Origin of the sequence: Salinarimonas sp. (genome assembly GCF_040111675.1) — a bacterium.
Classification (GTDB): domain Bacteria; phylum Pseudomonadota; class Alphaproteobacteria; order Rhizobiales; family Beijerinckiaceae; genus Salinarimonas.
This window is the reverse complement of sequence record NZ_CP157794.1, coordinates 4,416,685-4,863,090: the sequence shown is the minus strand read 5'-3', so window position 1 is coordinate 4,863,090 and position 446,406 is coordinate 4,416,685. Positions and strand designations below refer to the sequence as shown.

Genomic DNA, 446,406 nt, shown 5'->3' with positions numbered 1-446,406 from the left:
GTGCCGGCCTATTCGCCGCACGCGGTCGCCGAGCACACGCTGGCGCTCATCCTCGCGCTCAACCGCAACATCCACCGCGCCTTCAACCGGGTGCGCGAGGGCAATTTCGCCCTCGACGGCCTGCTCGGCTTCGACCTCCACGGCAAGACGGCGGGCATCGTCGGCACGGGGCAGATCGGCGCGATCACGGCGGGCATCCTGCAGGGGTTCGGCTGCACCGTCATCGCCCACGACGTCCACGAGAACCCGGACTGCGTCGCCCGCGGCATCGCCTACGTCTCGCGCGAGGAGCTGTTCGCCCGCTCGGACGTGATCTCGCTGCACTGTCCGCTCACGCCGCAGACGCACCACATGATCGATGCCGACGCGATCCGGCGCATGAAGCGCGGGGTGATGATCGTCAACACCAGCCGCGGGGCGGTGATCGACACCCGCGCCGTGCTCGCGGGGCTGAAGGCCGGGATCATCGGCCGCCTCGCGCTCGACGTCTATGAGGAGGAGGGGGACCTGTTCTTCGAGGATTTGTCGAACAACATCATCGGCGACGACGTGTTCGCGCGCCTGCTCACCTTCCCCAACGTGCTGATCACCGGGCACCAGGCCTTCTTCACCAAGGAGGCGCTCGGCAACATCGCCGAGACGACGCTGGCCAACATCGACGCCTTCGCCCGGACGGGCGAGCCGATGCACCGGGTCTCGGTGGAGAAGATCGCCGACTGAACGCGTGGCGCGCCTCAGGCGATGCGCCGCTCCGGCTCGGCGCCGAGGGCGTCGAGGTCGAGATCGGCCAGGGGCTTGGGCTTCGAGAACAGGAAGCCCTGGGCGAGATCGCAACCGGCGGCGCGCAGCATCGCCGCCTGCGTCTCGGTCTCGACGCCCTCCGCCGTGCAGACCATGTCGAGGCTGCGCGCCAGCGCGATCACCGAGCAGACGATGGCCGCGCAATCCTCGCGCTCGACGAAGTCGTTCACGAACGACTTGTCGATCTTGATCTTGTCGAACGGGAACATGCGCAGATAGCTCAAGGACGAGTAGCCCGTTCCGAAATCGTCGAGCGAGATCCGCACCCCGAGCGCCTTCACGCGCCGCAGGTCGGCGAGCAGCGCCTGGTCGTCGTCGAGGAGCACCGTCTCGGTCACCTCGAGCTCCAGCCGCTCGGGCGCGAGCCCGGTTTCTTCCAGCGCGGTCACCACGACGTCGAGAAGCCCGCGATTGCGCAGCTGAGCCGGCGAGACGTTGACCGCCAGGCGCACGTGCTCCGGCAGCGCCGCCGCCTCGCGGCAGGCCTGCGCCAGCACCCAGTCGCCCACCCCGGTGATGAGGCCGGTCTCCTCGAGCAGCGGAATGAAGATTCCCGGCGAGACCAGGCCGCGGCGCGGGTGGCTCCAGCGCAGCAGCGTCTCGACCCCGACCGCCCGCCGGCTGCCGAGATCGACGATGGGCTGGAAGTTGAGATGGAATTCGCGCCGGTGGAGCGCCTCGCGCAGGTCTCGGGCGAGCTCGCGGCGGCTGCGCGCGGCGGCGTCGAGGTCGCCGTCGAAGACGCGCCAGCCGTTGCGGCCGTCGGCCTTGACGCGGTAGAGCGCGGTGTCGGCGTTGCGCATCAGCTCGTCGACCTCCCGTCCGTGCTCGGGCGCGAGGGCGACGCCGATCGACGCGCCGATGGAGATCTGGCGCCCGTCGATCCAGAAGGGGTCGACCAGCGCGGAGAGGAGCCGCTTGGCGAGCGCTTCCGCTCCCCCGCGGCCCTCGCGCCCGGTGCGCTGGAGCACGGCGAACTCGTCCCCGCCCAGGCGCGCCACGACGTCGCCGTGCCGGACCAGCGCCGTCATCCGCTCCGCCGCCTCGACGAGCAGCGCGTCGCCGATGGCGTGGCCGAACGTGTCGTTCACCGCCTTGAAGCGATCGAGGTCGATCAGCATGACCGAGAAGGGCTGCGCCACCGCGGCGCGCAGGGCCTCGTCCACGTGCATCTTCAGCGAGGCGCGGTTGGCGAGGCCCGTGAGCACGTCGTGATGGGCCGCGTGGCTGATGCGGGCCGCGACCTGCTCGCGCTCGGTGACGTCCTCGTGGGTCGTCACCCAGCCGCCGCCGGGAATGGGCGCGTTGATCTGCGCGATCAGCCGGCCGGAGCGCGTGCGGACCGTGGCGCGCATCTCCTCGCCGCGGGAGATGCGGGCGAGGAAGGCGGCGAGCGCCTCGGCGACCGGATGGTCGAAGGAGCCGCAGCGCCGGCGCAGCTCGAGCACCTCGGAGAGGTGCATGCCGTGGCGGATCTCCTCCCGCGGCAGGTCCATCAGCTCGAGATACCGGTCGTTCCAGATCACCAGACGGCCCGCGCCGTCGTACATCGTCAGGCCCTGGATCATGTGGGCGAGCGTCAGCTGCAGCTGTCGGGCGCGCTCCGAGGCGGCCTCGCGCGCGGCGACCTGCTGCTCGAGCGCGAGGCGGCGCTCGGTGATGTCGGAGCCGACCCCGCGATAGCCGCGGAAGCCGCCGTCCGGGCCGAAGATCGGGTCGCCGCTGACGCGGAACCAGCGCCGGTCTCCGCCGTCGGCGATCCGGTATTCGAGATCGCGGAACGGCTCGTGCCGGTCGAGCACGGCCTGATGCTCCTCCCAGGTCGCGTTCTCGAGCACGATCGGCAGCTCGCGCCGGGTCTTGCCGAGGAGCTCGGTGCGAACCTTCCACACGCTTTCGATCTCGTGGGAGAACTGCACGAAGCGCAGGTCCGCGTCCTGCTCCCAATACCAGTCGGAGCTCATGGCGGTGAGGCAGCGGAAGCGCTCCTCGCTCGCGGCGAGCGCCGCCTCGGCCTCGCGCCGCTCGGTGATGTCGAGGTGCAGCCCCGAGATCCGGCTCGCCGCGCCGGCGGCGTCGCGGGCGGCGACGCGACCGACCGCCAGGATCCACCGCCAGGCGCCGTCCTTCGTCCGCATGCGGAACTCGGCCTTGTAGTCCGGCGTCGCGCCTTCGACGTGCCGCGCGAGCCGGTCGCGGGCGCCCGGCGCGTCGTCGGGGTGGACGAGCGTGATCCAGGTCGTGCCGGTGGCCGGAAGCTCGCCCGGGTCGTAGCCGAGCATGCCGAACCAGGTGTCGTCGTACCAGGCCTCGTCCGTCTCCGGGGACCAGTCCCACAGGCCGATATTGGCGCCCTCGGTCGCCATCGCGAGCCGCTGCTGGGCCGCCTCGTAGCGCGCGCGGGCGAGGGCGCCGTCGGTGACGTCCTGCATCGCGCAGGCGATGGAGACGATGCGCCCGTGCTCGCGCACGGCCTGGCCGAAGCAGCGCATCCGGCGCGACCCGACGGCCGCCGTCGTGGTGAGCTCGACGTCCCAGCCCTCGCCGCTCCCGCGGGCGCGGGCGACGACCCTGGCGAGCCGCTCGGCCGAGGCGGGCTCGAACAGGGCGAGCGTCGCTGGCAGGCTCGGCGCGCCCGCGCCGGACAGGCCGAGCAGGCGAACCAGGCGCTCGGACCAGCGCACCTCGCCGCTCGCCGGCGCGATGTGCCAGGGCGCGACCTGCGCCATTTCGGACATTACGCCGAGTTCCTCCGCCGCTGCGGCGAGGCCGGCGGAGGCGCTCTGCAGCTGCCGGTTCCGCCGCTGGAGCATGAACAGGATCGGGAACAAGCAGCAGGCGACGAGCGCGGTGACGAGGATCGCCGCCAAGCCTTCGAGCGCCCTCTGGCGCGCATGCGCCTCGCGCTCCCACTGTTCCATCGTCGCCCTGATCATCCGGTTCATCTGCCGCACCCGGGCGACGAGGGCGTCCGTATCCGAGGTGAGGGCGATCACCTCAGGCTCCCCCGCGGCGACGCGCAGCGCGAGCCGCTCCACCGAGCGCGCGCGCGACACCAGCGCCCCGACGTCGGCGTCGAGCGGCCCGGTGAGGGCGTCGGCGCCGGTCGCGACCTGCCGCTGCAGACGCGTGAGCGTCTCGTCCTGCGCCGCGATGGCGGCCGCCAGCGCCGCCTCGGCCGCGGCCACGGCGTTCGGCTCGCGCGCCTGCGCGAGGAGGACGGCGCGCAGCGCGACCTCCTTGGCGAGCGCCGTCTGAAGCCCGGCCGCTTCGACGACGGCCGCCAAGGTCGCGGTGGCGCGCTCCTCCAGATGACGCAACCGCTCGGCGCGGTCGAACAGGTGCAACGCCCCGAACGCGACGGCCAGCCCGACCGCGGCGAAGGCGACGGGAAGGAGGCGTTGGAGCGACAGGCGCGGCATGCGGCGGCGTCCTCAGGCGCGGCGATGCGGCGTCCGGCGCGGACACGCGGGCGCGCAGGCGTGTTTCGAGGCGACGGTCATGGCGCGGAGCTCCGGCGCGGGGCTGTCCGTCTCCGGCGAGACGGGCCTCGCATGATGATGGTGGCGGGTAAACAGAGGCATAAGCTCTCATTGGTGGCTGGCGCAGGTCTCGCCCCCCGCGCACGACGGATTGCGCCCGGCGCCCGTCCGGTCCAGCCTCGGCCGCGACGGCCCGCGACGGGCGACGAGGGAGGGATGATGCGGAGCGGAACGGTGAAGCGGCTCGTCGACCCCGTGCTGGCGCTCCTCGCGGGGCTCGCGATCGCCGTCGCGCTGGTGCGGCTCGACGCCACGACGGAGGGCCTCGTCGTCGAGCGAACGGCGATCGAGCACATTCCCGCGACCGTCCACCGCCCGGCGGAGGGCGCGCGCGGGCCGGCGGTGGTCATCGCCCACGGCTTCGCCGGATCGCGCCAGCTGATGCAGGCCTTCGCCGTGACGCTGGCCCGCAACGGCTACGTCGCGGTGAGCTTCGACTTCGCCGGGCACGGCCGCAATCCGCGCCCGCTCGCGGGCTCGATCGTCGAGGAGGACGGCGCGACGCGCACCCTCGTCGCGGAGACGCGGGCGGTGGCGGAGCACGCGCGCGGCCTCGGTGACGGGCGGATCGCGCTGCTGGGCCATTCCATGGCCTCCGACATCGTGGTGCGGGCGGCGCAGGAGCTGCCGGCGGCCGAGGCGGTCGTCGCCGTCTCGATGTTCTCGCCCGCGGTGACGCCGACGTCTCCGGAGAACCTGCTCGTGGTCGTCGGCGGGCTCGAGGCGGGCCTGAAACAGGAGGCCCTGCGCGCGGTCGGCCTCGCGGTCGACGGCGCGGCCGAGGAGGCCGTCACCTACGGCGACGTCGCGGCGGGCACGGGGCGCCGCGCCGTCTTCGCCGACGGCGTCGAGCATGTCGGCGTGCTCTATTCCCGCGAGACGCTGGAGGAGACGCTCGCCTGGCTCGACGCGGCCTTCGGCGTCGAGCGGGCGGCCCAGCCGTATATCGACCGGCGCGGGCCGCTGATCCTGCTGCTCCTCGCCGGGATCGTCGTCGCCGCGCGCCCGCTCTCGCGGCTGCTGCCGCGGGCCGCGCCGGCGCCCGTCGGCGCGGGGCTGCCCTGGCGACGTCTGTGGATCGTGCTCGTCGTCCCGGCGCTCGCGACGCCGCTCCTGCTGCGGGTCGTGCCGACGCAGATCCTGCCGGTGCTCGTCGCCGACTATCTCGCGGCGCACTTCCTCGCCTACGGCCTCCTCACCGCGGCCTGCCTCGCCTATGCGCGGCGGCGCGGCTGGACGCGCCCCGGTCCGCGCCCCTTCCGGGGCCGGCTCGCGCTGGCGACCGCCGCCGTGGTCGCCTACGGGTTCGTCGGCATCGTCTGGCCGCTCGACGCCTACGTGACGAGCTTCGTGCCCGGCGCCGACCGGCTGCCGCTGATCGGGATCATGCTGGCGGGCACCCTCTCGTTCTTCCTCGCCGACGAATGGGCGACGCGCGGGCCGGGCGCGGCGCGCTTCGGCTACGCGGCGGCGAAGCTCGCCTTCGTGGTCTCGCTGGCGCTGGCGGTGGCGCTCGACTTCGAGCGGCTGTTCTTCCTCGTCATCATCGTGCCGGTGATCGGGGCCTTCCTCCTGGTCTACGGCCTCTTCAGCCGATGGGCCTACGGCGCGACGCTCCACCCCGCGGTGGCGGGGATCGCCAACGCGGTGGCCTTCGCCTGGGCGCTCGCGGTCACCTTCCCGCTGCTCGCCGGATGAGGCGCGGGAGCGGCGTCTGCGACACGAGCAGAGCCACGAGCGCCAGGCTCAGCGCCAGCGAGATCGGGTGGGTGACGAAGTCGGCGAGGAACCGGCCGACGTCGCCCTTCGCGCCGATCATGGCGCGACGGTAGTTCGCGTCCATCATCGGCCCGAGGATCACGCCGAGGATGATCGGCGCGACCTGGAACCCGTATTTCTTCAGGAGATAGCCGACGACGCCGAAGGCCAGCGTCCAGGTGATGTGGGCGGGATTGTTCTGGATCGCGTAGGCGCCGACGGCCGAGAGGATCAGGATCAGCGGGATCAGGATCGCCTTCGGGCACTCGACGATCCTGGTGAAGACCCGCACGCCGGTGAGCCCGAAGACGAGCAGGAACAGGTTCGCGAGCGTCAGGTTGCCGACGATGAACCAGAACAGGTGCGGCGTCTCGACGAGCAGCATCGGCCCGGGCTTGAGCCCGTGGATGAACAGCGCGCCGATGATGACGGCGGTCACCGCGTCGCCGGGGATGCCGAGCGTCAGCATCGGCACGAAGGCCCCGCCGACGGCGGCGTTGTTGGCGGCCTCCGGGGCGACGAGCCCTTCCTTCGCACCCTCGCCGAACGGCGTTTCCGGCGCCTTCGTCGCGCGCTTGGCGTCGTCGTAGGCGAGGAGCGCGGCGATGTCGCCGCCGGTGCCGGGCAGCGCGCCGATCACGGTGCCGATGCCGGAGGCCCGCAGGCCGACCTTCAGGTAGCGCCGCACGTCGGCCCAGGGCGGGACGATGCGGGCGATCTTCTGCTTGACCGCCGCCTTGTCGACGGTCTCGAGCTGGGTCAATGCCTCGGCCACGCCGAAGAAGCCGATCATGGCGACGACGTAGGGAATGCCGCCCATCAGGTCGATGGAGCCGAAGGTGAAGCGCGCCTGCGCGGTCATCGGGTCGAGCCCGACCATGCCGATCATCACGCCCAGCGCGCCGCAGAACGCGCCCTTGGCGAGGCTCTCGCCCGACAGCGTGCCGACGAGGAGGATGCCGATGAGGCCGAGCAGCAGGTAGTCCCGCGAGGTGAACATCAGCGCGACGTCGGAGATCGCCGGCGCCGCCAGCGCGAGCGCGGCGACGCCGATCAGCCCGCCCATCACCGACATCACGGTCGAGAGCCCGATCGCCTCCCCCGCGAGGCCCCTCTTCGCCAGCGGGTAGCCATCGAGCGCGGTGGCGATGGCGGCGGGCGAGCCCGGGATGTTGAGCAGGATCGCGGTGCGCGCCCCGCCGTAGACGCCGCCGACATAGATGCCGGCGATGAGCGCGAGCGCGTCGTTCACCTCCCATTTGAAGGTGAACGAGATCAGGATCGAGGCGGCCATCGTCACCGACAGGCCGGGGATCGCGCCGACATAGATGCCGGCGAGCGTGCCGAGCGCCGTCAGCAGGAGAAGCGACGGATCGAGCCAGGACAGGGCGAAGGAGCCGAGCGCCTCGGTCATTGCCAGAAGCTCCCGGTCGGCAGCACCACCTGGAAGGCCACGCGGAAGACGTGCCAGAGCGCCGCGACCGAGACGGCCGCGATCACCGCCGCCCACACGATCCCGCGGCGCCAGAGGAAAGCCACCGAGACGAAGACGAAGGCCGCCGAGGCGGCGACGAACCCGGCCTGCGGGATCGCCGCCGCGTAGAGCGCCACCAGCGCGAGGAAGGCGACGAGCCGCGCCGGCGCGAGATACGCCAGGACGGCGAGCGGGCGGAGCCCCTCGCCGCCCCGCCGCCGCCAGGCGTCGCGCAGGATCGCGAGCCCGCTCGCGATCATCACCGCCGCGGCGAGCATCGGGAAGACGCCCCCGCTCGTCAGGCTCCCGAAGCCCGAGATCTCCGCCGCGCGCCAGAAGGCGACCCCGGCGAAGACCACGAGGACGAGGGCGACGCCGAGCTCGCCGGGGCGGAGCGCGCGCGGGCGCGTATCGCTCGGGGGCGTCACGGCCGCGGGATGCCGAGCGTCTCGGGGCTCACCTCGGCGGCGCCGGTGTCCTGCAGCACCCAGGTGGTGACCCGCTGCCAGCGGTCGAGGAACGCCTCGGCCTCCGCGCCGGAGATGTTCATCACCACGTTGCCGCGGTTCTCCATCAGCTCGACGAAGCCGGGGTCCTGCGCCGCCGTGCGGTAGACCTCGACGAGAGTCGCCGTGACGTCCTCCGGTACCTCGCGGCGCACGAACACGCCGTAGAACGGCCCCCAGGGCAGGTACTTCTCCATCTCGGGGAGCGTGTCGGTGATGGCCGGGACGTCCGGCAGGCTGTCCACCGGCTCGGGATTGACCACGGCGAGCGCGCGCACCAGCCCGCCGCGGATCTGCTCGGCCGCGGCCGAGATGCCGGTGGGCATGAAGTCGACCTCGCCGCCGAGCATGGCGGTGAGGCCCGGGCCCTCGCCGTCGAAGGGAATGGCGATGACGTCGAAATCGGCCTCGTTGGCGATCAAGGCGCCGATGGTGGAGGGCAGGCCGCCGGGGCCGGTCGAGCCCATCTTCACCTCGCCCGGATTGGCGGCGATGTCGGCGAGGAGATCCTCCAGCGTCCGGTAGTCCGACTCCGCCGGCACCGTGATCACCGCGACGCCGCGGCCGAGGATGTTGATCGGCGTGAAGTCGGAATAGTCGAGCTCGGAGACGCCCATCACGCCGTGCAGCTGCGGGTTCTCGGCGCCGTAGAGCAGCGTGTAGCCGTCCGCGGGCGCGGCGGCGACGAAGGCGGTGGAGATGGCGCCGGCGCCGCCGGCCTTGTTGAGCACGACGATCGGCTTTCCGAGCGCCTCCTCGGCGGCCGGGTTGACGGCGCGGGCGACGGTGTCGGTGGCGCCGCCGGCGCCCCACATCACGACGCCGAGCACCTCGCGCTCGGGATAGTCCGCGTGAGCGGCGCCCGCCCAGGCGAGCGCGATCGCGGCGGCGGCCGCGGCGACGGTCTTGTTCATGTCTCCTCCCCGCGCGGTCGGGCCGCGCTCGTTGTTTCGTTACGGAAGGACGCGTCGACGACTTGCACGCGTCCTCCGCCTCGAAGCTAGAGGGACGGGCCGCGCGCCTCAAGACCGCGCAGCGGCGCGCCCGCGCCGAGCCCGCTCGGGCGGACCGTCACGGAAGGTCCTCAGAGAGGCGCGCGCGTGATCGCGGAGAGGTCGCCGTTGACGGAGAAGCTCTTCGCCACGATGCCGGTGATCCCGAAGCCGGCGAGCCGGGCCTCGTGCTTCGCCCGGTAGCGCTCCGCCGAGGCGGCGTCGGCGAAGAGATAGATGCCGCCGGCGCGCCGCTCGGCCTCGTTCTCGGTCCAGATCTTCCAGATCAGCCCCGCCTCGCCGGCGATGTCGTGCGCGAGCCCGCCGAGCGCCTCGGTCATGCCGGCGCCGAAGGGGCCATCGAAGGGAAAGTCGAATTGCAGCAGCGTGGTGGTCATGATCGCCTCCGTCTCGGTAGGGCGCGATCAGACGACGACGCGGGCGGCGAGTCCAGACGCGTCACGTAACGGAAGCACGGCCGCCGCAAGACGCTCCACCCGCCGACTCTCTCGTCACGAGAGACCGCGGAGGCCTCCACAGGCAGATGGGCCGGCGAGCCGGATATGCAATTTGAAGGTGGTAGCGGAGGAGGGACTCGAACCCCCGACACAAGGATTATGATTCCTCTGCTCTAACCAGCTGAGCTACTCCGCCCCGAGACGGCGGCGCTGCGGCGCCGCGTCGGTGGGCGGGATATACGGAGGGCGGATCGGGCTGTCAAGCGAGCGCGCGGGGCGCGCGGCGTCCCGATGCGGCCCTCCACGGGACGGCTCGCGCAGCCGCGTCGGCGCGCGGAAGGCGGCCGGGACCGAGGAGGGTCGCCGCGTGACGGTTCTCGGTCGAGATCGCGCGTTCTCGCTACGTGGAAGAGAAGATTAACCGGCGGCACGCTAACAGGCATCGGACAACGGAGTGCCATCCATGCCTGCATCTACCATTCACCCTGTCCGCGTGAAACTGACAGTCGGCGGGCGATTCTATCTCCTCGTCGCGATCGCCTTCGTGGCTCTCGCCTCCCTGGCTCTGTTCGGCATCGCGACGATCTCCAGCCAGCTCATGGAGCGCAAGCAGTACCAGCTGCGCGTCCTCGTCGAAAGCGCGCGCACGATCGTGGCGGACTTCCACGCCCGCGCCGACCGCGGCGAGATGCCGGTCGAGGAGGCCCAGGCCCGCGCCGCCGACGTCCTGCGTGCGATCCGATACGCCGGGAGCGAATACGTGTTCATCAACACGGTCGACTCGGTCTCCGTGATGCATCCGCTCAACCCCGCGCTCGAAGGCAGGAACATGGCGGACCTGCGCGACGCCAGCGGATACTTCTTCGTGCGCAGGATGTCCGAGATCGGCCGCGAGGGGCAGGGCTACCTGTCCTACACCTGGAAGAATCCCGGCGAGGACGTCGCCCGAATGAAGCTGAGCTACATCGAAGGCTTCGCGCCCTGGGGCTGGGCGATCGGCACCGGCGTCTACATCGACGACATCGAGGCGATGACGGCGCGGGCGCGCACGGTCTTCCTCGGCGTGGCCGCCGTCGCCACGGCGATCCTCGCCGCGATCGGCTTCGCGCTCGGGCGCAGCGTCTCGCAGCCGGTGAAACGGCTTTCGGGGCGGATGGAGACCCTGGCCGCCGGCGATCTCGACGCCCCGATTCCGGACGTCGCCCGGCGCGACGAGATCGGCGCCATGGCCCGCATGGTCGGCGTCTTCGCCGACGCCCTCGAGGCCAAGCGCGACGCGGACGCCCGCGCCGCCGAGGAGGCCGACGCCAAGGCCCGGCGCGCCCAGCGCCTCGACGCCCTGATGAAGAGCTTCGAGGAGAGCATCTCGGGCCTCACCCGCGGCCTCGCCGACGCGGCGCAGCGGATGGAGACGACGGCGCAGGGCATGACCGCCACCGCCGAGGGCGCCGACGCCCGCTCGGGCGCGGTCGCCGAGGCCGCTGCGCGCACCTCCGCCAACGTCCAGGCGGTCGCCAGCGCGGCCGAGGAGATGAGCGCCTCCGTGCAGGAGATCGGCCGCCGGGTGGCCAAGTCCGCCGAGATCTCGTCGACCGCCGTCGCCAACGTCGAGAAGACGGATGCGGTGGTGCGCTCGCTCGCCGTCTCGGCTCAGAAGATCGAGGAGATCGTCTCGCTCATCAACGGCATCGCGGGCCAGACGAACCTGCTCGCCCTCAACGCCACGATCGAGGCGGCCCGTGCCGGCGAGGCGGGGCGCGGCTTCGCCGTGGTCGCCGCCGAGGTGAAGGGCCTCGCCGAGCAGACGGCGAAGGCGACGGACGAGATCGCGGGACACGTCGCGCAGATCCAGGGCGTGACCGACGAGATGGTGCGCGCCATCGCCGGCATCGGCGAGGTCGTCTCCGAGATGAGCCGGATCTCCACCGGCATCGCCGCGGCCATGGAGCAGCAGGGCGTCGCGACGAGCGAGATCGCCCGCAACGTCCAGGAGGCGGCCCGCGGGACGGATGCCGTGACGGGCGCGGCGGTGGAGCTCAAGGACGGCGCGGGCGCGACCCGCACGGCCGCCGACGAGGTGCTGGGCGCCGCCCGGGCCCTGGCCGATCAGGCGGACGGGCTCTCCGGGGAGGTCGGCGGCTTCCTCTCGCAGGTGAAGGTCGCCTGAGGCGCGAAGCGGGCCGGCGGGCGCTCAGCCCGCCGGCTTCTTCAGCCGCATCAGCTTGAAGAATCCGGCCGGGAACAGCGGCGCGATCTCCTCCACCGTGAAGCCCCGGCGCTCGGCCCAGGCGGCGACGCGGCTGATCTTGAAGGCGGAGGACCAGCCGACCTTGGCCATCAGCGGCGCGACGGCGTGCTCCAACGCCGCGATCGGGCCCGTGTCGCGGGACAGCTTCGAGGAGATCACGATCTCGCCGCCGGCTTTCAGCACCCGCGCGCATTCGTCGAGGGCGCCTTCGGGGTCGGGCACCAGCGTGATGACGAAAGGCACCGCCACCGCGTCGAAGGCCTCGTCGCGAAAGCCCAGCCGGCAGGCGTCCATCGCGGCGATCAGCTTCACCTGCGGCAGGCCGGCGAGCACCTTCTCGCGGGCCTTGGCCAGCATGTGGATCGACAGGTCGACGCCGCAGACCCGCGCCTCGCGCGGGTAATAGGGGAGGACGAGCCCGGTGCCGACCCCGATCTCGAGGATCTCCGGCCCGCAGGCGGCCGCGGCCTCGGCCGTCCGGCGATGCGCGTCGGAGAGGAACTTGTGGTAGACGCGGTCGTAGAACGGAGCCCAGCGCTCGTAGACCCGGCGCTGCCCTTCGAGATCGTACTGGACGGCCATGCTGGCTCCTGGCGCGTGGTGTCGGCCGCCCGTCAGGCGAGGGCGTCCGCGCCCTGCGGCGCGGCGTGGGAGACGGCGGCGCTCGTGCGCCGGGCGATGGTGCCGCCGCCCAGCACCCGGGCCCGCGGATCCTCGCTCTCGTAGACGACGCAGGCCTGGCCGGGGGAGACGCCGTCCTCGGGGGAGAGCAGCTCGACCTCGACCTCCGGCCCGCTCTCGCCCGCGGCGAGGCGCATGAGGGCCGGGCGCGGCGCGCGCGTCGAGCGTACCCGGGCGGCGACCTCGAGCCCCTCGCCGAGCGCGTCCAGCGGGACGTCGCCGAGCCAGTTCACGTCGCGCAGGCGGATGCGGCGCGTGGCCAACGCCTCCCGCGGGCCGACGACGACGCGGGCGTTCTCGGCGTCGAGCCCGAGCACGTAGAGCGGCTCGCCGACGGAGAGCCCGAGCCCCCGGCGCTGGCCCACCGTGTAGTGGATGATGCCCTCGTGCGCGCCGAGCACGCGCCCGTCGACGTGGACGATCTCCCCGGGAGCGGCCGCGTTGGGCTTGAGCTTCGTGATCACGTCGGAATAGCGGCCCTGCGGCACGAAGCAGATGTCCTGGCTGTCCGCCTTCTCCGCCACCGAGAGGCCGAGCTCGCGGGCGAGCGCGCGGGTCTCGCCCTTGTCGGCGAGCTCGCCGAGCGGAAAGCGCAGGAGGTCGAGCTGGGCCTTCGTCGTGGCGTAGAGGAAATAGCTCTGGTCGCGCGCCGGGTCGGCGGCGCGGTAGAGGCCGCGGCGGCCGTCGGGCAGCGGCCGGCTCGCGACGTAGTGCCCGGTGGCGAGGGCGTCCGCGCCGAGCTCCTTCGCGGTCTCGAGCAGATCGCGGAACTTGATGGAGCGGTTGCACTCGACGCAGGGAATCGGCGTCTCGCCGGCGAGATAGCTGTCGGCGAAGCTCTCCATCACCGCCTCGCGGAAGCGGCTCTCGTAGTCGAGCACGTAATGCGGGATGCCGATCGCCTCGGCCACGCGGCGGGCGTCGTGGATGTCCTGGCCGGCGCAGCAGGCGCCCTTGCGATGGGTCGCGGCGCCGTGATCGTAGAGCTGTAGCGTGATGCCGACCACGTCGTAGCCCTCGCGCTTCAGCAGCGCGGCGACGACGGAAGAATCGACGCCGCCGGACATGGCGACGACGACGCGCGTCGCGGCGGGCTCCTTCGGCAGGTCGAGGCTGTTTCGCATCCTCACTCTTCCTTCGCGCGAACGGGACGGGCCCGCGGCTCGAGCCCGTCCTCTATAGCGGCGGCGCCCGGCCGTTTCCAGCGACGCCGGGCAGATTCTGCCGAGACGCCCGGCGCATTCTGCCGGCTCGGAACGGTTCGACCGCGGCGCTCGCCGGCACGCCCGAAACGAAAATGGTTGAACGCCAACGGATTGCAAGGCGCGGCGAGCCCTGGCGCGGCTCTTGCGGTGCGGGGTGCGGCGCTTTCTGCCGGCGCCGTCCGAGTTTTCGCGCGAGCGTCACGCCATGCGTTTCGATCCCGTTCCCGCCGAGGCGTCTCGGCGTCCAGAGCCCCGGCCGCGGCCCGCGTCGCCCCCGCGCGACGGGGATGCGCCCGCCTTCCGCGTGCCGCCGGAAGCCGACGGTCCGGCGCGACCCGAGGCGCGCGAGCGCGTCCGCGAGACCCGCGAGACCCGTGCGCCGGACGGCGCGGAGCCGGCCGAGCGTCGACGGAGGCCGGAGGACGCTCAGCGATCCGAAGCGCCGGCCTCAGCCGCCGAGCCGACCGAGCCGAGCGAGGCATCCGCGACCGAGACCTCCACCACCGGGACCTCCACCGCCGAGACGCCCGCGACCGAGCCCGTCGAGAGCGCACCGACCGCGGCGCAGGCCGTTGCGTCGGGACCGGCGGGCCCGCAGGCGAACGGGGAGGCCGCCTCGCCCTCGACGGAGCCCGCCCCGCAGCCGGACGGGGCCGACACGGCCGGGCCCGCGGCCGGTCCCGGGCTGTCCGCCGTCGCGCAGGCCCATGCGCCGGGGCAGGCGATGGTGCGGACCGAAGGAGAGGCGCGCGATGCGGCGCAGGGCGTGCGCCCCGATGCGCCGCCGGGCCAGGCGATCGCCGCCGCCGCCCGTACGCTGCGCGGCGGGAACCCGGCAGGGCCGGGAGCCGCCGTCGGCGCGGATTCCGGCGCCGGCGACGCGAAGCCGGCCGCGCCCGCCGGCGGCGCCGCCGCGACACCCGGCGCACCCGCAGCGCCCGCCGCGACGGGGGCGGACGCGACCGAGGCCCTTCCGGCGCAGCCCCTCGCCGAGGCGCTGAGTCAGGCCGGCGTCGCTGCCGGCGAGGCGAAGCCCGCCGCCGCCGTTCCTGCCGAGGGCGCGGCGAAGCCGGGCGCGGAAGCGCCCGCCGAGGGCAAGCCGGCCGCCGGCGCATCGGCGCAGACCTTCGTCCAGGCTCAGGCGCAGGGCGTGGCCCAGCCCGCGGCGTCGCAGGGCGCGCCCCCGGCGCAGCCGCCGCTCGATCCGGGCGCGGCCCCGCCGCAGATCCAGGCCCCGCAGCCCGCCCCGCCGGGCGCCGCCCCGCCGCCCACGGCGACGGCGCCGCAGCCCGCCTATGCCCAGCCGCCGGTCCTCGACAACGTGCCGCTCGGCGCGGTGCCGATCGAGATCGGGCTGAAGAGCCTGGGCAACGTCAACCGCTTCACCATCCGCCTCGACCCGGCCGAGCTCGGCCGCATCGACGTCTCGCTCGAGATCGAGGAGGGCGAGGTGACCGCGAAGCTGCAGGTCGAGCGCGTCGAGACGCTGATGCTGCTCCAGCGCGACGCGAAGACCCTCGAGCGCGCCTTCGAGCAGGCGGGGCTGCGGACGAACGAAGGCTCGGTGCAGATGTCCCTGCGCGAGCAGCCGGGCGACCCGCGCGGCGGCGACGGCGGCGGGCGCGAGGCCTTCGGCCAGGGCGAGGGCCGGCGCGACGGGCGCGGCGAGGAGGGCGGCCGGCGCGGCCGCGGCGGCCTCGTCGAGCCGCAGGCGATCGAGGCGCTGGCGCCGCGGCGGATCCTCGCCGGCGGGCTCGTCGGCGTCGACGTGCGGATCTGAGGGGAGGCGGGCATGGCGGCCGGAATCGGGGCGACGGCGCAGCAGGCGACCGCGGGCGGCGGGACGGCGGCGGCCGACCGCCAGAACATCGCCGACAATTTCGATCAGTTCCTGTTGCTGCTCACCACGCAGCTGCAGAACCAGAGCCCGCTCGACCCGCTCGACACCAACCAGTTCACCCAGCAGCTGGTGCAGTTCGCCTCGGTCGAGCAGCAGATCAAGACCAACGAGATGCTGGGCTCGCTGATCACCTCGACCCGCGCCGCCAACGTCTCCACCGCCTCGAGCTTCATCGGTCGACGCATCGAGGCGGCGGGTCCGCAGGCCGAGCTCGCCGACGGTCAGGCGCAATGGACGCTGACGCTGCCCAGGGCCGCGAGCCGGGCGGTGATCGAGGTCGTCGATTCTTCGGGCACGGTCGTCGCCGCCGAGACGCGCTCCCTCCAGGCGGGCGAGCAGACCTTCACCTGGGACGGGCGCACGTCGACGGGGGCGCAGGCCCCCGACGGGACTTACGCCATCCGCGTCCAGGCCCGGGACGCCGCCGGGCAGCCGGTGGAGGTGTCCACCACCTTCTCCGGCATCGTCGACGCCCTCGACCTCACCGGCGACGAGCCGGTCCTGATCTCGGGCGGCGTCCGCGTGCCGCTCGGCGCGGTCACCGGAGTCTCCGACGTGTGAGACCCGCAGACGCGCGAGTCGTCGCGCGTGAAACGCGGGTTTTCACTTCAGGCTTTCTTAAGCGGAGGGCCGTAACGTCGCACCCGACGTTGGTCTGTCGAGTGTGTGAGAGTAACATGACCGAACCGCTTCGCTCGAGGGCGAAATACGTCATCGGGCCCGACGGCAGCCCGCTGACGATCGCGGACCTGCCGCCCACGAACACCCGTCGCTGGGTGATCCGCCGCAAGGCGGAAGTGGTGGCCGCCGTGCGCGGAGGGCTGCTCAGCCTGGAGGAAGCCTGCCAGCGCTACACGCTGACGACGGAGGAGTTCCTCTCCTGGCAGCATTCGATCGACCAGCACGGTCTCGCCGGCCTGCGCACGACGCGGATCCAGCAATACCGCAACTGATCGAGCGCGTCTCCCCCGCCTTCGAAGGGCGCCGCCTCCACCCGGAGCGGCGCCCTTCGCCGTTTCGGCGCCGATCGCGTCGGCGTTAACCAGTCGTTCACCCTCCGCTGGGAAATTCCTGCCTACCGGCTGCGTGCGATGCGCCGGACGGAAACGCGTTCTCGGTGGGGCTGAACTCGCGTGAACCAGGCCTTGGAGACCCTCAGCCGGCTCGGACCGCAACGGCTCGCCATCATGGGCGTCGTCGCGCTGGCGCTCGCCGGCTTCTTCGGCTTCGTGATCATGCGCATGGCGCAGCCGGACATGGGCGTGCTCTACGCCGACCTGTCCCTCTCCGACGCCGGCGCCGTGGTGCGCGAGCTCGAGGCGCGGGGCGTCCGATACGAGACCCGCGCCGACGGCGTCATCCTCGCCCCGCGACCGGACCTGGCGCGGCTGCGCATGGAGCTCGCCGCCGACGGCCTGCCCGCCGGCGCGGGCGTCGGCTACGAGATCTTCGACCGGGGCGATTCGTTCTCCTCGACCAGCTTCGTCCAGAACATCAACCAGCTGCGGGCGCTCGAGGGCGAGCTCTCGCGCACGATCTCGTCGCTGGCCCGGGTCGAGGCGGCGCGCGTCCACCTCGCCATTCCCGAGCGCCGGCTGTTCGAGCGCGACCGGGAGGATCCGCGGGCCTCCATCGTGCTGCGGGTGCGCGGCGAGCTCGACCAGGCCCAGGTGCGCGCCATCCGCCACCTCGTCGCCACCGCCGTCGAGGGCCTGCGCCCGGACCGGATCTCCATCGTCGACGAGGCCGGCCGCCTGCTCGCCGACGGCGCGGTGGACGGGCTCTCCATGGCGGGCCTCGCCGTCGACGAGACCCGTGTCGGCTTCGAGAACCGGGTGCGGGCGCAGGTGGAGGACATCGTCGCGGGCATCGTCGGGCGCGGCCGCACGCGGGTGCAGGTGGCGGCGGAGTTCGACACGAACCGGGTGGAGAACCGCTCGGAGACCTTCGATCCGGACGGGCGCGTGATGCGCTCCTCGCAGAGCCGCACCGACACCGCCGTCTCGACCCAGGGCGAGGCGGGCGTCACCGTCGGCAACGAGCTCCCCGGCGCCGGCGACGCGCAGGGCGGCGGCGCGCGCGACCAGCAGGAGACGACCGAGGAGACGATCAACTACGAGATCTCGCGCTCGACCCGCGTCGAGATGCTGGAGGGGCCGCGCCTGTCCCGTCTCTCGGTGGCGGTCCTCGTCGACGGCGTCTACACCACGGGCGCGAACGGCGAGATCGCCTACGAGCCGCGCGGGCAGGAGGAGCTCGAGCGCATCGAGGCGCTGGTGCGCACGGCCATCGGCTTCGACCCGAACCGCGGCGACCAGGTCGAGGTTGTGAACCTGCGCTTCGCCGATGCGCCGACGCCGGAGGCGCTGCCCGAGGCGCCGACGCTGGTCGAGAGCCTCTTGAACCCGACCCGCGAGGACGTGCTGCGCGCGATCGAGCTCGGCGTGATCTTTCTCCTGACGCTCGTCGTGATCTTCACGGTGCTGCGGCCGATGCTTCGCGCGCTCAAGGCGCCTCCCGTCGAGATGGCGACGGCGGCGGCCGGAGGCTCGCGCAACGGCGGCGGCCAGGCCGCCGTCGAGGGCGGTCGCACCGAGCCCGGCATGGTCGCCGACAACAGCGCCACCTCGCAGATGATCGAGATGGCCAAGGTGAACGGGCAGGTGCAGCAGCAATCGCTCGAGCGCGTGGCCGACCTCGTCAAGTCGAGCCCGACGGAGACCGTCTCCGTGCTGCGGCAATGGATCCACGAGCGAGGCTGAGGGATGAGCCCGAAATTCGTCTTCGAGCGCGACTTCTCCCGCCCCAAGGGCGCGCCCTCCGCGCGCGCCGAGGCGGCGCTGGCCGAGGCCGAGGCGCGCGGCCACGCCCGCGGCGTCGCGGAGGGCCGCGCGCAGGCCCAGGCCGAGGCCGACGCGGCCCTCGCCGAGACCCTGCGCCGGGTGGGCGAGGCCTCGCGCGCCCTCCTCGCGGACGCCGACGCCCGCGGCGCGGCGCTCGAGGGCCAGGCGCTGGCCTTCGCCGAGACGCTGGCGCGGACGCTCGCCGGGGCGGCGCTCGAGCGCTTCCCGATGGACGCCGTCGCAGAGGTGGCGCGCCAGGCCTTCGGGCACCTGCGCGGCGTCCCGCATCTCGTCGTGCGCGTCAACGAGGGGCTCGTCGACGACGTCGAGCGCCTGGTCGAGCAGATGGCGCGCGAGCGCGGCTTCGACGGCCGTCTCGTGGTGCTCGGCGAGCCCGACATCGCGCGCGGCGACGCGCGCTTCGAATGGGCCGACGGCGGGGTGGCGCGCGACGGCGCGGCCATCGCCGACGAGGTGGCCCGCAGCATCCTCGACGCCGGATCGGAGCCGACATGAGCGACGAATTCACCCTCCCTCAGCTCAACGATGAGGACATCGGCTTCGACGCCGACGCGCCCACCTCCGCCGAGTCGACCCGCGACGGCCCGGTGATCCAGCGCACCGCCGCCGACCTCGAGCAGATCTTCGACGTGCCCGTGCAGGTCTCGGCCGTGCTCGGCCGCGCTCGCATGCCGGTGGGCGATCTCCTGCAGATCGCGCCCGGCGCCGTGCTCGAGCTCGACCGCAAGGTCGGCGAGGCGGTGGACATCTTCGTCAACAACCGCCTCGTCGCCCGCGGCGAGGTGGTGCTGGTCGAGGAGCGGCTCGGCATCACCATGACCGAGATCATCAAGAGCGAGCATTAAGGAGCCGGCCCCATGCGCCTTCTCATCATCGGACGGCTGAACGGCGAGCTCACCGCCGCCTCGCGCATCGCCATGAACCGCGGCGCCGGCGTGGTGCAGGCGGACGACCTGCACCAGGGTCTCGCGGTGCTGCGCGCCAAGGGCGCCGACCTGATCATGGTCGACGTCGCGCTCTCGGTGGGCGAGCTCGTCGCCGCGCTCGAGGCCGAGCGCATCCGCACCCCCGTCGTCGCCTGCGGCACGGGCTCGGACGCCCGCGCGGCGGTGGCCGCGATCCAGGCCGGCGCGAAGGAATACATCCCGCTGCCGCCCGACGCCGACATGATCGCGGCGATCCTGGAGGCGGTCGTCGCCGACAACGCCGCCTTCGTCTGGCGCGATCCGGCGATGGAGAAGGTCGTCAAGATGGCCGAGCAGGTGGCCCGCTCGGACGCCTCCGTGCTGATCACCGGCGAGAGCGGCACCGGCAAGGAGGTGCTCGCCCGCCACCTGCACCAGCGCTCGGCGCGCCGCTCGAAGCCGTTCGTGTCCGTCAATTGCGCGGCCATCCCCGACGCGCTGCTGGAGAGCGAGCTGTTCGGCCACGAGAAGGGCGCCTTCACCGGGGCGGTGGCCCGGCGCATCGGCAAGTTCGAGGAAGCGAACGGCGGCACGCTGCTCCTCGACGAGATCTCCGAGATGGACGTGCGCCTGCAGGCGAAGCTGCTGCGCGCGCTCCAGGAGCGCGTCATCGACCGGGTCGGCGGCGCCAAGCCCGTGCCCGTGGACATCCGCGTGCTCGCCACATCGAACCGCAACATGGCCGAGGCGGTGCGCGCGGGGACGTTCCGGGAGGATCTGTTCTACCGGCTCAACGTCGTCCACCTGCGCCTGCCGGCCCTGCGCGAGCGGCCCGGCGACATCATCGAGATCGCCCAGCATTTCGCCCGCAAGTACGCGCAGGCGAACGGCCTGCCGGAGCGCGGCCTCTCCCACGACGCCAAGCGCGTCGTGCTCAAGAACCCCTGGCGCGGCAACGTTCGCGAGCTGGAGAACGCGGTGCACCGCGCCGTCCTCCTCGCCACCGGCGCCGAGATCGGGCCCGACGCCCTGATGACGCCGGAGGGCGACGCGCTCGGCGCCGAGCCCGACGCGGCGACCCGGGCGGCGCGTACGGCGGAGGCGGTCACCCGTCAGCTCGTGGGGCGTACGGTGGCCGAGGTCGAGCAGGACCTCATCCTCGACACCCTCGACCATTGCCTCGGCAACCGCACCCATGCGGCCAAGATCCTCGGCATCTCGATCCGCACGCTGCGCAACAAGCTCAACGAATATTCCTCCGCGGGCGTCGCCGTGCCTGAGCCGGGACAAGCGCGGGCGCCGACGGCGGCGGTGGGGTAGGCCCGCGATCTCCCCGTTGCCCCCCGGCCCGGATCGCGCGATCCTACGGGAGAACCCGTAGGCGGCTCGCGCGTTGGCGCGGCGGCGAACAGGGAGGACACACCCATGCGCGGAGCGATGCGCGCGGCGGCGGCCGCGCTGGCGGGACTCGCGCTCGGCGTCGCGGCGCCGGGCGGAGCCGAGGCCGGTCCGGCCTTCAACCAGCGTTTCGAGGGCGCCTGGGTCGGCGCCGGCACGGTCAAGCGCGAGTCCGATCCCGCGCCCCGGCGGGTCACCTGCACCGTCACCGGCGAGGCGGACGAGACGCGGCTCGCGCTCGCGGGCACCTGCCGGGCGATGCTGATCTTCACCCGCGCCATCGGCGCCGACCTCGCGGTCGACGGCAGCGGGCGCTATCGCGGCGTCTATGTCGGCTCCCGGGTCGGCCCGGCGCAGCTCTCGGGACGCGTCGAGGGCGATCGGGCCGTGCTGGACGTCGCCTTCCCGAGGGGGTCGGCGGCGGCGCGCAGCGGATGGTCATCGAGAACCCGCCGGGCTCGCAGCGCTTCACCCTGCGGGTCACCGACGTGATCGACGGCGCCCGCCAGGAGATCACCAATCTCGTGTTCGAGCGCCGCTGAGAGCTAGCCGATCGCCTCCCAGCGCGCGTCCGCCTTCGCGGAGCGCACCGCCGCCTCGATGAAGGCCACCCCGCGCACGCCGTCGTCGACGGTCGGCACCTCGCGCGCCTCGTCCGGCGCCTCGCGGCCGGCGAGCCGGGCCTCGATCTGGTCGGCGATGTCGGAATAGAGGTTGGCGAAGCCCTCGAGATAGCCCTCCGGATGCCCGGCGGGGATGCGGCTCACCCGTTGCGACACCGCGCTCGCGCCCGCGCCGTTGCGCCGGATCAGCCGGGGCGGCTCGCCGATCGGCGTGTGCACCAGGACGTTCGGGTTCTCCTGCCCCCATGCCAGGGCGCCGGTCTCGCCGTAGACGCGCAGCGTGAGCGCGTTCTCCTCGCCCACCGCGACCTGCGAGCACCAGAGCGATCCGCGCGCGCCGCTCTTGAAGCGCAGCAGCATGTGCGCGTCGTCGTCGAGACGCCGTCCCGGGGCGAAGGTGGTGAGCTCGGCGGCGAGCCGCGCCACCTTCTCGCCGGTGACGAACTCGGCGAGGTTGAAGGCGTGCGAGCCGATGTCGCCGACGGCGCCGGCGGGGCCGGACTGCGCCGGGTCGGTGCGCCAGGCAGCCTGCTTCTGGCCCTCCTCCTCGATGCGCGTGGCGAGCCAGTCCTGCGCGTATTCCACCTGCACGACCCGCACCGCCCCGATCGCGCCGGAGCGCACCAGCGCGCGCGCCTCGCGCACCAGCGGGTAGCCGGTGTAATTGTGCGTGACCGCGAAGACGACGCCCTTCGCCTTCGCCAGATCGGAGAGCTCGCGGGCTTTCTCGAGCGAGGTGGTCAGCGGCTTGTCGCAGATCACGTGGAAGCCGGCTTCGAGAAAGGCCCTGGCCGGCTCGAAATGCGCGTGGTTCGGCGTGACGATCGCCACCGCGTCGATGCGGTCCTCCCGCGTCGCCTCCCCCTGCGCCATGGCGGCCGCGTCGGCATAGACGCGGGCGGGGTCGAGCAGCAGGTCGGCGCCCGAGGCGCGCGCCTTCTCGGGCGAGGAGGACAGCGCGCCGGCGACGAGCGTCCAGCGGTCGTCGAGGCGCGCGGCCATGCGGTGGACGCCGCCGATGAAGGCGCCGCGCCCGCCGCCGACCATGCCGAGCCGCAGCCGGCGGGCGCGGGCGGCGGAGGAGCCGTCCTGTCCGGAAGCTTCGATCGTCATCTCACGCCCCCCCGTCCAGGCCGAGCATGCGGCGGTTGGCGGCCTGGTCCGTGCCGGAGCCGGCGAAGTCGTCGAAGGCCTTGTCGGTGACGCGGATGATGTGCGCCTCGATGAATTGCGCGCCCTCGCGCGCGCCGTCCTCGGGATGCTTGAGCACGCATTCCCACTCGAGCACGGCCCAGCTGTCGTAGTCGTACTGCGCGAGCTTCGAGAAGATCTGCCCGAAATCGATCTGCCCGTCGCCGAGCGAGCGGAAGCGCCCGGCGCGCTCGATCCAGGACGCGTAGCCGCCGTAGACGCCCTGGCGGCCGGTGGGGTTGAGCTCGGCGTCCTTGGCGTGGAAGGCCTTGATGCGCTCGTGGTAGAGGTCGATGAAGGCCACGTAGTCGAGCCCCTGCAGCAGGAAATGGCTCGGGTCGTAGTTGATGCAGGCGCGCGGATGGCCGCCGACCGCCTCGACGAACCGCTCGAAGCTCGCACCGTCGTGCAGGTCCTCGCCGGGGTGGAGCTCGAAGCAGACGTCGCAGCCCGCCTCCTCGTAGGCGTCGAGGATCGGGCGCCAGCGCCTGGCCAGCTCCTCGAAGGCGGTCTCGATCAGCCCCGCCGGGCGCTGCGGCCAGGGATAGACGTAGGGCCAGGCGAGCGCGCCCGAGAAGCTCACCGAGGCGGACAGGCCGAAGCGGCGTGAGGCCTCGGCCGCGAGCGTCATCTGCCGGATCGCCCACTCGGTGCGCGCCTGCGCGTTCCCCCGCACCTCCGGGGGCGCGAAGCCGTCGAAGGCCGCGTCGTAGGCCGGATGCACGGCGACGAGCTGGCCCTGCATGTGGGTCGAGAGCTCGGTGATCGAGAGCCCGTGCGAGGCGACGATCCCCTTCACCTCGTCGACATAGGCCTCGGAGGTGGCGGCCTTCTCGAGGTCGAACAGGCGCGGATCGAAGGTGGGGATCTGCACGCCCTTGTAGCCGAGCGAGGCCGCCCAGCGGCAGATCGCGTCGAGCGCGTTGAACGGCGCCGCGTCGCCCGCGAACTGGGCGAGGAACAGGCCGGGTCCCTTCATGGTCTTCATGGTCGTCCTCCCTGTCGTCTTCTGCTGCGCCGACCCGCTTGGTCCCCGGCCGGAGCGCCGTCGAGCGCGCGGGGGAAGGGGACGCGCGGCAGATCTGTCGCGCCACTCGGCATTCTCCGGCGTGATCGGCTCGGCGTCGAGCACGGACTCGCCGCGCACCCGAGCGTGCGCGGCGAACGCGCCGGCGGCGACGCCCGTCGCCGTGGCGATCGTGGCCGTCGGAGCTCCGCCCCTCCCGGACGATCCTCCCATTCCCGAAGCGCGCCCATGCATCGATTCGCCGCTCCGGCGCGTTCCTCCCGCCCAGCGTCGCGAGGCGGCGCGCAACGAGATGGGAGGGAAGTCTCATGAAGGTCTCCATGAGGGTCTCCGTGCAGACCCGGATGTTGCAGGCGCTCGTCGCCTTCTCCACGATCATGGCCGGCGCCGCCGTCGCGCTGGCGCAGACCGTCACGCCGGACGATCCCGGCGTCGCCGAGCCTGCGCCGGTGACGACGGGGCTCGAGGCGTGGTGGTGGGTCATCGTGATCGCGGTACTCGCCGCGATCGTGATCTGGTTCGCCATGCGTCGGCGCGGGCGCGGACCGAGCCCCTGAGATCGGGGCGCCGACGCGGCGTCGCGGCGCGCCGGGGCTCCGGAACGCGGGTTTGTCGCGGGCGTTCGAAGCTTGACTCGCTCGCGACGCCGCACCACGTGCGGAAGGACGGAGTCTCGACCCCTCGCCGCCGTCCCCCGGCGGCACCGGACGAAAGCAGCATGCCCGACCTGACGATCATCGGCCGACGCCGTGTATTCACCATCCTCGCCGCCGCGCTGATCGCGGCGGCGCTCGCCTTCGCGCCGCGCCCGGCGCTCGCCGCGCAGGTCTCCTATTCGGAGTTCGTGCAGGCCGTGCAGAGCGGCGAGGTCACCTCGGCGCGCCTGCGGGGCCAGGAGGTCGAGGCGGTCACCCTGTCCGGGCGACAGCTCGAGACCTTCGTTCCCGACGGCGCGAACCTGGTGTCGACGCTGCGCGCGAACGGCGTCGAGATCGTCGCCGAGCCGCCGCCGAGCGACGGCGCGGGCTCGCTGATCGGCGCGCTCCTGCCGATCCTGCTCCTCGTCTTCCTGTTCTTCTTCCTGCTGCGCCGCATGCGCGGCGGGGCGGGCGGCGCCGGCGGCCTGACCTCGGTCGGCAAGTCGAAGGCCAAGCTCCTCACCGAGGCGCACGGGCGCGTCACCTTCGACGACGTGGCCGGCATCGACGAGGCCAAGGAGGACCTCCAGGAGATCGTCGAGTTCCTCAAGGACCCGCAGAAATTCCAGCGTCTCGGCGGGCGCATCCCCCGCGGCGTGCTGCTCGTCGGCTCGCCCGGAACCGGCAAGACGCTCACCGCCCGCGCCGTCGCCGGCGAGGCGAACGTGCCGTTCTTCACGATCTCCGGCTCGGACTTCGTCGAGATGTTCGTCGGCGTCGGCGCGAGCCGCGTGCGCGACATGTTCGAGCAGGCCAAGAAGAACTCGCCCTGCATCATCTTCATCGACGAGATCGACGCGGTCGGCCGCCATCGCGGCGCGGGCCTCGGCGGCGGCAACGACGAGCGCGAGCAGACGCTCAACCAGCTGCTGGTCGAGATGGACGGCTTCGAGGCGAACGAGGGCGTGATCATCATCGCCGCGACCAACCGTCCCGACGTGCTCGATCCGGCGCTGCTGCGCCCGGGCCGTTTCGACCGGCAGATCGTCGTCCCCGCGCCCGACGTGCTCGGCCGCGAGAAGATCCTCAACGTCCACGTGCGCAAGGTGCCGCTCGCGCCCGACGTCGACATCAAGACGGTGGCGCGCGGCACGCCCGGCTTCTCGGGCGCGGACCTGATGAACCTCGTCAACGAGGCGGCTCTGCTCGCGGCGCGGCGCGGCAAGCGCATCGTCACGATGCAGGAATTCGAGGACGCCAAGGACAAGGTGATGATGGGCGCGGAGCGCCGCACCCTGGTCATGACCGACGACGAGAAGCGGCTCACCGCCTATCACGAGGCCGGCCACGCCATCGTCGCGCTCAACGTGCCCGCGACCGACCCGGTGCACAAGGCGACCATCATCCCCCGCGGGCGCGCGCTCGGCATGGTCATGCAGCTGCCCGAGCACGACAAGATGTCGATGTCGTTCGAGCAGATGACGTCTCGCCTCGCCATCATGATGGGCGGGCGCGTCGCCGAGGAGCTGATCTTCGGCAAGGACAAGGTCACCTCCGGCGCCCAGTCCGACATCGACCAGGCGACGCGGCTCGCCAAGATGATGGTCACGCGCTGGGGTTTCTCGGACGAGCTCGGCGCGGTCTCCTACGGCGACAACCAGGACGAGGTCTTCCTCGGCATGCAGGTCGGCCGCCAGCAGCACGTCTCCGAGGCGACGGCGCGCAAGATCGACACGGAGGTGCGCCGCTTCGTCGAGACGGGCCTCTCCGAGGCGCGTCGCATCCTCACCGAGAAGCGCGACCAGCTCGAGACGATGGCGCGGGCGCTGATCGAGTACGAGACGCTGACCGGCCAGGAGATCCGCGACCTGCTCGAGGGCAAGAAGCCGCATCGCGAGGAGGCCTCCGCCACCCGCCGCGGACTGCCGTCGATCGCCAAGCCGAGCTGACGGGCCTCGCCGACGCTCACGGGGCGGCGCCGTTGCGCGCCGCCGCCGCGCTTCCCATCTCTCCTGCCTGTGTGACGCGAAAGCGAGACGGAGGTCGCCGATGCGCCTGAACGACCCGTTCACCGCCGAGGAGATGGAGGCGATGCGCCGCGCCGGGCGCACCGACGAGGAGCGGACGCTCGAGGGCGCCTTCGAGAAGGCCCGCGCCGTCGGCAAGCGCCTGCCCTTCGCCGAGGACGTGCTCGCGGCCTATTACTGCGTGCGCGACCCCGCCACCCCGCGGCGGGTGAAATGGATTCTGCTCGGCGCGCTCGCCTATTTCGTCCTGCCCACGGACATGGTCGCCGACTTCCTGCCCGTGGTCGGCTTCACCGACGACATCGCCGTGCTCACCGCCGCCTTCGGCGCGGTCGCGACCTCGATCAAGCCGCAGCATCGCGAGGAGGCGAGACGGGCGATCGAGGAGGCGTGAGCCCGCCTCGCGGGAACCGCCTGCGCCCCGGGCGACTTGAGCCCGCATGCCGTCCAACGCCTTTCTCGCGCCCCTGCCCGATCTCCTGCGCGTCGCCGTCGTGGGCGCGCTCGCCTATGTCGGGCTCGTCGCGCTGCTCCGCGTGACGGGCAAGCGCACGCTCACCAAGCTCAACGCTTTCGACCTCGTGGTCACGGTCGCGCTCGGCTCGACGCTGGCCTCCGTGCTGACGAGCGAGAGCGTGGCGCTGCTCGAGGGTCTCGTCGCCTTCGCGACGCTGATCCTGCTGCAGATGGCGGTGACCTGGCTTTCGGTGCGCTCGCCGCGCTTCCAGAGCCTCGTCAAGGCGACGCCGGCGCTTCTCGTCTACCGGGGCGCGGTGCTGGAGGACGCGTTGCGGGCCGAGCGGGTGAGCCGCGAGGAGATCCTCGCCGTCGCGCGCTCGAGCGGCGCCACCGACCTGTCCGAGGTCGGCGCGGTGATCCTGGAGACCGACGGCTCGCTCTCCGTCCTGTCGAAGCCGCCCGAGCCGCAGGCGCGGACCTCGACGCTGACCACCGTCAGCGACGCGCCGCGCGGTCCCGCGGGTCCGCAGCGGACATGAAAAAGCCCGGGCCGTGGACCGGTCCGGGCTCTCTGTCGCGTCCGTGCGGCGCGGCGCCCGCCACGCCGCACGGCGAGCGGATCACAGGTTGAAGTACGCCTCGCGCGCCGCGATGAAGCGGGCGTCGTTCTGCTCCGTCGAGGTCCGCACGATCCTGAGCGCGTCGACGTAGCTCTGCGTGACGCGCTTGGTCAGGTCGTCCTCGGACTCGAGCAGACCCTGGATGATCTCCTTGGCCGCGTTGGCGCCGGCCTCGAGGATCTCCTCGGGGAAGTAGCGCACCACCACGTCGTGCTCGTTGACGAGCGTCTGCAGGGCGCGCGGGTTGTTTGCGTAGAAGTCCGAGGCGACCTGGTCGTACTCGGCCTGCGAGCAATCGCGGACGATCGCCTGCAGGTCCTCCGGCAGGGCCTGGTACTTGGCCTTGTCGACGACGAGCTCGGTGGCGAGGCCCGGCTCGTTGAAGGACGGGAAGTAGTAGTTCTTGGCGATCTGGTAGAAGCCCAGCGCCAGGTCGTTGTAGGGACCGACGAACTCGGCCGCGTCGAGCGTGCCGGCCTGGAGCGCCGGGAAGATCTCGCCGCCGGCCATGTTGGTCACGGTGGCGCCGAGCTGCTCCCACACGCGGCCGCCGAGGCCCGGGGTGCGGAAGCGCAGGCCCTGCAGGTCGGACAGGCCGGTCAGCTCGTTGCGGAACCAGCCGCCCGCCTGGGTGCCGGTGTCGCCCGAGAGGAAGCCCTGCACGCCGAACTGATCGTAGATCTCGTCCCACAGCTCCTGGCCGCCCATGTAGCGCACCCACGCGGCGAGCTCGCGCGAGGTCATGCCGTAGGGAACGCCGGTGAAGAAGGACAGGCCCTGGCTCTTGTTCTGCCAGTAATAGGCGGCGCCGTGGCTCATCTCGGCCGTGCCGTCGATGACCGCGTCGAGGGACTGGAGCGCCGGCACGAGCTCGCCCGCGGAGAAGACCTGCACCGTCAGGCGCCCGCCGGAGGCGGCGGTGATGCGGTCCGCCAGGCGCTGCGCGCCGACGCCGAGACCCGGGAAGTTGCGGGGCCAGGTGGTCACCATGCGCCAGGTGATGTTGCCCTGAGCGATGGCCGGCGCGGCGAGCGTGGACGCGGCGGCGACGCCCCCGACCGCGGCGCCCTTGAGAAACTGACGACGTTCCATACTGAACCCTCCATTTGATCTTATCGGCGTGTCGCGCCCGATCCGCTCCCGACGGAGCGTGCAACGAGGAAAAGTGGCTGGCTTTTCTCCGGATCGGGCCGAAGGCCGGCGCACATTAGGCATTCCGGTTGTGAAACACAACAGAGCCCATGCGCGTAAATCCCCATGCCATGAAGATTTCCTAACGGCACGCAGAATGCGGGGCGCCGCCGACCTCGGGTCGCGGCGCGGGAAATCCGCGCCGAAGAGCATCCAGCCGCGCCGCCCGCTACCGGCTCGTCTCCCAGCGCCGCCGCGAGACGCGGCTCGGCGTTCGAGAGGTCTGCGGGATCGCGGGTGCAGGCTTCCGTCACCCGCGGCTCCGGATCCTCGATCTCGAGCCCCGTCATCTCCTCACTCGCGGCGCCGGGCGCGCGACTCGCGGCCGAGAGCGCCCGAGCCGACGACGTCCCGATCGCCGCCCTCGGGCGGCGCCTCGGCGCCGCGGCCGCGGGCGAACAGGACCGGCAGGGCGAAGCCGATGCCGAGGAAGCGCACCAGATGGTGGACCCCGACATAGAGCGGATCGAGCCCCATCACGAGCGCGAGGACCACCATCGCCTCGAGCCCGCCCGGCGCGAAGGCGACGAGCGCCTCGGCGACCGGCGCGCCGGCGAGGAGCACGGCGAGGCCCGCGAAGGCCGCCGCCACGCCCATGCCGACGAGGAAGGCCGTGAGGGCCGCCGGCACCAGGCGGCCGATGGCGGCGAGGTCGAGCACGTTGAAGCGCTGCGCGATGTAGACGCCGATCAGGGTGAAGCCGAGCGTCGCGATCGGCTCCGGCAGATGGCCGGGCACCGCCCCGGTGACGTGGGCGAGACCGCTCGCCACCGTCGCCCCGAGGAGTGTTTAGGGTCGGACAGAAGTGAGACGCTGAGGCCTTGAACGGGATCGGGGATCCCGGAAGCTTGGGTTTGCGACAACACGAGCTTCAGGAGATCCCCGATGCAGGTTTTCGGCCTGCCCCGTCAGGTTATCAGAAACGGTCGGGTCGCGTCGCGTCTCATCGGCGCGAAGACCTTCGATATCGCAGCGACGATGAGACGCGACGCGGTGATGCGCTGGCGTCGTGCGATGCGCGCCGGGCTCGGGGCCGAGGAGGCCGCGCAGGCCGTCGGCGTGCCGCGCTCGACGCTGTATCGCTGGGAGAAGGACCCTCGGCCGCGCAGCCGTCGCCCGCACCGGATGCGAGCCAAGTCCTGGACGTCCGAGCTGGTCCGCGCCGTCGAGCGCCTGCGCGACGACTACCCGATGTGGGGACGCGCCAAGATCGGGCCGCTCGTGCGCCTCGAAGGCTTCGCCGTCTCCGACAGGACGGTGGGGCGCATCATCGCCCACCTGGTCGCACGCGGACGCGCCCAGCCCGTCCCGATCGCCCGCAAGGCCGCCAAGACCAAGCGCTGGACCGCCAGGCGCCGTCATGCCCTGCGACTGCCCAAGGGACTGAAGGCCGACGCGCCCGGCGCCATCGTCCAGATCGACACCGTCTACGTCCAGATCGCGCCAGAGTGCCACGTCAAGCACTTCACCGCCTATTGCCCCGTCGCCAAATGGACCGTCGCAAAGGCTTTCCGGCGCGCCACCGCCAAGGCCGCCGCCCTCTTCCTCGACAAGGTCCTCGCCGAGATGCCCTTCCCGGTGAAGGCGATCCAGGTCGACGGCGGCTCCGAGTTCAAGGCCGAGTTCGAGCAGGCCTGCGCCGACAAGAACCTCGTCCTCTACGAGCTCCCGCCCAAGAGCCCCAAGCTCAACGGCGGCGTCGAGCGCTGCAACGCCGCCTGGCGCTACGAATTCTACGCCGTCTACGACCTCCCCGCCGGCGTCGAGGCCCTCAATCCCCATATCGACGCCTTCCAGCACCTCTACAACCACCACAGACCGCATGGAGCCCTTGCCGGACGACCACCCGCCGCGTACCTCTCCAAACCAGCTGCCGGGAGCCCCGCCGCGTCTCATATGTGCTGACCCCGGACAAGGAGGAGCGGCGCCGCGAGCCGCAGCCGGTCGAAGAGATACCCCGCCGCGAGCCCGCCGAGCAGCAGCAGCGCGAGGGCGCCGGGCCCGACCGGCGCGTCGCCGGCGCCGAAGAAGGCCTCGCCGGTCTCGCCCGTCACCTTCACCAGGAACGGCAGGACGATGAGGAGGAAAAGGAGCCGCGTCGACTGCACGATGCCGATGCCGGCGACGTCCGCCCGCCGCTCGACGGCGATCGCCATCACCGCGGTCAGCGCGCCGGGCACGGTCGCGAGGACGGCGTCGTCGCGCCGCCAGCCGAACAGCCGAACCAGGACGATCGAGGAGGCGCCGGTGATCGCGATCACCGCGACGGCCAGGAAGACGAGGCTCAGCGGGTAGCGGCTCACGGCGGCCAGGGTGTCGGGAGACATGCCGGCGCCCATCACCACGCCGGAGAGGATCATCGCCGCGTCCGCCAGCGCGCGGGGCATGATGACGGCGAGCCCGAGGCGCCCGAGGAGGATGACGGCCACCACCGCGCCGGACAGCCACGAGGCCGGGATGCCGAGCAGCGTGAACAGCCAGCCGCCGAGCCAGGCCGCGCCGATCTGCACGACCTGCGCGGCCGCCGAGCGGCGATAGGCGTCGAGGGTGAGGCGGAGGGTCACGGGGCGGTCTCGACCTTTCTCGCGCGCCTTGCGATCGATCAATGTTTCGCACGGCCGGCCCTGCCATTGTCCAACGCGACGGGGCGCTGTTCCTGGCGGTTACCGTCACGGACGCCCGGTGCAATCTCGGGGGAGTTGCGCCGGGCGTCTTCCTTTCCGGCAGCCCATTCCTGTCAGGCTCCGCGGCGCTTGGAAAGGCCGCGGAACGCACGGGGGGATTTCGCGGAACGCAAGCGCGGCCCGCGCGTGCGGGCGGCAGGCGTCTCGAGCGGCAGGCGTCTCGGGGCTCCTCGGCCTCGCTGGCGAGATCGTCGGGCGCGGGCGGCTCAGGCGGCGACGCGCTCGAGCGACGCGGCGGAGCCGCGGGCGACGAAGGTCGGCGGGATCACGTGCCGCTCCGGCGGGGCGTCCGGCGTCTCGATGCGCCGCATCAGCACCTCGGCGGCGCGCCGCCCGATCGCGTCGTGATGCGCGCGGACCGTCGAGAGCTGCGGCTCCGAGGCCACGGCCTCCGGCGCGTCGCCGCAGCCGACGATGGAGATGTCCCGCCCGGCCCGACGGTTGCGGCGCGTGAGGCCGATCATCGCCCCGAAGGCCGTGAGGTCGTCGACGCAGACGATGGCGGTCGGCGGGTTGCCGAGATCGAGCAGGCGCATGACGCCCTCGATCCCCGTCTCGCGGCTGCCGTAGCCGTCGATCAGCCAATCGCAGTCGATCGGCAGGCCGGCGCGCTGCAGCGCCTCGCAGAAGGCGCGCCTTCGCGCCCGGTGGCTGGAGACGCCGTCCGCGCCGCCGATCATGGCGATCCGGCGATGGCCGAGCTCCAGGAGATGCTCCACCGCGAGGCAAGCGGCCAGCGTGTCGTCGCTGCCGACGTAGTCGAACGCGAGCCCGTCCACCTCGCGCGCGACCTGCACGACCGGGATGCCGGCGGCGACGAGATGAGAGAGGGCGGCGGCCGTTGTGCCGCCCGCCGGCGAGATCAGGATGCCGTCCGGCCTGAACTCGCGCAGCATGGTGAGCACGCGCTCCTGGCGCTCGAGGTCCTCCGCCGTCGTGCCCAGCAGGATCGAGCGCCCCGCCTCGCGCGCCACGTCCTCGACCGCGCCGAGGATCACGGCGCTCTCGGGCAGGGCGAGGTCGGAGAGCGCCACGGCGAGCATGTCCGAGCGCGCGGTTCGCAGGGAGGCGGCGCCGCGATTGACCGTGTAGCCGAGCTCCTTCGCGGCTTGCTGAACGCGCAGCCGCGTGGCTTCGGCGACGACGGGCGCGTTGCGCAAGGCGAGCGATACCGTCGCCGTCGAGACGCCCAGCATGTCGGCTATGATCTGCAGCGTGACCCGGCCGCGTGCGCCCCGGATCGGCCCCGTCGAAGTCGGCGCCATCTCAACCTTCCCCGCTCGAACTTAGCGAAGGTTAGCCTGACCGTGCGGCCGGTCTATCAGGAAACATACGTAGAAATCGCAGCGCTGCGGCCGTTTTCACCCTTTACGCGTGCGTGCACGCTCCCGCGCGATCAGGTAAAGCCCCGATCCGACGACGATGAAGGCGCCGACGAGCGTCCACGCATCCGGTAGATCTCCGAAGACGAACCAGCCGAGCGCCAGCATCCACACGATCTGTGTGTAGAAAAACGGTGACAGCACCGAGGCCGGCGCCCGCGCATGCGCGAGGATCAGCAGCCAATGCCCGACGGCGCCGAAGGCGCCGAGCCCGCCGAGCACGAGCCACGCGAAAGCCGAGGGCGGCGCCTCCCAGAGGAACGGCGCGATCGGCGCCGTCACCGCGACGCCGACGAGGCCGGAATAGACGAGCGTCGTGCGCGAGGAATCGGTGCCGGCGAGCATGCGCGTCGTCACGCCGTAGAGCGCGTTCGACAGGGCCGCGCCGAGCGACAGCAGCGCCGCCGGCTGGAAGCCTTCGAGGCCGGGGCGGACCACGACGAGCACGCCGAGGAAGCCGACCACGATCGCCGCGAGCCGCCGCGGGCCCACCCGCTCGCCGAGCAGCGGCCCGGCGATCAGCGCCACGATGAAGGGCGTCGAGAACATGATCGCCATGGTCTCGGCGAGCTGCAGCCAGCGCAAAGCCAGGAAATTGAGCAGCGTGCCGCCGAGCAGGAAGAGCGAGCGCAGGACCTGCAGCGCCGGCCGGTTCGAGCGCGCGACGCCCGGCGTGGTGAGCCCGTTGACGAAGACGCCGATTAGGATCACCGAGCCGAGATAGCGCGCGAACACGACCTGCAGCGTCGGCAGGTCCCGGCCGAGCCACTTGGCGCTGGCGTCGAGGCCGGAGAAGCACAGAAGCGCCGCGCACATCAGCCCGATGCCGACGAGCCGCTCCCGGCTCGCCGCCGCGTCGAGCGGGGCGTCGAGGTCGGTCGTGCGGCGCGGGGGCTTCTCGGGGCTGCTCATGCGGGCGGGACGATAGCGGAGGCGCGCGGCCCGCGGCAGGGGGGCGGCGCGCATGCCGGATGTGCGCGGGGGCGGGGGGAACGTTTTCCCGCGCCGCTCGGAGGAAGCTCGTAGATGAATTGGCGACCAGCCTAGTCCAACCGCAGGAATGCGGCAGCGCGTGCATATTGGCAAGAGTGCACGCAAAGGTAACTTTTGAAGAACCTCAGCTTGCGGGATGCGAGAAATGGAATTTTTGGCGCTTGATGTTGAAACGGCTAACGCCGACATGGCGTCGATATGTCAAATAAGTCTGGTGAGATTCGCGAACGGGCTTGTGATAGATGAATTTAGCACATACTTGGACCCGGAGAGCGAATTTGATCAAGTTAACGTAATGATCCATGGAATTCGCGCAGAAACCGTCCGGGGATCGCCCAAACTTTCAGATATTTGCGATGAGCTTGGGAGGATGATGCATGGAAAAATTATTGTGACTCATACTCCTTTTGACAGAGTTGCATTGGCGAGGGCATACCAAAGCTATGGGGCTTGTCCGGTCAGGTGCCGATGGCTCGATTCCGCAAGAGTGGTTCGGCGGGCATGGCATCATCTCGCATGGGCGGGCTACGGGCTAAAGAATGTGTGCAGAGAGCTGAAAATTGAATTTAGACATCACAACGCGTTAGAGGACGCGCGGGCGGCCGGACGCATCATGCTCGCTGCAATAGAACAGACGGGCATAGATGCCGAGGCATGGCTCCGTCGAGTTTCTATGCCGATCGATTTGACCAAGGCTCAATCACCGCGCGTCAAGCTCGACAGAGATCCTGACGGTCCGCTCTACGGCGGGACGCTAGCGTTCACTGGATCCTTGCAGATTCCGCGTCGCGAAGCAGCCGAGATGGCGGCCAAGCTCGGATGCGCAGTCGCGTCCAATGTCTCACGAAAGCTGACGATCCTCGTCGTCGGTGACCAAGACGTGACGAGACTGGCCGGTCATGATAGAAGTGCAAAGCACAGGAAGGTAGAAGATTTGATTTTGGACGGTTGTCCGATTCGAATCCTGCGAGAAACCGACTTCTTAGAACTCGTGAGCAATTCGGCATTGAGCCATTGAGAAGTGCACCTTGATCTGCACGAAAGATTTTCTGCGCCAATGGCGGACTGCTCGAAGGTAAGAAGCCCCTCCCGTCGCCGGAAGGGGCTTCCTCGTCTCGACTCGTGGCGCGCTCGTCCGCCCCACCCTCCGTGCTGCGCACGGCCTCCTCCTCTGCGGGAGGTGGCGCCGCCCCGCCCTCAGATCACATAGCTCTTCAGCGGGGGAAACCCGTTGAACGCCACGGCCGCGTAGGTCGTCGTGTAGGCGCCCGTCCCCTCGATCAGCACCTTGTCGCCGATGGAGAGCGACACGGGCAGCGGGTAGGGGGTCTTCTCGTAGAGCACGTCGGCCGAATCGCAGGTCGGGCCGGCGAGCACGCAGGGCGCGGTGGCGTCCTCGTCGTCGCGGTCGGTGCGGATCGCGTAGCGGATCGACTCGTCCATCGTCTCGGCGAGGCCGCCGAACTTGCCGATGTCGAGATAGACCCAGCGGATCTCGTCCGCCTCGCGGCTCTTCTTCGAGACGAGCACGACCTCGGCCTCGATCACGCCGGCATTGCCCACCATGCCGCGGCCCGGCTCGATGATGGTCGCCGGGATGCGGTTGCCGAAGTGGCGCGACAGGGCCTCGAAGATGGACTGGCCGTAGGCCTCCACCGCCGGGATGTCCTTGAGGTATCGGGTCGGGAAGCCGCCGCCGAGATTGACCATCGACAGGTGGATGCCCTTCTCGGCGCAGGCGTGGAAGATCGCCGCCGCGGAGCCGAGCGCCTGGTCCCAGGCCTCGGTGTTGCCCTGCTGCGAGCCGACGTGGAAGGACACGCCGTAGGCCTCGAGCCCGACGCGGTGGGCGTGCTCGAGCACCTCGACCGCCATGGCGGGCTCGCAGCCGAACTTGCGCGAGAGCGGCCACTCGGCGCCCGCGCCGTCGCAGAGGATGCGGCAGAAGACCTGCACGTCCTCGGCGCCGGTCTGCGCCTTGGCGCGGGCGATCTTCTCGACCTCGGCCTCGCAATCGACGGCGAACAGGCGCACGCCGAGCTCGAGGGCGCGGGCGATGTCGCGCTCCTTCTTGATCGTGTTGCCGAAGGAGACCCGGTCGGGCGTGGCGCCGGCGGCGAGCGCGAGCTCGATCTCGACGACGGAGGCCGTGTCGAACGACGAGCCGAGCTCGGCCAGCAGCGCCAGCAGCTCCGGCTCCGGGTTGGCCTTCACGGCGTAGAAGACGCGCGTGTCCGGCAGGGCGCGGGCGAACTTGAAATAGTTCTCGCGGACGACCTCGAGGTCGACGACGAGGCAGGGCCCGTCCTCACGGCGACGGCGCAGGAACTCACGAATGCGCTCGGTCATCGGCGCTCTTCCCCATAGGCTCGCGGGCGGCCGTTGCGATGCGGCCACCGATTGGATCACGATCGCGACCTTGCCAAAGGCCGCGGAGCTCGATGGGACGCCTGTCGGCCGAGCAAGCGCGCTTTGGAGACGCGAATGCGCGGTCGGCGGAGCGACCCGACGTGCTGCCATGGATTGGAGCGGGATAACCCGTCCGCACGCCCGGCAATGATGAGACAAGCCTCTTCGGTGATCGACCTTTGGAGGGCCGATCGAGACCAAAAAAGCCCGTGTCGTCGTTGCTTTAAGTCGCGTTCCCCGCGGAGGGCGGAGTGCGCCGGTTTCGCCTCCGGCTGCCGGTCAGGGGTGTCGAGGGAAGTCTCCCCCGGGCGGCTGTCCGGTCTCTTGCCCGGATGCCCACCGACCGGCACGCGACCACAGGCACGTGCGAAATTGGGCAAGCGCGAAACTAATGCCGATTCCCTGCGGGATCAATGGCTTTCTGGCCCGGTTCGCGAAATTTTCTCGCCCCCTCCGGCCAGAATGTCGCGGATCTCGGCCAGCAGCTTCACGTCCGCCGGAATCTCGGGCTCGGCGGGCGGCGTCGGCGCGGCCGCGACCTCCTCCTCCTGGCGTGCGCGCAGGCGGTTGATGCCGCGGATGACGAAGAACAGCACGAGCGCGACGATGAGGAAGTTGATCGCCGCCGTCAGGAAGGAGCCGTAGGCGATCACCGCGCCCTGCTCGCGCGCCTCCGCGAGCGTGGTGGCGGTGACCTCGGGCGAGAGCGCGATGAAGTAGTTGGTGAAATCGAGCCCGCCGGTGACGAGGCCGATGAGGGGCGTGAACACGTCCTCGACCAGCGAGGAGACGATCCGCGAGAAGGCGGCGCCGATGATGACGCCGACCGCCAGATCCACCACGTTGCCCTTCAGCGCGAAGGTCTTGAACTCCTCGACGATCTTCATGACGCCCCTCCCGTGCTCGCGTCGCGCAGGGCGAAAGGGTTAGGGCGCGGCCGCGCGCGTGTCGAGGCTCAGGCGAGGCGCTTCAGGCGCGCGGCGACCGTGTCGAGGAAGCGGGTGCGGCGCTCGAGGGGCGCGGAATCCATCTCGTGCAGGCCGAGCCAGAAGGTCTTGCACCCCGGCGCGCACAGAACGGAGAGCCCGGTGAGCAGCATCCGCCGCCCCGGCATCCCCATGAAGAACCACCACCAGCGCGGCGCGCCCAGCGTCGAGATCGCGCCGACGATCCGGATGTTGGTGAGCACCCGGCCGATCGGCTTGCCGGGCCTGGGCATCTCGAAGGTCGCGTGCGGCACCCAGACCCGGTCGAGCCAGCCCTTGAGCATGGCCGGGGGGCCGTACCACCATGTGGGATGGACGAAGATCAGCGCGTCCGCCGCCTTCAACCGGGCGAGGTGATCGGCCACCGGCGCCTCGTTCGCGCCCGGCTCGTGATAGGCCCGGCGCTCGTCGGCGGAGAGGACCGGGTCGAAGCCCTCCGCGTAGAGATCCAAGAGGTCGACCGTGTGGCCCGCCTCCTCCAGCGCCGCGATGGCGCGGTCGCGGATCGCGGCGTTGAAGCTCTCGGGGACCGGGTGGCAATAGACCAGGAGGACGCGCATGCTCAGACGCTCGCGAGGGTCGTCTCGACCCGTTTCAGGAAGGCGCCGCGGCTCTCGGGCGTGGCGTTGTTCATGTCGTAATGGGCGAGGTAGGCGGCCTTGGCGGTCGGCGCGGCGAGGACGCGCAGCATGCGCATGACGCATCTGCGCGGCGGGTCGCCCATGACGAAGGCGCGCCAGCGGCTCGCGCCGTAGGTCGTCACCCCCATCAGCAGCCGGATGTGCCGGAGGTTCGGCGCGACGCGCCCGTCCTCGATCCTGAAGCTCACGCCGGGGAGGAAGACCCGGTCGAGGAAGCCCTTCAGGATCGCGGGGAAGCCGAAGTTCCAGACCGGGTTGACGAGGACGAGCCCCTCCGCCGCCTCGAGCCGGCGGACGTAGTCCTCCACCGGCAGGCGGTTGCCGGGCACGTCGTGATAGCCCCGCCGCTCGGCGAGCGAGAGCACCGGCTCGAAGCCCTCGGCATAGAGGTCGCAATCGTCGACCTCGTGGCCCCGCGCGGTCAGCGTCTCGACGACGGTGCGGTGGAGGGCGGCGACGTAGCTCTCCGGATCGGGATGGGCGTAGAGGACGAGGATACGCATGTCAGCAGCAACTCCTTCCCGCTCCCTCGTGGAGAGGGGAGACGCCCGCCCGCCGCATCTCACCCCTCCGCCAGGCCGCGGAACAGGAAGGTCTTGCCCGACTTGAAGTCGTAGCTCGGGTCCTCCCAGGCGATCATCTTGCCGGGGTTGAGCAGGCCCTGCGGGTCGGCCTCGCGCTTGAAGGCGAGCTGGACCTCGTCGGTCTGCTTCATGCCGCCCTCCTCCAGCGTGTAGCGGTGCGGGTTGAAGATCGGCGCGCCCATCTCCTCGTGGATCGCCATGATCTCCTCGAGCCGTTCCTCCGTGGTGAAGCGCACGAGCGGCAGGCCGAAGCAGGTGACCTTGCCGTCGAAGCGCACGAACTCCAGGTGGCAGAGCACCTCGTCCCCGAAGCGCTCGTGAATGCGGGTGACGAGCTCGACCTGGTTCGGGAACGGGTAGAGCACCTGGAGATAGGTGATCGAGGGGTCGTCGCGAAGCGCCCTGAGCGTCGTGTGGTTCCACGACAGCTCGAAGACCGGCGGCAGCCCCTTCAGGTCCTCCGGCGGCAGCGCGTCGTTGCGGAACAGCACCTCTGCCCCGCGCCAGCGCTTCGCGAAGGCGAGGTAGGGATCGAGCGCGAAATCCGCGACCATGGCCAGGACGAGATGCTTCTCGCGCGGCAGGAATTTCTGGTGGCGCTTGAAATGGTCGTGCGGCGTCGGCGCGGCGACGACGGCGAGCTCCTTCAGGAGCAGCCCGTCCTGCTCGCCGGCGGCATTGGCGAACTCGGTCGCGGCCCGCAGCGAGTCGAAGCCGAGGATGACGTCGACCCAGGCATAGGCCGGGCAGAGCGGCATCTCCACCTCGGTGATGATGCCGTTGGTGCCGTAGGCGTGGGAGACCTTGTGCAGGTCGTCGCCGGTGAGCTCCAGCACCCGCGGGCTCGCCTCCATGGTGACGACCTTGAGGCGGATGATGTTGCCCGCGTCCCGCAGGCCGCCCCAGCGGATCGAGCCGACGCCGCCCGATCCCCCGGCGATGAAGCCGCCGATCGAGGCGGTGTGGTAGGTCGAGGGATGGAGGCGGATCTCCTGGCGCGAATGGGCCCGGGTCTCCTTGTCCATGGCCGCGATCACCGCGCCGGGCTCGGCGACGACGCGGCCGAGGTGGATCTCCCTGACCTCGTTGAAGAGCGAGAGGTCGAGCACGATCCCGCCGGACAGCGGCATGGCCTGGCCGTAATTGCCGGTGCCTGTGCCCCGCGGCGTCACCGGGATGCCGAGCGCATGCGCCGCCGCCAGCGTGCGCACCACCTCATCCTCCGATTTCGGGAAGACCACGACGTCGCCGACGACCTGCTCGAGCTGGCGCTTGAGGGTGGGCGAGTACCAGTAGAAGTCGCGGCTCTTCTGCTTGACCAGCGCCGGGTTCCGTTCGGTCTTGATGCCGTCGAGGCGGCTCTCGAGGGCGTCGATGTCGTAGCGGGCGCTCATGGTCACTCCTGTCGGGGAACGTCTTTCTCGGCGGCGTTCAGCGCTGCATCAGGTCGTCGAGCTCGGCATAGTCCGGCGGCCGCGCGTCGATCGCCTCGCCCGCGACGATCACCAGCCGGTCGGCGTGCGGTCGCGCCAGCAATTCGTCGGTCGAGCGGGCGGGAAGCAGGATCATGTCGGCGGGGTCGCCGGCCTCGAGCCGCCCGGCGCGGTCGAGATCCATCAGGTCCGCCGGCGTCGCCGCGACGGCGCGCAGCCAATCGTGGGACGAATGGTCGAGATGGAGGATCCGCGTCGCCTCGCGGAACACCTCGAGCATGTCGAGGTCGCCGTAGGCGTGGAACGGGTCGCGGGTGTTGTCGGAGGCGACCATGACCGGCGCGCCCGCCGCGCGCAGCTCGTGCAGGGGCGCGACCCCGCGCCAGCGCGGCGTGCGCCCCGAGGCGCGGTCCTGGAGATACATGTTGCACATCGGCAGCGACACGACCGCGATGCGCGCCTCCGCCACCTTGTCGACCACCCGCTTGCGCTCGGCCTCGTCGTGGATCGCGAGCGAGCAGCAATGGCCGGCGAGGACGCGGCCGGCGAAACGGGTGCGGAGCGCCGCGTCGGCGATGCGCTCCAGCGTGCGCGCCTGCGGCTCCAGGCTCTCGTCGACGTGGAGGTCGAGGTCGAGCCCCTCCGCCGCGGCGGCCTGGAACAGCGTGTCGAGCGCGGCGTCCAGCCGCGCGCCCGGCGCCTCGCCGAGATAGGTGACGCCGCCGAGAACGCCGCCATGGCGGGCGACGGCGGCGACGATCTCGCGGAACTCGGCCTCGTCCTGCCAGATCAGGTCGATGGGGAAGAGCGCCGTCGCCTGCAGGGCCATGCGCCCGCGCCAGGACTCGCGCAGCTCGGCGAAGACCGGCCAGGAGATCGCCGTCTGCTTGCCGACGGAGTCGATGTGGGTGCGCAGGGCGCCGGTGCCGTGGGCGTAGGCCGAGCGCAGGGAGAAGTCCATGCGCCGGGCGACGTCGTCCGCCGACCAGTTCGCCTCGCGATCCGCCTCGGCCGAGGTCAGCGCGCCCATGAAGGTGCCGTCCGGGTTGGCGCGGCGGGGCCAGATGTGGCCCTTGTCGATATGCGTGTGCACGTCGACGAGGCGCGGCAGCAGGATGCGCCCGCCGACGTCGAGCTTCGGCAGGTCCTCGCCGTCGAGGTGGAAGCCGCCTGCCGCGCCGATGCCGGCGATGCGCCCGTCCTCCACCATCACGTCCACCCGCGCGAAGCCGTGCGCGTCGCCGGCGACGCCGTGCGCGGCGAGCAGGCAGAGCGGCGCGCGGGCATTCTCGATGCGGAAGGCGCGTTCCTCGGGGAAGCTCCGCCGCAGCTCGGCGAAGGTGCGTGGGGGCGGCGTCTCGCTCATTCAGCGCTCCTGCTTCAGCGCGCTCTCGTGCCAGCGCCGCAGGAGCATGTGCGACAGGCCCGACATGGCGAGGAAGATCACGACGCCGGTCACCGACAGGAGCGCGAGCGCCGCGAAGAGGCGGGGGATGTTGAGCCGGAACTGGCTCTCCAGGATGCGGTAGGCGAGGCCCGAGCCCGCGCCGGCGGAGCCGGCCGCGATCTCCGCGACGACCGCGCCGATCAGCGCGAGGCCGCCGGCGATCTTCAGCCCGGCGAGGAAGAAGGGCAGCGCCGCCGGGCGGCGCAGGTACCAAAGCGCCTTCACCCGCGACAGGAAGCGCCCGAGCCAGTGCGGCGCCCATTTCGGCTTCGTCGCGCCGTAGAGGTCGAACAGCTCGAGCAGGTTCCGGTCGACGGATTGCAGGCCGAGCGTGGTGTTCGACAGGATCGGGAAGAAGGCCACGATCCAGGCGCAGGTGAGGACGGCCGCCTCCTGCGGCATGTAGATGAGCAGCAGCGGCGAGATGGCGACGACGGGCGTCACCTGCAGCACCACGGCGTAGGGATAGAGCGAATACTCGATCAGCCGCGACAGCGAGAGCAGCACGGCGAGGGAGACGCCGCCGGCGACGGCGAGGATCAGCCCGAGAAAGGTCGTGCGCAGGGTCTGCAGCAGGGAGCCGAACAGGATCGGCCAGTCCTCGATCATGGTCTCCATGATGCGCGTCGGCGCCGGAAGGATGTAGTGCGGCACCTCGTAGGCGACGACGTAGGTCTCCCAGCCCCAGATCACGAGGGCGAAGACCGCGAGCGGCAGCGCCACGCGCAGGATGCGGGAGAGGTCCCGGCCCTCGCCGGGCGGGCTCGCCGCGGGCGCGGCTTTCGCCGCCTCGGCGGTGGGCGGCGCGGCAGCGGCGGCGGCCCAGATCTCGGCCCCCTCCGGACGGTCGGCGGCGGTGCGCGCGTCGGTCATGCCGGCCTCCCTCACAGATGCTCGTCGGCGCCCATGGCGCCGTGGAGCGCCGCGCTCGCCCGGCGGCAGAGCTCGCCGTAGAGCGGCGTCGTGCGGAACGCCTCCGTGCGCGGATGGGGGGCCGCCACCTCGATCTCCTCGACGATCCGCCCCGGCCGCGCCGCCATCACCACGATCCGCGTCGACAGGTAGACGCTTTCGTACACCGAATGGGTGACGAAGACGACCGTGCAGCCGAACTCGCCCTGCAGGCGCAGGAGGTCGTCGTTGAGCTTGAAGCGGGTGATCTCGTCGAGCGCCGCGAAGGGCTCGTCCATCAGCAGGATCTTCGGCCGCAGCGACAGGGCGCGGGCGATGGAGACGCGCATCTTCATGCCGCCGGAGAGCTCGCGCGGATAGGCCTCGGCGAACTTCGAGAGGCCGACGAGATCGAGGCAGAAGTCGATCGCGTCCTGCGCATGCCGCCGGGAGACGCCGCGCAGGCGCAGCGGCAGGTAGACGTTGTCGGCGACGCTCGCCCAGGGCATCAGTGTCGGCTCCTGGAAGACGAAGCCGATCTCGCCGCGATGCGCGTCGACGTCGCCGCCGCCGGCCCAGTCGACCGCGCCGCGGCTCGCCGGGATGAGGCCCGCCAGGATGCGCAGGGCCGTCGACTTGCCGCAGCCGGAGGGGCCGAGCAGGGAGACGAACTCGTTCTCGCGGATGTCGAGGTCGAGGCCGGAGAGCGCGGTGGTGCCGTTGGCGAAGGTCTTGTCGACGCCGCGCAGGGAGACGAGCGTTTCCGCCCGCACGGGCGCGTGCTCCTGTCTGGCTGGGCTCGGGCTCATCGCTCTCGTCTTCGCGCCGCTCGCGGCGTCACAGGGGAAACACGCGGCCGGTCGCGGAGCGCGCGCCCCGCGGCCGGCCGTCAAAGTCGCGCGTCACTGCGCGGGCTTCAGCTCCATCCCGACCTTCTGGTTGACGAAGTCGAGCGTGTAGGCCTGGGTGTAGTCGAGATCGGCCGAAAACAGGCCCGCCGCGACCATCTTGTCGAAGAAGCTCTTCATGCGCGCGTCGGTCATGGCGCCGATGCCCATCTCGAGCGTGTCGCCGGAATCGACGATGCCGTATTCCTTCAGCTTCTCGATCGAGTAGGCGAGCTTGTCGTCGGTCATCTCGGGATTATCGGCCTTGATCGCCTCGAGCGCGGCCGCATTGTCCCCGTAGAGGAAGTTGTACCAGCCGATGGCGGAGCCGTTCACGAAGCACTCCACCACCTCGGGCTCGTTCTCGACCAGCTCCCGACGCGTCTCGATCGTGGTGGAATAGGTGTCGAAGCCGTGATCCGCCAGCAGGAAGACGTTGGGCGTGAAGCCCGCTTCCTTCTCGATGGCGTAGGGCTCGGAGGTGAGGTAGCCCTGCTGCACCGCCGTCTCGTCGGCGATGAAGGGCGCCGGGTTGAAGGTGTAGGGCTTGGTGCTCTCCTCGTCGAAGCCGTGCTCGGTGATCAGCCACTGGTAGTAGGTGGCGAGACCCTCGCGGGAGACGAGGATGTTGTCCGAGTCCTTCAGGCTCTCGAACGTGTCGTAGACGCCCGGATGCGACATCAGGATCTGCGGATCCTTCTGGAAGTTCGCCGCCACCACGAGCGTCGGGATCTCCTCCTGGACGGCCGAGAAGGCCTGGATCATGTTGCCGCCCATGTAGAAGTCGATGCGGCCGACGGGCAGGAGCATGCGGTTGTTGGCCTGCGGGCCGCCGGGCACGATCTCGACGTCGAGGCCGCAGGCCGCGTAGGTGCCGTCGACGACCGCCTGGTAGTAGCCGCCGTGCTCGGCCTGGGCGACCCAGTTCGTGCCGTAGCGGATCTCGCGCAGGTCCTGCGCGGCGGCCGACCCGGCGGCGAGCGCCAGCGCCGAGGCGGCGGCCGCGAGCGCCGCGGTGGAAGAAAGCTTCATGGTGCCTATCCCTGCCTGTTCATCTGCCTAAAGCGTGGGCACGCCCACCGCGCGGGAACCCATCCTCGCGAGGCCGCGGGAACTTGGCAAGGGCCGTGCCGCGGGGCGGGCTGGGGCAAGAGGGCGCGGCCGGTTGCGCGCGCATCGTTCATGCCCCGTTAAACCGCCACATTCTATCTCTCTTGGAACGTGCGTGCATCCGGGGCGGCGAGACGAGCGGAAAGAGGGCTTCATGGGCGGTTTCGACCGAGGCGGGCGCGGGCGGCGGGAGCCGGGCTTCGAGGCGCCGCGAGCGGACGACCTCGACCTGCGCCTCTCGCCGAGCGATCGCGCCGGCGGCCCGACCGCCGCCGGGCGCCGCCGCGCCGGGGCGAAGCCTTCCTCCGCGAAAGCCGCGAAGCCTTCCGCCGCGAAGGCCCCGCGCCGCGCCGCCGGGCCGGAGCGCGGCCCCGGCCGCCGCCCGCCTTCCCGCGGCGGGGGACGCCGCGGCGGGCGGCCGCGCCGACGGCGCTCGCTGATCGGCTCGCTGTTCTATTCCACCGTCGTGCTCGGCATCTGGGCGCTGATCGCGGTGGCGGGAATCGTCGCCTATCACGCCACGCAATTGCCGCCGATCGACCAGCTCGAGGTGCCCAAGCGCCCGCCCAACATCGCCATCCTCGCCGCCGACGGCACGCTGCTCGCCAATCGCGGCGAGACCGGCGGCTCGAACGTGCCCTACGAGGAGCTGCCGGACTACCTGCCGCAGGCCTTCGTCGCCATCGAGGATCGGCGCTTCTTCTCGCATTGGGGCATCGACCCGCAGGGCGTCGCCCGCGCGATCGTCACCAACCTGCGCGGCGACAGCGGCCTGCACGGCGGCTCGACGCTCACCCAGCAGCTCGCCAAGAACCTGTTCCTCACCCAGGAGCGGACGATCTCGCGCAAGATCCAGGAGGCGATCCTGGCGCTCTGGCTGGAGCGGACCTATGCCAAGGCCGAGATCCTCGAGCTCTACATGAACCGCGTCTATTTCGGCGCCGGCGCCTACGGCGTCGAGGCGGCGGCGCGGCGCTATTTCGACAAGTCGGCGCGCGACGTCTCCCTCTCCGAGGCGGCGATGCTGGCGGGCCTCGTGCAGCAGCCCTCGCGGCTCGCGCCGACCCGAAACCTGTCCGGCGCCCGCGCCCGCGCCGAGCTGGTTCTGCGCGCCATGCGCGAGGAGGGCATGATCGGCGAGACGCAGCTCGCCACCGCCCTCGCCCGCCCCGCCGCGGCCGCGCGGCCGAAGGGCAACGGCACGGCCAACTACGCCGCCGACTACGTCATGGACGTGCTCGACGACTTCATCGGCACGGTGGAGACCGACATCGTGGTGATGACCACGATCGACCCGCGCATCCAGTCCGCCGCCGAGGAAGCGCTCGACGCCGAGCTCGCCGCCGAGGGCGAGCGTTACGGCGTGGCTCAGGGCGCGGTGGTCTCCATGCGCCCCGACGGCGCCATCGTCGCCCTCGTCGGCGGGCGCGACTATGCTGCAAGCCAGTTCAACCGCGCCACCCAGGCCAGGCGCCAGCCGGGCTCGGCCTTCAAGCCCTTCGTCTATCTCGCCGCGCTCGAAGCGGGGCTCACGCCGGACACGATCCGTGTCGACCAGCCGGTGCGCATCGGCAACTGGGAGCCGGAGAACTATTCGCGCGACTTCCGCGGCCCCGTCCCCCTGCGCGAGGCGCTGGCGCTCTCGCTCAACACGATCGCGGCGCAGCTCGCGGCCGAGGTCGGCCCGCGCGAGGTGGTGCGCACGGCCCAGCGCCTCGGCGTCGCCTCGCCGATGGAGAGCAACGCCTCGATCGCGCTCGGCACCTCCGAGGTGACGCCCCTCGAGCTCACCGGCGCCTACGCCGCCTTCGCCAATGGCGGGGAGGGCGTGATCCCCTACGTGATCTCCGAGATTCATTCCGCCGACGGGCCGATCCTCTATCGCCGCGGCGCGGTGGGCCTCGGCCGCGTTGTCGAGCCGCGGCACGTCGCGATGATGAACGCCATGATGCGCGAGACGCTGACCATCGGCACCGGGCGCCGCGCCGAGCTGCCCGGCTGGGAGGCCGCGGGCAAGACCGGCACCAGCCAGAACTTCCGCGATGCCTGGTTCGTGGGCTATACCGGCGCGCTCGTCACCGGCGTGTGGGTCGGCAACGACGACGGCACGCCGACCCGGCGTGCGTCCGGCGGCAACCTGCCGGTCGCGATCTGGAGCCGGACGATGAGCGCGGCGCTCGGGCCAGAGACGCCGGTCGCGCTGCCCGGCGGCGGCTGGCAGGCGCCGCAGGAGCTCTTCCCCGGGGTGCCGGTGGCCGGCGGACCGCCCGCGCCGCTCGCCAACGAGAACTCCGACTGGCAGCGCCCCACCGAGCCGGGCTTCATCGAGCGGATCTTCGGGATCTACTGACGCGCCGCGCGCGCTCCGCGCGAGAGGGCGAAGACGACGGCCGCCAGCGCGCCGAGGAGCGCGATGCCCATCGGCAGCGCGAGCGGCGTGCGCGCCACCGCGGCCGCGAGCCCGATGCCGACCAGCGCCGCGACCGACATCTGGCTGATGCCCATCAGCGAGGAGGCCGCGCCCGCCCGCTCGGGGAAGGGCTGCATCGCGGCCGCCAGCGATTGCGGCATGGTCAGCCCGACGCCGAGCGCGTAGAGCGCCATCGGGCCGGTGATCTCGAAGGACGAGCCCGTCCCGATCAGCGCGAGGGCGAGCATCAGGGCCCCGCCCGTCGCCTGCGCCGCGACGCCGAGCGCGATCGTGCCGTCGAGCCCGCGTCCGGGAACGACCCGCTGCGCCACGAGCGTTCCCGCGATGAAGCCCGCCACCATCAGCGCGAAGGAGAAGGCGAAGGCGATCTCGGAGAGGCCGTAGGCGCCCTGAAGGACGAAGCTCGAGCCCGAGATGAAGGCGAACAGGCCGGAATAGGTCAGCGTCGTCAGCGCCACGTAGCTCCGGTAGGCCGGGTGGCGCAGGAGGTCGCGAAAGCCGCGCAGGATGGCGAGGAGCGAGAGCGGGGCGGGATCGCGGGCGCGCAGCGTCTCCGGCAGGGCCGCCACCACGAGGAAGGCGAGGAGGACGCCGCCGACGGCGATCGCCGAGAAGATCGCCCGCCAGCCGAAGGCCGCGAAGATCAGCCCGCCGAGGATCGGCGCCAGCGCCGGCACGAGTCCCATGATCGTCCCCATCCGCGAGAGCTCCCGCCCGGCGCGCGGGCCCTCGTAGAGATCGCGCACGATGGCGCGGGCGAGCACGATCGGCCCCGACGCGCCGAGCGCCTGCACGAAGCGCGCCGCCGACAGCGCCTCGATCGAGGGCGCCAGAGCGCAGGCCGCCGTGGCCAGCAGAAAGAGCGCGAGCCCCGCGACGAGGAGCGGCTTGCGGCCGATCCGGTCCGAGAGCGGGCCGTAGATGAACTGGCCGCAGGCGAAGCCGACGAGGAAGCCCGAGAGCGTCGCCTGGGTCTCGGCCGTCGTCGCCTCGAGCGACGCCGCGATCGCCGGCAGGGCCGGCAGGTACATGTCGGTCGACAGCGGCCCCAGCGATGTGAGCAGCGCGAGGGTCGCGGTGAGGGCGAGCGTGTCCGGCCGCAGCCGGAAGGGAGCGGAGCGCATGCCGCTCCTCTAGCCCCGGGCGGCGGCTTTGTCTGTACGGGCTCAGCCGATCTCGACGACGACGCGCCCGCGCACCTTGCCGGCGAGGATGTCGCGCGCCGCGTCGAAGACGCCTTCGAGAGGGATCGTCGTCGTCATCGCGGCGAAGGCGTCCGTGTCGAGATCGCGGGCCAGGCGGTCCCAGGCCTGCCGCCGGAGCGGGATCGGCGCCGGGACGGAATTGACGCCGAGCAGCGCGACGCCGCGCAGGATGAAGGGCGCGACCGAGGTCGGCAGGTCCATGCCGCCGGCATTGCCGCAGGCGGCGATCGCGCCGTCGGCCATGGTCATCGAGAGCGCGTTGGCGAGCATCGTCCCGCCGACCGTGTCGACGCCCGCCGCCCAGCGCGCCTTCGCCAATGGCTTGCCCGGCCCGGTCAGCTCGGCGCGCGGCAGGATCTCGGCCGCACCGAGGCCCTTCAGGTAGCCCTCCTCCTCGGGCCGGCCCGTCGCGGCGATCACGCGCCAGCCGGATGCGGCGAGGAGCGCCACGGCGACCGAGCCGACCCCGCCGGCCGCGCCGGTCACGAGCGCCGGCCCGGCGTCGGGCGTCAGCCCATGGCGCTCGAGCGCCAGCACGCAGAGCGCCGCCGTCAGCCCCGCCGTGCCGATCGCCATCGCCTGCGCGGCGCTCATGCCGTCGGGGAGCGGCACGAGCCAGTCGCCCGGCACGCGCAGCGTCTCCGCGTAGCCGCCGAGATGCGTCTCGCCCACGCCCCAGCCCGTGAGCACGACGGCGTCGCCCGGCTTCCAGGCGGGATGGGTCGACGTCTCGACCGTCCCGGCGGCGTCGATTCCCCCGATCATCGGGAAGCGGCGCACGACGGGCGCCTTGCCGAGAAGGGCGAGCCCGTCCTTGTAGTTCACGGTCGAGTGGGTCACCCGCACGGTGACGTCGCCCTCCATCAGCTCCGTCTCGGGAAAGTCCTTCAGCGCGGCCTCGGTGCCGGTTTCGGTCTTCTCGATGACGACGGCGCGCATGGGGCTTCTCCGCGAGGTTCGGCGTTGACGGGTCGCGCGAGTTCACACCGCGGGCGCGGCGAGGGCAAGGGGGGTGCGCGATCACCTGCGCTGGATTGCCGTTCACTATTCGTTGCAATCCCGCTCGAGCTGTGCTTCGGTCGACAGACGACGTTCACGGGGCTGGCGGGGGCGATGGCGCAGGCGGCGAGGGAGCAGGCGATGACGGCGCCGACGCGCGAGGAGACCGCGGCCATGATCGCCGCGAGCGAAGCGCGGACGGACGGAAACTTCGCGCGCGTCGAGGGCAAGCTCGACGTCATCATCGCGCAGCTTCAGTTCACGCGCGACGAGGTGAATTCCATCCGCGGCGAGGTGCATTCGCTGCGCGGCGACATCGGCTCCGTCCGCGGCGACATCAACTCGGTGCGCAGCGAGGTCGGTTCGGTCCGAGACGAGGTCCGCAGCGAGATCGGCTCCATCCGCGACGAGCTCCGCACCGAGATCGGTTCGGTCCGCGTCGAGATCGGTTCGGTCCGCAGCGAGCTGCGCGGCGAGAGCAACACCTTTCGCGGCGAGCTCTCCTCCCTGCGGGCCGAGGTGCACGCGGAGGCGCGCGCGTCGCGCACGCATACCTGGGTCGTCGCGGGCGTCATGGTCGCGGTGCTGGCGGTGATGGCCGCCTCGTTCCCGGCGGTCTACGATTTCGGCGCGCAGATGCGCGAGCTCGTGCACAGCGAGGTCGCGGCGGCGACCGCCGTGCCGGCCGAGACCGCGCCCGCGGCCCCGGCCTCCCGCGACGCGCGCGAGTGACTCCTCACGCCGGCTTCGCCGCCAGCCGCGCCACCGGCTTCTCCACGATCGGCAGGTTGATCAGCGCGGACGCGATCCCCAGCGCCACCGACAGCCACCAGACGAGCGCGTAGCCGCCGGTCGCCTCGTAGAGGATGCCGCCGAGCCAGACGCCGAAGAAGCCGCCGAGCTGGTGGGAGAAGAAGGCGAAGCCGTAGAGCATCGCCATGTAGCGCGTGCCGAACATCACCATCACCAGGGCCGAGGTCGGCGGCACGGTGGAGAGCCACAGGAGGCCGATCGTGATCCCGAACAGGATGGCCGAGGCGGGCGAGGCGGGCATCAGGATGAAGGCCGCGATGGCGACGGCGCGCCCGAGATAGATCCAGGCGAGGATGTAGCGCTTGGGCATGCGCGTCGAGAGCCAGCCGGCGCCGAGCGAGCCCACCGCGTTGGCGAGGCCGATGACGGCGAGCGTCCAGCCGCCGATCGAGGCCGAGAGGCCGGCATCCTTCAGGTAGGCCGGCAGGTGCGCGGTGATGAAGGCGAGCTGGAAGCCGCAGGTGAAGAAGCCCGTCACCAGCAGCACGTAGGAGCGGTGGCGGAACGCCTCCGCCAGCGCCTGCGCGATCGATTGCTTCGGTCCTTCGTCCTTCGCCGCCCCGGCGCCCTGGGCGCGCGTGGCGAGGGCGAGCGAGAGCGGCAGCACGATCAGCATGATCGCCGCGAACCAGACGAGCGCGTCCTGCCAGCCCACCGCCGAGATCAGCGCGTTGCCGATGGGCGGGAACAGGAACTGGCCGAAGGAGCCCGCCGCGGTGCCCATGCCGAAGGCCATCGGCCGCCATTCCTCCGGCAGGAGCTTGCCGAAGGCGCCGAGCACGAGGTTGAACGAGGCGCCGGCGAGGCCGAAGCCGATGAGGATGCCGCCGCCGATGTGGAGCATGGCCGGCGTCGAGGCCCAGGCCATGACCAGGAGCCCGGCGGCGTAGAGCAGTGCGCCGCCGATGAGGACGCGCACGGTCCCGAACCGGTCGGCGATCGCCCCCGCGAAAGGCTGGCCGACGCCCCAGAGCAGGTTCTGGATGGCGATGGCGAGCCCGAAGACGTCGCGCCCCCAGCCGTAATCCGTCGTCATCGGCACCTGGAACAGGCCCGCCGACGCCCGCGGCCCGAAGGTGACGAGCGCGATCAGGCATCCCGCGGCGATGACGATCTCGGGTGCGACGCGGCTGGGGCGCGGCGCGGCGGCGGGGGCGGACATGCGGGCGGGGCTCCGACGGGAACGGGACGACAGCGCACGCAGCATACGCCATGCCCGGCCGCGGCAAAGCGCCGTTTCGGAATGGCCCCCATCACGTCTGTTGATGGCCGTGCCGACCGTGTCCGGAACCGGCCGTCGGCGGCGTCCGTTTCCCGCCGATTGCAGGTCCACGACACGTCGAAAGGGGGCGCTTATGACCGTCAGCCTCAAGCCGATCGCGCATCAGATCCTGGTGATCACCGGAGCGTCGGGCGGGATCGGCCTCGCGGTCGCGCGCGAGGCCGCCGCCCGCGGGGCGCGGCTCGTCCTCGCCGCCCGCAACGGCGGCGCCTTGACCCGGATCGCGAGCGAGCTCGGCGCGCGGGGCGCGCGCGTCGTCACCGTGGAGGCGGACGTCTCCGAGCCGGAGGAGGCGCGCCGGGTCGCGCAGGTGGCGCAGGCCGCCTTCGGCGGTTTCGACGCCTGGATCTCGACCGCGCCGAGCGTCACCGCCGGGGACGCCCTCGTCGCCCCCGCTTCGGACCAGCGGCTCCTGTTCGACACGCTCTACTGGAGCGCCGCGCACGGCGCCATCGAGGCGGCGCGGCACCTGCGCCGGCGCGGCGGCGCCATCGTCGTCGTCGGCGGCGCCTTCGCCGACCGCGCGCTCGCCCGGCACGCCCCCTACGGCGCGGCGCGCGGCGCGATCGAGGCCTTCGCCGGCGGCCTTCGCCGCGAGCTGGAGGCGCAGGGCGCGCCGGTCTCGGTGACGCTGGTCAAGCCGAGCGCCGTCGGCGAGGGCGCGCCCGCCGCCCACGCCGCGGAGGAGGGACCGGCCTACGATCCCGCCGTCGTCGCCCGGGCGGTGCTGTTCGCCGTGGAGCATCGCCGGCGCACGCTCGTCGTCGGCGCGGGCGGGTTCGCCGCCGGCGCGCTCGGCGAGATCGCGCCGGGCCTGGCGCGGCGGATGGGGCGGGCCACGCCGCGCCGCGAGACGAGCCTCGCGCTCGAGGCGCAGATCCACCCCGTCGCCGCCGCCGCGCTGGCTGCCGGCGCGGGCCTCCTCGTCGCCGGCCTCGCCTACGCGCTCGGCGTCGGCCGCGACCGCGGGCCGCAGACGCGCTCGCCGCAGGACGCGCGCTATTCCGCCTGGCGCGCCTCGCGGCCCATGCGGGCGCGCCGCGCCGCGCGCCATCCGACCATGCGCCAGGGGTCGCGGGTCGTCACGCACTGAGGGCGAACGTCGGGGTTGCCTCGGCCCGGCGATCGGGCGAGGCTCGCGCGCCCGCTGAACGCGACCCGCCCGAGCCCCCGCATGCCCGACGACGACCTCTCCCGCATTCTCGCCTTCCTCGGTCTCGCCGAGCGGCTCAAGCGCGAGATGCGCCATTCCTGGCTCGCCGACGGACGCCGGGAGAGCGTGGCGGAGCACACCTGGATGATGGCGCTGATGGCGATCGCGCTGCATCGCCGGCTCGCGCATCCGGTCGATCTCGCCCACACGCTGAAGCTCGTCGTCGTCCACGACATCGCCGAGGTTCTCGTCGGCGACATCCCGTCCTTCGAGGTGAGCGCGCGCAAGGCGGCGAAGGCGCGGGCCGAGGCCGCCGCCATGGACGAGATCCGGGCGATGCTCCCCGAGGACGTCGGCGCGGAAATCGCGGCTCTCTGGCGGGAATTCGAGGACGGGGCGACGCCGGAGGCGCGCTTCGCGCGGGCGCTCGACAACCTCGAGGTCCAGGTCCAGCACAACCTCGCCGACCTCGCCACGTGGGAGCCGCTCGAGCGCGACCTCGTCTACACCAAGATGGACGCGCCCTCGGCCCACGACCCCACGCTCGCCGCCTTCGCCCGCGCCGTGCGCGCCCAGGCGGAGGAGAAGCTCGCCGCGGCGGGGGAGGACGTCGCGGCGCTGAGAGCGAAGCACGGGGCGTGAGGCGCCCCGCGCTCCTTCTCGATCACAGGTCCGGCCGCGCCTCGCGCACCGCGTCGAGCGGCGGCAGGTAGTCGGCGCCGTCCTTGTAGTCCCACTCGTCCATGGCGCCCGTGCCGCCTTCCTCGACGAGCGCGCCGACCCAGGCGCCCATGGTGGCCTGGTTGTCCTCCGGGCGGATCGAGATCTCGCCCAGAACCGTATCGAAGGTGGCGCCCTCGAGGGCCGACAGGAGAGCCTCGGTCTCGGTGGAGCCGGCGGTCTCCAGCATGTCGCGGATCATGTAGCCGACCATGTAGCCGAGCAGCGAGCCGAGCCGCGGGGTCTCGTCCCAGCGCGCCCGATAGGCCTCGATGAAGGCGCGGTGCGTCTCGTCCTCGATGTCCTGCCAGGGATAGCCGGTGACGATCCAGCCCTGCGGCACCTCCTCGCCGAGCGGCAGGTACCATTCCGGCTCGCCGGTGAGCAGGCTCACCACGGTGCGGTCCTCGAACAGGCCGCGCACGTCGCCCTGGCGGACGAACTGCACGAGGTCGCCGCCGAAGAGCACGTTGAAGATCCCGTCCGGGCTCGCCTGCTCGATGGCCGAGACGGTGGCGCCCGCGTCGATGCGGTTGAGCGCCGGGTACTGTTCGGCGACGATCTCCGCCTCCGGCAAGGCCTCGGAGAGCAGCCGCTTGAACACGGCGGCGGCGGACTGGCCGTACTCGTAGTTCGGCGCGACGATCGCCCAGCGCGTGGCGCCCGAGGCCTGCGCCTCCTCCACCAGCATCTTCACCTGCATGTAGGTGGAGGGGCGGATCCGGTAGGTGTAGCGGTTGCCCTGCTCCATCGTGAGCGCGTCGGTGAGCGGCTCGGCGGCGATGTAGAGGATCTCGCGCTGGTTGGCGAAGTCCGCCAGCGCCACGCCGACGTTCGAGAGCAGGCTGCCGAAGACGAAGGACACCCCCTCGCGGGTGACGAGCTCCTCGGCGACGCGGGTCGCGTCGGCGGGGGAGGCGCCGTCGTCGCGGGAGATCACCTCGATCGGTCGCCCACCGAGCACGCCGCCGGCCTCGTTGATCTCCTCGAACGCCATCTGGAAGCCCTGGCGATAGGGCACGGTGAAGGCGGCGAAGTTCGAGTAGGAGTTCAGCTCGCCGACCTTGACCGGCTCGCCGCTCGCCTGCGCCAGCGCGCCGACGGGGCCGAGCGCGAGGGCGGCGGCGCCGAGCGCGGCGAGGAGGGCGGCGCGGGCGCGCCGAGGCGTCGCGATGGCGTTCGTCATGGGGAGGTCCTCTTCGTCGGGCGTGGCCCGTCCTGTCCCGTGGCCGCGCCGAGCGCCTGGTGCGCGTGCGGCCCGCCCGAGGGCGAGCCTCGCTGTAGCGCGTCGCAGGCGGCGGGACAACCGGCTGACGGGAACGCGAACGCGGCTTCGCCGTTCCGGTCTAACATAGGTGGCTCGCACTTCTGCGCGGGAGGAGATCTTGGCGGCGGCGATCAGGCACGACGGCACCCCGGCGATCGCGGCGGCCTGCGGCGCGGGGCTCGGCGAGGGCCCGGTCTGGGACCACCGGATCGGCGCCGTGCTGTGGGTCGACATCGCCGCGCCCTCCATCTGGCGGCTGGACGTCGCCGCCGGCGAGGCGCACGCCACCGAGCTGCCGGAGCGCGTCGGCTTCGTCGCGCTCACCCCCGACCCGGACGTCGTCCTCGCCGGGCTGCAGAGCCGGCTCGTCCTGTTCGACCTGATCGACCGCACGATCCGTGATCTCGCCGCGGTCGAGCCGGACCTGCCGGGCAACCGCTGCAACGACGCCGTCGTCGGGCCCGACGGCACGCTCTGGTTCTCGACCATGGACGCCGACGAGGAGGCCGCCACGGGCGCCTTCCACGCCTACGACGGCCGCGCGGTGTCCACCTTCGCGGACGGCTTCGTGGTGACGAACGGCCCCGTGCTCTCGCCCGACGGCGCGACGCTCTACACGATCGACACGACGGGAAAGCGCATCGACGCGCGGCCGGTGGGCGATGCGCGCGCCGGCGCGCCGCGGCTGGGCGCGCCGCGCCTCTTCCTCGATCTCGGCGACGAGGAGGGCCTGCCCGACGGCGTCGCGGTCGGGGACGACGGCGATCTGTGGATCGCCATGCACGGCGCGGGCCGCATCCTGCGCGTCGGGCCCGACGGGACGCGCCGCGGCATGGTCGCGCTGCCGACGCCCGACGTGACCAAGGCGACCTTCGGCGGGCCGGATCTCGACACCCTCTACATCGCAACCGCGGCGCGCGCCCGACCGCACGATCGGCTGGCGGGGCATCTGTTCCGCACGAAGACGGATGCGACGGGGCTGCCGGCGCAGGTGTTCGCGCCGGCGGGCTAGCCAGGACCGATCAGTCGTCCGGCGGCGCCGGGACGACCCGGGCGCCGCTGAGAATGGCGAAATCGTTGATGTCTTCGACGTAGAGGAAGGAGGGCGGCGTCTTGGAGATGATCTGCTCTTCGCCCTTCAAGCTCACGAGCATGAACTCGCTATCCTCGAAGACGACCTGAAAGCCCACCAGCTCCAGGATCTCCCGCGGCACGTCCCCGACATCTACGTAGAACTTCATTCGCCCCTACGCGGCGACGAGCTCCTCGGCGGTCATTTTCTGCCACCCGGCCGCTCGACGCTCACGCCCCCCGTTCACGCCGTCCTGCATGCGAAGCGCCGTTTCGTAGAAGGCCAGCGCACGCTTGGCTTTGGCGAGCGCTTCGTCCCTCGTGTCGGCCTCGAAACAGAAATAAGGGGAACGATTGGTCGCTGCAACCCATTTCTGGCCAGTTTTGATGGTGTAGACGTTCAGGTCCGAAAGGTTGGTCATCGTCGGTCTCCTTCGTCGTAAAGGTGAGGTCCGTTGGCGCCGACGCAGGCGCTCGGCGGCTCACCGCATTCGACGAGACCCCTCCGCCCACGTCGCCGCCGATGCCGCTCCCTGGCGAGTGTCCATGCTGCCCCCTGACACGCGATTGCGCGCAACGAAATCATTGGACCCCGACCGTATATCCCGACGCAGCGAAATGCAACCGATACCCGGTAGCCATTCCGTGATCGATCCGATCGTGTGTCCCGAATCGCACAGTCCGGCAACGCGAGACGCAGCAGCCGCGTTCCACGCCGGACCGATCGCACCTGTCACGCCCGCAGCGTCGCCCCCGTCTTCTTCGCCACCTCGCTCACGATCCTCTCGGAGATCGCCTCGATCTCGGCGTCGGTGAGCGTCTTCTCGCGCGGCTGGAGGGTGACGGCGATCGCCACCGACTTCTTGCCGACCTCGATCCGCTCGCCCTCGTAGACGTCGAAGACCGCGATGTCGGCGATCAGCCCGCGCTCGGCGCCTTGCGCCGCGCGCACGATCGCCGCCGCCTCGACGCCCGCGTCCACCACGAAGGCGAAGTCGCGCGAGAGCGGCTGGTAGCCCGAGAGCGCGAGCGCGGGCTTGACCTTGGTCGGCTTGGCCTTCGGCGCGGGCAGCGCGTCGAGCGTGATCTCGAAGGCGACGAGCGGCCCCTTGGCGTCGAGCGCCTTCAGCACGGAGGGGTGCAGCTCGCCGAAATAGCCGAACACGGCCTTGGGCCCGAGCTGGATCCGGCCCGAGCGGCCCGGATGCATCCAGTCCGGCCCGCCATGCACGATCTGCAGCGAGCCGACCGGCAGGCCGAACGCCGCGAGCAGCGCCAGCGCGTCCGCCTTGGCGTCGAACAGGTCGACGGCGCGCGCGCCGCCGTCCCAATGCCGGCCGACGCCCTCGAGCCGCGCCGTGCCGCGCCGCAGGGCGGCGGCGCGCATGGTCTGGCCCTCGGGCGTGTCGGCGTGGAAGCACTGGCCCACCTCGAACAGGGCGACGTCGCCGAAGCCGCGATCGGCGTTGCGCTGCGCCGACTTGACGAGACCCGGCAGCAGGCTCGGGCGCATGTCCGAGAGGTCGGAGGCGATGGGGTTGGCGAGCTCGAGCGACGGGTCGCCGCCGCCGAACAGGATCGCCTCCTCCTTGGCGATGAACGACCAGGTCACGGCCTCCAGCAGGCCGCGGGAGGCGAGCAGGCGCTTGGCCGCGCGGGTGCGCTTCTGGATCAGCGTGAGCACCGGCTTCGACACGCCGCCGAGCCGCGGCAGCGGCGTCGCCTCGACGCGGTCGAGGCCGGCGATGCGCACGACCTCCTCCACGAGATCGGCCTTCCCCTCGATGTCCGGGCGCCAGGACGGCGGCAGCACCTTCACCGCGTCGCCGGAGCCGGAGATCTGGAAGCCGAGATCCATCAGGATCGCCTTCGCCTCGGCCGGCGGCACGTCGAGCCCGGAGAGGCGCTTCGTCTCGCTCCAGGGGAAGGCGACGATGCGGCTCGTGTCCGGGATCTCGCCCGCGAGCGTGCGGCGCGTCGGCTCGCCGCCGCAGATGTCGAGCACCATGCGGGTGGCGAGGTCGAGGCCCGGCAGGGTCTCGTTGGGATCGACGCCGCGCTCGAAGCGGTAGCGCGCATCCGTGACGATGCCGAGCCGCCGCCCCGTCTGCGCGATGTTGAGCGGGTCCCACAGGGCCGACTCGATGAGCACGTTCGTCGTCGTCTCGTCGCAGCCCGAATGCTCGCCGCCCATGATGCCGCCGATGGATTCGGGGCCGTTGTCGTCGGCGATGATCACGTGGTGCGGGTCGAGCTCGTAGGTCTTGCCGTCGAGCGCGAGGATCGTCTCGCCCGCGCGCGCCTTGCGCACGACGAGGTCGCCCTTCACCTTGTCGGCGTCGAAGACGTGGAGCGGGCGGCCGCGGTCGAAGGTGACGTAGTTGGTGATGTCGACGAGGGCGTTGATCGGGCGAAGCCCGATCGCCACGAGGCGCCGCTGCATCCAGGCGGGCGAAGGCCCGTTGCGCACGCCGCGTACGAGCCGCAAGCCGAAGGCCGGGCACAGATTCTCCTCGCCGGGGAGATCGCGGATCACGCGCACCGGCGTCTCGCCGCTGCCCTCGACGGGGAGCTGGCGCTCGGGCTTGAGCGCGCCGAGGCCGGCGGCGGCGAGGTCGCGGGCGATGCCGCGCACCGAGGTGCAGTCGCCGCGGTTCGGCGTCAGGTTGATCTCGATCACCGGATCGTCGAGGCCGGCATAGGCGGCGTAGGCCTGGCCGATCGGCGCGTCCTCCGGCAGGTCGATGATGCCGTCGTGATCCTCGGAAAGCTCGAGCTCCGCCTCGGAGCAGAGCATCCCGGCGCTCTCGACGCCGCGGATGACGCCGACGCCGAGCGTGATGTCCTTGCCCGGGATGTAGGTCCCCGGCGGCGCGAACACGCTCTTCATGCCCGTGCGCGCGTTCGGCGCGCCGCAGACGACCTGGATCGGCGCGGCGCCGTCGCCGAGATCGACCTTGCAGACGCGCAGCCGGTCGGCGTTCGGGTGCTGCTCGGCGGAGAGCACGGACGCGATCCGGTAGGGCGCGAGCGCCTTCGCCTTGTCCTCGACGCCCTCCACCTCGAGGCCGATGCGGGTGAGCGTCTCGACGATCTCGTCGAGGGAGGCGGAGGTCTCGAGATGCTCCTCGAGCCAGGAGAGGGTGAATTTCATCGGGTCGTCCGTTCGTGTCGTCGAGGGCGCCGGTCAGGGACGGGGCTTGAAGAGGAGGCGGGCGGCGAGGTCGAGGCGAATGTCTGTCGGTACGGCCGAGAGCGCGGCGATGCCGTCGCGCGCGTCGTCGACCGCGCCGCGCGCCTCGGCGAGGGTAAAGGAGCTGCGCGGATCGTAGTCCGCGCGATGCCTCAGCTCCTGGAGATCGATGAAGACGTCGGCGAAGCTCGCGACGCCGAGATGGAGCGCCTGAACGTCGCGACGGCGCAGGACTTCCTTGGCGAACCCGTGCTGAAGCGCCCGGTAGGTCAGGGACCAGGCCTCGGTCGCCGCCTTCGTGCGCCCGACGAGCGCGTCCGCCGCCAGGCGCGCAGCCGCATGAAAGGTCGCGTAATAGGCCGTGCTGACGGCGCGCCCGAGGACCACCTGCTTCGGCGTTCCCCGCCGCCCGCGGAGCGACAGGCCGGCGGCCGCGATGAGATCCGCCGGCGTCATCGGTGCGCTTCCGGCTCCGGGAAACGGTGGCGCACGTAGGCGATCCGCTCCTCCCCGTGCTCCCACAGCGCCTCGCGCAGCTCCCTCCCGGCGTCGAGGCGAACGCCGCGCGCGCGCTCGGGCTCGGCGGTGGCGTATCTCGCCGAGACGAAGATCGCCGGATCGCCGTCGTGGTCCACGCCCGAGACGACCTCCGCCGTCTCGAAGCCGTAGGGCCCGAGATGCCGGCGCAGGATCGGCTCGACGACCCGCTTGATCTCCTCGTCCGTCATGCTCCGCTCCGTGAGCGCCTCACCCGCTCAAGCCGCCGGCGAGCGTCGGCAGGTCGAGCGGGCGGAAGCCGTAATGCTCGATCCAGCGCTTGTCGGCCTCGAACATGTCGCGCAGGTCCGGGATGCCGTATTTCAGCATGGCGATGCGATCGATGCCCATGCCCCAGGCGAAGCCCTGGTAGACGTCCGGGTCGAGCCCGCAATGGCGCAAGACGTTCGGATGCACCATGCCGCAGCCGAGGATCTCGAGCCAGTCGTTCCCCTCGCCGAAGCGGATCGCGCCACCGGAACGATCGCACTGGATGTCGACCTCGGCGGAGGGCTCGGTGAAGGGGAAGAAGGACGGGCGGAAGCGCATCTTCACGTCGTCGATCTCGAAGAAGGCCTTGCAGAACTCCTCGAGCACCCATTTCAGGTTCGCCAGCGTCGCGCCCTTGTCGATGACGAGGCCCTCGACCTGGTGGAACATCGGCGTGTGGGTCTGGTCCGAATCGTGCCGGTAGGTGCGCCCTGGGATGATCACGCGGATCGGCGGCTCCACCGCCTCCATGGTGCGGATCTGCACCGGCGAGGTGTGCGTGCGCAGCACCTTGCGCGCGCCGGTCTCGTCCGCGCGCATGAAGAAGGTGTCGTGCATCTCCCTCGCGGGGTGGCCGACGGGGAAGTTGAGGGCGGTGAAGTTGTAGTAGTCGGTCTCGACGTCCGGGCCGTCGGCGATCGAGAAGCCCATGTCGGCGAAGATCGCGACGAGCTCGTCGTAGACCTGGCTCAGCGGATGGACGCGCCCGCGCGCCTCCGGGCTCTCGCGCACGGGGAGCGTGACGTCGACGCGCTCGGAGGCGAGCCGCTCGGCGAGCGCCGCCTCCTCGAGCGTCACCCGCCTCGCCGCGACGGCGCCCTGGACGGCGTCCTTCAGCCCGTTGATGAGCGGGCCCATCTCCTTGCGCTCGTCGGGCGTCATGGCGCCGAGCGACTTCAGCTTCTCGGACACGACGCCCTTCTTGCCGAGCGCGAAGACGCGTACGCTCTCGAGCGCGCTTTCGTCCGCGGCGGCCTCGATCCTCGAGAGGATGTCGCGTTCGAGTTCGGTGAGATCGGTCATGTCGTCCTCGGGGGCGATCTGTGGAGCATCGTCTCGCCCACCGACCGGAATCCATTCGGTGGGACGATGCCCTAGCGCCGGGCAGATCAAGCGCGCGCGGCGCGAAGCGTCAAGTGCTCATTGCGCGTTCGGGGCCGCGGGAGCGGTTGACCGGCCAGCGGGTTTCGGCTAATTCCCCGCCAACGTCACGCGGGCGCCGCGTGCGGGCGGATGTCGCGTCTCGTTTTCCTCACCACGAGCGAATTCGGAGCGAGCGGCCGCACGTCGCAGCGCCGAGGGCGCGTTCGCGCGCGTCGAGGAGAAGAGCCATGAAGATCCGCAACTCGCTGAAGTCCCTGCGCACGCGCCATCGCGACAACCGCATCGTGCGCCGCAAGGGTCGCGTCTACATCATCAACAAGACCCAGAAGCGCTTCAAGGCCCGCCAGGGCTGAGGCGGCCCGGACGGGTTCCCCGCCGCGATCCGCCGCAGGCGCGTCGCGGCCCGAGCGATTGACGGCGCATGCCGGATGAGACGATCATCCGGCATGCGTCGTTTTGCTGTTTCCCTCACGGCCGTCGGCCTCGCCGTCGCTCTCGCGCTCTCCATGGCGGTCGCGCCTGCGCGCGCCCAGAACGCCGCCGAGGATGTCGCGCCCGGAACGCTGCCCGGCATCGCGCCCGCCCCGGAGGCGGAGCGCGGCGACACGCGCCTCGAGCGCCTGTTCGAGCGTCTCGCCGAGACGGAGAACGCCGTCGAGGCGCGCGGCGTCGCCATGCTCATCCAGCGCCGCTGGATGGAATCCGGCTCGCCCACCGCCGACCTCCTGATGAACCGCGCCCAGCAGGCCATCCGCGCCCGCGAGCCGGCGCTCGCCATCGAGCTGATCGACCGCATCCTCGTCATCCAGCCGGACTGGGCCGAGGCCTGGAACCGCCGCGCCATCGCGTTCACCATGCTGCAGGATCCGGTCTCGGCCATCGCCGACATCTACCGAACGGTCTCGCTCGAGCCCCGCCATTTCGCCGCCTGGGCCGGCCTGGGCACCCTGCTGATGCAGGCGGGCGACGAGCGCGGCGCGCTCGAGAGCTTCGAGCGCGCGCTCGCGGTGCACCCGCACCTGCCGCGCATCGACACGATCGTGAACCGCTTGAGGCGGGACGTGGACGGGGTCGAGCTCTAGCGCCCGAGCGTTCGGCTCAATGCACCGTGCGCGGGGCGAGCTGGTCGATCAGCGCGTCGCGCGCCGCGCGCTTCTGCGCGGCGTCGCGGCGCAGCACGTCCCGGGTGGAGCGATTCGAGCCGTAGAGCACGATGCCGATGAGGACGGCGGAGACCGCGAAGACGAAGCCCATGCCGCCGACCCGCAGAAAGCCGAGGAAGATCGCCGCGAGGGCGACGATCCCCACCGAGGTCGCGATCTGCGCCGCGCGCATGATCTTGCCGCAGCGCACGGCGCTCTCCTCGAGCGCGGCGATCTCCTCCTCCAGCCGCTCGATGCGGCCGCGCGGGTCCTCGATCCTCTGCATGCGCGCCTCGTTTCCCGACCGCCCCTGATTAGGCGAGGCGGGCGGCGGCGTCGAGAGCGGTCCGCGCCGCGCGGTCAGGACCGCTCAAGCTTCGCATGTGAGGGTCCATCCGTCACGGAGACCGCCACGGAGACGATCGGGCATGTTCACCTGCGGGATGATCAAGGCGGGGCGCGATCTCGTCGGCTGGACGCAGGCGGATCTCGCCGCCCGCGCCGGCCTGTCGCTGCCGACGATCCAGCGCATGGAGGACCCGACGCGCGGGCCGCTGCGCTCCAGCGCCGCCAACCTCGAGCGCGTGCGCGCGGCCTTCGCGCAGGGCGGCGTCGGATTTCAGCGCGACGACGTGCGAATCGTCATCTCGCTCCAGTGTGCGCGGGAGGGCCGTATTTCGCGATGACCCAGACCGCATGGATGATGCCGGGGATGTAGCCCAGGATCGTCAGCAGGATGTTGAGCCAGAACGGGCCGCGGAAGCCGACCTGGAGGAAGACCCCCAGCGGCGGTAACAAGATCGCGATCAGGATGCGCAGGAAGTCGGCCATGGCGGGTCTCGCTCGTATCGGTGTGGCGGGGTTCGCATGCCGGAGCAACGGCTTGCTCATCGGCCCGGTTCCGCTCCTAAATACGCAAGGAAAGTGTGAAATATTTAAAAACGCGTGACAGCGCGGATAATGAGGATTATACCCGCAGACAGTCGTTGAAATCCGAGGAGGTCCGCATGACCACCCGCGCCTTCGCCGCCGCCCTGGCCGGCGCCGCGCTTCTCGCCGCCCCCGCGTCCGCCGAGGTCGCCTGGTCGCCGCTCGTCGACCCCGCCGGCCTCCTCGCGCTGGAGGAGGCGGTCGATCCCGTCGTCCTCGACATCCGCGCCATCGAGGCCTTCGGCAAGGGCCACATTCCCGGCGCCGTGAATGCGCCCTATACGCAATGGCGCGGCCCGGCCGACAATCCGGGCGCCCTGCCGAGCGAGGCGCTGCTCTCCGTCCTCGTCGGAGAGAGCGGCATCGACGAGCTCACCCCCGTCGTGGTCGTGCACGAGGGCTCGAGCGCGTCGGATTTCGGCGCCGCCGCGCGCGTCTACTGGACGCTCAAGTCGCTCGGCGTCGAGCGGATCGCCATCCTCAACGGCGGGCTGAACGCCTGGACGGCGGCCGGCAAGCCGCTCTCCACCGAGCCGGTGCGTCCCGATCCGACCATCTTCGAGGCCGAGCTCTCCGAGGAATGGCGCGCCAGCGTCGAGGAGATCGAGGCGGCCATGGCGACGGGCGACGCCCGCCTGATCGACGCGCGCCCCGCCGGCTTCTTCGAGGGACGGCTCTGGCATTCCGCCGCGACCCGCCCGGGGACGCTGCCCACGGCCGAGAACTTCACCCACGACGCCTGGTTCGTCGAGGGCGGCCCGCTCGTGGTCGACGCCGAACGCGCCCGCGCCATCGCGGAGAGCGCCGGGCTCGCCGACGGCGCGACGCTGGTCTCCTTCTGCAATACCGGGCACTGGGCCGCGACCAACTGGTTCGCGCTCTCGGAGCTCGCCGGCATCGAGGGCGTGACGCTCTACCCGGAGTCGATGGTGGAGTGGACGGCCCAGGGCCGTATGCTCGACAACGAGCCGGGCCGCGTCGAGTGGCTCTACCTCTCGACCCGGCAGTGGCTGCAGAGCGTCCTTTGAGCGTCTGACGCCGACGTCTCGCGCCCATCGGGCCCGCCGCGCCGTCGCGGCGGGCCGCGCCCGTTCCGGAGACCCCGCGATGCTCCTCACCCGCACGAGCCTGGTCCTTCTCGCCCTCCTCGTCGCCGCCCTGCTCGCCCTGTTCGTCGGGCTGCGCATGGCGCTCCTTTTCCTCGTCGGCGTCGGCTTCGGGCTGACGCTCGAGGGGCTGCGCTTCGGCTTCGCCGGGCCGTGGAAGGCGTTGATCCTGCGCCGGGACGGGCGCGGGGTCGTGGCCCAGCTCCTCGCCATCGGCCTGACCGCCGCCGTCGCCCTGCCGTTGCTGGCGAGCGCGCCGGGCGAGCTGATGGGCGCGCATGCGCCGATCGGGGCCGCCATGATCGCGGGCGCCTTCGTGTTCGGGGCGGGGATGCAGGTGGTGATGGGCTGCGGCTCGGGCACGCTGGTCAATGCGGGCTCGGGCAACGCGCTGGGGCTGCTCGCGCTCGTCTTCTTCGTCGCGGGCTCGTTCCTCGGCACGCTCCACCTCGCCTGGTGGACCGAGCTCGCCTCGCTGCCGGTCCTGACGCTGCCCGGCCTCCTCGGCGGGGAGGGCGCGCTCGCGGCGACGCTGGTCGCGCTCGCGGCGGTGGGGATCGTCGTGGTGGCGCGGGCGGCGCCGGGATCGCGCCTGCCGCAGCCGCGACTGTTCGCGGCGGCGGCGCTGCTGGCCGGGCTCGCGATCCTCAACCTCGTCGTCGCCGGCCAGCCCTGGGGCATCGTCTACGGGCTCGGCCTGTGGGGCGCGAAGACCGCGACCGCGGCCGGGGCCGACCTGTCGCAGACGGCCTTCTGGGCCGCGCCCGGCAATTCCGAGCGCCTCGCCTCGTCGACCCTCACCGACGTCACCTCGCTCACCAATCTCGGCCTGATCGCCGGCGCCTTCATCGCCGCGCGCTGGCGCCGCGCGATGGATGCGCCCCCGCCCAAGCCGGCGACGCGCCTGGCCCTCGGCATCGTCGTCGCCGCGCTCGCCATGGGCTACGCTTCGCGTCTCGCCTTCGGCTGCAATGTCGGGGCCTTCTTCTCCGGCATCGCCACGGGGAGCCTGCACGGCTGGGCCTGGTTCGCCGCCGCCTTCGCCGGGTCGCTGCTCGGGGTGCGGATCCTCGCCTGGCTGCAGGCCGCGCCGCGGTCGCAGGCCGGGCTCCAGGCCGCGCGCTGACGGGGGAGGGGACCATGCCGCGTCGCCAGACCGTCGGGCTCGCGCTCCTCGCCGCGCTCGTGCTTCTCGTCGCCGCCGACCTCTCGGCGAGCCGGCCGCTCGACCCGTTTCGCGCGCCGCCTCCCGTCGCGCTCGGCTCGGGCGCGGCGCCCCAGGGAGCCCATTGCGCGGCGCCTCCCGGCTGAGTCCGGCTTCCCTTACGACCGCTTATTCCCAAAAGGAAATCGCCTGTCGGGCGACGCGTCGCTTGCCGCGACGATCGGGCGCAGTCTTCGCCGTACGCGTTGCGCCATCGAGCGTCGTGCGCGGATACCGATGGCGCCTTGGTTGCGGGCTACGGGATTTCACGTGGCCACATTTGACAAGTAGAGCTCGGCATCCTTTAATTGCCGTCGGTGTTCTCGGGCCGGTCCGTTAACCCTAACGAAACCTTTCCGGTTTCGGTCGCATTTGAGCGGTTCCCTTTTGGGGCCCGCCTATGGATAGTTGCGGCTGAACGGACGGAGAGGCGCCCCGCGAGGGGTGATCACCGAGATGAGGCACACGATGGACTTCCGCGCGGTTGTCGGCGCCGCCGAGCCGATCAGCGATTTGTTCGCGACGGGCGAACGCGACGGCGCCGCCGGACGCCCTCTCGCCATCGCCCGCACGCCGTGGCGCCGCGGGCCGGCCCGCCGCGCCACCCCGATCGAGGCGCTGGAGGCGCTCAAGGGCGCGGCCGCGTCGACCCGCGCGGCCACTCCCGCCCACGAGACGGTCGCCGCCGATCGCTTCGAGGACGTGCTGGTGCGGCTCGATCCCGAGACCGCCACCTACTGGTGCACGATGAGCCCGGCCGGGCGGCCCTCCTATACGCCGTCCCTGCTGCGCGGCCTCGGAGCGATGCAGCGCTCGCTGGTGCGCCTGTTCGGCGAGAGCCCCGCCGACGCGGAGCCGCCCTTCCGCTACTTCGTCGTCGGCTCGGATCATCCGGGCGTCTTCAACCTTGGCGGCGATCTCGCGCTGTTCGCGGACCACATTCGCGCCGGCGATCGCGCCGGCCTCGCGGACTATGCGATGGCCTGCATCGAGGTCGTCTACGCCAACTACATGAATTACGGCCTGCCCATCGTCACGATCGGGCTCGTCCAGGGAGACGCGCTCGGCGGCGGCTTCGAGGCGGCGCTCTCGTGCGACGTGGTCGTGATGGAGCGCGGCGCGAAATGCGGCTTCCCGGAGGTGCTGTTCAACCTCTTCCCCGGTATGGGCGCCTACTCCTTCCTGTCCCGCAAGCTCTCCGGCGCGCAGACCCGCGAGATCATCGAGAGCGGGCGGCTCTACGAGGCGGACGAGCTCCAGGCCATGGGCCTCGTCGACGTGGTCGCCGAGCCGGGCGCGGGCGTCGCCGCGGTGGAGGCCTACATCGCCCGCCAGGGCAAGCGCCACAACGCCCACGCCGCGATGTACGCGGCCGCACGCCGGGCCTGGCCTCTGCCCTTCCGGGAGATGGCGGACATCGTCGAGATGTGGGTCGACGCCGCCTTGGCGCTCGGGCCCGCCGACCTGCGCAAGATGGAGCGCCTCGTCGCCGCGCAGGATCGCCGCCGCGCCCAGCAGGCCGCCGAGTAGACGCGCCCGGCGCTTGCGCCGGGCGTGGCCTGTCCTGTACGCCTGCCCCATGACGTTTCTCGCGCTCCCGCCGTCTCCCGCGCGCATCACGCGCGCCGTCGCCCTCGGCGCTCTTCTGGCGCTCGCCGCGCCGGCCGCGGCCCAGCCGCTCGATCCGCAGGCCGCGGCCATCCGCGCCGCCGAGACCGTTCTCGTCCCCGGCTACGCGGGGCTCGCCGTCGCCGCCGCCGATCAGCGCGCGGCCTGGAACGAGGCCTGCGAGGCGCCCGCGCCGCGCGACCTCGCCCCGCTCGACGAGGCCTTCCACGCCGTGGCCGACGCCTGGGCGGGCGTCGAGGCGGTGCGCACCGGGCCGATCGCGGACGCGTTCCGGTTCGAGCGCATGGCCTTCTGGCCGGAGCGCCGCAACGCCGCGGCGCGCGCCCTCGCCCAGCTGGAGGGGCTCGACGACGAGGCGCTGCTCGCGCCGGATCGCTTCGTCGAGACCTCGGTCGCCGGGCAGGGGCTCACCGCGCTCGAGCGTCTCCTGTTCGAGGAGGACAGCCGCACGGCGCTGGCCGAGGGCGGGGATCGGCAGGAGCGACTCTGCGCCATCGGCGAGGCCATCACGGCCGCGCTCGCCCGGGTGACGGACGAGGTCGCGCAGGCGTGGCGCGCCGAGACCCTGCCGGAATGGCGCAGCGACGCCGACGCCGCGCGCCGGGCCGCGAGCCGCCTCGTCACCGACCTGCTCACCGGCCTCCAGGCAGTCGAGGACCTCAAGCTCGGCCTGCCGCTCGGCGAGAGCCTGGACGACGCCCGCGCCACGCGCGCCGAGATGTGGCGCGCGGGCCGGTCCGCGCGGCAGATCGCGCTGAACCTCGCCGGGCTCGAGGCGCTGGTCGTCGCGCTGGCCGGCGACGCCGAGACCGTCGCGCAGGACACGCTGCGCGCGCTCGCGCAGGCGCAGCGCCTCGCCCGCGAGGGCCCCTCCGACATCGGCGAGGCCGCGGCGGACTCCGATCGTCGCTCCCGCGTCCTCCTGCTGCAGGGCGCCGTCGCGACGGCGCGCTCCGCCGCGGCCGCGGAGATCCCGCCGGCGCTCGGCGTGGTGACGGGGTTCAACGCGCTCGATGGCGATTGACCGCAGATCCTTCCTCGCCGGGCTCGGCCTCGCGGTCGGGACGGCGCTCGCCGGCGGCTCCGCCCGCGCCGCGGCGCCGGTCTACGTCTCCTGCGCGCAGGCGGCCGACGGCACGCAGCGCGTCTGCGCCTTCACCGGCGCGGGCGCGCTCCTGTTCTCCACGGCGCTGCCCGAACGCGGGCACGACGTCGCGGCGCGGCCGGGCTCGCGCGACCTCGTCGTCTTCGCCCGCCGGCCCGGGGACTGGATGGCGGTGGTCGATCGCGAGTCGGGCGCCGTGCGGCGCGTGGTCCTCGCGGTGGAGGGACGGCACTTCTACGGCCACGGCGCCTTCTCGGCCGACGGGCGGCTGCTCTACGCCACGGAGAACCGGATCGCGAGCGGGACGGGCGCGCTCGGCGTCTACGATTGCGCCGCCGGCTATGCCCGCATCGGCGAGATCGCGTCGGGCGGGATCGGCCCGCACGACCTCGCCTTCCTGCCCGGCGCCGAGCGGATCGTCGTCGCCAACGGCGGCATCCGCACCCACCCGGACAGCGGCCGGGAGATGCTGAACGCGGGCGCGCTCGAGCCCTCGCTCGCCCTGGTTCGGGCGAAGACCGGAGAGGTGGAGGAGACGCTCGACCTCGGCCGCGACCTCGCCGACCTCTCGATCCGCCACCTCGCGGTCGCTCGCGACGGCGCGGTGGTCTTCGGCTGCCAATGGGCCGGCGATCCGCTCGCCGCGCCGCCCCTCGTCGGCATCCGCGAGCCGGGCGGCCGCGTGCGGCTCCTCGACATGCCGCTCGACGACCTGATCTCGCTCGACAACTACGTCGGCTCCGTCGCCCTCGACCCGGCGGGCGAGATCCTGTGCGCGACGAGCCCGCGCGGCTCGATCGCCGCGTTCTTCGCGCGCCGCTCGGGCCGCTATCTCGGCCGGCGGCGGCTCTCCGACGTCTGCGGCGCGGCGGCCGGGCCGGCTGAGGGGACCTTCCTCCTCACCTCCGGCAACGACGGCGTGGCGCTGGCGCGGGTCGTCGATCGCGACCTCGCGGCGCTCGGGACGGAGCTCGCGCGGACGGTCTGGGACAACCACGTCCTGCGGGTGGGCTGACGCGACGGGGGCGCGGCCTTGACCCCGCCGCGCATTGCGGAGAAACGGAGGCGATGCCTCACGCGGAAAGCCGCCCCATGACCGTTCCGAGCCCCGACTCGCGCCCGCGCGCCGTCACGATCACGCCACCCGCCGGGCCCCTCGTCGGGCGTGTGTCGCCGCCGGGGTCGAAATCGATCACCAACCGCGCGCTCCTCCTCGCCGGCCTCGCGCGCGGCGAGAGCCGGATCGCGGGGGCGCTGGCGAGCGACGATACCGGGCACATGGCGGAGGCGCTGCGGCGCATGGGCGTCGCCGTCCTCCAGGAGGACGGGGCCGACGGCGCGACCTTCGTCGTGCGCGGGACGGGACGCCTCGCGCCGCCGGACGGTCCGCTCTTCCTGGGCAATGCCGGCACCGCCATGCGCTTCCTCACCGCCGCCGCGGCGCTGGTCGACGGGACCGTGGTGCTCGACGGCGACGCGCACATGCGCAAGCGCCCGATCGGGCCGCTCACCGAGGCGCTCGGCCGGCTCGGCGTCGAGGCTTCGGACCACGCGGGGCGCCCGCCGGTGACCGTGCGCGGCCGCGGCGGCTTCGCGTCCGACCTGGTGACGATCGACGCCGGCCTGTCGAGCCAGTACGTCTCCGCGCTGCTGATGGCCGCCGCCTGCGGGGGGCGCCCGGTCACGGTCGCGCTGGCAGGGACCGACATCGGCGCGCGCGGCTACGTCGACCTCACGCTCGCCGCCATGCGCGCCTTCGGGGCCGAGGTGGTCGAGACCGGCGAGGGAGGCTGGACCGTGTCGCCCACGGGCTATGCGGCGCGCGACTACCGGGTGGAGCCGGACGCCTCGGCCGCGACCTATCTCTGGGCCGCGGAGCGACTCACCGGCGGGCGCATCGATCTCGGCGTCGCGCCCGGCGCCATGACCCAGCCCGACGCCGAGGCGCACGAGCTGATCGCGCGCTTTCCGCACCTGCCGCCCGTCGTCGACGGCTCGCAGATGCAGGACGCCGTGCCCACGCTCGCGGCGCTCGCCGCCTTCAACGAGACGCCGGTGCGCTTCGTCGGCATCGCCAACCTGCGCGTCAAGGAATGCGATCGGATCCGGGCGATGGCGACCGAGCTCGACCGGGTGCAGCCGGGCCTCGCGCGCGAGGAGGGGGACGACCTCGTCGTCGCGGCCGATCCCGCTCTCGCCGGGCGGCGGCGCCCCGCCGAGATCGAGACCTATGCCGATCACCGGATCGCGATGAGCATGGCTCTGGTCGGGTTGAAGGTCGAGGGTCTGACAATTCTGGACCCGTCCTGTACGGCGAAGACCTATCCTCGTTATTGGCGCGATCTCGCCGCTCTCGGCGTGCGGCTCGCCTTCGACGAGACTGCGCGTTAGGCGGCTTTAGACTTTCGGCTATGCGCAGCTTTACGGAAACCGCCTTGAAACTCATGCAAGGCTGGGGCTAGCATGGCGCAGGTCCGGCCCTGGGGGGGCCGGCCGGAGCCCGTGCGCGCGCACGAGTCAACATGGCATCCGCCGGCCATCGGCGGCGGCGCGCGCGCCGAGAATGGGAGAACGCCTTCATGACGATCAAAGCAGGACTGCGCACGACCGCGCTGGTCACCACGCTCGCCGCGACCGCGCTGGTGGCCGCCCCGCGCGACGCCGCGGCCGAGTTCGACAGCGTGCGCTGGCAGATCCCGATGTCCTTCGCCTCGACGCTGACCGCGCTGGGCGACACGATGCCGTGGGTCTCCGAGGCGGTGTCCGAGGTCTCGGGTGGCGAGGTGACCCTGCAGGTGATGGAGCCCGGCACGCTGATCCCGCCGCTGACGATCTTCGAGAACGCCTCGCAGGGGAACATCGACGCCGGCTATTCCTGGATGGGCTACGAGCGCGGCCAGGTGCCCGCCTCGGCGCTGTTCGGCGCCACGCCGTTCGGGCTCGACAGCCCCGGCTTCATCGCCTGGATGTATTTCGGCGAGGGCGACCAGCTCCTCAAGGAGACCTTCGAGCCCTTCGGCGTCTACCCGATCCTGTGCGGCTCGATCAGCCCGGAGGCGTCCGGCTGGTTCCGCAACGAGATCGCCAGCGTCTCCGACCTGCAGGGCCTGAAGTTCCGCGCGGCCGGCGTCGGCGGCGAGATCATGGAAGAGCTGCAGATGTCGGTGACGCTGCTGCCCGGCGGCGAGCTCTACCAGGCGCTCGAGACGGGCGTGCTCGACGCCACCGAGTTCTCGCTCCCGACCGTCGACGAGCAGCTCGGCTTCTTCCAGGTGGCGAAGTACTACTACCTGCCGGGCTGGCACCAGCCGTCCACGAACCAGTTCCTCTACGTGAACATGGACGCCTGGAACGACCTCAACGACCAGACCAAGGCCCTCATCGAGACGACCTGCACCGCCGGCGTCACCATGGCCATGGCCAAGGCCGAGGCGCTGCAGGGCGCGGTGCTCGCCCGCTTCCAGGAGCAGGGCGTGAACCTCGTCACCTGGTCCGACGAGTTCCTCGACACCTTCTGGGACGCCACGCAGACCGTGATGGCGCGCCTGTCCGAGGAGGATGCTCAGTTCGGCAAGGTGCACGACTCGATCCGCGCGTTCCAGCGCGAGCACGCCGAGTGGTACGCCAAGGGCTACCTGCCGCGCGACTGGGCGTTCAACAACATGGTCGAGCAGCAGTAAGCGCGTCCACGACCTGACGAAGAGGTCCATTCCGTGGCCAATCTCCACGTGACGCCCGAGGGGGCGGCGGCCGAGGCCGCCGCCTTCTCCCTTCCCGAGACGGCGATCTCGCGTCCGCTCGACGCCGTGGTGCGTGTGATCGGCGAGGCCTTCTCCTGGATCTGGGCGATCCTCATCATCCTGATCGTCGGCAACGTCGTCCTGCGTTACCTGATCGGAACCAACTTCGTCGCGCTGGAGGAGCTGCAATGGCACCTCTACGCGATCGGCTTCATGATGGGCCTGTCCTACACGCTGCTGAAGGACGGCCACGTGCGCGTCGACGTGCTCGCGGAGAAGCTGTCGCATCGCGGCCGCGCCTGGATCGAGCTGGTCGGGCTGCTGCTGTTCCTGGCTCCGTTCGTCTACATCGTCATCGCGGACGCCATACCGTTCGTCGAGCGCTCCTGGCGCCTGAACGAGACCTCCCCGGCGCCCGGCGGCCTGCCCGCCCGCTGGTTCCTGAAGAGCTTCATCATCGTCGCCTTCGGCTTTCTCGGTCTGGCCGCCTTCTCGCGGCTGACCCGGGTCACGGCCTTCCTGTTCGGGATACCGCGTCCCCGCACGGAGCCGCACGGCGCCGATCGCACCTGACCGACAACAACTGACGGGAGCCCGCGGGCTCCGGAGGGCGCACGGCGTGCTCGAGACCTACGAGTTCCTCGTCATCGCGATGCTGGGATCCTTCATCGCCCTGATCTTCACCGGGTTCCCGATCGCCTGGCTGCTCGGCGGCATCGCGGTGATCTTCGCCGTCGGCTGTATCCTCCTGAACGAGTATTTCGACGTCGATACCTACTTCCTGACGAACTTCCGCATCTTCGGCATCATCGTGCAGCGCATCTACGCGCAGATGTCGAACTGGGTGCTCGTCGCCTTGCCGATGTTCATCTTCATGGGCCTGATGCTCGAGCGCTCCGGCGTCGCCGAGAAGCTGATGACGAACTTCGTCAAGCTGTTCGGGCGCTACCCGGGCGGCCTCGCCATGGGCGTGATCCTCATCGGCATCCTGCTGGCGGCCTCGACCGGCATCGTCGGCGCGTCGGTGACGCTGCTCGCCATGCTCGCCATGCCGGTGATGCTGGCGCAGAACTACTCGAAGGCCTTCGCCTCCGGCGTCGTCGCCTCGGCGGGCACGCTCGGAATCCTGATCCCGCCCTCCGTGATGCTCATCCTGATGGCCGACCAGCTCTCGCTCTCCGTGGGCGAGCTGTTCATGGGCGCGCTGATCCCGGGCGTCCTGCTCGGGCTGTGCTACATCGCCTACGCCGTCATCGGCGCGCAGCTCGTGCCGAAGATGGCTCCGGCGCCGAAGAATCTCGAGCCGCTCTCGCCCGGGCTCATCCGCGACACGCTGCTCGCGGTGATCCCGCCGATCCTGCTGATCGTCGCCGTGCTCGGCTCGATCTTCTTCGGCATCGCGACGCCGACCGAAGCCTCGGGCGTCGGCGCCTTCGGCGCGACGCTTCTCGCCATGGCCAACCGGCGCTTCAGCTTCGCGGTGCTGCGCGACGTCTGCTACAAGACCACGCTGACCACGGCCTTCATCTTCGGCATCTTCATCGGCGCCACCGCCTTCGCCGTCGTGCTGCGCCAGCTCGGGGGCGACGAGTTCATCGCCCACATGCTCACCTCGATCCCGTTCCCGCCGGGCGGCATCATCCTGGTGATCCTGTTCATCGCGTTCCTGGCCGGCTTCTTCCTCGACTGGCTCGAGATCACGCTGATCCTGCTGCCGCTCGTCGGCCCGGTCGTCGTCGACATGGGCTTCTCGCTCGTCTGGTTCGTCGTGATCTTCGCCGTGACGCTGCAGACGTCGTTCCTCACGCCACCGGTCGGATTCTCGCTGTTCTACCTCAAGGGCGTCGTCCCGCCCGAGGTGCGAACGCAGGACATCTATCGCGGCGTGATTCCCTTCGTGCTGATCCAGGTCCTCGTGGTGACGGCCGTGTTCTTCTTCGACGATCTGGTGCTCTGGTTGCCGGCCCAGATGTACGGCGGATGAGGGTGAAAAGACCGGCGGGCTCGGCGCGATTCGTCGTTGACCCCCGGAGTTTTCCGTATCATACGGACGTCGCAAGACGGATTGTGCGCGAATACGCACATCCCGGGCTGCGGCGGGTCGCCGGCGCCGACCGCCGTAACGGGCCGGACGAGACGCCGGGCTCGCGCGAGCGATGCTCACGGGAGCCGCGTCCGGTCCGCCGGATCGCGAGCGCGCGTCGGCGCGCCTCGGCGTCGGGGGAGGGGTGAAGTGCACGTCGTCGCGTTCCTGGTACGCGCCCTGAGCGGGGTCAATCGGCTCGTGGGCAACGTCTTCTCTTGGCTGGCTCTGGCCATCGTGGTCGTGTGCTTCACGGTCGTGGTGCAGCGCTACGTGTTCTCGACGACGCAGGTCTGGATGCAGGACCTCTACGTCTGGCTGAACGGCGCGATGTTCACCGCCGTGGCCGGCTTCGCGCTCCTGCGCGACGATCACGTACGCGTCGACATCTTCTACCGCCCCGCCGGGCTGAAGACCAAGGCCGCCGTCGATCTGATCGGCGTGCTGATCTTCATCGTTCCCTATTGCTACGTGATCTTCGCCTACGGGCTGCCCTACGTGCAGCGCTCCTGGCGTCTCTACGAGGCCTCGCCGAACGTCGGCGGCATGCCGGGCTTCTTCGTGCTCAAGAGCTTCATCCTGATCTTCGGGCTGCTGATCCTGATCCAGGGCCTCGCGATGATCGGCCGCAGCGTCCTCATTCTGCGCGATCGCATGGACCTCGTGCCCGAGCATCTGCGCTACGGCCACGGCAAGGAGTAAGCCGCGATGGATCCCGTACTGATCGGCGAGATCCTCGCCGGCTCCATGTTCTTCGGCATCATCGCCCTGTTGATGCTCGGCTTTCCCGTGGCCTTCACCCTCGCCGGCGTATCGCTGCTCTTCGGGCTCGTCGGCATGTGGCTCGGCGTCTTCGACCCGTCGAACTACGCCGCCCTGCCGTCGCGCTACATCGGCTTCATGACGAACGAGGTGCTCGTCGCGGTGCCGTTGTTCATCTTCATGGGCGTGATGCTGGAGCGCTCCGGCATCGCCGAGCAATTGCTGCTGACCATGGGCAAGCTGTTCGGAAACCTGCGCGGCGGCCTGGGCATCTCGGTCGTCATCGTGGGCGCGCTGCTCGCCGCCTCGACCGGGGTGGTCGGCGCCACCGTCGTGACCATGGGGCTGATCTCGCTGCCGGCCATGCTGCGCGCCGGCTACGATCCCAAGCTCGCCTGCGGGGTGATCTGCGCCTCCGGCACGCTCGGCCAGATCATCCCGCCCTCGACCGTTCTCATCTTCATGGGCGACATGCTGTCGGGCATCAACGCCCAGGTGCAGATGGCGAAGGGCAATTTCGCCCCGGCCCCGGTCTCGGTCGGCGACCTGTTCGCCGGCGCCTTCTTCCCCGGCCTCATGCTGGTCGGCCTCTACCTTCTCTGGATGGTGATCAAGGCGGTCACCGCGCCGCAGACCTGCCCGGCGACGCCGGTGCCGCCGGAGGAGCGCAAGCACCTCTTCGGCGAGGTGATCTCGGCGCTCGTTCCCCCGCTCCTGCTGATCGTCGCCGTGCTCGGCTCGATCCTCGGCGGCATCGCGACCCCGACGGAGGCGGCCTCGGTCGGCGCCGTCGGCGCGACGATCCTCGCCGCGGCGCGCTGGAAGCTGTCGGGACGCACCTTCAAGGAGGTAGTGATCTCCACCGCGACGATCACCTCGATGATCTTCATCATCCTCTTCGGCGCCTCGGTGTTCTCCATCGTCTTCCGCCTCATGGGCGGCGACGCGCTCGTCCACGACCTGCTGTCGCAGCTGCCGGGCGGCGTCATCGGCGCCGTGATCGCGGTCATGGCGATGATGTTCGTGCTGGGCTTCATCCTCGACACCTTCGAGATCATCTTCATCGTCCTGCCGATCACGGCCCCGGTGCTCTTGAACCTCGACGTCAGCCCCGTCTGGCTCGGCGTCATCGTCGGCATGAACCTGCAGACCTCCTTCCTCACGCCGCCCTTCGGCTTCGCGCTGTTCTACCTGCGTGGCGTCGCGCCCTCGAAGGTGACGACGGGGATGATCTACCAGGGCGTCCTGCCGTTCGTGGTCCTGCAGGTGATCGCCATCGCGCTGCTCTTCGTCTACCCGCAGATCGCGACCTGGCTGCCGCGCGTGCTCTACGGCTGAGCCGGGCGGCGTCGGCGCACAGGAGGAGACCCCGATGCGGCTGCCCCGCACGCCGAGCTTCCGCCTCGACGGCAAGCGGGCGCTCGTCACCGGAGCCTCGCGCGGCATCGGGCTCGCCTGCGCCGCAGCGCTCGCCGAGGCCGGCGCCGCGGTGACGCTCGCCGCCCGCTCGCGCGACGCCCTCGAGGAGGCGGCCGCCGCCTTCCGGGCCGAGGGCTGGCGCGCCGACGCCCTCGTCCTCGACGTCGACGCGCCGGAGACGGCCGGCCCGGCGATCGAGGCGGCGGGGCCCTTCGACGTGCTCGTCAACAATGCCGGCGTCACCCGCCCGGCCCATCTCGTCGACACCACGCTCGAGCAGTTCGACACGGTGATGGACGTGAACGTCCGCGGCGCCTACTTCGTCGCGCAGGCCGTGGCGCGGGGCCTTCTCGCCGCCGGCCGGCCGGGCTCGATCATCACCATGTCCTCGCAGATGGGCCATGTCGGCGGCCCGAAGCGTACGGTCTATTGCGCCTCCAAGTTCGCCGTCGAGGGGATCACCAAGGCGATGGCCCTCGAGCTCGGGCCGCATGGCGTGCGCGTCAACACGATATGCCCGACCTTCATCGAGACGGACCTCACCAGGGCGAGCCTCTCCGATCCGGCCTTCCGCGACTGGGTGCTCTCCAAGATCGCGCTCGGACGGATGGGCCGCGTCGAGGACCTGATGGGCCCCGTCGTCTTCCTCGCCTCCGACGCGAGCGCGCTGGTGACCGGGGCCTCGCTGCTCGTCGACGGCGGCTGGACCGCCGCTTGAGGCCGGCGCCTCAGCCCTCCGAGAGCCCGCCGAGATAGGCCCGCGCCTCCGGGTCCGTCGCCGCGTGCAGCCCCGCCGCCGCAGCGCGGGCGAAGCGCAGTGTGAGCGCCTTGCGCCGGGCCGGCGCCAGAGCGTGATGGGGCGGCTCGCGCAGGATCTCCGCCCCGTATCCGTCGGCGAGGATCAGCCCGGTCTCGATCGGCAGGATGTCGAGGGGCGTTCGGGCGTCGACGGCGAAATAGAGGCGGTCGCAGAAGTCCCGATAGTCCGGCCATTTCCGGTCCGCCCGGAAATCCCGCACGCTCGACTTGATCTCCACGATCGACACGCTGCCGTCGCGCGCGAGCGCGATCACGTCCGCCCGCCGGCCGGAGCGCAGCGTGAACTCGCACAGGGTGACGCAGTCGTGCGCGGCGAAGAGGCGGCGCACGCCCCTTTGGATGGCGAGAGCGGCGGGGGACTGGCGCCCGTCCGGGCGCGGGGAGAGTGCGAGGCCGGTCATGCATCCTTCCTAGCACGATGCGATCAAAAAGGGAACACGCCCGGCATCGCCGCCCATCCCGTGCGGGCGCGGACGCACGGTCCGTCTCGTGTCGGGAATCGCTCGGATTCACCGAAGCTTTAGGGGATTTCGGCCAGCCTGCGAGGGAGGCGCCGCCGAACGGCGTCGAAAGGCGGACATGATGAGCAAGACGGGCCCGGTGCAGGACGAGGAGCGCGCGGAGGAAGCCGTACCGAGCTTCGACGCGCAGGCGCTCACCGCCACCGCGGCCCGTCTCGCCGGCGTCGCGGCGTGGCGCCTCGACGGCGCTCGTCTGTACCGGACCGCCGCCGTCTCCGACGTGCTGCGCCTGGCCGACGAGGCGGCGCCGACCCTCGAGGCGTTTCTCGAGGCCTTTCCCGCAGCCGAGCGCGCCGCGTTGCGCGACGCCATCGCGGCCTGCCGCGACGAAGGCTGCGGCTTCGATCGGGAGATCGCCCTCGATGCGGCCGCTACGCCGCCCGTCTGGGTGCGGGTCGCCGCGACCCGCGACCCCGCCGATCCCGCCGGCGGCGCCGTCGTGGGCCTCGTCCAGGACGTCACCCGCAGGCGCGGCCAGGAACGGGCTCTCTGGACGCTCGCCAATGTCGACGAGCTGACGGGGCTCTGGAACCGCAAGCGCTTCGTCGAGCTGAACGCCGCGGCGGCGGGGCAGCCCGGTGCGGGCCTGCTGCTGATCGACGTCGACAAGCTCAAGGACGTCAACGACACGCTGGGCCACGGCGTCGGCGACGTGCTGATCCGCGGGGTCGCGGCGCGCATCCGCGCCGCGCTCGGGCCGCACCAGGAAGCCGCGCGCCTCGGCGGCGACGAATTCGCCGTGGTCCTCTCGCGCGGCGCCGACGAGCGCATGCTCGCCGAGATCGCCGAGCGCATCCTCGCCGCCTGCGCGGAGCCCATCGTCGCCGAGGGCCACATGCTGCTGCCGTCCGTGTCGATCGGCGGCGCCCTGGCGCGTCCGGCCGGCGACGCGGACCTGCTGCGCGGGGACGCGGACATCGCGCTCTACCATGCCAAGGGCGCGGGGCGTGGTCGCTTCGTGCCCTATCGCCCGACCATCCGCTCCGCCATCGTCGCGCGGCTGAAGCAGGTCGCCGACGTCGGCCGCTTCCTCGACGAGGGCCGCATCGAGCCGCGCTACATGCCGGTCGTGAGGCTGTGCGATCGATTGTTCTGCGGCTTCGAGAGCCTCGCGCGTTTCCGCGTCGGCGAGGAGGCGCACGCGCCGGGCCGCTACGCCAGCGCGCTGCTCGACCCGCGCATCGGGCACGCGCTGACGACGCGCATGCTCACGCTCGTGGCGCGCGACCTCGCCCGCTTCGAGGCGCGCGGGCTCGCCTTCGACAAGGTCGGGCTCAACGTCACCCTCGCCGATTTCCAGCGCGGCGACCTCGAGGCGCGCATCGAGCGGGCCTTCGGCGAGGCGGGGGTCGCGATCGACAAGCTCGTGATCGAGGTGACCGAGACCGTCTTCCTCAACGGCGAGACGGATTTCATCGCCCGCACCGCGGCGAGCCTGCGCGAGCGCGGCATCCGCATTTCCCTCGACGACTTCGGCACCGGCTTCGCCTCGCTGACCCACCTGCGCGCCTTCCCGCTCGACACGATCAAGATCGATCGCTCCTTCGTCTCGCGGATCACCGAGGACCGCGCGAGCCACGCCATCGTCTCGGGGCTGATCGAGCTCGCGGCGCGGCTGGAGATCGACATCGTGGCCGAGGGCATCGAGACGCCCGAGCACCTGCGCCTGCTGGAGGCGCTGGGCTGCCCCTTCGGCCAGGGCTACCTGTTCGCCCCGCCGCTCCCCTTCGAGGAAGCCGCCCGCTTCGTCGACGCGACGGGGGACGCGCGACGCACGCCCGTGGCGGCGTGACGGCTCACGCCGGCTGGAGCGTCGCGCGCAGCCGTTCCGCCTCGCTCGGCCGCTCGCGGGGCGCGACGTCGGCCTCCGTGACGACGGCGCCCGCAGCGACCGGCCGCACCAGCCGCACGCCGTGCGCGAGGCCGATGGGCAGCGCCCGCGCCGCCAGGCTCGCCGCCGCCGTCGTCACCCGGCCGTAGACCGTGTAGCCGCCCTCGCCGTCGAGCGTCTCGCCCGCCTGGAGATCGCGCTTCGCCACGGCCACGACATCGGCCGCGAAGGCCCGCGTCGTCCCCGTCGGCTCGCGCCGGAGCGCGGCGGACAGGACCGAGATCGAGAGCTCGAGCCCGATCAGGTGGAAGGGCTTGTACATCGCGGCGTAGAAGCCGCTGCGGTCGGTCGGCAGGCCGTACTGCCTGAAGCAGGCCGCGGCGTAGGTGGTGGGCGCCTTCAGCACCACGTAGACCCCCCAGCGCAGGTCGCGGAAGACCGCGCGCCCGTCCCGCTCCAGCGAGGAGACCACCTCAACCATGCCGTCGCGGGCGAGCACGCCGCCGACCTCCCGCGGGCGCAGCACGTGGGCGAGATCGTCGACGCCGCAGGGCGGGAAGGCGAGCCCGTCCTCCGGCACGGAGAGGCCGGTGGCGTTGGCGATGGCGGCGGCCTCGATGGCGGACTTGGTGCCGTCGAGGAAGGAGTTGAACATCTTCGGGTTCATGCCCGCCTGCGCCGCGGCCTCCGGGTCGAGCCCGTAATGGCTCCAGACGTCGTCCGGAGTCACCGTGTGGTAGGCCGGCAGGTACTTGGTGCCCTTGCCTGCGGCCGCGACCTGGAACCCGGCGGCGCGCGCCCAGTCCACCATCTCGCAGACGAGGGCCGGCTGGTCGCCGTAGGCCATCGAGTAGACCACCCCCGCGGCCCGCGCCTTCTCGGCGAGCGCGGCGCCCACCAGCACGTCCGCCTCGACGTTGACCATGACGAGATGGCGCCGCGCCTCGATGGCGGCGAGCGCATGGACGACGCCCGCCTCCGGCGCGCCGGTCGCCTCGATCACGACCTCGACGTCGTCGGCGATCGCCGCGCGCCCGTCGTCGTAAAAGCGCGTCCTCGCGATCCGCGCCTCGTCCCACCCCACGGTGCGGCACGCGAGCCGCGCCCGCTCCGGATCGAGATCGGCGATGGCCGCCACCTCGAGCCCGGGAATGGTCGGCACCTGCGCGAGGAACATCGCCCCAAACTTGCCGGCCCCGATCAAGGCGACGCGGACGGGGCGGTCCTCCGCCGCGCGCGCGGCGGCGAGGGCGTGGAGATTCATGGCGGGCGGCTCCTCCGGTGGGTGTTTTCGGGGGAGGATAGACGGGGGGAGGCGGTGGCGGAAGGGTCCGCCGCGAGTACACGGATGGCGGCTATTGCCAAGGCTCGCGCAACCTGATCTAGTCGCGCCGAACGGGGGCAAGGCGGTGCCGCTCATGCGAGCGGCGGCGTCGACGATGTGTCGATTGCGCGATGGATTTCACGAAGGCACCGTTCCAGGAGCATGCCCGCCGGCTCGAGGCCGACGCGGAGCCGCCGACCCGGGCGGTGGGCGAGAACTACCGGATCGAGGAGAACGTGTCGGCGGAGCGCCTCGCGCATTTCGAAGCCGAGACGGGATACACCGACGACCTGAAAGAGGCCGCGCGGGACTACTTCGATCTCCACATCCAGGGCGAGGCCCGCGGCGCGCGTCCGACGACGTTCGATCCCGACCTGAACGCCGGAGCGCTGCTCGGCGACGACGTCGAGCCGCGGCAGAAGATCGTGCGGCTCGAGCGCATCGACGAGCTCCTGTCGAAAAGCGGGTGGACGTACGCGCAGCTCCAGGATGCGCACACGAGCAGAGACGCCGCTACCCTGTCCGCCTTCGTCGCGCTGTTCGAGACCTTCCCCGGCGAGCGCCCCGCCTTCGCGGCCTTCAAGAGCGAGGTCGAGGCGGACGTCGGGCGCGACGATTGGCTGGAACGGCTCTGCGAGCGCTTCGGCCTCTACCATCACTTCGGCACCGAGCCCCGCCAGTTCGCCCTCATGGAGTACACGGCCGGGGAGGTGCTCGCCCATGCCGGGGACGGCGGCATCGACCGGCCCTTCGCGCTCGCCAGCGTGCTCGAGAGCCGCGAGAACCCGGCCTTCCACCCCGTGCCCCGGGCGACCGCCAACGGTTTCGCCGTGGATCTGGGGACGGACGCGCCGTCGCGCCCGCTCGTGCGCGAGATCCTGCACGTGCGCATGCCGTACAAGGCCGCGCACGTGAAGCGAATCGCCGAGTCCCGCGTTAACGGAAAGCCTGATATCCTCGCGGCGCGGGCGGTCCATCTCGACCGTGTCCGCGCCGGGACGCGGCGCGCCGATTTCGGGCACGCGGCATGAAAGCGACCGCATGAGCGTTGCGCAGACAGTATCGGTGCTCGACACGCGCTTCGCCGCGGACCTGCTCGCGCGGCCGGAGGAGGCCTTGCGCGACCTCGTCGCGGGGAAGGCCGCGCTCGGCTACTTCGCCGCCGGAGAGCCGGTGGACATCGTCGCGGACCTCGTTGCGGAAGGCGGCGAGGATTACCGGGCCGCCGTCGACCGCGGGGCGGCGGCGTTTCTCGATAGCGCGCGCAGGACGCTGCTCCAGCAGAAAGGGGCATCCTTCCGGCTCGGCGTTATCCGGCTGGAGCGCCTCCTCGCCATCGTCCGCCGCGTGCTTCCGCGCGACACCGTCGTCGACCTGCGGCGGCGCTACGACCTCTGGCAGCCGTTCTTCGCGAATTTCGTGATCGACCGCAGCCTCGACCTGCGCCGCGAGTTCTATCGCACGCTGGCTCTGAGCCAGGACGCCGCCGCCGAGGCGGGGATCGAGGCGCGGGGGCTTATGCCGCTGTGGCTGTCGCTCTGCGCCGAGGCGGGCGGGAGCTACGACGAGAGCTATCTCGCGGTCGGGCTGCTGGGCCTGCGGCGCATGCCTCTCGGCGAGGAATTCAGCGCCAACGAGGATTTCGTGCTTCAAGGGCTGGCGCGCTGGGGCGCGCGGCAGAAGGTGGCGTGGCGCGTCTTCGAGCGCGAATGGCGGCTCGTGGAGAACGCCTATCCGCGCTCGGACGATTTCTGGCGTGAGCGGGTCTCACGGGTGATCGCGGCGACCGAGGGCGAGATCCGCCAGCGGACGGAGGGCGCCGAGGAGACGTTCCCCGCCGCGGCGGGGTGGCGGGAGGATCTCGATCTGCCCGCCGGCGAGGGCGGCGTGCGGCAGCTGCGCGGGGGCGGGGCGCTGGAGCCGCCAGCGGCGCACGATCGTCAAGCGATCCTCGACCGGGTCGGGCAGCCGCTGTCGAGCGTGTCCAGCGACATCGAAACGCTGATGCGCGGCCACCGCCGCTACGCCGACCGGACCGGCGACGTCTTCTACCTCGTGCGCACGGCCTGCAACATCGGCATGAACCTGCTGCGCAAGGACCCTGGGCCGGAGCGCGCCGCGCGCGGGGCGCAAGCCGTCGCCCTCGCCCGCCTCGCCTTCGAGTACGATCCGCGCAACGTCTACGCCTGGGCGCTGCTGCGCGACGGGCTGGAGCATGCCGGCCGGCTCACGGCGGCGGAGCGGATAGGGTGGGAGGCGATCCGGCGCTTTCCCGAAAACCCGCAATGGCGCACACAGCTCGCCAAGCTCCTCGCCGACACGCTCGACCGGCCGCACGAGGCGGCCGCGCTGCTGCGCGAGGCACGCGCGCTCTTCCCGTACGATCCCTTCATCCACAACCAGCTCGCCACGATCCTCGCCGACGATCTCGGCGAGCGGGCAGCCGCCGTGCAGGTCCTCGAAGACGCCCGCGCCGCCGGCGCGGCGAACGAGGCGACCGGCGATCTGCGCCGCAAGCTCGCGAACGGCCGCAGGCTGCGCGGCCGGCGCAATCCCACGGCGGCGGTCGCGGGCGTCGAGGATACCGACGATACCTTCGCCCTTCCCGCCGCGGAGGCGCGCAAGCGGCTCTTCCGCCTGGAAGCCGGCCTCGACGGACCCGACGTCCTCGCCGCCTTCCTGCGCACGGCCGAGCCGGACCCCTACGTCACCTGGGCCGCCGCCCGCGCCGGCCTCGACGGCCCGCCGATCGACACCACCTTCGCCATCGCCTTCGAGCGCGCGCTGCGCGACGCCACGCCCTCGCGGCTGAAGGCGCTCGTCGCCTCGACGCTGCCGCGCAGCGAGCAGGCGATCGTCGAGGCGCTCGCGGCGGCGGACGATCGGGTCGTGCCGTTCCTGCGCGCGAAGGGCCGCGGCCGCGCGCCCGCGTGCGGCGAGCCCATCCACATCGACCTCGACCGCCCCGACATCCTCCTCCTGCGCGACCGCGCCGGCGCGACCCTGTCGCTGGACACCGCCCGGCTCCAATCCGGCAGTCTCGAAGCCGCCTGAGCCCTTGCTCCCCGGCATGGGAACGCGTCCTCCCCTCTCGCGTTCGCTCGCCCGATCCTGTCACAGGACGGAAGGAGTAATGCTCATGACCCGTACCCTCTTCCTCGCCGCCGCGAGCGCCGCCGCCATCGGCCTGGCCGCGCCGGCCTCCGCGCAGGTCGCCGCCACGGCGACGACGGACCTGAACATGCGCGCCGGGCCCGGCCCGAACTACGAGGTGGTGGACGTCATCGACGGCAACGACGCGGTCACCGTGGTCGGCTGCCTGCCCCAGTCGGCCTGGTGTCGCGTGCAGTACGAGGGCCGGGAGGCCTGGGCCTACGGCGACTACCTGTCGGCCACGGTCGAGAACGCCCCCGTGATCGTCACCCAGCGCCGCGAGATCGTGCCGGAGGCCCAGTGGGACCCGGTCACCGCGACGGGCGCCGTCGCCGGCGAGGTGGTCGGCTCGATCATCGGCGGGACCGTCGGCGCGGTCGCCGGCGCCGTCGGCGGGGCCATCGAGGGCTTCACCGCGCCGCCGCCGCCGGTGCGCACCTACGTCTACGAGAACCGGGTGGATCCGGTCTATCTCGAGGGCGAGGTCGTGGCCGGGGCCGGCCTGCCGCCGGCCGTGGGCCTACGCCCGATCCCGGAATACGAGTACGAGTACGCCTACGTGAACGGCGTGCCGGTGCTCGTCGATCCGGCCACGCGCCGCGTCGTCTACGTCATGCGCTGACGCGCGCGTCCACCTTTAAACGAGAGCGCCCCGCCGGTCGGCCGACCGGCGGGGCGTTTCGCGTCTCTCGGGCCGGTGCGGCAGGCTCACTGAGCCTGCGCCGGCGCCTCGCCGTCCGCGGGGTCCTGCCCCGGGCGCTCGACGGTGGCGCCGTCGCGCAGCGAGAGGATCAGCTCCTGCTGGGCGCGGCGGGCGAGGAAGGTCTCGATCTGCTCGCGCATGTCCTCGAAGGCCGGGGTGGGCTGCTCGCGGCGCTCCTCGACCTTGATCACGTGCCAGCCGAACTGGCTCTGCACCGGCTCGGACACGCCGCCCGGCTCGAGCGCGAAGGCCGCCTCGGCGAAGGGCGCGACCATGCGGTCCCTGGTGAAGAAGCCGAGATCCCCGCCCTCGCGCGCCGAGCCCGGGTCCTGCGACAGCTCCGCCGCGACGGCCGCGAAATCCTCGCCGGCGGCGACGCGCTCGGCGGCGGCCTTCGCCTCCTCCTCGGTCGGCACGAGGATGTGGCGGGCGCGCACCTCCTCCTGCGGCTCGATGCCGGCGACCGTCTCCTCGTAGAGCGCGCGCGCCGCCTCCTCGGTGACGGCGGCGGCGATGGTCTCCTCGAGCAGGGCGGCGAGCAGCACCTTGTCGCGCTGGTAGGCCATGTTGCGGGCGAAGGTCTCGGTCTCGGCGAGGCCGGCGTTCTCGGCGGCGCGGGCGGCGAGCTTGAGATCGACGAGGTAGCCGATCAGCACGTCCCGACGCTGCTCGGCGCTCATGCCCGGCAGCGGCAGCGCCGGGTCCTCGGCGACGAGCGCGAGATCCGCTTCCGTGATGGTCACGCCGTCCACCGTGGCGACGACGGCGTCCGGATCGACCTCGGCCGCGGCGGGCGCGGCCGGAGCGGCGGTCTCGGCGGCCTGATCCTGCTGCGCGAACGCGAGCGTCGAGGCCGACGCGCCGAGCGCGAGCGCCAGCGCGAGGCGGGGGAGAAGGGGGAAGCGGGACATGCAAGTACCTCGACGGCGCGGGCCCGCGCCTTTCTTTCGAACCGAACTGCGCTTGGTCTGACCCATCGCGCGGGGCAATGCAAGGGAAGCGGTGGCAAGCGGCCCCTTCGCCGCCCCCTTCGCGCGGGCGCCATCCTTTCGGATGCGCTCCGCGATGATTAGGTCTATATAGCGCGCGACCCATGCCGCATTCGACGACCACGACAGACGACAGGACCCCATGTTCGGCGCATTCGCGAAGAAGCTCTTCGGCACGGCCAACGACCGACGCCTGAAGTCGTACGCCCCGCGCGTCCAGGCCATCAACGCCCTCGAGAAGGAGCTCGAAGGCCTCTCGGACGACGCGCTGCGGGCACGCACGGAAGACCTCAAGGCGCGCGTGGCCAAGGGCGAGAGCCTGGACGACGTGCTGGTCGACGCCTTCGCCACGGTGCGCGAGGCCGGCAAGCGCGTGCTCGGGCAGCGGCATTTCGACGTGCAGCTGATCGGCGGCATGGTGCTGCACGAGGGCTCCATCGCCGAGATGAAGACCGGCGAGGGCAAGACGCTGGTGGCGACGCTCGCCGTCTATCTCAACGCGCTCGCCGGCAAGGGCGTGCACGTCGTCACGGTGAACGATTACCTCGCGCGGCGCGACTCGGAGTGGATGGGCCGCATCTACCGATTCCTGGGCCTCACCGTGGGCGTCATCGTGCACGGGCTCGACGACCAGCAGCGCAAGGCGGCCTACGCCTGCGACATCACCTACGGCACCAACAACGAGTACGGCTTCGACTATCTGCGCGACAACATGAAGTACGACTTCGCCCAGATGGTGCAGCGCGGCCACGCCTACGCCATCGTCGACGAGGTCGACTCTATCCTCGTCGACGAGGCGCGCACGCCGCTGATCATCTCCGGCCCGCTCGACGACCGGTCGGACCTCTACCAGGCGGTGGACAAGATCATCCCGGCGCTGACGCCGGAGCATTACGACCTCGACGAGAAGCAGCGCGCCGTCTCGCTCTCCGAGGCCGGCACCGAGCGGGTCGAGGCGCTGCTGCGCGAGCACGAGCTGCTCAAGAGCGACGATCTCTACGATGCGCAGAACGCCACGCTGGTCCACCACCTGAACCAGGCGCTGCGCGCCCACAAGCTGTTCACCCGCGACAAGGACTACATCGTCCGCAACGGCGAGGTGGTGATCATCGACGAGTTCACCGGCCGCATGATGCCCGGCCGGCGCTATTCGGAAGGGCTGCACCAGGCGCTGGAGGCGAAGGAGAGCGTCAAGATCCAGCCGGAGAACCAGACGCTCGCCTCGATCACCTTCCAGAACTATTTCCGGCTCTATTCCAAGCTCGCCGGCATGACCGGCACGGCCTCCACCGAGGCGTCCGAGTTCGCCGAGATCTACGCTCTCGACGTCGTCGAGATCCCGACCAACAAGCCGATCGCCCGCCTCGACGAGGACGACGAGGTCTACCGTACGGTCGAGGAGAAGTACGCGGCGATCATACACGACATCGGCGAGGCCTCCGCCAAGGGCCAGCCTTCGCTGGTCGGTACGACCTCGATCGAGAAGTCCGAGCTCCTCGCCGCCCAGCTGAAGCAGGCCGGCTTCACCCAGATCGACTTCGCCGACCCGAAGGCGCTCGAGCCGCTCTACACCGCCGCCCGCAAGGGCGAGCCGGCCAAGAGCTTCGCGGTGCTCAACGCCCGCTTCCACGAGCAGGAGGCCTTCATCGTCGCGCAGGCCGGCGTGCCGGGCGCGATCACCATCGCGACCAACATGGCCGGCCGCGGCACCGACATCCAGCTCGGCGGCAACGCCGACATGCGCATCGGCGTCGAGCTCGACGGCATGGAGGAAGGCGAGGCCCGCGCGGCGCGCGAGGCGGCGATCCGCGAGGAGGTCGCGGCCTTCAAGCAGCGCGCGCTCGGGGCCGGCGGCCTCTACGTCATGGGCACGGAGCGCCACGAATCGCGGCGCATCGACAACCAGCTGCGCGGCCGCTCCGGCCGCCAGGGCGACCCGGGCCGCTCGAAGTTCTTCCTGTCGCTGCAGGACGACCTGATGCGCATCTTCGGGTCGGACCGCATGGACGGCATGCTCACCAAGCTCGGCCTCGAGCAGGGCGAGGCGATCGTCCATCCCTGGATCAACAAGGCGATCGAGAAGGCGCAGTCCAAGGTCGAGGCGCGCAACTTCGACATCCGCAAGAACATCCTCAAGTACGACAACGTCATGAACGACCAGCGCAAGGTCGTCTTCGAGCAGCGCCGGGAGTTCATGGGCGAGGAGAGCGTGCGCGACACGATCGACGAGATGCGCGAGAGCGTCGTCGACGACGTCGTCGCCCGCCACATCCCGGCCGACGCCTATCCCGAGCAGTGGGACGTCACCGGGCTCGACGCCGAGGTGCGCCGGCTGCTCAACCTCGACGTCCCGGTGATCGACTGGGCCAAGGAAGAGGGCATCGCCGACGAGGAGATGCGCGAGCGCCTGCAGAAGGCCGCCGACGAGTCCTACCAGGCGCGCGTCGACAAGAACTCGGCCCAGGTGATGACCTACGTCGAGAAGCAGGTGCTGCTGCAGAGCCTCGACCAGCTCTGGCGCGAGCACATCGTCACGCTCGAGCACCTGCGCCAGGTCATCGGCTGGCGCGGCATGGCCCAGCGCGACCCGCTCAACGAGTACAAGTCCGAGGCCTTCCAGCTGTTCGAGGGGCTGATCGGGCGCCTGCGCGAGCAGGTCACGGCGCAGCTGATGCGGGTCGAGGTGGTCTACCAGCGCCCGCCCGAGCCCGAGCTGCCGGAGATGGAGGCGCACCACGCCGACCCCGTCACCGGCGAGGACGAGATGGCGGCGGGCGGCACGACGGGCCTCGGCTCCCCGGGCGCGGCCGGGGCCGCCGCGGGCGTCGGCGCGATCGCCACCGAGAACCGCGACCCGACCGACCCCAACACCTGGGGCAAGGTCGGCCGCAACGAGCCCTGCCCCTGCGGCTCGGGGAAGAAGTTCAAGCACTGCCACGGGGTGCTGGCGTAAGGCGGGGGCGTAGGCGGGGGCGTTTCCGGGGAGACCCACCGCGTGTCGAGAGCGGGCGCCCGACGTTTTCCTTTCCCGTAGGGGAAGGTGGCGCGCCGCCGCAGGCGGCGTGACGGATGGGGTGCGACGCGAAGCGACGCGTTCCGCGAAGCGGAAGCTCCCGGCGGCCGACGGTCTCGCCCGTCGATTTCGGCTTCGCCGAACGCGCGTGCCGCGCGCCCCATCCGTCACCGCGCTTCGCGCGGCGACACCTTCCCCTACAGGGGAGGAGAGGGTTCGGCGCGCCCGACGCGCGCTCTCGACGAGGCTCTGCGCGAGCGGCGCGGGACGGTGTGTGAATCGGCCGGCCCGTTCGCGCGAGGGGAGACCTTCGTCACCCCCTCACCGCACCACCACCACCCGCTCCGCCGCCCGCGTCAGCCCGGTATAGAGCCAGCGCCCGCGGTGCTCCCGGAAGGCGAAGCTCTCGTCGAACAGCACAACGTCGTCCCATTGCGAGCCCTGCGCCTTGTGGACGGTGAGCGCGTAGCCGTAGGTGAACTCGTCCGATTCGCGCCGGGCGGCGTAGGGCAGCGCGTCCTCCGTGCCCTCGAAGAAGGCGCTCGGCACCTCGACCTTCACCGTGTGGCGCGGGTTCTCCTCGGGCGAGACGCGCATGACGACGAGGTCGCGATTGGGCCAGTGCTTCGCCTCCTGCACGCTCCACAGGCCGCCGTTGAGGAGGCCCTTGGACTTGTCGTTGCGCAGGCAGACCAGCTTCTCGTCGGCGGCGGGATAGGGGTCGCGAAAGCCCTTCAATTCGCGGATGCGGCCGTTGTAGAGCCGGCGGGTCTTGTTCATGCCGACCAGCACCTGGTCGGCGCCCATCACGGTCTGCGGGTCGATCTCGCCGCGGCGGATGACCCGGCTCTCGCCGAAGCTCCCGTAGTCGAGCCGCCCGCCGTCGCGGATCAGCATGGAGAGGTGCACGATCGGGTTGTCGGCCGCCTGCCGGTGGACCTCGGTGAGCATCATTTCGGGCTCGGCCTCGGTGAAGAAGCCCCCGCCCTTCACCGGCGGCAGCTGCGCGGGGTCGCCGAGCACCAGCACCTTCTTGCCGAAGGAGAGCAGGTCGCGGCCGAGCTCCTCGTCCACCATCGAGCACTCGTCGATGACGATCAGGTCCGCCTTCGCCGCCGGCCCCGACTTGTTGAGCGTGAAGAGCGGGCCCGCCTCCTCGTCGCCCTCCCGCGAGCGGTAGATCATGGCGTGGATCGTGGAGGCGTCCGCGCAGCCCTTGGAGCGCATCACCGAGGCGGCCTTTCCGGTGAAGGCGCCGAAGGCGACGTCCCCGTCGACGTGCTCCGCCACGTGGCGGGCGAGGGTGGTCTTGCCCGTGCCGGCGAAGCCGAACAGCCGGAAGACCTGCGGCTCCCCCTCCTTCAGCCAGGCGTCGACCGCCCTCAAGGCCGCGTCCTGCTGTGCCGACCAGGACATGTCACGCCTCCCGCGTGGACGGCGCGCGGGCCGTCTCCGCGCGCAGGTTGACCAAAATGCCGCCGACGATGATCGCCGCGCCGGCGAAGACGAACGGGTCGAGCGGCTCGGCATAGAGCATCAGCCCCACCACCGCGATGAGGGGAATGCGCAGGAAGTCGAGGGGCACGACCATGATGGCGTCGCCGTTGCGATAGGCGTTGGTGAGGCACCAATGCGCCGTGAAGCCGGCGATGGCCAGCGCGACGAGCGGCAGGACGGGCGCCTCCGCGAGCCGGGCGAGGTAGCCAGCCTTCGCGCCGGCGAGGTTGAGCGGCAGCTGCATGGCGTTCATCGAGACCAGGATCGCGTAGGTGCTCTCCGTGCGGGTGAGGCTCTTCGTGGCGATGGCGGTGAGCGCGAAGCAGAAGGCGGCGAAGAGCACGACGAGGGCCGGCCAGCCGATCTCGCCCATGCCAGGACGCACGATCACCAGAACGCCGAGAAAGCCGAGCCCGATGGCGAGCGCCCGCGTGCGGGTGAGCCGCTCGCCGAGCAGCAGCACGGCGAAGAGCGCGGTGAGCGCCGGCGCGGTGAACTCGATGGCGAAGACGACGGCGAGCGGCAGCAGCGTCACGCCCACGGTCCAGGAATATTGCCCGGCGAAGTGGACGAGGTTGCGCTGGACGTGGCGCCCCAGGCGCCGCGGCAGGATCTGCCCGCGCAGCCGCGGCAGGAACAGGGCCGCGGCGAGCAGCCCCGCGAGGCCGGCCGCGTTGCGGAAGGCGAGCATCTCGAAGACGGAGAGCGCGCCCGAGAGCTCGCGCACGGCGACGGCGATCGCCGAGAACGAAAGGAGCGCTCCGGCCATCCAGAGCACCACGGCCGTGACGTTGCGCTGCGTCATGCGGGCGAAACCGAACGTATCGAGAACGCCGTCTTAGCGCGGATCGTCGGCGAGGGATAGGGGGAAAGTGCGGGAGGGGGGTGAGAGGCCCGCCCTCACCCCTCCCCAGCCGGGGACGGCGCGGCGCCGCCGGCGAGGATGCCGCCGTCGAGCACCAGCTCCGCGCCGGTCATGTAGGGCGCCTCGTCGGAGGCGAGCATCACGGCGAGCGCCGCGACCTCCTCGGGGCGGCCGAAGCGCTTCATCGGGCAGTCGGCGATGGCGGCGGCCTCGCGGGCGGCGCGCTCCGGGCCGGAGCCGAGGACGGCCTCCCACATCGGCGTCATGATCGCCGCGGGGCAGATGGCGTTGGCCCGGATCGCGAGGCCCTGCTCGGCGCAATAGAGCGCGACCGTCCGGGTGTGGTTGCGGATCGCCGCCTTGGAGGAGGCGTAGGCCGCAGCCCCCGGAATGCCGACCATCCCCGAGCGCGAGGCGATGTTGACGATGGAGCCCCGTCCCGCCGGGCGCATGACGCGGATCGCGTGCTTGCAGCCCAGGAACACGCCGTCGAGATTGGTCGCGTGCACCGCCCGCCAGTCCGCGAGGGAGGCGTGCTCCGGGTCGTGCGGGACCATGCCGGCTTCGAAGCCGGTGATGCCGGCATTGTTGACGACGACGTCGATCCTGCCGCGGGCGGCGACGAGGCCGTCCGTCGCCGCGATCCAGTCCGCCTCCTCGCGCACGTCGAGCCTGGTGTGCGCGGCGCAGGGCCCGAGCGTGGCCGCGAGCTCCCGGGCGCCCTCCTCGTCGATGTCGGTGACCAGCACGAAGGCGCCCTGCGTCGCGAAGGCCCGGGCGATCGCCGCCCCGATCCCGCGGGCGGCGCCGGTGACCAGAGCGACCTTGGCGGAGAGGCGGTGCATGGGCGGGCTCCTTCGATGGGGCGGGCGGGCGCGCGGCGATGCGGTGGGGGGCTCTTACGCGGTTCGAGGCGCGGGGTCGAGCGCGAAGCCTTGCCGTCCGAGGGACGCTGGCATGCGCGGGGGGAGGGGCCGCCTCGGCGCCGCCCGTCGCCGCGAGGGCGCCGTGATCGCGTGGTGAGGCCGCCGAGGCCGCCCCGGGAGAACCACGCCACCGCGCGGCGAGGATCGGTGCAGGACGGGGCGCTAGCATCCTTGGGTCGCAGGAGCCGGGCAGGGTCCAGCGAGCACCGGGAGGGACCGATGCAGGAGCGCGCGGCCGAGGTCGATCTCGTCTTCGCGAAGGACAGGGGCGCATCGCCGCACGAGGCCGGGCGGCCGCCGCGGCCGACGGGGCTGCGCCGTCTCGCCGCGCTCGACCCGCGCGAGGCGGAGTTCGCCCGGCGCGGCTTCCCCCCGTGCGAGCCCTCCGCGCAGGGCCGCCTCGAGGCGATCGGGCGGGCGTTCATCGCGGGCTACGGGCGCGCGCTCGCCGACGCCAACCCGCCGGCGCTCCTGCGCTTCGCCGAGGAGGACGGCGCGCGTCGCGGCTTCGTGATGGAGGGCGCGGCCATGGGCGCGGCGATCGCCGACGCGCTCTCGTGGCGCGGGGCGCGGCTCGGCGGCCTGCTGGCGCAGGCGGGCCCGCGCTACGGCTACCTCCTGCATGTCGGCGCGGGCTGGGCGATGGCGCGGCTGCCCTGGCGACGCGGCGTCATCCGCCGGGCGCTCGACCCGGTGCATCATTGGCTCGCGGACGACGGCATGGGCTTTCACGATCTCTATTTCCATCACGGTCGCGTTCTCGCCGGCTGGCGGCGCGTGCGCGGGGCGGGCTACGCGCCGCGGGCCTATGCGCAGGGCCTCGGGCGCGCGCTCTGGTTCCTCGGGGGCGCCGACCCGCAGGCGGTGCGCCGGCTCGTCGCCGCGATGCCGCAGCACGAGCGCGCGGACCTGTGGTCCGGCGTCGGGCTCGCCTGCGCCTATGCCGGCGGCGCCGATCCGCAGGCCCTCGCCGCGCTCGCGGCGACGCTTCCCGCGGACGCGCGGGCGGGCTTTCGGCAGGGCTGCGCCTTCGCCGCCGAGGCGCATGCCTGCGCCGGCCCCGCGCCCGCCCATGCCGCCGCCGTGATCCGCGCCCTTCTCGGGGCCGAGCCCGCTGCCGTCGCCGCCCTCGTGCGTGCCGAGCGCGCACGGCTCGACGCGAGCGCGGCCGGGCCGACGCCCCCCTACGAGCGCTGGCGGCGAGCCGTTCAGCGCCGCCTCGACGGACTTCCCGGAGACGGCCGATGAGCCTCCTGATCCAAGCCCACGCCGCGAAGCTCGCCACCGCCGGCGTCGCGGCCGTCCTCTACGGCTTCGCCACGCCCTCGAACTGGACGCCGGAGGAGCGCGCGGCGGCGCGGGGCGGGCTCGTCCTGGAGGCGCACGCCCTCGCGCCGGCCGACAACGGCCGCCCCCTGCGCGGCATCCGCGAGGTCCACCCCGACATCGCCCATATCGACGCCTGGATCTCGTCGGTCGGCGCCGCGGTGGCGCTGGGCGACGTCGACGGGCTGGGGCGCCCCGCCGACCTGTGCCTCGTCGACCCGCGCAACGACAGCGTCTCGATCCTCCCCGCGCCGGAGACGGGCGAGCGCTACGCGCCCTTCGCGCTGGCGACCCCGACGGAGGGCTACGCGCCGCACACGATCGCCCCGATGGGCTGCCTCCTCGCCGACGTGAACGAGGACGGCCGCACCGACGCGCTCGTCTATTATTGGGGCCGCACGCCCGTCGCCTTCCTGCGCAACGGCGCGCCGCGGCCGGCGACGGCGGCCTTCGATCCGGTGGAGATCGTGCCGGAGCGCGAGATCTGGAACAGCAACGCCGCGCTCCTCGCCGACATCGACGGCGACGGCCATCCCGACCTCGTCGTCGGCAACTACTTCCGCGACGGCGACCGGGTGCTCGACCCCACGGCGACCGACGGATTCGCCATGCAGCACTCGATGTCGCGCGCGGCGAACGGAGGGCGCAACCGGCTTCTGCTCTGGAGCGGCGCGAGCGAGACCACCGTGCGTTACCGCGACGCCAGCGCCGCCTTCGACGGCGCCATGGCCCACGGCTGGACGCTGGCGCTCGGCGCCCGCGATCTCGACGGCGAGGCCGTCGAGGCCGGCCACGTCGACGCGGCCTACGCGCAGCTGCCCGAGCTCTATCTCGCGAACGATTTCGGCAACGACCTCCTCCTCCTCAACCGCTCGCGCCCGGGCGCGCCGCGTTTCGTGCGCGCCGACGGCCGCCGGGGGCCGGCGACGCCCGCCTCGCAGCGCCTGGGACGCGACTCGTTCAAGGGCATGGGCGTCGATTTCGGCGACGTCGTCGGCGACGGGCGCCCGGCCATCGCAGTGAGCAACATCTCCTCCGCCTACGCGCTGCTGGAGAGCCACTTCCTGTTCGTCGCCAGCGGCGAGGCGGCCGATTGGGCGCGCGGCGTCGCGCCCTACGTCGACGAGGCGACGGCGCGGGGCACCTGGACCTCGAGCTGGGCCTGGGACCTCAAGTTCGCCGACCTCCTCAACAGCGGGCGCCCGGCGCTCCTCCAGGCGATCGGCTTCGTCGCCGGCGAGCGCAACCGCTGGCCGGAGCTGCACGAGCTCGCCATGGGCAACGACGAGCTCCTGGCCCATCCCGCGAGCTGGCCGCGCTTCGGGCCCGGCGACGACCTTTCGGGACAGAGCCACGACCGGCTGTTCATGCCGGACGCCGAGGGTCGCTTCGTCGACGTGTGGCGCGACCTCGGCCTCGCCGAGCGCACCGTCTCCCGCGGCATCGCCACGGGCGACGTCTACGGCGACGGCCGGCTCGCGGTGGCCATCGCCCGGCAATGGTCGCCCTCGCTGTTCCTGCGCAACCTCACGCCCGATCCCGGCGCGGCCGTCGTCCTCGACCTGCGCCTGCCCGGCGCGGTGGCGGGCACGCGCCCGGCCATCGGCGCGGAGGCGCGGGTGACGCTCGCCGACGGGCGGATCGTCACCGGCTTCGTCGACGGCGGCTCCGGGCACGGCGGCAAGCGCGCGCCCGAGATTCATCTCGGGCTCGGGGCGGCGGGCGACGACGTCGCTCACGCCGTCGAGATCGCCTGGCGCGACGAGACCGGCGCCCATCGCCGCACCCTGTCCCTGACCCCCGGGCGGCACCGGATCGTGCTCGATCCCGCCGCTCCGTCGTCCGAGCCCTGAGGAGAGCGGCATGGCAACGGTCCTCACCCGCGACGTCGCGCACGCCCCCGCTCCGGTGCGGGCCGCGAAGCCGTCCGTGGCCCAGCGCTGGTATTCGGAGAAGCGGCTCACCGGACTCTCGCGCTTCGCCATCGCCATCACGGTGCTCAACGTGCTGGGGCATACCTGGCTCGGCTTCGAGCAGGCCTGGATCACCCCCTTCGTGGCTCTGGCCGCGACCTACGGGACGGATCTCCTCGGCGAGACGATCGAGGCGCGGATGCAGGGGCGGGCGGCGCGCTATCGCGGCTCCTTCGGCGCCCTCGTCACCTTCCTCCTGCCCGCGCACATCAGCGGGCTCGCCGTCGGCATGCTGCTCTACGCCGTCGACAATTTCGCCGCGATCGCCTTCGCCGGCGCGGTGGCGATGTCGTCGAAATACGTGTTCCGCGCCGTGGTCGGCACGAACGCGCAGGGGCGGCCGCAGACGCGCCACTACCTCAACCCCTCCAATTTCGGCATCACGGTCACGCTGCTGCTGTTCCCGACGGTGGGGATCGCGCCGCCCTACATGTTCGCCGAGAACACGTCCGGCATCCTCGACTGGCTGCTGCCCTGCCTCGTGATCGTGACGGGCTCGCTGCTCAACACCAAGGCCACGGGCCGCATTCCGCTGATCCTGGCCTGGCTCGGGGCCTTCGCGGCGCAAGCCGTGCTGCGCGGGCTCTGGCACGGCACGCCGATCGAGGCCGGGCTCGTGCCGATGACCGGCTTCGCCTTCGTCCTCTTCACCTTCTACATGATCACCGACCCCGCGACGACGCCGGCCGGCCGGCGCGGGCAGATCCTGTTCGCGGTGGCGGTCGCGGCGCTCTACGGGGTGATGATGGAGCTGCACGTCGTCTTCGGGCTGTTCTACGCGCTCACGCTCGTCACCGCCGCGCGGGGGCTCGCGCTCGCTCTCGAGCATCGGAGGCGCGCGCGATGAGCCCTCCCGCGCTCGCCGTCCTCGCGGCCGCGTGCCGCTTCCCGGATGCGCCGGACCCGCAGGCGCTGTGGCGCAACGTGCTCGACGGGCGCCGCTCGTTCCGGCCGCTGCCGCCGGAGCGGCTCGACCTCGACCTCTACGCGCCCGAGCGCGTCGGCGCGGCGGACTCGATCACCCGCGTCCAGGCCGGCCTGATCGAGGGCTGGGAGTTCGACCGGTCGCGCTTCCGCGTGCCGCGGGCCGCCTTCGAGGCGACCGACGCGACGCATTGGCTGGCGCTCGAGGTCGCTGCGGACGCCTTCGAGGCGGCCGACCGGGCCGCCGGCTTCGATCGGGGGCGCATCGGCGTGGTGGTGGCGAACACGCTCGCCGGCGAGTTCAGCCGGGCCGGCCTGCTGCGCCTGCGCGAGCCCTTTCTCGACGCGCTCCTCGCCCGCGCCGCGGAGGAGGAGGGGCTCGACCCGCAGGCGGCCGAGCGGCTGCGCGGGCGCATGCGCGCGGCCATCCGCGCGCGCTTCCCGACGCCGGACGAGGACCTGCTCTCGGGCGGGCTCGCCAATACGATCGCGGGGCGCATCGCCAACCATCTCGATCTGCACGGCGGAGCCTTCACCGTAGACGGGGCCTGCGCCTCCTCGCTGCTCGCGCTGTCGACGGCGGCGGACCTCGTCGCCGCCGGGCGGATCGACGCCGCCCTCGTCGGCGCGGTCGACCTGAGCCTCGACCCGTTCGAGCTCGTCGGCTTCTCCCGCAACGGCGCCCTCGCCGCCGACGTCATGCGGGTGTTCGACGCGCGCGCGAGCGGATTCTGGCCGGGCGAGGGCGCGGGCTTCGTGATGCTGTCGCGGCTCGGCGACGCGCGCGATCGCGGGCTTCCGCTGCGCGGCTCGATCCGCGGCTGGGGCGTCTCCACCGACGGCGCCGGCGGTCTCACCCGGCCGAGCCCCGACGGCCAGCTGCGCGCGCTGGAGCGCGCCCTCGCCGCCGCGGGGGTCGGCCCCGCGGCGCTCGGCTACGTGGAAGCCCACGGCACGGGCACGGCGGTGGGCGACCGGGTCGAGATCGAGGCGCTCTCGCGGTTGCGGGCCGGCTGCGCCGCGCCGCTGCCGATCGGCTCGATCAAGGCCAATATCGGCCATTGCAAGGCCGCGGCCGGCTTCGCCGGCCTGATCAAGACGCTGCTCGCGCTGGAGGAGGGCGTGATCCCGCCGCACGTGAGCGTGGAGGAGCCGCACCCCGCCTTCGCCGAGCTCGGCGACCGGGTCGCCCCGGCCAGGGCGCGGTCCTGGCCGGAGGAGCAGCCGCGCGTCGCGGGCGTCTCGAGCTTCGGCTTCGGCGGCGTCAACGCCCATGTCGTGCTCGCCGCGCCGCCTGCCCCGCGCCGCGGCGCGGCGCCGCTCGCGCCCGTGCCGCAGGCCGATCGCGAGCTGTTCCTCTTCGCGGCCGCCGACGCGCCGGCCCTCGCCGACGCCCTCTCGGCCTTCGCGCCGCGGGCGAGGCTCCTGTCGATGGCGGAGCTCGCGGACGCCGCGGCGGCGCTGGCCGAGCGGCTCGGCGCGGGGCCGTGGCGCGCCGCGGTCGTCGCCGGCGACGGCGAGACGCTCGCGTCCCGGCTGACCCTGGCCGCCGAGGCGGCGCGCGCGGGGACGGGCCTCTCGGCGCCCGAGCGCGGCGTTTGCGTCGGTCTCGCGGAGGCTCCGCCGCGCGTGGGCTTCCTGTTCAGCGGCCAGGCCGCGCCCGCGCGGGCCGACGGGGGCGCATGGGCCCGGCGCTTCCCCGATCTCGTCGATCTCCTCGCGCGGCTGCCGTCGGGAGCGGCGCGCGCCGAGGACACGGCGAGCGCGCAGCCGGCGATCGCCGCCGCCTCGCTCGCGGCGCTGCGGATCCTGGAGCGGGTCGGGATCGCGGGACGGCTCGCGATCGGTCACAGCCTGGGCGAGCTCGCCGCCCTGGTCTTCGCCGGAGCGCTTCCGGAGGGCGACCTCGTGCCCCTCGCCCGCGCCCGCGGCCGGGCCATGGCCGACCATGCGCCGGAGGGCGCCATGCTGCGGCTCTCCACCGGGCGCGCGGAGCTCGATGCGCTTCTCGCGGGGACGGGCGCCGTTCTCGCCTGCGCCAACGGTCGCGCCGAGCAGGTGGCGGCCGGCGCGCCGGAGGCGATCGCGTCGCTGGAGCGACGCGCGGCGGCCGCCGGCTTCGAGAGCCTGCGCCTGCCGGTGACGCGCGCGTTCCACAGCCCCGAGATGGCGGGCGCGCGCGGGCCGCTCGCCCGCGCCCTCGCGCAGGTCGGCTTCGCGCCGGCTCGGCGCCGGGTCGTCTCGCCGACCATCGCGGCCGCGATCGCGCCCGATGCGGATCTGCGCGCCCTGCTCGCGAGCCAGCTCGACCGGCCTGTGCGCTTCGTCGAGGCGCTCGACGTCGCCGCGGGGGAGGTCGACGTCCTCGTCGAGCTCGGCCCCGGTCGCGCGCTCGCCCGGCTCGCCGGCGCGCACGGAACGCGGGCGCTCGCCACCGACGCGTTCGGGCCCTCGCTGGCGCCGCTGCTGGGGACGCTCGCGCAGCTCTTCGTCCTGGGCGTGGCCCTGCGCCCGGCGGCGCTGTTTTCCGATCGCCGGCTGCGGCCCTTCGATCTCGACCACGCGCCGCGCTTCCTCGCGAGCCCCTGCCGGCTGGAGGCGCCGCCGGCGCGCGCGCCCGCGCCGCCGCCGGCAGCGGCGCCGCTGCCCGTCGCATCGGCTCCCACGCCCGCCGATCGCGGCGACGGCGGCGATCCGGGCGATGCCCTGAGCGCCGTGCGCCGCGCCGCCGCGGAGGCGACCGGCCTGCCGGCGCAGACGCTCGACCCGAGCTGGCGCTTCCTCGACGATCTGCACCTCAATTCGCTGGCCGTCGCGCGGCTCGTGGCGCAGTCCGCTCGGGAGGCCGGAACGCGGCCGCTCCGCGCGCCGACGGATTTCGCCAACGCCTCCCTCGCCGAGCTCGCCGCCGCGCTCTCCGAGATCGGCGCCCTCGACGCGGAGGAGGCGCCGGAGACGCGCGTCGCCGGCGTCCGGCCGTGGATCGCGCCCTACGCCATGCGCTGGGCCGATCGCGGCCCCGCCGCGGACGCCCCGCCCTCCCGGATGCGTCTTCTCGGCGCGCCCGTCGCGAATCCCGACGAGCCCGTCCGCCGCGGCCTCGTCGCCGACGCGCCCGAGGGCGAGACCGCGCTTCTCTGGCTGCCCGACGCGGCGCCCGCCGACGCCGCGCTCGTCGCCGCCGTGCAGGCGGCGCGGCGCGACCCGAGCATCGACGCGCTGACGATCTGCCATGCCGGCCTGCCGCTCGGCGCCTTCGCTCGCTCGATCGTCGCCGAGGGCGGCGGCGCATCGCTGCGCCTGGTCGACCGCGCGCGCGGCGCCCCCGACGCCGCCCTGCGTGCGGCGCTGGCGAGACCGTTCCGGGTGTTCGACGAGCTGCGCGTCACCGCCGACGGACGCCTCGAGACGCCGGTCTTCGCGCCCGCGACGCCGGCGCTCGCGCAGGTCGCGCCGCTCGGACCCGGCGACGTGATGCTCGTCACCGGCGGGGCCGGCGGGGTCGGGGCCGAGGCCGCGCTGCGCCTCGCCGAACGCAGCGGCGCACGCCTCGTCCTCGCCGGCCGCAGCCCGGCCGACGATCCGCGCGTGGCCGCGACCCTCGCCCGCGCGGTCGAACGCGGCGTCTGCGCGCGCTACGCCCGAGCCGACGTCGCCGACGCCCCGGCTCTGTCCGCCGCCCTCGCGGAGGCGACGCGCGGCTGGGGACCGGTGACCGCGCTCCTGCACGCCGCGGGCGTGAACACGCCGACGCGGTTCGCGGATCTCGCGCCGGAGACCGTCGCGGAGACGCTGCGCCCGAAGCGCGACGGTCTCGCCGGCGCCATGGCGGCCGCGGGCCCCTCCCTCTCGCGCGTCGTCGCCTTCGGCTCGATCATCGGCCGCATCGGCCTCGAGGGCGAGGCGCATTACGCGCTGGCGAACGCCGTCATGGCGCAGGCGGTGGAGAGCGCCGCGCCCGGCCTCGCCCAGGCGCTCACCCTCGAATGGAGCGTCTGGTCCGGTCCCGGCATGGGCGCGCAGCTCGGCACGATCGAGCGCCTCGCCCAGCGCGGCGTCGACGCGCTGTCGCTGGACGACGCCCTCGCGGCGATCGAGGACGCGCTGATCGACCGTCCCGCGACCGGGACGATCGCGGTGACGAGCCGCTTCGGGCCGCCGCCCCACCTCGATCTCGGCGCGGGCGCGCTGCCGCTGCAGCGCTTCCTCGATGCGCCGCGGGTGCATTTCCCAGGGGTCGAGCTCGTGGTCGACACCACGCTCGACATCGCGCGCGATCGGGCGCTCGACGACCACGTGGTCGAGGGCGTCCGCATCCTGCCGGGCGTCCTCGCCCTCGAGGCGATGGCGCAGGCGGCCTGCGCGCTCGCGGGCGGCGGCGCGGTCGTCGCCGTCGAGGACCTGCGCTTCGCGCGCGCCGTCGCGGTGGAGCCGCGGGCCGGCGCGGGCCTGCGGATCGCCGCCCTGCGCGAGCCGGACGGGCGCGTCGCGGTCGTCGTGCGCGCCGAGGACGACGGCTACGCCTCGGATCGCATGTCCGCTCGGCTCACGCTCGCGCCCGCGCTGCGGGACGCCGACGCTCCGCGGGTCGCCCCGGCCGGCCCGCCGGCGATCGCCGCGGACGGGCTCTACGGTCCGCTCTTCTTCCACGGCCCGCTCTTCCAGCGCATAGCCGGCTATGCGCATGTCGCGCCGGACGCGGCGGATTTCGCGCTGCGCGAGGCCGGCGACACGCGCTGGTTCGGCGCCTACGAGAGCGAGGATCTCGTCCTCGGCGATCCGGGCGCGCGCGACGCGGCGCTGCACGGCGTGCAGGCGACGCTCCTGCATCACAGGCTCATCCCCGTCGGCGTCGCGCGCATCGAGCGCTTCGCGGGCGGCGCGCCGATCCGCGTCCTCGCCCGCCGCCGCGCGGCGGCGCCGCCGCTGCACACGTTCGACGTGACGCTGCTCGACGAGACCGGCGCCTGCGTCGAACGGTGGAGCGGGCTCGTCCTGCGCGCCGTCGCCGATCTCGACCCGGCGGCGATCCTCTCGTGCGCGCCCGGTCTCGCCCCGGTGCACCTGGCGCAGGCGATCGCGCACGTCGCGCCCGGCGCCGGCGCGCGGGTCGCGCTCGGGCTCGGAACGGCCTGCGACCGCGCGGCGCGCCGGGCCGGCGTTCTCGCCGATCTCGGTCTCGCGGGCGCGGTGTCCCGGCGCGCCGACGGCCGGCCCATCCTCCACCCCGGCGACGGCCGCTGCCTCACGCTCGCCCACCTGACCCGCGCGACGCTCGCGATCGTCGCGGACGCGCCCGTCGGGTGCGATCTCGTGGCCCTCGCCGAGCTCGCCTGCGGAAGCGCGCCGCTGCATCCGAGCCTCGTCGGCGCGGAGGCGGCCGACCCCGCGAGCGCGGCGCGCCGCTTCGCCGTTCACGAGGCGTTGCGCAAGCTCGGCCGGCCCGATCGCGGACCGGTCTCGACGCAGGCTACCCCGCTCGCCGGGGTGCGGACCGCGGATGCCGGCGGCCTGCGGATCGCCCTCGTCGATCTCGCGCTGCCCTCCGGCCCCGCGATCGCCGCCATCGCCTTCGCCGAGACCCCGACCGTCGCTCCGCGCCCGCGCGCGCCAGAGGAGATCAGCGATGCCGCTCACGCTCGAGCATGACCGCCCGGCGGCCGCGACCGCCGCCGAGGCGCCGCGCGAATACGTCTACGCCCACGACGTCTGCTTCCGCGAGACGAACGTCGTCGGCAACGTCTATTTCGCCAACTTCCTGGAGTGGCAGGGGCGCTGCCGCGAGATGTTCCTGCGCGACCACGCGCCGGACCTGCTGCGCAGGATCGAGGACGGCCTGCGGCTCGTCACGCTCTCGGTCGGCGCCGAGTTCTTCGAGGAGCTGCACGCCTTCGACAGGGTGGAGGTGCGCATGTCGCTGGCCCACCGCCGCGGCAACCGGGTCGCCGTGCGGTTCGGCTATTGGCGCGTCGGAGACGGGGCGCCGCGGCTCGTCGCGCGCGGCACGCAGGAGATCGGCATCATGCAGGCCGGGACCGGCGGCCTCACGCCGGTGCCCGTGCCCGACAGCCTCGCCGACGCCCTCGAGCTCTATTCCTGACGCGGACGGCTTCTGCGCGATGGCCACCCTCACGACGACCCACATCGCCGCCGCCGCCATCGCCGGCCTCGCCATCGTGCTCGCGCTCTACAGCGCCATCGGCTGGCGCAGCGTCGCGGGCTGCATGCGCCACTGGTTCGAGCGGCGCTACTGGACCGACTACAACGTCGTCGAGTTCGCCGCCTGGATGAGCAAGGCGGCGATCATCGTGCCGGGGCTGATCTTCGGCAAGGAGATCTGGCAGCTCCATTTCCTGACGCTCGCCACCTCCTGCCTGCTGATCTGGGCCTCGATGCGCAAGCTGCTGCCGACCCTGCTCGCCTTCAACACGCTCTGGATCGGGATCTCCTCCATCGTCATCGCCCGCAACGTCCTGTGAGCGAGCGCCCGCGGCTCACGTCGTCTCGCAGAGCACGTCCGGGCGGATGCCGGAGCGGGCGACGAAGTCCTCCGCGTCCCGGCCGGCGAAGAGGCCGTGGGCGAGGACGAGGATCGTGCCGAAGCCCGCCGCGCGCCCGCCGAGCACGTCGGTGTGGAGCGTGTCGCCGACCATGGCGATGCGCGCCGGCGCGACGTCCGGGCAGCGCGCCACGATCACGTCGTAGGCGTCCTGGAAGGGCTTGCCGTAGAAGGCCGGCGCGACGCCGGCGCGGTCGGCGAGGTCGTGCGCCCACCAGCCGGGCTCGAGGGTGAGCCCGGTCTCGCGCGGCGCGACGAGATCGGGATTGGCGACGACCACCGGCCGCGGGCGCGCCTGCAGGGCGGCGACGAGCCGCTCCTGGTCGGCCGCGCGCCAGCTCGCGCTCGACAGGAGCAGGAACCCGTCGGCCGTCTCGAGCAGAGCCGGGTCCGCTTCGAGATCCGCGACCCGCGCGCCGAGATCCTCGAAGCCGGCCTCAGGCCCCGCGGCGGCGGCCCAGAGGAAGGCCTCCGGCGCGGCCTGCAGCGCGGCGGCGGCGACGTCGCGCGAGGAGACCACCTCCTCGGCGGTGAAGTCGAAGCCGAGCTTGCCGTATTTCTCCAGCGCGTGGATGCGCCGATGCGTCGCCCCGTTGGTGAGGACGAAGAGGCGCTTGCCCCGCGCGCGCAGCTCTGCGATGCGCGCGACGGCGCCCGCGATCGGGCGCTCGCCGACATTGAGCACGCCGAAGGCGTCGAGCACGAAGACGTCGTAATCCTCCGCGACCTCGCTCAGCGTGGCCGCGCGACGGCTCGTCGCGGGAAAGCGCGCCTGCGGGAGCCGGTGGCGGATCGCCTCGTAGCGGGCGAAGGCCGTCTCGACGTCGATGGTGGGCAGGGGACCGATCTGGCTCATGGGGACGCGAACTCGCCGTCGCTCGTGACGATCCGCCTTCCTACAGCCATCGCGCCGGCGCGGTCGAGATCCGTCCTCGGCTGTCAGGTGCGCGCCGGCGCCGTCTCGACCAGCGCGAAGCGCGCATCGCGCCGCTCGCCCTCCGCGAAGAGCGGGTCCGCCGCCAGCGCCGGCCCGAGACCGGTGGGCGCGGCCGCATGCCGCACGACGAGGCCGATCGCCTCGCGCACGGCCTCCGCGAAGCTCGGACGCGGCGCCGCCACCGAAACCGTGATCCCCGGCGGCAGCTCGTCCGCGAAGGCCGGCAGGCTGCAATCGTCGCAGGCGAGGAGCCGGCGACCGCCGAGAGCGCCCGCCTCGCTCCAGCGCGCGAGCGCCGCGAGGATCGCGGGATGCGTGCCCAGGAGCGCGATCGCCTCCGCCTCCGGCGTCGCGGCGAGGTCCGGCTCCGCGAGGGAGACGATGGTCGTCCGCGTCTCGGCGAGCGCCGGATGGGCGACGAGCGCGGCGACGAGCCGGGCGGCGTAGGGCGTCGCGTCCGTCGCGAGGGCGACGGCGCCGACCGCCGCGAGGGCCTCTGCCAGCGCAGTCACCTGATCGGCGTCGGTCGGGCACAGCCGCAGCGCCCCGATCTCGCGGGCGAGGCCGTCGCGGGTGGACGCGGGCAGAAGCAGCGGCACGCCGGCCTCGCGATAGAGCGGGCCCGCCTCGGCGGCGGCATCGCTGTTGAAATGCCCGACGACCGCGTCGACCCCCGCCGCGAGGAGCCGGCGCGCCGCCTCGCGCGCGGGCGCCGGCATGGCCGCGTCGTCGGCGGCGACGAGCTCGGGCTCGGGCGCGGCGGGATGCGCCGCGCGGGCCGCCTCCGCGCCGAGGCGCGCCGCCTCGAGCAGAAGCTCGCCGTACTCGGCCCGCGGCCCGGTCAGCGGGCCGACGACCCCGATCCGCACCACGGGCCGGCGGGGGCTCGTCATGCGCGCGTCCTCAGGCTGCGGCCGCCGCGCGCCGCGCGGCGAGACCGGCGGCGACGCGCGGCGCCGCGATGGCGCCGGGCAGGGCGATTCGCGCCGGGTCGACGGCGCGCCCGGACGGAAGGAAACGCAGCGCCGCGGCCGGATCGTTCTCGACGCCGAGGGCGGCGCGGATGCGCCCCGCGAGATCGGGCATGATCGGATCGGCGAGGATGGCGAAGGCGGCGAGGCCGAGGCAGCCCGCCGCCGCGGCCGTTCGGGCGTAGTTGGCCTGCGCGCCGCCCAGGCCGAGGGCGGCCTGCGCCTCGCAGAAGCGGCGGCTGTCGGCCACGAACGTCGCGATCGCGTCCGCCGCCTCGCGCGCGTCGTAGCTTTGCGGCGAAAGGGCGCGCTCGCAGGTGGCGACGAAGCCCCGGATGCGGGCCAGGTAGGCCTCGTGGTCGCCGAGCCAGGCGCCGGGCTCGGGAACGACGCCCCCATGCGGCGCGAGGAGCCCGCCCAGCGCCGCGAACCATCCGGGCAGGACGTCCGCGAAGAGCGCGTTGGCGTCGGCGAGGAAGGCGTCGAGGCGGAAGTTCGCGCGCACGCCCTGCGGACGCGCCCGGCACAGGCCGTAGCGCACGGCGTCGGCGGGCGCCTCGGCGAGGAGGTCGCGCCCCCAGATCAGGTGGTTGCGGCTCGTGGAGAACTTCGAGCCGTCGAGGTCGAGGAGCTCGTTGACCACGTGCGTGCGCGGCGCGACGAGCCCCATGTCGAGCGCGGCGTAGACCGCCGGGAACAGCAGCGTGTGGTACCAGGTGTTGTCGAAGCCGTAGCAGTGGACGATCTCGCGGTCGCCGGAGAAGGCGCGCCTGGCCGCCTCCCAGAGGGCCGGCACGGTATCGGCCTGCGGATCGAGGGCGCGGGCGGCGCCGTAGAGATAGCCGGCCGCCATCTCGAACCAGACGTAGAGCACCTGATCCTCGAAGCCCGCGACCGGAGCCGGCAGGCCCCAGCCCGTGGGCTGGGTGATCGGGATGTCGGGCGCGCCGTCGTCGAGAACCGACTGCGCGCAGACATAGGCGCGCGCCGACATGCGCGTCTCCTTGACGGCGACGTCGAGGCGCGGCCCGAGCTTCGACATCAGGAAGAAGAGCCGCTGGGCCTCGCCGACCCGCGCCGGCGCGCCGGTCAGGGTGACGACCGGGTCGCGCAGCTCGGTGCAGGCGATCGGGCGCCCGCACGCCTCGCAGGCGTTGCCGTCGGCGCCCTCCCCGCAATGCGGGCAGCTGCCGCGGACATAGGCCTCGTGCACCACGCGCCCCGCGTCGTCGACGAGGACCGGGGCGCGGCGCGCCTCGACGAAGCCGTTGGCGGAGAGCCGCGCCACGAGGTCGGCGACGAAAGCCGCGTAGAGGCCGTCGCGGTCGGGCTCGATGAAGCCGTCGAGGGGGATGTCGGCGGCGGCGAGCGTGCCGCGAATCGCCTGCGCGAACCGGTCGGCGACGTCCGTCGGCGTCGAGCCCTCGCGCGAGGCCTTGAGCAGGACGTAGGTCTGGTTGTCGTCGCGCCCGGTGACGTGGAGCGCCGCGGCGCCGCGCTGGGCGAGCGCGCGCCGCAGCACGTCGGCGGCGAGATAGGGCCCGGAGAGATGCCCGAGATGAAGATCGCCGTTGGGGGTCGGCGGCGTCGAGAAGACGAGCGTGTCGCGCGGCGCGCCGGCCTTCGCGGCGGCGTCGTCGGCGGCGAGGTCGCCCATCCAGTAGATCGAGATCATCCGCAGCGGCTTGTCGGGGTCGGCGTTCTCGATCACGTGATTGACGAAGGGCGGGAACAGCACGCCCTGCCCGGCGGCGATGGGCCGGCGCTCGGTCCCGTCGGTGACGTGGCCCGCGCCCTCCAGCACGAGGAAGGCCTCGGCCTCCGCGTGATTGTGGATGCGCGAGACCGATCCGGGCGCGACCTCGCAGACCATGGCGCCCGCGGGGGCGCCCTTCGGCGCGAAGGGGCGGCACTTGAGGTCGTAGGCTTCGCCCGTGAAATCGAACAGGTCGAAGATCTGCATGTCTGGTCTCCGAGAGCTGGCCTGACGGCGCGCGGCCGGCCGCGCGTGGGTCGAGACGATCGAGAAGCGGGAAGCGGGGGATCGGGGTCAGGCGGCGTCGGCGGCGCGCTCCGCGACGAGCGCCGCGGCGGCTTCGCCGGCCCACGGCGCCATCTTGAAGCCTCCGCCGGAGAAGCCGGCGGCGACGACGATGCGCGACAGCGCGCCCGGCAGGCGGAACACCTCGCCGCGTCCGCGCGCGCTGTAGCAGTCGGCGTGGCGCAGGCCGCCGCGCGGGCGCGCGGCGTCCATCCAGCCGAAGCGGTCGCGGGCCGCCGCCATCGTCCGCCCGACGTGGTCGGCGTCCACGGGCTCTGCGGCGATCTCGCCGCGGCTCTCGGCCGTGGTCGGCGCGCCGACGTAGAGGCCTCCGCTCGCCGGATCGGGCTTGCCGTAGACGTCGAGCTCCTCGTCCGTGAAGGCGGGCGCGACGATCCGATGCGGCGGCTCGAACAGCGTCACTTGGATGGAACGGGAGAACAGGTCGTGGGCGACGCCGAGCGCGTCGAGCATGCCGGGCGTCGCGTAGCCGGCTGCGAGCACCACCTGGTCGGCGTGGATCGGGCCGAGCGTCGTCTCGAGCCGCACGCCGCCGGCGTCGGGCGCGAGCGCCCCGACGCGGACGCCCTCGAGCGACCGGCCGCCGGCGCGCACGAAGGCCTCCGCATAGGCGAGAGCGACGGCGCGGGGATCGGCGAAGCCGGCCCGCGGCTCGTGGATCGCCCCCTCGCCCGACAGGGCGAGCCCGGGATAGAGGGTCGCGAGCTGGCCGGCGCCGACGAATTCCGTTCCGTGCTCCGGCGCGAGGGCGCGCGCGGCGGCGAGCGCCGCCTCCCGGTCCTGCGGCTTCGGGAAGTAGAGGTAGCCCGTCTCGTGGAAGGGCACGCCCACGCCGATGGCGCGTGCGAGGTCGCGCAGGATCGGCAGGCCGTAGGCGGCGCGGGCGGCCTCCTCGGCGTCGAGGTGGAACACGCGCGCCACGCCTCCCGACCAGCCGCTCGCACCGGCGGCGACCCGATCGGCGTCGAGCAGCGCGACGGCGCGTCCCGCCCGGCGCAGGGCGAGCGCCGCGGCGGCGCCGATCACGCCGGCGCCGATCACCACCGTCTCGCGCTCAGGCGCTGGCATAGCGCGCCTCCTCCTGGAGCCCGGCCAGGTACGCCGCGAGGCTGTCGCGGATCTCCCCGGCTCGCGGCGCGAGGTTGGACAGCAGCGTCGCCGAGAGGCCGTGGCTCGCCTCGCAGTCGCCCTGGACGTAGATCGGGGCGAGGAGCGGCGCGCGGGTGCGCAGGCGGTAGTCGCGCTCGATGATCGGGGCGCCGGAGGCGTCGCGCTCGACGAGCGCGCTCAAGGCGGGCGAGAGCACCGCGTCGGGCGAGACGGGGTCGTAGCCGGTGGCGCAGACGAGGTAGTCGACCTCGAGCGCGCGGGTTCCGGGCCCGGCCGCCGCCGCGAGGCCGAGCCGCAGCCCGTCCGCGGTCTCCTCGACGTCGGTCAGGCGCGAGAGCGGCTCCAGCACGAGACGCTCGCGCCCCGCCACCCGATCGGCGTACCAGCGCTTGTAGAGCGCGGCGATCAGGTCCTGGTCGACGACGCTGTAATTGGTGTTGGCGTGCGTCGAGCGGACGTGCGACCGCAGCTCCGGCGACATGGCGTGATAGCTGTCGACCATGGTCGGATCGAACACCCGGTTGACGAAGGGCGTATCGTCGGAGGGCGTGAAACCGAGCCGGCTCATGATCGTGTGCACGCGTGCATCCGGGAAGCGCGCGAGCAGGTGCTCGACCGCCTCGGCCGCGCTCTGGCCGGCGCCGACCACGGCGAAGCGCGGGCTCGCCGACGGCGCGAGGGCGGTGGTCCGCGGAAGGAGATCGCTCGTATGCCAGACACGGGGCCCGGCCGCGAGCCCGAGCGGCAGGCGCGGCGCGAGACCCATCGCCAGCGACACGGCGCGGGTGAAATGCGTACGCTCCGTTCCGTCGGCCCCGCGCGCCGTCACGGCGAGCGTGGCGACCGCCGCGCCGCCCGGCGTCGCCAGATCCACGGAGAGGACTTTCTGGTTGTAGCGGACCACGGGACCGACGGCCTCCGAGCACCATTTGAAATAGTCGTGGAACTCGAGCCGGGTCGGAAAGAAGTCCTTGAGGTTCAGGAAGTCGGCCAGCCGGCCGCGGTCCTTGAGATAGCACAGGAAGCTGTGAGGGCTCTGCGGGTTGCGTTGCGTGACGAGATCCTTCAGGAAGGAGATCTGCATCGTGGCGCCGTCGAGCAGCATCCCTTTGTGCCACGAGAAGTCTCTCTTCGCTTCGAGGAAGAGTCTGGAATAGGCGCTGCGGCTCGAAGAAGCGTCTTCTTCCAGCGCCAGTGCCAGGGCGAGGTTCGCCGGGCCGAAGCCGACGCCGACGAGATCGAGCACAGTGGGAGCCGTCCGCACGTTTCGCGCCTCCGGAGTTGGGCCGCGCCCGTGCGGCGCAGCATCTACGTTCCCGGTCATGTATCGCAGATTGTGCAGCTGAGCAATGCGCTCCGATCAAAAATTTTAGATTGACACGCTTTGATTGCCATTCTATCTCGCTGATCCGCTTGCCTGCGTGTTGCGGCCAGCCTCTCACCGCTACCCAAAGGAACAGGTATGACCAGCGCAAAAGCTCTCGCGGGAGTTCTTCCCGTCGTCATCATGCCCTACGACGAACGCGGCGACGTCCACGAGGCCGATTTTCGCAGGCAGGTCGGGCACATGCTCGACGTGGGCTGCAGCGGGGTCGTCGTCGGCCAGGTCTCGGAGGTCTCGCGCCTGACGACCGCGGAGCGCTTCCGGGTCGCGGAGCTGCTCGCCGAGAGCTGCGGCGCGCGCGGCGTCTCGGTGATGAGCACGGGCGGAGAAAGCATTCGCGAGGCGATCGAGTTCTCGCGCCAGGCCGAGAAGGCGGGCTGCGACGCGCTCCTCGTGATGCATCCCTCGATCATGGCCCTCGATGACGAGGAAATGTACCGCTACTTCGCGGCGGTCATCGACTCCGTCGGCCTGCCGATCCTCGTCCACCACGCCAAGAGCCTGGCCAAGCGGCCGCTCTCCATCGCGGTGCAGGCGCGTCTGTTAGCCGCCTACGGGCCGGAGAAGGTGCAGTTCAAGCCCGAATCGGCGCCCACCCCGCCGCGCGTCTCGCTCCTGCGCGAGGCCACCGGCGGCAAGGCGCGGATCTTCGAGGGCGACGGCGGAATGATGCTCGCCGACACCTATCGCCGCGGCCTCGCCGGCGTCATCCCCGCCACCGAGATCGCCGAGATCACGGTTCGCCTCTGGCGGCTTCTCGAGGCCGGGCGCGAGCGCGAGGCGCGCGAGATCGCCTACCCGCTTTCGTACTTGATGTGTCACATGATGAATAGCATAGATTGCTATCTCGGGATCTCGAAGCACCTCCTGCATCGCCGTGGCCTCATCGAGCGCACCGACATCCGCCCGCCGCTCGACTACCACGTCGACCCGGAGACGCTCGCCGAGGTCGAGACCGTCTACGACCGGCTGCTCGCCACCGTGACCACCGCCGCCGACATGGGAGAGGCAGCATGATTCGCATCGGTTTCGCCATCGAGGTCGTGTCCGACGAGGCGCTCGCGCGCTATCGCGAGGCCCATCGCGCCGTCCCCCCCGAGATCTCCGGCCCGGGCGGCGCGCTCGACGCCATCGGCCTGCGCGCCATGTCGATCCACCTCCTGCCGCCGCGCACGCTGTTCATGCAGGTCGAGGCCGAGGAGGGCTTCGACCCGCAGCGGGACTTCACCCGCGCGCTGGCGATGCACCCCGTCGTCCAGCGCTGGGACGACCTGATGCACGGCGAGCTGCTGCGCCGCATCGAGGGCAACGACACGGCGCTCAACTGGTATCGCCTGGACCCGATCTTCAACTGGAGCCGCCCCGCGGGGTCCGGCGCGCGGGAGGCGGCCGAATGACCCGCCCGCGCCCGCTCCTCCTCGACTGCACCCTGCGCGACGGCGGCTACCAGACGGACTGGCGCTTCTCGGACGGGTTCGTGGCGGACTGGCTCACGGTCTGCGCCGCGCTCGGCGTCGACCGTGTCGAGCTCGGCTACCTGCGGGTGGCGGCGCCGACCCCGGCTGCGCCGTCGGGCGACTACGCGGACCTGCCGCGCTCCCTCACGCTGGCGCAGCGCGCGCTCCTCGCCGAGGCCCCTCGGGTCTCGGCGGCCGTCATGGTCGATGCGGCCGACGCCGCGCGGGTCGCGCCCGAGGAGGCGGCGGACCGCGTGGCCGAGCGCCTCTCCGAGGCGCCGGTCACGATCGAGACCGTGCGCGTCGCGACCCGCATGGACGGGCTCGCGGGCGCGGCCGCGGTCGCGACGGCGCTCGCGGCGCGCGGAATCACCCCGATCGTCAACCTGATGCAGGCGGCCGACCTGCCGCCCGAGCAGCTCGCCGCCGAGCTGCCCGGGCGCCTCGGCGAGGCGCCGATCCAGGCGCTGTACTTCGCCGACAGCTTCGGGCGCATGCGGCCGGCGGACGTGACCCGCCTGTTCGAGACCGTCGGCGCCGCCCTCGCCACCCCGCTCGGCTTCCATGCCCACGACAATATCGGCCTCGCCGTCGCCAACACGCAGGCGGCGATCGAGGCGGGCGCTCGGATGGTGGACGCGACCATGGGCGGGCTGGGCCGCGGCGCCGGCAACGCGGCGACCGAGACGGTGCGGCTTCTTCTCGATTCCGCGCCGACGCCGGAGGCGCTCGCCGCCTGCGATCGCTTCCTCGCCCGCCACGTCGAGCCTCTGCGCGCCGAGAGCCGCTGGGGCGCGACGCCGCTCTACCGCTGGCAGGCCCGCGTCGGCCTGCATCCGACCTACGCCCAGAAGCTCGCCGAGGACGCCGCCATGACCGATCTCGATCGCTTCGCCGTTCTCGACCGGCTCGTTGCGTCGTCCCCCAAGGGCCGCTACGACGCCGGTCTCCTCGAGTCCGCGCGGAGGGCGTCGTGAGCGCGCTCGCGGCCGCCGGCCGCCAGCCGCTCTCCGGGGCTCCCGACCTCGAGCCCGGCAGCGAGCCGCGCAGCGTGGGCGAGATCGCCCGCGCGGCGGCGATGGCCTTCTTCGACTGCGACGGCGTGCTGCTCGACGCCAACCGGGTCAAGCTCGATGCGGTGGCGGACGTGCTCGCGGACGCGCCGGCGGAGAAGCGCGAGGCCTGCCTCGCCACCTTCGCGGCCAATTTCGGCCGCGGCCGGGCCGAGCATTTCGCCACCTTTCACCGCATCCTGGGTGGCGCACCCGAGGATGCGGAGGATTTCGTGCGGACGCGCACCGCGGCCTACGCCGCGCTCCTCGCCGAGCGCTACCCGCTCTCGGCGCCCGCGCCGGGCGCGCGGGCTCTCGTCGGCATGCTGCGCGCGGCGCACCGACCCTGCGCCGTCGTCACCGGTGGTGTCGGGGCCGAAGCGGCGCGCGCCCTCGACGCCGCCGGCTTCGCCGGCGCGTTCGACGCGGTGATCGGCACGCCGACGCCGAAGGCCGAGGCCATGGCCGCGCTCCTCGCCGAGCGCGGGCTGCGCCCGGACGAGGCCGTCCTGTTCGGCGACGCCGTGGCCGACAGGGACGCGGCGCGCGCGCTCGGCGTGCCGTTCGTCTTCGTCTCGGGCCTCGCGCTCGTGTCGGCGGAGACGGTCCTGTCCCCCTGGCCCGCCAACGGCCCGCCGGCCTACGCGGCCCGCAGCCTCGACCCGATCGCGCGGCTCGCCCCCGCGCGGACCTGAAAGCCAGCCACGGGAGATCGCATGTCGACCGCGTCCACTGCGTCCGCCACCCGAGACCCTGCGCCGGCCGAGCCGCGCAGGGTCGTGATCACCGGCGTCTCGGAGGGCCTCGGGCTCGCCCTGGCGCGGGCCTTCGCCGCGCGCGGCGCCGTCGTCGCCGGCTGCGCCACCGACGCCGCGCGCCTGCGCGCGGTCGCCGACGCGCTCGGCCCGGGCCACCTCGTGCACGTCGCCTCCGTCACCGACGAGGATGCGATGGCGCGCTTCGCCGAGGAGGCCTGCCGGGAGGGCGCGCCGGACCTCGTCGTCGCCAATGCGGGGGTGATCAACCCGCGCCGGCCGGTATGGGAGATCGAGACGGCGCAATGGCGTCGCGTGCTCGACGTCAACGTCCTCGGCGTGGCGATCACGGCGCGGGCCTTCCTGCCGGCGATGATCGCCGCCGGGTCGGGGCTGTTCGTCGCCACGAGCTCGGGCTGGGGACGCAGCGCCGATTGGGGGCTCGGCCCCTATTGCGCGAGCAAGTTCGCGGTCGAGGGGATCGTCGACACGCTCCGGCACGACCTGCCCGAAGGCGTGCGCGCCGTGGCGCTCGATCCCGGCGGCGGCATCAACACCCGCATGCTGGCGGAGTGCCTGCCCGACGAGCACGACGACTACGTCTCCCCGGAGCGCTGGGGACCCGGCGCCGCCGCCTACATCGCCACCACGCTCTACGCCGAGAACGCGTCGGGCAGCCACACCGTCCCGGACCAGTCCGCCGCAACGCACGAGGAGACCGCCGCATGAGCGCCGCACCCTTCGCCGGCAAGCGCATCGTCATCACCGGAGCGGGCCGCGACTTCGGGCGCACGCTCGCGATCATGTTCGCGGCCGAGGGGGGCGCCGTCGAGCTCTCGGCGCGCGACCGCGACGCCGCCGAGGCCGTGGCCATGACGATCCGCGACCGTGGCGGCAGGGCGCGGGCGCACGCTTGCGACGTCTCCGATCCCGAATCCGTCTCGGCCTTCGCCGAGGCCGTGGCTGGCGACGGCTCCGGCGTGGACGTCCTCGTCCTGAACGCCGCACGCTGGCTCGAAGGCGAGCTCGACGAGGTCGACGACGCCGACATCGCGGACACGGTGAGCTCCAGCCTGACCGGCGCCATGATCCTCACGAAGCGCCTCCTGCCCGCGCTGCGACGGGCCGGGCAGGCGGACATCCTCGCCATGGTCTCGGTCTGCGGCGAGCCGGGCTACCTGCGCTCGAACGCGCACCCGGCCTTCTACGCCGCCAAGCACGGCGTGGCCGGCTTCTGCGACGTGCTCGGCGCGCGGCTCGCGCCGGAGGGCATCCGCGTCACGGGCCTGTTCCCGCCGGACTTCGACAACGTCGAGCCGCTGTCGCCGGACTGGTACGCGCCGCGGGCGCCCGGGTCGCTGCTGGGCGAGCCGGCGATCTGGAACGCCGTGCGCTTCGCGCTGACGCAGCCGCGCGACGGCGGCGTGCGGCGCATCCATTTCGAGGGCCAGACGCGCGCGGAGCTCGGGCTGTGACGGACTGGATCGCTCCGCCCGTCGAGACGCTCGCGCCCGGCCTCGTGCGGGTCGCGACGCCGCGCGGCCCGTTCACCCTGGCCGAGACCGACGCCCAGGTGATCGAGGCCGCCTCCCGCAACGCCCGCGCCGGCTTCTTCAATCCGCAGGCCGACCCGGCCGCCTTGTGCGACAAGAGCCTGCAGCACGCGCTCGTCCGGAAGGTCGAGCCGGACCTCGCCTTCGAGGCCGTCGACCAGGCCCGGGCCGAGGACGTGCCGTCCGCGCCGGAGCGCACGCTCGTCGTGCGCCCGCGGCTCTCCGCCTCGTCCAAGGGCTCCGCCCTCGTGATCGGCCCGGACCGGCCGCCGAGCCCGGCCGAGCGCGCCTATCTCGCGCGCTGCGGGGCGTTGCACGCGCACGTCCACGAGCCCGGGCAGCCGATCTTCGTCAACGGCGTCGTGTCGGGCGGGCGCCTCGCCCTCGCCGACGTCTGGCGCTGCATCCTGATGCCGATCGGCTGCCGCGACATTCTCGCGAGCGTCGTCAACCTGCCGCGCGCGGCGCTGCCGGCCGATCTCACGGAGCGGCTCGGGCGCCTCGCGCGGGCCTTGGGCATCCTCGCCGGGCCCGTGCATTTCGAGCTCGTGCTCACGCAAGCCGGCGGGGCGCGGCTGGTCAAGGCCGCGCCGCGTCTCGCGACGGAGCCGCTGCCGGCGCTGTGCCGCCTCGGCGGGCAGCCGGGGCAGCGCGCGCTGTTCGAGCGCGCCCGCGCGCACGGCTTCGAGACCGCGCTCCCCGACACGCCGGAGCCGGAGGGCTTCGTCGCCGACTATTCCTTCGTCGTCGACGAGGAAGGCGTGCTCCTCGACCTGCCGGACCTGCCCGAGATCCGGCGCCTGCCGACCTATCGCTACCTCTACCAGGAGCCCGCCCTCGGCGCGCGGGCGGCGCCCACCTTCGACGGCTACAGCTACGGCGCCACGGTCTTCCTCGCGCACGCCGCGCTCGAGGTGCTCGAGGCCGACATCGCGCGCCTCGACGCCATCAACCGGCGCGGCGCCTTCGTCGTCGGACCGGTCGCCGACGACCTCGTACCCCTCGCGGAGGCCGCCCGATGAGACGCATCGCCATCGTCAACGCCTATTCGTCGGCGAACCAGATCGCTCCGGCGCTCGCCGGGCGCGGCGCGGCCTGCGTACACGTGCAGAGCCGGCCGACGCTCCTCGCCATGCACGCGCCGACCTTCCGGCCCGGCGACTTCGTCGAGAACGTGGTGCACGAGGGCGATCTCGCCGCCACCGCGGCGCGGCTGCGGGCGCTCGGGGTCGAGCAGGTGATCGCCGGATCCGAGTACGGCGTCGAGCTCGCCGAGGCGCTCGCCTTCGCGCACGGCGCGCCCACCAACGACCCGACGACGACGGCGCTGCGGCGCGACAAGTACGCGATGATCGAGGCGCTGCACGAGGCCGGCGTCCCGGCGGCGGCGCAGCGCCTGTGCCGCAGCCGCGCCGAGGTCGAAGCCTTCGCCCGCGAGCAGGGCGCGCGCATCGTGGTGAAGCCGCTCAATTCCGCGCTCAACGACGGCGTCTCCTTCTGCGACACGCCGCAGCAAGCCGGCGCGGCCTTCGACGCGGTGGTGGGACGAACGAGCTTCTACGGCGACCTGATCGAGGCGGTCGTCGCACAATCCTACCTCGACGGCCACGAGTACTACGTCAACACGGTCAGCCGTGGCGGCGTGCACCACATCGCCGAGATCTGGCTGACGACGCACGTCGCCGCCAACGGCGTGCTCAACCTGCTCGATTCGGCCATCCTCCTGCCCGCGACGGGCGAGGTGCAGGACCGGCTCGCGCCCTACGCCCGCGCCTGCCTCGACGCGCTCGGGGTCACGGACAGCCCCGCCCATCTCGAGATCCGGATGACCCGCGAAGGCCCGCGCCTCGTCGAGCTCGGCGCCCGGCTGGTGGGCGGCCCGCTCTCGCGCATCGCGCGGACGGGCCTCGGCCGGAGCCAGATCGACTGGATCGCCACCGCCTACGCCGAGCCGGAGCGCTTCCGCGCCGAGGCCGGGACGCCCTACCGGCTCGAGGCCACCGTCTCCTCCACCGCCTTGATCAGCCGCCGCGCGGGGCGGCTCGTCGGCTATCCGGGCCTGCCCGCGGTCCAGGCGCTGGAGACCTTCCGCGAGATCGTCGAGATCGTGCGTCCGGGCGGAGACCTGAAGGTGACGATCAACGACGTGACCTACCCGATGATGATCGTGCTCGCTCATGCGGACGCGGCCGCCGTCGTGCGCGATTCCCGCACGATCCGGCATCTCGACCGGGAGAGCTTCTACGATGTCGCGGCGTGAGGCGGCCTGGGTGGTGCCCGGCGCCGTCTACGTGCTCGGCTACACGTTGATGAACGCCGCGAAGTCGGTTTTCGAGGGCTACGTCCTGGTGACGCTGTCGCCGGCCTTCATCGCGGTGAACTGCTTCGTGCTGGCCCAGATCGTCTACCTCGCCACCCATCGCGAGCGCGGCGCGCTCCTCGCGAAGGCGCGCGGCGCCTGGCGGCACGTCCTGGCCATCAACGTGACGACGGCGCTGAGCTGGCTCGCCGTGCTCTACGCCCTCGATGCGCTGGAGCCGGCGGTGGTCAACGGCCTCATCGTCGGCGCGATCCCGCTGATCACCCTCGCCCTCGCGCCGCGGCTGCGGCCGAACGCGCCGATCCTCCGCCAGGAGCTCGTCGCGGCGGTGGGCTGCGCCCTCTCGGTCCTCGCCCTGGTCGCCGTCTCCGCGCAGGGCCTCAGCGGGCTGGGCGCGCTGCCCTGGACGACCGTCGCCGTCGGCGTCGTCGCGGCGCTCCTCACCGCGCTGGGGGTGAGCACCAACACCTACGTGACCAAGGCGCTGACGGAGCGGGACTTCTCCTCGGCCGACATCATGACGGTGCGGTTCACGCTGCTCAATGTCGTCGCCTTCGCGATCCTGGCGAGCGAGGGCTCGTGGTCGCCCTACACGCCCGCGACCATCGGCACCATCGCGGTGCTCACCGTCATAGGCGTGTTCATCGGCATCTACCTCCTGCAGATCGGCATCTCGCGCACCGAGCCGATGACGGTCTCGCTCCTGTTCTCGACGAACCTGATCTTCACCTATCTCGCCCAGCTCGCCGATCCGCGCCTCGCCGTCTCGCAGGCGAGCCTCGTCTGCGTGCTGCTGCTCACGGCGTTCACCGTCTACGGGACCGTCTCGCTCCGGCGCGCCCGCAAGCCCGCCTCGGCGTGAGACGGCGTGCGGGCGCTCAGCGCTGCTCGCCGTCGCCGTTCCCGTCGCGACCGTGGCCGGACGGGTCGCCCGGCGGGATCTCCGGGTTGATGCGGCTCGACAGCCACTGGTAGCCGCCGAGCGCGACGAGCGCCGCCATCGCGGCGATGAACAGGGCGGCGGGATAGATGGCGTCCGGGATGCTGGCGCGGCTCGTCTTGAACACCATCACCAGCGCCTCGAGGCTCGCGGCGATGACGATGATGGTGACGAACTTCGTCAGCGAGCGGCGCGATTCCACCGCCGAGCGCAGCTCGCGCCGGCGCAGGATCTCCTCCTCGGCGATGAACTTCGCGGTCTCCACCACGGCGAAGCCGATGATGAGGAGGCCGATCCCCTCGAGCACGGGGTCGACCACGTCCTTCGCCGGCAGGGCCACGACGACGTTCCAGATGGCGCTCACGATGAGGAGGAAGGCGAGCAGCATGATCGCCAGGGTCGCGATGACGAAATAGACGAGCGCCAATCCCTCGTAGAGCTTCTTCATGCGTCCTCCCGCGGCGCGGCCGCGCGCCCTGAGGAGAACGCGCCGGCGGCTTGGCCGTTCGGGACCTCGGCCGTTTCGGCGAGGCCCCACCGTTCCGCATTCAGCGGCAGAGCGGGTAGGCGATCGTCGGAAGGCCGGTCCAGAGCGTCGCGACGAGCGCGGCGAGGGTGAGGGCGAGGGTCGTGCGCGCGAGGAGGGCAGGGGCGTCCCCGGCCTGCGCCGCGCGGGCGAGCCGGCGCGCGGGAATGGCGAGCCCGGCGAGAAGGGCGAGATGCCCGATCCAGGCGGCGACCAGGACGAGCCGCAGCAGGCTCGTCGGCCCGGCCGCGCGGGCGTCCCAGCCCCAGGCGCAGCCGAGCGCGTGCAGCCCGTAGAGCACGAGGAAGGCCGCCGACCAGACGAGGAAGCCGACGGCGAGGCCCAGGAGACCGATCGGGCGTGCGAGCACGCTCATCGCAGCGCCTCCGGCGCGTAGAGGGCGAGGACGAGCGCGAGAAGCCCCGTCGCGGCCGTATAGGCCTGCCACATCGCGGCGACCTCGACCGGCGTGCGGCGGACGTCGGAGACGAGGCCGGCGAGGCTCCCGCGCAGGGCGAAGGCGCTCGTGAGGAGCCCGATCAGCGCGTGAAAGCCCGCATAGGCGAGGAGCGCGCCGGCCACCGCGCCGTGGGCGTGCGCCGTCGGGTCGAGAGCCCAGGCGAGCCAGGCGAGCGCGGCGAGGGCGCCGAGGCTTCCCGCGGCGCAGAGCGCGAGGAGCGCGTCCCGCATCGCGCCGCGGGCGATCCCGGCGCGACGGTTGGCGCCCATCGCCGCAGGGCCCGCGAGCCCCGCGAGCGCCAGCGCGATCGCGGCGGCGAGCGCCGCGGCCGAGGCCGGCTCCCAGGGCGCGGTCGCCGGCCAGCCGGGCGCGAAGGTCGCGAGGTAGATCGCGCCGAAGGCGAGGGAGCCGAACAGGATCGCGTCGGCGAGGAGCAGGAACACCATTCCCCACCAGGCCGGCGGGCGCGGCGCGGCGAGGTGGAGCGGCAGGGAAACGCCGCGGCCCGCGTCCTCGATCGGCGGATCGTCCCGCATCGCCCCGCTCGCCGCCCAGCGCCAGGCGAAGACGAGGGTGAGCACGAGCCCCGCCGGGGCGAGCCAGTAGAGCCCCGCCAGCATGGCGCCGAAGAAGACCGCGAGGGAGAGCGCCGTCCAGAGCGGCGTGTAGTCCTGGTTCGGCAGGAGGAGGATCTGCTCGGGCTTCCCCTCCACCATCGAGACGACGAGGGTCTCCATGCGGCCCTCGTGAACGCGTCCGAGATAGCCTTCGCCCGCGGCGAGGCATTCGGGCAGGGCGGGCTCGGCGTGGAGCGGGTCGCGATCGGAGACGTGCGGCAGGCTCGCGAAATTGTAGGGCGCAGGGGGCGTGGGCATCGCCCATTCCAGCGTGCCCGCCCCCCAAGGATTGCGCCGGAACGACTTGCCGTGGCGCAGCTGCAGGAAGAGGTCGAGGGCGACGAGGGCGAAGCCCGCGGTGAGCAGGAAGGCGCCGAAGGACGAGATCAGGTTCGGCAGATGCCAGCCGAGCCCCTCCTCGTAGGTGAAGACGCGCCGGGGCATGCCGAGGAGCCCCGTCCAGTGCATGACGAGGAAGGTGAGATTGAAGCCGGCGAAGATCAGCCAGAACGCGGTCTTGCCCAGGCCGAAGACCGGCACCCGACCGGAGATCTGCGGCAGCCAATAGTAGACGCCCGCGATGGCCGGCAGGACGAAGCCGCCGATGAGGACGTAGTGCAGGTGCGCGACGACGAAATGCGTGTCGTGCACCTGCTCGTCGAACGGCACGATCGCCACCATCACCCCGGTGAGCCCGCCGGCGACGAAGACGAAGAAGAAGCCGAGGATGTAGAGCATCGGCAGCGACAGGACCGGGCGGCCCTTCGCGAGCGTCGCCAGCCAGGCGAAGATCTGCACGGCGGTGGGCACCGTCACGAGCAGCGAGGCGGCGGAGAAGAAGCCCAGCGAGAGCCGCGGCAGCCCGGTGGCGAACATGTGGTGCACCCACAGCCCGAAGGACAGGAAGCCGAGCGCCACCACGGCGGCGACGACCCAGGAATATCCCACGATCGGCCGGCGGGCGAAGACGGGGAGCACGGTCGAGATCACGCCGGCCGCGGGCACGAAGATGATGTAGACCTCCGGGTGGCCGAACAGCCAGAACAGGTGCTGCCACAGCAGCGGATCGCCCCCGCGTTCGGGCGAGAAGAACGGCCATCCGAAGGCGCGCTCGGTCTCCAGCAGGATCGAGCCGAGGATCAGCGGCGGGAAGCCCCCGAGGATCATGATCGCCGTGACGAGGAGGTACCAGGCGAGGATCGGCATGCGCGACAGCGACATGCCCGGCGCGCGCACCTTCAGGATCGTCACCGCGATCTCCACCGCCGCCGCGATGGCGGAGACCTCGACGAAGGTGATGCCGAGCAGCCAGACGTCCGCGCCGATGCCGGGCGAGTAGGGCTTCGTCGAGAGCGGCGCGTACATGAACCAGCCGCCGTCGGGCGCGGCGCCGAAGGCGATGGAGCCGAGCACGGTCGTGCCGCCGATCAGGTAGCACCAGTAGCCGAAGGCCGATAGGCGCGGGAAGGCGAGGTCCCGCGCGCCGAGCAGCTTCGGCAGGAGGTAGATCGCCAGCCCCTCGATGAAGGGGATGGCGAACAGGAACATCATCACCGTGCCGTGCACCGTGACGATCTGGTTGTAGGCGTCGGGTCCCAGGAAGTCGTTCGTCGGAACGGCGAGCTGGGTGCGGATCAGCATCGCCAGCAGGCCCGCCGCGGCGAAGAAGGCGAGCGCCGTGAGCATGAAGCGCCGCCCGACGATGGTGTGGTTCACCGCCGCGAGGCGCGGGAGGCCAGGCGGCGTGTCCCAGATCGCGGAGAGGCCGCGATGCAGGCGGATCGCCCTGGAGCGGCGGGCGGCGACGACGGGGTCGTTCATCGCCGCGCCTCCCGTGTCCGCGGGTCGGCCGCGAGGCTGGCCATCACGCCGCGATAGGCGCTCGCCTCGTGGACGACGACCTCGAAGCGCATGCCGGCATGGCCGTAGCCGCAGAACTCGGCGCAGATCCCGCCGTAGACGCCGGGGCGCTCGGCGAGGATCGTGATCGTGTTCACCCGCCCCGGGATCGCGTCGCGCTTGCCCGCGAGGCGCGGCACCCAGAACGAATGGATCACGTCCTCGCTCGTGATCGCGACCTCGACCGGCCGGCCGGCGGGGACGTGCAGGCGCCCTTCCGTCTCGAGCGGCCCGCCGGGCGCGTCCGGATGGACGAAGCGCCAGTCCCATTGCCGCGCCACCGCCTCGACGCGCAGCGGCGCGGCGCCGGTGCGCGCGGCGTCGTCGATGGGGTCCAGCACGAAGGCGTAGAGCATCAGCGCGAGGAGCGTCGCGAGGGGAAACGCGAGGCCGCCGCCGAAGAGCCAGACGCCGTCGCGCGGGGCGCGCCGTGAAACCGCATCGCTCCGCCGGGCTTGAAGGAAGGGGACGAGCGCGAGCGCGCACACGCCCAGCAGGATCAGCGTCGCACCGGCGAGCATGATCCACCACAGGGTCGCGACGCGCTCCGCCGCAGGCCCCGCCGGGTCGAGCGTCGAGAGCGGCCCGGCGCAGCCCGAGACCGTCGCCGCCGCCGCGCCGAGGGCGGCGAGCCCGAGAAAGGAGACCCGATGCGCGCCGACCGGACGAACGTCGTCACCACCACCCTGGGCAAGCCCGATTCGCTGTCCGATCTCGACAGCCGCGTCGCCCTGTTCGGGCACCCGATCCACGCCATGCTGGTCGCCTTCCCGATCGCCGGGGCGTTCTGGGTCGCGGGCTCGGACGCGGCCTATTGGTGGACGCTCGACCCGTTCTTCGCCCGCTCCGGCCTGTGGGGCGCGGGCGCGGCCTTCCTGATGGGCTGCGCGGCGGCGCTCTCGGGCTTCGGCGAGATGATGCTCGTGCCGGGCGCGCGCCACCGCGCCGCCGCCTGGTCGCACGGCGTGATCGCCATGACGCTGCTCGGCGTGCTGGCGCTGAGCTGGGCCCACCGCATGGACGATCCCGTTGCCGCGGTGCTGCCCTGGGGTCTGCTGCTCTCCGGGGTGCAGCTCGTCCTCGTGGGCTTCGCCGGCTGGCACGGCGGCAAGCTCGTGTTCGAGCACCGCTTCGGCGTCGCCTCGCCGGAGGAGGAGGCCGAGCAGCGCGCCGGCGGCGGCGACGTCTCCAGCGAACCCTGAGACGAGGTCTCCCGGGAAGCCGACGGGCCGGCCCTCCAGCAGGAAGGTCGGCAGGAAATCCTCCGCCGCGAGATCGGGCTTGCCGAGCACGAAGGCGAGCACGGCGGAGATCAGCCCCACCGCGCCGAGCGCGATCGCGGCGCGCGTCGCCGGGCCGGCCTCGAGGCGCGCGCTGCGCCTCGCGAGGCCCCGGCCGACGAGCATGTGGAGGAGCCCCATCCCGCCCACCGCGACGAGCTTCGCCGCGAGCCACGGCGTCTCCCAGGCGGCGACGAAGACGAGCGCCGTTCCGGTCGCGACGGTGAAGACGGCGGCCGGGGAGACGACGAGCTCGTAGGCGAGGCGCGTGAAGCGCATGCGCCGCGCGTACTCGCCGTCGTGCGTCTCCGTCCGCGGCCCGATCAGCGCCGGCAGCGCCACGAGCCCGGCGGCCCACAGCGACAGGAAGGCGATATGCGCGGCCTTGAGCCAGATCTCGAGCATGCGGGTCCGAAGCAGGGGCGAGGTTCGGCGGGACAATGACTCCCGCGCCGCGACCGTTCCGGGAGAGGCGCACTCCGGCCTACACGCCCGGCGCGCCCGCCATCCCATGCCGCTCCAGGAACGCCAGGGCCGCGCCGCGCAGCTCGAGGCGGCGCTCGACGAGAAGGTGGCCTCCGGTTCGAAGGACGATCAGGGCCGCGTCGGGGATCGTCGCGGCCGCCCGGCGGGCGCCTGGAACGGTATGGAACAGGTCGTCCTCGGCGGTGACGATCAGGGTCGGGCATCGCACGCGCGCGAGCGGCGGCGGCTCGGCGCCTCGCGCGTCCGCGGCGATGCCGGCGGCGCGGGGGGCGAGCGGAAAGGCCGTGCGCATCAGCCGGTCGATCCGCGCCCGCTCCCGCGCGGAGGCGCGCGCCTCGACGCCGGCCGGCACGCCCATCATCCGCAGCAGGGCGGGGCGGGCGACGCGCATCGCCGTCCAGAGGGCGAGGTCCGAGCCGCTTTCCGCGACGGCCAAGGCGGCCCGGCTCTGCGGCGTGTCGGCGATGCGCGGCCGGGCGCCGGGCGCGTCGATGGCGGGGGCGACGAGGAGGAGGGCGCGGACGCGCTGCGGATGATCGGCCGCGAGCGCGAGCGCCGAGCGCGCGCCGGCGGAGAGGGCCATCACGATCGCGGCCGCGATCCCGAGCGCGTCGAGGAGCGCCGCGTGGGCGTCGGCCTGGTCCGCTGCGGAGGCGCCGCCCGGCGGCATCGGCGTGCCGAGATAGCCGACGCGCGAGACCGCGATCACGCGATAGCCCGCGGCGACGAGATCGTGCGCCGCCTCGAGCCCCTGGTCGAAGCCGCCGGCGGCGCCGTGGATCACGAGGACGGGAGGGCCCTCGCCGGCCTCGGCGTATTCGATCGGGCCGCGGCGCGTGGCGACGAGGCGGCCGCGCGCGGCGAGGCGGGCGGCCGCGACGTCGCGCTCCGCGCGGAAGCGGGCGAGCGCCGCCCTGCCGGCGAGGGCGCCCGCGAGGCCGGTCGCGGCGAGGGCGGTTGCGACGAGGCCGGCCGCGCGGGCGCGGCCGGCCGATCGGGGAGAGCGCATGACGAGGGCTCCGGTGACGTCCCTGGCTGAGGGGACAACGCGCGGAGCCCGCATCGGCTGCGCTGGTGCGCGCAACGACGCGTCGCCGCGTCACGGTGCGAGGTCGAGCACCTCGGTGACGCGGACGTAGGGGATGTTCGCCTCGTCGTTGACGCGCGCCACCGCCTCCGGCGAGCGCGCCTCGAACAGGCACAGGCAACGCCCGTCGCCCGGCGCGAAGGTCGAGCGGATGTAGCGCACCGGCTCGCCCGCGGCGGCGTGCTTCTCCGCGGTCGCGATCGCCGCCTTCTGCGCGGCGGCGAGATCCTCCATCGCGATGCCCTCGAGCTCGCGCTCCACCATGTAGACGCTCATGACCTCGGTCCTCCCGTCTCGGGTTTCGACATCCCGATCAGGCCACGTCCGCGCGCGGCGGGGTAGGGCGCGGCGTTTATCGAATCATAGCTGCGGCTTTCGCGCTCTCGGCTTATCCTCACCCAAGGGAAGACCCGAGTGGAGGGCCCGCCGATGGAGATGCACCAGGTCCGCTACTTTCTCGCCGCCGCGCGCGAGCTGAGCTTCACCCGTGCCGCCGAGGCGTGCCGCGTCTCGCAGCCGGCGCTGACGACGGCGATCCGCAAGCTCGAGGCGCAGGTCGAGGCGCCCTTGTTCCATCGCGACGGGCACAAGCTCGTCCTCACCGACGTCGGCCGGCGGCTCCTGCCGCATTTCACGCGCATCTCCGAGGAGACCGAGGCGGTGGCGACGCTGGCGCGCGACTTCCGGCTCCTGAACCAGGTGCCCCTGCGGCTCGGCGTGATGACCACGGTCGGCCCCGCCGCCATCGCGGGGCTCCTCGCCGCCTTCGGCCGCAGGACGCCGGGCGTCGAGGTCGCCGTGCGCGACGGCGCGCCGGAGGCGCTCGCCGCGCTCCTCGACGCGGGCGAGATCGACGCGGCGATCCTCAATCCGCTGGAGGGCCTCGGCGAGGCCTTCCACGCCGAGCCGCTCTACGAGGAGAGCTACGTCGCGGTCTTCCCGCCGGGAGAGGGGCCGAGCGGCAACGCGGTCCGGCTCGAGGAGCTCTCCGGCCTTCCTTACGTCGACCGCCTCGCCTGCGAGATGCGGGAGATGGTGATGGCGGTCTGCCGCGACCGCGAGGTCGCGCTCTACGCGCGCTTCCGCTCCGAGCGGGAGGACTGGGTCCAGGCCATGGTGGCGCGCGGGATCGGCTTCGCGTTCATGCCGGAATTCGCGGTGACCCGCCCCGATCTCGACCGCCGCGCCCTGATCGACCCCGCGGTGACCCGTACGATCGCGCTCGCGAGCCGCCGCGGCCGGCGCCACGCCCCCGCGCTCGCCGCCTTCGTCGAGGCCGCCCGCGCGCATCGCTGGCGCGAGCCGCGGGCGGGGTGAACGGTCCGGGGACGATCCGGAGGGGGCCACAGGCAGGTGGAACACGCTGCGAGCCCACTGGCTGGACGATGCTTCTGAGCGAGAATGCAGCCGCCAGCTCGACCCGGCTGCGGAGTCGTCCTGGCTCCGACGTCACGGCGGCCCCCTCGGCGCCTCGGCACGCGCGGGCGGCGCATCTGGCGGCGTGTCGGCGTTGATCTCGTCCGTCCCTTCTGTATTTTGCTTGTGGACGAAAGGTCGACGATGAGCACCACGTCCGGAACCCATCCCGTCGAGCGCAAGCGCGGCTCCGGCGTCAAGCACGTGTACGACACGCTGCGCGACGAGATCATGAGCCTGACGCTGCCGCCCGGCAGCCCGATCGACGAGATCCAGATCGCGGAGCGGCTCGCCATGTCGCGCACGCCGATCCGCGAGGCGCTGGCGCGGCTCTCCGGCGAGGGGCTGGTGACCGTGCTCGCCAACCGCTCGACCGTGGTGTCGAGCATCGACCTCGCCAACCTGAACGCCTTCTTCGACGCGCTCACGCTCATGTACCGCGTCACCTCCCGGCTCGCGGCCGAGCATCACGGGCCGGAGGACCTCCTCGCCATCCGCGCTCGCCAAGCCGAGTTCGCCCGCGCCGTCGCCGCCCGCGACGCGCTGGCGATGATCGCGTCGAACCGCGAGTTCCACGCCTCGATCGCCGACGCCGGGCGCAACCCCTATTTCAGCCTCCTCACCTGCCGGGTGCTCGACGAGGGGCGGCGGCTCCTGCGGCTCTATTACAGGTCCTTCGACGATCGGCTGCCGGACGAATACGTCGTCGAGCACGACGAGATCATCGCCGCCATCGAAGCGCGCGACGTGACGACGGCGGACCGCCTCGCCAGCGGTCACGCCGACCAGATCGTGCGGCAGATCCAGAGCTTCGTCGCGGGCGACCGCCGGCAGGCGGTGCCGCTCTGAGGCGATCGCCCAGATCCGTCCGCGTCTCTTTCCTGTCGACAAGAAAAATACACAGCCTATCCTGCTGCGCGAGACCCGACCGCGGCCTCGTCCACGGTCCCGTGCAAGGAGAAAGCGATGCCGTCCGCCGCGATATTCTCGGGCACCGTCCCGGCCCTGATGACCCCCTGCACCGCGGACCGCACGCCCGATTACGACGCGCTGGTGCGCCGGGCCGAGGATCTCGTCGGCATGGGGATGCGCGCCGTCGTCTATTGCGGCTCGATGGGCGATTGGCCGCTCCTCACCGACGCGGAACGCATGGAGGGGGTCGCGCGGCTCGTCGCGGCCGGCGTGCCGGTGATCGTGGGGACGGGTGCGGTGAACACCCGCGCGGCGGTCGCGCATGCGGCGCATGCACGGAAAGTCGGCGCCGCGGGGTTGATGGTGATCCCCCGCGTCCTCTCGCGCGGCACCGTGCCCGCGGCGCAGAAGGCGCATTTCGAGGCGATCCTCGCGGCGGCGCCGGACCTGCCGGCGGTGATCTACAACAGCCCCTATTACGGTTTCACCACCAAGGCCGACCTGTTCTTCGCCCTGCGCGAAAAGCACCCGAACCTCGTCGGCTTCAAGGAGTTCGGCGGGCCGGAGGACCTGTCCTACGCGGCCGAGCACATCACCAGCCGCGACGCGGCCGTCACCTTGATGATCGGCGTCGACACCTGCGTCTTCCACGGCTACGTGAATTGCGGGGCGACGGGCGCCATTACGGGCATCGGCAACGTCCTGCCGCGCGAGGTGCTGCACCTGGTGGCGCTCTGCGAAGCGGCGGCGCGCGGCGACGTCGTCGCCCGGCGGCTCGCCAAGGAGCTCGACGATGCGATGCGGGTGCTCTCGACCGTCGACGCCGGGCCGGATCTCGTGCTCTTCTTCAAGCACATGATGGTGCTGAAGGGGCACCGGGAATTCGCGCTGCACTTCAACGAGACGGACCGGCTCTCGCCGAGCCAGCAGGGCTTCGTCGAGGCGCAGCTGGCGCTCTTCGACACGTGGTATGCCGAATGGTCACGGCAGCCCGAGGTCGCGTCCTTCGCACGCTGATCGGCCCGCCGGAGCCGATGCTCGGCGCGCCGAACGACCCGCGGAGGCGGACGAGCCGCGCGCGCATGTATCGAGGACCGAGACGATCCGGCCGCCCTCCATCCCGAGAGAGCCGAACGATGGCCACCCATACCTTCGCCTGTATCGACGGGCACACCTGCGGCAATCCGGTCCGGCTCGTGACGGGTGGCGCGCCGCGCCTCCACGGCGCGACCATGCTCGAGCGCCGCGCCCATTTCCAGCGCGATTACGACTGGATCCGCACCGGCCTGATGTTCGAGCCCCGCGGTCACGACATGATGTCGGGCGCGATCCTCTACCCGCCGACCAGGGACGATTGCGACGTCGCGGTGCTCTTCATCGAAACCTCCGGCTGCCTGCCGATGTGCGGCCACGGCGCCATCGGCACCATCACGATGGGCATCGAGAACGGCCTGATCACGCCCCGGACGCCGGGCCGCCTCTCGATCGAGACGCCTGCCGGCAAGGTCGACGTCGCCGTCCGGCAGGAAGGGCGCTTCGTCGAGGAAGTGCGGCTGACGAACGTGCCGGCCTTCCTCCATGCCGAGGCGCTCCGCGCGACGGTGCCGGGGCTCGGCGAGGTCGTCGTCGATGTCGCGTACGGCGGGAACTTCTACGCGATCGTCGATCCGCAGCCGGCCTTCCGCGACATCGCCGATCACACCGCGGGCGAGCTCATCGCCTTCTCGCAGGCGCTGCGCGCGGCCTTGAACGCCGCGCACGACTTCGTCCATCCCGAGCAGCCGCAGATCCGCGGGCTCTCGCACGTCCTCTGGACCGGCGCGCCGACGGTGGCGCACGCGCACGCGCGCAACGCCGTCTTCTACGGCGACAAGGCGATCGACCGTTCGCCCTGCGGCACCGGGACCTCCGCGCGCATGGCGCAGCGCGCCGCCAAGGGACTGCTCGCGGTGGGCGATACGTTCCGGCACGAGAGCATCATCGGCTCGGTCTTCGAGGGGCGCGTCGAGGCGAAGACCCGCGTCGGCGGGCATGACGGGATCGTGCCCTCGATCGCAGGGTGGGCGCGGATGACGGGGTACAACACCATCTTCATCGACGATCGGGACCCCTTCGCGCACGGCTTCGTCGTTCGATGACGGCGTCCGCCCGCGCCATCCTCCCCGGCTTCGCGGAGGGCCCCGTTCTCGCCTGCGAGGAGGGCCTGAGCTTCTGGGGCGGCGTCGATCCCGCGCATGCGCGGGTGATCGACACGCACCACCCGCTCCACGGCGCGCGCGTCGCGGGCGCCGTGCTGGCGCTGCCGACGAGCCGCGGATCGTGCACCGGAAGCGGCGTCCTCCTCGATCTCGCGCTGAACGGCCGTGCGCCGGCGGCGCTCGTCTTCCGCGAGGCGGAGGACGTGTTGACGCTCGGCGCCATGGTCGCGGCCCGGCTCTTCGGCTGCGGCTTTCCGGTGGTGCGCGTGTCGGCGGAGGTCTTCGCCCGCATCGCCGGAGCGAGGCGGGTCGCGATCGGCGCGGCGGGGCTCGACATCGACGGGGAGGCGGTCGCTTTCGAGGCCGGCGACGCGGCGGAGATCGCCCTCGATGCGCGCGATCGCGCCTGCCTCGCCGGCGAGCACGGCCCCGCCGTGCAGCGGGCGATGGAAATCCTCGTCGCCATGGCCGATGCGCAGGGCGCGCGGGCTTTGTGCGACGTCACCCGCGTCCATATCGACGGCTGCATCTACGCGAGCCCGGCGAACCTGCGCTTCGCCGAGGAGATGGTCGCGCTCGGCGCCCGCGTCGTCGTGCCGACGACGACGAACGCCATCTCGGTCGATCGCGAGAACTGGCGTGCGCAGAAGGTGCCCGAGGCCTTCGGCGGCCCCGCGAGCCGCCTCGCCGACGCCTACGTCGCCATGGGCGCCGCGCCGAGCTTCACCTGCGCGCCCTATCTCCTGCCGGACGCGCCGGCGCCCGGCGAGGCGATCGGCTGGTCGGAATCGAACGCCGTGATCTACGCCAATTCCGTGCTCGGCGCGCGCACGGTGAAGCATCCCGATTTCCTCGATCTGTGCATCGCGCTCACCGGTCGCGCGCCGCTCTCGGGCGTCTACCTCGCCGAGAGCCGCCGGCCGCGCCGGATCGTGCGCGTCGACGCGCCGACGCGGGTGGACGACGCGTTCTGGCCGATGCTCGGCTGGCTCGTCGGGCGCGCCGCGCCCGACCGCGTCCCGCTCGTCGTCGGCTGCGAGGCGCTCTGCGCGTCGCAGGACGATCTCAAAGCGCTCTGCGCCGCCTTCGGGACGACCTCGGCCGCGCCGATGCTCCACGTCGCGGGGCATACGCCGGAGGCGGATCTCGCGGCCGTGGAGGAGGCGGACACGGTCGTCCTCGGGCTCGCCGACTTCCGCGTCCTCTGGGCCGCGTTCAACGCCGGCGCCGGCCCGGTCGACCTCGTCGCGGTCGGGAGCCCGCATGCGTCGGCCACCGAATGCCGGACCCTCGCGGCGCTCGCCACGGGCACGGCCCGGATCGCGACCATCGTCACCGTCGGCCGCGCCACGCTCGCCGACATCCGCAACGACGGCACGCTCGCCCGGCTCGAGGCCTTCGGCGCGCGGGTCGTGCCGGATCTGTGCTGGTGCTCGATCTCGGAACCGGTTTTCCCGCCCGCCGCCCGGGTGGTGATGACCAATTCCGGCAAGTACGCCCATTACGGCCCCGGCCTCACCGGCCGCGCCATGCGCTTCGGCAGCCTGGCGCAATGCGTCGAGACGGCGCGCACGGGGAGAGCGACGGAGGCGCCGCCGAGGTGGATGGGATGACGTCCTCGCGTCCTCGCTACCGGACGGCGAAGCCCATCCGCGCCCGGAAGCACCACGCCGGCGTCGGCGCCCGGCATGACGCGACAGAGCCGCGGCGACGTCGAACCGGGGACGCCCCATGCGCACCACCAAGACCATCCACGTGATCTCCGCTCATGCCGAGGGGGAGGTCGGGGACGTCATCGTCGGCGGGGTGGCGCCCCCGCCCGGGGCGACCTTGTGGGAGCAGAGCCGCTTCATCGCGCGGGACGAGACGCTCCGGAACTTCGTGCTCAACGAGCCGCGTGGCGGCGTCTTCCGGCACGTGAACCTGCTGGTGCCGCCGAAGGACCCGCGGGCGGATGCCGCCTTCATCATCATGGAGCCGGAGGACACGCCGCCGATGTCGGGCTCGAACGCGATCTGCGTCGCGACCGTGCTGCTCGACGCCGGTATCGTGCCGATGGTCGAGCCGGAGACGACGATGCTGCTCGAGGCGCCCGGTGGGCTGGTCCGGGTGACGGCGCAGTGCCGAAACGGCAAGGCCGAGCGAATCTTCGTGCAGAACCTGCCGAGCTTCGCGCAACGCCTCGACGCCACGCTCGACGTGCCCGGGCTCGGCACGCTGACCGTCGACACGGCCTATGGCGGCGACAGCTTCGTCGTCGTCGACGCGCAGGCGCTCGGCTTCGCGCTCACGCCGGACGAAGCGCGCGACATCGCCGGCCTCGGGGTGACGATCACGCGAGCGGCGACCGAGCAGCTCGGCTTCACCCATCCCGAGAACCCGGACTGGCGGCATGTCTCCTTCTGCCTCTTCGCCGGTCCGCCGACGCGCGACGCCGCCGGGCTGCGGGCGGGCGCCGCCGTCGCGATCCGCCCCGGCAAGGTCGATCGCTCGCCGACGGGAACGGCGCTCTGCGCACGAATGGCGTTGCTCGCCGCGCGCGGGCAGATGCGGCCCGGCGAGACGCTGACCGCGGTGTCGCTGATCGGCTCGACCTTCACCGGGCGGATCGAGGGCGAGACCCGGGTCGGGGACATCCCGGCGATCGTGCCCGAAATTTCCGGGCGCGGCTGGATCACCGGCATGCACCAGCACATGCTCGATCCGGACGATCCCTGGCCCGAGGGCTATCGCCTGTCGGACACCTGGGGCGCCGCGCCGCGCTCCTCCCGCTGAGGCGCAGGCGCGGTCCGTTCCGAACGAGCGGGCCGGCCGCCGACGGCGAGCGCCGGGCGCTATCGTTCTCCCCGCCGGTACGGCGTCATCAGCGCCTCGGGGGCGCGGCCGCGGCGCGAGACGAGGACGAGGGCGAGGATCGACAGCAGGTAGGGCGCCATCAGGAAGACCTGGTAGGGCAGGCCCTGCACCACGTGCTGCAGCCGCAGCTGGTAGGCGTCGAAGAACGCGAACAGGAGGGCGCCGAGAAGCGCCTTGCCGGGCCGCCAGGCGGCGAAGACGACGAGCGCGATGCAGATCCAGCCGCGCCCCTGCACCATGTGCGGGAAGAACGAGTTGAACGCCGCCGTCGTCAGGAAGGCGCCGCCCACCGCCATCAGGGCCGAGCCGACCATCACCGCGCCCGTGCGGATGGCGTTGGGGTCGAGGCCCTGCGCCTCGACCGCGTGGGGGTTCTCGCCGGCCATGCGCACCGCGAGCCCGAGCGGCGTGCGCGCGAGCACGTAGGCCGTGATCGCCACCGCGGCGAGGGCGAGGTAGGTCGGCGCCGTCTGGGCGAAGAGCACGGGCCCCAGGAAGGGGATGTCCGAGAGGCCCGCGATCGCCAGCGGCCGGAAGGGCTCGATCGTCGGCGGCGAGGCGCCGACATCGACGACGAGGCGATAGACGTAGTAGCTCAGCGAGGAGGCGAACAGCGTGATGCCGAGGCCGGCCACGTGCTGCGAGAGCCCCAGCGGCACCGTCAGCATGGCGTGCAGGAGCCCGAAGAGCGCGCCGAAGAAGGCCGCCGCCGCGATACCCGTCCACAGGTCCGCCCCGAGGAAGACCGTCAGCCAGCCGACCATGGCGCCCAGGGTCATGATGCCCTCGATGCCGAGGTTGAGCACGCCCGCGCGCTCGCAGATCAGCGCGCCGAGGGCGCCCAGGATCAGCGGGGTGGCGATGCGCAGGACCGCGGCCCACAGGCTCGCCGTGCCGAGGATCTCGAGCGCCTCGCTCATCGGCGGATCCTGTAGCTGGTGAAAAGGAGGGCGACGAGCATGGTGAGCAGCGACACCGAGACGATGACGTCGGCGATGAAGCTCGGCGTGCCGACCGCGCGGCTCATCGCATCCGCCCCCACGAAGGCGACCGCGACGAACAGCGCGCTCGCGACGACGCCGATCGGGTTGAGGGCGGCGAGCATGGCGACCACGATGCCGGCATAGCCGTAGCCGGGCGAGAGGTCGGTGGTGACGTAGCCCTTGAGCCCCGCGACCTCGATCGCGCCGGCGAGCCCGGCGAGCGCGCCCGACAGGAGGCCTACGCCCACCAGCGTGCGCGGCAGAGAGACGCCGGCGAAGGCGGCGGCGCGCGGGGAGAGCCCCGCCGCGCGCGTGCGCATCCCGAAGACCGTGCGCGCGGCGATCACCCACACGACGAGCGCCGCGCCCGCCGCGACGAGAAGCCCGATGTGGAGCCGCGTGCGCTCGACGAGCTTGGGCAGGAGAAGGCCGTCGTCGACCGGCACCGATTGCGGCCAGCCGAAGGCGAGGGGATCGCGCAGAGGCCCCTCGATCATCATGCCGACGAACAGGATGACGACGAAGTTCAGGAGCAGCGTCGTCACCACCTCGTCGACGCCGAAGCGCACCCGCAGGATCACGGGGCCGATCAGCAAGGCCGCGCCCGCGGCCATGCCGGCGAGCATCATGACGAGGATGCCGAGCGCCGGCGGCAGGCCGACGAGGGCGGAATGGCCCAGCCAGACGGCGGCGAGCGCGCCCATGTAGAGCTGGCCCTCGCCGCCGATGTTCCACAGCCTCGCGCGGAAGGCCACCGCGGCCGCGAGCCCGGTGAGGATCAGCGGCGTCGCCCGCGCCAGCGTCTCGGTGATCGCGAGGCGCGAGCCGAAGGCGCCATGCAGCATCGCGGCGTAGGCCTCGAGCGGGTTCGCCCCCGCCGCGGCGATCAGCACGCCCGAGAGCGCGAGCGCGGCGAGGATCGCGCCGAGCGGCGCCGTCGCCGCGAGCGCGAGGGGAACGTCCGCGCGCCGCTCGAGCCTCACGCCGCTTCCTCCCACACGCCCGCCATCATCAAGCCGACCGTGCGCGCATCCGCTTTCTCCGCCGGGATCGGGCGCGACAGCCGCCCCTTGACGATGGCCTGGATGCGGTCGGCGAGCGCGAGCACCTCGTCGAGATCCTCCGAGACGAGCAGGATCGCCGCCCCGCGCGCCCGCGCCGCCAGGAGCTCGGCGTGCACCGCCGCGATCGCCCCCTCGTCGAGCCCGCGGGTCGGCTGGTTGGCCAGCACGAAACGGGGATCGCGGGCGAGATTGCGGCCGAGCACCAGCTTCTGCATGTTGCCGCCCGACAGGAGCCGCGTGCGCGTGTCGGGACCGGCGCCGCGCACGTCGAAGCGCGCGATCAGCCGCTCGGCGAAGGCGCGGGCGGCGGCCCGGCGCACGAACCCGAAGCGCGCGAAGCCGCGCTCGTCGAGCCGCTCGAGCACGGCGTTCTCCCACACGCTCATCTCGCCGACGACGCCTTCCGCGTGCCGGTCCTCGGGGATGCGGCCGACGCCGGCGGCGACGAGCCCGGCCGGGCTCGTCGCCCCGATGTCGGTGTCGCCGAGACAAAGCCGCCCGGAGGTCGGCCGCGCGAGGCCGCTCGCGATCCGCCCCAGCGCGGCCTGCCCGTTGCCGGAGACGCCGACGATGCCGAGGATCTCCCCGGCGGCAATCTCGAAATCCACGCCGGCGAGCCGTGCGTGCCCGCCCTCGACGAGCCTCACGCCCTCGGCGCGCACGATCACCTCGCCGACGGAATGCGCCGCCCGGCGCGGGCGCTCGACGCGCCGTCCCACCATCAGCTCGGCGAGCTCGGCCGCGTTCGTCTCGCGTGGGCGCCGCTCGGCGACGACGCGGCCCTGGCGCAGCACGACCACGCGGTCGGCCGCGGCCATCACCTCGTCGAGCTTGTGCGAGATGAAGACGATCGACAGCCCGTCCGCCGTCATGCCGCGCAAGGTCGCGAACAGCCGCTCGGCCTCGGGGCGCGCGAGGACGGCGGTCGGCTCGTCGAGGACGAGGATGCGCGCGTCGCGGTAGAGCGCCTTCAGGATCTCCACGCGCTGGCGTTCGCCCACCGAGAGATCGCCGACCCGCGCCTCCGGGTCGACCGGCAGGCCGAAGCGCGCGGCGACGGCGAGGAGCTTTTCGCGTCCCTCCTCGCGTCGGCTCGACAGGCGCGCGAGCGGCTCCGAGCCGATCGTCACGTTGTCGAGGACGGTGAGGTTGCCCGCCAGCGTGAAGTGCTGGTGGACCATGCCGATGCCGGCCTCGATCGCCGCGCGCGGACGCCCCGGCGCGAGCGGCCGGCCCTCGACGAGGACGCGTCCCGCGTCGGCGGTGTAGTGGCCGAAGAGGATGTTCGTCAGCGTGGTCTTGCCGGCGCCGTTCTCGCCCAGGAGCGCCAGGACCTCGCCGCGCGCGAGGGAGAGGCTCACGTCCTCGTTGGCGACGAGCGGCCCGAAGCGCTTGGTGATTCCCTCGAGCGCGAGGACGGGCGCGCTCGTGCGCCCGTCCCGGATCGCCCGGGCGTGAGCCGTCGCGTCCATGCCCGTCCCCCCGCGATGCCGGCTCGGATCAGGAAGGCTCGGTGGTGACGATCGGCACCTCGAAGTCGCCGGCCTGGATCGCGGAGCGGCGCGCCTCCATCGGCGGGATCGCGTCGTCGGGCACCATCCCGGCCTCGTAGACGAGCTCGTTGCCGCCATGCTGCATGAAGGAGAACTCGGTGTAGTCGCGTCCGACCGGCCGGCCCGCGCGGATGTCCGCGACGACGGCCTCGATGGTCGGACGGTAGTTCCAGACCGCGCTGGCGAAGACGGTGTCGGGATAGCGCGGGGTGTAGTCGAGGAGCGAGCCGATCGCCTTCACGCCGCGCTCCTGCGCCGCGTCCGCGGTGCCGATGCGCTCGCCGAAGAGGATGTCCGCGCCCGCGTCGATCTGCGCGAAGGCCGCTTCCTTGGCCTTGGCCGGGTCGAACCAGGCGCCGATGAAGCCGTTCAGGAAGCGCGCGTCGGGGCGCGTCTCCAGCACGCCGGCGCGGTAGGCGTTGATCAGCAGGTTCACCTCGGGGATCGGATAGCCGCCGACGGACCCGAACACGCCGGTCTCCGACATCGGGCCGGCGAGCATGCCCGCGAGATAGGCGGCTTCGTGATTGTAGGTGCCGAAAACGCCGAAATTGTCGCCGGCCGGCTCACCGGAGGAGCCCATCAGGAAGGCGACGTCCGGATAGTCGGCCGCGACCTGGCGCGCCTCGCGCTCGACCGCGTAGCTCTCGCCCCAGACCAGGTCGACGCCGCTCTCCGCGAACTCGCGCATCACGCGCGGGTAATCGGTCGCGGAGACGCCTTCGGAGAAGGTGTACTCGATCAGGCCGTCGGCGGCGGCCTGGCGCATCGCCTCGTGGATGCGGGAATTCCAGGCGTTCTCGACGGGCGAGGCGTGGACGCCGGCCACCTTGACGGGGGCCTGGGCCTGCGCGACGCGCAGGCTCGCCGGCAGGGCGAGGATCGCGGTAGCGCCGACGAGGACGTGGCGGCGGGTGGGGCGGATGCTCATGGCTTTGCGACCTCTTCGTCGGGAACGGGGTACGGCGGGCGCCGCCACTGACGTAGCGGCAGGGTTCATGTCGCAAGGCAAGTCGGAGGCCAGCCGCGCGGCGTTGTCAAGGACGGGCGGCGTCCCGGTTCCAGTCCTCCTGCCGATCCTCGGCGGCGGGCGCGTAGTCGGCGAGCGCGATCGTCTCCGGACGGCCGGGCAGATCGAGCCGGACCGCGCGCGCGGGCTCCTGCGCGATCACGCGCCCGTCGCGCACCACCGCGAGACGGCTCGCGCGCAGGCGGATCGCCTCGATCGGATCGCGCGCGTCGAGCACGACGAAGCGCGCGGGCCCGCCGACCCGCAGCGTCGGGTCGGCCAAGCCCATCGCCCGCGCGCCGTTCACCGTGACCGCGTCGAAGGCGAAGCGCATGGCCTCGCGCGAGGTCATGGGCACGGCGTGGATCGCCATGTGGGCGACGTCGAGCATGTCGGCGGAGCCGAGCGGATACCAGGGATCCATCGTGCAGTCCTGGCCCAGCGCCACGTTGACGCCCGCCGCCCGCAGCTCCGGGATGCGGGTGAGCCCGCGCCGGCGCGGATAGGTGTCGGAGCGGCCCTGGAGGGTGATGTTGATGAGCGGGTTGGGGATCGCATGCAGGCCGGCCTCGGCGATCAAGGGGATCAGCTTCGAGGCGTAGTAATTGTCCATCGAGTGCATCGAGGTGAGGTGCGAGCCGGCGACGCGGCCCTGCAGGCCGTGCCGGACCGTCTCGGCGGCGAGCGTCTCGACGTGGCGCGAGAGCGGATCGTCGGTCTCGTCGCAATGGACGTCGACCATGAGCCCCCGCTCGGCGGCGATGGCGCAGATGCGCCGCAGCGAGGCCGCGCCGTCCTCCATCGTGCGCTCGAAGTGCGGGATCGCGCCCACGACGTCGACGCCGAGATCCAGCGCCGCGAGGAGCCCGGCCTCGCCCCGCTCGTGGCGGTAGAGCCCGTCCTGGGGGAAGGCGACGAGCTGGAGGTCGATCCAGGGCGCGACGCGCTTCCTCACCTCGAGGAGGGCGCGCACGGCGACGAGGCGCTCGTCGCAGACGTCGACGTGGCTGCGGATCGCGAGCAGGCCGCGCGCCGCCGCCATGTCGCAATAGCGCAGCGCCCGCTCCATCACCGCCTCCTCGGTGAGGTGCGGCTTGAGCTCGCCCCACAGCGCGATGCCCTCGAGCAGCGTCCCCGAGCGGTTGAGCCGGGGCAGCCCGAGCGAGAGCGTCGCGTCCATGTGGAAATGCGGATCGACGAAGGGGGGCGCCACGAGCCGCCCGCCCGCGTCGACGACGCGCTCCGCGTCGCCCTCGACCGCGGGAGCGATCGCGACGATCCTTCCTTCGCGCACCGCGATGGAGACCGGACCGGTCCCGTCTGGCAGGCGGGCGTTTTCGACGAGGAGCTGGTGCATGGGGCGGCTCGCGACGCGTTCGGGGCGACGCGAGCGAACCACGCGGAGGTCCGCGGTTCAAGCGCCACCGTCGCGAGGGCGCCCGATCGCACCCGCGCTCCTGCCGTGGGGGTCGACGAAACAGCGGATGCGGTCGCCTGGGCCGCGACGCGACCGATCGACGATCCGGATCAGTCTCATGCCGAACGGCTGGCGAGCCGGACGCTTGGGGCCGAGAGCCGTCGAGATCTCGCGGCTCCTCTCCGTCGCGGGCCGCGCGTCACCCGCGAAGGCCCGGCGCCTCGTGCCCGGTGCTTGCCACGTATTCGCTGTAGCCGCCGGCATATTGGTGCACGCCGTCTGGCGTCACCTCGAGCACCCGGTTCGACAGCGCCGCCAGGAAGTGGCGGTCGTGGGAGACGAACAGCATGGTGCCCTCGTAGCGCGCCAGGGCGGCGATGAGCATCTCCTTGGTGGCGATGTCCAGGTGGTTCGTCGGCTCGTCGAGCACCAGCAGGTTCGGCGGGTCGAACAGCATCTTGGCCATGACGAGGCGCGCCTTCTCTCCACCCGAGAGGACCCGGCATTTCTTCTCGGCGTCGTCGCCCGAGAAGCCGAAACATCCCGCGAGCGCGCGCAACGAGCCCTGGCCGGCCTGCGGGAAGGCGTCCTCGAGCGACTGGAACACGGTGCGGTCGCCGTCGAGCACCTCCATCGTGTGCTGGGCGAAATAGCCCATCTTGACGCTGCTGCCGATGGCCACCGCCCCGTCGTCGGGCTCGATGGCGCCGGCGGCGAGCTTGAGCAGTGTCGACTTGCCGGCGCCGTTGACGCCCATGACGCACCAGCGCTCCTTGCGGCGCACGACGAAGTCGAGCCCCTCGTAGATGCGCCGGCTGCCGTAGCGTTTGTGGACGCCCTTCAGGCTGATCACGTCGTCCCCCGAGCGCGGCGCGGGCTTGAACTCGAACGCGACGGCCTGGCGCCGCCGGGGCGGCTCCACCCGATCGATCTTGTCGAGCTTCTTCACGCGGCTCTGCACCTGGGCTGCGTGGGAGGCGCGCGCCTTGAAGCGTTCGATGAAGGCGATCTCCTTGGCGAGCATCGCCTGCTGGCGCTCGAACTGGGCCTGCTGCTGCTTCTCGGCCAGCGCGCGCTGCGCCTCGTAGAACTCGTAGTCGCCGGAATAGCTGGTGAGCGTCCCGCCGTCGATCTCGATGATCTTGCCCACCACGCGGTTCATGAAGGCGCGATCGTGCGAGGTCATCAGAAGCGCGCCGGGATAGCTCTTCAAGAAAGCTTCGAGCCAGATCAGGCTTTCGAGATCGAGATGGTTGCTCGGCTCGTCGAGCAGCATCACGTCCGGGCGCATCAGAAGAATGCGGGCCAGCGCGACGCGCATCTTCCAGCCCCCGGACAGCTTGCCGACGTCGCCGTCCATCATCTCCTCGCCGAAGCCCAACCCGGCGAGAACCTCGCGCGCACGCCCGTCGAGGGAATAGCCGTCGAGCTCCTCGAAGCGGGCCTGCACCTCGCCGTAGCGTTCGACGACCGCCTCCAGCTCGTCGGCCCTGTCGGGGTCGACCATCGCGGCTTCGAGCTCCCGCAACTCGTCGGCGACCGCGCTCACGGGTCCGGCGCCGTCCATCACCTCGGCGACGGCGCTGCGTCCCGCCATCTCGCCGACGTCCTGGCTGAAATAGCCGATCGACACCCCGCGATCGACGGAGACCTGCCCCTCGTCGGGCTGCTCCTCCCGGGTGATCATCCGGAACAGCGTGGTCTTGCCGGCCCCGTTGGGGCCGACGAGGCCGACCTTCTCCGCCCGCTGGAGCGTGGCGGAGGCCTCGATGAAAAGGATTCGGTGGCTGTTCTGCTTGGTGACGTTCTCGATGCGGATCATCTATGGCCGGCCTGAAAGATCGTTTCGCGGCCTTATGGCACGGGCCTGGTCTCTCGGCGAGCTTTCGGGGCGGGGCAAATCGTCGGGTGACGATGACGACCGCATCGAGAGCGGTCGTAAGCCGGGTTCAGGCGAGACCTCGGCTGCCGCGTAAGGGGCGCCGCGCTCAGCCGGTGGCGGGCGGGAGCAGGCGTGCGGCGTAGACCGCGTCCGCCGGGAGCGGCAGCAGGCGCTGCGCCATCTCGGCCTTCAGCGCCGTGAGCCGCGCCTCCTCGTCCGGGCTGCGGTCGGGCTTCGCGCCGAGCGCGATGAAGTCCGCCCGTACGTGCCCGGGCAGCACGGTCGCCTCCACCCGCCGCCCGCGATAGGCGAAGCGGAAGAGGTAGGGGCCGGGCGGATCGTCGATGGGATGAGCGCCGCCCAGGCTCCGATCGACGGTCAGGCGCCCGTCGGTCAGGGCGCGGGTCACGTGCTCGATCGCGTCGCGCCCGCCGGGCCCGGTGAAGGCGGTCGCGACCACGATCTCGCGGCGCTCCGGCGGATCGTCGGAGAGGAGCCGGAAGGCCGCCTGCATCGCCTTGAGCCCGTGCACGACGCCGCCGGGAAAGCCGCCGCCGTGGTAGCGCAGCAGGTCCTCCCAGCCGAAGGTCAGGTCCGCGCCGTTCTCGCGGACGGTGATCGTGTCCATGATCTCTCCTGTTTCACGAGGGCGCCGAGCGCGGGAAGGAAGCCCGCCAGGAAGCGGGTCGTCGCCGGCATGAAGTGCGAGCCGTGGTGGAAGCAGGGGTCGAGGCTGGTGACGACCATGCGCCCGTTCGTCGAGACGGTGTCGACGTAGAGGAGCGCGCGGCCCTCGGCGTCGCGCACCAGCACCTCGGACCCGGCGGGCGGGTCGAAATGGCCGTGCAGGTGCCAGATCACGTCGCGCGGCTCGAGGTCCGCCAACAGCGGATGATCGGGCGCGGTCACCTCGACGCCGAGCTCCGCGCCGGGCTCGAGCCACCACCACCAGTTCGTCGGCCGCGGCGTGAAGGCGACATGCGGCAGCCACAGGTCGGAGCGGCTCTCGCCCATGGCGACGACCGCGCCGCCGCCGTCGAGATGGGCGCGGATCGTCTCCGCGACGGCGATCAGCCGCTGGGCCGGGCTGCGGCAGGGGACGAACAGCGTGTCCTCGGGGTGCAGCACCTCGGCGAGCCGCTCCGGCGGCACGACGACGTCCCAGACGAGCGGCGCGCGATCGCCCTCGAAGGTCTCGATGTGGTAGTGGGTCCCGCAGGTCGTGGCGATCAGGCGCATGGCGTCTCTCCTCCCGCCCAGGCGATGCAGCGCTCGGCGATGACCGGGCCGAGCCCGTGCTCCAGGCCCGCCGCCCAGATGTCGTTGCCCGCATGGCTGAAGACCGCGCCGTCCCCGATCTCGCAATGCCAGTCGACCGGGATGCGGGCGGGGCCGAGCCCCGTCACCGCGACGGCGCCCTCCGGCATCGGGTTGTGGCCGCGCCCGTAGAAGCCCGCGACGCCGCGATTGGCCTCGAGCTTGTCGAGATCGATGCCGGCGAGGATCGGGTGGTCGGCGAGGCGGGTGAGCACGAAATCGGCCCGCCCGGGCCGCTCCAGCGGGACGAACGGCGCGGCCCCCGCGAGGAGCGGCCGCATCATGTGCCCGTTGTAGAGCCAGCGCCCGCCGGCGGCGAGCCAGTCGCGCAGGTCCGCCGCCCAGCCGAGCGCGCGATCCTGGTCGATCTGCATGCCGGTGACGAGCCCGCGATGCGCGAACAGCGCCGCGCGGGTCAGCTCCGTCTCGGCGAGGACGGTGAGGCGGCCCGCCGCCTCGGCGGCGCGCACGACCTCGGAGGGGTCGGCGAAGGCCGAGCGCAGCCAGATCGCTCGCGTGTCGGGTAGGTGGCTCATGGCGCGGGAAGCTCCAAGGGTGCGGCGAGCGGGCCGACGCGCCACAGCGTCGAGGCCGTGCGCCGGTCCTCCACCGCGGTCTCGAGGTGGACGAAGGGTGGCAGGGTGACGTCGTCGACGGGGAAGGCGAGCACGACCGGCCCGCCGCCCCAGACGCGGTAGCGCGCCTCGACGAGGACCTCCGAGAGGTGGGCGTCTGCAAGGTTCGCCGGCTCGGCGTCCTCGCCGATGGGCGGCGCGTGGCGGACGTGATGCAGCCTCACCGCGTCGAGCTGTGCGTCGCGTCCGCCGATCTTCACCGCGAGCGCGCGCTCGAGCAGGGGCGCGAGGTCCTCCGGCGGGGCGTCGGGGTCGAGACGGTAGTCCCATCCGGCGCCCTGCCGGCGGGCGATCAGGAGCGGCGCCTCCACCGGCTCTCCCGGATGGGCGCGTTCGGCGGCAGCGGCCGCGTAGAGCAGCGTCGCGGGCAGGCGCACGACGACGCTCGTGCGGAACCAGCCGCGCTCCACCAGCGCCGTGCGCAGCAGGGTCTCCGACGGCTGGTGGGCCGCGGCCGGCGGCGCGACGAGAAGAGCGATCGCGAGGGCGAGGACGAGAGCGCGCGGCATCAGGCCTCCGCGACGTCGAGCAGGGCGCGTGTATAGGGATGCGCGGGGGCGCGGCACAGGCTCTCGGCGGGCCCGTGCTCGACGATGCGGCCGGCTTCCATCACGGCGATCCGGTCGCAGAAATGGTAGGCGAGCGCGAGGTCGTGGGTGATGAAGAGGATGCCGGGGCGGTAGGCCGCGCGCGCCGCCTCCAGCGTCCCCAGCAGGTCCATGCGCAGCGACTGGTCGAGCATCGAGGTCGGCTCGTCCGCGAGCAGGAGCCGCGGCCGCGCCACCAGCGCGCGGGCGATGGCGAGGCGCTGGCGCTGCCCGCCGGAGAGCGAGCCGACGCGCCGGGCGAGGAAGGCCTCGTCGTTCGGCAGCCGCATGTCCGCGAGGGCGGCGCGGACTGCGGCGCGGCGGGCCTGCGGCGGCGCGCCGGCGATGGCGAGGGGCTCGCCGACGGCGTCGCCCACGATCATGGCGGGGCGCAGCGACTGGTAGGGATCCTGGAAGACCATGGCCGCCGGCCCGCCCGGCCGCGGCGCCGCGCCCGCGACGTCGATCGCGCCCGCGCTCGGTCGGACGAGGCCGAGGGCCGCGCGGGCGAGCGTCGTCTTGCCGGAGCCCGACGCGCCCACGAGACCCACCACCTCGCCGTCGCGCACGCTCAGCGAGACGTCGCGCAGCGCCTCGACGGGCGCGGCGCCGCGCAGGCGCTGCGCGAGGCCGGTGCCGTAGGTCACGCCGAGCCCGCGCGCCTCCAGCACGACCTCCCCCTCCGTCTCGGGCCGCGCCCAGCGCTTGGGCGCGTCGAGGCGCAGCACGGAGGCGAAGAGCGCGCGGGTGTGGCCGTGCCGGGGCGACGCCTCGAGCGCCGCCGGCTCCCCCGTCTCGACCAGCCGGCCCTCTTGCAGGATGGCGAGGCGCGCGGCGCGGCGCGCGATCATCGGCAAGTCGTGGGTGACGAAGAGCACCGCGAGTCCGCGCGCCGCCGAGAGCCGCGCCAGGAGATCGAGGATCGCCTTCTGGACGAGGACGTCGAGGCCGGTGGTCGGCTCGTCGGCGATCAGCACCTCCGGCTCCGCGGCGAGCGCCATGGCGATGGCCACGCGCTGGCGCTGGCCGCCGGAGAGCTCGTGCGGATAGGCCGAGAGGCGATCGGCGGGAAGCTCGACCTCCGCCATCAGGTCCCGCGCGCGCGCCTGCGGGTCGGGATGGCCGTGGACGCGCGCCGCCTCCGCGATCTGGGCGCCGACGCTGCGCACCGGGTTCAGCGCCGCCATCGCCGCCTGCGGCACGAGGGCGATGCGCCGGCCGCGCAGGGCGCGCAGCGCGTCCGGCGGCAGGTCCATCACGTCCTTCGCCCCGAGCCAGACCGAGCCCGCGCGGATCTCGGCGGCCGGGGGCAGGAGGCGCAGCGCGGTCATGGCGAGGGTCGACTTGCCCGATCCGCTCTCGCCGATCAGGCCCACGGTCTCGCCGGTGGCGACGCCGAGCGAGACGTCCGCGAGCGCCGGCCGTCCGGCATAGGCGACCGTCAGCCCCGCGACCTCGATCGCGGCGTCTCCCTGGCGCGGGCGCGGGTCGCCCGACCGCGGCGTCGCGGGGAGCGTGCCGTCCGCGTAGCGGTCGCCGATGCCGTGGCCGATCAGCGCCAGCGCGACGACCGAGGCCGCGATCAGGAGCCCGGGGGGCAGCACCCACCAGAGCCAGGCGTCGGTGAGGAAGGCGGTGCGCGCATTGGCGTGGAAGAGGATCGTGCCCCAGCTCTTGGCGGTGGCGTCGCCGAGACCGAGGAAGCTCAGCGCGCTCTCCGCGAGGATGGCGGCGTGCGCGATGCGCACGAATTGCGGCACGATCAGCGGCGCGAGCTCGGGGAGGATGTGGCGGGTGCAGACGTGCCAGCCCGACGCGCCCATGGCGCGGGCGGCGTCGGTGTAGTCGGCCGTCCTGAGGCTCTTCGCCTGGGCGCGCAGCTCGCGCACCGGCTGCGTCCACAGGACGAGGCACAGGACGGCGATCTGCACCGTCACGGACGCGCCGAAGAAGGCCGAGAGCACGATCACGAGGGGCAGGAAGGGCAGCGCCATGACCGCGTCGACGACCCGCATGGCGATCACGTCCCACAGCCCCCCGCGCCAGGCCGAGCCGATCGCGAGCGCCGCGGCGAAGGCGGTGGCGAGCGTCGCGGTGACGAGCCCCACCGCCAGCGAGACGCGCCCGCCCGAGAGGATGCCCGCCAGCAGATCCTGGCCGACGTCGTTGCAGCCCAGCGGATGGGCCGGCGAGGGCGGCGCGAAGCCGGGGCAGGCCACCGCGTCCGGCGCGTGCGGGAGGAGCCAGGGCCCGACGACGACGAGCGCCAGCAGCGTGCCCAGCATGGCGAGCCCGGCCTTCTGCACGCCGCGCAGGCGCGAGACCCGGGAGGGAGGCGGTGCGGGGATCGCCAGCTCCGTCATCGCCGCACCCGCGGGTCGATGAAGGGATAGGTCAGGTCGGAGAGCAGGTTCGCCGCGAGCACGGACAGCGTCGCGACGAGGAACACGCCCTGCAGGAGATTGTAGTCGCGGGCCTCCACGCCCTGCACGACGAGCTGGCCGATGCCGGGCCAGGAGAACACCGTCTCGACGACGAGCGCGCCGCCGAGGAGGGCGCCGAGCCCGATCGCGACGTTGGTGTAGATCGGCAGCATGGCGTTGCGCAGCGCATGGCGCCAGAACACCGCGCGCTCGGGCACGCCCTTGGCCCGCGCCACGGTGACGTAGTCGCGCGAGAGCGCCACCGCCATGGCCGATCGCGCGGTGAGCCAGACGCCGGCCGTCTGCGCGATGGTCAGCGCCGTGACGGGCATGATCAGCCGCTCGGCCACGCCTGCGACGTAGCCCCAGGTGCCGGGGATCGCCATCAGCGGCGCCGCGCCGAAGGAGGGCAGCCAGCCGAGCTTCGCCGAGAACAGGGTGATCAAGAGCATCGCCACCCAGAAGACCGGCGCGGAGCCGAGGGCGAGGACGAGAACGGTCGTGCCGATGTCGCTCATCTCGCCCCGGCTGCGCGCCGCCGCGACGCCGAGCGCCGTGCCGAGCGCCGCCGACAGCGCCAGCGCCCAGCCCATGAGCAGGAGCGTCCAGGGCAGCCGCCCGGCCACCACGTCCCAGACCGGCGCGCCGTAGCGGGTCGAGGTGCCGAGATCGCCGGTGACCACCCCGCCAACATAGGCCGCGAACTGGACGGCGACCGGATCGTCGAGGCCGAACTCCGCCAGCACCCGGTCCTTCTCCGCCGGCGTCATCTCCGCGAGGACGTCCTCCGGCAGGAGGAAGGCGAGGGGGTCGCCCGGCGCCATCCTCGGGAGCGCGAAGTTGAGCGTCAGCGCGAGTGCGAGGACGGCGGCATAGGCGGCGATGATGCGCAGCCAGACCACGGACGCCTCACTGGCCGGCCGGCAGCATCGGATCGGCGATGGCCTCGCGCACCTCCTGCGGCAGGAAGGAGTACTTGTGGAAGATGCCGTAGCCGGCCGACGGCACGTAGGCGTCGAAGCTCTCCCAACGGTAGGCGAAGGTCGATTCCGGGTACCAGAGCATCACGCGATTGGGATAGCGCGTCTGGTATTCCTGCAGCTCGTAGCTGATGGCCAGGCGCTCCTCCCGGGTCTCGGCGTCGAGCCAGCGCTCGACGATGGCCGCCTTCTCCTCGTCGACCGTCGGCTCGCGGCCCCGGTCGCCCCGGTAGAGGATGATCAGCATGTCCTGGTCGGCGATGCCGTGCGGCGTGATGTCGGCGATCCGCAGATTGAAGTCGCCGCCCCGCCAGAGCGCGGCGAGCGTGCCGGGGTCGACCGATTCGACGTCCACCCGCAGGCCGACCTCGGCGAGCTGCGCGTCGACCATCTCGGCGGCGCGCAGGAACAGCGGCTGGTTCGAGGCGACCTTGAGATCGAGCGTCAGCGGGGAGCCGTCGGGATAGTCGCGCGTCCCGTCGCCGTCGGCGTCGACGTAGCCCTCGGCGTCGAGGATCGCCGCGGCCGAGGCGGGGTCGTAGCCGGCGTGGAGGTCGGGCTTCGTCCAGAAGCTGTCGACATGCGGCCAGGAATGGGTGCCGGGCTTGCCCTGGCCGAGCATGACCCGCTCCAGCATCGGCGCGGTGTCCACGGCCAGCGTGACGGCGCGCCGCAGCTCGCGGTCGTCGAAGGGCGGGCGCTGGACGTTGAGGTCGAGCCAGGCGCCCCACAGCGTCGGCGCGGAGATCATCTCGAGGTCGGGATCGTCCCGCCACTCCCGCACGAGCTCGGGCGGGACGGGCCGCGCCGCGCCGTCGATCTCGCCGGTCTTGAGCGCGGTGAACATCGTCTGGGGATCCTTGATCATCACCAGGTCGAGGTTCTTCACCACCGGCGCGCCCTTCCAGTAGTCCTCGTTCGCCTCGAAGCGATAGAAGCGGTCCGCCTCGTAGGCGACGAGGCGGTAGGGCCCGGTGCCGACGGGCAGCTCCTCGAACGAGCGGGGCTCCTCAACGCCCTCCCATTGCGCCTTCTGGATGATCGGCAGGTCCGCCGCCGTGATCCGGTCGAAGTTCGGCATCGGCTTCTCGGCGGTGAGACGCACGGTGAGCCGGTCGACGACCTCGATGCCGACCATCCGCGGCACCGACGAGGCGTGGTGCGTCCAGCGGTTGGGGGGGCCTTCACGGTAGTATTCGAAGGTGAAGGCGACGTCCTCGGCGGTGAAGGGCGTGCCGTCGTGCCAGGTGATCCCGTCGCGCAACGCGATCTCCCAGACGCGGGCGTCGTCGCTGACCTGCTCCACCCGGGTCGCCAGCCAGTCCTGGGAATTGCCGACATAGGGCGAGGGCTCGCGCAGCTTGTCGTAGACGAGCCAGAGCACCCAGTCGTTCCAGCTGTTGCCGATCGTGTAGGTCGTGACGTTGCCCGCCGCGACCCACATCCCCAGCGTCAGGCGATCGGCCGCCTTGGGCCCGTCGTTGACGGCCTCGCTGACGTAGCGCGCCGGCTCCAGCCGGTTGCCGGATTCGCCGGGCGCGAGCGACTGCGCCAGGGCGGGACCGGCGGCGACGGCGGTCATCAGGGAGAGGGTCAAAGCGAGAGGGGCCGAGCGGGCCATGAGCGCCTCCGGTCTTGAAGCAGACGTCGCGGGCCGCTGCGCGCGGCCCGGGCATGGGGGCGGGGTCGCGAGACGGACCCCGACGGCGCGAGAGGATCACAAAGTATTCATCGAAAGACAAGCATATATCGTCGACAAGGACAAAGAAATACTCTAGTTTGGAATGTGTTCAACTTGGATTATCTGGATTTACTGCTCCCGGAGCGTTCAAGTTCTACGTCAGGTCGCGCCGTTGTTCGACGCGGAACGGTCGGGCGTGACGCTCCGCGCGGGCCGGCGGGGCGGGTCCGGGCGGCCCAGCGCCCGATGCACGCGTCATGGTGCGGCGGCGAGCGCTGCCTCGAGGCCGGCGAAGGCGGCGGAGAGCGCCGCGACGTAGCCCTCCGGCGCCGGCCGGGCGAGCGTGGGGAAGACCACGTCGGCGAGACCGAGCGCCTGCACGTCGGCGCGCGCCTCGGCGGGGGGAGGGGCCTCCCACAGGAGGATCGTCGCATCGGTCTCGCCGGCGAGCGCTGCCAGAGCGGCCAGCTGCGCGGGATCGGGCGCCACCCCCGGCTCCCACTCGAGCGCGTGGACGGTGAGGCCGTAGGCGCGGGCGAGATACTGGTAGCGGGGATGGGTCGCGACGAGGACGGCCCCCTCGGCACGCGCCGCGATGCGGTCGCCGGCGACGTCGAGCGCGCGCAGGTCGTCGGCCAACGCCGCGAGATGGGGCGCGAGATCCGCCTCCGGCGCCAGGCCCCGGTCGCGCAGCGCGGCCGCGACCGCCTCGGCCTGGAGGAGCGCCTGCTCCTGGTCGAGCCACGTGAAGGAGGCGACGCCGGCATGCGCGTGCATCCCGTCCGGGCCGTGGCTGTGCAGGATCGTCTCGGTCTCGATCAGCCGGTCCGCGAAGGCGCGGGACGTGTCGACGACGCGCGCCTGCGGGAGCGAGACGCGCTCCGTCCAGGCGGCGAAGCCGGCGCCGTTGAGGAGGATCAGGTCGGCTGCCTGGATCGCCTGGATGTCGGCGATGCCCGGTCGCCAGAACGCCGGGTCGACGCCCTGCGGCACGGGGAGGACGACCTCTGCGGCGTCCCCCGCCAGCCGCTCGGCGAAATAGGCCAGCGGATAGTTCACCGCGACGACCCGCGGGCGCTCCGCTGCGGGCGCCGTGGTGGCGAGCGCGAGCGCGGCCGCGACGGCGAGGAGGGCTCGGGTCAGCGCGGGCATGCGCGCGCGACGTCCTCGGGCGTCAGGATGCGGTAGTCGCCGTGGCCGCTCGTCTCGACCTCGACGACGAAGCCGCCGCTCGCGTCGAGCCGGTCGAGGGGGATCGCCGCCGTTCCGTCGGAGGCGAGCGCGACGGTGGCGAGGAGCGCGTTCGCGCCGTCCCGCAGCCGCACCTCGCCGTCGCCGGCGGGCCGGCCGCCGGCGAACGACGCCTCGACCCGGATCGCCTCGCAATCGACGGAAACGGCGAGGTCGAGCCCGTGCGCGTGCGCCGGCGCGGCCCAGGCGAGGGCCGAGGAGAGGGCGCAGGCGGCGAGGAGCGTTCGTGTCATGGCGCGGTCCTTTCAGATCGTCGACGACGGGCCGAGGGCGAGCAGCCAGGCCGTCGCGGCCTCGGCGTGACGGCCGAGCGCGAGCGTCGCCGCCCCGGCCAGGATCGCGGCGCAGCCGAGCAGCAGGGCGGTCTCGACCGCCAGCAGCCGCAGCACCGATCCGCGTGACGCGCCGAGCCTCACGGCCGTCGCGACCTCGGGCGCCCGGAGCCTGTAGGAGAGATGCAGCGCGAGCGCGATCGCCGCCGTCGCCGCCGCCGCGACGATCGCCGTCACCGCGTCGAGGACCGGGCGGATGCGCAGGACGCGCTCGACGAGGCTCTGCGCCACGCGGTCCGGCCGGATCAGCTGCGCCCCGCCGTCCGGATCGAGATAGCGGCCCTGGAGGATCGTGGCCGCCCGGGCGTCGCGCGGCGCCACGATGGCCGCGGTAACCGGATAGGCGCCGCGATCGCCGTGGAAGTGGAAGCTCTCGATCGTCTCCGGCGTGATGCGCCGATACGCCGTCGCAGGCGGCGCGCCGGCATCCTCCCCCGTCCGCGGATCGGCATGGCCGTGGCCGAGGCCGGCGATCACCCAGGCCGTCTTCAGGTCGACGAAGACCGCCTCGTCGTCGGGCGTGCCGCGGCGGGCCAGCACGCCGACGATCGGCATCTCCAGCGGATAGGCGCCGTCGAGGTCGAACAGGGTGTTCGGCGTCGAGACGAGCGTGTCGCCGGGGCCGAGGGCGAGCGCCGCCGCCGCGTCCGCGCCGACGACGGCCTCGCCCAGCAGCGCGAGGCCCCGGCCTTCGGCGATGTCGAGGCCGCGCAGCTCGAAATAGTCGAGCGTGGTGCCCACGATGCGCCGCCCGCGCGCCTCGAAGGCGGTGTGGAGCGGGATCGGCACGGCGAGGCCGCCGTCCCGGATCGCGTCCACCTCGCGCATGGGCAGCGGCTCGGGACGGTCCGCCGTGAAGTACAAGGCGGCCATGGTCGCGTCGAGCGCGCTCCCTCGGCTGGCGAGGAGGAGCGGCGTCGCCTCCGCCCGGGCGGTCAGCGCGCGCTCGGCGGAGCCGAGCAGGAGGTGGGTCGCGGCCGGGACGAGGAGGATCAGCGCCGCGCTGACGATCACGACGAGGCTGCGCCCCCAGTGGAACCGCAGGTAGGCCGTGGCGAGGAAGAGCGCGCTCATGCCGCGGCCCTCGACGCGGACAGGTCGACCACGCGGCCGAAGCGGTGCAGCAGCCCGTGATCGTGCGTCACCGCCACGACGGTCGCCCCCGAGGCCGCGGCCCGGTCGAGCAACAGGTCGAGGATCCGTTCCTTGGTCTGAGGGTCGAGATTGCCGGTCGCCTCGTCGGCCAGGACGATGCGCGGGCGCGTCGCCAGCGCGCGGCAGATCGCGACGCGCTGCTGCTCGCCGCGGCTGAGCCGGCCGGGACGGCGATCGAGCAGGTCGGCGAGCCCGCACCCCTCCGCCAGCGCCTCGGCGCGGGCGCGCGCCTCCGCGTCGAGCCGCAGGGAGGGGACGACGCGAAACGGATAGAGGATGTTCTCGCGCACCGTGAGGTAGTCCAGCAGCGCGAAATCCTGGCAGACGAGCCCGATCGTCTCGGCTCGGAAGCGTCGCAGCGCCGCCTCCGGGAGCCGGCCCAGATCGGCGCCCGCGACCTGGATGCGCCCGGTCGCGGGCCGCAGAAGCCCGGCGATCAGCGACAGGAGCGTGGTCTTGCCCGTGCCGCTCGGCCCCACCACGGCCAGCCGCTCGCCCGCGGCGACCTCCAGGGAGCGGACCGGCAGGCGAAAGCGCCCGTCCGGGTAGGCGAAGCCGACGTCGTGGAGCGCGATCACGGGTGATCGGCCTCCACCCGCTCTCCGGCGCCCGAGCGGTCCACCTCCGTCAGCGCGAACGCGGCGATCTTCCAGGCCCCGCCGGCGGGCGCGACGGTGAGCGCCGCGCCGTAGCGGTTGCCGCGGACATGGATGTGATCGTCGTGGCCCACGCTTCCGATCACGTCGAAGACGGCGTCCATGATCAGGCGGTCGCCGTCGCGGCGCGTCTCGACCGCGATCATGCGAACGAGATGGACCTCCTGCTGCGAGGCCGCGAGGCCGCCGCCCGCCATGGCGCCCGCGCGCTCGAGGTAGAGCGCCTCCAGCGCGGCGCCGTGCGCCACCGTGGAGAGCCGCTCGTAGATCGCGCCTTCCTCGGTCTCCCCGAACGCCTCGTAGACGCCGCCGAGGAGGGCGGGGCCGAGGCGATGCGCTCCCGCCGCCGCCTGCTCCGGCGTCATCGCGGGCAGGCCCGGCGCCGTCGCCGGCTGCGTCGCAGCCGTGCGCTCCGGCGCGGTCAGGGCGAAGACACCGCCGGCCGCGCCGGCGAGCGCCGCTCCGACGAGCAGCAGCGCGAGCGTGCGCGACCGCAGCCTGCGGGGCTCGTTCGTCTTCGTCCGATCCGCTCCCCGGCGGAGCTCTGCGCGCGACGTCACGGCCGTCCGCCCTTCGCCTCGGTCATCATTCGCGTCCCTGCACGCGCCGGCTCTGCTGGTCGAACTTTCCGATGAACAAATCGGAAAATCAAGCTCCGTATATTCCGTAGAGAATGGCGGCTATGCTTTTACAAAACGCGGGTGGGATGGTTCTCGTCCAGTTTAGACTCGATCCATGCCGGATCAGGCCGCGGGTTACCGTCTTCCAAGTCTGGTTCCCTACGAGGCATCCAATCTCGCCGCGATGCCGACGTCACCCTTACCCTGACGCGGACAGCCGATCTGCAGGTTCGACACTCGAGAGTGCCGTAGCGTCATGTGACCAGGATGGGGGACTGCCGACAGCCCCTCACCGACCCGGAATGCCGCGCGCGCGGCGCACGAGAACGAGCACCAGGACCAAAGCCGCCGTCGCGCCGAGCACGGCGGCGATGGGCTCGCTCGCGAGCGCGGCGAGATCGCCGCGGGCGTGCGCGAGGGCGCGGCGCAGGTGATCCTCGAAGATCGGCGCGAGCACGAAGCCGACGAGGAGCGGCAGGAGCGGGAAGCCCGTGCGGCGCAGCGCGTAGCCGAACCCGCCGAAGACCGCGAGGAGCACCACGTCGAAGGCGAGTCCGCCGCTCGCGAGCACGCCCACGCCCGAGACGAGGACGATGCCCGGCACGAGCCACAGCGGCGGCACCGTGACGAGGCGCGCCCACAGGCCGACGAGGGGCAGGTTGAGGACGACGAGCATCAGGTTCGCGATCAGCATCGAGCCGACGAAGGTCCAGAACAGGGTCGGCTCGCGGTCCATCAGCGCCGGCCCCGGCGGCAGGCCGTGGATCATCATCGCCCCCACCAGCACGGCGGTGACGGCGTTGGAGGGGATGCCGAGCCCGAACATGGCGACGAAGCCGGTCTGGGCGCTGGCGTTGTTGGCGGCCTCCGGCGCGGCCACCCCGGCGATGTCGCGGCGCGTCTCGGGCTTGTGCCGGGAGACGCGCTTCTCGAGCGACCACGCGGCGAATGCCGAGACGAGGGTCGTCGCGCCGGGGACGAGGCCGATGGCGGCGCCGACCAGCGAGCCGCGCAGCGCCGGCGCGGCCCAGCCGCGGATCGCCGCCGCGCCGGGCCACCAGCGCGCGATCCGCGCCACCGCGCCGCCGCCGCTTCCGCGCGCGGCGAGGGCCAGCGCCTCCGACAGTCCGAACAGGCCGACGACGAGCGGCACGAAGCCGATGCCGTCGAAGAGCGCCCTCAGGCCGAAGGTGAAGCGCGGCAGCCCGTCGGGCCCAGGCGTCCCGACGAGGCCCAGCAACCCGCCGAGCCCCAGCATGGCGAAGCCGCGCGCGAGCGGGGCGGCGGACAGAACGACGGCGAGCACGCAGGCGAGCAACATCATCGCCGCGACGTCGGCCGACCCCACGGCGAGCGAGGCCTGCGCCAGCGCCGGCGTCGCGATCGCCAGCACGAGCGCCGACAGGATCCCCGCCACGGCCGAGGCCAGCGTCGCGACGGCGAGCGCCTCGACCGCGCGGCCCTCCCGCGCGAGCTTGTGGCCGGAGACCGCGGTGATCGCACCGGAGGCTTCGCCCGGCACGTTGAGCAGGATCGCCGTCGTCGAGGAGCCGTACTGGGCGCCGTAATAGATGCCGGCCAGCATGATCAGCGAGCCCGCCGGCGGCAGCAAGAAGGTCGTCGGCAGGAGCAGCGCCACCGTCGCCACCGGCCCGAGGCCCGGCAGCACGCCCACCAGCGTGCCGAGGAACGCGCCGGCGAAGGCGTAGCCGAGATGCTCGAGCGCGAGCGCGGCGGCGAGCCCGGCGGCGATGTCGGCGCCCGTCATCGCAGCGCCGTCGGCCAGAGCGGGAGCGGCTGGCCGACGAGGCCGACGAACACGCCGGCGACGAGGGAGGTCGTCGCGACGCCGGCGGCCAGCGCTGCGGGAAGCCGCGAGCCCGCCACGGCCGACGCCGCGAGGGCGCCGCAGAGCGTGCCGGACAGGAGAAGGCCGAGGAGGTCGAGCGTCGCGGCCAGGAGGACGACCGCCGCGAGGAGGCGCACGACCGTGCGCATCGGCACGGGATCGAGAGCCGCGCACGGGTCGACCTCGGCGTTGGGCGAGGTCACGGGCCGCCGCCGTGTCGCGAGCCCGACGAGGCTGGCGAGGCCGGCGAGCGCCGCCAGCGCCAGCGGCACGTCCGCCGGCCCGAGCCGGCCCGGCCGCCCCTCCGGCAGGGCGCTCGCGGCGACGGCGAAGGCCGCGGCCGTTGCCGCTACGGATATCTCCACGCAAATACTGTAATCCAACTTAGAACCAAGTAAGACTAGAAATCTTCGCCGATGCGCTTTTTGGTCGTTACTCATATTGCCTCTCAGCGAGAAACGGCTATTTCTTCGACACCGTTGTTCTAGACCAGGGAAAGACCATGTGGAAGAATATTCTCTCCGTCGGCGTCCTCGTCGGCGCGACCGCGCTCGCGTCCGTGCCGGCGCAGGCGCAGGACTGGCCGACCCAGCCGATCCGGCTGATCACGGCCTCGGCGGCGAGCGGCAACGCCTACGTCTCCGCCCAGATCGTCGCGGCCGAGCTGGAGAAGCGGCTCGGGCAGCGCATCGTGCTCGAAGCGATGCCGCAGAGCTCCGGCATGGTGGCGACCGAGCTCGTCTCCAACGCCGAGCCCGACGGCTACACGCTCCTCGTCGGCACGTCCTCGCAGCTCGTCTTCAACATCGCGCTGTTCCCGGACATGCCGGTCGACCTGTCGGAGACGCTGCGCGGGGTGGCCATGATCAACACCGTCCCGCTCGTCCTGGTGGTGAATCCAGAGAACCAAGCCGAGACCATGGCCGAGTACGTCGACCTGCTGAAGGCCGATCCCGGCGCCTACCAGTACGGCTCCGGGCCCGTCGGCACGACGACGCACGTCACCGGCCTGCGCTGGGCGAACGAGGTCGGGGTCGAGGTCGAGCACGTGCCCTACCAGGCGGGCTCGGAGGCGCGGCGCGACATCGTCGCCGGGCGCCTCTCGCACATGTTCGACGTCGCCGTGACCGCGATCCCGCAGATCGAGGCCGGCGCGGTGCGCCCGCTCGCCATCACCTCGCCCGAGCGCTCCGCGGCGCTGCCGGAGGTGCCCACCGTCGCCGAGCTCGGCTATCCGGGCTTCGAGGCGGCGACCTGGAATACCGTCGCCGCGCCCTCCGGCACGCCGGACGCCATCGTCGAGCGCCTCAACGCCGAGGTCGCGGCGGTGATGGAGACGCCCGCCGTGCGCGACCAGCTGCTCGCGCTCGGCGCCAACCTCGTCGCCCCGAAGACTCCGGCCGAGATCGACGCGTTCTACGCCGAGCAGCGGGAGACCTGGATTCCACTCGTGCGCGAGGCGATCGGCGCGGGCGGCTGACGCCCTCGGCGCACCCGCGCGCCGCCGCGGGTGCGCCTGCCGTGCGCGCTCGGCCGTCCGCCCCATCCCGCGAGCCGGGAGTTCGGTGGCATGCAAATCGGCGAGGATGGTTCTTTTACTCGAAATTATTCGAGTTCCAAAGTGGATACTACAAATCGCTTGATCTATACTATGATTATCTTGTATATCGGCTCGTCTTCCAACGCCTCGACAGAGGAGAGGGCTCCATGACCAGCCAGGCGGCCATCTCGCCATCGCAGACCCCTGCGCCGCTCCCGCGCGGCGCAAACGCTCCGCTCGATCGCTGCCTCGGTCTCGCGGCGTCGCGGCGCAGCCACGTGCCGGCGCGCTTTCCCGCCGTTCTGCACATGGCGAGGCCGGCAATGGTCTGGCTGGTTACCGACGACGAGGCGACGGCGCCGTCGGCCTCGGATCTCGTTCTCGCCGCGGCTCTGGAGCAGCGCTGCGCCGCCGTTCGACCGGTCTCCTGGCAGAGCGCGTCGGCCTGGGGCTGCGACGTGCCGCGGTGCGACGCGGCGATCATCCGCTCGTGCCGGAACGGCCGCCGCCGCGCGGACGCCTATCGCGACTGGCTCGACCTGTGCAGCGCGCTGGACGTCCCGCTCCTCAATTCCGCGACCTTGGTCCGCGAGGCGCTCGACGAGCGCCACCTCGTCGCTCTCCCGGGCCTCGGCGCGCGGACCGTGCGGCTGGAGCGGGCGGACGCCGTCGAGATCGCGCTCGCCATGGACGAGCGCGGCTGGCGCGAGGCCGTGCTGAAGCCGCTTCGCGCCGCCGGCGGCCATGACGGCGCGCTGGTCGAGCGGCATCGCCTGCTCGAAACGCTGCCGCCGCTCGCGGACGCGGGGCCGGTCCTGCTGCAGGAAGTCTGTCCCGAGATCGCGGACGGCGCATGGTCGCTGATTCTCGTGGAGGGCCGGTACGTGCACGCCGTGCGCACGGAGCCCCGCGCGCGTCGCGACGGCGGCCGCTCCTCGCCGCGCGTGCGGGCCGATGCGCCGACGCGCGCGATGATCGCCGACGCGGAGGCGCTCGTCGCCGCGCTTCCCGAGCGCCCGCTCTATGCCCGCGTCGACGGCGTCGGGCGCGCGGGCCGGCTCGTCGCGCTCGGGCTCGAGCTGAACGCGCCCGAGCTGTTCCTCGATCACGACGCCGACGGCGGCGCCGCGCGCCCTGGCGGCCGGGATCCTGGACCGGATCCGGCGACGCGCCGATCCCGCACGGGGGGAGGCGCGGTCATGAGCGCGATCAAGCATCTTCGGCGCCGTCGCGGCGGAGCCGCACCCGAGACCGATCTCGAAACGCCGCGCGCCAAGGAGCGGGCCGCCTGCGGCTGCGAAGGCCTGGGCCTGCCCCTCCTCGCCGGGGCGACGCGCGACCCGCTGGAGGCGCTCGCCATCGCGCTCGTGCGCTTCGCCATGGACGGCTATTTCAGCGGGCGCGTGGAGCGCTGGGACGCGGCCTTGCGGGCCTCGATCGAGGTTCTGGGGCCGGTCGACGGCCCGGCGGTGCTGGCCCGGGTTCTCGCGCTCGTCCTCGCGGTCCGCAACGAGCGGCGGCGTCGCTTTCGCTTCATGGGAACCCATTGCCTGCGGATCAGCGAGGACGAGATGGAGCTCCTCGCCGTGATCCAGGCGGCGCGCCGCGCGGACGCCGACCTTCTCGACGGCTTCGCCGCCATGCTCGTCGACCGCCCCGACGCGCCGCAGGTGAAGATCGCCGCCCACGCGCTCGCCGCCGCGCTCGACCGGCAGGCCTCGCGCGTCTCGGCCGATCGCCGGCGTGTGCGCGACGAGGCGGACGCGGCGCCGAGCGCGTATGCGAACGCGACCCGGCACTGAGGGGAAATCGCGGCGCTGCGGGCCTTGGCCGGTCACGGTGCGCCGCGTCACGCTCAGCAGCCGCGCGCCGCGTCCTGCGGGATCTCGGCGCGCAGGCGCCGCAGCGGCGCGGGGGCGCCGATCAGCGCGCTCGCCTCGAACCAGTCGAGCGCGAGGCAGACGTCGCGCTCGACCCCGTGCAGTCCCTCGGCGTGGATGAGGCCCAGCGCGGCCGCCGCCGCGCCGTCGCCGCCGCTCGCGGCCGTCCCGAGCCAGTAGAGCCCCTCCGCCCGGGCAGCGTCCTGGCCCGCCGAGACGAGGAGGAGGCCGAGCCGCTGCTTGGCGGGGAGGTGCCCGCCGGCGGCGGCGCGGCGATAGAGCGCGACGGCGCGCTCCACGTCCGGGCGCACGCCTTCGCCGCGCTCGTGCGCGAGGGCGAGTCGCGCCGCGGCGGCGGCGTGGCCCTGCTCGGCCGCTCGTTCGAGCCAATCGACGCCCTCGGCGAAGATTGCGGGCGTCGCGCCGCAGAAGCCGGCGAGGAGCACCTCGCCGACCACGGCCTGCGCCTGCGCGTTACCGGCCGCCGCAGCCCGGACGGCGTGCTCCGGCAGCTTCTCGCAGCCGACCGGCGCCGCGCCGTCGCCGAGGGCGGCGAGGGCCGGCGCCGCGATCAGGCTCGCGGCGAGCGCGAGCGCGCATCTGCGGTGAGATCGTCTCATGACGCGAGCTCCTCGCCTCGCCAGGGCGCCGGCGCATCCGGCGCAGCGGCCTGTCTCAGCTCACGAGGCCCTGCTCCGCGACCTCCTCCCAGATCTCGTCGAAGACGGCCGCGGCCCGGCCGCGATGGGCCACGCCGCGCGCCGCCTCGTAATTGTCCATCATGCCGTCGCCCTGCACGACGACGAGGCCGACCATGCCGAGCGCCACGTGCGGCGTGCAGACGTAGCCGTAGAAGCCGGGCCGCTCGAGCGTGACCGCGACCTCCTTGTTGAAGGCTCCCTTCCAGCCCTCGGCGCCCTCCGGGATCATCTCGTCGAGCGACGCGCTGTTGTGGCCGGGGTCGGTGGGCAGGAAGCGGACCGTGTCGCCGGGCTGCACGACGAGGAGCCGCGGCAGGAAGACCATGCGCAGGCGCGGCATGTCGGGATGGACGTTGAGCATCTTGACGTCGTGCGTCGTCGCCGCGCGGGCGATGCGGGGCGCCGCGAGCGGGGCGAGGGCGGCGGCCGAGACGAGGCCGAGCGCGGTGCGACGCGTGATGTTACGGGACATGTGTTCATTCCTCCGAACGGTTCCGTAGTTATTCGGTGTGCTGGCGACGGGTGACGCACCCTTCGGTCACGCCGAAGCTGCCAGTGAACTAGATTGAAGGTCAAGCCCTTCACTGGGGCGGAACGTCGCAATTACTCTAGATTGGAATCGGGTGAAGGAAGAATGCTGGTACGGGGCACGCATTAGGCTGCAGCCGTTCGAAAATAGACTTGCTCAGGACGTGGGAAACCGCGTCTCGCCGTCGCGCCCCGGCCGCTCCGGCAGGACGAATGGCGCGCCGCCCCCGTCGCGTCGCCGGACCGGCAGGGCGACGTCGAAGACGCGCCGAAGGAAAGCGTCGTTCAGCATCTCGCCCGGCGGACCCGCCGCCGCGAGGCGGCCGTCGCGCAGGGCGAGGATGCGGTCGGCGTAGAGCGCCGCGAGGTTGAGGTCGTGCAGCACGATCACGACGGCGAGCCCCGCCTCGGCGAGGCCGCGCGCCGCCTCCAGCAGGGCGAGCTGGTGGCTCAGGTCGAGGCTCGCCACCGGCTCGTCGAGGAGCGCCACCTGCGCGCCGACCCCGGCGGCGCGCCCGGCCTCGAGCTGGGCGAGCGCACGGGCGAACTGCGCGCGCTGGCGCTCGCCGCCCGACAGCGTCTGCACGTCGCGCGCGGCGAGGTGGAGCACGTCCGCCCGCGCCAGCGCAGCCGCCACGCGCGCGTCGCGATCCGCCCCCGCGATGCGCCCGCCGGCGCCGTCGAGGCCGATGCCGACGAGCTCCGCCACGGTGAAGGGGAAGGCGAGGGCCTGCGACTGCGCCATCACCGCGCGCTTCGCCGCGAGCCGCCAGGCCGGCCAGGCGCGCGCGTCGCGGCCGTCGTAGAGCACGCGGCCGGCGCTCGGCGCCCGCTCGCCGGAGAGGAGGGCGAGCAGCGTCGACTTGCCGGCGCCGTTCGGCCCGACGATCACGACGGTCTCGCCGGCCCCGACGGCGAGGTCGATCGGGTGGAGGAGGGTGCGGCCGTCGACGATCGCCGCGACGCCACGGGCCTCGAGGAGCGGGATCATGGGAACATGCCTCGCTTGCGCAGGAGTAGCCACAGGAAGAACGGCGCCCCGATCGCGGCCGTGACGATGCCGATCGGCAGCTCCGCCGGCGCGACGATCGTGCGCGCGAACACGTCGGCGCCGACCAGCAGCGCCGCGCCGAGCAGGGCGCAGGCCGGCAGCAGGGTGCGGTGGTCGGGCCCGATGGCGAGGCGCAGCAGATGCGGCACGACGATGCCGACGAAGCCGATCACGCCCGCCGCCGCGACGCTCGCCCCCACCGCGGCGGCGACGAGGACGATGATCGCGGTCTTGGCCCGCTCGACCGAGACGCCCAGATGGTAGGCTTCCGCCTCGCCGAGCGAGAGCGCGTTCAGCGCCCGCGCGAGGACGGGCGTCGCGAGGAGCACCGCCCCGAGGATCGGCGCGACGACGGCGAGCTCGCCCCAGGTGGCGCCGCCCAGCGAGCCGAGCGACCAGAAGGTGAGGTCGCGCAGCTGCCGGTCGTCGCTCAGGAAGGCGAGGAAGCCCGACAGCGCCCCCGCCAGCGCGCCGAGCGCGATGCCGGCGAGCAGCATCGTCGCGATCGACGTGCGCCCGCCGCGGGTGGAGACGGCGTAGAGCACGAGCGTCGTCGCGAGCCCGCCCAGAAAGGCGCCGAAGGGCAGGAGCACGAACGGGTCGAGCCCGAGCGAGGCGGGCACGAGCCGCTCGCCGAGGACGATCGTCACGCCCGCCGCGAGGCCCGCGCCCGAGGAGACGCCGACGAGGCCCGGATCGGCGAGCGGGTTGCGGAAGAGCCCCTGCATCAGCGCGCCCGCCACCGCCAAGGCCGCGCCGACGAGGAGCCCGGCGAGGAGCCGCGGCAGCCGGATGCCGGTGACGACGAGGGCGTCGCGCGCCTCGCCGCCGGCGCCGGTCGCGGCCTCCCAGAGGATCGCGACGACACGGCCCGGCGGAATCGCCACCGCCCCCGCGCCGAGCGCGAGCACCGAGACGGCGAGCGCCAGTCCCGCGAGGAGGACGAGCCCGACGCGGGCGCGCCGTCGCCGGGCGGCGATGGCGGTCGTGCTCGCAATGCTCCCCGCCACGCCCGCGCTCATCGCGCCGCCTCGGCGCGGATCTCGTCGACCTGCGGGTAGAGCGCGCGGATCAGGTCATGCGCCGCCATCGGCGTGCGCGGGCCGAAGCCCAGCAGCGCCAGCCCGTCCATGCTCACCAGCCTCTCGTCGTCGGCCGCGGGCGTGAGCGCGAAGGCGGGCAGCGAGAACACGTCCTTTGCCGAAAGCGCGTGGTCGCCCCGCGAGATCGAGAGCACCACGTCGGGCGCGGCCGCGATGATCGCCTCGTCGGTGACGGGCTTGTAGCCCTCGATCCCGGCCGCCGCGTTGACCGCGCCCGCGAGGCGGATGATCGCGTCCGCCGAGGTGCCCGCGCCGCCGACCATGGCGCGGCCGTTCTGCAGCGAGAGCACGAACAGCACCCGCACCGGCGCGTCGACCGCCTCGCGCGCGGCGGCGAGATCGGCGAAGCCGGCGGCGACCTCCTCGGCCAGCGCCTCGGCGCGCGCCTCCTCGCCGACGAGCGCGCCGATCGCGCGGATGCGCGCCAGCACGCCGGCCTCGCTCGGTTCCTCGCCGACGATCTCGACGGGCACGCCCGCCTGGCGGATCAGGGCCAGCGCGTCCGGCGGACCGGCGGCGTCGACCGCGATCACCCGGTCGGGCCCGAGCGAGAGCACGCCCTCGGCCGAGAGGGCGCGGACGTAGCCGACGTCCGGATGGTCCTCCAGCGCCTGCGGCGGATAGAGGCTCGTCGTGTCGACGCCGACGATGCGGTCCTCGACGCCGAGCGCGTAGAGGATCTCGGTGACGACGCCGCCGGCGGAGACGAGGCGCTCCGACGCGACGGCCGGCGTGGCGAGGCTCGTCGCGAGAGAGGCGACGAGGGCGGCGACGGCGAGGATGCGATGCATGGTGCGGTCCTTGGCTCGGCTCACTTGGTGAGGATCAGCTTGTTCGCGGCGGTGATGCGCAGCCGGTAGCTCTCGCCGTTGTGGCGGATGACCGCCTCGCGGCCCTCGCCGACGAGGGCGCGCACCTCGATCACAGGCGGCCCGTCCGGGCCCGGCGCGCCGGCCGCCTTCGGCTCTTCTTTCGAACCCATCTACTGTGAACTCCAGAGTAATCGTGTGTGTATCCTCATTCGAATTTTTCAAAAGAGGATATTTTCGAGTTTTGGATTGACGTTACTTGGCGGTTGTCATAGACGACGTCAAGCGTTCGCCGAGAGAACGGCGCGCACCAGCCAGCCAGCCCGACCCGCGACCCGTCTCGCGCCGGCCCGCCAGCCAGCCACGACGACAACGACGCTTCAGGATGGACGGCGATGCGTAAGATGTTTCTGGGGGCGGTATCGCTCGGCGCGCTGGCGCTGGGCGCGAGCGCAGGCGCGGCGCAGGAGAGCATCCAGCTCGACGCGATCACGGTGACGGCGACGAAGGACGAGACCCGCGCGGTGGACGCGCTGGCGGGAACGAGCGTGGTCACCCGCGAGGAGATCGAGCGCCAGGCGGCGCAGCGCATCGGCACGGTGCTGAACGCGCTGCCGAACGTGGCGACGCAGGAGAACGCGAACGATCCCGCGACCGCGATCAATATTCGCGGCCTGCAGGATTTCGGGCGCGTCGCGGTCACGATCGACGGCGCGCGGCAGAACTTCCAGCGCTCGGGCCACAACGCAGACGGCGCCTTCTTCCTCGATCCGGCCTTCGTCGGCCTCATCGACGTCACCCGCGGGCCGGTGGCCAACGTCTACGGTTCGGGCGCGATCGGCGGCGTCGTCTCCTTCGAGACCCTCGACCCCGACGACGTCCTCGCGCCCGGCGAGCGCATGGCGGTGGTCCTCGACGGGACGGGCGTGCTCGGGCGCCAGGAGGGGCTCCTCGGCTCGGGCGTCGCGGCCATGCGCCCGACGGAAGCCTTCGCCGCCTTAGCCGGCATCTCGCTGCGCAAGCTCGACGCCTACGAGAACGGCGACGGCGTCGTCGTCGCCGACAGCGGGCAGGAGATCGTCACCGGCCTCGGCAAGGTGGTGCTCACCCCCGCGCCGTTCCACGAGATCGAGCTTTCCGCGCAGCTCCAGCGCTTCGACTTCGCCAACGGGCTCGGCACCGCGCGCGAGCCGCGCCGCGACAACGAGGTGGTGACGGAAACCTACGTCGCGCGCTGGGGCTGGGCCGATCCGGGCAATCCGTGGATCGACCTGAACGTCTCCGCCTATTCCACCCGCACCGAGACCGACCAGCGCCAGCTCAGCGGCACGCCGGCCCAGATCGGGCGGCCCCGCTCCTTCGAGATCCACACGATCGGCGCGGATGTCCACAACACCTCCCGCTTCGACGCCGGCCCGGTCGCCTTCGCGCTGACCTACGGCTGGGACGCGTTCCGCGACGAGGTGACGACCTTCGACCCGTTCGGCTCCGCCGACCTGTTCACGCCGAAGGGCGAGCGGACGGTCTGGGGCGGCTTCCTGCAGAGCCGGGCGACCTGGGGGCGGTTCGACCTGATCGGCGCGGTGCGCTTCGACGCCTACGAGCTGTCCGGCGGCGGCGTCTCCTCCGACGGGCAGCGCGTCTCCCCGAAAGTGACGATCGGCTTCCGGCCGATCGAGGGGCTGCAGCTCTACGGCACCTATGCCGAGGGGTACCGCGCGCCGTCGGTGACGGAGACGCTGGTGGCGGGCGTGCATCCGCCGCCGGCGGCGTTCTCCTTCCTGCCGAACCCGAACCTGCGCCCGGAGATCGGCAAGACGCTGGAAGCCGGGCTCAACCTCTCCTTCGACGACCTCTTCCTCGACGGGGATCGGCTGCGGGGCAAGATCTCGGTCTTCCGCAACGACGTCGACGACTACATCGAGTCCGTCAGCAACGATCCGGGCCTGCCCTGCTTCCGGCCGCCCTTCCTCGGCTGCGCCGACGCCACGTTCCAGTACGTCAACGTCTCCCGCGCCCGGCTCACCGGCGCCGAGCTCGACCTCGCCTACGACGCGCGGGCCTGGTTCGCCAGCGTCTCCGGCGGCATCACCCGTGGCGACAATCGCGTCACGAACGAGCCGCTCGCCTCGATCTACCCGGACACGTTGTCGCTCGGCGGCGGGTTGCGTTTCCTCGACGAGAAGCTCACCCTCGGCGGGCGCGTCACCTTCGTCGCCGAGCAGGATCGCCTGCCGGCCTCGGAGGCGAGCCTGGCGAGCGAGGCGTACACGCTCGTCGATCTCTACGGCTCGTACGACATCACGCCCGACGCGCGCGCCTACGTGCGGCTCGAGAATGTCGGGGACGTCCGCTACCGGCGCTTCCGCGACGGCGCGGACAGCCCCGGCTTCGTCGCCAAGCTCGGCTTCCAGGCGCGGCTCGGGCATTGAGCGCCACCCGAGACAGGAGAGACATCCATGTTCATCGCCATGAACCGCTTCAGGGTCGCCAAGGGACGCGAGACGGATTTCGAGGCCGTCTGGTCGAGCCGCAAGACCCGGCTCGACGAGATGGCGGGCTTCGTCGCCTTCGACCTGCTGCGCGGGCCGGAGCGCGAGGATCACACGCTCTACGCCTCGCACACGGTCTGGACCGACCGCGCCAGCTTCGAGGCCTGGACCCGCTCCGAGCAGTTCCGCGATTCGCACCGCAACGCCGGCCAGAACAAGGGCCTCTATCTCGGGCATCCCGAGTTCGAGGGCTTCCAGAGCGTGCTGGGCGAGACGGCGCCGGGCGTGACCGCCGCGGCCGAGGAGCCGGCGGGCTGATGAGCGCGGACGAGACCCGGCGCGCGACGCTGCTCGAGGCGATCCGCGAGACGCTCGCCGAGCGGCCCGACGGCGTTCTGGAGCGCGTCGCCGAGGCCCACGGCGCGCCGCTGCAGACGGTCGTCGAGGCGTTGCCGGAACCCGAGCGCGTCTTCGTTCCGGGCGAGCGATTCGCCGAGATCTGGGCGAGCCTCGGGACGTGGGGCGAGGTGCTGTTCCTCATGCACGCTCGGACCGTCGTGCTCGAGGTCGTCGGGCGCCTTGCGCCCGGCACGGTCGCGCGCGGCTGGTTCAACGTCCACGGCGACAGCCCGATCGGCGGGCACATCCGGGCCGATCTGTGCCGGGCGATCTACCTCGTCGACCGCCCCTTCCACGGCCGCCGCTCCTGCTCGGTGCAGTTCTTCGACGAGGCGGGCGGGTCGATGTTCAAGGCCTTCGTCCGGCGCGGGCCGGACCGTACGCTCGATCCGGCCCAGCTCGCCGCCTTCGAGGCGCTGCGCGAGAGGCTTTCGGCCGAGTAGGTCTCGCCGTCGTCTCGGACAAGCGTCAGGCGTGGGTGCGCACCGGGCGGCGGCTGCGTCCGGTGCGCGGCTCTTCGTCTCGGAATGCGGATCACTCGGCGGGCGGCGTCATGAAGCGCTCGACCGTCGCGGCGAAGTGGCCGCACCAGTCCTCCTTCTCGACCACCGGCCACAGGCCGCGATCGTCGCGGGCCGGCTGGGAGATCGGCGGGTTGAAGCGGCACAGGCCGGCATCGTTCTTGGCGGGCGCGGAGGGGGCCTTGTCGTCGAAGAATTGGCAGTTGCCGCAAGCGCAGGTCGTCATGGAGGGCTCCGTCTGTGCGTCGGTGCTCCGAAGTGGAACACCTTGCGGCAACGGATGCAGTTTGGACGAGTTCCAGCCTGAGACCCGCGGCAAGATGCGCGAGGAGCGCCTACCATGGCCGCTCCACCGGCTCGGAGGGTGGAGCCTCCGGCCAAGCCGGAGCAGTTCGGCGATCTTCGGACATCGTTGAGGGTTCGGATCGTCCGGAATAGCGCCGGTGCGTCTCGGCGAACCTGCGCGGGGCATCGGATGCACCGGCGATCTCGGTGAGGAGCTTGCGGCGCGCGGCGACCTCGAAGGGCCGGCGCGCGTCGGCGATCTCGACGAAAGCGCCCGGCCCGCCGATCAGCTCGCGCGCGAAGTAGTCCTCCAGCGTCATGCCGCCGGCGAGGCCCGGGCGCCCGCCGGGCCGGGATATGGCGAGCCCGTTGATGGTGAAGCCCGCGGCGAGCGCGTCGGCGCGCGCTGCGGCGAGCGGACGCCCGCCGCGGTTTCCGCTGTCCGCGGTCACGTCGATGATGCGCCGCGTGCCCTCGATGGCGTTCTCCTCGACGAGCCGCACCGAGAAGTCGATGGCGTTGGAGATCGAGTTCCAGCCGAAGGCGCCGCGCGGCGCGGCCATCAGCTCGTCGGCGAAGGCGCGCGCGCTCTCTGGCCCGTCGATGACCCGCCAGTCGACGACGAGCACCTGTGAGCTCGGCCCGCCCCATTCCACGTAGGCGACCGCGATGGAGCCGAGCATGCCCTGCGCGATGGCCGAGAGCACGTCCTCGCTCGCGAGCGCCTCCCCCCAGCTCCGCCGTTGGAAGTAAAGCTCGTCGTCGTCGATCGAGCCCGATCCATCGGCGGCGAAGACGAGCTCGAGGTCGACGAACGCGACGTCCGGGTCCCGATCCTGCGCCCGCGCTGTCGGGTCTGCGAGCACGAGGGCGGCGGCGAGCAGGGTGGCGGCGATCGTCCTCGTCACGGGCGGCTCCTCGGCGGTGCGGGCGTCCTCGTGACGACATAGACGGCGCGCGCCGGGAGAAAAGGGGCGGGTGCGATCCGTTCGTGGCGCGGAGCGGTCGCGACCGGGCTTCGTCCTTCGATGCCGACGCCTCACAGAAAGATCAGCGCGATCGGCTCGACGGGGGCGCTCGGCCCCGAGAGAAACATCTCCGCCCGACGGCGCCGGCCGATGCGCGCCACCATTGGTGTTCAGCGCGGCATGTCCAGGTTCATGACGTGGCGGGTGATGAACCACTCTCCCTCGACCTGCTCGACGAGGGAGGCATAGTCGCCGCCGACCCGTACGTCCTGGCCGCTCGGCCCGGCGACCGTCATCTCGTAGGTTCCCACGTCGAGATAGGCTCCGTCGATCTGCCGATCCTCGATGCTCGTGATGGCCAGGTCGGTCGCTCGGCGCTGGTCCAGCAGTTCCGCGAGGTAGCTCTCGACGCCTTCGCGAGTCTCGACGACGGCGTAGTCCGGCGGCAGGACGATCGCGTTCTCGGCATAGAGCCCAGCGAGCCGCCCGGCTTCGCCGGCGTTGAAGGCCGCCTCGTATTCCGACCTCACCGCGTCCATGTCGGGCCCCTCCTCGAAGGGGTCCTGAGCGCCCGCGGAGAGCGGGACCTGAGCACCCGCGGCGAGCGGGACGGCGAGCGCGAGGGCGCACGCGCAGACGGATCGCGCCAGGCGACTCCCGAACATCCTCGACATGGCGAAGCTCCTGCTGGTCGATTCTGCTGAACAACCATCGCCGGAGCCGTGAGTTCACACCCGGCCCGCCCGGGCCGACGGCTCGGCCGGTGCGGCGTGGGTGGCCTCACTCGTGCGCGTGGCCGCCGCGCGCATCGCCCTCGCGCAGATGTCCTTCTTGCGCATGCCCGTCGTGACCGGGCTCGCCCGGCATCGCCGCCGCCTCGACGCCCCGGCGCTCGAGCCAGTCCCGCATCAGCCGGATCTCCTCCTCCTGGTGCGCCACGATCTCGCGCGCGAGCGCCAGGATCTCGGGATCCTCGCCGTGGGCGAGCGCGATCTCGGCCATGGCGACGGCGCCGACGTGATGCGGGATCATGCCGCGGACGAAATCGACCGCGATGTCCCCGCTCGGGTCGATCGTCATCGCCTCGTGCATCCGCCGGTTCGCCTCCGCGAAGAGGGCGCTCGCGGGATCGACGCCGGGCGCGATGGAGCCGGTCGCGTCCGCGTCGAGGGGCTGCGGCTCCAGCGGGGCGACGGCGCCGTGCGGATGCTCGGCGTTGGGCGCGTGCGTCATGCGCTCGGCCGAGGCCGGCCCGGCGGCCGCGCGGTAGTCCTCGCCGTAGATGGCGAAGTGGGTGCCCCAGTACCCGCCGATCATGACGACGAGCGCGGCGGCGAGCCCCGTCGGCACGCCCGCGAGCCGGCGCTTGAGCGCGGGCAGGAAGTGCGGATGGCGCTCCCGGTCGGCGGCGATGGCGACGAGCACGGCCATGATCAGGGCATGCCCCACGAGATCGATGCGCCCGAACGGATAGACGGCGGCGGTGAAGATCACGAGGAGCGCCAGCGCCGAGAGCCGCCGCACGAGCGGCGTCCAGATCAGGCCGAAGCCCAGCGTGAACTCCGCGACGCCCGCCATCGGGATGAAGACGTCCCGCGGCAGGCCGAAGGTGAGGTAGGGGCGCTCCTCGACGAGGGGGTAGAACCAGTCGGGATAGGCGAACTTCTCGAGGCTCGACCACATCAGCGCGATCGCCACCGCCCAGCGCAGCGTCTCGAAGCGGCGCTCCCGCAGGCTCTCGTTCGAGGAGGAGGCCAGCACGAGATAGCCGGCGACCCCGAGGCCGAGCGCGAGATAGTCGAGCAGGTGGAAGAAGGCGTAGTCCGTCAGCGCGACGATCCAGAGCGCGAGGATGCCCACCGCCGCGATCGGCATGGTCTTGCGCGAGAAGACGCAGGCGGCGATGGCGAGCTGCGTCCACGACACCCATTCGTTCGGCGTCTGGAGATCGGGCGTCAGGTAGACGCCGCCCACCGCGAAGACCGCGACGAAGAAGGCGCCGATGCACACGCGCACGAAGTCGTCGAGCCGGCGGTGCAGGGGATCGCTCGCCCGGTCCATGGCCGAAAGGACGGTCTCGCCGACGGCGGCGCGCTCGACGAGGCGGGCCGCGAGGAAGAACGCGACGACGAGCGCGATGCCGGCCCAGAACCAGACGTTCCCCAGCGTGGCGCCGATCTCCCGGGGCGGCGCATCGACGATGTAGGGAGCGAACCACTTCACGTGCGCCTGCGCCGGCCCCGCGAAAGCGAGCGTCGCCAGGGTGGCGAGGAGGGCGGTGAGCGTGGGGGCTGCGGGCCTTTCCTGTGGGATCACGGGCGCGAGACCTCCGGTTCGAGCGGGACGGCGGGGCGGGTCTCGAGGCGAACGAGCGGGACCGGCTCCGGTTCGCGGACCGTTCGCCGCGACCGGCCGCAGCGATGTCGCAGGCGTCGCTGGCATGGGCCCGTTTCTCGACAGGGACGGCCTCTGCCCGCCCGGCCACTGTCGCCTCATCGATGCGGCTATCGCCGCGCGCGAGATCGATCATCATGTCGGGGAGGCGCACGCGGCGGGGGACATCGCGGCTGCCGGCGCCGCGCCCGCCTCAAGAGCGTAGCGGCCGGCGCGAGGCGCGGATCGACGGTCTGGACGGGCGCCACCGCCGAGATCGCCACGTGCGCCGACATGGTCGGTTCGATGACCCGCCTGCGCCGACCGGGGCCTCCCTGGACGACCGGTCAGGGCCGATTCCGGACGTTGCGTCGTGTATCCGGGACCGGACGATCAGTTCACTGGCCGCAATCGACGCGCAGGCCTGATGCGCTCGGCGCGGAGGGTGTGGACTGGCCCGGCCAGTACGAGTGCGCGAACATTTTCTGAGAGCGCGGGGACGCGCCGGAAGCCAGAGCGCCGTGACACGTTGCGCGGCCGACGCCGAGGTGCTCCACTGTCGGCCGGAGGCGAGCGGCGATGAACCTGACCTTCCTCGAGACCTTCGTCTGGGTCGCTCACCTGCGCAGCTTCACGTTGGCGTCGGAGCGCATGCACGCGACACAAGCGGCTGTCTCCTCTCGGATCGCCTCGCTGGAGCGCGATCTCGGGGTGAAGCTCTTCATCCGAGAGCCCCGCGACGTCCGGCTCACGCCGGAGGGCGAGCGGGCGCTCGCGCATGCCGAGCGCATGCTGCGCTGCTCGAAGGAGTTCTACCGCGATGTGGCGGCCGGCGACGGGCTGCGCGGCACCGCACGGATCGGCGTCATCGACACGATCTCGCACACCTGGCTCATCGACTTCATCCGTCGCTCGCGGGAGACTCATCCGAGGATCGACCTCGAGCTCGTCGCCGACACGAGCCTGAGGCTCGCCGACATGCTCGTCGCCGGCGAGATCGATCTGGCGCTCATCATGGGGCCGGTCGGCGGGCCGGAGATCGTCGACATCGACCTATGCACCTACGCTTCCGCCTGGGTGGCCTCGCCCGCGCTTGGCCTGCACGGACGCCGCCTCGACATCGGTGACCTCGTCCGGCATGCGATCGTGTCCTTCCCGCGCTGCTCGCAGCCGCACCAGGCGATGATGCGCTACTTCAGCCGCTTTCCGGAAGGCGAGACGACCTTCTACTCGACGAACTCGCTCGCAACGATCATTCGAATGACCGCCGACGGGATCGGGGTCGCGGCGATTCCGCCGACGGTGGTGCGCCGGGAGCTCGAGCGCGGAGAGCTGGTGCGGCTCGATGTGCGCCAGCCCTTCCCGCCGCTCGGCTTCCAGGCGACCTACAGGGACGGCCCCGCCTCACACCTGCCTGCCGCCCTCGCCGACCTCGCCCGGGAAGTGGCGCGGGAGTTCTGCGCGGCCCAGGAACCGTCTCTCGCCTGGTGAGCATGGTTGCATAAGCAAACGCGATCGCGGCGACAGAAATTTGTCTTTTGACAGCTCGGACGACCCCTCGCGAAGATGTTCGCAACCAATCCCAGGGGAGATCGTCCATGAGAGTCGCCGTCGTTCAGATGAATTCTCGAGGAGACAAAGCCGCGAACCTCGACGCGGCTCGACGGCACGTCGACCAGGCGGCTCAAGACAAGCCGGATCTCGTGGTGCTGCCCGAATACTGGGCCTGCCTCGGGGACGGCCCGGCCGAGTTCCACGCCAGCGCCGAGCGCTTTCCGGACGGCGAGGCCTATTCCACCATGGCCGAGCTCGCCCGCACCCACGGGATCACCGTGCACGGCGGCAGCATCGTGGAGAAGGACGGCGACGCCTACTACAACACCAGCCTCGTCTTCGACCCCCAGGGCCGCGAGATCGCGCGCTACCGCAAGATCCACCTCTTCGACGTCGACGTGCCCGGCGGCGTCAGCCATCGCGAGAGCGAGACGATCTCGCGCGGCCGCGACATCGTCACCTATTCCTGCGGCGGCTATACGATCGGCTGCTCGATCTGCTACGACCTGCGCTTCCCGGAGCTGTTCCGCGCCCTGCGCGATCGCGGCGCCGACCTCATCGTGCTGCCGGCGGCCTTCACGCTGATGACCGGCAAGGACCATTGGGAGGTCCTGCTGCGGGCGCGCGCCATCGAGACGCAGACGCACGTTCTCGCCAGCGGCCAGATCGGGACGCATGCCGGCGGCCGCAAGGCCTGCTACGGCCACAGCATGATCATCGATCCCTGGGGCCACGTCGTCGCCCAGGTCGGCGACCATCCGGGCCACGCCGTCGCGCGCGTCGATGCCGAATACCAGGCCCGCGTTCGCCAGAACGTCCCTGTCGCCGATCACCACGTTCTGTGAGGCGCTGCACGTGTTCGAGATCAGAGACCTTCCCCGCCAGATCGAGCCCCGTCTCGTGCGCCTGCTCGAGCAGGTGGAGACCGCGACCGTCGGGCATTTCCTGCACAGCCAGTTCGCGGACTCGGCGCTGCGCGGCGTGCTGCCGGAGACGCGCGTCGCCGGCACCGCGGTGACGCTGCGCATCCCCGGAGCGGATTCGACGCTGCTGCACCATGCGCTGGCGCTGGTGCGCCCGGGCGACTTCCTCGTCATCGATCGCGCCGGCGACGCGAGGCACGCCTGCTGGGGCGGCGTCGTTACCAACGCGGCGAAGCTCGCGGGTGTCGTCGGCGCGGTGATCGACGGTCCGGCGACGGACTTCAACGAGATCCGCCGCTGCGAGATGCCGATCTGGTGTCGCGGTCCGTCGCCGATCACGACGAAGCTGCTCGGCCTCGAAGGCGCGATGAACGTGCCTGTGAGCGTCGGCGGTTGCGCGGTGGAGCCCGGCGACGCCGTGCTCGCCGACGAGAGCGGGGTGCTCTTCCTCAAGCCCGGCCAGATCGAGACCGTGGCCGAGCGGGCGATCGGCATGCAGGAGCGCGAGCTCACGCTGCTCGAGCGCCTACGCGCCGGCGAGAAGCTGCCGGAAATTTCGGGCGCCACGGCCAAGGTCATGGCCGCGCGCTGATCGGACCCGCCGCGGACGAGAGCAAGGGAACCCCGGCCGCGGCTCCCCAAACCACAGGGAGGACGAAAGAATGACCCGCAAGAGCACGCTTCTCGCGCTCGTGGCCGGCGCCGCATTGCTCGCCGGCGGCACGGCGCAGGCGGAAACCTGGCGCATGGCGCACAAGATGCCCGCGGATTCGATCGAGGGCCGCATCTTCCAGGCCGTCGCCGACCGCATCGCCGACAAGACCGGCGGCGAGATTACCGTCGAGGTCTACCCCAACGAGCAGCTGGGGAAGGACGACGCCATCCTCGAGCAGCTGCAGCTCGGCACCGTGCACATGTACCCGGAAGGCTCCTCCTACCTGCAGAAGTGGGTGCCGGAGATGAAGTTCGTCAGCGCGCCCTTCCTGTTCGAGGATCGGCAGCACTGGGCCCGCTTCATGGCGACGGATCTCGTCGAGGGCTGGCACCAGGCCATCGAGGACGAGGCGGGGATCACCGTGATCGGCGACTCGACCAAGATGGTGCGCGGGCCTTACCGCGTGATGGTCTCCGCCAAGCCCATCGAGAGCCTCGACGACATCTCCGGCCTGAAGCTGCGCCTGCATCCGGACGAGCTCGCGGCGGCCGCCTGGCGGCATCTCGGCGCGGAGGTGCGCACCCTGGCCTGGACGGAGGTCTACGAGTCCCTCGGCCGCGGCATCGTCGAGGCGGTGAACAGCCCCGTCGCGCTCGTCGAGCCGATGCGCTTCTACGAGGTCGCGCCGCACATCACCCGCCACGACGAGTATCCCCAGGGCCTCGCCTTCATGGCGAACGCGGCCGCCTGGAACGGGCTCGACGAGGAGACGCGCGGCCAGATCATCGAGGCCTACGACGAGGTCGCGGCGGAATTCGCGGCGGAGACCGATCGCGTCGCCGAGGAGTCGCTCGCGCGGATGGGCGAGGAGGGCGTGACCTACTCGATGATCGACACCGGCCCGTTCGTCGCCCGCATGGCCGAGCTCTATCGTCAGATGGACGCCGAGGGATCGCTCCCCGAGGGCTTCCTGCAGGCCGTCGACGCCTCGCGCCCTGCGAACTGAGCCATGTGGCGGCTCCTCGACCGGGGCCTCGCGGCCGCCGACAGGATCTTCCTGGCGGCGGCCAACGGCCTTCTCTTCGCCATGCTGGCGATCAACCTCGCCAATATTCTCTCGCGGCTCGTCCTCGACCTTGGGATCATCTGGGTGTTTCCGTGGACGGGCGTGCTCTTCGTCTGGACGATCTTTCTCGGCTTCTTCTGCATCTATCGTCGGGGCCAGGACGTCGCGGTCGACGTGCTGGTGCGGCGCCTGCCCGGACGCGCGCGGGCGAGCGTGCGCGTCCTCGTCGACCTGCTTGCGCTCGGCCTTCTCGGGACGATCCTCGCCCAGGCGCCGACGCTGATCCCGCGCCAGGTCGGCGTGATCGACCTCGTCGGGATCCAGCGCTACTGGCTGTCGATCCCGCTCTTCGTCTCCTGCTTCCTCATCGCCTGCCAGTTCCTGCTCGACCTGCGCGACGCCGTCCGCGCGCTCGCGAACCCCGAGCGCGCCGCGCTCGAGGCGCGTGACGCCGATCGGGCCCGCGCGCCGCGGGAGGTCCGCCCATGACCGCGGTCGCGCTCTTCGCCGCCTTCCTCGCGCTGATCGCGCTGCGCACCCCGATCACCATGGCGATTGGCATCGCCGTTTTGGGCGCGCTCGTCGCCGCCGGCTTCGCGAACACGCTCTGGATCGTGCCGATGAAGGTGCTGGAGGGCGCCGGCAACGCCTCGCTGCTCGCGATTCCCTTCTTCGTGCTCACCGGCAACCTGATGAACGCCATCGGGATCACCGAGCGCATCTTCAACCTGGCGAACGCACTCGTCGGCCATTTCCGCGCCGGTCTGGCGCAGGTGAACGTCCTCGCCTCGGTCCTGCTCGCCGGCGGCACCGGCGCGGCGGTGGCCGACATCGCCGGGCTCGGCGCCGTCGAGATCAAGGCGATGCGCAAGCGCGGCTACAAGCCCGCCTTCGCCGCGGCGATCACCGCCGTCTCGGCCATCGTCGCGCCCTTCATCCCGCCCTCGGTCCCCCTCGTCGTCTACGCCTTCCTGTCGAATACGTCGGTCGCGCGCATGTTCCTCGCCGGCATCGTGCCGGGGTTGCTGGTCGCGATCGCGCTGATGATCTTCAACCGGATCCTGGCGATCCGGGTGGAGTTCCCCCGGCAGGAACGGGCGCGCCCGCGCGAGATCTGGCGGCAGACACTCTCGGGCGCCACGGCGCTCGTCGCTCCGGCGATCATCATGGGCGGCATCCTCACCGGGACGACCACAGCCTCCGAGGCGGGCGTGCTGGCCTCCGGCTACGTCCTGCTGCTCGGCGCGATCTTTCGTACGCTGACCTGGGAGGCGCTGACGAAGGCGCTGACGGAGACCGTGCTGATCACCTCGATGATCATGATCATCATCGGGTTCGCGGGCTCCATGGGCTGGCTGCTCGCCATCGAGCAGATCCCGCAGGATCTGGCGCGCGGCATCCCGAGCCGGGTCGAGTCGATCGGAATGTTCCTCCTCGTCGTGTCCGTCACCGTGCTTTTGCTCGGGTGCTTCATCGACGGGATCACGATCAAGCTCCTGCTCGTGCCGATACTGCTGCCGCTGGTCGACGCCTACGGCATCGACCGGGTTCACTTCGGCATCGTGCTGCAGATGTCGCTGATCCTCGGCATCGCGACGCCGCCGCTCGGGATCGGGCTCTATGTTACCTCCAGGATCGCGCAGACTCCGATCGAGGATATCGTCCGGGCGGTGCTGCCGTTCTTCATTCCGCTACTCGTCGTTCTCGCCTGCCTCGCGGCCTTCCCGCAGCTGAGTCTCTTCCTGCCCGACCTGCTGATGGGTCCGAAATGAGCCGGCGAGCATCGCCGCGAAACGGACGCGTCGAAAGCCGGATGCCCTCCTCGGCATTGAGATCGAGACCGCGCTCAGCATCGCCGAGCGGCTCACGCTCTGAAAACGCGGCGCGCCGACGGGTGCGCCGCGATTGATGGGACGAGCTTCGGGCCGTATGTGGACGAGATTCGTGCGAACTGCGTTCTGAGCTTCTCGACCCCGTTTCTCGGCGAAGCTCGCCTGCCGGGAGCACGAAGCGACGTGCGCCTGATGGGCCGCGCGCCGCTGAAGGAGAATTCCGACCGCCTCGGTTTGCGCTTTGCACACGCCTCTGTATACAGCAAAATGGAGAGGTGCGGCGGCACCGCGGCACGCGTCGATTCGGATGGGACGAATGAGCGAGGGCAGGGTCGAGACCCTCTACCGCCAGCTGAAGCAGATGGCGGTCGACTTCCGAATACGCCCGGGCGAGCGACTGAACGAGGTCGCCCTGGCGCGGGAGCTCGATGCGAGCCGAACACCGTTGCGGGAGGCGCTGAACCGGCTCGTCGCCGAGCAGCTCATCACCTTCCAGCCGGGCCGAGGCTTCTACTGCCGCGCGCTCGACCCGGAGACCGTCTTCCAGCTCTATGAACTCCGGGCGATCCTCGAGGTCGCCGCGGTGCGCAGCGCCTGCAAGCGCGCCTCGGAGGAGGCGATCGCCGGGCTCAGACGCGACCTCTACGTCCCCGGACTCGATTATGTCGGCAAGACCGTGCGTCAGGTGACGGAGGAGGACGAGGCCTTCCACATCGGGATCGCCGCGCTGACCGGCAACGGCGAGCTCGTCCGCGACCTGGACCGCATCAACGAGCGCATCCGGTATCTGCGCTGGGCCGACATGGCCTCCCGGGTCAGGCAGACCAAGGGCGAGCACACCCTGATCATGACGGCCCTGGAGCGGCGCGACGCCGACGCGGCCGAGGCTGCGATGCACGCCCACGTCGCCAGGCGCATGGACCAGATCGTGGCGGCCGTACGCGAGGGCTACTCGAACCTCTACGTGCCGGGAACGGAGGTCCTGTTCGACGAGCCGCTCCGGGAGGAGGAGGCGCAGCGGTGACGACCGCCGAAGCCGGGAGAGCCGACGATCTCGGACGAGCCGTAGTCTACATGATCCTGGCCGCGATCTCGCTGCCGTTGCTCAACGCGTCGGCCAAGTACCTCACGAGCGAATACCACGTTCTCCAGATCGCGTGGGCGCGCTACGCGGGCCATTTCGTCTACATGTTCGTCGCCTTCGCGCCCCGCCGGGGCGCTGCTTTGTTGCGCACGAGCCGCTGGCGGATGCAACTGCTCCGGTCGAGCCTCCTGTGCGCTGCGACCCTGATCTACATCACCGCGCTGAGCGACATCGCCCTGACGACGGCGGCCGCGATCAGCTTCACCGCCCCCTTCATCGTCACCGCCCTCGCGCCGGCCGTCCTCGGGGAGAGGGTGGACCTGCGTCGCTGGACGGCGGTCGCCGTCGGGTTCGCCGGGGCGCTGATCGTCATCCGGCCCGGGCATGCGATCGATCTCGCGGCCCTGCTCGTCCTCGGCAGCGCCACGGCATCGGCCTTGTATCAGCTGCTCTCCCGCAAGCTCGCCGCGAGCGAGCCGGCCGACACCTCGATCACCTACGTCGCCATCACCGGGTTCGTTCTGCTCAGCTTCCCGCTCCCCTTCGTCTGGCGCACGCCCGAGACGGCCGCGGACGTCGCCCTCCTCGCCGGCCTCGGCCTGTTCGGCGGGCTCGGCCACTACTGCATGGGACGAGCCTTCGAGCTCGCCCCCGCGCCGTTCGTCTCGCCCTTCACCTATCTCCAGCTCGTCGGCGCGACGCTCCTGGGCTTCCTCGTCTTCGGTCACCTGCCGGACGCCTGGGTCTGGGCGGGCGCCCTGATCATCGTCGCGAGCGGCGCCTACATCCTCGTCGCGGCTCGAGGGCGCGCAGGCGGGCCGAAAACGCCCCCCCGTCGCGCCGGGCGACGAGCGCATCGGCCGCAGGCGTGAGCCGTGCGCCAAGTCGACGCCACGCCCACGGGCGGATCTCGGCAACGTCGATCCGCGGAGCGGGGCCAATACGCGATTGGTCTGCGCGCCGTGGGCAAGCGGGGCGGATCGAACTATCCTCAGGTCGCCGCGACGTGGTGAAGGACGTCCGGGGCCATGGCGCAGGGCGGCTGCGCCGGAGCACCGAGGAGGGGCGCCGATGATCGCCGGCCCGCGCCATGCCGTTTCAGCCGGGCATCACTTGGCTACGAGCGCGGCCTTCGCCGTGCTCGAGGCCGGCGGAAACGCCGTCGACGCAGGCTGCGCGGCAGGCTTGGCGCTCGGGGTCGTCCAGCCCGACCTCGTCGGCATCGGCGGGGTCGCGCCGATCATGATCCGCATGGCGCACGACCCCGAGCCCGTCACCATCGACGGGCTGGGCGTCTGGCCGGCGTCCTTGCCCGAGCGCCATTTCCTCGAGGTCCGCGGGGGGACCGTTCCCGAGGGCGTCGAGCGCATCGTCACGCCGGCCGCCGTCGACGCCTGGCTCACCGCCCTGGAGCGCTTCGGAACGATGCCGTTCCGCGAGGTGGCGCAGGCCGCTCTGCGCTACGCGCGGGACGGCTTCGCCACGCATGCGCTGATGCGCGGGACGATCGTCGAGCACCAGGCCGGATACGCGCGGTGGCCCTCGAGCGCGGCCGTCTTCCTGCCCGCGGGGGGGCCGCCGGCCCTCGGCGCGCGCTTCGTCCAGTCCGATCTCGCGCGCACGCTCGACTATCTCTGCGCGGAGGAGGCGGCAGCTTCGGGCGATCGGGCCGCCGGTCTCGCCGCGGTACGCCGCGCCTTCTACCGGGGCGACGTCGCCCGGGAGATCGTGCGTTTCGTGCGCCGCGAGGGAGGCTTCCTCGACGAGTCGGACATGGCCCGCTTCCGCTGCCGGGTCGAGCCGGCGGTGTCCGTTCCCTGGCGCGGCCGCACCTTGCACGTCTGCGGGGCTTGGTGCCAGGGGCCGGTGCTCGCCATGGCCTTGCGACAGATCGATGAGATCGACCTCGACGGGCTCGCGCACAACTCGACCGCATACATCCATCTGATCCTGGGCGTGCTCGACAACGCCTTCGCCGACCGCGAATATCATTTCGGCGATCCTCTGTTCGTGGACGTGCCGCTGCAGCGGCTGCTGTCGCGCGAGCACGCCCGCGCGCGCGTGTCCGGGCTGGATCGCGACCGGGCCCCGGGACGCATGCCCGAGCCGCTGCTGGAGAGCGCCGCGAACGGGGCCGATCGCCTGCCCGGCCACGACCCCCGGCCGGCGCCCGACACGTCCTACGTGGCAGTCGTCGACCGACACGGCAACGCCTTCTCGGCGACGCCGAGCGACGGCAGCTGGGATGTTCCCGTGGTTCCGGGAACAGGCATCGTCCCCTCCTCGCGCGGCAGCCAGTCGCGCCCCGACCCGCGCCATCCCGCCGGCGCGCGCGCCGGCAAGCGCCCGCGTCTCACGCCCAATCCCGCCATGCTGGCGAGCGAGGCCGCGATCATGCCCTTCGGCACGCCCGGGGGCGACGTCCAGAGCCAGGCGATGCTGCAATTCCTGCTGAACCACGTCCATTTCGGCATGTCCCTGCAGGAGGCCGTCGAGGCTCCGCGCTTCGCCAGCTTCAACTTTCCCGGATCGTTCGCTCCCTTCGCTTACGCTCCCGGCCTGGTGCGCCTCGAGGCGTCAATCGGGGAGGGCGTCGCGGAGGCGCTCGCCGCGCGCGGACATCGGGTCGAGACCTGGGCGGCTCGGGACTGGCGCGCCGGCGCCGTGTGCGCGGTCGAGAGCCGGGCGGACGACGGGCTCGTGCTCGGCGCCGCCGATCCGCGCCGGCCGTGCGCGGCGATCGCGGGATGAGGACGGTGCCCCTCGCGCGACAGACCCCGACGCGAGACGAGGTCTTCCTCGACCATCTCGCGCACTTCGTGCCTGACATGAGCGCGGCGGAGGCCGCCCTCGAGAGGCTCGGGTTCACGCTCACGCCCTACACCGAGCAGCGCAACCGCACGCCCGCCGGCATGATCCCCGCCGGCACGGCGAACCGATGCGCCATGTTGCGCAACGGTTATCTCGAGTTCCTGACGCGGGCGAGCGACACGCCGCTCGCCCGCCGCCTCGAGGCCGCCCTGTCGCGCTACACGGGCGTGCATCTCCTCGCCATGAGCGTCGCCGACGCCGACCGCGCCGCGGCGCGCCTCGCCGGCGCGGGCTTCGCGCCCGATCCCGTCGTGAATCTCACCCGGGACGTGGCGGACGCGGACGGCCGCGCGGCGCAGGCACGCTTCTCGGTCCTGCGGGTCGCGCCGGAGACGATGCCGGAGGGACGGATCCAGATCCTCACCCACCACACCGAGGCCCTGGTCTGGCAGGACCGCTGGCTCGTCCACCGCAACGGCATCGTCTCCCTCGAAGCCGTCCTCGTCGCCGTCGCCGATCCTCCCGAGGCGGCCCACCGGTTCGCGCGCTTCCTCGACCGGGCTCCCCGCCGGCTCGATCCGGAGCGCTGGATCGTGTCTCTCGATCGCGGGACGCTCGTGTTCGCGCCGGACGCGCGCGCCCTCGAAGGCGGTGCGGCGAGCACGCCGCGTGATCTGCCCGTCATCGCGGGCTATGCACTCGGCGCCCCGAACCCGGAGGACAGCGCCGCGATCATGGCCGCGGGCGGGGCCGCGCCGGCCCATCCCGCTTCGCGCGACGAGCGGGCGCTGCGCCTTCCGGTGGAACTGGGCGGGGCGGTCGTCCTGGTCGCTCCGGGAACGTCGCCGGCCTTCGCGCGCTGAGGGGCGCGCGCTCGGCTCACGTCCGCACGGCGGGTCGCCGCGCGAGCCACTGCCGCGCCGCCACGGCGGCGAGCAGCGCGATGCCGACGAGCGAGGCCCAGAGGCTCGGATGGATGAGCCCGAACGCGGCCGGCAGCAGGAGGATGCGCTCCGCGATCGCGAGCGGCCGCAGCAGGTAGCCCTCGAGAACGACGTTGAGGGTCGCCACCCCGAGCAGCGCCAGGATCGAGACGAACGCCGCCTCGAGCGGCCCCGCGTCGATCCCCAGGATCTCGGGATGGATGACGAAGAGGAAGGGCAGGATGAAGCCGGGCAGTCCCAGCCGCACGGCGATGAAGCTCGTCTTGAAGAACGACCCCTGCGCGATCTTCGCCGCGACCAGGCAGCAGATCGCCACCGGCGGCGTGATCGCCGAGATGTTTGCGAAAAAGAATACGAACATGTGGGCCGCGAGCAGAGGCACGCCGAGCTGCACCAGCGCCGGCGCGCCGAGCAGCGCGACGAGGATGTAGGCGGCGGAGGTGGGCAGCCCCAGACCGAAGGCGAGGCAGGCCGCGGCGGCGACGACGAGGAGGAGCGCCAGGTTTCCGCCGGCGAGCTCCAGCATGAAGAAGGAGAGCTTCTGAGAGAAGCCGGTGACGGCCAGGATGTCGACGAGCACGCCGATCACGGCGACCACCACCGCGACCTGCGCGCCCCGCAGGGCGCCGTCGGAGGCCACCGTGCCGATCAGCCGAAGGGTGTTGCCGAGGACGGCGCGCAGGCCGCGCCAGGAGAGCGCGAGCTCGCGCAGGACGAACAGGGCGAGGATGAGCCCTGTCGCCTCGAGGGCCGCGCGGCCGGGCATGTTCTCGACGAGCAGGATCCAGACGAGATACGCCGTCGCGATGAAGAAGTGCAGATGCTTCAGGCACGAGACGAGCACCGGATCGGGGCTCGCGAACTCCTCGACGAGCGTCGTCTGCTCGGACGCGTCGAGGTCGAATCGCAGGGCCCGGAGGTGAACGGCGATCATCAGGTAGGCGTAGAAGATGACCGCCGGAAATACGGCGGCGAGCACGATCTCGCCATAGGGGATGCCGGTCATTCCCACGATCAGGAACGCGGCGAGGCCCATCACCGGCGGCGTGATCTGGCCCCCGGTGGAGGCGACCGATTCGACCGCGCCCGCGAATTCGGGCTTGAAGCCGACCTTCTTCATCAAGGGGATGGTCAGCGCGCCCGTCGAGGCGACGTTGGCGACGCTCGAGCCGGAGACCATGCCCATGAACCCCGACGAGATCACGGCGATCTGGGCGGGCCCCGCCCGCGTGCGTCCGCCGATCCGGTACGCCATCTGCATGATGAAGGTCACGCACCCCGTCGCCTGGAGCGCGGCGGCGAAGATCATGAACGGGAAGATCGTGCCTCCGGAGAGTTCCGACAGCCCGCCGAGAAGCCCCTGGAAATAGGGGATCGACGTGTAGCCGACCAGGCGCTTGAACGTGAGCCCTCCGTGATGGAGGAGGCCCTCGGGCATCCATTGGCCGAAATAGCCGTAGAGCAGCCCGACGACGGCGATCGTGGACACGACCCAGCCCCACTCGCGGAGCGAGGCGTAGATGGCGAGAGCCAGAAGGACGAGCGCGACGACGAGGTCGGTATCGTTGGGCAGGAAGGATCTCTGCCGCGTGAGGGCCTGATGCTCGACGAGGACGTACCAGATCACGACCGCCGCCGCGAGGGCGAGGCCGAGGTGCACGATGCGCGAGGCCGCCGCGCGCGCGTGCGCGGCCGCGACCAGCATCAGGAGCAGGATCGTTCCCCCTACGTGAACGATCTTGAACTGTCCCGAGGGGAGATAGAAGTCGAAGATCTGGACGACGTGGACCGCGACGAACACGAGGGCCGCGACGCCCGCCAGGACGATCAGCCGAGGATCGCCCCGGCTGTCGGTGAAGAACGTCGCGGCGCGCGTCGCCAACGCTGTCATGGTCACTCCGAAAGTCGGGGATCGCCGCCGCACGCGCGGCGGCGATCCTGCGGGACGAGCGGCCCGCGCCGGGTTTGGCCTCGCGTCACTCGGCTTCGACCATGCCGTCCTGCCACAGGCCGCGCTCCTTGAAGAAGCGCGCCGCGCCCTTGTGGACCGGGTACCCGTCGACGAGGTTGGCCGCGCCGAAGGCGGGATCGATGTCCTGGAACTGCACGCCCAGGGAGCGGACCTCCTCGAGGTTGTCGAACACGGCGCTCATCACCGTGTAGGCGACCTCTTCCGAAACTTCCGGAGCCGCCGCCAGCACGCCGGAGAACGACGCGGCGCGCATGTCCTGCGTCGCGCCCTCGATCGTGTAGGCCGGGATCACGCCGGGGCGTGCGCCGCCGTTGATCGCGCCGGCCCGGCGCATCAGCTCCTCGGAGATCGGCAGGATGCGGACCGGCTGGGTCGACATCAGCTCGGTCATGATCGGCGCGGGACGTCCGTTGGTGAGCAGCGAGGGGATGCAGTCCACGGCACCGGCTCGCAGGGCGTCGTAGGTCTCGCGCCAGGACCCGTAGGTCCATTCGACCTCGGGCAGGATGCCGGCGGCCTCGAACAGGACCTCGAACAGGACGGCCGTGGACGAGCCGGCGGGCGACGGCATCACCCGGCGCCCGACCAGATCCTCGATCGTCTGGATGTCGCTGTCCGCGCGCACCATCGGGGTGCAGTTGAACAGCGTGTAGGCGAACATCTGGTGCACCTCGATGGGTTCCGGATAGGGCGCGCGGCCGCTGAACGCCGGAAGCCAGTCCGTCGAGGTGGTCTGGCCGAACTGGATGACGCCCTCCTTGAAGAGCTGCATGTTCTCCGCGCCGCCGCTCGTCGCCATCGAGGTGTTCTGCAGATCGGAGTGACGGTTCACGATGGAGGCGAGGCCCTCCATGATGACGTAGCCGGTCGACCCCACGGAGGACGAGCCCCACTGCAGGTTCGACTGCGCGAGCACGCTCGTCGTCCGGAACAGGGCCGAGGCGGCGACCGCGCCCCCGAGCCCCAGCGCCATCGCGTCGCGGCGGGTGAGATGAGAGAGTGTCCTGTGACGTGAGCCCATGGGTGTTCTCCTCCGGATTCGTGTCGTCGGGGGGCGTCGGCCGATACCGGCGCCGCGGAGCGCCGCCTAGGCGATCCATTCGGTGACGGGCGCGGCGGCCTCGTGCAGGGGCTGGACGACGATGTCGACGAGGGTCGGTCCGCCGTGCTCGAGGGCGGCCTTCAAGGCCGTGCGCAGATCCGCGGGGTCCTCGACGCGCCAAGCCTTCAGCCCGAAGGCCTCCGCCACGCGGGCGTGATCCGTGCGATTGAAGTCGACCGAGTAGTACCGCTCGCCGAAGCCCGAGCATTGCCCCGCCTTGATCCAGCCGAAGGCGGCGTTCGAGAGCACGACGAGCGTGATCGGCGCGCCGATCCGTGCGAGCGTCTCCATCTCCCCGGCATTGAAGCCGAACGAGCCGTCGCCCATCACCGCCACGCACTTGGACTGCGGGCGGGCGAAGTAGGCGCCCAGGACGCCCGGCAGGGAATAGCCGAGGGCGCCGTGCGCGCGGTTCGAGATCAGCCGTCCGTTGGCGTCGGAGAGCTCGTAGTAGGCCGACAGGTAGGGGCAGGGCGTGCCCGGATCCGCGACGACGACGGCATCCTTCGGAAGCAGCGCCGAGAGTTCCCGGATCACGCGCTCGGGACGGATCGGCGCCTCGTCCCGGGCGGCGAGCGCGGCGAAGCGGGCGAACTTCGCCTCCTTCGCCCGCGCCACGGCCTCGCGCGCGGCGCTCCCGGAGCGGCCGTCGCCCGACAGGACGCTCTCCAGCTCGACCGCGAGCGCGCCGAGGGTCGCCTTCGCGTCGCCGACGAGAGCGATCTCGGCGTCGTAGTTGGCGCCCACGACCCCGGGATCCGCATCGATGTGGATGATCTTCCGGCCGGCCCGCGGATGACGCCAGCGCTCCGTTGTCACCGACCCGGCCCGACAGCCCACGAACACGACGAGATCGGCATCGTCGAGGACGGCGCGGGTTTCCGCGCAGCCGCCGTTCGAGCCCACGACGCCGAGCGCCAGCGGATGGTCGTCGAGGATCGCGCCCTGGCCGGAGATGGAGGTGGCGACGACGGCGCCGAGCCGCTCCGCCAGCCGGGTCACCTCCGCGCGCGCGCCCGAGATCACCGGTCCCCCGCCGCACAGGATGAGCGGCGCCTTCGCCTCGGCCAAGGCCCGTGCGGCCGCGGCGAGCGGCTCCGGCGGCGGCCGACGGCGCTCGGAGGGAAAGCCGCCGAGCAGCGGGTCGCCCCAGATCTCGCTCTCGTCCACGGGGTTCTTCTGGACGTCGAAGGGCAGACCCAGATGCACCGCGCCGGAGCGCCCCGTCGTCATCTCGCGGAAGGCACGGCGCACCGCGCGCGGGAGGGCGGCGCTCGTCGTGACGACCTCGTTCCATTTGGTCAGCGGCGCGAACAGCGCCTTCTGGTCGAGGTCGGTGAGCACGAAGCGCCCGCGCGAGCCGACGCCGATGTCGGTGGTGATGGCCAGGAGCGCGATCGAGGATTCGTTCGCCTCGACGACGCCCGGCAGGATGTATGTCGCGCCGCCGCCGCTCGGACCTTCGCAGACCCCGACCCGTCCCGACACGCGGGCGTAGACGTCCGCCATGTAGGAGGCGGAGCGCTCGTCGCGGGTGAGGACGTGCCGCATGCCGTGGTCGAGCCGATGAAGAGCGTCGTAGAACGGAAGGCTCGTATCGCCGCACAATCCGAAGATCACCTCCACGCCGTGGATCTGGAGCATCCGGACGAGCGCCTCGGCGCCGGAGATCGTGTTCATCGGCTGGATCCTTCCCCTCGCGCCCGCCGCACGCCCTCGCCGGCGCCGGGGATCTGCCCTGACCGGCGAGCATGCGGGCGCCGCTACATGCAGACCTGTATACAGATGGTTCCGCGGGCGATCGGCCATGTCAAGCGCGCGTTCAGGGCACGGAAGCGCAGATCCGGATGGCGTTCGGGCCCGCCGGGGGCGAGGCGGGGATCCGGATCCCTCCCCGTCAGCCGAGCCGGGGAAGGGCGGGGGAGCCGAGCAGCGTCTCCACGGCGAGGCTTACGCCGAGAAGCCTCCGCTCGGCGCGGGGAGGCGCCATCAGCTGCAGGCCGACCGGGAGCGAGCCCGGCGCGACCGGCAGCGGCAGGCTCGCGGCGCACAGGTCGAGATAGTTGCCCGGCTGGGTGTTGCGGGTCATCTGCATCGCGTAGGCGAGGCCGACCTCGACGTCCTCGAGCGCGGCGATGGTGGGCGCGAGCGTCGCGGTCGTCGGCGAGAGCACGACGTCGAAAGGTCGGAAGCGCGCGAGGGCCGCCCGGAGGTGGGCGGCGCGTCGCGCCTCGGCGGCCAGATAGTCGGCGGCCCGCACGTCCAGGCCCGACAGCGCGCGCCGCGCGATCACGGGGTCCATCAGCCGGCTGTCGGCCTCGATGCGCGCGCGGCCCAGGCTCGCCGCGAGGCAGGCCGGAAGCACGGTCGGGAAATAGCGCTCGCGCTCCGCCGCCTCGGGGAAGGGCACCGGCTCGAGGCGCGCGCCCGCCGCGCGCAGGCGCTCCGTCGCGTCCTCCATCGCCGCCGCGACGGCCGGATCGAGATCGTCGAAGAGGTAGTCCGTCGGCGTCGCGATCCGCAGCCCCGCCAGGTCGACGGGTCGCGGGGGGGTCACCCCGAGCACCGCCGCATGGACGAGCGCCGCGTCCTCGGCGGAGCGGGTCAGCCATCCGGGCGTGTCGAGATGCGGCGCGAGCGGGAAGGCGCCCTCGGTCGGGAGGACGCCGGGCGACGTCTTGAGGCCGAAGACGCCGCACAAGGCCGCCGGGACGCGGACCGAGCCGCCGGTGTCGGACCCGAGCGCGAAGGCGCACAGGCCCGCCGCGACGGCCACCGCCGATCCCGAGCTCGACCCGCCCGGCACCCGCGGCGTCCCGAGATCCCACGGGTTGACCGGCGTGCCGTGCGCCGCCGAGACGCCGGTGATCCCCAGCGCGAACTCGACCGTCTTCACCTTGCCGAGGATCACGCAGCCCGCCTCCCGCAGGCGATGCAGGAGCGGTCCCTCCGCGCCGACGAGGTCCGAGACGTCGAGCCGCGAGCCCGCCGTCGTCGGCATGCCCGCGACCGCAAACAGGTCCTTGATCGCGACGGGCGCCCCCATCAGAGGCCCGAGATCGTGGCCGGCGGCGAGCAGCGCGTCGATGGCCCGCGCGCTCGCGAGCGCGCTCTCGGCGGCGACGTGCTGGTAGGCGCCGAGCCGCGGATCGAGGGCGGCGATCCGCGCGAGATAGGCCTGCGTCAAGGCTTCGCTGGTCGTCCGGCCCGCGCGCAGAGCCGCGCCGAATTCCGCGAGGCTCATGCCGTTCAACGGGTCCGCCGGGACGTTCGGCATCGTGGTCTCCTCTCGCGCATGGGCCGTGAAGCGTCGGGCGCTCGCCGGGATCCCGCAAGAGGGCGCGGCTGCGAGACGGGACGTGAGGCTTTGCCCAGGCCGCCCCTCGCGGCCCATGCGCAGGGGGCGCGCATGGGCCAGCCGAGACGCCGTTCAGTCGGCCGCCGTGCATCCCGCGCATAGCCGTTCGGCGCATTTTCGCAGTGGCCTACCCCGGCGCCGATGGTCGAGGCTCGACCCACCGAACGGACACGGCGACGTGCGCACCACGGTCCGCAACCAATGAAGACGAGGTGAGGAAGCATGAGATACGGCATCGCAGCGGCTCTCGCGGCCACCACCCTCGCCGCCGCCGTCCCGGCGCAGGCGGTCGAGATCGGCGTCGTGAACAGCCTGTCCGGCAATTTCGCCACCTTCGGCGAGCGCTATCGCACCGGCATGGAGCTGGCGCTCGAGGAGATCAACGCCGCGGGCGGCGTCAACGGAGAGCCGCTCGAGCTCGTCTGGCAGGACGACCGGTCCGAGGCGCAGAGCGCGCTGGCAGCGGCCGAGCAGCTCGATTCCCGCGGCGTGCCGCTGATCATCGGCTCCTACGCCTCCTCGATCACCGGCCCGATGGCGCAGTTCCTGACCCGGCGCGAGGTGCCGCTCGTCGTGCTCGGCAGCGCCGACAACTCGATCACCAAGCCGGGGTCGGAGTGGGTCTTCCGCGCCAAGCACAATTCCTCGATCGTCGCGAACGCGTATTTCGACTATTTCGACTTTCTTCGCGAGACGCATCCCGACGTGCCGCTGGAGACGATCGGCTTCCTCTACGGCAACGGCGCCTGGCCGACCTCGCTCGCCGAGACCGGCCGCGAGCTCGCCGAGGAGCGCGGCTACGAGATCGTGGCCGACCAGTCCTACGACCAGGGCGTCACCGACTTCCGTCCGATCCTCAACCGCTTCCGCGCCGAGGATCCGGACATTCTCTACATCGTCTCCTACGCCGAGGACGGCGTCGCCATCACGCGCCAGATGAAGGAGGTCGGCCTCGACGCCGAGGCCATCGCCATCGACACCGCCGCGGCGCTGCCGAGCTTCGTCGACCAGGTGGGCGATCTCGCGGAGAACGTCGCGACCGTCGTGAGCTGGAGCAAGGACGTCCAGTACGAGGGCGCCCAGCAGCTCTACGAGGACCTGAAGGCGAAGGCCGGCTCCGAGCCCTCCTTCTACGAGGCCGAAGGCTATCTCGCGCTCAGGGTCGCCGCCGACGCGCTGCAGCGCGCGGGCTCGACGGACCGCGAGGCGGTGCGCCAAGCGCTCGAGGAGACCGACCTCGAGACTCCGGTGACGACCGTGACCTTCGAGGACGACGACGGCTTCCAGAACCAGAACCCGATCCGCAGCCTCGTCCTCCAGATCCAGGACGGCGAGCACGTCACGGTGTTCCCGGACGACCTCGCCGCCGCCGAGGCGCGCCATCCGACCCCGCCCTGGTCGGAGCGCTGACGCCTCTCTTCCGACGGCCGGCTCGCCAAGAGCCGCGCCGGACCATCGATCCTCCCGCGCCGGCGCCCAGAGCGCCGGCGCTGCGTCTCGGGAGCGCGCGACCAAGGTGCTCGACCTCGCCATCTTCATCCAGAACCTCGCCAACGGCCTTCTCATCGGCGGCGTCTACGCGCTGATCGGCGTCGGCCTCACCCTCGTCTTCGGGGTGATGCGCACGATCAACTTCGCCCATGGCGACTTCGTCGTGCTCGGCATGTACGGCGCGGTGCTGTTCGACCTCGTCTTCGGCTTCGATCCGTATCTCTCGCTGCTCATCGCGCTTCCGGTGGCGTTCGTCGTCGGGATGGTGGTGGAGCGCGCGATCCTCGCGCCGATCGCCGAGGCTCCGGCCGAATCCTCGCTGCTCGCGACGCTCGGCCTGTCGCTCATCATCGGCAACGTGCTTCTCCTCACGTTCGGCGGGGAGCCGCGCTCGGTGCAGGTGCCCTACGCCTCGGACACCGTGCGGATCGGCGAGGTCAACCTGTCGATCGTGCTCCTTGCCGCCGGCGCCGCGACGACCGCGATGATCGGTGTGCTCTACTGGTTCCTGGAGCGCACCGAGCGCGGGCGCGCGGTGCGCGCCACCGCCGAGAACCGGCTCGGCGCCGAGCTCGTCGGCATCGACACGCGCCGCGTCCAGAGCTTCGTCTTCGGCATGGGCACCGCGCTCGCCGTGACCGCCGGCGTGACCCTGATCCCGCTTCTGTTCGCGACCCCGACCTTCACCGGCGCGATCTTCACCCTCAAGGCCTTCGTGGTCACCGTGCTCGGCGGGCTCGGCCGGGTCGGCGCGGCGATCGGCGGGGGGCTGCTGCTCGGCGTCGTCGAGGTGCTCGGCGCCTCCTACTTCCTGTCGGAATACCGCGACGCATACGGCCTCCTCGCCTTCCTCCTCGTGCTCCTGCTGCGCCCGGAGGGGCTCTTCGGCAAGACGGTGAAGCGGGTATGAGAACGCATCTTCTCGGGCTCGCCGCCTTCGTCGCGGCCGGCGTCGCCTACCCCTTCCTGTTTCCCTCGGTGCTCACGATCGCGATCACGATCCTGCTCTTCGTCGGCTGGGCCACCGCCTGGGACGTGCTCGGCGGCTGGGCCGGCCAGGTCAGCCTCGGCCATGCCGCCTTCGTGGGGCTCGGCGCCTATTTCGTCGCGATCGGCGTGACGGAATACCAGCTCGCCCCCTGGTGGTCGGCGCTGCTCGGCATGGCGGTCGCCGCCGCGCTCGCCTTCGCCTGGGGATGGCTCACCTTCGGCCTGCGCGGTCCCTACTTCACGCTCTCGACGATCGCCTTCGCCGAGATCCTGCGCCTCGTCGCCATCAACGAGGGCTGGCTCACGGGAGGGGCCACGGGCGTCTTCATCGCGACGCTGCCCGAGCCCTTCGGCCTCGACCTCTTCGCGCGGCAGACCCAGTACTGGCTCGCGCTCGCCTTCGCCGTCCTCGTGATCGGCATCGTCCTCGCCCTCTCGCGCGCCCGCTTCGGCTACGCGTTGCGCGCCGTGCGCGAGGACGAGGACGCCGCCATGGCGGCCGGCATCGACCCGAAGCGCACGAAGCTCAAGGCCTTCATGCTGTCCGGCGCCCTCACGGCGCTCGGGGGCGGCCTCTACGGCATGGTGCTCTCGTTCCTCGAGCCGCATGTGCTGTTCTATCTCCTCCTCTCCGTGCAGATCGCGCTCACCGCGATCATCGGGGGGCGGGGCACGATCTGGGGGCCGGCCGCGGGCGCGCTCGTGCTGATCGGCGCGGGCGAGGTGTTCCGCACCACCTTCGCGGAGGCGAACCTCCTCATCTACGGCGTGCTGATCCTCGTCATCGTCCTGTTCGCGCCGCGCGGCCTCGTCGGCGAGGCGACCCGCAGAGCCATCCGGAGGCGTTATGCCAAGCGCGCTCAGAGCTGAGGCCGTCACGGTCCGCTTCGGCGGCAACGTCGCGGTGAACGACGTCTCCCTCGACCTCGCCCCCGGCGAGATCCTGGGCCTGATCGGGCCGAACGGCGCGGGCAAGACCACCTTGTTCAACGCGCTCACCGGCTACGTCGTCCCCGAGAGCGGGCGCGTGAGCCTGTTCGAGCGCGACATCACCCGCCTCGCCCCGCACGAGCGCGCCCGCGCGGGCTGCGGGCGCACCTTCCAGACCGAGCGGCCCTTCGAGGAGCTGACGGTGCTCGAGAACGTGCTCGTCCCCGCCTTCCTGCGCGAGCCGCGCCGGGCCGGGGCCGAGCGCCTCGCCCGCGAGACTCTGGAGCAGGTCGGCCTCGGCGACCGCGCCGACCAGCCGGCGGGCGACCTCAACCTCGCGCGCCGGCGCCGGCTCGAGCTCGCCAAGGCGCTCGCCACGCGCCCGCGCGTGCTCTTCCTCGACGAGGTGATGGCGGGGCTCAACCCGCCCGCGCTGCGCGAGATGATCGCCTTCGTCGCCGAGCTCAGCCGCCAGGGCCTCGCGATCCTGATGGTCGAGCACATCATGGAGGCGATCGTCGAGCTGTCCGACCACGTCATCGTCATGGCGAGCGGCGCCAAGATCGCGGAGGGGCCGCCCGAGGCGGTCATGCGCGACGAACGTGTGATCGAGGCCTATCTGGGGACCGATTGATGCCGCAGGAATCCACGTCTCCCATTCTTTCCGTCGAGAACGTCGATCTCGGCTACGGCGCGCTGCAGGTCGTCACCGACGTCTCGCTGCGGGTCGGGGAGGGCGAGCTCGTCGGGCTCGTCGGCGGCAATGGCAGCGGCAAGTCGACCATCCTGCGCGCCATCTCGGGCATGATCACGCCCTTTCGCGGCCGCATCGTCTTCGACGGCGAGGCGATCCGCCCCGCTGCTCCGCATCAGATGGCCGCCAAGGGCCTCGCGCACGTGCCGATGGGCCGCCAGCTCTTCCCGAACATGAGCGTGCGCGAGAACCTGCTCGTCGGCGCGACCCTGCCGGCCGCCCGGGCGGCGCGGGCGCGGAGCCTCGAGGAGGTGCGTGCGCTCTTCCCCGAGCTCGACGCGCACATGGACGCCGCCGCCGGCCAGCTCTCCGGCGGCCAGCAGCAGATGGTGGCGATCGCCCGCGCGCTGATGCTGCGCCCGAAGATGATGATCATGGACGAGCCCAGCATCGGCCTCGCGCCGCGGCTCGTGAAGGACGTGATGGCCGCGATCCGGCGCGTGGCGCATACCGGCCTGCCGATCCTGCTCGTGGAGCAGAACGTCAAGCAGGTGCTCGCCGTCTGCGATCGCGCCTACGTGCTCGAGAACGGGCGGCTGGCGCTCGAGGGATCCGCGACGGAGCTCCAGGGGCACCCGCTGGTGAGGAAGGCGTATCTCGGGCTTTAGGTCGAATTCGGCTGCTGCCGCGCAACCGCCGGGCAGCCGAGGAGGCGGCTTCGGGCCCGGGCCAGGTGGACACCTTCTCGGACCTGGCCGCGATCGGCGGTCGGGTCTTCGCTGGCCGTCTCGGCTCTGGCCTCGACCGCCATCGCGGCGAGATGCGCGCGCAGCCAGCGCTCCGGCTCGGCGAACCGTCGGGTTCGTCGTGCGCCGGTCATCGATCATCGAGCGCGCCCGGACTGTTCAGGAGCAGCTCGAACGCCTCGAGTCCAGCGCCCGAGGCGGCGATCGACAACCGTCTGCCGAATCGATCTGCGCGAGGCAACGAGGCTCGGTCGCGCCGACGATCCGGCGTGCGAACGTGTCGATCACGAAGGCGACCTAGAGGAAGCCGTTGCAGGTCGCGACGTAGGTGAAGTCCGAGAGGAACAAGAGCGGGTTCGGCCCGAAGCCGCCACAGTAGAAGCGTCATGCGATTTGATCGCGTATTCGCGCAATCTCCTGCCAAAAAACGCGCTGAACAAAGCCGTATTCGCAATTCGTCTCCTCTCCGATCCGGGCATGGTGTGTGCCGAACGAGAAATGCAGGAGCGGGGAGACGCGCGCGATGGGACCCCTGGAGGGCATACGGGTCGTCGAGCTCGGGCAGCTGATCGCCGGTCCGTTTTGCGGCCAGCTCCTCGCCGATTTCGGCGCCGAGGTCGTCAAGGTCGAGCCGCCGGGCGTCGGCGACGCCATGCGGCAATGGGGCCGCCCGGACCGCGAGGGGCGCCCCGTCGCCTTTTCCGTGATCGCGCGCAACAAGAAGAGCCTGACCCTGGACCTGCGCAAGCCCGAGGGCCAGGAGATCGTCCGCAAGCTCGCCGCGAGCGCCGACGTGATCGTCGAGAACTTTCGACCGGGCACGATGGAGCGCTGGGGCCTCGGCTACGAGGCGCTCTCGGCGATCAATCCGCGGCTGATCCTGGTGCGCATCTCGGGCTTCGGCCAGACCGGCCCGTATTCCCGGCGCGCCGGTTTCGCCTCGGTCTGCGAGGCCATGGGCGGCCTGCGCTACATCAGCGGCTTCCCCGACCGCCCGCCGATCCGCATCGGGCTCTCGCTAGGCGACACGCTCGCGGGCGTGAACGGCGCCATGGGTGCGCTCCTCGCCCTCCAGCAACGCGCCCGCAGCGGCAAGGGCCAGGTTGTCGACAGCACGATCCTGGAATCCATCCTCATGGTCACCGAGAGCCTAATCTCCGACTACGACCAGGGCGGCCACGTTCGCGAGCGCCACGGCAGCGCGCTTCCGGGCATCGCGCCCTCGAACGCCTACCCGACCCGCGACGGCCAAGACATGATCGTCGGCGCCAACCAGGACAGCGTCTTCCGGCGCCTGTGCGACGTGATCGGGCGGCCCGAGCTCGCCGACGATCCGCGCTTCGCCACGCACCGCGCCCGCGGCGAGAACGCCGAGGCGCTCGACGCCGTCATCGCCGACTGGACGAGGCGGCACGACGCCGACGTGATGATCGACGACCTCGCCGCCGCCGGCGTGCCCGTCGGCCTCGCGTACCGCGCGCCGGAGATGATGGACGATCCGCACTTCGCCGCGCGCGAGGCGATCGTCTCGGTGCCGGACGCGCGGCGCGGCGGCGAGATCGCGATGCAGAACGTCTTTCCACGCCTTTCGGATACGCCCGGAGGCGTCCGGCATGCCGGCCCGGCGCTGGGCGCGGACACGCGCGGCGTCCTGCGCGACTGGCTCGGGATGACGAGCGACGAGATCCGCGCGCTCGTGGAGACGGGCGTCGTCTGACGACGCCGGCCGCCTGCATGACGCGCCGCGCCCGAACGTCAGGTCTTCAAATGATCGAGCGGCAGCGCCGTGCGGTACTGGACCTGCTTGAGGGCGAAGCTCGACTTGATGCTCGCGACGCCCGGGACGCGCGTGAGGTGATCCTTGAGGAAGGCCTCGTAGGCGGCGAGGTCGGGAACGACGACGCGCAGGAGATAGTCGCTCTCGCCGGTCATCAGGTAGCACTCGACCACTTCCGGCCGGCGCCGCACGGCCTGCTCGAACTCCTGCAGCCGCTCCTCGACCTGCTTCTCCAGCGAGACGTTGACGAAGACGTTGACGGACAGGTCGATGGCGGCGGGGTCGAGCAGCGTCACCCGGCGCTGGATGACGCGGGCGTCCTCCAGCATCTTCACCCGCCGCAGGCAGGGCGAGGGCGAGAGCCCCACCAGGGCCGCGAGCTCGGTGTTGGAGATGTCGGCTCGGTCCTGGATGGCCTTGAGGATCTTCAGGTCGATGGCATCGAGCTTGGGGCGCGCCACGGGCTTGTCCTTCTCCGGCAGGCTGGGGTTCCGGGGCGGCGCGGGATGATCGGCTCTTGCCCCGCGCAGCATTTCTACTAAGGTAGACGAAACGGCGCTACGAAAAAGCGCGCGACGGGAGGCAGGAATGCGGGTTGTCGGACTGAGCGGTAACATCACACGTCCCTCGCGCACGCGCGGCCTCGTCGAGGCGATCTGCGCCGAGATCGCGCGGCGGGAGGGCTGGTCCGCGGAGGCCTTCGACCTCCTCGACGCGGGTCCGCAGCTCGGCGCGACGGTCTCGCGCGAGGCCGCGTCCGAGGCGCATGCGCGCCTGTGGGAGGCGGTCGAGGCCTGCGACCTGCTCGTCGTCGCCTCGCCGGTCTACAAGGCGTCCTATTCCGGTCTCCTGAAGCACTTCTTCGATCTCTTCGACATGAAGGCGCTCGCCGGGCGCACGGTTCTCCTCGGGGCGACCGGCAAGGCGCCGCAGCACGCGCTCGTGATCGAACACCAGATGCGTCCGCTGTTCGGGTTCTTCGGGGCCTGGAGCGTGCCGCAGGGGCTGTTCCTCGTGGATGCGGATTTCGAGGCCGACGCGCAAGGACGGAGCGTGCCCGGCGGGCCGGCGCGCGCCCGGATCGCCGCGGCGGTCGATCAGGCGCTCGAGCGCTTCCGCGCGTGAGCGTCACCCTGCGGCGCGACGGACCATGACGACGAGATAAGCGGTCTCGTTCGCCGCCTCGTTGGTGAAGCGGTAGGGGCCGGTGACGGCGAAGAAGAGCGTGTCGCCGGTCTCGAGGACGTGGGCTTCCCCGTCGACCTCGGCGGTGAGCGTGCCGGCCTGCACGAGGACGTATTTCTCGGTCGGGACGGGATAGCTCGGCAGCCATCCGGTCGAGCGGCCGGGCGGCAGGCGGTGGCGAACGATTTCGACGTCCTGCGGGACGTGCGCCGGCGAAAGCGCCTCGCGCTCGAAGCCGGTCTGCGGGTCGCGATAGACGATGCGGTCGCGGGCGCGCAGGACGGATACGGCCGAGGCGTCGGGCTGGGCGCCGAGCAGCGAGGAGAGGGTCATGTTCAACCCCTTCGCCACGCGGACGATGGTGGACAAGGTCGGGACCTTCTCCGACCGCTCCATCTTGGACAGCATCGCCCGGCTCACGCCCGAGCGCTCGGCCAGCCCCTGCAGCGTCAGCCCCTGTTCCTTGCGCAGCGCGCGCAGACGCGTGCCCAGGCCGGCGACGATCTCCGCGTCCTCGCGGTCTTCCGCCGTCGCGGGCGCGCGGGCGGCGAAGGCGTCGTCGTTGTTCAGGATGTCGTCCATCCAGATCTCTCCCCGGCCGCGCTGCGGCGCCGTTGCCCGCATCGCGACGGGCTGGCCGACACATACGGCCTCTACCGCGCGTCGACAATGCCGCGACGCCGCCTGGCGTTACCCGGCTTCGACGGCGACCGTCGCCGTGATCGCAGAAATTCTTCCATAGAAGAAATTTCTTCTTCCATAGAAGATCCGTTGGCGCTAGTCTCTTCGGTGTGATCGGAACGGTGGGCCTGAGGACGGCGCCGCGTCTCGGCGATCTCCTCCCCCGGCGGCCGACGCCATTCGCTCGTCCCACGGCGGCTCGCGCCGCGGGACGGCGCAAGAAAGATCAATGGGAGGACCAGATGGACGACGCCAGCGTGCCCCTCGCGACCAGAGCCGAGCGCGCGCCCGGGCCGGAGCGGTTCCGGATGCATATCGGCGGCGCGTGGGTCGACGCCGCGGACGGGCGCACGTTCGAAAGCCGCAACCCGTTCACCGGCGCGGTCTGGGCGGAGCTGCCCCTCGCCTCGGCCGACGACGTCGAGCGCGCCGTGCGCGCGGCGCACGAGGCTTTCATGTCGGGGCCCTGGGCGGCCATGAGCGCCAGCGACAGGGGGCTCCTGCTGCATCGGCTCGGCGACGTCATCGCCGCCAACGCCCGCTACCTCGCCGAGCTCGAGGTGCGCGACAACGGCAAGCTGATGGTCGAGATGCTCGGCCAGATGCGATACCTGCCGCGCTGGTTCCAGTATTACGGCGGTCTCGCCGACAAGGTCGAGGGCTCGGTCACGCCGATCGACAAGGCGGGGATGTTCCACTACGTCTCCTACGAGCCGCTCGGCGTCGTCGGCGCGATCACGCCCTGGAACTCGCCGCTTCTCCTGACGGCCTGGAAGCTCGCGCCCGCGCTCGCCGCCGGGAACACGGTGGTGGTGAAGCCCTCCGAATTCTCCTCGGCCTCGATGCTGGGCTTCGCTCGACTTTTCGAGGAGGCAGGCTTTCCGCCGGGCGTCCTCAACGTCGTCACCGGGACGGGAGCGGAGGCCGGCGCCGCCTTGATCGCCCATCCCGACGTCGCGCGCGTCGCCTTCACCGGCGGCGAGGCGGGCGGGCGCGCGGTGTCGGAAGCGGCGGCGCGGCACTTCAAGCGCATCTCGCTCGAGCTCGGCGGCAAATCCCCGCACATCGTTTTCGCTGACGCCGACCTCGACGCGGCCGTGCACGGGGTGATCTCCGGCATCTTCGCGGCCGCCGGGCAGACCTGCATGGCCGGCTCGCGCCTCCTGCTCGAATCGTCGATCCACGACGCCTTCGTCGAGCGCCTCGTCGCCCGGATGAAGGAGGCGCGCCTCGGCGATCCGTTCTCCGAGACCACCGATGTCGGGCCCGTGGCCACGGAGCAGCAGCTCGAGAAGGTCCTCGCCTACATCGAGATCGCCCGGTCCGAGGGCGCCGCCTGCGTGCTCGGCGGCAAGCGGCCGAGCGATCCGGCGCTGCAGGCGGGATGGTTCGTCGAGCCGACCATCTTCACGGGCGTGACCAACGACATGCGTGTCGCGCGCGAGGAGATCTTCGGGCCGGTGCTCTCGGTCATGCGCTTCGAGACCGACGAGGAAGCCGTCGCGCTCGCCAACGACACGCCCTACGGCCTCGCAGCCGGCTTCTGGACCCAGAGCCTGGAGCGGGCGCTCGCCCTGCCCAAGCGCCTGAGAGCCGGGACCGTCTGGGTCAACGCCTACCGCGTCGTCAGCTACATGGCGCCGTTCGGCGGCGTGAAGCAGTCCGGCATCGGCCGAGAGAACGGCGCCGCCGCCATCCACGAATACCTCGAGCCGAAGAGCGTCTTCCTGAACGCCCGGTCTCGGATCACCAACCCCTTCACCCTGCAGTGAAAGGTTTGCGCCTTCGGGAGAAAGGCGCACCCGGCACGACGCCGAAGTCTAGGGAGGAAACGCCATGTCCGTCACCGTCGCACCGCGCCGCTTCACGCCGACGCCGCGCATCACCAATCCGATGATCTCGAGCCCCAACAAGATGAAGCTCGGCGTCTTCGGCCTCAACACCGATTGCGGCTGCGCGATCACCACGGCGCCCGAGCGGCTGATGGCCGATGACTGGGCCGGCAACCTGGAAATCGCCAAGATCGCCGATCGCGCCGGCTTCGAGGCGCTCATCCCGATCGGCCGCTGGCGCGGCTTCGGCGGCGACGCGAACTTCAACGGCGTCTGCTACGAGACCTACACCTGGGCCGCCGGCGTCGCCGCCGTCACCGACCAGATCGCCGTCGTGACCACCTCGCACGTGCCGACCGTGCATCCGCTCGTCGCGGCCAAGCAGGCGGCCACCGTCGATCACATCTCCGGCGGCCGCTTCGGGCTCAACATCATCTGCGGCTGGTTCGGCCCGGAAATGCGCATGTTCCGCGGCCAGATGATGGAGCACGACGAGCGCTACGACTACGCCGACGAGTGGCTCGAGATCGTCCAGAAGGCCTGGAACCAGCACGGTTACTGGGATTACGACGGCAAGTTCTTCAAGGTGCAGCAGGGCTTCTCGGAGCCGAAGCCGCTCAACCGCCCTGTCCTCGTCAATGCGGGCGGCTCGCCGCGCGGCATGCGCTATTGCGCCGAGCACTGCGACGTCGCGTTCCTCATCGTCAATCAGAGCGACGAGGCGACCTCGCGCAAGCAGGTGCGAAGCTACAACGAGCTCGCCCAGCGCGAGTTCAACCGCACGCTCCAGACCTGGTGCTATTCCTACGTCGTGCAGCGCGATACGCGCAAGGAAGCCGAGGACTATCTCGACTACTACGTCAACCAGATGGGCGACGACGAGGGCGCGGACAACATCGCCAAGGAGCTCGGCATCCAGACCGGCATCTTCACCCCCGAGCAGGCCGAAGCCTTCAAGTTCCACTTCAAGGCCGGGTGGGCGGGCATCCCGCTCGTCGGGACGGTGGGCGACATCATCGACCAGTTCCGCAAGTATTCCGACTGGGGGCTCGACGGGATCTGCCTGAGCTGGCTCGACTACCACACGGGCATCAAGGATTTCGTCGAGGGCGTCATGCCGGAGATGGAGGCCGCCGGCCTGCGCGTCCCGTTCGCGGAGCGGGAGCAGCAGGTGCCGGCGCAGGCGGCTGAGTGAAGCCATGTCCGGCGCGGCCAGCTCCCTCGCCGTCGCGGTCCCCCAAGCCCTGCATCCGCCGCTCGCGCCGAGCGTCGGAGACACGGGGTCGGGCCCCGACGCCGCCGATTTCCGGCTCGCGATGCGCCGCCTGCCCGGCGCCGTGTCGATCGTCGCGACCCGTCATGCCGGCGTCAGCGCCGGGATGGTGGCGACCTCGGTCGCGTCCTTGTGCGCCGACCCGCCCTCGCTGACGGTGGGCATCGGGCATGGCGTGAGCATGTACCCGCTGCTGATGCAGAGCGGACGCTTCAGCGTCAACGTGCTGACGGTGCGCCAGGAGAACCTGATCGCCCTGTTCAGCGGCGCGCTCAAGGGCGAGGCGCGCTTCGCCCATGGAGGCTGGGACGTCGAGGACGACCTTCCGATCCTCCCGGCCGCGCAGGCGACTCTCGTCTGCGAGGTCGCCGATCGGCTCGCCTACGGGGCGCACGACGTCATCGTGGGACGCATCCTGTCGATCCGCAACGCGGCGCACGCCGCGCCGCTGATCTGGCAGGACGGCGCGCCGCACGCCTCGCGCAGGCTCGCGCCCTGACGGCCGGCCCGGCGTCGCGTCCCCGCGGACGCGGCGCCGGCTGCCCACTACGAAGATCCGCGACCGTAGCCGATCCTGGCGCCTTTCGGACGCCGGTTGGCAGAACCTGCTACGCAAACCCGCTCGCGGGCGCGCCTTCGCAACCCGCCGCTCCTCGTCGCGCGATAGGCTCGCCGCCTCGAGAAGCCCGCAGGGGAGCCGGCCATGACCACCTCGCATCTCAAGACCGTCGAGCAGCGGCTGCTCTGGCTTTCGCACTGGATGATCCACAACGCCAACCACGTCCGTCCGAAGGTGGACGGCATCAAGGTCGGCGGGCATCAGGCCTCGTCCGCCTCCATGGTGTCGATCGTGACGGCGCTTTATTTCAGCGCTCTGCGGCCAGAGGACCGGGTGGCGGTGAAGCCGCATGCGGCGCCGGTTTTCCACGCCATGCACTATCTCGCCGGGCGCCTCTCGCGCGAGAAGCTCGAGGCGTTCCGCGGCTTCGGCGGGGCGCAGGCCTATCCGTCGCGCACCAAGGACGTCGACGACGTCGATTTCTCGACGGGCTCTGTCGGGCTCGGCGTCGCGATCACCTCCTTCGCCTCCCTGATCCAGGACTACCTGCGCTGCAAGGGGTGGGGGCGGGACGTACCGGAGGGCCGCATGGTGGCGCTGATGGGCGACGCCGAACTCGACGAGGGGAACGTCTACGAATGCCTCCAGGAGGGCTGGAAGCACGGCCTGCGGAATTGTTGGTGGATCGTCGACTATAACCGTCAGTCGCTCGACGGCGTCGTCCACGAGGGCCTTTGGCAGCGCATCGAGCGCACCTTCGAGGCCTTCGGCTGGGAGGTGGTGCGGGTGAAGTACGGCGCTCTCCAGCGCGCTGCGTTCGCGGAGCCCGGCGGCGAGGCCCTGCGCGCCTGGATCGACGGCTGTCCCAACCAGCTCTATTCGGCGCTGACCTTCATGGGCGGGGCGGTCTGGCGCGAGCGGCTGACGCGGGATCTCGGCGCGGCCGGCCCCGTCGCCGACCTGATCGCGCGGCGCAGCGACGCCGACCTCGCGGCGCTCATGGAGAATCTCGGCGGCAATTGCGTGGAGACCATGGCGGAGGCCTTCGCGGCGATCGACCACGACCGGCCGACCTGCTTCCTCGCCTACACCATCAAGGGCTGGGGCACGCCCATCGCCGGGCACAAGGACAATCACGGCGGCCTGATGACGACGGCCCAGATGGCCGCCTGGCGCACCCACATGGGCGTGCCCGAGGGCGCGGAATGGGAGCCCTTCGCCGCGGTCGAGGACGTCGACGGGCTGCGGGACTTCATCGCGCGCACGCCGTTCTTCGCCGCTGGGCCGCGGCGCCTCGCCGACGCGCCGGCGCCGGTTCCGGCCATCCCTGCGCCGACCGATCGCGAGATCTCGACGCAGACCGCCTTCGGCAAGATCCTCGACTCCCTCGCCAAGGGGGACGGCCCCCTCGCCGAGCGCATCCTCACCACCTCACCCGACGTGACCGGGACGACGAGCCTCGGGCCCTGGGTGAATCGCCGCAAGCTCTTCGCCCGCACCGCGTGCGAGGACGTGTTCCGGGCGCAGAAGATCCCGTCGACGGCGAAGTGGGATTTCGCCCCGGAGGGCCAGCACGTCGAGCTCGGCATCGCCGAGATGAACCTTTTCCTGCTGCTCGCGGCGGCGGGCCTGTCGCATTCGCTGTTCGGCCGCCGGCTGATCCCGATCGGGACGGTGTACGACCCCTTCGTGGCGCGCGGCCTCGATGCGTTGAACTACGCCTGCTACCAGGACGCCCGCTTCCTGATCGTCGGCACGCCCTCGGGCGTGACCCTCGCGCCCGAGGGCGGGGCGCACCAGTCCATCGGCTCGCCGCTGATCGGGATGAGCCAGGCGGGCCTCACCGCCTTCGAGCCCGCCTTCGCCGACGAGCTCGCCATCGTCATGGAATGGGCCTTCGACCACCTCCAGCGCGAGGGCGCGGGGGAGCCGGATCCGCATACCTGGCTCGGCGACGATGCCGGCGGATCGGTCTACCTCCGCCTGTCCACCAACCCGGTCGAGCAGCCCGCCCGGCGACCGGACGACGGCTTTCGCCAGGGGGTCGTGGATGGCGCCTATTGGCTGCGCCCGCCGGGGCCGAATTGCGAGGTCGTGATCGCCTACCAGGGCGTGGTCGCCCCCGAGGCGATCCGCGCGGCCGGGCTGATCGCCGATGCGCGCCGGGACGTCGGCGTTCTCGCCGTCACCTCCGCGGACCGTCTGCATGCCGGCTGGACCGCCGCTCAGCGCGCGCGCGCCCGACGCGGCGTCCTGGCGACCAGCCACCTGGAGCGGCTCTTCGCAGGGCTGCCGGCCCATTGCAGCCTCGTCACCGTGATTGACGGCCATCCCGCAACCTTGTCCTGGCTCGGCGCCGCGACGGGCTTGCGCACGATTCCGCTCGGCGTCGAGCGCTTCGGGCAGACCGGCACGATCGGCGACCTTTATCGCGAGCACGAGATCGATGCGGCGGCGATCCTCGAGCGCGTCGACGCCCTCACCGGCGGGCGCCGGCTGCGCCTCGTCGGGTGATGCCGACGGACCGGCGGCGGCTTCGGGCCGACTCCGGACGGTGCGTCATGTATCCGGGACTGGCGATCATTCCGGCAGCGGCGGTCGAGGCGTAGGCCTTTGCCCACAGCGAGCCGACGAGGAGGCGTCAGGAGACGCCGCCGGCTCGTCCCACAGGGAGACCCCGGACATGACACGCACCCTCTCGACCTTTCTCGCCGCGGCGAGCGGCCTCGCCCTCTGCGCCGGCGCGGCGTCCGCCGAGCAGACGGCCCTCGTGCTCTACGAGACCAAGGGCGCCGACCAGACGAACCGCCAGGACGGGATCGCCTTCGTCGAGCTCGACCCGGCCTCGGCGGACTACGGGCAGATCCTGGCGCAGATCCCGCTGCCGCCGGAGTTCCACTCGCACCACATCTTCTACAATCCCGAGCGGGACAAGGCCTACGTCACCTCGCTCGCCACGCCCGAGCTGCGCGTCTTCGACGTGAGCGCCTTTCCGTACCGCGCGACGTCCGTCGCGGTGCCGGACTGCGAGGTCGGCGAGGACGTCTCCTTCTCGCAGGCGCAGGACAAGTGGTACCTCACCTGCATGGGCTCGTCGGTCGTGATCGTCGGCGACGCCGAGACCGACGAGGTGCTGGAGGCCATCCCCATGCCCGCGCCCTGGCCGCACGGCATCGCGACGAACGACGCCATCGACCGGCAGCTCGTGACCAGCACCGCGAACCCCGCCGACCCGACGGAGTGGGGCGAGGAGATCGTCGTGCTGAAGCCCAGCACCGGCGAGATCCTGTCGACGCACAAGGTCTCGAGCGGCCCGTCGGCCTCTGGGCCGGTGGAGGCCTTCTTCGTGCCGGGCGTCGAGCCGCCGCTCGTCTACATCGCCAACATGGAGGGCAGCCTCTGGCTCGCCGAGTGGCAGCCCGACGCCGAGGCGTTCGCGTTCCGCGAGGCGTTCCGCTTCGACGAGCTGGGCCAGGGCATGACGCTCGAGGTCTATTTCGACGAGGACGGCGACCGCGCCTACGTGACCTCGGCCAATCCCGGGCACCTGAACGCCTTCGACATCAGCGACCCGCGGGCCCCGAAGCATCTCTGGGCGACGCAAACCGCCGGCGGCGCCCACCACCTGGTGTTCTCGCCCGACAAGAGCCGCGCCTACGTGCAGAACAGCCTGCTCAACATCGAGGGCATGAACGACGGCTCGATCTCGGTCGTCGACCTCGAGACCGGCGAGACGATCGACAGCATCGACACGTTCAAGAACGCCGGCCTGACGGTGAACACGATCGTGCTGACGCCGGAGGCCGAGGATTCGCACAGCCATTGAGGCGAAGGGCGGCGCCGGGCGACCGGCGCCGCCGCGCGAGCGGGAGAGACGAGATGACCTCGAGCAGGACGATCGCATCGGCCCTGAGCCTCGTGGCGGGCACGATTCTGGCGGGATCGCCACCACTCGCGGCGGCCGAGACCGGCGCGGCTCCGGCCCGGATCGGACTGGCGATCGAGCCGGACCCGGCGCAGGCCGGGCGTCCGGCGACGCTGGCGCTCGAGATCACCGACCCCGAGCGGCGGCCGCTCGACCTCCTGACCCATCACGCCCGCAAGGCTCATGTCGTGATCGTCGGCGCGGACATGGCGACCTTCGGCCACATCCATCCCGAGGACTTCGTTCCCGAAGACGTCGCTCCCGCGGGCGCCGCTGTCTTGGATGACGGCACGGCGCGGCTGCGCTTCGCCTTTCCGCATGGCGGTCGCTACCTCGTCGCGGTCGACGTCGCGACCGATGAGGGACCTCATGGCGAGACCTTCGTCGTCGACGTCGAAGGCGAAAGCCGCGGCCGCAGCCGCACCGACGCCGACGAGCCGCGCCTCGCGGTCGTCGAGGCGCAGGGCGGCGACGCTTACACGGGCGTGGTCGCGCTCGACGACACGGCGAGACGCGACGGCTACGCGGTCTCGGTGACCGGCCCCGAGCTCGTCGGGGCCGGCGAGCCGACGGTGTTCTCCTGGCGCTTCGAGCGCGACGGCGCGCCCCTGACGGCCCTGCGAACCTTTCTCGATGCCCCTCTGCACCTCGCGCTGGTCGCGGAGGACCTGAGCCGCTTCATGCACGAGCACGGCGAGGTCCCGGACGCCGCCGGCAGCGTCCACGGCCACGGGCACGAAGCCGGGCGCCACGACGAGCATGGCCATGCCGGCAGCCATGGCGCGAGCGCGAAGTCCTTCGGCCCGGAGATCCAGGCGCGCCTGACCTTCCCCGAGCCGGGGCGCTACGTCGTCTTCGCCCAGGCGGCGCACGGCGAAAACCTGCTCGTCGTGCGATCCCGCGTCCATGTCCGCTAGAGCAGATCGCTTCCTGATGGAATCGCGCGGGGGATTCCCTTCGAGGCCAGTTCGTGATTCACGGTAGAGGCTGGCGGAGGAGGCCAGCCGCCATGACGAAGCCCCTCTCGATGGATCTGAGGCAGCGCGTCCTCGCTGCGGTCGATGCCGGCATGAGCCGCCGGGCCGCGGCGGACCGCTTCGGGATCGCGCCGTCCGCGGCGGTGAAGTGGTTCAACCTTCGGCGCGAGACGGGCTCGGTCGCGCCGCGGGCGCAAGGCGGCGACACGCGGTCCGGGCGGATCGAGGCGCTCGGCCCGGTCATCCTCGCGATGGTGGAGGAGGCGCCGGATCTCACCCTCGTCGAGATCGCCGAGCGGCTCGAGCGCGAGCACGGCGAGCGCTTCGCGCCCTCGACGGTGCACCGCTTCTTCGGCCGCCACGGCCTGACGTTCAAAAAAAGTCCGGCCACGCCAGCGAGCAGGACCGCGCCGACGTCGCCGCGGCCCGCGAGGCCTGGTTCGAGGAGCAGCCCGAGCTCGACCCGCAGCGGCTGATCTTCATCGACGAGACCTGGCTCAACACCAAGATGGCGCGGTTGCGGGGCCGCGCCCCCGAAGGCGAGCGCCTGCGCGCCGGCATCCCTCACGGCCATTGGCGCACCACGACCTTCGTGGCCGGGCTCAGGATCGGCGGGATCGACGCGCCGATGCTGATCGACGGCGCGATCAACGCGGCGAGCTTCCTCGCCTACGTCCAGCAGGTCCTGGTTCCGACGCTGAGCCCCGGCGACGTGGTGATCATGGACAACCTCGCCAGCCACAAGACCCCCGCCGTGCGCGAGGCCATCGAGGCGGCCGGAGCCGAGCTGCGCTTCCTGCCGCCCTACAGCCCGGACTTCAACCCCATCGAGAACGCCTTCGCCAAGCTGAAGGCCCTGCTCAGGAAGGTCGCCGCCCGGACGCGCGACGCCCTCTGGAGCGCCGTCGCCGACGCCATCGAAGCCTTCCCGCCAGAGGAATGCGCGAACTTCTTCACCGCAGCAGGATATGAACCCGAGTGGTGAGAATCTGCTCTAAAGCGCGCCAGCGTCGGCCTTGGCGCTTCGGTTGTGTCGCTGCGCGCGCCAGGCGCCCGGCAACTCGCCCTCGGCAAAGACGACCACGCGGCTTGCCGAGATCGGCGGGAGCCATGCCCAGCGCGACCTCTTCGACGAGATCCGGCTCGACGCGCTGATCCGGACCGGCCGGCTCGGGGCCGCGCAGCGCATCCTCCAGCACCGCCGGCAGGCGAGCCCCGAGGCGAAGCCCGCCTACGGCGAGCTCGCTCTCGTCTACGACCGGCTCGACCTGCCGGAGGGAGCCGGCCGCATGATGGTCCGCGCCCGGGCCGCGGCGCTCGCCCACCGAGGGCGGGCGGGACCGCCGACCGGAGCGATCGTCCGGCACGCGCCCCCGCGGCGGACGCGGCGGGGGCGCCCGTGCGTCGCGAGCTGAAGTCGCTGACGGGGCAGGGGAAACGAGGAACGTGCCGGAGGCGGCGAAAGCGTGCTACTACGCGACCGGCATGGGTCGTTTCCGAACGGAAAGCTCTCGTGTCGGCCTTCGCCGACGGACGCGAGGGAGGACGGGACGTGAGCGACCACGACTTCCTGTCGGAGATGCTTTGCAGCGTGCGCCTGTCCGGCGCGCGCTTCTTCGAGGTGGACGCGACGGCGCCCTGGGTCGCGGCCGCGCCGCCGAAGGAGAGCATCGCGCCGACCGTCGTCTCGGACGCGCGGCACGTCATCGAGTACCACGTCATCGTCGAGGGGACCTTCTGGACCCGGCTGACGAATCCCGACGGCCCGCCGATCGCGCTCGCCGCCGGAAGCGTGGTCGTGTTTCCCCATGGCGACACGCACGTGCTGGCGAGCGATCCGGCACTCGACGCGAAGCCGAGCCTCGCCGCCTTCGACGAGGTCGCGTGCGGACGCTCGCTGCCCTTCCGCATCGACTTTCGAGGCGGGGCCGCCGGCACGACGCGGATCCTCTGCGGCTTTCTCGGCTGCGACGTGGCGCCCTTCAATCCGCTGATCGCCGCCCTGCCGCGGGTCATCCACGTGCCCGGCGGCGGCGCCGACGGGTTCCTCGGCAGCCTGATTCACGCCGCGTCGCACGCGACCGACGCGAAGAGCGCCGGCAGCGACGGCGTGCTGGTGAAGCTGAGCGAGCTGATCTTCATCGAGGTCGTCCGGCGATACGCCGCGAGCATGCCCGCGAGCGCCGACGGCTGGCTCGCCGGCCTGCGCGACCCGGCCGTCGGTCGGGCGCTGCGGCTGCTCCACCGCGATTGCGCCCGCGACTGGACCGTGGCCGAGCTCGCGCGCGAGGTTGGCCTGTCGCGGACCGTCCTCGCCGAGCGGTTCAGCGCCCTCCTCGGCATGCCGCCGATGGCCTACCTCGCCGCTTGGCGGATGCAGCGCGCGGCGAGCCTGGTCGGCGAAGGGGCGGCCACGCTCGCGCAGATCGCGAACGAGGTCGGCTACGAATCCGAGGCGTCCTTCAGCCGCGCGTTCAAGCGCGCGACGGGTCTCGCTCCGGCGTACTGGCGCCAGGCGGGCCGGCAGGAGCTCCGGCAGGACCGGCGCCAGACCTGATCGCCGGAGGCGGCCCGGGGCGGGCGGCCTCCCGCGCCGCGGCGATCATCGTGCCCGAGAGCGCCACCCGCGCGGCGACGTCCCCGGGTCGCGCCCCTCGAGAACGCGGTAGGCGATGTCCGCGCGCGAGAGGCCGATGTCGGCCAGCATCTTGTCGTCCATCCCTTCGAGCGCGGCGCGGGCTGCCGCGTCGCGGCGGCGCCGGGCGACCTCCGCGGCGAAGCGGGCGAGCATCCCGGCGATCGCGGCGAACGCGCGCCGCGCTGCGGCGGCCGCGTCGGGACGCGCTCGCGTTCGGGGTGTGGCGGTCATGGTCATGGCTCGTCTCCCCTCGAGACGTCAGAAATACCGGGTGTGGTCGGCCCCGACGGCCTTCTCGACCAGGAACCAGCCCGGATCGACGATGCCCTCGGCCGCCGGATCCGCGCGTCGGGCTCGACCGCGAAGGTCGCGGCCGCGTGGCGGCAGCCGTAGAGACGGACCCGCCCGGTTCCCGCGAGCATGGCGAGCCGGTCGGCGATCTCGGTCGTCCACTTCGTGAGCGTCTTCTTCGCCCTTCTGGGGTGTCCGCTCTGCGCGCCCGTGCTTCAGGCTCTCCGTCTACGCCGTCTGCCGAGATCGGAGAATGATCCGCCGTCCGGGATGGAGAGCCGATCGTCCGTGAAGCGGGCGCGGAACCCTCGAATCGCCCGCGTCGCGGCGGCCGGGCGACGGTCGGCCGCCGTTTCCGTCTCGATCGCCTGAGCCTCGGCGCGACCGTGCTCGGCGAGCCCGTGACGCTCGCGGCGGAAGGCTCCGCCCGGCTCGGCGATCCGGACGAGGGCCTCGCCCTCAATCTGCAGGCGCGCCGCCTCGACGCCGAGGGCGAAACCCGCCCCGATCGCGCCGAGCCGATCCGGATCGCGGATACCGACCCCGCCCCTCGGCGCCCGTCTCGCCCGCGCGCCGATCGCCTCGAGCAGCATGCCCGCCGAGCGGTGTCTGTCGGCTCCAATGCGGGTTCCCCCCCTGCGTGAGGCGGAACTCCGCACATGCAAGGCGTTCTAGTCCGGGGCCACGCGCCGATCGGCGCAAGACCTCGGCACCCATCCACACTGAAAACTCACGGCTTTCGAGTCCAGTGTCTATCGATTCTAATCATATCGTCGTCGATTACATCGTGGCAAATCCTGTTTCGACGAGTTATAAACTACAGAGTTTTCGATAGATTGCGCGTTGACTTGAAAATCGGCCTTTTCTACTAAGCGCTTCATGGCTCGAATGCGCTTCCAGCCATGCCGGCCCGACGCTGGTCATGCGTCTGTTCATGCAATCGAAAAAGGTGCGAGTCGTGAGTTCGGAGTCGAAAAGAAGAAGAATAACCTCGAGTGCGTTGATGGGCGCCACGGCGATCGCGACGCCTTTCATGCCGGCCCTCGCGCAGGACACCATCGTCCTGGATCAGATCGTGGTGGAGGCCGAGAGCGACGACATCCTCGTCCAGGACGGCTACGTGGCGACGAGCGGGCGGATCGGCTCGAAGATCGACACGCCTCTGATCCGGGTGCCGCAGGCGATCTCGACGGTGACCGAGCGGCAGCTGGACGATCAGAACCCGAGGACGCTGCAGGAGGCGGTCGAGTACGTGCCTGGCGTGCGCGTCGGCGCCTACGGCTTCGATCCCCGCTTCGACGCCTTCTTCATCCGCGGCTTCGAGGCGACCTATTCCGGCATCTTCAGGGACGGGCTGCGGCAATACAACAGCCCCACCGGCCTGTATCGCCAAGAGCCCTACGGGCTCGAGGGCATCACCGTCCTGAAGGGCCCGGCCTCGGCGCTCTACGGCGCCTCCAATGCCGGCGGGCTCGTCGATCTGATGACGAAGCGGCCGACCGAGTCCGCGTTCCGCGAGGTCGAGATCCAGCCGGGAAGCCATGATCGCTACCAGGGAAACTTCGACATCTCCGGCCCCGTGGACGCGAACGGCACGCTTCTCTATCGGCTGACGGGCCTCCTGCGCGACAGCGAGACGGTGCTGCCGGGCTTCCCGAACGACCGGGCTTACATCGCCCCCGCCTTCACCTGGAGGCCGACCGCCGACACGAAGCTGACCGTGCTGACCGAGTACATGGACTCGACGCTCGGCGGAACCGCGGCGTTCTACAACGACGCCGACGGCATCACCGATCTCTACAGCGGCGCCCGGTCGTTCAACGATTTCGGCCAACAGCAGGCGCGCGCAGGCTACGAGCTGGAGCATCGGCTGAACGATACCTTCACGCTGCGGCAGAACTTCCGCTATACGTGGCTCGACAACGACCTCGAGTACGCCTTCTGGTATGATGCCGGGGCAGGACTGACGCAGTTCGCCGGCCGCAATGCGGAGGAGTCCGAAACGCTGGTGGTCGACAACCAGCTGCTGTCCGAGTTCACCCTCGGGGACATCGAGCATCGCCTGATCGTCGGCCTCGATTACGGGCGCATCGCCTTCGATCAGTACCAGAACCCGTTCGCCGCGCTCCCGTCGGAGGGGCAGACCTTGCCGCTGCGCTTCAACTCGGCGCAGAAGCTCGAGCAGGTCGGCGTCTACGTGTCGGACCAGATCGCCTGGAACGACTTCCACCTGACGCTCGGCGCGCGGCACGACTGGCTCGAAGGCGAGACGCGCAACGCGACGACGACGATCACGCAGGACGAGCAGCAGACGTCCTGGCGCGTCGGCCTGTCCTACGAGACGTCGTTCGGGCTCGTGCCCTACGCCAACTGGACCACCTCCTTCACGCCGAACGTCGGAACCCTCCTGAACGGCAGCCCGGCGAACCCCACGATCGGCGAGCAGAAGGAGATCGGCCTCAAGTACATGGTCCCCGGCTACAACGCCGTGCTCACCGCGGCGCTGTTCGACATCGAGCAGCAGGACGCGGTCGTGTTCGAGGTGATCGATACGGGAAGCGGCCCCGTCAATACGCTCGTCAACCGCAGCCTGCGCTCGCGGGGCTTCGAGATCGAGGCGAACGCGAGCCTGCGGAACGGCTTGGACCTGATCGCCTCCTACGCGTACGTCGACATGGAGATCCGAGACAGCAAGGCGGGCTTCACCGGCAATACGTTGAACGCGACGCCCGCGCACACCTTCTCGATCTGGGGCGACTACACGCTCCAGGGCGGCGCGGCGGCCGGGCTCGGTGGGGCGCTGGGGCTTCGCTATGTCGGCGAGAGCTTCGGCAACGACGCGAACACGATCGTCAACGACGACCGTATCTTCGTCGACGGCGCGCTGCACTACGATTTCGGCGCTCGCAATCCGCAGCTCGAGGGGCTCAGGCTCCAGGTCAACGCGCGCAACATCCTGGACGAGCGTGGCACGACGTGCTCGGCGGGCTACTGCTATCGGGACGAGGGGCGCACGATCATCGGCAGCCTTCGGTACCGCTGGTGACATGGTGTCCGACGATCTCGACACGAGGCCGGCCTCGGACGAGGCGCTGAGGACCCGCGGCCTCGCGTACCGCGTGGAGGAGCGGGTGCTTCTGCACCCGCTCGACCTCGCATTCGCGGCCGGCGAGGCGAGCGCCGTCGTCGGCCACAACGGGTCCGGCAAGAGCACGCTCCTGAAGCTGCTGGCGCGGCAGATCGCGCCGACCGCCGGCGAGGCGCGCCTTCGCGGCCTGGAGCTCGCGCGATGGCCCGCCCGCGCCTTCGCGCGCGAGGTCGCGTTCCTGGCGCAGGAGACGCCGCGTGGCCTCGGCCTGACGGTCCGCGAGCTCGTCGCGCACGGACGCTATCCCTGGCACGGCGCCCTCGGTCGCTTCGGCGCGCGGGATCGCATGAAGGTCGAGGAGGCGCTGGCGCTCACCCGCCTCGACGGTCTGCACGACCGCATGGTCGACACGCTCTCGGGCGGAGAGCGGCAGCGGGCCTGGATCGCGATGCTGGTCGCCCAGGACGCGCGCTGCCTGTTGCTGGACGAGCCGATCTCGGCCCTCGACATCGCTCATCAGATCGAGATCCTAGCGCTCCTGCGCAGGCTGTGCCACGAGCGCGGTCTGTGCGTGATCGTGGTGCTCCACGACCTCAACATGGCGGCGCGGTTCTGCGACCGCATCGTCGCGCTGAAACAAGGGCGGCTGATCGCGCAGGGAACGCCTCGCGCCGTCGTGGAGCCCGCCGTGCTTCACCGCGTCTACGGCGTGCCGATGGCGGTCGTCGCGAACGAGGCGTCCGGCGATCCGGTGGCCTATGCGCTCTGACCGGACGCTCCGCCCGGAGCCGTGCCGACGCGGGCTCCTGAAGGCGCTCGGCTGCGTGCTCGCGACGCCCGCCGCCACGCTCGCCCGCGCCTCGAGCCCCGAGCGGATCGCCTCGCTCGACTACGGCGCGGCGACCACCCTGCTCGCGCTGGGCCTGCCGCCCGTCGCCGTGGCCGACGCGGCGGACTGGGACGTCTGGGTCGTCGACCCTGCGCTGCCCGCCGGCATCGTCGACCTCGGCGACGATCTCGAGCCGAACATGGAGCTGCTCGCCGCGATCCGGCCCGAACTGATACTGCTGACGCCCTATCTCGCGCCGCTCGCGCCGACGCTGGAGCGCATCGCGCCCGTCATGACGCTGACGATCTACGCCGAGGACGGCCGGCCGCTGGCCCGCGCCGAGGCGCAGACGCTCGAGCTCGCCGCCCGCATCGGCCGGATCGACGCGGCGCGAGCGTTCCTCGCCGAGGCCGACGCCACCTTCGCGGCGCTCCGCGCGCGCCTCGCCGGGATCGCCGTGCCGCCGCTCGCTCTCGTCAACTTCATGGACGCGCGGCACGCGCGGGTGTTCGGGCGCCACGGACTCTATCAAGACGTTCTCGATCGGCTCGGCCTCGTCAACGCCTGGAGCGGGCCGACGAACTTCTGGGGCTTCCGGACGATCGGCATCGAGGAGCTGTCCCGCGTCCCGGACGCAGCCGCCCTCGTCGCCTTCGAGCCCGTCCCGCCCGCGATCCTGCCGACGCTGCGGGCGAGCCCGCTGTGGCGGGCCTTGCCCTTCGTCCGGGAGAACCGCGTGTCGACGCTCCCGGGCGTTCTGATGTTCGGCATGGTGCCGTCCGCCCTCCGCTTCGCGCGGCTCCTCACCGAGCACCTGACGAGGCGCGCGTGATGGTTACGACGCCGCGCATCCATCCGGGCGTCGTGGCCGGCGCGCTCGGGACGGCCGCGCTCGGCCTCGCTCTCGTCCTGCTCTGGCCGCAGCTCATGGCGCTTCGCGAGCCTGCGGCCGGCTACGACATGGCGCGCATGCTGCTGCTGCACGCGCGGCTGCCGCGCATCGCCACGGCGATCCTTTCCGGCGCCGCCCTGGCGCTCGCGGGCGCGATCCTGCAGCAGGTCCTGCGCAATCCGCTCGCCTCTCCGACGACGCTCGGCGTCTCCGCCGGCGCGAATCTCGCCCTCGCCGTCGCGACCCTCTGGTTCCCGCTGCTCCTCGGGTTCGGGCGCGATCTCGTCGCGCTCGCCGGAAGCGCACTGACCATGACGGTCGTCCTGGCGCTGGTGTCCCGTCGCGGCTACTCGCCGTTCGCGCTCGTGCTCGCCGGTCTCGTCGCCAGCCTGTATTGCGGGGCGCTGGCCGCGCTCCTGGTGCTGATGAACGACCGCTACCTGGTCAGCCTGTTCATCTGGGGCGGCGGATCCCTGGCGCAGCAGGACTGGAGCGTTCCGGTCTCCCTGCTGGCGCGGATCGCCGTCCTCGTGGTCCTGGCCGCGCTTCTCGTGCGGCCGCTCGCGCTGCTCGATCTCGACGAGGGAGGCGCGCGCGCGCTCGGCGTGCCGGTGCGCGCCGTGCGCGTCTCGGGGATCGCCGTCGCCGTCGCCCTCGCCGCCTTCGTGACCAGCGCCGTCGGCGTGATCGGATTCGTCGGCCTCGTCGCCCCGGCCATCGCGCGGCTCGCCGGGGCGCGGAGCCTGCGGGCGCGGCTCGTCTGGTCGCCGCTCATCGGGGGAAGCCTCCTGTGGCTCACCGACGAAGCGGTGCAGGCGCTCGCGGGCTCCATCGGGCAATTCGTCCCGACGGGCGCCGTCACGGCGCTCCTCGGCTCGCCGCTCCTCCTCTTTCTCCTGCCGCGCCTGCGCAGCCTCGCCGGGAGCGCGCTCGACGCCGGCGGCGTGTCCGCGCGCCGGCGCGTCCGACCCTCGCGCCTTCTGGCGCCGCTCGCCGGCGTCCTCGGCCTCGTCGTGGCCGGCGCGCTGGTCGTCGGGCGCGCTCCGGACGGGAGCTGGGCCATCCTGGCCGCGGAGGACTGGGCCTCGGTCCTGCCTTGGCGCTGGCCCCGCGTGGTCGCGGCGGGCGCCGCAGGTGTCCTTCTCGCCTGCGCGGGAGCCATCCTGCAGAGGCTGACGGCGAACCCGATGGCGAGCCCCGAGATCCTGGGCATCAGCGCGGGAGCGACCCTCGGCGTCACCCTTGCGATCTTCCTCGCGCCGACGCTCGGTTCCGGCGGGCAGATCGGCGCCGCCTTTCTCGCCGCCCTCGTCGTTCTCGTCGCGATCTTCGCCTTCGGGCGTCGCTCCGGCTTCGCGCCCGAGCGTGTGCTCCTCGCCGGCATCGCGCTGAGCGCCTTCGTCGACGCGATCGCCGGCGCGCTCGCGGCGACGGGAGACCCACGCGCCCTTCAGGTCCTGCGTTGGATCAGCGGCTCGACCTCCGGCGTGGACGCCTCGTCGGCGCTCATGACCGCCGGGCTCGCGGGCTTGCTCCTGTCGTCGACGCTCCTGGCCCGCCGATGGCTGGACCTTCTCGTTCTCGGCCCGGCGGCCGCAGCGGGGCTGGGATTGCGGCTGGCCACGACGCGTGCGGCGCTCCTGGTGCTCGCGGCGTCGTGCACGGCGACCGCGACGCTCGTCGTCGGGCCTCTGAGCTTCGTCGGCCTCATGGCGCCGCACGTCACCCGGGAGCTCGGCCTCGCCCGCGGCCTGCCACAGGTCGCGGGCGCGGCGCTCGCAGGCGCCGGGCTCATGGTCGTCGCCGACTGGCTCGGCCGCGTGATGGACTTCCCCTACCAATTGCCGGCCGGCTTGATCTCCGCACTCGTCGGCGCGCCACTTCTCATGCTGCTCCTGCGCCGCGGCGGCGACTAGACGAGTGGATCATCGCCGAGCCGTAATCGCGTGAATATCAGCTTACACTGCTTCCAAACGAGACGTCGGCGCTCCGGGAACGAGGCCGCCCTCGACGTGAGCCGCCTCGTCCTGGTCGGAGAGAGCATCCATGCAGAGATCGTCTCGTGACGCAAGAGATTGCAGAGACGTGATGGTTCGTCATGAGCGTCAGTGTACTTTGGAACGTATCAAAAATTCTGTCTTGCACTTGCATCCAGCGCGGGAATAAGCGATCAACGCCGTCCTCTGCGAATTTCACGGCTCGAGACGATGATCAGAACAGTCGCACAGCGTTCCCTCCGCTTCTGCCTCGGCGCCGCCGGCGCATGCTGGATCTCGACGTCGGCCATGAGCGGCGCAATCGCGCAGGACGAGGGCCGGCCGATCGGGCTCGAGCTCAACCGTCTCGAAACGGTCGGCGACGCCTGCCGCGCCTACCTGATGATCGAGAACCGCTCCGCGGCGCTCGAAACGTTCCGTCTGGACCTGTTCGCGCTCGACACCGACGGCGTCGTCGCCCGACGGCTCGCGATCCAGCTCGGGCCGTTGCCCGGGGACAAGACGGTCATCAAGCTCTTCGACTTCACCGACGTGACCTGCGAGGGCGTCGGCAGCGTCCTCCTCAACGAGGTCCTCGCCTGTGAAGGCGAGAGCGGACCGCGTGAGGACTGCCTCTCGCAGATCGCCGTCGGCACCAGGTCCGTGCCCTTCCTGAAGTGACGCGCGCCGGCCGCCGCCGGCGGTCTCGACGAGAGCGCCGCGCGCGTGGCGGCGCGCCGCTCGCCCCCTGCTCCAGAACGGTCCAGCATGAACGAAGAATTCGGCACCGCCGACGCCCCGCCTTCCACGCCGGAGACCCCGCCCGCCTCGGCGGGGGAGGGATCGCAGCCGGCGGATGCCCCGGCCGACGCCGCCCAGCCGGCGCGACAGGCGCTTGCGGACGGCGCGGCGGAAGGAGCGCCCGCGCTGGCCGACGCGCCCGGCGGGGTGACGGAGCGCGCGCTCGAGCTCCTGCAGGTCGGCGGGCCCGTGGTCGCCGTCCTGCTCGCGCTCTCGGTGGTGGCGCTCGCCATCGTGCTCGTGAAGCTGATGCAGTTTCGCGCCCTCGGGCTCGGCGACCGCACGGCGGCGCGCGAGGGGCTCGCGCTGTGGCGCGCGGGCCGGGAGGCGCAGGCGCTGGAACGGCTGCGCGGGGCGAGGAACCCTGTCGCCCAGGCCCTGATCCGGGCGATCCGCGGCCAGCGGCGGGGGCTCCCGGAAGCGAAGGTGCGCGAGGAGGTGGTCCGTTACGGCCGCGACGTGCTGGCGGCGCTGCGGTCGTGGTTCCGGCCGCTCGAGGTGATCGCGTCGCTCGCGCCGCTGCTCGGCCTGTTCGGCACCGTGCTCGGCATGATCGAGGCGTTCCGCCAGCTGGAGGCGGCGGGCAACCAGGTGGACCCGGCGATCCTGTCGGGCGGTATCTGGGAGGCGCTCCTGACCACCGCGGTCGGCCTCGCCGTCGCCATGCCCGTCGTCGTGGTCCTGAACTGGCTCGAGCGCAAGGTCGACCGACTGGCCCTCGAGATGGACAGCGTCGTCACCCGCGTATTCACCCACGACCTCTCCGAGGACGCCGATCCGGCAGACGAGGACGCGATCCATGAGCCCGCCCGTTTCCGTAGCGCCGTCGCGGCTGGCGAATGAGGCGGGCGCTCCGCAGGGTCGGCGGCGCGCGCTGATCAGCCTGACGCCGCTCATCGACGTCGTGTTCATCCTCCTCGTCTTCTTCATGCTGACCTCGTCGTTCCTCGACTGGCGGTCGATCGAGCTCGACGCCCCCGCGCGGGCGGCGGCCGGGACGTCGGTCGAGGGAGCGCTGCTCGTCGAGATCCGCCCGGACGGCGTCCGGCTCGCCGGAGCGACCGTCTCGCTGGAGACGCTCGGCGAGCGCGTCGCCGCGCGCCTCGCGGCGAAGCCGGAGCAGCGCGTCGTCGTCGAGCCCGCCCCGGGCGTCTCCCTTCAGGAGGCGGTCCGCGTCCTCGACGGCCTCGCCGTGATCGGGGTCGCCGACCTCTCGCTGATCCGCGACCGGAGGCGCTGATCTCATGCTCTTCGAGCCGCCCCGTCCCCGTAACGACGAGGAGCGCGTCCTGCCGCTCATCAACGTCGTCTTTCTCCTCCTCATCTTCTTCATGCTGGCGGGCCGGCTCGCCACGTCGGACCCCTTCGAGATCGCGCCTCCGCGATCCGCGAGCGAGGGGCCGGCGGAGACCGGGGACCTGCTCGTGCTCGTCGGCGCCGACGGCGAGCTCGCGCTCGACGGCGCGCGCGTCGAGGAGGCGGCGCTGCGGGCCGCGGTCGCCGAGCGGCTGGCGGGCGACGCCGAGGCGCAGGTCCGGCTCAAGGCCGACGGGCGCGCCGAGGCGACGGCCGTCGTCGCGGTGATGGAGCTCCTGCGCGAGGCCGGCGTCGAGCGGCTGCGCCTGCTGACCGTGCCCGGCGGCGGGGACGTAGGGCGATGATGGAGACCGGGCCTCGGCAATGGGTTCCCGCGCTCCTCGGGGCCGCGCTGATTCATGCCGGCATCGCCGCCGCGATCCTGTGGCAGGCGCCGCGCTCCGGCGCGCAGAGCGCCGACCTCGGTGGCTTCGAGGTCGCGCTGGTCCCGGCCGGCGACGCGGCGGGCGGCGAGGTTCCCCCGATCGCGGCGATCGACGAGGCCGCGACGATCGACGCTCCGCCGGACGACGCCACCGACACGCCGCCGGAGGAAGCGGAAGTCGTGGAGGACGCGCCCGAGGCGGAGCCGGTGGAGGACGCGCCCGAGGCCGAGCCGGTCCAGGTCGCCGAAGCCGTCGAGGTGGTGGACGCGGGACAGCAGGCGCAGCCGGTGAACCCAGCGCCCGTCGAGGCCGTCGCGACGGCAGAGCCGGCGCGCGCTGCGCAGCTCGTGGCGCCGCAGGAGAGCGAGCCCCTGTCGACGACCGAGGTGGTGGAAGCGGTGGCGGTCCCGGCGCAGGCCGCCGCGATCGTCGAGGCCGACGTGGCGGATCCCGTCTCGCCCGATGCGATCCCGGTCGCCGAGGCCGTCTCTCCCCGGCCGAGCCAGGCGGAGGCGGTCGATGCGGCCGAGACGGTCGCGATCGAGGCCTTCGTGGAGGAAGCGGACGCGTTGGAGCCCGAGCCGGAAGAGGCGGCGCCGGTCCCGCCCCCGCCCGCGACCGCCGAGGTCGTCGCCGCGGCCGCCGTCGCCACGGCGGAGGTGGCGCTGCCGACCCCGCCGGCCCGCCCGAACGATCTTCCCCAGGTCGCACGCGCAGAGCCGGAGCGCCGTGCCGCTCCACAGCGCCGCGCCGCTCCCGAGCGCCGCGCCGCGCAGGCGGCTGCGGCGGCGCCCTCCCGCCAATCGGTGTCCGGCGCCGGCGCGCGCGCCGACCCGTCCGCGATCCGGCGCTACTCGGCCGAGCTCGCGGCGGCCTTGCGTGCGCGCATGCGCTACCCGGATGCCGCCCGGGCCCGACGGATCGAGGGCGTCGCGACCGTGCGGTTCACGATCGACGCGTCGGGCCGCGTGGTCCGCTCGAGCCTCGTCGGCAGCGCCGGCGACGAGAGCCTCGACCGGGCCGCGCTCGCCACCGTCCGGCCGGGCGCGTCGCTGCCCGCGCCGCCTCGATCTCACCAGGGCAGCGTCACCGTCTCGGTCCCGCTGCGTTTCTCGATTCGCTGATCTCGGCGAGACTGCACCGCGTTCCGGAGAGCAGGGGGCGCGCCCCCTCGGACGAGGCCACGAGGAGAGCCGTTGATGTCCGTGCGTGCCGATGACCGGCGCATGAGCGTGTTGGCCGTGTACCAAGCGGCGTTCCCGGAGCCGGCGGCCCTCGCCGACCCGCTGGAGGACGGGCAGTATCGTCTCGCGGATTTCCGCTCCGATCCGGCCGTTTGCGAGCGAGCCATGGCGGAGGAATTGCTGCGGGAACCCGATCTCGACCCCATGGGCCGGGGCGCGTACCTCGTCAACCGCCTCGCCCACGAGCTGGGCGGAAGCCTGGCGGCGCTCGACCTGGCCGGAGGCGACATCTCGGGGGTCTCGCCGCGGGTCACCGCCTACCGCAGCACGCTGGCGCACGGCGCAGTGGACGGCGAAGCCTACGCCTACCTCGAAACACGCGTCTTCCTCGGCCCGTGCGCCGAACGCGACCTGCCTGCCCATGCCGCCGGCGAGGCGATCGAGCGCGTCTTCGAGCCGCTCGTCGACGGTGTCGCGCGCGCCTGCGGTCTATCGCGCGGGGCGCTGTGGCGCCTGGTCGCCGACAACGTCGCGAACGCGTACCTCCTTCTCGGCAAGGAGGCAGGCGAACTCCATCGCGCGACGGGACGAGCCGAAGCCGTCATCCGGCGACCGGGATCACGGCTCGACTTCCGCCAGCTCGCCTTCCTGACCATCGAGATCGACGCGTCGGAAAGTCCCTTGGGTCTTCCGCTCCGCGAGACCTTTCGCGAACGGGCGGGCTGCTGTCGCTACTATACGACGGCGCGCAGCGAAGGCGCCTATTGCGGCACGTGCGTGCTTCGCAAGGACAGGCGGGATTTCCTCCGCAAGACGATGATCCGTCATGCCGCGGACGCTGAGGAGAACGGCGGAGCGTAATCGTTCGGGCCGGAGCGCGATGCTCGTGTTCGGCAGGTCGGGGGAGCGTCTCGTCGGCGCGTTCGGCGCCGTCGATCTTCTCGGGGCGGAGGTGCTTCGCGCGGATGCTCCTCTCGTGGCCGAGCACTGCGCGAACATCCGGCTCACCTACGACACCCGGATCTCGCCCGTATCGTCACGTTTCGATACGAATCGCGAAAGCCGAAGATCGAGAGGCGGTGATGCAGCGCCTCGCCGAGGGCATGGTTCATTGCTGCGGCGGCCTGGAGAGCCGAATCGTGCTCAGCGACCGGCTGCCGGCCTATTCCGAGCGTACCGACGACATCGAGCTCATCTGCAAAGGCGCCTTACAGCTCGACGGCTTCGCTAGGCTCGGTTCTGGGTACGCAGCTCGGCGGCAGAAGCCGCCAAATCTCTGATACAAAACCATATTTTGGAAATCGAGGGGACCTGGTGGAGCTGAGGGGATTCGAACCCCTGACCTCTGCAGTGCGATTGCAGCGCTCTCCCAACTGAGCTACAGCCCCGGCCGGTTCGGCCGGACGAAGGGCGGGGCGGGTGGCCTCGCCGTCCGAGTTGGCGGTTGATAAGCGGGCCGGGGGCGGCTGTCAACGCGGATTTCGCGTTCGCCGCCCAAAGAGATCGACGCCCGCACGCCGCGCGGCCGACGCGCCATTGTCCTCGCGCGCGATCACGGCTAAACGAAGCGCGGCGGCACCTCACGTTCGCTTCTCCCCCGGATCCGCAGCCAGGACGACCAGATGATCGCGCTCTTCCAAACGATCGACTTGATTTTGGGCCTTCTGACATGGGTGATCATCGGATCGGCCATCCTCAGCTGGCTGATCGCCTTCGGCGTGGTCAACATGCAGAACGACGTCGTCCGCGCGATCTACGACGTGCTGAGCCGCATCACCGAGCCGCTCCTGCGTCCGATCCGGAACATCCTGCCCAATCTCGGCGGCATCGACATCTCGCCGATCGTGCTGTTGCTGATCATCTTCTTCCTACGCAGCTTCCTGATGAACGACATCGCGCCCGCTTTGCTCTGACAGGCGGGCGCGCTCCGATTCGGTCCTGTCGCCGCGCGACTTCGGCAACAGCCGCGCCGGCTCGCGGTCGCGGCGTGCATCGCCTCGCCGGGGGCATGCGGGTGCGACTCGCTCGTGCGAGTCTCCACCTTTTCGTGTACCATCGGCAAAAAAACATCCTTGGGTCTTGTTCGCGCCCTTGATAATCGTTGTAAAAATATCACGGATGCAAGTCGATAGGCGCTACATGTGTTACAACTTTAAAAGGTAATCGTTCTCTCGAAGCAGATTTCGACGAGCTTAACGTCGAGCGGACAGGCGTAAGCATCAGGTCGCTTTCTCGCTCATCAAGGCAATCAGAGGTGTTTATTCATTGCCGCAGCGGCCCACTGCCGGGAAACCGCGGCAGACCGCCGATCTCGGCCCTCCCTTGCGGCTGTGCAAGGTTTCCTTCCGTCGGCGGAGCCGGCGCGGTCCCTGCGGCGGTCCGGCGTCAAACGCGAATTAATCAATATTTCCGCGCGGCCGAGTGGCGACTTTCGACGAATCGATGTCGGCGAGTTGTCGTGCGCCGGTCCGATCAGTCGTGGGCCGGATCGCCAGCTCACGCCGTCTGAGCGCGCCGCCGGCCGCAATGATGCGGAGGTGCTCGGAGATCAATCGAAAATTGAAACTTCGACCTCGTGCTAAGAGCCTCAAATCGCACGAGAGGACTCGGTACGCCTTCTGCTCCATACGTGATTCTACTATGTTGCAGATCCTTCAGCGTTGAGCTTGCTAGAATCGCGTTAGATTAGAGGCTGAAGATGTCAGTTTCCCCAAGGGAATATCAGCGATTGCCCGATCAGCTTGAAGCTGAGCGGCCTAACTCTGCAAAGACAATAAAGGTCAGGCACTCTAGTCATCCTTAAAAAACCAGACTTTGCAAAAACGGAGATTCAAATCTGCGCCACGTGTCAGCAAAGCGCGCCGTTACACCCTCGTCGAGACGATTGATCGATTCTTCCGTGAGGCGACCGTCAAGAAAGGCACTCGGCGAACGTACCGCTCGAACGCCAAGAACTGGACCACGACATTCCCGCGCCTGCATCTTGACGAAGTCGATCGCTCGATCCTCGCTCGCTTCGTCTCGATCCGGAAGGACAAGGGCGTCACGGATACGACGATCCGCCGCGACATCGCCTTCCTCGGTACGGTGTTCTCGATGGCGATCTCTTGGGGATGGATCGACGCCAACCCGATCACGGCGTTGAGCAAGAAATTCCTGAAGGAATCGCCGCCCCGCACCCGCTTCCTGACGCGGCGGGAATTCGATCGGCTCTACGCCGCGGCGTCCGAGACGCTCAAGCCGCAGATCGTGCTCGCGGTGGAGACCGGCATGCGCAAGGAGGAGCTGCTCGGCCTGACGATCGACGCGATCGATCTGCGCCGGCGCGAGATCCACTTGCAGGAAACCAAGACCAACTCGCCGCGGCGGGTCCCGCTCTCCGACGTCGCGATCGCGACGATCTCGGACCTGATTGCGAGGCCCGGGCGTCCGCCGTCGCGGTTCCTCTTCTGCAAGCCGGACGGGACGCGAATCCTGTGCAACAAGAAAGGATTCCGCGCCGCCTGCGACCGCGCCGCGATCGTCGACTTCCGCTTCCACGACCTGCGCCACACCTTCGCATCGTGGTGGGTCCAGTCCGGCGGCGACCTCTACAAGCTCAGCCGCGTGCTCGGCCACCGCACCCTGCAGATGAGCGCCCGCTACGGCCACCTGCGCACGGACGATCTCCACGAGGAGATGCGGAAGGTGGAGACGCGGCGGGGGTGATCGCCGGTCTCGGTTCTGGTGATCGGCCAGGACCGCGTCCTGCTTCGTCCTTTACGAGCCCAGCCACGAAAACGGGAAGAGCCCCGGCGCGAACGCCGGGGCTCGAGAGCGATCCGACGACGCGGATCAGAAGTCGCGCTGGATGCGCAGACGGCCGGCCCAGCGGGAACCCTCGTCGTCGATGAGGTTCGGAGCCGTCGCAGCGTTGTAGCCGTTGATCTGCACCGCGAGATCGGTATCGATCTGGGTGTACACCACGTCGGCCGCAAAGGTCAGGCCGGACACGGGGCGCCAGTTCAGACGGGTGCCGAGCTGCCACCAGGTGTAGTCAACCGACGCATTGTTCGCGACGGGCGCCGCGAGAACCGGAGTGAGCTTGCTGTCGACCTCGCCGTAGCCACCCTGGAAGTCCGACCACAGAGTCGGGGTCCAGAAGTGACGGAAGCCGGCAACGATCGACCACGCCTCGGTCGTGTCGAGATCGGTGACCGCACCGACCGTGTTGAGGTTGGCGTCGAAGGCGCGGACACCGAACTCGGAGACCGTCGTCGGCGGGTCCACGTAGTCGATCGCGCCGTCGGCGTAGGTGGCCTGCAGCCAGAGGGCGTCACCGGCCGCGATCATCGGCAGGCGGATGTTGATGCCCGCACCGACCGCCCAGCCCATCTCGTCGTCGACGGCAACGGCTTGGTTGTGACGAACCTGATGCAGGGCGGCCATGACCTGAGCCGAGCCCCACGCCTGGGCGACGTTCAGGTTGGCGACGAGATCCGGCAGCTCCTGACCACCGTAGCCGAGCGGAACGGCCGGCTGGGCGAACAGAGCCGTATTGTTGCCGATGCCTTCACGACGGGTGAGGCCGTTCTCGACCGAGATGGTGGCAGAGAAGCCGGAACCGAACGTCGCGGTGTAGGCGAGAACCTCGGTCGACGGATCGGACACGCCGTTGTTCGCCGTCATCATGCCGCCGCCCCAGAAGGAGAAGAACGACGTGATGCGGCCGGCAGTCAGGCCAGCGAACTGGATGAACGCCTGGTCGAGAGCCGCACCCTGGCCCTGCGACGAAGCAGTCCACGTGCGATCATTGGCGGCCGCATCGGAGGCCTCCCAGCCGGCGGCGCCGCGAGTCAGCGAGCTGTCGGCGTTGATGCGGATGAACGAGCGCAGCGTGCCGAACTCGGTCGCCGTGCGGGCGTCGAACGCGATCGAGCCGCGCGCGAAGAACTCGACATCGTCCTCACGACGGTCGATCTCACGGTCGTTCTGCTCCGCGAAGCGATAGTCGACGCGCACGTAGCCGGAGATCTGCAGGCACGTCTCGGTGCCCGGGATGACGAAGAAGCCCGTGCCGCCGATCGGCGCGTTCGGGCAGGTGCGGACGTACTCGACCGGCGCCGCGGCGCGGACCGGAAGATCGGCAGTCATCGGGGCGAACTTTCCGGGCGACGTTCGGGGCCATGCCGAGGCCGCGGGGCCATGCTGCGCCGGCGAGGGTTGAAACCGGGCGGGAGAGAGGTCATTGGGGGCGGCGAGCCGGATGCGGGCGCGCCCGCCCGCGACGGCCGCCGAGGAGGGCGCCCCATGTCCGCAACACCGATCGACGGCAAGGCCATCGCCGCCGCCCTGCGGGCGCGCGTCGCCGAGGAGACGCGGGCGCTCGCCGCGCGCGGCGTGCATCCGGGCCTCGCCGTGGTGCTGGTGGGCGAGGATCCGGCGAGCCGTGTCTACGTGCGCAACAAGGCGGCGCAGACGGTGGAGGCGGGGATGCGCTCCTTCGAGCACAGGCTCCCCGCCGACACGACGCAGGCGGACCTCCTCGCCCTCGTCGCGACGTTGAACGCCGACGACGATGTCGACGGCATCCTGGTGCAGCTGCCGCTGCCGGCGCAGATCGACGCGCAGACGGTGATCGAGGCGATCGCGCCGGACAAGGACGTCGACGGCTTCCACCCGGTGAACGCGGGGCGGCTCGCGACCGGCATGCCCGGCCTCGTTCCCTGCACGCCGCTGGGCGCGATGATGCTGATCGACACCGTCCGGCCCGATCTCTCGGGGCTCGAGGCGGTGGTGATCGGGCGTTCGAACATCGTCGGCAAGCCGATGGCGCAGCTGCTGCTCGCCCGCTCCTGCACCGTGACGATCGCCCATTCGCGCACCCGCGACCTGCCGGACGTGTGCCGCCGCGCGGACGTGCTGGTGGCGGCGGTGGGCCGGCCCGAGATGGTGCGCGGGGACTGGATCAAGCCGGGCGCCGTCGTGATCGACGTCGGCATCAACCGCGTGCCGAACCCGGCCGCGGAGCACGACCCGGCGGCGAAGAAGACCCGCCTCGTCGGCGACGTCGCCTTCGCGGAGGCGTGCGCGGTGGCCGGGGCGATCACGCCGGTGCCGGGCGGCGTCGGGCCGATGACCATCGCCTGCCTGCTCGCCAACACGCTGCAGGCGGCCAAGGCGCGGCGCGGGATCTGAGGCGAGGGCGGGCCGAGAGCGCGCGGCTCACGAAAAAAGGCCGCCCGAAGGCGGCCTTCCCGTCTCGATCGATTCGGGCGATGCGCCCGATCAGGCGACCTTCTTGCGCCCGCGGCCGCGGGCCGGAGCTGCGGCCTCGGGCTCCGCCTTGCGGCGCTGGGCGCCGAGACCCATGGCCTTGGCGAGCTCGGAGCGGGCGCTCGCGTAGTTCGGCGCGACCATGGGGTAGTCCGGGGGCAGGCCCCACTTGGCGCGGTACTGGTCGGGAGTCATGTCGTACTTCGTGCGCAGGTGGCGCTTGAGCGACTTGAACTTCTTCCCGTCTTCCAGGCAGATGATGTAGTCCGGCGTAATCGACTTCTTGATCGGCACCGCCGGGACAGGAGCCTCGGCCGGCTGCTCGGTCGCGCCGGTCGCCACCTTCGTCAGCGATGCGTGCACCGCGTCGATGAGGCCCGGAAGCTCGGACGTGGGCAGAGAATTGTTGCTCACGTAGGCCGAGACGATTTCCGCCGCGAGCTCGATGTAATTGTTGGGTTGAGTCTGTTCGCTCATTGAGCCGGTCCTAATCTGGTGACAGGGGATCCGTACGAACGGACCTGCCGTGGCGCCGTGTGGAAGACCACCTCACCGATCCGCTCGTGCGTCGTTCATGACGTCAGGTCTTTCAGGTACGTGAATTTGATCTCGACGGCAAGTGCTTGCCGAATAAAAATCGATGTAATGCGCAAAATTTTGCAGACCACCACGGCCGAAGCCCGACGGACACCGATATGCGCCCTGGCCGGGAAAGTTGTTCCGAGCGCCGACAAGCTTACGGAACCGTTCAGCAGCAAAGGCCCCGCCGCATCGGGCCGCGCCTCATTTGCGGCTCATTCGAAAACGGGCCGCGCGCAGGTGTCCGAACTGCCGCGCCCAGGCCGCGAATCAGCGTGGTCGCGGCGCGAAGACACGGGCCGGCGTCCGCGAATCGCTCTGCGAGGCTCCGGCGGGCCCGCGCACGCGCGCCGGCCCGGGTCGGAACCGGTCTTCCGTCGACCGTGCGCGCGCCCCCGTGCTCGCGTGTGCGCACACACGCGGACACGCGCGCGAGCACCAGGTGCGAGGCGCGACCCGCGGACGGCGCGGCGACTCGCGCCGTCCGCCTCCCCGAAACATGGGCTCACGGCCGTGGAGCGGGCGCTCCGGCGCGCGGTGGGTGGCCGGATCGGGCGATTTCCGGGCCTTACCCCGCCATTCTCGTGGCCTTTGTGCAACACCGCGATCCGAACAGCCCCGCCGAGGGGCTCGGCGGCGCAATCGCGCTTGATCGGCGGCGGGGGGCGCGGCAAACCTTCTCTCGCGACGGGGGGTCCTCTGTCGCAGCCCGCTGGCGGCGCTTCGGCACCGGCGGCGGGTCACAGGGGAAAAGGGACAGCTTTCGAGTCTCGACGAGTTCTCGTGGCGAAACACCCGGCCCCCCAGGGTCTCGAAACTTTGGAGGTCATCAATGAAGCTCGCCAAGAGCCTTCTCCTCGGGTCTGCCGCGGGTCTGGTCGCGGTCACCGGGGCTCAAGCTGCCGATCTTCCGGTCCGCGCCGCGGCGCCGGTCGAGTACGTCCGCACCTGCCCGAACGCCCCGATCGGTGGCACGGGCTTCTTCGTGATCCCGGGCACCGAGACGTGCCTGCAGATCTCGGGCTACGTCCGCGCCGAGTATCGCTTCTCGGAGAACAACGACTACACCGTCGAGCGTGAGCAGAACGACATCGACTTCTTCGCGCGCGGCTCGATCGCGTTCGACGCCCGCACGGCGACCGAGTTCGGCACGCTGCGCTCGTTCATCCGCATCAACGCCAACAGCACGAACGATGCCACGGACGCCGTGCTCGATCAGGCCTTCATCCAGTTCGCTGGGCTGACTGCCGGTCGCATCACGTCGTTCTTCTCGTTCTTCGGCGGCAACCTGATGTCGGGCTCGAACGGCCTGTCGGATCCGTCGACCGAGGTTCTCGCCTACACCGCGACGTTCGGCTCGGGCTTCTCGGCCACGATCTCGATCGAGGACGCTTTCGCCCGTCGTAACGGCATCCGCGCCTCGACGGCCGCTGGCCTCGACAACCTCGAGGGCGGGCAGGAGCTGCCGGGTCTCGTCGCCAACCTGAACGTCGCTCAGGCCTGGGGCTCCGCCCAGGTGATGGGTGCGCTGCATCAGGTTCGCCACAACCAGCCCGGCGTGGCTGTCGACGACGAGCTCGGCTGGGCCGTCGGCGCGGGCGTCAACATCCGCCTGCCGATGATCGCGGCCGGCGACGCTCTGTGGCTGCAGGCGGTCTACGCGGACGGCGCGGTGTCCTACGCCGACGCTCCGAGCGCGGTTGCCGAGTTCAACCTCGGCCTGAACGACGCCTACCTCAATGCCGCGGGCACCTCGCTCGTCACGACCGAGGCCTGGTCGATCGCGGCCGCGTTCCGCCACTTCTGGACGCCCACCATCTGGCAGGACATCCAGGGCGCCTACGGCGAGGTGGACGTTCCCACCACGGCCGCCGGCTTCGTGGCTGCTCCCGGCGTGGTCGTACGCGGCACCGCCGTCGACTACACCTGGTGGCAGGCCGGTACCCGCCTGAACTGGCGCCCGGTTTCCGGCCTGACGTTCTCGGCCGACGTGGTCTACACCTCGATCGACCCGGACAACCCCGTCCGCGCCTACAACAACGGCAACCTGGTCCTCCCGGCCACGGTGGTCAACAACGACGGCTCCACCTGGGCCGGCCGTCTGCGCATCCAGCGCGACTTCTGATCCGTCCTGCACGGTTCACGGGAAGCCCCGGCTCACGCCGGGGCTTCTTTTTTGTGCGCCAGGCCGCGCCCGACCGATGTCGAGCGCACAAGAAAAAGCCCCGGCTCCCGCCGGGGCTTTCCCGTACCGTCACGCCAGAGGCGTTCGGTTGGCTTACTGACGCTCGATCAGCTGACCGGACGGCGCCGCGGTGGCGTCGTCATCGGTCAGGAGACGGCGACGCTCCTGCACGCCGACGGCGGTGTCCGGCGAGGCCGGGGCCGCATCGACGACCGGATCGGGGGCGCCCATCGTGCCGACCGTACCGGTGGCGAGGCCCTCGTAGTTTTCGCAGACCACGCCCGGATCGGTGCAGTCCACGTACCAGGAGCTGGTCTCCTCGCCGATCAGCATGCCCGAGGGCGCGGCCGTCGCATCGTCCGAGGTCATGAGGCGGCGGCGCTCCTGCACGCCGATCGCGGTCTGCGGCACGGCCGGAGCCGAATCGACGACCGGATCGGGAGCGGCCTGCTGGGCGCTCGCGGGAGCGGCGAAGAAGAGGGCGGCGGCGGTGGTCATCAGGATGTACTTCATGGATATCCTCCATTCGGATCTCGTTGCGCCACGGCGAAGCGCGACGCCGGAATGCTCCACCAACGACGGGACGGGATTCGTGTTCCGAGAATCCGTTCCTCACATGGCCCCGAAAGGTCGCCCTCTCCCTAGGGGATAGGCAGAAACCGCCGTGCTCGCAGGGGCTTGGCCGTAGAGCCGCTCGGGCGCGACGCCCGGATTTTTTCTTTTGTGAAGAGCGCGAAGGCTCTCGTCGCGGCCCTTTGGGGCTGGCTCGCGCGGCGCGAGGCTGTAAAAGGCGAGGCGGCAGGTAACGAGAGAGAGCGCCCGTGAGCGAAGCTGATCGCCTGGTCTCCCCCGTGAAGCGCGAGGACGACGTCGATGCGTCCCTGCGCCCGCTCTCGCTCGCCGACTTCACCGGACAGCGGGCCGCGCGCGCCAATCTCCAGGTCTTCATCGAGGCGGCGAAGGCGCGGGGCGACGCCCTCGACCACGTGCTGTTCGTCGGCCCGCCGGGGCTCGGCAAGACGACGCTCGCGCAGATCATCGCGCGCGAGCTCGGCGTGAACTTCCGCTCGACCTCGGGCCCGGTCATCGCCAAGGCGGGCGATCTCGCCGCGCAGCTGACGAACCTCGAGGAGCGCGACGTGCTCTTCATCGACGAGATCCATCGGCTCAACCCGGCGGTGGAGGAAATTCTCTATCCGGCGATGGAGGACTTCCAGCTCGACCTGATCATCGGCGAGGGGCCGGCGGCGCGCTCGGTGAAGATCGAGCTGCCCCGCTTCACGCTGGTGGGCGCGACGACGCGCGCGGGTCTGCTCACCACGCCGCTGCGGGACCGGTTCGGCATCCCCGTGCGGCTCGAGTTCTACGAGGTCGGCGAGCTCGAGCTCATCGTCAAGCGCGGCGCGCGCGTAATGGGGCTCGGCATGTCGGACGAGGGCGCCAACGAGATCGCCAAGCGTGCGCGCGGCACGCCGCGCATCGCCGGGCGGCTGCTGCGGCGGGTGCGCGATTTCGCCGTGGTGGAGGGCGTCGAGACCGTCGGCCGCGGCCTCGCCGACAAGGCGCTCGGCCTCCTCGACGTCGATCCCGTGGGGCTCGACGTGATGGACCGCAAGTACCTGACCATGGTCGCCACCAATTTCGGCGGCGGGCCGGTGGGCATCGAGACCATCGCCGCCGCGCTCTCGGAGCCGCGCGACGCGATCGAGGAGATCATCGAGCCCTACCTGATCCAGAAGGGCTTCGTGCAGCGCACCCCGCGCGGGCGCCTGCTCACGCCCCACGCCTTCCGGCATCTCGGCATGCCGGAGCCGACGCGCGATCCGGGCGCGAGCCAGTTCGGGCTGTTTCCGGGCGGGGACGAGGGCTGACGCATGACGGATGCGCTGATCCCGCTCGCGGGCCGGTTCGCGGACGGCGTGCATCGCCTGACGGTGCGCGTCTACTACGAGGACACCGATTTCTCCGGCATCGTCTACCATGCCAACTACCTGAAATACTTCGAGCGCGGGCGCACCGACCAGCTCCGCCTCGCCGGCGTGGCGCAGTCGGAGCTGCACGCGGAAGGGGAGGGGATCGCCTTCGCCGTGCGGCGCATGACGCTCGACTGGGTCAAGCCCGCGCGCATGGACGACGTGCTGACGGTGGAGACCCGCACGCTGGAGGTCAAAGGCGCGACCATCCTGCTGGCGCAGCGCATCCTGCGGGGCGAGGAGGCGCTCGTCACCGCCGACGTGACCGTGGCCGCCATCCGCGGCGGGCGGCCGGTGCGGATCCCGGAGGGGCTCCGGGAGCGGCTCGGCGGGTGAGGACGGCGGAGCGCGGCCGGTGAGGAGGCGCTCGCGATGCGTCTCTCTCGCGCGGATGCGTCTCTCGAGCGCGACGAGATTCCCCTCTCCCTCGTGGAGAGGGGCGCGGGGCGAGGGCTCCGACCCGACCCGTGCCGACGTCGGCTCGACCGCGGGGCAGCGCTGCATCGAGGGCGGGACCGTTCCGTACGCCCCTCACCCTCGGCCCCTCTCCACGGGGGAGAGGGGGGTCCCTCGGCGACCTGTCGCCGAACGTCTCGAGCTTCATGCAGAGCGCCCGTGCGACCGCCCCCGCACCGTCCGCAGCGCCCTTGCGCCGCACCCCTTCGCCGCCTGCGCGTCAAGCCTCCGTTAACCCTGATCGTGTCCTCATCGCAACAGCGCCGAGAGGCCGCGCCGGCGCTGGCAATCGCTCATATTTTCGACATGTTGCGGCGCGAACCACGTTTGCAGGACGCGTTCCGAACCGTTAAGCCTTGTTCGGGCCGAACGTCCCCCGCGCCGCGCGATCCCGCGCTCGAGCCGACACTAGGACGAACCCGCCGATGACGCACGATCTCTCCCTCTGGGGCCTGTTCTGGCAAGCCCACATCGTGGTCAAGCTCGTGATGATCGGGCTCGTCGCCGCCTCGGTCTATTGCTGGGCGATCATCATCGACAAGACGCTGCTGTTCCGCCGCCTCACCCGGGCGATGGACCGCTTCGAGGAGGTTTTCTGGTCGGGCCGCTCGCTCGACGAGCTCTACCGCTCGCTGGCGGAGCGTCCGACGACGGGGCTCGCCTCCGTCTTCGTCGCCGCCATGCACGAGTGGAAGCGCTCCTTCGAGGGCTCGGGCCGGTCGGTGGCGAGCCTGCCGGCGCGCATCGACAAGGTGCTCGACGTCACCATCCAGCGCGAGGTGGAGCGGCTCGAATCCCGGCTGATCTTCCTCGCCTCGGTGGGCTCGGCCGGGCCCTATCTCGGCCTGTTCGGCACGGTCTGGGGCGTGATGACGTCCTTCATCGCCATCGCCGCCTCGCAGAACACCTCCCTCGCGGTGGTCGCGCCGGGCATCGCGGAGGCGCTCTTCGCCACCGCGATCGGGCTCATCGCCGCGATCCCGGCGGTCATCGCCTACAACAAGTTCCAGGCCGAGGTGGCCAAGGCGCAGATCCGGCTCGAGGGCTTCGCCGACGAGTTCTCGGCGATCCTGGCGCGTCAGGTCGACGAGCGCCTGGCGGCGGCGGCGTAAGGGGGCGCGACGGCCATGTTCTCCCACGGCGGACCCGGAACGGGCGGCGGACGGCGCAGGCGCCGCGGGCGCGCGCGCGCCATCAACGAGATCAACATGACGCCGTTCATCGACGTCATGCTGGTGCTCCTCATCGTCTTCATGGTGTCGGCGCCGCTGCTCTCCGCGGGCGTGCCGCTGGACCTGCCGCAGGCGCAGGCCGGCCAGCTCAACGTCGACGCCAAGCCCATCGCGCTGTCGATCGACGCCGAGGGCCGCGTCTTCCTCGAGGATGCCGAGCTCGCCGACGGGGAGATCGTCGCGGCGATCGAGGCGCGGGCGGAGGAGGGCGCGGAGGCGCGCGTCTTCGTGCGCGGCGACCGCGCCGTGGATTACGGCCGCGTCGCCGAGGTGATGGCGCTCGTCACGCAAGGCGGCTTCAGCCGCGTCGCTCTCGTCACCCTCCCGGACCAGAACTGAGCTCCATGCGCGCGCGCGGCCTCTTCTCCTTTCGCGAGCCGGGCCTCCTCCTCTCGGGCGTGGCCCATGTCGCGCTGATCGTCGGCGGCCTCGTCGCCGTCTCCGGGGTCGTGCCGCTGCCGCCGGTGGAGGAGGGCATCCCGGTCGAGATGATCACGGAGACCGAGTTCTCGCAGATCAGGCGCGGCGAGATCGAGGCCGAGGCGCCGATCCCCGAGCCGCGCCCGCGGGCCGATCGCGTGGCCGAGGCGCCGGAGCTTCGCCCGGCGGGCGAGGCCCAGCGCGATACGCAGACGCCGGCGACGCGAACGCCCGACATGCAGGTGGCGGATCGCCCGACACCGGCCGAGGCCGAGCCGCCGCCTCCCCCGCCGCCGCCCGCCCCGCTGCCGACGCCAGAGCCGGCGGAGGTCGCCGCGCCCGCGCCCGTCCCGCCCGCTCCGGAGCCGATCGCGGCGCCCGCGCCGCCGGCGCCGTCGCCCGAGCCGGTCCCCGAGCCGGTCGTGCCGGTGGAGGTCGCCGAGGCCGCGCCCGCGCCGCCCGCTCCGCTGCCGCCCTCGCGCTCCCAGCGCGCGCAGGCGCAGGCCGAGGCCATGCAGCGCGCCGCCGCGGACGCGGAGCGCCAGCGCGTCGCGGAGGCCGAGACGCGCCGTCGCGAGGTGGAGGAGCGCGAGCGCCGGCGCGTCGCCGAGGCCGCCCGCGCGGCGGACACGGCGCGCGCCGAGGAGGCCCGCGCGAGCCGCGTCGCCGAGGAGGCCGAGCGCTTCGACCCGTCCGACATCGCCTCGCTCCTGCGCTCGACCGAGGAGGCCGCCTCCACCGGCGCGGCCGCCGCCGAGATCAATCGCACGGCCTCGCTCGGGACGGAGACCGGCCGGGCCGCGACGCTGAACCCGAGCCTGATGTCGCAGCTCGCCGGGCTGATCCAGCAGCAGCTGCACCGCTGCTGGAACATCCCGCTCGCCGCGCAGACCGCGAACGCTCCGCCGGTCGCGGTGGTGCGGATCGTGCTCAACGAGGACGGCACCCTCGCGGGCTCGCCGGAGCTGACCAATTCCTCGGCCGATCCGCTGTTCGGGCCGATCGCCGAATCGGCGCTGCGCGCGGCGCGGAGCTGCGCGCCGCTCCAGATTCCGGCCCAATTCGCTCCCTATTACCAGGACTGGAGGAACCTGACGGTGAACTTCAATCCGCTCTACTCCTGAGGCGGCGGGTCCGCCTTCGCCTCGCTCCCGCTGTCGACCCGTGCGCGGCCATCCGCCGCCGAACACCCGGAACCTGCCATGCGCCTCGTCCTGAACGCCCTGCGGATCGGCCTCGTCGCCGCCGGCGTCGCCGCCCTCGCGCCGGGGCTCGCGCCCGCGCCTGCGCGCGCCGAGCTCGTCGTCGACGTCCAGGGCGGCCAGTTCCAGCCGATGCCGATCGCCGTCGCCGAGTTCGTCGGCGAGGGCAATCTCGGGCCCCAGATCTCGAGCATCGTCGCCTCGAACCTGAACCGGTCGGGCTATTTCGCGCCGCTCGACCAGGGCCGCTTCCCCGAGCGCACGCCCGCCTTCGACGCCGCGCCGCAATTCGACCTGTGGCGCCAGGCCGGCGTGCAGGGCCTCGTCACCGGCCGCGTCACCCGCGACGGCCAGGGCCGGCTGCGCACCGAGTTCCGGCTCTGGGACGTGCAGACCGGCCAGCAGATCACCGGCCAGCAATTCTTCACCGACCCGAACAATTGGCGCCGGGTCGGGCACATCATCTCGGACGCGATCTTCACCCGCATCACGGGGCTCGCGGGCTTCTTCGACACGCGCATCGTCTTCGTCGACGAGACCGGGCCGAAGGAGAACCGCCTCAAGCGCCTCGCCATCATGGACCAGGACGGCGCCAACGTGCGTTACCTGACTCCGGGCGACAATTCGGTGGTGACGCCGCGCTTCTCGCCGCGGGCCCAGGAGATCGCCTTCATGGCGCAGGTCTCCGGCGAGCAGCCGCGGGTGCAGGTGCTCAACCTCGAGACCGGCGCGCGCCAGGCGGTGGGCAACTTCCCCGACATGACGTCCTCCCCCCGCTTCTCGCCCAACGGCCGCTCCATCGTCATGACGCTGCAGCAGGGCGGCAACGCCAACCTCTATCTCATCGACCTCGTCTCGCGCACGATGACGCGACTGACCTCGACGGTGGCGATCGACACCTCGCCGTCCTTCTCGCCGGACGGCTCGCGGATCGTGTTCGAGAGCGACCGCGGCGGCTCGCAGCAGCTCTACACGATGAATTCCGACGGCTCGAACGTGCAGCGCATCTCCTTCGGGCAGGGCTCGTATTCGCAGCCGGTCTGGTCGCCGCGGGGGGACTGGATCGCCTTCACCAAGATGCAGGGCGGGCGCTTCGCCATCGGCGTGATGCGGCCGGACGGCTCGGGCGAGCGCATCCTCACCGAGGGCTTCCACAACGAGAGCCCGGCCTGGGCGCCGAACGGGCAGTACATCGTCTTCTTCCGCGATCCCGGCGGCCAGTCGGGCGGGCAGCTCTACATGGTCGACATCACCGGCCGGGTCGAGGTGCCGATCCCGACGCCGGGCTACGCCTCCGATCCGACCTGGTCGCCGCTCCTCTCCGAGGTGCGCTGATCCCAGACGCCCTCGCGGTGCGCGCGATCGGCGCGCGCCGTGAACCGCCCGTCCGCCTCGTGCAGCACGAAGGCCGGCGCGATCGAGAGCGGCGTGCGGGCGTCCTTCACGGCGTGAATCACGATCCGCGTCGCGTCCCTGTCGGCGCGCGGACGCACCGGGGTGACGCGGATCGCGCCGAAGCGGCGCTCGAGCGCGGCGAGGCAGGCGGGAAGCTTGTCGGCGCGCTGGATCAGCGACAGCCGCCCGCGCGGCCGCAGCAGGCGGGCGCAGGCCTCGATCCAGGCGGCGAGCGAGCCCTCCGCCAGCGCGTGCGCCGCGGCGCGGGCGGCGTCCGGCGAGCGGGGCGCCTCGCCCGGCTCGAAATAGGGCGGGTTCGTCGCCACCGCGTCGGCGCGCGCCGGCGCGAGCGGGAGCCCAGCGAGGAGATCGGCGCAGACCGAGATCCCGCGGCCGGACATCCCGTTCTGCGCGAGATTGCGCACGCCGAGCGCCGCGAGCGCCGGGTCGCGCTCGACGAGCACGATCCGCGCCTCGGGCGCGCGGACCCCCGCCATCAGACCCACCGCCCCCGTCCCCGCGCCCGCATCGACCAGGAGCTCCCCCGGCGCGAGCGTCGTCGCGGCGGCGAGGAGCACGGCGTCGGTGCCGGCACGGTGGCCGCCCCTGCGCTGCCAGAGCGCGACGCGCCCGTCGAGCAGCGTGTCGCGCGTGAGGCCGCCCTCGTCCGGCTCAGGCGCCATCGCGCAGCTCGGCGCCGAGACCGGCCTCCTCGAGGAAGCGGCGCGCCGCGTCCGCCTCGTCGTCGACGACCAGGATCCGGCGCTGGATCACGCCGATCGAGCCTTCCATCACGCTCGTGTGATTGTCGGCGACGAAGATGTTGAAGCCCGCCTCCCGCAGCAGCGACTCGGCGTAGCCGATCAGCACCACGTCGTTCGTTCGGATCAATTCGACCATGCGCCGCTCGTTTCCCTCTTGCGTCAACCCCGCGCGTTGCGCCACAGCATAGCCCGTGCGACCTTGCCGTCCATCCGCGGCGGGGGCCGCGTCAGGAAAAAGAGGTCGAGCGCGTGGGAGTCGTCGTTCCCTTCGAGGAGAGAGCCGCCGAGCCGGGCATCGAGGCTCTGGTGTCGCTGGTGGCGGCCGACATGGGCCGCGTCAACGAGATGATTCTCTCGCGGACGGGCTCGGACGTGACGATGATCCCCGAGGTCGCCAATCATCTGATCTCGTCGGGCGGCAAGCGCCTGCGCCCCATGCTCACCCTCGCCGCCGGCCAGCTCTCCGGCTACCGCGGCGACGGCCACGTCAAGCTCGCGGCCTCCGTCGAGTTCATGCACACGGCGACGCTCCTCCACGACGACGTCGTGGACGAGAGCGACATGCGCCGCGGCAAGATCGCCGCGCGGGTCAAGTGGGGCAACGAGGCGAGCGTGCTCGTCGGCGACTTCCTGCTGGGCCAGGCCTTCCGCATGATGGTGGAGGTCGGCTCGCTGCGCGCGCTCGAGATTCTCTCCGACGCCGCCGCCATCATCGCCGAGGGCGAGGTGATGCAGCTCGCCGCGGCGAAGAACATCGAGACCACCGAGGACAACTACCTCGCCATCATCCGCGCCAAGACCGCCGAGCTCTTCGGCGCCGCCTGCGAGGTCGGCCCGGTCATCGCCGAGCGCCCGAAGAGCGAGGCCGAGGCCTGCCGCTCCTACGGCATGAATCTCGGCGTCGCCTTCCAGCTGGTCGACGACGCGCTCGACTACGGCGGTGCGGCGGCGAAGCTCGGCAAGAACGTGGGCGACGATTTCCGCGAGGGCAAGATCACGCTGCCCGTGGTTCTCTCCGTGCGCCGCGGCACCGATGCCGACCGCGCCTTCTTCCGCCGCACGCTGGAGCGCGGCGAGATCGCGGAGCGCGACCTCGAGGAGGCGCTCTCCATCATGCGCCGGAACAAGGCGCTCGAGGACACGGTCGCCCGCGCCCGCCATTACGGGGCGATGGCGCGGGATGCGCTGGGCATCTACCCGGACGGGCCGATGAAGCGGGCGCTGCTCGACGCGGTCGAGTTCTGCGTCGCGCGGGCCTATTGAGGCGCGCGTCCGCTCGAGGGCCCATCGCGACCGGGGCCGTTCTCCTCGGCTTCGACCCGGCGCCGCCGCTTGGCGTCGGACGGGCGCGCCGAGGCCGGCGCGACGCCCGGCTCGTTCGTGTCGAAACAATCTAAAATCGATCTAAACCGATCTTCAAGACTCCTGTGTCGAACTTCGTTCCTGTGTTGCCGCGTCACACGGAAAACAGGAGGAAGTTGACCATGCGTAAGTTCATCGTCGCCGCCGCCGGGATGCTGGTCGCTCTCGGCCTCTCCACCGCCGCCCAGGCCGATCTCGCCCCGCTCGAGATCGAGGGCGCCACGACCGTCGACGCCGAGGGCGTGATCGCGCTGGTCCAGTCGACCCCGGATCTCGTCATCCTCGACAATCGCAAGGAGGCGGACTACGCCGCCGGCCACATCGAGGGCGCCGTGCGCCTGATCGATACCGACATCGAGGGCGAGGCCGACCTCGCGGCCCACGTCGCGGCCAAGGACGCGCCGGTCCTGTTCTACTGCAACGGCCTCGCCTGCGGCCGCGCCGCCGCCGCCGTGATCAAGGCCGTCGGCTACGGCTACTCGAACGTCCACTACTACGCGCTCGGCATGGAGGAGTGGCGCGAGAAGGGCCTGCCCCTCGTCACCCGGTGAGGCGCGCCCGGCGCCTTCCCCCTCTCCCTTCCCCCGAGCCGACAAGCGTGAGACCATGACAGAGCATCGAAAGCTCCTCGCGATCCTCGTCGTCGCCGCCATCCTGAACTGCGTGGCCGCCATCGGCGTGATGACCCTGGTCACCCAACGCTACGAGGCCGCCGTTCACGAGGCGAACTCGGTGCAGGTCGGCTCCGTGCTCAACCGCTACGTCGCGGACGTGGCCTGGGGCGACTATGCCGGCGAGGTCGCTTCCCTCGCCGGCGCGATGGCGCAGGAAGGCGCCCTGCGCAGCGCCGTCGGGGCGCGCGACGCCCCGGCGGTGGAGGCGCTGCTGCCGGATCTGCTGCGGCGCAACGCCATCACCTCCGGCGCGGTGGCCGTCTCCGGCCTCACGCTCTACGGCACGGACGCCGCGGTGCTGGCGAAGCTCCACACCGAGGCCGGGCTCGCCCCGCCGCCGGGCCTGCCGGCGCTCCTCGCCGCCCGCGAGGGCGCGGAGCGGCTGCAGGCGCTCACGCACAAGTGGATTTCCGACGGCGCGCCACGGATGACGGTGGTCGTCCCCGTCGGCGGGCTGCGCCTCGCCGGCTATCTCGCGATTCACGCCGATCCGCTGCACGCGCTGCGCGCGGCCGACGCACGGCTCGGCATGGACGTCGCCTTCCTCTCGGCGGCGGACGGGCGCGTCCTCGCCGATCCCGAGAACTACACGCTCCCGGAAGGCGCGATCCCCGCCGGCGCGACGCTGTCGGTCGTCGACCCGGAAGGCGCCGCCGCCTTCGACGCGGCGGTGACCTGGGACGTGGCGAAATCGGCCGAGACCATGGCCGCGACGAAGACCTCGTCGATCGGCATCCTGGTCGTGGTCATCGGCGCGATCGGGCTCGTCACCATCGCCCTCGTCTTCCAGCTGATGCGCCGGATCGCCCGCAAGGAGGCCGCCGCGGCGGAAGCCGCGATGCAGGCCCGGCTCGCCGAGGAGCAGGAGCGCCGTCGCCGCGAGGAGACGATGCGCGAAGAGGGCGCCGCCGAGCGCCGCCGCGCCATGGCCGCCATGGCCGACGCGCTGGAAAGCTCGATCGACGGGGTCGTCGCCGCGCTCTCCAGCGCCGCCGCGCAGATCGACGGCTCGTCGCGGGCGCTGGTGGAGCTCTCGGCCACGACGACGCAGCGCGGTCGCGAGGCGGGCGAGGCCTCCGCGCGGGCCGGCGCCGACGTCCAGACCGTCGCCGCCGCGAGCGAGGAGCTGAGCCTGTCCATCCAGGAAATCGGCGGGCGCGTCTCGCAGGCCTCCGAGATCGCGGGCTCCGCCGTGACCGAGGCGGGCGCGGTGGGCGGCAAGGTGCGGGCGCTCGGCGAGGCGACGAGCCGCATCGGCGACGTCGTCGACCTGATCAACGCCATCGCCGCCCAGACCAACCTGCTCGCGCTCAACGCCACCATCGAGGCGGCCCGCGCGGGCGAGGCCGGCAAGGGCTTCGCCGTCGTCGCCGCGGAGGTGAAGACGCTGGCCTCTCAGACGGCCAAGGCGACCGAGGAGATCTCGAGCCAGATCGGGGCCGTGCAGGGCGCCTCGGACGAGGTTGTGGCCGCCATCGAGGGCATCACCCGCACGATCCGCGAGATCAGCGGCATCTCCACCGCGGTCGCCGCGACGGTCGAGCAGCAGCGCGCCGCCACCGAGGAGATCGCCCGCTCGGTCTCGCAGGCGGCCGACGGGGCGGCGGGCATCACCGCCAACGTCTCCCATGTCGCCGACGCGGCGGCGCTCACCAACGACAAGGCGGGCGAGCTGCGCTCGGCCTCGGGCTCGCTGGCGGAGCAGGCGCGCACGCTGCGCCGGGAGATGGACGCCTTCCTCGAGACGCTGCGCGCCGCGTGAGGCCGGCGGCTCACGCCCTCGCGACGTAGCGCGCGACCATGCCGACCATGTCGGCGGAGCCGAACACGAGCGGCGTGCGCTGGTGGAGGCTCGCCGGGGCCTGGTCCAGGATGCGCGCGCCGCGATCGTCGGTCGCGCGCCCGCCGGCCTGCTCGACGACGAACGCCATCGGGCTCGCCTCGTAGAGCCGCCGCAGCCGCCCCGCCTCGTAGCCGCGCCGCGCGTCGGCGGGGTAGAGGAAGACGCCGCCGCGCACGAGGATGCGGTAGGCCTCGGCGACCAGCGAGGCGATCCAGCGCATGTTCTGGTCGGCGCCGAGCGCCCCTTCGCGGCCGAGCAGGCAATCGTCGAAGAAGGCGCGCAGGCCGGGCGCCCAGTGCCGGCGGTTCGAGGCGTTGATCGCGAATTCGCGCGTCTGCGTCGGGATGCGCACCCCCGCCTGCGCGAGGCGGAAGCGGCCCGCCTCGCGGTCGAGGACGAAGCGATCGACGCCCGCGCCGAGCGTCAGCACGAGCGCGGTCGTCGGGCCGAAGACGAGGAAGCCGGCGGCGACCTGCGCCGCGCCGGGGCGCAGGAAGCTCGCCAGCGGATCGTCGATCGCCGGCAAGATCGAGAAGATCGCGCCGAGCGGGGCGTTGACCGCGATGTTGGACGAGCCGTCCAGCGGATCGAGCGCGACGGCGAGCGGCGCGCCGGGCGCGAGCGCCTCGACCTCGGCGCGCTCCTCCGAGGCGAGCCAGGCGACCGGCGCGCCGGCGAGCGCCTCGTGGAACAGCCTGTCGGCGACGAGGTCGAGATGCTTCTGCGCGTCCCCCGCCTCGTGCGCGCCGGAATCGCCGACGGCCGCGTCGAGATCCCCCGCGAGCGGGCCGCGCGCGACGAGATCGGCGACGCGCGCACCCGCCTCCGCGAGGCGTAGCACGGTCTCGCGGAGGGGGCCGGTATCCGGCAGGCGGGTCTCGAGCGGAGCATGGGTCATGAGCGCCTCCGCCTCGCATGATACAAGCCCGCGCGGGACGGCGCATCCCGGCCGTGGCGCGATCACGCCGCGCGGGGCAGGGCGGGCGCCGCGACCGTCTCGGCGCGCGCCGCCCGCGCCGTGGCGCGGCGGGCCTCGGCGAAGCCGAGGATCTTGCGCACGTGGGCGATCGAGGCCGCGGCCGGTGGGCCGGCGACGATGTCCGCCCAGCGCGTGGACGGGTTGACGAAGTCGATGCCGAACGTGGCGGCGTCGGTGCGTCTCGGCGTGCTCATGGGTCCGTTCCCTTCTTGAGAGAGAGACGCGCCCCGTCTCGAGGCGCGGACCCCGTGTCGTGCGGCCGTGTGGGAGCGGCGGTGTGAGCGAGCGTGGAAACGGCGCGATCCGCCCGAGCGGGCGTTTCCGACGCCCGTTCCAACGGGCGCGCACATCCCCCCGCGGGAGGCTCCGGGCCTCGCAACCGAGACACCGGAGACGAACCATGGTCGACATGCCCCACATCCCCGCCGCAGGGCCGGCCCCCGCGTCCACCGCGCTCGCGACGCGCGTGCTGCACGCGCTTGCCTCGTGGATCCGCCGCGCCGCCGCGGCGGCGGCGCGCCGGCGGCGCATCGCCGAGGCGCGCGCCGCGCTCGAGGCGATGAACGACGGCATGCTCGCCGATATCGGCCTCACCCGCGGGGACATTCCCTTCCGCGTCACCGGCGGAGATCCCGACGGCATCCGCCGCTGACCGACGCGCTCCGCGCTTTGCGCTCGCGCCGGAAGGCGCGTAATCTCCCAGGGTGCGGACACGCCCGGGAGCGGACGAGGGAGGCCCTCCAGGCCATGCCTGAAACCCTGTTCGAGCGGTGCGGCGGCGCACCGGGCGTCTCGCGCCTGGTGATGGCGCTCTACGACCGCGTCCTGGTCGACGACCGGCTGCACGGCTTCTTCGCCGAGACGGACATGCGCCGGCTCGTCGACCATCATGCGAAGTTCCTCTCCGCCCTGATGGGCGGCCCGGCGGGCTACGACGAGCGGCTGCTGGCCGACGTGCATGCCGGTCTCGGCATCGCGGAGCGCGATTTCGCCGCCATGCTCGACGCCCTGCGCGCCACCCTCGCCGAAGGCGAGCTTTCGCCGGAGGAGATCGCGCGGGTGCTGGCGCGCTACCAGGCCTACAAGGCCGTCGTCGTTCAGGAGCCGTAGAAGGCGTTCCGGTCGAGCCCCGTCTCGGCGAAGAGCCGCGCGGCCGCGGCCTCGGAGGCGTCGGCCGCGGCCGGATCGTCGGCGCGGGCGAGGCGGGCGATCAGGACGTGGCTGTGCGCGGCCTCGACAACGAGCCCCTTGCGCTCGGACAAGGCGAGCGCCTCGCGCGCCGCGGCGAGCGCACCCGGCCCGCCGAGCCGCGCGACGGCGCGCAGGACGAGCGCCTCCATCCACGGATCCTGCCCGGCGCGCACGGCCTCCAGCGCCGCCCGGAGGCGCGCGGCGGCGTCGGGCGCCCCACGCAGGCCGGCGAGAGCCGCGCCGATCGCCTCGCCCTGGAGACCGAACTGCCCCGTACCGAACCGGCCGGCCGCTTCGGCGAGCGCCTCGAGCGTTCCCGCGGCCGCCGCGAGCCGGCCCGCGGCCATCTGCGCCTGGGCCAGCCGGGCGAGGAGCGCCGGATAGAACGGCGAGGGCACCCGCCGCCGGCATTCGTCGGCGACGCTTTCGAGCTCGGCGACGAGCGCCGGGTCGGGCCCGGCGAGAAGCCGCGCATGGCAGCCGTAGAAGAGGGCGGCGTAGCGATCGACCGGCCGGCGGGACTCCTCCGCCGCACGGCGCGCCTCGTCCGACGCCGCGCGCGCCTCGGGAAACCGGCCGAGGAAGGCGTAGGCGAGGCTCAGGTGGCCGAAGAAGAACACCGCGCGCGTGCCGAACATGCCGAAGCGATCGAGCCGCCAAGGGCCGCCGTAGGCGTCCCGATGCGGCTCGAGCCGGTGCACGATCTCCCGGACCTCGGCGCGCAGGGCGAGCGCCTGCGCCGCCGCGAGCGCGGCTTCCGCAACGTAGCGCGGCTGGTCGTGACGCCGCGCCAGATCCTCCAGCGCGTCGGCGTGCCGGATCGCCTCGTCGACGCGGTCGTGCGTGCTGGCGAGAAAGCTCTGGTGCAGCATGACCCGCAGCTCGCGCTCGACGTCCCCCAGCGCCGCGGCGAGGCCGCGGGCCTCGTCCAGCCGGGCGAACACCGCCTCGTAGGCGCCCGCGCCTTCGTAGGCCGGGCGCATGCGCGCGCGCACGTCCACCGCCAGCGCGAGGCGCTCGGGCGTCCGCGGCAACGCGTCGAGCGCCAGCGCCGCGCCGTCGAGGAAGCGCACGGCCGCCGCGTAGGCGGAACGGTCGACGGCGCGGTCCGCCGCCTCGACGCACAGGCGGGAGGCCGCCTCCCAGGCCTCGGCGCGCAGGGCGTGCTCGGCACGCGCCTCGATCTCGTCGTCGCGCCGCGAGGGCTCGGCCTCCATCGCGTTGAGCACGCAGGCGTGCAGCGCCTTGCGCGCCTCGACGAGGAGCGAGGAATAGGCGACCTCGTGGATCAGCGCGTGCTTGAAGGCGTAGACCACGCTCGGGAAGGCCTGCTGCTCGTAGACGAAGTCGCCCGCCCGCAGCCGCGCGACGGCCTCCGGCAGGGCCGCGCCGGTCGCGCCGGCGAGCCGCTCCAGGAGCCGCGCCGGCACCTCGCGGCCGATCACCGCGGCGAGCTGGAGCACGCCGCGCGCTTCCGGATCGAGCCGGTCGATGCGCGCGGCGATGGCGGCGCGGATCGTGGAGGGCGCGGTGAGCGCCTCCGGCGGCTGGGTGCAGCGATACCGGCCCGGGCCGCCGACGATGCGGCCGGAGGCCGCGAGCGCCGCCACCATCTCCTCGAGGAAGAGCGGCACGCCTTCGGTGCGGGCGCGCAGGAGGGTCTTGATCGGATCGAGGCTCGCGTCCGGCCCGAGCAGGTGCTCGAGCAGCGCGTCGGTCTCGAACGGATCGAGCGCGCCGAGCGCGACCTGGGTGGCCGCGCCCGGGCTCGCGGCGTTGGCGTAGTCGGGCCGGTAGGTCAGGACGAGGAGGACGGGCTGCGCGAAGATCGCATCGGCGAGGCCCGCGAGCACGGCCTCGCTCTCCCGGTCGATCCAGTGCAGGTCCTCCACCAGGAGCACGAGCGGGCGGGTGCGGCTCTCGAGCGCGACGAGGGCGCGCACGCTCTCGCGCAGCCGCACGGCCCGCTCGTAGGGCTCGAGAGCGGACCAGCTCCCGGCCTGCGGCAGATCCAGCAGGAAGAGCAGCGGCTCGACGAGGCCGGCATCGGCGCCGAGCGCCTCCAGCCGCTCGCGCACCGCCCCCGCCATCGCGGCCGGATCCGCGCCCTCGTCGAGTCCGAGCCAGGAGACGAGCAGCTTCTTGACCACCCGATAGGGCGTGAGCGCCTCGAACTCGACGGCGGCGCTCTCCCAGGTCGCCATGCCCGACGCCGCGGCCCTATCGAGGAACTCGTGCGTCAGCCGCGACTTGCCGAGCCCGGGCCCGCCGACGACCCCGATCGTCCGTCCCGCGCCGGCCCGGGCCCGCGCGGCGGCGCGCTCGAGGATCATTACTTCCACCTCCCGTCCGACGAAGGCGGAGAGGCCCTGCTCGGCCCGGAGCGCCCAACGGCTGAGCGCCCGGTTCTCGCCCTCGAGCGCGAAGGCGGGCTCGTCGCGCGGCAGGCCGGGGAGCTCGGCGCGCCCGAGGGGAGCGAGGCGCATGCGCGGACCGACGAGATCGCGCACCCGGGCGCTCGCCGCGGGCAGGCCGCGGCGCAGCGCGCGCATCAGCAGCTTGGCGACCCGAACGGGCGCGCCGAGCGCCTCCGGGGGGCCGCCGGGACGGCCGGCCCGGATCACCACCTCGCCCGTATCGAGCCCCGCGCGCAGGCGCGCCGCGCCCTGCGACAGGGACTGCACCGCCGCGTGCATGGCGAGCGCCGCCGCGCAGGCGCGCACCGCGTGATCCTCGCAGGCCTGCGGCGCGCCGAAGATCGCCACGAGCTCCGAGACGTCCTCGGCGACGACGGCGCCGCCGGCACGTTCGACCGCGGTGCGCACCGCCTGGCGCAGCGGGGCGAGCTCGCGCTCGACGAGCTCGGGATCGATCGCGTCGAAGGCCGCCACGGGGCTGACGATCTCCGCCGCGAGCACGGTGGCCACGGCGCGGGCGCCTGCGCCGGGAACGGCGGGCGGCGGCGAGACGGCCGGCGGCGGGGGATCGGGCCTCGGCTCGGGCTCGGGCTCGGGCCTCGGCTCGGGGGCGGGCGGCAGGTCGTGTGCCGGAGCGGGTGCGACGGCGGGCGGGCGGGCGGCCCGGGCGCGCGCGGCCTCGGCGAGCCGCTCGGCCTGCGCGGCGAGGGCGGCGTCCTCCGGCAGCAGGGTCTGCAAGGCGTGGGCGTGGGCGAGCGCCCGCTCGGGCGCGTCGGCGAGGCGGTCGACGAGCGCCCGCAGCAGCCGCACGCGGAGCACCGCGCATTCGTCGGCGAGCGCCGTACGCCAGGCCTCGTAGTCGGGGCAGCGCGGCAGGGCGAGGTCGGCGAGGAAGGGGCCGCGGAAGGCCTCCGCGGCCGACTCCAGCGCGTCGAGATCCGCCGCGGCGAGATCGTCGCGGGCGAGCGCCCGCACGGACGCGTAGTCGATCGTCAGCCCCTCGGGCATGATCGAGACCGCGTTGCGGTCGGCCTTGAGCGCGCCGGCCTCTGGGCCGAGGATCTGGCGGATCTTGGACAGGCTCCAGCGCAGCGCGCCGCGGGGATCGTCGGGCACGTCCCAGAAGATCTCGCACAGGCGCTCGCGCTGATGCGCCCGCTCGGTCGCGACGAGATAGGCGAGCAGCGCGCGCGTCTTGCGCGATTGCGGCAGCGCCACCGGCGCGCCGTCGCGCGCCACCTCGAGATCGCCGAGCAGCCGAATGCCGAGCATCGCGTTGGTCCGCACCGTCTTCCGTACGGACATCATACACGAGCCGCGCGGGAAATCCGCCTGTTTGCGCGGCGCGGGGCCGGCGCCGCGCGCGGGAGCGGCGACGCCGCCTCTAGCGGCGCGGGTCCGGCCGTGCTTTCGTCGCGCGCCATGAGCCTGCGCCGAAGAGCCCGCCGAATCGCCGCCGTCCTCGCCCTTCTCCTCGGCGCGGGCGCGCTCGCCGGCTGCTTCTCCTCGCCTCGTCTCGTGGCGAGCCTTCCCGCCGACGAGAGCTGGCTCGTCCTGCCGGTGCAGGACTGGGCGGCGGACGAGCGCGGGCGCCCGGAGGGCGTCGCCGCCTGCCTCGTGGACGATTGCCCCGATCGGCTGATGGTCTCCGTCCTGAACCTGCGCGGCGAGGCGGCGGACGAGGCCCGTGCGGTGCTGGCCGACCCGCGCCGGCTCGTCGCCTATCTCGAGACGCGCGATCGCGAGGACGAGAACGAGGCCCGCCGGGCCGTGACCACGCGCGCCGCGACGCGGCCGATCCGCGCGGGCGGCCTCGCGGGCTTCGTGGTGACGCTCGCCGGCGAGGGCGGGCCCACGCCCCGCGCCGCCTACGGCGCGACGCTGGCGCGCGATCAGGGCGGGGAGCTGCGCCTCGCCCTCGTGGTCGGCGACGACGAGGCGGCGGTGGAGGCCGCTGTACGGCAGGTCGCGGCGGAGGCGCTGTGACAGCGGGTTGACAGGCGGCGCAGTCGGGCGGCGGCGTGAAGGATGCGCCGCACGCCGTCCGGATCGCGGCCCGCGGCCATCCCGCGCTTGCCCCGCGCGCCCCGGCGCTTTAAGCGGATGGCGGCAGACCGCAGGATCAGGACCCGTGCAATGATGAAGGCCCGCGTCACCGTCACGCTCAAGAGCGGCGTGCTCGACCCGCAGGGGAAGGCCATCGAGGGCGCGCTCGGCTCGCTCGGCGTCGAGGGCGTGCGCTCCGTGCGCCAGGGCAAGGTCTTCGACATCGAGATCGACGCCGCCGACGCGGCCGCCGCCAAGGCGGCGCTCGATCGGGCCTGCGAGAAGCTCTTGGCCAACACCGTCATCGAGAACTACCGGGTCGAGCTCGTCTGATGCGCGCCGCGATCGTCGTCTTCCCCGGCTCCAACCGCGACACCGACGTCGAGCGCGCGCTGAAGGGCGCGGGCGCCGAGACCGTGCGGGTCTGGCACGCCGAGCCGGAGCTGCCCGCGGACGTCGATCTCGCGGTGCTGCCCGGCGGCTTCTCCTACGGCGACTACCTGCGCTGCGGCGCCATCGCCGGGCGGGCGCCCGCCATGGACGCCGTGCGCCGGCACGCCGAGCGCGGCGGGCTCGTGCTCGGCATCTGCAACGGCTTCCAGATCCTGTGCGAATCGGGCCTCCTGCCCGGCGTGCTGATGCGCAACGCCAACCTGCGCTTCCTCTGCCATCGCCAGCACCTGCGGGTCGAGCGCACGGACACGCCCTTCACCGCCGCCTACCGCGAGGGCCAGGCGATCGACGTCTGCATCGCCCACGGCGAGGGCAACTATGTCGCCGACGCGCAGACGCTGGCGCGGCTCGAGGGCGAGGAGCGCGTCGCCTTCCGCTATTGCGACGCCGCGGGCGCCGTGACGGTGGACGCCAACGTCAACGGCTCGGTCAATTCGATCGCGGGCATCCTCTCGGAGAACGGGCGCGTGCTCGGCATGATGCCCCACCCGGAGAACCTGGTCGACGACCTCGTCGGCGGGACGGACGGGCGCGGCCTGTTCGAGAGCCTGGCGCGGGCCGCCTGAAAGGGCGAAGCTCCCGACGTTACAAACGCTTACCGAATGTGAAGGGTGCTCGTGGCACGCTCTGCTTGACGCTGTGCGGAGCTTCGGTGTTGTGGAACATCGACGCGGCGCACGGCGCCGCACGCGACTTCGTTCTTTCGGAGCACATCCCTTGCGCAAGCATTTCGGCACCGACGGCATTCGCGGCCGCGCCAACGCCACCATCACCCCCGAGCTCGCGCTTCGCGTCGGCCAGGCCGCCGGGCTCGCCTTCCGCCGCGGCGACCACCGCCACCGGGTCGTCATCGGCAAGGACACGCGCCTGTCCGGCTACATGATCGAGAACGCGCTGGTCGCGGGCTTCACCTCGGTGGGGATGGACACGCTGCTGCTGGGCCCGATGCCGACGCCCGCCGTGGCCATGCTCACGCGCTCCATGCGCGCGGATCTCGGCGTGATGATCTCCGCCTCGCACAACCCGTTCGAGGACAACGGAATCAAGCTGTTCGGCCCGGACGGCTACAAGCTCTCCGACGACGTCGAGCGGGACATCGAGGCCCTGATCGACGGCGACCTGTCGCGCCGCCTCGCGCCGGCCTCCGGGCTCGGGCGCGCCAAGCGCGTGGAGGGCGTGCATGCGCGCTACATCGAGTTCGCCAAGCGCACCCTGCCGCGGCTGCTGGATTTCGAGGGCCTGCGCGTCGTGCTCGACTGCGCCAACGGCGCCGCCTACCGCGTCGCGCCCGAAGCGCTCTGGGAGCTCGGCGCCGAGGTGATTGCCATCGGCGTCGAGCCGAACGGATTCAACATCAACCGCGAGGTCGGCTCCACCGCGCCCGAGGCGCTGATCGCCAAGGTCAGGGAGCTGCGTGCCGACATCGGCATCGCGCTCGACGGCGACGCCGACCGCGTCATCATCGTCGACGAGAAGGGCCGCCTCGTCGACGGCGACCAGCTGATGGCGGCGATCGCCAAGAGCTGGCGCGACGACGGCCGCCTGACGCAGCCGGGCATCGTCGCCACCGTGATGTCGAATCTCGGCCTCGAGCGCTATCTCGACGGGCTGGGCCTCACGCTCGAGCGCACGGCGGTGGGCGATCGCTACGTGCTCGAGCGCATGCGCGAGGGCGGCTACAACCTCGGCGGCGAGCAATCGGGGCACGTGATCCTCTCCGATTTCGCGACCACCGGCGACGGGCTCGTCGCGGCGCTCCAGCTGCTCACCGTGGTGAAGCGCTCGGAGCGCCCGGTCTCCGAGGTCTGCCATTGCTTCGAGCCGCTGCCGCAGGTGCTCAAGAACGTGCGCTACCGCTCCGGCCGGCCGCTGGAGAGCGAGGCCGTGACGACGATCATCGAGGCGGCGCGCGAGCGCCTCGGCGCGTCCGGCCGTCTCGTCGTGCGCGCCTCGGGCACCGAGCCCGTGATCCGGGTGATGGGGGAGGGCGACGATCGCGAACTCGTGGTGGAGGTCGTGGACGAGATCGCCGACGCGGTGACCCGCTCGGCCGCGTGATGCGCGCGGGCGGTCGCCGGGACGGCTTTAACCCTAACTCTTAAGGTTAAGTCCCGCTTAAGGAAGATCTGCAACAGTCCCGTTCCGTGCAAAGCCGCGGGTTTCGCGCCCGTGGCGACGAGAACGGGGACAGATCGAGATGAACTACGTCAAGCCGGCCATCGCCTGCGCCGCATTCGTCGCCGCGGGCGTTGTCTTCACCACGGCCGCGTCGGCCGCGGACCTTCCGCTCCTGCCCGAGCCGCCGCCTCCCGTCGCCGTCGAGGCCTTCGGCGGCTGGTATCTCCGCGGCGACATCGGCGTCTCCAGCCAGCAAGTCGACAAGATCACGAACAGTGTCCTGCCGACGCCGGGCAACTCGGTCGAGTTCCTGGATCAGAGCTTCGACAGCGCCGGCTTCGTCGGTGTCGGCGTCGGTTATCGGTTCAACAACTGGCTGCGTGTCGACGTCACCGGCGAGTATCGCGCCCCGTCGAGCTTCTCCGGCTTGGACAGGGTCGACATCGGGAACGATGGCGATTTCGACTCTACGAACATCTGGACCGCCAACAAGACCGAATATGTCGGTCTGCTCAACCTGTATCTCGACCTCGGGACCTGGTATGGCGTCACGCCGTTCGTCGGTGCCGGCGCCGGCTTCGCGCATGTTCAGATCGACGATCTCCGCGACGTCAACATCCATGCGCCGGGCGGATCCGTGTTCTACGCCGACGACGGCGCGCGCACGAACTTCGCGTGGGCTCTCTATGCGGGTCTCGGTTACGAGGCTTCCGAGCGCCTGTCGCTCGAGGTCGCCTATCGCTATCTCAGCATGGGCGACGGCGAAGCCGGCGACCTGCGTCCCTATTGCTGCGGCACTGGCCAGCCCGACAAGACCACCTTCCACGATCTCACCTCGCACGACGTGAAGGTCGGCATGCGCTGGAACCTGCAGGGCCCGGCGCCGGTCTACGGCGGCCCGATAAGCCGCAGCTTCTGAGGCGACGGGGCTCTCATGAAACGCTTCCTCGCCGCCGCCCTGCCCGCCGCGCTCGTCTCGGCGGGTGCGGCTCCCGCCCTCGCCGCCGATGCGGCTCTGCCGCCGCTGCCGGCGATCGCCGAGCCGGTTTCCTCCGCGCCGGTCGGCGCGGGCTGGTACCTGCGCGGCGACATCGGCTACACGGCCTATCGAGACCCCGAGGCGACGCTGCGCGCCGGCGGCGTCGCGGCCGCGCTTTCGGGCGAGCGGCTCGACGACGCGGCCGTGGTGGGCCTCGGCGCCGGCTACCGTTTCAACTCGTGGCTGCGAGTCGACGTCACCGCCGACCACCGCTTCGAGACGCAGGCCACGCTCCTGTCGGGCGCGCCGGCAGCCGGCGCGCTCGCCCGAGCCGACCTCTCGTCGACCGCCGTCCTCGCCAACGCCTATCTGGACCTCGGCACCTGGCACGGCTTCACGCCCTATGTGGGCGCCGGCGCCGGCTATGCCTGGAACACGCTGTCGGGATACGCGCTCTCGGGCTGCGGCGCCCCGTGCACCGTGGGCGGCACGCCGCTGGCGATGATCGCACCCTTCCCGGACGAGACGACCGGCTCCTTCGCCTGGGCGCTGATGGCGGGCGTCTCCGTGGATGCCGGCCGGAGCCTGAGCCTCGATATCGGCTATCGCTACGTCGACCTCGGCGAGGCCGCCACCGGCGCGTCCTCCGGCGCGCATGTCGAGACGGACCGCATATCCGCGCACGAGGCGCGCATCGGGCTGCGCTGGACCTTCGCGGACGAGCCCGCCTTCGCGCCGGCGCCGCTGTCGCGCTCCTTCTGAGCGGCGCGCGAGAGCGGCAACCCGATATTAAGGTTACCGAATCACGATGTCTCACGATCCCGGGCCCGAACCCGCCCGCCGCAGGAGACTGCCCATGCGCGCCGCTTCCGCCGCGACACTCGCTCTTCTCGCCCTCGGGCCGACGACGGCCGGCGCCGCGGATCTCGACCTCGGGCCGCTCCGCGGCTCCTACGGCGCCTTCGGGCTGGAGCCGGTCGTACGCTGGCAGGGCGGCTACTTCGCCGGCACCGCGGGCTATACGAGCGGGCAGATGACCGGCTCCGGCTCGGTCGGCGATCTGATCGCCCGCCACCTGCGGGGGACGACGATCGAGGCCGAGATGCAGGTCTCGCGCTTCCTCCAGCCGCAGATACCGGACCAGCGGGACACGACCTACGGCTTTCTCGCCGGCTATAATTTCCAGTTCGGCGAGACGGTCCTGGGCGTCGAGGCGGACATGACCCTGGGGCGTCTCGGCGGCACGGGCTCGGACGCGCTCGGCCGCAGCCGACTCCTGTCGGACGGCTATTTCGCCACCGCCATCACGACGGGCTCCGTCACGGCGGAGATCGAGAACTGGGCGACCCTGCGCGCGCGGGCCGGCTACACGCTCGGCGCCTTCCTTCCCTTCGTCACGGGCGGGTTCGCCGTGGCGCAGTACGAGGTCGCCAGCCGGGCGACCGTGGACACGTCCTACGTCGATCCCTCCGGTACGCTGCCGCCCCTCGATCCGCCCCTGGCCACCCTCTCCGAGAGCGACAGCGGCATCGCCTTCGGCCTCTCGGCCGGTGCGGGCGTCGATGTCGCGCTCACCGAGAACGTCTTCCTGCGCGGCGAGTGGCAATACCTCTACTTCCCGGACGTCGCCGGCGCCGACGTCGTCCTCAACACCGTGCGCGGCGCCGCCGGCGTAAAGTTCTGATTGCAACACTTCGCTTGACGGTCCGTCCGCCGTGGCGCATACACGGCGGCGGGACACCTCTCCCCACCGAGAGGCGCCCATCTGGAAGGATGGACCGACATGACGAAACCCGCACCCGACGCGCGTCCGCGCGCGCCTTTCTTCTCGTCCGGACCCTGCGCCAAGCGCCCCGGCTGGACGCTCCAGGCCCTCGACGACGCGGCCCTCGGCCGCTCCCACCGCGCCAAGGTCGGCAAGGCGAAGCTCGCCGAGGCGATCGACCTCACCCGCGCGGTGCTGCAGGTCCCCGACGATTACCGCATCGGCATCGTGCCCGCCTCGGACACCGGCGCCGTCGAGATGGCCATGTGGACCATGCTCGGCGCCCGCGGCGTCGACATGCTCGCCTGGGAGAGCTTCGGCGAGGGCTGGGTCACCGACGCGGTGAAGCAGCTGAAGCTCGAGGACGCGCGCGTCATCACCGCCGATTACGGCCGCCTGCCCGATCTCGGCCAGGTCGACGCGGCGACCCGCGACGTCGTCTTCACCTGGAACGGCACGACCTCGGGCGTGCGCGTGCCGAACGCCGACTGGATCCCGGCCGAGCGCGAGGGCGTCGTGATCTGCGACGCGACCTCGGCGGCCTTCGCGCAAGCCCTCGACTGGGACAAGCTCGACGTCGTCACCTTCTCCTGGCAGAAGGTGCTCGGCGGAGAGGCCGCCCACGGCATGCTGATCCTCTCGCCCCGCGCGGTGGCGCTCCTCGAGAGCTTCACGCCGCCGCGCCCCCTGCCGAAGATCTTCCGCCTGACCAAGGGCGGCAAGCTGATCGAGGGGATCTTCAAGGGCGAGACGATCAACACGCCCTCCATGCTCGCGGTCGAGGATTATCTCGACGCGCTGCGCTGGGCGCACGGCCTCGGCGGCCTCGACGCGCTGATCGCGCGGGCCGACGCCAATGCCGGCGCGATCCTCGACTGGGTGGCGCGCACCGACTGGATCGCCAACCTCGCCGAGGACCCGGCCACCGCCTCGAACACCAGCGTCTGCCTCGAGATCGTCGATCCGGAGGTGGTCGCCGAAGGCGAGGAGGCCGTGGCGAAGCTCGCCAAGGGGATCGCCTCGCGGCTCGAGAAGGAGGGCGTCGCCTACGACATCGGCGCCTATCGCGACGCGCCCCCGGGCCTGCGCATCTGGTGCGGCGCCACGGTCGAGCGCGCCGATCTCGAGGCGCTGACCGCCTGGCTCGACTGGGCCTTCGCCGAGGAGAAGGCGGCGCTCGCCGCGTGATCCTCTCTCCCTCCCTTCAGGTAGGGGAGGGGACGGTTCGCGCAGCGAACCAGGGGTGGGGCCCGTCCGACGCCTCCGCGTCGCGGATCGCGCCTGCGGCGCGCCCCATCCGTCTCGCCGCTTCGCGGCGAGCCACCTTCCCTTTCAGGGAAGGCAAGGCTTCGCCGCCGCACCCGCATCTCGACAGACGTCCTTTCCGCAGGAGCGCAGACCCATGCCCGCGTCCTCGTCCGCCCCGCGCGTTCTCGTTTCCGACGCCCTCTCCCCCGCCGCCGTGAAGATCTTCCAGGATCGCGGCGTCGCCGTCGATTTCCAGCCCACCCTCGGCAAGGACAAGGAGCGCCTCGCCGAGATCATCGGCGAGTACGACGGCCTCGCCATCCGCTCGGCCACCAAGGTCACGCCGAAGCTCCTCGAGCGCGCGAGCCGCCTCAAGGTGATCGGCCGCGCCGGCATCGGCGTCGACAACGTCGACATCCCCGCCGCCACGGCGCGGGGCGTCATCGTGATGAACACGCCTTTCGGCAACTCGATCACCACCGCCGAGCACGCCATCGCCATGATGTTCGCGCTCGCCCGCCAGATCCCGCAGGCCGACGCCTCCACGCAAGGCGGCAAGTGGGAGAAGAACCGCTTCATGGGCGTCGAGATCACCTCCAAGGTGCTCGGCGTGATCGGCTGCGGCAATATCGGCTCGATCGTCGCCGATCGCGCCATCGGCCTGCGCATGCGGGTGGTCGCCTACGACCCGTTCCTGTCGCCCGAGCGGGCGCTGGAGCTCGGCGTGGAGAAGGTGGAGCTCGACGAGCTCCTGCGCCGCGCCGACATCATCACGCTGCACGTGCCGCTCACCGACAAGACCCGCAACGTGCTCTCCCGCGAGGCGCTGGCGCGGACGAAGCCGGGCGTGCGCATCGTCAACTGCGCCCGCGGCGGGCTCGTCGACGAGGCGGCGCTGCGCGAGCTCCTCGACGAGGGCCACGTCGCCGGCGCGGCCTTCGACGTCTTCGCCGAGGAGCCGGCGACCGAGAACCCGCTCTTCGGGCACCCGAACGTCGTGTGCACGCCGCATCTGGGCGCCTCCACCAGCGAGGCGCAGGAGAACGTGGCGCTGCAGGTGGCCGAGCAGATGTCGACCTACCTGCTCACCGGCGGCGTCGAGAACGCGGTGAACTTCCCCTCGATCTCGGCCGAGGAGGCGCCGCGCCTCAAGCCCTTCGTGGCGCTCGCCGAGAAGCTCGGCGCGTTCCTCGGCCAGCTCACCGAGGCGCCGATCAAGGGCGTGCGCATCGAGTACGAGGGCGCGGTCGCGGGCATGAACACCCGCGCGCTCACCGCCGCGGCGGTGAGCGGGGCGCTCAAGCCCATGCTGCAGGACGTCAACATGGTCTCGGCGCCGATCGTGGCGCGCGAGCGCGGCATCGTCGTCGAGGAGATGACGCGCGAGAACCCGCAGCGCGACTACGAGAGCCTGGTGCGCATCACCGTCGACGCCGAGGACATGCCGCGCTACGCCTCCGGCACCGTCTTCCACGACGGCAAGCCGCGGGTGGTCGAGATCCGCGACATCGACGTGGACGCCGAGTTCGCGCCCTACATGATCTACGTGCGCAACGCCGACGAGCCCGGCTTCATCGGCGCCTTCGGCATGGCGCTCGGCGAGGCGGGGGTGAACATCGCGACCTTCTCGCTCGGCCGCGACGCACCCGGGGGCGACGCGATCTGCTTCGTCTCCGTGGACCAGAAGCCCTCGGACGAGCTGCTCGCGAAGATCGAGGCGATCCCGCAGGTGAAGCGGGCCCGCGCCGTCGCCTTCTGAGGCCCGGTCCTTCGCCGGCTTTGCGGCCGGTCAATGCGTGCGGGCCGCGCATGCGCTAGTCTTCTCGCCAACGACGTCGCAAGACGCGCCCCCGAGGAGACCACGCCATGATCAGCCTGATCGACGCCATCGGCCTGTCCGACCTCACCGAGGACGAGATCGCCGCCATTGCCGAGCACGAGCACGTGCCGGAGATGGTGGCGGCCACGTTGGGCGCCTATCTCGTCCACGAGGCGCACGGGCCGGAGAAGATCCGCGACATGATGATGGACGACATCCGCGCCGCCGTCCGCCGCCGCGATTTCGACCACGCCCGGCAGTTGACGGGCGCGCTGCGGCACTTCCTGGCGGAGCACCCGGACGCGGCGTTCCGGAGGGCGAACGGGGGGTGAGCGATCACCCCGCGAAGGCCAGCGCCAGCAATCCTCCCGCCAGCGCGTAGGCCACGCATGCCGTCGCGGTGAGCCGCATCGCGGGGCCTTCCCGGCCGGCGAGGCCGACCGTCGCGCCGCCGGCGATGATGTTGTGCGGACAGACGATGTTGCCGACCGCCGCGCCGAAGCTCTGGGCGGCCAGCAGCGGGGTCGCCGGCAGCGCGAGGGCTTGTGCGGTCGCCGCCTGGAATTCGCTGAGCAGGATGTTCGACGCCGTCGCCGAGCCGGTGACGAAGGTGCCGAGCACGCCCACCGCCGGCGCCGCCAGCGGCCAGAGCGGGCCGATGCCGGCCGCCGCCTCCGCCAGCGCCGCGATCATGCCGGCATGGACCATGATCCGCGAGATGGCGAGCATGGCGAGCAGCGCGACGACCACGGGGACGAGCCGCCGCGCCGCCGCCGCCATGGCGGCGAGGAGATCGCCCGCGCGCCCGCCCTGCGCCAGAACCCCGCCGACGAAGCCGATCATCAGCAGCGTGCCCGGGTGATAGAGCGGCTCGAAGCGGCCGGCGAAGGGGCCCGGCAGCGTCCAGGCGAGGTCGACGGCGCGCAACGCCTCCTGCAGCGGCGGGATCAGGCGGGTGGCGAGGATGAGCGCGAGCAGGAGCGCATAGGGCAGGACGGCGCGGGTGAGCTTTCGGACGTCGAGCGCCTCCGCGCCGGCCTCGGATCGCGGCGCGAGCCGCCGGGCCAGCGGCGCGAAGGCGAGGAGGCCGATCAGCGCGCCGCCGAGCGTCGGCACCTCGGGGCCCACCAGGACGGCGAGGGCGAGGAAGGGGACGAAGAAGCAGGCCGCCGCCAGCGTCGCCAGCGCGTAGTCGACCCGCCGCAGCGGGCCGTCGGCGGCGAGCTTCACCACGAAGAGGACGAGCACGATCCCGCTGATCGCGTGCATGAGCGCGGTCTGCGTCGCGATGGCGCCGGGGTCGGCGCCGGTGATCTCCGCCTGGGCGATGACGGGCGTGCCCACGGCGCCGAACGAGACGCCGGCCGCGTGGCCGATCAGCGCCAGCGCCACGGCCTTCAGCGGTGTGAAGCCGAGCGAGACCAGGAGCGGGGCGGCGAGCGCCACCGGCGTCCCGAAGCCGGCCGCGCCCTCCATGAACAGCGCGAAGAAGAAGGCGACGAGCAGCGCGAGCGTGCGCGGATCGTCGGAGATGCGCGCCAGCGCGCCGCGGATCGTGGCGAAGGCGCCCGAGCGCTGCTGCGCCTCGTAGAGGCACAGCGCCGGGAAGATGATCCACAGGATCGTCGCCGCCGTGAAGGCGGCCTCGGCGAAGGAGAAGCCCACCGCCCGCGCCGTGCCGAGCTCCGGCAGCACCGCCTCGCCGAAGCCGAAGGCGAAGACCGAGACCACGAGGGCGAGGGCGAGGCCCACGCCGCCGGCCTTGGCGGCCGACCAGCGCAGGCCGAGCATCAGGGCGAGGATCGCCGCGAGCGGCAGTCCGGCAGCGAGCGCCTGCATGCGCCGTCAGCTCGCCGCGTCGGCGGGATCGCGGGAGGCGGGCGCGCGCGGCGCGTCCGCGGCAGGGTGGTCGCCCGCGGCGGTCACCGGCTGGGCGATGGGCGGGGCGTCGGCGCGGCCCGGATTCATGCGGATGCTGCCGGGGGTCATGGCTCCGCCGGAGACGATGAAGGACATCGCCTCGTTCGCGGACCAGTCGAGATAGACGAGCCGCTTCGTCGGCACGAGCTCGACGTAGCCCGAGGTCGGGTTCGGCGTCGTGGGCACGTAGACGGCGGCGATCTCCTCGCCGGTGTCGCTCGCGGTGAAGGTCGTGGTGACGAAGCCGAGCGTGCGCATGTCCCGCGACGGGAACTCGATGAGCACCACCCGCTGGCCGCTGGAATTCCCGGTCTGGAGCGAGTTCAGGAGCGTGCGCGTGGCGGAGTAGATGGTCTTGACCAGGGGCACGTAGTCGATGATGCGGTCGACCGTGCGCAGGATGCGCCGGCCGATGACGGCGTTCGCCGCCGCCCCGATGACGTAGAGCCCGGCGAGGACGACGATGAGGGCGAGCGTCGACTGGAACCAGCCCTGGGCGAGGAGATCGGCGAGCACGGCGTAGTCCGAGCGGACGTTGCGCGCGAAGGTGAGCACGAAGGGGCGGCCCGTCGCCACCAGGATGTCGATGATGAACGTGACCGCGATGAAGGTCACCCACAGCGGGATGACCACGAAGAGGCCGGACAGGAGGTTCCTGCGGAGGCGGAAATGCGAATGCGAGCTCATCGATCGACGCTTGGTATCCTTGCGCGAGACGCCCGTTCGGCGGCGCCGGTCAGGCTACACCGGAGCAGCCGCCCGCGCGACCCTCCGAAGGGCGGGGCTCCGCCCCTCACATCGGGACGCAAGAACGGGGCCGCAAGAGCGAGGCCGCGCGCGGGACGCCGACAGCAAAAAGGCCGGGACGAGCCCGGCCTTTCGCGGAACCTGGATGGTGGCGCCGATCACTGCGCCGCGGCGGCGTCCGTCGCCTCGCCGCCCTCGGCGGCGGCGGCCTCCGGCAGCGGCGGCGGGTTCTCGGTGATCGAGGCGAGATAGGCGATGATGTCGGCGCGCTCCTGGCCGGAGCGGATGCCGGCGAAGGCCATCGACGTACCCGGGAGATAGCCGCGCGGGTTCTCGAGGAAGCCGTAGAGCTCCTCGTAGCCCCAGACCTCGCCGGCGGCGCCGGCCTCGGCCAGCGCCGAGGAATAGCCGAAGCTGTCGAGATGGGCCTTCGCGTCGCCGACGATGCCGTGCAGGTTGGGGCCGACGCCGTTGGCGCCGCCCTCGTCGAAGCTGTGGCAGGACGCGCACTTGCGCACGGCCGCCTCGCCGCGAGCGACGTCGGCGCTGGCGAGAAGGACCGGCAGCGGCTCCTCCGCCGGGGCGGCCTCGGCCACCTCGGTCTCCATGCCCTCCGGCATCGGCAGCGCGTAGCCGGCGACGCCGGCGGGCTCGGGCGTGAAGAGCATGTCCGCCAGGACGCTCATGCCGACCACGAACAAGAGCGCGCCGAGCACGGCGCCGAAGATCTTGTTGAGCTCGAACGAGTTCATGCGAAACTCCAACCCGCCGCGGCCGGCGGTGACGACACGGGAAACGAGAGGCGCGCAAGCGCCTTACGGCGGCGGTTGCTTAGACCCATTCGAAGGCCTCTGGCAACGAAAAACGGCGGGTCGCGTGGTCGCACTCATTCCGGAGGCGGTGCGCGCGAACGCCCATCCGCCGACACGGCCCCGATCGCGCGCGATGACAAAGCCGCGCCGGCTTGCTAAAGGCTCGCGCCACGCTCACGAAAACGGCGCCCCACATCCATGTCGGATCCGCTCGTCCTCATCCCCGCGCGCATGGCCGCGACGCGCCTGCCCGGCAAGCCGCTGGCCGACATCGCCGGCGCGCCGATGATCGTCCATGTCTGGCGCCGCGCGGTCGAGGCCGGCATCGGCCCGGTCGCGGTGGCGACCGATTCGCCCGAGATCGCCGCGGCGGTCGAGGCCGCCGGCGGGACCGCGGTCATGACCCGCGCCGACCACCAGTCCGGCTCCGACCGAATCGCGGAGGCCGCCGAGATCCTCGATCCGGAGGGCCGCCACGACGTCGTCGTCAACGTCCAGGGCGATTTTCCCACCATCGACCCGCGCGCCGTCGCGGCCTCCGTGCTGCCGCTCGCCGATCCGGCGGTCGCGATCGCGACCCTGTGCGGCGTCATCACCCGCGAGAGCGAGCGCGAGGACCCGAACGTCGTCAAGGCGATCGGCAGCGAAATCTCTCCGGGCCGCATGCGCGCGCTCTACTTCACCCGCGCCACCGCCCCCTGGGGCGAGGGCCCGCTCCACCATCACGTCGGGCTCTACGCCTATCGCCGCGGCGCGCTCGCGCGCTTCGTCGCGCTGCCGCCCTCGCCGCTGGAGCGCCGCGAGCGGCTCGAGCAGCTGCGCGCGCTCGAGGACGGCATGCGCATCGACCTGACCATCATCGACGACGTGCCCTTCGGCGTCGACACGCCGGAAACCCTCGCGTTGGCCCGCGAGATCCTCGAAGGACGAGTGTCATGAGCCGCATCATCTCCTATCAGGGCGAGCCGGGCGCCAATTCCCACATCGCCTGCCGGGACGTCTATCCGGACTGGACGCCCAAGCCCTGCCCGACCTTCGAGGACGCCTTCGCCGCGGTGACCGAGGGCGACGCCGAGCTCGCCATGATCCCCATCGAGAACTCGGTCGCGGGCCGCGTCGCCGACATCCACCACCTCCTGCCGGATTCGGGCCTGCACATCGTCGGGGAGTACTTCCTGCCGATCCATCATCAGCTCATGGCGGTGAAGGGCGCGAGCCTCGCCACGATCAGGACCGTGCAGAGCCACGTCCAGGCGCTGGGCCAGTGCCGGCGCACGCTGCGCAAGCTCGGCCTCGCCGCGATCGTCGGCGCCGACACGGCGGGCTCCGCGCGGCAGATCGCGGAGGCCGCGGACCCGACCCGCGCGGCGATCGCCTCGCGGCTCGCGGCGGAGGTCTACGGGCTCGACGTGCTGGCCGAGGACATCGAGGACGAGGCCCACAACACGACGCGCTTCATCATCCTCTCGCCCCAGCCGGCCCGCATCGCGCCCGCGGGCGATTGCGTCACGTCCTTCGTCTTCCGCGTACGCAACATTCCCGCCGCGCTCTACAAGGCGCTCGGCGGCTTCGCCACCAACGGCGTGAACATGACCAAGCTCGAGAGCTACATGATCGAGGGCCAGTTCACCGCGACGCAGTTCTACGCCGAGGTGGAGGGCCACCCCGAGGAGCCGGCGCTGAAGCGGGCGCTCGAGGAGCTCGCCTTCTTCTCGCGCCAGCTCTCGATCCTGGGCACCTACCCCGCGCATCCGTTCCGCGCCAACCTGCGCGACCGCGAGCCGGCGGAATAGGGGGCGCTGCGTCAGCGCGCCTCGAGCGCGGCCAGCGCCCGGGCGAGCTCCTCTTCCGCGAACGGCTTGGCGAGCCGTGGGAAGCGCCCGGCGACATCGCCGAAGCCGGTCATCAGCAGCACCTTCGGCCTCGGGTCGCGCCGGCGCAGGCGCTCCGCCAGCTCCACCCCGGTCATGCCCGGCATGGCGAGGTCGCTGAGCACGAGGTCGACGTCGCCGCTCTCGTCCAGCCGCGCCAGCGCCTCGGCCCCGGAGCTCGCCGAGAGCACCGTGTGGCCGAGGTCGATCAGCATGTCGACGACGCTCGCGAGAACGAGCGGATCGTCGTCGACGACGAGAACGCGACGCGGGGTGGGCGCCGGCAGGGGCGCGGGCAACGGCGCCGTCCCGCGCACCGCCTTCGGCTCGCCGTCGCCGTCGCGCTCGGCCGCGGGCAGCCAGATCTGCGCGTCCGTGCCTTCTCCCGGCGCGCTCGCCAGGACGAGCGCGCCGCCGGACTGCGCGGCGAGGCCGTGCACCATGGAGAGGCCGAGCCCCGTGCCCTTGCCCACCTCCTTCGTGGTGAAGAACGGCTCGGTCACCCGCGCCAGCGTCTGCGCATCCATGCCCACCCCCTCGTCGCGCACGGACAGCCGCACGTAGCGCCCCGGCGCGAGGCCGCGCGCATCGGCCTCGCCGACGATCTCCGCGGCGCCGGTGATGGCGAGGCGTCCGCCGTCGGGCATCGCGTCGCGGGCGTTGACGGCGAGGTTGAGGACGGCGAGCTCGAGCTGGTTCACGTCGGCGCGCACCGGCGGCAGATCGGCCGGGAGATCGGTCTCCAGCCGGTTCATCGGCCCGAGCGAGCGATGCAAGAGGTCCTCCATCCCCGCGACCAGCGCGGCGAGTTCGACGCTCTGCGGGTTCAGCTCCTGCCGGCGCGAGAAGGCGAGCAGGCGATGCGTCAGCGCCGCGCCGCGCTCGCACGCGGTCACCGCGTTGGCGGCGAGCCGCTGTGCCCGCTCGTCGTTCTCCGGCAGGCGCTTGCGCAGCAGCGTCAGGCTGCTGAGCGCCGCCGCGAGCAGGTTGTTGAAGTCGTGCGCGACGCCGCCGGTGAGCTGGCCGATGGCCTCGAGCTTCTGCGACTGGCGCAGGGCCGCCTCCGCCTTCTCGCGCTCGGCGATCTCCCGGCGCAGCGCCGCGAGCGCCGCGTCGCGCTCGGCGATGCGCGCCTCGAGGCTGGCGTTCGCGCTCTTCAGCTGCGCCGGCGAGGGCAGCGCGATGGCGGCCGGCAGGAGCGGCCAGAGGATCGCCGCGGTGGCGAGCGAGGCGAGGGCGGTGAAGCCCTTGAGCACGGCCTGAACGCCGTAGTCGGGGTTCCAGAGCGTCCAGATCGAGAAGACGTGCGTCGCGCCGCAGGCCAGGATGAACAGCGCGAAGCACCAGAACACCCAGCCGAAGGTCACGTCGCGGCGCTTGATCACGAAGGCGCCGAGCGCCAGCGGGATGGAGAAGTAGGCCGCCCCGATCAGCGTGTCCGAGACGACGTGGGCGTAGATCAGCTCGGGCCGCCAGGTCAGGCACATGCCGTGGGGCGCGAGGCTCTCGGGGGAGAAGAGCTGGCGCAGGATCTCGAACATCGGTCACTCCAGGCGCGGGTGCGGAAGCACGCAGGCATGGGCGCGCGGCGCGGCGGGAGCTTAGTCCGGATTTCCTGGGCGATCTTGTGGAATGTGTGGGGCCTAAAAATCCAGATCCACCCGGCTCCCCCCGGCCCCACCACCGGACCGATACAACCCCTTGTCCCCCGCAAACGCCGTCTCCCCCGTATCCCGGAAGCGGTTCACGATCGGATAGCGCCGGTCGCGGCCGAAGTTCTTGCGGGTGACCTTGACGCCCGGGGCGGCCTGGCGGCGCTTGTACTCGGCGATGTAGAGCAGGCGCTCGACCTTGCGCACGGTCTCGACGTCGTGGCCGCGGGCGACGATGTCGGAGACGCGGGTCTCGCCCTCGACGAGGAGCGAGAGGATGTCGTCGAGCACGTCGTAGGGCGGCAGCGAATCCTGGTCGGTCTGGTTCTCGCGCAGCTCCGCCGTCGGCGGCTTGGTGATGATCCGCTCGGGGATCACCTCGCCGTCGGGGCCGAGCGCGAAGGCGGGCTTCCAGCGGTTGCGCAGCTTCGACAGTGCGAAGCACTCGGTCTTGTAGAGGTCCTTGACCGGGTTGAAGCCGCCGTTCATGTCGCCGTAGAGGGTCGAATAGCCCACCGACATCTCGGACTTGTTGCCCGTGGTCACCACCATGGCGCCGAACTTGTTCGAGATCGCCATGAGCAGCGTGCCACGGGTGCGGCTCTGGATGTTCTCCTCGGTGACTCCGGGCTCTGTGCCCGCGAAGAGCGGCTCCAGAACGCGCCCGGCGCCCTCGACGGCGTCGGCGATCGGCAGGATGTCGTAGCGCACGCCGAGCGCCTTCGCGCAGGCGGCGGCGTCCTCCAGCGAGGTCGAAGCGGTGTAGCGGTAGGGCAGCATCACGCAATGCACCCGCTCCGGCCCGAGCGCGTCGACCGCCATGGCGGCGCAGATCGCCGAATCGATGCCGCCCGAGAGGCCCAGCACCACGCCGGGAAAGCCGTTCTTCTCGACGTAGTCGCGCAGCCCCAGCACGCAGGCGGCGTAGTCGGCCTGCGGGCCCTCGAGATTGACGTCCCTGGGCGCCTCGACGCAGCGCCAGCCGTCCGCGTCCTTCTCCCATTGCGTGGTGACGACGCAGGCGCGGAAGTTCGGCAACATGCCGGCGAGGGACGAATCCGCCCCGATGATGAAGGACGCCCCGTCGAAGACGAGCTCGTCCTGGCCGCAGACCTGGTTGAGGTAGACGAGCGGCAGCCCCGTCTCCGTCACGCGCGAGACGGCGACGGAGAAGCGCTCGTCGTTCTTGCCGCGCCAATAGGGCGAGCCGTTGGGGACGATCATCAGCTCGGCCCCGGTCTCGGCCAGGCACTCGACGACCTCCTCCCCCCAGATGTCCTCGCAGACGGGGATGCCGACGCGCACGCCGCGGATCATCACCGGCCCGGGCAGCGGGCCGGGCTCGAACACGCGCTTCTCGTCGAAGGGCCCGTAATTCGGCAGGTCGACCTTGTGGCGCACGGCGACGACGTGGCCCTCGTCGAGGAGGGCGTAGGAATTGTAGAGGGTGCCCATCTCCACGAAGGGCAGGCCCATCAGCACCGCCGGGCCGCCGTCGGCGGTCTCGCGGGCGAGGCGCTCGAGCGCCGCACGGCAGGCGTCCTGGAAGGCGGGCTTGAGGACGAGGTCCTCCGCCGGGTAGCCGGCGAGGAACAGCTCGGTGAAGGCGATCACGTCCGCGCCCTGCGCGGCGGCTTCCGCGCGCGCCTTGCGGGCGAGGTCGAGATTGCCGTCGACGTCGCCGACGGTGGGGTTGAGCTGCGCGAGCGCGATGCGGAAGGACGTGCGGGTCATGACATGAGATTTAGGTCGGCCGGGCCGCGAGGGCAAAGGTTATCGGAGCCAACGGGGAGCGGGCGAGAGCGGTTCCGACGCGGGGGGAGGGGGACCGGCCCCGGTCCTTCGGGGTGGACCGGGGCCGCTCGGGGTCGGATCGGCGGCGAGAGGGGAGCTTTCCGCCGATCCGGGGGAGGGGAGCTTGGGGGAGGGGAGACTAGGGGGAGGAAGACCTGGGGGAGGAAGACCTGGCGGATTGGAGCGCGACGGCGATGCGGGCTCTCCCCTCTCCCTGGAGGAGAGGGGCCGGGGGTGAGGGGCGTGCAGAACGATCGCGACGCTGATGAAGAGCTGCCCGTAGGTGGCGCCTCGATCGCGACTCGCCGAGCCCTGCTCGACGCCCCGCACCCCCAACCCCTCTCCGAGAGGAACTTTCCCTCGGAGAGGGGAGTCCCGTCGCGCGCGCCATCGTCAGAACGGGAGCAGCACGTCGAGCACCTGCTGGCCGTAGCGGGGCTGCTGCACGTCGGTGATCTGGCCGCGGCCGCCATAGGCGATGCGGGCCTGGGCGATCTTGGTCGAATCGATCGTGTTGTCGTTCTCGATGTCCTCCGGGCGGACGATGCCGGCGACGATGAGCTCGCGCACCTCGAAGTTCACGCGGATCTCCTGCTTGCCTTCGATGACGAGGTTGCCGTTGGGCAGCACCTGGGTGACCACCGCGGCCACGTTGGTGGTCAGGTTCTCCGAGCGCCGGATCGAGCCCGCGCCGGCGCTGGAGGAATCCGACGTCGCGGCGACGAGGGCGTCGGCCTGCACGTCGTCCCCGAAGACCTGGCTGTACTGCGTCTCGAGCCCGAACAGGCCGCCCGCGCCGAGATTCTCGCCGTTCTGGCGGGAGCGGCGGGTCTGGTTGTCGATCTGCGCCCGGTCGGTGACGCGCACCCGGACCGTGACGAGATCGCCCACCTGCGCGGCGCGCTGGTCCTTGAAGAAGCCGCGCGCGCCCTGGCGCCAGAGCGAGTTCGGGGCGAAGGACACGACCTCGGGGGTCGGCATCGGCATGCGCACCGGCACGTAGCCCGGCTGGGCGGTCGGATCCTCGATGGCCGTCAGCGCCGGCGCGCGGCCGACATTGGCGAGGCGGTCGGCGGCGGCGCAGGCGCCGAGCGTCAGCGCGAGGGCGCCGATGGCGAGCGCCCGGAGCCCGGCGCGAAGGGAGAGGGTCTGCATCGGGCGGTCCTCACTGCGCCAGGGCGGCCACGCGGCCGGCGAAGGCGGGGCCGACGCGCACCGTGCCCGGGCCGATCACCTCGGCCTGCAGGATGCGCTCGGAGACGGGGTTCTCGACGTCGATCACGTCGCCGCGGGCGCCGGCCTGGCGGGCGCGCCCGCGCAACGTCAGCGTCAGCGCGCCGCGCTCGTAGAGCATCAGCACCACGTCGTTGCGCGAGACGAGCATCGGCCGCTCGAGATCACCCTGGCGCAGCGCCGCGCCGGCGGTGAGCGTGCGGCGGGCGACGCGCTCCTCGAGCGCGAGGGCGTCGAGGCGGGCGTCCGCCGGCGTCAGCTCGACGGGGCGACGCTCGATCCGGTAGTCGGAGGCCGAGACCGCCTCGCCGCGGGGGATCTCGCGGACGAGGACGGCGACCTCGACCACGCGGCGCGCGACGCCGCTGACGGGCGCCTGCGCCCGACGCTCGGCCGCGTGCGGGCCGATATAGGCCGCGCCGGAGAAGCGGCGGGTCGCGGGATCGTAGGCGAGATCGGCGATCGCCACCGGCTCGGCGACGTCCGGCGCGACGAGCAGGGTCGGCGGCGTCCCGTCGAAGGCGATCTCGATCTCGTGCGCCGGCAGGCCGGCGGCCTCCGCCACCTGCGCGGCGAGCGCGGCGGCGATGGCGTCCTGCCCGACGCGGCGGGCGGCGCGGGTGACGGTCACCTCCTCGCGGCCCGCGGTGGCGACGCCCTCGATGCCGAGCGCCTGGGCCGTCATCAGGATGCGCGCCACCTGGATGGTGCCGATCGCGCCGAGCGCCGGGGCGTGAAAGACCGGCGTCGCGGCCGCGTCCGCCGGGGCGTCGGCGACGAGGTCGCCGAAGCGCACGACGTCGCCGGAGACGACGACGTCGCCGCGCAGCGAGGGCGTCGCGCCGGCGGCGAGGCCGGGCCGGGTGGCGGCGGCGAGGACGAGGAGCCCGAGCGCGACGAGCGCGACGGCGCGCACGAGGGTCGCGAAGGGCAGGCGGCCGGCGCCCGGCCGGATCGGGTCGTCGATGCGGCTTCTCATGTCACGTCACCCCCGGAACATCTGGGTGGCGGCCTGCAGCATCTGGTCCGCGGCCGAGATCACCCGCGAGTTCATCTCGTAGGCGCGCTGGGCCGAGATCAGCGCCGAGATCTCGGTCACCGCGTTGACGTTCGCCTCCTCGAGGTAGCCTTGCTGCAGCGAGCCGAAGCCCTCGGCCGTCGGGTTGCCCTGGACCGGCTCGCCCGAGGCCGCCGTCTGGAGGAAGAGGTTGTCGCCGATCGACTCGAGGCCGCTCTTGTTGACGAAGCGGGTCAGCTGCAGGCGGCCCACCTCCTGCGGCTCGGCCTGGTCGGCCGTCGTGATCTCGACGACGCCGGAGGCGCCGATCGAGACCGTGCGCACGTTCTGCGGGATCACGATGCCCGGCTCCACCTCGTAGCCGTCCTTGGTGACGAGACGGCCTTGCGCGTCGAGATCGAAGCCGCCGTCGCGGCTGAAGGCGGCGCGTCCGTCGGGCAGGCGGATCTGGAAGAAGCCTTCCCCGCGGATGGCGACGTCGAAATCGCGCTCGGTGGGCGTCAGGTTGCCCTGCGTCATCGCCCGGGCGGTGGAGACGGCCTTCACCCCCGAGCCGACCTCGATGGCGGCGGGCGTCTGCGTGCCCTGCTCGGACGTGGTCGCCCCGGCCCGGCGCAGCGTCTGGTAGAGCAGGTCCTGGAAATGGGCCTGCTGGCGCTTGTAGCCGGTGGTGCGCATGTTGGCGATGTTGTTGGAGATGACCTGGACGTTCAGCTCCTGGGCCATCATGCCGGTCGCGGCGGAGTAGAGGGCGCGCATGGTGCGTCTCCTGTTCGGTTACGCCGCTTCGCCGAGCGTGCGGATGGCGGTGCGCTGCAGGTCGGTCAGGCTCGACAGGGTCGAGGCGATGCGGGTGTAGGCCCGGCTCACCTCCATGAGGCGCGTCATCTCGTAGACCGCGCGAACGTTGGAGCGCTCGACGAAGCCCTGCTCCACGCGCGCGGCGGCGCCGGCCGCGACCGGCGCCTGCGCCGGCTCGAGCGGCGCGAACAGGTTCGCGCCGACGTTGGAGAGCAGCTCGGGCTGATCGAAGCGCACCAGCGCGATGCGGCCGCGCGCGCCCTGGCGGGTCGAGATCGAGCCGTCCGCGGCGATGACGATGTCCGTGTCGCCCGGCTCGAGCTGGATCTGCCCGCCGTCGCCCATCACCGGAAATCCGTCGGAGGTGACGAGGCGGCCCTGCGGGTCGATCTGGAAGGCGCCGTTGCGGGTGTAGCGCTCGCCCGCCGGCGTCTGCACGGTGAAGAAGGCCTCTCCCCGAATCGCCACGTCGAGCGGGTTGCCCGTCGGCTCCGCCGCGCCGTCGGAGAGATCGATCGGGGTCCCTGCGTCGATGACGTAGGACAGGTCCCGGTCCGGCCACGGGAAGGTCTCGATCGAGGCGTCGGGGTCGACGTATTCCTCGAAGCGCGACGACCGCGCCTTGAAACCGTTGGTGTTGACGTTCGCCATGTTGTTGGCGATCACGTCCAGCTCACGGGCCAGCGCCACCTGGCGCGACAGGCCGATGAGAAGCGTATTCTCCATGAGAGACGCTCCTTGTCCCCGAATTGTCCCCGCCGGGCCGCCAGCGCTCCCCAGCGCGGACCCGGCGCCTCTCTCGTTGCGAGGCCCGTGCCAGCTCTGCGGATATGCGGGAAAGCTCGTGATATCAGGGGGTTGGCGAAACGGACCGTTCACCCTGACGCCGGTGCGCCGTCGCCGCCCGGCAAGAACCGCCCGGCAGGTTTTGCCGGTTTAACGCGGCGTTAACCCTGCCCGGCGAATGTTGGCCGGACGTGTCGACGGGCTGTCGCGCGAGGGGGCCGATGGCGAAGAAACCGCGCAAGGGCGAAGAGGCCGAGGTCGAGGGCGAAGGCGGCGACGCCGCTCCCTCGAAGAAGAAGAAGCTCGTCCTCATTGCGGCCGCCGCCGCCGTGCTGCTGATCGGCGGCGGAGCGGGGGCGTTCTTCCTCCTGTCCGGCGGCGAGGAGCCGGCGGAGGGTGCGGTCGCCGAGGCCGAGCCGGCGCAGACGCGCCCCGCGGCCTTCATCGAGGTGCCGCAGATGACGGTGAACCTCTCGCCGGAGCCGAACGAGGACCGGCCGCGCTTCCTGCGCTTCACGGCGCGTCTCGAGGTCTCCGAGGAGAAGGCCGTCTCCGAGATCGAGCCCTTGATGCCGCGCATCGAGGACGCCTTCCAGACCTACGTGCGCGAGCTGCGCCCCTCCGACCTGCACGGCTCGGCGGGCGTCTACCGGCTGCGCGAGGAGCTGCTGCGGCGCGTCAACATCGCCGTCCACCCGGCCAAGGTGGACGCGGTGCTGTTCGGCGAAGTCGTGGTCCAGTAGGGGAGCGCGCCATGGCGGACGAGCCCGAGGATCTCGACGACGACTGGGCCGCGGCCCTGATGGAGCAGAAGGCGGGCGAGGAGGCCGACGCCTCCCTCGCCGACGAATGGGGCCAGGCGCTCGCCGAGCAGGGCACGGCCGCCGCCGCCTCCGACATGGCCGCCGAATGGGCGACCATGATCGACGAGGCCGAGGACGATTCCTCGCCGGAATTCGCGGGCGCCGACCGCATCCTCGTCCAGGACGAGATCGACCAGCTGCTCGGCTTCTCGCTGCACGAGATGTCGGCGTCGGGCGCGGGCGGCATCCGCGCCATCGTCGATTCGGGCGTCGTCCTGTACGAACGCCTGCCCATGCTCGAGATCATCTTCGACAGGATGGTGCGCCTCCTGTCGACGAGCCTGCGCAACTTCTTCCAGGACAACGTCGAGGTCCAGCTCGACAACATCTCTTCGGTGCGTTTCGGCGACTACCTGAACTCGATCCCGCTCCCCGTCCAGCTCGCCGTCTTCCACGCCGAGGGCTGGGACGGGTCCGGGCTCGTGACGATCGAGTCGAACCTCGCCTACGCCACCCTCGATCTGCTGCTCGGCGGCAAGCGCGGCAACCAGGGCACCCGTCTCGACGGCCGCCCCTTCACCACGATCGAGATGCAGCTCGTCAAGCGGCTCGTCGAGCTCGTCCTCGCGGACGCGGAGACCTGCTTCGGCGTGCTCTCGCAGGTGAAGTTCGACGTCGACCGCATCGAGACCAACCCGCGCTTCGCCACCATCACCCGGCCCGCCAACGCGGCGATCCTGATCGAGCTGAAGCTCGACATGGAAGGCCGCGGCGGCACGCTGCAGATCCTCCTGCCCTACGCCACGATCGAGCCCATCCGCGAGCTCCTGCTGCAGAGCTTCATGGGCGAGAAGCTCGGGCGCGACGCGGTCTGGGAGGGTCACCTCGCCACCGAGATCTGGCAGGCGGACTTCGAGGTCCAGGCGGTGCTGCACGAGATGCGCCTGCCGCTTCGCAAGGTGATGAAGCTCGAGGTCGGCGACACCCTGATGCTCGACGCCAAGCCCTCGGACCTCGTCACCCTGCGCTGCGGGGACTGGCGGCTGACGCAAGGGCGCGTCGGGCGCGTCGACGACAAGATCGCCATCCAGGTGGCGCGCCCCCTCAGGCGCTCGCGCACGACGTTCGCGGCCTTCGAGGCCGCCATGAAGGGCCACAAGGAGCCATGAGCGCATGACCTCGGTGCTGATGCTGTTCGCGGAGATCCTGGTCGCGGTCCTGCTGGTCGCGTGCATGATCGCCTGCGCCAAGCTGGGCCGGCGCATCACGCGGCTGCAGGCGGACGAGGCCGCCATGCGCCGCACGATCGGCGAGCTGGTCCAGGCGACCGACAACGCCGAGCGCGCCATCGCGGGCCTGCGCGCCACGCTGGGCGAATGCGACCGCACGCTCGCCGAGCGCCTGCGCACGGCCGAGCGCTACGCCGCCGACCTCGCGAGCCAGGTCGAGGCGGGCGAGAGCGTGATGGGCCGCATCATGCAGATGGTCGACAATTCCCGCCGCGTCGCCGCGCCGCCGCCGCCGCCGCCCGCCGAGCGGTTCGCCCCGCCGCCGCCCGCGGTCGCGGCGCCGCGGCGCGAGGCCATCGTGGTCCCGCAGCCCGCGCCGCCGCCGGCGCTGGCGCCGGCCCGCCCCGCGGCGGCCGCGACGAGCGAGCGGATCAGCCAGGCGGCGGAGCTTCTGGCCGAGCGCGTCGCGAGACGCGTCGGCCGGGTCTGACGAGGGAGGCTCGCTGAGGCGCGCGCATGGATCTCAGGCAAGCGATCGGACGGATCGGCTCGGCGAAGCTGAGGCTCACGGACGCGGTGATCATCGCCGCGGCCGCGCTTCTGCTCTTGAAGGGCGTCGGCTTCGTCCTGCGCGAGCCCGCGCCCGAGCCGGCGACGCCCGAACCCGGCCCGAGCGTCGTCGTCGAGGAGCCCGAGCTGCCCGCCTTCGCCCGCGTGCTCGCCTTCGCCCGCGCGGATCGCCCCCGACCGGAGGTCGTCACCACCGGCTCGAATCCGGAGGACGGCGCAGCGGAGGCGCCATCCGCGGAGCAAGCCGACGCCCCGGCGCGAGACGGCCTCGAGCCCGGCCTCGAGCCCCGCCTCTTGCCGAACCTGACGAGCCCGGCCTCGCCGGCCGAGGAGGCGCTGATCGCGCGGATCGCCGAGCAGCGCGACGAGCTCGAGCGACGATTGCGCGACCTCGACATGCGCGAGGAGCTGCTCGCCGCCGCCGAGCGTCGCCTGGAGGAGCGGATCGGCGGCGGGGATCCGGCGGCCGCCTCCAACGCGGAGCCGCAGGCGCGGGCGGACGCCGCCCCGCCGCGGCCGGAGACGCAGGAGAACGAGCAGGCGCTCACCCGGCTCGTCTCCATGTACGAGGCCATGCGGCCCAAGGACGCCGCGCGCGTGTTCGACCGCCTCGCCCTCGAGGTGCTGGTGCCCATCGTGGACAAGATGAACCCGCGGCGCATGGCCGAGGTGATGGCGATGATGTCGCCCGAGGCGGCCGAGCGGCTCACCATCGCGCTGGCCATGCGCGCCCGCGGCATGCCGCTGCCGGGCACGCGCGCGGCGACGACCCAGGCGCTGCCGCCGACCGAGCTGCCGGCGATCGCGCTGCCCCCGCGCGACTGACGCACGCGAGTCTGGCGCGCGCGGCTCTGGCGCAGGTCTTGGGCGCGCCCTATGCTCGGCGCAACGATGACGGAACGGGACGGATCGGGCATGACGGAACCCGCCGAGGCGGAGAGGAACGGGCGCGAGGACGAGGCGGCGCAGGCCGCCGACGATCCGAGTTTCCGGCTGGAGACCCAGGTCGGGCATCTCCTGCGCCGGGCGCATCAGCGCAACACGGAGATCTTCAACGCGGTGATGGGCCGCTTCTCGGTGACGCCGACGCAATTCGCGGCGCTCGTCGCGCTGCTCGACCGGGGGCCGACGCCGCAGAACCAGCTCGGCCGCCTCACCGCCATGGACCCCGCCACGATCTTCGGGGTGGTCGGACGGCTGATGAAGCGCGGCTACGTGCGCCAGAGCCCGGTCGTGGACGACGCCCGCCTCGTCGCGATCAGCCTCACCGAGGAGGGCGAGGCCGCCGCCCGCGCCATGCGCGCGGTGGGCGAGGAGGTCTCCACCCGCACTCTCGACCCGCTCACCCCCCGCGAGGCGAAGACGCTGCTCGCGCTCCTGCGCAAGCTGTCCTGAGCGGCCTCCGGCTCACGCCGCCTCCGGCGCGGCGCCGACGAGGCGACGGGCCTGGAGAGGCGACATCGGCTCGCCGAAGACGAAGCCCTGCGCGTAGTCGCAGCCGAGCGCCTCGAGCGCGGCCGCCTCCTCCTCGCTCTCGGCGCCCTCGGCGACGACGTCCATGCCGAGCTCCTCGGCGAGGCGCACGATGGAGCGCAGGATCACCGGCTCCTGCCCGCGGGCGAGGGCGCGCACGAAGGACTGGTCGATCTTGATCGTGTCGAACGGGAAGCGCTGCAGGTAGGACAGCGAGGAATAGCCCGTGCCGAAATCGTCCAGCGCGAGACCGGCGCCGAGATCCTTCAGGCGCGTCAGCATCTGGGCTGCGTATTCCGGATTGTCCATCACCAGGCTCTCGGTGAGCTCGAGCTTGAGCGAGCCGGGCAGCACGCCGGAACGGGCGAGCGCGGTCTTCACCTCGTTGAGGATGTCCTGGCGCAGCAGCTGACGCGAGGAGACGTTCACGGCCGCGAAGATCGGCGGCTCCACGTCGAGCGCCGCCTGCCAGGCGGCGAGCTCCTGGGCCGCGCGCTCCAGCGCGAAGCCGCCGAGCTCGGCGACGAGGCCGGTCTCCTCGGCGATGGGAATGAAGGTCGCGGGCGAGAGCCGGCCGAGACGCGGGTGGTCCCAGCGCAGCAGCGCCTCGAAGCCCGCGATGGTGCGGTCCTCGAGCCGCACCACGGGCTGGAACAAGACCTTCATCTCGCCGCGCTCGAGTGCGCGGCGCAGGTCGCCGGCGAGCGCGAGGCGGTCGTCGCGGCCGGTCTGCATGGTCGGCTTGAAGATCTCGATGCGGTTGCCGCCCTGGCGCTTGGCGTGGGCCATGGCGATCTCGGCCTTGCGGATCACGTCCTCGCGGCGGGTGTCGGCCGTCTGGTCGTGCAGGGCGACGCCGATGGAGCCGGTGAGGAAGAGCTCCCGCTCGGCGTGGGTGACGGGCGTCGCGAGGGCGCGGCGCGTCATCTCGGCGAAGGACATCACGCGCTCGGGATCGCGCTCCGAGAGGAGGATGATCCCGAAGCTGTCGCCGGCGATGCGCGCCAGCGTGTCCTGCGGGCGCAGCAGGCGCCCGAGCCGGCGCGAGAGCGTGAGCAGGATGGCGTCGCCCCCGGCGAGGCCGACGGCCTCGTTGATCAGCTTGAAGCGGTCGAGGTCGACCATGATCACCGCGGGGCGCAGGCTCTGGTCCTGCGCGGCGAAGGCGAGGGCGGCGTCGAGCCGGTCCTCGAACAGCTGGCGGTTCGGCAGCCCGGTGAGGTTGTCGTGCACCGCGTCGAAGAGCAGGCGCTCCTCCGAGGTCTTGTTCTCGGTGACGTCGGACAGCGTGCCGACGATGCGGATCACCTCGCCGTCGGAGCCGACGACGGGGCGGGCCTTGAGCCGGAACCAGTGATACGAGCCCTCCACCGCGCGCAGGCGGAAATCCTGCGACACGCGCCCGCGCCGCTGCTCGATCACGGCGTCGAGGGCGGCCGAGGCGCGATCGCGGTCGAACGGGTGGACGGCGTCGAGCAGGCCCGCGGCGGGGCCCGCCAGCGCCCCCCGCTTGAGGCCGAGCAGGGTCTCCACCTCCGGCGAGACGAAGACGCGATCGGACACGACGTCCCAGTCGAACACGACGTCGCCGGAGCCCGAGAGCGCGAGCGCGCGGCGCTCGGCGTCCGACACGGAGCCGTGGGCGAGGGCGCCCCCCGCGAAGGCGTGCTGCATCACGGTGAAGCCGATCAGCATGACGACGAGCACGAGCCCGCCGATCAGCGCCGGCGCCACGATGTCGCTCTGCAGCTGCCCGAGCACGGTGAAGCTCGCCGCCGCCACCCAGACGACGAGGAGCAGCCAGGTCGGGATCAGCATCACCGCGCGGTCGTAGCCGTGCGTCGCGAGGTGCAGCACGAGGACGAAGCCGATCCCCGCCACCGCGGCGAGCGAGATGCGCGCCACGCCCGCCGCCACCGGCGGATCGACCACCGCGAGGCCGACGAGGCCCGCCAGGAAGGCGAGCCAGAGCAGCGTCACGTGGCCGTAGCGCACGTGCCAGCGATTGAGGTTGAGATAGGCGAACAGGAAGACGAGCAGCGTCGCCGCGAGGATCGCCTCGGCGGCGGCCCGATAGACGCGCTCGGCGTCCTCGGCGAGGGGAAAGACGCGCTCGAAGAAGCCGAAATCGATGCCGGCATAGGCGAGCACCGCCCAGGCGAGGGCGGCCGCGGCGGGGAAGATCAAGGCGCCCTTCACCACGAACACGACGGTGAGGAAGAGCGCGAGCAGGCCCGCGATGCCGATGATGATGCCCTTGTAGAGCGTGAGCCCGTTCTCCTTGTCGCGATAGACGTCGGGCTCGTAGAGATAGAGGCGCGGCACGTTCGGGTCGCGCAGCTCCGCGACGTAGGTGACCGTGGTGCCCGGGTCGAGGGTGATGACGAACAGGTCGGCTTCCGGATCGGGCAGCTTGTCCGGGCGGATGCCCTGGCTCGCCGTGATCGCGGCGATGCGCGAGGCGCCCAGGTCCGGCCAGATCACGCCGGAGCCGGAGAGCCGGAAATGCGGCGCCACGAGGAGACGGTCGATCTGCTCGTCGCCGTCGTTGGTCAGCGCGAAGACGATCCAGTCCGGCCGCGTGCCGGCCTCGCGGGCGCGCACGGCGATGCGCCGCACGATGCCGTCCGGCCCCGGGGCGGTGGAGATCTGGATGACGTCGCCGTCGGACCGGTAGCGCTCGATGGCCGGCGTCAGGTCGATGGCCGTCACGTCCCGGTTGACGCGCACGGCGTCCACCGCGCCGGCGGGTGCGACGGCGCCCAGGAGGGCGAGCGCGGTCAGGACCAGGGTCAGGGCGAGATGGGCGGCTCGCAACGCTCGAACACTCTCGTGCGCCCCGGGCGGGGCGATCGTCGGGGGCGGGGCCGCGGCCCCGGGCGGGAGCCGCGCTGACGGATCATGCGTTCGTAAAGCGCGACGCCAGGCCACGCAAGCGCGCGACGCGCGACGCGCGTCCGTGCGGGAGAGCCGCATGCGCTCGCTTTGCGGCCGTTTCGAGGAGACGGCCCGGCCTCAGCCGTCGATCCCGACCTCGATGAGGAAGTTGTCGCCCGCCGACAGCGGAACCCTCAGGTTCTCCTCCACCAGCGTGAAGTCGGCCTGGGTGCGCCCCTGCGGAATCGTGACGGAGACACGGCGCGACCGGTCCTCGAAGACCGTGGAGGGCGTGCGCACCACGATGCGCACCGGCGCCGTGAAGGTGCCGGGCCCCCCGGCGGGGCCGATGAGCACGCGCCCGCGCACGCCGACCTTCACGAGGTTCTGGCCCTCGGGCGTGATCGCGCATTCGCGGGCGAGGTCGATGACGCCGATCTGGTAGCGCAGGTCCTGGTTCGAGCCGGAGCGGCCGCCGCGATAGACGCGCTCGGCCGCGTTGCCCTGGATCACCTCGGGGCGCGGGCACGGCGCGACGTCGGCGCCCACGAAGTCGGTGAAGGAGGTCGTCTCCTCGGCCTGCGGCTCGGACGCGCCGCCGAAGATGCCGGCGAGCGGCCCGCCGCCGCCCGAGACCGAGCTGCAGGCGGACAAGGCGAGAAGGGCGGCGAGCGCCGCTCCCGTTGCGAAACCACGATGCGCCGACACGGCGGATGCCCCCCTCACGCGAACGATCTCGTTGTGCGCTCAAGCTCTAGCGAGGCCCGGGCGCGGTGTCGACTCCGGGCCCCGCTCGCCTCACTGCGGAGCGGTCGAGCCCGTGGCCGCCAGCGCCTCGAAGCCCTCGGCGAAGCCGTCGAGCGAGACCGGGATGCCGATGCCCTCCTCGGGCGTCTGGAAGATGATGAAGGTCGCCTCCTCGCCGCCCTGCAGGAGCTCGATCAGCGGCTCGTCCATGATCACCTCGGCGATGCAGCCCGTCTGCAGGCAGCGCACGAAGCCGGCCGAGCCGACGTCGACGTCGTCGACGCGCAGCCCGAGGCCCGCCGGCAGCAGAACGCCGAGCGGCGCGACGACGCGCAGGAGCTTCTGGTTCGTGTCGGCGGTGGAGAGCACGATGACGAGGAGGGTGACGTTCGGCCGGTCCTCGGCCGCGACGTTCTGGACGATGGCGCATTGCTCGCTCTGCGCGCCGGCCGGCGTCTCGCAGCGCTGCTGCCAGTCCCCGAACGTGTCGCGGACCACGCCCTGGGCCGACGCCTGCGGCGAAAGCGCCACAGCGGCGCCGAGAAACGCCGTCGCGCCTGCGACAATCGCGCGCAGGCGCGCATGCGGGCGCGACCGACCGCGAGGCGGCGCTGCTACGGTGGGGACAGTCGCGGGGGCGGAGCCGGCCATCGTGGGGTCCTCGAGCTCGGGCGGGCGTGCGTCGGCGCGTCCGATCGACGCGACACGTTCAAGGAACTGCATGTGTGCGAGCATCCTCGTCTCGTTGGGATCACCGACGCGACGCTTTGTCAAGGAAGCCCGCCGTGACGCGCGGCGGACCGACGCGGGGAGGTGGCGAGCGCGGCCTTCCGGCCTTATTCCTGTGGGCTGCCGGGGAGAATTGGGCGACGACGCGCCTCGATCTGCGACTTTGGGGCCGTTGCGCTCGTCACCCTCTTGTGATTTTGACGTGGATCAAATCCATCGCGCATGCCGACAGCGCCCGCCGATTCCCCCCCGACAGACGGGCTTGGCGCGCGACGGTCGCACAAGGAGCTTCGGGGAAGACGATGCGGATTGGTTCGGTAGGTATCTTCGCGGCGGCCCTGGTGGCGTCCCTCGCGGCGTCCGGCGCCGCCCTCGCCCAGGTCGGCCAGCCGGTCGACTGGCAGATCTCGATGCAGACGCCGGTCACGGCGACCGCTCAGAACATGTACGGCTTCCACACGGGCCTCGTGTGGGTCATCACCATCATCACGCTGTTCGTGGGCGGCCTGCTGCTCGCCGTGATGCTGCGCTTCAACGAGCGCAAGAACCCCACGCCGTCCAAGACCTCGCACAACACGATGATCGAGGTGGCCTGGACGGTGATCCCGATCCTCATCCTGGTCGGCATCGCCATCCCCTCGTTCCGGATCCTGCGCGAGCAGCTGATCATCCCCGAGCCGGACGTGATCGTGAAGGCCACGGGCCATTCCTGGTACTGGTCCTACGAGTATCCGACCGACCAGGGCGGCTTCGTCTTCGACTCGCTGATGCTCGAGGACGAGCAGGCCGCCGCCGCCGGCCAGCCGCGCCTGCTCGCCGTGGACAACGAGGTCGTCGTCCCGGTGAACAAGGTGGTGAAGCTGCAGGTCACCGCGGCCGACGTGCTGCACGCCTTCGCGCTGCCCTCCTTCGGCCTGAAGATCGACGCCGTCCCGGGCCGCCTGAACGAGACCTGGTTCAAGGCCGAGCGCGAGGGCATCTATTACGGCCAGTGCTCCGAGCTCTGCGGCGCCCGCCACGCCTTCATGCCGATCGCGATCCGCGTCGTCTCCGAGGCCGAGTACGCGACCTGGCTGGAGGAGGCGCAGAACCGCTTCGCCTCGACCGAATACGGCGCGACGCGCGTCGCCGCGACGATCGAGGAGCCGGCGCGCTGAAGCGCGCCTCTCTCTTCCGAGAGATTTGGGCGGCGCGCTGGGGCGCCGCCGGACAGACTGGGTGACACTCGAGAAAGGCCGCTCGAGGCCTAAGAGGGTACGACGACAATGGCTACCGCGACCCACGCCGCCGAGGCGGGCGCGCACGACCATCCCACCGGGTGGCGGCGCTGGCTCTACTCCACGAACCACAAGGACATCGGCACGATGTACCTGATCTTCGCGTTCATCGCGGGTCTGGTCGGCGGCGCCCTGTCCATCGGGATTCGCCTGGAGCTCCAGGAGCCCGGGATGCAGTTCTTCACGAACCCGCAGACCTACAACGTCTTCGTGACGGGTCACGGGCTCATCATGGTGTTCTTCATGGTGATGCCGGCGCTGATCGGCGGGTTCGGCAACTGGTTCGTGCCGATCATGATCGGGGCGCCGGACATGGCGTTCCCGCGCATGAACAACATCTCCTTCTGGCTGACGGTGGCGGCCTTCTGCCTGCTCGTCCTGTCGCTCTTCGTGGAGGGCGCGCCCGGCTCGCTCGGCTTCGGCGGCGGCTGGACGGTGTATCCGCCGCTCGCGACGATGGGCCATCCCGGCCCGGCGCTCGACTTCGCGATCCTGTCGCTGCACCTCGCCGGCGCGGCCTCGATCCTCGGCGCGATCAACTTCATCACCACGATCCTGAACATGCGCGCGCCGGGCATGACCCTGCACAAGATGCCGCTGTTCGCGTGGTCGATGCTGGTGACCGCGTTCCTGCTGCTGCTCGCGCTGCCGGTGCTCGCCGGCGCGATCACGATGCTGCTGACGGACCGCAACTTCGGCACGACGTTCTTCGACCCGGCCGGCGGCGGCGACCCGATCCTCTACCAGCACCTGTTCTGGTTCTTCGGGCACCCGGAAGTGTACATCATGATCCTGCCCGCCTTCGGGATCGTGTCGCACATCATCGCGACCTTCTCGAAGAAGCCGATCTTCGGCTATCTCGGCATGGCCTACGCCATGGTCGCGATCGGCGTCGTCGGCTTCGTCGTGTGGGCGCACCACATGTACACGGTCGGCCTGTCGCTGCAGACGCAGGCCTACTTCGTCTTCGCGACGATGGTGATCGCGGTGCCCACCGGCATCAAGATCTTCTCCTGGATCGCGACGATGTGGGGCGGGTCGATCAAGTTCACCGCCGCCATGCAGTGGGCCGTGGGCTTCATCTTCCTGTTCACCGTCGGCGGCGTCACCGGCGTCGTTCTGGCGAACGCGTCGATCGACCGCTACATGCACGACACCTACTACGTGGTGGCGCACTTCCACTACGTGCTCTCGCTGGGCGCCGTGTTCATCATCTTCGCGGGCGTGTACTACTGGTTCCCGAAGATGACCGGCTACGTGATGCCCGAGTGGGTCGGCAAGGTGCACTTCTGGATCGCCTTCATCGGCGCCAACGTGCTGTTCTTCCCGATGCACTTCCTCGGCCTCGCCGGCATGCCGCGCCGCTACGCCGACTATCCGGACGCGTTCGCGGGCTGGAACCTGGTCTCGTCGATCGGCTCGTACATCTTCGCCGTCGGCCTGCTGGTCTTCCTCTACGGCATTTTCCTGGCGTTCCGCCGCAAGGAGGTCGCCGCGGCCAATCCGTGGGGCGAGGGCGCCACGACGCTGGAATGGACCCTGTCCTCTCCGCCGCCCTTCCACCAGTTCGAGGAGCTGCCGAAGATCGCCGACACCCGTCACTGATCTTCGCGTCCTTCCCGCCGGGCGGCCCTTCGCCGCCCGGCCCCTCCCCGGAGCGCCATCGAGGCGCCGCGCCGAGGCGCTCCGGAGAGGGGCCTCCCGGAAAGGAGACCTCCATCGCGATCCGCGCGTCGGCGCGGATCGACCGCTTGCGAGAGGGGCGCGCCGCGCCCACCGGAACCGAGACGCGCACCTGTCCATGTCCATGTCCCAGTCCCTGACCGCGACGACCGACACCTACGCCACGCCCATGGCCGGCGCTCCGCGCGCCATCGGCGGCTCCACGGCCGAGGCCGGGGATTTCCTGGCGCTGCTGAAGCCGCGAGTGATGTTCCTCGTCGTCTTCACGGCGCTCGTCGGCATGGTCGTTGTCGAGTCCGCCGTGCACCCGGTCGTCGCCTTCGCAGCGCTCCTCGCCATCGCGGTCGGAGCCGGCGCGTCCGGCGCGCTCAACATGTGGTGGGACGCAGACATCGACGCCGTGATGACCCGCACCCGCAAGCGGCCGATCCCGGCCGGGCGGGTGAGCGGGGGCGAGGCGCTGGCCTTCGGGCTGACGCTCTCCGTCGGCTCGGTGCTGACGCTCGGCCTCGTGGCGAACTGGTTCGCGGCGGCCTTCCTGGCCTTCACGATCTTCTTCTACGCCGTGATCTACTCGATGTGGCTCAAGCGCGCGACGCCGCAGAACATCGTCATCGGCGGCGCGGCCGGCGCCTTCCCGCCCATGGTGGCGGACGCCGCCGTGACGGGCACGCTCGGCATCGAGACGCTGGTGCTGTTCGCCATCATCTTCCTGTGGACGCCGCCGCATTTCTGGGCGCTCGCCCTGGTCAAGTCCGGCGACTACGCCCGCGCCGGCGTGCCGATGCTGCCCAACGTCAAGGGCGCCGACGAGACCCGCCGCCAGATCTGGCTGTACACGCTGGTCTTCGTGCCCGCGACGCTGGCCCCGATCCCGCTCGGCTTCGGCGGCCTCGCCTACACCGTGATCGGCGGGCTGACCGCGCTCGCCATGCTCGGCCTCGCCTGGCGGGTCTACCGCATCCGCGAGGGCGAGGAGGCCATGAAGGCCGCGCAGCGGCTGTTCGGCTTCACCATCCTGCACCTGTTCATCCTGTTCGCTGTGCTGCTCGCCGAGCACGGGCTCGGCCTCTACAGCGCCGTGCCGGCCCTCGTGATCCCGGGGATGGCCTGATGGCTAAGGCGGGCGAGAACCACGAGCGCGAGATGTCGGACGAGGAGCGCGCGGCGGAGGAGTTCCGCCGCCGACGCCGGGGCCGCTCCATCGCGCTCGCCATCGCGCTGGCCGCCCTGGTGGCCCTGTTCTACGCCGTGACCATCGCCAAGATGGGCCCCGGCATCCTCGATCGGCCCCTGTGAAGCGGAGGCGAGACATGAGCGAGACGACCACGACCGAAACCGACGCCCGCACCGCCGACCAGTCCCGCGCGGTGCGCCGCACGGTCGTCACCTGCGTGAGCGTGGTCGCCGGCATGGTCGGCCTCGCCTACGCCTCGGTGCCGCTCTACGACCTGTTCTGCCGCATCACCGGCTTCGGCGGCACGCCGCTCGTCGGCACGGCCGAGGCCGGCACGATCCTCGACGAGACGGTGAAGGTGCGCTTCGACGCCAACGTCTCGCGCGATCTCGGCTGGCGCTTCTCGGCCGAGGCGCCGCAGATCGAGGTGCGCATCGGCGAGACGCAGACCGTGTTCTACGAGGTGGCGAACCCCACCGAGGAGGCCCGCGCCGGCGTCGCGACCTTCAACGTCACCCCGGCGATCGCGGGCCAGTACTTCGTCAAGCTGCAGTGCTTCTGCTTCACGGAGAACACGCTCGCCGCCGGCGAGGCGATGAACTCGGCGGTGATGTTCTACGTCGACCCGGCGATCGTCGAGGACCCGGCCGCGCGGGACATCTCCACGATCACCTTGTCCTACACCTATTTTCCGTCCAAGAACGGCGAGCCCGACGAGAGCGGCGCGCCGATCACCAACGCGGCGGCGTCGCAGCCGCCGGCCCTGTGAGAGAACACGCGGACGCGGGACCGCGGAGAGAGGCACCGGAGAGACAAGAGCCATGGCCGACGCCCACGCCAAGAAACACGATTACCATCTCGTCGACCCGAGCCCCTGGCCGATCATCGGATCCGTCAGCGCCTTCGTTCTCGCGGTAGGCTTCATCACCTGGATCCGCGACATGAACGTCGCGGGCCTCGACATCGGCGGCCTGATCTTCGGCGCCGGTCTCCTCGGCGTCTTCTACACCATGGCCGGCTGGTGGATGGACGTCATCAAGGAGGCGCAGGCGGGCGACCACACCCGCGTCGTCCAGCTGCACCATCGCTACGGCATGATCATGTTCATCGCCTCCGAGGTGATGTTCTTCGTCGCCTGGTTCTGGGCCTATTTCGACGTCGCCCTGTTCCCGGCCGCCGACAACCAGTTCCAGCGCACCGAGATCACCGGCGGCGCCTGGCCGCCGGCGGGCATCGAGACGTTCGATCCCTGGCACCTGCCGCTGTTCGGCACGCTCGTGCTGCTCACCTCCGGCACGACGATCACCTGGGCGCACCACGCGCTGCTCGAGGGCGACCGTCAGTCCGTGAAGTGGGGCCTGTGGCTCACCGTCGCGCTGGGCGGGTTCTTCACGCTGCTGCAGATCTACGAGTACACCCACGCGCACTTCACCTTCTCGGGCCACATCTACGGCGCGACCTTCTTCATGGCGACGGGCTTCCACGGGGCGCACGTCATCATCGGGACGATCTTCCTCGCCGTGTGCCTGTGGCGCGTCTATCTCGGCCACTTCACGACGAAGCAGCATCTCGGCTTCGAGTTCGCCGCCTGGTACTGGCACTTCGTCGACGTGGTGTGGCTGTTCCTGTTCGCCGCGATCTACGTCTACGGATACGGCGGGCACTGACGTCCGCGCACGCGATCCCCATATGAAGGGCGGCGGCGACGCCGCCCTTCACGTTTTCAGGCAGGAGATTTCCTCGCTCATGGCCTATCGCCCCGGTTCCGAGCCGCCCCCCATCCCCGCCGGCGCCAAGGGCCGCTGCCCGCGCTGCGGGGAAGGGCACATGTTCGACGGCTACCTCGCGGTGCGCGAGCGCTGCGAGGCGTGCGGGCTCGACTACGGCTTCGCCGACGCCGCCGACGGGCCTGCCGTGTTCGTGATGTTCATCGTGGGTTTTCTGGTGGTGGGTCTCGCTCTGTGGGTCGAGTTCGCCTTCACGCCGCCGGTCTGGGTGCATATCGCGCTCTGGTTCCCGCTCACCGCCATCCTGAGCCTCGCCGTGATCCGGCCGCTCAAGGGCGTGATGATCGCGCTGCAGTACCACCACCGGGCCGAGGAAGGCCGGCTCGAGAACAAGTGAGGAGGGCCGCGCGGTGACGGTCGAGGTTGTCCGCAACGGCGAGAGCGACGCGCGCCCGCGCTGGCGCGCCCTGATCATGGCCGGGATCGCCACCGCGATCTCGCTGGCCATCCTCGTCGGGCTCGGCGTCTGGCAGCTGCAGCGGCTCGCGTGGAAAGAGGGCGTCATCGCCCAGATCGAGGCCCGCGCCCATGGTGCACCCGGCGAGATCCTGCCGGAGGCCGAGTGGGGCGCCTTCTCGAAGGACGCGCAGGAGTACCGGCGGGTCCTGGTCTCAGGGGAATACCTTTTCGCCGACGAGGTCGCCGTGCACGGGCTCCTGCCGGGGGAGACGCGCGGCCAGCCGCTGCAGGGCAACTACCTCCTCACCCCGCTCGAGCTCGACACCGGCGCGATCGTCGTCGTCAATCGCGGCTTCGTGCCGACCCCGCTCCTCGACGAGGCGGCGCGGCCGGAGGGCGCGGTCACGGTCGAGGGCCTCGTGCGCGCCAGCGAGGAGCAGGCGCCCTTCGTCCCCGACAACGATCCCGCCGCCGGGCAATGGTTCACCCGCGATCTCGGCCAGATCGCGCAGGCGCAGGGCCTGGAGCGGGTCGCGCCCTTCTACGTCGACGCCGTGCGCGACGAGGCCGCCCCCGCCGACGCCTGGCCCCGCGGCGGCGCCACCGTGCTCGAGCCGCCCAACAACCACCTGCAATACGCCTTCACCTGGTTCGGCCTCGCCGGCGTCCTGGCGGTGGTGTTCGTCGTGTTCTCGTGGAAATGGCTGCGCGGGCGGGAGATGTGAGCGGGCGCGGACCCTCTCCGCAGGGGAGGGAGTCGGCCGAAGGCCGGCGGATACATCCCGCATCCTGAAATCTCGACGACCGAATCAGACCATGGCCTGACCACCGCCTCACCCGCTCCGCACCCGGCTCTTCTTCGCGCTCTTTTTCAGCGCGATCGCCGCGCCGTTGATCTCGCCGCCGACGATGAAGATCACCGCGATCGTGTAGAGGAAGATCAGCGACATCATCGCCGTGGCGAGGCCGCCATAGGTCGAGGCGTAGGAGCCCGGGAACTGGGCGAGGTAGAAGCCGAAGCCCAGCCCGCCCACGATCCACAGGACGAGCGTCACCGCCACGCCGGGCAGGACGGACAGCGTGCTGCGGTAGCCGGCGGCGAGGAACTTGTGGGTGACGACGAGGGCGATGGCGATGAGGACCGTCGTCGCGCCGAGCCGCAAGAGGCCCACCATCTGCGAGAACGGCGCGAGGGCCGGGAAGAAGCCGGTCGCCGCCCGCCACAGCAGCGGCCCCAGCACGACGGCGAGCGAGAACACCATCATCACCACCGCGACGATGGCGACGAAGAAGATCGACTCGATCCGCGTCACGTACCAGGCGCGGTTCTCGCGCACGCCGTAGGCGCGGTTGAGGCCCACCCGCAGCGCCTCGATCCCGTTCGAGGAGAACCACAGCGCCAGCGCCGCGCCGATGGTGAGGAGATCGCCGCGCCATTCGGTGAGGACCGTGCGCACCTCGGCGGCCAGCGGCTCGGCCACTTCTCCCGGAAACACGTCGAGGATGATCTCGGTGGCGTTGTCGGCCAGCGTGCCGAACTCGAAGGTCGAGGCGAGCGCGGTGAGCAGGATCAGGAACGGGAAGAACGAGAACAGCGCGAAGAGCGCGATATGGCTCGCGATCGCCCAGCCGTCGTGCAGCAGGAAGCGATTGTAGGCGAGCGTCAGGACCGCGAGGATCTTTCGCGCGACGGCCAAGGCGGCGTGCCTCCTCTACCCGGCGAGGCGGGCCTTCGGGGACCCCGGCCGGGCATCCGTCGAGGGGCCGGTCGAGGGTTCCCCTGGCAGATGGCGCAAACGCGCACGCGGCGCAAGCTGGCGTGCGTCCCGATCGGCCTGTAAGCCACGGGGCGATGGACGCGCCCACCGCCCCGAACCGCGATCTCGTCGCCCGGCTCGCGCCGCCGCTCTTCGTCGTCATCTGGGCGACGGGCTTCGTCGTCGCGCGCCTCGTCGCGCCGGACGCCGACCCCTTGAGCTTCCTGGCGCTGCGCTATGCGCTCGCCATCGGGGTGCTGGCGATCGCGGCCGTGGTCGCGGGCGCGGCCTGGCCGAGCGACTGGATCGGCTGGCGCGACGGGCTCGTCGCCGGCATGCTGCTGCACGGAGGCTATCTCGGCGGCGTGTTCTGGTCGGTGGATCACGGCCTGCCGGCGGGGATCGCGGCTCTGGTCGCCGGGCTCCAGCCCCTGATGACGGCGCTCCTCGTCGCGCCGCTGCTGGGCGAGCGCGTCTCGGCGCGGCGCTGGCTCGGCATCGCCGTCGGCTTCTCGGGCGCGCTGCTCGTCATCGCGCCGCGGCTCGGGGCCGGGGCGGGCATCCCGATCTTCCCGCTCGCGATCTGCTTCCTCGCGGTTCTCGCCATCACGCTCGGCACGATCTGGCAGAAGCGCACGGCGGCGCGGCTCGACCTGCGCACCAACACGGTCGTGCAGTATGGCGGCGCGCTCCTGTTCACCGCGCCGCTCGCCCTTCTCCTGGAGGAGGGCCGCATCGCCTTCACGCCGCAGGTCGCGATCGGCCTCGCCTGGGCGGTGCTCGGCCTCTCCATCGGGGCGATCTCGCTGCTGCTGATCCTGATCCGACGCGGCGCGGTGGCGGGCGTCGCTTCGCTGCTGTTCCTGGTGCCGCCCTGCTCGGCGGTGATGGCGTATTTCCTGTTCGGGGAGACCCTCGCGCCGGTGCAGATGCTCGGCATGGCCGTCGCCGCTCTGGGCGTGGCGCTGGCGAGCCGCGGTTAGCCGGACGGATCAGCCGGCGCCGGGCGGTCCCGCGAACGGCCCGCCCAGCGCCCGGGAGAGGTCCTCCGCGCCGTAGGGCTTGCGCACCAGCTCGAAGCCGCCGGCGCCCTCCTCGGCGAGGACGTCGCTGTAGCCGCTCGTCAGGATCACCGGCAGGCCGGGCCAGCGCCGGCGTACGGTCCGGCCGAGCTCGACGCCGCTCATCCCCGGCATGACCACGTCGGAGAACACCGCGTCGAAGCGCTCGGGCGCCTCCTCGAGACGCTGCAACGCCTCCTCGCCGCTTCCCGCCCGCGTGGTGGCGTAACCGAGATCGTCCAGGATCTGCACGGCGAAGGCGCCGATCTCCGCATTGTCCTCGACGACGAGCACACGCCGGCCCGCGCCGTCGACGAGGCGGCTCTCCGGGCGGGGCGCCGCCGCGTCCTGCGGGCCCGCGGCGACGCGCGGGAGGTAGAGCGTGAAGGTCGTGCCGCGGCCGGGCTCGCTCTCGACGGCGACGTCGCCGCCGGACTGCTTGGCGAAGCCGAACACCTGGGAGAGGCCGAGCCCCGTACCCTTGCCCACCTCCTTGGTGGTGAAGAAGGGCTCGAAGATGCGCTCCAGCGCGTCATGCGCGATGCCGGAGCCGGTGTCCGAGAGCGAGACCGCGACCCGCTCCTCCTCCGACATGACCCGCAGCGTGAGCGCGCCGGCCCCGGCCATGGCGTCCTTGGCGTTCAGGGCCATGTTGACGAGGGCCGTGTCGAATTGGCTGACGTCGGCCTCGGCGAAGCACGGGTCGCACGCGACCTCGACGGTGATCGTCACGCTCGCGCCCAGCACGGAGCGCAGCATCTCCGCGGTCGCCGAGACGCGGGCGGGCACGTCGAAGACTTCCGGCGTCAGCGTCTGGCGCCGCGCGAAGGCGAGGAGCTGGCCGGTGAGCTTGGCGCCGCGATCCACCGCCTCGCCGATGGCCGCGACGTAGCGCCGGCGCCGCTCGTCCGGAAGGTCGGGCCGGCGCAGGAAGCCCACCGAGCTGCGCACGATGGTGAGCAGGTTGTTGAAGTCGTGCGCGACCCCGCCGGTGAGCTGGCCGATCGCCTCCATCTTCTGCGACTGGCGCAATTGCTCCTGGGCCGCGGCGAGCTCGGACCGGCGCGCCTTCTCCTCGGTGACGTCGCGGCCCGCGGCGTAGACCAGCGGGCCCTGCGGCACGGCCGTCCAAGAGATCCAGCGATAGGTGCCGTCCCGGTGCCGGTAGCGGTCCTCGTGGCCGGTGACGATCTCGCCCTCGCCCAGGTGGGCGAGGCCGGCGTCGCCCTTGGCCACGTCGTCGGGATGCTTCAGCTCGGAATGATGGCGGCCGACGATCTCGGCCTCGGTCCAGCCGAGGATGCGGGTCCAGGCCGGGTTCACGCTGACGAGGCGCCCGTCGAGCGTCATGACGACGAGCAGATCCTGGCTCAGCCGCCACATCCGGTCGCGCTCCTCCGTCCGCTGAGCGACCTGCGCCTCGAGCGTCTCCGTGAGGCGGCCGAGCGCCTCGCGCGCCTCGCGCTCCTCGGTGACGTCGGTGTTGGTGCCGAACCAGCGCACGATGGCGCCGCTCGCGTCGTGGATCGGCAGCGCCCGGCTGAGGAACCAGCGATAGGTCCCGTCCCGGCCGCGGAGGGGGAAGGTGTCCTCCCACGCGGCGCCGGTCTTGAAGGCGCGCGCGAGCTTGGCGACGACCCGGTCGACGTGATCGGGGTGGTGCACCGACCGCCAGCCCCAGCCCTGCATGTCCTCGAGCGTCGTGCCGGTATAGTCGAACCAGCGCCGATTGAACCAGGTGATCCATCCCGTCGCGTCCGCGGTCCAGACGAACTGGTGGACGTTGTCGGCGAGCTCGCGCAGGCGCGCCTCGCTCTCGCGCAGCTCGCTCGTGGCGCGGGCCCGCTCCACGGCCTCCCAGGTGCGCTCGGCGACGTCGCCGACGAGCGCCAGCTCCTGGTCGGTCCAGCGCCGCCTCTCGCGCGCATGCACGAACAGGACGGCCGCGAGGCCCCCGCCCTTGACGAGCGGGATCGCGATCTGCGCGCCGACGCCGTAGGCCTCGTATCGCGCCCGCTCGTCCTCGTCCGCCGCGGCGGTGGGGGCGTCGTTCCAGACGACGCGGCGGCCGGCCGCGAGCTCGGCGGCCACGGCCTCCCCGAAGCTGCGGAAGACGTGCCGTCCCACGGCGGAGGCCAGCGGGGGGCGGGTCCAGTCCTCCTGGACCCGGACATGCGCGCCGTCCGCCTCGACCTCGCCGTAGCCGACGCGGTCGGCGCCCAGCCGCTCGCCGAGCGTGGCGGCGGCCGCCTTCATCACGGCGCGCGGGTCCTCCAGCTCGCGCAGCACGTCGTCCAGGCGCGCGGCGAAGGCGGCGCGGCGCTCGGCCATCACCTTGCCGGTGATCTCGACGCAGGCGCAGTAGACGCCGTTGACCCGGCCGGCGGCCTCCTCGCGCAGCGGCGCGTAGAAGAAGGAGAAATGGGTCTCCTCCGGAAAGCCCTTGCGCAGCATGACGAGCTCGATGTCGTCCATCGTCGTGGGCTCGCCCGCATAACCCCGCTCCATGATCGGGCCGACGGTGTCGACCAGCTCGAACCACGTCGCGAAGAACGGACGGGCGAGCGCCGCGGGATGCTTGCCGCCGAGGATCTCGGCGTAGGCGTCGTTGTAGAGCATCGTCTGCTCGGGCCCCCAGACGACGAACATCGCCTGGTTCGCCGCCAGGATGACGCCGACGATGGTCTTGAGCGGCTCCGGCCAGCTCTCCGGCGGGCCGAGCGGGTTCGCAGCCCAGTCGAGGCCGCGCATGAGCGCGCCCGTCTCCCCGCCGCCCGCCAGGAAGGCCGGCGCATCCGAAGGGTCGCGCAGACGTGTTCGCATCTTTTCTCTCGCATCCGGCGAAACCCGCATCCGCAGCCCTAGCGCGGTGCGAGGCGTCTGGCAAATTCACATTTGCGAGCGGGAAAAGCGTGGCAATATTCCGCGGCGCGGGCGCGCGGCTGCGCGAAACCTGTTCGCGAGGCGCGGGCGGCGGCTTCCGCCGTGCGGCGAACCTGTGCCAAAAGGAGGCGCGGACCCGCGCGCCCGACCAGACCAGCCCCCACCGGACCAGCGAACCGGATTCCATGGCCACGATCGACGACACGCTCCGCGTCCTGAGGGACGTCTTCGGCTATTCCGGCTTCCGGCCCGGGCAGGAGGACGTCGTCTCCGCCGTGCTCGGGGGGGAGGACGTGCTCGCCGTGATGCCCACCGGCGCCGGCAAGTCGCTGTGCTATCAGCTCCCCGCGCTCGCCCGCGACGGGCTCACGCTCGTCGTCTCGCCGCTGATCGCGCTGATGCGCGACCAGGTCGCGGCCCTGCGCGCCAACGGCGTCGAGGCGGGCGCGCTCAATTCCTCCAATGCGCCCGAGGAGACCGATCGCGTGCGCGCGGGCCTGCGGGCCGGGACGTTGAAGCTCCTCTACGTCTCGCCCGAGCGGCTCGGCGTCGAGAGCGTCATCGACGGGCTCGCGCGGCGCGGCGTGTCTCTGCTCGCCATCGACGAGGCGCATTGCGTCTCGCAATGGGGCCACGACTTCCGCCCCGACTACGCCCGCCTCGGCGACGTGCGCCGGCGCCTCGGCGACGTGCAGACCATGGCGCTCACCGCCACCGCCGACGCCGCGACCCGCGACGACATCGCCCAGCGCCTGTTCCCGAACCCTCCGCGCACCTTCGTCCACGGCTTCGACCGGCCGAACCTGCGCCTCGCCATGAGCCCCAAGGCGAACGCCCCGCGCCAGATCGCGGCCTTCCTGGCCAAGCATCGCGAGGAGAGCGGCATCGTTTATTGCGCGACGCGCAACGCGGCGGAGACGCTGGCCGCCAAGCTCGTGGAGCTGGGCTACAACGCGCTGCCCTATCACGCGGGGCTCGAGCAGGAGGTCCGCCAGGCGAACCAGGACACGTTCCTGCAGGAGGACGGCGTCGTCATGTGCGCCACCGTCGCCTTCGGCATGGGGATCGACAAGCCGGACGTGCGCTTCGTCGCCCACGCCGCCATGCCGAAGACGATCGAGGCCTATTACCAGGAGATCGGCCGCGCCGGCCGCGACGGGGCGCAGGCCGACACGCTCACCCTCTACGGCCTCGACGACATGCGCCTGCGCCGGGCCCAGATCGACGAGAGCACGGCACCGGACGAGGTGAAGCGGGTCGAGCGCCGGCGCCTCGACGCGCTGGTCTCGCTGTGCGAGGCCCCGCGCTGCCGGCGGCAGACGCTGCTCGCCTATTTCGGCGAGGCCTCCGAGCCCTGCGGGCATTGCGACCTGTGCGAGGGCGGCGTCACGCTGTTCGACGCCACGCGCGAGGCGCAGATGATCCTCTCCGCCATCGCCCGCACGGGCGAGCGCTTCGGCTCGGAGCACATCGTCTCCGTGCTGCTCGGCGAGACGACGGAGCAGGTCCAGCGCCACGGCCACGACCGGCTCAAGACCTTCGGCGTCGGCGCGGGCCGGCAGAAGAACGAGTGGCGCGCGCTGATCCGGCAGATCTACGCGGCCGGGCTCATCGCCAACGACATCGTCGGCTACGGCGCCTGGTCGATCACCGAGCGCGGCGACGCGGTGCTGCGCGGGCGCGAGACGATCACGCTGCGCGAAGACGTGCTCGCGCCCAAGGAAACGAAGAAAGCCAAGCGCGCCGCGGCCATCGCGGATGCCGGCCTCGCCTCCGATCCGCTGGTGAAGGCGCTGAAGGCCCTGCGCACCCGCCTCGCCAAGGAGGAGAGCGTGCCGGCCTACGTCATCTTCACCGACCGCACGCTCATCGACATCGCCGGGCGCCGGCCCGATACGATGCATGCGCTCGGCGCCTGCCACGGCGTCGGCGACGCCAAGCTCGCGCGCTACGGCGAGGAGATCCTCGCCACCGTGCGCGGGGCGGGGTAGGGCGGCGGTGCGGCCATGCCCATAGGCCTGCGAGCTCTCCTCTCCCTCGACATCGTCGCGTCGTTGCTGCTCGTCGCCGGCGTGCTGATCCTGCGCGTCGTCGCCATCCGCTTCGTGCGGGCGCGCGCCGAGATGCCGGCGCACATCCAGCGGCGCTCGATCTCGGCGGTGAAGAACGGCACGCTGATCCTCCTCCTCGTCGGATTGGCGCTGATCTGGGCGCCGCAGCTGCGCACCTTCGCGCTTTAGCTCACCGCCGTCGCGGTGGCGCTCGTCGTGGCGGCGAAGGAGCTGATCCTGTGCCTGTCGGGCGCGCTCCTGCGGGCGACGAGCCGGCCCTTCTCCGTGGGCGACTGGGTCGAGATCGGGGAGATCCGCGGCGAAGTGGTCGACCACGACATGCTCTCCACGCGCATCGACGCCTTTCCCGACGATCCGGGCGCCTTCCACCGGACGGGGGAGGTGATCACCGTCCCCAACAGCCTGTTCCTGTCGACGCCGATCCGGCGGCTCTCGGCCCTGCGCGACGAGATCGTGCGCACGACGAGCGTCGTCGTCGACCCGCCGGACCTCGCGCCGGACGCGGTCCGCGCCGCCGTGGAGGCCGCGATGGCGCAGGCGCGGGAGGCCGGGGCGCAATGGGCCGGGACGCCCACCATCCGCTACTCCACCACGGATCTCGGACGGCTGCGCGTCGAGGCGACGTTCGCCTCTCCCGCGGAGCGCGTCGAGGCCGCTCAGAGCGCCGTCACCCTCGCCGTGCTCGCCGCGCTGCGCCCGCCCGCGCGGCCCGCTTCGTGAGCCGGTTCGCGTCGATCGGGAACAAATGTTGTGCCCGATCGATTATCGAGCTGCGGGCTTGTGGTTGAAGCTCGCATGAGCCCTAATCCCCGCCCCGACCGCCGTCGCCCCAGCCGAAAACCGCGAGCATGAGCGTACTCCATGGCGCCTCGCCGATGACCGAGCCTCTCGCCGAGCCGGCCCTCCGGCAGGAGCGTTGCGTGCTTCTCGTCGAGGACGAGCCGCTCGTGCGCCTCGACCTGGCGGAGACCCTGCGCGATGCGGGCTACCGCGTCGTCGAATGCACGACGGCGCAGGAAGCCGCGGACGTCCTCGCGACCGGACAGCCGGTCGACGCGCTGGTGACGGACGTGCGCACGCCCGGGCCGATCGACGGTGTCGCGCTCGCCCGGAAGGCGCGGGCGCGCGATCCCGCGCTGCCCATCGTCGTGATCTCGGGCCACCTGGACCCGCGGCAGGCCGCGGACGCCGACCTGTTCCTGCGCAAGCCCGTCGCGAGCGCCGCGGTGTGCGCGGGCCTGGAACGGATCGTGCGCCGCGCCGGTTCGCAGGGCTGAGCCGAGCGGCGCAGCGGAACCGCCATGAACACAGTCCTCCTCGTCGACGCCGACGTGATCGTGCGCAACCAGCTCGCCGAGTTCCTGAGGGATTGCGGCCTGCGCGTCGTGGAGGCCTCCAGCGCCGCGGAGGCGCGCACGTTCCTCGCCGAGGCCTCGCTCGCGATCGACGTCGTGCTCATCGACGCGCGCCTGCCCGGCGCCGAGACGGCCTTCGCGCTGCGCGCCTTCGTCGCGCAGGCGCATCCGGAGGCGGACGTGCTCCTCGCCGGCTCGCTCGACAAGGCGGTCGACCACGCCTCCGACCTGTGCGAGGACGCCCCCGACCTGCCCAAGCCCTACGACCCGAAATCCGTGCTCGACCGCATCCGGCGGCTCCAGGCCGAACGCGATCGCGGCGCGGAGGACGAGGGGTGAACGACGGGCGCGGTTTCGCGTCAGGCCCCTTGCGCGCCGCCCCGGCGCGTGCCATCTCTCGTCGGCAACCAGGATCCGGGCCCCTCTGGCGGATTTGAGCCGACCATCCCGCGATGTCGGATCCTCGCATCGGCACGTCGGCGCCGGTCACCCCCGAAAATGGAGCTCACGTTCCTGGCTGCCGAGTTTCTCGGCAAGCCCGCTTGGCTTTGGCTCGCCTTCATCGGCGTCGTCGGCCTCATCCTCGCCTTCGATCTCGGCGTCCTGCACAAGAAGGCGCACGAGATCGAGCTCGAGGAGAGCATTCTCCTCTCGCTCTTCTACATCGGTCTCGGCCTCTCCTACGGCGGCTTCGTCTGGTGGTACCTCGGCCCGGATTCGGGCATGCAGTACCTGACGGGCTACGCCGTCGAGAAGAGCCTCTCGATGGACAACGTCTTCGTCATCGGCGTCATCCTGGCCTATTTCGGCATTCCCCGCGCCTACCAGCACAGGATCCTGTTCTGGGGCATCCTCGGCGTGATCGTGCTGCGCGGCATCATGATCGGGCTCGGCGCCGGCCTCGTCGCCCAGTTCCACTGGGTGCTCTACCTCTTCGCCGCCTTCCTGATCTTCACCGGCATCAAGATGCTGATGTCGGCCGGCGGCGACGACCATTACGACGTCGAGAGCAACGCCGTCCTGAAGGTCATGCGCAAGCGCTTCCACGTCACGGACCGGGTCGACCAGGACCGGTTCTGGCTGCGCCTGCCGCACCCTGAGACCGGCAAGCTCACCTGGTACGCGACGCCGCTCTTCCTGGCGCTGGTCTGCGTCGAGCTCGCGGACGTGATCTTCGCGGTGGATTCCATCCCGGCGATCTTCACGATCACCACGGACCCGTTCATCGTCTTCACCTCCAACATCTTCGCGATCCTGGGGCTTCGGGCGATGTTCTTCATGCTCTCGGCGCTGGTGCACCGGTTCGAGTACCTCGAGTACGCCCTCTCGGCCGTGCTGGTGTTCATCGGCTCGAAGATCTTCATCGCCGACCTGATGGGCTGGGAGAAGTTCCCGCCGCCGGTCTCGCTCGGCGTCACCTTCGGCCTTCTCGCCGCGGGCTTCCTGTTCAGCCTGTGGAAGACGCGCACCGGACCCGAGCCCGTTCCCGTGCCGGTCCCGGTCGTCGTCGAGACGCCGCCGGCCGAGCGCATCGGCTGACGACGGACGCCCTCGCGGCCGTCGCCGCGAGGGCTCGATCGTGTTGCAGGGCTGATCCGATGCTGGCGCTCGCGCTTCTCGGCCACTTTCTGGACGTCGCGACGAGCCCCTTCGTGCTCGCCGCGCCGCTCCTCCTCGCCCTCGCGACGGGACGCCGCGCGATCGTGCGCCTCGGCGCGGTCGGCGTCGCGACCCTGCTCGCGCTCCTGCCGGCGCTGGAGGCGCCGACGGGGCGCGCGATCGCGATGCTGGGCCTCGGCGCGCTCGCGGGCGCGGTCGTGGCCGAGATCTGGATCGGCCTCGTCCTTCCCCTCGCCGCCGGGGTCGCGCGGGGCGTGCGCCGGCTCCGACGGGGCGGCGACCGGCCCTGATCTCAGCCCAGCCGGGCGTCGAGCGTCACGGAGATCGCGCCGAGCGCCTTCGAGACCGGGCAATTCTCCTTGGCCTGCGTCGCCAGCTCCTGGAATTTCGTCTCGTCGATCCCGGGCACGGTCGCGACGAGGGTCAGCGCGCTGCCGGTGATGCCGGTTCCGGGGATCAGCTCCACCTCCGCGCGGGCGTCGAGCTTGTCGGCCGGCGTGCCGTTCTCGGCGAGGAAATGCGAGAGCTGCATGGCGAAGCAGCCGGCATGGGCCGCCGCGATCAGCTCCTCCGGGTTGGTGCCGGAACGGCCGCTCTCGTCCTCGAAGCGGGTCTTGAACGAGTAGGGCTGCCCCGAGAGGACGCCGCTCTGGGTCGCGAGCGTGCCCTCGCCGGTCTTCAGGTCGCCGCTCCAGACGGCGTCGGCGGTGCGCTTCATGGGGGTCCTCCTTCGCTGCGGGCCCGGTTGCGTTCGGGCCTCTCCGTCGATCATACGCCCGATTGCGGCGGGGGGCGGGCGGCGCCGGCCGCCCGCCCCGGCCGCTCAATCCGAGGCCTTCGTCGTCGAGGTGTAGGAGGGCGGATCGGAGGCGGGGAAGGTCTCCTCCATGGCCTCGTCGATCTTGCGCTCCTGCTCCTCCTTGGTGAGCGGCTCCGGGGTGAGCCCCTTCTGCTGGCGCTCGGGGGCGGCCTTCTCGTCGGGCTTCGGGCCGGGCTCGGTCGGCTTGTCCTGATCGGTCATGTCGTCGCCTTTCTCGCGATGGGTTTCGCAAAGGCAACGCCGAGGGGGCGGGTCGAGGTTCGTCGCGAAAACGCGGCGCCCGCATCCGTGACTTGGCCGGGCCGGCGCGAGGCCCTAGGATCGCCGCCATGCGACGCCCGTCTCTCGCCCTCGCCCTCGCTCTCGCGGCCGTCGCCGCCCCGGCGGTCGCCGGCGAGGCGGACGTGGTCGACGTGGTCGTGCGCGCGACCGGGGACGGCGTCTACGCCTTCGACGTCACGGTGCGCCACGCCGACGAGGGCTGGGATCACTACGCCGACCGCTTCGAGATCGTCGCCCCGGACGGGACCGTGCTCGGAACCCGCGTGCTCGCCCACCCGCACGTGACGGAGCAGCCCTTCACCCGCAGCCTGAGCGGCGTGGCGATTCCGGCGAGCATGTCCGAGGTGACGGTGCGGGCGCACGACGGCGTTCACGGCCTCGGCGGCGCCGAGCGGACGATATCCCTGCCGCGTTGAGCCGGCTCCGGAGCGTTGCCGCGGCGCAACAGGCGCGGCGCGCGAGGCGGGCGCGCCAAAGGGCGCTTTGACGGCGCGCCCGTCGGCTTATACAAATCGTAACGATCGGAAAGCAAATTCCGTGCCGGAAAGGGCTCCGCTCACGGCCCCTCGAGAGGACGCGTATGAGTCTGTCGCAACGCCTGGAGCTGCGCCAGGGCCAGTCCCTGGTCATGACGCCGCAGCTCCTGCAGGCGATCAAGCTCCTGCAGCTCTCGCACCTCGATCTCGTCGCCTATGTCGACGCCGAGCTCGAGCGCAATCCCCTGCTCGAGCGCGCCGAGGAGGGCGACGGGCCCGTCGTCGGCGCCGACCCGTCCGAGCCCGAGCCTCCGCCCGCCGCCGCGGAGGCCGAGGCCCCGTCCTGGGACGGCGAGACGCTCTCCGCCGACCGGGCCGGCCTCGAAGGCGATCTCGACACCTCCCTCGACAATTCCTTCGACCCCGACGGCGCCGGCGTCGGGCCCAAGGCCGAGCGCGAGGCCTTCGCCGAGGGCGACCCGCTCTCGCTCACCCCCGCCGTTTGGAGCGGCGTCGGCGCGGGCGGCTCCTTCGACGGCGCGGAGACCGATTTCGAGGCCCGCCTCACCCGCGAGACGACGCTCGCCGAGCATCTCTCGGCCCAGCTCGAGCTGGCGGTGCCCGACCCGATGCAGCGGCTGATCGGCCGCTTCCTGATCGATTCCATCGACGAGACCGGCTATCTCGGGGAGAGCTGCGAGGCGATCGCCGCGCGTCTCTCGGCCGAGCCCGCCGAGGTCGAGCGCATGCTGGCGATCGTCCAGCGCTTCGACCCCTCGGGCGTCGGCGCGCGCGACCTCGCGGAATGCCTCGCCATCCAGCTGCGCGAGCGCGACCGCTTCGATCCGGCCATGCAGGCGCTCGTCGCGCGGCTCGATCTCCTGGCCAAGCGCGATCTCGCCGGGCTCAAGCGGCTGTGCGGCGTCGACGACGAGGATCTCGCGGAGATGATTCGCGAGATCAAGGCCCTCGACCCGAAGCCCGGCCGCGCTTTCGGCGGCGCGCCGGTCGAGGTGCTGGTGCCCGACGTCTTCGTGCGGCCCGCGCCCGACGGCTCCTGGCTGATCGACCTCAACCCGGACACGCTGCCGCGCGTGCTCATGAACCAGGCATACTACACGCGGGTGGCCCGCTCGGCCAAGACCGAGACGGAGCGCGCCTTCGTCACCGAGTGCCTGCAGAACGCCAATTGGCTCACCCGCTCCCTCGACCAGCGGGCGAAGACCATCCTCAAGGTCGCGAGCGAGATCGTGCGCCAGCAGGACGGGTTCTTCGCCAACGGCGTGACGCATCTGCGCCCGCTGAACCTGAAGACGGTGGCCGACGCCATCGGCATGCACGAATCGACCGTCTCGCGGGTGACCTCGAACAAGTCGATCGGCACGCCGCGGGGCACGTTCGAGATGAAGTATTTCTTCACCGCCGCCATTTCCGGCGTCGGCGGCGACCAGCATTCCTCGGAAGCCGTGCGCCACCGCATCAAGCAGCTGATCGACGCGGAGGCGCCGAGCGCGATCCTCTCCGACGACCAGCTCGTCAAGATCCTGCGCAAGGACGGCATCGACATCGCGCGGCGCACGGTCGCCAAGTACCGGGAATCGCTGCGTATTCCGTCCTCCATCGAGCGTCGCCGGGAGAAGGGCGGTTGACGCCCGCGCGGGGCTAAACGCCGCGGGTGCGGGACCGTCTCGCCGGACGGTTCGTTGACGAACGCCGCGCCCCTCCTTACCACTTGCTCAAGGGAACGGCGCCAAGCCCGTCCGCAGAGGGGGAGACGAGAATGGCCTTGCGCATCTCCGGCAAGAACATGGACATCGGCGAGGCTTTGCGCGCCCAGGTCCAGGACCGCGTCGACGCGGCGATCGCGAAGTATTTCGACGGCGACGTGACCGGCCACGTCACGGTCGAGAAGGAAGGCACCGGCTTCCGCACCGAGTGCGTGATCCACATGCCGACCGGCGTCACCCTCGAATCGGAGGGCATGGCGCACGACGCCTACGCCGCCTTCGATTCGGCCGCGCATCGCATCGAGAAGCGCCTGCGCCGGCACAAGCGCCGCCTGCGTGATCACCAGTCCGACCTGAAAGGCAACAAGATCGCGCCGATCGAGGCGGCCTACGCGATCCTCGAGGCGCCCACGGAGGACGTCGAGGAGGAGGCCGAGGCGCCCGAGGCCGAGTACCATCCCGTCGTCATCGCCGAATCGACGCGGGCGCTCCACACCCGATCCGTTTCGGACGCCGTGCTCGAGCTCGACCTGTCGGGTGCGCCGTTTCTCGTGTTCCTCCATGCTGGCACCGGCCGCATGAACGTCGTATATCGCCGCCACGACGGGGCGATCGGCTGGATCGATCCGCCCGAATCGGCGCGCTGACGCCGGATGCGCAACCGTCCCCGCGGCTCGTCCCGGGGGCCGATCACGAGGAGCTGCGATCTCGGAGATGCCGCGAACGATGGCGCGAACCTTGCCTTTTCGGTCCCCGTCCGAAGGCGCCCGTCGCCCGCCGAGCCGCCCGAGCCTGTCGATCGTCATGCCGCTTGTCGAAATCCTCTCCCCGAACGCCATCGCGCCCGCGCTCAAGGTCGGCGGCAAGAAGCAGGCTCTCCAGGAGCTCGCTTCCCATGCCGCCGGCCTGACGGGCCTCGACCAGCACGAGATCTTCGAGACGCTGCTGCAACGCGAGCGCCTCGGCTCGACGGGCGTGGGCGAGGGCATCGCCATCCCGCACGGCAAGCTCGCCTCTCTCGACAGGCTGTTCGGCTTCGTCGCGAGGCTCGAGAAGCCGATCGACTTCGACGCCATCGACGGCATGCCCGTCGACGTGCTGTTCCTGCTGCTCGCGCCCGAGGGCGCCGGGGCGGACCATCTCAAGGCGCTGGCCCGCGTCGCCCGCGTGCTGCGCCGGCCGGGCGTGCTCGATCGTCTGCGCTCCGCGCACGACGCCGACGCGATCTACGCCGTGCTGACGGAGAATTCGGAGCCGGCCGCCGCGTGATCAGTCGGTCCCCGCCGATTGCGTCCGCGCGCGCCAGCCGTTAAGGCCGTGCGATCAGCCGGGACCCCGACCATGACCGATCCGAAGACGCCCCCCATCACGAAGGAGCTCGTGGCCGAGCACGGCCTCAAGCCCGAGGAATACGAGCGCTTCGTCGCGCTGATCGGCCGGGAGCCGACGCTCACCGAGCTCGGCATCGTCTCGGCGATGTGGAACGAGCACTGCTCCTACAAGTCCTCGCGCATCCACCTGCGCGGGCTGCCGACCTCCGCGCCGTGGGTGATCCAGGGGCCCGGCGAGAACGCCGGCGTCATCGACATCGGCGACGGGCTCGCCTGCGTCTTCAAGATGGAGAGCCACAACCACCCGAGCTTCATCGAGCCCTATCAGGGCGCGGCGACCGGGGTGGGCGGCATCCTGCGCGACGTCTTCACGATGGGCGCGCGGCCGATCGCGGCCTTGAACGCCCTGCGCTTCGGCTCCCCCGATCACCCGAAGACGCGCCATCTCGTCTCCGGCGTCGTCGCCGGCATCGGCGGCTACGGCAATTCCTTCGGCGTGCCCACGGTCGCGGGGTCGGTGGGCTTCCACACGGCCTACGACGGCAACATCCTCGTCAACGCCATGGCGGTGGGCCTCGCCCGGACCGACGGCATCTTCACCGCCAAGGCGACCGGGGTCGGCAACCCCATCGTCTATCTCGGCTCCAAGACCGGCCGCGACGGCATCCACGGCGCGACGATGGCCTCCGCCTCCTTCGACGAGAGCGCGGAGGAGAAGCGCCCCACCGTGCAGGTCGGCGATCCCTTCGCCGAGAAGCTGCTGCTCGAGGCCTGCCTCGAATTGATGACGACGGGCGCCGTCGTCGCGATCCAGGACATGGGCGCGGCCGGCCTCACCTCCTCATCGGTCGAGATGGGCGCCAAGGGCGATCTGGGCATCGAGCTCGAGCTCGACGCCGTGCCCTGCCGCGAAGAGGGCATGACCGCCTACGAGATGATGCTCTCCGAGAGCCAGGAGCGCATGCTCATGGTGCTCGAGCCCTCCAAGCGCGCGCTGGCGGAGGCGATCTTCGCCAAGTGGGGGCTCGATTTCGCGGTGATCGGCAGGACCACCGACACGCTGCGCTTCGTCGTCAAGCACCAGGGCCGCATCGAGGCGGACCTGCCGATCAAGGAGCTCGGCGACGAGGCCCCGGTCTACGACCGCCCGTGGGAGCCCTCGCCGAGGCGGCCGGCGATCGAGCCGGCGGACGTCTCGGCGCCCGTTCCCGACGACGAGGCGCTGCTTGCCATGGTCGGCTCGCCGGACCTGTGCTCGAAGCGCTGGGTGTGGGAGCAGTACGACCATCTCATCGGCTCGAACACCGTCCAGCCGCCCGGCGGCGACGCCGCCATCGTGCGGGTGCTGGAGGGGCCCAAGGGCCTCGCGCTGACCACCGACGTGACGCCGCGCTATTGCGAGGCGGACCCGGTCGAGGGCGGCAAGCAGGCCGTGGCCGAGGCGTGGCGCAACATCTGCGCGGTCGGCGGGCGCCCGCTCGCCATCACCGACAACCTGAATTTCGGCAATCCCGAGCGGCCCCGGTACATGGGCCAGCTCGTCGGCTGCCTGCGGGGCATCGGCGAATCCTGCCGCGCGCTCGACTTCCCCGTCGTGTCGGGCAACGTCTCGCTCTACAACGAGACCAACGGGCGCGGCATCCTGCCGACGCCCACGATCGGCGGCGTGGGCGTGCTCGACGATTGCGCGGTTCACGCGACGATCGCCTTCAAGCGCGCCGGCGACGCCGTGGTGCTGCTCGGCGAGACGAACGGCTGGCTCGGCGCCTCGCTCTACCTCGCCCTCGTCTGCGGCCGCGAGGAGGGCGCGCCGCCGCCGGTGGACCTCGCCGCGGAGCGCCGCGCGGGCGAGCTGGTGCGCGGGCTGATCGCCGAGGGCGTCCTCGATACGGTGCACGACCTCTCCGACGGCGGCCTCGCGGTGGCTCTGGCCGAGTGCTGCATGGGCCGCGGGATCGGGGCTTCGATCGAGACGCTGCCGGAAGGCGCGTCGGGCCCGCTGCCCGCCCACGCCGCGCTCTTCGGCGAGGACCAGGGCCGCTACCTCGTCGCGGTCCCGGCGGACCGGCTCGACGCGCTCCTCGCCCGCGCCGCCGCGGCGGGCGTTTCCGCCGCGAGGCTCGGGGAGACCGGCGGGGACGCGTTGATTCTGCCGGGCTCTCGGGCCATATCTGTGACGTCGTTGAAGGACGCCCACGAATCCTGGCTGCCGGCGTACATGGCGGCCGAGCCGGCCTGAGGAGGCCCCGTTCCGATGCCGATGGACGCGCGCGAGATCGAACGCATGATCAAGGAGGCGATCCCGGACGCCACGGTGGAGATCCGCGATCTCGCCGGCGATGGGGACCACTACGCCGCGACCGTCACCTCCGCCTCCTTCAAGGGCAAGAGCCGCGTGCAGCAGCACCAGATGGTCTACGCGGCTCTCCAGGGCCGCATGGGCGGCGTGCTGCACGCGCTGGCGCTGACGACGATTCCCGCCGAGACTTGAAACCGGGTCTCGCACCCATACGAGGTCCGGCGCCTTGACCGCCGGAGCAAGGAGAGAGCCATGTCCACGGCCCACGAGACGATCGACACGGAAGTGAAGTCGAACGACGTCGTGCTCTTCATGAAGGGCACGCCTCAGTTTCCCATGTGCGGGTTCTCGGGCCAGGTGGTCCAGATCCTGAACTACCTCGGCGTGCCCTACAAGGGCGTCAACGTGCTCGACGACGAGGGCGTCCGCCAGGGCATCAAGGACTATTCCAACTGGCCGACGATCCCGCAGCTCTACGTGAAGGGCGAGTTCGTCGGCGGCTGCGACATCACCCGCGAGATGTTCCAGTCGGGCGAGCTGCAGCAGTTCTTCACCGAGAAGGGCGTGCCGGTGAAGCAGGGCGCGTGAGGCGCTTCGCTCATCGAGGGAGCTCGTGGCGTCTCTCGGTTCGGCGAGCCACCGTGCTCCCCTCCGAGATGGGTGCCACGACGGGGGCTGTGTACGAGCGACGTGCCGTCTATCCTTCCCTGTAGGGGAAGGTGGCTCGGCGAAGCCGAGACGGATGGGGCGCGGCGCGAACGCGACGCGTTCCGCGAAGCGGAAGGGCTCCGGCTGCCGACGTTCGCTCCCGTCCATTTCGGCTTCGCCGAACGCGCGTTCCGCGCGCCCCATCCGTCACCGCGCTTCGCGCGGCGACACCTTCCCCTACAGGGAAGGAGAGGGTACGGCGCCCTCGCATTCACCGTCGAGGAGCGTGATCCCATGGGCGAGGCGAAACGCAAGGCGAAGCTCGGCGTCCCGGCCTCGCCTTGCCGCGGCTGCACCTATTGCTGCTCGCTTCCCGAGATCCACGCCCTCGACAAGCCGATGTACCGGCCCTGCCGGCACATCGCCGGCCAGGCCTCGGGAGGCCTCGGCTGCGGGATCTTCGGCGCGCCCGAGCGGCCGCAGACCTGCCTCGCCTACGAATGCGCCTACCTGACCGCGCATCGCACGAACCACCCGAACCGCCGGCGCATCCCGCATCCGCTCGACGCCGGCGCCTATTTCCACCGCGACCCGATCGAGAACGCCTTCGTCCTCTTCGTCGACCCCGACCGGCCGCTCGCCTGGAAGCGCACCGGGCTCGTGGACGTGCTCCGCTCGGCCGTGCAGGCGGGCATGCCGCTCGTGGTCTTCGACCGCGGCCGGCGCATGGCGATCGCCAACGCCCGCCATTTCGAGGAGATCGTCGCGCGCGACTACGTCGCCTTCGCCGACCGGCAGGGCCTGCCCCGCGACGTGCCGGGCTGGGAGGCCGAGCGAAGCCCCTCGGCTCAGCCCAGCGGATAGGCCGCCTCGACCACGTAGGGCCCCCCGCCGGTCCCCTCACGCGCCGAGAACACCGCGACGCGCTCGGCGGTGAAGGCGAGCCGCTCGAACGGCGCGCGCGCCGCGATCCACTCCGCGACCGCATGCGCCGGCACGTGCTTCAAGCGCCCCAGCGTCACGTGCGGCTTGAACTTGCGCCGCTCCGGCTCGAGCCCGGCGCGGCGCACCAGCCGCTCCGTCTCCTCCTGGAGCGACACGAGAGCCTCCGTCGCCAGCACGCTCGCGAAGACCGCATGCGGCTTGTCGCCCCCGAAGGACCCGAGCCCGTCGAGGACGACCTCAACGGGCGCGCGGGCGCGCGCCTCGGCGAGGAGCGCGAACACGTCCTCGGCCACGATGTCGTCCACGTCGCCGATGAAGCGCAGGGTGACGTGGTAGTTCTCCGGCTCGAGCCAGCGCGCTCCCGGGAGCCCGCCGCGGCAGCCGGCGAGGGCGTCGACCACCGTCTCCGGCAGCTCCAATCCGACGAACAAGCGCGGCACGACGGCCTCCTTTCCCGGCATGATGCCGATTTCACAATTCCATAAGGACTTTATGCCGTAATCCTACGCCACAGGAGCAGGATGGTCCCAGCATGACGGCATTGCTCAGCGTGATCGAGGAGATCGACGAGATCGTGTCCGGCGCGGACGCCCGCCGACGCACGGCCATGCTGCGCAAGGTGACGAACCTGTTCCTGGAGAAGGCGCCCGAGCTCGACGAGGACCATGTCGGCGCCTTCGACGAGGTGATCCTGCGGCTGGCGCGAAATCTCGAGTTCCGAGCCCGGCTCGAGCTCTCCGAGCGGCTCGCCGACCACGAGCTCGCCCCGCGCCGGGCCGTACGCGACCTCGCCTTCGACGACGACGGCGCGGTGGCCGCGCCGGTGCTGACGCGCAGCCCGCGCCTGTCGGAGGACGATCTCGTCGCCGTCGCCGAGCGGAAGGGGCAGGCGCACCTCCTCGCCCTGTCGCGTCGGGTGAGCCTCTCCGAGCGCCTCACCGACGTTCTGATCGATCGCGGCGACACCTCCGTCGTGCGCTCGGTCGCCGACAACGAGGGCGCGCGCTTCTCGCCGCGCGGGTTCACGACCCTGCTGGAGCGCGCCCGCGCCGACGGCGAGCTGCAGGCGGTGCTCGAGACGCGCAGCCATCTCTCGCCCGAGCAGGTGACGCTCCTCGTCGAGATCGCCCGCGAGAAGGTGCGCGAAACGCTCCAGGACGAGCTCGGCCAGCGCATGCAGCGCGCCATCGACTCGGTCGTCGAGGATCTCGCCCGCCACATGGCCGACACCGACGCCCCGGACGTCGCCAAGGCCGACCTCGCCGGTTCCGTCGATTTCGTCCGCGCCCGCGCGCGCACCCGCAAGCTCGAGGAGCGCGACGTCGTCGACTGGATCAACCGCAACCGCGTGGAGGACGCGCTCGCGGCCATCGCCGAGCTCGGCGGTATCCAGGTCGAGATGGTGGCGAACGCCTACCACGCGCCGGACTACGAGGCCCTGCTCTTCGTCGTGCGCGCCGTCGACTTCACCTGGTCGACGCTGAAGCTGATGCTGACCAGGAAGGCCGGCCGCACGCCGCCCATGGAGCTGACGAAGGCCGCCTTCGAGAGCTTCGAGAAGCTCTCCGTCGAGAGCGCCCAGCGCGTCCTGCGCTTCGCCGCCGCACGGGAGCGGTTCGGACGCGACGGGGGGATGTGAGGCGAAACGACCGACCGATGTCGGTCGCCGACGCCGCATTCACGCCGACGCCTTGCGCCGCGCGCACCGCCGACCTTACATGTCGAGGGGGGCGGCAATCCGTCGCCCGGGAGGGCGCATGGCGGACGAGAGCGCGACGAGCAAGCGAATTCCCATCGTGGGTATCGGGGCGTCGGCCGGCGGGGTGGAGGCGCTGGAGGGCTTCTTCCGCGGACTGCCGCCGGATCCCGGTCTCGGCATCGTCATCGTCACGCATCTCAACCCCGAGCGCGAGAGCCTGCTCCACGAGATCCTGCGGCGCTACACGCCGCTCGAGGTCCGTCTCGCCGCGGACGGCGCGCGGGTCGAGCCCGACACGGTGCACGTCCTCGCCGCGGGCGACCTCGTCGGGATCGAGGACGGGCGCCTGCAGGTGCTTCGTCAGGACCCCTCCAACCGCGAACGCAAGCCCATCGACGTCTTCTTCAGCGCGCTCGCCAAGGACCAGGGCGAGTACGCGGTCGGCGTCGTGCTCTCCGGAGGCGACGGCGACGGCACGCTCGGCGTGAAGGCCATCAAGGAGCATGGCGGGCTCACCGTCGCGCAGGCCTCCGACGGGACCTCGCCGAAGCACGCGGACATGCCGGAGACCGCGATCTCCGCCGGCTTCATCGACCTCGCGCTGCCCGTCGAGGACATGGGCGCGCGGCTCGTCGCCTTCGCGCAGGACGTCGACCTGCTCGCCCACGTCGCCGAGGAGGAGCCGGCCGGCGCCGGGGCGCCGTCGGGCAATCGCGCGGCCTTCGAGCCGATCCGGCAGGAGATCTGCGGCATCCTTCGCAACCAGGTCGGCCACGATTTCGGCGGCTACAAGCCGAAGACCTTCCTGCGGCGCGTGCACCGGCGCATGCAGGTGCTCGGCATCGCCACGGCGGAGGCGTACGTCGACCGGCTGCGCGACGACTCGAAGGAGGTGACCGCGCTCTTCCGCGACCTCCTGATCAACGTCACGGCCTTCTTCCGCGACGCCGAGTCGTTCGAGTCGCTCCGGAAGGACGTGATCCCGAAGCTCTTCGAGGGCCGCGGCGCCGACGAGACGGTGCGCGTCTGGGTGCCCGGCTGCGCCACGGGCGAGGAGGTCTACTCCATCGCCATGCTGATGCACGAGCACATGCAGACCCTCAAGGCCGTGCCGCGCGTGCAGATCTTCGCCACCGACATCGACGAGCACGCCCTCGCGGTGGCGCGCGCGGCGCGCTACCCGACGCCGCTGCTCGACGGCGTCTCGGAGGCGCGGAGGAAGCGCTTCTTCCTGCCCGACGGCGGCACGCACGTGATCGCGAAGGAGATCCGCGACATGTGAATCTTCTCGCCGCACAGCGTCATCCGCGATCCGCCCTTCTCGCGCATCGACCTCGTCTCCTGCCGCAACCTCTTGATCTATTTCGGTCCGCAGATCCAGGAGCAGGTCGTCCCGATCTTCCACTACGCCCTGCGCCCACGGGGCTACCTGTTCCTCGGCCTGTCGGAGAACATCGGCCATTTCGGCGATCTGTTCGCGCCGGTGAACAAGACGCTGCGCATCTTCCGCGCGCGCGAGGACGCGGCGCCGGCCGTCCACCTGCCCGCCCTCGTGGGGCGCTTCCATCCCCGGGAGCTCGGCGGCGCCCCGCGCCCGCCGAGCCGGCAGGCCGGCGGCGCCGCCCTGCGCCAGGCGGTGGAGACGCTCGTGCTCTCGCGCTTCTCGCCGCCGCATGTCGTCGTCAACGCCGACGGCGACGTGGTCTACGCGTCGAGCCGCACGGGCCGCTTCCTCGAGCTGTCGCCCGGGCTGATGAACCGGCAATTGCTCGCCATGGCCCGCAAGGGCCTGCGGGTCGATCTCCAGGCGGCGGTGCGCGAGGCGGCCCAGAACGGGCGCGCCGTCCGGCGGGAGAACGTCGCCGTGGAGACCGAGGAGGACCGCCTCCAGCTCGCGACCATCGTCGTCGAGCCGCTGGTGATCCGCGACGAGCCGCTGCTGCTCGTGCTGTTCGAAAGCCAGGGGCCCTCGTTCGCCCAGGATGCGGCGCTCCGGCCCTCGCCGGCGCGCGGGGATGACACCGCGCTCCACCTCGAGCGCGAGCTGCGCGAGACCCGCGAGCGGCTCCAGGGCATGATCGAGGAATACGAGACGGCGGTCGAGGAGCTGAAGTCCTCCAACGAGGAGCTCGTCTCGGTGAACGAGGAGCTGCAATCGACCAACGAGGAGCTGGAGGCCTCGAAGGAGGAGCTGCAATCGCTCAACGAGGAGCTCCACACCGTCAATGCCGAGCTCTCCGGCAAGGTCGAGGAGCTCGACCACGCCAACAGCGACCTGCGCAACCTGTTCGAAGCGACGCAGGTCGCCACCGTCTTCCTCGATCGCGAGCTGAAGATCCGCAGCTTCACCCCGGCGATCTCGCAGATCTTCAACGTCCTGCCGAGCGACGCCGGGCGCCCGCTCACCGACCTGTCGAGCCGGCTCGACCTGCCGGATTTCGTCGCATCCGTGCGCGACGTGCTCGAGAGCGGAGAGGGCATGGAGATGCGCGCCGCGCGCGCCGACGCGGACGTGCACTACCTGGTGCGCCTCGCGCCCTATCGCGACGGCGGCGACAAGACGAGCGGCGTCGTCGTCACCTTCGTCGACGTGACCCAGCTGACGCGGGCGCAGATCCATCAGCGGCTCTTGATGGACGAGCTGAACCATCGGGTGAAGAACACGCTCGCCACGATCCAGGCCATCGCCGGCCAGAGCTTCCGGGGCGCCGCGGATCCCGCGGACGAACGCGAGGCCTTCACGGCGCGTCTCCTCGCCCTGGCGGGGGCGCACGACGTCCTCACCATCGAGAGCTGGGAGGGCGCCGATCTCGACGAGATCGTGCGCGTCGCGCTGCGGCCGTTCTCTCCGGATTCCGGCGCGCGCATCCGCATCGAGGGGCCGCAGGTCCGCCTGAGCCCGCGCGCCGCGGTGGCGATCGCGCTGGCGCTGCACGAGCTCGCCACCAACGCCGCGAAGTACGGCGCCTTGTCCGCCGAGGACGGCAAGGTCGCCGTGGTCTGGAGCGTCTCGGGCGCGGGCGAAGCCGAGAGGCTCCACCTGCGCTGGGAGGAGCGGGACGGCCCGCGCGTCGTTCCGCCCGAACGCCGCGGCTTCGGCTCGCGCCTCATCGAGACGGGCCTCGCGGCGGAGCTGCAGGGCACGGCGGAGCTTCGCTACGAACCAACGGGGGTGGAGTGCGTTGTCGACGCGCCGCTGCGTGCAGCCCAGGCGGTCGGCGAGGGAGACACATGACGGCGGACCGACGCCCACGCGCGCTCGTGGTGGAGGACGAGGTTCTCGTCGCCATGATGCTGGAGGACACGCTCGACACGCTCGGCTACGCCGTGGTGGGTCCCGCGCATCGCCTGCGGGACGGTCTCGCGGCCGTCGAGCGCGAGGCGATCGACGTCGCCGTGCTCGACGTCAACCTCGACGGCGCGCGCTCCCTTCCCATCGCCGACGCCCTCGCCGCCCGCGGCATTCCCTTCGTGTTCGCCACCGGCTACGGCGAGGCCGGCCTCGCCGGCGCCCACCCCGACGCGCCCGTGGTGCGCAAGCCCTTCTCCATCGACGACATCGGCTGCGCCCTCGCCCGCGTGCGCTGACGCGCGCCGAGTGATGGGGTGCGCTTGCGCGTGCGCCTTCGGCGAACTACAGTTTCTACAGGATCTGGAGGAAACCGCCATGGCCGGGCGCAGCGTTTCGGGATACGTCGACGAGCACGTCGCCGACCGGCTTCAGGCCGTGGCGAAAACCGAAGGGCGCACGCCGGCGAGCCTCGTCGGCCAGGCGCTCAGCCTCTACGTTTCGCTCCCGGAGACGGCCCGGACGTCCCTGCGCCGCATGGAGACGCTCGCCACCCCCGAGGAGCGTGACTGGTTCCGGGGCGAGCTCGTCAGGCTTCTCCTGCGGGCCGACATGACCCTCACCCAGCGGCGCATGGCGGACGAGCTGCGGGATGCCCTGCCGCCCGCCGACGACGAGGAGGCGATCGCCGACGCCGCGCTCGCCTGGGAGCGCGCGGTAGAGTCGTGAGCGCTTTTCGTCTTTGCGTCGACTTGAATGTGTGGATCGGCGCGTTCATCGCAGACGCTCAGGGGAAAACCGGAACCGCGAGCCAGTCCGTGGTCCGCGCGATCCAGGACGGGCGAGCGGCGCTCGGCCCACTTCAGCTCGCGATCTCGCATGCGATGCTGTCGCGTCTGCATCAGGTCATGACGAGGCACGGCGTTTCGCTGGACGAGGCGAGCCGGCTCGTTTCGCTGATCCATGCGCTCGCCCTGGTCGGGCCTGCGGCGGAGCCGCCCCATCTGGTCCTCGGCGGCGGCGTGCTGCCGACCCGCGATGCCCGCATGCGCGAACGCGACCCGTACGACGCCACCGCCGCTTCGGCTCCGCTGGACATCGAGGATGGACGCGTCGTCGACGTCGCCGTCGCAGGACGCGCAGATGCGCTGGTGACCTGGAACTTCGCCGACTTCACCCATGGATCGGACACCGTCGTGATCGCCGGCCGGGTTCATGTCCGGGAAACGGCCGCGCACAGGCTGACGATCATCCGTACGCCGGAGATGGCGGCGTGGCTGCGATCCGGAGAGCGACCGCGGCCGTAGCTGTGAGGCGCCTGACGCCGCCCCCTCAATACACCCCCGCCATCTCCCGCGCCTTGCCGCGCATCCGCTCCGGCGGGCGGGGGAAGCCGACGCGGTCGCGGTAGTCGCGGAGCGGACGCGGCGGGCGGGGCGTCTCGCGGGCGAGCGTGGCGGCGCAGGCGATGTCGAGGAGCGTCACCGCCGCCACCGTGCCCAGCGCGATCTGCGTGCGCCGGCGGCGCCGAGGCGATCCGTCGCGGCCTTGCGCGAGCGTTACGAGATCGGCCGCGTCGCCGAGCACGCGCGCCCAGACCCACGGCATCGGGTCCCTGGCTGCCAGCAGCGCGACGCCGGTGGCGATCTCGCGGGCGCCGTAGCCGCGCACGATGGCCTCGTGATCCCGCAGCCCCGCCGTCTCCGCGATGGCGCGCGGCGCGGCGAGCTCGGCGAGGCCGAGCCCGATCGAGAACAGGCCGAGCGCATGGGCGAGCCGATCGGTGGCGCGGTCGGGATGGCCCCGGCGGGGCGAGCCTTCTGCTTCGTAGCGCATCGCTTGCTCCTCAGGGCTTGAGCACGACCTTGACGCAGCCGTCCTTCTTGTCGCGGAAGGTCCGGTAGAGGTCCGGCCCGTCGGCGAGATCGGCGACGTGGGTGATGACGAAGGTGGGGTCGAGCTGGCCCTCCTCGATCCGGCACAGCAGGTCGTCGGTCCAGCGGGCGACGTGGGTCTGGCCCGTGCGCACGGTGATCCCCTTGTTCATGAGCGCGCCCATCGGGATCTTGTCGACGAGGCCGCCATAGACGCCGGGGATCGAGATCGTGCCGGCGGGGCGCACGAGATAGACGATCTCGCGCAGGGCATGCGCCCGGTCGCTCTCGGCCATGACGGCCTGCTTGGCGCGGTCATACATCGAGTCGAGATGCCCCGAGACGTGCGCCTCGAGGCCCACCGCGTCGATGCATTTCTCCGGGCCCTTGCCGCCGGTGAGGTCGTCGATGCGCTCCATCACGCTCTCGACCGCGAAATCGATCGGGATCGCGCCTCCCGCCGCCGCCATGTCGAGCCGCTCGGGCACGCGGTCGATGGCGATCACCTGCCGGGCGCCGAGCAGCACCGCCGCGCGGATGGCGAACTGGCCGACGGGCCCCGCGCCCCAGACGGCGACCGTGTCCGTCTCCTCGATGCCGAGCTGCACGGCCGCCTGCCAGCCCGTAGGCAGAATGTCGGAGAGGAAGAGCAACTGCTCGTCGGAGAGGGTGGAGGGCGCCTTCACGTGCGTCGTGTCGGCGAAGGGCACGCGGATGTATTCCGCCTGGCCGCCGGCATAGCCGCCGGTGAGGTGCGAGTAGCCGAACAGGCCGGCGGTCGGCCGGCCGAACGCCTTCGCCGCGACCGAGGCGTTGCGGTTGGAGCGCTCGCAGACGGAATAGTTCCCCCGCCGGCACTGCCAGCACTCGCCGCAGAAGATGGTGAAGGGGATCACCACACGGTCTCCCGGCTTCAGCGCATGGCGCGCGCCGGGCGCGACCTCGACCACCTCGCCCATGCATTCGTGGCCCATGACGTCGCCGGACTGCATGCCGGGGACGAAGCCGTCGTAGAGATGCAGGTCCGAGCCGCAGATGGCGCAGGACGTCACCTCGACGATGGCGTCGCGGTCGTCCTCGATCTGCGGATCCGCGACCTCGTCGCAGCGGATGTCGTGCTTGCCGTGCCAGGTGAGCGCGCGCATGAACCCCTCCGTCGGGCGAGCGCAGGAGCGCGCCCGGCGGACCATACGCGACGCGTGCACGGTGGTTCCGACGGCCGCGCTCCCCGCCCCGTGACCTCAAGCCGCGCTTGCAGGCGGCTGCCTCCGACCAAAGTGCGGATCGATCCCAGCCGCGCAGACGTTATGCTGCAGCGCGAGAGAGATCCGCACCTTGCGGACACCCCCGAGGAGGAGGACGCGCCGATGACCGCCATGCCCGCCATCGCCCAGACCGAGGCCGCCGAGGATCTCGTCGCGCTGCTCGCGGACGCGTCGAAGGCGATCGACGACATTCTGGCCGAGGCGCGCCGGCGTGTCCGGGCGCGCGTGATCGCGGGCGAGCGCGTCTCGGGCGCGAAGCTGGAGGCCGAGCAGCACGCGGCCCACGGCCTCGCCTGGCTCGCCACCTACGCCCAGGCGATCCGCGAGATGGCGTCCTACGCCGAGCGCCTCTCGGGCGAGGGCCGCTTCGGCGAGATCGAGGCGCTCGTCACCCGCGTCGCCGCCGGCGAATATTGCGCCCAGGTGCTGGGCGGCATCCCGATGAGCCAGGGCGAGACCGTGCGCCTGTCCGCCTTCGGGCTGATGGCCACGGATGTCGCCAAGCTCGTCACGCCCGGCGTCGAGACGCTGATCGAGACCGGCAACACCGTCGAGACCCGCGCCCGGCTGGTGACGCTCATCCGCGAGAGCCAGGGCTCCGCCACCGTCGGCGACGCCGGCCTCGACGAGACGCTGGAGGCGATCCGCGCCGAGATGGCGCGCTTCTGCGAGGGCGAGGTGGCGCCGCATGCGCACGAATGGCACCTCCAGAACGCCTACATCCCGATCGAGGTGATCGCGAAGATGGCCGAGCTCGGCGTGTTCGGGCTCACCATCCCGGAGGAATACGGCGGGCTCGGCCTCTCCAAGGTGTCGATGTGCGTCGTCTCCGAGGAGCTCTCGCGCGGCTATATCGGCGTCGGCTCGCTCGGCACCCGCTCCGAGATCGCGGCCGAGCTGATTCTCGGCGGCGGCACCGAGGAGCAGAAGCAGGCGTTCCTGCCCGGCATCGCGTCCGGCGACATCCTCCCCACCGCGGTCTTCACCGAGCCGAACGTCGGCTCCGATCTCGCCTCCCTGCGCACCAAGGCGACGCTCGAGGGCGAGGTCTGGCGGGTCAACGGCAACAAGACCTGGATCACGCACCCGGTCCGCGCCGACCTCATGACCATGCTGGTGCGCACGAAGCCCGAGGAGCCGGGCCACAAGGGCCTCTCCATCCTGCTCGGCGAGAAGAGCCGCGGCAGCGACGAGACCCCCTTCCCGGACGAGGGCCTGTCCGGCGGCGAGATCGAGGTGCTCGGCTATCGCGGCATGAAGGAATACGAGCTCGCCTTCTCGGACTTCGCCGTCCCGGCCGGAAACCTCCTCGGCGGCGTCGAGGGCCAGGGCTTCAAGCAGCTGATGGCGACCTTCGAATCGGCGCGCATCCAGACCGCGGCCCGCGCGGTGGGCGTCGCCCAGAACGCGATGGACGTCGCCCTGCGCTACGCCGAGGACCGCGTCCAGTTCGGCAAGCCGCTGATCGAGTTCCCGCGCGTCGCCGACAAGATCGCGCTGATGGCCGCCGAGATCCATGCGGCGCGGCAGATCACCTACTTCTCCGCGCGCACCAAGGACGAGGACAAGCGCTGCGACCTGGAGGCGGGCATGGCCAAGCTGCTCGCCGCCCGGGTCGCCTGGGCCGCGGCCGACAACGCGCTCCAGATCCACGGCGGCAACGGCTTCGCTTTGGAATACCCGGTGAGCCGCATCCTCTGCGACGCCCGCATCCTCTCGATCTTCGAAGGCGCGGCCGAGATCCAGGCGCAGGTCATCGCGCGTCGGCTGGTGGAGGCGCAGGGGTGAGGCGGCGCACGAGGCCCTCGGAGGGGACCACTTCCGCTGTCTGAGCGCACTCCGCTCGTAGATGATCGTCACGGTTGACGTATGCATGGACGGGTGGCATTCCCCGCTAAGGAGGATTGCCGCCCCATGTCGCCCGAAACCGTCTATGCCTTTCTCACGCGGCTCTTTCCGGACGGCACGCGGCCGGAGCAATCACCCGGCTGCGACAAGGCGCCGAGCCTGCCGACGGACGTTTTCGCGGCCGCCGCGTCGCTGGTCGAACGTTGCGAGGTCTATCGCCACGTGATGGCGTTCGAAGGGGTCGCGAGCGCCGCGGGCGCACCGGGCGAGCTCGTCGTTTCGCCGAGCGAGCGGCAGACATGGATGGACCTCGGCGCGCGCTGGCGCGAGTCGCCGAAAGACGCCGCCGCCGACATCCAGGCATACTGGGATCGACTGATGAATGCCGGAACGGCAAGGGTCGACGGCGTGCAGGGCGAAGCCTGCCCGGCCTGGTGGCGAGACGCCCTGGCGCTGCTCGTCATCGCCGACGAGGCGAGCCTCGGCCTGGGCTTCGCGGCGCCGACGCTGCATTGGTCGGAGCTTCTCCTGCGGGACGCCAGCTATCGCGAGGAGGCGTTCGAGGACGCGGCTGCCGGGCACATCGTACAGACGAAGGCGCCCGACAGCTTCTGCTTTCGCGCCAGTCCCTACGTCGCGCGTGTCGTGCCCAAATCGCGCGCTCCCCGCGTCGGCTGCACCATGCGGACGCTCAGCCACAATCTCGCGCTGCTCGCACCACGCAGCTCGGCCGCTGTCTCGTGGCTGCGCAAGGCCTCGTCCGCCCAGGACGGTGGAAAGGCGTTGAATATCCTGGTCGTCCCGTTCCCGTACACGATCGAGGCGCGGTGCTTCTCGGGGCGGCCCGTCGATGTCGCCGGGGTCGACGAATCCTGGGGCTTCTTCGACATAGAGCAGCGCTGGCTCCTCGCCGACGGCGTCGAGAGCGCGGACAGCCGTGCGCAGCAGCGTGAAAGGATCGTGACCTTCATCCTGGATCTGGTCGCCCGGGCCCAGGAAGACGTCGCGCGCGTCGACGCGATCGTGCTGCCCGAGGGCGCCTTGGACTGGCCGTGCTATCGCAAGCTGGTCGAGGCTTTGCGCGAACGCCAGACGACGTCGCCGCTCGAGTTCATCATCAGCGGCGCGAGCGGGTTCCGCGACGACCCCAACAACTTCGTCCTCACGACCACGTTCTCGCAGACCGAAGACGGATGGGTCGCGGTGACGAACGGGCAGGCCAAGCACCATCGGTGGAGGCTCGACGAGCGCCAGATTCGCACCTACGCGCTCGGATCCGCCCTCGATCCGAGCCGCTCCTGGTGGGAACAGATCGCGGTCGACGCGCGTCGCATCGGGCTGACCGTGTTCCGGCGGCATTCGAGCTTCGCGGCCATGATCTGCGAGGATCTCGCGCGCAGCGAGCCCTGCCACGCCGCGATCCGGGCCGCCGGCCCGAACCTCGTCTTCGCCCTGCTGATGGACGGCCCGCAGCTGCCTCAGCGCTGGGCCGCGCAATACGCGACGGTTCTCGCAGACGATCCCGGCTCGTCCGTTCTGACCTTGACGTCGCTCGGCCTCATCGAGCGTTCGAACATGTCGCGGCAGGGCCAGGCGAGCAGAACGGTCGCGCTCTGGAAGGACGGCGACGTCGGGACCGTGCCGCTCGACCTGCCGGCGGGCCGGCACGCCATCCTCCTCACGCTCACCAGCGCGTCGGCTTCGGAGATCACGCTCGACGGTCGCAAGAACGACGACGCCGTGAGCTGGCGCTACAGCGGGCACCAGTACGTGACATCGCGAAACGGGATATAGGGAAGCCGATCCTACGGTGGCGGCGCGTCGACCTCAGGAGGCGGCCTTGACCGGCGACCTGTCGCGAGACGACGGGAAGGAGGGCCGGATGTCGACCATGTTGCCGAGCGCGAGATCGACGTAGACGTCCGACTTCAGGTCGATTCCCTGAAGCTTCTTCTCGAGCTCCTTCTTCTGCGCCTCGATGAAGGCCCGTTCCTGCTTGAGGAGGCTCGCCTTGCCGCTGAAAGTCATGCTGATCCTCTACGTAGCGCTCGCAGCCAGGGAGACCGTAAAAGTTGTCCGCCCCGTCCAGCACATAGACGCTTCGCCGAGGGGGCGCAAGGAGAATAGGGCACGCGCCGTGTTAAAGAAAGCGTGAACCGCCGAGTTGCACGCTCGTCAATGGGCCGAATGTCGCAGGCGCCGCCGCTCACTCCCCCTGCCTGAGCGCGAGCGCCGCCCCCACCGTGCCGATGACGGCGCTCACCAGGGTGATCGCCGCGAGCATCAGGAGCGGGGTCGTGAACGGGATGTCGCCGCCGCGCGCGGCGTTGGCGGCCGAGACGCCGAAGATGAGCGTGGGGATCATCAGCGGCAGGACGAGGATCGCCAGGATCAGCCCGCCGCGGCGGATCGTGGCGGTGAGCGCCGCGCCGATCGCGCCGATGAAGGTCAGCGCCGGCGTCCCCACCAGCAGCGTCGCCGCGACGGCGGCCATGCCGACGCCGTCGAGGGCGACGAGGAGGCCGAAGAGCGGCGCGGCGATCGCCAGCGGCAGGCCGGTGGTCAGCCAGTGCGCCGTCACCTTGGCGAGGACCACGGCCTCGAGCGGCAGCGGCGAGGCCGTCATCAGGTCGAGGGAGCCGTCCTCCTCGTCGGCCTGGAACAGCCGGTCGAGGCCGATCAGGGTCGCGAGCACCGCGCCGATCCACAGGATGGCGGGGCCGATGCGGGCGAGCAGGTTCAGGTCCGGCCCGAGCCCGAAGGGCACGAGCGTGACGATCATCAGGAAGAAGACGAGCCCGAGCCAGCCCGAGCCGCCGACGCGGGCGGAGAGGACGAGGTCGCGGCGCACGAGGGCGAGGAAGGCGCTCACCAGCCGCCCTCCGCGTCGAGCGTCGCTCCCGCGGCGCGTGCGGCGGCCGGCGTGATCTCGAGCCGCTTCGGGTTCTCGAGGCCGAGCGTCTGGTGGGTCGCGACGATCAGCATGCCGCCGTCCGCGAGATGCTCCTTCATCAGGGTCGCGAGGGTCTCCTGCGAGCCGACGTCGAGCGCCGAGGTCGGCTCGTCGAGGAGCCAGAGCGGCCGATGCGCGACGAGGAGCCGCGCCAGCGCCGTGCGCCGGCGCTGGCCGGCGGAGAGGTAGGCGACGGGAAGATCGTGCGCGTGCGCCAGGCCGACGCGCGACATCGCCTCGCGCGGCGAGAGGCCGCGCGCGCCGAGCAGCGCCGCCGCGAAGGCGAGGTTCTCGCCCGCGGTGAGCGCGCTCTTGAGCCCGTCGCGATGGCCGACGAGGTGGAGGCATTCCGGCAGCGTGCGCTCGCCCGCCCCCTCGACGCGGATGCGCCCGCCCGCCGGCCGCAGGCGTCCGGAGAGCACGGAGAGCAGCGTGGACTTGCCGGCGCCGTTGCGCCCGGTCACCACCAGCGCCTCGCCCGGTTCGAGCGCGAAGGAGACCCCCTCGAAGACGCGCCGGCCCGAGCGGCGGCTCTCCAGATCCTCGACGACGAGACGCAACGGGAATGTTCCACTTCAGTGTTAGTCCTAACTGGACCTCGGACGTGTAGCGCGACGCGCGCAAATGGACTATAGGGGCCTCGGCTGCGCCGTGCCGCGTGACTGACGTCCTAACCGTTTTCGCGCGCATGAGAAGTCCGGGCGCTCCCGGAGCGGCGCGCGCAACCCGCGCATCAGGCCGAAACCAACCGTCCGTTCAACGCGCACGCGAGGATTCGCCAGTGACGTCGCTCGATAGCTTCAAGGCCCGCCAGACCCTCACGGTCGGCGACAAGACCTACACCTACTACTCCCTCACCGAGGCCGAGAAGAACGGCCTGAAGGGCGTCTCGCAGCTGCCCTTCTCCCTCAAGGTCCTGCTCGAGAACCTGCTCCGTCACGAGGACGGACGCACGGTCACGAAGGAGGACATCGCCGCCGTCGGCGAATGGCTGGAGAACCGCGGCAAGGCCGGGCGCGAGATCGCCTACCGCCCCGCCCGCGTCCTGATGCAGGACTTCACCGGCGTGCCGGCGGTGGTCGACCTCGCCGCCATGCGCGACGGCATCGCGGCGCTGGGCGGCGACCCGACCCGAATCAACCCGCTGGTCCCGGTCGATCTCGTCATCGACCACTCGGTCATCGTCGACGAGTTCGGCACGCCCAAGGCGCGCGAGCACAATGTCGAGCTGGAGTACCAGCGCAACGGCGAGCGCTACCGCTTCCTGAAGTGGGGCCAGTCCGCCTTCGACAATTTCTCTGTCGTCCCGCCCGGCACCGGCATCTGCCACCAGGTGAACCTCGAGTACATCTCGCAGGCCGTGTGGGTGCGCAAGGACCCGGAGACCGGCGAGGACGTCGCCTATCCGGACACGCTGGTCGGCACCGATTCGCACACGACCATGGTCAATGGGCTGGCCGTGCTCGGCTGGGGCGTCGGCGGCATCGAGGCGGAGGCCGCGATGCTGGGCCAGCCCGTGTCGATGCTGCTGCCCGAGGTGATCGGCTTCAAGCTCACCGGCAAGCTCAAGGAAGGCGTCACCGCCACCGACCTCGTGCTCACCGTCACCGAGATGCTGCGCAAGAAGGGCGTGGTCGGCAAGTTCGTCGAGTTCTACGGGCCCGGCCTCGCCGACATGCCCGTCGCCGACCGCTCGACCATCGGCAACATGGCGCCGGAATACGGCGCGACCTGCGGCCTCTTCCCGATCGACCAGCGCACGATCGACTATCTCGAGGTCTCCGGCCGCGAGGAGGACCGCATCGCGCTGGTGCGCGATTACGCGCAGGCCCAGGGCATGTGGCGCACCGCCGACACGCCGGACCCGGTCTTCACCGACACGTTGGAGCTCGATCTGGGCGACGTCGTGCCGTCCATGGCCGGCCCGAAGCGCCCGCAGGACCGCGTGCTCCTCACCAACGCCAAGAGCGCCTTCGAGGGCGCCATGGAGAGCGAGTTCAAGAAGGCGCTCGACGGCAAGCGCTACAAGGTCGAGGACACCAACTTCGACATCGGCCACGGCGACGTGGTGATCGCCGCGATCACCTCGTGCACCAACACCTCGAACCCGTCCGTGATGATCGGCGCGGGGCTGCTGGCCCGCAACGCGGTCGCCAAGGGCCTCACGGTCAAGCCCTGGGTGAAGACCTCGCTCGCCCCCGGCTCGCAGGTCGTGGCGGAGTATCTCCAGGACGCCGGGCTGCAGGACGATCTCGACGCGCTCGGCTTCAACCTGGTCGGCTTCGGCTGCACCACCTGCATCGGCAATTCCGGCCCGCTGCCGGCGCCGGTGTCGAAGGCGATCAACGACAACGACCTCGTCGCCGTCTCGGTCCTCTCGGGCAACCGCAACTTCGAGGGCCGCGTCAATCCGGACGTGCGGGCGAACTATCTCGCCTCCCCGCCGCTCGTCGTCGCCTACGCCATCGCCGGCTCGATGCTGGTGGACGTCGCCAGCGAGCCGCTCGGCACGGGCTCGGACGGCAAGCCGGTCTACCTTAAGGACATCTGGCCCTCCGCCGCGGAGATCCAGGAGTTCATCGACCGCACGGTCACGCGCAAGCTCTTCCGCGAGCGCTACGCCGACGTCTTCACCGGCGACGACCACTGGCGCAAGGTCGAGGTCGAGGGCGGCATGACCTACGAGTGGCAGATGGGCTCGACCTACGTGCAGAACCCGCCGTATTTCGAGGGCATCACCAAGGAGCCCGAGCCGATCACCGATATCGAGAACGCCCGCGTGCTGGGCCTCTTCCTCGATTCGATCACGACCGACCACATCTCGCCCGCGGGCAACATCCGCGTCGCCTCTCCCGCCGGCGCCTACCTGCAGGAGCACCAGGTGGCGGTGGCCGACTTCAACCAGTACGGCACCCGTCGCGGCAACCACGAGATCATGATGCGGGGCACCTTCGCCAACATCCGCATCAAGAACCAGATGGTGAAGGACGACAGCGGCGCCGTGGTCGAGGGCGGCTACACGATCCACCACCCCTCCGGCGAGAAGATGTACATCTACGACGCCGCCATGCGTTACGCCGACGAGGGCGTGCCGCTGGTCGTCTTCGCCGGCAAGGAATACGGCACGGGCTCGTCCCGCGACTGGGCGGCGAAGGGCACGAAGCTGCTCGGCGTGCGCGCGGTCATCGCCCAGTCCTTCGAGCGCATTCACCGCTCGAACCTGGTCGGCATGGGCGTGATGCCGCTCGTCTTCGAGGAGGGCACGTCCTGGCAGTCGCTGGGCCTGACCGGCGCCGAGCAGGTGACCCTGCGCGGCCTCGCCGACGTCAAGCCGCGCCAGACGGTCACCGCCGAGATCACCCGCGCCGACGGCTCGACGATCGAGGTGCCGCTCACCTGCCGCATCGATACGCTCGACGAGCTCGAGTACTACAAGAACGGCGGCATCCTGCACTACGTGCTGCGCTCGCTCGCGGCCTGAGCCGCGGGCGCGAAGGCCCGACATGAAGAGCCCCGCGGCCGGAGACGGTCGCGGGGCTCTCTGTTTCCGGAGCGGGGCATGCGCAACGCCGGGGCTCACGCCGTCGGGATCGCCTCCTTGAACGGGAATTCCAGCACGCGGCGGTCCTGCTCGTCGCGGACGTCGAAGCACCAGGTCGCCCGGTCCTCGTCGTGCTTCACGCCTTCCGACATCTCGATCAGCGCCCGGTCGATGGCTTCCTTGCGCACGGACTCGTCGTCGGGCAGGCGCACGCCGTCGGTGTCCGGGTGGACGCCGCGGTCGGAGCGGATGTGGAAGTAGAAAACCGGCATCGTTCCTCTCTCTCGATCGGGAAACGCCGCCCGCCGGGGCGGCGTTCCCGCATCGCAACATGCGCGGACCCTAATCCGAGGCCGCGTGCGCCTCCAAGTCCTCCAATCGGATGAGGTCGAGGGCGCGGGCGTGCGTGGCCTCGAGCCGTACGGGCGGGGCGACGCCCGCCTCCAGCGCCTCCCTCCAGCGCAGCGCGCACAGGCACCAGCCGTCGCCCTCCCGCAGTCCGGGAAAGTCGAATTCGGGGCGCGGCGTGAGGAGATCGTTGCCGCGCGCCTGGGAGAAGCGCAGGAATGCGTCCGTCACCACCGCGCAGACCACGTGCGTGCCCACGTCCTCGGCGGACGTGTTGCAATAGCCGTCGCGGTAGAAGCCCGTGCGCGGGGCCGAGCAGCACAGCGCGAGCGGCCCGCCGAGCACGTTCCTCGCGCCGCCGCCGTTTCCGCCGAAGCGGTGGGATTGGTCGTTCATCGTGTCCTCCGGCCCGTGAGCGCTCGGCCGAACATGGCGCGTCGGCCACGGCGGGGGAAGGCCGGGCGGGGGCGACGATCGCGCGCGGGAACCGCGACGGTCCCCTCCGGTTGCCCGAGGAACGCCATTCCCTCCAGCCGACGGAGATCGCCCCGTGACGCAGCATACGACGCGCCTTCTCGCCGCCACCAGCCTCGCCGCTCTTCTCGCCGCACCCGCGGCGCACGCTCAGGGTGGGGCCGCCGCCGTCGGCGACGCCGCCGCGAGTCCCGTCGTGCCCGCCATGCAGGACCAGGAGATCGGCAAGCGCTTCCGCGTCGAGGCCGCGGACCTGCCGCCGCCGCAGCCCGACGAGGCCGTGCGCAACCCCGCCCTCGTCGTCTCCCGGGACGGCCGCACGCCGACCGTTCCGCAAGGCTTCGACGTCTCGCTGTTCGCGGAGCTCGACGGCCCGCGCAAGCTCTTCGTCCTCGACGGCGGCGGTCTTCTCGTCGCGCGCCAGTACCAGGGCGACGTCATGTATCTCGGCGACGAGAACGCGGACGGGAAGGCCGAGGTGGTCAGCTTGTTCGCCACCGGCTTCGAGCAGCCCTACGGCCTCGCGCAGATCGACGAGGGCGCGCATGCCGGCCATGTCCTCGTGGCCGACACCCGCGGCATCTGGCGCGTGCCCTACGCCGCGGGCGAGATCCGCGCCACGGGCGGCGAGATCTTCATGCCGCAGGCGCTCGAGGACGTACCCGAGGGCGAACGGGAGCCGCAGCGGCCGATGGATCATTTCGCCGTGACGGAGCAGGGCGTCTTCGGCGGGGCGAACGGGCATTCGACCCGCTCGCTCCTGCGCGACGAGGAGGCCGGCGTGATGTATGTGGGCGTGGGCTCGGCCGGCAACATCGCCGTCGAGGAGGAGCCGCGGGCGACGATCCAGGCCTTCGATCTCGACGGCTCGAACCAGCGCACCTACGCGTCCGGCACGCGCAACCCGATCGGCATGGCGCTGCATCCGCAGACGGGCGCGCTCTGGGCCGTGGTGCAGGAGCGCGACGGGCTCGGCAACGAGCTCGTGCCCGACTACCTGACGCAGGTGCAGGAGGGTGGCTTCTACGGCTGGCCCTACGCCTATGCGGGCGGCCTGGAGCAGCCCGAATTCGCCGACCGCGCGCCGGAGAAGGTGGAGGCGACGCTCCTGCCCGACGTGATGTTCGAGGCGCATTCCTCGGCCATGAACCTCGCCTTCTACGACGCGGACATGTTCCCGCAGGATTATCGCGGCGACGCCTTCGTGGCGCTCAAGGGATCCTGGAACCGCGCCGACCCGACCGGCTACAAGGTCGTGCGCGTGCCCTTCCAGAACGGCGAGCCGGAGGGCGGCTACGAGAACTTCATGACCGGCTTCTGGGTCGAGGGCGACGAGCGCGCCGTGGTCTGGGGGCGCCCGACGGATCTCGCCGTGATGCCGGACGGCGCCCTGATCGTCGCCGACGAGGTTTCCGGCACGCTTTGGCAGGTGACCTACCAGGAGACCCCCGAGGCGACCGGCGCGACGGGCATGACGCCGATGTCCGAGGAGGAGATGGAGGGCGAGACGGCGCGGTGAGCCGCACCGAATACGCCTCGGCCGAAAGGGGCGAGCTCGATCGGGCTCGCCCCGTCTTCGTCACGCCGCGCAGGCGAGGAAGCCCTGGCGGATCTCGTCGGGCTTCAGGTCGCGGCCGATGAACACGACGCGGGACCGGCGCGGCTCGTCCGGCTTCCACTCGCCCTGGACGTCGCCGTCGAGGATCATGTGCACGCCCTGGAAGACGAAGCGCCTGGGCTCGTTCGGGAAGGCGACGATGCCCTTGCAGCGCAGGATGTTCGGCCCCTCGACCTGGGTGTAGTTCGAGATCCAGGGCATGAACTTGTTGGGGTCCACCTCGCCGTCGAGCGTCACGGAGACGGACTGCATCTCCTCGTCGTGGTGATGGTGGTGGCCCTCCTCCAGGAAGTCGGGCTCGATCTCGAGGATGCGCTCGAGGTCGAAGGCGTTGCGGCCGAGAACGGCGTCGAGCGACACCGCGCAGCGCTCGGTCGTGTGGAGCTTGGCGTAGGGGTTGATGGCGCGGATGCGGCGCTCGACCTCGGCGAGCTCGTCCGGGGAGACGAGATCGGCCTTGTTGAGCAGGATCACGTCGGCGAAGGCGATCTGGTTCTTCGCCTCCGGCGCGTCCTTCAGCCGCTCGGAGAGCCACTTGGCGTCGGCGACCGTGACCACCGCGTCGAGCCGGGCGTTCTCGGAGACGTCCTGGTCGACGAAGAAGGTCTGGGCCACCGGCGCCGGGTCGGCGAGGCCGGTCGTCTCGACGATGATCGCGTCGAACTTGCCCTTGCGCTTCATCAGGCCGTCCATGATGCGGATCAGGTCGCCGCGCACGGTGCAGCAGATGCAGCCGTTGTTCATCTCGAACACTTCCTCGTCGGCGCCCACGACGAGGTCGTTGTCGATGCCCACCTCGCCGAACTCGTTGACGACGACGGCGTAGCGCTTGCCATGCTCCTCGGTGAGGATGCGGTTGAGGAGCGTCGTCTTGCCGGCGCCGAGATAGCCGGTGAGCACGGTGACGGGGATCTTGTCGTCTGACATGGGGCAGGCTCGCGGTCGCGATGGAAAGGGACGGGGAGGCCCTCAGGGGGCGAGGGCCTCGCTCAGGGTCCTTATATTGTGACGCATCATGTCGATGTAAGTGGGCGCGGGGCCGTCGGGGCCGGAGAGCGCGTCCGAATAGAGCGTGCCGCCGATCTCGGCGCCGGTCTCGTCGGCGACGCGGCGGATGAGGCGCTCGTCGGTGATCGACTCGACGAAGACCGCGTCGGCGCCCGTCTCGCGGATCTGGGTGATCAGCATGGCGACGTCGCGGGCGGAGGCTTCCGATTCGGTGGACACGCCCTGGGGCGCGATAAAGTCGAGGCCGTAGGCGCGCTCGAAATAGCCGAAGGCGTCGTGGCTGGTGACGACGGTGCGACGCTCCTCCGGGATCGTGGCGATCGCCGCCGCGATCTCGGCGTCGAGGACCTCCAGCTCGGCGAGGTAGGCCTCGGCATTGGCCCGGTAGGCATCGGCGCCGTCCGGGTCGGCCTCGATCAAGGCGTCGCGAATGTTGGTCACGTAGACCATGACGTTCTCGACGTCCTGCCAGGCGTGCGGGTCGTAGAAGCCGTGCAAGTGGCCGTCGGCGTGCGCATGGTCGTGATCATGGTCGTGGTCGTGGTCGTGGTCGTGGTCGTGCGCGTGGTCGTGCGCGTGGTCGTGGTCGTGATCATGATCGTGCGCGTGATCGTCCTCGCCGTGGCTGTGCGCCTCCTGCGTCTCGACGAGGCTCGCGCCTTCGCTCGCCACCGCGATCGTGGCGCTCGTGCCCGAGGAGGCGATCAGCCGCTCGATCCAGCCCTCGAACTCGAGCCCGTTGACGAACACGACCTCGGCGTCCGCCACCCGGCGGGCGTCGGCGGGCGTCGGCGAGTAGACGTGCCCGTCGCCGTCGGGCCCGACGAGGGTGGTGAGCTCCACCCGCTCGCCGCCCACGTTGGCGACGAGGTCGCCCAGGATCGAGAAGGTCGCCACCACCGGCAGCTTCTCTTCCGCGAAAGCCGGCGTCGCGAGCGACGCGGCCAGGGCGACGGTGGAAAGCAACGTTACAACGTTACACTTGGTTCGCATGAGAAGCTCCTGCGTCGTGACGTGATGAAGGATCGAAAGGGTTACGCCTCGAGATGCCGCCCCGGGAAGGCGAGGCGCCAGAGGCCGCCCTCCTTGCCGAAGACGAGCGAGGCGAGATAGGCGCCGCCCGCGACCAGGATGATCGCCGGGCCGGCGGGCAGCTCGTAATGATAGGACAGGAGCAGCCCCGCCGCACCGGAAGCGACGCCCGTGCCGGTCGCGACCGCGATCATGCCGGTGACGTCCGAGGCCCAGAACCGCGCGGCGGCGGCGGGCAGCATCATCAGCCCCACCGCGAGCAGCGTGCCCAGCGCCTGGAAGCCGCCGACGAGATTCGCGACGACGAGAACGAGGAAGATCAGGTGCACCGCCGGCCCCGCCCGGCTCACGGAGCCGAGGAAGACAGGGTCGACGCATTCGAGCACGAGCGGCCGGTAGAGCAGCGCCAGCGCGCCGAGCGTCACCGTCGTGATCGCGCCGATGAGGATCAGCGCCTGGTCGTCGAGCGCCAGCACCGTGCCGAAGAGCACGTGCATCAGGTCGACGTTGGAGCCCTTGAGCGAGACGATGGTGACGCCGAGCGCGAGCGAGACGAGATAGAAGGCCGCGAGGGACGCGTCCTCCTTGAGCTGCGTCACCCGCGTCACGAGGCCCGACAGCAGCGCCACGGCGACGCCGGCGACGAAGCCGCCCAAGGTGAGCGCCGGCAGCCACAGGCCCGAGACGAGAAAGCCGATCGCCGCGCCCGGCAGGATCGCGTGCGCCATGGCGTCGCCGGTGAGCGACATGCGCCGCAGCATCAGGAAGACGCCGATCGGGCCCGCCCCGAGCGCGAGCGCCACCGCGCCGACCAGGGCCCGGCGCATGAACTCGAATTCGACGAAGGGGGCGAGGAGCGCGTCGTAGAGCATGGCCGCCTCAGCCCCGCGCGCAGACCGGCGCGCGATCGTTCGCGGCCTCGACCATGCGCCGCGCCGCGAGCAGGTTCTCCGCGCGCAGCACCTCGTCCGTCGCGCCGTGGGCGACCAGCTCGCGGGCGATCAGCATCGTCTCGGGAAAGGCGCCGCGCACCATCTCCATGTCGTGCAGCACGGTGACGACGGTGCGGTCCTCGTCGTGCCAGCGGCGCACGAGGGCGAGGAGATCGGCCGTGGTCTTGGTGTCGATGGCGGTGAAGGGCTCGTCGAGAAGGATCAGCGAGGCGTCCTGCAGCAGGAGGCGGGCGAACAGAGCCCGCTGCATCTGGCCGCCGGACAGCGTGCCGATGGCGCGGGTTTCGAAGCCGGCGAGGCCCACCGCCGCGATCGCCGCCTCGATCCGGTCGCGGTCCGCGCGGCCGATGCCGCCGAACAGCCCGCTCTTCGCCCACAGGCCCATGGCGACGAGATCGTAGATCGAGATCGGGAAGGTGCGGTCGAGCTCGGACGCCTGCGGCAGGTAGGCGATGCGCGTGCGCGCCCCGGTGGAGAGGGTGATGCGCCCCTGCAGCGGCTTCAGCGCGCCGACCACCCCCTTCAGGAGCGTCGACTTGCCCGCGCCGTTCGGGCCGACGATGGCCGTGAGGCTCCCCGGCGCGATGACGCCCTCCAGATGATGCACGGCCGGGTGCCGGCCGTAGCCGAGCGTGACGTTCTCGAAGAGGATGGCGGTCGCGGTCATCGTCAGATCCAGCCGATCACCGCGAGGATCGCGATCCACAGCAGCGCCAAGGCCCCGCCGACCCCGGCCAGCCGCCGGCCGGCCGATAGCCGCAGCAACGACAGCGTCGGCGTCGCGGCATGGGCGCGCGGCGCGTGATCGTGGCGGTGGCGGCCGTGCGGGTGAGAGGCGGGGTGCGTCATAGCGATGTTCTAGTATAACGTTTCGCGGCGGGAGGGAAGTGGGTTCGTGCGGGGCCGGGCGCAAGGAGGCGCTGGCGATCCCGTGAGGGCGTGATATCATAAAGCCGCAATTTCGGGGTCCCGGGAGATGGCCGCCGCTACGATCACCTATCCTCTGACGATCGAAGGGTTGACGCCGACGGCGCTGCCCATGCGACGCTTGGCGGAGTACATCGGCACGTACGCCGCCCTGCTGGGCTCGACCGAGCATGTCCGCCTCGAAGGCGTCTTCGAGGGGAGTCTCGTCATTCAGGCCTGCGCGCCACGGGACTGCGCTCGGGAGATCGAGCCGCGCCTCGTCGGCGCCTCGACGGGCGCCGGGTCGCCGGACGCGGTGCGGGCGTTTCGACAGCTGAATGGTCTGCTCGCCGGCGACGAGGCGACCGCGCGTCTTCCTCTCTCCGGTGGCGAGATCATCTCCTTCCCGGGCCGTGAAGGCCGGTCGGAGCCCATCGAAGTTCGGGACCACGTCGAGATCCAAGGCCGGCTGACCCGGCTGGAAGGCGGGGGTGACCCGGTCGGGGTCGGTCTGGAGGACGAGGGACGAAGCGCCGGGCGCGTGTTCGTTCCGGCAGCCCTGGCCTCCGAGCTCGGGCGACATTTTCAGAAGCCGATGCGCCTTGCAGGCGAGGGAAAATGGCGCCGCGACGAGACGGGACGCTGGTCTCTGGAGGCAGTCACCGCCACCTCTTTCGAGCTCCTCGAAGATACGCCGCTGTCCGAGGTTCTGGCGCGCGCAGGTCGCCATCTCTCGGATGAAGACGCTGCCGACCTCGTCGAAGCGATCAGGGACTTGCGCCGCTGATGATCGTGCTCGACGCGAATGCGATCGTTCTCCTCATCGCGCCCGGCGGCGCAATGCGACATATCGAGAGTGGCCCGCGGCGCGTCCGGCGGTTCCTCGAGACCGTCGGCAGCCGGGGCGAGACTGTCTTGCTGCCTTCACCTGCTCTCGCGGAGGTGATTGCCGGCGGGTCGGACCGGCTCGCTCTCGTTCGAGAGGAAGTCGCGGTGATCGAGCTCACGGGCCTGCCGGACGATCCGCAGCCCGAGCTGCCCCTCTAGCATCCCCTTCCCGTTATTGCATCGCCGCGCGGGAACGCTTAACTCACCGGGTCTTCCGTAAGAACGAGGCCGACCCGTGACCCGCGCCTACCCGCCCGTCGAGCAGAACCCGAACTTTCCCGACCTCGAGCAGAAGGTCGCCGCGCGCTGGACGAGCGAGCGGACGTTCGAGCGCTCGATCGAGCAGCGCAAGGAGGCGGGCGCCAAGGAGTTCGTGTTCTACGACGGCCCGCCCTTCGCCAACGGCCTGCCGCATTACGGGCACCTGGTCACCGGCTTCGTCAAGGATCTGGTGCCGCGCTACCAGACCATGAAGGGCAAGGCGGTGGACCGGCGCTTCGGCTGGGACTGCCACGGCCTGCCGGCGGAGCTGCACTCGGAGAAGGAGCTCAACCTCTCCGGCCGCCACTCCATCGTCGAATACGGCATCGAGCGCTTCAACGCCCATTGCCGACGCTCGGTGCTCCAGTTCACCGACGACTGGGAATACTACGTGACCCGCCAGGGCCGCTGGGTCGATTTCCGCAACGATTACAAGACCATGGATCGCTCCTTCATGGAGAGCGTGCTGTGGGCCTTCAAGACGTTGTGGGACAAGGGCCTGATCTACGAGGGCTACCGCGTCGTGCCCTATTCCTGGGCCGTGCAGACGCCGCTCTCGAACTTCGAGACGCGTCTCGACAACTCGTATCGCATGCGCCAGGACCCGGCGCTGACGGTGGGCTTCTCGCTGGAGAAGGCGCCGGGCGAGGAGATCGCGCCCAAGCTCTACGCCTGGACGACGACCCCCTGGACGCTGCCCTCGAACCTCGCGCTGGCCGTCGCGCCGGACGCCGACTACGCGGTGCTCGCCAAGGGCGAGGAGCGCGCGATCCTGGCCCAGGCGCGGATCGAGGCCTACGCGAAGGAGCTCGACGGCTACGAGGTCGTGGGCACGATCAAGGGCTCCGAGCTCGTCGGGCGGCGCTACACGCCGCTCTTCCCCTTCTTCGAGAGCGCGCCGAACGCCTTCCAGGTGATCGCGGGCGACTTCGTCGAGCTCGACGGCGGCACGGGCGTCGTTCACCTCGCCCCGGCCTTCGGCGAGGACGACATGCGCGTCGCCACCGCCGCCGGCATCCCGGTGATCGACCCGGTCGATCTCGCCGGCAACTTCACCGACCAGGTGCCGCCCTATGCGGGCAAGAACGTCTTCGAGGCCAACAAGGACATCATCCGCGACCTCAAGGAAGCGGGCCGCGTGCTGCGCCACGAGAGCTACGACCACTCCTACCCGCATTGCTGGCGCACGGACCAGCCGCTGATCTACAAGGCCGTCCAGTCCTGGTACGTGAAGGTCACCGCCTTCCGCGACCGGATGGCCGAGCTTAACCAGGGCATCAAGTGGGTGCCGGACCACGTGCGCGACGGGCTCTTCGGCAAGTGGCTCGAGAACGCGCACGACTGGAACATCTCGCGCAACCGCTTCTGGGGCTCGCCGCTGCCGGTGTGGAAGTCGGACGACCCGGCCTATCCGCGCATCGACGTCTATGGCTCGATCGAGGAGCTGGAGCGGGACTTCGGGGTGAAGCTCGAGGACCTGCACCGCCCCGCGATCGACCAGCTCACGCGCCCGAACCCGGACGACCCGACCGGCAAGTCCACGATGCGCCGGATCGAGGACGTGTTCGACTGCTGGTTCGAATCGGGCTCGATGCCCTTCGCCCAGGTCCACTACCCGTTCGAGAACAAGGAGTGGTTCGAGGGCCACTTCCCCGGCGACTTCATCGTCGAGTACGTGGCCCAGACCCGCGGCTGGTTCTACACGCTGATGGTGCTCTCCACCGCGCTCTTCGACCGCGCGCCGTTCAAGAGCTGCATCTGCCACGGCGTCGTGCTCGACGAGAACAAGCAGAAGCTCTCCAAGCGCCTGAAGAACTATCCGGACCCGGTCGACGTGTTCAACACGCACGGGGCGGACGCGCTGCGCTGGTACATGGTCTCCTCGCCGCTGCTGGCCGGCGGCGACCTCGCCATGCCCAAGGACGGGCGCGCCATCGCCGAGACCGTGCGGCAGGTGATGCTGCCTCTGTGGAACGCGTTCTACTTCTTCACGCTCTACGCCAACACGGACGGCTACGAGGCGACCTTCCGCACCGACGCCGCCGGCGAGCTCGACCGCTACGTGCTGGCGAAGACGGGCGATTTCGTGCGCGCGGTCGAGGGCGCGCTGGACGATCTCGACATCCCGCGCGCGACGGCGGCCTACCTGCCCTTCATCGACACGCTCAACAACTGGTACATCCGCCGCTCGCGCGACCGGTTCTGGGGCGCGGAGATCACGCACGACAAGCGCGACGCCTACGACACGCTCTACACCGTGCTCGTCACGGCGAGCCGCGCGCTCGCGCCCTTCCTGCCCTTCCTCACCGAGCACATGCACGCCGTGCTGTGCGACGGCGCGAGCGTCCACCTCGCCGACTGGCCGGACGCGAACGCGCTGCCGGCGGACGCGGAGCTGGTGCGCCGCATGGACCTCGCCCGCGAGGTCTGCTCGGCGGCGCTCTCGATCCGCACCGACAAGGGCCTGCGCGTGCGCCAGCCGCTGCGCACGCTCACGATCGCCTATGCCGATTGCGCCACGCTCGAGCCGATGCGCGACCTCATCGCCGACGAGGTCAACGTCAAGGCGGTGGAGCTCGTCGACGATCCCGGCCGCTTCGGCAAGACCGTGGTCGCCGTCGACCCGAAGGTCGGCAAGCGGCTCGGCAAGGCGCTCGGCGTCGTGCGCAAGGCGGGGCTCGAGGGCGCCTGGACGCCGGGAGAGGAGGGCCGCGTCGTCGTCGAGGGCGCGATCATCGAGCCGGGCGAGTTCCAGTTCCGCTTCGAGGCCAAGGGCGGCGTCGACGCCATGCCCTTCGCGTCCGGCACCGGCGTCGTCGTGCTCGACACCGCCCTCGACGAAGGCCTCGAGCGCGAGGGCGTCGCCCGCGACCTGATCCGCCTCGTCCAGACCGCGCGCAAGGACGCGGGCCTCGACGTCGCCGACCGGATCGTGCTCGAGCTGCGCGGAGAGGCCGGCGCCCGCGAGGACGTCTCCGATTTCGAGCAGATGGTCGCCGGCGAGACGCTGGCCTCCGCCATCCGCTGGACCGAGGGCACGCCCGCGGGCTTCGTCTCGAAGGGCGCGCTCAAGGGCGGCGAGATCGAGATCGGGGTGGCGAAGGCGGGCTGACCGGGCCGCGCAGGCGCGGCGAGGCGGACCCCGGCGGACGCCTCGCGCGTTGCGTCCCCATGCTCGGCCGGATCGTCCCTGTCCCAGCGCTTCTGGCGCCGTTCGTCGCCATGGGCCTCGCGGCCTGCGAGGACACGCGCCTGCCTGCGCCCGGCGCGGACGGCGTCGAGGCCGGGCGTGCGGCGATCCGGCTCTACGGCTGCGGGTCGTGCCACGCGATCCCCGGCATCGGACAGGCGGACGGGCGCGTGGGCCCGCCGCTCACGCATCTGCCGCGTCAGGCCTACGTGGCGGGAAAGCTGCCGAACACGTTGCCGAACCTGGCGGCCTGGATCGCCGCTCCGCAGGCGATCAACCCGGGCACCGCCATGCCCGACCTCGGCGTCCCGCCCGAGACGGCGGCGGCGATCGCGTCCTATCTCTACGCGGCCGGGGAGGGCGGATGAGAAACGCGCTTCTCGGCATCGCCGCCTTCGTCGTCCTCGGCGCGATCGGCGCCGCCGCCTTCCTCTGGTCGGGCGTCTACCCGATCGGCGCGACGACGCAGCACTCGCGCATCGTCTACGATCTCGTCGAGGTCATGGTGCGCCGCGCCGTCGAGGAGAGCGCCGACCAGGTCGTCGCGCCGGCCCGGCTCGACGAGGAAGCGCGCATTCGCGCCGGCCTCGCCGTCTACGAGGGCTGGTGCCTGCAATGCCACGGCGCGCCCGGCGTCGCGCCCGCACCCTTCGCCACGGGCATGAACCCGCCGCCGCCGCCGCTCGTGCAGACGGCGCGGGAATGGACGCCGGAGGAAGTCTTCTGGGTCGTCGACAACGGAATCGCCATGGCAGGCATGCCGTCCTTCCGCTTCAAGCTGACGCCGGACGAGATGTGGGCGGTGACGGCCTTCGTCGAGACGCTCCCGACGCTCTCCCCCGCGGCCTACGCGGCGCTGGTCGCGAGGTCGGACGCGCAGGGCGAGGCGGCGCGGTCGGGCTCGCCGGCCCGGGGAGGCGGAACGTGATGCGCGCCTCCGCCCTTCTCGTCGCGCTGGTCGGCCTCGCCGCGTGCCAGGAGGCGGACACCCGGTTTCGCGAGGTCCCGCCGGCGCTCGTCGGCGCGGACCGGGAGCGCGGGCGTCTCGCGCTGCGCCTCCACGGCTGCGTCACCTGCCACGTCGCGCCGGACGTGGTCGGCGGCGACCAGCGGGTGGGGCCGACGCTCGTCGGCTTCGCCGAGCGGCGCTACGTCGCCGGCTCGCTGCCGAACACGCCGGAGAACGCGATCCGCTGGATCGTCGCGCCCCAGGAGATCGCGCCGGGCAGCGCCATGCCGGACATGGGCGTCGACGTCGAGACGGCGCGCGACATCGTCGCCTATCTGCGCGACGCCTCGTGAGCCGTCCCCGCGGGCGAGCGGCCGCGGCGGGCGGCCGTGCTCAGGCGTAGCGCACGAAATGCGTCGTGAGGTGATCGCGGCGCCCGAGGATCACGGCGAACGCGCCTTCGCCCGGCGTGCGTTTCTCGCGCCGGTCGTGCGTGCGGCCGTGCACGGCCGTCGTCGTGAAATCGTTGCCCGACAGGGTGACGAAAGCCGTGCCCCCGCGCCAGGCGGTGCTGTCGAGGTGCACGTGCCCGCTCAGGACGAGCCGCACGTCGCCATGGGCCGCGATGGCGTCCAGGAAGGCCTCCCTCTCGGCCAGGGCGGTCGCATCGACGCTCATCTCGAGCGGCACGACCGTGTGGTGCAGCACCACCACGACGGGCCGGTCCGAGAACGCCGCGAGCTGGCGCCCGAACCAGTCGAGCCGGCGCGGGCACAGGCGGCCGACGTCGACCTTGGGGCTGTCCGGCTCGTCTCCCCCGCCGTTGGTGTCCAGCATCACGACGCCGTACTCGCCGATGCGGGCGGCGCGCTGGGCGAAGCCCTCGGTCAGATGATCGGAGCCGAAGACCGTCGCGAAGGTGTGTCGCCGATCGTGGTTGCCGAGGCCGAGCCAGAGCGGGCGGGCGAGCCGATCGAGCGAGGCCTTGGCGAGCCGGTAGCCGGCCTCGCTCCCGTGATGCGTGATGTCGCCGTTGACGATCACCAGGTCGGCGTCGGCGTAGTCGGCGTTCACGGTCTCCACGGCGCGCTCCAGGCGCCATGACGACGGGATGCCGGACAATTCACGCCATTCAGGGGTGACGTGCAGATCGCTGAGGACGACGAGCTTCATCGCGGGCTCCTTTCTGGCGAGGCGCCGCGCCCATCGGCGCGGGCCGACCCTTCGTTGCGCATCCCTTTATGGCGTTTCGCAAAGGAAGTGAACGATCAATCAGGATTAGAGCCGGCAATCGATCGCAAAGACGATTCAGGCTTGCATGTAACGACATCCTGTGATAACAGTTCGCGTACTGAAGTTCGCGCTCATGCTGATGCAAAAAATCGCTGAAGAAATCGTCGCGCTGGACTTCCCTGCCAATGCGAATCCGAAAGAGAACACCGCGTTCGTCGACCGCGTCGGCAGCCCCGAATTCTTCTGCGACCTGATCGACGAGATCGTCTCGAACGAGGAAACCCTCGCGTCCGTCGCGTCTCGCTCCTACCGGCACGTGAATCACTTCGACAAGATCGTCCTTTTCGACGACGGTCATCCGGACCACGCCCGGCTGACGCTGCATCTCTGGAGGCCTCCCTACAGTGAGCAGGAGATCGACGACGAGCTGATCCACGATCATCGCTTCAGCTTCTGGTCCAAGGTCCTGTGCGGCGACATCCGCAGCGAGGTCTTCGAGCGGGCCGAGGAGGAGGACGAGGACACGCGCGTCTACCGGTCCTTCTCCTACTGCCCCGAGGACAAGGACGTGGAGAACTTCTACACCTATCTCGGCGACGTCCGGCTGAAGGTGCGCGAGTTCCAGCAGACCGAGCGGGACAGCGCCTACTACCTGCACTTCGATTCCATCCATCGGATCTGCCTGCCCGACACGCAGGCGGTGGCGACGCTGGTGCTGCGCAGCCCGCGCCTGCGCAACCACTCGACCGTGTTCAACTCCGTCTTCCCGACGACCGACGTGCGGGTGCGCAACGTCTTCTTCTCGCCCGAGGGCGTCGCCGAGCGTCTCGGCTTCCTTCGGTCCCAGATCGAGAACCGCGCCGCCTCCGTCGAGGCCGCGCGCGCCCGGCCGCAGACGGCCGTGGCCTGACCCACGCGCGAGGCATGTGATGATCACCAAGGTCCCCGACGGGAAGATCTACGAGAAGACCGGGCAGAGCACGGTCTTCCTCCAGCTCGCGCGCAAGATCGAGATGGATCACGTGAGCAACGAGGCCTACTACGCCTGGCTCGACGACGAGAAGGCGGCGGTGGGCCGCGCCGTTCGCGGCGCCCAGATCGCCGAGAAGCCGGACGCGCGGGAGAACCCGCCGCTCAACACGGCGATCTACTACGACACCGAGGACATGGCGATCCTGCCGACCGGCGCCCTGCTGCGCACGTCCTGCAACAAGATCACCCACGCCTTCTGCGCCTTCAAGGGGATCGAGGACGAGTTCGGGGTGCGTCGGGACAATCGCCACGTCTTCGACGGCGACGAGAAGCGCACGATCCAGCAGGACCCCTCCGGGGCCAAGGCGGTGAGCATCGTCCAGGCGCTGATGGCGCGCACGGACATCGACCATCCGGGCCGCCACCTGGAGCGGGAGACCGGCATCTCGCCGCTCTCGCTGCGGCCGGCGCTGCTGCTCGACGACCTGCGCTACACCTTCTACGTCTGGCTCGACGAGCGGGACTGCCTGCGCTGCAGCATCGACCGCGCCCAGGTGCGCAGCCTGCGCGAGGGCTTCGGGAATCCCGAATACGTGCCGGTCATCGAGGTCGAGATCGCGATCTACCCGCGGATCTCCGACGAGGTCGCCCGCGATCCCCGCGTCGCCGAGTTGATCGACCACCTCACGGGCAGCCTGGTGAAGCGGTTCGACACCCGCGTCACGAAGATGATCAAGTATCAGAGGGCTGCAAAGGCGCTCGGGATGTGGTAGTGCGGTTGTGGCCGACCAGAGACCGGGCGGCTCCGATCGTCCCGCCGCAGGCGACGCTGGCGGACGTCGATCGGCTCGCCCGGTCCTTCCCGGTGACGCGCGTGAGCGTGCTCGTCGGGCTCGGCGATGGCGAGACCACCGGAATGCTTTTCGCGCTGCCGTACGACCCAGAGGGACTGCGCTCCCGCCTCGAGGCTCTCGCCCCGCGCCCGATCGCGGGGGAGGACGTCTACGAGGCCTCGGTGCGCTACAGCCGGCTCGAGCGCCGCTACGTGCTCGAGCTGCGGCGCGGGCCCGTCGCGATCCTGCTGCGGCTGCGTCCGCGTCCGGCCTCCGCGCCGGCCGGCGCGGGGTGAGGCGGCGCATGGTGGCCACGATCACCCTGATTCGGCACGGGCAGTCGCGCTGGCAGACGGGCGAGGACCGCTCTCTCGACGCGGAGCTCACCTCGCTCGGGCACGACCAGTCCCGCCTGCTCGTCGGCGGGCTCGGGGCGGGGCGCGCCGCGGGCGCCGTGGTTCTGTCGAGCCCTCTGCGCCGCGCGCGCCAGACGGCGGATTATCTCGGCGGCGCGGTCCTGCCGCCGGCGGAGATCTGGGAGCCGTTGCGCGAGGCGGATTTCCACATCGGGTCGGAGGACGGGTCGACGCCGTCCTGCCCGCCCTCGGCCCGCTACCTCGCCTACCGTCGCGCCGTCGAGGACGCGCTCAAGCGGCTGGAGGACGAGCATGTCGGCGCCGGGCGGGACGTGGTGGCGGTCACGCACAACGGCTTCATCAAGTGCCTGCTGCGCGCCGTGCTCGGCAGGCCGGACCTGGCCGTGAAGGTCCCCAATTGCAGCGTGACGACGCTCCGGCGGGAGGGGACCGAGATCAGCGTCGAGATCGGGCGGCGCGACCACGTCCCCCCGGCGCTCCTGACCTACTGACCGCATTCGAGAGAACCGGGAGGACCCATGACGGACACGACCCAGCACGCCGCACGAGAGGCCGATGCCGCACGAGGTTATCCCCTCGTCGTCCACATCCTCTTCGTCGGCATCTTCATCGTCGGCTGGGCCGAGATGTCGATCGTCGGCATCCTCCCCGACATCGCGGCGAGCTACGGCGTGTCGTCCACGGATCTCGGCGTCGTCATCTCCCTCTACTCGCTCTCCTTCGCGATCGTCGGGCCCGCCGTCCTCGTCCTGGTGCGCGGGCTGTCGCCGCGCGTGATGCTCGCCTCCCTCATGGCCGTCATCGCCGTGACGAGCCTCGCCTCCGCCATGACCGACGACGTGGTGGCGATGTCGTCCTGGCGCATGGCCCTGGCCGCCGCCTCCGCTGCGTTCGCCGGCACCACGATGAGCGTGGCGGTGCGTCTCGTGCCGCCGCAGAATCGCGGGCGGGTTCTCGGCTACATCGCCGCCGGGTTCGGCGGATCGCTGGTCGGCGGCGTGCCGCTGACGATCCTCATCTCCGATTTCGGCGGCTGGCGGCTGTCGATGGAGCTGATCGCCGCCGCCGCCGTCCTGGTCACCCTCGCGCTCTGGTTCGCCTGGCCCGCCGCGGCGCGCGCGAAGGCGGAGCATGCCCCGATGCGCACGGCCGCGATCCGGGCGCTGCCGGCGAGCCACATGATCGCGCAGGCGAGCATGTTCCTCTGGATGCTGGCCTACGCGGTGCCGTTCACGTTCCTGCCGAGCATCCTGCGCGAATCGCTGGGCTACTCGGCCGTGGAGCTCACGATCGCCATGGTGCTGTTCGGATGCTGCTGCGTCGCGGGCGCGCAGCTCGGAGGCATGGTCTCGGACCGTCTCGGCGAGCTGCGCACGATCACCCTGGCCTTCTCGGCGCACGCCGCGATCCTCCTCGCCGCGCCGTTCCTGACGCAGAGCTTCCCCGGCGTGCTCCTGACGATGGCGGCCTGGGGCCTCGCGTCCTGGATGAGCACGCCCCCGCTCCAGGCGCAGATCGCCAAGACGTCGGGCGACATCAGCGACCTGATGCTCACGCTGAGCAACTCCGTTCTGCACGCCGGCATCGCGGTCGGAGCCGGGCTCGGCGCCCTCCTGATGGCGCAGAGCATGTCGGCCTTCTTCCACGTGCCGGTCGCGATCCTCGCCGTCGCCATCGTGCTGCTCTGGCGCCACCAGAGATCGCATGCGGCGCTCGCCGAGGCCGGCGCCGCCGTCAATCGGTTCGATCGGGGGTAGATCATGTTCGACGAAGCCACCCACGCCTATCCCGACGCCGAGGCCCGGCGGCACGTGGAGAGCCTGATCGCGACCGTGTGCGAGGCCGGAGCCCTCGCCAAGGCGCGGTTCGACTCCGACCTGCGGCTCGACGACAAGGCGCACGGCGACATCGTCACCGACGTCGACCTCGCCTGCGAGACGATCATCATCGCGGGCATCCGCGCCCTCGCGCCGACGCACCACATCCACTCGGAGGAGGCCGGGGTTCTCGACGGCGCCTCGGACTGGAGCTGGATCGTCGATCCGCTGGACGGCACGCACAACTACGTCTCCGGCATTCCCCTGTTCGGCATGATCGTGAGCCTGTGCTTCCGCGGCGAGCCGGTGGCGGCGATCCTGCACGACGCCCATCGCGAGGAGACCGTCCACGGCACCCGCCACGGCCCGGTGTTCCTGAACGGCGCGCCGCTGCCGGCGCTCAGCCCCGAGAAGCCGCTGCGCTCGGCCACGATCGGGTGGACGCAGGGCTACGCCGTGGGCGACGACCCCACGGCGCGCCGCGTGCGCGATCGGGTCGAGGCCAACGCCAAGCGCCTGATGGCGACCTGGTCGCCGGTGATCGAGACGATGAAGGTCCTCACCGGCAAGTTCGGCGGCATGGTCTCCTACGACGGCGAGTTCACCGACCTCTCCGCCGCGCGCGCGCTCGTCCCCGCGCTCGGCGGAAAGGTGGCCCGCTTCTCGCGCGGTGGCGAGGACCGCCGCTTCGTCGTCGGCGCCGCGCCCTACGTCGACGCCCTGCTCGCGGAGATCGGGGCCGTCATGTCGGACTGAACGCCCGCGGCCGGGGAAAACCGGCCCGGTGAAGTCGTCGATCCTGGAGGTGAACGCCATGGGCACGACGGTCGTGTTCGCCGCCGCGATGCTCGCGGCCCTCGTCGCGGTGGAGGTCGTCCATCGCCGGCTGGGCCTGCAGGTCATCGTCACGGCCATCGTCTGCGGGTACGTGCTCGGCGTGGCGCTCGGCGGCGTCGCGCTCGGCGCGCTGCAGCTGCCGGGCCTCGTCGCGCCCGGCGAGGGGCCGGTCTTCGCCCGGGAGCTGACGGATCCGGTGACCACGGTCGCGCTGGCGCTGCTGATGTTCAGCGCCGGCGCGCAGATCCCCTTCGAGACCACGCAGGGGCGCGACGCGGACATGATCCTGCGGCTGGTCGCCGGGACCGGGATCGCCTTCGTCGCCTCCTTCGCCGTGTTCGGGCCGCTGTTCCTGCAGCCGGACATCGGGGCCGCGCTCGACATCGGCGCCGGCGACCCGTTCCGGGCGACGCTGATCGTCGCGCTGTGCACCTTCGTCACCTCGCTGCCGTTCCTCACCAAGATCTTCCAGTCGCTGGGCATGCTGCGGACCGGCATCTGCCGGAACGTGCTGATGGCGAGCTGCATCGGCGACGTCTTCGTCTACGTCGCCACCACCGTCTTCATCGGGCTCGCCACCGTCTCGGACGGCTGGACGTCGCAGATCGCGATCCGGCTGACGCAGCTCGCCCTCTTCATCGGGCTGTTCGCGATCCTGTTCCGGCTGCGCCAGGGGCGACCGCCGCGCGCGGAGGCCTGGCTCCTGCCCGGCGTCGCCGCGCTCGCCGCGGCCGGCGCGGCGCTCGACATCGGCGCGATGCTCACCGGCCTGTTCGCGGGCATGTATTTCGGCGATCGCGGCTGGCGCTGGCTGCTCGCGCGCCGCTTCAGCGCCGGGGTGGTGAGCCAGATGGGGACGCTCTACTTCGTGCTCGTCGGGCTGTCGCTGACGACGCAGCTGCGCTTCGACGTGCTCCTCTTCGCCGTGTTCCTGACGCTGTCCTCCGCGATCAAGTTCGTCAGCGTGCTCGTCGCGGTCGCGCCGGCGGGCCTCCACACGCGCTCCGCGCTCTGCTACGCCATGGCGATGAACACCCGCGGCGGGCCGGGCATCGTCCTCGGCTCGATCTTCTTCATGAACGGGCTGATCGGGCAGGACTTCTTCATCGTCCTGATCATGACCTCGATCGTGACGGCGATGATGACGGAGGTCTTCCTCAAGCGGATGGGCGCGGCGCGGCTGGAATGGTGAGCGCCGGCCGGGCTCACCGGCCCCTGTCCGCCCCGAGGAGCGGCCGCGCATGCGCCGCGAGACGGCGCGCCGCCTCGGGCGCGAGCCCCTCGAGCGGCGGTCGCGCGCGGCGCCATCCGTCGTCGGCGCGCCGCTCCGCCACGAGCGCCTTCACCGCGGGCACGACCGGGAGATCCGTGACGGCCTCGACCAGGGCGACGAGCTCCGCATCGTCCGCGCCGGTGCGCAGCATCGCCCCGAGCCGGCCCGGAACGACGTTCGCGAGGCCGCTGATCGTCCCGGCCGCGCCGGCGCGCGCCGCCCGCGCGAGCAGGCGCTCGTCGCCGACGAGGACGGCGAGATCGCCGTCCGCGCACAGCGCCTCGGCGTAGGCGATCTCCCCGTCGCTGTCCTTGACGCCGAGGATCGCCTCGCCGAAGGCGCGTTTCAGCCGCCGCACGAGCGCGCGCGAGAGCGGCACGCCCGTGACGGCGGGGATGTGATAGAGGACGAGCCGCGCGCCCCGTCCGCCGACGGCCTCGATCAGGCGCGCGTGCCAGGCGTAGAGCGCCTCGTCCGAGACGCCCTTGAAATAGAAGGGCGGCGTCGCGAGGAGCCGGTTCGCGCCGCGCTCGAGCGCCGCCTCGGCCTGGGCGATCGCCGTCTCCAGCGCCGGCGCGACGAGGGCGACGACGATGCGCTCCGCGGGCGCGCCGGCCGCGAGCAGCGCGTCGTGGAGCGCGCCTCGTTCGCGCTCGCCGAGCGAGGCGCCTTCGCCCGTCGTGCCGAACAGCGCGAGACCGTCGCAGCCCTCCGCGAGAAGACGCACGGCGTGGTCGGCCGCACGGGCGTGGTCGACGGCGCCCGCCTCGTCGAACGGGGTCGCCATGGCGGCGAAGACGCCGAAATCGGGGCGGGTGCTGGTCATGCGGGTGCGCCTCCTGGCACGCTGTCGAAGGCCTCGAACGTCTCGCGCAGGCGCGCCGGGTCCGCGTCGCGCCCGGTGAAGAGCGCGAAGGCGCGTGCGGCCTGATGCACGGCCATGCCGGCGCCCGAGAGCGTCCGGCAGCCGGCGGCCCGCGCATCCGCGAGGAGGCGCGTCTCGAGCGGGAAGTAGACGACGTCGGCGACGAAGAGATCCGGCCGCAGCAGCGCGGCCGGGACCGGCGATCCCGGCGTCTTCGCCATGCCGACGGGCGAGGCGTTGACGAGACCGGTCACGCCCTCGCGCAATCCCGCTTGCGCATCGGCGACGAGGGTCACCGGGACCTCCGGATGGTTCGCCGCGAGCCGGTCGCGAAGCGCCTCGGCGCGGGCGCGCTCCGGCTCGGCGAGGACGAGGGCGCGCGCGCCGCGATCGACCAGCGCGTGCGCCACGGCCGTGCCGGCCCCCCCGGCGCCGATCACGAGGACGCACGAGAGGTCGGCGTCGGCGAGGCCCTCGGCGAGGCTCGCGCCAAAGCCCCACAGGTCGGTGTTGTCGCCGACGCGACGGCCCTCGCGCAGCACGATCGTGTTCAGCGCCCCGACCCGGCGCGCGTCCTCGGAGAGGGCGTCGACGTGAGCGAGGGCGGCGATCTTGAACGGGAAGGTGACGTTGACGCCGCGAAAGCCCATCAGCTCCGCCGCGCGCAGGAGCGTGGCGAGGTCGGCCTCGCCCCGCGGCAGCCGGTCGGTGTCGATCAGCCGGTAGGAGAGGGGGAGCCCCAGCCGGCGCGCCTCGCCCTCGTGCATGGCGGGCGTGCGGGAGAGGCCGATGCCGGCGCCGATCAGCCCGACGAGGAGCGGGGAGCCGCTCATCCCTGATACCCGAATTGCCGCGGCAGCCAGAGCGTCAGGTCCGGGAACAGGATCAGGATCCCGAGCGCGACGAGGAGCGCGAGGAAGAAGGGGAGGATCTCGCCGATGATCTCTCTCAGCGGGATCCCCGTCACGGCGTTGATGACGAAGAGCAGGATGCCGTAGGGCGGCGTGATCAGGCCGATCATGCAGTTGACGATGGCCACCACGCCGAAATGGACGAGGTCGATGCCGAGCGCGGCGCAGGCCGGCAGGAACAGCGGCACGATCACGAGGATGATCGTGGTGGCGTCGAGCACGCAGCCGAGCAGCAGCAGCAGCAGGTTGACGAGCAGCAGGAAGACGAGCGGCGAGAGCTCCGTGCCCTCGATCAGCGCGCCGAGGCTGCGCGGGATGTTCTCGGTGGCGACGATGTAGTTGAAGATCAGCGCGCCGCCGATGACGATGCCCACCGTCGCGGCCTGGCGGGCGGAGTGCGCGAAGATGGTGAAGAGCCCGCCCGCCGTCAGCGCCCGGTAGACGAGGCTCGCCAGCAGCAGCGCATAGAGCGCCGCGACCGCCGCCGCCTCGGTCGGCGTCGTCACGCCGCCGTAGATTCCGGTGAGCAGGATGACCGGCATCATGAGCGCGGGGAAGGCCCGCGCCGTCACCTGCGGCATCCGCGCGAGCGGCACCGGCTCCTCGGTCGCGAAGCCGCGGCGGCGCGCGAGGCCGGCGTTGAGGACCGCGAGGGAGAGCGCCATCAGGAGCCCCGGCCCGATCCCCGCGAGGAAGAGGTAGCCGATCGACTGCCCGGAGACGAGGGCGTAGATCACCATCGGGATCGAGGGGGGGATCACCGGCCCGATCGTGGCGGACGCCGCGGTGATCGCCGCCGCGTAGCCGCGGGTGTAGGAGCCGGTCTTCACCATCATCTCGATGATGATCTTGCCGATGCCGGCGGCGTCCGCGACGGCGGAGCCGGACATGCCGGAGAAGATCAGCGAGGCGGCGATGTTGACGTGCCCGAGCCCGCCGCGGAACCGTCCGACGACGGCGACGCAGAACTTGAGCAGCCGGTCGCTGACCGTGCCGGCGTTCATGATGTTCGCCGCCACGATGAAGAGCGGCACGGCGAGCAGAACGAAGCTGTCGTAGAGCCCCTGGATCAGCTGCTCGGCGGCGAGCGCCAGGTCCTGCCCGCTGGCGCCGAGATAGGCGATCGCCGCGACGAGGAGCGCGTAGCCGATCGGCGCGCCCATCGCGGCGAGACCGAACAGGACGAGGAGGCAGAGCAGGAAGGCGAGGCTCACCGCGCCTCCTCCCCGCCCGGCGCGGCGTCGGGCTCGGCGCGCAGCAGCCGGACGCCCTCCCAGAGATAGCGCAGGACGATCACGACGGCGAAGACGAGATAGATCGAGAACACCCAGTTCAGCCGGATGCGCAGGACCGGGCTGCGCTTGATCCGGTAGAACTCGACGTAGTCCCAGGTCGCCGGCAGCGCCGCCGCGAGGGCGACGACGATCGCGCCGGCGGTGACCAGCGCGAAGGCCCGCTGCAGCCGCGGGCGCACGCTCGCGGCGAGGAGATCGAAGGTGACGTGGTCGCGCGGGCCGAGGCAGAAGGCGCAGGTCCAGAACACCAGCCACAGCCACAGGGTCAGGCAGACCTCGACGGTCCAGCCGAGCGGCCAGCCGAAGACGTAGCGTGCGGCGATCTGCAGGACGAAGGTCGCGAACATGACGGCGAGCATGCCCGCCGCCACCGCGTCCGCGCCGGCCCGTCCCCACGTCAGGAGCGCCCGCACGACCTCGCGCTCACTCGACGGCGTTGATCGCGTCGACGATGCCCTCCGGCCACGCGTCCGCGTATTCCGAAGAGAGATAGGCCGCCTGCACGCGCTCGCGGAAGGCCTGGACGTTCGGCTCGTAGACCTTCAGCCCCTGGTCGCGGAAGAAGGCGGCGAGCTCGTCCTCGAGGGCGAGCTGCTTCTGGCGCGCGCTCTCGGCGGCGGCGTCGGCGGCCGCCTGCACGGCCTGCTGCTGCTCGGGAGTGAGCTCGTCCCAGACCGCCTTCGACATGGCGAGATAGTTCAGGTCGACGAGGTGGGAGGTGAGCACGATCTGGCTCGTGACCTCGTAGAACTTCGAATCCTTGTTCGTCGGCAACGGGTTGTCCTGGCCGTCGATGGCGCCCGTCTGCAGCGCCGTGTAGACCTCGGTGAAGGGCAGCGGCAGCGGGTTCGCGCCGAGCGCGCGGCCGAGGAACTGCCAGGCCTCGCTGCCCGGCATGCGCAGCTTCACGCCGTCCAGATCCTCGGGCGTCATCACCTCCGTCTCGGGACGCAGGTTGAGATGGCGCCGGCCGAGATACATCACGGTGAGCAGCTTCACGCCGAGCTCGTCCTCGACCTTCTGCTTGAAGGGGTCCATCAGCGGGTCGTTGAAGACCGCGACCTGATGCGCCGCGTCGCGGTGCAGGTAGCCGGCGGAGAAGACCGAGAACTCGGGGAAGAACTCGGCCAGCTCCTGGGCCGAGGTGATCGACATCTCGAGGTTTCCGCGGGCGATCGCCTCGAGCTCGGTGCCCTGGCGGAACAGGCTCGCGTTCCAGTGCGGCTCGAAGGTGGCGAACTCGGCGATCGCCGGGGCGAAGACCTCCGTGAGCGCCACCGCGCGCTGGTCCGTCGGCGTCGCCGGCGAGGACAGGCGCAGCGTGACGTCCTGCGCCGGAGCGGCGCCGCTCGTCGTCGCCAGCGCGAGCGCTGCGACCGCGCCGATGACGCTACGTCGCGACCAAGAATTGAGCATGACGAAGTCCTCCCTCTACAGATCTGCGCGGGCTGTGGTCTCGCCCGCTTGAGAGAAGCCTTGCACCGCGATTTCGCACTGTCCAGACGCAAAAGCCGGGCTTCGCACGGACTCCCGGGTTTCGCTTCGCGCACGCGCGCGGCTCTCCTCTGCCGGTCCCGACAGGGTCGACGCCTCGCTGCGCGGGCGCGCCCGCCCGCTCAGACGTCGAGCCGGTAGAACGTCACCGCCGTGCCGCCGAACACCCGCGCCCGGTCTGCGTCGTCGAGCCCGGCGGTGAGCGCCTCCGCCGCCGCGCGCCAGTCGTCGTATTCGGCGCGCAGCCGGCAGACCGGCCAGTCCGAGCCCCACATCACCCGGCCCGGCCCGAACACGTCGAGCACGTGCTCGGCATAGGGGCGCAGGTCCTCGACCGTCCAGCCCGGGTCCGCCTCGGTGACGAGCGCCGAGAGCTTGCAGTAGGCCTGCGTCTCCTGGGCGATCCGGCGCATCCCCTCGGCCCAGACGCGGAAATTCGCGTCCGAATGGTCGCGGATCTGCGGCTTCATGCAATGGTCGACGACGACCCGCATGTCCGGGTAGTGGGTGAGGATCGTCAGGAAGTTGGCGAGATGGCGCGGGAAGCCGAGCGCGTCGAAGGCGAGGTCGAGGTCGCGCACGGCCTCGAAACCCCATTGCACGTCCGCGCGCAGCATCCAGTCGTCGTCCGGAATGTCCTGGATCATCGGCCGCACGCCGCGGAACTTCGGATGCCGCGCGAGGCGCTCCAGCACGGCGCGGTGCTCCGGCCGCTCGAAATCGACCCAGCCGACGACGGCCTTCACGTGATCCGTCGCGTCGGCGATCCCGAGCATGTACGCGGTCTCCTCCACCGTGGCCGCGGCCTGGACGAGCACCGTGCCGGCGATGTCGTGGCGCGCGAGCGCCGGCGCGAGGTCGCCGGGGCCGTAGGGCCGCGCCAAGGTCTCGTTGTCGAGCGGCATCCAGTCGTAGTCGCCGCGGGCGGGATTCCAATAGTGCTGGTGCGCGTCGATCATGACCATGGTTCCCTCCCGCTCAGGCGATCGGCGCGTCGGCGCGCATCAGGCCTTCCGCCTTCAAATCGGCGAAGAGGGCCTCCGGCACGGCGGCCTGCGCGGCGAGGATGTTCGCCTCCATCTCCGACACGCCCTGCCCGCCGGGGATCACCGAGACGACCGCGGGATGGCGCAGCGGGAACTGGAAGGCGGCGTCGACGAGGCGCACGCCGTGGCGCCGGCAGACGGCCTCGATCTTCACCACCCGCTCCAGGATTTCCGGCGGCGCCGGGTCGTAATTGTAGTACGCCCCCTCCCGCGGCCCGGTCGCGAGGATGCCCGAATTGTAGGGCCCGCCGATCACTATGCCGATCCCGCGGCTCTCGGCGAGCGGGAGGAAGCTCACCAGCGCCTCCTGCTCCAGCAGGGTGTAGCGCCCCGCCAGCAGGAAGAGGTCCATGTCGCCACGCTCGGTGAGCGTCTGGCAGGTCTCCCACTCGTTGACGCCCGCGCCGAAGGCCTTGATGACACCCTCCTCGCGCAGCTTCAGGAGGGCCTTGTAGCCCCCGTTCGCACCCATCAGCTCGTCGATCTTCGCGTCGAGCGCCGCCTGGGAGCCGTGATTGAAGCGGTCGAGATCGTGGGCGAAGAGGACGTCCACCCGGTCGACGCCGAGCCGCTCGAGCGAGAACTCGAGCGAGCGCATCACCCCGTCGTAGCCGTAGTCGTAGATCTCCTTGCGGCTCGGCACGTCGAACCATTTGCCGATGCCGTCGCGCGTCTGCGGCGTCGCCGCCGCGAGCAGGCGGCCGATCTTGGTGGAGAGCACGTAGGAATCCCGCTTCTTGCCGCGCAGGAAGTGCCCGAGCCGCGTCTCGGAGAGGCCGAAGCCGTAGAGCGGCGCGGTGTCGTAATAGCGCACGCCCGCCTCCCAGGCGCGCTCGAGCACTCCTTGCGCCTCCTCCTCCGAGATCGCCCGATAGAGGTTCCCCAGAGGCGCGGTGCCCATGCCGAGCTCGGTGAAGGTCAGGCCGCCGTCGCCCCGGCGGTCCCAATGGCGCGTACGCTGGTCCATGCTCGTCTCCTCCTGTGCTTTCTTTCGGAAGGAAGCCGGCGCGCCGGCTGTCATCACCGGCCGAAGCGCCGTCAGGCGCGGAGGGGAAGGCGACCCAGCGCGAAACGCAGCGCCGCAGGCGCTCCGCATGCCGCCGACCAGGCGGCTGGCCGCCGCGACGGAGGCACCTTCGGTGCGAACGAGTCGCGCTGGGTCCCCTTCTACTACGGTCGCTTCGCGACCTCCGGCCGGGGATGACACCGTCGAGCAGGCCCGACGTCTTCCTTACCGTGCAGGCGAGGTTAGGCGAAATCGTCTCCCCACGCAGCCGAAACCTCGATAAGCTTCACCGAAACGGGAGCCGCAGAGCACCGGAAGGGAGGAACGATGTCGTTGTTCCAGCGCGTCTTCGGCGACGGCAAGCCGGTGATCGGCATGGTCCATCTCGGCGCCCTGCCCGGTGCGCCGCTCTACGACGAGGCGGCGGGGGTGGACGCCGTCGTCGAGGCGGCCCGCGCCGATCTGCACGCCTTGCAGGACGCGGGCTTCGACGCGGTGATGTTCGGCAACGAGAACGACCGGCCCTACGAGCTGAAGGTCGACGTCGCCTCCACCGCGACCATGGCCTTCGTGATCGGTCGCCTGCGCGACGAGGTCCGCATCCCCTTCGGCGTGAACGTGCTCTGGGACCCGCAGAGCACCGTCGCCCTCGCGGCGGCGACGGGCGCGGCCTTCGTGCGCGAGATCTTCACCGGGACCTACGCCTCCGACATGGGCGTGTGGGCGCCCGACGCCGGCGCGGCGATGCGCGCGCGCAACCGGCTCGGCCGGCGCGATCTCGCCATGCTCTACAACGTCTCGGCCGAATTCGCCGACAGCCTCGACCGCCGGACCCTTCCCGACCGGGCCCGCAGCGCCGTATTCTCCTCCATCCCCGACGCGGTGCTGGTCTCCGGCCACATCACCGGGGAGGCGGCGGCGCTCTCCGATCTCGAGGCGGTGAAGGCCGTCCTGCCGACGACGCCGGTCCTCGCCAATACCGGCGTCAAGCACGAGACGGTGGGCGACGTGCTGCGCGTCGCCGACGGCTGCGTCGTCGGCTCGGCCCTGAAGGTCGGCGGCGACACCTGGAAGCCGGTCGACCGCGAGCGCGCGGCGGACTTCATGGCGCTCGCCCGCGCCGCGCGCGAGGGCGCGTGATGGCCGACCGGGCCGCGATCGCGCGCATCCGAGAGGACCTCCTCGCCCTGATGCCGATACCGGGCCTCTCCGGGCACGAGGACCGGGTCCGACGCGCCATCGCGGGCAAGCTCGGCGAGATCGGCGTCGAGAGCCGTTCCGACCGGCTCGGCAACCTGATCGCCACGCTCCCCGGCGACCCGGCCGCGCCCTCGGTGATGCTGTTCGCGCACATGGACCAGCTCGGCTTCGTCGTGCGCAGGATCGAGGCGGATGGGCTCGTCCGGGTCGAGCGGATGGGCGGCGTGCCCGAGCGCGCGCTCGCCGCGCAGGCGGTGACGCTCTGCGTCGGCGAGGGACGGGACGTGCCGGGGCTGATCGCCAACAAGGCCCACCACGCCACCGCGCCGGAGGAGAAATACGCCGTCGTGCGCGCGCCCGATCTCGTCATCGACACCGGCCACGGCTCCAAGGCCGCGGTGGAGGAGGCTGGCGTGCGCATCGGCACGCCGGTGGTCTACCGCCCGCAGGCGCTCCCCCTCGCCGGCGACCGGATCGCCGGCACCAGCGTCGACGACCGCGCCGGCTGCGCGACGCTGATCGAGGTCGCGCGGGCGCTGGCAGCCCGCGCCGCGGGCAGCGGCCCGACGGTGCACCTCGTCTTCTCGGTGCAGGAGGAGTTCAACCTGCGCGGGGCGGTGGTGGCGGCGCAGGCGCTCGCTCCGGACATCGCCGTCCAGATCGACCTGATGCTCGCGACCGACACGCCCGACATGGCCGATCGCGGCGAGATGCGGCTCGGCGGCGGGCCGGGGATGAGCCTCTACTCCTTCCACGGCCGCGGCACGCTCAACGGCGTCATCCCCCATCCCGCCCTCGTGCGCCTCGCGGAAGACGCGGCGGAGGAGGCGGGCCTGCCGCTCCAGCGCAGCGCCCAGGTCGGCGTGCTGACCGACCTCTCCTACGTCCAGCTCGTGGGCGCCGGCGTCGCCGCGCTCGATCTCGGCTTCCCGATGCGCTACTCGCACTCCGCGCTCGAGTGCTGCGACGTCGGCGATCTCGCCGCCCTCGCTCGGCTGCTGGTCACGGCGCTCGGGCGCATCGGCCCCGGCTTCTCCCTCTCCCGCGACGAGGCGGCGTCATGACCTATACGCTCGGCATCGACATCGGCACCTACGAGACCAAGGGCGTCCTGGTCGACGCCGAGGGGCGGGTCGTCGGCCAGGCGGCGCGCGGGCACGAGATGCTCGTGCCGCGTCCGGGCTGGGCGGAGCATCGCCCGCTGGAGGACTGGTGGGGCGACGTCGTCCACGTCTGCCGGGCGATCCTGGCCGACACGCGGGTCGACCCGGGCGCGATCGCGGCGATGGCGGTGAGCGCCATCGGGCCCTGCATGCTCCCGGTCGACGCGGACGGCGCACCCTTGATGAACGGCGTGCTCTACGGCGTCGACGGCCGGGCCGCGGCGGAGATCGCCGCGCTCGATGCGCGGATCGGGGCGGACACGATCCTCGAGCGCTGCGGCAACGCGCTGACCTCGCAATCCGTCGGGCCCAAGATCCTGTGGCTGAAGAACAAGCGCCCGGATCTCTACGCCCGGACGGCGCGGGTGCACACCTCGACCTCCTTCGTCGTCGAGCGCCTGACCGGCGAGGCGGTGATCGACCATTACACGGCGGCGAATTTCGCGCCCCTCTACGACGTCGCGCGGCGGGACTGGGTCGCCGATCTCGCCGACGACATCCTCCCGCTCGACAAGCTGCCGCGCCTCGCCTGGTCGACGGACATCGCGGGCGCGATCACCGCCGCGGCGGCGCAGGAGACCGGGTTGAAGGCGGGCATGCCCGTGACCGTCGGCACGATCGACGCCGCCGCGGAAGCGATCAGCGTCGGCGTGCGCGATCCCGGCGACATGATGCTGATGTACGGGTCGACGGTCTTCGTCATCGCGCTCGCCTCGGAGCGGGTGCGCGATCCGCGGCTGTGGTACGCGCCCTGGCTCTTTCCCGGCGAGCACGCCTCGATGGCGGGGCTCGCGACGTCCGGCACGCTGACGCACTGGTTCCGCGACCGCTTCGCCCGCGAATTGCCCCGCGAGGAGGCCTTCGCGACGCTCGCGGCCGAGGCCGAGGCCTCGCCGCCGGGCGCGAACGGGCTCCTCGCGCTGCCCTATTTCTCCGGCGAGCGCACGCCGCTGCACGACCCGTACGCGCGCGGCACCTTCTTCGGGCTCGACCTCACCCATTCCCGCGGCGACCTCTACCGGGCGCTGCTGGAGGGCATCGCCTACGCGACGGCCCACGTGATCGAGACCTACCGGGACGTCGGCGCGGCGCCCCGCCGGGTCCTCGCGGTGGGCGGCGGGGTCAAGAACCGGATCTGGCTGGAGGCGACCTCCGACATGTCCGGCCTCGCCCAGCGGCTCTGCCGCGAGACGATCGGCGCGAGCTACGGCGACGCCTTCCTCGCCGCGGTCGCGACCGGCCGGGCGAAGCGCGCGGACATCGCGGCGTGGAACCCGGTCTCGCGCACCGTCGAGCCGACGCCGCGCCCGGAATACGAAGCCGGCTTCCTTTTGTTCAAGCGCCTCTATGAGGCGACGAAGGACATCGCCCACGCGCTCGCGGGCTGACGGGGAAAACGCAGCGCGAGTTCCTCTCTCCCTCGTGGTCCTGCGTGGAGGGAGGGGCGACTTGCATGGCCCTTCCTTTCCTTCCCTGTAGGGGAAGGTGGCTCGGCGAAGCCGAGACGGATGGGGCGCGGCGCGCGAGCGACGCGTTCCGCGAAGCGGAAGCCCGGTTGCGTCCATCTCGCCCGTCGAATTCGGCTTCGCCGAACGCGCGTCCCGCGCGCCCCATCCGTCACCGCGCTTCGCGCGGCGACACCTTCCCCTACAGGGAAGGAAAAGAGTCGGCGCGCCGAAACCTCCCCGCAGGGGAGGTGGGCCGCGAAGCGGACCGGAGGGGGCGAAATAGGGTCGCCACGCCCCGTTCGCCCCCACCCGTCGACTCTTGGAGCCGCCGACCTCCCCTGCGAGGAGGTGTCGGGTGGCGGCCTGCGCGTCTCACTTCACCGCGCCCGCCGCCATGCCCTTGATGATGAAGCGCTCCAGCAGGATGCCGACGACGATCAGGGGCAGGATGGCGGCGAAGGACAAGGCCGCCATGGACCACCAATTGATGCCCTGCGACCCCGTCTGGCTCGCCACCATGACGGGCAGCGTCACGGCGTTGGTGCTCGTCAGCAGCGCGGCGAAGAAATACTCGTTCCAGGTGAGCACCAGCGACAGGATGAAGGCCGCGACCATGCCCGGAAGGGCGATCGGCAGGATGATGGTCGCGAACGCCCCCCAGATCGAGAGCCCGTCGACGAGGGCCGCCTCCTCGAGCTCGGTGGGGATCGAGGCGAACTGGTCGCGCATGATCCACACCACGATCGGCAGGACGGTGAGGGTGTAGAGCAGGATCAGCCCCAGCCGCGTGTCCAGGAGCGCGAGCTCCTTGTAGAGGACGAGGAAGGGCAGCGCGAGCACGACCGGCGGCAGGATCAGCTGCGAGAGGAAGAAGAACGAGATGTCGTCGTTCCTCATCGGCCCGAACCGGAAGGTGAAGCGCGAGAGGCCGTAGGCCGCGAGCGAGCCCAGGGCCACGGCGAGCGTGGAGGAGGCCAGAGCCGCGATGGCCGAGTTGACGAAGCGCTTGAGGAATTCCGCGCGCACGGTGGATTCGGCGCCGATCGTCTCGGGCGAGAGCCCGAGCGAGCGCCAGCCGAGCCAGGCGGGCTCGTAGTCGAGGAAGGGCACGAGGTGGCCCTGCATGACGTTGGGCGCCATCTTGAAGGAGGTCGTGATCGTCCAGTAGATCGGGAACAGGCACACCAGCGCCCACAGCGACAGCGCGCCGTAGACTGCGAAGCGCCCGAGCCACCACTTGGCCCGATAGGCGCGGTCCGCCTCCGAATCGTGGAAGATCTGCACCTTCTCGGCGGGCGCCGCCGCCAGGGTCTCGGTTCCCTGCGCCATGGTTCAGGTCCTCGGACGGGTGAAGCGGGCGGCGACCTTCATCAGCACCGTCATGGCGATCACGATGACGACGAGGTAGATCATCGCCAGCATCGTGCCGTAGCCGACGTTCGAGCGGTCGCGATATTCGCGGAAGATGAAGCTCGTCACCGTATCGGTCGCCCCGCCGGGGCCGCCGGCGGTGACGTTGATGACGATGTCGGCGAGCTTCAGCTTGAAGATGATCCGGATCAGGATCGCGGTGAGCGAGACCGGCAGCATCAGCGGGAAGGTGACCTGCCAGAAGCTCTGCCAGGCGCTCGCCCCGTCGACCCTGGCGGCCTCCTGCAGGTCCTTGGGGATCGCCTGGAGGCCCGCGAGCAGCATGATCATCATCAGCGGGATGAAGGTCCACGCGTCCATGATCATGATCGTGGCGCGGGCGATCTCGGGCGAGCCGTAGAAGGACGGGCTGTCCCAGCCGAGCCAGCGCCCGAGCCGGGCGATCGGCCCGAAGCGGTTCTCCAGCATCGACTTGCCGATCATCCAGCTCACCGCCACCGGCGAGAGCATGAGCGGCAGGAGGAAGGCGACGCGGAAGAACTTCCGCGCGCGGATCTGCGAGGCGAGGATCAACGCGAGCCCGAAGGCGATGGCGTATTCGACGAGGATCGCCAGCGTGTACCAGACCATGTTGAGGAGCGCGTTCCAGTAGAACGGGTCGCCCCACATCTGGCGGATGTTGTCGAGGCCGTTGAACCGCGCGCCGTCGAGCGAGGACAGGTTCCAGTCGGTGAAGGCGATGGAGAGCCCGAACAGGAGCGGGAACACCACCATCGACACGACGAAGAGCGCCGCCGGCAGGACGAAGAGCGCGCGCTTGCCCTGCTCGCCGTTGACGATCACCTGGCCCGCGCACAGGCACACGGCCCAGAGCAGGTAGGCGTAGAGGGTGGGCCGCCAGGTCTCGAAGCCGATCGCGATCACGCCCGCGACGTCGAGCGCCTGAAGGACGCCGACGAGCGCGAGGAGCGCGAACGAGCCCCGGATCAGGCCCCGCCCGAAGGCGCGGCGGCGGTCCGAGATGTCGTCGGCTGTGACGACGTGAAGGGAAGCGACGTCGGTGCTCACGGGCTTTCCGGGTCGGTATCGGGGACGCGCGGCCGGCGGATCGAGCCGGCCGCGCCATCGGCGTCTCGCGTCACAGGCCCAGCGAGGCGCGGTAGAGCGCGATCTGGCTCTCGCGGCCGATCTGGTCGGTGATGCGCTCCCAGGCGGCGGCGATGGCGTCGGCGCCCTCCTGCACCGAGCCGTACTGGCCGGCATAGATCTTGGCGAGCTCGTCCTCGGCCACCGAGTAGTACTGGAAGATGCCCGGGATGCGCGGCTCGATCGCCGCGTTCGGGTGGTTGTAGCTCTCCGACTGCGAGGCGAGGAAGTCGTTGATGAACAGCTCGTCGTAGCCGGCCTCGGTCCATTCCGGGACGTTGAAGTGGGAGTTGCGGTAGGGCTGGAAGCCGGACGGATAGGCCGAGCACCACAGCGAGATGTCCTTGCCGCCGAGATGCGCCGCCGCCGACCAGGCCGCCTTGCGCTTCCTCTCGTCGGAGGCCGCGCGCTTCATCACGTAGATGCCCCAGCCGATATAGGCCATGTTCGGCGCGAAGTTGGGGCCTGAGGCCAGCGTCTCCCACTCGCCCTTGGCGTGGTTCCAGACCTCGTCCGAGCCCGGCAGGATCGAGAAGGCGGTGACGTCGCCGACGACCGAGGTGTCGGACGTCTTCGCCGAGGCGCCGACGTCGCCCCACCACGACACCATCGCGCCGGTGCCGGCGAGGAACTGCTGGAAGGCGGTGGTGCCGGGATCGGCGTTGATCTGGTCCGGCGGCTGCGTCGCCATGATGTCCATCACGTCCTGGATGGCGCGCACCCAGGCGGCGTTGTTCACCCGCGGCTTCATCGTGTCCGGATCGAACAGCCAGGCCGGGTCGTCCGGGTGCTTGGCGTAGGCCGTCGCCCGCGAGCCGAGGAAGTAGAAGGCGAAGCCGCCCCAGCCCTTGAGCGGGTCGAGATAGCCGTGGGCGGGAAGGCCGGTGAGCGGGTCGGTCTTGCCGGCGAGGAACTGCGAGACCTCGTTGACCTTCCGCCAGGTCGTCGGCGGCTCCCAGGGGCCCTCGTGGCCCTCCTCCGCCCAGGCGCGGGCGAAGTCCTCGTTCTCGAAATAGTCCTTGCGGTAGTTGAAGTTGTGGCAGTCGCCGTCGATGGAGATGCGGTAGGTCCTGCCGTCCCAGGTGCCGACGGGCTCCTTCAGGTAGCCGACGTAATCCTCCATGTCGATCAGCGACTTGACCCAGTCCGGCATCTCGTCGGCGAGGCCCCGGCCGCAGACGTCGCCCTCGAAGGGCGCGCCCATCTCGAGGATGTCGAAATCCACCGTCTCGGTGGCGATCGACTGCTGGAGGCGGGCGTTGTAGTCCGCCTGGGCGAGGTCGATCCAGTTGATGCGCGCGCCCGTGTAGGCCTCCCAGGGCTTGAGGAAGCCGCGGAAGAGGAAGTTGTGGAGGTTCTGGTTGTTGAGCCCCATGAAGGTCAGCTCGACGCCCTCGAACTCGCCCTCCTGCACGACCTCCTTGATCGGCCCGAGGCAGAGCTCGCCCACCTTCTGCCAGTCGGCGTCCGTCGGCGAGCCCATGCCGACGCCCGGGATCTTCAGGATCTCGGCCCGCAGGCCGGATTGCGCGGCGGCGGGGCGCGCGCCGAGCGCGGAGCCGAGCCCGCCCAGCGCCGAGACGGCGCCGAGGCTCGCGGCCCCCTGCAGAAGCCGGCGCCGGGTCATGCCGGCGCGCATGAGCCTTTCATAGAGTTCGACCTTCACGGCAGAGTCCTCCCTCGGTGCGACGCGCATGGGGCGTCGGGCGCGCGCCGCCCTGGCGCGGGCGCGCGTCGCTCGTTGTGATTCGTGACCGTTCCCGCTTTTTCTTGTTGCAGCGCAGCAAGCCGCGGCCGGCCACGCTGCGAATACGATCACCGGGACAGCTCACGCTGTCAATCATCGTGATCGTTCCTGTACTCGTCCCGTGGACACGCCCGCACCCCTCCGCTAGTCCTGATGGAAGCGGACCGAAAACGACGGATGGGGCGGGATGGCCGAGGTCACGATTCGATCGCTGCGCAAGGCCTACGGCGAGGTGGAGGTCATCCACGGCATCGACGTCGACATCGAGGACGGCCGCTTCGTCGTGCTGGTGGGCCCGTCGGGCTGCGGGAAGTCCACGCTGCTGCGCATGATCGCGGGCCTCGAGGGCGTCACCTCGGGCAGCATCGCCATCGGCGACCGGGTGGTGAACAACCTGCCCCCGGCCAAGCGCGACATCGCCATGGTCTTCCAGAACTACGCGCTCTACCCGCACAAGACGGTCGCCGCGAACATGGGCTTCGCGCTCAAGCTGCGCGGCATGGACAAGGCCGAGATCCGGGCCCGCGTCGAGAAGGCGGCCGAGGTGCTCGGGCTCACGCCCTATCTCGACCGCTACCCGCGCGCGCTCTCCGGCGGGCAGCGCCAGCGCGTCGCCATGGGCCGCGCCATCGTGCGCGATCCGCAGGTCTTCCTGTTCGACGAGCCCTTGTCCAACCTCGACGCCAAGCTGCGCGTGCAGATGCGCGCCGAGATCAAGGAGCTGCACCAGCGCCTGCGCACGACCACGGTCTACGTCACCCACGACCAGATCGAGGCCATGACCATGGCCGACACGATCGTGGTCATGCAGGGCGGGCGCATCGAGCAGGTCGGCGCGCCGCTCGCCCTCTACGACCGGCCCGCCAACGTCTTCGTCGCGGGCTTCATCGGCTCGCCGGCGATGAACCTGCTCGACGGGACCGTCCGGCGCGAAGGCGGAGGCCTCGTCGTCGAGGCCGGCGGGGCCCGTCTGCCGGTCGCGGACGGACCCGATCTCGAGGACGGCCGGCGCGTCACGCTGGGCGTGCGCCCCGAGCACCTCGCCATCGCCGAGACGGGGCTCGCCGGCGCCATCGCCGTCGTCGAGCCGACCGGCTCGGAGACCCACGCCATCGTGCGCCTCGCCGGCCGCGAGATCACCGCCGTCTTCCGCGAGCGCCATGCGCTCGATCCCGGCGCGCCGATCACGCTCGCCCCCGACCCGACGCGCGTCCACCTGTTCGACCAGGCGAGCGGCGCACGGCTCGGGTGAGCGCGGCGATTGCCGCGGTTGCGCCTCGGCGCTAGGCTTTCGCGATCGGGCCCCGTGAGAAGCCCCACCAGACGCCCGGCGCGAGACGCCCGCAGGGAGGACACCGCATGCTGAAAGGGATCGACCCGCGCCTCGGCGCGGACGTGCTCTACGCCTTGCGCGCCATGGGCCACGGCGATGCGCTCGTCGTCGCCGACACGAACTTCCCCTCCGATTCGGTCGCCCGCGCGACGGTGCTCGGCCGGCTGCTGCGCATGGACAACCTCACCGCCGGAGAGGCGATCGCCGCGATCCTCTCGGTGATGCCGCTCGACACCTTCGTCGACGACTTCGCCGGGCGCATGGAGGTCGTGGGCGAGCCGCGGACGATCCCGCCGGTCCAGGAGGAGGTCCAGGCCGCGATCGACGCCGCCGAGGGCCGCCCGCGGCCGATGATCGGCATCGAGCGCTTCGACTTCTACGATCGCGCGCGCCGGTCCTACGCCGTGATCCAGACCGGCGAGCGCCGGTTCTACGGCTGCTTCGTCCTGCGCAAGGGCGTGATCCCTCCGGAGGCGTGAGGAGCGGGCGATGACCGGCACCATCGTGATCCTCGGCGTCTTCGTCGCCGACACCTCCTACCGGGCGGCCCGCCAGCCGCGCATGGGCGAGACCATCCTCGGCGAGAGCTTCGCGCTCGGGCCCGGCGGCAAGGGCTCGAACCAGGCGGTCGCCGCCGCGCGGGCGGGCGGCGCGGTGCATATCGTCTCGAAGCTCGGCCGCGACACCTTCGCCGAGATGGCGCTCGCCACCTGGGCCGAGGCCGGCGTCACGCCCGCCGTGACGCAGGACGAAACGAGCTACACCGGCGCGGCCTACATCTTCGTCGACGCGAAGACCGGCGACAACGCCATCATCGTCGCCCCGGGCGCCGCCGGGACGATCGCGCCCGCCGACATCGAGGCGCAGGCCGGGCTGATCGGCGGGGCCGCGGTGTTCGTCACCCAGCTCGAGCAGCCGATGGAGGCTGCGATCCGCGCCCTCGAGATCGCCCGCGCGGGCGGCGCGCGCACCATCCTCAATCCCGCGCCGGCCGCCCCCCTCGCCGACGCGACGCTCGCCTTGTGCGATGTCGTGACGCCCAACGAGACCGAGGCGCAGGAGATCACGGGCCTGCCCGTCGGCTCCGTCGAGGAGGCGCGCCGGGCGGCGCAGGCGCTGCTCGACCGCGGCGTCGGAGCGGCCGTGATCACGCTCGGCGAGAACGGCGCGCTCTACCACGACGGGCGGGTGAGCGAGCACGTGCCGGCCTTCCGCGTCGGCGCGGTGGTGGAGACGACCGGCGCGGGGGACGCCTTCACCGGCGGCTTCGCGACCGCGCTCGCGGAAGGTCGCGCGCCCGTGGAGGCCGTGCGCTTCGGCTGCGCCGCGGCGGGGATCTCGGTCACCCGCCCCGGCACCGCCCCCGCCATGCCGACGCGCGCGGAGATCCTCGCCCTCCTGGGCGAATGAGAGCGTCGGGCGCCTGTGGACGTCCGGCCGCGCGATCGGGATCGTTCAGGTCGGCTGCGGCGCAGATCCCGTCGGCGGCGGCGCCGTCGAGCCGCGGACGATGAGGCGCGTCGGCACCTCGGTGGCGGTGGCCACCGTCTGTCCCGAGATCCGGCGGATCAGGTGCTCCGCGGCGCGCGCGCCGATCAGGCTCGCCGGCACGCCGACGGTGGTGAGGCCCGGCCCGAGCTGGGCGGCCAGCGGCAGGTCGTCGAAGCCGGCGACGGAGACGTCTTCCGGTACGGAAAGACCCATGGCCTGCGCCTCGAACATCGCCCCGAAGGCGAGCACGTCGTTGCCGCAGACGATCGCCGTCGGGCGCGGCGCGTGCGCCATCAGCGCGCGCATGCCCTCGCGCCCCTCCTCGAGCCCGTAGGCGCGCTCGACGACGCAGGCCGGATCGAGCGCCAAGCCCCGCCGCGCCAGCGCCGCGCGCACGCCGTCCAGCCGCTCGCGGGCGCGATCGTTCTCCGCCGTCGGCGCGGCGATCATGCCGAAGCGGCGGTGGCCGATGGACCATAGGTAATCGGCGAGCGCCGCCGCGGCGCGGGCATTGTCGAAGCCGATGGAGGGCTCGGTCTCGCTCAGGGTCCAGCCCAGCACCATCGGCGCGCCGCGCGCGGCGGCGCGGGCGCGCAGCTCGGGATGATGGTCCTTGCCGATGAGGAACAGCCCGTCGATGCCGCGGGAGAGCAGGGTGCGCGCCTGCGCCAGCTCCTGCTCGAGGTCGTACTCGTGGCTCGCGATGAGCAGCGTGTAGCCCTCCGCGGCGAGCGCCCGCTGCAGGCCCTCGATGCCGGCGGCGAAGATGGCGTTGTCGAGGGTCGGAACGATGGCGCCGATCGTCAGGCTGCGGCGGGAGGCGAGGGCGCGCGCGGTGGCGTCCGCCTCGTAGCCGAGCCGGCGCACGGCGTCCTCGACCCGGGCGCGGGTCGCGGCGCGCACGCTCGCCGGCGCGTTCAGGCAGCGCGAGACGGTCGCCGTGGAGACGCCGGCGGCCGCGGCCACGTCGGCGAGCGTCGGCTGCGCTTGAAAGCGCTTTCGACCAGTCTCGGCGACGGCGCTGTCGTTGCCCGTCTCGTCCACCTGCGCGCGTCCCTTTGTATGGTCGTCCGTCCGGAGCTAGAACGATCGCGACCGCTTGACAAGCGTCACGAGGCTGCTAGCCTCTCATGTAAGCGCTTACAAAAATCGCGCACCAGGAGGAGAACGCCATGGCACGGGGCCGCACGTCCCAGCCGCCGCAGACGTCGCCGCTCGCGCGGGCCTCGCTCGCGCTCGCCGCCGTCCTGTTCGGGCTCTTCGTCGCCAACGTGATCGCCGGCCGCGTGCTGGTGGATCTCGGCCGCCTCGACGGAACGGGCGTGCCGGGCGTGGCCGAGTTCCTCCTGCTCTTCGCTGCGGTCGTCGCGTTCACGGTCTCCGTTCTCGCCCGGGAGCGGGCGGCGGAGCGCGAGCGGGCGGCCGCGTCGACCCGAGAGGCCGCCTAGAGCCGACCAGGACACGAGGGAGGAACGACATGAAAGACGACGATCGCCGCAACGCCCCCGAGAACCCCACGCAGACGCCCGCGCTGACGCGCCGGCGCTTCTTCCAGGTGGCGGGCACCTTCGGCTTCACCACGGCGGTGATCGCCTCCGCCGGCGGCTTCCTGCATTCGGACGAGGCCGTCGCGCAGACGGCCAACGAGGAGCGCGAGCGCCAGCAGGCGGCGGAGCGCACCATGACGGTGGCGACGGCCTACATCATCACGGCCGACCGCAGCTATCCGATCATGCAGCTCGACTTCAAGGAGAACCTCCAGAACATGTCGAACGGGCGCATCTACGTGCGCCTCGCCCCCAACGGGCAGCTCGGCACCGGCAGCGCGCTGGCGCAGTCGGTCCAGGAGGGGACGATCGAGTGCGCCCAGCACTCGCTGTCGAACTTCGCGCCCTTCGCGCCCGTGGTCGACCTGATCAACATCCCGTACTGGTGCGGCGACAACCAGCAATTCGCCAACCTCGTCACCTCCGCCGCCTGGAGGAACGAGGTGAACCCCAAGGTCGAGGAGCGCGGCTTCAAGCCGCTCTGGTACGTGACGATCGACCCGCGCACGGTCGCCGTGGGCCGCGGCGTCGAGGGGCCGGTGCGCACCCCCGACGACATCCAGGGCATCAAGTTCCGCGTGCCCGGCTCGCAGATCCTGCAGCAATTCTATCGGCTGCTCGGCGCCAACCCGACGCCGGTCGCCTGGGGCGAGACGCCCTCCGCCATCCAGCAGGGCGTCGCGGACGCGCTCGATCCGTCGGTCGGCGCGCTGTACGTCTTCGGCTTCAAGGACATCCTGTCGTCGATCACGCTGGTGCGATCGGTGCCCGACGCGCAGGTCTATTCCTGCAACAAGGCCTGGTACGATGCGCTCGACGGCGAGCTGCAGGAGGCGATCGACTTCGCCTCCGAGACCACCTTCCGCCAGAACCTCGCCAAGGTCCCCGCCGCGCGCGCCTACGCCATGTCCGAGCTCTCGAAGTCGGGCGTCGATTTCTACGCGCCGACCGAGGACGAGCTCGCCCAATGGTCCGAGCGCGCCGGCCACCAGCGCTCCGAGTGGGATTCGGTGAAGACCGAGCTCGCCGGCTCCATCGAGGCCTTCGAGCGCCTGCGCGAGGCGGCGGAGACGGACGGCGGCTACTACGTCCACGACGCCTGACCAACGACGCCTGACCAACGACGCCTGAGCGCCGGCGTCGCACCTCGGCGGGGGGCCTCGCGCCCCCCGTCCCTTCCGGCTCCAATCCGGGCGGACATCATGTCGGACACCCTCTCGAAGCCCCGCGCCGGCCGTGCGGCGCGCATGCTGCGCGCGCTCGACGAGAACGGCGAGCGCTGGCTGCTCCTCGTCCTCTACGGGACGATCGTCTCGGCGATCTCGATCGAGGTCGCCCGGCGCTTCCTCCTGTCCTATTCGAGCGTCTGGGGCGAGGAGGTGGCGCGCTACGCCTTCATCTATCTCGCCTGGATCGGCGCCTCGGCCGCAGTGCGGGAGCGCGCGCATATCCGCATCGACGTCCTCGTCAGCCGCACGCCGCCACGGGTGAAGGCGGCCTTCGACGTGCTCGCCGACCTGTGCACGCTCGCGCTGGCGCTGATCTGCCTCTACTGGTCGGTGCGCCCGGTCGTGACCTCGCTCGAGTTCGGCTCGGTGACGCACGGGCTTCGCATCAGCATGGCCTGGTTCCTGGTCGCCGTGCCGCTCGGCTTCGCGCTCATGACCTTCCGGGTGCTGCAATGCCTCGCGGGCGACCTGCACCGCCTGCGCACGGGCGCCGCCCCGAAGGCCGCGCATTCGCAGCCGATCGCCTGAGGAGGACACGATGCTCTGGCAGCAGATGGAGCAGGCCTCCTTCGCCGATCTCGGCTTCGGCTTCTACGGGCCGCTGATCGCGATCCTCGTCCTCATCCTCGTCGGCGTGCCGGTCTGGGTCTCGCTCGGGCTCGGCGTCGTGGGCATCCTGTGGTTCACCGAGACCCTGCCGATGACCCTCGTCGGCGCCTCGCTCTTCCAGGGCATCGACCATTTCGCGCTGATCGCGGTGCCGCTCTTCATCCTCACCGGCGACGTTCTGGTCCGCACCGGCCTCTCGGAGAAGCTCCTCGACGTCGCCCAGGCGCTGACCGGGGGCGTGCGCTCGGGCTTCGGCTCGGCGACGGTGCTGGGCTGCGGCTTCTTCGCCTGCATTTCCGGCTCGGACGCCGCCGGCGCGGCGGCGGTGGGGCGCATGACCATCGACCGGCTGGTGCGCGAGGGCTACCCGAAGCCCTACGCCTGCGCGCTGGTCGCGTCGGGCGCCTGCACCGGCATCCTGATCCCGCCCTCCATCGCCTACATCGTCATCGGCCTCGTGCTCGGCATCTCGGCCTCGACGCTGTTCCTCGCCGCGGCGATCCCGGGGCTGATGATCCTGCTGTCGATCCTCACGACCAACCTCGTGATGAACCGCATCCACGGCTACGAGAACGGCGCCGTCGGCTTCTCGCTCGCGCGCCTCGGCCGGGCGATCGTGGACGGGCGCTACGCGCTGCTCGTGCCGGTGATCATCCTCGGCGGCATCTATTCGGGAATCTTCACCCCCACCGAGGCCGCGGCGGTGGCGGTCACGCTGACCATCGTCATCGGCCTCGCCCAGGGCACGCTGCGGCTCTCGGACTTCCCGAAGATGCTCGTCTCGTCGGCGAAGGTGAACGGAATCATCCTGCCGATCATCGCGATCTCGCTGCCGCTCTCCCAGGCGCTCGCGGCGCTCCAGGTGCCGCAGGCCTTCGTCGCGACGATGACCGGGATCAGCCCCGAGCCGATGGTCATCATCCTGATCATGGTCGGCATCCTCATCCTCGCGGGCCTGATCATGGAGACGACGCCGAACATCGTCATCCTGGCGCCGCTCCTCCTGCCGCTCGCGCAGGAGATCGGGATGAACGAGATCCATTTCTGCGTCCTGATGATCACGGCGCTCGGCGTCGGCTTCATCACCCCGCCCTTCGGGCTCAACCTGTTCGTCATCTCCGGCATCACCGGCACGCCCGTGCTCTCGATCGCGGCCCGCGCGATCCCCTACGTGCTCGGCATGCTCGCGGTGGTGCTGCTTCTCGCCTACGTGCCCGCCTTGTCGCTGTGGGCCTTCTGATTCTCACGCTCCGGGAGTTCTCGCGATGGCCGTCGTCCATCTGAAATCCGCCTCGAAGACCGCCCGCACCGACGAGGGCGAGACCCGCGCCCGCGTGGCCCAGCTCCTCGCCGAGCTCGAGGCCGGCGGCGAGGCCGCGACCCGCGCCTTGGCCGAGCGCCTCGACGGCTGGACCGGCGAGATTCTGGTCGAGCGCGCGCAGATCGAGGACGCGGCGTCCGCCGTCTCGCAGCAGCTCAAGGACGACATCCGCTTCGCCCACGACCGGGTGCGCCGCTTCGCCGAGGCGCAGCGCGGGGGCATGAACGACCTTTCGGTCACGCTCGCGCCGGGGCTCGAGGCCGGGCATCGCCACGTCCCGATGGAGACCGCCGGCTGCTACGTGCCCGGCGGGCGCTTCGCCCACGTCGCCTCCGCGATCATGAGCGTGACGACGGCGAAAGCCGCGGGCGTGCCCTTCGTCGTGGCGGCCTCGCCGCCGCGCGGGCCGGAAGGCATCCACCCGGCGGTGCTCTACACGCTCGGCCAGTGCGGCGCCGACGCCGTGCTGACGCTCGGCGGCGTCCAGGCCATCGCGGCGCTCGCCTACGGGCACTTCACCGGCCGCGCGGCCGACATCCTGGTCGGGCCCGGCAACCAGTACGTGGCCGAGGCCAAGCGCATCCTGTTCGGCCGCTGCGGCATCGACATGGTGGCGGGTCCCTCCGAGATCATGGTGATCGCCGACGAGACCGCCGATCCCGAAATCGTCGCCATCGACCTCGTCGGCCAGGCCGAGCACGGGCCGAACAGCCCCGCCTGGCTCGTCACCACCTCGCGCGCGCTGGCGGATGCCGTGATCGCCCGCATGCCGGAGCTGATCGCCGCGCTGCCGGACCCCAACCGCGGCTTCGCCGAGGCGGCCTGGCGCGACTACGGCGAGGCGATCGTCTGCGATACGCGCGAGGAGGCGGCCGCGGTGAGCGACGCCTACGCCTCGGAGCATCTCGAGGTCCAGGCCGCCGACCTCGCCTGGTGGCACGACCGCCTGCGGAACTACGGCTCGCTCTTCCTGGGCGAGGAGACGACGGTGGCCTACGGCGACAAGGCGTCCGGGCCGAACCACATCCTGCCGACCATGGGCGCGGGCCGCTATACCGGCGGGCTCTCGGTGGCGAAGTTCCTCAAGACGGTCACCTGGCAGCGCATGAGCCGCGCGGCCTCCGTCGAGGTGGCCGCCGTGACGGCGCGGATCTCGCGGCTCGAGGGCATGGAGGCCCACGCGCGCACCGCCGACGTGCGCATCGCCAAATACGGCTCGGCCAAGTCCGGCGCGGACGCCTGACATGCGCCCCTCCTTCGACCTCGCCGGGCGGGTCGCCGTCGTCACCGGCGCGAGCTCCGGCATCGGGCAGGCGCTGGCCGCGACCCTCGCCGAGGCCGGCGCGCGGGTCGTCGCATTGGCGCGCCGGGAGGATCGGCTCGCCGAAACCGTCGCGGCGATCGAGGCCGCCGGCGGGCGCGCGGCCGCCCTCGTCGCCGACGTCGGCGATCACCACCGGCTCGACGCGGTGGCGGCGCGGGCGGCCGAGCCCTTCGGCGCGCCGGACATCCTCGTCAACGCGGCGGGCGTGAACCTCCGCGAGCCGTGGGACGCCATCACCCCGGAGAGCTGGGACCGCACGGTGGACCTCAATCTCGCCGCGCCCTTCTTCCTCGCCCAGGCGCTGGCGCCGGCGATGATGCAGAAGGGCTGGGGGCGGGTGATCAACATCGCCTCGCTCCAGTCCGAGCGGGCGATGCCGAACTCGATCCCCTACGGCGCGGCCAAGGGCGGCGTCGCGCAGCTCACCCGGGCGATGGCGGAGGCGTGGTCGGCGCGGGGCGTGACCTGCAACGCGCTGGCGCCGGGCTACTTCCCCACCGAGCTGACCGCCCCGGTCTTCGGCGATCCGGCCCGCGCCGAGGCGCTCGCCCGCCAGACGGCGATCGGCCGCAACGGCCGGCTCGAGGATCTCGCCGGGCCGCTCGTGTTCCTGGCCTCGCCCGCGTCGGACTACGTGACGGGGCAGGTGCTCTACGTCGACGGCGGGTTCACCGCCAAATAGGAGACGCGCGCATGAAGGCGCTGGTCTATACCGGTCCCGAGCGGCTGGCGCTGGAGGAGCGCCCCGATCCGGCGCCCGGCCCCGGCGAGGTCGTGGTGCGGGTCGCCGCCTGCGGCGTCTGCGGCTCGGACATGCACGCCTATCTCGGCCACGACGAGCGCCGCCCGGCGCCGCTCGTCCTCGGCCACGAGGCGGCGGGGATCGTCGAGACCGGACCGCGGGCGGGGGCGCGGGTGGCGATCAACCCGCTCGTCACCTGCATGGACTGCGAGGACTGCCTCTCCGGGCGCACCAATCTCTGCGCGAGGCGTCAGATCCTGTCGATGCCCCCGCGCGAGGGCGCCTTCGCGGAGCGGGTCGTCGTGCCCGAGCGCAACCTCGTGCCGGTGCCGGACCACGTGCCGCTCGAGGTCGCGGCGCTGACCGAGCCGATCGCCTGCGCCTATCATGCGATCGGCGTCGCCGAGCGCGTCCTCGCCCGCCCGGTCCCGGAATGGCGCACGGTGGTGCTGGGCGCCGGGGCGATCGGTGTCGCCGCCGCGCTCGTCCTGAGGAGCCGCGGGGCGCGCGCGATCCTCGTGGCGGAGCCGCATGCCGGCCGCCGCGCCCGGCTCGCCGCCGAGCCGGGAATCGCGCCCTACGATCCCGCGACCGATCCGCCGGAGGCGGGCTCGGCCCATCTCGTGGTCGACGCCGTCGGCTCGGCCCGCACCCGCGAGGAGGCCTGCCGGCTCGCAAGGCCGGGCGGCGCCATCGCTCATATCGGCCTGCTCGAGCGCGCCGGCGGCCTCGACGTGCGCCGGCTCACGCTCCAGGAGATCGCCTTCCTGGGCCTCTACACCTACGCGATGCGCGACTTCGTCGAGACCCTGAACGGGCTCGCCGCCGGCGCCTTCGGCGCGCTCGGCTGGGTGGAGGAGCGCCCGCTCGCCGGGGGCGCCGACGCCTTCGCGGACATCCGCGCCGGGCGCACCGAGGCGGCGAAGCTGCTGCTTCGGCCGTCGTGACCCGTCGGGGGGCGCTTGTCCGCCGCGCGCCCATCGCCTAGCCTTCGGCCTCGGGAGATCGGGGCCGCGCCTTGGCGTTCACCATCCGTCAGCTGCAATTCTTCGTCGCCGCCGCCGAGCAGGGCAGCGTCTCCGGCGCGGCGCGCGCGCTCTCCATCTCGCAGAGCTCCGTCACCGAGGCGATCCACGCGCTCGAGCTCGATCTCGGCGTCCCCCTGTTCGAGCGCCGCGCCCGCGGGCTGGAGATCACGCACAAGGGCAGCCTGTTCCTGCGCCACGCCAAGCAGATCCTCGGCGACGTCTCCAACGCGCGCCACGCCTTCCGCGAGGACGCCGAGGCGCAGGGCGGGTCGCTCTCGCTGGGCGTGACCTCCCTCGTCGCCGGCTACGTGCTCTCCGACATCCTCTCGCGCTTCCGTCGCGCCTATCCGCGGGTGGCGGTCAGCGCCATCGAGGAGAGCGGCGAGTACATCCAGCACCTGCTGATCGGCGGCGAGGTCGATTGCGCGGTGCTGCTGACCTCCTCGCTCAAGGATCGCGCCGCGCTGCACATCGAGCAGCTGCACGTCTCGCCCTACCGGCTCTGGCTGCCGCTCGGCCATCCGCTCGCCGAGGTCGAGGCGATCTCCCTCGAGCAGCTGATCGAGGAGCCGTTCATCATGCTCACCGTCGACGAGATCGAGGAGAGCATGCGCCGGCTCACCGCCTCGCTGAAGGCCAAGCTCAACGTCGCCTTCCGCACCCGCTCGGTGGAGGCCGTGCGATCGCTGGTCGCGACCGGCGCGGGCATCGCGCTCCTGCCGAGCCTGGTCTACCGGCCCTGGTCGCTGGAGGGCGACCGCATCGAGATCCGCGACGTCTCCGGCGACCTGCCGAGCGTGCAGGTCGGCCTCGTCTGGCGCAAGGGCGCGCCGCTGCCGCCGGCGGCCCGCAATTTCGTGCGCTCCGCCCAGACGGCGATCTCCTTGCGCACGTTTTGAGCAATCGGTTTTGCCGATAGCTCGTTTCTGCGTTTTGACATTGCGATCACTCGAAACCGAGCCGTACCCTTCTCAAAACGGCCGCGCTCCCGGCGCGAGACCGCGTGACGATCACCGTTGCGGAGGGGAATGACCATGAAGACCACCACGCTTCTCGGGGCGAGCCTCGTCGCGCTCGCCCTCGCGACGCCCGCCGGGGCGGCCGAGACGATGCAGGAGATCGGCGAGCCGGAAGGCGCGCTCAACATCGTCGCCTGGCCCGGCTACATCGAGCGCGGCGAGACCATGCCCGAGTTCGACTGGGTGACCTCCTTCGAGGAGGCGACCGGCTGCAAGGTCGCCGTGAAGACCGCCAACACGTCCGACGAGATGGTCGCCCTGATGAACGAGGGCGGCTTCGACCTCGTCACCGCCTCGGGCGACGCGAGCCTGCGCCTCGTCGCCGGCAAGCGCGTGCAGCCGATCAACCTGGCGTTGATACCCTCCTGGGAGACGGTGGACGAGCGGCTGAAGAACGCGCCCTGGTACGTGGTCGACGGCGTGCATTACGGCGTGCCCTACCAATGGGGCCCGAACGTCCTGATGTACAACACCGACGTCTTCCCCGAGCCGCCGATCTCCTGGTCGGTCGTGTTCGAGGAGCAGATCCTGCCCGACGGGCAGTCGAACGTCGGGCGCGTCCAGGCCTATGACGGGCCGATCCACGTCGCCGACGCGGCGCATTACCTCATGTACCACGAGCCCGAGCTCGGCATCGCGTCGCCCTACGAGCTGAACGACGAGCAGTACCAGGCGGCGCTCGACCTCTTGCGGGATCAGCGCAAGCTCGTCTCGCGCTACTGGCACGACGCCTTCATCCAGATGGACGACTTCAAGAACGAGGGCGTCGTCGCCTCGGGCTCGTGGCCGTTCCAGGTGAACCTGCTCCAGTCGGACGGGGCGCCCATCGCCTCCACCATCCCGCAGGAGGGCGCCACCGGCTGGGCGGACACGACGATGCTGCACGTCGACGCCGAGAACCCGAACTGCGCCTATCTCTGGATCGAGCATACGCTCTCCTCCAACCTGCAGAGCGATCTCTCGGTCTGGTTCGGCGCGAACCCGGTCGTGCCCGCCGCCTGCACCGACGGGCGCGGCATGCAGACGGCGGAGGGCTGCGCCAAGAACGGCTTCGAGGATTTCGAGCGCATCCGCTTCTGGACGACGCCCGTGACCCGCTGCGAGAGCCAGGGCGAGTGCGTGCCCTATTACCGCTGGGTGTCGGACTACATCGGCGTGATCGGCGGGCGGTGAGAGCGGGTCGGCCGTTCCGGCCGGGGCCTGTCATCCCCGGCCGGAGCGCCGTCAGGCGCGGAGGGGAAGCGACTGTCTTGTCTGTCAAGCGGCTACGGCATTGTGCTGGCTTTCGGCAAGGGCTTTTCGAACGTCTCTGGCGATGGCGTTGAGGCGGACGACGAGCTTGCGCAGGAGAGCGATGCGGATGGATTTTGGCGCTTTTCCCTTGGCCTTGAGGGCGGCGTGCTTGGCGGCGAAGTCGGGGTTGTGGCGGACGAGAACGGTGACGATCGGGTACAGGCCGGATCGGACGCTGGCGCGGCCGCCACGGGTGGAGCGTTTGCCGGCGATGGTGGCGCTGTCCTTGGCGAGAGGAGCCGTTCCCGTGAGCTTGGCGGCCTGCTTGCCGGTGAGGAGCCCGATCTCGGGCAGGTCGGCGAGGACGAGGGCGGCGCTGGCGGTCGAGACGCCCTTGATCTCGCAGAAGGCGTCGAGCAGTGCGCTGGCGAGCGGGGCGGTGCGGGTCTGCTCGGCGATCTCGCGATCGAACAAAGCGACCTCCTCGCGCAGGAAGTCGATCTGGCGCTCGATGGAGGCGCGCACGGCCTCGTCCTCGACCAGGCGTGCGCGGTTCTGGCAGGCGACCTTGTCGCGCACGAGCTGGCGTCGACGCGTGACGAGCTCGCCGAGGCGGGCCTGCGCCGCGTCGTCCGGCGCCTTGGGGCGCAGCTTTCCCGTCGCCCCAAAGTCGGCGATGACGCCGGCGTCGATGCGATCGGTCTTCTCGAGCTTGCCGATGGCCTCGGCGAAGTGGCGGACCTGGCGGGGGTTGGCGATGGCGCAAGGCAGCCCTTCCGCCCAGAGCAGGCGGTGGACGAGGCGCTCGTACCCGCCGGTGGCCTCCAGCACGACGAGGCGGACGCGGTGCGCGCGGCACCATTCCGCGAGACGTGCGACGCCTTCGGGCGTTCGTTCGACGACGAGGTGCTTCCTCGCGTTCTCCTGTCCGGACAGGGCGGCGTCGAGCCGCTCCATGCCGATGTCCACTCCACAAATCGGTGTCGTCACGGTAGCCTTCCTTGCGCATGCGATCGTTGGAGACCAAGCGACTGTGCGGTCGCGTGCGACAGGGCGGGCGTCCCAGGCTTCCCACGGTTGTCGGCCAGAGGGGACTCACGAGCGCGTCCCGCCCGCGACGGGGTCGGCTGCTACCGACCCCGTCGCAACCCCAAGCTTAGCAGCGCTCAAGGTCGCCGACGAAGATACAAGGGGACCCAGCGCGATAGTGCTGCGCCGAAGGCGCTCTGCCGCCGCCGCCCAGGCGGCTGGTCGCCGCCGATAGAGCGCCTGCGGCGCGAAGACTCCTTGCGCTGGGTCCCCTTCCCCTGCGCTCGCTTCGCTCGCTCCGGCCGGGGATGACGGTGGTGATCCCCCCAAAGGAATCGAGGACACCCCATGACCCACGCCGTCGCCTTCGAGACCGTCGCACGCCATTACGGGCCCGTGCGCGCCGTCGACGGCGTGGATCTCGCCATCGAAGAGGGCTCGTTCTTCGCCATGCTGGGTCCCTCGGGCTCCGGCAAGACCACCTGCCTGCGGCTGATCTCGGGCTTCGAGAAGCCCACCGCCGGCGTGATCCGGATCTTCGGCGAGGACGCGAGCCGCACGCCGCCGAACCGGCGCAACGTCAACACGGTGTTCCAGGACTACGCGCTCTTCCCGCACCTGAACGTGCGCGACAACGTCGCCTACGGGCTGATGGTCAAGGGCGTCGACAAGGGAAAGCGCCACGCCGCGGCCGAGGACATGCTCGCCCTCGTCAAGCTCGAGGGCTACGGCGACCGCAAGCCCGCCCAGCTCTCCGGCGGCCAGCGCCAGCGCGTGGCGCTCGCCCGCGCGCTCGTCAACCAGCCGCGCGTGCTGCTGCTGGACGAGCCGCTCGGCGCGCTCGACCTGAAGCTGCGCGAGCAGATGCAGGACGAGCTCAAGGCGCTGCAGCAGCGCCTCGGCATCACCTTCGTCTTCGTCACCCACGACCAGGGCGAAGCGCTCTCCATGGCGGACCGGGTGGCGGTGTTCGACCACGGCAAGGTCGTGCAGGTGGGCACGCCGGCGGAGGTCTACGAGCGGCCGGCGACGCGCTTCGTCGCCGATTTCGTCGGCTCCTCCAACGTGCTGCCGCCGGAGGTGACGGCGCGGATCGGCGGAGCGTCCGCCTGGGCGAGCCTGCGGCCGGAGGCGATCCGCGTCGCGCCGCAGGCCGACGGTCGGCTCGCCGGGCGGGTGACGGCGCTGCGCTATCTCGGGGCGGGCACGCGCATCACCGCCGATATCGGCGGCTTCGAGATCGCAGCCCTCGTCGGCCCCGGCGAGACGCCGCCGGCGCACGGCTCCATGGTCGGCCTCGATTTCCGGCCCGAGGCGCTGCACGTCATGGAGGCGCCCTGATGCTGGCGCGTCCGGAGACGAGCCCGGCGGCGGCGATCCTGCCCGTGCGCGGCCTCGCGGACCGGGTCTCGGACCTGTTCTGGCGCCGCCCGCGGCTCCTGCTGGCGCTGCTGCTCGCGCCGCCGCTCGCCTGGCTCGGGATCGTCTATCTCGGCTCGCTCGCGGCGCTGCTCCTGCAGAGCTTCTACGCGATCGACGAGTTCTCCGGCCTCGTCGTGCCGGAATTCACGCTGCGGACCTATGCCGAGCTGTTCCGGCCGTCGAACTTCGACATCATCGTACGTACAGTCACGATGGCGGCCTGCGTCACGCTCGCGGCCGCGATCGTCGCCTTCCCGATCGCCTATTTCGCCGCGCGCTACGCGAGGGGGCGCTGGAAGGCCGCCTTCTACATCGGCGTGATGCTGCCGCTCTGGTCGAGCTACCTCGTCAAGGTCTACGCCTGGAAGCTCATCCTCGCGAAGGAGGGCATCGTCTCCTGGGCCTTCGAGGGGCTCGGCGCGTCCGCCATCCTGAACGCGGTGCTTGCCCTGCCGACGATCGGCGGCGCGTCCCTGTCGACGAGCTACATCGGCACCTTCCTCGTCTTCCTGTACGTGTGGCTGCCGTTCATGATCCTGCCGATGCAGGCGGCGCTCGAGCGGGTGCCGAAGAGCATGCTGGAAGCCTCCGCCGATCTCGGCGCCTCCTCGCGCCAGACCTTCCGGCACGTGATCCTGCCCCTCGCCATGCCCGGCGTGATCGCGGGCTCGATCTTCACCTTCTCGCTGACGCTCGGCGACTACATCATCCCGCAGATCATCGGCTCCTCGCGCCGCTTCATCGGCCAGGCGGTCTACCAGCTCCAGGGCACGGCCGGGAACATCCCGCTCGCCGCCGCCTTCGCCATGGTGCCGATCCTGATCATGCTGGTCTATCTGGCCATCGCCAAGCGCAAGGGGGCGTTCGATGCGCTCTGACGCCACCCGCGCCGAGGCCCCCGTGCTCGAGCAGCGCGCCCCCGAGGCGCTGCCCGGAAAGGCCGCCCCGAGACGGTGGCGGCGTCGCGCCGACGACGGCGTCGTCGGGCGCCCGCCGCTGCCGCTGACGATCGCGGCCATCGCCGGCCTCTTGTTCCTGCACCTGCCGATCCTCTTGATCTTCCTCTACGCCTTCACCACCGAGGAGCGGACCTACCAGTTCCCGCCGCCGGGCCTGACGCTCGAATGGTTCGAGGTCACCTGGAACCGCGAGGACGTCTGGCCGCCGCTCTACCTGTCGCTGCGCGTCGCCGTCGTCTCGACCGTGCTCGCGCTGGTGCTGGGCACGCTCTGCGCCGCGGCGATGGCGCGGACCTCGTTCTACGGCCGCGAGCAGATCTCGCTGCTCATCATCCTGCCGATCGCGCTGCCGGGCATCATCACCGGCATGTCCCTGCGCTCGGCCTTCCACGTCATGGACATCCCGTTCTCGACCTTCACCATCGTGCTCGGGCACGCGACCTTCTGCATCGTGATCGTCTTCAACAACGCCATCGCGCGCTTCCGGCGCATCTCCGTGCATATCCTGGAGGCCTCGGCCGATCTCGGCGCCAACGCCTTCCAGACCTTCCGCTACGTGCTCCTGCCCAATCTCGGCTCGGCGCTGCTCGCCGGCGGCATGCTGGCCTTCGCGCTCTCCTTCGACGAGGTGATCGTGACGACCTTCACCGCCGGCCAGCAATCGACCCTGCCGATCTGGATGCTCCAGGAGCTGGTGCGCCCGCGCCAGCGCCCCGTCACCAACGTCGTCGCGATCGTGGTCGTGATCCTCACCTTCGTGCCGATCCTGATCGCCTTCCATCTCACCCGCGGCGGCGAGGAGACCGCCGGCCAGGGCAAATGAGACCCGTACAGAGCTTCTCCGGGAGGACCCTCATGGACCAAGCCGCCGCCACCCCCGCCTTCGACACCGCCCTCCTCGTCGGCGACACCTTCGAGCCCGGCGAGGAGGCGCCCGAGCGCATCCTCAACCCGCGCGACGGATCGCTGATCCTCGAGCTGCCCGAGGCCTCCACGGACCAGGTCGATCGCGCCGTCGCGGCCGCCCGCGCCGCCTTCGAGACCTGGTCGCGCACGACGCCGGCCGAGCGCTCCGCGGCGCTCCTCGCGATCGCAGACCGGATCGAGGCGGAGGCCGACGGCTTCGCGGCGCTCGAGGCGCTCAATTGCGGCAAGCCGATCGGGGCCGCGAAGGGCGACGAGATCCCCGCCATCGTCGACTGCTTCCGCTTCTTCGCGGGCGCGGTGCGCTGCCTGACCGGGGCGGTGGCCGGCGAATATCTGGCCGGGCACACCTCGATGGTGCGCCGCGATCCGATCGGCGTCGTCGCCTCGATCGCGCCGTGGAACTATCCCTTGATGATGATGGCCTGGAAGCTCGCGCCGGCGATCGGCGGATGCAACACGGTCGTGTTCAAGCCCTCCGAGCAGACGCCGCTGACGGCGCTGAAGCTCGCGCGCGTGCTCGCCGACGTGCTGCCGCCGGGCGTCGTCAACATCGTCCCGGGGCGCGGCGAGACCGTGGGCAACCACCTGATCCACCACGACGGCGTCGACATGATCTCGCTCACCGGCGACGTCGCGACGGGCCGCAAGATGCTCGCCGCCGCCGCGCGCACGGTGAAGCGCACCCATCTCGAGCTCGGCGGCAAGGCCCCGGTCGTCGTCTTCGACGACGCCGATCTCGAGGAGGTCGTCTCGGGCCTGCGCGCTTTCGGCTACTACAATGCCGGGCAGGACTGCACCGCCGCGTGCCGCATCTATGCCGGGCCGAAGATCTACGACCGGCTCGTCGCCGACCTCTCGGCGGCGGTCTCCTCGATCGCCTACGGGCTCGAGGACGATACGCAGAACGAGATCGGCCCGCTGATCAGCCTGCGCCAGCGCGACCGCGTCGCGAGCTTCGTCGAGCGCGCCCGCGAGAACCCGCACATCGAGATCACAACGGGCGGCGCGGCCCACGGCGATGACGGCTTCTACTACCGCCCCACCGTCGTCGCCGGCGCGCGGCAGGAGGACGAGATCGTCCGCCGGGAGGTGTTCGGCCCGGTCGTCTCGATCACGCGCTTCTCCGACGTGGAGGAGGCCGTGAGCTGGGCCAACGACTCGGCCTACGGCCTCGCCTCCTCGGTCTGGACCAGGGACGTCGGCCGCGCCATGGCGACGGCCGCGCGGCTGCGCTACGGCTGCACCTGGGTGAACACGCATTTCATGCTGGTCAACGAGATGCCGCACGGCGGCCTGAAGCAGTCCGGCTACGGCAAGGACATGTCCGCCTACGCGCTGGAGGACTACACCGCCGTCCGCCACGTGATGATCAAGCACGAGTGACCGGGCGCGCCGCCGCGGCGCGCGGCGTGGAGGCGTGACGACAGGTGTGAATTGCGCTATGCGCGATGCGTCACCATCTGTTTTCCGCATTCAGCGTTCCGCAGAGCGAGCGAGGTCGACGTGCAACCCCTGGCGAGCGTTCCGAGCCGGACCGAGCAGGTCTACGCGTCCATCCGCGAGAGCATCTGCGACGGCGCGCTCCAGCCCGGCACGCATCTCGTGCAGGAGGACCTCGCCGCCGCGCTGGGCGTCTCGCGCCAGCCGGTGCAGCAGGCGATGCTGCTTCTCAAGGCCGACGGGCTCGTCGTCGAACACGGCGGGCGCGGGCTGACCGTGGCGCCGCTCGACGCCGCGATGATGGAGAACCACTACCAGATCCGGGTCGTGCTCGACCGGCTCGCCGCGCGGCTGACGGCCGAGCGGGCGGCGGCGGACGACGCGTTCCGCGCCCGGCTGCGGAAGGAGGGGGACGTCATCCTCGCCGAGGGCGAGGCGGCGGCGCAGGCGGGAAGCGCCGCAGAGGCGGTGCGCCACGACGTGGCTTTCCATTCCTTCGTCTACCGCATGTCCGGCAATCCGCTGATCGGCACCACGGCCGAGCCGCACTGGTACTTCCTGCGGCGCGTGATGATCGGCGTGCTCACCCACGCCGATCGCGGCGCGCTCGTCTGGCGCCAGCACCGCGACATCCTCGACGCCCTCGTCGCCGGCGACGGCGATACAGCCGAGCGTCTGGCGACCGATCACGTCGTCGGCGCCCAGCAGGCGCTCCTGTCCGAGCTCGCCGCCGGGCGCGCCGCGTCGCTGTTCGGAGGCGGCCGGCAAACGCCCGCCCGCTAGCGCCTGCGCCCGACGGTCGCCCCGGCGTCCCATGCCCGTCGCCGGCCGTGGCCGGCCCGTCGCGCCGCGGCGCCCTTCCGCACGCCCGAAGCCTTGACGCGGGAGAGACTCCGTCGTATTGAATTCAGAATTCAAGACGCGAGCGAGCGGCGGAGGACGTCGGGCATGCTCCTCACCTTCGGCCAGATCCTGGACGCGCATGCGCGGCTCGCGCCGCACCGGCTCGGCGCGCGCGACCTCGAGCGGTCGCTCGGCTTCGGGGAGTGGAACGCCCGCGCCCGGCGCCTCGCCAACGCGCTCCTCGGCCTGGGGCTCGCCAAGGGCGACCGCGTCGCCGTGCTCGCCTACAACCGCCTGGAATGGGCCGAGATCTACGCCGCCACCGCCAAGGCGGGGCTGATCGCCGTGCCGATCAACTTCCGCCTCGGCGCGGCGGAGGCGCGCTTCATCCTGGAGGATTGCGGCGCGGCCTGCGTGCTCGCGGAGGACGGGCTGCACCGGCTGATCGAGGAGGTGCGCGGCGCGCTCGGCGTGGCGGAGGACCGCTACGTCCATTTCGGCGGCCCGGCTCCCGCGGGGTGGCGCGCCTACGAGGATCTCGTGCGCGACGCCGCCGAGACGGAGCCCGCGGTCGTGGTCGCCGACACCGACCCGTGGGCGCTGATGTACACGTCCGGCACGACCGGCAAGCCGAAGGGAGTGATCCGGAGCCATCGCGGCATGGCGATGGTGGCGCTCGTCACCGAGATCGAGGTCGGCATCGGGCGCGACGACGACGCGCTCCTCGTCATGCCGATGTGCCACGCCAACTCGCTCAATTTCTTCTGCTCGTTCAGCTATCGCGGCGCGGCGGTGACGATCTACTCGCGCCCGAGCTTCGATCCCGCCCACGCGCTCGACGTGATGGAGCGCTCGGGCTCGACCTTCACCTCGCTGGTGCCGACGCACTACGTCATGCTGCTCGCGCATGCCCGCGGCGAGACCCGCGCGCGCGATCTGGGGCGGATGACGAAGCTGATGATCTCCTCTGCCCCCGCGCGAGCGGACACCAAGCGCGAGATCATGGAGATGTTTCCCAATTCCGGCCTGTTCGAGCTCTACGGCTCGTCCGAGGCGGGCTGGGTGACGATGCTGCACCCCCACGAGCAGTTCACGCATCTCGGCACGGTGGGGCGCGAATGCGTCGGCTCCGCGCCGGTGAAGCTCCTCGACGATGACGGAAACGAGGTGCCCGACGGCACGCCCGGCGAGCTGTTCTCCTGCACGCCCACCACCTTCGAGGGCTACTGGAACCTGCCCGAGAAGACGGCCGAAGCCTTCCGCGGGGCCTGGTGCACGGTGGGCGACGTGGCGGTGCGGGACGCCGACGGCTACCTGCGCCTCGTCGACCGCAAGAAGAACATGATCATCTCGGGCGGCGAGAACATCTACCCGTCCGAGGTCGAGGCGGTGCTCGGCGCCTGCGAGACGGTCAAGGACGTGGCCGTCGTCGGCCTGCCGGACGACGTCTGGGGCGAGCGCGTCCACGCCGTCGTCGTGCTGCACGACGGTGCGACGGCGACGGAGGCCGATCTGATCGCCTGGTGCGCCGAGCGCATCGCCCGCTTCAAGCGCCCGCGCGGCGTCACCTTCGTGTCCGAGGACGGCATCCCGCGCACCGCGACGGGGAAGGTGCAGCACGGCGTCTTGCGCGAGAGCCTCGTCGCCGCCGGGCGGAACGCGGCGCGGGCCGTGTCGCGCGAGAGCGCCTGAGAAGACCATCACGGGAGGAGCCGCATGACGGCCGTCGTCGATCTCAACGCCGATCCGAAGAGCGTCGCCGCCTGGATCGCCCGCTTCCTCGCCGCGCGCGGCGTGGACCGCGTCTTCGGCCTCCAGGGCGGGCACATCCAGCCGATCTGGGATCACGCCGCGCGGCTCGGCATCCGCATCGTCGACGTGCGCCACGAATGCGCCGCGGTGCACATGGCGCACGCGCATGCCGAGCTCACCGGCGGCATCGGCGTCGCCATGGTGACGGCGGGGCCCGGCGTGACCAACACGGTGACCGCCGTGGCGAACGCGTCCCTCGCGCGCGTGCCGGTCCTCGTCATCGGCGGCTGCACCTCGCGGCCGCAGGCGAATATGGGGCCGCTGCAGGACATCCCCCACGTCGACATCCTGCGCCCCGTCACGCGGCTCGCCCGCACCGCCCGCGTCCCCGATCAGGTGCTGCGCGAGCTCGACGAGGCCCTGGCGCGCGCCATGGGCGACATGGGCGAGCCCGGCCCGGTCTATCTCGAGATCCCCACCGACGTGCTGCGCACGAGCGTGCCGGACGGTCTCGTCCTCGACGACTGGATGCGCCCCAAGCCGACGCGCGTGCTGCCGCCGGACCCGCAGGGCGTCGCGGAGGCCGCCGAGGCGCTCTTCTCCGCGCGGCGGCCGGTCGTGATCTCCGGTCGGGGCGCGGCAGGCGCCGGCGAGGCGCTGGTGCGCCTCCTCGACGCCTCGGGCGCGCTCTACCTCGACACCCAGGAGAGCCGCGGCCTCGTGCCGGCGGACCACCCGGCCGTCGTCGGCGCCATGCGCGGCGCGGTGATGGCGGAAGCGGACCTCGTCGTCACGGTGGGCCGCAAGCTCGACTACCAGCTCGGCTACGGCTCCCCGGCCGTGTTCCCGAACGCCCGCTTCGTGCGCATCGCCGACACCGCCGGCGAGCTCGTCGACAACCGCCGCGGCGCGCCGGAGCTCCTGGCGACGCCGGCGCTCGCGCTCGATGCGATCGCGGCGGCGGGGCAGGGGAGGGCGTCCGGCCTCGACCGCGCCTGGGCCGAAGGCCTGCGCGCGCGCCAGCGCGACCGCACCGCTCCCGCGGGCCGCGCCGCGCCGCGGACCGGGTCGGACGGGCGCATCCACCCGCTCGCCGTCTTCGAGGCGCTGCGCGAGGTCGCCGCGCCCGACCACATCGCGGTCGCGGACGGCGGGGACTTTCTCAGCTTCGCGCGGGTGGGGCTCGCATCGCGCACCTATCTCGACGCGGGCGCCTTCGGCTGCCTCGGCGTCGGCGTTCCCTACGCGGTGGCCGCCTCGCTCGCCTTCCCCGAGCGCCAGGTGATCGCGGTGACCGGCGACGGCGCCTTCGGGCTCAACGCCATGGAGATGGACACGGCGGTGCGCCACGGCGCGAAGCCGGTGATCGTCGTCTCCAACAACGGCGCCTGGAACATCGAGCGCTACGACCAGGAATCGAACTACGGCGGGCGCGTCGTCGGGACCATGCTGCGCTATTCCGACTATGCCGGCATGGCCCGCGCGCTCGGGCTCCACGCCGAGCGGGTGGAGGATCCCGCCGACCTGCCGGGCGCGCTCTCCCGCGCGCTCGCGAACGCGCCGGCGCTGGTCGACGTCGCGACCTCGGGGGACGCGGTCTCCTCCGACGCGAAGAAGGGGCTCGGCTTCGTGCCGGACTACCAGCCGCTCTTCGCCTGGGACGAGGCGGAGCGGCGGCGGCGGGGGCTCTCGTGATCGCGGCCGGGGCGGCGCCCGCGCCATAGACGGAGCGCGGCTTCTCTTCTACGACACGCAAGACGCGCCCCGCAGGGAAGGACCCTCCATGGACCTGACGATCTCGCCGCGGATCGAGGATTTCCGCGCCCGCATCGCCCGCTTCGTCGCCGACGAGATCCTGCCGGTCGAGGCGGAACGCGCCAATTGGGACGCCCACGGCAACATCGCGTCGGCGCCGCTCGAGACGCTTCGGGAGAAGGCGCGCGGCGAGGGGCTGTGGTGCCTGCAGCTGCGGCCGGAGACCGGCGGGCAGGGGCTCGGCAAGGTCGGCATGGCGGTGACCTACGAGGAGATGAACCGCTCGATCTTCGGGCCGGTGGTCTTCAACTCGGCCGCTCCCGACGACGGCAACATGATGGTGCTCGAGAAGGCCGCGACCGAGGCGCAGAAGGAGCGCTGGCTCGCCCCCATCGTGGCGGGCCGGGTGAATTCCTCCTTCGCCATGACCGAGCCCCATCCGGGCGGCGGCTCGGATCCGGGCATGATGCTCACCACGGCGCGCAAGGCGGGCGACCGGTACGTGATCAGCGGGCGCAAGTGGTTCATCACCGGCGCCGAGAGCGCGGCGCATGTCATCCTGATCGCGCGCACCTCGGACGACCCGCGGCGCGGGCTCACCGCCTTCCTCCACCACCGGGACGATCCGGGCTGGCGCATCGAACGGCGCATCCCGATCATGGGGCCCGAAGAGCACGGCGGCCATTGCGAGCTCGTCTACGAGGACATGGAGCTCGCCCCCGACCGGGTGCTGCTCGGCGAGGGGCTCGGCCTCAAGCTCACGCAGATGCGGCTCGGGCCCGCGCGGCTGACGCATTGCATGCGCTGGCTCGGCCTCGCCAAGCGCGCGACCGAGATCGCGCAGGCCTACGCCGCCGAGCGAAGCGGCTTCGGCGTGCGTCTCGCCGACCGCGAGAGCATCCAGATCAAGATGGGCGACCTCGCCATGGGCATCGAGATCGGCCGCCTTCTCGTGATGAAGGCGGCGTGGGCGCTCGACCGCGGCTCCTTCGCGCGCAAGGAGATCTCCATGGCGAAGATCCACGTCGCGAACCTCCTGCACAAGGCCGCCGACGTCGCGATCCAGGTCAACGGCGCGCGCGGCTATTCGCAGGACACGGTGCTCGAGTGGATCTACCGCTACGCCCGCCAGGCGCGGCTCGTGGACGGGGCGGACGAGGTGCATCAGATGGTCCTCAACCGCCTCCTCGGCGAGGAGGACCGCGACTTCTGGCGCTGGGAGGTCGGCGGATCGGAGGAGGCCGGCCGATGAGCGACCTCGACGCCGCGCGGCTCGAGGCCTGGCTCGCGGCGACGCTGCCCGACGAGCGCGGCCTGTCGCTCGAGCGCATCGGCGGCGGGCAGTCGAACCCGACCTTCTTCGTCGATTGGGGCGGCGCGCGCCTCGTGCTCCGCAAGAAGCCGGCGGGGCCGATCCTGCCGGGCGCGCACGCGATCGAGCGCGAGTTCCGCGTGCTCCGCGCCCTCGAAGGTACGGACGTTCCGGTCCCCCGCGCGCTCTGGCTCGAGGAGGACGCGGGCGTGCTCGGCACGCCGTTCTACGTCATGGAGCGGCTCGCGGGGCGCGTCTTCTCCGACGCCGCGCTCCCCGGCATTTCGCCCGACGAGCGGCGCGAGATCTATCTCGACATGGCGCGCACGCTGGCGCGCCTGCACGCCGTGCGGCCCGACGCCGTGGGGCTCTCCGATTTCGGTCGGCCCGGCAACTATTTCGAGCGCCAGATCGGACGCTGGACCAAGCAGTACCGGGCCTCGCCGAGCCCCCGCATCCCGGCGCTCGACCGGCTGGTGGAATGGCTTCCGGCCAACATGCCGCCGGACGACGGCGCCGTCTCGATCGCGCACGGCGACTTCCGCATCGGAAACCTGATGATTCACCCGACCGAGCCGCGGGTGATCGCCGTGCTCGACTGGGAGCTCGCGACGCTCGGCCATCCGCTCGCCGATCTCGGGTTCTGCGTCATGCCCTGGCACAGCGCGCCGGACGAGTACGGCGGCATTCTCGGCACGGATTGGCGCGCCCGCGGCATCCCGGAGCGGGAGGCGTTCCTGGCGGAGTACGACGCCCACGCCGTCCCGACGGCGCCGCTCCGGCCGTTCCACGTCGCCTTCGCCCTGTTCCGGTTCGCGGTGATCTTCGTCGGCATCGCCGACCGTGCGCGGGCGGGCAGTGCGGCGTCCGCCGAAGCCGCGACGCTGTGGCCGCTGGCCGAGCGCTTCGCCGTGCGCGCGCTCGAGGCGATCGAGCAGCAGGGCCCGGCGGGCTGATCCGCGTCACTCGCGCTTCGCTTCGCGCGTCCTCAATCCGGCGCGAACTCCGCCCGGAGCGCGGCGCCGTGCGCATCGAGGGCGGGGACCGGACGCAGGCGCGCCGACACCCCGTTCGCGAGGGCGCCGGGAGCGAGGATCTCGACCGGTCCGGCGGGGGTCTCGACGGGCGCCGTGCGCAGCTGCGGGTGGCGGGCGAGGTCGTCGAGGCTGCTCACCCGGCCATAGGCGATGCGCGCAGCCTCGAGCCGTCGGATCACGGCCTCGCGATCGAGCGCGCCGAAGACCTCGGCGATGACCGCATCGAGGGCGGCGCGGTTCTCGACCCGCTTCCCGTTGGCGGCGAAGCGCGGGTCGGTCCCGATCGCCGGGCGCTCCAGCACGCGGGCGCAGAACGCCTCCCATTCCGTCTCGTTCTGGATCGAGAACAGGACGGACCTGCCGTCGGCGCACGAATAGTCGCCGTAGGGCGCGATCGAGGGGTGGTTCAGCCCCATCCGCTTCGCCGTGCGCCCGCCATGGACGTATTGCAGGTAGGGAACGTTCATCCAGTCCGCCAGCGCATGGAACAGCGAGACCTGGACGTGCCGCCCGCGCCCGGTGATTTCCCGCCCGATCAGCGCCTGCAGGATGCCCTGGAAGGCGGTCATGCCCGCCGCGATGTCGCAGACCGAGACGCCCACGCGGGCCATGCCCTCGGGCGTGCCGGTGATCGCCGAGAGCCCGCTCTCCGCCTGGACCAGCAGATCGTAGGCCTTCAGGTCGCGATAGGGCCCCTCTTCGCCGTAGCCCGAGATGGAGCAGGCGACGAGGCGCGGGTGCTCGGCGACGAGCCGCGCGGGGTCGACGCCGAGCCCCGCCGCCTTGCCGGGCGCGAGGTTCTGGATGAAGACGTCGGCCCGCCCGACCATGCGGCGCAGCAGCGCGCGCTCGTCGTCCCGGCGCAGGTCGAGCGCGATCGATTCCTTGCCGCGGTTGAGCCAGACGAAATAGGCGCTCTCGCCGTTCACGTCGGAATCGTAGCGGCGGGCGAAGTCGCCCTCCGGCCGCTCGATCTTGATCACCCGCGCCCCCGCATCCGCGAGCCGCCCCGAGGCGTAGGGCGCGGCGACCGCCTGCTCGAGGGAGACGACGAGGAGGCCGTCGAGGTCGTGGGCGGGGTCGGTCATCGAAGAGGCTCCTCGGCGTATACGGCGCGACGTCGCGGCCGCGGGATGGCGGGCGCGTCGGCGGCGCCCCATATTTCCCCCGTGCCCGCCGCTCCCGCAACCCCGCTCCCCGAGACCTTCGCCGCCTGGTTCGCCGGGCGGGGCTGGTCGCCGCGCGATCATCAGCTGGAATTGCTGCGGGTGGCGGAGGAGGGGCGCTCGGCGCTGCTCGTCGCGCCCACCGGCGCGGGCAAGACGCTCGCGGGCTTCCTGCCCTCGCTCGTCGAGCTCTCCACGGCGCGACACGCGCGCGCCAACCGCAAGCGCCTGCACACGCTCTACGTCTCGCCGCTCAAGGCGCTCGCCGTCGACGTCGCCCGCAACGTCGAGATCCCGGCGGCCGAGATGGGGCTCGGCCTCGCCATCGAGACCCGTACCGGCGACACGCCCTCCCACAAGCGCGCCCGCCAGATCGAGCGCCCGCCGGACATCCTGCTCACCACGCCCGAGCAGCTGGCGCTGCTCCTCGCCCATCCCGACGCGCGGGACTTCTTCTCCGGGCTGCGGCGGATCGTGCTCGACGAGTTGCACGCGCTCGTCACCTCGAAGCGCGGCGACCTGCTCTCGCTGGGGCTCGCGCGGCTCTTCGCGCTGGCGCCGCAGGCGACGGCGGTGGGGCTCTCGGCCACGGTGCGCGATCCGCAGGCGCTGGCGCGCTACCTCGGCCCGGACGAGACCCGCCCGGCGGCTCTCGTCACGGCCGAAGGCGGGGCGCGGCCGGACATCCGCATGCTGGAGGGCCCGCGCCTGCCCGCCGCCGGCCACACCGCCGCGGCGGCGATGCCGGAGATCTACCGGCTGATCGAGGCGCACGGGACCTCCCTCGTCTTCGTCAACACGCGCATGCAGGCGGAATACGTCTTTCAGGCGTTGTGGCGGCTGAACGAGGCGGCGCTGCCCATCGCCCTCCACCACGGCTCGCTCGACGTCGAGCAGCGCCGCCGGGTCGAGGCGGCGATGGCGGCGGGGAAGCTGAAGGCGGTGGTGTGCACCTCCACCCTCGATCTCGGCATCGACTGGGGCGACGTCGACCTCGTGATCAACGTGGGCGCCCCGAAGGGCGCGAGCCGGATCATCCAGCGTATCGGGCGCGCCAACCACCGGCTCGACGAGCCCTCGCGCGCCTATCTCGTGCCGGCCAACCGCTTCGAGATCCTGGAATGCCGCGCCGCGCTCGACGCGGTGGAGGAAGCCGCGCAGGACACGCCGGACCCGCATCCCGGCGCCCTCGACGTGCTCGCCCAGCACGTGCTCGGCATGGCCTGCGCCGAGCCCTTCGACGCGGATGCGCTCTTCGCCGAAGTCAAGAGCGCCGCGCCCTATCGCGGGCTCGACCGGGAGACCTTCGACAAGGCGCTCTCCTTCGTCTCGACCGGCGGCTACGCGCTGAAGGCCTACGAGCGCTTCGCCAAGATCGTGCGCGGCGCCGACGGGCTCTGGCGGGTGCGGGACCGGTTCGTGGCGCAGCAATACCGGATGAACGTCGGCACCATCGTCGAGGCGACGATGGTGAAGGTGCGCCTCGGCCGCCCCGCCGCGCCGGGCCGTCCCGCGGGCCGTGGCGGGCGGATCCTCGGCGAGGTGGAGGAGTATTTCGCCGAGACGCTCTCGCCCGGCGACACCTTTCTCTTCGCTGGCGAGGTGCTCACCTTCCACGGCCTGACCGAGGACGCGGCCCTCGTCTCCCGCGCGCCGGCGGGGACGGACCCGAAGATCCCCTCCTATGCCGGCGGCAAGTTCCCGCTCTCCACCTTCCTGGCCGAGCGCGTGCGCGGCTTCCTCGCCGACCGCGACGCCTGGGAGCGGCTGCCCGCGCAGCTCGTGGAACTGCTGGACGCGCAGGCCGAGCGCTCGCTGCTGCCGCAGCGCGAGGGGCTCCTCGTCGAGACCTTCCCGCGGGGGGGGCGCTTCTATCTCGTCGCCTATCCCTTCGAGGGGCGCCTCGCGCACCAGACGCTCGGCATGCTGCTGACCCGCCGGCTGGAGCGCGCCCGGATGAAGCCGCTCGGCTTCGTGTGCAACGATTACGGCCTGTGCGTCTGGGGCCTGCGGGACCTGTCGCTGCGGGAGGCGAAGGAGCCCGGCTTCCTCGCCGAGCTGTTCTCGCAGGACATGCTCGGCGACGACCTCGAGGAATGGCTCGAGGAATCGGCCCTGATGAAGCGCACCTTCCGCTATTGCGCGGTCGTCGCCGGGCTGATCGAGCGCAATTATCCCGGCCAGAAGAAGACGCAGCGGCAGGTCACGGTCTCGACGGACCTCGTCTACGACGTCCTGCGTCGGCACGAGCCGGACCACATCCTGCTGCGCGCCGCCCGCGCCGACGCGGCGACGGGCCTCCTCGACCTCAAGCGCCTCGCCGACCTCCTCGCCCGCATCGAGGGCCGGATCACGCACCAGCCGCTGCCGCGGGTCTCGCCGCTCGCGATCTCGGTGATGCTCGAGATCGGCCGCGAGAGCGTCTACGGCGAGGGCGCGGACGAGGTGCTGGCGGAGGCGGAGGCGCTCCTGCTGGAGGAGGCGATGGCCTGAGCCGCCCGGCCCAGGCCGGCGCCCTCACGCCGCGCGCACGTGGGCCAGGAAGGCCTCCATCTCGCGGGAGAGTTCCTGCGCGCCGCGCGCGAGCTCGCTCGCGGCGGTCTGCACCTGCGCCGCGGCGGAGCCCGTCTCGCCGGCGGCCCCCTGGACGCTGCCGATCGTGCCGGTGACGTCCTCGGTGCCGGACGCGGCCTGCGAGACGTTGCGGGCGATCTCCTGGGTCGCCGTCTGCTGCTCGTCCACCGCGGAGGCGATCTGCGTGGCGATGTCGCTCACCTTGCCGATCACGGTCCCGATCGCGGCGATGGCCTCGACGGCGCCGCGGGTGTCCGACTGGATGGCGGCGATGCGCGCGCCGATCTCCTCGGTCGCCTTCGCCGTCTGGTCGGCGAGCGTCTTCACCTCCGCGGCGACGACGGCGAAGCCCTTGCCGGCCTCGCCCGCCCGCGCGGCCTCGATGGTGGCGTTGAGCGCGAGCAGGTTGGTCTGGCTCGCGATCTCGCCGATCAGCTGGACCACGGCGCCGATGCGCTCGGCGTTCTCGGCGAGCGCGCGCACGGTCGCGTCGGTGCGCTCCGTGTCGGCCACGGCGCGCCGGGCGATCTCGGCGGAGGTGTCGACCTGCCCGCCGATCTCGCGGGCGGAGGCGGCGAGCTCCTCGGTGGCGACGGCGACGGTCTGGACGTTGGCCGACGTCTGCTGGGCCGAGGCCGCGACGAGGCTCGACTGGCGGCTCGTCTCCTCGGCGGTCGCCGACATCGTGCCCGCCGTCGTCTCGAGCTCGCCCGCGGCGGCGGAGAGCTGGCGCACGAGCGCCCCGACCTTCTCCTCGAAGCCGTCGGCGATGGCCTCGAGCTCCTGCTTGCGCGCGGCTTGCGCCTCCGCCTCGCGGGCTCTCGCCGCCGCCTCCAGGGTGCGGTTCTGCGCGAGCGCGTCCTTGAAGACGCCGAGTGCGCCGGCCATGGCGCCGATCTCGTCCCGGCGCTCCCGATACGGCACCTCGCCTTCGAGATTCCCGACGGAGACACGCTCCATCGCCGCCGTGATCCCGGCGAGCGGCCGCACGATGGCGCGCCCGAGCACGAAGGCGATCACCGCCCCGATCGCCAGCGCGACGCCGGTGACCCAGACGGCGAGCTCGGCGGCGCCATCGATCGTGGCCTCGATCACCGGGCCGACGGCGGCGCGGCGCTCGCCGAGCGCGGCGTCGACGGCGGAGATGCGCTCGAGCGCCGCGCGCCCCAGATCGCGCAGGCGCTCGTATTCGGGCGTCTCGCCGCGGGCGGTCTCGCGGACGTCCACGAAATGGTTCTGGTAGGCGTCGACCTCCGGGCGCAGACCTTCGAGCATCGCCGCGAGGTCCGGCGAGGCGACCACCGCGCGCGCCTTGTCGTAGGCGGCGATCGTGTTGCCGAACCGCTCCTCGGCGAGGCGCAGATGGCTGACGTCGCCGGTCAGGAGATAGCTCTCCGCCGCCACCCGCGAGCCGTATTTCTGGGCGTTCATGTCGGCGAGCGCGGCGGCGACGCGCGTCACCTCTCGGTAGTCTTGGAACGAGCGGCTCGCATCGAGGAGCGAGAGCGTCGTCTTGCCGGCGACCCCGGCGAAGGCCAGGAGCACGAGCGTGAAGCCGAGCGCGATCTTGGCGCGGATGGACAGTCCGTCGAACCAGGAGGTCATCGAAGGTCGCTCCCTGTGCGTCTGGTTGAGTTCGGGATTGGAGGTTCAGGAGTCGATCCGGGGCAGCGCCTCGAAGGCGGGCCTGGCGAAGCGGTAGCCCTGCTGCAGGCGCACGCCGAGCCGGGCGAGGGCCTCGCTCTCGGCGCGGGTCTCGATCCCCTCCGCGACGAGGCGCACCCCGAGCTCGCGGGTCATGCCGACCATGGCACGCACGATCGTCCGCCGCGCCGGGTCCGCGTCGATGTCGCGGACGAGCGCCATGTCGAGCTTGATCACGTCGGGTCGAAAGCGCGCCAGCAGCGCGAGGCCGGAATGCCCGGCGCCGAAATCGTCGATGGCCGTCACGAACCCCATCTCGCGATAGGAGGCGACGATGTGGGCGAGGTGGTCGTCGTCGGCGACGCGTTCGCTCTCGCTGACCTCGAACATCAGCCGGTCGAGAGGAAAGCCGACGCGCCGTGCGGCCGCGAGCGTGCGGCGTATGCAGGTCCGCGGCTCGTAGACGGCGTTCGGCAGGAAGTTGATGGACAGCAGAGCGCCCGTCTCGGCGAGGCCGAGCGCGGCGGCGAGCGTCACGGCGCGCACCCGGCAGGCCTGGTCGAAGGCGTAACGCGCCTCCGGCTCGACCCGCGAGAGGACGCGCGCCGCGCCGCCCGCGCCGTCGCGGTCGCGCACCAGCGCCTCGTAGGCGTAGGGCCGGGCCGTCTCGACGTCGACGATGGGCTGGAAGGCCATCGATATGGCGAAGTCGCGTCGGGGCGCGGCGGCGCAGGCGGCGCAGCCGGCTGGCCCGACGCGATCCACCGATGGGGAGAATGCGTCGTGATACACCGAAATCTCCTCGTCGGCTCGTCGCCGATTCCGTTCGATTTCCGGCCGGCGCCGTTCGGCGTTCCCGGCCGCCCCCGCGCGTCTGGGGCGCCTCTTCCTGTCGGCCGTTCTCGCTGGCGCCGCCGCTCGGGCGGTCGCGCGGCGGCCGTGTGCGCATGGTTTCGCCATGCCCCTTTCGAAATTACTAATTTTCGTCAATTCGACGTATGCGCCGTCCGCCGCGATTCAGGGTTCCGGCGCCGGCAGAGGCGCGGCGCGCCAGTCCGGGTCGAGGGTGACGAAGCCCGGCACGATTCGCGCGGGAAGGGGCGCGTCCGTGGAGGGCGCGCGTGGAACCTCCTGCGGAGCAAGGAGAAGCGCCTCCTCGCCGTCGCGTCCGGCCAGAAGGGCGAGCGCGTCGCCGCAGGGCTCGATCGGGCACAGGCCGAGCAGCAGCCCGTCCGGGGCGTCCGCGAGAGCCGCGCGCGCCGCGGCGTCGAGACGCAGCCGCCGGATCTCCGCCTCGGCGAAATACGCGGCGAACGCCTCCCGGCGGGCGCGTGCGCGGGCGCCGGCGCTTTTGCGGCGCGCCCGCGGGGAGGGATCGAGGGCGAGGATCGGTGCGCGCGCGCCCGCCAGCGCCGGCGCGAGCGCCTCGCCGCCGCCGATCGCCACGATCGCGTCCGGGCGCGCCGCCGCGATCAGCGCGCGGATCAGGCCGTGGCCGGGGCGCGTCACGAGACCCGCGGAATTGATCGCCGCGAGATCGGCTCCGCCCTCGCCCGCCAGACGCGCGAGGGCGGCCTCCACGCCCCGCGCCACGCGCGCGGGCGCGCGCAGCACGTCGACCGCGCCGACGAAGGCGAGGCCGGCGAGACGCAGGTCCGGGCCGCGGGCGAGGGTCACCGCGGCCGGCGGACCGACGGTCTTCTGGCCGGGATCGGCATCGACGAGCGCGACGCGCCGGCCGGCCTGGGCGCCGGCTTCGAGGAGCAGGCGGCAGAAGGCGCTCTTGCCGACGTCGACCGGCCCGAGCACGAGGACGCGCCCGCCCGAGCCGACGATCCGGCCGATCGCCTCCGCCTGATCGGGCGGCGCCTGGAACCCGTTTTCCCTCACCGCCTTGCCTCCCCGATATCCGACCGAACGCGCGAGGGACCGTCGAGGAGACGCCGATGGCCGTCACCGCCCTGCATCGCCGCGGGCTGCTCTCGGCCCGCCCGGGCGCGCCCGAGGGCGCGGTGATCGCGCCGGGTACGCACGGCTTGCGTCAGGCCGGGCTGCGCGACGGCCTCCTCTTCGTGCCCGGCACCCGCGACCCGGCGCGTCCGGCCGGGCTGCTCCTCATGCTCCACGGCGCGGGGGCCGGCGCCATGGACGTGCTGCCGATGGTGAGCGAGGCGGCCTCCCGCCGCGGTGTCGTCGTGCTCTGCCCCGAATCGGAGGGCGCGACCTGGGACCTGTTGCAGCGCGACTACGGCCCCGACGTCGCCCGTATCGACGAGGCCCTCGCCGCGACGTTCGACCGCCTGCGGATCGACCCCGTCCGGATGGCGCTCGCGGGCTTCTCCGACGGCGCCTCGTACGCGCTCTCCCTCGGCCTCGCGAACCCCGCACTGTTCGCCGACCTGATCGCCTTCTCGCCGGGCTTCGTCGCGCCGACGCCGGGGCGCCCGCACCCGCGAATCTTCGTCTGCCACGGCCGGGACGACCGGGTCCTGCCGATCGACCGCTGCGGCCGCCGGGTGGCGCAGCGGCTCGCGCGCGACGGCTACGACGTCGACTGGCGGGACTTCGCGGGCGGTCACGTCGTGCCGGCGGACATGGTCGAGGCGGCGCTCGATCGCGCCTTCACGGCGTGACGACGAGCTTGCCCTTCGCCTCGCGCCGGGCGAGCCGCCCCAGCGCGGCGGGCGTCTGCGCGAGCGGATAGGCTGCGTCGACCCGCGCCTTCACCGTGCCGTCGACGGCCCAGGCGACGAGCCGCTCCATGTTCGCCGCGTGCCGCGCGGGCTCGCGCTCGAGGAACGCGCCCCAGAACACGCCGCGCAGGTCGCAGCCTTTCAGCAGGACGAGGTTGAGCGGGATCTTCGGGATCGCCCCGCCGGCGAAGCCGACGACGAGGAAGCGCCCCTCCCAGGCCGTCGCCCGCAGCGCCTGCTCGGCGAGGTCTCCGCCCACGGGATCGTAGACGACGTCGACGCCGCGCCCGCCGGTCAGCGCCTTCAGGCGCTGCTTCAGGTCCTCCTCGGCGTAGTTCACGGTCTCGTCGGCGCCGCTCTCGCGGGCGAGCGCCAGCTTCTCGCCGGAGGAGGCGCAGGCGATCACCCGCGCGCCGAGCGCCTTGCCGAGCTCCACCGCCGCGAGCCCGGTCCCGCCGGCGGCGCCCAGCACCGCGAGCGTCTCGCCCGGTCGGATGGCGGCGCGATCGATCAGCGCGTGGAGGGTGGTGCCGTAGGTGACGCTCAGGCCCGCCGCGCGGGCGTCCTCGAGGGCGTCCGGCACGGCGACGAGGCGTTCGGCGGGGACCACGACGTAGTCCCGCGCCGCGCCCCAGCCGAGATAGGCGAGGACGCGCTGGCCCTCCCGCCAGCCGGAGACGCCCGGGCCGAGCCCGGCGATCTCGCCGCAGAGCTCGCCCGCGGGCGAGAACGGCAGGTCGGGCGCGAACTGGTACCTGCCCTCGATGATCAACGTGTCGAAGAAGTTCAGCGCCGCCGCGCGAACCCGCACCAGCGCCTCGCCCGGCCCGGGCTCGGGAACCGGCACATCGGCGAGGACGAGGCTCTCGGGCGGCCCCAGCCGCTCGCACAGGATCGCCTTCATCGCGGGAGCCCTCCTAGCGCGCCTCGACCACCCCGTCGCTCTCGAGCGTCCGCCTGAGCCGGGTGAAGGCGAGGCGGATGCGGGACTTCACGGTGCCCAGCGGCAGGCCGGTGCGCTCGGCGATGTCGGAATGGGAGAGCCCGTCGAAAAAGGCCAGCACGACGAGGCTGCGCTGCTCCTCGGGCAGGCTCTTCATGGCCGCGCGGACGGCGGCCTCGCGCTGGGTCGCGTCGAGCTCGCCCTCGAGATCGGTCGTGTCCGCGACGTCGAAGACCGGGTTCTCCGGCTCGACCGGCGTGTCCCGATCGCGGCGCATCAGGTCGATGCGGCGGTTGCGGGCGATTCGGTAGAGCCAGGTGGTGAGCGAGGATTTCGCGGGGTCGAACAGGGCCGCCTTGCGCCACAGGGTCACCATGGCGTCCTGCACGATCTCCTCGGCCACGGCCGCCTCGGCGCCCTGGCGCATGAGATAGGCCGTCAGCCGCGGGGCGAAATGGTCGAACAGGCGGGCGAACGCCTCCCGATCCCGCTCCTGCGCGACGGCGGCGACGAGCGCCGCGTGCTCGCTCGGGGAGAGCAAAACGATCCTCGATCCTTCCCGGCGGCACGGCCGCCGTCTCGCTCGATCAGGGCCTCGCGGCCCGCGTCGCCGTCTGCGGCGCGCGACGCAGGCCGCGAACGCCTCACGCCGCACAGTGTTAAGGCGTCCTGACGCGTCCGGCAATCCGCCGAAGGCGGTTTCTCGGCGTTCAGGCAAGGTTAACGTATTTTTGCCCATTTCTGGCCAATCTAGTGCTCTGCGAAAGCCGAGCCCGCCGGAAGGCGACGAAACCCCGCGATTCAAGGTAAGCCTCATGAAGCAGACCCGATCGACCCGCCGCCTCGCGCCCACGCTCGCCCTCCTCGGCGCTTGCGCGGTCGCCACCGTCGCCGCCTCCGCTCCCGCGCAGGCGCAGCAGGCGCAGGCGACGCAGCTCGGCACCTTCGGCGACTGGGCCGCCTACACGACCGAGGCGAGCGGCTCCAAGCTGTGCTACGCGCTGTCGCAGCCGCAGCGCCGGCTGCCGGAGAGCCTCAGGCGCGATCCCGGCTATCTCTTCGTCTCGTTCCGCCCTTCGGAGAACGTCTCCAACGAGGTCGCCGCGGTGATGGGCTTCCCCACCGAGGAGAACCAGACCGCGACCGGCGAGATCGACGGGACGACGTTCAACTTCGTCACGCGCGGCGAGAACGCCTGGGTCCAGGACCCAGCGCAGGAGGACGACGTCGTGGCGGGCTTCGTGCGCGGCCGCAGCTTCGAGCTGAAGGTCCGCTCGGCTCGCGGCAACGACACGACGGACGTCTATTCCCTCTCCGGCTTCACCGCGGCGATGAACCGCGCCAAGGAAGAGTGCGGCATGTGAGCCGCACGCGCGGGCGCCGCGATGACATCGCAGCGCGCCCGCGCCGTCACCCCCAGAACGGCTTTGCCGCGGCGAAGCGCTTGTAGGCCTTGCGCGCGGCGGCGAGATGCGCCGCGGCGGCCTCCTCCGCGTCCGGGCGGGCGAGCTTCGCGAGACCGCGCGCGAGCGCCGGATCGGGATCGGCGAATCCAGCCGCCATCGTCTCCCCCACCGCGATGTCGTTCAACGCGCCGAGATCCTCCTGCAGCGCCTCGAGCGCCCCGAGGGCCGTCGCGTGGCGCTTGCCCGCCTTGCGGGCCCGCTTTCCGCTCTCGTCGTCGGCGCGGGGCCGCGTGAAGGCGCTCTCGAAGAACTCCACCGCGTAGCGCAGCTTCTTCACCGCGATGCGCAGCTCGTGGCGCGCCTCGGGTTCCAGCGTCGCGATCGCTGCGCCCTCCTTGCGGATGCGCTTCGAGCGCTTCGTCAGCAGGCGCGCGGCGTAGGCCTCCACCGGCGCGTCGCGGACGGCGCGCTCGCCGCAGAGCCAGTCGCCGGCCTCGACCCAGGCCGCGGTGTCGATCAGCATCAGCCGGTAGCGCGCGCCCGTCGAGGCCTCGAGCGCGGCGGCGTAGGCGGCGTCGCGCCGCGCGGCGAAGGCCTCCGCGACGCGGGCGATGTCCGCGTCGTCGGGGTGCGCGGCGCGCAGGGGCTCGATCACGGTGGCGACGTAGACGTCGAGGTCGCGCGCCGCGCCGAGCGCGTTCGCCATCCATTTCAGCTCCGCCGAGACCGCCCGTCTGCGGTCGTCCTCGACGACGCCCTTGAACAGCGCGATCGCCGCGCGCAGCCGCCTGAGCGCGACGCGGGACTGGTGCACGGCCCCCGGCGCGCGCAGGTCGCGCAGCGCCGCCTCGTTCGCGACGAGCTGCGCCAGGCAGGCGCGCGCGATCGCCTGGAAGGCGGCGCCCGTCGGCATGGCCGGGTCGAGCGAAACCTCGATCTTCTTGACGACCTGCGGTCCTTCGCCCGCCGCCAGCGCGTAGCCGCGCTCGGACTTGGTGCGGAAGCCCAGGCGCGCCGGCACCGCCTCGGCGATCGCGCGTGCGAAGCGGAAGAGCGCGCCCGCCGCGCCGCGGGTGAGCTCCAGCTCGATCTCGCAGAAGGGCTCGGTGCGCTCGCCCGCGGTGACCACGCCCTCGTCCACCGCCATCTCCGCCGCGAAGCCGTCGCGCGCCACGGGGAGGATGCGCCGGCGCGTCGAGACGGCGAAGGCCGGCGCGAGCCCCTCGCGGATCTTGCGCTTGGCGAAGAGCGGCGCGAGCGGCGTCGCGTCGAGCAGCGCGAGATCGGGGGCGTCCCCGCCGACCGTCGCCTCGTATTCCGCCCGATCGAACAGGCCCGCCGCCGGGCCGTCCGCGGCCTTGGCCGTCTGGATGCGGGCCTTGCCGATGCGGCGCACGCGCAGCGACACGCCCTTCGCCCGCAGGCGCTGGTCGGGCGTGTCGAAATAGGTCGCCTCCATCCGCTTGTTCTTGGCGGGGCCGGCCTGCGCCTCCTTCAGGACGGCGTGGCGCGACAGCCGTTTCCAGTCCGCCGGGGCGAGCTCGAGCTTCAGCTCGATCTCGCGCTCGGGGCCCGTCGGCGCATCGGCGGCGGCCGCCTCGGCGGCGGGCGCGGGCTGCGGCAGGGGCGCGTCCGCGGGTGTCATGGGCGTCTCCGGGTCTTTCGTGCCTGTTGCAACGCATAGCAAGCGCAAGAAGAGCCCGGATGCAAAGCTTTCCGTGACGACGCTTCCGCGGGCTTTCGGCGCGTCGATGACATCAGCCGGCTAAGCAGCCGGCCTTTGCAAGGCGGTGCCTCGCCGGCTAGACCCGCTCCATGTCCTCCCCCGCCGATCCCGCCTCGCCCCGCAAGCCCCCGCGCCCGGTCACCCGGGCCGTGCTCGATCGCATGGCGCTCGCCTATCTCGAGCGCTACGCCTCCAGCGCCGAGAACCTGCGGCGTGTGCTCGCGCGCAAGGTCGAGCGGCGCTGTCGGCTGCGGGGGGAGGAGCCGGAGGCCGCCCTCGCCCTGGTCGAGGAGGCGGTGGCGCGGGCGGCGGCGTCGGGGCTCGTCGACGATACGGCCTATACCGAGGCGCGGGTCGCCTCGCTGCGGCGCCGGGGCGGCTCGCGACGGGCGATCGCGGCGAAGCTCGCGGCCAAGGGCGTCGACGCCGAGACCGTCGGCGCGGCGCTCGCGCGCGATGCGCAGGCGCGGGCCGAGGACGATCCCGACGCCGATCCGGAGCGGGAGGCGGCGTGGGCGCTCGCCAGGCGCCGCCGCCTCGGGCCCTACCGCACGGCGGCCCGCGCCGAGAATCGCGACAAGGACATCGCCCGCCTCGCCCGCGCCGGCTTTCCCTACGGCGTGGCGCGGCAAGTGGTCGACGGCGCGATCGACGGCGAGGACGGGTGAGGCTCCCGCCGCGCGCCGGAACGATCCCACACCCGCCCTGCGCGAAAGGGCGGTTGCGAGGCGCGGCGGTTGAGGCAAGGATGGCGGGGCCGAACCGGCGACAGGGGGCCCGCGCATGAAGACCGTTCTCGTCCCGACCGCGCCGCACGAGCTGATGGGGTCGACCTTCGACACGGCCCTCGCGCTCGCGCGCCGCTTCGACAGCTACATCGAGGGCTTCGCCCTGCGCCCGCCGCTCGCCGAGATCGTCTCCGTGGACATGGTCATGGGCCTCACCTGGGCGGCCGACGAGCGCGGCGACCAGGAGGCCGAATCGCAGGCCCGCCAGAGCTTCGAATCGCACATGGACGCGGCCGGGCTGATGCGCGACGCCGGCCCCGCCGACGGCCCGCGCTGGCGCTGGTACGCGGACGCGCCCGCCGGGGACGAGTTCGTCGGCGCCTATGCCCGCGTCTTCGACATCACGGTCGTCGGCCGGCCCGGGCAGAGCGCGTCGGGTCCGCGCATGGCGACGCTCGAGGCGGTCCTGTTCGAGGGCGGGCGCCCGGCGCTGATCGCCCCGCCGCTCGCCCGCGACACGTTCGGCGAGACCATCGTCATCGCCTGGAACGGCTCGACCGAGACCGCGCACGTCGTCGCCATGGGCATGGCGCTGCTGGAGCGGGCGAAGCGCATCGTCGTGCTCACCGTCGAGAACGGCATGGTGCCGGGCCCCAGCGGCGAGGCGCTCGCCCGCTCGCTGCAGCGCCACGGCCTGCCGGTCGAGGCCGTGCATATCGGGGGCGAGAAGCGCAATCCCGGCGAGACGATGCTCGCCTACGCCGACAGCGTCGGCTGCGACCTGCTGTTCAAGGGCGCGTACACCCAGAGCCGAATTCGGCAGATGATCTTCGGCGGCGCGACCAGCCATATACTGGGCAACGCCACCATCCCCGTCTTCATGGCGCATTGACGCCGCGAGAACCCGAGAAGGACCCCCATGGACATCGCCCGCCCCTACCTGCTCTTCCTCGGCGACGCGCGCGACGCGCTCGCGGCCAAGACCGGCCTCGGCGTGGTCGACTGGCGCCGCGACTGGGTCGTGGGCCAGCTGCGCCTGCCGGGCTGCAACGCCGATGCGAAGCTGCCGGACATGTCGGTGGCGGAGGGCGCGGCGGCGGGCGCGAAGACGCTCGTCGTCGGCGTCGTCAACGCCGGCGGCGTGCTGCCCGATCATTGGGTGTCCGAGATCGTCGCCGCTCTCGACGCCGGCCTCGACGTCGCGGCGGGGCTGCACACGAAGCTCGGCTCGGTCCCCGCCATCGCGGAGGCCGCGGCCCGCAACGGCCGCAAGCTCCACGACGTGCGCCACTCGAGCGAGCGCTTCGCCACCGGCAAGGGCGACAAGCGCCCGGGCAAGCGGCTCCTCACCGTCGGCACGGACTGCTCGGTCGGCAAGAAATACACCGCGCTCGCCCTCGAGACCGGCATGCGCGAGGCGGGCTTCGACGCCGACTTCAAGGCCACGGGCCAGACCGGCGTGCTGATCTCCGGGCGCGGCGTCGCCATCGACGCGGTGGTGGCGGACTTCATCTCGGGGGCGGTGGAATGGATCTCGCCGGCGGCAGACGAGAGCCACTGGGACCTGATCGAGGGCCAGGGCTCGCTGTTCCACCCCTCCTTCGCCGGCGTCTCGCTCGGGCTCCTGCACGGCGCCCAGCCCGACGCCTTCGTCGTCTGCCACGAGCCGACCCGCACCACGATGCGCGGCGTGAACACCGCGCTGCCGACGATCGGCGACGTCATCCACATGACGATCGCGCTCGGCCGGCTGACGAACCCGGCGATCCGCTGCGTCGGCGTCGCCGTCAACACCGAGAAGCTCTCCGAGGACGACGCCCGCGCCGAGCTCGCCCGCATCGAGACGCTCTACAAGCTGCCGGCGACGGACCCGGTGCGGTTCGGGGTGGGGCCGATCGTGGAGGAGGTGAAGCGGCGGTTCGGGTGAGGAGAGACGGCCGCGAGCGCCAGCCGCCGCCCTAGCCCTCCAGGTAATAGCTCTCCCGCGGCCGCAGCCCGTCGTCCAGCTCGTAGACCAGCGGCACGCCGGTGGGGATCTCGAGCCCGGGAATGTCGTCGTCGGGAATGTCGTCGAGATATTTCACGAGCGCCCGCAGGGAGTTGCCGTGCGCGGCGATGAGCGGCGTGCGGCCCTGCATCAGGGCGGGCTCGATGCGCTCGAGCCAGTAGGGCAGGACGCGGGCGACCGTGTCCTGCAGGCTCTCGCAGCGCGGCAGCCGGCTGTCGGGCACGAGCCGGTAGCGCGGATCGCGGCCGGGATGGCGCGCGTCGTCGTCCTCCAGCGCGGGCGGGCGCACGGCGTAGCCGCGCCGCCAGGCGTGGACCTGCTCCTTCCCGACCTTCTCGCGCATCTCGTCCTTGTCGAGGCCCTGCAGCGCGCCGTAATGGCGCTCGTTGAGCCGCCAGGAGCGCTCGACGGGCAGCCAGCGCAGGTCCATCTCGCCCATGACGATCCACAGCGTGCGGATCGCGCGGGTGAGCACCGAGGTGTAGCAGAGGTCGAAGGCGATCTCCGAGGCGGCGAGGCGCCGGGCGGCCTCCTGCGCCTCCGCGACCCCGGCGTCCGAGAGATCGACGTCGGTCCAGCCGGTGAAGCGGTTGTCGCGGTTCCAAACGCTCTCGCCGTGGCGAAGCAGGATCATGCGGGGCATGGGCGGTCTCCGTCGCGATACGTCCCCCCAACGCGCGAGGGGACGTCTCGGGGTCCGCGCCGCCCGTCAGCCGCGCTCCGGCGCGGCCTCCTCGCGCTCGCGCGCGGGCCGCGGCGCGGGCTCCGAGAGCGTCGACCAGGGCGCCTCCGTCCCCGTCGGCGTCATGGCGTCCTGCGTCTCGCGCGAGACGAGGATGTGCGCCTTGGCGATCATGTAGGCCGTGATCGGGGCGGCGAGGAACAGGAAGAGCGTGATCAGCAGCTCGTGCAGCGACAGGTAGCCGCGGACGGCCCAGGCGTGGACGATCGAGGCGATCAGGATCGCGCCGATGCCGAGCGTCGTCGCCTTGGTCGGCCCGTGGAGCCGGCGCATCATGTCCGGCAGCTTGGCGAGCCCGATCGAGCCCACCAGCAGGAAGAAGGCGCCGATCACGAGCAGCGCGGCGATCAGGAGCTCGAGCGCGAAAGCCATCATCCCCTCACTCGATCACGTTGCCGCGCAGCACGAACTTGCAGAACGCCACCGTCGACAGGAAGCCGACCATGGCGACCAGCAGGGCCGCCTCGAAATAGACGTCGGTGGCGTACCAGACGCCGATCATCACCACGAGGGCGATGGCGTTGATCACCATCGTGTCGAGGGCGAGCACCCGGTCGAGCACGTCCGGCCCCTTGGCGAGGCGGTAGACGTTGAGCCCGATCGAGACGGCGATCGCGGCGATGGCGATCAGGGCGGCGATCTCGATCATTCGAAGATCTCCTTGAGGCGCCGCTCGTAGCGGTCCTTGATCTGGGCGACGGTGCCGTCCGGGTCGTCGGTCTCGAGGCAATGGACGAGGAGCGCCCGCCCGCAGGCCGAGAGGTCGGCGGAGACGGTGCCCGGCGTCATGGTGATCGTGCCGGCGAGCACGGTGATCGCCTCCGGCGTCTCGATCTCGAGCGGGACCGTCACGAAGCGCGAGCGCAGGGACTCTCCCCGGCGGAAGAGCACCAGATAGGCCACCTGCACGTTCGAGACGACGATGTCCCACAGGACGATCAGCACGTAGGCCGCGATCTTGATCGGGTGGCGCACGTGCGGGCGCCCGGGCCAGTAGGGCCCGGTGAAGAGCGGCACCAGCACGCCGATGATCAAGCCGAGCACCAGCGCGCCGAGCGAGAACGCGTTCACGAGCAGCAGCCAGACGGCCGTGATGACGAGCGTGAGGACGGGATGGGGCAGGATGCGCGACATCAGCGGCTCCATTCCGGGATGACGGCAGGGTCGAACACCGCGGCGACGTAGCCGGCCGGGTCGAGGATCTGCCGCGCCGTGGCCTCGAGGGCGTCGGTGACGGGGCCCGCGAACAGGACGAGGAGCGCCGCGACGGCGAGGAGGGCGTAGACCGCGGCGCGCATCGCCGCCGTCTCGTGGCGGGGCGTGTCGTATTCCCGCTCCGGCGGCGGCGCGGCGGCGACGAGCCCGCCGCCGACCGCCTGCGCCTTCCAGAACATGGTGGAGCCCGCCCGCGCGAAGCCGACCACCACGACGAGGGAGGTGACGAGGACGAGCGCCCAGATCCAGGGCCCGTAGGCGGAGGCGCGGGCGGCGTCGAGGATCAGGAGCTTGCCGATGAAGCCCGAGAACGGCGGCAGGCCCGCCATGGCGATGGCCGCGACGAAGAACAGCCCGGAGATCAGCGCGTCGTTGGCGATCGGCGGGGCCGTGCGCAGATTGTCGCCCGCCACGCCGCGCCGGCGGGTCACCATGTCGGCGATGAGGAAGAGCACGGCCGCCGCCACCGTCGAGTGGACCGCGTAGTAGAGCGCGGCGGTGAGCCCCGCGACGTCGAACAGGCCGAGCGCGATGAGCAGAGAGCCCATCGACCACACCACCGAGAAGGCGACGAGGTCGACGAGCCGCCGCGTCGCCAGCACGCCGAGCGCGCCGATCACCAGCGTGACGAGCGCGGCGGGGATGATCCAGGGCTCGGCCACGAAGGCGACCGGGCCGGCATCGCCGCCGAAGACCATGGCGTTCATGCGGATGATCGAGTAGGCGCCGACCTTGGTCATGATGGCGAAGATCGCCACCGCCGGCGCGGAGGCCGCGCCGTAGGTCGTCGGCAGCCACCAGTGCAGCGGCGCGAGCGAGGATTTCAGCGCGAAGACGAGGAAGAGCAGCAGCGCGCCGACCCGCAGGAGCGCCACGTCCCCGGCGGCGACCTCGGCCGAGCGCCGGGCGATGTCCGCCATGTTGAGCGTGCCGGTGGTGGCGTAGATCAGGCCCACCGCGAAGAGGAAGAGCGTCGAGCCGACGAGGTTGATCGCCACGTAGTGGAAGCCCGCCTTAAGGCGGGCCGGGCCGCCGCCGTGCAGCATCAGCCCGTAGGAGGCGATCAGCATCACCTCGAAGAAGACGAACAGGTTGAAGGCGTCGCCCGTGAGGAAGGCGCCCATGATGCCCATCAGCTGGAACTGGAAGAGCGCATGGAAGTGCTTGCCCTTCGCGTCCCAGCCGCCCGACGCGTAGGCGACGACGACGAGGGCGAGGACGCTCGTCAGGAGCACCATCAGCGCCGAGAGGCGGTCCAGCACCAGGATGATGCCGAAGGGCGCCGGCCAGTTGCCGAGGAGATAGGGCCGCGTCTCCCCGTCCGAGGCGAGCGCGAACAGATAGACGCCCAGCGCCGCCAGCGCCGCCGTCGCCGTGAAGGAGACGATCCGCTGCGCCGCCAGGTTCTCGCGCAGCGCGAGCACGACGAAGGCCGCGACGAAGGCCGGCAGGATGATAGGCGCGACGATCAGGTGGTCCGTGAGGCTCATGACGCGCGTCCGCTCTCGCTCTTCGTCCGCTCGTTGGCCTGGACGCCGTCGTCGCCGCTCTCGAGGAAGCCGCGCAGGGCCAGCACGACGATGAGCGCGGTCATGCCGAAGGAGATGACGATGGCGGTGAGCACCAGCGCCTGGGGCAGGGGGTCGGCGTAGACCTTCACGCCGGATTCGTAGATCGGCGGCGCGTTCACCGTGAGCCGGCCCATGGCGAACAGGAAGACGTTGACCGCGTAGGTGAGGAAGGCGAGCCCGATGATGACGGGGAAGGTCTGCGCCCGGGCGACGAGGTAGACCCCCGCCGCGGTGAGGACGCCGATGCCGGAAGCGAGCAGAAGCTCCATCTCACGCCTCCTTGTCGCGGGCGGGCTCGACGACGCGCGGCGCCGCCTTGGAATGGAAGGGGGGCTCGTAGGGGCCCTCCGGCACCGGCTCGCGCTCGGCCTTGTGCTCGACCCGCGAGATCTGGAAGAGCGCCAGCAGCACCGTGCCGACCACGGTGAGGAAGACGCCCAGATCGAAGGCGATGGCGGTCGCGAGCTCCACCTCCCCGATGAAGGGGATGTGGAAATAGTCGTAGGACGAGGACAGGAACGGCGCGCCGAACAGGAACGCGCCGGCGCCGGTGAGCCCGGCGATCAGCACGCCCGCGCCGATCATGGCGTGGGGATTGTAGCGCGCCCGCGCCGAGGCCCAGTCGTAGCCCGAGGCGAGATACTGCATGATCAGCGCGATGGCGACAACCAGGCCGGCGATGAAGCCGCCGCCGGGCTCGTTGTGGCCGCGCAGGAAGATGAACACGCCGACCGTGATCGCCAGCGGCAGCAGCACGCGGGTCGCGACGACGAGCGGCATCGGATGCGCGTCGCCGGAATGCAGCCTGGGCTTCATCGCCTCGAGCCGGCGCGCGGAGGCGCCGCGCAGGGCGGAATCGAGCATGGCGAAGATGCCGAGCGCGGCGATGCCGAGCACGATGATCTCGCCGAACGTGTCGAAGCCGCGGAAGTCGACCAGGATGACGTTGACGATGTTGGTGCCGCCGCCGCCGGGCTTCGAGAGCGCGATGTGGTACTCCGAGATCGAGGTCACGTCGCGGGTCATCACGGCGTAGGCGAGGAAGGCGACGCCGAGGCCGGCGGCGACCGCGATCGCGCCCGAGCCCCAGCGCGCGGCGGCGCTACGCTCCGGCTCGCTGCGACGGGGCAGCAGGTTGAGCGCGAGCAGCAGCAGGATCGTGGTGACGACCTCGACCGAGATCTGGGTCAGCGCCAGGTCCGGCGCGGAGAATTGCAGGAAGGCCACCGAGACGATGAGGCCCACCACGCTCGTCAGGATCAGCGTGATCAGCCGGCTCGTATGGGCGAAGACGACGACTCCCGAGACCGCGATCAGAACCGCCCAGGCGACGATCGCCGGGGTGTTGACGGGCAGCATCGGCCGCGTCCCGGCGGCGTGGCCGCCCTGAAGGAAGGCGACGAGGCCGACCGCGACGATGGCGGTCACGATCACGCCCGCGTAGAGCTGCAGCGAGCCGGTCTGGGTGCGCGCCGTGAAGCCCCGCGCCGTCGCGACGGTGGCGGCGATGACCCGGTCGAACATCGTCTTCGCGTCCGGATGGGGCAGGGCGGCGTGGGCGCTCGACAGCGAGCGGTAGGCGGCCACCATGATCGCGCCGACGACGATGGCGATGCCGGACATGAACAGAGCCGGCGTGATCCCGTGCCAGATGGCGAGGGAGTAGTAGGGCAGCTCGTCCGTCTGCAGCACCGCCGCCGCGGTCGTCGCGACCACCGGCCCGGCGATCGGCGGGATGACGCCGATGGCGACGACGAGGCCGACGAGGAGCGCCACCGGCCCCCACATGCCGACCGGCGGGTCGTGCGGGTGGTGCGGATAGCTCTCGCGGGTCGGGCCGAGATAGGCGAACCAGGCGAGGCGCAGCGAATAGGCGACCGAGAACACCGCGGCGAGCGTCGCCAGCGTCGGCACGAGATAGGGGATGCCGGTGAGCTCGGTGTGGACCGCGGCCTCGAGCATCATCTCCTTCGACAGGAAGCCGTTGAAGAAGGGCAGGCCCGCCATCGAGGCGGCGGCGATCAGCGCCAGCACGCTCGAGATCGGCATCAGCTTCACGAGCCCGCCGAGCTTGCGGATGTCGCGGGTGCCGGCCTCGTGGTCGACGATGCCGGCGCTCATGAAGAGCGCCGCCTTGAAGGTCGCGTGGTTGAGGATGTGGAACATGGCGATGACGACGCCGAGCGGCGTGCCGAAGCCGAGCAGCATCGTCATCATGCCGAGATGGCTGACGGTCGAGTAGGCGAGGAGCGCCTTGAGGTCGTTCTTGAAGATCGCGATGAAGGCGGCGATCGCCATGGTGGCGAGGCCGATGGGCGTGACGATCAGGAACCAGATGTCGGTCCCCGCCAGCGCCGGCCAGAAGCGCGCGAGCAGGAAGACGCCGGCCTTCACCATGGTGGCGGAATGCAGGTAGGCCGAGACCGGCGTCGGCGCCGCCATGGCGTGCGGGAGCCAGAAATGGAACGGGAACTGCGCGGACTTGGTGAAGGCGCCCACCAGGATCAGCAGGAGCGCCGGCACGTAGAGGGGCGAGGCCTGGATGATCGCGCCCCGCTGGATGATCTCGGAGATCGCGTAGGTCCCCGCCGCCTCGCCGAGCAGCAGCATGCCCGCGATCAGCGCGAGCCCGCCGCCGCCGGTGATCGCGAGCGCCATGCGCGCGCCCTGGCGGCCTTCGGGGAGGTGGCGCCAATAGCCGATGAGCAGGAAGGACGAGAGGCTCGTCATCTCCCAGAAGATCAGGAAGATCAGCGCGTTGTCGGACAGTGCGATGCCGAGCATGGCGCTCTGGAAGAGCAGCAGGTAGGCGTAGAAGCGCCCCATCGGGTCCTGCCGCGCGAGGTAGTAGCGCGCGTAGACCACGATCAGGAGCCCGATGCCGAGGATCAGGGTCGCGAAGAAGAAGCCGAGCCCGTCGACGAAGAAGGCGAAGGACAGCCCGATCTGCGGCAGCCATTCGATCTCCTGGCGCACCACCTCGCCCGAATAGACGCCGGGCGCGAAGCTCATCAGGAGGGCGAAGGCGGCGAGGGAGGCGGCGCCGGCGGTGGCGGCGCAGGCGTTGCGGCCGTAGCGGATCGTCACCGGCGCGAGCAGCGCGCCCGCGAGGGGCAGGAGGGCGATGAGAGCGATGCTCATGAGCGCGTCCGGCGACCTCTGTTCATCGGCGGTGTTACCCTTGTCGAGCCCGAGCGGCGAACCCGCGACGCACACCCGCGCGCGGGGCCGGCGACGCGCCCGCGACCGACCCTCGCCTTAGAGTTTGGCCCCTTGCCGCGCAAGTGTTTTCCACGCGGACGAGGAGGGCAATGCGTCGCCGTCCACCGCTTTACGCCGCGCTTTCCTACCTCGGGGTTGACGGCGCGCGGCCCGGCCGTCGAAGTGGAGGAACGGGCCGGTCGGACGAGGGTTGCCGCGACATGGACGCCACGAGACGCGATTCAGGGCAGGACTACGTATCCCGGTTCGTGCGGGCCTCCGACGGGCTCGAGCTGCACGTGCGCGTCTACGGCGCCGCGCCGGACCGGGCCTGGCCCGTCGTCTGCCTGCCCGGGCTCGCCCGCCATGCGCAGGACTTCCACGAGCTGGCGCTCGTCCTGTCGCGCGACGAAACGCGCCCCCGGCGCGTCCTCGCCCTCGATTATCGCGGGCGCGGACTCTCGGCGCGGGACGACGACTGGAAGAACTACGCCGTTCCCGTCGAGACGCAGGACGTCCTCGCCGTCCTCGCCGCGCTCGGCGTCGGGGAGGCCGCCTTCGTCGGCACCTCCCGCGGCGGGCTGATCACGATGGCGCTCGCGGCCGCTCGGCCGGCGCTCCTGAAGGCGGTGGTGCTCAACGACATCGGCCCGGTGATCGAGGGCAAGGGCCTCATCCGCATCCGCGGCTACGTCGGAAAGCTGCCCGTCCCGAAGTCGTGGGACGAGGCGATCGACGCCCTCCAGCGTCTGCAGGGCGCGCAGTTCCCCGGCCTCGACCGCGAGGGCTGGATGGCGCTCGCGCGCGGCACCTGGACCGAGGGCGACGACGGCAAGCTCGCGCTCGCCTACGACCCGGCGCTGATGAAGACGCTGGAGGAGCTCGACCTCGAGCAGTCGCCCCCGCCGCTCTGGCCCCTCTTCGAGGGGCTCGCCCACGCGCCGGTGCTCGCGATCCGCGGCGAGCACTCGGATCTCCTCTCGGAGGCGACGCTGACCGAGATGCAAACGCGTCATCCCTCGGTGGAAGCGCACACCGTCTCGGGCGAGGGGCACGCGCCGCTGCTGCGCGGGGCGCTCGCCCGACGCATCGCGGATTTCATCGCCGCGGCGGAAGCGGGTGCAGAGCGAGCGTCGTCAGGTCCGCCCGCTGCGGCCGCGGCGGAAGAGCCCCGGCTTCCGCGGGTTCAGTAGAGGCGGGTCCGGCCGACGCGGCGTCCGTCGTCGCGCCCTCGCCCTCGCTCTCGCCCGCGGCGGTCGCCTCGTCGGCCTCCGTCTGCGGCGGAACCGGCGCGGCGGCGCGGGAGGGATAGGGCGCGAGCTTCGGCTCCGGCGCGGCCTCGGGCGCCTCGAGGCGCAGCTTCGCGATCCAGTCCTCGGGGAGCCGAAGCCGCATCTCGTCCTCGATGCGCTGCACGGCCTGTCCATAAAGCGCCCGACCCTCCAGCGAGACGGCGTTCCCGGCGAGCCGCGCCTCGCCTTCCGCGAGCCGCGCGAGGGCGGAGAGCGCGAGCCCGGCGACGGGCGCGGGCGCCGGCTCGGCGTCCTCGGCGACGGCGAGCTCGTCGATCACCGGCTCGGCGACGAAGCGCGCCCGCGCGGCGACGAGAATCGCGGCGCGGTCCGCCTCGTTCGGGACGGCGCCGGTGAGGCGAAGGCCGCCGGCGTCGCGGATGGCGGCGAAGCTCGGCTTCGGAGGCGGCGCGGCGGGTTCCGGAGCGACGACGCCCGGCGTCGCCGGATCGAGGGCGGCCTCGGCCTCGGCCGCGACCGGCGCCGCGGCCGGCGCGGGCGCTTCGGGCCGCGGCCCGAGCGAGCCGGTGATCTCCGGCTCGACGGTCGCGCGCCGATCGGGCGTCACGCCCGGCGCGATCCAGAGGAGGCCGGCGAGGGCCGCCGCGGCGGCGGCCAGGATGAGGCCGGCGGCGACGAGGCGTGGGGTGCGTGTCATGCCGAGGATCCCGTCGGCGCGCTCGGACGGCGCGCTCTTGTCACGATGCGTCGAGTGCTCAGTGTGCGCGGGAGAATGACGAAAGCGAGGCGAGATCGCGCCGCCCCTCGGGCGACGCGCCCCGCGCGAGGCCGCCCCGTTCCCGCTTGCGGCAAGTCAATGCGCGCCGCGGCCTCACGACGCAGACTGTGCCCGGATGCCGCCCGTCCGCGCTCGTCCGGCGGGCCGAGAACAAGGGAACGGTCATGATCAAGGACATTCTCGTCGTCCCCACCGCGCGGGCGCAGGCGGTGGGGCCCTTCGCCGCCGCCTTCGCGCAGAGCTTCGGCGCGGCCATGCGCGTCGCCTGCCCGGCCTTCGACATGATCACGCCGACCTATGTGGTGCCGGAGATGCCGGTGGAGATCCTCGACAACGCTCGCGAGAGCGCCCGCGGCGAGGCGCGCGCCCAGGTGGAGGCCATCGCCGGGCTCGCCCGCGAGGCGGGGATCGACCCGCGCACCGAGGTGATCTCCGGCACGTTCGACGCCTGCTCGCACGAGCTCCAGCGCCGCGCCCGCTATTGCGACCTCGTCGTGCTCGAGCAGCCGCCGGCCGAGGGCCGCGAGGGCGAGACGCTTCTCGCCGAGGCGTTGCTGTTCGGCTCGGGCCGGCCGCTCCTGTTCGCGCCCTATATCCAGAAGACGCCGCTGGGCTTCGACCATGCGCTGGTCGCCTGGGACGAGAGCCCCACCGCCGCCCGCGCCATCGGCGCCGCGCTGCCGCTGCTCGCGCGCACGCGCACCGTCGAGGTCGTCTCGGTCGAGGACCCGCGCCGCCCGCGCAGCGCCGACCCCGAGGCCTTCGCCCGCCATCTCGAGGCCCATGGCGTGCGCGCCCGCGGCCGCCGCATCGCGGATGTCGGCGACGTGCCCGACACGCTGCTCTCCCACGTCGCGGACGTCGGCTCCGATTTCGTGGTGATGGGCGGCTACGGCCATTCCCGCATGCGCGAGTTCATCCTCGGCGGCGCGACCCGGGGCATGCTGCAGGCGATGACCGTGCCGGTGGTGATGATGCATTGAGGGGCCGGGTTCCGCGCGCGCCGACCCGGCATCGCCGGGCCGGCGAGGCGGCCCTCACATCCCGACCGCCTTCCCCGCCGCGAACAGCGTGAATCCCACGATCGCCCAGGACAGCCCGATCGTGTAGGCGATCCCGCCGAGCCCGAGAAGGCCGCCGATGCCGAGCATCACGCCGTCTTCCTGCATGATGGCGATGGCGAGCACCACGAGCGCGATCGAGGGTACGAAGTTGGTGCCCGGCAGCGGGACGATGACGCAGGCCGCGAGCACGATGGCGAAGATGCCGATCAGCCGGTCGCCGCGGGGGCCGAACAGGTTGGTGGAGCGCGGCCGGCAGAGGTTCTCGACCCGCCGCAGCTTCGGCTCGGCGACGTCGATGATCCTGCGGAAGGTCTCGACCTTGAAGGTCTTGTCCATCAGCCGGCGCGGCAGCCAGGGGCGGCGGCGCCCCAGCGCCATCTGGACCGCGAAGAGCAGCACCGGCAGGCCGAAGACCGAGTTCATGCCCGGCGGCGCCGGGATGCAGTTGGGCAGCGAGAACAGGATGATCACGAAGCCGAAGGCGCGCTCGCCGAAGGCCTCGACGATCTCGCGGATGGAGATGCGCTCGGCCTCGGCGGTGTCGATCACGGCGCGCAGCACGAGGGTGATGCGCTTGTGCTCCATCGCCTCGTGGATCGCCCGGGCGCGCTTGGCCTGCGGCGTCTCCGCCTCGGCGGCGAGGCGCGCGGCCTTGGCGGCGCGGCGCTCGGCCCGGCGCTGCTGCAGCCGCTCGATCGCCTCGCGCAGGCGCTTCTTGCGCTCCTCGCCCTGCTCCGGCGCGCGCGCATCGACCTCCGGCTCCTGGCCCGGAGGCTCGATCTTCTCGGAGGGCGTATGGGCGTTCATCGGGTCCACATCCGACCTAATCCCAGAAAACCGGCCAGGTTTCATCAAGATTCGGTCCGAGACGCACCGCCGCGACCCGCACCGCCAGACCGGTGCGCGGGTCGGTCTCGACCGCCACGCCCGACAGCGAGCCGGGCCCCGTGGCCGCCTCCAGCCGCGCGCCCGGCGTCTTCTGCAGGAAGCGCCGCAGCGGCTCCTCCTTGGCCATGCCGAGAACGGACTCGTAGTCGCCGCACATCCCGGCGTCCGACATGTAGGCGGTGCCGCCGGGCATGATCCGGTGGTCGGCCGTGGGGACGTGCGTGTGCGTGCCCACCACGAGGCTCGCGCGCCCGTCGCAGAACACGCCCATGGCCTGCTTCTCGCTCGTCGCCTCGGCATGGACGTCGACGACGATCGCGTCCGCGACCTCTCCCAGCGGGCAATCGGAGAGCGCGCGCTCGGCGGCGGCGAAGGGGTCGTCGAGCGCGTCCATGAACAGCCGGCCCATCACCGAGACGACGAGGACGCGCGCGCCCGAGGCCGTGTCGATCAGGGCGACGCCCCGACCGGGCGTGCCGGGCGGATAGTTCGCCGGGCGCAGCAGGCGCTCCTGCCGCTCAATGAAGACGAGGGCCTCGCGCTGGTCGAAGGAATGGTTGCCCAGCGTGATGGCGTCGGCGCCCGCGCCCAGGATCTCCTCGCAGATCGCCTCCGTGATGCCGAAGCCGCCTGCCGCGTTCTCGCCGTTGACGACGACGCAATCGAGCGCCCAGCGCCGGCGCAGCTCCGGCAGGCGCTCGGTCACCGCATTGCGGCCGGGCCGCCCGACGACGTCGCCGAGGAACAGAAGCCGCATCGTCTCACGCCTCCCTGGGCAGCAGCGCGCCGGCCGCGTGCACGATCTCGGCCTCGGTGACGATCATGTCCAGGCGTCGGTCGTGATCTTCCGCGGGGATGACGGAGGCTTCCTGAACCGAGAAGGCGACGCCGATGGCGATCACCGGCTCCTCCCGCTCGAGCGCGGCGAGCGCGCGGTCGTAATGCCCCTTGCCGTAGCCGATTCGATGCCGCTCCCGGTCGAAGCGCGCGAGCGGCACCAGCAGCGCGTCCGGGCGCAGCGAGGCCGCCTCCGGGCCCGGCCCCTCGACGCCGAAGGGCCCGCGGCTCAGCGCGGCTCCGGGCGTCCATTCGCGAAACAGGAGATGCGGGTCGGCGACGACCGGCAGCACGATCCGCGCGCCGCGTTCGTGGAGCGCCGCCAGCGCCGGGCGCACGTCCACCTCCGAGCGCAGCGGCCAGTAGCCCGCGACCACCCGCGCGCCGGCGAGCTCCGGCAGCGCCAGGAGCCGCGCCGCGATCGCCTCCGCCGCGCTCTCCCGCGCCGCCGCCGGCAACGCGTCCCGCCGGGCGAGGCCCTCCTGCCGAAGCGCGGCCTTGTCGAGCGGGGGACGGGTCTGTGTCGGGAGAGGGGTCATGCGATCACGTAGCGCGGAGCCGCGAAGGCCGTTGGAGAGTCGATCCCGGGATACCTACACAGTAGGTGGGCGCCGTATGTCCCGGTCCACGGACCGGGTCAGGGACAGCTCCCTTCAGGATCGATAAGGCCCCGGGGAAAAGTCCTCCTGACGAACCCCACAGCCCCGCAGAGGGGAATGTAATGGGGAGGGGGGGCGGGGGGAAGGGGCGGGGTGGGGAATATTTGGGGGCGGGATATGCGCTTCGATGGATATCGGCCGCGGCGGATCGCTCGCCGCTCATCCCACCCTCCACGGCCTCCGGTGGACGGCTGCATGCGGCACGACCTCGTCATCACGGCGAAGTCTTCAGACGCCCGAATCGCGGCAGTAAGAAAGGGTTAACCAAGACCTTTCGACTTTTCCGAAAACTCGCCGCACCGGGAACTCCCCCCTCACGCCGCTGTTGCCTGCACGACGACATTAACGAAAGACAGCGGCTCGGTACGAAGCCGTAGCCATGAAGGTGAGCGACGTGAGCGTGCGTATCCTGATCTGCGAAGACAATCCTCTGATCGCGCTGGATCTCCAGGCGATCGTCGAGTCCGAGGGCCACGAGGTGGTCGGCGTTTGCGAGAGCGCGGCGGCGGCCCGGGAGCGGCTGTCCGAGCCCTTCGACTTCGCCCTCCTCGACGTCGACCTCGTCGACGGCACCAGCTTCGAGCTGGCGCAGACGCTCCAGGCGCGGGGCGTGCCCTACGTCTTCGTCACCGCCATGCGGCCCAAGGACATTCCCGAGGACCTGCGCGACGCGCGCGTCGTCGCCAAGCCCTACCGCGAGGACGCGATCCTCGCGACCCTCCCGCAGCACTGATCGGGCGGCGCGGCCTCAGCCGCCGCCCTCGGCCGCTTCCTCCGCTTCGGCGGCGATGAACTCGGCGACGAGCTCCTGGCGGATCGCGACCGCCTGGTAGAGCGAGGCCTCCAGCATCGGCAGGATCCGCCGCGCGAATTCCCGGACGTCCTGATCCGAGCCGAAGCGCCGGTAGAAGCTCGTCAGCGCCGTCGCCTCGCGATGGGCCTCGATCATGGCGTCGATATAGGCCTCCTCGAAGGCGATCAGCCGCGGGGCGTCGCGCAGCGCCGCGAGCATTTCGGCGTCCTCCTGCGACATCATCGAGTCCGCGTCGCTCTCCGGCAGCATCTCCCGCGCCATCTCCCGCCCCACCTGGTGGGCTTCCAGGATGTCGCGCGCGACGTCGGTGGTGCGCTCGCGCGGATTCCGGTCGAGCGCGAGCTGCGAGGCCTCGAGCGCAAGCCGGTCGAGGGCGGCGAGGCGGTCGACGTAGGTCTGCGCGTCGAGCTCCTCGAGTTCCTGCCAGTCGAGCTGCGTGCGCGGGGCGAAGCGCTCCGCCGCCTCCTCCTCGGTGAAGGGGGCGGTCTCGATCACCCGCTCGTCCTCGGCCTGGGCCTGCGCGGGCGGGGGACCGGCCGAGAGCGCGACGGCGAGCGCGAGCATGCTCGCGAGCGGCGGGGCGAGCCGGGTGGGACGTCTCACGGCGGAACCTCCTCGAAGCGGACGCCCCGCCAACGAGGCGCCCGCCGCGCCGGTTCCCGGACGAGCGCGGCCGTGCGGCGTCGCGACGCGCTCGCATCCTCCGGCAGCGGCTCAGGCCGCGACGCCGAGCTTCTTCTGCAGGCTGCTCGAGGACGTCGTGTACTGGAAGGTGAGCTTCTTGTCCGGATGGACGTAGCGGTGGATCCGCTGCGCCGCGAGCGCGCCTTCGTGGAAGCCGGACAGGATCAGCTTGAGCTTGCCCGGATAGGTGTTGATGTCGCCGATGGCGAAGATGCCGGGCGTCGAGGTCTCGAACTTCTCGGTGTCGACGGGCACGAGCTGCTCGTCGAGGTTCAGGCCCCAGTCGGCGATCGGCCCCAGCTTCATCGTCAGCCCGAAGAAGGGCAGCAGCACGTCGCAGGGGATCTCGAAGGTCGAGCCGTCGTCGCGGCGCGCGATCACCGCCTCGAGCTTGGGCGCGTCGCCCTTCAGCCCGGCGATCTGGCCCAGATGCAGGTCCATCTCGCCGGCGGCGACGAGGGCGCGCATCTTGTTGACGGTGTCCGGCGCGGCGCGGAACACGTCGCGGCGATGCATCAGGCTCAGCCGCTCGGCCACCGGCTGGAGGTTCACCGTCCAGTCGAGGGCGGAATCGCCGCCTCCGACGACGAGCACCTTCCTGCCGCGGAAAGCGTCCATCTTGCGCACCGCGTAGAACACGCCCGTGCCCTCGTAGGCCTCGATGTTCTCCACCGGCGGCTTCTTGGGCTGGAAAGAGCCGCCGCCCGCCGCGATCACGATCGCCTTGCAGTCGAACGTCGTCCCGGCGTCCGTCGTGAGCTTGAAGCGCGGCGCCGCCGGGGTGCCCAGCGTCTCCACCGCGGCGACCATCTCGCCCAGGTGGAAGGTCGGCCCGAAAGGCTCGATCTGCTTCATCAGGTTGTCGATCAGCGCCTGGCCCGTCACCATCGGGAAGGCCGGGATGTCGTAGATCGGCTTCTCCGGATAGAGCTCCGCGCATTGCCCGCCGACCTTCGGCAGGATGTCGACGAGGTGCGCCTTGATGTCGAGGAGGCCGAGCTCGAACACCGCGAACAGCCCCACCGGGCCCGCGCCGACGATCACGACATCCGTTTCGATGGTCTCGCTCATGTCACCTTCCCGAGGGATCGAAAATCCTGCCGCAACCGGTCGTCGCGCCGTGCCCAGGGACCCGAGAGCGGCCCGGCCCGTCGACGCGCCTGGCGGATGCGGCGTGTCTCCTCCCTGAAATAGGCCAGCCGGGACGGCTTTGTCACCTTCGGGAGAGGATCGGCACGCGGACGCGTGGTCGCAAGCGCCGTTTGAGCGCGGCCGGGTCGCCGTGATAGGAAGCGTTCATGCGCACGTCCGACTGCGACATCCTCATCGTCCCCGGCCTCGGCGGCTCGGGCCCCGACCATTGGCAGAGCCGCTGGGAGCGCCAGCTCTCCACGGCCCGGCGCGTGCACCAGCGCGACTGGGACGCGCCCGATCTCGACGCATGGGCCGAGCGCGTCGGGCAGGAGGCCCTCGGCGCCACCCGTCCCGTCGTGATCGTCGCGCATGGGCTCGGCGCGCATGTCGTGGCGCGGGCCGCGTCGGCGCTCGCCGGGCGCGTCGTCGGCGCCTTCCTCGTCGCGCCGCCGGATCTCGACGACGCGGCGCGGATGCCCGAGAGCGTCGCGGGGCTGCGTGTCCCGACGGCGAAGCTGCCCTTCGCGAGCGTGCTCATCGCGAGCCGCACCGATCCCTGGTGCGCCTACGCGCGCGCCGCGGAGATCGCCGAGGCCTGGGGCGCGCCCCTCGTCGACGCCGGCGAGGCCGGGCATCTGGACACGGAGGCCGGCTACGGCCCCTGGCCGGAGGGGCTGATGCGCTTCGCCGGCTTCCTGAAGAGGCTTTGAGCCGCCCCGCGCCCCGCCCATATGCGCGTCGCGCCCGCTTGCGGCGGCGCGCCCGCTCTGCTTGAAGGCGGGCTCAAGACCGGAGCCCACCGCATGACCGAAACGCCTCCCTTCTCGAAGCGCAGCCTCGCCGCCCAGGCGCTGGGGCACGTCGAGCCCGTGACGAAGGGCGTCGTCGCGCCGATTCACGTCGCCACCACCTTCGTGCGCGACGAGGACAACGCCTACCGCTCGGGCTACGTCTACGGCCGCCCGGACAACGCCACGATCCGCGAGGCGGAGGGCGTGATCGCCATGCTCGAGGACGCGGGCGCCGGCGCGCTGCTGTTCGCGTCGGGCATGGCGGCGGCGACGAGCGTGTTCCGCGCCCTCGACCCCGGCGACCACGTCGTGGCGCCGAAAGTGATGTACTGGGCGCTGCGGCAATGGCTCCTGACCGAGGGGGCTCGCGCCGGCCTCGACGTCACCCTCGTCGAGACGGAGAGCCTCGAGGCGCTGCGCGCCGCCGTCCGCCCGGGGCGGACGAAGCTCGTCTGGGTGGAGACGCCGGCGAACCCGCTCTGGTCGATCACCGACATCGCCGGCGCGGCCGCGATCGCCCACGAGGCGGGCGCGAAGCTCGCGGTCGATTCCACCTGCGCCTCGCCCTACCACACTCGTCCGCTGACGCTCGGCGCCGACATCGTCATGCACGCGGCGACGAAGATTCTCAACGGCCATTCCGACGTCGTCGCCGGCGCGCTCGCGGGGCGGGAGGACGACGCCTTCTGGCAGCGGCTGGTGACGATCCGCAAGGGCGGGGGCGCGATCCTCGGCCCGTTCGAGGCCTACCTGCTCACGCGCGGGATGCGCACCTTCCACCTGCGCGCGGCGGCGCAGGCGGCCTCCGCGATGGCGCTCGCCGAGCGGCTGCAGGCGCATCCGCACGTCGCCGCCGTGCTCTACCCGGGCCTGCCGGATCATCCCGGCCACGACCTCGCCCGCCGCCAGATGGAGAACGGCTTCGGCTACATGCTCTCGATCCGCGTGCGCGGCGGGGAGGCGGCGGCGATCGCCACGGCGGCGCAGGTGCGGCTGTGGACGCGCGCCACATCGCTCGGCGGCGTCGAGAGCCTGATCGAGCACCGTGCCTCGATCGAGGGGCCGGACACGCCCTGCCCGGCGAACCTGCTGCGGCTGTCGGTGGGCTGCGAGGCGCCGGAGGATCTCCACGCCGATCTGGATGCGGCGCTGCGCGCGGCGCACGGGTGAGTTTCGCGCACGAGCGCGAAGAGCTGTCATCCCGGGTCGCCGTTGGGCGCCCGGGATGACACCCAAACGCCGACTGAAAATAAAAAAGAGGCGGCCAGGGCCGCCTCCGACTCGATCACTTTGCCGTCGAAACGGGCATCACGGCATGAGGGCCACGAGGCTCAGCTGCGGGCCCGGCATCGCGAGGAGCGCGATCGCCGCGCTCAACCCCACCGCTCCGAACACGAAGGACAGACTGACGATCGGCAACAGATCGCGGTTGGGAAGTCGGAAAAGGTGCATGAACGGTTCCTCCTGAACGGCGGATGAACAACGCGCCTGATCTAGTCCGGTTCCTCTCCCGTCGCAATATTCGTTCCAACCCTGACGGATTGCCGCTTATTCCCTCTCGCCTGAAGATTTAAGCCGGGTCGCCCTGGATTCCTTCCTCCCACCCCAGCGCCGCCGCCGCGCTCGCCAGCGGCTCCGGAAGCGGCGCCTCGGCCCGCACCGGGGGCTTCGAGGACTGCATCGGCACGCTCACCCGCCAGGCGTGGAGCATCAGCCGCGATCCCCGCGGCGCGCCGCCGTAGAGCGCGTCACCGACGATCGGGAAGCCCGCCGCCGCGCAATGGACGCGCAGCTGGTGCGTGCGCCCCGTCACCGGCTCGAGCCGCAGGAGCGCCCGCGATCCGTCGCCGGCGCGGGCGAGCACGGAGAACCGCGTCCGCGCGGGCTGCCCCGCGGGATCGGTCGTCATCCTCCACGGCGTATCGGGCGAAACCGGGGCCAGCGGCAGCGCGATCTCGCCGGCCTCCTCCGCGGGCGCCGGGGCGACGAGGGCGAGATAGGCCTTCTCGACGCGCCCCGTCGCGAACAGCTCGTTGAGCCGCCGCACCGCCTTGGGGTGACGGCCGAGCACCAGGCAGCCCGACGTGTCCTTGTCGAGGCGATGGACCAGCTCGGGGCGCCATTTCAGGCCGTAGCGCAAGGCGTCGAGGTGGCGCGTCAGCGTCTCCCCGCCGCCGTGGCCGGGATGGACCGGCAGCCCGGCGGGCTTGTCGAGGACGAGCATCAACCCGTCGCGATGCAGGATGCGCGACACTATCTCTTCGGATCTCATGCGAAATCCGCTAGAGCGGACGTCGCGAGACGGCAAGTGCTCTGTTCGAGCGATCAGTTGCGGAGGGATGCGGCGCATGGCGGACGAAACCGAGAAGCGGGGCTTCTTCTCCCGGCTGTTCGGCCGGAAGGGCGAGGCGCCGAAGGACGAGGCCGGGCCGCGCGACGAGGTCACGCCGGACGAGCAGGCGCCCGAGCGCGCCGCCGCGCCGCCGGACGCGGTCCCGCCGGCGGCCTCGACCGTGACGGAGCCCTCGCCGGACGCCGTCGCCCACGTTCCCGACGAGCTCGCCGGCGCGGATCTCCAGCCGATCGAGCCCGAGGGCGAGGAGGCCCGCGAGGCCGCCATCGCCGAGGAGCTCGCCGAGCAGCCCGCGCCAGCCGGGAAGCCGGCTCCCGAGCAGCGCTCCCCGGAGGCCCTGGTCGCGCCGAAGCCGGAGCCCGCGCCCGCGCCCGCGCCCGAACCGGAGCCCGAGCCCGAGCCGGCCCCCGCGTCCGCACCCGCCGCGGCGGCGCAGCCGAAGGTGTCCTGGTGGCGGCGCCTCACCCAGGGGCTCGCCCGAACCTCCTCCTCCATGGGCTCGGCGATCACGAGCCTGTTCACCAAGCGCAGGCTCGACGAGGCGACGCTCGAGGATCTCGAGGACATCCTGATCCAGGCCGATCTCGGCGTCCCGGCCGCGACGCGGATCACGCAGGCGGTGGCGAAGGGGCGCTACGAGAAGGAGATCCCGCCCGAGGAGGTGAAGCGCGTTCTCGCCGAGGAGGTCGAGCGCTCGCTGGCGGAGGTCGCGCGCCCGCTCGCGCTCGACCGCTCGAAGAAGCCCTTCGTCATCCTCACGGTGGGCGTCAACGGCGCTGGCAAGACGACGACGATCGGCAAGCTCGCGGCGAAGTTCCGCGCCCAGAAGCTCTCGGTGACGATGGCCGCCGGCGACACGTTCCGCGCCGCCGCCATCGAGCAGCTGAAGATCTGGGGCGAGCGCACGAAGTCCCGCGTCGTCGCCCGCGAGCAGGGCGCCGACGCCGCCGGTCTCGCCTTCGACGCGCTGACGGAGGCCAAGCGCGAGGGCGTCGACGTGCTCCTCGTCGACACGGCCGGGCGCCTTCAGAACAAGGCCGGGCTGATGTCCGAGCTCGAGAAGATCGTGCGCGTGATGAAGAAGGTCGACGATACCGCGCCGCACGCGGTGCTGCTCGTCCTCGACGCGACGGTGGGCCAGAACGCGCTCTCGCAGGTCGAGCTGTTCCAGAAGGCGGCGGGCGTCACCGGCCTCGTCATGACGAAGCTCGACGGCACGGCGCGCGGCGGCATTCTCGTCGCGCTCGCCGAGCGCTTCGGCCTGCCGGTTCACTTCATCGGGGTGGGCGAGGGCGTCGAGGATCTCGAGCCCTTCGCCGCGCGCGATTTCGCCCGCGCCATCGCCGGGCTGGAAGAGGGGTGAGAAGGCCCATGCGCGCCGCGAGACGACGCGGCGGCGCGCATCGGGCGATCGCCCGTTACGCCGACTTGCGGTCGCGGCGGCGCTCGGCGGAGGGCTGGTAGGCGATCTGGGCGTGGTGGTCGCAATAGGGCATGCCGGTCAGCGAGCGCGCGCCGCAGAAGCGGAACTCGGCCGAGCTCGGGTCGCCCATGGGCCAGCGGCACATGCTCTCGCGCAGATCCATGATCGTCACCCGCTCGGAGAGCGGCACGACGATCTCGGCCTCCGGCGCCGGCACGGGGCGGGGGAGGGGACGGGCGATCGGCTCCGCCTGCGGCGCGATGCGCTCCTCCACCGCGGCGGCGAGGGCGTTGGCGCCCAGCGTCAGCGGCTTCGGCGCAGGCGCCGGAGCGGCCGGCTCGGCGGCCGCGGGCTTCGTGCGCGGCCGCGGCGCGGGGGCCTTCTCGGGCGCCTTGCCGCGGCCCGAGAGCCCGAGCCGATGGACCTTGCCGATGACGGCGTTGCGGGAGACCCCGCCGAGCTCGGCGGCGATGTAGCTCGCGCTCTTGCCCTCCTGCCAGAGCGTCTTGAGCCGCTCGACGCGTTCCTCGGTCCACGTCAGGGTAGCATCCGTCATCGCCGCCTCCTCGCGGGCGTTGATTGCGCATCCGGAATCCCTCCCCGCTCGCGGACGATCGAAGGACTCGACCGCGTGCCCGTCGCGCGCAGAAGGATGATTGAAGTCGCCGCACCAGATGTCGTGTTCGACGCTTGCGAACGTACAAGATGCGTTGACTCGGGCGCAAGAGTCGGGGCAGCCGCCCGCTGTGGACGGCGACTCGTTTTCCCCAGGGAATGCGATGGGCGCCGCGTGAAATGCGGCGATGCGACTCAGGGCCGGCGCGCGCGACCGACGATGCGCATGCCGGCGGCGCGACGTGTTCCCGGCTGCAGGCCTGCGCCGCGTACCCAGCCGCGGCCTCGGTCGCGACGGCCGGAACGGGGAAACCCGAGCGGGCTTGCTTGGCGGCGAGGTCACATTCGCTTATGAGCGGAGCCATGAAGGCGACGCACGAAGACGACCTCCTCGGCACGCGCGGGCAGACCGTGTACCGAGCCATCCTGGCTGCGATCCGGGCCCGGCATTACCGGCCCGGCGATCGGCTGCGCGAGGAGGAGGTCGCCGCGCGCCTCGGCGTCAGCCGCACGCCGGTCCGCGAGGCGCTGGGCCGGCTGCAGGAGAAGGGCCTCGTCGAGGCCGCCGCGGGTCGCGGCCTCGCGGTCGCCAGGCTCGGCATGCAGCAGGTGCTCGAGCTCTACGCCATGCGCGAGGAGCTCGAGGGCGCGGCGGCCCGCTTCGCCGCCCAGCAGGCGAGCCCCGTCGAGCTCGACAATCTCGTGCGCCTGAACGCGGAGCTCGCCGCCGCCGAGGACGACGCCTGGCGCGCCGCGGAGATCAACCGGGTCTTCCACGAGCGGCTCTACGACGCCGCCCGCAACCGCTATCTGTCGCAGGCGCTCGACGATCTGCAGGACACGGTGGCGCTGCTGCCCTCGACGACCTTCCAGGTGCCGGGCCGCGCCGCGAGCGCGGCGCAGGAGCACCGGGCGCTGCTCGAGGCGTTGAGCGCGCGCGACAGCGAGCGGGCGCAGGCGCTGGCGGCGGCCCACATTCGCGCCGCCTTCAGGACGCGTCTCGCCATGGCGGGATGAGCGCCGCCGGACGTCGGCGGCGCCGATGCGACGTCACGCGTGGGCCGGCTGGCGGTCGAGGGGGAAGCGCATCACGAACGCGGCCCCGCGCCCCCGCTCGAAGGAGATGTCGGCGTCGAGCTGGACGGCGAGGCTGCGGATCAGCTTCAGGCCGAAGCCGTCGGTGCGCGCGGCGGGGTCGAACCCCTTGCCGTCGTCCTCGACCCGCAGCACCGCGTGACCGTCGATCTGCTCGAGCGTCACGGCGATGTGGCCTTCGCCATCGGGGAAGGCGTGGCGCATGGCGTTGGTCATCACCTCGGAGAGGATCAGCGCGAAGGGCATGGCGCGGTCGAGCGTGACGGCGACGTGGTCGAGGCCGTGGGTGATGCGTATCGGCGTGGAGGCCGTGACGGCGCTCGCCAGGGTATCGGTGAGCCGTCGGGTATAGGCGCCGAGATTGACGCTCGCGAACTCGCCGTGGCTGTAGATCAGGTCGTGGACCAGAGCCATCGCCTGCACCCGCCGGATGGTCTCCTCGGGCGAGGTGTGCACCCGCTCCTGCATGCGGATCAGGCTGGAGACGATCTGCATGTTGTTCTTGACGCGGTGGTGCACCTCCTTGAGCAGCTGGTTCTTCTCCGCCACCGCCTCCGACAGCGCGCGGGTGCGCAGCTCAACCTTCTCCTCGAGCTCGCGATGGCTGCGCCAGACGAGGACGCCGAGGAAGACGAGCGCCGCCAGCGCAGGCACGAAGTACACGGCGTAGGCGATCACCCTGTTGCGCCACAAGGCCTCGAGGGAGCTGCGGCTGACGGCGAAGGCCGCGTAGACGGGAAGGTCGTCGAGCCGGGCCACGGCGTGGATCCGCGTCTCGCCGTCGATGGCGGAGGGCGCCTCCCAGACCGCGCGTCGATACTCCGCCATATGCTCGAAGGCGGGGGAGCCGGCCGGGATGCGCCGCGGCAGGTTCGCGTCGGGCGGATGGCTGACCAGGATCTCCCCGTCCTCGAGCACGAGCGCGATCAAGCCCTCGTCCGGATAGGCGGAGGCGTAGAACTTCGCGAAGTAGCCCGGCGTGATCGACAGCCGGATCAGCCCGTCGAACGCGCCGTCCTCCTCGGCGGTGCGGCGGGGCAGGGACAGCGTGAAGACGTCGTCGTGGGCGCGCCCGACCTGGCGCGGGCCCACGACGAGACCGGGCCCGCCGGCGCGCATCTCGGCGAACCAGCCGCTGTCCGAGAGATCGATCGCCGGCGCCGGCAGGGCGCGGCTGGACGCACGCAGGCGTCCCTCGCCGTCCACCAGCCAGACCGCATGCACCTCCGGAAAGGTCGTCTCCATCGCGCCGAGATAGGCGTGCAGCTCGTCCGAGCCGGCGATCTCGGCCCAGGACATCCCGTCGATGCGGTCGCGAATCGAGAGCGCCACGAGCTCGTGGGTCTGGAAGACGCGCTTGGCGTGCTCGGCGACGGCGTCGCGGATGTAGACGACGCGCGCGCGGGCTTCCGTCTCGATCGCCTGCCAGTCGCGCACGGCAGCGAGCCCGAAGAAGAGCAGCGGGGCGAGCATGGCGAGCGCGAGGAAATAGGGCAGCACGCCGCCCTCCACGCGCAGCCGCCAGCGCCGCGTGACGCGCTTGCGCGCCGCGGGCTCGGCCTCGCGAAAGGACGGCGGTGTCGTGTCGGTCAGCCTCTCCAGCATGCTCGGGTTCGTTCGGTCACGTTGCGCCTTCGATCTCGTCGGGTCTGGACGTTGCGGATGCTCGCGGCGTGCGAATAGGCCGAGCGTGGCGCTAGGGCCGCGCACGGGCGGTTGACAACTCGATGGCGACGCTCGCGGTTCCCGAGCCGGCTCGGTCGGGGCGTCGAGGGGTCGCACGCGGGATCTTGCGCGGGGGGAAACCGACGCGCGCTGTGGAAGTTCATTGGCGGTCGCGGCGGGGCTCCCGCCGCCCTGATCGGACCGCACGATGCCGGGCTTGACCATCGACGTTCTCGACCGGATGGACCTGGAGGCGGATCGCGTCGGATGGGACGCTCTCGCCGCCGATGCGCGCGCCTCCAACCCGTATTTCGCGCGCCCCGTCGTGGACGCGCACCTGGCGCACCGTTTCGTCGAGGCGCGCCCGCGCTTCGCCTGCGTGCGCCACGGGGCGCGTCTCGTCGCCATGCTGCCGATCGCCGCGCGCGCCGGGCGGCTCGGCTGGTGCGACGCGCCCGGCGCGCTGTGCTCGCCCTTCACCACGCTCTCGACGCCGCTCGTCGCCCGCGACGCGCCGGACGGATGGGCGGACGCCCTGGTGCTCGCCATCCGGCGCGCCTGGCGGGGCGGGGCCTTCCTGTTTCCGATGTTCCCGGTGCGCTCCCCCCTCGGCGTCGCGCTGTGCGACGCGTTCGCGCGCACCGGCGCCGAGCTCGCCGCGCTCGCGCCGTTCGAGCGTCCCGTCCTGGCGGCGCGGGGCAGCTACGACGCCTACGCGGCGGAGGCGCTCGCGCGCTCGCGCCGAAGGGGGCTCGCGCGGTTGCGGCGCCGGCTCGACGAGCGCGGCCTCGCCGCGCACGAGACCGCCTGCGGCGGCCTCGGCCTGCGCGACGCCATCGACGCCTTCCTGCGGATCGAGCAGAGCGGCTGGAAGGGGCGCATGGGCACCGCCCTCGCTGAGCACGCCGTCACGCGCGCCTTCGCGCGCGACCTCTTCCTCAGCGCCGAGGGGCCCGTCGCCTCCCGGGCCGACGTGCTGCTTCTCGACGGCGCGCCGGTCGCCGTGAGCCTCGCGCTCGTCAGCGCGGGGACCGCCTTCCTGCTGAAGACGGCCTACGACGAGACGCATCGCTCCCTCGCCCCCGGCGTGCTGCTCGAGGACGCCATCGTGCGCGCGCTGCACGCGGACCGGTTCTGCGAACGGCTGGATTCCGCGACGCTGCCGGGCAGCGTGCTGGAGACGCTCTATCCGGATCGCATGGCCATCGCCGATCTCGCCGTGAACCTGCGCCCCGGCGATCCCCTGTTTCCGGCGCGCGTCGCCGCCGAGCGTTGGCAGCGCGGCGCGCGGGCGCGGGTGAAACGTGCGGCGCTGCAGCCGAGCTGATCCGACCCGCGCGTCGATTTCGATGATCGAGCGGAACGGAACGCGCGCTGGCGCGTTCCGGCTTTCGGGCGTGCTCGGGCTCGTGCCCGCGGCTCGCCCGTGGGTTCATCAAGTAAATGAAAGGGAGCAAGTGCGGCTTAATAGGGTTATGTAATCGTTTTCCCGATTTGCTCCTATGTTAAGCTGCGCAATTCGTCTGTCGTCGACAGTTGCGCCACTGCAACAACATCGCTGACGAAACTGCTCTAGTCTCGGGTCTCCCCACTTTGTAGAGGTGCTCAACGATGACAAAGCGTCTACTCCTGGCAAGCGCGGCCGTATTCGCGTTCAGCGGCGGCGCCTTCGCGGCCGATCTCCCGACGCGGGTCGAGGCTCCCGCGCCCTTCATCGCGCCCCCGGTCTTCACCTGGACCGGCTTCTACGCGGGCGTGAACGCCGGCGTCGGGTTCAACGCGGGCGATGATCGCGACAGCACCGTGACGGTGCTGCCGAGCGGCTTCTCGGCGGTTCCCGGCGGCGCTCCTGTCGGCTTCACCCGCGGCTCGATCCTCTACGGCGACAATTCCGAGGATGCGGCCTTCACCGGCGGCGCTCAGATCGGTTACAACTATCAGTTCGTGAACAATTTCGTGCTCGGCGCCGAAGCGGACATCCAGTTCCTCGGCTTCGACGACGACACCACCGCCGCGATCACCACGACGGGTTTCCCGGCGGGCTTCACCCCGGCGCGGCGCGGCACGGAAGGCATCGACTGGTTCGGCACCGTGCGCCTGCGGGCCGGCTACGCCTTCGACCGCACCCTGGTCTACGCCACCGGCGGTCTCGCCTATGGCGAGGGCGACGCGACCCGCTACGAGTCGGTGACCACCGGCCGTGTCTTCTTCGACGACAGCGACGTCTCGTTCGGCTGGACGCTCGGCGCGGGCGTGGAATACGCTTGGACCAACAACCTCATCATCGGCCTCGAAGGTCTCTACGTCAGCCTGGATCGCGACACGAACATCACCAATTTCGCCGGGACCTATGATCCGCCGCCCGCCGGCGGGGTCAATTATGCGATCTCGGCCGCGGACGACACGCAGGACGACAACATCGAGTTCGGCGTCGTGCGCGCCCGCCTCAGCTACAAGTTCTGACGCCCGGTTTCGAGACCCTCGTCAGCACCGGAAGCCGCGCCCTCGGGCGCGGCTTTCTCGCGTCATCGGCCGCCGCGAGAAAAAAAAACGCGCCGGCCTCGAACCTCCCGGCGCGACCCTTCGACGAAGTCTGTGAGCGCGGCGATCACCGCCGCCCGTCAGAGCCTCGAAGGAGACCCCTCATGACCCGCCTGTCCCGCCCCGTCGCCGTCCGCGCCGTCGCCACCTTCGCCGCGGCCGCCAGCGCCTTCCTCGCGCTCGCCCAGACCAGCGAGGCCCGCATGCTCCGCCACGACTGCTTCACGCAGATCGCCGCGGCCTGCAACCAGATCCGCAACGTCGACGCCGCGCATCAGTGCGTCATCCACGAGACCAATTCCTGTCAGGAGACCGAGCGGCAGCCGCGTCGCTATCAGCGCATCGACTGGCCCCGCCATCCTCCCACCCACGTGCCGCGCCTGCACACCCTCTATGGTGGCGAAGACACCGCCAGCCCCGAGCCGGGCGGCCGCGACGACGGCGGCGATAATCAGGGCGGCGCGCGCCGCTGATCCCGATCCGTCGGAGCACGAGGCGGCCGTCCCGCGCGGGGCGGCCGCTTTCCCGTGCGCGCGCCTCTCAGAAGCGGAACCCGAGCTGGCCCGAGACGGTGATCACCGAATAGCCCGCGCGACCGAGCGCGCTCGCCTCGACCTCGAGCGACAGGGAGGTGGCGGGCGTCGGCGCCGCGCGCAGGCCCACCGAGAGCGCGTAGTCGAGCCGCGGGAGATCGTCCGTCGGCGTCGCGGGCGTGGGGCTCTCGTCGCGGGAGACGTCCCAGAGCGCGGTCGCGCTCGCGAAGGGCGTGAGGGTCGCCGCGCCCGCGGCCTGGAAGGTGCGGGCGATCTCGGCCCCGGCCCGCACCGTGGTGGTCTCCACCGTGAGACCGGGATAGAGCACGCCCGCCGTGTCGCGATAGGCGCTCTGCCGGTCCGAGACCCAGCCGATCCCGACCGTCGGCGAGATCTGGAAGGCCCCCGCCGTGAGATAGGCGGTCAGGTTCCCGGCGAGCGCCCAGCGCTCGGTGTCGTAGGTCCCCCGGGCGGTGGCGTCGCGCAAGGTGCTCTCGCCGCCCTGCCAGATCGCCAGCGCGTCGTAGACGAGGATGTCCGTCAGCGCGCCGCCGACATAGACGCCCGCTCCGCCGAGCCGGCCCCGCAGCGCGCCGCTGCCGACCGTGTCGAAATCCGAATCCTCGTAGAGGCCGAAGGCGCCGAGAACGGTGGCGTCGCCGATACGGCGGTCGACGCCGACCGAGCCGGCGATCTGCGTGCCGTCGTAGCCGAAGACGGGATGATCGCGCTCGCTCCAGGTGGCGCTCGGGCCGACCCAGGCGTTCCAGAGCGGGATCGCGGCGGCGGCGTCGAGCGAGGCGTAGGCGGCGGCCGGAGCGCCGCCGGCGGCGACCGGCGTCGCCGGCGCGCCGAACGGCGAGAGCCGTTGCCGCACGATCGCGTGCGTCAGCTGCCCGTAGGCGAGCAGGACGTGGCGCTGCCCCGCACGCAGGATCGCCGCGCGCTGGCCGTCGGTGAGGATCGGTTGAAGCGGCTGGGGGGTGGGCGGCGGTGTGGGCGGTGGCGGCTGCGGCGGCGGCTGCTGGGCGGCCGCACCCGAGGCGAGCAGCGCGAAGGCGAGCCCCGCGGCGACACCGAACGTCGCTGTTCTCATCAACGTGCCCTCGTCGACCCAGCCATCGGCGAGCGTAGCCCATGACGCGCGATCGACCAGCCTTTTCGGGTGGCTGTGGACGCCGAAACGGCCGCGCCGTTGCCTCCGGGCAACAGGCGCGACCGCGTGCGAGCGGGTTCACGTTGGCGCGCGGTCGTCTCGCGCCGACGCGGGGGCACGGATCAGCGGCGGCAGCGGGCGGTGGCCGCGCCGGTCGGCAGGAGCGGGATGCCGAGCGCCCATGCAGGCGTCGACACGCGCGGATCGTATCCGGGCGCACCGCAGCGCGGCACCTCGGTGGTGCGGCGGACATGCACGCGCGGCCGGTCGTCGCCGGGGGCCGGGCGCACCCGCACGGAGGGACGGTCGAGGCTCGGGACGCCGCGCGCCTCGGTGCGGCGCTCCACGACCACGGGCTCGCGGGCCTGGACCGCGGGGAGCAGCAGGGCTTCGGCCGGGGTCGGCGCGAGGATCTGGAGCAGGGCGCCCGCGGCGAGGCCGGCGACGAGCCCGGCGCGGAGGATGGGGGCGGTGCGACGGGACACGGGTCGATCTCCTTCCTGGATGCAGGGCCGGCGCGGCCCCATGCCCTGTCCGTCGCGCGGTCGAGGGAAGAGGTTCGAAGCGCCGGCGTTTTTCTCCGGGGCGCGGCTGATGTATCGTTGCCGTGAACCTTCCGCGGCGCCGCTCCGTCGAAGGAGCCGGGAAGACGAGGACGATGACGGACCAGGCCGATCTCGCCGATCTCGCAGCGATGGCCGAAGGTCATGAGGGCGCGTTGCGCTCGCTGCACGGCCGTCACGCGACCAAGGTCTTCCGGTTCGTTCTGCGTCTCGTGCGCAACGAGGCGATCGCGGAGGAGGTGGTGAATGAGGCCTTCGTCGAAATCTGGCGAAACGCCGCGCGGTTTCGCGGCGGGTCCTCGGTGTCGACCTGGCTGCTCTCGGTGGCGCGCAACAAGGCGGTGGACCGCCTGCGCAAGCGCTCGGAGGAAGCCCTCGACGAGGAGGCGGCCGCCGCCGTCCCCGACGACGCCGACACGCCCGAGGTCGAGCTCGCCAAGCGCGACAAGGGGGCGCTCATGCGCCGCCTGATCGACGGACTTTCGCCGGTCCACAAGGAGATCGTGGACCTCGTCTACTACCAGGAGCAATCCGTCGCCGAGGCGGCGCAGATCCTGGGGGTTCCGGAGAACACCGTGAAGACGCGGATGTTCTACGCCCGCAAGCAACTCGCCCGCCTCTTCGCCGAGGCCGGTATCGACAGGGGGTGGCCATGACCGCACCGTCGCACGACCCTCTCGACGAGGACGACGTCGCCCTTCTCCTGCCCTGGTACGCCGCGGGCACGCTCGAGGAGGACGAGCGCCGGCGCGTGGAGCGCTTCCTCGAGGAGAACCCCGAGCAGATCGCGCACCTGCGCGCCGTCGAGGAGGAGCTCGACGGAACGCAGGCCCTCAATCGCGCCCTGCCCGCGCCCGGACCCGGATCGATCGACGCGATCCTGGCCCAGGTCCGCCGGGAGGAGGGCCGCGCAGCGGCCCGCACCACGTCTCCCGGAACCGCCTCCTCGCGCGGTGTCGGCGGGCTCTTCGCCGCGATCGGCGGCTGGCTCGACGCGCTCTCGCCGCCGGTCCGCGGCCTCGCGGTCGCCGCGCTCGTCCTCGTCGCGGTGGCCCAGGCGGGCGTGATCGGCGCGCTCGTCGGCACGGAGCCGACCCCGCAGGCCGAGTTCCGCACCGCCACCGGCGACGCGACGGCCCCCGCGCCGGCCGAGGCGAACCTGCTCGTGATGTTCGCGCCCGACGCCACCGCCGCCGCCATCGGCGCGCTGCTCGAGGAGATCGGCGCGCGCATCGTCGACGGCCCCCGCGCCGGCGGCGTCTACGCCCTCGCGCTGGCCGACGAGGCGACGGCCGAGGCTGCGCTGGCGCGGCTCGAGGCCGCCGGCGACGTCGTCGTCTTCGCGGGACCGGGAGAGTGACGATGCGCGCCCGCCTCGCCGCCTGCGCCCTCGCACTCGCCGCCGTCGGCGCGCCTCTCGCGCCGGCGGTCGGGCAGTTCACCGCGCCGCCGCCGAACATCACCCCGCCGCCGGTGGTGACCCAGCCGCCACGGCCGCGGATCACGCCGCCGCGGATCACGCCGCCGGTCGTGCTGCCTTCCCCGCTGCGGACCGACCCGGACCGTGTGCGGCCGCAGACGCGGACCACCGCGCCCGCCGTCGCGCCGCGGCAACCGTCGACCACGGCGCGTCCGCGCGCGCCCGCGCCCGCGCAGCCGCGGACGGTCGAGCGACCCCGCCGGCCGACGTTCCCGCCGGCCGCCGCGATCCCGCTACCGCCGCCTCGCGGCGACGTCTTCGCCGGCGCGCCGCTGCCGCCGCCGCGGATCGGCTCCCTCGCCGCGCCGGAGCCGCTCGTCGGCGGCGCCTTCGATCCGCTGGAGATCGAGCCGAACGTCGTCGTCGCCGCCCTGCTGCCCGGCCTGGGCCGGGATGCGGCCGAGGCGCTGGCGCTCGCCAACGATCTCGACGTTCTGGAGAGCGCCTCCGTTCCGCTCGTCGGCGCCTTGATCGTGCGGCTCGGCATCGCCGACGGCCGGCCCGTCGACGCCGTCGCCTCCGCGCTCGCGGGGGACGGGCGGGTCGCCTATGTCGGGCCGAACCGGATCTACCGCACGCAGGGCGCGGGCGCGCAATACGCCCTCGCCAAGCTCGGCCTCGCGGACGCGATCGCCGCGCCCGGCACGGGCAGCGGCGTCGCGGTGGCCGTCATCGACACCGCGCCCGACCTCGACCATCCCGATCTCGCCGAGACCGGCGTGCGGCTGGAGAGCGTGCTCGCGGCCGGCGCCGCGCCGGCCATGGACCACGGCACGCAGATCGTCGGGCTCATCGCCGCGCAGGGCCGGCTGCGCGGCGCAGCGCCGGGCGCCGACGTCCTCGCCATCGCCGCCTTCGACGCCGACCCGCAGGACGGCCGCCCGGCGAGCTCCACCTATCACCTGCTGCGCGCCCTCGACCGTGCCCGCGAGGCCGGGGCCGCCGTCGTCAACATGAGCTTCGCCGGCGGCGAGGACCCGCTCCTCGGCCAGGGGCTCGAGATCCTGGCGGAGGAGGGCGTGCTCCTCGTCGCCGCGGCGGGCAACGGCGGGCCGCAGGCGCCGCCCGCCTTCCCCGGATCGCACGCGGCCGTCGTCGCCGTGACCGCGACGGACGCGGCGGACGCGATCTACGCAAAGGCCAATCGCGGCGACTACGTCGACATCGCGGCGCCGGGGGTCGACCTGCTCGCGCCGGCGGCGGGCGGGCGCTACGCGCTGGGCTCGGGCACCTCGCTCGCGGCGGCCTACGTCAGCGCCGCCGCGGCCCTGGTGCTGGAGCGCGGGGGCGGCGTCGTGGATGCGCAGGCCGTCCGCGCTGCCCTCGTCGGCAGCGCCGTCGACCTCGGCCCCGACGGCCGCGACCCGGAATTCGGCCACGGCCTCGCCGCGCCGCGCGCCGCGCTGGAGGCGCTCGCGCCGGTGTCGATGGCGACGGATCTGCGTTAACTCAGGGGGGGACGGCGCTCGGTCGAGCGCCCTCGGCGTCGGCGAGGACGTTCGTTCGAGGGCGAGCCGCGTCTTGCGGCGATCGGGCGCATTCGACGAAAAATGTTGGCCGGGATTTCAGGCCCCTGCGTTAGGCAGGGTCGGGCAGCCTGGGAGGAATGCATGACCGTACTCGTCACCGGCGGAGCCGGATACATCGGCTCGCACGCCGTTCTCGCCCTCGTCGACGCGGGCGAGCGCGTCGTCGTGCTCGACGATCTCTCCACCGGCGTTCGCACGGCGGTCCCCGACGGGGTGCCGCTCGTCCTCGGCGACGTCGCCGACGCCGATCTCGTGCGCCGCACCGTCGCCGCCCACGGCGTCGACGAGCTGATGCATTTCGCCGCCAAGATCGTGGTGCCGGATTCGGTCGCCGACCCGCTCGGCTATTACGAGGCGAACACGGCGAAGACGCGCTCCCTCCTCGCCGCCGCGCTCGCCGGCGGGGTGCGACGCCTCGTGTTCTCCTCGACGGCGGCCGTCTACGGCGAGCCGGACGCCTCGGTGCTGGGCGAGGACACGCCGCCGGCGCCGATCAACCCGTATGGCCGCTCGAAGCTGATGAGCGAGTGGATGATCGCCGACGCCGCGCGCGCGCACGATCTGCGCTATGCGGTGCTGCGCTATTTCAATGTCGCCGGCGCCGATCCGCAGGGGCGCGCCGGCCAGTCGACGCCGAACGCGACGCATCTGATCAAGGTCGCCTGCCAGGCCGCCGTCGGGACGCGGCCGAAGATGGCGATCTACGGCGAGGACTACGCGACGCCCGACGGCACCTGCGTGCGCGACTACATCCAGGTGAGCGATCTCGCCGACGCGCATCTCGCGGCTCTGCGCCGCCTGCGCGAGGGCGGCGAGAGCATGACGCTGAACTGCGGCTACGGGCAGGGCGCCTCGGTGCGCGAGGTGGTCGAGGCGGTGAAGCGCATCTCGGGCGTCGACTTCCCCGTCGAGCGCGCGCCGCGCCGCGCCGGCGACCCGGCTGCCCTCGTCGCGGACGCGACCCGCATCCGCGAGACCCTGGCCTGGACGCCGCGCTTCGCCGACCTCGACGCGATCGTGGCCCAGGCGCTCGCCTGGGAGCGGCGGCTCGCGTCGGAGGCCGCGGCCGCCTGAGGCCGCCTCAGGAATAGTGCTCGCGATACCAGGCGACGAACCGGCGCACGCCCTCCTCGACGGGCGTCGCCGGACGAAAGCCGGTGAGCGCCTCGAGCAGGTCGGCCTTCGCGAAGGTCGCGACGACGTCGCCCTTCTGCATGGGCAGCATCACCTTGTTCGCCTCGGTCCCGAGCGCGCGCTCGATCGTCTCGATGAAGGGCATCAACCCGACGGGCTGGCCGCCGCCGACGTTCACGGTGCGCCAGGGCGCGGCCGGCGAGAGCGAATCCATCGGTCCGACGGGCGCGCCCTCCACAGGGGCGGCGTCGATCAGGCGCACGATGCCCTCGACGAGGTCGTCGATATAGGTGAAGTCGCGCTCCATCTTCCCTTCGCCGTAGACCTCGATCGGCTCCCCGGCGAGCGTCGCGCGCACGAACTTGAACAAGGCCATGTCCGGCCGGCCCCAGGGGCCGTAGACCGTGAAGAAGCGAAAGGCCGTCGTCGGCAGCTTCCAGAGATGGCTGTAGGAATGCGCCATCGTCTCCGTCGCCTTCTTGGTGGCGGCGTAGAGCGTCAGCGGGTGGTCGGCGCGATCGGTCTCGCCGAAGGGCATGTCCTCGTTGGCGCCGTAGACCGAGCTCGTCGAGGCGAGCAGGAAATGCGCGGGCGCGTGCCGGCGCACGCCCTCCATCACGTTGAAGGTGCCGACCAGGTTGGCGTCGACATAGGCGCGCGGGTTCTCCAGCGAATAGCGCACGCCGGCCTGGGCCGCGAGGTGGACCACCACGTCGGGCGCCGTCTCGTCGAAGGCGCGGGCGAGGGCGGCGTCGTCCTCGAGCATGATCTCGTGGGCGACGAAGGCGTTGGAGCGGCGCAGCCGGGCATGCCGGGCCTCTTTCAGCGCGACGTCGTAATAGGGCGTCATCCCGTCGACGCCGGTGACGAGCCAGCCGTCGGCGAGGAGCCGCTCGGCGACGTGATAGCCGATGAACCCGGCGGTTCCGGTGACGAGCGCCTTGCGGGGCGAAGCAGACATGTCGCGCACTCCCTGGTGCGCGGTGCTTAGCCCGCGCGGAGGCGCGCCGCAACGCCCCCGCCTCGACGTCGCGGGGTCAGGCCTTCGTCCAGGGCGTCTCCGGCACGGGCGTGAGCGGGCCGGCGTTCTCGAACCACGAGACCAGGTTGTCGACGACGAGGCGGCCCATGGCCTCCCGGGTGTGCACCGAGGCCGAGCCGACATGCGGCAGGAGCACCACGTCGTCGCGGTCGATCAGCGCCTGCGGCACCCGCGGCTCGTCCTCGAACACGTCGAGCCCGGCGGAGAGGATCTCGCCCGCCTCGAGCGCGGCGATCAGCGCCGCCTCGTCCACGGTCGTGCCGCGGCCGACATTGATCAGGATTCCGTCGGGGCCGAGCGCGCGCAGCACCTCGCGCGAGATCATCCCCTTCGTCGCCGCGCCGCCGGGGGCGACGCAGATCAGCGTGTCGACGGCGCGCGCCATGTCGACGAGCGTGTCGTAGTGCCGGTGCGCCGCGCCCTCCTGCCGGCGGCGGCCGTGATAGACGACCTCGACCCCGAAGGCGTCGAGGCGCCGGGCGATGGCCTTGCCGATGCGGCCGTAGCCGAGGATGCCGACGGTGCGCGTGCGCAGGGTCGGCGAGAGCGGAAAGGGCTTCTCCAGCCACTCGCCGGCGCGCAGGTAACGCTCCGCCTGCGGCAGCCGGCGGACGGTGGCGAGCAGAAGGCCGAGGGCGAGATCGGCGACCTCCTCGGTGAGGACGTCCGGCGTATTGGTGACGACGACCCCGCGCCGGCCGGCTTCGGCAGCGTCGACGTGGTCGTAGCCGACCCCGAAGCTCGAGACGATCTCGAGGCTCGGCAGCGCGTCGAGGAGCGCCGCGTCGATGCGCCGATGCCCGCCCGCCGCGAGGCCCCGCACCGAGCCGCCGTGGGCCGCGAGCCAGCCCTCCGGATCGGGGTCCTCCCACAGCCGGTGCAGGCGGAAACGCTCGTCCAGGCGCTCGACCACGAGCGGCATCATCGGGCTGGGCATCAGGATCGCGGGCTTGGACATGACGGGCCTCCGGCTACGGCGGGGGAGGATAACGGCCGTGCGCCCGTCTCGCCAGCGCGCCGGCGCGCGGTCCGTCTTGGCGCGACGCGCGGGATTGCCCCGCCCGCGCATCGGGGGCAGCATCGGGGCGACGCGCCGACACGGGCGCGCGATCAACGGGAGGAGAGCCATGGCGGACGCGCATCCGGTCGTCGTCTTCGACGCCTTCGGGACCCTGTTCGACGTCCATTCCGCCGTGGCGCGCAACGCCGCCGGCATCGGACCGGCCGCCGGCCATCTCTCCGAGATCTGGCGGGCGAAGCAGCTCGAATACACCTGGACCCTGTCGCTGATGGGTCGCTACGAGCCGTTCTGGGCGCTGACCGAGCGCGCCCTCGACAACGCTCTCGCCCGCTCGCCGGAAGTGGACCCCGTGGTGCGCGAGCGGCTGCTGTCCTCCTACCGCGCGCTCGACGCCTATCCGGAGGTGCGCGAGACCCTCGCCCGGCTGAAGGCGCGGGGCGCGCGCACCGCCATCCTCTCCAACGGCGACGAGGCCATGCTGGCGGACGCGGTCTCCGCCGCCGGGCTGGACGGCGAGCTCGACGCGGTGCTCTCGGTCGACCGGGTGCGGGTGTTCAAGACCGATCCGCGCACCTACGCGCTGGTGGAGGCCGCATTCGGCTGCGCCCGCGACGAGGTGCTGTTCGTCTCCTCGAACCGCTGGGACGTCGCGGGGGCCACCGCCTTCGGCTTCGCCTGCGCCTGGTGCAACCGCTCCGGCGCGCCGGACGAATATTCCGATCTCGCGCCCGGACGGGTGATCGCGGATCTGTCCGCGCTCGGCTAGGTCGACGGGCTCTCCTGCGGCAGATGCGCTTGCGGGCCGATCGCGACCCGGCCCCCTTCAGCCCATCATCGCCGCTTCCAGCGCCGCGCGCGCCTCGCCCTTGATCTGCACGGGCTTGCGCGTCCCGAGGTCGATGGCGACGATCACGCCCTCGGCCGTCGCCGCCATCGTGTCGCCCGACAGGATCGCCTGCGAGAGCGTCATCGAGCTGCGCCCGACCCGCGACAGCCAGGTGGCCGTCTCGACCTCGCCCGGGTAGTGCAGCTCGCGCCGGAAATCGATCGCGAGCCGGGCGAGGACGATGGCCGAGCCATCCGGCAGATGCGAGAGGAGCCGCTCCTCGGCGAAGCGCACGCGCCCGGATTCGCAGAGCGTGGCGAAGACCACGTTGTTGACGTGGCCGAGGCTGTCGCAGTCGGAGAAGCGCAGCACGTCGCGCGCGATCACGACGCGCGGGTCGGAACGGAGCGTGGCGATGTCCACGGACGTCGTCTCCATGGCGCTCACCCCAGGTTCAGCTCGCGGAAGAAGTCGGCGCCCTTGTCGTCGATGACGATGAAGGCGGGGAAGTTCTCCACCTCGATCTTCCAGATCGCCTCCATGCCGAGCTCGGGATATTCCAGCACCTCGACCTTCTTGATGCAGTCCTGCGCCAGCCGCGCCGCCGGGCCGCCGATGGAGCCGAGATAGAAGCCGCCGTGCTTCTGGCAGGCCTCCCGCACCTGGGAGGAGCGGTTGCCCTTGGCGAGCATCACCATGGAGCCGCCGGCCGCCTGGAACTGGTCGACGAAGGAATCCATCCGCCCCGCCGTGGTCGGCCCGAAGGACCCGGACGCGTAGCCCTCCGGCGTCTTGGCGGGGCCGGCGTAGTAGACCGGATGGTTCCTGAGATAGTCCGGCATCGGCTCGCCGCGCTCCAGCCGCTCGCGGATCTTGGCGTGGGCGAGGTCGCGGGCGACGATCATCGGGCCGGTCAGCGACAGGCGCGTGCGGATCGGGTGCTTGTTGAGCGTCTCCAGGATCTCCGGCATCGGCCGGGTCAGGTCGATCTCGACCACCTCCCCGCCGAGGGAGGCCTCGTCGACCTCCGGCATGTACTTGGCGGGGTTGGTCTCGAGCGCCTCCAGGAACACGCCCTCGCGGGTGATCTTGCCCAGCGCCTGGCGGTCGGCCGAGCAGGAGACGCCGAGCCCGATCGGCAGCGAGGCGCCGTGGCGCGGCAGGCGGATCACCCGCACGTCGTGGCAGAAATACTTGCCGCCGAACTGCGCACCGACGCCCAGCTGCTGCGTCATCGCGTGGATCTCCGCCTCCATGGCGAGATCGCGGAAGGCGTGGCCGGCCTCCGAGCCCTCGGTGGGGAGCGCGTCGAGATAGCGGGTCGAGGCGAGCTTGACGGTCTTCAAGGTCTGCTCGGCGCTGGTGCCGCCGATCACGATGGCGAGGTGGTAGGGCGGGCAGGCGGCGGTGCCGAGCGTGAGGATCTTCTCCTTCAGGAAGGCCATCAGGCGCTCCTTCGTCAGGAGCGAGGGCGTGCCCTGATACAGGAATGTCTTGTTGGCCGAGCCGCCGCCCTTGGCGACGAACAGGAACTTGTAGGCGTCCTCGCCCTCGGCGTAGATCTCGATCTGCGCCGGCAGGTTCGTCTTGGTGTTCCGCTCCTCGAACATCGAGATCGGCGCGAGCTGCGAATAGCGCAGGTTCTTCTTCTCGTAGGCCCCGAGGACGCCCTCGGCGATGGCGTCCTCGTCGGACCCGTCGGTCCAGACGAGCCGGCCCTTCTTGCCCATGACCATGGCGGTGCCGGTGTCCTGGCACATCGGCAGGACGCCGCCCGCCGCGATGTTGGCGTTCTTGAGGAGGTCGTAGGCGACGAAGCGGTCGTTCGGCGTCGCCTCGGGGTCCTCGAGGATGGCGGCGAGCTGCTTCAGGTGGCCGGGGCGGAGCAGGTGGTTGATGTCCATGAAGGCCTGCTCGGCGAGCCGCCGGATCGCGTCCGGCTCGACGACGAGCACCTCGCGATCGCCCAGCCGCTCGACGCGCACGCCCTCGTCCGTCAGCTTGCGGTAGGGCGTCGCGTCGGGGCCCAGCGGGAAGAGGGCGTTCTTCGAGGCGGGAGCGGTGTCGGCCATGGGTCTCGCATCCGGGATTGGCGCGCCGGGAGAGCGCGAAGGGGCGTTGGCCGCCTCATAGAGCCTCGGCGCATGCTTTCCAACCCGGACCTTGGCCGAAGGCCGCCCCGTCAATCCACCAGCGCCTGCATCATCTTCGCGGCGCGGGCGAGCTGCTCCTCGTTCATGCGCGAGAGCGTGGCGTGGATCTTCTGGAGGAGGACGCCGCGCTCTCCCAGCGGCGCCGGCATCAGGCCGATGCCGAAGAAGGCGACGGGCTGGGCCTCGAGCGCGGCGCAGAGCTTCTCGATGGTGTCGAAGGAAGGGGCCGCGGCGCCGCGCTCCATCTTCGAGATCATGTCGGAGGAGACGTCCACGCGTTCCGCCAGCACGTTCTGCGTCAGGCCCCTGGCCTTGCGCATGTGCCGCAGATTGGCTCCGAATAGCTCCTCGAGCGACACGCGTCCCGGCTCCGTGCTGATTCGCCACCCTCGCGTGCGCGACGCTGCGGAAGAACGGAACGCGATTGCCGAACCGCCCCTTGCCGGAGTATCATTACCAACTTTTGCATTTTCGCTAGCTGGTTGCCCATCATGCTCTTCGAGATCGTCTTCTGGTTGGTCGCCCTCGCGATACCGCTCGCTGCCCTGGCATGGAGCACGTGGGAGCACGACATCCGCGCGCATATCGTCCCTCGCGCCGAGATCGAGGCCCTCGCCGACCGGCTGGAGCGCGAGTACGGCGCCGGCGCGCTGGCGGCGGCGGAGGAGAAGGAGGCCGCCGCCTTCGCCCGCGGCGCGGCGACCGAGCAGGGCGTCTGGCGGCGGGTGGCGCGCACGCTGCGGCGGCGGAAGGGGGCGTGAAAAAGAGAACGCCGCGCCCGAAGGCGCGGCGTTCGTTGCTCCGGAACCGGGATGCGGGTCAGATGCGGCCCGCGCCGGCGAACTCGGGATAGGCCTCCACGCCCACCTCGAGCTTGTCGAGGCCGGCCATCTCCTCCTCCTTCGAGACGCGCAGGCCGGAGGCGATCTTGAGCACGTACCAGACGATGGCGGAGGCGACGAAGGCGAAGGCGCCGATCGAGACCACGCCGATGAACTGGGTGACGAAGCTCGTGCCCTCGGTGGAGAGCGGAACCACCATCGTGCCCCAGATGCCGGCGAGCAGGTGGACCGGGATGGCGCCCACCACGTCGTCGATCTTCAGCTTGTCGAGGAGCGGCACCGCGAAGACCACGATCGCGCCGCCGACCGCGCCGATCACGATCGCGAGCGGGACGGAGGGATCGAGCGGACCGGCGGTGATCGAGACGAGGCCCGCGAGCGCGCCGTTGAGCGCGATGGTGAGGTCGACCTTCTTGTAGACGATCTGGCACAGGATCATCGCCGTCACCACGCCCGCCGCGGCGGCGAGGTTGGTGTTCATGAAGATCTTGGCCACCGCCGAGGCGTCGGAGATCGTGCCCATGGCGAGCTGCGAGCCGCCGTTGAAGCCGAACCAGCCGAGCCACAGGATGAAGGTGCCCAGCGTGGCGAGCGGCATCGACGAGCCCGGCAGCGGGTTCACCTTGCCGTCGGCGGTGTACTTGTCGGCGCGCGCGCCGATGATGAGCGCGCCCGCGAGCGCGGCCCAGCCGCCGACCGAGTGCACCAGCGTCGAGCCGGCGAAGTCGGAGAAGCCCATCTCGTAGAGCCAGCCGGCGCCCCACTGCCAGGAGCCGGTGATCGGGTAGATCACGCCGGTGAGCACCGCCACGAAGATGAAGAACGGCCACATCTTCGTGCGCTCGGCGATGGTGCCGGACACGATGGAGGCCGTGGTGGCGCAGAACACCATCTGGAAGAACCAGTCGGAGGCCGCGGCGTAGCCGTCGCCCGCCGCCTCGGCGTCCGGCGCCGGGATCGACTTCGGCGTGAACGAGCCGAAGAAGCCGCCGTCGACGCCGTCGTACATCAGGTTGTAGCCGACCACCCAGAACATCAGGCCGGCGATGGAGTAGAGGCCGATGTTCTTGAGGCACTGCATGGACACGTTCTTCGAGCGCACCATGCCGGCCTCGAGCATGGCGAAGCCCGCGGCCATCCACATCACGAGGAAGCCGCCGATCAGGAACAGCAGCGTGTTGAAGACGAACGCGGTGTCGCCGGCGACCGCGTATTCCACGGCCTCGGGCGCGGCGTCCTGCGCGACGGCCGACGTGGCGAGCGCCACGAGCGCGAGCGTCGAAGCGGCCGCCTTGGTCAGGATGGAAGGCTTCATTCGGAAAACTCCTCCGATAGTCTCACGGGGCGAGGGGGCGAGGCGCGCTCAGAGCGCGTCGCCGTCGGTCTCGCCGGTGCGGATCCGGACCGCCTTCTCGAGCGGCATGACGAAGATCTTGCCGTCACCGATCTGGCCGGTGCGGGCGGCGTTGGCGATCGCCTCGGTGGCGGAGGCGACGAGGTCGGCGGGCACCGCCACCTCGATCTTGATCTTGGGCAGGAAGCTCACGGCGTATTCCGCGCCGCGATAGATTTCGGTGTGTCCCTTCTGCCGGCCGTAACCCTTCACCTCGGTCACGGTCAGGCCGTGCACGCCGAGAGCGGTGAGCGCGTCGCGCACCTCCTCGAGCTTGAACGGCTTGATGACGGCCATCACGATCTTCATGGGCGAGCCCCCTTTCGATCCCGACGGGACGTGCCCGCCGGCCGGTTTGCGCGAACGGGGGCCGGGCCGCGGCCCCCTCGGTCACGGCTCGTTAAACAAGGGCCGTGCCAAGTCGCGCGACGACGGCATTGCGGGCTACGGGGAACTACGGAATCGGGTGTTGCGCGGGGGCGGCGCGGGAGCGGGCCGCCCGCGGGAGCAGGGCGCGTCCGCCGCTCGGGACGTTGCGGCGCAACACGAATCGCCGCGCCGCGCGCAACCGAGGGGATCGTGTGCCTGCGAAATGGACGCGCGCGTCGGGAGGGCGTGATGCTGCATAAACTTTGAGCAGAACGCGGGCTCCTGCGTCATCGCTGGGCACGCGCGACCTGGAGCGAACAGCGCCGACGAACTCCCCTCTGCCTCGTGGCTGGTCGAGCCTACCGCGTCCCGCACCGTTCGGGGCTAGGTGCGCGCGGCTCGGCCGCTCGTCCTTCTCCCTCGTGGAGAAGGTGCCCCCGCAGCGGGCGGATGTGGGTCGCGATGCAGCGCGAGACGTCTCGGGACGAGATCGACGTTCCCGGTTCGAGCGGCATCGAGGTCGCGATAGTTCTGCACGACCCACACCCCCGACCCCCCTCCACGAGGCAGAGGGGAGCGCGTCGGCGCCCTCCATCGGGCGCCCGTCTCCTGTCACCCCTCCTCCCGCCGCAGCCGGATCAGTCCCTCCTGCGCCACGGAGGCCACCAGCCGGCCGTCGCGCGTGAAGATCGAGCCCCGCGAGAAGCCGCGGGCGCCGGAGGAGGAGGGGCTCTCTTGGGCGTAGAGCAGCCATTCGTCGGCGCGGAAGGGGCGGTGGAGCCACAGGGCGTGGTCGAGGGAGGCGGCCTGGATCTCGCGGCGGAAGACGCTGCGGCCGTGGGGGATGAGCGAGGTGTCGAGCAGCGTCATGTCGGAGGCGTAGGCGAGCGCGCAGTCGTGGATCGCCTGCTCGTCCGGTAGGCGACCGGTGGTGCGGATCCAGACGTGGAAGCGCGCCGGCAAGGGCTCGGCGCCCGTCTCGCGCGGGAGGTAGCGCTCGAGCTCGACGGGCTTGAGCTCGATCGGCCGCTCGCGCTCGAAATAGGCGCGGGCCGCCGGGTCCATCATCGGCATGATCCGCGCGCGCATCTCGTCCTCGCCGGGCAGGTCCTCGGGCATCGGCACGTCGGGCATGGCGGCCTGATGGTCGAGCCCGTCCTCGCGGACCTGGAAGGAGGCGGACATCGAGAAGATCGCCCGCCCGTGCTGGATCGCGACGACGCGCCGCGTGGCGAAGGCGCGCCCGTCGCGTATCGGATCCACCTCGTAGACGATGGGGACCTTCGGGTCGCCGGGGAGCAGGAAATAGGCGTGCAGCGAGTGGGCCTGGCGACCCTCCACGGTGCGGCAGGCGGCGACCAGGGCCTGGCCGATCACCTGCCCGCCGAAGACGCGCTGCCAGCCGACGTTCGGGCTGCGGCCGCGGAACAGGTTCGTCTCGAGCCGCTCGAGGTCGAGGGTGGCGAGAAGCTCTTCGACGGCGCGCGCCATGTGCTAGGGTCCCGGGGAAGAGTCGCGAGGCGACGGGTCGCGCGCATGTGATCCGCCCGCGCGGGCGGGGTCAAGCGCGCCGCCGGGAGCCGGGCGACGAGAGGATCGAGGAGTTCGGGATGGCGAGAGCCGAGCGGGACGAGAGCGGATTTCGGATCGTGGTGGCGGGCGGCGGGATCGTCGGCCTGGCGCTGGCGCTCGCGACGAAGCGCGCCGCGCCGAAGGGGCTCGCGGTCACCGTGTGCGACCCCGCCCTCTCGCGCGATCCCGCAGGCGACCGGCGCGCCTATGCGGTCGCCGCCGCGAGCCGGCGCATGCTCTCGGCGCTCGACGTCTGGGCCGCGATCGCGGACGAGGCGCAGGAGATGCGCGAGATGGTGATCACCGACAGCCATCTCGCCGACCCCGTCCGGCCGGTCTTCCTGGAATTCGGCCGGGAGGAGGATCGCGAGGCGCCCGGCGAGCCCTTCGCCCACATGGTCCAGGGCGCGGCCCTCGCCCGCGCCCTGCGCGCGGCCTGCGCGGACGCGGGCGTCGAGATGCGCGAGGCGGGCGTGCGCCGCGCCACGGTCGAGCCCGACGGCGGCGCCGTCCGCGCGCGCCTGACCGACGGCGCGGAGATCCGCGCCCATCTCGTCTGCGCCGCCGACGGCAAGCGCTCGCGCCTGCGCGAGGGCGCGGGGATCGGCTGGAGCGGCTGGACCTATCCGCAATCGGGCCTCACCGCCATCGTCGGCCACGAGCGCGACCACGAGGGCCGGGCGATCCAGCATTTCCTGCCCTCGGGCCCCTTCGCCATGCTGCCGCTGACGCCCGGCGGGTCGCTCGGGCATCGCTCCGCCATCGTCTGGTCGGAGCGCAGGGAGAACGTCCCGCATATGCTCGCGCTCGACGAGGACTTCCTCCTCGAGGAGATCGAGCGCCGCTTCGGGCTGGAGCTCGGCGCGATCGCGCTGGAGACGCCGCTCGAGGCCTTCCCGCTCGAGTTCGGCATCGCCCGCGCCTTCGTGGCGGAGCGCCTCGCGCTCCTGGGCGACGCGGCGCACGTGGTGCACCCCATCGCCGGCCAGGGGCTCAATCTCGGCCTGAAGGACGCGGCCGTGCTGGCGGAGCGCGTCGTCGAGGCGGCGCGGCTCGGCATGGATCCCGGCGGGGCGGACGTGCTGGAGGACTACCAGCGCGCCCGCCGGACCGACACGGTCGCCATGGGCGTCGCCACCGACGCGTTGAACCGCCTGTTCTCGAACGATCTCCCCCCGATCCGCATGGCCCGCGATCTCGGGCTCGGCCTCGTCGACCGCATGCCCGGCCTCAAGCGCTTCTTCATGCGCGAGGCCGCCGGCGTGCCGCGGGAGGGCGGCCCGCGTCTGCTGCGCGGCGAGGCGATCTGATCCCGGTTCACTCCCCCGTCCGGATCGCGTCCGCGTCCCCGGCGAGATCCGTGCGCACCAGCGCCGCGACGAGGCGGGGGAAGTCCGCCTTGGAGACGCGCGTCGCCAGCGCCGGCGCGTCCTGCGGCAAGCCCAGCGCCGCGGCGGCGCTCGCCGCGCGCTTGTCGAGGAAGGGGTGGAGCTCGTCCCAGGCGGCCTGCGCCTCGCGGAAGAAGATGTCGACGCCGACCTCGCCGATACCCTTGAACTCCTTCAGGCGCTTGCGCTCCTCGTCGGGATCGCGCCCCGCCGCCTCGCGCAGGCGGCGCAGGTCGCCATGGTATCTCTCCTCGATCATCGCCACGTCCTCGCCCAGCATGCGGGCGGTGCTCTCGTCGTAGCGGGCGTAGCCCGAGCGGTTGAGCACGCGCACGCGCTCTTCCCACGTCGTGTCCTTCATCTTTCCGGGCGTGCGCCAGCCGGCGTCGGAGAGGCCGCGCGCGGCCTGAAGCGCGAGATCGGCGCTGATCCGCGCCGAGAACAGGATCGAGGCGACGAGCCAGCGGAACAGCGCGGACGGCGTGCCGCGCTCGATGTCGATGCCGAGCTCGTCGCAGTAGGTGCGCCCGTGGCGCTGCATCAGCCGCTCGATCACGGCGTCCTCGGCCTTGGACATGCGCGTCTCCCCTGTCTCTCGTCGGGGAGTCATGCGCGGGCCATTGCCGCGGTTCCGTCCTGCGATCGCGCGCCGCTATCTGATCGGTCCGCCGCCGTCGTCGGCGGCGGACCGGTGTCGCGCTCAGAACCGGTAGTTCAAGCCGACGCGGGCGATGTGTCCCGTATGCTCGATCTCGTGCGAGAACTGGAACGGCGGGTTCGCAGCCTGCGGGCTCGCGATCACCGTGTTCTCTCCGAGGTCGAAGTAGAGGTACTCGGCCTTGAGGCTCAAAGCATCGGTGAAGGCGTATTCCGCACCGCCGCCGACAGTCCACCCGAAGCGGACGTCCGACTCAGAGCCGAGATAATTGACCTGCGGCACGATGGCGCCGCCCAGCGCAAGCTGCACGCGGGTGGTGTCGGTCACGTCCGCCATCATCGCGCCCGCCGTGGCGTAGACCATCAGGCGCTCGGCCGGCACGAACCCGAGGCGTGCCCGCAAGGTCGCGAACCAGTCGATCTCGGTCTCGACGCGGAACACGCGCCCACCGCCGGTCAGAGGATTGCTGACCGAGCCCTCGATGCCGGAAAAGTTGACGTCGGCCTCCACGCCGAGAACGACGCTGGAGAGTTGCTGATTGTATCCGATCTGGATGCCCCCGACGAAGCCGTCGGTATCGTAGGACCCCCTGGTGACCGGAAAAGTGTTGAACACGCCGACCGGCAGCGGGGTGGAGAGAACATCGGCGTCCCCCCACCCGTAGCCGGCATTCACGCCCGCGTAGAAGCCGGTCCACGAGAACGGCGCCACGAACGGGGCCGGAGCGGCGACGGGCGGCAGATCGGCCGCCTGTGTAGCGAACGGCGCTGCGATCAGCACGCCGGACAGGAGCAACATGCGGGTCATCCGAACCCCCCCTTGCGAAACGACGACGATGCTTACCACGTCGCGCGCGGTTATTCCGTGTCGTCTCTGCAACATGTGCCCAATCGAATCCTGCGAAGCGGTTCGCCGGCATGCGACCCGGGCGCCCTCAGAGCGCGATCGCCCCGAGGACGAGCGCGACGGCGGCGCCGGCGGAGAGGATCAGCCGCAGGCGGCCGAACCACTCGGGCGCCTCCTCGCGGCAGACGAGGCCGTAATCGAGGAGGCCGAGCGCGACGTGCAGGCCGGCGAGCGTCCACAGCCGCGCCTCCGGCGCGAGCGCGAGGGCGGCCCAGGCGAGGAGCGAGGGGACGACCGCGATCACGTAGCCGCGCCGCGCGGCGTCCTGCTCCTCCATCGTGACCGCGATGCCCCAGCGGACGCCGCCGAGAAAGGACAGGATCAGCGCCCCGTAGGCCGCGAGCGCCAGCGCCAGCGCGTCGGCGCCGTAGCCGAGGTCGATGCCGGCGAGAAGGCCGACGCAAAGGCCGAAGAAGGGGACGAGGCCCGCGAGCCCCAAAGCGAGAGGCACGGACGGAATGGAGGCGTCGGCTTTCATGATCGGCGGGCGCTCTGCGGTCGGCACGGGAGGGACGCGCGGGCGGGCGCCCGGCGGGGGAGACATAACGCCTCGGGGGGAGGAGGCAAGCGCGCAAAGCTCCCGGCCGGCCCTGCGCTCGTCCTCAATCGCGCCGGAACACGACGCTCGCGAGCCAGCCGAGGAAGATCGCCGCGCCGGCGGTGCCGAGGCCGTAGATCAGGGACTCGTCCTCGGCGAGCGCCGCGATGCGCTGCTCGAAGCCGATCTTCACGAGCTCGAAATAGGTCGTCTCGCGGGCGAGCAGCGAGCCGTCGGCGAACAGCATGACCTCGACCTCGTAATTGCCGGGCGGCGCCTCGGCCGGCAGCGTGATCGCCGCGCGGAAGATCTCCGGGGTCATGAAGGCGACGCCGCGCTCGCGCTCGACGTAGAGGCCGAGCTCGCGCTTGATGCGCACCAGCGCCTCGCGGAACACGCCCTCGCGGCCCTCCCGTGGGACGGTGTCGCCGACGTGGCGGGCGAAGCCCTCGAGCCCCACCGCGAGCCGCTCGCGCAAAGGCGCGGCCGCGATCTCGTCGAGGGGCGCGGAGGTGAGCGCGGCGTAGAAGGCCGGGACGGAGGCGAATTTCTGCTGCTCGCCGTTGATCCAGACGACGCCGCGCTCCTCGCGCAGGCGCACGGTGAGCGTCTGCGGCGGCCCGCGCACGATCACGGCCGCCTGGTAGGGCCCGGCGCGCGCGACGGTCTGCGCGTCGCGCCGCACGGCGCCGAACAGGACGACCTGCGAGCCGGCGTAGTTCGAGGTGATCGCCACCTGATGGCTCGACAGGGAGACCACGAGCGATTCGGCCCGCGCCGCCCCGGCCGAGAGGGCCGCCGAGGCGAGGAGGGCGAGACCGGCGAGGGCGAGGCGGCGGAGGGCGAGGCTCACGGCGAGACGTCCTCCCCGGCGATCTGGGTGATCGAGAGCGAGAACAGCTCCTCGGGCGGCAGCACCAGCTCGACGGCGAAGCGCAGCCCGACGCCGAGGATCAGCAGCGCCAGCAGGAAGCGGAAGACGTCCGCGCGCAGGTTGGCGCTGGCACGGGCCCCGAACTGCGCGCCGAAGACGCCGCCGACGATCAGCATCAGGGCGAGCACGAGGTCCACCGCCTCGTTGGCCACCGCGTGCAGGATCAGCGCGGCGATCGTCGTGCACAGGATCTGGAACTGGGAGGTGCCGACCACGACGGCGGTGGGCACGCGGAAGAGATAGAGCAGCGCCGGCACCAGGATGAAGCCGCCGCCGATGCCGAGCATCGCGCCGGCGAAGCCGATGAACAGCGCGAGCCCCCAGAGCGGGATGACGCTCGCATAGAGCTTCGAGCGGTGAAAGCGCATGCGCAGCGGCAGGCCGAGATAGGCCGGGTGCTCGCCCGCCCGCCTGCGCACCCGCGGCTTCCCCTTCCGCGACTGCATGAACTCGCGCACGCTCTCGCGCAGCATCAGCGAGCCGACGACGGTGAAGAGCGTGACGTAGGAGACGACGATGAGCAGGTCGAGCTGGCCCGCCCGCCTGGCTGCGGCGAAGGTCCAGACGCCGAGCGCGGTGCCGACGAGGCCGCCCATCACCAGCACGACGCCCAGCTTGAAGTCGAGCGCGCGCCGTCGCAGCGCCGCGAGGCCGCTCGTCGTCGAGGAGGCGACGATCTGCGCCGTCTGCGTCGCGACGGCGACGGCGGGCGGGATGCCGAGAAAGATCAGCAGCGGCGTCATCAGGAAGCCGCCGCCGATCCCGAACAGGCCCGAGATGAAGCCGACCGCCGCCCCCAGCCCCAGGATCATGAAGAGGCTGACGGGCATCTCGGCGACGGGCAGGTAGATCAGCACGGACGGATCCTCGGACCGGGGCCGTGGCCCCCGTCGGCACGCACAACGAAGAACGACGGCCCCGAGGGGGTCGCCCGCCTGTCCTGCCGCGTCTCGATGACGCGCGTGTGGCCGTCGTGGCCGGACGCCGACGACGTCACGCGAGGCGCGTACGGGGGAAGAGGCTCGCCATGCGATCGTTCCACCCATGCGCCGGCAGCGCAACCTCGTTCGCTGCCGGATCGGGCGTTTCGGCGCGCCAGGCGTCGGCCGCGGATTGCGCGAGCACGCGCTCGCTCTCCGACAGCCGCGCCGCGAGCTCCTCCCGGCGAGCGGCGGCGTCGGTATCGCCCTGCGCGGCGGCGACGGCGAACCAGGTGTAGGAGGCCTGGAGGTCCTGCGGCGCGCCGAGCCCGCGGGCGAGCAGGACGGCGAGGTTGTACTGGCTGTCGCGCACGCCGTGCTCGGCCGCGCGGCGGAACCAGCCGATGGCGCCGGTATAGTCCGGCTGGCCGCCCACCGCGCCCTCGGCGAGGAGGACGGCGAGATTGTGCATGGCGGTGACGTTGCCGCTCTCCGCGGCGCGGCGGTACCAGGCCTCCGCGGCCTGCGGATCGCGCGGGACGCCCACGCCCTTGTCGTGGATCTGCCCGATCCGGTACTGCGCCGGCACCAGGCCGTTCTCCGCCAAGCGTTCGAACAGGCTCGCGGCGAGAGCCGGGTCGCGCACGGCGTCGCGTCCGTCCGACAAGCGCGAGGCGAGCTCGAACAGGGCCGTCCGGTCGCCGGCGAGGGCGGCCCGGCGCAGCTGCGCGGGCGCGGCGCTGGCCGGTATGTCGAGGCCGGCGACGAGGGGCGAGACCGGAGCCGGCGTCTCCGAGGCCTCCGGAGCGGGCTCCGGCGCCGTCACCACGCGCGCGGCGAAGGCGCCGGCCTCGTCGCGGCGCGGCGGCAGCAGGATCTCCCGCGCGGCCGCCTCGTCGTCCCCCGCACGCGTCGGCGCGGGGACGACGAGGTCCCCGGCGGGAATGCCGTTGGCGAGGGGCGCGGCGGGCAGGCCCATGAAGGTCGGCATTGGCGGGCGCGCAGGCGCGTCCGCCTCCGACGACCCGGTTGCGCTCTGGGTCGTCTCCGGCGCGATCCGGTCCGCGGGCGGTACCAGCGCCGGGGCGATCGCGGCGCCCGCCGGCGTCGGCGTCCCGGGCAGCGCCTCCTGCGCCGCGCCGATGTCGGCGGGCGCGCCGAGCCGCGGCTCGGCCACCTCGACCGCGCGCTCGGAGCGCGAGAGCATGCTCGTGACCTGCAGCGCGCCGATGGCGAGCACGATCGCCGCGAGCCCGAGGAGCAGCGGCTTGCGGCGGCGCTCGAGCACGCCCTTCATGCGGGAGGCGAGGCCGGCCGGCGTGCCGGTCTCCTCCGCGCCGGGCTTCTCGCGCTTGGCGGCGGCGGCCGCCTCGGCCGCGGCCGACTGCGCGGCGCGGCGGGCGGCGGCGATGAAGCTCGCCTTGATGTCGCCGCCGTCGGCCTCGTCGGGCGCCGCCGGCTTGCGCGCCTTGCCGGGCTGCGGCCGGCCGGAGCCCGGCTCGAGCAGGATCTCGTCCGCCGGGGAGGGCGCCGGCGCGTCCGCGTCGGCGAGCAGCGCCGCGACCGCCGTGTCGAGGTGCGGCGCTTCGGGGGGCGGCGTGCGCGGCGCGCCGGAGCGGAAGGCGGAGAGGTCGAAGCCGCCGCTCTCGCGCTCGGGCTCCGCAGCGGCGGAGGGCGTCGCGGCCCTGCCGGCGCTCGCCTTCGCGCCGGCGGGGTCCTTCGGCGCGTCCGCCGCACGGGCGCGCCGCGGCTCCCGCGCCGGCGCGCCGCCTTCCAGGGCCGCGAGACGCGTGACCAGCGCCTCCAGCGTGCCGTGCACGGCGGAGAGCGTGTCGCGGCTCTTGCGCTCGGCCTCGGCCTGCGAGCTCTTCAAGCCCTCGATCGAGCGGGTCAGCTCGGCGAGCGCCGGGTCCTCGCCCTTCGGCGCGGCGGTGTCCTTCAAGCCGTCCTTGAGCCCGTCGACCTGGGCCATCAGCTCGGCCATGCTGCGCTCGAGCGAGGCCAGCGCCGGATCGGCGCCTCGGTCGCGATCGAGCCTCTCGGCGATTTCGCCGATCTGGCGCTCCAGCGCCTCGAGCCCGTCCGACCCGTCGCGCGGCGCCTCCTCGAGCTTCGCGGCGAGGCCGGCGAGCATGGTCTCGAGCGGCTTCAGGCGCTCGTCCTCGCGCGGCGCCTGCAGCCGCTCGTCGATGCGGTCGAGCCGGCGCAGCAGGCCGTCGAGGTCGAGCGGCGGCTCGGCCGCCCGTCTCTCGGCGAGCGCGTCGAGGGTCTCGGCCATGACGTCGAGCTTGGCGAACAGGGCCGACGGCGCCGGCGGCTCCGCGCGCTCGGCGAGACGCTTCTCGAGCGCCGCGATCTGCTCGGCCACCGGGGAGGCGTCCGCCCCGCCCTCGCGCGCCGCGAGGGCGTCGATGCGCGCGCCGAGCGCCTCGATCTGTCCCGCGAGCGGCGAGAGGTCCACGGCGCCGGAACGCTCCTCCAGCGCGGACGCGGACTTGGAGAGGCCGTCGATCTGCCGCGTCAGCGCGCCGAGATCGGCGCGGGAGAGCACGCCCGTCGCGGCCTCGAGCGTCTCGGAGAGCGCGTCGATGCGCGCGCCCAGCGCCGCGAGCGTCTCGCCGCCGGCCTCCTCGCGCGGCGTCGTCAGATGCTCGCGGATGTCCTCCACCGCCGAGCGCATCGTGGCGAACTCGGTCGGGTCGACCTGGTTGCGCGCCATCCGCTCCACCTGGCGGGAGAGCGCGCCGACCTGCTCGGCCAGGCCCTCGACCCGGGCCGGCTCCGCGATCTCGTCGAGGAGGCCGCGCAGCTCCGTCACCTGATCGGCGAGCGTCTGGACGACCTGCGGCTCGAGGCCCGCCTCGGCGACGAGGTCGATCTTGTGGGAGAGCGCGTCGAAGGCGTCGTTGAGGCTCGTCGGCGCATTGCGGGCGACCTCGTCGGAGAGGCGGCGCACCTCGCTCTCGAGCCGGCTCAGCATCGCACCCATCTCGGCCGCGTCGGGCCCGCCGGCCTGGCCGAGCTTCGCCTGAAGCCACGTCTGGGAGGCCTCGCGGGAGAGGTTGCGCAGGATCTCCTCGAGGGCGCCCACCTCCTGGCGGGTGGCGAGGCCGGAGACGGTCTCGCGCAGGTCGGCGATCTCCTCGCGCACCGCGTCCACGGCGGGAACCGGGTCCCCGGCGCGCGGGCGCACGGTCTCGAGCTGGCCGGCGAGCTTGGCGATGTCGGCGCGCAGGCCGTCGAGGATCTGGGCGTGGCTGCGGCCCTCGCGCGGCGGCTCGGCGGGCGCGTCCGCAGGCTGCGGCGGCGCCGGCGCGGCCTCGCCGCCGTCGAGCGCCTTCTGGCGGGAGCGGATCTCGGCCACCGCCTCCTGCAGCTCCTCGCGCACGGAGAGCCCCCGACGGCCGCGCGGGCCGCTCTGGGCCGGGCTCGCGCCCGCTCCGGAGACGCGCTCGGAGATCGATGCGATGCGCTCCTCGAAGCCGCGTAGGGCCGCCTCGATCTTGGCGTCGATCGCCGCCTGGCGCTCGGCGTCGCGCGCGGCGTCGCGCTCGGCCTGGGCCTCGCCGTCCTCGCGGCGGCGCATCTCGAGCTTCGCGAGGTGCTGCTCGACCTTCCTCACGGCCTCGAGCGCGGCGTTCACCGAGGGCGGGTGGCCCTCCGCCACGCGCCGGTCGATGTCGTCGAGCCGGCGGGTCATCAGGCCCAGAGCCTCGCCGAGGACGTTGGCGGCGCGGTCCTGACGCTCCGACACCGAGCGCGTCGCCTCCGCCATGCGCGCCTCGGCGCGCTCGATCCAGCGGGCCACCGAACCGAGCGCCTCCGCGGTCTTCGCCGCGCTCTCGCGGGCGCGGCGGTCCTGCTCGGCGGTGAGCTGGGCGATGACCTGGTCGAGATTGCGGCTGGCGGCCGGGACGCGGGCCTGGCCCGGACCTCGCTCGCCCGCCGGGCCGCGATCGACGCGCCCGAGCCGGCTCTCTATCGGGTCGCGCTCGTCGTATCCGCTCGCGGCGCCCGTCCGGCGGCGCGCGGGCGGCTCGGCATAGGCGCGGGTGGCGCGGTCCGCGATGGCGACCGACAGCCATTCGTCGAGGCTCATCCCCGCACGCCGCGCCGCCTCGCTGGCCGCATCGCGCACGTCCGGGTCGAGCCCGTCGAGGCCCCAGGAAGCGTTCTGAGAAACGTTCTGCCGCATCGCCCGCTCTCGGTCCTGTCGGCCGGACGCAAAGCCGCCCGGCGCCGGGACGTGCCGTCGGCTCCCGCCCTCGAGAGCCCGGGGGAGACGCCGCCCCAACGCGCCTCTCCCGCGGCGCCCGTCCGTCGACCATTGACGATCGGTTGCGGACATGCGCCGACGTCTCGACTTTTGCCCGTCAGGGTAAATGTGGGGTTAATGGAGTTTCTCGTTTTCTTAACGTCGCGGCGCGGCGCGCCTTCGGGTTGCTTGCTTCGGCGTGGCCCATTCGAGGCGTGCCGCTTTCACCGCCGCTCCCTGAAGAACCCCCGCAGAATCTCCGCCGCCGCCGTCTCGCCGATGCCGGAATAGACCTCCGGCGCGTGGTGGCAGGTGCGTTGCGCGTAGAAGCGCCCGCCGTGCTCGACCCCGCCGCCCTTCGGGTCGGACGCGCCGTAATAGAGGCGGCGGATGCGGGAAAACGAGATCGCGGCGGCGCACATGGCGCAGGGCTCGAGGGTGACGTAGAGGTCGCAGCCGACCAGGCGCTCGCTCCCCAGCGTCGCGCAGGCGGCGCGGATGGCGAGGATCTCGGCGTGGGCGGTGGGGTCGCTCGTCTCGCGGGTGCGGTTGCCGGCGCGGGCGATCACGGCCCCGTCGCGCACGACCACCGCGCCGATCGGCGCCTCGCCGCGGGCGGCGGCGGCGCGGGCCTCGTCCAGCGCCGCGTCCATGAAGCTCCGCCGTTCTTCGCCGGCTCCCGATCCGCTTTTCGCCGTCATCGCGCCCTCGCATCGCCTCACGCGAAGTGCTATCAGGCGCGCATGGCGAACACCACAGACGACACGAAACGGCCCCGGTCCACGTCGCGCGGGCGCACCGGCGAGCGCGGCCCGCGCGCGGACGCGACGGCCAAGCCCCGCGGCGCGGCCCCGAAGGGCGGCGCACGCGCCGGCGCGAAGCCGGCGGGAGGCAAGAGCTTCGGCAAGGCTCCCGGCAAGGCTTCGGGCAAGGGGCCCGGCAAGGGTCCCGGCAAGCCGGGCGCCGGCCCGCGCGCCGGCAAGGCCCCGGACTACAAGACCCGCGCTCGCGCGGATCGGCCCGCCCGCGACGACCGCGCGCCCCGCGAGGACCGCGCCCCGGGCGGCGCGCGTCCCGAGCGCGCCGAGCGGCCCGCCCGGCCGCCGCGCGCCGCCGGCGGCGATCGGCCGTTCCGCGAGCGCGCCCCCGGCCCGCGCCGCGAGCGCGCCCACGACCCGCGCCGCGAGGGCGAGGAGCGTCCCGCGCGCGCCCGCGCCGGCGAGGGGCGTCCCGCCCGTTCCGGCGGCTTCGAGCCGCGCGGCCGTCCCGGCGGCGACAGGCCCGGATACAAGAAGCCCGGCTTCAAGAAGCCCTTCCCCGGCAAGCCGTCCGCGGCGAAGCCCCGCGGCGAGGCCCCCGCCACGCGCCTGCCGCCGAAGCCGGCGCGGGAGGACGAGCGCATCGCCAAGGCCATCGCCCGCGCGGGCGTCGCCTCGCGCCGCGACGCGGAGGAGATGATCGAGGCCGGCCGCGTCAGCCTCAACGGGGCGGTGCTCACCTCGCCGGCGGTGAACGTGACGGCGTCCGACCGCATCCTGATCGACGGCGAGCCGCTGCCGGCGCGCGAGCGCACGCGGCTTTGGCTCTACCACAAGCCCCGCGGCCTCGTGACCACGGCGCGCGATCCGGAAGGGCGCCGGACCGTGTTCGAGGGCCTGCCCGAGGACATGCCCCGGGTGGTCACGATCGGCCGGCTCGACATCAACACCGAGGGCCTGCTGCTGCTCACCAACGACGGCGGCCTCGCCCGCGTCGTCGCGCATCCGGACACCGGCTGGCTGCGCCGCTACCGCGTGCGCGCCTACGGCCAGGTGACGCAGGACAGGCTCGACGCGCTGCGAGAGGGCGTGATCGTCGACGGGATGGAATACGGGCCGATCGAGGCCAAGATCGATCGGGCGCAGGGCGACAACGTCTGGATCACGATGGGCCTGCGCGAGGGCAAGAACCGCGAGGTCAAGCGCGTGCTCGAGGAGCTCGGGCTGCAGGTCAACCGGCTGATCCGCCTGTCCTTCGGGCCCTTCCAGCTGGGCGACCTGAAGGAGGGCGCCGTCGAGGAGGTGCGCACCAAGGTGCTCAAGGAGCAGCTCGGCGAGGGCCTCGCGGCCGCCGCCGGCGTCGATTTCGAGAGCCCCGTGCGCGAGCCGGTGGAGGAGGCGCCCCGCAAGGCCCCCCGCGGCGCCAAGCCCGCCTCGCGCGTGGCGCAGGACCGCGACCGCGCCCGCTTCGCCGAGCCGGAGGGACGCGGCAAGCCCGCCGGCAAGCGCTTCGGCGACAAGGGCCCGGGCGACAAGCGCGAGCGCCCCGAGGAGACGCGTCCGGAGCAGAAGCGTCCCGAGCAGAAGCGTCCCTCCTGGGACAAGCCCCGCGCCAGCGTCTGGCGCGCCGCGGAGAAGCCGGAGGACGAGCGCAAGTTCAAGGCCCGGCGCGGCGGCGAGACCGCCAAGGCCGAGCGCGCGGCCGGCGCCGAGCGCCTGCGCGAGCGCGTCGGCAAGATCGCGGCGAAGGCCGGGCGCGTGCTGGTCGAGCGCGTGAAGGGCGGCTCCGGCGACGCGCCGCGCGGCGGCGGCGAGCGCGGCAAGGACGGCGGCAAGCGGCCGCGCAAGCGCGAGGACTGAGCCGGTGCGGATCGTCGGGGGCCGCTTCAAGGGCCGCGCGCTCGCCGGGCCGCGCTCGGACGCGATCCGCCCGACCTCGGACCGGCTGCGCGAGAGCCTGTTCAACGTCCTCGCCCACGCCTACGACGACCCGGTCGTCGACGCGCGGGTGATGGACCTGTTCGCCGGCACCGGCGCGCTCGGGATCGAGGCGCTCTCCCGCGGCGCCGCCTTCGCGCTCTTCGTCGACGAGGGCGCGCAGGCGCGCGGGCTGATCCGCGAGAACGTCGACGCTTTGGGGCTCGGCGGCGTCACCCGCCTGTTCCGCCGCGACGCCACCCGGCTCGGCGCCGCCGACCGCTTCGAGCCCTTCGACCTCGTCTTCTGCGATCCGCCCTACGGCCGCGACCTCGCGGGGAACGCGCTCGCCTCCGCCGCCGCCGCCGGCTGGCTCGCCCCGGGGGCGCTCTGCGTGGTGGAGGAGAGCGCCGACGCGGAGCTGCCGTGCCCCGCGGGCTTCAGCGAGGTCGAGCGGCGGACCTACGGCGATACGCAGGTGCTGTTCGCGCGTTGGGGGGTGTGATTTTTTGTCATTCCGGGGCGCGAAGCGAGCCCGGAACCCAGAACCACTGCGGTATCCTCGCGCGCGCATGCCGCGCGCGTCGCGAGACCTTCGCGAAAAGCTTCATCAACGCCGCGCGAAGCGGCGCGATGCGCCGCAAGACGAACGTTCGTGGTTCTGGGTCCCGGACTTGCTTCGCAATCCGGGATGACATGGGTTGTGTTTTGGTTGATTATCGCGTCCAGATTCTCTCTGGAGGTGCGCCGATGTACTCGGTCTATATGCTCGCGAGCAGGATGCACGGGACCCTCTATCTCGGCGTCACGCGGGATCTGGCCCGCCGCGTCCACGAGCATCGGATCGGCGCTCGCGAGGGCTTCACCAAGCGCTACGGCGTGCATCGGCTCGTCTGGTACGAGCACTACGAGAACGTGGAGGAGGCGATCGCCCGCGAGAAGATGCTGAAGAAATGGCGCCGGAACTGGAAGACGCGCCTGATCGAGGAGACGAACCCGCTCTGGAGCGACCTCTACGTTCTCCTCAACCGCTGATTCTGTCATTCCGGGGCGCGAAGCGAGCCCGGAACCCAGAACCACTGCGGTATCCTCGCGCGCGCATGCTGCGCGCGTCGCGGGACCTTTGCAAAGGTCTCATCGACGCCGCGCGAAGCGGCGCGATGCGCCGCAAGACGAACGTTCGTGGTTCTGGGTCCCGGACTTGCTTCGCAATCCGGGATGACAGCGCTCAGCGCGTGCCCCCATGTCATTCCGGGGCGCGAAGCGAGCCCGGAACCCAGAACCACCGCCCGATTCTCGCGCGCGCATGCCGCGCGTCGCGGGACCTCACCGAAGGCGTCATCGACGCCGCGCGAAGCGGCGCGATGCGCCGCAAGAAGAGCGTTTGTGGCTCCGGGTCCCGGACTCGGCTATCGCAATCCGGGATTACAGATCAATACCCCACACCCGCGTCCACCACGTTCGTCAGCTCCCCCCCGGCCTCCACCGTGCGGATCTGGTCGGCGATGAGGCTGCCGATGGTCTCGGGGTGGCTCATGGCGGCGTTGTGGGGGGTGACGATCACGCGCGGATGCGTCCAGAGCGGGCTGTCCTTCGGCAGCGGCTCGGCCTCGAACACGTCGAGCGTCGCGGCCTTCAGCGTGCCGGCGTCGAGCGCGGCGAGGATGTCGGCCTCGACCTGGAGCCCGCCGCGGCCGGCATTGATCAGGACCGGGCCGCCGAGCGGGCCGTCCTGCGAGAGCTTGCCGAAGAGCTCGAGGTTGAGCACGCCGCGGGTCGCTTCGGTCAGCGGCAGGAGGCTCACGAGGATGTCGGTCTTGCCCAGGAAGGCGTCGAGCCCGGCCTCGCCGGAATACGTCTCGACGCCCGCGACGTCGCGCCCCGTGCGCGACCAGCCCAGCACCTGGAAGCCCATCACCCTCAGCTTCGCCGCCGCGTCGCGGCCGAGCTGGCCCAGCCCCATCACGCCCACGCGCACGTCCCGCGCCGCGGGCTGGAAGCGGTCGTCCTCCCAGACGTTGTCGCGCTGCTGCGCCATGTAGCGCGGCAGCTGGCGCAGATGGGCGAGGGCGTGCAGGACGACGTACTCGCTCATGCGGTTCGTCAGATCCTCGTCGACGACGCGCACCACCGGGGCCTCCGGCAGGCGCGGGTCGGAGACGATGTGGTCGACGCCGGCGCCCAGCGAGAAGATCGCGGCGAGGTTCGGCAAGCCCGACAGCGCCCCGTGCGGGTGCTTCCAGGAGACGACGTAATGCACCTCGCGCCGGTCGAAGGGCTCGTCGAGGGTCACGACCTTGCGCTCGGGAAACAGGCGCTGGAAGCGCTCCACCCAGGAGGGGACGTCCCAGCCTTCGATGGCGACCAGGATCGACATGGATCAGCTCTCCACGCGTTCGAGGACCACGGGCCGCGCCGCGACCGGCCCGGCGCCGATCGTGTAGGCGGCGCGCACGGCCGCCGCCGCGGCCTCGGCCGCCTGCGAATCGCGGGCGTGCACGATGGCGAGCGGGCGGCTCGCGTCCACGGTCTCGCCCACCGGGGCGAGGTCGGTCAACCCCACGGCGGGGTCGATCGTGTCCTCGGCCCGCGCGCGCCCGCCGCCGAGCGCCACGACGGCCATGCCCACCGCGCGGGTCTCGACGCGCTCGACCACGCCCGGCCGGACGGGCGCGACGGGGAGCGTCACCGGCGCCGCGGCGAGATGCGCGTCGGCGCGCTCCAGGATGTCGGCCGGTCCCCCGAGCGCCGCGACCATGCGCGCGAAGGCCTCGGCCGCGCGTCCGGAGGAGACGGCCTCCTCCATCATCCGCGCGCCCTCGGCGCGGTCCGCCGCGAGGCGCCCGAGCATCAGCATCTGCGCGCCGAGGGCTACGTTGGCCTCGTGGAAGCGCGGCTCGCGGCGCTTTCCGGTGAGGTAGTCGATGCAATAGGCCACCTCGACGGCGTTGCCGGCGGCGGAGGCCAGCGGCTGGTCCATGTCGGTGAGGAGCGCGTGCGTCTTCAGCCCGGCGCCGTTCGCCACCGCCACCAGGCTCTGCGCCAGCGCGCGGGCGTCGTCGAGGTCGACCATGAACGCGCCCGAGCCGAACTTCACGTCCATGGCGAGGCCCTGGAGGCCCGCCGCGAGCTTCTTCGACAGGATCGAGGCGGTGATCAGGTCGAGGCTCTCCACCGTCCCGGTCACGTCGCGGATGGCGTAGAGGCGCTTGTCGGCGGGAGCGAGATCCGCCGTCTGGCCGATGATGGCGCAGCCCGTCTCGCGCACCACGCGCCGGAAGGTGTCGATGTCCGGCTGGGTGCGATAGCCGGGCACCGAATCGAGCTTGTCGAGCGTGCCGCCGGTATGGCCGAGACCGCGGCCCGAGATCATCGGCACGAAGCCGCCGCAGGCGGCGACGGCGGGGCCGAGCGGCAGCGAGACGCAATCGCCGACGCCACCGGTGGAGTGCTTGTCGAGCACGGGCCCGGGCAGGTCCCAGTTCAGCACCTGGCCCGACGCCATCATGGCGCGGGTGAGCGCGACGCGCTCCTCGAGCGCGAGGCCGCGGAAGAAGATCGCCATGGCGAGCGCCGCCGCCTGGCCCTCCGTCACGCGCCCGTCGACGAGGCCGGCGACGAAGGCCTCGATGTCGGACGCCGCGAGCACGCCGCCGTCGCGCTTCCGGCGGATGATCTCCTGGGGGAGGAGCGCCATCTCAATAGCTCCCGCCAGGGGACGACGAACCGGGCGCCGGCGCCTCGCCGCCGCCTTCGAGCAGGCCGACCAGCGCCTTGTGCAGCCCGCTCGCGCCGAAGCGGAAGGTGGCGGGGGTGGCCCAGCCGGGACCCATGATCTCGTCGGCGAGGTCGAGATAGGTCTTCGCCTGCTCCAGCGTGCGGATGCCGCCCGAGGGCTTGAGGCCCACCTTCAGGTGCGGCGTCGCCGCGATCGTCTCCAGCATGATCCGCGCGGCCTCGGGCGTCGCCGAGACGGGCGTCTTGCCGGTGGAGGTCTTGACGAAGTCCGCGCCCTCCTCGATCGCGAGCGCCGACGCGCGGCGGACGGCGTCCGGATCCTTCAGCTCGCCGGTCTCCAGGATGACCTTCAGCACCCGGTCGGCGGAGACGCGCTCGCGCACGGCGGCGAGCATGCCCCGCGCCGTCTCGACGTCGCCGTCGAGGAAAGCGCGCCAGGGCAGGACGAGGTCGATCTCGTCGGCGCCGTCGCGCAGGGCCTCGCGGGTCTGCTCGACGACGCGCTCGACGTCCTCGCCCCCGGTCGGAAAGTTGACCACGGTCGCGACGCTCACGCCGGAGCCGCGCAGGGCCCCCTTGGCGCGGCTGACGAATTGCGGCCAGACGCACACGGCGGCGACGGGCGGCGTCGCGCCCCCGCCCTTCGCCTGGACGCAGAGCGCGTCGATGGCGGTCTCGGTGCAGGTCTCGTCGAGATTGGTGAGATCGGTGAGCCCGATGGCGCGCCGGGCGAGGGCGCGCGCGGCGTCTGTGTCGTCGGTCATGGCGTTCCTGATGGATCGAGGAGCGAGACGAAGGCGCGCACCACCGTTTCCAGCAGCGGGCCGGCCTCGCCGCCGACCTCCTTCGTCTCGGCGTGGCTCGGGTTGGCCCCCTCCAGCCCCGCGGCGAGGTTGGTGACCGTGGACAGGCCGGCGACCCGCAGGCCGTAGAAGCGCGCCAGGATCGTCTCGGGAACGGTCGACATGCCGACCAGATCCGCGCCGAGGGTCTGCGCCATGCGGATCTCGGCCGGCGTCTCGAAGGACGGTCCCGGCGCCCAGAGATAGACGCCCTCGCGCAGCGTCACGCCCGCCCGCTCGGCCGCCGCCGCGAGGGTCGCCCGCAGGGCGGCGTCGTAGGCGTCGGACATCGGCACGAAGCGCTTGTCGTCCGCCTCGCCGACGAGGGGGTTCTTCCCGAACAGGCTGATGTGATCGCACAAGGCCACCAGGCTCGGCGGACGGATGTCGAGCCGGGTCGAGCCGGCGGCGTTGGTCAGCAGCAGCGGCGGCGCCCCGAGCGCGGCGATCGCGCCGATGGCGACGCGCATCACCGCCGGGTCGCCGTGCTCGTAGAAATGGGCGCGGCCCTGGAAGGCGAGGACGCGCCTGTCCTCGAGCCTTCCGGCCACGAGCCGGCCCTTGTGGCCGGAGACGCCGCTCCTCGGGAAGTGGGGAATGTCGCCGAAGGGGATCGCGACGGCGTCCTCCAGCTTGTCCGCCAGCGGCCCGAGCCCGGTGCCGAGCACCATGGCGCAGGCGAAGGGCCCGTCGATGCCGCGGTCGTCGATGCCGCCTGCGCGGATCGCCGCCACGGCCTCGTCGACGCGCTGGGCGTAGGAGAAGGTGGTCACGTCGCGTCTCCCGCGCTCTCGAGATTGTCGGGCCCGAAGGAATAGGGCAGGAGCGCGTCGAGCGTGAAGGTGCGGCGCACCCCCTCCGGGCCGGCGACGTGGATCGGCGTGTCGGGGCGCGCGAACTCTCGGATGCGCTGGCGGCAGCCGCCGCAGGGCGTGCAGAGCACGTCGCCCTCGCCGATCACCAGAATCTCGGCGATGCGCGTGCCGCCCTCCACCACCATGCGCGTGATCGCCGCCGCCTCCGCGCAGGAGCCCTGCGGGTAGGCGGCGTTCTCGACGTTGGCGCCCGCGTGGACGCGCCCCGCCTCGTCTCGGATCGCCGCGCCGACGGGAAAGCGCGAATAGGGCACATGGGCCCGCGCCTGCGCCGCCTTGGCCGCCGCGAACAGGTCGTCGATGGTCGCCCGGTCCGGCATCACCGCTCCTTCACGTAGGGCTGGCCCGCCGCCCGCGGCGGGATGGCGCGGCCGACGAAGCCGGCGAGCAGGATCACGGTCATGGCGTAGGGCAGCGCCTGGATCGCCTGGACCGGGACCTCGCCGAGGCCCGGGATTTCGACGCCCTGCAGGCGGATCGAGAGCGCCTCGAGGAAGCCGAACAGGACGCAGGCGGCGAGCGCCGGCCAGGCGCGCCACTTGGCGAAGATCAGGGCGGCGAGCGCGATGAAGCCCTTGCCCGCCGTCATCGCCGGGATGAAGCCCGCCGAGAGGCCCGTGCCGATATAGGCGCCGCCGATGCCGCAGAACACGCCGGCGATGATCACCGCGGAATAGCGCAGGCCCGTCACCGAGATGCCGGCCGTGTCGACCGCGGCGGGCTTCTCGCCGACCGCGCGCAGGCGCAGGCCGAAGCGGGTCTTGGCGAGCACGTACCAGGTCAGCGGCACGAGCAGGAGCGCGAGATAGACCAGGAACGATTGGCCGAGCAGCACCTGCACGAGCCGCGGCGCCTCCGACATGTCGAACAGGGCGAGGAAGCGCTGGTCGCCCTCGAGCGGCGGCGTGCGCCCGCCCTCGCCGTACCAGGCGTTGCCGATCACGGCGGTGAGCCCGGCCGCGAGCATGTTGATGGCGACGCCCGAGACGATCTGGTTGCCGCGTTGCGAGATCGAGGCGAAGCCGTGGACGAGCGCGAAGAGCGTCGAGGCGCCGATGCCCGCGAGGAGGCCCCAATAGGCGGAGCCCGTCGTGTAGCTCGTCGCCGCCGCGGCGAAGGCGGCGATCAGCAGCTTGCCCTCGAGCCCGATGTCGATGACGCCCGAGCGCTCGGACCAGAGGCCGGCGAGGCAGGCGCAGAGCAGCGGGATCGACAGGCGCAGCGTGGATTCGGCGAGCGCGAGGAGGCCGGTCAGCTCCATGTCTCAGGCCTCCTTCGCGACCGGCTGGCGGGCGCGGCCCGCGAAGGCCCCGGCGACGAGGCGCTTGAACAGGCCGTCGAGCGCCCCGGCGAACAGGATCAGCACGCCGCCGATCACGACGATCATGTCGCGGGTGATGGCGGGCACCTCGAAGGCGAGCTCGGCGCCGCCCTGGTAGAGCATGCCGAAGAGCAGCGAGGCGAGGATGATGCCCACGGGATGCCCGCGGCCCATCAAGGCCACGGCGATGCCGACGAAGCCGTAGCCGGAGGTGAATTCCAGGATCAGCCGGTGCTGGTAGCCCATCAGCTCGTTCACCGCGAGGCCGGCGGCGAGCGCGCCGGAGATCGCCATCGCGATCACCGTCACCGAGCGCGGCGAGATGCCGGCATAGACCGCCGCGGCGGGGTTCGCGCCCACCGTGCGG

General features: G+C 71.9%; 420 protein-coding genes, 2 tRNA genes, 1 other RNA gene and 6 pseudogenes (2 of these 429 cut by a window edge). 237 read left to right on the top strand and 192 right to left on the bottom strand.

Annotation, left to right across the window (positions count from 1 at the left end):
• Positions 1-720, top strand: partial view of a 2-hydroxyacid dehydrogenase gene (locus ABL310_RS22550; protein WP_349372106.1) — the 3' portion only. It extends 288 nt beyond the left edge of the window; only the last 720 of its 1,008 coding nucleotides appear in the window; its start codon lies off the left edge, out of view; its stop codon occupies positions 718-720.
• Between the two features lie 14 nt (positions 721-734).
• On the opposite strand, the gene ABL310_RS22545 is transcribed toward ABL310_RS22550, so the two are convergent.
• On the bottom strand, positions 735-4,223 hold the full coding sequence (locus tag ABL310_RS22545; RefSeq protein WP_349369239.1) for an EAL domain-containing protein: 3,489 nt from the start codon (positions 4,221-4,223) through the stop codon (positions 735-737).
• A 276-nt stretch (positions 4,224-4,499) separates the two neighbouring features.
• Here ABL310_RS22545 and ABL310_RS22540 point away from each other — a divergent pair, with 276 nt between their 5' ends.
• On the top strand, positions 4,500-6,041 hold the full coding sequence (locus ABL310_RS22540) for an alpha/beta hydrolase (RefSeq protein WP_349369238.1): 1,542 nt from the start codon (positions 4,500-4,502) through the stop codon (positions 6,039-6,041).
• On the opposite strand, the gene ABL310_RS22535 is transcribed toward ABL310_RS22540, so the two are convergent.
• From ABL310_RS22535 to ABL310_RS22515, 5 genes are all read right to left on the bottom strand, one after another.
• A complete protein-coding gene (locus ABL310_RS22535; protein WP_349369237.1) occupies positions 6,016-7,515 on the bottom strand; it encodes a tripartite tricarboxylate transporter permease in 1,500 nt (499 codons plus the stop codon). The genes ABL310_RS22540 and ABL310_RS22535 overlap by 26 nt on opposite strands.
• The gene (locus ABL310_RS22530) at positions 7,512-8,003 is read right to left on the bottom strand and encodes a tripartite tricarboxylate transporter TctB family protein (protein WP_349369236.1); all 492 of its coding nucleotides are present in this window, start codon (positions 8,001-8,003) and stop codon (positions 7,512-7,514) included. Before ABL310_RS22530 ends, ABL310_RS22535 begins: the two co-directional genes overlap by 4 nt.
• Positions 8,000-8,995 (bottom strand): tripartite tricarboxylate transporter substrate binding protein, encoded by a 996-nt coding sequence (locus tag ABL310_RS22525; protein WP_349369235.1) that lies wholly within the window; start codon positions 8,993-8,995, stop codon positions 8,000-8,002. The genes ABL310_RS22530 and ABL310_RS22525 overlap by 4 nt, the downstream gene beginning before the upstream one ends.
• A 170-nt stretch (positions 8,996-9,165) precedes the next feature.
• On the bottom strand, positions 9,166-9,471 hold the full coding sequence (locus ABL310_RS22520) for a monooxygenase (RefSeq protein WP_349369234.1): 306 nt from the start codon (positions 9,469-9,471) through the stop codon (positions 9,166-9,168).
• Positions 9,472-9,650: 179 nt separating this feature from the next.
• Positions 9,651-9,727: transfer RNA gene (locus ABL310_RS22515), tRNA-Met, on the bottom strand.
• Positions 9,728-10,024: 297 nt separating this feature from the next.
• Between ABL310_RS22515 and ABL310_RS22510 the strand changes: the two genes are divergently transcribed.
• A complete protein-coding gene (locus tag ABL310_RS22510; RefSeq protein WP_349369233.1) occupies positions 10,025-11,698 on the top strand; it encodes a cache domain-containing protein in 1,674 nt (557 codons plus the stop codon).
• Positions 11,699-11,722: 24 nt separating this feature from the next.
• On the opposite strand, the gene ABL310_RS22505 is transcribed toward ABL310_RS22510, so the two are convergent.
• The gene (locus tag ABL310_RS22505) at positions 11,723-12,361 is read right to left on the bottom strand and encodes a methyltransferase domain-containing protein (RefSeq protein WP_349369232.1); all 639 of its coding nucleotides are present in this window, start codon (positions 12,359-12,361) and stop codon (positions 11,723-11,725) included.
• Positions 12,362-12,393: 32 nt separating this feature from the next.
• Positions 12,394-13,584, bottom strand: coding sequence for a tRNA 2-thiouridine(34) synthase MnmA (mnmA, locus tag ABL310_RS22500; protein ID WP_349369231.1), 1,191 nt, complete (start codon positions 13,582-13,584; stop codon positions 12,394-12,396).
• A 286-nt stretch (positions 13,585-13,870) separates the two neighbouring features.
• On the opposite strand from mnmA, the gene ABL310_RS22495 reads away from it, so the two are divergent.
• The 8 genes from ABL310_RS22495 to ABL310_RS22460 all read left to right on the top strand — a co-directional run bounded on the left by ABL310_RS22495 (position 13,871) and on the right by ABL310_RS22460 (position 21,224).
• A complete protein-coding gene (locus ABL310_RS22495; RefSeq protein ID WP_349369230.1) occupies positions 13,871-15,445 on the top strand; it encodes a flagellar hook-length control protein FliK in 1,575 nt (524 codons plus the stop codon).
• A gap of 12 nt (positions 15,446-15,457) precedes the next feature.
• On the top strand, positions 15,458-16,126 hold the full coding sequence (locus ABL310_RS22490; RefSeq protein WP_349369229.1) for a flagellar hook capping FlgD N-terminal domain-containing protein: 669 nt from the start codon (positions 15,458-15,460) through the stop codon (positions 16,124-16,126).
• A gap of 116 nt (positions 16,127-16,242) precedes the next feature.
• On the top strand, positions 16,243-16,518 hold the full coding sequence (locus ABL310_RS22485; RefSeq protein WP_029030908.1) for a DUF1153 domain-containing protein: 276 nt from the start codon (positions 16,243-16,245) through the stop codon (positions 16,516-16,518).
• A 180-nt stretch (positions 16,519-16,698) separates the two neighbouring features.
• Positions 16,699-18,327, top strand: a complete 1,629-nt coding sequence (gene fliF / locus ABL310_RS22480) for a flagellar basal-body MS-ring/collar protein FliF (protein WP_349369228.1) — start codon at positions 16,699-16,701, stop codon at positions 18,325-18,327.
• A gap of 3 nt (positions 18,328-18,330) precedes the next feature.
• The gene (locus ABL310_RS22475; RefSeq protein WP_349369227.1) at positions 18,331-18,924 is read left to right on the top strand and encodes a flagellar assembly protein FliH; all 594 of its coding nucleotides are present in this window, start codon (positions 18,331-18,333) and stop codon (positions 18,922-18,924) included.
• Entirely contained in the window at positions 18,921-19,274 is a 354-nt protein-coding gene (gene fliN / locus ABL310_RS22470) for a flagellar motor switch protein FliN (protein ID WP_349369226.1), read from the top strand. Before ABL310_RS22475 ends, fliN begins: the two co-directional genes overlap by 4 nt.
• Before the next feature lie 12 nt (positions 19,275-19,286).
• Positions 19,287-20,654: a sigma-54 dependent transcriptional regulator gene (locus tag ABL310_RS22465; RefSeq protein ID WP_349369225.1), complete on the top strand. Its 1,368-nt coding sequence runs from the start codon at positions 19,287-19,289 to the stop codon at positions 20,652-20,654.
• A 105-nt stretch (positions 20,655-20,759) separates the two neighbouring features.
• A complete protein-coding gene (locus tag ABL310_RS22460) occupies positions 20,760-21,224 on the top strand; it encodes a hypothetical protein (protein ID WP_349369224.1) in 465 nt (154 codons plus the stop codon).
• Positions 21,225-21,277: 53 nt separating this feature from the next.
• Here ABL310_RS22460 and ABL310_RS22455 read toward each other — a convergent pair whose 3' ends face one another.
• Both ABL310_RS22455 and ABL310_RS22450 read right to left on the bottom strand, forming a co-directional pair.
• Positions 21,278-22,468: a Gfo/Idh/MocA family oxidoreductase gene (locus tag ABL310_RS22455; protein WP_349369223.1), complete on the bottom strand. Its 1,191-nt coding sequence runs from the start codon at positions 22,466-22,468 to the stop codon at positions 21,278-21,280.
• Between the two features lies 1 nt (position 22,469).
• A complete protein-coding gene (locus tag ABL310_RS22450) occupies positions 22,470-23,534 on the bottom strand; it encodes a sugar phosphate isomerase/epimerase (RefSeq protein ID WP_349369222.1) in 1,065 nt (354 codons plus the stop codon).
• A 347-nt stretch (positions 23,535-23,881) separates the two neighbouring features.
• On the opposite strand from ABL310_RS22450, the gene ABL310_RS22445 reads away from it, so the two are divergent.
• From ABL310_RS22445 to ABL310_RS22430, 4 genes and pseudogenes are all read left to right on the top strand, one after another.
• Positions 23,882-24,130 carry a hypothetical protein gene (locus ABL310_RS22445; RefSeq protein WP_349369221.1) on the top strand — a complete coding sequence of 83 codons (249 nt, stop codon included), beginning with the start codon at positions 23,882-23,884 and terminating at the stop codon, positions 24,128-24,130.
• 161 nt (positions 24,131-24,291) lie between these two features.
• Positions 24,292-26,109, top strand: a pseudogene (ftsH, locus tag ABL310_RS22440) (ATP-dependent zinc metalloprotease FtsH); the annotation flags it as partial.
• A 151-nt stretch (positions 26,110-26,260) separates the two neighbouring features.
• On the top strand, positions 26,261-26,632 hold the full coding sequence (locus ABL310_RS22435) for a YkvA family protein (protein WP_349369219.1): 372 nt from the start codon (positions 26,261-26,263) through the stop codon (positions 26,630-26,632).
• Positions 26,633-26,678: 46 nt separating this feature from the next.
• Positions 26,679-27,236, top strand: coding sequence for a YetF domain-containing protein (locus ABL310_RS22430; RefSeq protein WP_349369218.1), 558 nt, complete (start codon positions 26,679-26,681; stop codon positions 27,234-27,236).
• 81 nt (positions 27,237-27,317) lie between these two features.
• Here ABL310_RS22430 and ABL310_RS22425 read toward each other — a convergent pair whose 3' ends face one another.
• On the bottom strand, positions 27,318-28,409 hold the full coding sequence (locus tag ABL310_RS22425) for a TRAP transporter substrate-binding protein (RefSeq protein WP_349369217.1): 1,092 nt from the start codon (positions 28,407-28,409) through the stop codon (positions 27,318-27,320).
• Between the two features lie 393 nt (positions 28,410-28,802).
• Positions 28,803-29,282: pseudogene (locus ABL310_RS22420) on the bottom strand (AbrB family transcriptional regulator); the annotation flags it as partial.
• Between the two features lie 204 nt (positions 29,283-29,486).
• On the opposite strand from ABL310_RS22420, the gene ABL310_RS22415 reads away from it, so the two are divergent.
• Positions 29,487-30,413, top strand: coding sequence for an integrase core domain-containing protein (locus ABL310_RS22415; protein ID WP_349369216.1), 927 nt, complete (start codon positions 29,487-29,489; stop codon positions 30,411-30,413).
• On the opposite strand, the gene ABL310_RS22410 is transcribed toward ABL310_RS22415, so the two are convergent.
• The 3 genes from ABL310_RS22410 to ABL310_RS22400 form a co-directional block, all read right to left on the bottom strand.
• Positions 30,401-31,072, bottom strand: coding sequence for an AbrB family transcriptional regulator (locus ABL310_RS22410; RefSeq protein WP_349369215.1), 672 nt, complete (start codon positions 31,070-31,072; stop codon positions 30,401-30,403). The two genes, ABL310_RS22415 and ABL310_RS22410, sit on opposite strands and share 13 nt — an antisense overlap.
• Positions 31,073-31,398: 326 nt before the next feature.
• Positions 31,399-32,457: a LacI family DNA-binding transcriptional regulator gene (locus ABL310_RS22405; RefSeq protein WP_349369214.1), complete on the bottom strand. Its 1,059-nt coding sequence runs from the start codon at positions 32,455-32,457 to the stop codon at positions 31,399-31,401.
• Positions 32,458-32,553: 96 nt separating this feature from the next.
• The gene (locus tag ABL310_RS22400) at positions 32,554-33,486 is read right to left on the bottom strand and encodes a DMT family transporter (protein WP_349369213.1); all 933 of its coding nucleotides are present in this window, start codon (positions 33,484-33,486) and stop codon (positions 32,554-32,556) included.
• A 226-nt stretch (positions 33,487-33,712) separates the two neighbouring features.
• On the opposite strand from ABL310_RS22400, the gene ABL310_RS22395 reads away from it, so the two are divergent.
• Positions 33,713-34,585 carry an exonuclease domain-containing protein gene (locus ABL310_RS22395; RefSeq protein ID WP_349369212.1) on the top strand — a complete coding sequence of 291 codons (873 nt, stop codon included), beginning with the start codon at positions 33,713-33,715 and terminating at the stop codon, positions 34,583-34,585.
• A 179-nt stretch (positions 34,586-34,764) separates the two neighbouring features.
• On the opposite strand, the gene ABL310_RS22390 is transcribed toward ABL310_RS22395, so the two are convergent.
• The 9 genes from ABL310_RS22390 to ABL310_RS22350 all read right to left on the bottom strand — a co-directional run bounded on the left by ABL310_RS22390 (position 34,765) and on the right by ABL310_RS22350 (position 43,877).
• Complete coding sequence (locus ABL310_RS22390) at positions 34,765-35,916, bottom strand: type III PLP-dependent enzyme (protein ID WP_349369211.1); 1,152 nt, start codon at positions 35,914-35,916, stop codon at positions 34,765-34,767.
• Between the two features lie 470 nt (positions 35,917-36,386).
• Entirely contained in the window at positions 36,387-36,857 is a 471-nt protein-coding gene (gene mscL / locus ABL310_RS22385; protein ID WP_349372105.1) for a large conductance mechanosensitive channel protein MscL, read from the bottom strand.
• A gap of 74 nt (positions 36,858-36,931) precedes the next feature.
• Positions 36,932-37,522, bottom strand: coding sequence for an NAD(P)H-dependent oxidoreductase (locus ABL310_RS22380; protein WP_349369210.1), 591 nt, complete (start codon positions 37,520-37,522; stop codon positions 36,932-36,934).
• A 2-nt stretch (positions 37,523-37,524) separates the two neighbouring features.
• Positions 37,525-38,106 carry an NAD(P)H-dependent oxidoreductase gene (locus tag ABL310_RS22375; protein WP_349369209.1) on the bottom strand — a complete coding sequence of 194 codons (582 nt, stop codon included), beginning with the start codon at positions 38,104-38,106 and terminating at the stop codon, positions 37,525-37,527.
• 59 nt (positions 38,107-38,165) lie between these two features.
• Positions 38,166-39,581, bottom strand: coding sequence for an FAD-binding oxidoreductase (locus tag ABL310_RS22370; protein ID WP_349369208.1), 1,416 nt, complete (start codon positions 39,579-39,581; stop codon positions 38,166-38,168).
• 37 nt (positions 39,582-39,618) lie between these two features.
• On the bottom strand, positions 39,619-40,986 hold the full coding sequence (locus ABL310_RS22365) for a cytosine deaminase (protein WP_349369207.1): 1,368 nt from the start codon (positions 40,984-40,986) through the stop codon (positions 39,619-39,621).
• Entirely contained in the window at positions 40,987-41,940 is a 954-nt protein-coding gene (locus tag ABL310_RS22360) for an ABC transporter permease (protein WP_349369206.1), read from the bottom strand.
• Between the two features lie 11 nt (positions 41,941-41,951).
• The gene (locus tag ABL310_RS22355) at positions 41,952-42,767 is read right to left on the bottom strand and encodes an ABC transporter ATP-binding protein (protein ID WP_349369205.1); all 816 of its coding nucleotides are present in this window, start codon (positions 42,765-42,767) and stop codon (positions 41,952-41,954) included.
• Between the two features lie 93 nt (positions 42,768-42,860).
• On the bottom strand, positions 42,861-43,877 hold the full coding sequence (locus ABL310_RS22350; RefSeq protein WP_349369204.1) for an ABC transporter substrate-binding protein: 1,017 nt from the start codon (positions 43,875-43,877) through the stop codon (positions 42,861-42,863).
• A gap of 232 nt (positions 43,878-44,109) precedes the next feature.
• On the opposite strand from ABL310_RS22350, the gene ABL310_RS22345 reads away from it, so the two are divergent.
• Positions 44,110-46,305 (top strand): PBP1A family penicillin-binding protein, encoded by a 2,196-nt coding sequence (locus ABL310_RS22345; protein WP_349369203.1) that lies wholly within the window; start codon positions 44,110-44,112, stop codon positions 46,303-46,305.
• On the opposite strand, the gene ABL310_RS22340 is transcribed toward ABL310_RS22345, so the two are convergent.
• Together ABL310_RS22340 and ABL310_RS22335 are read right to left on the bottom strand one after the other, a co-directional pair.
• A complete protein-coding gene (locus tag ABL310_RS22340) occupies positions 46,299-47,510 on the bottom strand; it encodes a multidrug effflux MFS transporter (protein ID WP_349369202.1) in 1,212 nt (403 codons plus the stop codon). The two genes, ABL310_RS22345 and ABL310_RS22340, sit on opposite strands and share 7 nt — an antisense overlap.
• Before the next feature lie 42 nt (positions 47,511-47,552).
• Complete coding sequence (locus tag ABL310_RS22335) at positions 47,553-48,530, bottom strand: MDR family oxidoreductase (protein WP_349369201.1); 978 nt, start codon at positions 48,528-48,530, stop codon at positions 47,553-47,555.
• Between the two features lie 24 nt (positions 48,531-48,554).
• Between ABL310_RS22335 and ABL310_RS22330 the strand changes: the two genes are divergently transcribed.
• Positions 48,555-49,322, top strand: a complete 768-nt coding sequence (locus tag ABL310_RS22330; RefSeq protein ID WP_349369200.1) for a hypothetical protein — start codon at positions 48,555-48,557, stop codon at positions 49,320-49,322.
• Positions 49,323-49,326: 4 nt separating this feature from the next.
• Here the strand turns inward: ABL310_RS22330 and ABL310_RS22325 are convergent, their stop codons facing one another.
• A complete protein-coding gene (locus tag ABL310_RS22325; protein WP_349369199.1) occupies positions 49,327-50,565 on the bottom strand; it encodes an MFS transporter in 1,239 nt (412 codons plus the stop codon).
• Between the two features lie 193 nt (positions 50,566-50,758).
• On the opposite strand from ABL310_RS22325, the gene ABL310_RS22320 reads away from it, so the two are divergent.
• Both ABL310_RS22320 and ABL310_RS22315 read left to right on the top strand, forming a co-directional pair.
• Entirely contained in the window at positions 50,759-51,778 is a 1,020-nt protein-coding gene (locus ABL310_RS22320) for an SDR family NAD(P)-dependent oxidoreductase (RefSeq protein ID WP_349369198.1), read from the top strand.
• Between the two features lie 81 nt (positions 51,779-51,859).
• Positions 51,860-52,480 carry an HD domain-containing protein gene (locus ABL310_RS22315; RefSeq protein WP_349369197.1) on the top strand — a complete coding sequence of 207 codons (621 nt, stop codon included), beginning with the start codon at positions 51,860-51,862 and terminating at the stop codon, positions 52,478-52,480.
• Positions 52,481-52,502: 22 nt separating this feature from the next.
• Here the strand turns inward: ABL310_RS22315 and ABL310_RS22310 are convergent, their stop codons facing one another.
• On the bottom strand, positions 52,503-53,744 hold the full coding sequence (locus ABL310_RS22310; protein ID WP_349369196.1) for an ABC transporter substrate-binding protein: 1,242 nt from the start codon (positions 53,742-53,744) through the stop codon (positions 52,503-52,505).
• A gap of 199 nt (positions 53,745-53,943) precedes the next feature.
• Here ABL310_RS22310 and ABL310_RS22305 point away from each other — a divergent pair, with 199 nt between their 5' ends.
• Positions 53,944-54,837 carry an SMP-30/gluconolactonase/LRE family protein gene (locus tag ABL310_RS22305; protein WP_349369195.1) on the top strand — a complete coding sequence of 298 codons (894 nt, stop codon included), beginning with the start codon at positions 53,944-53,946 and terminating at the stop codon, positions 54,835-54,837.
• A gap of 10 nt (positions 54,838-54,847) precedes the next feature.
• Here the strand turns inward: ABL310_RS22305 and ABL310_RS22300 are convergent, their stop codons facing one another.
• From ABL310_RS22300 to pheS, 6 genes are all read right to left on the bottom strand, one after another.
• Positions 54,848-55,066 carry a hypothetical protein gene (locus tag ABL310_RS22300; protein WP_349369194.1) on the bottom strand — a complete coding sequence of 73 codons (219 nt, stop codon included), beginning with the start codon at positions 55,064-55,066 and terminating at the stop codon, positions 54,848-54,850.
• 6 nt (positions 55,067-55,072) lie between these two features.
• On the bottom strand, positions 55,073-55,318 hold the full coding sequence (locus tag ABL310_RS22295) for a hypothetical protein (protein ID WP_349369193.1): 246 nt from the start codon (positions 55,316-55,318) through the stop codon (positions 55,073-55,075).
• Between the two features lie 311 nt (positions 55,319-55,629).
• Positions 55,630-58,050, bottom strand: coding sequence for a phenylalanine--tRNA ligase subunit beta (pheT, locus tag ABL310_RS22290; protein WP_349369192.1), 2,421 nt, complete (start codon positions 58,048-58,050; stop codon positions 55,630-55,632).
• A gap of 33 nt (positions 58,051-58,083) precedes the next feature.
• The gene (locus ABL310_RS22285) at positions 58,084-58,545 is read right to left on the bottom strand and encodes a hypothetical protein (RefSeq protein ID WP_349369191.1); all 462 of its coding nucleotides are present in this window, start codon (positions 58,543-58,545) and stop codon (positions 58,084-58,086) included.
• A complete protein-coding gene (locus ABL310_RS22280) occupies positions 58,542-58,817 on the bottom strand; it encodes a hypothetical protein (RefSeq protein ID WP_349369190.1) in 276 nt (91 codons plus the stop codon). Before ABL310_RS22280 ends, ABL310_RS22285 begins: the two co-directional genes overlap by 4 nt.
• Positions 58,818-58,836: 19 nt before the next feature.
• Entirely contained in the window at positions 58,837-59,919 is a 1,083-nt protein-coding gene (pheS, locus tag ABL310_RS22275) for a phenylalanine--tRNA ligase subunit alpha (protein ID WP_349369189.1), read from the bottom strand.
• A 308-nt stretch (positions 59,920-60,227) separates the two neighbouring features.
• On the opposite strand from pheS, the gene ykgO reads away from it, so the two are divergent.
• Both ykgO and ABL310_RS22265 read left to right on the top strand, forming a co-directional pair.
• A complete protein-coding gene (gene ykgO, locus ABL310_RS22270; protein ID WP_029030085.1) occupies positions 60,228-60,353 on the top strand; it encodes a type B 50S ribosomal protein L36 in 126 nt (41 codons plus the stop codon).
• 93 nt (positions 60,354-60,446) lie between these two features.
• A complete protein-coding gene (locus ABL310_RS22265; RefSeq protein ID WP_349369188.1) occupies positions 60,447-61,082 on the top strand; it encodes a hypothetical protein in 636 nt (211 codons plus the stop codon).
• A gap of 16 nt (positions 61,083-61,098) precedes the next feature.
• On the opposite strand, the gene ABL310_RS22260 is transcribed toward ABL310_RS22265, so the two are convergent.
• Complete coding sequence (locus ABL310_RS22260) at positions 61,099-61,428, bottom strand: hypothetical protein (RefSeq protein ID WP_349369187.1); 330 nt, start codon at positions 61,426-61,428, stop codon at positions 61,099-61,101.
• A gap of 142 nt (positions 61,429-61,570) precedes the next feature.
• On the opposite strand from ABL310_RS22260, the gene ABL310_RS22255 reads away from it, so the two are divergent.
• Positions 61,571-61,828: a helix-turn-helix transcriptional regulator gene (locus ABL310_RS22255; RefSeq protein ID WP_349369186.1), complete on the top strand. Its 258-nt coding sequence runs from the start codon at positions 61,571-61,573 to the stop codon at positions 61,826-61,828.
• Here the strand turns inward: ABL310_RS22255 and ABL310_RS22250 are convergent.
• Positions 61,785-61,973 (bottom strand): YqaE/Pmp3 family membrane protein, encoded by a 189-nt coding sequence (locus tag ABL310_RS22250; RefSeq protein WP_349369185.1) that lies wholly within the window; start codon positions 61,971-61,973, stop codon positions 61,785-61,787. The two genes, ABL310_RS22255 and ABL310_RS22250, sit on opposite strands and share 44 nt — an antisense overlap.
• A gap of 176 nt (positions 61,974-62,149) precedes the next feature.
• Here ABL310_RS22250 and ABL310_RS22245 point away from each other — a divergent pair, with 176 nt between their 5' ends.
• The 13 genes from ABL310_RS22245 to ABL310_RS22185 all read left to right on the top strand — a co-directional run bounded on the left by ABL310_RS22245 (position 62,150) and on the right by ABL310_RS22185 (position 75,838).
• On the top strand, positions 62,150-63,100 hold the full coding sequence (locus tag ABL310_RS22245; protein ID WP_349369184.1) for a rhodanese-like domain-containing protein: 951 nt from the start codon (positions 62,150-62,152) through the stop codon (positions 63,098-63,100).
• Positions 63,101-63,179: 79 nt separating this feature from the next.
• Positions 63,180-64,304, top strand: coding sequence for a YeeE/YedE thiosulfate transporter family protein (locus ABL310_RS22240; protein WP_349369183.1), 1,125 nt, complete (start codon positions 63,180-63,182; stop codon positions 64,302-64,304).
• Between the two features lie 14 nt (positions 64,305-64,318).
• Entirely contained in the window at positions 64,319-64,489 is a 171-nt protein-coding gene (locus ABL310_RS22235; protein WP_349369182.1) for a hypothetical protein, read from the top strand.
• Between the two features lie 349 nt (positions 64,490-64,838).
• Entirely contained in the window at positions 64,839-65,912 is a 1,074-nt protein-coding gene (locus tag ABL310_RS22230) for a crotonase/enoyl-CoA hydratase family protein (protein ID WP_349369181.1), read from the top strand.
• Between the two features lie 49 nt (positions 65,913-65,961).
• Entirely contained in the window at positions 65,962-67,035 is a 1,074-nt protein-coding gene (locus ABL310_RS22225; protein ID WP_349369180.1) for an imelysin family protein, read from the top strand.
• Positions 67,025-68,131, top strand: coding sequence for a DUF1513 domain-containing protein (locus ABL310_RS22220; protein WP_349369179.1), 1,107 nt, complete (start codon positions 67,025-67,027; stop codon positions 68,129-68,131). The genes ABL310_RS22225 and ABL310_RS22220 overlap by 11 nt, the downstream gene beginning before the upstream one ends.
• 77 nt (positions 68,132-68,208) lie before the next feature.
• Entirely contained in the window at positions 68,209-69,507 is a 1,299-nt protein-coding gene (locus ABL310_RS22215; RefSeq protein WP_349369178.1) for a 3-phosphoshikimate 1-carboxyvinyltransferase, read from the top strand.
• A gap of 188 nt (positions 69,508-69,695) precedes the next feature.
• Positions 69,696-70,796, top strand: a complete 1,101-nt coding sequence (locus tag ABL310_RS22210; RefSeq protein WP_349369177.1) for a TRAP transporter substrate-binding protein — start codon at positions 69,696-69,698, stop codon at positions 70,794-70,796.
• Between the two features lie 33 nt (positions 70,797-70,829).
• Positions 70,830-71,429: a TRAP transporter small permease subunit gene (locus tag ABL310_RS22205; RefSeq protein WP_349369176.1), complete on the top strand. Its 600-nt coding sequence runs from the start codon at positions 70,830-70,832 to the stop codon at positions 71,427-71,429.
• A 46-nt stretch (positions 71,430-71,475) separates the two neighbouring features.
• Positions 71,476-72,840, top strand: coding sequence for a TRAP transporter large permease subunit (locus ABL310_RS22200; RefSeq protein WP_349369175.1), 1,365 nt, complete (start codon positions 71,476-71,478; stop codon positions 72,838-72,840).
• A 249-nt stretch (positions 72,841-73,089) separates the two neighbouring features.
• Positions 73,090-73,641, top strand: coding sequence for a TRAP transporter small permease subunit (locus ABL310_RS22195; protein ID WP_349369174.1), 552 nt, complete (start codon positions 73,090-73,092; stop codon positions 73,639-73,641).
• A gap of 6 nt (positions 73,642-73,647) precedes the next feature.
• Positions 73,648-75,039 carry a TRAP transporter large permease subunit gene (locus tag ABL310_RS22190; protein WP_349369173.1) on the top strand — a complete coding sequence of 464 codons (1,392 nt, stop codon included), beginning with the start codon at positions 73,648-73,650 and terminating at the stop codon, positions 75,037-75,039.
• Positions 75,040-75,073: 34 nt separating this feature from the next.
• Positions 75,074-75,838, top strand: coding sequence for a glucose 1-dehydrogenase (locus ABL310_RS22185; RefSeq protein ID WP_349369172.1), 765 nt, complete (start codon positions 75,074-75,076; stop codon positions 75,836-75,838).
• Positions 75,839-75,848: 10 nt separating this feature from the next.
• Here ABL310_RS22185 and ABL310_RS22180 read toward each other — a convergent pair whose 3' ends face one another.
• Positions 75,849-76,340, bottom strand: a complete 492-nt coding sequence (locus ABL310_RS22180) for an MmcB family DNA repair protein (RefSeq protein ID WP_349369171.1) — start codon at positions 76,338-76,340, stop codon at positions 75,849-75,851.
• A 178-nt stretch (positions 76,341-76,518) separates the two neighbouring features.
• Here ABL310_RS22180 and ABL310_RS22175 point away from each other — a divergent pair, with 178 nt between their 5' ends.
• Entirely contained in the window at positions 76,519-78,252 is a 1,734-nt protein-coding gene (locus tag ABL310_RS22175; protein WP_349369170.1) for an EAL domain-containing protein, read from the top strand.
• 4 nt (positions 78,253-78,256) lie between these two features.
• On the opposite strand, the gene ABL310_RS22170 is transcribed toward ABL310_RS22175, so the two are convergent.
• The gene (locus ABL310_RS22170) at positions 78,257-79,555 is read right to left on the bottom strand and encodes an SAF domain-containing protein (RefSeq protein WP_349369169.1); all 1,299 of its coding nucleotides are present in this window, start codon (positions 79,553-79,555) and stop codon (positions 78,257-78,259) included.
• Between the two features lie 191 nt (positions 79,556-79,746).
• Here ABL310_RS22170 and ABL310_RS22165 point away from each other — a divergent pair, with 191 nt between their 5' ends.
• From ABL310_RS22165 to ABL310_RS22155, 3 genes are all read left to right on the top strand, one after another.
• Positions 79,747-80,646: a hypothetical protein gene (locus ABL310_RS22165; RefSeq protein ID WP_349369168.1), complete on the top strand. Its 900-nt coding sequence runs from the start codon at positions 79,747-79,749 to the stop codon at positions 80,644-80,646.
• A 10-nt stretch (positions 80,647-80,656) separates the two neighbouring features.
• On the top strand, positions 80,657-82,669 hold the full coding sequence (locus ABL310_RS22160; RefSeq protein ID WP_349369167.1) for a hypothetical protein: 2,013 nt from the start codon (positions 80,657-80,659) through the stop codon (positions 82,667-82,669).
• An 85-nt stretch (positions 82,670-82,754) separates the two neighbouring features.
• Positions 82,755-83,390 (top strand): DUF1236 domain-containing protein, encoded by a 636-nt coding sequence (locus ABL310_RS22155; protein ID WP_349369166.1) that lies wholly within the window; start codon positions 82,755-82,757, stop codon positions 83,388-83,390.
• A gap of 86 nt (positions 83,391-83,476) precedes the next feature.
• On the opposite strand, the gene ABL310_RS22150 is transcribed toward ABL310_RS22155, so the two are convergent.
• Positions 83,477-84,382, bottom strand: coding sequence for a peptidylprolyl isomerase (locus ABL310_RS22150; RefSeq protein WP_349369165.1), 906 nt, complete (start codon positions 84,380-84,382; stop codon positions 83,477-83,479).
• Between the two features lie 220 nt (positions 84,383-84,602).
• Here ABL310_RS22150 and secA point away from each other — a divergent pair, with 220 nt between their 5' ends.
• Positions 84,603-87,413: a preprotein translocase subunit SecA gene (secA, locus tag ABL310_RS22145; RefSeq protein ID WP_349369164.1), complete on the top strand. Its 2,811-nt coding sequence runs from the start codon at positions 84,603-84,605 to the stop codon at positions 87,411-87,413.
• Between the two features lie 381 nt (positions 87,414-87,794).
• Here the strand turns inward: secA and ABL310_RS22140 are convergent, their stop codons facing one another.
• The 3 genes from ABL310_RS22140 to ABL310_RS22130 all read right to left on the bottom strand — a co-directional run bounded on the left by ABL310_RS22140 (position 87,795) and on the right by ABL310_RS22130 (position 90,680).
• The gene (locus ABL310_RS22140; protein WP_349369163.1) at positions 87,795-88,889 is read right to left on the bottom strand and encodes an AAA family ATPase; all 1,095 of its coding nucleotides are present in this window, start codon (positions 88,887-88,889) and stop codon (positions 87,795-87,797) included.
• A gap of 1 nt (position 88,890) precedes the next feature.
• Complete coding sequence (locus ABL310_RS22135) at positions 88,891-89,775, bottom strand: DMT family transporter (RefSeq protein WP_349369162.1); 885 nt, start codon at positions 89,773-89,775, stop codon at positions 88,891-88,893.
• A 95-nt stretch (positions 89,776-89,870) separates the two neighbouring features.
• The gene (locus ABL310_RS22130) at positions 89,871-90,680 is read right to left on the bottom strand and encodes an SDR family oxidoreductase (RefSeq protein WP_349369161.1); all 810 of its coding nucleotides are present in this window, start codon (positions 90,678-90,680) and stop codon (positions 89,871-89,873) included.
• A 300-nt stretch (positions 90,681-90,980) separates the two neighbouring features.
• Here ABL310_RS22130 and ABL310_RS22125 point away from each other — a divergent pair, with 300 nt between their 5' ends.
• The 6 genes from ABL310_RS22125 to ABL310_RS22100 are packed head-to-tail and all read left to right on the top strand — an operon-like array spanning position 90,981 to position 101,463.
• Entirely contained in the window at positions 90,981-92,009 is a 1,029-nt protein-coding gene (locus tag ABL310_RS22125) for a DUF1702 family protein (RefSeq protein WP_349369160.1), read from the top strand.
• The gene (locus tag ABL310_RS22120; RefSeq protein ID WP_349369159.1) at positions 92,006-93,940 is read left to right on the top strand and encodes a CRTAC1 family protein; all 1,935 of its coding nucleotides are present in this window, start codon (positions 92,006-92,008) and stop codon (positions 93,938-93,940) included. Before ABL310_RS22125 ends, ABL310_RS22120 begins: the two co-directional genes overlap by 4 nt.
• A gap of 10 nt (positions 93,941-93,950) precedes the next feature.
• Positions 93,951-94,907 (top strand): enediyne biosynthesis protein UnbU, encoded by a 957-nt coding sequence (locus tag ABL310_RS22115; RefSeq protein ID WP_349369158.1) that lies wholly within the window; start codon positions 93,951-93,953, stop codon positions 94,905-94,907.
• Positions 94,904-100,633, top strand: a complete 5,730-nt coding sequence (locus ABL310_RS22110; protein WP_349369157.1) for an SDR family NAD(P)-dependent oxidoreductase — start codon at positions 94,904-94,906, stop codon at positions 100,631-100,633. Before ABL310_RS22115 ends, ABL310_RS22110 begins: the two co-directional genes overlap by 4 nt.
• Positions 100,611-101,084: an acyl-CoA thioesterase gene (locus tag ABL310_RS22105; RefSeq protein ID WP_349369156.1), complete on the top strand. Its 474-nt coding sequence runs from the start codon at positions 100,611-100,613 to the stop codon at positions 101,082-101,084. The genes ABL310_RS22110 and ABL310_RS22105 overlap by 23 nt, the downstream gene beginning before the upstream one ends.
• A 19-nt stretch (positions 101,085-101,103) precedes the next feature.
• Complete coding sequence (locus ABL310_RS22100) at positions 101,104-101,463, top strand: hypothetical protein (protein ID WP_349369155.1); 360 nt, start codon at positions 101,104-101,106, stop codon at positions 101,461-101,463.
• 15 nt (positions 101,464-101,478) lie between these two features.
• Here the strand turns inward: ABL310_RS22100 and ABL310_RS22095 are convergent, their stop codons facing one another.
• From ABL310_RS22095 to ABL310_RS22075, 5 genes are all read right to left on the bottom strand, one after another.
• Positions 101,479-102,399, bottom strand: a complete 921-nt coding sequence (locus ABL310_RS22095; RefSeq protein WP_349369154.1) for a TIGR01459 family HAD-type hydrolase — start codon at positions 102,397-102,399, stop codon at positions 101,479-101,481.
• An 83-nt stretch (positions 102,400-102,482) separates the two neighbouring features.
• Positions 102,483-103,373: an ABC transporter substrate-binding protein gene (locus ABL310_RS22090; RefSeq protein ID WP_349369153.1), complete on the bottom strand. Its 891-nt coding sequence runs from the start codon at positions 103,371-103,373 to the stop codon at positions 102,483-102,485.
• A 10-nt stretch (positions 103,374-103,383) separates the two neighbouring features.
• Positions 103,384-105,414, bottom strand: coding sequence for a class I tRNA ligase family protein (locus tag ABL310_RS22085; protein ID WP_349369152.1), 2,031 nt, complete (start codon positions 105,412-105,414; stop codon positions 103,384-103,386).
• Positions 105,415-105,501: 87 nt separating this feature from the next.
• Positions 105,502-106,581 carry an FAD-dependent oxidoreductase gene (locus tag ABL310_RS22080; protein WP_349369151.1) on the bottom strand — a complete coding sequence of 360 codons (1,080 nt, stop codon included), beginning with the start codon at positions 106,579-106,581 and terminating at the stop codon, positions 105,502-105,504.
• Complete coding sequence (locus ABL310_RS22075; RefSeq protein WP_349369150.1) at positions 106,568-107,887, bottom strand: SidA/IucD/PvdA family monooxygenase; 1,320 nt, start codon at positions 107,885-107,887, stop codon at positions 106,568-106,570. Before ABL310_RS22075 ends, ABL310_RS22080 begins: the two co-directional genes overlap by 14 nt.
• A 198-nt stretch (positions 107,888-108,085) precedes the next feature.
• Here ABL310_RS22075 and ABL310_RS22070 point away from each other — a divergent pair, with 198 nt between their 5' ends.
• From ABL310_RS22070 to ABL310_RS22030, 9 genes are read left to right on the top strand one after another with little or no spacing between them, the layout of a single operon-like run.
• Positions 108,086-109,024: a dihydrodipicolinate synthase family protein gene (locus ABL310_RS22070; protein WP_349369149.1), complete on the top strand. Its 939-nt coding sequence runs from the start codon at positions 108,086-108,088 to the stop codon at positions 109,022-109,024.
• Positions 109,021-109,404, top strand: coding sequence for an L-rhamnose mutarotase (locus ABL310_RS22065; RefSeq protein WP_349369148.1), 384 nt, complete (start codon positions 109,021-109,023; stop codon positions 109,402-109,404). Before ABL310_RS22070 ends, ABL310_RS22065 begins: the two co-directional genes overlap by 4 nt.
• A complete protein-coding gene (locus ABL310_RS22060) occupies positions 109,401-110,441 on the top strand; it encodes a hypothetical protein (RefSeq protein WP_349369147.1) in 1,041 nt (346 codons plus the stop codon). Before ABL310_RS22065 ends, ABL310_RS22060 begins: the two co-directional genes overlap by 4 nt.
• A complete protein-coding gene (locus ABL310_RS22055; RefSeq protein ID WP_349369146.1) occupies positions 110,438-111,211 on the top strand; it encodes an HAD family hydrolase in 774 nt (257 codons plus the stop codon). Before ABL310_RS22060 ends, ABL310_RS22055 begins: the two co-directional genes overlap by 4 nt.
• Before the next feature lie 21 nt (positions 111,212-111,232).
• Entirely contained in the window at positions 111,233-112,000 is a 768-nt protein-coding gene (locus ABL310_RS22050; protein ID WP_349369145.1) for an SDR family NAD(P)-dependent oxidoreductase, read from the top strand.
• Complete coding sequence (locus ABL310_RS22045) at positions 111,997-112,746, top strand: SDR family oxidoreductase (protein ID WP_349369144.1); 750 nt, start codon at positions 111,997-111,999, stop codon at positions 112,744-112,746. Before ABL310_RS22050 ends, ABL310_RS22045 begins: the two co-directional genes overlap by 4 nt.
• On the top strand, positions 112,743-113,846 hold the full coding sequence (locus ABL310_RS22040; RefSeq protein WP_349369143.1) for a hypothetical protein: 1,104 nt from the start codon (positions 112,743-112,745) through the stop codon (positions 113,844-113,846). The genes ABL310_RS22045 and ABL310_RS22040 overlap by 4 nt, the downstream gene beginning before the upstream one ends.
• Positions 113,843-115,084: an ATP-grasp domain-containing protein gene (locus tag ABL310_RS22035; RefSeq protein ID WP_349369142.1), complete on the top strand. Its 1,242-nt coding sequence runs from the start codon at positions 113,843-113,845 to the stop codon at positions 115,082-115,084. Before ABL310_RS22040 ends, ABL310_RS22035 begins: the two co-directional genes overlap by 4 nt.
• A complete protein-coding gene (locus ABL310_RS22030; protein ID WP_349369141.1) occupies positions 115,071-116,006 on the top strand; it encodes an EamA family transporter in 936 nt (311 codons plus the stop codon). The genes ABL310_RS22035 and ABL310_RS22030 overlap by 14 nt, the downstream gene beginning before the upstream one ends.
• A 16-nt stretch (positions 116,007-116,022) precedes the next feature.
• Here ABL310_RS22030 and ABL310_RS22025 read toward each other — a convergent pair whose 3' ends face one another.
• The 4 genes and pseudogenes from ABL310_RS22025 to coxB (ABL310_RS22010) all read right to left on the bottom strand — a co-directional run.
• Positions 116,023-116,532, bottom strand: a complete 510-nt coding sequence (locus tag ABL310_RS22025; RefSeq protein WP_349369140.1) for a GNAT family acetyltransferase — start codon at positions 116,530-116,532, stop codon at positions 116,023-116,025.
• Positions 116,533-116,632: 100 nt separating this feature from the next.
• Positions 116,633-116,986, bottom strand: coding sequence for a hypothetical protein (locus ABL310_RS22020; protein ID WP_349369139.1), 354 nt, complete (start codon positions 116,984-116,986; stop codon positions 116,633-116,635).
• Positions 116,983-119,508 carry a cytochrome c oxidase subunit I gene (ctaD, locus tag ABL310_RS22015; RefSeq protein WP_349369138.1) on the bottom strand — a complete coding sequence of 842 codons (2,526 nt, stop codon included), beginning with the start codon at positions 119,506-119,508 and terminating at the stop codon, positions 116,983-116,985. The genes ABL310_RS22020 and ctaD (ABL310_RS22015) overlap by 4 nt, the downstream gene beginning before the upstream one ends.
• Positions 119,505-120,140 (bottom strand): annotated as a pseudogene (gene coxB / locus ABL310_RS22010) (cytochrome c oxidase subunit II); the annotation flags it as partial. The pseudogene coxB (ABL310_RS22010) and the gene ctaD (ABL310_RS22015), both read right to left, overlap by 4 nt.
• A gap of 96 nt (positions 120,141-120,236) precedes the next feature.
• Here coxB (ABL310_RS22010) and ABL310_RS22005 point away from each other — a divergent pair.
• Both ABL310_RS22005 and ABL310_RS22000 read left to right on the top strand, forming a co-directional pair.
• A complete protein-coding gene (locus ABL310_RS22005; RefSeq protein ID WP_349369136.1) occupies positions 120,237-120,788 on the top strand; it encodes a DUF2231 domain-containing protein in 552 nt (183 codons plus the stop codon).
• Between the two features lie 79 nt (positions 120,789-120,867).
• Entirely contained in the window at positions 120,868-121,125 is a 258-nt protein-coding gene (locus ABL310_RS22000) for a hypothetical protein (RefSeq protein ID WP_349369135.1), read from the top strand.
• Here ABL310_RS22000 and ABL310_RS24930 read toward each other — a convergent pair.
• The 3 genes and pseudogenes from ABL310_RS24930 to ABL310_RS21990 form a co-directional block, all read right to left on the bottom strand.
• Positions 121,035-121,271, bottom strand: a pseudogene (locus tag ABL310_RS24930) (hypothetical protein); the annotation flags it as partial. The gene ABL310_RS22000 and the pseudogene ABL310_RS24930 sit on opposite strands and share 91 nt — an antisense overlap.
• Positions 121,272-121,350: 79 nt before the next feature.
• On the bottom strand, positions 121,351-122,361 hold the full coding sequence (locus ABL310_RS21995; RefSeq protein WP_349369134.1) for an alpha/beta hydrolase: 1,011 nt from the start codon (positions 122,359-122,361) through the stop codon (positions 121,351-121,353).
• Between the two features lie 90 nt (positions 122,362-122,451).
• The gene (locus ABL310_RS21990) at positions 122,452-122,715 is read right to left on the bottom strand and encodes a nickel-binding protein (protein WP_349369133.1); all 264 of its coding nucleotides are present in this window, start codon (positions 122,713-122,715) and stop codon (positions 122,452-122,454) included.
• 153 nt (positions 122,716-122,868) lie between these two features.
• Here ABL310_RS21990 and ABL310_RS21985 point away from each other — a divergent pair, with 153 nt between their 5' ends.
• The 6 genes from ABL310_RS21985 to ABL310_RS21960 all read left to right on the top strand — a co-directional run bounded on the left by ABL310_RS21985 (position 122,869) and on the right by ABL310_RS21960 (position 129,740).
• Positions 122,869-123,756 (top strand): LysR family transcriptional regulator, encoded by an 888-nt coding sequence (locus ABL310_RS21985; RefSeq protein ID WP_349369132.1) that lies wholly within the window; start codon positions 122,869-122,871, stop codon positions 123,754-123,756.
• A 243-nt stretch (positions 123,757-123,999) separates the two neighbouring features.
• A complete protein-coding gene (locus ABL310_RS21980; RefSeq protein WP_349369131.1) occupies positions 124,000-124,704 on the top strand; it encodes a GntR family transcriptional regulator in 705 nt (234 codons plus the stop codon).
• A gap of 117 nt (positions 124,705-124,821) precedes the next feature.
• Positions 124,822-125,784: a dihydrodipicolinate synthase family protein gene (locus ABL310_RS21975; RefSeq protein WP_349369130.1), complete on the top strand. Its 963-nt coding sequence runs from the start codon at positions 124,822-124,824 to the stop codon at positions 125,782-125,784.
• A gap of 119 nt (positions 125,785-125,903) precedes the next feature.
• Complete coding sequence (locus ABL310_RS21970) at positions 125,904-126,905, top strand: 4-hydroxyproline epimerase (protein ID WP_349369129.1); 1,002 nt, start codon at positions 125,904-125,906, stop codon at positions 126,903-126,905.
• Complete coding sequence (locus tag ABL310_RS21965) at positions 126,902-128,578, top strand: aconitase family protein (RefSeq protein ID WP_349369128.1); 1,677 nt, start codon at positions 126,902-126,904, stop codon at positions 128,576-128,578. Before ABL310_RS21970 ends, ABL310_RS21965 begins: the two co-directional genes overlap by 4 nt.
• Positions 128,579-128,696: 118 nt before the next feature.
• Positions 128,697-129,740: a proline racemase family protein gene (locus ABL310_RS21960; protein WP_349369127.1), complete on the top strand. Its 1,044-nt coding sequence runs from the start codon at positions 128,697-128,699 to the stop codon at positions 129,738-129,740.
• A 59-nt stretch (positions 129,741-129,799) separates the two neighbouring features.
• Here the strand turns inward: ABL310_RS21960 and ABL310_RS21955 are convergent, their stop codons facing one another.
• The 20 genes from ABL310_RS21955 to ABL310_RS21860 form a co-directional block, all read right to left on the bottom strand.
• Entirely contained in the window at positions 129,800-130,741 is a 942-nt protein-coding gene (locus ABL310_RS21955; protein WP_349369126.1) for an ABC transporter permease, read from the bottom strand.
• Positions 130,738-131,787 carry an ABC transporter permease gene (locus tag ABL310_RS21950; RefSeq protein ID WP_349369125.1) on the bottom strand — a complete coding sequence of 350 codons (1,050 nt, stop codon included), beginning with the start codon at positions 131,785-131,787 and terminating at the stop codon, positions 130,738-130,740. The genes ABL310_RS21955 and ABL310_RS21950 overlap by 4 nt, the downstream gene beginning before the upstream one ends.
• Entirely contained in the window at positions 131,784-133,340 is a 1,557-nt protein-coding gene (locus tag ABL310_RS21945; protein WP_349369124.1) for an ABC transporter ATP-binding protein, read from the bottom strand. Before ABL310_RS21945 ends, ABL310_RS21950 begins: the two co-directional genes overlap by 4 nt.
• A gap of 28 nt (positions 133,341-133,368) precedes the next feature.
• The gene (locus tag ABL310_RS21940; RefSeq protein WP_349369123.1) at positions 133,369-134,352 is read right to left on the bottom strand and encodes a BMP family protein; all 984 of its coding nucleotides are present in this window, start codon (positions 134,350-134,352) and stop codon (positions 133,369-133,371) included.
• A gap of 106 nt (positions 134,353-134,458) precedes the next feature.
• The gene (locus tag ABL310_RS21935) at positions 134,459-135,787 is read right to left on the bottom strand and encodes an amidohydrolase family protein (RefSeq protein WP_349369122.1); all 1,329 of its coding nucleotides are present in this window, start codon (positions 135,785-135,787) and stop codon (positions 134,459-134,461) included.
• Positions 135,788-136,046: 259 nt separating this feature from the next.
• Entirely contained in the window at positions 136,047-137,669 is a 1,623-nt protein-coding gene (locus ABL310_RS21930) for an ABC-F family ATP-binding cassette domain-containing protein (protein WP_349369121.1), read from the bottom strand.
• A 166-nt stretch (positions 137,670-137,835) separates the two neighbouring features.
• Entirely contained in the window at positions 137,836-138,357 is a 522-nt protein-coding gene (locus tag ABL310_RS21925; protein WP_374730348.1) for a hypothetical protein, read from the bottom strand.
• Complete coding sequence (locus tag ABL310_RS21920; protein ID WP_349369120.1) at positions 138,318-138,968, bottom strand: hypothetical protein; 651 nt, start codon at positions 138,966-138,968, stop codon at positions 138,318-138,320. Before ABL310_RS21920 ends, ABL310_RS21925 begins: the two co-directional genes overlap by 40 nt.
• Complete coding sequence (locus ABL310_RS21915; RefSeq protein ID WP_349369119.1) at positions 138,959-139,582, bottom strand: hypothetical protein; 624 nt, start codon at positions 139,580-139,582, stop codon at positions 138,959-138,961. Before ABL310_RS21915 ends, ABL310_RS21920 begins: the two co-directional genes overlap by 10 nt.
• Complete coding sequence (locus ABL310_RS21910; protein ID WP_349369118.1) at positions 139,579-140,190, bottom strand: hypothetical protein; 612 nt, start codon at positions 140,188-140,190, stop codon at positions 139,579-139,581. Before ABL310_RS21910 ends, ABL310_RS21915 begins: the two co-directional genes overlap by 4 nt.
• Positions 140,190-142,631 (bottom strand): ATP-binding cassette domain-containing protein, encoded by a 2,442-nt coding sequence (locus ABL310_RS21905; RefSeq protein WP_349369117.1) that lies wholly within the window; start codon positions 142,629-142,631, stop codon positions 140,190-140,192. Before ABL310_RS21905 ends, ABL310_RS21910 begins: the two co-directional genes overlap by 1 nt.
• Positions 142,628-143,593, bottom strand: coding sequence for an ABC transporter permease (locus ABL310_RS21900; protein WP_349369116.1), 966 nt, complete (start codon positions 143,591-143,593; stop codon positions 142,628-142,630). Before ABL310_RS21900 ends, ABL310_RS21905 begins: the two co-directional genes overlap by 4 nt.
• Positions 143,594-143,600: 7 nt before the next feature.
• On the bottom strand, positions 143,601-145,292 hold the full coding sequence (locus ABL310_RS21895) for an ABC transporter substrate-binding protein (protein WP_349369115.1): 1,692 nt from the start codon (positions 145,290-145,292) through the stop codon (positions 143,601-143,603).
• A 315-nt stretch (positions 145,293-145,607) separates the two neighbouring features.
• Entirely contained in the window at positions 145,608-146,504 is an 897-nt protein-coding gene (locus ABL310_RS21890) for a metal ABC transporter substrate-binding protein (RefSeq protein WP_349369114.1), read from the bottom strand.
• Positions 146,492-146,836 (bottom strand): hypothetical protein, encoded by a 345-nt coding sequence (locus tag ABL310_RS21885; protein ID WP_349369113.1) that lies wholly within the window; start codon positions 146,834-146,836, stop codon positions 146,492-146,494. The genes ABL310_RS21890 and ABL310_RS21885 overlap by 13 nt, the downstream gene beginning before the upstream one ends.
• Positions 146,837-146,848: 12 nt before the next feature.
• Entirely contained in the window at positions 146,849-148,009 is a 1,161-nt protein-coding gene (locus tag ABL310_RS21880; protein ID WP_349369112.1) for an ABC transporter permease, read from the bottom strand.
• The gene (locus ABL310_RS21875) at positions 148,006-148,668 is read right to left on the bottom strand and encodes an ATP-binding cassette domain-containing protein (protein ID WP_349369111.1); all 663 of its coding nucleotides are present in this window, start codon (positions 148,666-148,668) and stop codon (positions 148,006-148,008) included. Before ABL310_RS21875 ends, ABL310_RS21880 begins: the two co-directional genes overlap by 4 nt.
• Positions 148,665-149,306, bottom strand: a complete 642-nt coding sequence (locus tag ABL310_RS21870) for a hypothetical protein (protein ID WP_349369110.1) — start codon at positions 149,304-149,306, stop codon at positions 148,665-148,667. The genes ABL310_RS21875 and ABL310_RS21870 overlap by 4 nt, the downstream gene beginning before the upstream one ends.
• 349 nt (positions 149,307-149,655) lie before the next feature.
• Positions 149,656-151,134: a tripartite tricarboxylate transporter permease gene (locus tag ABL310_RS21865; protein WP_349369109.1), complete on the bottom strand. Its 1,479-nt coding sequence runs from the start codon at positions 151,132-151,134 to the stop codon at positions 149,656-149,658.
• On the bottom strand, positions 151,131-151,580 hold the full coding sequence (locus ABL310_RS21860; RefSeq protein WP_349369108.1) for a tripartite tricarboxylate transporter TctB family protein: 450 nt from the start codon (positions 151,578-151,580) through the stop codon (positions 151,131-151,133). The genes ABL310_RS21865 and ABL310_RS21860 overlap by 4 nt, the downstream gene beginning before the upstream one ends.
• Positions 151,581-151,717: 137 nt before the next feature.
• Here ABL310_RS21860 and ABL310_RS21855 point away from each other — a divergent pair, with 137 nt between their 5' ends.
• Together ABL310_RS21855 and ABL310_RS21850 are read left to right on the top strand one after the other, a co-directional pair.
• Positions 151,718-152,695 carry a tripartite tricarboxylate transporter substrate binding protein gene (locus tag ABL310_RS21855; protein ID WP_349369107.1) on the top strand — a complete coding sequence of 326 codons (978 nt, stop codon included), beginning with the start codon at positions 151,718-151,720 and terminating at the stop codon, positions 152,693-152,695.
• A gap of 227 nt (positions 152,696-152,922) precedes the next feature.
• Positions 152,923-154,557 carry a hypothetical protein gene (locus ABL310_RS21850; RefSeq protein ID WP_349369106.1) on the top strand — a complete coding sequence of 545 codons (1,635 nt, stop codon included), beginning with the start codon at positions 152,923-152,925 and terminating at the stop codon, positions 154,555-154,557.
• A 53-nt stretch (positions 154,558-154,610) separates the two neighbouring features.
• Here ABL310_RS21850 and ABL310_RS21845 read toward each other — a convergent pair whose 3' ends face one another.
• The 6 genes from ABL310_RS21845 to hemP all read right to left on the bottom strand — a co-directional run bounded on the left by ABL310_RS21845 (position 154,611) and on the right by hemP (position 159,000).
• On the bottom strand, positions 154,611-155,255 hold the full coding sequence (locus ABL310_RS21845; protein ID WP_349369105.1) for a hypothetical protein: 645 nt from the start codon (positions 155,253-155,255) through the stop codon (positions 154,611-154,613).
• A gap of 55 nt (positions 155,256-155,310) precedes the next feature.
• Positions 155,311-155,808: a pseudoazurin gene (locus ABL310_RS21840; protein WP_349369104.1), complete on the bottom strand. Its 498-nt coding sequence runs from the start codon at positions 155,806-155,808 to the stop codon at positions 155,311-155,313.
• A 213-nt stretch (positions 155,809-156,021) separates the two neighbouring features.
• On the bottom strand, positions 156,022-156,855 hold the full coding sequence (locus ABL310_RS21835) for a heme ABC transporter ATP-binding protein (RefSeq protein WP_349369103.1): 834 nt from the start codon (positions 156,853-156,855) through the stop codon (positions 156,022-156,024).
• On the bottom strand, positions 156,852-157,937 hold the full coding sequence (locus ABL310_RS21830) for a FecCD family ABC transporter permease (protein WP_374730347.1): 1,086 nt from the start codon (positions 157,935-157,937) through the stop codon (positions 156,852-156,854). Before ABL310_RS21830 ends, ABL310_RS21835 begins: the two co-directional genes overlap by 4 nt.
• Complete coding sequence (locus ABL310_RS21825) at positions 157,934-158,809, bottom strand: ABC transporter substrate-binding protein (RefSeq protein ID WP_349369102.1); 876 nt, start codon at positions 158,807-158,809, stop codon at positions 157,934-157,936. The genes ABL310_RS21830 and ABL310_RS21825 overlap by 4 nt, the downstream gene beginning before the upstream one ends.
• Positions 158,810-158,829: 20 nt before the next feature.
• Positions 158,830-159,000 (bottom strand): hemin uptake protein HemP, encoded by a 171-nt coding sequence (gene hemP / locus ABL310_RS21820; RefSeq protein ID WP_349369101.1) that lies wholly within the window; start codon positions 158,998-159,000, stop codon positions 158,830-158,832.
• Between the two features lie 222 nt (positions 159,001-159,222).
• On the opposite strand from hemP, the gene ABL310_RS21815 reads away from it, so the two are divergent.
• The 3 genes from ABL310_RS21815 to hutX are packed head-to-tail and all read left to right on the top strand — an operon-like array spanning position 159,223 to position 162,161.
• Positions 159,223-161,259: a TonB-dependent hemoglobin/transferrin/lactoferrin family receptor gene (locus ABL310_RS21815; RefSeq protein ID WP_349369100.1), complete on the top strand. Its 2,037-nt coding sequence runs from the start codon at positions 159,223-159,225 to the stop codon at positions 161,257-161,259.
• Positions 161,260-161,286: 27 nt separating this feature from the next.
• Complete coding sequence (locus tag ABL310_RS21810; RefSeq protein ID WP_349369099.1) at positions 161,287-161,637, top strand: antibiotic biosynthesis monooxygenase; 351 nt, start codon at positions 161,287-161,289, stop codon at positions 161,635-161,637.
• On the top strand, positions 161,637-162,161 hold the full coding sequence (gene hutX / locus ABL310_RS21805; protein ID WP_349369098.1) for a heme utilization cystosolic carrier protein HutX: 525 nt from the start codon (positions 161,637-161,639) through the stop codon (positions 162,159-162,161). Before ABL310_RS21810 ends, hutX begins: the two co-directional genes overlap by 1 nt.
• A gap of 91 nt (positions 162,162-162,252) precedes the next feature.
• On the opposite strand, the gene ABL310_RS21800 is transcribed toward hutX, so the two are convergent.
• The 4 genes from ABL310_RS21800 to ABL310_RS21785 all read right to left on the bottom strand — a co-directional run bounded on the left by ABL310_RS21800 (position 162,253) and on the right by ABL310_RS21785 (position 165,808).
• A complete protein-coding gene (locus ABL310_RS21800) occupies positions 162,253-162,465 on the bottom strand; it encodes a hypothetical protein (protein WP_349369097.1) in 213 nt (70 codons plus the stop codon).
• A gap of 109 nt (positions 162,466-162,574) precedes the next feature.
• Positions 162,575-163,432 carry a DUF1194 domain-containing protein gene (locus ABL310_RS21795; protein WP_349369096.1) on the bottom strand — a complete coding sequence of 286 codons (858 nt, stop codon included), beginning with the start codon at positions 163,430-163,432 and terminating at the stop codon, positions 162,575-162,577.
• 230 nt (positions 163,433-163,662) lie between these two features.
• A complete protein-coding gene (locus ABL310_RS21790; protein WP_349369095.1) occupies positions 163,663-164,031 on the bottom strand; it encodes a nuclear transport factor 2 family protein in 369 nt (122 codons plus the stop codon).
• A 241-nt stretch (positions 164,032-164,272) separates the two neighbouring features.
• Positions 164,273-165,808 carry a DUF305 domain-containing protein gene (locus tag ABL310_RS21785; protein ID WP_349369094.1) on the bottom strand — a complete coding sequence of 512 codons (1,536 nt, stop codon included), beginning with the start codon at positions 165,806-165,808 and terminating at the stop codon, positions 164,273-164,275.
• 636 nt (positions 165,809-166,444) lie between these two features.
• Between ABL310_RS21785 and ABL310_RS21780 the strand changes: the two genes are divergently transcribed.
• The 10 genes from ABL310_RS21780 (at position 166,445) to ABL310_RS21735 (ending at position 176,653) form a co-directional block, all read left to right on the top strand.
• Positions 166,445-167,356, top strand: a complete 912-nt coding sequence (locus tag ABL310_RS21780; RefSeq protein WP_349369093.1) for a LysR family transcriptional regulator — start codon at positions 166,445-166,447, stop codon at positions 167,354-167,356.
• A gap of 107 nt (positions 167,357-167,463) precedes the next feature.
• On the top strand, positions 167,464-168,264 hold the full coding sequence (locus tag ABL310_RS21775; protein WP_349369092.1) for a carbon-nitrogen hydrolase family protein: 801 nt from the start codon (positions 167,464-167,466) through the stop codon (positions 168,262-168,264).
• Positions 168,265-168,274: 10 nt separating this feature from the next.
• Positions 168,275-168,934: an RraA family protein gene (locus tag ABL310_RS21770; protein ID WP_349369091.1), complete on the top strand. Its 660-nt coding sequence runs from the start codon at positions 168,275-168,277 to the stop codon at positions 168,932-168,934.
• 70 nt (positions 168,935-169,004) lie between these two features.
• On the top strand, positions 169,005-170,003 hold the full coding sequence (locus ABL310_RS21765) for a TRAP transporter substrate-binding protein (protein WP_349369090.1): 999 nt from the start codon (positions 169,005-169,007) through the stop codon (positions 170,001-170,003).
• Between the two features lie 3 nt (positions 170,004-170,006).
• Complete coding sequence (locus ABL310_RS21760) at positions 170,007-170,552, top strand: TRAP transporter small permease (RefSeq protein WP_349369089.1); 546 nt, start codon at positions 170,007-170,009, stop codon at positions 170,550-170,552.
• A complete protein-coding gene (locus ABL310_RS21755; RefSeq protein ID WP_349369088.1) occupies positions 170,549-171,835 on the top strand; it encodes a TRAP transporter large permease in 1,287 nt (428 codons plus the stop codon). Before ABL310_RS21760 ends, ABL310_RS21755 begins: the two co-directional genes overlap by 4 nt.
• 376 nt (positions 171,836-172,211) lie before the next feature.
• Entirely contained in the window at positions 172,212-172,919 is a 708-nt protein-coding gene (locus ABL310_RS21750) for a GntR family transcriptional regulator (protein ID WP_349369087.1), read from the top strand.
• Positions 172,916-173,851, top strand: coding sequence for a DMT family transporter (locus ABL310_RS21745; protein WP_349369086.1), 936 nt, complete (start codon positions 172,916-172,918; stop codon positions 173,849-173,851). The genes ABL310_RS21750 and ABL310_RS21745 overlap by 4 nt, the downstream gene beginning before the upstream one ends.
• 199 nt (positions 173,852-174,050) lie before the next feature.
• Positions 174,051-175,730, top strand: a complete 1,680-nt coding sequence (locus tag ABL310_RS21740) for a gamma-glutamyltransferase (protein WP_349369085.1) — start codon at positions 174,051-174,053, stop codon at positions 175,728-175,730.
• 5 nt (positions 175,731-175,735) lie between these two features.
• Positions 175,736-176,653 carry a VOC family protein gene (locus ABL310_RS21735; protein ID WP_349369084.1) on the top strand — a complete coding sequence of 306 codons (918 nt, stop codon included), beginning with the start codon at positions 175,736-175,738 and terminating at the stop codon, positions 176,651-176,653.
• Between the two features lie 16 nt (positions 176,654-176,669).
• On the opposite strand, the gene ABL310_RS21730 is transcribed toward ABL310_RS21735, so the two are convergent.
• The 4 genes from ABL310_RS21730 to ABL310_RS21715 form a co-directional block, all read right to left on the bottom strand.
• Positions 176,670-178,625 (bottom strand): TRAP transporter fused permease subunit, encoded by a 1,956-nt coding sequence (locus ABL310_RS21730; protein ID WP_349369083.1) that lies wholly within the window; start codon positions 178,623-178,625, stop codon positions 176,670-176,672.
• An 85-nt stretch (positions 178,626-178,710) separates the two neighbouring features.
• Positions 178,711-179,727 (bottom strand): TAXI family TRAP transporter solute-binding subunit, encoded by a 1,017-nt coding sequence (locus ABL310_RS21725; protein ID WP_349369082.1) that lies wholly within the window; start codon positions 179,725-179,727, stop codon positions 178,711-178,713.
• Between the two features lie 66 nt (positions 179,728-179,793).
• Positions 179,794-181,488: a thiamine pyrophosphate-binding protein gene (locus tag ABL310_RS21720; protein ID WP_349369081.1), complete on the bottom strand. Its 1,695-nt coding sequence runs from the start codon at positions 181,486-181,488 to the stop codon at positions 179,794-179,796.
• Positions 181,489-181,705: 217 nt separating this feature from the next.
• Positions 181,706-183,085, bottom strand: a complete 1,380-nt coding sequence (locus ABL310_RS21715) for an amidase (protein WP_349369080.1) — start codon at positions 183,083-183,085, stop codon at positions 181,706-181,708.
• A gap of 303 nt (positions 183,086-183,388) precedes the next feature.
• Here ABL310_RS21715 and ABL310_RS21710 point away from each other — a divergent pair, with 303 nt between their 5' ends.
• The 6 genes from ABL310_RS21710 to ABL310_RS21685 all read left to right on the top strand — a co-directional run bounded on the left by ABL310_RS21710 (position 183,389) and on the right by ABL310_RS21685 (position 189,734).
• Entirely contained in the window at positions 183,389-184,576 is a 1,188-nt protein-coding gene (locus ABL310_RS21710; RefSeq protein WP_349369079.1) for an ABC transporter substrate-binding protein, read from the top strand.
• Positions 184,577-184,682: 106 nt separating this feature from the next.
• On the top strand, positions 184,683-185,567 hold the full coding sequence (locus ABL310_RS21705; RefSeq protein WP_349369078.1) for a branched-chain amino acid ABC transporter permease: 885 nt from the start codon (positions 184,683-184,685) through the stop codon (positions 185,565-185,567).
• Positions 185,564-186,517: a branched-chain amino acid ABC transporter permease gene (locus tag ABL310_RS21700; RefSeq protein ID WP_349369077.1), complete on the top strand. Its 954-nt coding sequence runs from the start codon at positions 185,564-185,566 to the stop codon at positions 186,515-186,517. Before ABL310_RS21705 ends, ABL310_RS21700 begins: the two co-directional genes overlap by 4 nt.
• Complete coding sequence (locus ABL310_RS21695) at positions 186,495-187,211, top strand: ABC transporter ATP-binding protein (RefSeq protein WP_349369076.1); 717 nt, start codon at positions 186,495-186,497, stop codon at positions 187,209-187,211. Before ABL310_RS21700 ends, ABL310_RS21695 begins: the two co-directional genes overlap by 23 nt.
• Positions 187,211-187,939, top strand: a complete 729-nt coding sequence (locus ABL310_RS21690) for an ABC transporter ATP-binding protein (RefSeq protein ID WP_349369075.1) — start codon at positions 187,211-187,213, stop codon at positions 187,937-187,939. The genes ABL310_RS21695 and ABL310_RS21690 overlap by 1 nt, the downstream gene beginning before the upstream one ends.
• Positions 187,940-188,540: 601 nt before the next feature.
• Complete coding sequence (locus ABL310_RS21685) at positions 188,541-189,734, top strand: CaiB/BaiF CoA-transferase family protein (RefSeq protein ID WP_349369074.1); 1,194 nt, start codon at positions 188,541-188,543, stop codon at positions 189,732-189,734.
• A gap of 38 nt (positions 189,735-189,772) precedes the next feature.
• Here ABL310_RS21685 and ABL310_RS21680 read toward each other — a convergent pair whose 3' ends face one another.
• Entirely contained in the window at positions 189,773-190,255 is a 483-nt protein-coding gene (locus ABL310_RS21680) for an Lrp/AsnC family transcriptional regulator (protein WP_349369073.1), read from the bottom strand.
• Between the two features lie 127 nt (positions 190,256-190,382).
• Between ABL310_RS21680 and ABL310_RS21675 the strand changes: the two genes are divergently transcribed.
• Complete coding sequence (locus tag ABL310_RS21675) at positions 190,383-190,919, top strand: NAD(P)H-dependent oxidoreductase (protein ID WP_349369072.1); 537 nt, start codon at positions 190,383-190,385, stop codon at positions 190,917-190,919.
• Positions 190,920-190,922: 3 nt separating this feature from the next.
• Here the strand turns inward: ABL310_RS21675 and ABL310_RS21670 are convergent, their stop codons facing one another.
• Positions 190,923-191,561, bottom strand: coding sequence for an XRE family transcriptional regulator (locus ABL310_RS21670; RefSeq protein ID WP_349369071.1), 639 nt, complete (start codon positions 191,559-191,561; stop codon positions 190,923-190,925).
• 341 nt (positions 191,562-191,902) lie between these two features.
• Between ABL310_RS21670 and ABL310_RS21665 the strand changes: the two genes are divergently transcribed.
• From ABL310_RS21665 to ABL310_RS21625, 9 genes are all read left to right on the top strand, one after another.
• The gene (locus tag ABL310_RS21665) at positions 191,903-193,432 is read left to right on the top strand and encodes an aldehyde dehydrogenase (protein ID WP_349369070.1); all 1,530 of its coding nucleotides are present in this window, start codon (positions 191,903-191,905) and stop codon (positions 193,430-193,432) included.
• A 64-nt stretch (positions 193,433-193,496) separates the two neighbouring features.
• Positions 193,497-194,687 carry an LLM class flavin-dependent oxidoreductase gene (locus ABL310_RS21660; protein ID WP_349369069.1) on the top strand — a complete coding sequence of 397 codons (1,191 nt, stop codon included), beginning with the start codon at positions 193,497-193,499 and terminating at the stop codon, positions 194,685-194,687.
• Positions 194,688-194,691: 4 nt separating this feature from the next.
• Positions 194,692-195,264 (top strand): flavin reductase family protein, encoded by a 573-nt coding sequence (locus ABL310_RS21655; protein ID WP_349369068.1) that lies wholly within the window; start codon positions 194,692-194,694, stop codon positions 195,262-195,264.
• Positions 195,265-195,468: 204 nt separating this feature from the next.
• The gene (locus ABL310_RS21650) at positions 195,469-197,838 is read left to right on the top strand and encodes a transketolase (protein ID WP_349369067.1); all 2,370 of its coding nucleotides are present in this window, start codon (positions 195,469-195,471) and stop codon (positions 197,836-197,838) included.
• Between the two features lie 169 nt (positions 197,839-198,007).
• Positions 198,008-199,150, top strand: coding sequence for a hypothetical protein (locus ABL310_RS21645; RefSeq protein WP_349369066.1), 1,143 nt, complete (start codon positions 198,008-198,010; stop codon positions 199,148-199,150).
• A 53-nt stretch (positions 199,151-199,203) separates the two neighbouring features.
• Entirely contained in the window at positions 199,204-200,166 is a 963-nt protein-coding gene (locus tag ABL310_RS21640; protein WP_349369065.1) for a hypothetical protein, read from the top strand.
• A gap of 92 nt (positions 200,167-200,258) precedes the next feature.
• Positions 200,259-201,211 (top strand): IS630 family transposase gene (locus ABL310_RS21635; RefSeq protein WP_349368028.1). Its coding sequence is split into 2 segments (ribosomal slippage): positions 200,259-200,601 and positions 200,601-201,211, totalling 954 coding nucleotides; the frame shifts between segments, so codons are not numbered across the junction.
• A gap of 43 nt (positions 201,212-201,254) precedes the next feature.
• A complete protein-coding gene (locus tag ABL310_RS21630; RefSeq protein WP_349369064.1) occupies positions 201,255-201,641 on the top strand; it encodes a hypothetical protein in 387 nt (128 codons plus the stop codon).
• On the top strand, positions 201,626-202,783 hold the full coding sequence (locus tag ABL310_RS21625; protein ID WP_349369063.1) for an AraC family transcriptional regulator: 1,158 nt from the start codon (positions 201,626-201,628) through the stop codon (positions 202,781-202,783). The genes ABL310_RS21630 and ABL310_RS21625 overlap by 16 nt, the downstream gene beginning before the upstream one ends.
• A gap of 45 nt (positions 202,784-202,828) precedes the next feature.
• On the opposite strand, the gene ABL310_RS21620 is transcribed toward ABL310_RS21625, so the two are convergent.
• Complete coding sequence (locus ABL310_RS21620; RefSeq protein WP_349369062.1) at positions 202,829-203,101, bottom strand: DUF1127 domain-containing protein; 273 nt, start codon at positions 203,099-203,101, stop codon at positions 202,829-202,831.
• A gap of 269 nt (positions 203,102-203,370) precedes the next feature.
• Positions 203,371-203,748, bottom strand: a complete 378-nt coding sequence (locus ABL310_RS21615; protein WP_349369061.1) for a hypothetical protein — start codon at positions 203,746-203,748, stop codon at positions 203,371-203,373.
• 329 nt (positions 203,749-204,077) lie between these two features.
• Between ABL310_RS21615 and ABL310_RS21610 the strand changes: the two genes are divergently transcribed.
• From ABL310_RS21610 to ABL310_RS21560, 11 genes are all read left to right on the top strand, one after another.
• Positions 204,078-206,201 (top strand): TonB-dependent siderophore receptor, encoded by a 2,124-nt coding sequence (locus ABL310_RS21610; RefSeq protein ID WP_349369060.1) that lies wholly within the window; start codon positions 204,078-204,080, stop codon positions 206,199-206,201.
• A gap of 1 nt (position 206,202) precedes the next feature.
• Positions 206,203-207,012, top strand: coding sequence for an ATP-binding cassette domain-containing protein (locus ABL310_RS21605; RefSeq protein WP_349369059.1), 810 nt, complete (start codon positions 206,203-206,205; stop codon positions 207,010-207,012).
• Positions 207,002-207,904 (top strand): ABC transporter substrate-binding protein, encoded by a 903-nt coding sequence (locus ABL310_RS21600; protein ID WP_349369058.1) that lies wholly within the window; start codon positions 207,002-207,004, stop codon positions 207,902-207,904. Before ABL310_RS21605 ends, ABL310_RS21600 begins: the two co-directional genes overlap by 11 nt.
• Positions 207,904-209,880 carry a Fe(3+)-hydroxamate ABC transporter permease FhuB gene (gene fhuB, locus ABL310_RS21595; protein WP_349369057.1) on the top strand — a complete coding sequence of 659 codons (1,977 nt, stop codon included), beginning with the start codon at positions 207,904-207,906 and terminating at the stop codon, positions 209,878-209,880. Before ABL310_RS21600 ends, fhuB begins: the two co-directional genes overlap by 1 nt.
• Positions 209,881-210,249: 369 nt before the next feature.
• Positions 210,250-210,621 (top strand): Tat pathway signal protein, encoded by a 372-nt coding sequence (locus ABL310_RS21590; RefSeq protein WP_349369056.1) that lies wholly within the window; start codon positions 210,250-210,252, stop codon positions 210,619-210,621.
• Between the two features lie 87 nt (positions 210,622-210,708).
• Positions 210,709-211,584 carry a MotA/TolQ/ExbB proton channel family protein gene (locus ABL310_RS21585; RefSeq protein ID WP_349369055.1) on the top strand — a complete coding sequence of 292 codons (876 nt, stop codon included), beginning with the start codon at positions 210,709-210,711 and terminating at the stop codon, positions 211,582-211,584.
• Positions 211,541-211,981, top strand: a complete 441-nt coding sequence (locus ABL310_RS21580; RefSeq protein ID WP_349369054.1) for a biopolymer transporter ExbD — start codon at positions 211,541-211,543, stop codon at positions 211,979-211,981. The genes ABL310_RS21585 and ABL310_RS21580 overlap by 44 nt, the downstream gene beginning before the upstream one ends.
• 4 nt (positions 211,982-211,985) lie before the next feature.
• Positions 211,986-212,402 (top strand): biopolymer transporter ExbD, encoded by a 417-nt coding sequence (locus ABL310_RS21575; protein WP_349369053.1) that lies wholly within the window; start codon positions 211,986-211,988, stop codon positions 212,400-212,402.
• Complete coding sequence (locus ABL310_RS21570; protein WP_349369052.1) at positions 212,399-213,607, top strand: TonB family protein; 1,209 nt, start codon at positions 212,399-212,401, stop codon at positions 213,605-213,607. Before ABL310_RS21575 ends, ABL310_RS21570 begins: the two co-directional genes overlap by 4 nt.
• A 75-nt stretch (positions 213,608-213,682) precedes the next feature.
• Positions 213,683-214,528, top strand: a complete 846-nt coding sequence (locus ABL310_RS21565) for a hypothetical protein (protein WP_349369051.1) — start codon at positions 213,683-213,685, stop codon at positions 214,526-214,528.
• Between the two features lie 221 nt (positions 214,529-214,749).
• Positions 214,750-214,947: a hypothetical protein gene (locus ABL310_RS21560; RefSeq protein WP_349369050.1), complete on the top strand. Its 198-nt coding sequence runs from the start codon at positions 214,750-214,752 to the stop codon at positions 214,945-214,947.
• Between the two features lie 32 nt (positions 214,948-214,979).
• Here the strand turns inward: ABL310_RS21560 and ABL310_RS21555 are convergent.
• A tRNA-Ala gene (locus tag ABL310_RS21555) sits at positions 214,980-215,055 on the bottom strand.
• Between the two features lie 234 nt (positions 215,056-215,289).
• On the opposite strand from ABL310_RS21555, the gene ABL310_RS21550 reads away from it, so the two are divergent.
• On the top strand, positions 215,290-215,580 hold the full coding sequence (locus tag ABL310_RS21550; protein ID WP_349369049.1) for a YggT family protein: 291 nt from the start codon (positions 215,290-215,292) through the stop codon (positions 215,578-215,580).
• A 901-nt stretch (positions 215,581-216,481) separates the two neighbouring features.
• Positions 216,482-217,375, top strand: coding sequence for a tyrosine-type recombinase/integrase (locus tag ABL310_RS21545; protein WP_349369048.1), 894 nt, complete (start codon positions 216,482-216,484; stop codon positions 217,373-217,375).
• Between the two features lie 126 nt (positions 217,376-217,501).
• On the opposite strand, the gene ABL310_RS21540 is transcribed toward ABL310_RS21545, so the two are convergent.
• Positions 217,502-218,800 carry a porin gene (locus ABL310_RS21540; protein WP_349369047.1) on the bottom strand — a complete coding sequence of 433 codons (1,299 nt, stop codon included), beginning with the start codon at positions 218,798-218,800 and terminating at the stop codon, positions 217,502-217,504.
• A gap of 156 nt (positions 218,801-218,956) precedes the next feature.
• On the opposite strand from ABL310_RS21540, the gene folD reads away from it, so the two are divergent.
• On the top strand, positions 218,957-219,844 hold the full coding sequence (folD, locus tag ABL310_RS21535; protein ID WP_349369046.1) for a bifunctional methylenetetrahydrofolate dehydrogenase/methenyltetrahydrofolate cyclohydrolase FolD: 888 nt from the start codon (positions 218,957-218,959) through the stop codon (positions 219,842-219,844).
• 90 nt (positions 219,845-219,934) lie between these two features.
• On the opposite strand, the gene ABL310_RS21530 is transcribed toward folD, so the two are convergent.
• Complete coding sequence (locus tag ABL310_RS21530) at positions 219,935-220,399, bottom strand: MucR family transcriptional regulator (protein ID WP_349369045.1); 465 nt, start codon at positions 220,397-220,399, stop codon at positions 219,935-219,937.
• A 934-nt stretch (positions 220,400-221,333) separates the two neighbouring features.
• Between ABL310_RS21530 and ABL310_RS21525 the strand changes: the two genes are divergently transcribed.
• On the top strand, positions 221,334-222,626 hold the full coding sequence (locus ABL310_RS21525; RefSeq protein WP_349369044.1) for a porin: 1,293 nt from the start codon (positions 221,334-221,336) through the stop codon (positions 222,624-222,626).
• A 153-nt stretch (positions 222,627-222,779) separates the two neighbouring features.
• On the opposite strand, the gene ABL310_RS21520 is transcribed toward ABL310_RS21525, so the two are convergent.
• Entirely contained in the window at positions 222,780-223,199 is a 420-nt protein-coding gene (locus ABL310_RS21520; RefSeq protein WP_349369043.1) for a hypothetical protein, read from the bottom strand.
• A gap of 308 nt (positions 223,200-223,507) precedes the next feature.
• On the opposite strand from ABL310_RS21520, the gene ruvB reads away from it, so the two are divergent.
• From ruvB to tolB, 6 genes are all read left to right on the top strand, one after another.
• Entirely contained in the window at positions 223,508-224,557 is a 1,050-nt protein-coding gene (gene ruvB, locus ABL310_RS21515) for a Holliday junction branch migration DNA helicase RuvB (RefSeq protein ID WP_349369042.1), read from the top strand.
• A 3-nt stretch (positions 224,558-224,560) separates the two neighbouring features.
• The gene (gene ybgC / locus ABL310_RS21510; protein ID WP_349369041.1) at positions 224,561-224,995 is read left to right on the top strand and encodes a tol-pal system-associated acyl-CoA thioesterase; all 435 of its coding nucleotides are present in this window, start codon (positions 224,561-224,563) and stop codon (positions 224,993-224,995) included.
• Between the two features lie 545 nt (positions 224,996-225,540).
• Positions 225,541-226,227 carry a protein TolQ gene (gene tolQ / locus ABL310_RS21505; RefSeq protein ID WP_349369040.1) on the top strand — a complete coding sequence of 229 codons (687 nt, stop codon included), beginning with the start codon at positions 225,541-225,543 and terminating at the stop codon, positions 226,225-226,227.
• Between the two features lie 15 nt (positions 226,228-226,242).
• Positions 226,243-226,686 (top strand): biopolymer transporter ExbD, encoded by a 444-nt coding sequence (locus ABL310_RS21500; RefSeq protein WP_349369039.1) that lies wholly within the window; start codon positions 226,243-226,245, stop codon positions 226,684-226,686.
• Positions 226,687-226,691: 5 nt separating this feature from the next.
• The gene (tolA, locus tag ABL310_RS21495) at positions 226,692-227,891 is read left to right on the top strand and encodes a cell envelope integrity protein TolA (protein ID WP_349369038.1); all 1,200 of its coding nucleotides are present in this window, start codon (positions 226,692-226,694) and stop codon (positions 227,889-227,891) included.
• A gap of 78 nt (positions 227,892-227,969) precedes the next feature.
• On the top strand, positions 227,970-229,304 hold the full coding sequence (gene tolB, locus ABL310_RS21490; RefSeq protein WP_349369037.1) for a Tol-Pal system beta propeller repeat protein TolB: 1,335 nt from the start codon (positions 227,970-227,972) through the stop codon (positions 229,302-229,304).
• Here the strand turns inward: tolB and ABL310_RS21485 are convergent.
• Positions 229,256-230,047, bottom strand: coding sequence for a methyltransferase (locus ABL310_RS21485; protein ID WP_349369036.1), 792 nt, complete (start codon positions 230,045-230,047; stop codon positions 229,256-229,258). The genes tolB and ABL310_RS21485 overlap by 49 nt on opposite strands.
• The gene (locus ABL310_RS21480; RefSeq protein WP_349369035.1) at positions 230,037-230,264 is read right to left on the bottom strand and encodes a DUF2007 domain-containing protein; all 228 of its coding nucleotides are present in this window, start codon (positions 230,262-230,264) and stop codon (positions 230,037-230,039) included. Before ABL310_RS21480 ends, ABL310_RS21485 begins: the two co-directional genes overlap by 11 nt.
• 113 nt (positions 230,265-230,377) lie before the next feature.
• Between ABL310_RS21480 and ABL310_RS21475 the strand changes: the two genes are divergently transcribed.
• The 3 genes from ABL310_RS21475 (at position 230,378) to ABL310_RS21465 (ending at position 233,926) form a co-directional block, all read left to right on the top strand.
• Positions 230,378-231,391, top strand: a complete 1,014-nt coding sequence (locus ABL310_RS21475; RefSeq protein ID WP_349369034.1) for a polyprenyl synthetase family protein — start codon at positions 230,378-230,380, stop codon at positions 231,389-231,391.
• Positions 231,392-231,612: 221 nt separating this feature from the next.
• The gene (locus ABL310_RS21470; protein WP_349369033.1) at positions 231,613-232,041 is read left to right on the top strand and encodes a rhodanese-like domain-containing protein; all 429 of its coding nucleotides are present in this window, start codon (positions 231,613-231,615) and stop codon (positions 232,039-232,041) included.
• A 55-nt stretch (positions 232,042-232,096) separates the two neighbouring features.
• On the top strand, positions 232,097-233,926 hold the full coding sequence (locus tag ABL310_RS21465) for a methyl-accepting chemotaxis protein (RefSeq protein ID WP_349369032.1): 1,830 nt from the start codon (positions 232,097-232,099) through the stop codon (positions 233,924-233,926).
• A gap of 10 nt (positions 233,927-233,936) precedes the next feature.
• On the opposite strand, the gene ABL310_RS21460 is transcribed toward ABL310_RS21465, so the two are convergent.
• On the bottom strand, positions 233,937-234,905 hold the full coding sequence (locus ABL310_RS21460; protein WP_349369031.1) for a class 1 fructose-bisphosphatase: 969 nt from the start codon (positions 234,903-234,905) through the stop codon (positions 233,937-233,939).
• A 62-nt stretch (positions 234,906-234,967) separates the two neighbouring features.
• Complete coding sequence (locus ABL310_RS21455) at positions 234,968-235,180, bottom strand: hypothetical protein (protein WP_349369030.1); 213 nt, start codon at positions 235,178-235,180, stop codon at positions 234,968-234,970.
• A gap of 206 nt (positions 235,181-235,386) precedes the next feature.
• Here ABL310_RS21455 and ABL310_RS21450 point away from each other — a divergent pair, with 206 nt between their 5' ends.
• Both ABL310_RS21450 and ABL310_RS21445 read left to right on the top strand, forming a co-directional pair.
• On the top strand, positions 235,387-235,638 hold the full coding sequence (locus ABL310_RS21450; RefSeq protein ID WP_349369029.1) for a DUF1127 domain-containing protein: 252 nt from the start codon (positions 235,387-235,389) through the stop codon (positions 235,636-235,638).
• Between the two features lie 95 nt (positions 235,639-235,733).
• Positions 235,734-236,096, top strand: a complete 363-nt coding sequence (locus ABL310_RS21445; RefSeq protein ID WP_349369028.1) for a group 1 truncated hemoglobin — start codon at positions 235,734-235,736, stop codon at positions 236,094-236,096.
• Here the strand turns inward: ABL310_RS21445 and ABL310_RS21440 are convergent.
• Positions 236,084-239,899 (bottom strand): AAA family ATPase, encoded by a 3,816-nt coding sequence (locus tag ABL310_RS21440; protein ID WP_349369027.1) that lies wholly within the window; start codon positions 239,897-239,899, stop codon positions 236,084-236,086. The two genes, ABL310_RS21445 and ABL310_RS21440, sit on opposite strands and share 13 nt — an antisense overlap.
• Positions 239,900-240,016: 117 nt before the next feature.
• Here ABL310_RS21440 and ABL310_RS21435 point away from each other — a divergent pair, with 117 nt between their 5' ends.
• The 10 genes from ABL310_RS21435 (at position 240,017) to ABL310_RS21390 (ending at position 249,354) form a co-directional block, all read left to right on the top strand.
• Entirely contained in the window at positions 240,017-240,580 is a 564-nt protein-coding gene (locus tag ABL310_RS21435; RefSeq protein WP_349369026.1) for a hypothetical protein, read from the top strand.
• Positions 240,581-240,733: 153 nt separating this feature from the next.
• Complete coding sequence (gene purS / locus ABL310_RS21430; protein ID WP_349372102.1) at positions 240,734-240,973, top strand: phosphoribosylformylglycinamidine synthase subunit PurS; 240 nt, start codon at positions 240,734-240,736, stop codon at positions 240,971-240,973.
• Positions 240,973-241,659, top strand: a complete 687-nt coding sequence (gene purQ, locus ABL310_RS21425) for a phosphoribosylformylglycinamidine synthase subunit PurQ (protein ID WP_349369025.1) — start codon at positions 240,973-240,975, stop codon at positions 241,657-241,659. The genes purS and purQ overlap by 1 nt, the downstream gene beginning before the upstream one ends.
• Positions 241,660-241,810: 151 nt before the next feature.
• Positions 241,811-243,151, top strand: coding sequence for a phosphoglucosamine mutase (gene glmM / locus ABL310_RS21420; RefSeq protein WP_349369024.1), 1,341 nt, complete (start codon positions 241,811-241,813; stop codon positions 243,149-243,151).
• A 139-nt stretch (positions 243,152-243,290) separates the two neighbouring features.
• Positions 243,291-244,130: an outer membrane beta-barrel protein gene (locus tag ABL310_RS21415; RefSeq protein ID WP_349369023.1), complete on the top strand. Its 840-nt coding sequence runs from the start codon at positions 243,291-243,293 to the stop codon at positions 244,128-244,130.
• Between the two features lie 15 nt (positions 244,131-244,145).
• Complete coding sequence (locus ABL310_RS21410) at positions 244,146-244,952, top strand: outer membrane beta-barrel protein (protein ID WP_349369022.1); 807 nt, start codon at positions 244,146-244,148, stop codon at positions 244,950-244,952.
• Positions 244,953-245,046: 94 nt separating this feature from the next.
• The gene (locus ABL310_RS21405; protein WP_349369021.1) at positions 245,047-245,874 is read left to right on the top strand and encodes an outer membrane beta-barrel protein; all 828 of its coding nucleotides are present in this window, start codon (positions 245,047-245,049) and stop codon (positions 245,872-245,874) included.
• Between the two features lie 99 nt (positions 245,875-245,973).
• Complete coding sequence (locus ABL310_RS21400; RefSeq protein ID WP_349369020.1) at positions 245,974-247,143, top strand: phosphoserine transaminase; 1,170 nt, start codon at positions 245,974-245,976, stop codon at positions 247,141-247,143.
• A 214-nt stretch (positions 247,144-247,357) separates the two neighbouring features.
• On the top strand, positions 247,358-248,962 hold the full coding sequence (gene serA, locus ABL310_RS21395) for a phosphoglycerate dehydrogenase (protein ID WP_349369019.1): 1,605 nt from the start codon (positions 247,358-247,360) through the stop codon (positions 248,960-248,962).
• A 107-nt stretch (positions 248,963-249,069) separates the two neighbouring features.
• A complete protein-coding gene (locus ABL310_RS21390) occupies positions 249,070-249,354 on the top strand; it encodes a hypothetical protein (RefSeq protein ID WP_349369018.1) in 285 nt (94 codons plus the stop codon).
• A 4-nt stretch (positions 249,355-249,358) separates the two neighbouring features.
• Here ABL310_RS21390 and ABL310_RS21385 read toward each other — a convergent pair whose 3' ends face one another.
• The 3 genes from ABL310_RS21385 to ABL310_RS21375 all read right to left on the bottom strand — a co-directional run bounded on the left by ABL310_RS21385 (position 249,359) and on the right by ABL310_RS21375 (position 252,441).
• Positions 249,359-250,861: an L-lactate permease gene (locus ABL310_RS21385; RefSeq protein WP_349369017.1), complete on the bottom strand. Its 1,503-nt coding sequence runs from the start codon at positions 250,859-250,861 to the stop codon at positions 249,359-249,361.
• 6 nt (positions 250,862-250,867) lie between these two features.
• Entirely contained in the window at positions 250,868-251,629 is a 762-nt protein-coding gene (locus tag ABL310_RS21380; RefSeq protein ID WP_349369016.1) for a DUF502 domain-containing protein, read from the bottom strand.
• Between the two features lie 218 nt (positions 251,630-251,847).
• Positions 251,848-252,441 (bottom strand): c-type cytochrome, encoded by a 594-nt coding sequence (locus ABL310_RS21375; protein WP_349369015.1) that lies wholly within the window; start codon positions 252,439-252,441, stop codon positions 251,848-251,850.
• A gap of 258 nt (positions 252,442-252,699) precedes the next feature.
• Here ABL310_RS21375 and ABL310_RS21370 point away from each other — a divergent pair, with 258 nt between their 5' ends.
• Positions 252,700-253,440, top strand: coding sequence for a 3-deoxy-manno-octulosonate cytidylyltransferase (locus ABL310_RS21370; protein ID WP_349369014.1), 741 nt, complete (start codon positions 252,700-252,702; stop codon positions 253,438-253,440).
• A complete protein-coding gene (locus ABL310_RS21365) occupies positions 253,437-254,294 on the top strand; it encodes a prephenate dehydratase (protein ID WP_349369013.1) in 858 nt (285 codons plus the stop codon). The genes ABL310_RS21370 and ABL310_RS21365 overlap by 4 nt, the downstream gene beginning before the upstream one ends.
• 11 nt (positions 254,295-254,305) lie before the next feature.
• Here the strand turns inward: ABL310_RS21365 and ABL310_RS21360 are convergent, their stop codons facing one another.
• The 6 genes from ABL310_RS21360 to flgF all read right to left on the bottom strand — a co-directional run bounded on the left by ABL310_RS21360 (position 254,306) and on the right by flgF (position 261,596).
• The gene (locus ABL310_RS21360) at positions 254,306-255,913 is read right to left on the bottom strand and encodes a response regulator (protein WP_349369012.1); all 1,608 of its coding nucleotides are present in this window, start codon (positions 255,911-255,913) and stop codon (positions 254,306-254,308) included.
• 102 nt (positions 255,914-256,015) lie between these two features.
• Positions 256,016-257,758, bottom strand: coding sequence for an NAD+ synthase (locus tag ABL310_RS21355; RefSeq protein WP_349369011.1), 1,743 nt, complete (start codon positions 257,756-257,758; stop codon positions 256,016-256,018).
• Positions 257,759-258,211: 453 nt separating this feature from the next.
• Complete coding sequence (gene flgH, locus ABL310_RS21350) at positions 258,212-258,973, bottom strand: flagellar basal body L-ring protein FlgH (protein ID WP_349369010.1); 762 nt, start codon at positions 258,971-258,973, stop codon at positions 258,212-258,214.
• Between the two features lie 10 nt (positions 258,974-258,983).
• Entirely contained in the window at positions 258,984-260,030 is a 1,047-nt protein-coding gene (flgA, locus tag ABL310_RS21345) for a flagellar basal body P-ring formation chaperone FlgA (protein WP_349369009.1), read from the bottom strand.
• 6 nt (positions 260,031-260,036) lie between these two features.
• Complete coding sequence (gene flgG / locus ABL310_RS21340) at positions 260,037-260,828, bottom strand: flagellar basal-body rod protein FlgG (RefSeq protein ID WP_349369008.1); 792 nt, start codon at positions 260,826-260,828, stop codon at positions 260,037-260,039.
• Positions 260,829-260,846: 18 nt separating this feature from the next.
• Positions 260,847-261,596 (bottom strand): flagellar basal-body rod protein FlgF, encoded by a 750-nt coding sequence (flgF, locus tag ABL310_RS21335; RefSeq protein ID WP_349369007.1) that lies wholly within the window; start codon positions 261,594-261,596, stop codon positions 260,847-260,849.
• A gap of 281 nt (positions 261,597-261,877) precedes the next feature.
• Here flgF and fliL point away from each other — a divergent pair, with 281 nt between their 5' ends.
• The 5 genes from fliL (at position 261,878) to ABL310_RS21310 (ending at position 265,653) form a co-directional block, all read left to right on the top strand.
• A complete protein-coding gene (gene fliL, locus ABL310_RS21330; protein ID WP_349369006.1) occupies positions 261,878-262,399 on the top strand; it encodes a flagellar basal body-associated protein FliL in 522 nt (173 codons plus the stop codon).
• An 11-nt stretch (positions 262,400-262,410) separates the two neighbouring features.
• Positions 262,411-263,628, top strand: a complete 1,218-nt coding sequence (gene fliM, locus ABL310_RS21325; protein WP_349369005.1) for a flagellar motor switch protein FliM — start codon at positions 262,411-262,413, stop codon at positions 263,626-263,628.
• A 4-nt stretch (positions 263,629-263,632) separates the two neighbouring features.
• A complete protein-coding gene (locus ABL310_RS21320) occupies positions 263,633-264,178 on the top strand; it encodes a DUF6468 domain-containing protein (RefSeq protein ID WP_349369004.1) in 546 nt (181 codons plus the stop codon).
• A gap of 26 nt (positions 264,179-264,204) precedes the next feature.
• Positions 264,205-265,083, top strand: a complete 879-nt coding sequence (locus ABL310_RS21315; RefSeq protein ID WP_349369003.1) for a hypothetical protein — start codon at positions 264,205-264,207, stop codon at positions 265,081-265,083.
• A gap of 90 nt (positions 265,084-265,173) precedes the next feature.
• The gene (locus ABL310_RS21310; RefSeq protein ID WP_349369002.1) at positions 265,174-265,653 is read left to right on the top strand and encodes a MarR family winged helix-turn-helix transcriptional regulator; all 480 of its coding nucleotides are present in this window, start codon (positions 265,174-265,176) and stop codon (positions 265,651-265,653) included.
• Positions 265,654-265,665: 12 nt separating this feature from the next.
• Here the strand turns inward: ABL310_RS21310 and ABL310_RS21305 are convergent, their stop codons facing one another.
• The 3 genes from ABL310_RS21305 to ABL310_RS21295 all read right to left on the bottom strand — a co-directional run bounded on the left by ABL310_RS21305 (position 265,666) and on the right by ABL310_RS21295 (position 270,006).
• Positions 265,666-268,548, bottom strand: coding sequence for an EAL domain-containing protein (locus ABL310_RS21305; protein WP_349369001.1), 2,883 nt, complete (start codon positions 268,546-268,548; stop codon positions 265,666-265,668).
• A gap of 198 nt (positions 268,549-268,746) precedes the next feature.
• The gene (locus ABL310_RS21300) at positions 268,747-269,334 is read right to left on the bottom strand and encodes a hypothetical protein (protein ID WP_349369000.1); all 588 of its coding nucleotides are present in this window, start codon (positions 269,332-269,334) and stop codon (positions 268,747-268,749) included.
• A gap of 72 nt (positions 269,335-269,406) precedes the next feature.
• The gene (locus ABL310_RS21295) at positions 269,407-270,006 is read right to left on the bottom strand and encodes an invasion associated locus B family protein (RefSeq protein WP_374730414.1); all 600 of its coding nucleotides are present in this window, start codon (positions 270,004-270,006) and stop codon (positions 269,407-269,409) included.
• 380 nt (positions 270,007-270,386) lie between these two features.
• Here ABL310_RS21295 and coxB (ABL310_RS21290) point away from each other — a divergent pair, with 380 nt between their 5' ends.
• The 8 genes from coxB (ABL310_RS21290) (at position 270,387) to ABL310_RS21255 (ending at position 277,132) form a co-directional block, all read left to right on the top strand.
• On the top strand, positions 270,387-271,241 hold the full coding sequence (gene coxB, locus ABL310_RS21290) for a cytochrome c oxidase subunit II (protein WP_349368999.1): 855 nt from the start codon (positions 270,387-270,389) through the stop codon (positions 271,239-271,241).
• A gap of 108 nt (positions 271,242-271,349) precedes the next feature.
• Positions 271,350-272,966, top strand: coding sequence for a cytochrome c oxidase subunit I (gene ctaD, locus ABL310_RS21285; RefSeq protein ID WP_349368998.1), 1,617 nt, complete (start codon positions 271,350-271,352; stop codon positions 272,964-272,966).
• A gap of 196 nt (positions 272,967-273,162) precedes the next feature.
• On the top strand, positions 273,163-274,158 hold the full coding sequence (locus ABL310_RS21280) for a heme o synthase (protein WP_349368997.1): 996 nt from the start codon (positions 273,163-273,165) through the stop codon (positions 274,156-274,158).
• On the top strand, positions 274,158-274,343 hold the full coding sequence (locus tag ABL310_RS21275) for a hypothetical protein (protein WP_349372145.1): 186 nt from the start codon (positions 274,158-274,160) through the stop codon (positions 274,341-274,343). Before ABL310_RS21280 ends, ABL310_RS21275 begins: the two co-directional genes overlap by 1 nt.
• A gap of 14 nt (positions 274,344-274,357) precedes the next feature.
• Entirely contained in the window at positions 274,358-274,990 is a 633-nt protein-coding gene (locus ABL310_RS21270; protein ID WP_349368996.1) for a cytochrome c oxidase assembly protein, read from the top strand.
• Between the two features lie 52 nt (positions 274,991-275,042).
• Positions 275,043-275,888 (top strand): cytochrome c oxidase subunit 3, encoded by an 846-nt coding sequence (locus ABL310_RS21265; RefSeq protein WP_349368995.1) that lies wholly within the window; start codon positions 275,043-275,045, stop codon positions 275,886-275,888.
• A gap of 79 nt (positions 275,889-275,967) precedes the next feature.
• Positions 275,968-276,345 (top strand): DUF983 domain-containing protein, encoded by a 378-nt coding sequence (locus ABL310_RS21260; protein WP_349368994.1) that lies wholly within the window; start codon positions 275,968-275,970, stop codon positions 276,343-276,345.
• A gap of 13 nt (positions 276,346-276,358) precedes the next feature.
• Entirely contained in the window at positions 276,359-277,132 is a 774-nt protein-coding gene (locus ABL310_RS21255) for an SURF1 family protein (RefSeq protein ID WP_349368993.1), read from the top strand.
• 108 nt (positions 277,133-277,240) lie between these two features.
• Here ABL310_RS21255 and ABL310_RS21250 read toward each other — a convergent pair whose 3' ends face one another.
• Positions 277,241-278,104: a YihY/virulence factor BrkB family protein gene (locus tag ABL310_RS21250; RefSeq protein WP_349368992.1), complete on the bottom strand. Its 864-nt coding sequence runs from the start codon at positions 278,102-278,104 to the stop codon at positions 277,241-277,243.
• 155 nt (positions 278,105-278,259) lie between these two features.
• Between ABL310_RS21250 and ABL310_RS21245 the strand changes: the two genes are divergently transcribed.
• Positions 278,260-279,147, top strand: coding sequence for a DMT family transporter (locus tag ABL310_RS21245; protein WP_349368991.1), 888 nt, complete (start codon positions 278,260-278,262; stop codon positions 279,145-279,147).
• A gap of 9 nt (positions 279,148-279,156) precedes the next feature.
• Here ABL310_RS21245 and ABL310_RS21240 read toward each other — a convergent pair whose 3' ends face one another.
• On the bottom strand, positions 279,157-282,048 hold the full coding sequence (locus tag ABL310_RS21240; RefSeq protein WP_349368990.1) for a PAS domain S-box protein: 2,892 nt from the start codon (positions 282,046-282,048) through the stop codon (positions 279,157-279,159).
• A gap of 245 nt (positions 282,049-282,293) precedes the next feature.
• Between ABL310_RS21240 and recQ the strand changes: the two genes are divergently transcribed.
• The 7 genes from recQ (at position 282,294) to ABL310_RS21205 (ending at position 287,445) form a co-directional block, all read left to right on the top strand.
• Entirely contained in the window at positions 282,294-284,099 is a 1,806-nt protein-coding gene (gene recQ / locus ABL310_RS21235) for a DNA helicase RecQ (protein ID WP_349368989.1), read from the top strand.
• A gap of 15 nt (positions 284,100-284,114) precedes the next feature.
• Positions 284,115-284,348 carry a hypothetical protein gene (locus ABL310_RS21230; RefSeq protein WP_349368988.1) on the top strand — a complete coding sequence of 78 codons (234 nt, stop codon included), beginning with the start codon at positions 284,115-284,117 and terminating at the stop codon, positions 284,346-284,348.
• 27 nt (positions 284,349-284,375) lie between these two features.
• The gene (locus tag ABL310_RS21225; RefSeq protein WP_349368987.1) at positions 284,376-284,900 is read left to right on the top strand and encodes a mechanosensitive ion channel domain-containing protein; all 525 of its coding nucleotides are present in this window, start codon (positions 284,376-284,378) and stop codon (positions 284,898-284,900) included.
• A 128-nt stretch (positions 284,901-285,028) separates the two neighbouring features.
• The gene (locus tag ABL310_RS21220) at positions 285,029-285,457 is read left to right on the top strand and encodes a response regulator (RefSeq protein ID WP_349368986.1); all 429 of its coding nucleotides are present in this window, start codon (positions 285,029-285,031) and stop codon (positions 285,455-285,457) included.
• A gap of 24 nt (positions 285,458-285,481) precedes the next feature.
• A complete protein-coding gene (locus tag ABL310_RS21215; protein ID WP_349368985.1) occupies positions 285,482-285,874 on the top strand; it encodes a response regulator in 393 nt (130 codons plus the stop codon).
• A 159-nt stretch (positions 285,875-286,033) separates the two neighbouring features.
• Positions 286,034-287,074: a TerC family protein gene (locus ABL310_RS21210; RefSeq protein WP_349368984.1), complete on the top strand. Its 1,041-nt coding sequence runs from the start codon at positions 286,034-286,036 to the stop codon at positions 287,072-287,074.
• Positions 287,075-287,133: 59 nt separating this feature from the next.
• Positions 287,134-287,445 carry a hypothetical protein gene (locus tag ABL310_RS21205; protein ID WP_349368983.1) on the top strand — a complete coding sequence of 104 codons (312 nt, stop codon included), beginning with the start codon at positions 287,134-287,136 and terminating at the stop codon, positions 287,443-287,445.
• 2 nt (positions 287,446-287,447) lie between these two features.
• Here the strand turns inward: ABL310_RS21205 and ABL310_RS21200 are convergent, their stop codons facing one another.
• Together ABL310_RS21200 and ABL310_RS21195 are read right to left on the bottom strand one after the other, a co-directional pair.
• Positions 287,448-287,873, bottom strand: coding sequence for an OsmC family protein (locus ABL310_RS21200; RefSeq protein WP_349368982.1), 426 nt, complete (start codon positions 287,871-287,873; stop codon positions 287,448-287,450).
• Positions 287,874-287,978: 105 nt separating this feature from the next.
• A complete protein-coding gene (locus ABL310_RS21195) occupies positions 287,979-288,176 on the bottom strand; it encodes a hypothetical protein (RefSeq protein ID WP_349368981.1) in 198 nt (65 codons plus the stop codon).
• Positions 288,177-288,304: 128 nt separating this feature from the next.
• Between ABL310_RS21195 and ABL310_RS21190 the strand changes: the two genes are divergently transcribed.
• The 8 genes from ABL310_RS21190 to ABL310_RS21155 all read left to right on the top strand — a co-directional run bounded on the left by ABL310_RS21190 (position 288,305) and on the right by ABL310_RS21155 (position 295,602).
• Complete coding sequence (locus tag ABL310_RS21190; protein WP_349368980.1) at positions 288,305-288,673, top strand: hypothetical protein; 369 nt, start codon at positions 288,305-288,307, stop codon at positions 288,671-288,673.
• Positions 288,674-288,837: 164 nt separating this feature from the next.
• Positions 288,838-290,382 carry an RNA polymerase factor sigma-54 gene (rpoN, locus tag ABL310_RS21185; RefSeq protein WP_349368979.1) on the top strand — a complete coding sequence of 515 codons (1,545 nt, stop codon included), beginning with the start codon at positions 288,838-288,840 and terminating at the stop codon, positions 290,380-290,382.
• Positions 290,383-290,513: 131 nt separating this feature from the next.
• A complete protein-coding gene (hpf, locus tag ABL310_RS21180) occupies positions 290,514-291,107 on the top strand; it encodes a ribosome hibernation-promoting factor, HPF/YfiA family (protein ID WP_349368978.1) in 594 nt (197 codons plus the stop codon).
• Between the two features lie 157 nt (positions 291,108-291,264).
• The gene (gene ptsN, locus ABL310_RS21175; protein WP_349368977.1) at positions 291,265-291,729 is read left to right on the top strand and encodes a PTS IIA-like nitrogen regulatory protein PtsN; all 465 of its coding nucleotides are present in this window, start codon (positions 291,265-291,267) and stop codon (positions 291,727-291,729) included.
• A 72-nt stretch (positions 291,730-291,801) separates the two neighbouring features.
• Positions 291,802-294,030, top strand: a complete 2,229-nt coding sequence (gene purL / locus ABL310_RS21170; protein ID WP_349368976.1) for a phosphoribosylformylglycinamidine synthase subunit PurL — start codon at positions 291,802-291,804, stop codon at positions 294,028-294,030.
• 15 nt (positions 294,031-294,045) lie between these two features.
• Positions 294,046-294,282 (top strand): BolA family transcriptional regulator, encoded by a 237-nt coding sequence (locus ABL310_RS21165; RefSeq protein WP_349368975.1) that lies wholly within the window; start codon positions 294,046-294,048, stop codon positions 294,280-294,282.
• Between the two features lie 60 nt (positions 294,283-294,342).
• Positions 294,343-294,678 carry a Grx4 family monothiol glutaredoxin gene (gene grxD, locus ABL310_RS21160; protein ID WP_349368974.1) on the top strand — a complete coding sequence of 112 codons (336 nt, stop codon included), beginning with the start codon at positions 294,343-294,345 and terminating at the stop codon, positions 294,676-294,678.
• A 354-nt stretch (positions 294,679-295,032) separates the two neighbouring features.
• A complete protein-coding gene (locus ABL310_RS21155; protein WP_349368973.1) occupies positions 295,033-295,602 on the top strand; it encodes a hypothetical protein in 570 nt (189 codons plus the stop codon).
• Here the strand turns inward: ABL310_RS21155 and thpR are convergent.
• Positions 295,587-296,123, bottom strand: a complete 537-nt coding sequence (gene thpR, locus ABL310_RS21150) for an RNA 2',3'-cyclic phosphodiesterase (protein ID WP_349368972.1) — start codon at positions 296,121-296,123, stop codon at positions 295,587-295,589. The two genes, ABL310_RS21155 and thpR, sit on opposite strands and share 16 nt — an antisense overlap.
• 92 nt (positions 296,124-296,215) lie before the next feature.
• Between thpR and ABL310_RS21145 the strand changes: the two genes are divergently transcribed.
• From ABL310_RS21145 to ABL310_RS21120, 6 genes and pseudogenes are all read left to right on the top strand, one after another.
• Positions 296,216-297,322: a DUF2336 domain-containing protein gene (locus ABL310_RS21145; RefSeq protein WP_349368971.1), complete on the top strand. Its 1,107-nt coding sequence runs from the start codon at positions 296,216-296,218 to the stop codon at positions 297,320-297,322.
• Positions 297,323-297,401: 79 nt separating this feature from the next.
• Positions 297,402-298,865: pseudogene (locus ABL310_RS21140) on the top strand (CheR family methyltransferase); the annotation flags it as partial.
• Between the two features lie 270 nt (positions 298,866-299,135).
• Positions 299,136-300,617 (top strand): HWE histidine kinase domain-containing protein, encoded by a 1,482-nt coding sequence (locus tag ABL310_RS21135; RefSeq protein WP_349372100.1) that lies wholly within the window; start codon positions 299,136-299,138, stop codon positions 300,615-300,617.
• Complete coding sequence (locus ABL310_RS21130) at positions 300,614-300,970, top strand: response regulator (RefSeq protein ID WP_349368970.1); 357 nt, start codon at positions 300,614-300,616, stop codon at positions 300,968-300,970. The genes ABL310_RS21135 and ABL310_RS21130 overlap by 4 nt, the downstream gene beginning before the upstream one ends.
• 79 nt (positions 300,971-301,049) lie before the next feature.
• A complete protein-coding gene (locus tag ABL310_RS21125; RefSeq protein WP_349368969.1) occupies positions 301,050-301,400 on the top strand; it encodes a hypothetical protein in 351 nt (116 codons plus the stop codon).
• Positions 301,397-301,978: a PIN domain-containing protein gene (locus ABL310_RS21120; protein ID WP_349368968.1), complete on the top strand. Its 582-nt coding sequence runs from the start codon at positions 301,397-301,399 to the stop codon at positions 301,976-301,978. Before ABL310_RS21125 ends, ABL310_RS21120 begins: the two co-directional genes overlap by 4 nt.
• Before the next feature lie 25 nt (positions 301,979-302,003).
• Here ABL310_RS21120 and ABL310_RS21115 read toward each other — a convergent pair whose 3' ends face one another.
• Entirely contained in the window at positions 302,004-302,507 is a 504-nt protein-coding gene (locus ABL310_RS21115) for a cyclase dehydrase (RefSeq protein ID WP_349368967.1), read from the bottom strand.
• Between the two features lie 10 nt (positions 302,508-302,517).
• On the bottom strand, positions 302,518-303,690 hold the full coding sequence (locus tag ABL310_RS21110) for a zinc-dependent alcohol dehydrogenase (protein WP_349368966.1): 1,173 nt from the start codon (positions 303,688-303,690) through the stop codon (positions 302,518-302,520).
• A gap of 222 nt (positions 303,691-303,912) precedes the next feature.
• Here ABL310_RS21110 and ABL310_RS21105 point away from each other — a divergent pair, with 222 nt between their 5' ends.
• Positions 303,913-305,598, top strand: a complete 1,686-nt coding sequence (locus ABL310_RS21105; RefSeq protein WP_349368965.1) for an acyl-CoA dehydrogenase family protein — start codon at positions 303,913-303,915, stop codon at positions 305,596-305,598.
• Positions 305,599-305,724: 126 nt separating this feature from the next.
• Positions 305,725-307,452: a hypothetical protein gene (locus ABL310_RS21100; protein WP_349368964.1), complete on the top strand. Its 1,728-nt coding sequence runs from the start codon at positions 305,725-305,727 to the stop codon at positions 307,450-307,452.
• Between the two features lie 33 nt (positions 307,453-307,485).
• Here ABL310_RS21100 and ABL310_RS21095 read toward each other — a convergent pair whose 3' ends face one another.
• The 3 genes from ABL310_RS21095 to ccmA form a co-directional block, all read right to left on the bottom strand.
• Entirely contained in the window at positions 307,486-307,686 is a 201-nt protein-coding gene (locus tag ABL310_RS21095) for a hypothetical protein (RefSeq protein ID WP_349368963.1), read from the bottom strand.
• 178 nt (positions 307,687-307,864) lie between these two features.
• A complete protein-coding gene (ccmB, locus tag ABL310_RS21090) occupies positions 307,865-308,533 on the bottom strand; it encodes a heme exporter protein CcmB (protein ID WP_349372099.1) in 669 nt (222 codons plus the stop codon).
• Positions 308,527-309,171, bottom strand: a complete 645-nt coding sequence (gene ccmA, locus ABL310_RS21085; RefSeq protein ID WP_349368962.1) for a heme ABC exporter ATP-binding protein CcmA — start codon at positions 309,169-309,171, stop codon at positions 308,527-308,529. The genes ccmB and ccmA overlap by 7 nt, the downstream gene beginning before the upstream one ends.
• Positions 309,172-309,392: 221 nt before the next feature.
• On the opposite strand from ccmA, the gene acnA reads away from it, so the two are divergent.
• Complete coding sequence (acnA, locus tag ABL310_RS21080; RefSeq protein ID WP_349368961.1) at positions 309,393-312,092, top strand: aconitate hydratase AcnA; 2,700 nt, start codon at positions 309,393-309,395, stop codon at positions 312,090-312,092.
• Positions 312,093-312,187: 95 nt separating this feature from the next.
• Here acnA and ABL310_RS21075 read toward each other — a convergent pair whose 3' ends face one another.
• Positions 312,188-312,424 (bottom strand): DUF6894 family protein, encoded by a 237-nt coding sequence (locus tag ABL310_RS21075; protein WP_349368960.1) that lies wholly within the window; start codon positions 312,422-312,424, stop codon positions 312,188-312,190.
• 70 nt (positions 312,425-312,494) lie between these two features.
• Positions 312,495-312,896 (bottom strand): DUF2237 domain-containing protein, encoded by a 402-nt coding sequence (locus tag ABL310_RS21070; protein WP_349368959.1) that lies wholly within the window; start codon positions 312,894-312,896, stop codon positions 312,495-312,497.
• 154 nt (positions 312,897-313,050) lie between these two features.
• Here ABL310_RS21070 and ABL310_RS21065 point away from each other — a divergent pair, with 154 nt between their 5' ends.
• Complete coding sequence (locus ABL310_RS21065; RefSeq protein WP_349368958.1) at positions 313,051-314,493, top strand: PQQ-dependent sugar dehydrogenase; 1,443 nt, start codon at positions 313,051-313,053, stop codon at positions 314,491-314,493.
• Between the two features lie 60 nt (positions 314,494-314,553).
• Here the strand turns inward: ABL310_RS21065 and ABL310_RS21060 are convergent, their stop codons facing one another.
• Genes ABL310_RS21060 through ABL310_RS21040 form a run of 5 tightly spaced genes read right to left on the bottom strand, consistent with a single transcriptional unit; the run spans position 314,554 to position 318,434 of the window.
• Complete coding sequence (locus ABL310_RS21060; RefSeq protein ID WP_349368957.1) at positions 314,554-315,519, bottom strand: GTP-binding protein; 966 nt, start codon at positions 315,517-315,519, stop codon at positions 314,554-314,556.
• Between the two features lie 42 nt (positions 315,520-315,561).
• The gene (locus tag ABL310_RS21055; protein WP_349368956.1) at positions 315,562-316,593 is read right to left on the bottom strand and encodes a metal ABC transporter substrate-binding protein; all 1,032 of its coding nucleotides are present in this window, start codon (positions 316,591-316,593) and stop codon (positions 315,562-315,564) included.
• A 41-nt stretch (positions 316,594-316,634) separates the two neighbouring features.
• Positions 316,635-317,504 (bottom strand): metal ABC transporter permease, encoded by an 870-nt coding sequence (locus tag ABL310_RS21050; protein WP_349368955.1) that lies wholly within the window; start codon positions 317,502-317,504, stop codon positions 316,635-316,637.
• Positions 317,505-317,511: 7 nt separating this feature from the next.
• Positions 317,512-318,252, bottom strand: a complete 741-nt coding sequence (aztA, locus tag ABL310_RS21045; RefSeq protein ID WP_349368954.1) for a zinc ABC transporter ATP-binding protein AztA — start codon at positions 318,250-318,252, stop codon at positions 317,512-317,514.
• 2 nt (positions 318,253-318,254) lie between these two features.
• A complete protein-coding gene (locus tag ABL310_RS21040) occupies positions 318,255-318,434 on the bottom strand; it encodes a hypothetical protein (RefSeq protein ID WP_349368953.1) in 180 nt (59 codons plus the stop codon).
• Positions 318,435-318,561: 127 nt separating this feature from the next.
• Here ABL310_RS21040 and ABL310_RS21035 point away from each other — a divergent pair, with 127 nt between their 5' ends.
• The 6 genes from ABL310_RS21035 to ABL310_RS21010 all read left to right on the top strand — a co-directional run bounded on the left by ABL310_RS21035 (position 318,562) and on the right by ABL310_RS21010 (position 324,132).
• Positions 318,562-319,278, top strand: coding sequence for a hypothetical protein (locus ABL310_RS21035; RefSeq protein ID WP_349368952.1), 717 nt, complete (start codon positions 318,562-318,564; stop codon positions 319,276-319,278).
• Positions 319,278-319,538, top strand: coding sequence for a hypothetical protein (locus ABL310_RS21030; RefSeq protein WP_349368951.1), 261 nt, complete (start codon positions 319,278-319,280; stop codon positions 319,536-319,538). The genes ABL310_RS21035 and ABL310_RS21030 overlap by 1 nt, the downstream gene beginning before the upstream one ends.
• 76 nt (positions 319,539-319,614) lie before the next feature.
• Positions 319,615-322,752: an isoleucine--tRNA ligase gene (gene ileS / locus ABL310_RS21025; RefSeq protein ID WP_349368950.1), complete on the top strand. Its 3,138-nt coding sequence runs from the start codon at positions 319,615-319,617 to the stop codon at positions 322,750-322,752.
• Between the two features lie 59 nt (positions 322,753-322,811).
• Complete coding sequence (locus tag ABL310_RS21020; protein WP_349368949.1) at positions 322,812-323,198, top strand: c-type cytochrome; 387 nt, start codon at positions 322,812-322,814, stop codon at positions 323,196-323,198.
• Positions 323,195-323,758 carry a cytochrome c gene (locus tag ABL310_RS21015; RefSeq protein ID WP_349368948.1) on the top strand — a complete coding sequence of 188 codons (564 nt, stop codon included), beginning with the start codon at positions 323,195-323,197 and terminating at the stop codon, positions 323,756-323,758. Before ABL310_RS21020 ends, ABL310_RS21015 begins: the two co-directional genes overlap by 4 nt.
• Positions 323,758-324,132, top strand: coding sequence for a c-type cytochrome (locus tag ABL310_RS21010; RefSeq protein WP_349368947.1), 375 nt, complete (start codon positions 323,758-323,760; stop codon positions 324,130-324,132). The genes ABL310_RS21015 and ABL310_RS21010 overlap by 1 nt, the downstream gene beginning before the upstream one ends.
• 40 nt (positions 324,133-324,172) lie before the next feature.
• On the opposite strand, the gene ABL310_RS21005 is transcribed toward ABL310_RS21010, so the two are convergent.
• Positions 324,173-324,952 (bottom strand): metallophosphoesterase, encoded by a 780-nt coding sequence (locus ABL310_RS21005; protein WP_349368946.1) that lies wholly within the window; start codon positions 324,950-324,952, stop codon positions 324,173-324,175.
• Positions 324,953-325,145: 193 nt separating this feature from the next.
• Between ABL310_RS21005 and ABL310_RS21000 the strand changes: the two genes are divergently transcribed.
• Genes ABL310_RS21000 through ABL310_RS20970 form a run of 7 tightly spaced genes read left to right on the top strand, consistent with a single transcriptional unit; the run spans position 325,146 to position 331,040 of the window.
• Positions 325,146-325,922, top strand: coding sequence for a hypothetical protein (locus ABL310_RS21000; RefSeq protein WP_349368945.1), 777 nt, complete (start codon positions 325,146-325,148; stop codon positions 325,920-325,922).
• Between the two features lie 19 nt (positions 325,923-325,941).
• Positions 325,942-326,757 (top strand): hypothetical protein, encoded by an 816-nt coding sequence (locus tag ABL310_RS20995; protein WP_349368944.1) that lies wholly within the window; start codon positions 325,942-325,944, stop codon positions 326,755-326,757.
• Positions 326,758-326,762: 5 nt separating this feature from the next.
• The gene (locus ABL310_RS20990) at positions 326,763-327,113 is read left to right on the top strand and encodes a hypothetical protein (RefSeq protein ID WP_349368943.1); all 351 of its coding nucleotides are present in this window, start codon (positions 326,763-326,765) and stop codon (positions 327,111-327,113) included.
• Positions 327,114-327,121: 8 nt separating this feature from the next.
• Positions 327,122-327,685: a histidine phosphatase family protein gene (locus ABL310_RS20985; RefSeq protein ID WP_349368942.1), complete on the top strand. Its 564-nt coding sequence runs from the start codon at positions 327,122-327,124 to the stop codon at positions 327,683-327,685.
• A gap of 27 nt (positions 327,686-327,712) precedes the next feature.
• Positions 327,713-328,951, top strand: a complete 1,239-nt coding sequence (locus ABL310_RS20980; RefSeq protein WP_349368941.1) for an MFS transporter — start codon at positions 327,713-327,715, stop codon at positions 328,949-328,951.
• Between the two features lie 3 nt (positions 328,952-328,954).
• The gene (locus ABL310_RS20975) at positions 328,955-329,767 is read left to right on the top strand and encodes an inositol monophosphatase (protein WP_349368940.1); all 813 of its coding nucleotides are present in this window, start codon (positions 328,955-328,957) and stop codon (positions 329,765-329,767) included.
• A gap of 28 nt (positions 329,768-329,795) precedes the next feature.
• On the top strand, positions 329,796-331,040 hold the full coding sequence (locus tag ABL310_RS20970; RefSeq protein WP_349368939.1) for a cation:proton antiporter: 1,245 nt from the start codon (positions 329,796-329,798) through the stop codon (positions 331,038-331,040).
• Positions 331,041-331,053: 13 nt separating this feature from the next.
• Here the strand turns inward: ABL310_RS20970 and ABL310_RS20965 are convergent, their stop codons facing one another.
• The 7 genes from ABL310_RS20965 to ABL310_RS20935 all read right to left on the bottom strand — a co-directional run bounded on the left by ABL310_RS20965 (position 331,054) and on the right by ABL310_RS20935 (position 337,699).
• Entirely contained in the window at positions 331,054-331,947 is an 894-nt protein-coding gene (locus ABL310_RS20965) for a dihydrodipicolinate synthase family protein (RefSeq protein WP_349368938.1), read from the bottom strand.
• Positions 331,944-332,819, bottom strand: coding sequence for a shikimate dehydrogenase (locus tag ABL310_RS20960; RefSeq protein WP_349368937.1), 876 nt, complete (start codon positions 332,817-332,819; stop codon positions 331,944-331,946). Before ABL310_RS20960 ends, ABL310_RS20965 begins: the two co-directional genes overlap by 4 nt.
• Positions 332,816-334,111: a TRAP transporter large permease gene (locus tag ABL310_RS20955; RefSeq protein ID WP_349368936.1), complete on the bottom strand. Its 1,296-nt coding sequence runs from the start codon at positions 334,109-334,111 to the stop codon at positions 332,816-332,818. The genes ABL310_RS20960 and ABL310_RS20955 overlap by 4 nt, the downstream gene beginning before the upstream one ends.
• On the bottom strand, positions 334,108-334,605 hold the full coding sequence (locus tag ABL310_RS20950) for a TRAP transporter small permease subunit (protein ID WP_349368935.1): 498 nt from the start codon (positions 334,603-334,605) through the stop codon (positions 334,108-334,110). Before ABL310_RS20950 ends, ABL310_RS20955 begins: the two co-directional genes overlap by 4 nt.
• A 10-nt stretch (positions 334,606-334,615) precedes the next feature.
• Positions 334,616-335,608, bottom strand: coding sequence for a TRAP transporter substrate-binding protein DctP (gene dctP / locus ABL310_RS20945; protein WP_349368934.1), 993 nt, complete (start codon positions 335,606-335,608; stop codon positions 334,616-334,618).
• 200 nt (positions 335,609-335,808) lie between these two features.
• Positions 335,809-336,651: an amidohydrolase family protein gene (locus tag ABL310_RS20940; protein WP_349368933.1), complete on the bottom strand. Its 843-nt coding sequence runs from the start codon at positions 336,649-336,651 to the stop codon at positions 335,809-335,811.
• Positions 336,652-336,664: 13 nt separating this feature from the next.
• Positions 336,665-337,699: an aldo/keto reductase gene (locus ABL310_RS20935; protein WP_349368932.1), complete on the bottom strand. Its 1,035-nt coding sequence runs from the start codon at positions 337,697-337,699 to the stop codon at positions 336,665-336,667.
• A 366-nt stretch (positions 337,700-338,065) separates the two neighbouring features.
• Here ABL310_RS20935 and ABL310_RS20930 point away from each other — a divergent pair, with 366 nt between their 5' ends.
• Genes ABL310_RS20930 through ABL310_RS20920 form a run of 3 tightly spaced genes read left to right on the top strand, consistent with a single transcriptional unit; the run spans position 338,066 to position 341,489 of the window.
• Positions 338,066-338,878 carry a BtpA/SgcQ family protein gene (locus ABL310_RS20930; RefSeq protein WP_349368931.1) on the top strand — a complete coding sequence of 271 codons (813 nt, stop codon included), beginning with the start codon at positions 338,066-338,068 and terminating at the stop codon, positions 338,876-338,878.
• Complete coding sequence (locus tag ABL310_RS20925) at positions 338,878-340,002, top strand: M20/M25/M40 family metallo-hydrolase (protein WP_349368930.1); 1,125 nt, start codon at positions 338,878-338,880, stop codon at positions 340,000-340,002. The genes ABL310_RS20930 and ABL310_RS20925 overlap by 1 nt, the downstream gene beginning before the upstream one ends.
• Entirely contained in the window at positions 339,999-341,489 is a 1,491-nt protein-coding gene (locus tag ABL310_RS20920) for an FGGY-family carbohydrate kinase (RefSeq protein ID WP_349368929.1), read from the top strand. Before ABL310_RS20925 ends, ABL310_RS20920 begins: the two co-directional genes overlap by 4 nt.
• Positions 341,490-341,921: 432 nt before the next feature.
• On the opposite strand, the gene ABL310_RS20915 is transcribed toward ABL310_RS20920, so the two are convergent.
• The 3 genes from ABL310_RS20915 to ABL310_RS20905 all read right to left on the bottom strand — a co-directional run bounded on the left by ABL310_RS20915 (position 341,922) and on the right by ABL310_RS20905 (position 345,732).
• On the bottom strand, positions 341,922-342,878 hold the full coding sequence (locus ABL310_RS20915; RefSeq protein ID WP_349368928.1) for a carbohydrate ABC transporter permease: 957 nt from the start codon (positions 342,876-342,878) through the stop codon (positions 341,922-341,924).
• Between the two features lie 3 nt (positions 342,879-342,881).
• Entirely contained in the window at positions 342,882-343,988 is a 1,107-nt protein-coding gene (locus ABL310_RS20910; protein ID WP_349368927.1) for a sugar ABC transporter permease, read from the bottom strand.
• Between the two features lie 70 nt (positions 343,989-344,058).
• Positions 344,059-345,732: a sugar ABC transporter substrate-binding protein gene (locus ABL310_RS20905; protein WP_349368926.1), complete on the bottom strand. Its 1,674-nt coding sequence runs from the start codon at positions 345,730-345,732 to the stop codon at positions 344,059-344,061.
• 268 nt (positions 345,733-346,000) lie between these two features.
• Between ABL310_RS20905 and ABL310_RS20900 the strand changes: the two genes are divergently transcribed.
• The 3 genes from ABL310_RS20900 (at position 346,001) to ABL310_RS20890 (ending at position 348,556) form a co-directional block, all read left to right on the top strand.
• Positions 346,001-347,065: a sn-glycerol-3-phosphate ABC transporter ATP-binding protein UgpC gene (locus tag ABL310_RS20900; protein WP_349368925.1), complete on the top strand. Its 1,065-nt coding sequence runs from the start codon at positions 346,001-346,003 to the stop codon at positions 347,063-347,065.
• A gap of 107 nt (positions 347,066-347,172) precedes the next feature.
• Positions 347,173-347,625, top strand: coding sequence for an RbsD/FucU family protein (locus ABL310_RS20895; RefSeq protein WP_349368924.1), 453 nt, complete (start codon positions 347,173-347,175; stop codon positions 347,623-347,625).
• Positions 347,626-347,635: 10 nt separating this feature from the next.
• The gene (locus ABL310_RS20890) at positions 347,636-348,556 is read left to right on the top strand and encodes a ribokinase (protein ID WP_349368923.1); all 921 of its coding nucleotides are present in this window, start codon (positions 347,636-347,638) and stop codon (positions 348,554-348,556) included.
• Positions 348,557-348,601: 45 nt separating this feature from the next.
• On the opposite strand, the gene ABL310_RS20885 is transcribed toward ABL310_RS20890, so the two are convergent.
• Positions 348,602-349,681 (bottom strand): LacI family DNA-binding transcriptional regulator, encoded by a 1,080-nt coding sequence (locus tag ABL310_RS20885; protein WP_349368922.1) that lies wholly within the window; start codon positions 349,679-349,681, stop codon positions 348,602-348,604.
• A 128-nt stretch (positions 349,682-349,809) separates the two neighbouring features.
• Between ABL310_RS20885 and ABL310_RS20880 the strand changes: the two genes are divergently transcribed.
• The 9 genes from ABL310_RS20880 to ABL310_RS20840 all read left to right on the top strand — a co-directional run bounded on the left by ABL310_RS20880 (position 349,810) and on the right by ABL310_RS20840 (position 358,629).
• Positions 349,810-350,085, top strand: coding sequence for a hypothetical protein (locus ABL310_RS20880; protein WP_349368921.1), 276 nt, complete (start codon positions 349,810-349,812; stop codon positions 350,083-350,085).
• A gap of 29 nt (positions 350,086-350,114) precedes the next feature.
• The gene (locus tag ABL310_RS20875) at positions 350,115-351,287 is read left to right on the top strand and encodes a TRAP transporter substrate-binding protein (protein WP_349368920.1); all 1,173 of its coding nucleotides are present in this window, start codon (positions 350,115-350,117) and stop codon (positions 351,285-351,287) included.
• A 99-nt stretch (positions 351,288-351,386) separates the two neighbouring features.
• Entirely contained in the window at positions 351,387-351,941 is a 555-nt protein-coding gene (locus ABL310_RS20870; protein ID WP_349368919.1) for a TRAP transporter small permease, read from the top strand.
• 10 nt (positions 351,942-351,951) lie between these two features.
• The gene (locus tag ABL310_RS20865; RefSeq protein ID WP_349368918.1) at positions 351,952-353,262 is read left to right on the top strand and encodes a TRAP transporter large permease; all 1,311 of its coding nucleotides are present in this window, start codon (positions 351,952-351,954) and stop codon (positions 353,260-353,262) included.
• A 25-nt stretch (positions 353,263-353,287) separates the two neighbouring features.
• Entirely contained in the window at positions 353,288-354,586 is a 1,299-nt protein-coding gene (gene hisD / locus ABL310_RS20860) for a histidinol dehydrogenase (protein ID WP_349368917.1), read from the top strand.
• Between the two features lies 1 nt (position 354,587).
• Positions 354,588-355,349: an SDR family oxidoreductase gene (locus ABL310_RS20855; protein WP_349368916.1), complete on the top strand. Its 762-nt coding sequence runs from the start codon at positions 354,588-354,590 to the stop codon at positions 355,347-355,349.
• Between the two features lie 11 nt (positions 355,350-355,360).
• On the top strand, positions 355,361-356,356 hold the full coding sequence (locus ABL310_RS20850) for an alcohol dehydrogenase catalytic domain-containing protein (RefSeq protein ID WP_349368915.1): 996 nt from the start codon (positions 355,361-355,363) through the stop codon (positions 356,354-356,356).
• Positions 356,357-356,427: 71 nt separating this feature from the next.
• Positions 356,428-357,336 carry a LysR family transcriptional regulator gene (locus tag ABL310_RS20845; protein ID WP_349368914.1) on the top strand — a complete coding sequence of 303 codons (909 nt, stop codon included), beginning with the start codon at positions 356,428-356,430 and terminating at the stop codon, positions 357,334-357,336.
• A gap of 135 nt (positions 357,337-357,471) precedes the next feature.
• Positions 357,472-358,629 carry an ABC transporter substrate-binding protein gene (locus tag ABL310_RS20840; protein ID WP_349368913.1) on the top strand — a complete coding sequence of 386 codons (1,158 nt, stop codon included), beginning with the start codon at positions 357,472-357,474 and terminating at the stop codon, positions 358,627-358,629.
• A gap of 84 nt (positions 358,630-358,713) precedes the next feature.
• On the opposite strand, the gene ABL310_RS20835 is transcribed toward ABL310_RS20840, so the two are convergent.
• A complete protein-coding gene (locus ABL310_RS20835) occupies positions 358,714-359,679 on the bottom strand; it encodes an IS110 family transposase (RefSeq protein ID WP_349367582.1) in 966 nt (321 codons plus the stop codon).
• Between the two features lie 387 nt (positions 359,680-360,066).
• Between ABL310_RS20835 and ABL310_RS20830 the strand changes: the two genes are divergently transcribed.
• From ABL310_RS20830 to ABL310_RS20790, 9 genes are all read left to right on the top strand, one after another.
• On the top strand, positions 360,067-361,059 hold the full coding sequence (locus ABL310_RS20830) for an ABC transporter ATP-binding protein (RefSeq protein ID WP_349368912.1): 993 nt from the start codon (positions 360,067-360,069) through the stop codon (positions 361,057-361,059).
• Positions 361,059-362,018, top strand: a complete 960-nt coding sequence (locus ABL310_RS20825) for an ABC transporter permease (protein ID WP_349368911.1) — start codon at positions 361,059-361,061, stop codon at positions 362,016-362,018. Before ABL310_RS20830 ends, ABL310_RS20825 begins: the two co-directional genes overlap by 1 nt.
• Positions 362,008-362,922 (top strand): ABC transporter permease, encoded by a 915-nt coding sequence (locus ABL310_RS20820; RefSeq protein ID WP_349368910.1) that lies wholly within the window; start codon positions 362,008-362,010, stop codon positions 362,920-362,922. The genes ABL310_RS20825 and ABL310_RS20820 overlap by 11 nt, the downstream gene beginning before the upstream one ends.
• 32 nt (positions 362,923-362,954) lie before the next feature.
• On the top strand, positions 362,955-364,409 hold the full coding sequence (locus ABL310_RS20815) for a gamma-aminobutyraldehyde dehydrogenase (RefSeq protein WP_349368909.1): 1,455 nt from the start codon (positions 362,955-362,957) through the stop codon (positions 364,407-364,409).
• A 120-nt stretch (positions 364,410-364,529) separates the two neighbouring features.
• Complete coding sequence (locus ABL310_RS20810) at positions 364,530-365,249, top strand: GntR family transcriptional regulator (protein WP_349368908.1); 720 nt, start codon at positions 364,530-364,532, stop codon at positions 365,247-365,249.
• Between the two features lie 165 nt (positions 365,250-365,414).
• Positions 365,415-367,001, top strand: a complete 1,587-nt coding sequence (locus tag ABL310_RS20805; protein ID WP_349368907.1) for an AMP-binding protein — start codon at positions 365,415-365,417, stop codon at positions 366,999-367,001.
• Positions 367,002-367,025: 24 nt separating this feature from the next.
• Entirely contained in the window at positions 367,026-368,756 is a 1,731-nt protein-coding gene (locus ABL310_RS20800) for a thiamine pyrophosphate-binding protein (RefSeq protein WP_349368906.1), read from the top strand.
• Between the two features lie 88 nt (positions 368,757-368,844).
• Positions 368,845-370,068 carry an acyl-CoA dehydrogenase family protein gene (locus tag ABL310_RS20795; RefSeq protein WP_349368905.1) on the top strand — a complete coding sequence of 408 codons (1,224 nt, stop codon included), beginning with the start codon at positions 368,845-368,847 and terminating at the stop codon, positions 370,066-370,068.
• Complete coding sequence (locus ABL310_RS20790; protein WP_349368904.1) at positions 370,065-371,084, top strand: phosphotransferase family protein; 1,020 nt, start codon at positions 370,065-370,067, stop codon at positions 371,082-371,084. Before ABL310_RS20795 ends, ABL310_RS20790 begins: the two co-directional genes overlap by 4 nt.
• Before the next feature lie 32 nt (positions 371,085-371,116).
• Here the strand turns inward: ABL310_RS20790 and ABL310_RS20785 are convergent, their stop codons facing one another.
• Positions 371,117-372,253, bottom strand: a complete 1,137-nt coding sequence (locus ABL310_RS20785; RefSeq protein WP_349368903.1) for a CaiB/BaiF CoA-transferase family protein — start codon at positions 372,251-372,253, stop codon at positions 371,117-371,119.
• A 45-nt stretch (positions 372,254-372,298) separates the two neighbouring features.
• Between ABL310_RS20785 and ABL310_RS20780 the strand changes: the two genes are divergently transcribed.
• On the top strand, positions 372,299-374,824 hold the full coding sequence (locus tag ABL310_RS20780; protein ID WP_349368902.1) for a ligase-associated DNA damage response DEXH box helicase: 2,526 nt from the start codon (positions 372,299-372,301) through the stop codon (positions 374,822-374,824).
• Between the two features lie 24 nt (positions 374,825-374,848).
• On the opposite strand, the gene ABL310_RS20775 is transcribed toward ABL310_RS20780, so the two are convergent.
• The 3 genes from ABL310_RS20775 to ABL310_RS20765 all read right to left on the bottom strand — a co-directional run bounded on the left by ABL310_RS20775 (position 374,849) and on the right by ABL310_RS20765 (position 378,439).
• The gene (locus ABL310_RS20775) at positions 374,849-376,510 is read right to left on the bottom strand and encodes a methyl-accepting chemotaxis protein (RefSeq protein WP_349368901.1); all 1,662 of its coding nucleotides are present in this window, start codon (positions 376,508-376,510) and stop codon (positions 374,849-374,851) included.
• Positions 376,511-376,555: 45 nt separating this feature from the next.
• Positions 376,556-377,341, bottom strand: a complete 786-nt coding sequence (locus ABL310_RS20770) for an EAL domain-containing protein (protein ID WP_374730346.1) — start codon at positions 377,339-377,341, stop codon at positions 376,556-376,558.
• Between the two features lie 225 nt (positions 377,342-377,566).
• Entirely contained in the window at positions 377,567-378,439 is an 873-nt protein-coding gene (locus ABL310_RS20765) for a Clp1/GlmU family protein (protein ID WP_349368900.1), read from the bottom strand.
• A gap of 56 nt (positions 378,440-378,495) precedes the next feature.
• Here ABL310_RS20765 and ABL310_RS20760 point away from each other — a divergent pair, with 56 nt between their 5' ends.
• Positions 378,496-379,182, top strand: coding sequence for a phospholipase (locus ABL310_RS20760; RefSeq protein ID WP_349368899.1), 687 nt, complete (start codon positions 378,496-378,498; stop codon positions 379,180-379,182).
• Here ABL310_RS20760 and ABL310_RS20755 read toward each other — a convergent pair.
• Together ABL310_RS20755 and ABL310_RS20750 are read right to left on the bottom strand one after the other, a co-directional pair.
• A complete protein-coding gene (locus ABL310_RS20755; RefSeq protein ID WP_349368898.1) occupies positions 379,172-380,146 on the bottom strand; it encodes an NADPH:quinone oxidoreductase family protein in 975 nt (324 codons plus the stop codon). The genes ABL310_RS20760 and ABL310_RS20755 overlap by 11 nt on opposite strands.
• A gap of 13 nt (positions 380,147-380,159) precedes the next feature.
• A complete protein-coding gene (locus tag ABL310_RS20750; protein WP_349368897.1) occupies positions 380,160-380,726 on the bottom strand; it encodes a sigma-70 family RNA polymerase sigma factor in 567 nt (188 codons plus the stop codon).
• Positions 380,727-381,000: 274 nt separating this feature from the next.
• Between ABL310_RS20750 and ABL310_RS20745 the strand changes: the two genes are divergently transcribed.
• Complete coding sequence (locus tag ABL310_RS20745) at positions 381,001-381,549, top strand: hypothetical protein (protein ID WP_349368896.1); 549 nt, start codon at positions 381,001-381,003, stop codon at positions 381,547-381,549.
• A gap of 46 nt (positions 381,550-381,595) precedes the next feature.
• Here the strand turns inward: ABL310_RS20745 and ABL310_RS20740 are convergent, their stop codons facing one another.
• The gene (locus ABL310_RS20740; RefSeq protein ID WP_349368895.1) at positions 381,596-383,236 is read right to left on the bottom strand and encodes a CHAD domain-containing protein; all 1,641 of its coding nucleotides are present in this window, start codon (positions 383,234-383,236) and stop codon (positions 381,596-381,598) included.
• A 170-nt stretch (positions 383,237-383,406) separates the two neighbouring features.
• Between ABL310_RS20740 and ABL310_RS20735 the strand changes: the two genes are divergently transcribed.
• From ABL310_RS20735 to dgcN, 3 genes are all read left to right on the top strand, one after another.
• Complete coding sequence (locus ABL310_RS20735; protein WP_349368894.1) at positions 383,407-383,985, top strand: RecX family transcriptional regulator; 579 nt, start codon at positions 383,407-383,409, stop codon at positions 383,983-383,985.
• Between the two features lie 115 nt (positions 383,986-384,100).
• Positions 384,101-384,937 carry a universal stress protein gene (locus ABL310_RS20730; protein ID WP_349368893.1) on the top strand — a complete coding sequence of 279 codons (837 nt, stop codon included), beginning with the start codon at positions 384,101-384,103 and terminating at the stop codon, positions 384,935-384,937.
• Between the two features lie 27 nt (positions 384,938-384,964).
• Entirely contained in the window at positions 384,965-385,972 is a 1,008-nt protein-coding gene (gene dgcN / locus ABL310_RS20725; protein ID WP_349368892.1) for an N-acetyltransferase DgcN, read from the top strand.
• Positions 385,973-386,003: 31 nt separating this feature from the next.
• Here the strand turns inward: dgcN and gpmA are convergent, their stop codons facing one another.
• From gpmA to ABL310_RS20690, 7 genes are all read right to left on the bottom strand, one after another.
• A complete protein-coding gene (gene gpmA / locus ABL310_RS20720) occupies positions 386,004-386,696 on the bottom strand; it encodes a 2,3-diphosphoglycerate-dependent phosphoglycerate mutase (RefSeq protein WP_349368891.1) in 693 nt (230 codons plus the stop codon).
• A 66-nt stretch (positions 386,697-386,762) separates the two neighbouring features.
• A complete protein-coding gene (locus tag ABL310_RS20715; protein WP_349368890.1) occupies positions 386,763-387,167 on the bottom strand; it encodes a Na+/H+ antiporter subunit G in 405 nt (134 codons plus the stop codon).
• A gap of 7 nt (positions 387,168-387,174) precedes the next feature.
• On the bottom strand, positions 387,175-387,444 hold the full coding sequence (locus tag ABL310_RS20710) for a K+/H+ antiporter subunit F (RefSeq protein WP_349368889.1): 270 nt from the start codon (positions 387,442-387,444) through the stop codon (positions 387,175-387,177).
• Positions 387,441-387,929, bottom strand: a complete 489-nt coding sequence (locus ABL310_RS20705) for a Na+/H+ antiporter subunit E (RefSeq protein WP_349368888.1) — start codon at positions 387,927-387,929, stop codon at positions 387,441-387,443. Before ABL310_RS20705 ends, ABL310_RS20710 begins: the two co-directional genes overlap by 4 nt.
• On the bottom strand, positions 387,929-389,500 hold the full coding sequence (locus ABL310_RS20700; protein ID WP_349368887.1) for a monovalent cation/H+ antiporter subunit D: 1,572 nt from the start codon (positions 389,498-389,500) through the stop codon (positions 387,929-387,931). The genes ABL310_RS20705 and ABL310_RS20700 overlap by 1 nt, the downstream gene beginning before the upstream one ends.
• Positions 389,497-389,850 (bottom strand): Na+/H+ antiporter subunit C, encoded by a 354-nt coding sequence (locus tag ABL310_RS20695; RefSeq protein WP_349368886.1) that lies wholly within the window; start codon positions 389,848-389,850, stop codon positions 389,497-389,499. Before ABL310_RS20695 ends, ABL310_RS20700 begins: the two co-directional genes overlap by 4 nt.
• A 1-nt stretch (position 389,851) precedes the next feature.
• Positions 389,852-392,722, bottom strand: a complete 2,871-nt coding sequence (locus ABL310_RS20690; RefSeq protein WP_349368885.1) for a monovalent cation/H+ antiporter subunit A — start codon at positions 392,720-392,722, stop codon at positions 389,852-389,854.
• 281 nt (positions 392,723-393,003) lie between these two features.
• Between ABL310_RS20690 and ABL310_RS20685 the strand changes: the two genes are divergently transcribed.
• Complete coding sequence (locus tag ABL310_RS20685) at positions 393,004-393,975, top strand: alpha/beta hydrolase (protein WP_349368884.1); 972 nt, start codon at positions 393,004-393,006, stop codon at positions 393,973-393,975.
• On the opposite strand, the gene ABL310_RS20680 is transcribed toward ABL310_RS20685, so the two are convergent.
• A complete protein-coding gene (locus ABL310_RS20680) occupies positions 393,881-394,732 on the bottom strand; it encodes a hypothetical protein (RefSeq protein ID WP_349368883.1) in 852 nt (283 codons plus the stop codon). The two genes, ABL310_RS20685 and ABL310_RS20680, sit on opposite strands and share 95 nt — an antisense overlap.
• A gap of 245 nt (positions 394,733-394,977) precedes the next feature.
• On the opposite strand from ABL310_RS20680, the gene ABL310_RS20675 reads away from it, so the two are divergent.
• Positions 394,978-395,796 (top strand): universal stress protein, encoded by an 819-nt coding sequence (locus tag ABL310_RS20675; protein WP_349368882.1) that lies wholly within the window; start codon positions 394,978-394,980, stop codon positions 395,794-395,796.
• Positions 395,797-395,850: 54 nt separating this feature from the next.
• Here the strand turns inward: ABL310_RS20675 and ABL310_RS20670 are convergent, their stop codons facing one another.
• The 4 genes from ABL310_RS20670 to ssrS all read right to left on the bottom strand — a co-directional run bounded on the left by ABL310_RS20670 (position 395,851) and on the right by ssrS (position 398,310).
• Positions 395,851-396,684 (bottom strand): exopolysaccharide biosynthesis protein, encoded by an 834-nt coding sequence (locus ABL310_RS20670; RefSeq protein ID WP_349368881.1) that lies wholly within the window; start codon positions 396,682-396,684, stop codon positions 395,851-395,853.
• A 16-nt stretch (positions 396,685-396,700) separates the two neighbouring features.
• On the bottom strand, positions 396,701-397,522 hold the full coding sequence (locus tag ABL310_RS20665) for a TIGR00282 family metallophosphoesterase (RefSeq protein ID WP_349368880.1): 822 nt from the start codon (positions 397,520-397,522) through the stop codon (positions 396,701-396,703).
• Between the two features lie 4 nt (positions 397,523-397,526).
• Complete coding sequence (locus ABL310_RS20660) at positions 397,527-398,141, bottom strand: 5-formyltetrahydrofolate cyclo-ligase (RefSeq protein WP_349368879.1); 615 nt, start codon at positions 398,139-398,141, stop codon at positions 397,527-397,529.
• Between the two features lie 12 nt (positions 398,142-398,153).
• Positions 398,154-398,310, bottom strand: a non-coding RNA gene (gene ssrS, locus ABL310_RS20655) — 6S RNA.
• Positions 398,311-398,640: 330 nt separating this feature from the next.
• Between ssrS and ABL310_RS20650 the strand changes: the two genes are divergently transcribed.
• Positions 398,641-398,994 carry a response regulator gene (locus ABL310_RS20650; protein WP_349368878.1) on the top strand — a complete coding sequence of 118 codons (354 nt, stop codon included), beginning with the start codon at positions 398,641-398,643 and terminating at the stop codon, positions 398,992-398,994.
• Between the two features lie 15 nt (positions 398,995-399,009).
• Here the strand turns inward: ABL310_RS20650 and ABL310_RS20645 are convergent, their stop codons facing one another.
• Both ABL310_RS20645 and ABL310_RS20640 read right to left on the bottom strand, forming a co-directional pair.
• The gene (locus ABL310_RS20645; RefSeq protein ID WP_349368877.1) at positions 399,010-399,678 is read right to left on the bottom strand and encodes a DUF4142 domain-containing protein; all 669 of its coding nucleotides are present in this window, start codon (positions 399,676-399,678) and stop codon (positions 399,010-399,012) included.
• Between the two features lie 111 nt (positions 399,679-399,789).
• A complete protein-coding gene (locus tag ABL310_RS20640; RefSeq protein WP_349368876.1) occupies positions 399,790-400,830 on the bottom strand; it encodes an NAD(P)/FAD-dependent oxidoreductase in 1,041 nt (346 codons plus the stop codon).
• Between the two features lie 227 nt (positions 400,831-401,057).
• Here ABL310_RS20640 and ABL310_RS20635 point away from each other — a divergent pair, with 227 nt between their 5' ends.
• Together ABL310_RS20635 and ABL310_RS20630 are read left to right on the top strand one after the other, a co-directional pair.
• Positions 401,058-401,603: an alpha/beta hydrolase gene (locus ABL310_RS20635; RefSeq protein WP_349368875.1), complete on the top strand. Its 546-nt coding sequence runs from the start codon at positions 401,058-401,060 to the stop codon at positions 401,601-401,603.
• Positions 401,604-401,696: 93 nt separating this feature from the next.
• A complete protein-coding gene (locus ABL310_RS20630) occupies positions 401,697-402,854 on the top strand; it encodes a PLP-dependent aspartate aminotransferase family protein (RefSeq protein ID WP_349368874.1) in 1,158 nt (385 codons plus the stop codon).
• A 138-nt stretch (positions 402,855-402,992) separates the two neighbouring features.
• On the opposite strand, the gene ABL310_RS20625 is transcribed toward ABL310_RS20630, so the two are convergent.
• Together ABL310_RS20625 and ABL310_RS20620 are read right to left on the bottom strand one after the other, a co-directional pair.
• Positions 402,993-403,136 (bottom strand): hypothetical protein, encoded by a 144-nt coding sequence (locus ABL310_RS20625; protein ID WP_349368873.1) that lies wholly within the window; start codon positions 403,134-403,136, stop codon positions 402,993-402,995.
• Between the two features lie 118 nt (positions 403,137-403,254).
• Complete coding sequence (locus ABL310_RS20620; protein ID WP_349368872.1) at positions 403,255-403,956, bottom strand: RNA pseudouridine synthase; 702 nt, start codon at positions 403,954-403,956, stop codon at positions 403,255-403,257.
• A gap of 76 nt (positions 403,957-404,032) precedes the next feature.
• On the opposite strand from ABL310_RS20620, the gene ftsY reads away from it, so the two are divergent.
• Entirely contained in the window at positions 404,033-405,400 is a 1,368-nt protein-coding gene (gene ftsY, locus ABL310_RS20615) for a signal recognition particle-docking protein FtsY (protein WP_349368871.1), read from the top strand.
• A 55-nt stretch (positions 405,401-405,455) separates the two neighbouring features.
• On the opposite strand, the gene ABL310_RS20610 is transcribed toward ftsY, so the two are convergent.
• Positions 405,456-406,016, bottom strand: coding sequence for a GcrA family cell cycle regulator (locus ABL310_RS20610; protein WP_349368870.1), 561 nt, complete (start codon positions 406,014-406,016; stop codon positions 405,456-405,458).
• Between the two features lie 422 nt (positions 406,017-406,438).
• Between ABL310_RS20610 and ABL310_RS20605 the strand changes: the two genes are divergently transcribed.
• Complete coding sequence (locus ABL310_RS20605; protein WP_349368869.1) at positions 406,439-407,092, top strand: GntR family transcriptional regulator; 654 nt, start codon at positions 406,439-406,441, stop codon at positions 407,090-407,092.
• Positions 407,093-407,125: 33 nt separating this feature from the next.
• Here ABL310_RS20605 and ABL310_RS20600 read toward each other — a convergent pair whose 3' ends face one another.
• Positions 407,126-408,775 (bottom strand): histidine kinase dimerization/phosphoacceptor domain -containing protein, encoded by a 1,650-nt coding sequence (locus ABL310_RS20600; RefSeq protein WP_349368868.1) that lies wholly within the window; start codon positions 408,773-408,775, stop codon positions 407,126-407,128.
• A gap of 277 nt (positions 408,776-409,052) precedes the next feature.
• Between ABL310_RS20600 and ABL310_RS20595 the strand changes: the two genes are divergently transcribed.
• The 3 genes from ABL310_RS20595 to ABL310_RS20585 all read left to right on the top strand — a co-directional run bounded on the left by ABL310_RS20595 (position 409,053) and on the right by ABL310_RS20585 (position 411,849).
• Positions 409,053-410,162 carry a GNAT family N-acetyltransferase gene (locus ABL310_RS20595; protein WP_349368867.1) on the top strand — a complete coding sequence of 370 codons (1,110 nt, stop codon included), beginning with the start codon at positions 409,053-409,055 and terminating at the stop codon, positions 410,160-410,162.
• Positions 410,163-410,446: 284 nt separating this feature from the next.
• Entirely contained in the window at positions 410,447-411,298 is an 852-nt protein-coding gene (locus ABL310_RS20590; RefSeq protein ID WP_349368866.1) for an outer membrane beta-barrel protein, read from the top strand.
• Positions 411,299-411,480: 182 nt separating this feature from the next.
• Positions 411,481-411,849 (top strand): hypothetical protein, encoded by a 369-nt coding sequence (locus ABL310_RS20585; protein WP_349368865.1) that lies wholly within the window; start codon positions 411,481-411,483, stop codon positions 411,847-411,849.
• 67 nt (positions 411,850-411,916) lie between these two features.
• Here the strand turns inward: ABL310_RS20585 and ABL310_RS20580 are convergent, their stop codons facing one another.
• Entirely contained in the window at positions 411,917-413,005 is a 1,089-nt protein-coding gene (locus ABL310_RS20580) for an autotransporter outer membrane beta-barrel domain-containing protein (RefSeq protein WP_349368864.1), read from the bottom strand.
• 182 nt (positions 413,006-413,187) lie between these two features.
• Positions 413,188-413,550, bottom strand: a complete 363-nt coding sequence (locus ABL310_RS20575; RefSeq protein ID WP_349368863.1) for a hypothetical protein — start codon at positions 413,548-413,550, stop codon at positions 413,188-413,190.
• A 173-nt stretch (positions 413,551-413,723) separates the two neighbouring features.
• Here ABL310_RS20575 and ABL310_RS20570 point away from each other — a divergent pair, with 173 nt between their 5' ends.
• The 4 genes from ABL310_RS20570 (at position 413,724) to galE (ending at position 417,711) form a co-directional block, all read left to right on the top strand.
• On the top strand, positions 413,724-414,284 hold the full coding sequence (locus tag ABL310_RS20570) for a sigma-70 family RNA polymerase sigma factor (protein ID WP_349368862.1): 561 nt from the start codon (positions 413,724-413,726) through the stop codon (positions 414,282-414,284).
• Positions 414,281-414,988: a hypothetical protein gene (locus ABL310_RS20565; protein ID WP_349368861.1), complete on the top strand. Its 708-nt coding sequence runs from the start codon at positions 414,281-414,283 to the stop codon at positions 414,986-414,988. The genes ABL310_RS20570 and ABL310_RS20565 overlap by 4 nt, the downstream gene beginning before the upstream one ends.
• A 2-nt stretch (positions 414,989-414,990) precedes the next feature.
• Positions 414,991-416,556, top strand: a complete 1,566-nt coding sequence (locus ABL310_RS20560) for a S8 family serine peptidase (RefSeq protein WP_349368860.1) — start codon at positions 414,991-414,993, stop codon at positions 416,554-416,556.
• A gap of 162 nt (positions 416,557-416,718) precedes the next feature.
• Positions 416,719-417,711, top strand: coding sequence for a UDP-glucose 4-epimerase GalE (galE, locus tag ABL310_RS20555; protein WP_349368859.1), 993 nt, complete (start codon positions 416,719-416,721; stop codon positions 417,709-417,711).
• A gap of 7 nt (positions 417,712-417,718) precedes the next feature.
• On the opposite strand, the gene ABL310_RS20550 is transcribed toward galE, so the two are convergent.
• Positions 417,719-418,732, bottom strand: coding sequence for an NAD-dependent epimerase/dehydratase family protein (locus ABL310_RS20550; RefSeq protein WP_349368858.1), 1,014 nt, complete (start codon positions 418,730-418,732; stop codon positions 417,719-417,721).
• A 76-nt stretch (positions 418,733-418,808) separates the two neighbouring features.
• The gene (locus ABL310_RS20545; RefSeq protein WP_349368857.1) at positions 418,809-419,771 is read right to left on the bottom strand and encodes a 2-hydroxyacid dehydrogenase; all 963 of its coding nucleotides are present in this window, start codon (positions 419,769-419,771) and stop codon (positions 418,809-418,811) included.
• Positions 419,772-419,940: 169 nt separating this feature from the next.
• On the opposite strand from ABL310_RS20545, the gene ABL310_RS20540 reads away from it, so the two are divergent.
• Positions 419,941-420,600 (top strand): haloacid dehalogenase type II, encoded by a 660-nt coding sequence (locus tag ABL310_RS20540; protein ID WP_349368856.1) that lies wholly within the window; start codon positions 419,941-419,943, stop codon positions 420,598-420,600.
• A 57-nt stretch (positions 420,601-420,657) separates the two neighbouring features.
• On the opposite strand, the gene ABL310_RS20535 is transcribed toward ABL310_RS20540, so the two are convergent.
• The 3 genes from ABL310_RS20535 to ABL310_RS20525 form a co-directional block, all read right to left on the bottom strand.
• Positions 420,658-421,098, bottom strand: coding sequence for a thioesterase family protein (locus ABL310_RS20535; RefSeq protein WP_349368855.1), 441 nt, complete (start codon positions 421,096-421,098; stop codon positions 420,658-420,660).
• Positions 421,099-421,103: 5 nt separating this feature from the next.
• Entirely contained in the window at positions 421,104-422,732 is a 1,629-nt protein-coding gene (locus ABL310_RS20530) for a fumarate hydratase (RefSeq protein WP_374730345.1), read from the bottom strand.
• Between the two features lie 110 nt (positions 422,733-422,842).
• Positions 422,843-423,397: a helix-turn-helix transcriptional regulator gene (locus ABL310_RS20525; protein WP_349368854.1), complete on the bottom strand. Its 555-nt coding sequence runs from the start codon at positions 423,395-423,397 to the stop codon at positions 422,843-422,845.
• Here ABL310_RS20525 and ABL310_RS20520 point away from each other — a divergent pair.
• Positions 423,305-423,574: a hypothetical protein gene (locus ABL310_RS20520; protein WP_349372144.1), complete on the top strand. Its 270-nt coding sequence runs from the start codon at positions 423,305-423,307 to the stop codon at positions 423,572-423,574. The genes ABL310_RS20525 and ABL310_RS20520 overlap by 93 nt on opposite strands.
• A gap of 58 nt (positions 423,575-423,632) precedes the next feature.
• Here the strand turns inward: ABL310_RS20520 and ABL310_RS20515 are convergent, their stop codons facing one another.
• From ABL310_RS20515 to tesB, 3 genes are all read right to left on the bottom strand, one after another.
• Entirely contained in the window at positions 423,633-424,970 is a 1,338-nt protein-coding gene (locus tag ABL310_RS20515; protein WP_349368853.1) for an ammonium transporter, read from the bottom strand.
• A 48-nt stretch (positions 424,971-425,018) separates the two neighbouring features.
• Positions 425,019-425,357: a P-II family nitrogen regulator gene (locus ABL310_RS20510; RefSeq protein ID WP_349368852.1), complete on the bottom strand. Its 339-nt coding sequence runs from the start codon at positions 425,355-425,357 to the stop codon at positions 425,019-425,021.
• 672 nt (positions 425,358-426,029) lie between these two features.
• On the bottom strand, positions 426,030-426,908 hold the full coding sequence (gene tesB, locus ABL310_RS20505; RefSeq protein ID WP_349368851.1) for an acyl-CoA thioesterase II: 879 nt from the start codon (positions 426,906-426,908) through the stop codon (positions 426,030-426,032).
• Between the two features lie 119 nt (positions 426,909-427,027).
• Between tesB and ABL310_RS20500 the strand changes: the two genes are divergently transcribed.
• The gene (locus tag ABL310_RS20500; protein ID WP_349368850.1) at positions 427,028-428,299 is read left to right on the top strand and encodes an FAD-dependent monooxygenase; all 1,272 of its coding nucleotides are present in this window, start codon (positions 427,028-427,030) and stop codon (positions 428,297-428,299) included.
• Positions 428,300-428,306: 7 nt separating this feature from the next.
• Here the strand turns inward: ABL310_RS20500 and ABL310_RS20495 are convergent, their stop codons facing one another.
• The 7 genes from ABL310_RS20495 to ABL310_RS20465 all read right to left on the bottom strand — a co-directional run bounded on the left by ABL310_RS20495 (position 428,307) and on the right by ABL310_RS20465 (position 437,289).
• Positions 428,307-428,954 carry a hypothetical protein gene (locus tag ABL310_RS20495; RefSeq protein WP_349368849.1) on the bottom strand — a complete coding sequence of 216 codons (648 nt, stop codon included), beginning with the start codon at positions 428,952-428,954 and terminating at the stop codon, positions 428,307-428,309.
• A gap of 123 nt (positions 428,955-429,077) precedes the next feature.
• Entirely contained in the window at positions 429,078-429,842 is a 765-nt protein-coding gene (locus ABL310_RS20490; protein ID WP_349368848.1) for an outer membrane protein, read from the bottom strand.
• Positions 429,843-429,969: 127 nt separating this feature from the next.
• A complete protein-coding gene (locus tag ABL310_RS20485) occupies positions 429,970-430,419 on the bottom strand; it encodes a DUF3429 domain-containing protein (RefSeq protein WP_349368847.1) in 450 nt (149 codons plus the stop codon).
• Positions 430,420-430,543: 124 nt separating this feature from the next.
• Positions 430,544-431,332, bottom strand: a complete 789-nt coding sequence (locus ABL310_RS20480; protein ID WP_349368846.1) for a TIGR02186 family protein — start codon at positions 431,330-431,332, stop codon at positions 430,544-430,546.
• Positions 431,329-432,270 carry a sulfite exporter TauE/SafE family protein gene (locus tag ABL310_RS20475; RefSeq protein ID WP_349368845.1) on the bottom strand — a complete coding sequence of 314 codons (942 nt, stop codon included), beginning with the start codon at positions 432,268-432,270 and terminating at the stop codon, positions 431,329-431,331. The genes ABL310_RS20480 and ABL310_RS20475 overlap by 4 nt, the downstream gene beginning before the upstream one ends.
• 136 nt (positions 432,271-432,406) lie before the next feature.
• Complete coding sequence (locus ABL310_RS20470) at positions 432,407-436,528, bottom strand: hypothetical protein (protein WP_349368844.1); 4,122 nt, start codon at positions 436,526-436,528, stop codon at positions 432,407-432,409.
• A 284-nt stretch (positions 436,529-436,812) separates the two neighbouring features.
• The gene (locus ABL310_RS20465) at positions 436,813-437,289 is read right to left on the bottom strand and encodes a nucleoside deaminase (RefSeq protein WP_349368843.1); all 477 of its coding nucleotides are present in this window, start codon (positions 437,287-437,289) and stop codon (positions 436,813-436,815) included.
• A gap of 666 nt (positions 437,290-437,955) precedes the next feature.
• Between ABL310_RS20465 and ABL310_RS24925 the strand changes: the two are divergent.
• From ABL310_RS24925 to ABL310_RS20450, 3 genes and pseudogenes are all read left to right on the top strand, one after another.
• Positions 437,956-438,690 (top strand): annotated as a pseudogene (locus ABL310_RS24925) (pseudouridine synthase); the annotation flags it as partial.
• 520 nt (positions 438,691-439,210) lie between these two features.
• On the top strand, positions 439,211-439,768 hold the full coding sequence (gene rsmD, locus ABL310_RS20455) for a 16S rRNA (guanine(966)-N(2))-methyltransferase RsmD (RefSeq protein ID WP_349368842.1): 558 nt from the start codon (positions 439,211-439,213) through the stop codon (positions 439,766-439,768).
• A gap of 245 nt (positions 439,769-440,013) precedes the next feature.
• Positions 440,014-440,298: a GIY-YIG nuclease family protein gene (locus ABL310_RS20450; RefSeq protein ID WP_349368841.1), complete on the top strand. Its 285-nt coding sequence runs from the start codon at positions 440,014-440,016 to the stop codon at positions 440,296-440,298.
• A 397-nt stretch (positions 440,299-440,695) separates the two neighbouring features.
• On the opposite strand, the gene ABL310_RS20445 is transcribed toward ABL310_RS20450, so the two are convergent.
• The 7 genes in view from ABL310_RS20445 to ABL310_RS20415 are tightly spaced (at most 3 nt apart) and all read right to left on the bottom strand, a layout consistent with a single transcriptional unit that may run on beyond the window.
• A complete protein-coding gene (locus ABL310_RS20445; protein ID WP_349368840.1) occupies positions 440,696-441,640 on the bottom strand; it encodes a glyoxylate/hydroxypyruvate reductase A in 945 nt (314 codons plus the stop codon).
• A gap of 3 nt (positions 441,641-441,643) precedes the next feature.
• Positions 441,644-442,960 (bottom strand): thymidine phosphorylase, encoded by a 1,317-nt coding sequence (gene deoA, locus ABL310_RS20440; RefSeq protein ID WP_349368839.1) that lies wholly within the window; start codon positions 442,958-442,960, stop codon positions 441,644-441,646.
• 1 nt (position 442,961) lies between these two features.
• Positions 442,962-443,765 carry a deoxyribose-phosphate aldolase gene (deoC, locus tag ABL310_RS20435; protein ID WP_349368838.1) on the bottom strand — a complete coding sequence of 268 codons (804 nt, stop codon included), beginning with the start codon at positions 443,763-443,765 and terminating at the stop codon, positions 442,962-442,964.
• Complete coding sequence (locus ABL310_RS20430; protein WP_349368837.1) at positions 443,762-444,616, bottom strand: purine-nucleoside phosphorylase; 855 nt, start codon at positions 444,614-444,616, stop codon at positions 443,762-443,764. The genes deoC and ABL310_RS20430 overlap by 4 nt, the downstream gene beginning before the upstream one ends.
• Complete coding sequence (gene cdd, locus ABL310_RS20425) at positions 444,613-445,038, bottom strand: cytidine deaminase (RefSeq protein ID WP_349368836.1); 426 nt, start codon at positions 445,036-445,038, stop codon at positions 444,613-444,615. Before cdd ends, ABL310_RS20430 begins: the two co-directional genes overlap by 4 nt.
• A complete protein-coding gene (locus tag ABL310_RS20420; RefSeq protein WP_349368835.1) occupies positions 445,038-445,979 on the bottom strand; it encodes an ABC transporter permease in 942 nt (313 codons plus the stop codon). The genes cdd and ABL310_RS20420 overlap by 1 nt, the downstream gene beginning before the upstream one ends.
• 3 nt (positions 445,980-445,982) lie before the next feature.
• A protein-coding gene (locus tag ABL310_RS20415; RefSeq protein WP_349368834.1) for an ABC transporter permease crosses the window boundary here: on the bottom strand, positions 445,983-446,406 show its 3' end. The gene runs 689 nt beyond the window's last position; the window shows 424 of its 1,113 coding nt (coding positions 690-1,113); its start codon lies beyond the right edge, outside the window; the stop codon is at positions 445,983-445,985.

Excerpts from the sequence above, each read along its gene's own strand:
- tesB (WP_349368851.1), bottom strand. The coding sequence starts at position 426,908 with ATGGCGCGCGCCGTCGAAGAGCTTCTCGCCACCCTCGACCTCGAGCGG.
- flgF (WP_349369007.1), bottom strand. The coding sequence starts at position 261,596 with ATGGAGAATACGCTTCTCATCGGCCTGTCGCGCCAGGTGGCGCTGGCC.
- ABL310_RS21650 (WP_349369067.1), top strand. The coding sequence starts at position 195,469 with ATGACCACCTCGCATCTCAAGACCGTCGAGCAGCGGCTGCTCTGGCTT.
- ABL310_RS22045 (WP_349369144.1), top strand. The coding sequence starts at position 111,997 with ATGAGCGCCGCACCCTTCGCCGGCAAGCGCATCGTCATCACCGGAGCG.
- ABL310_RS20690 (WP_349368885.1), bottom strand. The coding sequence starts at position 392,722 with ATGAGCATCGCTCTCATCGCCCTCCTGCCCCTCGCGGGCGCGCTGCTC.
- ABL310_RS21575 (WP_349369053.1), top strand. The coding sequence starts at position 211,986 with ATGCTCTTCGAGCCGCCCCGTCCCCGTAACGACGAGGAGCGCGTCCTG.
- ABL310_RS21400 (WP_349369020.1), top strand. The coding sequence starts at position 245,974 with ATGACGAAACCCGCACCCGACGCGCGTCCGCGCGCGCCTTTCTTCTCG.
- ABL310_RS21935 (WP_349369122.1), bottom strand. The coding sequence starts at position 135,787 with ATGCACCAGCTCCTCGTCGAAAACGCCCGCCTGCCAGACGGGACCGGT.
- ABL310_RS21915 (WP_349369119.1), bottom strand. The coding sequence starts at position 139,582 with ATGAGCCACCTACCCGACACGCGAGCGATCTGGCTGCGCTCGGCCTTC.
- ABL310_RS20490 (WP_349368848.1), bottom strand. The coding sequence starts at position 429,842 with ATGACCCGCATGTTGCTCCTGTCCGGCGTGCTGATCGCAGCGCCGTTC.
- ABL310_RS20980 (WP_349368941.1), top strand. The coding sequence starts at position 327,713 with ATGACGGACACGACCCAGCACGCCGCACGAGAGGCCGATGCCGCACGA.
- ABL310_RS20630 (WP_349368874.1), top strand. The coding sequence starts at position 401,697 with ATGACCGAAACGCCTCCCTTCTCGAAGCGCAGCCTCGCCGCCCAGGCG.
- ABL310_RS22100 (WP_349369155.1), top strand. The coding sequence starts at position 101,104 with ATGGCCACCCTCACGACGACCCACATCGCCGCCGCCGCCATCGCCGGC.
- ABL310_RS20710 (WP_349368889.1), bottom strand. The coding sequence starts at position 387,444 with ATGATCGAGATCGCCGCCCTGATCGCCATCGCCGCGATCGCCGTCTCG.
- ABL310_RS22335 (WP_349369201.1), bottom strand. The coding sequence starts at position 48,530 with ATGCGCGCCGTCGTCATCGAGAAGACCGAAACCGGCACCGAGGCCGCG.
- ABL310_RS21105 (WP_349368965.1), top strand. The coding sequence starts at position 303,913 with ATGACCGCCATGCCCGCCATCGCCCAGACCGAGGCCGCCGAGGATCTC.
- ABL310_RS20525 (WP_349368854.1), bottom strand. The coding sequence starts at position 423,397 with ATGCGCGCGGATGTCGTGCTCCCACGTGCTCCATGCCAGGGCAGCGAG.
- ABL310_RS20790 (WP_349368904.1), top strand. The coding sequence starts at position 370,065 with ATGAGCGACCTCGACGCCGCGCGGCTCGAGGCCTGGCTCGCGGCGACG.
- ABL310_RS21585 (WP_349369055.1), top strand. The coding sequence starts at position 210,709 with ATGAACGAAGAATTCGGCACCGCCGACGCCCCGCCTTCCACGCCGGAG.
- ABL310_RS20465 (WP_349368843.1), bottom strand. The coding sequence starts at position 437,289 with ATGACGGCGAAAAGCGGATCGGGAGCCGGCGAAGAACGGCGGAGCTTC.
- rpoN (WP_349368979.1), top strand. The coding sequence starts at position 288,838 with ATGAGTCTGTCGCAACGCCTGGAGCTGCGCCAGGGCCAGTCCCTGGTC.
- ABL310_RS21415 (WP_349369023.1), top strand. The coding sequence starts at position 243,291 with ATGAACTACGTCAAGCCGGCCATCGCCTGCGCCGCATTCGTCGCCGCG.
- ABL310_RS22505 (WP_349369232.1), bottom strand. The coding sequence starts at position 12,361 with ATGGCCGTCCAGTACGATCTCGAAGGGCAGCGCCGGGTCTACGAGCGC.
- ABL310_RS21440 (WP_349369027.1), bottom strand. The coding sequence starts at position 239,899 with ATGTCCGTACGGAAGACGGTGCGGACCAACGCGATGCTCGGCATTCGG.
- ABL310_RS20625 (WP_349368873.1), bottom strand. The coding sequence starts at position 403,136 with ATGCACCTTTTCCGACTTCCCAACCGCGATCTGTTGCCGATCGTCAGT.
- ABL310_RS22485 (WP_029030908.1), top strand. The coding sequence starts at position 16,243 with ATGACCGAACCGCTTCGCTCGAGGGCGAAATACGTCATCGGGCCCGAC.
- ABL310_RS21310 (WP_349369002.1), top strand. The coding sequence starts at position 265,174 with ATGACGGAACCCGCCGAGGCGGAGAGGAACGGGCGCGAGGACGAGGCG.
- ABL310_RS21640 (WP_349369065.1), top strand. The coding sequence starts at position 199,204 with ATGACCTCGAGCAGGACGATCGCATCGGCCCTGAGCCTCGTGGCGGGC.
- ABL310_RS20760 (WP_349368899.1), top strand. The coding sequence starts at position 378,496 with ATGGCCGTCACCGCCCTGCATCGCCGCGGGCTGCTCTCGGCCCGCCCG.
- ABL310_RS20965 (WP_349368938.1), bottom strand. The coding sequence starts at position 331,947 with ATGACCAGCACCCGCCCCGATTTCGGCGTCTTCGCCGCCATGGCGACC.
- secA (WP_349369164.1), top strand. The coding sequence starts at position 84,603 with ATGTTCGGCGCATTCGCGAAGAAGCTCTTCGGCACGGCCAACGACCGA.
- ABL310_RS22210 (WP_349369177.1), top strand. The coding sequence starts at position 69,696 with ATGACGATCAAAGCAGGACTGCGCACGACCGCGCTGGTCACCACGCTC.
- ABL310_RS20755 (WP_349368898.1), bottom strand. The coding sequence starts at position 380,146 with ATGAAGGCGATCCTGTGCGAGCGGCTGGGGCCGCCCGAGAGCCTCGTC.
- ABL310_RS21890 (WP_349369114.1), bottom strand. The coding sequence starts at position 146,504 with ATGCCCGCGCTGACCCGAGCCCTCCTCGCCGTCGCGGCCGCGCTCGCG.
- ABL310_RS22050 (WP_349369145.1), top strand. The coding sequence starts at position 111,233 with ATGTCGACCGCGTCCACTGCGTCCGCCACCCGAGACCCTGCGCCGGCC.
- ABL310_RS21930 (WP_349369121.1), bottom strand. The coding sequence starts at position 137,669 with ATGATCCGCATCGAGAACGTCACCAAGCAGAACAGCCACCGAATCCTT.
- aztA (WP_349368954.1), bottom strand. The coding sequence starts at position 318,252 with ATGACCGCGACCGCCATCCTCTTCGAGAACGTCACGCTCGGCTACGGC.
- ABL310_RS21670 (WP_349369071.1), bottom strand. The coding sequence starts at position 191,561 with ATGGACGACATCCTGAACAACGACGACGCCTTCGCCGCCCGCGCGCCC.
- ABL310_RS22240 (WP_349369183.1), top strand. The coding sequence starts at position 63,180 with ATGCTCCTCACCCGCACGAGCCTGGTCCTTCTCGCCCTCCTCGTCGCC.
- ABL310_RS22490 (WP_349369229.1), top strand. The coding sequence starts at position 15,458 with ATGGCGGCCGGAATCGGGGCGACGGCGCAGCAGGCGACCGCGGGCGGC.
- ABL310_RS20840 (WP_349368913.1), top strand. The coding sequence starts at position 357,472 with ATGAAGACCACCACGCTTCTCGGGGCGAGCCTCGTCGCGCTCGCCCTC.
- ABL310_RS22455 (WP_349369223.1), bottom strand. The coding sequence starts at position 22,468 with ATGACGATCGAAGCTTCCGGACAGGACGGCTCCTCCGCCGCCCGCGCC.
- ABL310_RS21980 (WP_349369131.1), top strand. The coding sequence starts at position 124,000 with ATGAGCACCACGTCCGGAACCCATCCCGTCGAGCGCAAGCGCGGCTCC.
- ABL310_RS21005 (WP_349368946.1), bottom strand. The coding sequence starts at position 324,952 with ATGAAGCTCGTCGTCCTCAGCGATCTGCACGTCACCCCTGAATGGCGT.
- ABL310_RS22310 (WP_349369196.1), bottom strand. The coding sequence starts at position 53,744 with ATGACGAACGCCATCGCGACGCCTCGGCGCGCCCGCGCCGCCCTCCTC.
- ABL310_RS20510 (WP_349368852.1), bottom strand. The coding sequence starts at position 425,357 with ATGAAGATCGTGATGGCCGTCATCAAGCCGTTCAAGCTCGAGGAGGTG.
- ABL310_RS20930 (WP_349368931.1), top strand. The coding sequence starts at position 338,066 with ATGTCGTTGTTCCAGCGCGTCTTCGGCGACGGCAAGCCGGTGATCGGC.
- ABL310_RS21295 (WP_374730414.1), bottom strand. The coding sequence starts at position 270,006 with ATGGCCGGCTCCGCCCCCGCGACTGTCCCCACCGTAGCAGCGCCGCCT.
- ykgO (WP_029030085.1), top strand. The coding sequence starts at position 60,228 with ATGAAGATCCGCAACTCGCTGAAGTCCCTGCGCACGCGCCATCGCGAC.
- ABL310_RS21470 (WP_349369033.1), top strand. The coding sequence starts at position 231,613 with ATGCGTAAGTTCATCGTCGCCGCCGCCGGGATGCTGGTCGCTCTCGGC.
- ABL310_RS21690 (WP_349369075.1), top strand. The coding sequence starts at position 187,211 with ATGCCGCAGGAATCCACGTCTCCCATTCTTTCCGTCGAGAACGTCGAT.
- ABL310_RS21370 (WP_349369014.1), top strand. The coding sequence starts at position 252,700 with ATGTCGGATCCGCTCGTCCTCATCCCCGCGCGCATGGCCGCGACGCGC.
- ABL310_RS22150 (WP_349369165.1), bottom strand. The coding sequence starts at position 84,382 with ATGTCCCGCTTCCCCCTTCTCCCCCGCCTCGCGCTGGCGCTCGCGCTC.
- ABL310_RS20605 (WP_349368869.1), top strand. The coding sequence starts at position 406,439 with ATGAAGGCGACGCACGAAGACGACCTCCTCGGCACGCGCGGGCAGACC.
- ABL310_RS20485 (WP_349368847.1), bottom strand. The coding sequence starts at position 430,419 with ATGAAAGCCGACGCCTCCATTCCGTCCGTGCCTCTCGCTTTGGGGCTC.
- purQ (WP_349369025.1), top strand. The coding sequence starts at position 240,973 with ATGCGCGCCGCGATCGTCGTCTTCCCCGGCTCCAACCGCGACACCGAC.
- ABL310_RS21810 (WP_349369099.1), top strand. The coding sequence starts at position 161,287 with ATGTTCATCGCCATGAACCGCTTCAGGGTCGCCAAGGGACGCGAGACG.
- ABL310_RS22265 (WP_349369188.1), top strand. The coding sequence starts at position 60,447 with ATGCGTCGTTTTGCTGTTTCCCTCACGGCCGTCGGCCTCGCCGTCGCT.
- ABL310_RS20420 (WP_349368835.1), bottom strand. The coding sequence starts at position 445,979 with ATGGAGCTGACCGGCCTCCTCGCGCTCGCCGAATCCACGCTGCGCCTG.
- galE (WP_349368859.1), top strand. The coding sequence starts at position 416,719 with ATGACCGTACTCGTCACCGGCGGAGCCGGATACATCGGCTCGCACGCC.
- ABL310_RS21240 (WP_349368990.1), bottom strand. The coding sequence starts at position 282,048 with ATGCGAACACGTCTGCGCGACCCTTCGGATGCGCCGGCCTTCCTGGCG.
- ABL310_RS22155 (WP_349369166.1), top strand. The coding sequence starts at position 82,755 with ATGACCCGTACCCTCTTCCTCGCCGCCGCGAGCGCCGCCGCCATCGGC.
- ABL310_RS21360 (WP_349369012.1), bottom strand. The coding sequence starts at position 255,913 with ATGTTCGAGATCCTGCGCCAGCTCTTCTCCCCCGAGAGCCTCGCGCCC.
- ABL310_RS22125 (WP_349369160.1), top strand. The coding sequence starts at position 90,981 with ATGCAGGAGCGCGCGGCCGAGGTCGATCTCGTCTTCGCGAAGGACAGG.
- ABL310_RS20700 (WP_349368887.1), bottom strand. The coding sequence starts at position 389,500 with ATGAGCCTCACGGACCACCTGATCGTCGCGCCTATCATCCTGCCGGCC.
- ABL310_RS21660 (WP_349369069.1), top strand. The coding sequence starts at position 193,497 with ATGTCCGTCACCGTCGCACCGCGCCGCTTCACGCCGACGCCGCGCATC.
- ABL310_RS20585 (WP_349368865.1), top strand. The coding sequence starts at position 411,481 with ATGACCCGCCTGTCCCGCCCCGTCGCCGTCCGCGCCGTCGCCACCTTC.
- ABL310_RS20560 (WP_349368860.1), top strand. The coding sequence starts at position 414,991 with ATGCGCGCCCGCCTCGCCGCCTGCGCCCTCGCACTCGCCGCCGTCGGC.
- ABL310_RS21910 (WP_349369118.1), bottom strand. The coding sequence starts at position 140,190 with ATGCCGCGCGCTCTCGTCCTCGCCCTCGCGATCGCTCTTCTCGTCGCG.
- ABL310_RS22035 (WP_349369142.1), top strand. The coding sequence starts at position 113,843 with ATGAGACGCATCGCCATCGTCAACGCCTATTCGTCGGCGAACCAGATC.
- ABL310_RS21945 (WP_349369124.1), bottom strand. The coding sequence starts at position 133,340 with ATGGACGCGACGGCTCACGCCCGGGCGATCCGGGACGGGCGCACGAGC.
- ABL310_RS21895 (WP_349369115.1), bottom strand. The coding sequence starts at position 145,292 with ATGGCCCGCTCGGCCCCTCTCGCTTTGACCCTCTCCCTGATGACCGCC.
- ABL310_RS22300 (WP_349369194.1), bottom strand. The coding sequence starts at position 55,066 with ATGAAGTTCTACGTAGATGTCGGGGACGTGCCGCGGGAGATCCTGGAG.
- ABL310_RS20780 (WP_349368902.1), top strand. The coding sequence starts at position 372,299 with ATGGCGGGCGCGTCGGCGGCGCCCCATATTTCCCCCGTGCCCGCCGCT.
- ABL310_RS22280 (WP_349369190.1), bottom strand. The coding sequence starts at position 58,817 with ATGACGGACGAGGAGATCAAGCGGGTCGTCGAGCCGATCCTGCGCCGG.
- ABL310_RS21965 (WP_349369128.1), top strand. The coding sequence starts at position 126,902 with ATGACGGCGTCCGCCCGCGCCATCCTCCCCGGCTTCGCGGAGGGCCCC.
- ABL310_RS22175 (WP_349369170.1), top strand. The coding sequence starts at position 76,519 with ATGATGAGCAAGACGGGCCCGGTGCAGGACGAGGAGCGCGCGGAGGAA.
- deoA (WP_349368839.1), bottom strand. The coding sequence starts at position 442,960 with ATGGCGCTCCTCCCCCAGGAGATCATCCGCCGGAAGCGCGACGGCGGC.
- ABL310_RS20470 (WP_349368844.1), bottom strand. The coding sequence starts at position 436,528 with ATGCGGCAGAACGTTTCTCAGAACGCTTCCTGGGGCCTCGACGGGCTC.
- ABL310_RS20495 (WP_349368849.1), bottom strand. The coding sequence starts at position 428,954 with ATGTCCAAGGCCGAGGACGCCGTGATCGAGCGGCTGATGCAGCGCCAC.
- ABL310_RS21115 (WP_349368967.1), bottom strand. The coding sequence starts at position 302,507 with ATGCGCTACGAAGCAGAAGGCTCGCCCCGCCGGGGCCATCCCGACCGC.
- ABL310_RS21060 (WP_349368957.1), bottom strand. The coding sequence starts at position 315,519 with ATGTCAGACGACAAGATCCCCGTCACCGTGCTCACCGGCTATCTCGGC.
- ABL310_RS21230 (WP_349368988.1), top strand. The coding sequence starts at position 284,115 with ATGCCCATAGGCCTGCGAGCTCTCCTCTCCCTCGACATCGTCGCGTCG.
- ABL310_RS20685 (WP_349368884.1), top strand. The coding sequence starts at position 393,004 with ATGGACGCCACGAGACGCGATTCAGGGCAGGACTACGTATCCCGGTTC.
- ABL310_RS21010 (WP_349368947.1), top strand. The coding sequence starts at position 323,758 with ATGCGCGCCTCCGCCCTTCTCGTCGCGCTGGTCGGCCTCGCCGCGTGC.
- ABL310_RS22235 (WP_349369182.1), top strand. The coding sequence starts at position 64,319 with ATGCCGCGTCGCCAGACCGTCGGGCTCGCGCTCCTCGCCGCGCTCGTG.
- ABL310_RS22520 (WP_349369234.1), bottom strand. The coding sequence starts at position 9,471 with ATGACCACCACGCTGCTGCAATTCGACTTTCCCTTCGATGGCCCCTTC.
- ABL310_RS20940 (WP_349368933.1), bottom strand. The coding sequence starts at position 336,651 with ATGGTCATGATCGACGCGCACCAGCACTATTGGAATCCCGCCCGCGGC.
- ABL310_RS22435 (WP_349369219.1), top strand. The coding sequence starts at position 26,261 with ATGCGCCTGAACGACCCGTTCACCGCCGAGGAGATGGAGGCGATGCGC.
- ABL310_RS21800 (WP_349369097.1), bottom strand. The coding sequence starts at position 162,465 with ATGACGACCTGCGCTTGCGGCAACTGCCAATTCTTCGACGACAAGGCC.
- ABL310_RS22355 (WP_349369205.1), bottom strand. The coding sequence starts at position 42,767 with ATGAGCCCGAGCCCAGCCAGACAGGAGCACGCGCCCGTGCGGGCGGAA.
- ABL310_RS21750 (WP_349369087.1), top strand. The coding sequence starts at position 172,212 with ATGAGCGAGGGCAGGGTCGAGACCCTCTACCGCCAGCTGAAGCAGATG.
- ABL310_RS20875 (WP_349368920.1), top strand. The coding sequence starts at position 350,115 with ATGAAAGACGACGATCGCCGCAACGCCCCCGAGAACCCCACGCAGACG.
- ABL310_RS20680 (WP_349368883.1), bottom strand. The coding sequence starts at position 394,732 with ATGACACGCACCCCACGCCTCGTCGCCGCCGGCCTCATCCTGGCCGCC.
- ABL310_RS21460 (WP_349369031.1), bottom strand. The coding sequence starts at position 234,905 with ATGACCCATGCTCCGCTCGAGACCCGCCTGCCGGATACCGGCCCCCTC.
- cdd (WP_349368836.1), bottom strand. The coding sequence starts at position 445,038 with ATGCCGGACCGGGCGACCATCGACGACCTGTTCGCGGCGGCCAAGGCG.
- ABL310_RS21145 (WP_349368971.1), top strand. The coding sequence starts at position 296,216 with ATGACGGCATTGCTCAGCGTGATCGAGGAGATCGACGAGATCGTGTCC.
- ABL310_RS21100 (WP_349368964.1), top strand. The coding sequence starts at position 305,725 with ATGTCGCCCGAAACCGTCTATGCCTTTCTCACGCGGCTCTTTCCGGAC.
- ABL310_RS21905 (WP_349369117.1), bottom strand. The coding sequence starts at position 142,631 with ATGACGGAGCTGGCGATCCCCGCACCGCCTCCCTCCCGGGTCTCGCGC.
- ABL310_RS22115 (WP_349369158.1), top strand. The coding sequence starts at position 93,951 with ATGGCAACGGTCCTCACCCGCGACGTCGCGCACGCCCCCGCTCCGGTG.
- ABL310_RS21665 (WP_349369070.1), top strand. The coding sequence starts at position 191,903 with ATGGACGACGCCAGCGTGCCCCTCGCGACCAGAGCCGAGCGCGCGCCC.
- ABL310_RS22135 (WP_349369162.1), bottom strand. The coding sequence starts at position 89,775 with ATGACGCAGCGCAACGTCACGGCCGTGGTGCTCTGGATGGCCGGAGCG.
- ABL310_RS21245 (WP_349368991.1), top strand. The coding sequence starts at position 278,260 with ATGGACGCGCCCACCGCCCCGAACCGCGATCTCGTCGCCCGGCTCGCG.
- flgH (WP_349369010.1), bottom strand. The coding sequence starts at position 258,973 with ATGCAGACCCTCTCCCTTCGCGCCGGGCTCCGGGCGCTCGCCATCGGC.
- ABL310_RS21715 (WP_349369080.1), bottom strand. The coding sequence starts at position 183,085 with ATGCCGAACGTCCCGGCGGACCCGTTGAACGGCATGAGCCTCGCGGAA.
- ABL310_RS22260 (WP_349369187.1), bottom strand. The coding sequence starts at position 61,428 with ATGCAGAGGATCGAGGACCCGCGCGGCCGCATCGAGCGGCTGGAGGAG.
- ABL310_RS21685 (WP_349369074.1), top strand. The coding sequence starts at position 188,541 with ATGGGACCCCTGGAGGGCATACGGGTCGTCGAGCTCGGGCAGCTGATC.
- ABL310_RS21260 (WP_349368994.1), top strand. The coding sequence starts at position 275,968 with ATGGCCTATCGCCCCGGTTCCGAGCCGCCCCCCATCCCCGCCGGCGCC.
- ABL310_RS21530 (WP_349369045.1), bottom strand. The coding sequence starts at position 220,399 with ATGAGCGAACAGACTCAACCCAACAATTACATCGAGCTCGCGGCGGAA.
- ABL310_RS22495 (WP_349369230.1), top strand. The coding sequence starts at position 13,871 with ATGCGTTTCGATCCCGTTCCCGCCGAGGCGTCTCGGCGTCCAGAGCCC.
- ABL310_RS22380 (WP_349369210.1), bottom strand. The coding sequence starts at position 37,522 with ATGCGCGTCCTCCTGGTCTATTGCCACCCGGTCCCCGAGAGCTTCAAC.
- ABL310_RS21975 (WP_349369130.1), top strand. The coding sequence starts at position 124,822 with ATGCCGTCCGCCGCGATATTCTCGGGCACCGTCCCGGCCCTGATGACC.
- ABL310_RS21675 (WP_349369072.1), top strand. The coding sequence starts at position 190,383 with ATGCGGGTTGTCGGACTGAGCGGTAACATCACACGTCCCTCGCGCACG.
- ABL310_RS21450 (WP_349369029.1), top strand. The coding sequence starts at position 235,387 with ATGGTCGACATGCCCCACATCCCCGCCGCAGGGCCGGCCCCCGCGTCC.
- tolQ (WP_349369040.1), top strand. The coding sequence starts at position 225,541 with ATGACGCACGATCTCTCCCTCTGGGGCCTGTTCTGGCAAGCCCACATC.
- ctaD (WP_349369138.1), bottom strand. The coding sequence starts at position 119,508 with ATGAACGACCCCGTCGTCGCCGCCCGCCGCTCCAGGGCGATCCGCCTG.
- ABL310_RS22405 (WP_349369214.1), bottom strand. The coding sequence starts at position 32,457 with ATGGCGCCGACTTCGACGGGGCCGATCCGGGGCGCACGCGGCCGGGTC.
- ABL310_RS21995 (WP_349369134.1), bottom strand. The coding sequence starts at position 122,361 with ATGCGCTCTCCCCGATCGGCCGGCCGCGCCCGCGCGGCCGGCCTCGTC.
- ABL310_RS21315 (WP_349369003.1), top strand. The coding sequence starts at position 264,205 with ATGGATCTCAGGCAAGCGATCGGACGGATCGGCTCGGCGAAGCTGAGG.
- ftsY (WP_349368871.1), top strand. The coding sequence starts at position 404,033 with ATGGCGGACGAAACCGAGAAGCGGGGCTTCTTCTCCCGGCTGTTCGGC.
- tolA (WP_349369038.1), top strand. The coding sequence starts at position 226,692 with ATGCGCGCGCGCGGCCTCTTCTCCTTTCGCGAGCCGGGCCTCCTCCTC.
- ABL310_RS20590 (WP_349368866.1), top strand. The coding sequence starts at position 410,447 with ATGACAAAGCGTCTACTCCTGGCAAGCGCGGCCGTATTCGCGTTCAGC.
- ABL310_RS21790 (WP_349369095.1), bottom strand. The coding sequence starts at position 164,031 with ATGGACGCGGTGAGGTCGGAATACGAGGCGGCCTTCAACGCCGGCGAA.
- ABL310_RS20985 (WP_349368942.1), top strand. The coding sequence starts at position 327,122 with ATGGTGGCCACGATCACCCTGATTCGGCACGGGCAGTCGCGCTGGCAG.
- ABL310_RS22220 (WP_349369179.1), top strand. The coding sequence starts at position 67,025 with ATGGCGATTGACCGCAGATCCTTCCTCGCCGGGCTCGGCCTCGCGGTC.
- ABL310_RS20715 (WP_349368890.1), bottom strand. The coding sequence starts at position 387,167 with ATGGCTTTCGCGCTCGAGCTCCTGATCGCCGCGCTGCTCGTGATCGGC.
- ABL310_RS20675 (WP_349368882.1), top strand. The coding sequence starts at position 394,978 with ATGATCAAGGACATTCTCGTCGTCCCCACCGCGCGGGCGCAGGCGGTG.
- ABL310_RS20640 (WP_349368876.1), bottom strand. The coding sequence starts at position 400,830 with ATGAGCGAGACCATCGAAACGGATGTCGTGATCGTCGGCGCGGGCCCG.
- ABL310_RS22085 (WP_349369152.1), bottom strand. The coding sequence starts at position 105,414 with ATGCAGATCTTCGACCTGTTCGATTTCACGGGCGAAGCCTACGACCTC.
- ABL310_RS22105 (WP_349369156.1), top strand. The coding sequence starts at position 100,611 with ATGCCGCTCACGCTCGAGCATGACCGCCCGGCGGCCGCGACCGCCGCC.
- dgcN (WP_349368892.1), top strand. The coding sequence starts at position 384,965 with ATGGACATCGCCCGCCCCTACCTGCTCTTCCTCGGCGACGCGCGCGAC.
- ABL310_RS22215 (WP_349369178.1), top strand. The coding sequence starts at position 68,209 with ATGACCGTTCCGAGCCCCGACTCGCGCCCGCGCGCCGTCACGATCACG.
- ABL310_RS21125 (WP_349368969.1), top strand. The coding sequence starts at position 301,050 with ATGGCCGGGCGCAGCGTTTCGGGATACGTCGACGAGCACGTCGCCGAC.
- ABL310_RS21565 (WP_349369051.1), top strand. The coding sequence starts at position 213,683 with ATGTCCGTGCGTGCCGATGACCGGCGCATGAGCGTGTTGGCCGTGTAC.
- grxD (WP_349368974.1), top strand. The coding sequence starts at position 294,343 with ATGTCCACGGCCCACGAGACGATCGACACGGAAGTGAAGTCGAACGAC.
- ABL310_RS21765 (WP_349369090.1), top strand. The coding sequence starts at position 169,005 with ATGACCCGCAAGAGCACGCTTCTCGCGCTCGTGGCCGGCGCCGCATTG.
- ABL310_RS21550 (WP_349369049.1), top strand. The coding sequence starts at position 215,290 with ATGATCGCGCTCTTCCAAACGATCGACTTGATTTTGGGCCTTCTGACA.
- ABL310_RS21985 (WP_349369132.1), top strand. The coding sequence starts at position 122,869 with ATGGAGATGCACCAGGTCCGCTACTTTCTCGCCGCCGCGCGCGAGCTG.
- ABL310_RS21070 (WP_349368959.1), bottom strand. The coding sequence starts at position 312,896 with ATGAACGACCAATCCCACCGCTTCGGCGGAAACGGCGGCGGCGCGAGG.
- ABL310_RS22180 (WP_349369171.1), bottom strand. The coding sequence starts at position 76,340 with ATGACCGGCCTCGCACTCTCCCCGCGCCCGGACGGGCGCCAGTCCCCC.
- hisD (WP_349368917.1), top strand. The coding sequence starts at position 353,288 with ATGGCCGTCGTCCATCTGAAATCCGCCTCGAAGACCGCCCGCACCGAC.
- purS (WP_349372102.1), top strand. The coding sequence starts at position 240,734 with ATGAAGGCCCGCGTCACCGTCACGCTCAAGAGCGGCGTGCTCGACCCG.
- ABL310_RS21850 (WP_349369106.1), top strand. The coding sequence starts at position 152,923 with ATGACCAGCCAGGCGGCCATCTCGCCATCGCAGACCCCTGCGCCGCTC.
- ABL310_RS22425 (WP_349369217.1), bottom strand. The coding sequence starts at position 28,409 with ATGGAACGTCGTCAGTTTCTCAAGGGCGCCGCGGTCGGGGGCGTCGCC.
- ABL310_RS21955 (WP_349369126.1), bottom strand. The coding sequence starts at position 130,741 with ATGAGCGAGGCGCTCGAGATCCTCGGCACGGCGAGCCTGTGGGCCGCG.
- ABL310_RS22295 (WP_349369193.1), bottom strand. The coding sequence starts at position 55,318 with ATGACCAACCTTTCGGACCTGAACGTCTACACCATCAAAACTGGCCAG.
- ABL310_RS20580 (WP_349368864.1), bottom strand. The coding sequence starts at position 413,005 with ATGAGAACAGCGACGTTCGGTGTCGCCGCGGGGCTCGCCTTCGCGCTG.
- ABL310_RS20445 (WP_349368840.1), bottom strand. The coding sequence starts at position 441,640 with ATGTCGATCCTGGTCGCCATCGAAGGCTGGGACGTCCCCTCCTGGGTG.
- ABL310_RS21780 (WP_349369093.1), top strand. The coding sequence starts at position 166,445 with ATGAACCTGACCTTCCTCGAGACCTTCGTCTGGGTCGCTCACCTGCGC.
- ABL310_RS21190 (WP_349368980.1), top strand. The coding sequence starts at position 288,305 with ATGCGACGCCCGTCTCTCGCCCTCGCCCTCGCTCTCGCGGCCGTCGCC.
- ybgC (WP_349369041.1), top strand. The coding sequence starts at position 224,561 with ATGACGGATGCGCTGATCCCGCTCGCGGGCCGGTTCGCGGACGGCGTG.
- ABL310_RS22025 (WP_349369140.1), bottom strand. The coding sequence starts at position 116,532 with ATGAAGAAGCTCTACGAGGGATTGGCGCTCGTCTATTTCGTCATCGCG.
- ABL310_RS22005 (WP_349369136.1), top strand. The coding sequence starts at position 120,237 with ATGCGCGCCGACCGGACGAACGTCGTCACCACCACCCTGGGCAAGCCC.
- ABL310_RS21760 (WP_349369089.1), top strand. The coding sequence starts at position 170,007 with ATGTGGCGGCTCCTCGACCGGGGCCTCGCGGCCGCCGACAGGATCTTC.
- ABL310_RS20900 (WP_349368925.1), top strand. The coding sequence starts at position 346,001 with ATGGCCGAGGTCACGATTCGATCGCTGCGCAAGGCCTACGGCGAGGTG.
- ABL310_RS22430 (WP_349369218.1), top strand. The coding sequence starts at position 26,679 with ATGCCGTCCAACGCCTTTCTCGCGCCCCTGCCCGATCTCCTGCGCGTC.
- ABL310_RS22250 (WP_349369185.1), bottom strand. The coding sequence starts at position 61,973 with ATGGCCGACTTCCTGCGCATCCTGATCGCGATCTTGTTACCGCCGCTG.
- ABL310_RS20825 (WP_349368911.1), top strand. The coding sequence starts at position 361,059 with ATGCTGGCGCGTCCGGAGACGAGCCCGGCGGCGGCGATCCTGCCCGTG.
- ABL310_RS21755 (WP_349369088.1), top strand. The coding sequence starts at position 170,549 with ATGACCGCGGTCGCGCTCTTCGCCGCCTTCCTCGCGCTGATCGCGCTG.
- ABL310_RS22090 (WP_349369153.1), bottom strand. The coding sequence starts at position 103,373 with ATGACGAGCCCCCGCCGGCCCGTGGTGCGGATCGGGGTCGTCGGCCCG.
- ABL310_RS21620 (WP_349369062.1), bottom strand. The coding sequence starts at position 203,101 with ATGACCATGACCGCCACACCCCGAACGCGAGCGCGTCCCGACGCGGCC.
- ABL310_RS21960 (WP_349369127.1), top strand. The coding sequence starts at position 128,697 with ATGCGCACCACCAAGACCATCCACGTGATCTCCGCTCATGCCGAGGGG.
- ABL310_RS22465 (WP_349369225.1), top strand. The coding sequence starts at position 19,287 with ATGCGCCTTCTCATCATCGGACGGCTGAACGGCGAGCTCACCGCCGCC.
- ABL310_RS20545 (WP_349368857.1), bottom strand. The coding sequence starts at position 419,771 with ATGTCCAAGCCCGCGATCCTGATGCCCAGCCCGATGATGCCGCTCGTG.
- ABL310_RS20570 (WP_349368862.1), top strand. The coding sequence starts at position 413,724 with ATGACGGACCAGGCCGATCTCGCCGATCTCGCAGCGATGGCCGAAGGT.
- ABL310_RS20995 (WP_349368944.1), top strand. The coding sequence starts at position 325,942 with ATGATCACCAAGGTCCCCGACGGGAAGATCTACGAGAAGACCGGGCAG.
- ABL310_RS20515 (WP_349368853.1), bottom strand. The coding sequence starts at position 424,970 with ATGAAGCCTTCCATCCTGACCAAGGCGGCCGCTTCGACGCTCGCGCTC.
- ABL310_RS21055 (WP_349368956.1), bottom strand. The coding sequence starts at position 316,593 with ATGCGAACCAAGTGTAACGTTGTAACGTTGCTTTCCACCGTCGCCCTG.
- ABL310_RS20880 (WP_349368921.1), top strand. The coding sequence starts at position 349,810 with ATGGCACGGGGCCGCACGTCCCAGCCGCCGCAGACGTCGCCGCTCGCG.
- ptsN (WP_349368977.1), top strand. The coding sequence starts at position 291,265 with ATGCCGCTTGTCGAAATCCTCTCCCCGAACGCCATCGCGCCCGCGCTC.
- fhuB (WP_349369057.1), top strand. The coding sequence starts at position 207,904 with ATGGTTACGACGCCGCGCATCCATCCGGGCGTCGTGGCCGGCGCGCTC.
- ABL310_RS21410 (WP_349369022.1), top strand. The coding sequence starts at position 244,146 with ATGAAACGCTTCCTCGCCGCCGCCCTGCCCGCCGCGCTCGTCTCGGCG.
- ABL310_RS21590 (WP_349369056.1), top strand. The coding sequence starts at position 210,250 with ATGAGCGGCGCAATCGCGCAGGACGAGGGCCGGCCGATCGGGCTCGAG.
- ABL310_RS21040 (WP_349368953.1), bottom strand. The coding sequence starts at position 318,434 with ATGACGCACCCCGCCTCTCACCCGCACGGCCGCCACCGCCACGATCAC.
- ABL310_RS21465 (WP_349369032.1), top strand. The coding sequence starts at position 232,097 with ATGACAGAGCATCGAAAGCTCCTCGCGATCCTCGTCGTCGCCGCCATC.
- ABL310_RS22460 (WP_349369224.1), top strand. The coding sequence starts at position 20,760 with ATGCGCGGAGCGATGCGCGCGGCGGCGGCCGCGCTGGCGGGACTCGCG.
- ABL310_RS21830 (WP_374730347.1), bottom strand. The coding sequence starts at position 157,937 with ATGAGCGCGGGCGTGGCGGGGAGCATTGCGAGCACGACCGCCATCGCC.
- ABL310_RS20800 (WP_349368906.1), top strand. The coding sequence starts at position 367,026 with ATGACGGCCGTCGTCGATCTCAACGCCGATCCGAAGAGCGTCGCCGCC.
- ABL310_RS21540 (WP_349369047.1), bottom strand. The coding sequence starts at position 218,800 with ATGACTGCCGATCTTCCGGTCCGCGCCGCGGCGCCGGTCGAGTACGTC.
- ABL310_RS22320 (WP_349369198.1), top strand. The coding sequence starts at position 50,759 with ATGACCGTCAGCCTCAAGCCGATCGCGCATCAGATCCTGGTGATCACC.
- ABL310_RS20870 (WP_349368919.1), top strand. The coding sequence starts at position 351,387 with ATGTCGGACACCCTCTCGAAGCCCCGCGCCGGCCGTGCGGCGCGCATG.
- ABL310_RS21095 (WP_349368963.1), bottom strand. The coding sequence starts at position 307,686 with ATGACTTTCAGCGGCAAGGCGAGCCTCCTCAAGCAGGAACGGGCCTTC.
- ABL310_RS22065 (WP_349369148.1), top strand. The coding sequence starts at position 109,021 with ATGATTCGCATCGGTTTCGCCATCGAGGTCGTGTCCGACGAGGCGCTC.
- ABL310_RS22535 (WP_349369237.1), bottom strand. The coding sequence starts at position 7,515 with ATGACCGAGGCGCTCGGCTCCTTCGCCCTGTCCTGGCTCGATCCGTCG.
- ABL310_RS22170 (WP_349369169.1), bottom strand. The coding sequence starts at position 79,555 with ATGAATCTCCACGCCCTCGCCGCCGCGCGCGCGGCGGAGGACCGCCCC.
- ABL310_RS21835 (WP_349369103.1), bottom strand. The coding sequence starts at position 156,855 with ATGATCCCGCTCCTCGAGGCCCGTGGCGTCGCGGCGATCGTCGACGGC.
- ABL310_RS20805 (WP_349368907.1), top strand. The coding sequence starts at position 365,415 with ATGCTCCTCACCTTCGGCCAGATCCTGGACGCGCATGCGCGGCTCGCG.
- ABL310_RS22350 (WP_349369204.1), bottom strand. The coding sequence starts at position 43,877 with ATGAAGCTTTCTTCCACCGCGGCGCTCGCGGCCGCCGCCTCGGCGCTG.
- ABL310_RS21970 (WP_349369129.1), top strand. The coding sequence starts at position 125,904 with ATGGCCACCCATACCTTCGCCTGTATCGACGGGCACACCTGCGGCAAT.
- purL (WP_349368976.1), top strand. The coding sequence starts at position 291,802 with ATGACCGATCCGAAGACGCCCCCCATCACGAAGGAGCTCGTGGCCGAG.
- ABL310_RS22545 (WP_349369239.1), bottom strand. The coding sequence starts at position 4,223 with ATGCCGCGCCTGTCGCTCCAACGCCTCCTTCCCGTCGCCTTCGCCGCG.
- ABL310_RS20520 (WP_349372144.1), top strand. The coding sequence starts at position 423,305 with ATGCTCTTCGAGATCGTCTTCTGGTTGGTCGCCCTCGCGATACCGCTC.
- ABL310_RS20670 (WP_349368881.1), bottom strand. The coding sequence starts at position 396,684 with ATGAACGCCCATACGCCCTCCGAGAAGATCGAGCCTCCGGGCCAGGAG.
- ABL310_RS22020 (WP_349369139.1), bottom strand. The coding sequence starts at position 116,986 with ATGAGCGTGCTCGCACGCCCGATCGGTCTCCTGGGCCTCGCCGTCGGC.
- ABL310_RS21480 (WP_349369035.1), bottom strand. The coding sequence starts at position 230,264 with ATGGTCGAATTGATCCGAACGAACGACGTGGTGCTGATCGGCTACGCC.
- ABL310_RS20830 (WP_349368912.1), top strand. The coding sequence starts at position 360,067 with ATGACCCACGCCGTCGCCTTCGAGACCGTCGCACGCCATTACGGGCCC.
- ABL310_RS22475 (WP_349369227.1), top strand. The coding sequence starts at position 18,331 with ATGAGCCCGAAATTCGTCTTCGAGCGCGACTTCTCCCGCCCCAAGGGC.
- ABL310_RS21825 (WP_349369102.1), bottom strand. The coding sequence starts at position 158,809 with ATGCATCGCATCCTCGCCGTCGCCGCCCTCGTCGCCTCTCTCGCGACG.
- ABL310_RS20975 (WP_349368940.1), top strand. The coding sequence starts at position 328,955 with ATGTTCGACGAAGCCACCCACGCCTATCCCGACGCCGAGGCCCGGCGG.
- ABL310_RS21275 (WP_349372145.1), top strand. The coding sequence starts at position 274,158 with ATGGCTAAGGCGGGCGAGAACCACGAGCGCGAGATGTCGGACGAGGAG.
- ABL310_RS21920 (WP_349369120.1), bottom strand. The coding sequence starts at position 138,968 with ATGCGCCTGATCGCCACGACCTGCGGGACCCACTACCACATCGAGACC.
- ABL310_RS22340 (WP_349369202.1), bottom strand. The coding sequence starts at position 47,510 with ATGCGCTCCGCTCCCTTCCGGCTGCGGCCGGACACGCTCGCCCTCACC.
- ABL310_RS22315 (WP_349369197.1), top strand. The coding sequence starts at position 51,860 with ATGCCCGACGACGACCTCTCCCGCATTCTCGCCTTCCTCGGTCTCGCC.
- ABL310_RS22375 (WP_349369209.1), bottom strand. The coding sequence starts at position 38,106 with ATGCGTATCCTCGTCCTCTACGCCCATCCCGATCCGGAGAGCTACGTC.
- ABL310_RS21210 (WP_349368984.1), top strand. The coding sequence starts at position 286,034 with ATGGAGCTCACGTTCCTGGCTGCCGAGTTTCTCGGCAAGCCCGCTTGG.
- ABL310_RS22365 (WP_349369207.1), bottom strand. The coding sequence starts at position 40,986 with ATGAGCGAGACGCCGCCCCCACGCACCTTCGCCGAGCTGCGGCGGAGC.
- ABL310_RS21195 (WP_349368981.1), bottom strand. The coding sequence starts at position 288,176 with ATGACCGATCAGGACAAGCCGACCGAGCCCGGCCCGAAGCCCGACGAG.
- ABL310_RS21390 (WP_349369018.1), top strand. The coding sequence starts at position 249,070 with ATGATCAGCCTGATCGACGCCATCGGCCTGTCCGACCTCACCGAGGAC.
- ABL310_RS22070 (WP_349369149.1), top strand. The coding sequence starts at position 108,086 with ATGACCAGCGCAAAAGCTCTCGCGGGAGTTCTTCCCGTCGTCATCATG.
- ABL310_RS21075 (WP_349368960.1), bottom strand. The coding sequence starts at position 312,424 with ATGCCGGTTTTCTACTTCCACATCCGCTCCGACCGCGGCGTCCACCCG.
- ABL310_RS21865 (WP_349369109.1), bottom strand. The coding sequence starts at position 151,134 with ATGACGGGCGCCGACATCGCCGCCGGGCTCGCCGCCGCGCTCGCGCTC.
- ctaD (WP_349368998.1), top strand. The coding sequence starts at position 271,350 with ATGGCTACCGCGACCCACGCCGCCGAGGCGGGCGCGCACGACCATCCC.
- ABL310_RS20610 (WP_349368870.1), bottom strand. The coding sequence starts at position 406,016 with ATGACGGATGCTACCCTGACGTGGACCGAGGAACGCGTCGAGCGGCTC.
- ABL310_RS20660 (WP_349368879.1), bottom strand. The coding sequence starts at position 398,141 with ATGACCCCTCTCCCGACACAGACCCGTCCCCCGCTCGACAAGGCCGCG.
- ABL310_RS21110 (WP_349368966.1), bottom strand. The coding sequence starts at position 303,690 with ATGCGCGCGCTCACCTGGCACGGCAAGCACGACATCCGCTGCGACGAG.
- ABL310_RS20795 (WP_349368905.1), top strand. The coding sequence starts at position 368,845 with ATGGACCTGACGATCTCGCCGCGGATCGAGGATTTCCGCGCCCGCATC.
- ABL310_RS20745 (WP_349368896.1), top strand. The coding sequence starts at position 381,001 with ATGAAGCAGACCCGATCGACCCGCCGCCTCGCGCCCACGCTCGCCCTC.
- ABL310_RS21880 (WP_349369112.1), bottom strand. The coding sequence starts at position 148,009 with ATGAGCGCGCTCTTCCTCGCCACGGCCTACCTGCGGTTCCACTGGGGG.
- ABL310_RS21380 (WP_349369016.1), bottom strand. The coding sequence starts at position 251,629 with ATGAGCTCGCATTCGCATTTCCGCCTCCGCAGGAACCTCCTGTCCGGC.
- ABL310_RS21320 (WP_349369004.1), top strand. The coding sequence starts at position 263,633 with ATGACCTCGGTGCTGATGCTGTTCGCGGAGATCCTGGTCGCGGTCCTG.
- ABL310_RS20925 (WP_349368930.1), top strand. The coding sequence starts at position 338,878 with ATGGCCGACCGGGCCGCGATCGCGCGCATCCGAGAGGACCTCCTCGCC.
- ABL310_RS20535 (WP_349368855.1), bottom strand. The coding sequence starts at position 421,098 with ATGGAGACGACGTCCGTGGACATCGCCACGCTCCGTTCCGACCCGCGC.
- ABL310_RS22445 (WP_349369221.1), top strand. The coding sequence starts at position 23,882 with ATGAAGGTCTCCATGAGGGTCTCCGTGCAGACCCGGATGTTGCAGGCG.
- ABL310_RS21775 (WP_349369092.1), top strand. The coding sequence starts at position 167,464 with ATGAGAGTCGCCGTCGTTCAGATGAATTCTCGAGGAGACAAAGCCGCG.
- ABL310_RS21740 (WP_349369085.1), top strand. The coding sequence starts at position 174,051 with ATGATCGCCGGCCCGCGCCATGCCGTTTCAGCCGGGCATCACTTGGCT.
- ABL310_RS20735 (WP_349368894.1), top strand. The coding sequence starts at position 383,407 with ATGTCCTCCCCCGCCGATCCCGCCTCGCCCCGCAAGCCCCCGCGCCCG.
- flgA (WP_349369009.1), bottom strand. The coding sequence starts at position 260,030 with ATGAGAAGCCGCATCGACGACCCGATCCGGCCGGGCGCCGGCCGCCTG.
- ABL310_RS22390 (WP_349369211.1), bottom strand. The coding sequence starts at position 35,916 with ATGACCGAGCGCATTCGTGAGTTCCTGCGCCGTCGCCGTGAGGACGGG.
- ABL310_RS21035 (WP_349368952.1), top strand. The coding sequence starts at position 318,562 with ATGGCCGCCGCTACGATCACCTATCCTCTGACGATCGAAGGGTTGACG.
- ABL310_RS22140 (WP_349369163.1), bottom strand. The coding sequence starts at position 88,889 with ATGTCCTGGTCGGCACAGCAGGACGCGGCCTTGAGGGCGGTCGACGCC.
- ABL310_RS21050 (WP_349368955.1), bottom strand. The coding sequence starts at position 317,504 with ATGCTCTACGACGCGCTCCTCGCCCCCTTCGTCGAATTCGAGTTCATG.
- ABL310_RS20620 (WP_349368872.1), bottom strand. The coding sequence starts at position 403,956 with ATGAGATCCGAAGAGATAGTGTCGCGCATCCTGCATCGCGACGGGTTG.
- ABL310_RS21500 (WP_349369039.1), top strand. The coding sequence starts at position 226,243 with ATGTTCTCCCACGGCGGACCCGGAACGGGCGGCGGACGGCGCAGGCGC.
- ABL310_RS21485 (WP_349369036.1), bottom strand. The coding sequence starts at position 230,047 with ATGGCGCCTGAGCCGGACGAGGGCGGCCTCACGCGCGACACGCTGCTC.
- ABL310_RS21695 (WP_349369076.1), top strand. The coding sequence starts at position 186,495 with ATGCCAAGCGCGCTCAGAGCTGAGGCCGTCACGGTCCGCTTCGGCGGC.
- coxB (WP_349368999.1), top strand. The coding sequence starts at position 270,387 with ATGCGGATTGGTTCGGTAGGTATCTTCGCGGCGGCCCTGGTGGCGTCC.
- ABL310_RS21375 (WP_349369015.1), bottom strand. The coding sequence starts at position 252,441 with ATGAACTCGTTCGAGCTCAACAAGATCTTCGGCGCCGTGCTCGGCGCG.
- ABL310_RS21570 (WP_349369052.1), top strand. The coding sequence starts at position 212,399 with ATGATGGAGACCGGGCCTCGGCAATGGGTTCCCGCGCTCCTCGGGGCC.
- ABL310_RS20500 (WP_349368850.1), top strand. The coding sequence starts at position 427,028 with ATGGCGAGAGCCGAGCGGGACGAGAGCGGATTTCGGATCGTGGTGGCG.
- ABL310_RS20775 (WP_349368901.1), bottom strand. The coding sequence starts at position 376,510 with ATGACCTCCTGGTTCGACGGACTGTCCATCCGCGCCAAGATCGCGCTC.
- ABL310_RS21560 (WP_349369050.1), top strand. The coding sequence starts at position 214,750 with ATGCAGCGCCTCGCCGAGGGCATGGTTCATTGCTGCGGCGGCCTGGAG.
- ABL310_RS21615 (WP_349369061.1), bottom strand. The coding sequence starts at position 203,748 with ATGCTGCTCGAGGCGATCGGCGCGCGGGCGAGACGGGCGCCGAGGGGC.
- ABL310_RS22525 (WP_349369235.1), bottom strand. The coding sequence starts at position 8,995 with ATGAACAAGACCGTCGCCGCGGCCGCCGCCGCGATCGCGCTCGCCTGG.
- ABL310_RS22165 (WP_349369168.1), top strand. The coding sequence starts at position 79,747 with ATGGATTTCACGAAGGCACCGTTCCAGGAGCATGCCCGCCGGCTCGAG.
- ABL310_RS21165 (WP_349368975.1), top strand. The coding sequence starts at position 294,046 with ATGCCGATGGACGCGCGCGAGATCGAACGCATGATCAAGGAGGCGATC.
- ABL310_RS20895 (WP_349368924.1), top strand. The coding sequence starts at position 347,173 with ATGCTGAAAGGGATCGACCCGCGCCTCGGCGCGGACGTGCTCTACGCC.
- ABL310_RS21365 (WP_349369013.1), top strand. The coding sequence starts at position 253,437 with ATGAGCCGCATCATCTCCTATCAGGGCGAGCCGGGCGCCAATTCCCAC.
- ABL310_RS20540 (WP_349368856.1), top strand. The coding sequence starts at position 419,941 with ATGGCGGACGCGCATCCGGTCGTCGTCTTCGACGCCTTCGGGACCCTG.
- ABL310_RS22225 (WP_349369180.1), top strand. The coding sequence starts at position 65,962 with ATGACGTTTCTCGCGCTCCCGCCGTCTCCCGCGCGCATCACGCGCGCC.
- ABL310_RS21270 (WP_349368996.1), top strand. The coding sequence starts at position 274,358 with ATGAGCGAGACGACCACGACCGAAACCGACGCCCGCACCGCCGACCAG.
- ABL310_RS22255 (WP_349369186.1), top strand. The coding sequence starts at position 61,571 with ATGTTCACCTGCGGGATGATCAAGGCGGGGCGCGATCTCGTCGGCTGG.
- fliL (WP_349369006.1), top strand. The coding sequence starts at position 261,878 with ATGGCGAAGAAACCGCGCAAGGGCGAAGAGGCCGAGGTCGAGGGCGAA.
- ABL310_RS21655 (WP_349369068.1), top strand. The coding sequence starts at position 194,692 with ATGTCCGGCGCGGCCAGCTCCCTCGCCGTCGCGGTCCCCCAAGCCCTG.
- ABL310_RS20550 (WP_349368858.1), bottom strand. The coding sequence starts at position 418,732 with ATGTCTGCTTCGCCCCGCAAGGCGCTCGTCACCGGAACCGCCGGGTTC.
- ABL310_RS20815 (WP_349368909.1), top strand. The coding sequence starts at position 362,955 with ATGGACCAAGCCGCCGCCACCCCCGCCTTCGACACCGCCCTCCTCGTC.
- gpmA (WP_349368891.1), bottom strand. The coding sequence starts at position 386,696 with ATGCCCCGCATGATCCTGCTTCGCCACGGCGAGAGCGTTTGGAACCGC.
- ABL310_RS21700 (WP_349369077.1), top strand. The coding sequence starts at position 185,564 with ATGAGAACGCATCTTCTCGGGCTCGCCGCCTTCGTCGCGGCCGGCGTC.
- ABL310_RS21455 (WP_349369030.1), bottom strand. The coding sequence starts at position 235,180 with ATGAGCACGCCGAGACGCACCGACGCCGCCACGTTCGGCATCGACTTC.
- recQ (WP_349368989.1), top strand. The coding sequence starts at position 282,294 with ATGGCCACGATCGACGACACGCTCCGCGTCCTGAGGGACGTCTTCGGC.
- ABL310_RS20865 (WP_349368918.1), top strand. The coding sequence starts at position 351,952 with ATGCTCTGGCAGCAGATGGAGCAGGCCTCCTTCGCCGATCTCGGCTTC.
- ABL310_RS22120 (WP_349369159.1), top strand. The coding sequence starts at position 92,006 with ATGAGCCTCCTGATCCAAGCCCACGCCGCGAAGCTCGCCACCGCCGGC.
- ABL310_RS21855 (WP_349369107.1), top strand. The coding sequence starts at position 151,718 with ATGTGGAAGAATATTCTCTCCGTCGGCGTCCTCGTCGGCGCGACCGCG.
- ABL310_RS20820 (WP_349368910.1), top strand. The coding sequence starts at position 362,008 with ATGCGCTCTGACGCCACCCGCGCCGAGGCCCCCGTGCTCGAGCAGCGC.
- ABL310_RS20635 (WP_349368875.1), top strand. The coding sequence starts at position 401,058 with ATGCGCACGTCCGACTGCGACATCCTCATCGTCCCCGGCCTCGGCGGC.
- ABL310_RS21845 (WP_349369105.1), bottom strand. The coding sequence starts at position 155,255 with ATGAGACGATCTCACCGCAGATGCGCGCTCGCGCTCGCCGCGAGCCTG.
- ABL310_RS20695 (WP_349368886.1), bottom strand. The coding sequence starts at position 389,850 with ATGGAGCTTCTGCTCGCTTCCGGCATCGGCGTCCTCACCGCGGCGGGG.
- ABL310_RS21445 (WP_349369028.1), top strand. The coding sequence starts at position 235,734 with ATGCCTGAAACCCTGTTCGAGCGGTGCGGCGGCGCACCGGGCGTCTCG.
- tolB (WP_349369037.1), top strand. The coding sequence starts at position 227,970 with ATGCGCCTCGTCCTGAACGCCCTGCGGATCGGCCTCGTCGCCGCCGGC.
- ABL310_RS21155 (WP_349368973.1), top strand. The coding sequence starts at position 295,033 with ATGGGCGAGGCGAAACGCAAGGCGAAGCTCGGCGTCCCGGCCTCGCCT.
- ABL310_RS21205 (WP_349368983.1), top strand. The coding sequence starts at position 287,134 with ATGCTGGCGCTCGCGCTTCTCGGCCACTTTCTGGACGTCGCGACGAGC.
- ABL310_RS20530 (WP_374730345.1), bottom strand. The coding sequence starts at position 422,732 with ATGGCCGACACCGCTCCCGCCTCGAAGAACGCCCTCTTCCCGCTGGGC.
- ABL310_RS21200 (WP_349368982.1), bottom strand. The coding sequence starts at position 287,873 with ATGAAGCGCACCGCCGACGCCGTCTGGAGCGGCGACCTGAAGACCGGC.
- ABL310_RS20890 (WP_349368923.1), top strand. The coding sequence starts at position 347,636 with ATGACCGGCACCATCGTGATCCTCGGCGTCTTCGTCGCCGACACCTCC.
- ABL310_RS20920 (WP_349368929.1), top strand. The coding sequence starts at position 339,999 with ATGACCTATACGCTCGGCATCGACATCGGCACCTACGAGACCAAGGGC.
- ABL310_RS21385 (WP_349369017.1), bottom strand. The coding sequence starts at position 250,861 with ATGCAGGCGCTCGCTGCCGGACTGCCGCTCGCGGCGATCCTCGCCCTG.
- ABL310_RS20850 (WP_349368915.1), top strand. The coding sequence starts at position 355,361 with ATGAAGGCGCTGGTCTATACCGGTCCCGAGCGGCTGGCGCTGGAGGAG.
- ABL310_RS20960 (WP_349368937.1), bottom strand. The coding sequence starts at position 332,819 with ATGAGCGGCTCCCCGCTCCTCGTCGGGCTGATCGGCGCCGGCATCGGC.
- ABL310_RS21885 (WP_349369113.1), bottom strand. The coding sequence starts at position 146,836 with ATGACACGAACGCTCCTCGCCGCCTGCGCCCTCTCCTCGGCCCTCGCC.
- ABL310_RS20650 (WP_349368878.1), top strand. The coding sequence starts at position 398,641 with ATGAAGGTGAGCGACGTGAGCGTGCGTATCCTGATCTGCGAAGACAAT.
- pheT (WP_349369192.1), bottom strand. The coding sequence starts at position 58,050 with ATGAAATTCACCCTCTCCTGGCTCGAGGAGCATCTCGAGACCTCCGCC.
- hpf (WP_349368978.1), top strand. The coding sequence starts at position 290,514 with ATGGCCTTGCGCATCTCCGGCAAGAACATGGACATCGGCGAGGCTTTG.
- ABL310_RS20855 (WP_349368916.1), top strand. The coding sequence starts at position 354,588 with ATGCGCCCCTCCTTCGACCTCGCCGGGCGGGTCGCCGTCGTCACCGGC.
- ABL310_RS20935 (WP_349368932.1), bottom strand. The coding sequence starts at position 337,699 with ATGGACCAGCGTACGCGCCATTGGGACCGCCGGGGCGACGGCGGCCTG.
- ABL310_RS20600 (WP_349368868.1), bottom strand. The coding sequence starts at position 408,775 with ATGCTGGAGAGGCTGACCGACACGACACCGCCGTCCTTTCGCGAGGCC.
- ABL310_RS21220 (WP_349368986.1), top strand. The coding sequence starts at position 285,029 with ATGAGCGTACTCCATGGCGCCTCGCCGATGACCGAGCCTCTCGCCGAG.
- ABL310_RS22030 (WP_349369141.1), top strand. The coding sequence starts at position 115,071 with ATGTCGCGGCGTGAGGCGGCCTGGGTGGTGCCCGGCGCCGTCTACGTG.
- ABL310_RS22285 (WP_349369191.1), bottom strand. The coding sequence starts at position 58,545 with ATGACGCCGGCGGATCTCATCGCGGCCGCCGGCCTGTCGCTCCGCGGG.
- ABL310_RS22080 (WP_349369151.1), bottom strand. The coding sequence starts at position 106,581 with ATGCCAGCGCCTGAGCGCGAGACGGTGGTGATCGGCGCCGGCGTGATC.
- ABL310_RS20450 (WP_349368841.1), top strand. The coding sequence starts at position 440,014 with ATGTACTCGGTCTATATGCTCGCGAGCAGGATGCACGGGACCCTCTAT.
- ABL310_RS21030 (WP_349368951.1), top strand. The coding sequence starts at position 319,278 with ATGATCGTGCTCGACGCGAATGCGATCGTTCTCCTCATCGCGCCCGGC.
- ABL310_RS21135 (WP_349372100.1), top strand. The coding sequence starts at position 299,136 with ATGAACCGGCAATTGCTCGCCATGGCCCGCAAGGGCCTGCGGGTCGAT.
- ABL310_RS21840 (WP_349369104.1), bottom strand. The coding sequence starts at position 155,808 with ATGTCCCGTAACATCACGCGTCGCACCGCGCTCGGCCTCGTCTCGGCC.
- ABL310_RS21015 (WP_349368948.1), top strand. The coding sequence starts at position 323,195 with ATGAGAAACGCGCTTCTCGGCATCGCCGCCTTCGTCGTCCTCGGCGCG.
- ABL310_RS21610 (WP_349369060.1), top strand. The coding sequence starts at position 204,078 with ATGCGTCTGTTCATGCAATCGAAAAAGGTGCGAGTCGTGAGTTCGGAG.
- ABL310_RS21520 (WP_349369043.1), bottom strand. The coding sequence starts at position 223,199 with ATGAAGTACATCCTGATGACCACCGCCGCCGCCCTCTTCTTCGCCGCT.
- hutX (WP_349369098.1), top strand. The coding sequence starts at position 161,637 with ATGAGCGCGGACGAGACCCGGCGCGCGACGCTGCTCGAGGCGATCCGC.
- ABL310_RS22450 (WP_349369222.1), bottom strand. The coding sequence starts at position 23,534 with ATGAAGACCATGAAGGGACCCGGCCTGTTCCTCGCCCAGTTCGCGGGC.
- mnmA (WP_349369231.1), bottom strand. The coding sequence starts at position 13,584 with ATGCGAAACAGCCTCGACCTGCCGAAGGAGCCCGCCGCGACGCGCGTC.
- ABL310_RS21355 (WP_349369011.1), bottom strand. The coding sequence starts at position 257,758 with ATGACCCGCACGTCCTTCCGCATCGCGCTCGCGCAGCTCAACCCCACC.
- ABL310_RS22190 (WP_349369173.1), top strand. The coding sequence starts at position 73,648 with ATGGATCCCGTACTGATCGGCGAGATCCTCGCCGGCTCCATGTTCTTC.
- ABL310_RS21940 (WP_349369123.1), bottom strand. The coding sequence starts at position 134,352 with ATGAGCATCCGCCCCACCCGCCGCCACGTCCTCGTCGGCGCTACCGCG.
- ABL310_RS22095 (WP_349369154.1), bottom strand. The coding sequence starts at position 102,399 with ATGAGCCAGATCGGTCCCCTGCCCACCATCGACGTCGAGACGGCCTTC.
- ABL310_RS21130 (WP_349368970.1), top strand. The coding sequence starts at position 300,614 with ATGACGGCGGACCGACGCCCACGCGCGCTCGTGGTGGAGGACGAGGTT.
- ABL310_RS21265 (WP_349368995.1), top strand. The coding sequence starts at position 275,043 with ATGGCCGACGCCCACGCCAAGAAACACGATTACCATCTCGTCGACCCG.
- ABL310_RS20740 (WP_349368895.1), bottom strand. The coding sequence starts at position 383,236 with ATGACACCCGCGGACGCGCCCCTGCCGCAGCCCGCGCCCGCCGCCGAG.
- pheS (WP_349369189.1), bottom strand. The coding sequence starts at position 59,919 with ATGACCGATCTCACCGAACTCGAACGCGACATCCTCTCGAGGATCGAG.
- ABL310_RS22540 (WP_349369238.1), top strand. The coding sequence starts at position 4,500 with ATGATGCGGAGCGGAACGGTGAAGCGGCTCGTCGACCCCGTGCTGGCG.
- ABL310_RS21525 (WP_349369044.1), top strand. The coding sequence starts at position 221,334 with ATGAAGCTCGCCAAGAGCCTTCTCCTCGGGTCTGCCGCGGGTCTGGTC.
- ABL310_RS22060 (WP_349369147.1), top strand. The coding sequence starts at position 109,401 with ATGACCCGCCCGCGCCCGCTCCTCCTCGACTGCACCCTGCGCGACGGC.
- ABL310_RS22325 (WP_349369199.1), bottom strand. The coding sequence starts at position 50,565 with ATGTCCGCCCCCGCCGCCGCGCCGCGCCCCAGCCGCGTCGCACCCGAG.
- ABL310_RS22245 (WP_349369184.1), top strand. The coding sequence starts at position 62,150 with ATGACCACCCGCGCCTTCGCCGCCGCCCTGGCCGGCGCCGCGCTTCTC.
- ABL310_RS22415 (WP_349369216.1), top strand. The coding sequence starts at position 29,487 with ATGAGACGCGACGCGGTGATGCGCTGGCGTCGTGCGATGCGCGCCGGG.
- ABL310_RS21280 (WP_349368997.1), top strand. The coding sequence starts at position 273,163 with ATGTCCATGTCCCAGTCCCTGACCGCGACGACCGACACCTACGCCACG.
- ABL310_RS22395 (WP_349369212.1), top strand. The coding sequence starts at position 33,713 with ATGGAATTTTTGGCGCTTGATGTTGAAACGGCTAACGCCGACATGGCG.
- ABL310_RS22130 (WP_349369161.1), bottom strand. The coding sequence starts at position 90,680 with ATGCACCGCCTCTCCGCCAAGGTCGCTCTGGTCACCGGCGCCGCCCGC.
- ABL310_RS22400 (WP_349369213.1), bottom strand. The coding sequence starts at position 33,486 with ATGAGCAGCCCCGAGAAGCCCCCGCGCCGCACGACCGACCTCGACGCC.
- ABL310_RS20665 (WP_349368880.1), bottom strand. The coding sequence starts at position 397,522 with ATGCGGCTTCTGTTCCTCGGCGACGTCGTCGGGCGGCCCGGCCGCAAT.
- ABL310_RS21580 (WP_349369054.1), top strand. The coding sequence starts at position 211,541 with ATGAGCCCGCCCGTTTCCGTAGCGCCGTCGCGGCTGGCGAATGAGGCG.
- ABL310_RS21405 (WP_349369021.1), top strand. The coding sequence starts at position 245,047 with ATGCGCGCCGCTTCCGCCGCGACACTCGCTCTTCTCGCCCTCGGGCCG.
- ABL310_RS22110 (WP_349369157.1), top strand. The coding sequence starts at position 94,904 with ATGAGCCCTCCCGCGCTCGCCGTCCTCGCGGCCGCGTGCCGCTTCCCG.
- ABL310_RS21020 (WP_349368949.1), top strand. The coding sequence starts at position 322,812 with ATGCTCGGCCGGATCGTCCCTGTCCCAGCGCTTCTGGCGCCGTTCGTC.
- ABL310_RS21605 (WP_349369059.1), top strand. The coding sequence starts at position 206,203 with ATGGTGTCCGACGATCTCGACACGAGGCCGGCCTCGGACGAGGCGCTG.
- ABL310_RS21725 (WP_349369082.1), bottom strand. The coding sequence starts at position 179,727 with ATGGGCTCACGTCACAGGACACTCTCTCATCTCACCCGCCGCGACGCG.
- ABL310_RS20565 (WP_349368861.1), top strand. The coding sequence starts at position 414,281 with ATGACCGCACCGTCGCACGACCCTCTCGACGAGGACGACGTCGCCCTT.
- ABL310_RS21710 (WP_349369079.1), top strand. The coding sequence starts at position 183,389 with ATGAGATACGGCATCGCAGCGGCTCTCGCGGCCACCACCCTCGCCGCC.
- ABL310_RS21645 (WP_349369066.1), top strand. The coding sequence starts at position 198,008 with ATGACACGCACCCTCTCGACCTTTCTCGCCGCGGCGAGCGGCCTCGCC.
- ABL310_RS21990 (WP_349369133.1), bottom strand. The coding sequence starts at position 122,715 with ATGAGCGTCTACATGGTGGAGCGCGAGCTCGAGGGCATCGCGATGGAG.
- ABL310_RS22185 (WP_349369172.1), top strand. The coding sequence starts at position 75,074 with ATGCGGCTGCCCCGCACGCCGAGCTTCCGCCTCGACGGCAAGCGGGCG.
- ABL310_RS20785 (WP_349368903.1), bottom strand. The coding sequence starts at position 372,253 with ATGACCGACCCCGCCCACGACCTCGACGGCCTCCTCGTCGTCTCCCTC.
- fliN (WP_349369226.1), top strand. The coding sequence starts at position 18,921 with ATGAGCGACGAATTCACCCTCCCTCAGCTCAACGATGAGGACATCGGC.
- serA (WP_349369019.1), top strand. The coding sequence starts at position 247,358 with ATGCCCGCGTCCTCGTCCGCCCCGCGCGTTCTCGTTTCCGACGCCCTC.
- flgG (WP_349369008.1), bottom strand. The coding sequence starts at position 260,828 with ATGCGCGCCCTCTACTCCGCCGCGACCGGCATGATGGCCCAGGAGCTG.
- ABL310_RS22160 (WP_349369167.1), top strand. The coding sequence starts at position 80,657 with ATGAGCGTTGCGCAGACAGTATCGGTGCTCGACACGCGCTTCGCCGCG.
- ABL310_RS22230 (WP_349369181.1), top strand. The coding sequence starts at position 64,839 with ATGAGGCACACGATGGACTTCCGCGCGGTTGTCGGCGCCGCCGAGCCG.
- ABL310_RS21600 (WP_349369058.1), top strand. The coding sequence starts at position 207,002 with ATGCGCTCTGACCGGACGCTCCGCCCGGAGCCGTGCCGACGCGGGCTC.
- ABL310_RS21720 (WP_349369081.1), bottom strand. The coding sequence starts at position 181,488 with ATGAACACGATCTCCGGCGCCGAGGCGCTCGTCCGGATGCTCCAGATC.
- ABL310_RS20730 (WP_349368893.1), top strand. The coding sequence starts at position 384,101 with ATGAAGACCGTTCTCGTCCCGACCGCGCCGCACGAGCTGATGGGGTCG.
- ABL310_RS22360 (WP_349369206.1), bottom strand. The coding sequence starts at position 41,940 with ATGACCGACGCGCGCACCGCCGCCGACCGTCCGGAGGGGGCCGAGATC.
- ABL310_RS21925 (WP_374730348.1), bottom strand. The coding sequence starts at position 138,357 with ATGGACACGATCACCGTCCGCGAGAACGGCGCGGACCTGACCTTCGGC.
- folD (WP_349369046.1), top strand. The coding sequence starts at position 218,957 with ATGTCCGCAACACCGATCGACGGCAAGGCCATCGCCGCCGCCCTGCGG.
- deoC (WP_349368838.1), bottom strand. The coding sequence starts at position 443,765 with ATGACCGACGACACAGACGCCGCGCGCGCCCTCGCCCGGCGCGCCATC.
- ABL310_RS20915 (WP_349368928.1), bottom strand. The coding sequence starts at position 342,878 with ATGGCGCAGGGAACCGAGACCCTGGCGGCGGCGCCCGCCGAGAAGGTG.
- ABL310_RS22345 (WP_349369203.1), top strand. The coding sequence starts at position 44,110 with ATGGGCGGTTTCGACCGAGGCGGGCGCGGGCGGCGGGAGCCGGGCTTC.
- ABL310_RS20705 (WP_349368888.1), bottom strand. The coding sequence starts at position 387,929 with ATGTCGCGCATCCTGCCCCATCCCGTCCTCACGCTCGTCATCACGGCC.
- fliM (WP_349369005.1), top strand. The coding sequence starts at position 262,411 with ATGGCGGACGAGCCCGAGGATCTCGACGACGACTGGGCCGCGGCCCTG.
- ABL310_RS21000 (WP_349368945.1), top strand. The coding sequence starts at position 325,146 with ATGCTGATGCAAAAAATCGCTGAAGAAATCGTCGCGCTGGACTTCCCT.
- hemP (WP_349369101.1), bottom strand. The coding sequence starts at position 159,000 with ATGGGTTCGAAAGAAGAGCCGAAGGCGGCCGGCGCGCCGGGCCCGGAC.
- ABL310_RS22370 (WP_349369208.1), bottom strand. The coding sequence starts at position 39,581 with ATGAGCGCCCGCTACGACATCGACGCCCTCGAGAGCCGCCTCGACGGC.
- ABL310_RS21215 (WP_349368985.1), top strand. The coding sequence starts at position 285,482 with ATGAACACAGTCCTCCTCGTCGACGCCGACGTGATCGTGCGCAACCAG.
- ABL310_RS21435 (WP_349369026.1), top strand. The coding sequence starts at position 240,017 with ATGAGCCTGCGCCGAAGAGCCCGCCGAATCGCCGCCGTCCTCGCCCTT.
- ABL310_RS21730 (WP_349369083.1), bottom strand. The coding sequence starts at position 178,625 with ATGACAGCGTTGGCGACGCGCGCCGCGACGTTCTTCACCGACAGCCGG.
- dctP (WP_349368934.1), bottom strand. The coding sequence starts at position 335,608 with ATGCTCAATTCTTGGTCGCGACGTAGCGTCATCGGCGCGGTCGCAGCG.
- ABL310_RS21815 (WP_349369100.1), top strand. The coding sequence starts at position 159,223 with ATGCGTAAGATGTTTCTGGGGGCGGTATCGCTCGGCGCGCTGGCGCTG.